General features: G+C 63.6%; 406 protein-coding genes, 3 tRNA genes, 1 other RNA gene and 8 pseudogenes (1 of these 418 running past the window's edge). 197 read left to right on the top strand and 221 right to left on the bottom strand.

The genetic code is table 11. The features are described from left to right. Nucleotides 1-195 (top strand): annotated as a pseudogene (locus tag ABMA59_RS07200) (IS5 family transposase); the annotation flags it as partial. Between the two features lie 541 nt (nucleotides 196-736). Here the strand turns inward: ABMA59_RS07200 and ABMA59_RS07205 are convergent. Then, complete coding sequence (locus ABMA59_RS07205; RefSeq protein ID WP_349004657.1) at nucleotides 737-1,387, bottom strand: TetR/AcrR family transcriptional regulator; 651 nt, start codon at nucleotides 1,385-1,387, stop codon at nucleotides 737-739. A gap of 247 nt (nucleotides 1,388-1,634) precedes the next feature. Between ABMA59_RS07205 and ABMA59_RS07210 the strand changes: the two genes are divergently transcribed. The 5 genes from ABMA59_RS07210 (at nucleotide 1,635) to ABMA59_RS07230 (ending at nucleotide 6,255) form a co-directional block, all read left to right on the top strand. Beyond that, on the top strand, nucleotides 1,635-2,591 hold the full coding sequence (locus ABMA59_RS07210) for a homocysteine S-methyltransferase family protein (protein ID WP_349004658.1): 957 nt from the start codon (nucleotides 1,635-1,637) through the stop codon (nucleotides 2,589-2,591). Nucleotides 2,592-2,705: 114 nt separating this feature from the next. Then, nucleotides 2,706-2,891, top strand: a complete 186-nt coding sequence (locus ABMA59_RS07215) for a YjiS-like domain-containing protein (protein ID WP_349004659.1) — start codon at nucleotides 2,706-2,708, stop codon at nucleotides 2,889-2,891. A 249-nt stretch (nucleotides 2,892-3,140) separates the two neighbouring features. Beyond that, a complete protein-coding gene (locus ABMA59_RS07220) occupies nucleotides 3,141-5,090 on the top strand; it encodes a PatA/PatG family cyanobactin maturation protease (RefSeq protein ID WP_349004660.1) in 1,950 nt (649 codons plus the stop codon). A 301-nt stretch (nucleotides 5,091-5,391) separates the two neighbouring features. Further along, nucleotides 5,392-5,607: a hypothetical protein gene (locus ABMA59_RS07225; protein WP_349004661.1), complete on the top strand. Its 216-nt coding sequence runs from the start codon at nucleotides 5,392-5,394 to the stop codon at nucleotides 5,605-5,607. A 471-nt stretch (nucleotides 5,608-6,078) separates the two neighbouring features. Beyond that, the gene (locus ABMA59_RS07230; RefSeq protein WP_349004662.1) at nucleotides 6,079-6,255 is read left to right on the top strand and encodes a hypothetical protein; all 177 of its coding nucleotides are present in this window, start codon (nucleotides 6,079-6,081) and stop codon (nucleotides 6,253-6,255) included. A 161-nt stretch (nucleotides 6,256-6,416) separates the two neighbouring features. Here ABMA59_RS07230 and ABMA59_RS07235 read toward each other — a convergent pair whose 3' ends face one another. From ABMA59_RS07235 to ABMA59_RS07250, 4 genes are all read right to left on the bottom strand, one after another. Continuing rightward, nucleotides 6,417-7,421: a cytochrome d ubiquinol oxidase subunit II gene (locus tag ABMA59_RS07235; RefSeq protein WP_349004663.1), complete on the bottom strand. Its 1,005-nt coding sequence runs from the start codon at nucleotides 7,419-7,421 to the stop codon at nucleotides 6,417-6,419. A 9-nt stretch (nucleotides 7,422-7,430) separates the two neighbouring features. After that, nucleotides 7,431-7,838 carry a hypothetical protein gene (locus ABMA59_RS07240; RefSeq protein ID WP_349004664.1) on the bottom strand — a complete coding sequence of 136 codons (408 nt, stop codon included), beginning with the start codon at nucleotides 7,836-7,838 and terminating at the stop codon, nucleotides 7,431-7,433. Then, nucleotides 7,831-8,085 (bottom strand): type II toxin-antitoxin system Phd/YefM family antitoxin, encoded by a 255-nt coding sequence (locus tag ABMA59_RS07245; protein WP_349004665.1) that lies wholly within the window; start codon nucleotides 8,083-8,085, stop codon nucleotides 7,831-7,833. The genes ABMA59_RS07240 and ABMA59_RS07245 overlap by 8 nt, the downstream gene beginning before the upstream one ends. Nucleotides 8,086-8,176: 91 nt before the next feature. Next, nucleotides 8,177-9,535, bottom strand: a complete 1,359-nt coding sequence (locus tag ABMA59_RS07250) for a cytochrome ubiquinol oxidase subunit I (protein ID WP_349004666.1) — start codon at nucleotides 9,533-9,535, stop codon at nucleotides 8,177-8,179. Between the two features lie 177 nt (nucleotides 9,536-9,712). On the opposite strand from ABMA59_RS07250, the gene ABMA59_RS07255 reads away from it, so the two are divergent. Next, a complete protein-coding gene (locus tag ABMA59_RS07255; protein ID WP_349004667.1) occupies nucleotides 9,713-10,840 on the top strand; it encodes a flavin-containing monooxygenase in 1,128 nt (375 codons plus the stop codon). Here ABMA59_RS07255 and ABMA59_RS07260 read toward each other — a convergent pair. Continuing rightward, nucleotides 10,837-11,739: a ribokinase gene (locus tag ABMA59_RS07260; RefSeq protein WP_349004668.1), complete on the bottom strand. Its 903-nt coding sequence runs from the start codon at nucleotides 11,737-11,739 to the stop codon at nucleotides 10,837-10,839. The two genes, ABMA59_RS07255 and ABMA59_RS07260, sit on opposite strands and share 4 nt — an antisense overlap. 257 nt (nucleotides 11,740-11,996) lie before the next feature. Between ABMA59_RS07260 and ABMA59_RS07265 the strand changes: the two genes are divergently transcribed. Next, nucleotides 11,997-12,893 carry an EamA family transporter gene (locus tag ABMA59_RS07265; RefSeq protein ID WP_349004669.1) on the top strand — a complete coding sequence of 299 codons (897 nt, stop codon included), beginning with the start codon at nucleotides 11,997-11,999 and terminating at the stop codon, nucleotides 12,891-12,893. A 153-nt stretch (nucleotides 12,894-13,046) separates the two neighbouring features. On the opposite strand, the gene ABMA59_RS07270 is transcribed toward ABMA59_RS07265, so the two are convergent. After that, the gene (locus tag ABMA59_RS07270; RefSeq protein WP_349005209.1) at nucleotides 13,047-13,952 is read right to left on the bottom strand and encodes a methylated-DNA--[protein]-cysteine S-methyltransferase; all 906 of its coding nucleotides are present in this window, start codon (nucleotides 13,950-13,952) and stop codon (nucleotides 13,047-13,049) included. A 261-nt stretch (nucleotides 13,953-14,213) separates the two neighbouring features. On the opposite strand from ABMA59_RS07270, the gene ABMA59_RS07275 reads away from it, so the two are divergent. Next, nucleotides 14,214-15,221, top strand: a complete 1,008-nt coding sequence (locus tag ABMA59_RS07275; RefSeq protein ID WP_349004670.1) for a hypothetical protein — start codon at nucleotides 14,214-14,216, stop codon at nucleotides 15,219-15,221. Between the two features lie 128 nt (nucleotides 15,222-15,349). Here ABMA59_RS07275 and ABMA59_RS07280 read toward each other — a convergent pair whose 3' ends face one another. Together ABMA59_RS07280 and ABMA59_RS07285 are read right to left on the bottom strand one after the other, a co-directional pair. Further along, nucleotides 15,350-15,829 carry a VOC family protein gene (locus tag ABMA59_RS07280; protein WP_349004671.1) on the bottom strand — a complete coding sequence of 160 codons (480 nt, stop codon included), beginning with the start codon at nucleotides 15,827-15,829 and terminating at the stop codon, nucleotides 15,350-15,352. Between the two features lie 566 nt (nucleotides 15,830-16,395). Further along, nucleotides 16,396-16,887 carry a DUF2244 domain-containing protein gene (locus ABMA59_RS07285; protein WP_349004672.1) on the bottom strand — a complete coding sequence of 164 codons (492 nt, stop codon included), beginning with the start codon at nucleotides 16,885-16,887 and terminating at the stop codon, nucleotides 16,396-16,398. Between the two features lie 22 nt (nucleotides 16,888-16,909). Between ABMA59_RS07285 and nth the strand changes: the two genes are divergently transcribed. Continuing rightward, nucleotides 16,910-17,695 (top strand): endonuclease III, encoded by a 786-nt coding sequence (gene nth, locus ABMA59_RS07290; protein WP_349004673.1) that lies wholly within the window; start codon nucleotides 16,910-16,912, stop codon nucleotides 17,693-17,695. Here nth and ABMA59_RS07295 read toward each other — a convergent pair. Then, nucleotides 17,689-18,138 (bottom strand): DUF2214 family protein, encoded by a 450-nt coding sequence (locus tag ABMA59_RS07295; protein ID WP_349004674.1) that lies wholly within the window; start codon nucleotides 18,136-18,138, stop codon nucleotides 17,689-17,691. The two genes, nth and ABMA59_RS07295, sit on opposite strands and share 7 nt — an antisense overlap. Nucleotides 18,139-18,324: 186 nt before the next feature. Between ABMA59_RS07295 and ABMA59_RS07300 the strand changes: the two genes are divergently transcribed. The 3 genes from ABMA59_RS07300 to ABMA59_RS07310 all read left to right on the top strand — a co-directional run bounded on the left by ABMA59_RS07300 (nucleotide 18,325) and on the right by ABMA59_RS07310 (nucleotide 21,135). Then, nucleotides 18,325-18,786, top strand: a complete 462-nt coding sequence (locus ABMA59_RS07300; protein WP_349004675.1) for a cupin domain-containing protein — start codon at nucleotides 18,325-18,327, stop codon at nucleotides 18,784-18,786. A gap of 106 nt (nucleotides 18,787-18,892) precedes the next feature. Then, complete coding sequence (locus ABMA59_RS07305; RefSeq protein WP_349004676.1) at nucleotides 18,893-19,441, top strand: GNAT family N-acetyltransferase; 549 nt, start codon at nucleotides 18,893-18,895, stop codon at nucleotides 19,439-19,441. Between the two features lie 212 nt (nucleotides 19,442-19,653). Further along, entirely contained in the window at nucleotides 19,654-21,135 is a 1,482-nt protein-coding gene (locus ABMA59_RS07310) for a DUF2793 domain-containing protein (protein WP_349004677.1), read from the top strand. A 193-nt stretch (nucleotides 21,136-21,328) separates the two neighbouring features. On the opposite strand, the gene ABMA59_RS07315 is transcribed toward ABMA59_RS07310, so the two are convergent. Together ABMA59_RS07315 and ABMA59_RS07320 are read right to left on the bottom strand one after the other, a co-directional pair. Next, nucleotides 21,329-21,946: a ribonuclease D gene (locus ABMA59_RS07315; RefSeq protein WP_349004678.1), complete on the bottom strand. Its 618-nt coding sequence runs from the start codon at nucleotides 21,944-21,946 to the stop codon at nucleotides 21,329-21,331. 11 nt (nucleotides 21,947-21,957) lie between these two features. Continuing rightward, complete coding sequence (locus tag ABMA59_RS07320; protein ID WP_349004679.1) at nucleotides 21,958-23,346, bottom strand: M20/M25/M40 family metallo-hydrolase; 1,389 nt, start codon at nucleotides 23,344-23,346, stop codon at nucleotides 21,958-21,960. A 416-nt stretch (nucleotides 23,347-23,762) separates the two neighbouring features. Here ABMA59_RS07320 and polA point away from each other — a divergent pair, with 416 nt between their 5' ends. The 5 genes from polA to ABMA59_RS07345 all read left to right on the top strand — a co-directional run bounded on the left by polA (nucleotide 23,763) and on the right by ABMA59_RS07345 (nucleotide 28,451). Then, entirely contained in the window at nucleotides 23,763-26,762 is a 3,000-nt protein-coding gene (polA, locus tag ABMA59_RS07325) for a DNA polymerase I (protein WP_349004680.1), read from the top strand. After that, nucleotides 26,725-27,378 (top strand): LysE family translocator, encoded by a 654-nt coding sequence (locus ABMA59_RS07330; protein WP_425475875.1) that lies wholly within the window; start codon nucleotides 26,725-26,727, stop codon nucleotides 27,376-27,378. The genes polA and ABMA59_RS07330 overlap by 38 nt, the downstream gene beginning before the upstream one ends. A gap of 134 nt (nucleotides 27,379-27,512) precedes the next feature. Then, nucleotides 27,513-27,731 (top strand): cysteine rich repeat-containing protein, encoded by a 219-nt coding sequence (locus tag ABMA59_RS07335; protein WP_349004682.1) that lies wholly within the window; start codon nucleotides 27,513-27,515, stop codon nucleotides 27,729-27,731. Nucleotides 27,732-27,775: 44 nt separating this feature from the next. Next, nucleotides 27,776-28,075, top strand: coding sequence for a hypothetical protein (locus tag ABMA59_RS07340; RefSeq protein ID WP_349004683.1), 300 nt, complete (start codon nucleotides 27,776-27,778; stop codon nucleotides 28,073-28,075). Between the two features lie 139 nt (nucleotides 28,076-28,214). Next, on the top strand, nucleotides 28,215-28,451 hold the full coding sequence (locus tag ABMA59_RS07345) for a hypothetical protein (RefSeq protein WP_349004684.1): 237 nt from the start codon (nucleotides 28,215-28,217) through the stop codon (nucleotides 28,449-28,451). Between the two features lie 470 nt (nucleotides 28,452-28,921). On the opposite strand, the gene gcvA is transcribed toward ABMA59_RS07345, so the two are convergent. Then, nucleotides 28,922-29,872: a transcriptional regulator GcvA gene (gene gcvA, locus ABMA59_RS07350; RefSeq protein WP_349004685.1), complete on the bottom strand. Its 951-nt coding sequence runs from the start codon at nucleotides 29,870-29,872 to the stop codon at nucleotides 28,922-28,924. Between the two features lie 254 nt (nucleotides 29,873-30,126). On the opposite strand from gcvA, the gene gntF reads away from it, so the two are divergent. Next, nucleotides 30,127-31,416: a guanitoxin biosynthesis pre-guanitoxin forming N-methyltransferase GntF gene (gene gntF, locus ABMA59_RS07355; protein ID WP_349004686.1), complete on the top strand. Its 1,290-nt coding sequence runs from the start codon at nucleotides 30,127-30,129 to the stop codon at nucleotides 31,414-31,416. A gap of 187 nt (nucleotides 31,417-31,603) precedes the next feature. Here the strand turns inward: gntF and ABMA59_RS07360 are convergent, their stop codons facing one another. The 8 genes from ABMA59_RS07360 to ABMA59_RS07395 all read right to left on the bottom strand — a co-directional run bounded on the left by ABMA59_RS07360 (nucleotide 31,604) and on the right by ABMA59_RS07395 (nucleotide 40,620). After that, entirely contained in the window at nucleotides 31,604-33,214 is a 1,611-nt protein-coding gene (locus ABMA59_RS07360; RefSeq protein WP_349004687.1) for a glycoside hydrolase family 43 protein, read from the bottom strand. Between the two features lie 5 nt (nucleotides 33,215-33,219). Then, nucleotides 33,220-34,266: an L-glyceraldehyde 3-phosphate reductase gene (gene mgrA, locus ABMA59_RS07365; protein WP_349004688.1), complete on the bottom strand. Its 1,047-nt coding sequence runs from the start codon at nucleotides 34,264-34,266 to the stop codon at nucleotides 33,220-33,222. Nucleotides 34,267-34,433: 167 nt separating this feature from the next. After that, entirely contained in the window at nucleotides 34,434-35,576 is a 1,143-nt protein-coding gene (locus tag ABMA59_RS07370) for a Gfo/Idh/MocA family protein (protein ID WP_349004689.1), read from the bottom strand. 10 nt (nucleotides 35,577-35,586) lie between these two features. Beyond that, a complete protein-coding gene (locus ABMA59_RS07375; protein ID WP_349004690.1) occupies nucleotides 35,587-36,333 on the bottom strand; it encodes a sugar phosphate isomerase/epimerase family protein in 747 nt (248 codons plus the stop codon). 37 nt (nucleotides 36,334-36,370) lie between these two features. Continuing rightward, complete coding sequence (locus tag ABMA59_RS07380; protein WP_349004691.1) at nucleotides 36,371-37,456, bottom strand: ABC transporter ATP-binding protein; 1,086 nt, start codon at nucleotides 37,454-37,456, stop codon at nucleotides 36,371-36,373. Nucleotides 37,457-37,460: 4 nt separating this feature from the next. Further along, a complete protein-coding gene (locus ABMA59_RS07385) occupies nucleotides 37,461-38,402 on the bottom strand; it encodes a carbohydrate ABC transporter permease (RefSeq protein ID WP_349004692.1) in 942 nt (313 codons plus the stop codon). Between the two features lies 1 nt (nucleotide 38,403). After that, the gene (locus tag ABMA59_RS07390; RefSeq protein ID WP_349004693.1) at nucleotides 38,404-39,297 is read right to left on the bottom strand and encodes a carbohydrate ABC transporter permease; all 894 of its coding nucleotides are present in this window, start codon (nucleotides 39,295-39,297) and stop codon (nucleotides 38,404-38,406) included. Between the two features lie 84 nt (nucleotides 39,298-39,381). Continuing rightward, the gene (locus ABMA59_RS07395; protein WP_349004694.1) at nucleotides 39,382-40,620 is read right to left on the bottom strand and encodes an ABC transporter substrate-binding protein; all 1,239 of its coding nucleotides are present in this window, start codon (nucleotides 40,618-40,620) and stop codon (nucleotides 39,382-39,384) included. 387 nt (nucleotides 40,621-41,007) lie between these two features. Between ABMA59_RS07395 and ABMA59_RS07400 the strand changes: the two genes are divergently transcribed. After that, on the top strand, nucleotides 41,008-42,051 hold the full coding sequence (locus ABMA59_RS07400; RefSeq protein WP_349004695.1) for a LacI family transcriptional regulator: 1,044 nt from the start codon (nucleotides 41,008-41,010) through the stop codon (nucleotides 42,049-42,051). Between the two features lie 51 nt (nucleotides 42,052-42,102). Here ABMA59_RS07400 and gndA read toward each other — a convergent pair whose 3' ends face one another. Next, nucleotides 42,103-43,539: an NADP-dependent phosphogluconate dehydrogenase gene (gene gndA, locus ABMA59_RS07405; RefSeq protein ID WP_349004696.1), complete on the bottom strand. Its 1,437-nt coding sequence runs from the start codon at nucleotides 43,537-43,539 to the stop codon at nucleotides 42,103-42,105. Nucleotides 43,540-43,643: 104 nt separating this feature from the next. Continuing rightward, on the bottom strand, nucleotides 43,644-44,096 hold the full coding sequence (mntR, locus tag ABMA59_RS07410; protein ID WP_425475883.1) for a manganese-binding transcriptional regulator MntR: 453 nt from the start codon (nucleotides 44,094-44,096) through the stop codon (nucleotides 43,644-43,646). Nucleotides 44,097-44,340: 244 nt separating this feature from the next. On the opposite strand from mntR, the gene ABMA59_RS07415 reads away from it, so the two are divergent. From ABMA59_RS07415 to ABMA59_RS07425, 3 genes are all read left to right on the top strand, one after another. Further along, the gene (locus tag ABMA59_RS07415; protein ID WP_349004698.1) at nucleotides 44,341-45,699 is read left to right on the top strand and encodes an Nramp family divalent metal transporter; all 1,359 of its coding nucleotides are present in this window, start codon (nucleotides 44,341-44,343) and stop codon (nucleotides 45,697-45,699) included. A 340-nt stretch (nucleotides 45,700-46,039) separates the two neighbouring features. Next, entirely contained in the window at nucleotides 46,040-46,945 is a 906-nt protein-coding gene (locus ABMA59_RS07420; RefSeq protein ID WP_349004699.1) for a hypothetical protein, read from the top strand. Between the two features lie 239 nt (nucleotides 46,946-47,184). Next, entirely contained in the window at nucleotides 47,185-49,116 is a 1,932-nt protein-coding gene (locus ABMA59_RS07425; RefSeq protein WP_349004700.1) for an adenylate/guanylate cyclase domain-containing protein, read from the top strand. Nucleotides 49,117-49,231: 115 nt separating this feature from the next. On the opposite strand, the gene ABMA59_RS07430 is transcribed toward ABMA59_RS07425, so the two are convergent. The 6 genes from ABMA59_RS07430 to ABMA59_RS07455 form a co-directional block, all read right to left on the bottom strand. Beyond that, nucleotides 49,232-50,341: an ABC transporter ATP-binding protein gene (locus ABMA59_RS07430; protein WP_349004701.1), complete on the bottom strand. Its 1,110-nt coding sequence runs from the start codon at nucleotides 50,339-50,341 to the stop codon at nucleotides 49,232-49,234. Between the two features lie 30 nt (nucleotides 50,342-50,371). Further along, the gene (gene bglA, locus ABMA59_RS07435; RefSeq protein WP_349004702.1) at nucleotides 50,372-52,039 is read right to left on the bottom strand and encodes a beta-galactosidase BglA; all 1,668 of its coding nucleotides are present in this window, start codon (nucleotides 52,037-52,039) and stop codon (nucleotides 50,372-50,374) included. A gap of 3 nt (nucleotides 52,040-52,042) precedes the next feature. Then, a complete protein-coding gene (locus tag ABMA59_RS07440; protein WP_349004703.1) occupies nucleotides 52,043-53,209 on the bottom strand; it encodes a carbohydrate ABC transporter permease in 1,167 nt (388 codons plus the stop codon). 1 nt (nucleotide 53,210) lies between these two features. Further along, nucleotides 53,211-54,224, bottom strand: a complete 1,014-nt coding sequence (locus ABMA59_RS07445) for a carbohydrate ABC transporter permease (RefSeq protein ID WP_349004704.1) — start codon at nucleotides 54,222-54,224, stop codon at nucleotides 53,211-53,213. A gap of 158 nt (nucleotides 54,225-54,382) precedes the next feature. Beyond that, the gene (locus ABMA59_RS07450; protein ID WP_349004705.1) at nucleotides 54,383-55,738 is read right to left on the bottom strand and encodes an ABC transporter substrate-binding protein; all 1,356 of its coding nucleotides are present in this window, start codon (nucleotides 55,736-55,738) and stop codon (nucleotides 54,383-54,385) included. Nucleotides 55,739-55,938: 200 nt separating this feature from the next. Further along, nucleotides 55,939-56,100, bottom strand: coding sequence for a hypothetical protein (locus ABMA59_RS07455; protein WP_349004706.1), 162 nt, complete (start codon nucleotides 56,098-56,100; stop codon nucleotides 55,939-55,941). A 3-nt stretch (nucleotides 56,101-56,103) separates the two neighbouring features. Between ABMA59_RS07455 and ABMA59_RS07460 the strand changes: the two genes are divergently transcribed. Next, complete coding sequence (locus ABMA59_RS07460; protein WP_349004707.1) at nucleotides 56,104-57,126, top strand: LacI family DNA-binding transcriptional regulator; 1,023 nt, start codon at nucleotides 56,104-56,106, stop codon at nucleotides 57,124-57,126. A gap of 2 nt (nucleotides 57,127-57,128) precedes the next feature. Here the strand turns inward: ABMA59_RS07460 and ABMA59_RS07465 are convergent, their stop codons facing one another. After that, nucleotides 57,129-57,431, bottom strand: coding sequence for a DUF982 domain-containing protein (locus ABMA59_RS07465; protein ID WP_349004708.1), 303 nt, complete (start codon nucleotides 57,429-57,431; stop codon nucleotides 57,129-57,131). Nucleotides 57,432-57,535: 104 nt separating this feature from the next. Continuing rightward, the gene (locus tag ABMA59_RS07470) at nucleotides 57,536-58,426 is read right to left on the bottom strand and encodes a GntR family transcriptional regulator (RefSeq protein ID WP_349004709.1); all 891 of its coding nucleotides are present in this window, start codon (nucleotides 58,424-58,426) and stop codon (nucleotides 57,536-57,538) included. Between the two features lie 214 nt (nucleotides 58,427-58,640). Between ABMA59_RS07470 and ABMA59_RS07475 the strand changes: the two genes are divergently transcribed. After that, the gene (locus ABMA59_RS07475; RefSeq protein WP_349004710.1) at nucleotides 58,641-60,146 is read left to right on the top strand and encodes a UxaA family hydrolase; all 1,506 of its coding nucleotides are present in this window, start codon (nucleotides 58,641-58,643) and stop codon (nucleotides 60,144-60,146) included. 304 nt (nucleotides 60,147-60,450) lie between these two features. Here ABMA59_RS07475 and rhaI read toward each other — a convergent pair whose 3' ends face one another. The 3 genes from rhaI to ABMA59_RS07490 form a co-directional block, all read right to left on the bottom strand. After that, on the bottom strand, nucleotides 60,451-61,743 hold the full coding sequence (rhaI, locus tag ABMA59_RS07480; protein WP_349004711.1) for an L-rhamnose catabolism isomerase: 1,293 nt from the start codon (nucleotides 61,741-61,743) through the stop codon (nucleotides 60,451-60,453). A gap of 41 nt (nucleotides 61,744-61,784) precedes the next feature. Next, nucleotides 61,785-62,327 carry a hypothetical protein gene (locus ABMA59_RS07485; protein ID WP_349004712.1) on the bottom strand — a complete coding sequence of 181 codons (543 nt, stop codon included), beginning with the start codon at nucleotides 62,325-62,327 and terminating at the stop codon, nucleotides 61,785-61,787. Nucleotides 62,328-62,417: 90 nt separating this feature from the next. Further along, nucleotides 62,418-64,508: a bifunctional rhamnulose-1-phosphate aldolase/short-chain dehydrogenase gene (locus ABMA59_RS07490; RefSeq protein WP_349004713.1), complete on the bottom strand. Its 2,091-nt coding sequence runs from the start codon at nucleotides 64,506-64,508 to the stop codon at nucleotides 62,418-62,420. Nucleotides 64,509-64,664: 156 nt separating this feature from the next. On the opposite strand from ABMA59_RS07490, the gene ABMA59_RS07495 reads away from it, so the two are divergent. The 7 genes from ABMA59_RS07495 to ABMA59_RS07525 all read left to right on the top strand — a co-directional run bounded on the left by ABMA59_RS07495 (nucleotide 64,665) and on the right by ABMA59_RS07525 (nucleotide 72,026). After that, the gene (locus ABMA59_RS07495; RefSeq protein WP_349004714.1) at nucleotides 64,665-65,498 is read left to right on the top strand and encodes a DeoR/GlpR family DNA-binding transcription regulator; all 834 of its coding nucleotides are present in this window, start codon (nucleotides 64,665-64,667) and stop codon (nucleotides 65,496-65,498) included. Between the two features lie 71 nt (nucleotides 65,499-65,569). Beyond that, complete coding sequence (gene rhaS, locus ABMA59_RS07500) at nucleotides 65,570-66,586, top strand: rhamnose ABC transporter substrate-binding protein (protein ID WP_349004715.1); 1,017 nt, start codon at nucleotides 65,570-65,572, stop codon at nucleotides 66,584-66,586. Between the two features lie 213 nt (nucleotides 66,587-66,799). Beyond that, complete coding sequence (locus ABMA59_RS07505) at nucleotides 66,800-68,302, top strand: sugar ABC transporter ATP-binding protein (RefSeq protein WP_349004716.1); 1,503 nt, start codon at nucleotides 66,800-66,802, stop codon at nucleotides 68,300-68,302. Then, nucleotides 68,299-69,291 carry an ABC transporter permease gene (locus ABMA59_RS07510; protein ID WP_349004717.1) on the top strand — a complete coding sequence of 331 codons (993 nt, stop codon included), beginning with the start codon at nucleotides 68,299-68,301 and terminating at the stop codon, nucleotides 69,289-69,291. Before ABMA59_RS07505 ends, ABMA59_RS07510 begins: the two co-directional genes overlap by 4 nt. A 5-nt stretch (nucleotides 69,292-69,296) precedes the next feature. Continuing rightward, a complete protein-coding gene (locus ABMA59_RS07515; RefSeq protein ID WP_349005210.1) occupies nucleotides 69,297-70,334 on the top strand; it encodes an ABC transporter permease in 1,038 nt (345 codons plus the stop codon). Nucleotides 70,335-70,338: 4 nt separating this feature from the next. Continuing rightward, nucleotides 70,339-70,653: an L-rhamnose mutarotase gene (gene rhaM, locus ABMA59_RS07520; RefSeq protein WP_349004718.1), complete on the top strand. Its 315-nt coding sequence runs from the start codon at nucleotides 70,339-70,341 to the stop codon at nucleotides 70,651-70,653. A 5-nt stretch (nucleotides 70,654-70,658) separates the two neighbouring features. Beyond that, nucleotides 70,659-72,026, top strand: coding sequence for an FGGY-family carbohydrate kinase (locus ABMA59_RS07525; RefSeq protein WP_349004719.1), 1,368 nt, complete (start codon nucleotides 70,659-70,661; stop codon nucleotides 72,024-72,026). 480 nt (nucleotides 72,027-72,506) lie between these two features. Here ABMA59_RS07525 and hemE read toward each other — a convergent pair whose 3' ends face one another. Then, complete coding sequence (gene hemE / locus ABMA59_RS07530) at nucleotides 72,507-73,544, bottom strand: uroporphyrinogen decarboxylase (RefSeq protein ID WP_349004720.1); 1,038 nt, start codon at nucleotides 73,542-73,544, stop codon at nucleotides 72,507-72,509. A gap of 376 nt (nucleotides 73,545-73,920) precedes the next feature. Here hemE and ABMA59_RS07535 point away from each other — a divergent pair, with 376 nt between their 5' ends. The 3 genes from ABMA59_RS07535 to ABMA59_RS07545 all read left to right on the top strand — a co-directional run bounded on the left by ABMA59_RS07535 (nucleotide 73,921) and on the right by ABMA59_RS07545 (nucleotide 76,984). Next, nucleotides 73,921-74,283, top strand: coding sequence for a DUF805 domain-containing protein (locus ABMA59_RS07535; protein WP_349004721.1), 363 nt, complete (start codon nucleotides 73,921-73,923; stop codon nucleotides 74,281-74,283). Between the two features lie 17 nt (nucleotides 74,284-74,300). After that, nucleotides 74,301-75,014: a hypothetical protein gene (locus ABMA59_RS07540; RefSeq protein WP_349004722.1), complete on the top strand. Its 714-nt coding sequence runs from the start codon at nucleotides 74,301-74,303 to the stop codon at nucleotides 75,012-75,014. Nucleotides 75,015-75,571: 557 nt separating this feature from the next. Continuing rightward, complete coding sequence (locus ABMA59_RS07545; RefSeq protein WP_349004723.1) at nucleotides 75,572-76,984, top strand: calcium-binding protein; 1,413 nt, start codon at nucleotides 75,572-75,574, stop codon at nucleotides 76,982-76,984. Nucleotides 76,985-77,172: 188 nt separating this feature from the next. On the opposite strand, the gene ABMA59_RS07550 is transcribed toward ABMA59_RS07545, so the two are convergent. From ABMA59_RS07550 to ABMA59_RS07570, 5 genes are all read right to left on the bottom strand, one after another. Then, nucleotides 77,173-78,123, bottom strand: a complete 951-nt coding sequence (locus tag ABMA59_RS07550; protein WP_349004724.1) for an SMP-30/gluconolactonase/LRE family protein — start codon at nucleotides 78,121-78,123, stop codon at nucleotides 77,173-77,175. Nucleotides 78,124-78,227: 104 nt separating this feature from the next. Then, nucleotides 78,228-79,364, bottom strand: a complete 1,137-nt coding sequence (locus ABMA59_RS07555; protein ID WP_349004725.1) for an ABC transporter permease — start codon at nucleotides 79,362-79,364, stop codon at nucleotides 78,228-78,230. Next, nucleotides 79,361-80,287 carry an ABC transporter ATP-binding protein gene (locus ABMA59_RS07560; protein ID WP_349004726.1) on the bottom strand — a complete coding sequence of 309 codons (927 nt, stop codon included), beginning with the start codon at nucleotides 80,285-80,287 and terminating at the stop codon, nucleotides 79,361-79,363. Before ABMA59_RS07560 ends, ABMA59_RS07555 begins: the two co-directional genes overlap by 4 nt. 145 nt (nucleotides 80,288-80,432) lie before the next feature. Next, nucleotides 80,433-81,383 carry an HlyD family secretion protein gene (locus ABMA59_RS07565; RefSeq protein WP_349004727.1) on the bottom strand — a complete coding sequence of 317 codons (951 nt, stop codon included), beginning with the start codon at nucleotides 81,381-81,383 and terminating at the stop codon, nucleotides 80,433-80,435. Next, entirely contained in the window at nucleotides 81,380-82,057 is a 678-nt protein-coding gene (locus ABMA59_RS07570; protein WP_349004728.1) for a CerR family C-terminal domain-containing protein, read from the bottom strand. The genes ABMA59_RS07565 and ABMA59_RS07570 overlap by 4 nt, the downstream gene beginning before the upstream one ends. 243 nt (nucleotides 82,058-82,300) lie before the next feature. On the opposite strand from ABMA59_RS07570, the gene ABMA59_RS07575 reads away from it, so the two are divergent. After that, on the top strand, nucleotides 82,301-82,768 hold the full coding sequence (locus ABMA59_RS07575; RefSeq protein ID WP_349004729.1) for a CYTH domain-containing protein: 468 nt from the start codon (nucleotides 82,301-82,303) through the stop codon (nucleotides 82,766-82,768). After that, nucleotides 82,765-83,691 carry a CHAD domain-containing protein gene (locus tag ABMA59_RS07580; protein ID WP_349004730.1) on the top strand — a complete coding sequence of 309 codons (927 nt, stop codon included), beginning with the start codon at nucleotides 82,765-82,767 and terminating at the stop codon, nucleotides 83,689-83,691. Before ABMA59_RS07575 ends, ABMA59_RS07580 begins: the two co-directional genes overlap by 4 nt. 193 nt (nucleotides 83,692-83,884) lie before the next feature. On the opposite strand, the gene ABMA59_RS07585 is transcribed toward ABMA59_RS07580, so the two are convergent. After that, nucleotides 83,885-86,059 carry a putative bifunctional diguanylate cyclase/phosphodiesterase gene (locus ABMA59_RS07585; RefSeq protein WP_349004731.1) on the bottom strand — a complete coding sequence of 725 codons (2,175 nt, stop codon included), beginning with the start codon at nucleotides 86,057-86,059 and terminating at the stop codon, nucleotides 83,885-83,887. Between the two features lie 136 nt (nucleotides 86,060-86,195). Further along, a complete protein-coding gene (locus ABMA59_RS07590) occupies nucleotides 86,196-86,909 on the bottom strand; it encodes a phosphatase PAP2 family protein (protein WP_349004732.1) in 714 nt (237 codons plus the stop codon). 163 nt (nucleotides 86,910-87,072) lie between these two features. On the opposite strand from ABMA59_RS07590, the gene ABMA59_RS07595 reads away from it, so the two are divergent. Next, a complete protein-coding gene (locus ABMA59_RS07595; RefSeq protein ID WP_349004733.1) occupies nucleotides 87,073-89,073 on the top strand; it encodes a PhoX family protein in 2,001 nt (666 codons plus the stop codon). A 41-nt stretch (nucleotides 89,074-89,114) separates the two neighbouring features. On the opposite strand, the gene ABMA59_RS07600 is transcribed toward ABMA59_RS07595, so the two are convergent. Continuing rightward, a complete protein-coding gene (locus ABMA59_RS07600; RefSeq protein ID WP_349004734.1) occupies nucleotides 89,115-89,450 on the bottom strand; it encodes a hypothetical protein in 336 nt (111 codons plus the stop codon). 187 nt (nucleotides 89,451-89,637) lie between these two features. Between ABMA59_RS07600 and ABMA59_RS07605 the strand changes: the two genes are divergently transcribed. Then, nucleotides 89,638-90,342, top strand: a complete 705-nt coding sequence (locus ABMA59_RS07605) for an SDR family oxidoreductase (protein ID WP_349004735.1) — start codon at nucleotides 89,638-89,640, stop codon at nucleotides 90,340-90,342. An 18-nt stretch (nucleotides 90,343-90,360) separates the two neighbouring features. Here ABMA59_RS07605 and ABMA59_RS07610 read toward each other — a convergent pair whose 3' ends face one another. Next, on the bottom strand, nucleotides 90,361-90,819 hold the full coding sequence (locus ABMA59_RS07610) for a Ros/MucR family transcriptional regulator (protein WP_349005211.1): 459 nt from the start codon (nucleotides 90,817-90,819) through the stop codon (nucleotides 90,361-90,363). Between the two features lie 324 nt (nucleotides 90,820-91,143). Then, nucleotides 91,144-91,228, bottom strand: a tRNA-Leu gene (locus ABMA59_RS07615). 307 nt (nucleotides 91,229-91,535) lie between these two features. Here ABMA59_RS07615 and ABMA59_RS07620 point away from each other — a divergent pair. Further along, nucleotides 91,536-93,254 (top strand): type I secretion system permease/ATPase, encoded by a 1,719-nt coding sequence (locus ABMA59_RS07620; RefSeq protein WP_349004736.1) that lies wholly within the window; start codon nucleotides 91,536-91,538, stop codon nucleotides 93,252-93,254. Nucleotides 93,255-93,350: 96 nt separating this feature from the next. Continuing rightward, nucleotides 93,351-94,670, top strand: a complete 1,320-nt coding sequence (locus ABMA59_RS07625) for an HlyD family type I secretion periplasmic adaptor subunit (protein ID WP_349004737.1) — start codon at nucleotides 93,351-93,353, stop codon at nucleotides 94,668-94,670. Nucleotides 94,671-95,153: 483 nt separating this feature from the next. On the opposite strand, the gene ABMA59_RS07630 is transcribed toward ABMA59_RS07625, so the two are convergent. The 10 genes and pseudogenes from ABMA59_RS07630 to ABMA59_RS07675 all read right to left on the bottom strand — a co-directional run bounded on the left by ABMA59_RS07630 (nucleotide 95,154) and on the right by ABMA59_RS07675 (nucleotide 105,535). Further along, on the bottom strand, nucleotides 95,154-96,356 hold the full coding sequence (locus ABMA59_RS07630; RefSeq protein ID WP_349004738.1) for a polysaccharide biosynthesis/export family protein: 1,203 nt from the start codon (nucleotides 96,354-96,356) through the stop codon (nucleotides 95,154-95,156). Between the two features lie 406 nt (nucleotides 96,357-96,762). Further along, a pseudogene (locus ABMA59_RS07635) lies at nucleotides 96,763-97,377 on the bottom strand (2,3-bisphosphoglycerate-dependent phosphoglycerate mutase); the annotation flags it as partial. A 32-nt stretch (nucleotides 97,378-97,409) separates the two neighbouring features. Next, nucleotides 97,410-98,222 carry a 4-hydroxy-tetrahydrodipicolinate reductase gene (gene dapB, locus ABMA59_RS07640; RefSeq protein ID WP_349004739.1) on the bottom strand — a complete coding sequence of 271 codons (813 nt, stop codon included), beginning with the start codon at nucleotides 98,220-98,222 and terminating at the stop codon, nucleotides 97,410-97,412. Further along, nucleotides 98,219-100,063, bottom strand: a complete 1,845-nt coding sequence (locus ABMA59_RS07645) for an ABC transporter ATP-binding protein (protein WP_349004740.1) — start codon at nucleotides 100,061-100,063, stop codon at nucleotides 98,219-98,221. Before ABMA59_RS07645 ends, dapB begins: the two co-directional genes overlap by 4 nt. A 134-nt stretch (nucleotides 100,064-100,197) precedes the next feature. Beyond that, nucleotides 100,198-101,214: a glucokinase gene (locus tag ABMA59_RS07650; RefSeq protein ID WP_349004741.1), complete on the bottom strand. Its 1,017-nt coding sequence runs from the start codon at nucleotides 101,212-101,214 to the stop codon at nucleotides 100,198-100,200. A gap of 25 nt (nucleotides 101,215-101,239) precedes the next feature. Next, the gene (locus tag ABMA59_RS07655; RefSeq protein ID WP_349004742.1) at nucleotides 101,240-101,455 is read right to left on the bottom strand and encodes a hypothetical protein; all 216 of its coding nucleotides are present in this window, start codon (nucleotides 101,453-101,455) and stop codon (nucleotides 101,240-101,242) included. 36 nt (nucleotides 101,456-101,491) lie between these two features. After that, the gene (mepA, locus tag ABMA59_RS07660; RefSeq protein ID WP_349004743.1) at nucleotides 101,492-102,583 is read right to left on the bottom strand and encodes a penicillin-insensitive murein endopeptidase; all 1,092 of its coding nucleotides are present in this window, start codon (nucleotides 102,581-102,583) and stop codon (nucleotides 101,492-101,494) included. Between the two features lie 108 nt (nucleotides 102,584-102,691). Beyond that, complete coding sequence (locus ABMA59_RS07665) at nucleotides 102,692-103,609, bottom strand: SDR family oxidoreductase (protein ID WP_349005212.1); 918 nt, start codon at nucleotides 103,607-103,609, stop codon at nucleotides 102,692-102,694. Between the two features lie 47 nt (nucleotides 103,610-103,656). Beyond that, a complete protein-coding gene (queG, locus tag ABMA59_RS07670; RefSeq protein ID WP_349004744.1) occupies nucleotides 103,657-104,862 on the bottom strand; it encodes a tRNA epoxyqueuosine(34) reductase QueG in 1,206 nt (401 codons plus the stop codon). After that, nucleotides 104,843-105,535: a glutathione S-transferase family protein gene (locus ABMA59_RS07675; protein ID WP_349004745.1), complete on the bottom strand. Its 693-nt coding sequence runs from the start codon at nucleotides 105,533-105,535 to the stop codon at nucleotides 104,843-104,845. The genes queG and ABMA59_RS07675 overlap by 20 nt, the downstream gene beginning before the upstream one ends. 273 nt (nucleotides 105,536-105,808) lie before the next feature. On the opposite strand from ABMA59_RS07675, the gene ABMA59_RS07680 reads away from it, so the two are divergent. Then, nucleotides 105,809-106,615, top strand: coding sequence for an undecaprenyl-diphosphate phosphatase (locus tag ABMA59_RS07680; protein WP_349004746.1), 807 nt, complete (start codon nucleotides 105,809-105,811; stop codon nucleotides 106,613-106,615). A gap of 262 nt (nucleotides 106,616-106,877) precedes the next feature. On the opposite strand, the gene ABMA59_RS07685 is transcribed toward ABMA59_RS07680, so the two are convergent. Then, on the bottom strand, nucleotides 106,878-107,852 hold the full coding sequence (locus tag ABMA59_RS07685; RefSeq protein ID WP_349004747.1) for a complex I NDUFA9 subunit family protein: 975 nt from the start codon (nucleotides 107,850-107,852) through the stop codon (nucleotides 106,878-106,880). 154 nt (nucleotides 107,853-108,006) lie between these two features. Beyond that, nucleotides 108,007-108,360, bottom strand: a complete 354-nt coding sequence (locus tag ABMA59_RS07690; RefSeq protein ID WP_349004748.1) for a septal ring lytic transglycosylase RlpA family protein — start codon at nucleotides 108,358-108,360, stop codon at nucleotides 108,007-108,009. A 413-nt stretch (nucleotides 108,361-108,773) separates the two neighbouring features. On the opposite strand from ABMA59_RS07690, the gene ABMA59_RS07695 reads away from it, so the two are divergent. Next, nucleotides 108,774-109,448 (top strand): isochorismatase family protein, encoded by a 675-nt coding sequence (locus tag ABMA59_RS07695; protein ID WP_349004749.1) that lies wholly within the window; start codon nucleotides 108,774-108,776, stop codon nucleotides 109,446-109,448. A 25-nt stretch (nucleotides 109,449-109,473) separates the two neighbouring features. Here ABMA59_RS07695 and ABMA59_RS07700 read toward each other — a convergent pair whose 3' ends face one another. Next, entirely contained in the window at nucleotides 109,474-110,661 is a 1,188-nt protein-coding gene (locus tag ABMA59_RS07700; protein ID WP_349004750.1) for a Gfo/Idh/MocA family protein, read from the bottom strand. Nucleotides 110,662-110,770: 109 nt separating this feature from the next. Continuing rightward, nucleotides 110,771-111,835 carry a sugar phosphate isomerase/epimerase family protein gene (locus ABMA59_RS07705; RefSeq protein WP_349004751.1) on the bottom strand — a complete coding sequence of 355 codons (1,065 nt, stop codon included), beginning with the start codon at nucleotides 111,833-111,835 and terminating at the stop codon, nucleotides 110,771-110,773. A 374-nt stretch (nucleotides 111,836-112,209) separates the two neighbouring features. Between ABMA59_RS07705 and ABMA59_RS07710 the strand changes: the two genes are divergently transcribed. From ABMA59_RS07710 to ABMA59_RS07735, 6 genes are all read left to right on the top strand, one after another. Beyond that, nucleotides 112,210-113,097: a sugar phosphate isomerase/epimerase family protein gene (locus ABMA59_RS07710; RefSeq protein ID WP_349004752.1), complete on the top strand. Its 888-nt coding sequence runs from the start codon at nucleotides 112,210-112,212 to the stop codon at nucleotides 113,095-113,097. 79 nt (nucleotides 113,098-113,176) lie between these two features. Further along, nucleotides 113,177-114,346, top strand: a complete 1,170-nt coding sequence (locus tag ABMA59_RS07715; protein WP_349004753.1) for a mandelate racemase/muconate lactonizing enzyme family protein — start codon at nucleotides 113,177-113,179, stop codon at nucleotides 114,344-114,346. A gap of 1 nt (nucleotide 114,347) precedes the next feature. Continuing rightward, nucleotides 114,348-115,055, top strand: coding sequence for a FadR/GntR family transcriptional regulator (locus ABMA59_RS07720; protein ID WP_349004754.1), 708 nt, complete (start codon nucleotides 114,348-114,350; stop codon nucleotides 115,053-115,055). A gap of 48 nt (nucleotides 115,056-115,103) precedes the next feature. Next, nucleotides 115,104-116,081, top strand: a complete 978-nt coding sequence (locus ABMA59_RS07725; protein ID WP_349004755.1) for an NAD(P)-dependent oxidoreductase — start codon at nucleotides 115,104-115,106, stop codon at nucleotides 116,079-116,081. Between the two features lie 90 nt (nucleotides 116,082-116,171). Further along, nucleotides 116,172-117,698: a peptidase C1 gene (locus ABMA59_RS07730; RefSeq protein WP_349004756.1), complete on the top strand. Its 1,527-nt coding sequence runs from the start codon at nucleotides 116,172-116,174 to the stop codon at nucleotides 117,696-117,698. A gap of 146 nt (nucleotides 117,699-117,844) precedes the next feature. Further along, complete coding sequence (locus ABMA59_RS07735) at nucleotides 117,845-118,942, top strand: NADH:flavin oxidoreductase/NADH oxidase (RefSeq protein WP_349004757.1); 1,098 nt, start codon at nucleotides 117,845-117,847, stop codon at nucleotides 118,940-118,942. A gap of 49 nt (nucleotides 118,943-118,991) precedes the next feature. Here the strand turns inward: ABMA59_RS07735 and ABMA59_RS07740 are convergent, their stop codons facing one another. The 9 genes from ABMA59_RS07740 to ABMA59_RS07780 all read right to left on the bottom strand — a co-directional run bounded on the left by ABMA59_RS07740 (nucleotide 118,992) and on the right by ABMA59_RS07780 (nucleotide 127,146). Further along, nucleotides 118,992-119,246 carry a DUF2087 domain-containing protein gene (locus ABMA59_RS07740; RefSeq protein ID WP_349004758.1) on the bottom strand — a complete coding sequence of 85 codons (255 nt, stop codon included), beginning with the start codon at nucleotides 119,244-119,246 and terminating at the stop codon, nucleotides 118,992-118,994. 66 nt (nucleotides 119,247-119,312) lie between these two features. Further along, entirely contained in the window at nucleotides 119,313-120,203 is an 891-nt protein-coding gene (locus ABMA59_RS07745) for an NAD-dependent epimerase/dehydratase family protein (RefSeq protein ID WP_349004759.1), read from the bottom strand. Between the two features lie 122 nt (nucleotides 120,204-120,325). Beyond that, a complete protein-coding gene (locus tag ABMA59_RS07750) occupies nucleotides 120,326-121,405 on the bottom strand; it encodes an ABC transporter ATP-binding protein (protein ID WP_349004760.1) in 1,080 nt (359 codons plus the stop codon). Nucleotides 121,406-121,598: 193 nt separating this feature from the next. Then, a complete protein-coding gene (locus tag ABMA59_RS07755) occupies nucleotides 121,599-122,702 on the bottom strand; it encodes an ABC transporter ATP-binding protein (protein WP_349004761.1) in 1,104 nt (367 codons plus the stop codon). Beyond that, on the bottom strand, nucleotides 122,702-122,908 hold the full coding sequence (locus tag ABMA59_RS07760) for a hypothetical protein (RefSeq protein ID WP_349004762.1): 207 nt from the start codon (nucleotides 122,906-122,908) through the stop codon (nucleotides 122,702-122,704). The genes ABMA59_RS07755 and ABMA59_RS07760 overlap by 1 nt, the downstream gene beginning before the upstream one ends. After that, a complete protein-coding gene (locus ABMA59_RS07765) occupies nucleotides 122,905-123,864 on the bottom strand; it encodes a carbohydrate ABC transporter permease (RefSeq protein ID WP_349004763.1) in 960 nt (319 codons plus the stop codon). The genes ABMA59_RS07760 and ABMA59_RS07765 overlap by 4 nt, the downstream gene beginning before the upstream one ends. Nucleotide 123,865: 1 nt before the next feature. Continuing rightward, nucleotides 123,866-124,771 (bottom strand): carbohydrate ABC transporter permease, encoded by a 906-nt coding sequence (locus ABMA59_RS07770; RefSeq protein ID WP_349004764.1) that lies wholly within the window; start codon nucleotides 124,769-124,771, stop codon nucleotides 123,866-123,868. 72 nt (nucleotides 124,772-124,843) lie between these two features. Continuing rightward, the gene (locus ABMA59_RS07775; RefSeq protein WP_349004765.1) at nucleotides 124,844-126,154 is read right to left on the bottom strand and encodes an extracellular solute-binding protein; all 1,311 of its coding nucleotides are present in this window, start codon (nucleotides 126,152-126,154) and stop codon (nucleotides 124,844-124,846) included. Nucleotides 126,155-126,519: 365 nt separating this feature from the next. Further along, entirely contained in the window at nucleotides 126,520-127,146 is a 627-nt protein-coding gene (locus tag ABMA59_RS07780; protein WP_349004766.1) for a TetR/AcrR family transcriptional regulator, read from the bottom strand. 52 nt (nucleotides 127,147-127,198) lie between these two features. Between ABMA59_RS07780 and ABMA59_RS07785 the strand changes: the two genes are divergently transcribed. The 3 genes from ABMA59_RS07785 to ABMA59_RS07795 all read left to right on the top strand — a co-directional run bounded on the left by ABMA59_RS07785 (nucleotide 127,199) and on the right by ABMA59_RS07795 (nucleotide 129,503). Further along, nucleotides 127,199-128,065, top strand: coding sequence for a phosphoenolpyruvate hydrolase family protein (locus ABMA59_RS07785; protein WP_349004767.1), 867 nt, complete (start codon nucleotides 127,199-127,201; stop codon nucleotides 128,063-128,065). Nucleotides 128,066-128,069: 4 nt separating this feature from the next. Continuing rightward, nucleotides 128,070-128,489, top strand: a complete 420-nt coding sequence (locus ABMA59_RS07790; RefSeq protein WP_349004768.1) for a cupin domain-containing protein — start codon at nucleotides 128,070-128,072, stop codon at nucleotides 128,487-128,489. A 123-nt stretch (nucleotides 128,490-128,612) separates the two neighbouring features. Next, on the top strand, nucleotides 128,613-129,503 hold the full coding sequence (locus ABMA59_RS07795) for a DMT family transporter (protein WP_349004769.1): 891 nt from the start codon (nucleotides 128,613-128,615) through the stop codon (nucleotides 129,501-129,503). 1 nt (nucleotide 129,504) lies between these two features. Here the strand turns inward: ABMA59_RS07795 and ABMA59_RS07800 are convergent, their stop codons facing one another. The 4 genes from ABMA59_RS07800 to ABMA59_RS07815 form a co-directional block, all read right to left on the bottom strand. Continuing rightward, entirely contained in the window at nucleotides 129,505-130,692 is a 1,188-nt protein-coding gene (locus ABMA59_RS07800; protein WP_349004770.1) for a M24 family metallopeptidase, read from the bottom strand. 99 nt (nucleotides 130,693-130,791) lie between these two features. Continuing rightward, nucleotides 130,792-132,750 (bottom strand): CHASE2 domain-containing protein, encoded by a 1,959-nt coding sequence (locus tag ABMA59_RS07805; protein WP_349004771.1) that lies wholly within the window; start codon nucleotides 132,748-132,750, stop codon nucleotides 130,792-130,794. A gap of 1 nt (nucleotide 132,751) precedes the next feature. Then, nucleotides 132,752-136,444, bottom strand: a complete 3,693-nt coding sequence (locus tag ABMA59_RS07810; RefSeq protein ID WP_349004772.1) for a FecR domain-containing protein — start codon at nucleotides 136,442-136,444, stop codon at nucleotides 132,752-132,754. A gap of 227 nt (nucleotides 136,445-136,671) precedes the next feature. Further along, on the bottom strand, nucleotides 136,672-143,547 hold the full coding sequence (locus ABMA59_RS07815) for a DUF4347 domain-containing protein (RefSeq protein ID WP_349004773.1): 6,876 nt from the start codon (nucleotides 143,545-143,547) through the stop codon (nucleotides 136,672-136,674). A 429-nt stretch (nucleotides 143,548-143,976) separates the two neighbouring features. Here ABMA59_RS07815 and ABMA59_RS07820 point away from each other — a divergent pair, with 429 nt between their 5' ends. From ABMA59_RS07820 to ABMA59_RS07835, 4 genes are all read left to right on the top strand, one after another. Next, nucleotides 143,977-144,159 carry a hypothetical protein gene (locus ABMA59_RS07820; RefSeq protein ID WP_349004774.1) on the top strand — a complete coding sequence of 61 codons (183 nt, stop codon included), beginning with the start codon at nucleotides 143,977-143,979 and terminating at the stop codon, nucleotides 144,157-144,159. 151 nt (nucleotides 144,160-144,310) lie between these two features. Continuing rightward, nucleotides 144,311-144,691: a DUF3307 domain-containing protein gene (locus tag ABMA59_RS07825; RefSeq protein WP_349004775.1), complete on the top strand. Its 381-nt coding sequence runs from the start codon at nucleotides 144,311-144,313 to the stop codon at nucleotides 144,689-144,691. Nucleotides 144,692-145,687: 996 nt separating this feature from the next. Next, on the top strand, nucleotides 145,688-146,380 hold the full coding sequence (locus ABMA59_RS07830) for a response regulator (RefSeq protein ID WP_349004776.1): 693 nt from the start codon (nucleotides 145,688-145,690) through the stop codon (nucleotides 146,378-146,380). Continuing rightward, nucleotides 146,368-147,933, top strand: coding sequence for an ATP-binding protein (locus ABMA59_RS07835; protein ID WP_349004777.1), 1,566 nt, complete (start codon nucleotides 146,368-146,370; stop codon nucleotides 147,931-147,933). Before ABMA59_RS07830 ends, ABMA59_RS07835 begins: the two co-directional genes overlap by 13 nt. A 42-nt stretch (nucleotides 147,934-147,975) precedes the next feature. On the opposite strand, the gene ABMA59_RS07840 is transcribed toward ABMA59_RS07835, so the two are convergent. Next, entirely contained in the window at nucleotides 147,976-149,094 is a 1,119-nt protein-coding gene (locus ABMA59_RS07840; RefSeq protein ID WP_349004778.1) for a zinc metalloprotease HtpX, read from the bottom strand. Between the two features lie 217 nt (nucleotides 149,095-149,311). Between ABMA59_RS07840 and dnaK the strand changes: the two genes are divergently transcribed. The 9 genes from dnaK to ABMA59_RS07885 all read left to right on the top strand — a co-directional run bounded on the left by dnaK (nucleotide 149,312) and on the right by ABMA59_RS07885 (nucleotide 158,432). After that, nucleotides 149,312-151,225: a molecular chaperone DnaK gene (gene dnaK, locus ABMA59_RS07845; RefSeq protein WP_349004779.1), complete on the top strand. Its 1,914-nt coding sequence runs from the start codon at nucleotides 149,312-149,314 to the stop codon at nucleotides 151,223-151,225. 109 nt (nucleotides 151,226-151,334) lie between these two features. After that, on the top strand, nucleotides 151,335-152,522 hold the full coding sequence (locus tag ABMA59_RS07850; RefSeq protein WP_349004780.1) for an AAA family ATPase: 1,188 nt from the start codon (nucleotides 151,335-151,337) through the stop codon (nucleotides 152,520-152,522). Between the two features lie 9 nt (nucleotides 152,523-152,531). Beyond that, the gene (dnaJ, locus tag ABMA59_RS07855) at nucleotides 152,532-153,662 is read left to right on the top strand and encodes a molecular chaperone DnaJ (RefSeq protein ID WP_349004781.1); all 1,131 of its coding nucleotides are present in this window, start codon (nucleotides 152,532-152,534) and stop codon (nucleotides 153,660-153,662) included. Between the two features lie 100 nt (nucleotides 153,663-153,762). Beyond that, a complete protein-coding gene (gene pmtA / locus ABMA59_RS07860) occupies nucleotides 153,763-154,371 on the top strand; it encodes a phospholipid N-methyltransferase PmtA (RefSeq protein WP_349004782.1) in 609 nt (202 codons plus the stop codon). A gap of 37 nt (nucleotides 154,372-154,408) precedes the next feature. Beyond that, nucleotides 154,409-154,999 (top strand): NADPH-dependent FMN reductase, encoded by a 591-nt coding sequence (locus ABMA59_RS07865; RefSeq protein ID WP_349004783.1) that lies wholly within the window; start codon nucleotides 154,409-154,411, stop codon nucleotides 154,997-154,999. A 126-nt stretch (nucleotides 155,000-155,125) separates the two neighbouring features. Further along, the gene (gene pyrF, locus ABMA59_RS07870; RefSeq protein ID WP_349004784.1) at nucleotides 155,126-155,836 is read left to right on the top strand and encodes an orotidine-5'-phosphate decarboxylase; all 711 of its coding nucleotides are present in this window, start codon (nucleotides 155,126-155,128) and stop codon (nucleotides 155,834-155,836) included. A gap of 46 nt (nucleotides 155,837-155,882) precedes the next feature. After that, on the top strand, nucleotides 155,883-156,170 hold the full coding sequence (locus tag ABMA59_RS07875; protein ID WP_349004785.1) for a DUF1330 domain-containing protein: 288 nt from the start codon (nucleotides 155,883-155,885) through the stop codon (nucleotides 156,168-156,170). Between the two features lie 158 nt (nucleotides 156,171-156,328). After that, nucleotides 156,329-157,606 (top strand): polyhydroxyalkanoate depolymerase, encoded by a 1,278-nt coding sequence (locus tag ABMA59_RS07880; RefSeq protein WP_349004787.1) that lies wholly within the window; start codon nucleotides 156,329-156,331, stop codon nucleotides 157,604-157,606. A gap of 202 nt (nucleotides 157,607-157,808) precedes the next feature. Continuing rightward, complete coding sequence (locus tag ABMA59_RS07885) at nucleotides 157,809-158,432, top strand: transglutaminase-like cysteine peptidase (protein ID WP_425475876.1); 624 nt, start codon at nucleotides 157,809-157,811, stop codon at nucleotides 158,430-158,432. Between the two features lie 144 nt (nucleotides 158,433-158,576). On the opposite strand, the gene ABMA59_RS07890 is transcribed toward ABMA59_RS07885, so the two are convergent. After that, nucleotides 158,577-160,106 (bottom strand): YifB family Mg chelatase-like AAA ATPase, encoded by a 1,530-nt coding sequence (locus ABMA59_RS07890; RefSeq protein WP_349004789.1) that lies wholly within the window; start codon nucleotides 160,104-160,106, stop codon nucleotides 158,577-158,579. Nucleotides 160,107-160,403: 297 nt separating this feature from the next. Here ABMA59_RS07890 and ABMA59_RS07895 point away from each other — a divergent pair, with 297 nt between their 5' ends. Continuing rightward, on the top strand, nucleotides 160,404-160,712 hold the full coding sequence (locus tag ABMA59_RS07895) for a hypothetical protein (protein ID WP_349004790.1): 309 nt from the start codon (nucleotides 160,404-160,406) through the stop codon (nucleotides 160,710-160,712). Between the two features lie 36 nt (nucleotides 160,713-160,748). Here ABMA59_RS07895 and gshB read toward each other — a convergent pair whose 3' ends face one another. Both gshB and ABMA59_RS07905 read right to left on the bottom strand, forming a co-directional pair. Beyond that, a complete protein-coding gene (gshB, locus tag ABMA59_RS07900) occupies nucleotides 160,749-161,711 on the bottom strand; it encodes a glutathione synthase (protein WP_349004791.1) in 963 nt (320 codons plus the stop codon). A gap of 134 nt (nucleotides 161,712-161,845) precedes the next feature. Next, the gene (locus tag ABMA59_RS07905; protein WP_349004792.1) at nucleotides 161,846-163,102 is read right to left on the bottom strand and encodes an SGNH/GDSL hydrolase family protein; all 1,257 of its coding nucleotides are present in this window, start codon (nucleotides 163,100-163,102) and stop codon (nucleotides 161,846-161,848) included. Between the two features lie 284 nt (nucleotides 163,103-163,386). Here ABMA59_RS07905 and ABMA59_RS07910 point away from each other — a divergent pair, with 284 nt between their 5' ends. The 9 genes from ABMA59_RS07910 to ABMA59_RS07950 all read left to right on the top strand — a co-directional run bounded on the left by ABMA59_RS07910 (nucleotide 163,387) and on the right by ABMA59_RS07950 (nucleotide 172,723). Further along, complete coding sequence (locus tag ABMA59_RS07910) at nucleotides 163,387-164,640, top strand: glycosyltransferase family 2 protein (RefSeq protein ID WP_349004793.1); 1,254 nt, start codon at nucleotides 163,387-163,389, stop codon at nucleotides 164,638-164,640. Further along, entirely contained in the window at nucleotides 164,640-165,044 is a 405-nt protein-coding gene (locus ABMA59_RS07915; RefSeq protein ID WP_349004794.1) for a GtrA family protein, read from the top strand. Before ABMA59_RS07910 ends, ABMA59_RS07915 begins: the two co-directional genes overlap by 1 nt. Nucleotides 165,045-165,133: 89 nt before the next feature. Next, nucleotides 165,134-166,939 (top strand): GtrA family protein, encoded by a 1,806-nt coding sequence (locus ABMA59_RS07920; protein ID WP_349004795.1) that lies wholly within the window; start codon nucleotides 165,134-165,136, stop codon nucleotides 166,937-166,939. 117 nt (nucleotides 166,940-167,056) lie between these two features. Next, a complete protein-coding gene (locus ABMA59_RS07925; protein ID WP_349004796.1) occupies nucleotides 167,057-168,403 on the top strand; it encodes a putative bifunctional diguanylate cyclase/phosphodiesterase in 1,347 nt (448 codons plus the stop codon). A 133-nt stretch (nucleotides 168,404-168,536) separates the two neighbouring features. Next, a complete protein-coding gene (locus ABMA59_RS07930; protein ID WP_349004797.1) occupies nucleotides 168,537-169,304 on the top strand; it encodes an SDR family NAD(P)-dependent oxidoreductase in 768 nt (255 codons plus the stop codon). Continuing rightward, nucleotides 169,301-170,248, top strand: a complete 948-nt coding sequence (locus ABMA59_RS07935) for a 2-dehydro-3-deoxygalactonokinase (RefSeq protein ID WP_349004798.1) — start codon at nucleotides 169,301-169,303, stop codon at nucleotides 170,246-170,248. Before ABMA59_RS07930 ends, ABMA59_RS07935 begins: the two co-directional genes overlap by 4 nt. Next, a complete protein-coding gene (locus ABMA59_RS07940; protein ID WP_349004799.1) occupies nucleotides 170,245-170,883 on the top strand; it encodes a 2-dehydro-3-deoxy-6-phosphogalactonate aldolase in 639 nt (212 codons plus the stop codon). The genes ABMA59_RS07935 and ABMA59_RS07940 overlap by 4 nt, the downstream gene beginning before the upstream one ends. A 63-nt stretch (nucleotides 170,884-170,946) precedes the next feature. Beyond that, nucleotides 170,947-171,645: an MBL fold metallo-hydrolase gene (locus ABMA59_RS07945; RefSeq protein ID WP_349004800.1), complete on the top strand. Its 699-nt coding sequence runs from the start codon at nucleotides 170,947-170,949 to the stop codon at nucleotides 171,643-171,645. Nucleotides 171,646-171,658: 13 nt separating this feature from the next. Next, entirely contained in the window at nucleotides 171,659-172,723 is a 1,065-nt protein-coding gene (locus tag ABMA59_RS07950) for a D-alanine--D-alanine ligase family protein (RefSeq protein WP_349004801.1), read from the top strand. Between the two features lie 34 nt (nucleotides 172,724-172,757). On the opposite strand, the gene ABMA59_RS07955 is transcribed toward ABMA59_RS07950, so the two are convergent. The 6 genes from ABMA59_RS07955 to ABMA59_RS07980 form a co-directional block, all read right to left on the bottom strand. Then, nucleotides 172,758-173,207: a DoxX family protein gene (locus ABMA59_RS07955; protein ID WP_349004802.1), complete on the bottom strand. Its 450-nt coding sequence runs from the start codon at nucleotides 173,205-173,207 to the stop codon at nucleotides 172,758-172,760. Nucleotides 173,208-173,348: 141 nt separating this feature from the next. Next, complete coding sequence (locus ABMA59_RS07960) at nucleotides 173,349-174,347, bottom strand: Ldh family oxidoreductase (protein ID WP_349004803.1); 999 nt, start codon at nucleotides 174,345-174,347, stop codon at nucleotides 173,349-173,351. Next, entirely contained in the window at nucleotides 174,344-175,153 is an 810-nt protein-coding gene (locus tag ABMA59_RS07965; protein ID WP_349004804.1) for an ABC transporter permease, read from the bottom strand. Before ABMA59_RS07965 ends, ABMA59_RS07960 begins: the two co-directional genes overlap by 4 nt. After that, the gene (locus ABMA59_RS07970) at nucleotides 175,153-175,863 is read right to left on the bottom strand and encodes an ABC transporter permease (protein ID WP_349005213.1); all 711 of its coding nucleotides are present in this window, start codon (nucleotides 175,861-175,863) and stop codon (nucleotides 175,153-175,155) included. The genes ABMA59_RS07965 and ABMA59_RS07970 overlap by 1 nt, the downstream gene beginning before the upstream one ends. Before the next feature lie 126 nt (nucleotides 175,864-175,989). Further along, nucleotides 175,990-176,781: a transporter substrate-binding domain-containing protein gene (locus tag ABMA59_RS07975; protein ID WP_349004805.1), complete on the bottom strand. Its 792-nt coding sequence runs from the start codon at nucleotides 176,779-176,781 to the stop codon at nucleotides 175,990-175,992. Between the two features lie 44 nt (nucleotides 176,782-176,825). Further along, nucleotides 176,826-177,638: an ABC transporter ATP-binding protein gene (locus ABMA59_RS07980; RefSeq protein ID WP_349004806.1), complete on the bottom strand. Its 813-nt coding sequence runs from the start codon at nucleotides 177,636-177,638 to the stop codon at nucleotides 176,826-176,828. 216 nt (nucleotides 177,639-177,854) lie between these two features. On the opposite strand from ABMA59_RS07980, the gene ABMA59_RS07985 reads away from it, so the two are divergent. Then, entirely contained in the window at nucleotides 177,855-178,007 is a 153-nt protein-coding gene (locus ABMA59_RS07985; protein WP_349004807.1) for a hypothetical protein, read from the top strand. 79 nt (nucleotides 178,008-178,086) lie between these two features. On the opposite strand, the gene ABMA59_RS07990 is transcribed toward ABMA59_RS07985, so the two are convergent. Then, nucleotides 178,087-179,013, bottom strand: a complete 927-nt coding sequence (locus ABMA59_RS07990) for a hypothetical protein (RefSeq protein WP_349004808.1) — start codon at nucleotides 179,011-179,013, stop codon at nucleotides 178,087-178,089. A gap of 177 nt (nucleotides 179,014-179,190) precedes the next feature. Then, nucleotides 179,191-179,433 (bottom strand): DUF433 domain-containing protein, encoded by a 243-nt coding sequence (locus ABMA59_RS07995; RefSeq protein WP_349004809.1) that lies wholly within the window; start codon nucleotides 179,431-179,433, stop codon nucleotides 179,191-179,193. 194 nt (nucleotides 179,434-179,627) lie between these two features. Here ABMA59_RS07995 and ABMA59_RS08000 point away from each other — a divergent pair, with 194 nt between their 5' ends. Continuing rightward, complete coding sequence (locus tag ABMA59_RS08000; RefSeq protein ID WP_349004810.1) at nucleotides 179,628-181,952, top strand: P-loop ATPase, Sll1717 family; 2,325 nt, start codon at nucleotides 179,628-179,630, stop codon at nucleotides 181,950-181,952. A gap of 17 nt (nucleotides 181,953-181,969) precedes the next feature. Here the strand turns inward: ABMA59_RS08000 and ABMA59_RS08005 are convergent, their stop codons facing one another. After that, a complete protein-coding gene (locus tag ABMA59_RS08005) occupies nucleotides 181,970-184,249 on the bottom strand; it encodes an NADP-dependent malic enzyme (protein WP_349004811.1) in 2,280 nt (759 codons plus the stop codon). 135 nt (nucleotides 184,250-184,384) lie between these two features. Between ABMA59_RS08005 and ABMA59_RS08010 the strand changes: the two genes are divergently transcribed. The 4 genes from ABMA59_RS08010 (at nucleotide 184,385) to ABMA59_RS08025 (ending at nucleotide 189,208) form a co-directional block, all read left to right on the top strand. Next, nucleotides 184,385-185,320, top strand: a complete 936-nt coding sequence (locus ABMA59_RS08010; protein ID WP_349004812.1) for a DMT family transporter — start codon at nucleotides 184,385-184,387, stop codon at nucleotides 185,318-185,320. A 10-nt stretch (nucleotides 185,321-185,330) separates the two neighbouring features. Beyond that, nucleotides 185,331-188,051: a DNA mismatch repair protein MutS gene (gene mutS, locus ABMA59_RS08015; protein ID WP_425475877.1), complete on the top strand. Its 2,721-nt coding sequence runs from the start codon at nucleotides 185,331-185,333 to the stop codon at nucleotides 188,049-188,051. Nucleotides 188,052-188,330: 279 nt separating this feature from the next. Continuing rightward, entirely contained in the window at nucleotides 188,331-188,693 is a 363-nt protein-coding gene (locus ABMA59_RS08020; RefSeq protein WP_349005215.1) for an MbcA/ParS/Xre antitoxin family protein, read from the top strand. After that, nucleotides 188,690-189,208 (top strand): RES family NAD+ phosphorylase, encoded by a 519-nt coding sequence (locus tag ABMA59_RS08025; RefSeq protein WP_349004813.1) that lies wholly within the window; start codon nucleotides 188,690-188,692, stop codon nucleotides 189,206-189,208. The genes ABMA59_RS08020 and ABMA59_RS08025 overlap by 4 nt, the downstream gene beginning before the upstream one ends. A gap of 151 nt (nucleotides 189,209-189,359) precedes the next feature. On the opposite strand, the gene ABMA59_RS08030 is transcribed toward ABMA59_RS08025, so the two are convergent. Further along, on the bottom strand, nucleotides 189,360-190,589 hold the full coding sequence (locus ABMA59_RS08030) for a tyrosine-type recombinase/integrase (protein ID WP_349004814.1): 1,230 nt from the start codon (nucleotides 190,587-190,589) through the stop codon (nucleotides 189,360-189,362). 132 nt (nucleotides 190,590-190,721) lie between these two features. On the opposite strand from ABMA59_RS08030, the gene ABMA59_RS08035 reads away from it, so the two are divergent. Continuing rightward, nucleotides 190,722-191,165 carry a hypothetical protein gene (locus ABMA59_RS08035; protein WP_349004815.1) on the top strand — a complete coding sequence of 148 codons (444 nt, stop codon included), beginning with the start codon at nucleotides 190,722-190,724 and terminating at the stop codon, nucleotides 191,163-191,165. A gap of 63 nt (nucleotides 191,166-191,228) precedes the next feature. Here the strand turns inward: ABMA59_RS08035 and ABMA59_RS08040 are convergent, their stop codons facing one another. Then, nucleotides 191,229-191,717, bottom strand: coding sequence for a hypothetical protein (locus ABMA59_RS08040; RefSeq protein ID WP_349004816.1), 489 nt, complete (start codon nucleotides 191,715-191,717; stop codon nucleotides 191,229-191,231). Between the two features lie 966 nt (nucleotides 191,718-192,683). Here ABMA59_RS08040 and ABMA59_RS08045 point away from each other — a divergent pair. After that, nucleotides 192,684-193,349 carry a hypothetical protein gene (locus ABMA59_RS08045; protein ID WP_349004817.1) on the top strand — a complete coding sequence of 222 codons (666 nt, stop codon included), beginning with the start codon at nucleotides 192,684-192,686 and terminating at the stop codon, nucleotides 193,347-193,349. Nucleotides 193,350-193,353: 4 nt separating this feature from the next. Here the strand turns inward: ABMA59_RS08045 and ABMA59_RS08050 are convergent, their stop codons facing one another. The 12 genes from ABMA59_RS08050 to ABMA59_RS08105 all read right to left on the bottom strand — a co-directional run bounded on the left by ABMA59_RS08050 (nucleotide 193,354) and on the right by ABMA59_RS08105 (nucleotide 202,758). Beyond that, a complete protein-coding gene (locus tag ABMA59_RS08050; protein WP_349004818.1) occupies nucleotides 193,354-193,905 on the bottom strand; it encodes a hypothetical protein in 552 nt (183 codons plus the stop codon). Nucleotides 193,906-193,908: 3 nt separating this feature from the next. After that, nucleotides 193,909-194,673 (bottom strand): hypothetical protein, encoded by a 765-nt coding sequence (locus ABMA59_RS08055; protein ID WP_349004819.1) that lies wholly within the window; start codon nucleotides 194,671-194,673, stop codon nucleotides 193,909-193,911. A gap of 12 nt (nucleotides 194,674-194,685) precedes the next feature. Continuing rightward, nucleotides 194,686-195,084, bottom strand: coding sequence for a hypothetical protein (locus ABMA59_RS08060; RefSeq protein WP_349004820.1), 399 nt, complete (start codon nucleotides 195,082-195,084; stop codon nucleotides 194,686-194,688). Further along, nucleotides 195,060-195,473 carry a hypothetical protein gene (locus tag ABMA59_RS08065; RefSeq protein ID WP_349004821.1) on the bottom strand — a complete coding sequence of 138 codons (414 nt, stop codon included), beginning with the start codon at nucleotides 195,471-195,473 and terminating at the stop codon, nucleotides 195,060-195,062. Before ABMA59_RS08065 ends, ABMA59_RS08060 begins: the two co-directional genes overlap by 25 nt. Further along, entirely contained in the window at nucleotides 195,470-196,891 is a 1,422-nt protein-coding gene (locus ABMA59_RS08070; RefSeq protein ID WP_349004822.1) for a hypothetical protein, read from the bottom strand. The genes ABMA59_RS08065 and ABMA59_RS08070 overlap by 4 nt, the downstream gene beginning before the upstream one ends. Nucleotides 196,892-196,905: 14 nt before the next feature. After that, complete coding sequence (locus tag ABMA59_RS08075; protein ID WP_349004823.1) at nucleotides 196,906-197,184, bottom strand: hypothetical protein; 279 nt, start codon at nucleotides 197,182-197,184, stop codon at nucleotides 196,906-196,908. A gap of 513 nt (nucleotides 197,185-197,697) precedes the next feature. Next, nucleotides 197,698-199,983 (bottom strand): phage/plasmid primase, P4 family, encoded by a 2,286-nt coding sequence (locus ABMA59_RS08080; RefSeq protein ID WP_349004824.1) that lies wholly within the window; start codon nucleotides 199,981-199,983, stop codon nucleotides 197,698-197,700. Further along, nucleotides 199,967-200,140 carry a hypothetical protein gene (locus ABMA59_RS08085; RefSeq protein WP_349004826.1) on the bottom strand — a complete coding sequence of 58 codons (174 nt, stop codon included), beginning with the start codon at nucleotides 200,138-200,140 and terminating at the stop codon, nucleotides 199,967-199,969. The genes ABMA59_RS08080 and ABMA59_RS08085 overlap by 17 nt, the downstream gene beginning before the upstream one ends. Further along, nucleotides 200,137-200,334: a DNA-binding protein gene (locus ABMA59_RS08090; RefSeq protein ID WP_349004827.1), complete on the bottom strand. Its 198-nt coding sequence runs from the start codon at nucleotides 200,332-200,334 to the stop codon at nucleotides 200,137-200,139. Before ABMA59_RS08090 ends, ABMA59_RS08085 begins: the two co-directional genes overlap by 4 nt. 399 nt (nucleotides 200,335-200,733) lie before the next feature. Then, a tRNA-Arg gene (locus ABMA59_RS08095) sits at nucleotides 200,734-200,810 on the bottom strand. Between the two features lie 119 nt (nucleotides 200,811-200,929). Continuing rightward, nucleotides 200,930-202,093: a GNAT family N-acetyltransferase gene (locus ABMA59_RS08100; RefSeq protein WP_349004828.1), complete on the bottom strand. Its 1,164-nt coding sequence runs from the start codon at nucleotides 202,091-202,093 to the stop codon at nucleotides 200,930-200,932. A gap of 26 nt (nucleotides 202,094-202,119) precedes the next feature. Beyond that, the gene (locus tag ABMA59_RS08105) at nucleotides 202,120-202,758 is read right to left on the bottom strand and encodes a DUF6875 domain-containing protein (protein ID WP_349004829.1); all 639 of its coding nucleotides are present in this window, start codon (nucleotides 202,756-202,758) and stop codon (nucleotides 202,120-202,122) included. A 329-nt stretch (nucleotides 202,759-203,087) separates the two neighbouring features. Between ABMA59_RS08105 and dapE the strand changes: the two genes are divergently transcribed. After that, nucleotides 203,088-204,275: a succinyl-diaminopimelate desuccinylase gene (dapE, locus tag ABMA59_RS08110; protein ID WP_349004830.1), complete on the top strand. Its 1,188-nt coding sequence runs from the start codon at nucleotides 203,088-203,090 to the stop codon at nucleotides 204,273-204,275. A gap of 4 nt (nucleotides 204,276-204,279) precedes the next feature. Further along, the gene (locus tag ABMA59_RS08115; RefSeq protein ID WP_349004831.1) at nucleotides 204,280-204,888 is read left to right on the top strand and encodes a transporter; all 609 of its coding nucleotides are present in this window, start codon (nucleotides 204,280-204,282) and stop codon (nucleotides 204,886-204,888) included. Here ABMA59_RS08115 and truA read toward each other — a convergent pair. From truA to fmt, 3 genes are read right to left on the bottom strand one after another with little or no spacing between them, the layout of a single operon-like run. Next, nucleotides 204,840-205,607, bottom strand: coding sequence for a tRNA pseudouridine(38-40) synthase TruA (gene truA / locus ABMA59_RS08120; protein ID WP_349004832.1), 768 nt, complete (start codon nucleotides 205,605-205,607; stop codon nucleotides 204,840-204,842). The genes ABMA59_RS08115 and truA overlap by 49 nt on opposite strands. Nucleotides 205,608-205,610: 3 nt before the next feature. After that, a complete protein-coding gene (locus ABMA59_RS08125; RefSeq protein ID WP_349004833.1) occupies nucleotides 205,611-206,111 on the bottom strand; it encodes a GNAT family N-acetyltransferase in 501 nt (166 codons plus the stop codon). Continuing rightward, the gene (gene fmt, locus ABMA59_RS08130) at nucleotides 206,108-207,043 is read right to left on the bottom strand and encodes a methionyl-tRNA formyltransferase (protein ID WP_349004835.1); all 936 of its coding nucleotides are present in this window, start codon (nucleotides 207,041-207,043) and stop codon (nucleotides 206,108-206,110) included. Before fmt ends, ABMA59_RS08125 begins: the two co-directional genes overlap by 4 nt. A gap of 272 nt (nucleotides 207,044-207,315) precedes the next feature. Here fmt and sugE point away from each other — a divergent pair, with 272 nt between their 5' ends. Next, nucleotides 207,316-207,630, top strand: a complete 315-nt coding sequence (gene sugE / locus ABMA59_RS08135) for a quaternary ammonium compound efflux SMR transporter SugE (RefSeq protein ID WP_349004836.1) — start codon at nucleotides 207,316-207,318, stop codon at nucleotides 207,628-207,630. Between the two features lie 141 nt (nucleotides 207,631-207,771). Here the strand turns inward: sugE and ABMA59_RS08140 are convergent, their stop codons facing one another. Beyond that, nucleotides 207,772-208,185 (bottom strand): DUF6481 family protein, encoded by a 414-nt coding sequence (locus tag ABMA59_RS08140; protein WP_349004837.1) that lies wholly within the window; start codon nucleotides 208,183-208,185, stop codon nucleotides 207,772-207,774. A 231-nt stretch (nucleotides 208,186-208,416) separates the two neighbouring features. On the opposite strand from ABMA59_RS08140, the gene ABMA59_RS08145 reads away from it, so the two are divergent. The 3 genes from ABMA59_RS08145 to ABMA59_RS08155 all read left to right on the top strand — a co-directional run bounded on the left by ABMA59_RS08145 (nucleotide 208,417) and on the right by ABMA59_RS08155 (nucleotide 211,776). Then, the gene (locus tag ABMA59_RS08145) at nucleotides 208,417-209,472 is read left to right on the top strand and encodes an LLM class flavin-dependent oxidoreductase (RefSeq protein ID WP_349004838.1); all 1,056 of its coding nucleotides are present in this window, start codon (nucleotides 208,417-208,419) and stop codon (nucleotides 209,470-209,472) included. 83 nt (nucleotides 209,473-209,555) lie between these two features. Then, nucleotides 209,556-210,707, top strand: coding sequence for an AI-2E family transporter (locus tag ABMA59_RS08150; RefSeq protein ID WP_349004839.1), 1,152 nt, complete (start codon nucleotides 209,556-209,558; stop codon nucleotides 210,705-210,707). 67 nt (nucleotides 210,708-210,774) lie between these two features. Next, nucleotides 210,775-211,776 (top strand): LLM class flavin-dependent oxidoreductase, encoded by a 1,002-nt coding sequence (locus ABMA59_RS08155; RefSeq protein ID WP_349004840.1) that lies wholly within the window; start codon nucleotides 210,775-210,777, stop codon nucleotides 211,774-211,776. Between the two features lie 29 nt (nucleotides 211,777-211,805). Here ABMA59_RS08155 and ABMA59_RS08160 read toward each other — a convergent pair whose 3' ends face one another. The 6 genes from ABMA59_RS08160 to ABMA59_RS08185 all read right to left on the bottom strand — a co-directional run bounded on the left by ABMA59_RS08160 (nucleotide 211,806) and on the right by ABMA59_RS08185 (nucleotide 220,071). After that, nucleotides 211,806-212,282, bottom strand: coding sequence for a GNAT family N-acetyltransferase (locus tag ABMA59_RS08160; RefSeq protein WP_349004841.1), 477 nt, complete (start codon nucleotides 212,280-212,282; stop codon nucleotides 211,806-211,808). Continuing rightward, the gene (locus ABMA59_RS08165) at nucleotides 212,279-213,526 is read right to left on the bottom strand and encodes a lytic murein transglycosylase (RefSeq protein WP_349004842.1); all 1,248 of its coding nucleotides are present in this window, start codon (nucleotides 213,524-213,526) and stop codon (nucleotides 212,279-212,281) included. Before ABMA59_RS08165 ends, ABMA59_RS08160 begins: the two co-directional genes overlap by 4 nt. Before the next feature lie 26 nt (nucleotides 213,527-213,552). Further along, nucleotides 213,553-214,158 (bottom strand): recombination mediator RecR, encoded by a 606-nt coding sequence (recR, locus tag ABMA59_RS08170; protein WP_349004843.1) that lies wholly within the window; start codon nucleotides 214,156-214,158, stop codon nucleotides 213,553-213,555. A 243-nt stretch (nucleotides 214,159-214,401) separates the two neighbouring features. Continuing rightward, nucleotides 214,402-214,980, bottom strand: a complete 579-nt coding sequence (locus ABMA59_RS08175) for a NifU family protein (protein ID WP_349004844.1) — start codon at nucleotides 214,978-214,980, stop codon at nucleotides 214,402-214,404. 211 nt (nucleotides 214,981-215,191) lie between these two features. Next, nucleotides 215,192-218,620 carry an indolepyruvate ferredoxin oxidoreductase family protein gene (locus ABMA59_RS08180; RefSeq protein ID WP_349004845.1) on the bottom strand — a complete coding sequence of 1,143 codons (3,429 nt, stop codon included), beginning with the start codon at nucleotides 218,618-218,620 and terminating at the stop codon, nucleotides 215,192-215,194. Further along, entirely contained in the window at nucleotides 218,617-220,071 is a 1,455-nt protein-coding gene (locus tag ABMA59_RS08185) for an FAD-binding oxidoreductase (RefSeq protein WP_349004846.1), read from the bottom strand. The genes ABMA59_RS08180 and ABMA59_RS08185 overlap by 4 nt, the downstream gene beginning before the upstream one ends. A gap of 122 nt (nucleotides 220,072-220,193) precedes the next feature. Between ABMA59_RS08185 and ABMA59_RS08190 the strand changes: the two genes are divergently transcribed. Together ABMA59_RS08190 and acuI are read left to right on the top strand one after the other, a co-directional pair. Then, complete coding sequence (locus ABMA59_RS08190; protein ID WP_349004847.1) at nucleotides 220,194-220,952, top strand: FadR/GntR family transcriptional regulator; 759 nt, start codon at nucleotides 220,194-220,196, stop codon at nucleotides 220,950-220,952. A gap of 31 nt (nucleotides 220,953-220,983) precedes the next feature. Continuing rightward, nucleotides 220,984-221,979 carry an acrylyl-CoA reductase (NADPH) gene (acuI, locus tag ABMA59_RS08195; RefSeq protein ID WP_349004848.1) on the top strand — a complete coding sequence of 332 codons (996 nt, stop codon included), beginning with the start codon at nucleotides 220,984-220,986 and terminating at the stop codon, nucleotides 221,977-221,979. A gap of 63 nt (nucleotides 221,980-222,042) precedes the next feature. On the opposite strand, the gene ABMA59_RS08200 is transcribed toward acuI, so the two are convergent. The 5 genes from ABMA59_RS08200 to ABMA59_RS08220 form a co-directional block, all read right to left on the bottom strand. Continuing rightward, entirely contained in the window at nucleotides 222,043-222,825 is a 783-nt protein-coding gene (locus ABMA59_RS08200; RefSeq protein ID WP_349004849.1) for an ABC transporter permease, read from the bottom strand. Next, nucleotides 222,822-223,691, bottom strand: coding sequence for an ABC transporter permease (locus ABMA59_RS08205; protein ID WP_349004850.1), 870 nt, complete (start codon nucleotides 223,689-223,691; stop codon nucleotides 222,822-222,824). The genes ABMA59_RS08200 and ABMA59_RS08205 overlap by 4 nt, the downstream gene beginning before the upstream one ends. Next, nucleotides 223,688-224,746 (bottom strand): ABC transporter ATP-binding protein, encoded by a 1,059-nt coding sequence (locus tag ABMA59_RS08210; protein WP_349004851.1) that lies wholly within the window; start codon nucleotides 224,744-224,746, stop codon nucleotides 223,688-223,690. The genes ABMA59_RS08205 and ABMA59_RS08210 overlap by 4 nt, the downstream gene beginning before the upstream one ends. A gap of 110 nt (nucleotides 224,747-224,856) precedes the next feature. After that, nucleotides 224,857-225,897: an ABC transporter substrate-binding protein gene (locus ABMA59_RS08215; protein WP_349004852.1), complete on the bottom strand. Its 1,041-nt coding sequence runs from the start codon at nucleotides 225,895-225,897 to the stop codon at nucleotides 224,857-224,859. A gap of 55 nt (nucleotides 225,898-225,952) precedes the next feature. After that, nucleotides 225,953-226,921, bottom strand: a complete 969-nt coding sequence (locus tag ABMA59_RS08220; protein ID WP_349004853.1) for an isopenicillin N synthase family dioxygenase — start codon at nucleotides 226,919-226,921, stop codon at nucleotides 225,953-225,955. Nucleotides 226,922-227,201: 280 nt separating this feature from the next. Here ABMA59_RS08220 and ABMA59_RS08225 point away from each other — a divergent pair, with 280 nt between their 5' ends. Genes ABMA59_RS08225 through ABMA59_RS08240 form a run of 4 tightly spaced genes read left to right on the top strand, consistent with a single transcriptional unit; the run spans nucleotide 227,202 to nucleotide 232,213 of the window. Then, entirely contained in the window at nucleotides 227,202-228,311 is a 1,110-nt protein-coding gene (locus tag ABMA59_RS08225; protein WP_349004854.1) for a carbohydrate kinase, read from the top strand. Nucleotides 228,312-228,318: 7 nt separating this feature from the next. Then, complete coding sequence (locus ABMA59_RS08230; protein WP_349004855.1) at nucleotides 228,319-229,245, top strand: pseudouridine-5'-phosphate glycosidase; 927 nt, start codon at nucleotides 228,319-228,321, stop codon at nucleotides 229,243-229,245. 30 nt (nucleotides 229,246-229,275) lie between these two features. Continuing rightward, complete coding sequence (locus ABMA59_RS08235; protein ID WP_349004856.1) at nucleotides 229,276-230,088, top strand: enoyl-CoA hydratase/isomerase family protein; 813 nt, start codon at nucleotides 229,276-229,278, stop codon at nucleotides 230,086-230,088. 10 nt (nucleotides 230,089-230,098) lie between these two features. Beyond that, a complete protein-coding gene (locus ABMA59_RS08240) occupies nucleotides 230,099-232,213 on the top strand; it encodes an acetate--CoA ligase family protein (protein ID WP_349004857.1) in 2,115 nt (704 codons plus the stop codon). Between the two features lie 60 nt (nucleotides 232,214-232,273). Here ABMA59_RS08240 and recQ read toward each other — a convergent pair whose 3' ends face one another. Continuing rightward, nucleotides 232,274-234,133, bottom strand: a complete 1,860-nt coding sequence (gene recQ / locus ABMA59_RS08245) for a DNA helicase RecQ (protein WP_349004858.1) — start codon at nucleotides 234,131-234,133, stop codon at nucleotides 232,274-232,276. 150 nt (nucleotides 234,134-234,283) lie between these two features. Between recQ and ABMA59_RS08250 the strand changes: the two genes are divergently transcribed. After that, nucleotides 234,284-234,529 (top strand): nuclear transport factor 2 family protein, encoded by a 246-nt coding sequence (locus ABMA59_RS08250; protein WP_349004859.1) that lies wholly within the window; start codon nucleotides 234,284-234,286, stop codon nucleotides 234,527-234,529. A gap of 254 nt (nucleotides 234,530-234,783) precedes the next feature. Here the strand turns inward: ABMA59_RS08250 and hemA are convergent, their stop codons facing one another. The 4 genes from hemA to ABMA59_RS08270 form a co-directional block, all read right to left on the bottom strand. Further along, nucleotides 234,784-235,998 carry a 5-aminolevulinate synthase gene (gene hemA, locus ABMA59_RS08255; protein ID WP_349004860.1) on the bottom strand — a complete coding sequence of 405 codons (1,215 nt, stop codon included), beginning with the start codon at nucleotides 235,996-235,998 and terminating at the stop codon, nucleotides 234,784-234,786. A 270-nt stretch (nucleotides 235,999-236,268) separates the two neighbouring features. Further along, nucleotides 236,269-236,826: a thioredoxin family protein gene (locus ABMA59_RS08260; protein ID WP_349004861.1), complete on the bottom strand. Its 558-nt coding sequence runs from the start codon at nucleotides 236,824-236,826 to the stop codon at nucleotides 236,269-236,271. Nucleotides 236,827-237,058: 232 nt separating this feature from the next. Then, entirely contained in the window at nucleotides 237,059-238,318 is a 1,260-nt protein-coding gene (locus ABMA59_RS08265; RefSeq protein WP_349004862.1) for a TCR/Tet family MFS transporter, read from the bottom strand. 223 nt (nucleotides 238,319-238,541) lie between these two features. After that, nucleotides 238,542-239,783 (bottom strand): NAD(P)/FAD-dependent oxidoreductase, encoded by a 1,242-nt coding sequence (locus tag ABMA59_RS08270; protein WP_349004863.1) that lies wholly within the window; start codon nucleotides 239,781-239,783, stop codon nucleotides 238,542-238,544. Nucleotides 239,784-240,346: 563 nt separating this feature from the next. Between ABMA59_RS08270 and ABMA59_RS08275 the strand changes: the two genes are divergently transcribed. The 19 genes and pseudogenes from ABMA59_RS08275 (at nucleotide 240,347) to ABMA59_RS08365 (ending at nucleotide 264,234) form a co-directional block, all read left to right on the top strand. Then, nucleotides 240,347-241,651 (top strand): imelysin family protein, encoded by a 1,305-nt coding sequence (locus ABMA59_RS08275; RefSeq protein ID WP_349004864.1) that lies wholly within the window; start codon nucleotides 240,347-240,349, stop codon nucleotides 241,649-241,651. 72 nt (nucleotides 241,652-241,723) lie between these two features. After that, nucleotides 241,724-242,035 (top strand): bacterioferritin-associated ferredoxin, encoded by a 312-nt coding sequence (locus ABMA59_RS08280; RefSeq protein WP_349004865.1) that lies wholly within the window; start codon nucleotides 241,724-241,726, stop codon nucleotides 242,033-242,035. After that, nucleotides 242,001-242,486 carry a bacterioferritin gene (gene bfr, locus ABMA59_RS08285; RefSeq protein ID WP_349004866.1) on the top strand — a complete coding sequence of 162 codons (486 nt, stop codon included), beginning with the start codon at nucleotides 242,001-242,003 and terminating at the stop codon, nucleotides 242,484-242,486. The genes ABMA59_RS08280 and bfr overlap by 35 nt, the downstream gene beginning before the upstream one ends. Before the next feature lie 456 nt (nucleotides 242,487-242,942). After that, complete coding sequence (locus tag ABMA59_RS08290; RefSeq protein WP_349004867.1) at nucleotides 242,943-244,400, top strand: di-heme oxidoreductase family protein; 1,458 nt, start codon at nucleotides 242,943-242,945, stop codon at nucleotides 244,398-244,400. 296 nt (nucleotides 244,401-244,696) lie between these two features. Next, entirely contained in the window at nucleotides 244,697-245,743 is a 1,047-nt protein-coding gene (locus ABMA59_RS08295; protein ID WP_349004868.1) for an imelysin family protein, read from the top strand. A gap of 4 nt (nucleotides 245,744-245,747) precedes the next feature. Continuing rightward, on the top strand, nucleotides 245,748-246,845 hold the full coding sequence (locus tag ABMA59_RS08300) for a DUF1513 domain-containing protein (protein ID WP_349004869.1): 1,098 nt from the start codon (nucleotides 245,748-245,750) through the stop codon (nucleotides 246,843-246,845). 33 nt (nucleotides 246,846-246,878) lie between these two features. Further along, a complete protein-coding gene (hrpB, locus tag ABMA59_RS08305) occupies nucleotides 246,879-249,557 on the top strand; it encodes an ATP-dependent helicase HrpB (RefSeq protein WP_349004870.1) in 2,679 nt (892 codons plus the stop codon). 78 nt (nucleotides 249,558-249,635) lie between these two features. Next, nucleotides 249,636-250,961, top strand: a complete 1,326-nt coding sequence (locus tag ABMA59_RS08310; RefSeq protein WP_349004871.1) for an ActS/PrrB/RegB family redox-sensitive histidine kinase — start codon at nucleotides 249,636-249,638, stop codon at nucleotides 250,959-250,961. Nucleotides 250,962-251,023: 62 nt separating this feature from the next. Next, nucleotides 251,024-251,587: an ActR/PrrA/RegA family redox response regulator transcription factor gene (locus ABMA59_RS08315; protein ID WP_349004872.1), complete on the top strand. Its 564-nt coding sequence runs from the start codon at nucleotides 251,024-251,026 to the stop codon at nucleotides 251,585-251,587. Between the two features lie 99 nt (nucleotides 251,588-251,686). Then, on the top strand, nucleotides 251,687-252,886 hold the full coding sequence (gene nhaA, locus ABMA59_RS08320) for a Na+/H+ antiporter NhaA (protein ID WP_349004873.1): 1,200 nt from the start codon (nucleotides 251,687-251,689) through the stop codon (nucleotides 252,884-252,886). A 218-nt stretch (nucleotides 252,887-253,104) separates the two neighbouring features. Beyond that, nucleotides 253,105-253,947: an aldo/keto reductase gene (locus tag ABMA59_RS08325; protein WP_349004874.1), complete on the top strand. Its 843-nt coding sequence runs from the start codon at nucleotides 253,105-253,107 to the stop codon at nucleotides 253,945-253,947. Between the two features lie 78 nt (nucleotides 253,948-254,025). Continuing rightward, a complete protein-coding gene (locus ABMA59_RS08330) occupies nucleotides 254,026-255,012 on the top strand; it encodes a Gfo/Idh/MocA family protein (RefSeq protein WP_349004875.1) in 987 nt (328 codons plus the stop codon). Between the two features lie 121 nt (nucleotides 255,013-255,133). Beyond that, nucleotides 255,134-255,385, top strand: a complete 252-nt coding sequence (locus tag ABMA59_RS08335) for a hypothetical protein (protein ID WP_349004876.1) — start codon at nucleotides 255,134-255,136, stop codon at nucleotides 255,383-255,385. A 123-nt stretch (nucleotides 255,386-255,508) separates the two neighbouring features. Continuing rightward, nucleotides 255,509-256,121 (top strand): annotated as a pseudogene (locus tag ABMA59_RS08340) (IS91 family transposase); the annotation flags it as partial. Between the two features lie 543 nt (nucleotides 256,122-256,664). Continuing rightward, nucleotides 256,665-258,239: a multicopper oxidase family protein gene (locus ABMA59_RS08345; protein ID WP_349004877.1), complete on the top strand. Its 1,575-nt coding sequence runs from the start codon at nucleotides 256,665-256,667 to the stop codon at nucleotides 258,237-258,239. Between the two features lie 10 nt (nucleotides 258,240-258,249). Then, on the top strand, nucleotides 258,250-259,065 hold the full coding sequence (locus ABMA59_RS08350) for an FAD binding domain-containing protein (RefSeq protein ID WP_349004878.1): 816 nt from the start codon (nucleotides 258,250-258,252) through the stop codon (nucleotides 259,063-259,065). Next, nucleotides 259,062-261,767 (top strand): molybdopterin-dependent oxidoreductase, encoded by a 2,706-nt coding sequence (locus ABMA59_RS08355; RefSeq protein WP_349004879.1) that lies wholly within the window; start codon nucleotides 259,062-259,064, stop codon nucleotides 261,765-261,767. The genes ABMA59_RS08350 and ABMA59_RS08355 overlap by 4 nt, the downstream gene beginning before the upstream one ends. Then, entirely contained in the window at nucleotides 261,764-262,720 is a 957-nt protein-coding gene (locus ABMA59_RS08360) for an antibiotic biosynthesis monooxygenase (RefSeq protein WP_349004880.1), read from the top strand. Before ABMA59_RS08355 ends, ABMA59_RS08360 begins: the two co-directional genes overlap by 4 nt. Nucleotides 262,721-263,193: 473 nt before the next feature. Beyond that, entirely contained in the window at nucleotides 263,194-264,234 is a 1,041-nt protein-coding gene (locus ABMA59_RS08365; protein ID WP_349004881.1) for an IS110 family RNA-guided transposase, read from the top strand. A 283-nt stretch (nucleotides 264,235-264,517) separates the two neighbouring features. Here the strand turns inward: ABMA59_RS08365 and ABMA59_RS08370 are convergent, their stop codons facing one another. Then, nucleotides 264,518-265,207 carry a GntR family transcriptional regulator gene (locus ABMA59_RS08370; RefSeq protein WP_349004882.1) on the bottom strand — a complete coding sequence of 230 codons (690 nt, stop codon included), beginning with the start codon at nucleotides 265,205-265,207 and terminating at the stop codon, nucleotides 264,518-264,520. A 181-nt stretch (nucleotides 265,208-265,388) separates the two neighbouring features. On the opposite strand from ABMA59_RS08370, the gene ABMA59_RS08375 reads away from it, so the two are divergent. The 4 genes from ABMA59_RS08375 to ABMA59_RS08390 are packed head-to-tail and all read left to right on the top strand — an operon-like array spanning nucleotide 265,389 to nucleotide 269,804. Continuing rightward, nucleotides 265,389-266,402: an ABC transporter substrate-binding protein gene (locus tag ABMA59_RS08375; RefSeq protein ID WP_349004883.1), complete on the top strand. Its 1,014-nt coding sequence runs from the start codon at nucleotides 265,389-265,391 to the stop codon at nucleotides 266,400-266,402. A gap of 53 nt (nucleotides 266,403-266,455) precedes the next feature. Next, nucleotides 266,456-267,922 (top strand): sugar ABC transporter ATP-binding protein, encoded by a 1,467-nt coding sequence (locus ABMA59_RS08380; protein ID WP_349004884.1) that lies wholly within the window; start codon nucleotides 266,456-266,458, stop codon nucleotides 267,920-267,922. Between the two features lie 5 nt (nucleotides 267,923-267,927). After that, nucleotides 267,928-268,869, top strand: coding sequence for an ABC transporter permease (locus tag ABMA59_RS08385; protein WP_349004885.1), 942 nt, complete (start codon nucleotides 267,928-267,930; stop codon nucleotides 268,867-268,869). Next, nucleotides 268,866-269,804, top strand: a complete 939-nt coding sequence (locus ABMA59_RS08390; protein ID WP_349004886.1) for an ABC transporter permease — start codon at nucleotides 268,866-268,868, stop codon at nucleotides 269,802-269,804. Before ABMA59_RS08385 ends, ABMA59_RS08390 begins: the two co-directional genes overlap by 4 nt. A gap of 606 nt (nucleotides 269,805-270,410) precedes the next feature. Here the strand turns inward: ABMA59_RS08390 and ABMA59_RS08395 are convergent. From ABMA59_RS08395 to ABMA59_RS08420, 6 genes are all read right to left on the bottom strand, one after another. Continuing rightward, on the bottom strand, nucleotides 270,411-271,349 hold the full coding sequence (locus ABMA59_RS08395; protein WP_349004887.1) for a threonine ammonia-lyase: 939 nt from the start codon (nucleotides 271,347-271,349) through the stop codon (nucleotides 270,411-270,413). Further along, entirely contained in the window at nucleotides 271,346-272,353 is a 1,008-nt protein-coding gene (locus ABMA59_RS08400; protein ID WP_349004888.1) for a succinylglutamate desuccinylase/aspartoacylase family protein, read from the bottom strand. The genes ABMA59_RS08395 and ABMA59_RS08400 overlap by 4 nt, the downstream gene beginning before the upstream one ends. A 66-nt stretch (nucleotides 272,354-272,419) precedes the next feature. Next, nucleotides 272,420-273,211, bottom strand: a complete 792-nt coding sequence (locus tag ABMA59_RS08405) for a transporter substrate-binding domain-containing protein (protein WP_349004889.1) — start codon at nucleotides 273,209-273,211, stop codon at nucleotides 272,420-272,422. A 39-nt stretch (nucleotides 273,212-273,250) separates the two neighbouring features. Next, complete coding sequence (locus ABMA59_RS08410) at nucleotides 273,251-273,982, bottom strand: amino acid ABC transporter ATP-binding protein (protein WP_349004890.1); 732 nt, start codon at nucleotides 273,980-273,982, stop codon at nucleotides 273,251-273,253. Then, a complete protein-coding gene (locus tag ABMA59_RS08415; RefSeq protein WP_349004891.1) occupies nucleotides 273,969-274,619 on the bottom strand; it encodes an amino acid ABC transporter permease in 651 nt (216 codons plus the stop codon). Before ABMA59_RS08415 ends, ABMA59_RS08410 begins: the two co-directional genes overlap by 14 nt. Continuing rightward, nucleotides 274,616-275,287 carry an amino acid ABC transporter permease gene (locus ABMA59_RS08420; protein ID WP_349004892.1) on the bottom strand — a complete coding sequence of 224 codons (672 nt, stop codon included), beginning with the start codon at nucleotides 275,285-275,287 and terminating at the stop codon, nucleotides 274,616-274,618. Before ABMA59_RS08420 ends, ABMA59_RS08415 begins: the two co-directional genes overlap by 4 nt. Before the next feature lie 119 nt (nucleotides 275,288-275,406). Here ABMA59_RS08420 and ABMA59_RS08425 point away from each other — a divergent pair, with 119 nt between their 5' ends. Further along, nucleotides 275,407-276,168 carry an IclR family transcriptional regulator gene (locus ABMA59_RS08425; RefSeq protein WP_349004893.1) on the top strand — a complete coding sequence of 254 codons (762 nt, stop codon included), beginning with the start codon at nucleotides 275,407-275,409 and terminating at the stop codon, nucleotides 276,166-276,168. 72 nt (nucleotides 276,169-276,240) lie between these two features. On the opposite strand, the gene ABMA59_RS08430 is transcribed toward ABMA59_RS08425, so the two are convergent. After that, nucleotides 276,241-277,398, bottom strand: a complete 1,158-nt coding sequence (locus ABMA59_RS08430) for a M24 family metallopeptidase (protein ID WP_349004894.1) — start codon at nucleotides 277,396-277,398, stop codon at nucleotides 276,241-276,243. Next, the gene (locus ABMA59_RS08435; protein WP_349004895.1) at nucleotides 277,398-278,510 is read right to left on the bottom strand and encodes a Rid family hydrolase; all 1,113 of its coding nucleotides are present in this window, start codon (nucleotides 278,508-278,510) and stop codon (nucleotides 277,398-277,400) included. Before ABMA59_RS08435 ends, ABMA59_RS08430 begins: the two co-directional genes overlap by 1 nt. 44 nt (nucleotides 278,511-278,554) lie before the next feature. Here ABMA59_RS08435 and ABMA59_RS08440 point away from each other — a divergent pair, with 44 nt between their 5' ends. Together ABMA59_RS08440 and ABMA59_RS37135 are read left to right on the top strand one after the other, a co-directional pair. Then, on the top strand, nucleotides 278,555-279,229 hold the full coding sequence (locus ABMA59_RS08440) for a TetR/AcrR family transcriptional regulator (protein WP_349004896.1): 675 nt from the start codon (nucleotides 278,555-278,557) through the stop codon (nucleotides 279,227-279,229). Nucleotides 279,230-279,353: 124 nt separating this feature from the next. Then, nucleotides 279,354-279,767, top strand: a pseudogene (locus ABMA59_RS37135) (integrase core domain-containing protein); the annotation flags it as partial. Nucleotides 279,768-279,903: 136 nt separating this feature from the next. On the opposite strand, the gene ABMA59_RS08450 reads toward ABMA59_RS37135, so the two are convergent. From ABMA59_RS08450 to ABMA59_RS08465, 4 genes are all read right to left on the bottom strand, one after another. After that, nucleotides 279,904-280,929, bottom strand: coding sequence for a zinc-binding alcohol dehydrogenase family protein (locus tag ABMA59_RS08450; RefSeq protein WP_425475884.1), 1,026 nt, complete (start codon nucleotides 280,927-280,929; stop codon nucleotides 279,904-279,906). A gap of 92 nt (nucleotides 280,930-281,021) precedes the next feature. Next, the gene (locus tag ABMA59_RS08455; protein ID WP_349004898.1) at nucleotides 281,022-281,939 is read right to left on the bottom strand and encodes a sugar ABC transporter substrate-binding protein; all 918 of its coding nucleotides are present in this window, start codon (nucleotides 281,937-281,939) and stop codon (nucleotides 281,022-281,024) included. Nucleotides 281,940-282,026: 87 nt separating this feature from the next. Then, nucleotides 282,027-282,806 carry an ATP-binding cassette domain-containing protein gene (locus ABMA59_RS08460; protein ID WP_349004899.1) on the bottom strand — a complete coding sequence of 260 codons (780 nt, stop codon included), beginning with the start codon at nucleotides 282,804-282,806 and terminating at the stop codon, nucleotides 282,027-282,029. After that, nucleotides 282,803-283,717: an ABC transporter permease gene (locus ABMA59_RS08465; RefSeq protein WP_349005216.1), complete on the bottom strand. Its 915-nt coding sequence runs from the start codon at nucleotides 283,715-283,717 to the stop codon at nucleotides 282,803-282,805. The genes ABMA59_RS08460 and ABMA59_RS08465 overlap by 4 nt, the downstream gene beginning before the upstream one ends. A 296-nt stretch (nucleotides 283,718-284,013) precedes the next feature. On the opposite strand from ABMA59_RS08465, the gene ABMA59_RS08470 reads away from it, so the two are divergent. Further along, entirely contained in the window at nucleotides 284,014-284,901 is an 888-nt protein-coding gene (locus tag ABMA59_RS08470; RefSeq protein ID WP_349004900.1) for a GntR family transcriptional regulator, read from the top strand. Next, nucleotides 284,902-285,102, top strand: a complete 201-nt coding sequence (locus ABMA59_RS08475) for a hypothetical protein (RefSeq protein ID WP_349004901.1) — start codon at nucleotides 284,902-284,904, stop codon at nucleotides 285,100-285,102. Between the two features lie 167 nt (nucleotides 285,103-285,269). Here ABMA59_RS08475 and ABMA59_RS08480 read toward each other — a convergent pair whose 3' ends face one another. Continuing rightward, on the bottom strand, nucleotides 285,270-286,040 hold the full coding sequence (locus tag ABMA59_RS08480; RefSeq protein ID WP_349004902.1) for an alpha/beta fold hydrolase: 771 nt from the start codon (nucleotides 286,038-286,040) through the stop codon (nucleotides 285,270-285,272). Between the two features lie 212 nt (nucleotides 286,041-286,252). Here ABMA59_RS08480 and ABMA59_RS08485 point away from each other — a divergent pair, with 212 nt between their 5' ends. The 7 genes and pseudogenes from ABMA59_RS08485 (at nucleotide 286,253) to ABMA59_RS08515 (ending at nucleotide 294,874) form a co-directional block, all read left to right on the top strand. After that, nucleotides 286,253-287,215, top strand: coding sequence for an AraC family transcriptional regulator (locus ABMA59_RS08485; RefSeq protein ID WP_349004903.1), 963 nt, complete (start codon nucleotides 286,253-286,255; stop codon nucleotides 287,213-287,215). A 558-nt stretch (nucleotides 287,216-287,773) separates the two neighbouring features. Further along, nucleotides 287,774-288,507: pseudogene (locus ABMA59_RS08490) on the top strand (IS5 family transposase). A gap of 138 nt (nucleotides 288,508-288,645) precedes the next feature. After that, nucleotides 288,646-290,889: a DUF3604 domain-containing protein gene (locus ABMA59_RS08495; protein WP_349004904.1), complete on the top strand. Its 2,244-nt coding sequence runs from the start codon at nucleotides 288,646-288,648 to the stop codon at nucleotides 290,887-290,889. Nucleotides 290,890-290,992: 103 nt separating this feature from the next. Further along, nucleotides 290,993-292,117 carry a hypothetical protein gene (locus ABMA59_RS08500; RefSeq protein WP_349004905.1) on the top strand — a complete coding sequence of 375 codons (1,125 nt, stop codon included), beginning with the start codon at nucleotides 290,993-290,995 and terminating at the stop codon, nucleotides 292,115-292,117. Between the two features lie 50 nt (nucleotides 292,118-292,167). Further along, nucleotides 292,168-293,100, top strand: a complete 933-nt coding sequence (locus ABMA59_RS08505) for a peptidyl-prolyl cis-trans isomerase (RefSeq protein ID WP_349004906.1) — start codon at nucleotides 292,168-292,170, stop codon at nucleotides 293,098-293,100. After that, a complete protein-coding gene (locus ABMA59_RS08510; protein ID WP_349004907.1) occupies nucleotides 293,097-294,116 on the top strand; it encodes a HupE/UreJ family protein in 1,020 nt (339 codons plus the stop codon). Before ABMA59_RS08505 ends, ABMA59_RS08510 begins: the two co-directional genes overlap by 4 nt. 134 nt (nucleotides 294,117-294,250) lie before the next feature. Then, the gene (locus ABMA59_RS08515) at nucleotides 294,251-294,874 is read left to right on the top strand and encodes a tyrosine-type recombinase/integrase (RefSeq protein WP_349004908.1); all 624 of its coding nucleotides are present in this window, start codon (nucleotides 294,251-294,253) and stop codon (nucleotides 294,872-294,874) included. Nucleotides 294,875-295,090: 216 nt separating this feature from the next. Here the strand turns inward: ABMA59_RS08515 and ABMA59_RS08520 are convergent, their stop codons facing one another. From ABMA59_RS08520 to ABMA59_RS08530, 3 genes are all read right to left on the bottom strand, one after another. Beyond that, a complete protein-coding gene (locus tag ABMA59_RS08520) occupies nucleotides 295,091-298,486 on the bottom strand; it encodes an AAA family ATPase (protein ID WP_349004909.1) in 3,396 nt (1,131 codons plus the stop codon). Between the two features lie 833 nt (nucleotides 298,487-299,319). Further along, nucleotides 299,320-299,395, bottom strand: a tRNA-Ala gene (locus tag ABMA59_RS08525). Nucleotides 299,396-299,545: 150 nt separating this feature from the next. After that, nucleotides 299,546-299,926, bottom strand: a complete 381-nt coding sequence (locus ABMA59_RS08530) for a TIGR02300 family protein (RefSeq protein WP_349004910.1) — start codon at nucleotides 299,924-299,926, stop codon at nucleotides 299,546-299,548. Between the two features lie 205 nt (nucleotides 299,927-300,131). Here ABMA59_RS08530 and aroA point away from each other — a divergent pair, with 205 nt between their 5' ends. The 7 genes and pseudogenes from aroA to ABMA59_RS08565 all read left to right on the top strand — a co-directional run bounded on the left by aroA (nucleotide 300,132) and on the right by ABMA59_RS08565 (nucleotide 306,602). Continuing rightward, nucleotides 300,132-301,472 (top strand): 3-phosphoshikimate 1-carboxyvinyltransferase, encoded by a 1,341-nt coding sequence (gene aroA, locus ABMA59_RS08535; RefSeq protein ID WP_349004911.1) that lies wholly within the window; start codon nucleotides 300,132-300,134, stop codon nucleotides 301,470-301,472. Between the two features lie 2 nt (nucleotides 301,473-301,474). Continuing rightward, nucleotides 301,475-302,119, top strand: coding sequence for an FMN-binding negative transcriptional regulator (locus ABMA59_RS08540; protein ID WP_349004912.1), 645 nt, complete (start codon nucleotides 301,475-301,477; stop codon nucleotides 302,117-302,119). Nucleotides 302,120-302,150: 31 nt separating this feature from the next. Further along, a pseudogene (locus ABMA59_RS08545) lies at nucleotides 302,151-302,974 on the top strand (hypothetical protein). A gap of 240 nt (nucleotides 302,975-303,214) precedes the next feature. Beyond that, nucleotides 303,215-303,631 carry a hypothetical protein gene (locus tag ABMA59_RS08550; protein WP_349004913.1) on the top strand — a complete coding sequence of 139 codons (417 nt, stop codon included), beginning with the start codon at nucleotides 303,215-303,217 and terminating at the stop codon, nucleotides 303,629-303,631. A 72-nt stretch (nucleotides 303,632-303,703) separates the two neighbouring features. Then, complete coding sequence (gene cmk, locus ABMA59_RS08555) at nucleotides 303,704-304,354, top strand: (d)CMP kinase (RefSeq protein ID WP_349004914.1); 651 nt, start codon at nucleotides 303,704-303,706, stop codon at nucleotides 304,352-304,354. Between the two features lie 199 nt (nucleotides 304,355-304,553). Next, a complete protein-coding gene (gene rpsA, locus ABMA59_RS08560; RefSeq protein WP_349004915.1) occupies nucleotides 304,554-306,251 on the top strand; it encodes a 30S ribosomal protein S1 in 1,698 nt (565 codons plus the stop codon). Between the two features lie 153 nt (nucleotides 306,252-306,404). After that, nucleotides 306,405-306,602, top strand: a complete 198-nt coding sequence (locus ABMA59_RS08565; RefSeq protein ID WP_349004916.1) for a CsbD family protein — start codon at nucleotides 306,405-306,407, stop codon at nucleotides 306,600-306,602. Nucleotides 306,603-306,718: 116 nt separating this feature from the next. Here ABMA59_RS08565 and ABMA59_RS08570 read toward each other — a convergent pair whose 3' ends face one another. The 13 genes from ABMA59_RS08570 to ABMA59_RS08630 form a co-directional block, all read right to left on the bottom strand. Further along, entirely contained in the window at nucleotides 306,719-308,074 is a 1,356-nt protein-coding gene (locus ABMA59_RS08570; protein WP_349004917.1) for an IS5 family transposase, read from the bottom strand. Nucleotides 308,075-308,328: 254 nt separating this feature from the next. Next, on the bottom strand, nucleotides 308,329-309,915 hold the full coding sequence (locus ABMA59_RS08575; protein ID WP_349004918.1) for a 5-guanidino-2-oxopentanoate decarboxylase: 1,587 nt from the start codon (nucleotides 309,913-309,915) through the stop codon (nucleotides 308,329-308,331). Between the two features lie 178 nt (nucleotides 309,916-310,093). Then, nucleotides 310,094-310,942, bottom strand: coding sequence for a dimethylarginine dimethylaminohydrolase family protein (locus tag ABMA59_RS08580; RefSeq protein ID WP_349005217.1), 849 nt, complete (start codon nucleotides 310,940-310,942; stop codon nucleotides 310,094-310,096). A gap of 189 nt (nucleotides 310,943-311,131) precedes the next feature. Beyond that, complete coding sequence (locus tag ABMA59_RS08585) at nucleotides 311,132-311,929, bottom strand: SDR family oxidoreductase (RefSeq protein WP_349004919.1); 798 nt, start codon at nucleotides 311,927-311,929, stop codon at nucleotides 311,132-311,134. Beyond that, the gene (gene lsrF / locus ABMA59_RS08590; protein WP_349004920.1) at nucleotides 311,926-312,813 is read right to left on the bottom strand and encodes a 3-hydroxy-5-phosphonooxypentane-2,4-dione thiolase; all 888 of its coding nucleotides are present in this window, start codon (nucleotides 312,811-312,813) and stop codon (nucleotides 311,926-311,928) included. The genes ABMA59_RS08585 and lsrF overlap by 4 nt, the downstream gene beginning before the upstream one ends. A gap of 210 nt (nucleotides 312,814-313,023) precedes the next feature. Continuing rightward, nucleotides 313,024-313,656 (bottom strand): dihydroxyacetone kinase subunit DhaL, encoded by a 633-nt coding sequence (gene dhaL, locus ABMA59_RS08595; protein WP_349004921.1) that lies wholly within the window; start codon nucleotides 313,654-313,656, stop codon nucleotides 313,024-313,026. Nucleotides 313,657-313,659: 3 nt separating this feature from the next. Further along, complete coding sequence (locus ABMA59_RS08600) at nucleotides 313,660-314,664, bottom strand: dihydroxyacetone kinase subunit DhaK (protein ID WP_349004922.1); 1,005 nt, start codon at nucleotides 314,662-314,664, stop codon at nucleotides 313,660-313,662. Continuing rightward, entirely contained in the window at nucleotides 314,657-314,860 is a 204-nt protein-coding gene (locus tag ABMA59_RS08605) for a hypothetical protein (protein ID WP_349004923.1), read from the bottom strand. The genes ABMA59_RS08600 and ABMA59_RS08605 overlap by 8 nt, the downstream gene beginning before the upstream one ends. Continuing rightward, complete coding sequence (locus tag ABMA59_RS08610; RefSeq protein WP_349004924.1) at nucleotides 314,857-315,960, bottom strand: ABC transporter ATP-binding protein; 1,104 nt, start codon at nucleotides 315,958-315,960, stop codon at nucleotides 314,857-314,859. The genes ABMA59_RS08605 and ABMA59_RS08610 overlap by 4 nt, the downstream gene beginning before the upstream one ends. Next, complete coding sequence (locus ABMA59_RS08615) at nucleotides 315,957-317,045, bottom strand: ABC transporter ATP-binding protein (RefSeq protein ID WP_349004925.1); 1,089 nt, start codon at nucleotides 317,043-317,045, stop codon at nucleotides 315,957-315,959. Before ABMA59_RS08615 ends, ABMA59_RS08610 begins: the two co-directional genes overlap by 4 nt. Further along, nucleotides 317,045-317,965: a carbohydrate ABC transporter permease gene (locus ABMA59_RS08620; protein ID WP_349004926.1), complete on the bottom strand. Its 921-nt coding sequence runs from the start codon at nucleotides 317,963-317,965 to the stop codon at nucleotides 317,045-317,047. The genes ABMA59_RS08615 and ABMA59_RS08620 overlap by 1 nt, the downstream gene beginning before the upstream one ends. Before the next feature lie 4 nt (nucleotides 317,966-317,969). After that, the gene (locus ABMA59_RS08625) at nucleotides 317,970-318,842 is read right to left on the bottom strand and encodes a carbohydrate ABC transporter permease (RefSeq protein WP_349004927.1); all 873 of its coding nucleotides are present in this window, start codon (nucleotides 318,840-318,842) and stop codon (nucleotides 317,970-317,972) included. A 200-nt stretch (nucleotides 318,843-319,042) separates the two neighbouring features. Then, nucleotides 319,043-320,455, bottom strand: a complete 1,413-nt coding sequence (locus ABMA59_RS08630; RefSeq protein WP_349004928.1) for an extracellular solute-binding protein — start codon at nucleotides 320,453-320,455, stop codon at nucleotides 319,043-319,045. A 345-nt stretch (nucleotides 320,456-320,800) separates the two neighbouring features. Here ABMA59_RS08630 and ABMA59_RS08635 point away from each other — a divergent pair, with 345 nt between their 5' ends. After that, a complete protein-coding gene (locus ABMA59_RS08635; protein WP_349004929.1) occupies nucleotides 320,801-321,619 on the top strand; it encodes a DeoR/GlpR family DNA-binding transcription regulator in 819 nt (272 codons plus the stop codon). Nucleotides 321,620-321,656: 37 nt separating this feature from the next. Beyond that, a complete protein-coding gene (locus ABMA59_RS08640; RefSeq protein WP_349004930.1) occupies nucleotides 321,657-322,445 on the top strand; it encodes a class I fructose-bisphosphate aldolase in 789 nt (262 codons plus the stop codon). 78 nt (nucleotides 322,446-322,523) lie between these two features. Here the strand turns inward: ABMA59_RS08640 and ABMA59_RS08645 are convergent, their stop codons facing one another. Beyond that, the gene (locus tag ABMA59_RS08645; protein WP_349004931.1) at nucleotides 322,524-323,516 is read right to left on the bottom strand and encodes an adenosine kinase; all 993 of its coding nucleotides are present in this window, start codon (nucleotides 323,514-323,516) and stop codon (nucleotides 322,524-322,526) included. A 160-nt stretch (nucleotides 323,517-323,676) separates the two neighbouring features. Between ABMA59_RS08645 and ABMA59_RS08650 the strand changes: the two genes are divergently transcribed. Then, nucleotides 323,677-324,387, top strand: a complete 711-nt coding sequence (locus ABMA59_RS08650; protein ID WP_349004932.1) for a sulfate transporter family protein — start codon at nucleotides 323,677-323,679, stop codon at nucleotides 324,385-324,387. Here the strand turns inward: ABMA59_RS08650 and ABMA59_RS08655 are convergent. From ABMA59_RS08655 to ABMA59_RS08670, 4 genes are all read right to left on the bottom strand, one after another. Further along, a complete protein-coding gene (locus ABMA59_RS08655) occupies nucleotides 324,384-325,190 on the bottom strand; it encodes an isocitrate lyase/PEP mutase family protein (protein WP_349004933.1) in 807 nt (268 codons plus the stop codon). The two genes, ABMA59_RS08650 and ABMA59_RS08655, sit on opposite strands and share 4 nt — an antisense overlap. Nucleotides 325,191-325,323: 133 nt before the next feature. Beyond that, nucleotides 325,324-325,794, bottom strand: a complete 471-nt coding sequence (dut, locus tag ABMA59_RS08660; RefSeq protein ID WP_349004934.1) for a dUTP diphosphatase — start codon at nucleotides 325,792-325,794, stop codon at nucleotides 325,324-325,326. Nucleotides 325,795-325,881: 87 nt separating this feature from the next. Then, nucleotides 325,882-327,540, bottom strand: a complete 1,659-nt coding sequence (locus ABMA59_RS08665) for a hypothetical protein (RefSeq protein ID WP_349004935.1) — start codon at nucleotides 327,538-327,540, stop codon at nucleotides 325,882-325,884. Nucleotides 327,541-327,890: 350 nt separating this feature from the next. Further along, a complete protein-coding gene (locus ABMA59_RS08670) occupies nucleotides 327,891-328,361 on the bottom strand; it encodes an Lrp/AsnC family transcriptional regulator (protein WP_349004936.1) in 471 nt (156 codons plus the stop codon). Nucleotides 328,362-328,472: 111 nt separating this feature from the next. Here ABMA59_RS08670 and ABMA59_RS08675 point away from each other — a divergent pair, with 111 nt between their 5' ends. After that, nucleotides 328,473-328,694 (top strand): DUF6356 family protein, encoded by a 222-nt coding sequence (locus ABMA59_RS08675; protein WP_349004937.1) that lies wholly within the window; start codon nucleotides 328,473-328,475, stop codon nucleotides 328,692-328,694. 34 nt (nucleotides 328,695-328,728) lie between these two features. Next, a complete protein-coding gene (locus tag ABMA59_RS08680) occupies nucleotides 328,729-329,532 on the top strand; it encodes a class II glutamine amidotransferase (protein WP_349004938.1) in 804 nt (267 codons plus the stop codon). 4 nt (nucleotides 329,533-329,536) lie between these two features. Here ABMA59_RS08680 and ABMA59_RS08685 read toward each other — a convergent pair whose 3' ends face one another. After that, nucleotides 329,537-330,682 (bottom strand): alpha-hydroxy acid oxidase, encoded by a 1,146-nt coding sequence (locus tag ABMA59_RS08685; RefSeq protein ID WP_349004939.1) that lies wholly within the window; start codon nucleotides 330,680-330,682, stop codon nucleotides 329,537-329,539. Nucleotides 330,683-330,869: 187 nt separating this feature from the next. On the opposite strand from ABMA59_RS08685, the gene ABMA59_RS08690 reads away from it, so the two are divergent. The 3 genes from ABMA59_RS08690 to ABMA59_RS08700 are packed head-to-tail and all read left to right on the top strand — an operon-like array spanning nucleotide 330,870 to nucleotide 332,259. Next, a complete protein-coding gene (locus tag ABMA59_RS08690) occupies nucleotides 330,870-331,229 on the top strand; it encodes an ArsR/SmtB family transcription factor (RefSeq protein ID WP_349004940.1) in 360 nt (119 codons plus the stop codon). After that, entirely contained in the window at nucleotides 331,226-331,678 is a 453-nt protein-coding gene (locus ABMA59_RS08695; protein WP_349004941.1) for an SRPBCC family protein, read from the top strand. Before ABMA59_RS08690 ends, ABMA59_RS08695 begins: the two co-directional genes overlap by 4 nt. Next, entirely contained in the window at nucleotides 331,675-332,259 is a 585-nt protein-coding gene (locus ABMA59_RS08700) for a glutathione binding-like protein (RefSeq protein ID WP_349004942.1), read from the top strand. Before ABMA59_RS08695 ends, ABMA59_RS08700 begins: the two co-directional genes overlap by 4 nt. Before the next feature lie 8 nt (nucleotides 332,260-332,267). Here ABMA59_RS08700 and ABMA59_RS08705 read toward each other — a convergent pair whose 3' ends face one another. Then, a complete protein-coding gene (locus ABMA59_RS08705) occupies nucleotides 332,268-332,969 on the bottom strand; it encodes a methyltransferase family protein (protein WP_349004943.1) in 702 nt (233 codons plus the stop codon). Nucleotides 332,970-333,143: 174 nt separating this feature from the next. Here ABMA59_RS08705 and ABMA59_RS08710 point away from each other — a divergent pair, with 174 nt between their 5' ends. Next, the gene (locus ABMA59_RS08710) at nucleotides 333,144-333,890 is read left to right on the top strand and encodes a pentapeptide repeat-containing protein (RefSeq protein ID WP_349004944.1); all 747 of its coding nucleotides are present in this window, start codon (nucleotides 333,144-333,146) and stop codon (nucleotides 333,888-333,890) included. Between the two features lie 77 nt (nucleotides 333,891-333,967). After that, complete coding sequence (locus ABMA59_RS08715; RefSeq protein ID WP_349004945.1) at nucleotides 333,968-335,557, top strand: peptide chain release factor 3; 1,590 nt, start codon at nucleotides 333,968-333,970, stop codon at nucleotides 335,555-335,557. Nucleotides 335,558-335,572: 15 nt separating this feature from the next. Here the strand turns inward: ABMA59_RS08715 and ABMA59_RS08720 are convergent, their stop codons facing one another. Next, nucleotides 335,573-336,484, bottom strand: coding sequence for a M23 family metallopeptidase (locus tag ABMA59_RS08720; RefSeq protein ID WP_349004946.1), 912 nt, complete (start codon nucleotides 336,482-336,484; stop codon nucleotides 335,573-335,575). A 303-nt stretch (nucleotides 336,485-336,787) separates the two neighbouring features. On the opposite strand from ABMA59_RS08720, the gene ABMA59_RS08725 reads away from it, so the two are divergent. Together ABMA59_RS08725 and ABMA59_RS08730 are read left to right on the top strand one after the other, a co-directional pair. After that, a complete protein-coding gene (locus ABMA59_RS08725; RefSeq protein ID WP_349004947.1) occupies nucleotides 336,788-337,945 on the top strand; it encodes an iron-containing alcohol dehydrogenase in 1,158 nt (385 codons plus the stop codon). 127 nt (nucleotides 337,946-338,072) lie between these two features. After that, nucleotides 338,073-338,777: a pyrimidine 5'-nucleotidase gene (locus ABMA59_RS08730; protein WP_349004948.1), complete on the top strand. Its 705-nt coding sequence runs from the start codon at nucleotides 338,073-338,075 to the stop codon at nucleotides 338,775-338,777. Nucleotides 338,778-339,078: 301 nt separating this feature from the next. Here the strand turns inward: ABMA59_RS08730 and ABMA59_RS08735 are convergent, their stop codons facing one another. After that, a complete protein-coding gene (locus tag ABMA59_RS08735; RefSeq protein ID WP_349004949.1) occupies nucleotides 339,079-339,918 on the bottom strand; it encodes an LOG family protein in 840 nt (279 codons plus the stop codon). A gap of 145 nt (nucleotides 339,919-340,063) precedes the next feature. On the opposite strand from ABMA59_RS08735, the gene dapD reads away from it, so the two are divergent. Beyond that, nucleotides 340,064-340,918: a 2,3,4,5-tetrahydropyridine-2,6-dicarboxylate N-succinyltransferase gene (gene dapD / locus ABMA59_RS08740; RefSeq protein WP_349004950.1), complete on the top strand. Its 855-nt coding sequence runs from the start codon at nucleotides 340,064-340,066 to the stop codon at nucleotides 340,916-340,918. 149 nt (nucleotides 340,919-341,067) lie between these two features. On the opposite strand, the gene ABMA59_RS08745 is transcribed toward dapD, so the two are convergent. Continuing rightward, nucleotides 341,068-341,745, bottom strand: a complete 678-nt coding sequence (locus ABMA59_RS08745) for a cation efflux transmembrane domain-containing protein (protein ID WP_349004951.1) — start codon at nucleotides 341,743-341,745, stop codon at nucleotides 341,068-341,070. 193 nt (nucleotides 341,746-341,938) lie between these two features. Beyond that, nucleotides 341,939-342,817 carry a LysR family transcriptional regulator gene (locus tag ABMA59_RS08750; RefSeq protein WP_349004952.1) on the bottom strand — a complete coding sequence of 293 codons (879 nt, stop codon included), beginning with the start codon at nucleotides 342,815-342,817 and terminating at the stop codon, nucleotides 341,939-341,941. Between the two features lie 269 nt (nucleotides 342,818-343,086). Between ABMA59_RS08750 and ABMA59_RS08755 the strand changes: the two genes are divergently transcribed. Both ABMA59_RS08755 and ABMA59_RS08760 read left to right on the top strand, forming a co-directional pair. After that, nucleotides 343,087-345,579, top strand: coding sequence for a beta strand repeat-containing protein (locus tag ABMA59_RS08755; protein ID WP_349004953.1), 2,493 nt, complete (start codon nucleotides 343,087-343,089; stop codon nucleotides 345,577-345,579). A 253-nt stretch (nucleotides 345,580-345,832) separates the two neighbouring features. Next, the gene (locus ABMA59_RS08760; protein WP_349004954.1) at nucleotides 345,833-348,094 is read left to right on the top strand and encodes a M10 family metallopeptidase C-terminal domain-containing protein; all 2,262 of its coding nucleotides are present in this window, start codon (nucleotides 345,833-345,835) and stop codon (nucleotides 348,092-348,094) included. Nucleotides 348,095-348,255: 161 nt separating this feature from the next. Here the strand turns inward: ABMA59_RS08760 and ABMA59_RS08765 are convergent, their stop codons facing one another. Beyond that, nucleotides 348,256-348,963 (bottom strand): response regulator transcription factor, encoded by a 708-nt coding sequence (locus tag ABMA59_RS08765; protein WP_349004955.1) that lies wholly within the window; start codon nucleotides 348,961-348,963, stop codon nucleotides 348,256-348,258. A gap of 275 nt (nucleotides 348,964-349,238) precedes the next feature. Here ABMA59_RS08765 and ABMA59_RS08770 point away from each other — a divergent pair, with 275 nt between their 5' ends. Both ABMA59_RS08770 and ABMA59_RS08775 read left to right on the top strand, forming a co-directional pair. Next, nucleotides 349,239-353,591 (top strand): PAS domain S-box protein, encoded by a 4,353-nt coding sequence (locus ABMA59_RS08770; RefSeq protein WP_349004956.1) that lies wholly within the window; start codon nucleotides 349,239-349,241, stop codon nucleotides 353,589-353,591. Then, nucleotides 353,588-354,280, top strand: coding sequence for a response regulator (locus ABMA59_RS08775; protein ID WP_349004957.1), 693 nt, complete (start codon nucleotides 353,588-353,590; stop codon nucleotides 354,278-354,280). Before ABMA59_RS08770 ends, ABMA59_RS08775 begins: the two co-directional genes overlap by 4 nt. Before the next feature lie 188 nt (nucleotides 354,281-354,468). Here ABMA59_RS08775 and ABMA59_RS08780 read toward each other — a convergent pair whose 3' ends face one another. From ABMA59_RS08780 to ABMA59_RS08810, 7 genes are all read right to left on the bottom strand, one after another. Beyond that, nucleotides 354,469-354,960: a universal stress protein gene (locus tag ABMA59_RS08780; protein WP_349004958.1), complete on the bottom strand. Its 492-nt coding sequence runs from the start codon at nucleotides 354,958-354,960 to the stop codon at nucleotides 354,469-354,471. A gap of 178 nt (nucleotides 354,961-355,138) precedes the next feature. Beyond that, the gene (gene trpS, locus ABMA59_RS08785; RefSeq protein WP_349004959.1) at nucleotides 355,139-356,206 is read right to left on the bottom strand and encodes a tryptophan--tRNA ligase; all 1,068 of its coding nucleotides are present in this window, start codon (nucleotides 356,204-356,206) and stop codon (nucleotides 355,139-355,141) included. Nucleotides 356,207-356,345: 139 nt separating this feature from the next. Next, complete coding sequence (locus tag ABMA59_RS08790; protein WP_349004960.1) at nucleotides 356,346-357,092, bottom strand: hypothetical protein; 747 nt, start codon at nucleotides 357,090-357,092, stop codon at nucleotides 356,346-356,348. Between the two features lie 68 nt (nucleotides 357,093-357,160). After that, nucleotides 357,161-358,099 carry a hypothetical protein gene (locus ABMA59_RS08795; protein WP_349004961.1) on the bottom strand — a complete coding sequence of 313 codons (939 nt, stop codon included), beginning with the start codon at nucleotides 358,097-358,099 and terminating at the stop codon, nucleotides 357,161-357,163. Nucleotides 358,100-358,227: 128 nt separating this feature from the next. After that, complete coding sequence (gene murJ / locus ABMA59_RS08800; protein WP_349004962.1) at nucleotides 358,228-359,811, bottom strand: murein biosynthesis integral membrane protein MurJ; 1,584 nt, start codon at nucleotides 359,809-359,811, stop codon at nucleotides 358,228-358,230. 160 nt (nucleotides 359,812-359,971) lie between these two features. Beyond that, complete coding sequence (locus tag ABMA59_RS08805) at nucleotides 359,972-362,779, bottom strand: [protein-PII] uridylyltransferase (RefSeq protein ID WP_349004963.1); 2,808 nt, start codon at nucleotides 362,777-362,779, stop codon at nucleotides 359,972-359,974. Between the two features lie 214 nt (nucleotides 362,780-362,993). Further along, on the bottom strand, nucleotides 362,994-363,377 hold the full coding sequence (locus ABMA59_RS08810) for a DUF2750 domain-containing protein (protein ID WP_349004964.1): 384 nt from the start codon (nucleotides 363,375-363,377) through the stop codon (nucleotides 362,994-362,996). Nucleotides 363,378-363,515: 138 nt separating this feature from the next. Here ABMA59_RS08810 and ffs point away from each other — a divergent pair. From ffs to ABMA59_RS08830, 4 genes are all read left to right on the top strand, one after another. Then, an RNA gene (gene ffs, locus ABMA59_RS08815) (signal recognition particle sRNA small type) lies at nucleotides 363,516-363,612 on the top strand. 111 nt (nucleotides 363,613-363,723) lie between these two features. Further along, complete coding sequence (locus ABMA59_RS08820) at nucleotides 363,724-365,571, top strand: DNA polymerase III subunit gamma/tau (protein WP_349004965.1); 1,848 nt, start codon at nucleotides 363,724-363,726, stop codon at nucleotides 365,569-365,571. 13 nt (nucleotides 365,572-365,584) lie between these two features. Beyond that, nucleotides 365,585-365,908: a YbaB/EbfC family nucleoid-associated protein gene (locus ABMA59_RS08825; protein ID WP_349004966.1), complete on the top strand. Its 324-nt coding sequence runs from the start codon at nucleotides 365,585-365,587 to the stop codon at nucleotides 365,906-365,908. Nucleotides 365,909-366,174: 266 nt separating this feature from the next. After that, nucleotides 366,175-367,278, top strand: coding sequence for a cell wall hydrolase (locus tag ABMA59_RS08830; protein WP_349004967.1), 1,104 nt, complete (start codon nucleotides 366,175-366,177; stop codon nucleotides 367,276-367,278). Between the two features lie 115 nt (nucleotides 367,279-367,393). Here ABMA59_RS08830 and ABMA59_RS08835 read toward each other — a convergent pair whose 3' ends face one another. Next, the gene (locus ABMA59_RS08835) at nucleotides 367,394-368,017 is read right to left on the bottom strand and encodes a L,D-transpeptidase (protein ID WP_349004968.1); all 624 of its coding nucleotides are present in this window, start codon (nucleotides 368,015-368,017) and stop codon (nucleotides 367,394-367,396) included. 278 nt (nucleotides 368,018-368,295) lie between these two features. Here ABMA59_RS08835 and ABMA59_RS08840 point away from each other — a divergent pair, with 278 nt between their 5' ends. After that, on the top strand, nucleotides 368,296-368,796 hold the full coding sequence (locus ABMA59_RS08840; RefSeq protein ID WP_349004969.1) for an MmcB family DNA repair protein: 501 nt from the start codon (nucleotides 368,296-368,298) through the stop codon (nucleotides 368,794-368,796). Between the two features lie 27 nt (nucleotides 368,797-368,823). Here ABMA59_RS08840 and ABMA59_RS08845 read toward each other — a convergent pair. The 9 genes and pseudogenes from ABMA59_RS08845 to ABMA59_RS08885 all read right to left on the bottom strand — a co-directional run. Continuing rightward, nucleotides 368,824-368,973 (bottom strand): annotated as a pseudogene (locus ABMA59_RS08845) (IS630 family transposase); the annotation flags it as partial. Nucleotides 368,974-369,015: 42 nt separating this feature from the next. Continuing rightward, nucleotides 369,016-371,424: a phenylalanine--tRNA ligase subunit beta gene (gene pheT / locus ABMA59_RS08850; protein ID WP_349004970.1), complete on the bottom strand. Its 2,409-nt coding sequence runs from the start codon at nucleotides 371,422-371,424 to the stop codon at nucleotides 369,016-369,018. Beyond that, nucleotides 371,424-371,843: a GFA family protein gene (locus tag ABMA59_RS08855; RefSeq protein WP_349004971.1), complete on the bottom strand. Its 420-nt coding sequence runs from the start codon at nucleotides 371,841-371,843 to the stop codon at nucleotides 371,424-371,426. Before ABMA59_RS08855 ends, pheT begins: the two co-directional genes overlap by 1 nt. Before the next feature lie 18 nt (nucleotides 371,844-371,861). Next, nucleotides 371,862-372,140 (bottom strand): DUF2442 domain-containing protein, encoded by a 279-nt coding sequence (locus ABMA59_RS08860; protein WP_349004972.1) that lies wholly within the window; start codon nucleotides 372,138-372,140, stop codon nucleotides 371,862-371,864. Then, on the bottom strand, nucleotides 372,121-372,357 hold the full coding sequence (locus tag ABMA59_RS08865) for a DUF4160 domain-containing protein (RefSeq protein ID WP_349004973.1): 237 nt from the start codon (nucleotides 372,355-372,357) through the stop codon (nucleotides 372,121-372,123). Before ABMA59_RS08865 ends, ABMA59_RS08860 begins: the two co-directional genes overlap by 20 nt. 3 nt (nucleotides 372,358-372,360) lie before the next feature. Continuing rightward, the gene (gene pheS / locus ABMA59_RS08870; protein ID WP_349004974.1) at nucleotides 372,361-373,458 is read right to left on the bottom strand and encodes a phenylalanine--tRNA ligase subunit alpha; all 1,098 of its coding nucleotides are present in this window, start codon (nucleotides 373,456-373,458) and stop codon (nucleotides 372,361-372,363) included. Between the two features lie 127 nt (nucleotides 373,459-373,585). Beyond that, nucleotides 373,586-373,987, bottom strand: a complete 402-nt coding sequence (gene rplT / locus ABMA59_RS08875) for a 50S ribosomal protein L20 (protein WP_349004975.1) — start codon at nucleotides 373,985-373,987, stop codon at nucleotides 373,586-373,588. Nucleotides 373,988-374,014: 27 nt separating this feature from the next. Next, nucleotides 374,015-374,224 (bottom strand): 50S ribosomal protein L35, encoded by a 210-nt coding sequence (gene rpmI, locus ABMA59_RS08880; protein WP_349004976.1) that lies wholly within the window; start codon nucleotides 374,222-374,224, stop codon nucleotides 374,015-374,017. A 220-nt stretch (nucleotides 374,225-374,444) separates the two neighbouring features. Beyond that, complete coding sequence (locus ABMA59_RS08885) at nucleotides 374,445-375,416, bottom strand: lysylphosphatidylglycerol synthase domain-containing protein (RefSeq protein ID WP_349004977.1); 972 nt, start codon at nucleotides 375,414-375,416, stop codon at nucleotides 374,445-374,447. Nucleotides 375,417-375,498: 82 nt separating this feature from the next. Between ABMA59_RS08885 and ABMA59_RS08890 the strand changes: the two genes are divergently transcribed. Both ABMA59_RS08890 and ABMA59_RS08895 read left to right on the top strand, forming a co-directional pair. Then, a complete protein-coding gene (locus tag ABMA59_RS08890) occupies nucleotides 375,499-376,500 on the top strand; it encodes a glycosyltransferase family 2 protein (protein ID WP_349004978.1) in 1,002 nt (333 codons plus the stop codon). A 1-nt stretch (nucleotide 376,501) separates the two neighbouring features. Beyond that, a complete protein-coding gene (locus ABMA59_RS08895; RefSeq protein ID WP_349004979.1) occupies nucleotides 376,502-378,010 on the top strand; it encodes an ArnT family glycosyltransferase in 1,509 nt (502 codons plus the stop codon). Nucleotides 378,011-378,146: 136 nt separating this feature from the next. Here the strand turns inward: ABMA59_RS08895 and ABMA59_RS08900 are convergent, their stop codons facing one another. After that, nucleotides 378,147-378,767 (bottom strand): methyltransferase family protein, encoded by a 621-nt coding sequence (locus ABMA59_RS08900; protein WP_349004980.1) that lies wholly within the window; start codon nucleotides 378,765-378,767, stop codon nucleotides 378,147-378,149. A gap of 56 nt (nucleotides 378,768-378,823) precedes the next feature. Next, nucleotides 378,824-379,360 (bottom strand): translation initiation factor IF-3, encoded by a 537-nt coding sequence (infC, locus tag ABMA59_RS08905; RefSeq protein WP_349005218.1) that lies wholly within the window; start codon nucleotides 379,358-379,360, stop codon nucleotides 378,824-378,826. 190 nt (nucleotides 379,361-379,550) lie between these two features. Here infC and ABMA59_RS08910 point away from each other — a divergent pair, with 190 nt between their 5' ends. From ABMA59_RS08910 to ABMA59_RS08930, 5 genes are all read left to right on the top strand, one after another. Then, on the top strand, nucleotides 379,551-380,327 hold the full coding sequence (locus ABMA59_RS08910; RefSeq protein ID WP_349004981.1) for an alpha/beta hydrolase: 777 nt from the start codon (nucleotides 379,551-379,553) through the stop codon (nucleotides 380,325-380,327). An 8-nt stretch (nucleotides 380,328-380,335) separates the two neighbouring features. After that, nucleotides 380,336-381,478: a benzoate/H(+) symporter BenE family transporter gene (locus ABMA59_RS08915; RefSeq protein WP_349004982.1), complete on the top strand. Its 1,143-nt coding sequence runs from the start codon at nucleotides 380,336-380,338 to the stop codon at nucleotides 381,476-381,478. 114 nt (nucleotides 381,479-381,592) lie between these two features. Then, entirely contained in the window at nucleotides 381,593-382,060 is a 468-nt protein-coding gene (locus ABMA59_RS08920) for a DUF2852 domain-containing protein (RefSeq protein WP_349004984.1), read from the top strand. Between the two features lie 138 nt (nucleotides 382,061-382,198). Then, complete coding sequence (locus ABMA59_RS08925; RefSeq protein WP_349004985.1) at nucleotides 382,199-383,029, top strand: aldo/keto reductase; 831 nt, start codon at nucleotides 382,199-382,201, stop codon at nucleotides 383,027-383,029. Between the two features lie 70 nt (nucleotides 383,030-383,099). Further along, nucleotides 383,100-383,864, top strand: coding sequence for a M48 family metallopeptidase (locus ABMA59_RS08930; RefSeq protein WP_349004986.1), 765 nt, complete (start codon nucleotides 383,100-383,102; stop codon nucleotides 383,862-383,864). A 21-nt stretch (nucleotides 383,865-383,885) separates the two neighbouring features. Here the strand turns inward: ABMA59_RS08930 and ABMA59_RS08935 are convergent, their stop codons facing one another. After that, a complete protein-coding gene (locus ABMA59_RS08935; protein WP_349004987.1) occupies nucleotides 383,886-384,785 on the bottom strand; it encodes a LysR family transcriptional regulator in 900 nt (299 codons plus the stop codon). Between the two features lie 300 nt (nucleotides 384,786-385,085). Between ABMA59_RS08935 and ABMA59_RS08940 the strand changes: the two genes are divergently transcribed. The 7 genes and pseudogenes from ABMA59_RS08940 (at nucleotide 385,086) to ABMA59_RS08965 (ending at nucleotide 390,976) form a co-directional block, all read left to right on the top strand. Further along, on the top strand, nucleotides 385,086-385,745 hold the full coding sequence (locus ABMA59_RS08940) for a phosphoribosylanthranilate isomerase (protein ID WP_349004988.1): 660 nt from the start codon (nucleotides 385,086-385,088) through the stop codon (nucleotides 385,743-385,745). 155 nt (nucleotides 385,746-385,900) lie between these two features. Beyond that, nucleotides 385,901-387,121 carry a tryptophan synthase subunit beta gene (gene trpB, locus ABMA59_RS08945; protein ID WP_349004990.1) on the top strand — a complete coding sequence of 407 codons (1,221 nt, stop codon included), beginning with the start codon at nucleotides 385,901-385,903 and terminating at the stop codon, nucleotides 387,119-387,121. Between the two features lie 52 nt (nucleotides 387,122-387,173). Next, a complete protein-coding gene (locus ABMA59_RS08950; RefSeq protein WP_349004991.1) occupies nucleotides 387,174-387,440 on the top strand; it encodes a hypothetical protein in 267 nt (88 codons plus the stop codon). A 62-nt stretch (nucleotides 387,441-387,502) separates the two neighbouring features. Beyond that, a pseudogene (locus ABMA59_RS37140) lies at nucleotides 387,503-387,691 on the top strand (type II toxin-antitoxin system RelE/ParE family toxin); the annotation flags it as partial. Nucleotides 387,692-387,751: 60 nt separating this feature from the next. Continuing rightward, complete coding sequence (gene trpA / locus ABMA59_RS08955; RefSeq protein ID WP_425475878.1) at nucleotides 387,752-388,588, top strand: tryptophan synthase subunit alpha; 837 nt, start codon at nucleotides 387,752-387,754, stop codon at nucleotides 388,586-388,588. A gap of 28 nt (nucleotides 388,589-388,616) precedes the next feature. Beyond that, on the top strand, nucleotides 388,617-389,543 hold the full coding sequence (accD, locus tag ABMA59_RS08960) for an acetyl-CoA carboxylase, carboxyltransferase subunit beta (RefSeq protein WP_349004993.1): 927 nt from the start codon (nucleotides 388,617-388,619) through the stop codon (nucleotides 389,541-389,543). An 89-nt stretch (nucleotides 389,544-389,632) separates the two neighbouring features. Beyond that, complete coding sequence (locus tag ABMA59_RS08965; protein ID WP_349004994.1) at nucleotides 389,633-390,976, top strand: bifunctional folylpolyglutamate synthase/dihydrofolate synthase; 1,344 nt, start codon at nucleotides 389,633-389,635, stop codon at nucleotides 390,974-390,976. Nucleotides 390,977-391,312: 336 nt separating this feature from the next. Here ABMA59_RS08965 and ABMA59_RS08970 read toward each other — a convergent pair whose 3' ends face one another. The 14 genes from ABMA59_RS08970 to ABMA59_RS09035 all read right to left on the bottom strand — a co-directional run bounded on the left by ABMA59_RS08970 (nucleotide 391,313) and on the right by ABMA59_RS09035 (nucleotide 415,025). Then, entirely contained in the window at nucleotides 391,313-394,792 is a 3,480-nt protein-coding gene (locus tag ABMA59_RS08970) for a beta strand repeat-containing protein (protein ID WP_349004995.1), read from the bottom strand. An 868-nt stretch (nucleotides 394,793-395,660) separates the two neighbouring features. After that, a complete protein-coding gene (trxA, locus tag ABMA59_RS08975) occupies nucleotides 395,661-395,984 on the bottom strand; it encodes a thioredoxin (RefSeq protein WP_349004996.1) in 324 nt (107 codons plus the stop codon). A 72-nt stretch (nucleotides 395,985-396,056) separates the two neighbouring features. Next, nucleotides 396,057-399,572: a double-strand break repair helicase AddA gene (gene addA, locus ABMA59_RS08980; protein ID WP_349004997.1), complete on the bottom strand. Its 3,516-nt coding sequence runs from the start codon at nucleotides 399,570-399,572 to the stop codon at nucleotides 396,057-396,059. Next, nucleotides 399,569-402,697 carry a double-strand break repair protein AddB gene (gene addB, locus ABMA59_RS08985; protein WP_349004998.1) on the bottom strand — a complete coding sequence of 1,043 codons (3,129 nt, stop codon included), beginning with the start codon at nucleotides 402,695-402,697 and terminating at the stop codon, nucleotides 399,569-399,571. Before addB ends, addA begins: the two co-directional genes overlap by 4 nt. 269 nt (nucleotides 402,698-402,966) lie before the next feature. Then, the gene (locus ABMA59_RS08990) at nucleotides 402,967-403,689 is read right to left on the bottom strand and encodes a nucleotidyltransferase family protein (RefSeq protein ID WP_349004999.1); all 723 of its coding nucleotides are present in this window, start codon (nucleotides 403,687-403,689) and stop codon (nucleotides 402,967-402,969) included. Then, nucleotides 403,686-405,194: a tRNA (adenosine(37)-N6)-threonylcarbamoyltransferase complex ATPase subunit type 1 TsaE gene (tsaE, locus tag ABMA59_RS08995; RefSeq protein ID WP_349005000.1), complete on the bottom strand. Its 1,509-nt coding sequence runs from the start codon at nucleotides 405,192-405,194 to the stop codon at nucleotides 403,686-403,688. The genes ABMA59_RS08990 and tsaE overlap by 4 nt, the downstream gene beginning before the upstream one ends. A gap of 5 nt (nucleotides 405,195-405,199) precedes the next feature. Further along, nucleotides 405,200-407,749 (bottom strand): sensor histidine kinase, encoded by a 2,550-nt coding sequence (locus ABMA59_RS09000; RefSeq protein ID WP_349005001.1) that lies wholly within the window; start codon nucleotides 407,747-407,749, stop codon nucleotides 405,200-405,202. A gap of 193 nt (nucleotides 407,750-407,942) precedes the next feature. Next, the gene (ahcY, locus tag ABMA59_RS09005; RefSeq protein WP_349005002.1) at nucleotides 407,943-409,343 is read right to left on the bottom strand and encodes an adenosylhomocysteinase; all 1,401 of its coding nucleotides are present in this window, start codon (nucleotides 409,341-409,343) and stop codon (nucleotides 407,943-407,945) included. A gap of 145 nt (nucleotides 409,344-409,488) precedes the next feature. Beyond that, nucleotides 409,489-409,785: an HPr family phosphocarrier protein gene (locus ABMA59_RS09010; RefSeq protein ID WP_349005219.1), complete on the bottom strand. Its 297-nt coding sequence runs from the start codon at nucleotides 409,783-409,785 to the stop codon at nucleotides 409,489-409,491. Next, nucleotides 409,785-410,186, bottom strand: coding sequence for a PTS sugar transporter subunit IIA (locus ABMA59_RS09015; RefSeq protein WP_349005003.1), 402 nt, complete (start codon nucleotides 410,184-410,186; stop codon nucleotides 409,785-409,787). The genes ABMA59_RS09010 and ABMA59_RS09015 overlap by 1 nt, the downstream gene beginning before the upstream one ends. A 158-nt stretch (nucleotides 410,187-410,344) precedes the next feature. Further along, entirely contained in the window at nucleotides 410,345-410,797 is a 453-nt protein-coding gene (locus ABMA59_RS09020; protein ID WP_349005004.1) for an HPr kinase/phosphorylase, read from the bottom strand. 16 nt (nucleotides 410,798-410,813) lie between these two features. Then, nucleotides 410,814-412,598 carry a stimulus-sensing domain-containing protein gene (locus ABMA59_RS09025; RefSeq protein ID WP_349005005.1) on the bottom strand — a complete coding sequence of 595 codons (1,785 nt, stop codon included), beginning with the start codon at nucleotides 412,596-412,598 and terminating at the stop codon, nucleotides 410,814-410,816. Between the two features lie 20 nt (nucleotides 412,599-412,618). Beyond that, the gene (locus ABMA59_RS09030; RefSeq protein ID WP_349005006.1) at nucleotides 412,619-413,320 is read right to left on the bottom strand and encodes a response regulator transcription factor; all 702 of its coding nucleotides are present in this window, start codon (nucleotides 413,318-413,320) and stop codon (nucleotides 412,619-412,621) included. 340 nt (nucleotides 413,321-413,660) lie between these two features. Continuing rightward, nucleotides 413,661-415,025, bottom strand: coding sequence for a Xaa-Pro aminopeptidase (locus tag ABMA59_RS09035; RefSeq protein ID WP_349005007.1), 1,365 nt, complete (start codon nucleotides 415,023-415,025; stop codon nucleotides 413,661-413,663). 126 nt (nucleotides 415,026-415,151) lie between these two features. On the opposite strand from ABMA59_RS09035, the gene ABMA59_RS09040 reads away from it, so the two are divergent. From ABMA59_RS09040 to ABMA59_RS09075, 8 genes are all read left to right on the top strand, one after another. Next, nucleotides 415,152-415,937: an SDR family NAD(P)-dependent oxidoreductase gene (locus tag ABMA59_RS09040; protein WP_349005008.1), complete on the top strand. Its 786-nt coding sequence runs from the start codon at nucleotides 415,152-415,154 to the stop codon at nucleotides 415,935-415,937. Between the two features lie 137 nt (nucleotides 415,938-416,074). Beyond that, nucleotides 416,075-417,181, top strand: a complete 1,107-nt coding sequence (locus tag ABMA59_RS09045; protein ID WP_349005009.1) for an aminotransferase class I/II-fold pyridoxal phosphate-dependent enzyme — start codon at nucleotides 416,075-416,077, stop codon at nucleotides 417,179-417,181. A gap of 20 nt (nucleotides 417,182-417,201) precedes the next feature. After that, a complete protein-coding gene (locus ABMA59_RS09050; RefSeq protein ID WP_349005010.1) occupies nucleotides 417,202-418,467 on the top strand; it encodes a cysteine desulfurase-like protein in 1,266 nt (421 codons plus the stop codon). 259 nt (nucleotides 418,468-418,726) lie between these two features. Continuing rightward, the gene (locus ABMA59_RS09055; RefSeq protein WP_349005011.1) at nucleotides 418,727-420,337 is read left to right on the top strand and encodes a phosphoenolpyruvate carboxykinase; all 1,611 of its coding nucleotides are present in this window, start codon (nucleotides 418,727-418,729) and stop codon (nucleotides 420,335-420,337) included. A gap of 225 nt (nucleotides 420,338-420,562) precedes the next feature. Further along, nucleotides 420,563-421,000 carry an alternative ribosome rescue aminoacyl-tRNA hydrolase ArfB gene (arfB, locus tag ABMA59_RS09060; RefSeq protein ID WP_349005012.1) on the top strand — a complete coding sequence of 146 codons (438 nt, stop codon included), beginning with the start codon at nucleotides 420,563-420,565 and terminating at the stop codon, nucleotides 420,998-421,000. A gap of 90 nt (nucleotides 421,001-421,090) precedes the next feature. Next, entirely contained in the window at nucleotides 421,091-421,609 is a 519-nt protein-coding gene (lysM, locus tag ABMA59_RS09065; RefSeq protein WP_349005013.1) for a peptidoglycan-binding protein LysM, read from the top strand. 159 nt (nucleotides 421,610-421,768) lie between these two features. After that, a complete protein-coding gene (locus ABMA59_RS09070) occupies nucleotides 421,769-422,389 on the top strand; it encodes an alpha-ketoglutarate-dependent dioxygenase AlkB family protein (protein ID WP_349005014.1) in 621 nt (206 codons plus the stop codon). 106 nt (nucleotides 422,390-422,495) lie between these two features. Then, entirely contained in the window at nucleotides 422,496-423,605 is a 1,110-nt protein-coding gene (locus ABMA59_RS09075; protein WP_349005015.1) for a phosphatase PAP2 family protein, read from the top strand. Here ABMA59_RS09075 and coaA read toward each other — a convergent pair. Genes coaA through hisB form a run of 10 tightly spaced genes read right to left on the bottom strand, consistent with a single transcriptional unit; the run spans nucleotide 423,592 to nucleotide 429,897 of the window. After that, complete coding sequence (coaA, locus tag ABMA59_RS09080) at nucleotides 423,592-424,551, bottom strand: type I pantothenate kinase (protein ID WP_349005016.1); 960 nt, start codon at nucleotides 424,549-424,551, stop codon at nucleotides 423,592-423,594. The genes ABMA59_RS09075 and coaA overlap by 14 nt on opposite strands. A 22-nt stretch (nucleotides 424,552-424,573) precedes the next feature. Next, complete coding sequence (locus ABMA59_RS09085) at nucleotides 424,574-424,897, bottom strand: phosphoribosyl-ATP diphosphatase (RefSeq protein ID WP_349005017.1); 324 nt, start codon at nucleotides 424,895-424,897, stop codon at nucleotides 424,574-424,576. A 10-nt stretch (nucleotides 424,898-424,907) separates the two neighbouring features. Further along, the gene (hisF, locus tag ABMA59_RS09090) at nucleotides 424,908-425,702 is read right to left on the bottom strand and encodes an imidazole glycerol phosphate synthase subunit HisF (RefSeq protein WP_349005018.1); all 795 of its coding nucleotides are present in this window, start codon (nucleotides 425,700-425,702) and stop codon (nucleotides 424,908-424,910) included. Nucleotides 425,703-425,708: 6 nt separating this feature from the next. Then, the gene (locus ABMA59_RS09095) at nucleotides 425,709-426,266 is read right to left on the bottom strand and encodes a Uma2 family endonuclease (protein ID WP_349005019.1); all 558 of its coding nucleotides are present in this window, start codon (nucleotides 426,264-426,266) and stop codon (nucleotides 425,709-425,711) included. 12 nt (nucleotides 426,267-426,278) lie between these two features. Beyond that, nucleotides 426,279-427,115: an arginase family protein gene (locus tag ABMA59_RS09100; protein WP_349005020.1), complete on the bottom strand. Its 837-nt coding sequence runs from the start codon at nucleotides 427,113-427,115 to the stop codon at nucleotides 426,279-426,281. Nucleotides 427,116-427,142: 27 nt separating this feature from the next. Next, nucleotides 427,143-427,871, bottom strand: coding sequence for a 1-(5-phosphoribosyl)-5-[(5-phosphoribosylamino)methylideneamino]imidazole-4-carboxamide isomerase (gene hisA, locus ABMA59_RS09105; RefSeq protein WP_349005021.1), 729 nt, complete (start codon nucleotides 427,869-427,871; stop codon nucleotides 427,143-427,145). 4 nt (nucleotides 427,872-427,875) lie between these two features. Then, nucleotides 427,876-428,163, bottom strand: a complete 288-nt coding sequence (locus ABMA59_RS09110) for a DUF1330 domain-containing protein (RefSeq protein WP_349005022.1) — start codon at nucleotides 428,161-428,163, stop codon at nucleotides 427,876-427,878. Continuing rightward, nucleotides 428,160-428,810, bottom strand: a complete 651-nt coding sequence (gene hisH, locus ABMA59_RS09115; protein ID WP_349005023.1) for an imidazole glycerol phosphate synthase subunit HisH — start codon at nucleotides 428,808-428,810, stop codon at nucleotides 428,160-428,162. Before hisH ends, ABMA59_RS09110 begins: the two co-directional genes overlap by 4 nt. After that, nucleotides 428,810-429,295: a DUF2628 domain-containing protein gene (locus tag ABMA59_RS09120; RefSeq protein WP_349005024.1), complete on the bottom strand. Its 486-nt coding sequence runs from the start codon at nucleotides 429,293-429,295 to the stop codon at nucleotides 428,810-428,812. The genes hisH and ABMA59_RS09120 overlap by 1 nt, the downstream gene beginning before the upstream one ends. A 2-nt stretch (nucleotides 429,296-429,297) precedes the next feature. Next, complete coding sequence (gene hisB, locus ABMA59_RS09125; RefSeq protein WP_349005025.1) at nucleotides 429,298-429,897, bottom strand: imidazoleglycerol-phosphate dehydratase HisB; 600 nt, start codon at nucleotides 429,895-429,897, stop codon at nucleotides 429,298-429,300. Between the two features lie 575 nt (nucleotides 429,898-430,472). Between hisB and ABMA59_RS09130 the strand changes: the two genes are divergently transcribed. The 6 genes from ABMA59_RS09130 to ABMA59_RS09155 all read left to right on the top strand — a co-directional run bounded on the left by ABMA59_RS09130 (nucleotide 430,473) and on the right by ABMA59_RS09155 (nucleotide 435,211). Further along, on the top strand, nucleotides 430,473-430,820 hold the full coding sequence (locus ABMA59_RS09130) for a hypothetical protein (RefSeq protein ID WP_349005026.1): 348 nt from the start codon (nucleotides 430,473-430,475) through the stop codon (nucleotides 430,818-430,820). Nucleotides 430,821-431,230: 410 nt separating this feature from the next. Beyond that, nucleotides 431,231-431,782, top strand: coding sequence for an ATP-dependent protease subunit HslV (hslV, locus tag ABMA59_RS09135; protein WP_349005027.1), 552 nt, complete (start codon nucleotides 431,231-431,233; stop codon nucleotides 431,780-431,782). Then, nucleotides 431,772-432,281, top strand: coding sequence for a GNAT family N-acetyltransferase (locus tag ABMA59_RS09140; RefSeq protein WP_349005028.1), 510 nt, complete (start codon nucleotides 431,772-431,774; stop codon nucleotides 432,279-432,281). The genes hslV and ABMA59_RS09140 overlap by 11 nt, the downstream gene beginning before the upstream one ends. Then, nucleotides 432,278-432,883 carry a DUF2585 domain-containing protein gene (locus ABMA59_RS09145; RefSeq protein WP_349005029.1) on the top strand — a complete coding sequence of 202 codons (606 nt, stop codon included), beginning with the start codon at nucleotides 432,278-432,280 and terminating at the stop codon, nucleotides 432,881-432,883. The genes ABMA59_RS09140 and ABMA59_RS09145 overlap by 4 nt, the downstream gene beginning before the upstream one ends. An 8-nt stretch (nucleotides 432,884-432,891) precedes the next feature. Then, the gene (gene hslU / locus ABMA59_RS09150; protein ID WP_349005030.1) at nucleotides 432,892-434,205 is read left to right on the top strand and encodes an ATP-dependent protease ATPase subunit HslU; all 1,314 of its coding nucleotides are present in this window, start codon (nucleotides 432,892-432,894) and stop codon (nucleotides 434,203-434,205) included. A gap of 70 nt (nucleotides 434,206-434,275) precedes the next feature. Next, nucleotides 434,276-435,211 carry a DUF1402 family protein gene (locus tag ABMA59_RS09155; protein ID WP_349005220.1) on the top strand — a complete coding sequence of 312 codons (936 nt, stop codon included), beginning with the start codon at nucleotides 434,276-434,278 and terminating at the stop codon, nucleotides 435,209-435,211. On the opposite strand, the gene ABMA59_RS09160 is transcribed toward ABMA59_RS09155, so the two are convergent. From ABMA59_RS09160 to ABMA59_RS09180, 6 genes are read right to left on the bottom strand one after another with little or no spacing between them, the layout of a single operon-like run. Continuing rightward, a complete protein-coding gene (locus tag ABMA59_RS09160; protein WP_425475879.1) occupies nucleotides 435,212-435,481 on the bottom strand; it encodes a DoxX family protein in 270 nt (89 codons plus the stop codon). After that, nucleotides 435,448-435,588: a hypothetical protein gene (locus ABMA59_RS37145; RefSeq protein ID WP_425475880.1), complete on the bottom strand. Its 141-nt coding sequence runs from the start codon at nucleotides 435,586-435,588 to the stop codon at nucleotides 435,448-435,450. Before ABMA59_RS37145 ends, ABMA59_RS09160 begins: the two co-directional genes overlap by 34 nt. 49 nt (nucleotides 435,589-435,637) lie before the next feature. Beyond that, complete coding sequence (locus ABMA59_RS09165) at nucleotides 435,638-436,009, bottom strand: helix-turn-helix domain-containing protein (RefSeq protein ID WP_349005031.1); 372 nt, start codon at nucleotides 436,007-436,009, stop codon at nucleotides 435,638-435,640. Beyond that, complete coding sequence (locus ABMA59_RS09170; protein ID WP_349005032.1) at nucleotides 436,006-436,551, bottom strand: Smr/MutS family protein; 546 nt, start codon at nucleotides 436,549-436,551, stop codon at nucleotides 436,006-436,008. Before ABMA59_RS09170 ends, ABMA59_RS09165 begins: the two co-directional genes overlap by 4 nt. Continuing rightward, complete coding sequence (mltA, locus tag ABMA59_RS09175) at nucleotides 436,548-437,657, bottom strand: murein transglycosylase A (RefSeq protein WP_349005033.1); 1,110 nt, start codon at nucleotides 437,655-437,657, stop codon at nucleotides 436,548-436,550. The genes ABMA59_RS09170 and mltA overlap by 4 nt, the downstream gene beginning before the upstream one ends. 24 nt (nucleotides 437,658-437,681) lie before the next feature. Further along, nucleotides 437,682-438,383, bottom strand: coding sequence for a Tim44/TimA family putative adaptor protein (locus tag ABMA59_RS09180; RefSeq protein WP_349005034.1), 702 nt, complete (start codon nucleotides 438,381-438,383; stop codon nucleotides 437,682-437,684). A gap of 183 nt (nucleotides 438,384-438,566) precedes the next feature. Between ABMA59_RS09180 and ABMA59_RS09185 the strand changes: the two genes are divergently transcribed. Continuing rightward, nucleotides 438,567-439,067: an FxsA family protein gene (locus ABMA59_RS09185; RefSeq protein WP_349005035.1), complete on the top strand. Its 501-nt coding sequence runs from the start codon at nucleotides 438,567-438,569 to the stop codon at nucleotides 439,065-439,067. A gap of 88 nt (nucleotides 439,068-439,155) precedes the next feature. Continuing rightward, complete coding sequence (gene secB / locus ABMA59_RS09190) at nucleotides 439,156-439,659, top strand: protein-export chaperone SecB (RefSeq protein ID WP_349005036.1); 504 nt, start codon at nucleotides 439,156-439,158, stop codon at nucleotides 439,657-439,659. Here the strand turns inward: secB and dnaQ are convergent. The 5 genes from dnaQ to ABMA59_RS09215 form a co-directional block, all read right to left on the bottom strand. Further along, on the bottom strand, nucleotides 439,652-440,377 hold the full coding sequence (dnaQ, locus tag ABMA59_RS09195; protein WP_349005037.1) for a DNA polymerase III subunit epsilon: 726 nt from the start codon (nucleotides 440,375-440,377) through the stop codon (nucleotides 439,652-439,654). The two genes, secB and dnaQ, sit on opposite strands and share 8 nt — an antisense overlap. A gap of 70 nt (nucleotides 440,378-440,447) precedes the next feature. Beyond that, complete coding sequence (gene coaE / locus ABMA59_RS09200; protein ID WP_349005038.1) at nucleotides 440,448-441,041, bottom strand: dephospho-CoA kinase; 594 nt, start codon at nucleotides 441,039-441,041, stop codon at nucleotides 440,448-440,450. Continuing rightward, nucleotides 441,038-441,886 carry a shikimate dehydrogenase gene (locus ABMA59_RS09205; protein WP_349005039.1) on the bottom strand — a complete coding sequence of 283 codons (849 nt, stop codon included), beginning with the start codon at nucleotides 441,884-441,886 and terminating at the stop codon, nucleotides 441,038-441,040. Before ABMA59_RS09205 ends, coaE begins: the two co-directional genes overlap by 4 nt. Further along, a complete protein-coding gene (locus ABMA59_RS09210; RefSeq protein ID WP_349005040.1) occupies nucleotides 441,879-442,478 on the bottom strand; it encodes a Maf-like protein in 600 nt (199 codons plus the stop codon). Before ABMA59_RS09210 ends, ABMA59_RS09205 begins: the two co-directional genes overlap by 8 nt. A 31-nt stretch (nucleotides 442,479-442,509) precedes the next feature. Continuing rightward, on the bottom strand, nucleotides 442,510-443,331 hold the full coding sequence (locus tag ABMA59_RS09215) for a pyruvate, water dikinase regulatory protein (RefSeq protein ID WP_349005041.1): 822 nt from the start codon (nucleotides 443,329-443,331) through the stop codon (nucleotides 442,510-442,512). 457 nt (nucleotides 443,332-443,788) lie between these two features. Here ABMA59_RS09215 and hemJ point away from each other — a divergent pair, with 457 nt between their 5' ends. The 7 genes from hemJ to ABMA59_RS09250 all read left to right on the top strand — a co-directional run bounded on the left by hemJ (nucleotide 443,789) and on the right by ABMA59_RS09250 (nucleotide 451,689). Next, on the top strand, nucleotides 443,789-444,328 hold the full coding sequence (gene hemJ / locus ABMA59_RS09220) for a protoporphyrinogen oxidase HemJ (RefSeq protein ID WP_349005042.1): 540 nt from the start codon (nucleotides 443,789-443,791) through the stop codon (nucleotides 444,326-444,328). Between the two features lie 157 nt (nucleotides 444,329-444,485). Further along, a complete protein-coding gene (gene rho / locus ABMA59_RS09225) occupies nucleotides 444,486-445,751 on the top strand; it encodes a transcription termination factor Rho (protein ID WP_349005043.1) in 1,266 nt (421 codons plus the stop codon). Between the two features lie 248 nt (nucleotides 445,752-445,999). Then, nucleotides 446,000-447,334 carry a tRNA uridine-5-carboxymethylaminomethyl(34) synthesis GTPase MnmE gene (gene mnmE, locus ABMA59_RS09230; protein ID WP_349005044.1) on the top strand — a complete coding sequence of 445 codons (1,335 nt, stop codon included), beginning with the start codon at nucleotides 446,000-446,002 and terminating at the stop codon, nucleotides 447,332-447,334. Nucleotides 447,335-447,429: 95 nt separating this feature from the next. Next, a complete protein-coding gene (gene mnmG, locus ABMA59_RS09235) occupies nucleotides 447,430-449,304 on the top strand; it encodes a tRNA uridine-5-carboxymethylaminomethyl(34) synthesis enzyme MnmG (protein ID WP_349005221.1) in 1,875 nt (624 codons plus the stop codon). Beyond that, entirely contained in the window at nucleotides 449,301-449,942 is a 642-nt protein-coding gene (gene rsmG, locus ABMA59_RS09240; RefSeq protein ID WP_349005045.1) for a 16S rRNA (guanine(527)-N(7))-methyltransferase RsmG, read from the top strand. Before mnmG ends, rsmG begins: the two co-directional genes overlap by 4 nt. 28 nt (nucleotides 449,943-449,970) lie before the next feature. Next, nucleotides 449,971-450,768 (top strand): ParA family protein, encoded by a 798-nt coding sequence (locus ABMA59_RS09245; RefSeq protein WP_349005046.1) that lies wholly within the window; start codon nucleotides 449,971-449,973, stop codon nucleotides 450,766-450,768. Nucleotides 450,769-450,813: 45 nt separating this feature from the next. Next, nucleotides 450,814-451,689, top strand: coding sequence for a ParB/RepB/Spo0J family partition protein (locus ABMA59_RS09250; protein ID WP_349005047.1), 876 nt, complete (start codon nucleotides 450,814-450,816; stop codon nucleotides 451,687-451,689). A gap of 38 nt (nucleotides 451,690-451,727) precedes the next feature. On the opposite strand, the gene holA is transcribed toward ABMA59_RS09250, so the two are convergent. The 5 genes from holA to ABMA59_RS09275 all read right to left on the bottom strand — a co-directional run. After that, nucleotides 451,728-452,774, bottom strand: coding sequence for a DNA polymerase III subunit delta (gene holA, locus ABMA59_RS09255; protein WP_349005222.1), 1,047 nt, complete (start codon nucleotides 452,772-452,774; stop codon nucleotides 451,728-451,730). 86 nt (nucleotides 452,775-452,860) lie between these two features. Beyond that, entirely contained in the window at nucleotides 452,861-453,286 is a 426-nt protein-coding gene (locus ABMA59_RS09260) for a GNAT family N-acetyltransferase (protein ID WP_349005048.1), read from the bottom strand. Nucleotides 453,287-453,306: 20 nt separating this feature from the next. Continuing rightward, entirely contained in the window at nucleotides 453,307-453,714 is a 408-nt protein-coding gene (locus ABMA59_RS09265; protein WP_349005049.1) for a hypothetical protein, read from the bottom strand. A gap of 8 nt (nucleotides 453,715-453,722) precedes the next feature. Further along, nucleotides 453,723-454,520: an ATP-binding cassette domain-containing protein gene (locus ABMA59_RS09270; protein ID WP_349005050.1), complete on the bottom strand. Its 798-nt coding sequence runs from the start codon at nucleotides 454,518-454,520 to the stop codon at nucleotides 453,723-453,725. A 328-nt stretch (nucleotides 454,521-454,848) separates the two neighbouring features. Then, nucleotides 454,849-455,243, bottom strand: partial view of an ATP-binding cassette domain-containing protein gene (locus ABMA59_RS09275; RefSeq protein ID WP_425475885.1) — the 3' portion only. The gene runs 391 nt beyond the window's last position; only the last 395 of its 786 coding nucleotides appear in the window; its start codon lies off the right edge, out of view; its stop codon occupies nucleotides 454,849-454,851.

Here is a 455,243-nt window from a genome sequence, read left to right on the forward strand (position 1 = left end):
AAGCGCAACCGCAAGGACCCCGCGCCATACGATGCTGAGAAATACAAGTGGCGAAACCTGGTCGAGCGGCTGTTCAACAAGCTCAAGAACTGGCGCCGCGTCGCCACCAGATACGACAAGACAAAGGAATCCTACCTTGGCTTCGTCGCCATCGCAGCAGCCAAGCTTTGGTTACCCTTTGTCCACGAGACCTAGGAACTTTGCTGTCACTATTTGAGGGACTCTTCACGATTGGCCTCTCCGCCAATGAGGCCGCATAGGTTGAGGAGCTGCGCGACGTTTCCGATAATTCCGATCCGACGCTCATCACGAAGGCCCGCATGCAATCAGGGCGCTGTTCGGCAAATGAAGACGCCGGCATGCCCCAGCGCATCTTCACCAGCTCGCGCTGGCCAACATGGTCGGATATCGAGCTCAACGCTAACATCTTCCAGACGATCATGGCGCGTTCTGTGCCGGTCGAACAACTCTTGGATCCGAGGGGGCAGGCAAACCGACCGCTGTCGGTAGCGTCGTTCTGGCAACCTCCTATAAAGCAACGGCCGTTCGGCATGAGCGTAGGCATACTTGACCAACCGCCATGAGAACTGCGCCCAAAAAAACATCATCGGCTCCACGACGGATGGTAACATCCTTAGCGATTCACGACCTCAATTTAACGAATCTCAGTCGACGAAGCCTTTACGGTTTCGCTGGAATGCGGCGACGTGAGTCAATATGCTTTATCGAATATCCGTTATGCTGAAGCCACCAACCGTAGAGGCTGGGCAATCGGCGCGGCGGATGAGAAGGCCATGCGCACAAAACTGCGATAGGTCATGACCTGACGCTCCAGCCTTGAGCTGTCACCCAAGATCTTGGCCATCAGGATGCCGCCGTCGACGATGCAGCAGAGGGCATCCGCCATGTCGGACAGTTCGATGCCGTTGCGGATCGGATAGACTTCCGCGATTTCTTCCAGATAGCCTTGAAAGCGGGCGTTCCAGTCGATCGTCACCTTGCGGATCATCTCGACCACCTCGCGGTCGAACAGCCGCTCCTGGTAACAGACCGAGGCGATCAGGCAGCCGGGGTGTTTCGCCTTCACTTCGGCCAGCGTCTCGGCAAGCAGTTTCAGGCCGATCATGAACGCCTGCAGCGGGTCGTCGGAAAGCTGCTTTCCGCGGCCGAACAGGTCGTCGAACAGCGCATTGTTCTCGTCGATGAAGCGGCGTACCATCTCGCGCGCCAGCTCGTTCTTGTCATGGAAATGATAGAAGAAGCCGCTCTTGGTGATGCCGGCCTCGCAGATGATCTCGTCGATGGACGTCGCCTCGAACCCCTTTGCGAGCACCGACGCTTCGGCGATCTCGAGGATTCGAACGCGTGTCTCCGCACCCTTGCCCATGTCACCTTTCCTCGAATTCAGTGCACCAGCGGTACAGTTTTCAGTAAGGCGCAATACCACAAAAGCCGGTCAAAAAACCACAGAAATAGTCAACCTCTTGATTTGTATGGATTTGTCGGCACCACGCCAAATCCGAACCATGAGATTTCTAGTTTCGAGCCTCGCCATAGGGCAAAAAGCAGCATCTTCCAAGGCGGACCGCAACGCATTCTGCGCCGGAAGCCATAGACCCGGAATGGAGACGATGATGTCAAAATATCGGCATGACCTGCCGCAGCTCAAGGGCGGACTGTTCTTGAGCGACGGCGGAATGGAAACACAGCTCATCTTCCTGGATGGTGTGGAGCTGCCGCATTTCGCGTCCTACGTGCTTCTGGAGACGGAAGAGGGACGCGCACGGCTGAAGCGCTATTACGAGCATTATCTCGGGATCGCGGCCAATCGCAATGTGGGTTTCCTGTTGGAAAGCGCGACGTGGCGGGCAAATCCCGACTGGGCGGCCAAGATCGGCCACGATGCCGAGGACTTGAAGCGGATCAACAGGGCCTCGGTCCAATTGCTCGAGGAGTTGCGGGACGCGTGGGAGACGCCGGCCATGCCCTGCGTGATCAGCGCGGCGATCGGGCCGCGCGGCGACGGCTATAAGGCCGGCCGCATGGAGGCGGACGAAGCGGAGAGCTATCACGCCACGCAGATCGAGACGCTGGCCGGAACCGCGACCGACATGGTCACGGCCTTCACCATGAACACCGCCAACGAGGCGATCGGCATCGCGCAGGCGGCGAAGAAGGCCGGCATGCCCTGCGTGATCTCCTTCACCGTCGAGACGGACGGCAAGCTGGTCACCGGCATGGCGCTGGGCGACGCGGTCAAGGCGGTGGACGATGCAACCGGAGGTTCGCCGGCCTATTACATGATCAACTGCGCGCACCCCACGCATTTCACGCAGGCGCTGGCCGCCGGCGAAAGCTGGATCGAGCGCGTGCGCGGCGTGCGCGCCAACGCCTCGGCCAGGAGCCATCAGGAACTCGATGAATCCGATACGCTCGACGCCGGCGACCCAATCGACCTTGGCCGCCGCTACAATGATCTGCGCCGCGATTTTCCCGGCATGCGCATCCTCGGTGGCTGCTGCGGCACCGACCACCGGCACCTCGCCGCCATCTGCGAGGCTTGCGTGCCGTTTGAAACACGGGTCGCCTGACCCCGCGGGCCTATATCGGCTGATCACCACACCACCGGAGCCGCCACGGGCGGCCCACCGGCCAGACACCACCGGGGCGGGAACATCAACACCGTCGCGGGAAAGGATTTTGACATGACCACGCAACATCAAGCCACCCGTGCGACGGGCGGCCTGGCGGGCCTGTTCGGCCTGCTGTTTTCGCCACGGCGTCCGAGGATCGCCCGGCATCACCACACCGAGTTCGATGAGCTCGACGATCACACGCTGCGCGACATCGGGTTGTCGCGGGGGCCGGACCGCCTTTATCGCAGGGACTGAAGGCATCGGCACCCCAGCCGCCGGCTTCTCAGACAAGGCGAAAAGCCGGTCGGTCATCTGGCGATACACTGCTCAATAACTAACTCGACGCCATACAATCTATAAGTGTTATAAGTAAATCTCACAATTTTAGATTGACATTCCTTTGGGGAAGGCGGACGATGCGATCACGGGTTGCATCGTCTCGTCTTGCCCAGGGGTGGCGCAATGAGGGGGTCTGGAGGAATCGCTTGGCAGGATACCGCACAGTTGGGCGGTGGCGACGAGCGCATCCGGATCGCAGTCCTCGACGGGCCGGTCGATCTTGCGCATCCGTGCTTCGCAGGCGCGCGGCTCGGGGTCGTCGAAACACAGGCGGGCAATAGCGGCGCAGGCACCGCGCTGGCGCACGGCACTCACGTCGCGAGCATCATCTTCGGCCAGCCGGGTAGCACGGTCGAAGGCATAGCGCCTCGGTGCAGCGGCCTGATCGTCCCGATCTTCTCCGGCCAGGGCGAGGAGCTCGCCTGCTCGCAGCTCGACCTCGCCCGCGCCATCCTGCTGGCGATGGAGCACGGCGCCCACATCATCAACATCAGCGGCGGGCAGTTGGCGTCATCGGCAGAGCCCGATCCGCTTCTGGCAAACGCCATCGAGACCTGCGCGCGGCGCAATGTGCTGATCGTGGCCGCGGCCGGCAATGACGGCTGCGCCTGCCTGCATGTGCCGGCCGCGGCGCCCTCGGTGCTGGCGGTAGGTGCGATGGACGCGGAGGGCATGCCGCTCGAATCCAGCAACTGGGGACCAGCCTACCGGCACCAGGGCATCCTCGCGCCGGGCGTGGACGTTTTGGGCGCCGCGCCCGGCGGCGGCACCGTGCGCCGCAGCGGGACGAGCTTCGCCACGCCATTCGTCGCCGGTCTGGCCGGCCTGCTGGCCGGGTTGCAACTGACACGCGGTCGGCCGCCCGATCCGCACGCCATCCGGACGGCGCTGCTGAAACACGCGCTGCCCTGCATTCCCGGCACATCCGACGATTGCCGCAAAGTGCTCGCCGGCCGCCTGAACATCGCAGACACCGTTAAAGCCATCACAGGGGGAGACACCATGAACGAAGACATCGACATGCCGAACCTGAACGATGCGTCGTCCTGGACGCATTCCGAAACGATACCGGCTCCCGCGGCTCTTGCTGGGACAGCCTCCTACGCTGCGCTCTCCGCCAGAGCGTCGGGCGATGGCGTCCGCCCCTCGGGCGAAGACGGTAACGTCGCAGCCTCACAGACCAACCCGTCCGGAGAGGCAGGCCGCATTACCCCATCGGACTGCGGCTGTGGCTGCGGCGGAAAGGACAAGAACGGCGGAGAAGGCGGATGCAGTTGCGGCGGCAAGGGCGGCGAGGCGAAGAAGCCGCAGTTGGTCTACGCGCTCGGCCAGCTCGGCTACGATTTCGGTTCCGAGGCACGTCGCGACTCGCTCGTGCAGACCATGCATGGCGCCGACAACAATCCCATGCTGCCGGACCAGTGGCTGGCCCACCTCGAAACCGATCCTGAAGATGCGCCGGCGGTGATCTGGACGCTTAATCTGGACGCCACGCCGATCTATGCCATCCAGCCGGTCGGCGCCTATGCCGATGTCGGCTACAAGAAGCTGCGCGAGGCGCTGGCCGCGCAACAGTCAAATGGACAGGACCGCGCCGATCTGGTCTCGGTGCCGGGGGTCATCGGCGGCTCGACGCGGCTGCAGTCGGGCCAGGTCGTTCCGATCATCGTGCCTGCCATTCGCGGCATCTACAGTTGGGCCACGGAACCGCTGGTCAAACAAATCGCCGGCGCAGCCGCCGAGGCGGCAAACGCGCAAGACGTGTTCGACCGCTTCTCGGCCGGACTGAGCAACTATCTTGACCGAGTCTACTACGACCTGCGCAACCTCGGGCTGACGGGCGAGGAGCGCGCCCTCAACTATTCCGCCACGAACGCGGTACAGGTCGCCGATGTGATCCGCGCGACCACCGAAAACAATCTCGACCTGGACCGCATCGCCGTCAAGAAGAGCCCCGTCTGCCGGCCGGATTCCGAATGCTACGACGTCGAGATTTCGTTCTTCAACCCGAACAACACCAACGTGGCGAGCCGCATCTACCGGTTCACTGTCGACGTCAGCGATGTCGTTCCGGTGACCGTCGGCACAGTCCGTAGCTGGACGCGGAGGGTGTGATGGCGGCCAAGGCAGCGCAGGCCAAGAAACCGCGCCGACAAGGCCGACGACAGTCCGCCGCTGCGACAGCGGCGTCCACCGCTCGGTCAAACCTGCCGCGCCAGATGGCGCCGGTCATACGCGGCGTGAGTTCCTCGCCGTGGCGGGCGCGCCTCCAATCGGCATCCCCGGCGCTATGTGCCAACTGTCTGCATGCGTGTCAGCAAGCGGGCCTGCCGCCCGGCGTCTGCGCCAGGGTCTGCGCGGCGTTGTGTTCACTCTAAGGATGACCCGCCCGTTTTGATCAACAAGGAGAACCGAAATGCGACTTCCCCTCCAATCGCGGCCGGTCGCGCGTGGTGCGGCCACACACCCGACCTCGAACGGCATCGACCCATCCGGCTGCGACATCTTCAAGAAGATAGCTTGCGGCACAGCGCTGCTCGCATGCGGCGCCGTTTGCGTCGGCAGCTTCGGAGCGGCCTGCGCTCAATGTCTCGCAGGCATCGGCGCCGCGGGGTGTATCGACTGCGTCTAGCAAAAGTTGCGCATCGGCGCGGGGACGATGCCACGAACCGTCTCGCACGAGACGATTTCATCAGACCGGGCGTCCCGGGCCGGTCGACCGAGAGGAGACTGAGATGAAGTTCCCGACACAAGCCAGACCCGTCGCACGAGGCCTTAGCCAGGGCCGCGACGAATCGTCCAAGATCGCCGCTTCCGATTGCTGCGGGGCAGGCAGGTGCTGCGTCGGCGCATGCCTGCCGTTTGGCGGCGGCTGTGCCGGCGTCTGCGTGCCCAATATCGGCCAGTGCTGATGGCGCGACAGCGGGTGTGAACGCGGCTGGCTGAAGCGCCCCGGGCCAGGCGCCCGACCTTAATTTGTGCCGCTTCCGCCTGAGAACTCGATCGCACCGCCGCGGGAGCGATGCGACCATGGTGGCGCTCCAACACAGCGCCTACGTTGCGGACCGAGCGTCCCGGGCCGGTCGATCAAGGAGAGAAAACCATGAAGTTCCCAAACCAAGCCCGTCCGGTGGCGCGCGGGTACAACCGGTCGCGCGACCTTTCGGCAGGTGTGAATCCTTCCGGCATCGCCTGCGACATTTGCCGCATCGGCTGCCAGGCATTGCCGGAACCTGCAAGGTCGCTGTGCCTGCTGGCCTGCGACAACACGGTCTGCTGAGCCAAGGGCGTCGGACAGGCAACTGCCTGCCCGACGCCTTGGCAACAAGTAGTTTCCTCAGCAATCGCCCCAGTAACAATATTGGCTGCTGCGTCGTCGCCTCGTCATTGCCACGACGCCGCGTCCAACACCATTTCGACCGGCGCTATCCATTTCCGCTATCAATCATACCTCAAATCGTCCGCCTTGCCGCCGAAGACGCGGTAGGCATAGACGGAATAACCGAGGATGACCGGCAGCACGAAAGCCACACCGGCCAGGATGATGCCCAAGGCCTCCGGCGCCGACGCCGCCTGCCAGATGGTGAGACGGTCCGGCACGACGAAGGGATAGAACGACCAGGCGAGGCCGGCGAAGCCAAGCGTGAAGATCGCTGCCAGCGACAGGAACGGCAGGATGGCGTGGCGGTCGCCGGGTTTCGGCAGATGGAACGTCTGCCACCAGAGCCACAGGAAAAGGATGCCGGAGAGGATCGGCAGCGGCGAGAGCCACAGCAGGTCCGGAAACACGAACCATTTGTCGAAAATGCGAGGGCTGGCGAGCGGAGTGGCGAGCGAAACGGCGGCCATCCCGAGGGCGGTGAACACCAGCGCCGAGCGCAGCCACAGCACCGCCTTTTTCTGCAAGGCGCCGTCGGTCTTGTAGATCAGCCAGGCCGCGCCCATCGCGGCGTAGGCGGCGGCGAGGCAGAGCGCCACCTGTGCGCCAAAAAGCATCGCCGCCGGGCCGGTCTGGAGGCCGAGCACATAGACGCCGAGCATAAAACCCTGCGCCAGCGAGGCGGTGAGCGAACCCAGGAAGAAGATGCGGTTCCAGCGGTGCTTTCGGTGCGTCGGCACTTTTGCGCGGAAATCGAAGGCGACGCCGCGCAGGATCAAGCCCACCAGCAGCACGAAGACGGGCAGATAGAGCGCCGTGAGGATGACGCCATGCGCCATCGGGAAGGCGACCAGCAGCAAGCCGACCGCCAGCACCAGCCAGGTCTCGTTGGCGTCCCAGAACGGACCGATCGCGGCGATCATGCGGTCCTGCTCGTCGTCGCCGGCCAGCGAGAACAGGATGCCGATGCCGAGGTCGAAACCGTCGAGCACGACATAGATGAGGATCGACAGGCCCATCAGGCCGGCGAAGATCAGCGGAAGGAGGGTCGGCCAGTCGAGGGTCATGCTAATCTCCTAACCGCGAGGGATTGCGCGAATTCCTTTCGCGCGCGCGGCTTTCGCCGCCTCGGCTGCGATCCGTCCGATGAATTTCCGCGAGAACACGCCGAGCGGTTCGGCATCGTCCAACGCCAACGAGTTTTCGGGATCGTCGCTGTTGAATTCTTCGACTACGACCCAAGCAGGCGTATAGAGCTTGGCGCGTCGTGCTTCCGTATCCGGCACAGCGACGGCGGTGGTATCCCTACCGAGTGGCGAGGACGTGATCGGAAACAGAATGGCGCGTCTGCCGCCGTTTCGTTGCGAAATGACGACCATCACGCAACACGGCCGTGCCTTACGTCCGGTCTCCTCGCCGCGCAGATGCTCCCGCCACCACAGGTAGGAGTAAAGAACGACCTGTCCATGCAACAGGTCAACCATCCATTGCTTCCGCGTCCGCCGCGACGGCATCCATGGCGGCAAGGAAATCCCGACGCTCCTCTTCACTCAAATGGTCGACATGATGCGCGCGCTGCGCGCTCTTGCCTTTCAGGCGATCATAATGGGCGGCGGTCATGATGACGAATCTGCGTTTGCCACGGCTGGTGATGTCCACCGGGCCCTCATACGCGGCCTCGACAACCTCTCCCGATCGATTGTTAAGTTCCGTAAGCGTGAAGCTCGGCACGGCCACCTCCTACCTAAATTAGCTATTTTACCTAATCTAGGAATTTAGAGATGTTCTCGCAACGGTGCAATCATGCTGCGCCCGCATGCGCTCACCCCGCCATCGGCTGCGCGGCCGGCTTGTCGAGCACTGCCGGCAAGGGCGATTTGTCGCCTTCCTTTGCCGCCTTCAGCGCCAGATGCACCAGCGTCGCGATGTAAGCCATAAGGAGAAAAGCGTAGAGCAGAAGATAGACGGTCAGCGTCAAGGCGACATGGCTGCCTGCCACTGGCCCGACCGCATCGGCGGTCTTCAACACGCCGGTGACCAGCCAGGGCTGGCGGCCGATCTCGGTCACGTACCAGCCGGCCAGCGTCGCGACCCAGCCGGAAAACGCCATCGGCACCATCAACATGGCGAGCGGTTTCGGCAGTGTGTGGCGGCGCCCGAGAAAATAGGTGGCCGTCCACGAGACGGCGAGCATCAACACGCCGACGCCGACCATGATGCGAAAGCCCCAGAACAGCGGCAGCACCGGCGGATGGTTGCCGACATAATCGTTGAGGCCGGGAACGACGCCGTCGGGACTGTGGCGCAGGATCAGGCTGGCGCCGTCGGGGATTGCCACTTCGAACAGGTTTTCGCGCAACGCCTCGTCAGGCCAAGCGAACAGCACCAGCGGCACGTTGGCGCGGGTCTGCCAGTTGGCCTCCATGGCCGCGATTTTTTGCGGCTGATGTTCCAGCGTGTTCAACCCGTGCTGGTCGCCGACGAAGATCTGGACCGGGATGAGGATCGCGCCGAGGAAGGCGCCGGTGCGTAGCGCCTTCCACATCGATTCCGAGCGGTCGCCAGCCAGATATCGTAGCGCCGAGAGCCCGGCGACGAGGAACGAGACGGTGAGCCCCGAGGCGAGCAGCATGTGGGTCAGCCGGTAAGGGAAGGACGGGTTGAAAATCACCGCCCACCAGTCGGTCGCATGAGCCACGCCGTCGCGGATCTCGAACCCGGCCGGCGTCTGCATCCAGGAATTCAGCGCGAGAATCCAGAAGGCCGACATGGTCGTGCCGAAGGCGACCAGCACGGTCGCCGCCGTGTGCACCTTGTTGGAAACGCGGCGGAAGCCGAACAGCATGATGCCCAGGAATACGGCTTCCAGGAAGAAGGCGGTCAGCACCTCATAGGCAAGCAGCGGCCCGGCGATGTTGCCGACCTTTTCCATGTAGCCCGGCCAGTTGGTGCCGAACTGGAAGCTCATGGTGACGCCGGAGACGACGCCCATGGCGAAGGTCAGCGCGAACACTTTTACCCAGGTAAAATAGGCGCGCATCCACGCCGCGTCGGAGGTAGCGTTGTAGCGCAGCTTGAAGAACAGCAGCACCCAGCCGAGCGCAATGCTGATGGTCGGGAACAGGATATGGAACGAGATGTTCGCGCCAAACTGCATGCGCGATAGAATGAGCGGGTCCATAAGGCGTGCCCCCGGCTGGTTCCTACAATGTAGAGTATGTCCTGACGCCAGCACGGTCAAAGCGGCACGCGGACGCGCGGGGCGTGATGTCGCACCTCACCATGAACGGACAGGCGGGCGGCTTGACAGGGCCGCGCTTCCGCCCGATCACCGGCGCGGCAACGGCCGGAGCGTGGCATGATCGAGACGGAGGTTTTGGTGATCGGCGGCGGCGCGGCCGGACTGGCCGTGACGCAGGCGCTGGCCAGGGCCGGCATCGGCGTGCGGCTTGCCGAGAGTGAGGCACAACTCGGCGGACCCTGGCGGCGGCGGCACAAGCACCTGACGCTGAATTCGCATCGCGACCTGTCGGTTTTGCCCGGGGTCGGATATCCGGCGGGCACGCCCGCCTTTCCCGCCCGCGCGAAGGTGATTTCGCTGTTCGAGGATTTCGCCCGGCTGCACAAATTGCCGATCGACTATTCCGCGACCGTGGAACGGATCGACCGGGCCGGCGACCGCTGGCAGATCAAGGCCGGCGAGCGCACGTACCGGGCCCGGCACGTGATTGTCGCGACGGGCAGGGACAAGCTTCCCTTCATCCCCGACTGGCCGGGCAGCGACGGGTTTACGGGCCGGATCGTGCATTCGGCGGATTTCGGCGAAGCGGCCTTCTATCGCGGCCAGAGCGTGCTGGTGGCGGGCGCCGGCAATTCCGGCATCGACGTGCTGAACCATCTGGTCCGGGTCGAGACCGGGCCGATCTGGCTGTCGGCGCGGCATGCGCTGGCGGTGCTGCCGAAGCGTGTGTTCAACATCGCCGTGCACAAGATTTCGCCGATGCTGGCGCGGCTGCCGCTGGCGCTGGCCGACCTGATCGTCTCGACCGTGCAGCGCCTGACATTCGGCGACCTGAGCGGCCTCGGCCTCCCCAAATCGGCGGGGGGGCCGGCCACGCGGCTTACCGTCGACAGCGTGGCCATCGCCAGCGACGACGGTGCGATGGCGGCGATGAAAGCCGGGCGTGTCAAGGCGGTGCCGGAGATCAAGGGTTTCGACTGTACGAAGGTCGTTCTGGAAGATGGCCGGTCGGTCGAACCGGATGTGGTGATCGCCGCGACCGGCTATCGCACGGGACTGGAGGCCATGGTCGGACATCTCGGCGTGCTCGACGGACGCGGCAGGCCGCGGTTCAATGGCGGGCAGAACGATCCGAACCTGCCCGGCCTGTGGTTCACCGGAATGCGGGCCGACCTGCGCGGCTGCTTCATGAACGCCATCGACAAGGCCGAGGCGATCACCAAACGGATCGTGAAGGAGCGCTAAGCAGTCTTCAGCGCCGCATCGACCTCGCTGCGCGACGGGATCGAAGGCTGGGCGCCGTGCTTGGTGCAGGCCAGCGAACCGGCGGCGGCGGCGCGAGCCAATGCCCGTTCCAGCGGCAGCCCTTCGGACAGGCCGGCGGCCAGATAGCCGCAGAACGTGTCGCCGGCGCCGACCGTATCGACAGGCGTCACCGACAGGGCGGGAACGCGCAGCACCCGGTTGGCCTCGACGGCGACGACACCATCGCCACCCAACGTGACGACGACAATCCGGCCGGTCTCGGCGGCGAAGGCACGCATTCGGCTCTCGCGATCGTCGCCGGCAAGGCCGAGCGCGTCGGCATAGAGGTCGAACTCCGTTTCGTTGGCGACGACATGATCGGCCTGGGCCAGCAGATGCGCGGCCTCTGGCCGGAACGGGGCCGTGTTGAGGATCGATCGCGCGCCCGCCTTGCGGGCACTGTCGAGGGCGGTTTCGACGGTCTCCAGAGGTACTTCGTGCTGAAGAAGCACCACATCGCCCTTGCGGAAATCGGCCTTGGCCAGATCTCCCGGCAGCACCGTGCCGTTCGCGCCGGCGACCACGACAATGACATTCTCGCCGTGGCGATCGACGAAGATCAAAGCCACACCGGTCGCGGCGGCGGCTTCGCGCACCCCGGAAAGATCGACCCCGCCTTCCCTGAGCAGGGCCAGCGCCTCGGTGGCGAAGGCGTCCTTGCCGACAGCGCCGACCATGCGCACCTTGCCGCCGGCGCGAGCCGCCGCGAGTGCCTGGTTGGCGCCCTTGCCGCCCGGCGCGGTGCGGAAGGTCGAACCGGGCACCGTCTCGCCAGCAGCCGGCAGGCGCTCGACATTGGCGATGAGATCGAGATTGATCGAGCCGACGACGGTGATCAAGGCAGCCTCCCCTTACAGTGTTTTGCCGACCTGTAGCCTGTCCCCGGCGCGATGGAAACACAGGCGATTGCAATGTTCGGCCACAGGGACTTGGGAAGTCTCGCGACGCATATGATAGCTCGGGGTCGGAACAGCGGCCGGCAGCCCAAATCGTGTGCCAAACTCCGTGCATTCCGTGGCGCAGTCCAGCGCCGCGTTTCCGCCGCAGACTGGCCTTCATCGAACCGGCCGAACCGTTTCAGCGAAAGTCCCTTACCGTGCAACTCCGTCATCTCCTGCTCGCGCTTACCATCGTGATGATCTGGGGCGTCAATTTCGCGATCATCAAACTGGGGCTGCTGCAGATGTCGCCTCTGGCGCTGGGCGTCGCGCGGTTCGCGCTCGCGGCATTCCCGTGGGTGTTCTTCATCAAGCGTCCGGATGTGCCCTTCAGGTTGCTCGCAGCCTATGGATTGCTGATGTTCGCCATGCAATTCGGCTTCCTGTTCACGGGAATGAAGCTCGGCATGAGCGCCGGCCTGTCGTCGCTGGTGCTGCAGTTGCATGTGTTCTTCACGATTGGGTTGTCGGTGATCCTGCTCGGCGAACGGCCGACGGCCTGGCAGATGGGCGGCGCGGTTCTGGCCTTTGGCGGCGTCGGCCTGGTGGCGGCGAATGTCGGCGGCGACGTGACCCTGGCGGGGCTGATGCTGCTGATCGCGGCGGCGGCATCGTGGGGCGGCGGCAACATCGTGTCGAAGCGGATTTCCCAAAAATCCTCGACGGTTAACGTGCTTGGCCTGGTGGTGTGGGGGAGCCTGTTCGCGCTGCCGCCGCTGGCCGTTGTCGCGATGGTGCTGGACCCGGAAAATTTCGTGTCGAGTTTCACCGGCCTCGACTGGGTCTCGGCCGGCGCAATCGCCTATATCGTTTATCTGTCGACGCTTTTCTGCTTCGCCGCGTGGAGCCGGCTGCTCGGCCTCTATCCGGTGTCCACGGTGGCGCCGTTCACCCTGCTGGTTCCGGTGTTCGGATTTTTAGGCTCGGCGGTGCTGCTCGGCGAACCGCTGCAAGGCTGGAAGCTCGCGGCGTCCAGCCTTGTGATCGCAGGGCTTTGCGTCAATCTTTTCGGCCCCCGTCTCTTTGCCATGCGCCGCGTCAACCTGGGAAGGTGACGCGATTTCAATCACCTGCCGAAAAATCACGGGGTGAAATCCGGCGATGCGCTGACGCACCCCCCTCGCTGGGATGACGTGAGCGCGTTTTCTGGCATTTCAAGCCGACGGCTCGTGCTTTTCTACTGACCGACCTCTGCCGATCTACAAAAGTCAGACGGAAGGCCTGTCCGTCAGTTGGCCCGCCTCCCAGCCGAGGATGGCGCGCTTGCGGGTCAGGCCCCAATGGTAGCCGGTGAGCGCGCCCGTCTTTCCAAGCGCCCGGTGGCAAGGCACCACAAAGGACAGCGGATTGGCGCCGATGGCCGCACCCACGGCGCGCGAGGCGTTCGGCTTGCCGATCTCGGCGGCGATCGAGGAATAACTGCGGGCCTTGCCCATCGGGATTTTCAGCAGTGCCTCCCAGACGCTGACCTGAAAGTCGGTGCCGATCATGACGACGCGCAGCGGCTGGTCCTCCTGCCAGCGGGCCGGATCGAAGATGCGGGCTGCATAGGGCGTGGTGGCGGACATATCCTCGACATAGACCGCGTTCGGCCAGCGGCCGCTCATGTCGGCGAAGGCCGCCCGCTCCTGGCCGGGATCATTGAAGGAAAGGCCGGCGAGCCCGCGGTCGGTGACCATGACCAGCGCGATGCCGAAGGGCGAGATGTGATAGCCGTAGCGGATGACCAGACCCTCGCCACGGGTCTTGTAGTCGCCGGGCGACATGGCCTCGTGAGTGACGAACAGGTCGTGCAGCCGGCCCGGACCGGACATGCCGAGTTCGAAGGATGTCTCCAGCAGCGGCATGCCGTCGTCGAGCAGTCTTCGCGCATGGTCGAGCGTGACCGCCTGCAAAAACGCCTTCGGCGACAGGCCGGCCCAGCGAGTAAAAAGTTTCTGCAGACCCGTCGGCGTCTCGCCGACGTCTTCCGCCAGCGCCTCCAGCGAAGGCTGGTCGCGATAATCGAGGCTGATCTTTTCGATGACCCGGCAGACAGTCGAATAGTCGCCGCCCTCGGGCGTGATCTCGCGTTGCAGGACGGGCGCGGCTTTGAGTGGCATGGCGGTATTCATAGCGGGATGAGCGTTCATGACAATGTCTCCTTGGTCCCGAATATCGCGTCTGCTGACACGCGAAACCACCCGAAACTTGCCTGTGCGGGGCGTATCCTGGGTTGATTTTCCGAACGCCGGACCGTCCATGTGCCGCCCGTTGCTCTTCTCCCATGGCATGTCCTGGGCTAAACAGGCTTCAACCGGTGGTAGGGCTGGATGGCTGAAGCGAGCAGGTCGACTTTCCCAGCGTTTTTGCCCGAGCGGCGGGCGGCAACGGCAATGGCATTGCTGGTCGTCGTCATGGTCATTGGCTGGAGAATTCCGCTGCCGGGCCTCGATCTCGACAGAGCGCGACCGTACTTCCTATCCGGCGCTGCTCTGTCAAACCTTTCGATATTCGCGCTTGGCGTCTTCCCTCTCTTCACGATCATGGCCTATGCGGAAACCGCAAAACTGGCCGTGCCGCCGCTGGCACGGTGGCAAACAAGCTCGATCCGGAACGCGCGACGCCTAGCTATGATCGTGTTTGCGCTGTCATTGGCGCTGGCAGCCTGGGAAGGCTACGGGGTGCTGGTGGCGCTTGCAGGGAGTGAGATTTTGAGGCCGGAAACCGGCATCGTGGTGGCAGCTCTTGCCTCCTTCATCGGCTGCACGGCCTTGACGATCTGGCTGGCCGACGATCTCGGGTTTCCCGAGCTTGGCGGCGGGTTCTGGCCGTTGATGGCGATACCGACTCTCCTGGATTTCCCCGGGCAGATATCGGAACTGATTACGATGTTCAGAACGCGGATGACGCAGGGCGACCAGTTGTTGATTGTGGGGCTGTCTCTGCTGGCAGCAATCCTTCTCGTCGTTTTCGCCAATCTGCTTCTGTCGCGAAACGGCCGCGCTTCGGGAATCGCCAGAACCTCTATCCAGCTCTGGCCGCCCTATCTCGCCAGCATGGTTGCGGGGTTCGCCACAATTCTGTTGCCGGCCGAAATGCCGGGCTGGCCCTTCGTCGCACCATCTTTCTTCGAGGTCGCGCATCTGACGATGGCGGTCATTTTCATTCCGATCTTCGTCTTCGCCTATGCCCACAGTTTTCGGCTCTCGCAGCCCGACGGATCGACCTGTTGGCCGTGGCCGGTCCTTCTCGCGGTTGCGGCGATCCAGATCGCCGTGTCCATTGGCGCTTGGCTCCTGCCAGCCTATTGGGGCCTCCCCCTCAGCCTGTCCGGAGGCGAATTGCTGGTCGTGGGAACGGTGATGCTCGCACTGCGCGGTTCTCAGCGGCAGGTTGCCTGACACAGCCTGATTTGCAGGACATGACCCGTCTTCCAGAGGGGGCCGATGCGGAAAATCGCAGCCAATGGCCGACATATCGGATGAAGGGCTGGCGACGCCGCAGTCGGCAATCCGTCAACCCGTGATCGTCAGCCGCGCCGGGCCTTGTCGATCGCGGCGACGTCGATCTTGCCCATCTCCATCATCGCCGCGAAGGCGCGTTTCGCTTCGGCGCCGCCGGCCGCCATCGCCTCGGTCAGCGTACGCGGCGTGATCTGCCAGGAGACGCCCCATTTGTCCTTGCACCAGCCGCAAGCGCTTTCCTGGCCGCCATTGCCGACGATGGCGTTCCAATAGCGGTCGGTCTCTTCCTGATCGTCCGTGGCGATCTGGAAGGAGAAGGCTTCGTTGTGCTTGAACATCGGCCCGCCATTGAGGCCGAGACAGGGAATGCCGGCGACCGTGAAATCGACGGTCAGCACATCGCCTTCCTTGCCGGACGGGTAGTCTCCGGGGGCGCGGTGGACGGCGCTGACAAAACTGTCCGGAAAAACCTCGGCATAGAAGCGAGCGGCGGCCTCGGCGTCCTTGTCGTACCACACGCAGATCGTGTTCTTGGCGATTGCCATAACTTGTCCTTTCGCTCTTGAACCCCCGTCCGTTCCTCGCATTCGAGGACGATCATAGCCGGTCCCGAAGGCGCGGCACGACCATTCAATGCGCTTGCGCCACCCAACGTTCCGCCAGCAGGCACTGCAAGGTTGTAGCAGGATCGCGGCCGCCACTCTTAGGACCAGATGCGGGCAATGGCCCAATCGGGATGGCCGGGGCGCCACGCTGCGCGCCCACCAAGCAATCCCGAGTGTCTAGCCCCACAGAGCGCTATACAAGGCCCAGATGACGACGATGGCAACAGCGGCGACGGCCAGCATGAAACCTATGCCGAAAATCCAGGTCCGGCCTCCAGGCTTTTGTGGCGACGGCATCTTTCCTGTCATGTCGTCAATCCCATCACTCCGCGGCGATGCCTGCGACCAAGACCGTCGGCAAAATTGCGTCGGATGACCACGAAATGGGCCGCCGTTTCGCCCTGGGCAAGGGATGATCGCTCGGAACTACGCAATTGACGGTGAAACCGGGACCCCGCCCCGAAGCCGGCAAGACAGTGCCCCACCTTACGCCGCCAATCGTCCGCTCAGCTTTTCGCCTTCGCCAGCGCGCTCGAAAATGCCGCGGCAAAACTCTCGCGGTCGTCGGGATTGAGGAAGGAGCCGATCGGCACGGCCTGTTCGCGTGACTCCACCATCATGCGGGTGATGCCGATCTCGTCGTGGCGCGAGACGGAAAAGCGCGTCCAGAACGGGTTGAAACGGTGGGCCTCGGAGCGTCCGGAGGGCGCGGTCTTTTTGATGTCGAGTGCGGTGCGCGACACCGACACCTCCTCGCGGGCACGGGCGGCGCGGTAGTTCAGGCGGAAGGCGATGTAGACGGCGAGCACGTCGAGGCCGAAGAAGCCGAAGACCGGCCAGGCGCCATGCGACAGGAAGAACGCGCCGGTGACCAGCCAGCCGAACAGCAGCGCGCCCATGAGGATGGCAAAACCTTTTCGCCCGAGCGACCGGTGCGGCGTCAGCAGCGCCCGGAAAAAGGGCTCGTCAGGCTCCCGCATGGCGTTTGTGTCGTCCATGGCGGCCAATTATAGATGGCTCATGAAAAACCCCAAGGTCAAAAGCGTCGCAGCCGGCAGCCGGCGCGACGGTTCGAACGTTATACCGCGCCCCCGGCCAGCGAGGCCCCGTTCCGTCTATCGGCCCGAGGAGGTGCATGAGATTTTCCGCCGGTTTTCCGTGCAGCGGCCGGAGCCGAAGGGTGAGCTGGAACACGTCAACGCCTTCACGCTGCTGGTCGCGGTGGTGCTTTCGGCGCAGGCGACCGACGCCGGCGTGAACAAGGCGACGCGGCCGCTGTTCGCCGTGGCCGACACGCCCGAGAAGATGGTCGCTCTGGGCGAGGAGGCGGTCGGACAGTACATCCGCACCATCGGCCTGTGGCGCGGCAAGGCGAAGAACGTCATCGCGCTGTCGAAGGCGCTGATCGAAGACCATGGCGGAGAGGTGCCGGCTGACCGCGACGCGCTGACCAAGCTGCCGGGGGTGGGCCGCAAGACCGCCAATGTCGTGCTCAACATGGCTTTCGGCCAGCCGACCATGGCGGTCGATACGCATATTTTCCGCATCGGCAACCGCCTGCTGCTGGCGCCGGGAAAGACGCCGGAGCAGGTGGAGGCGGGGCTCGTGAAGATCATTCCGCCCGAATACATGCGCCACGCGCATCACTGGCTGATCCTGCACGGACGTTACGTCTGCAAGGCGCGCAAGCCGGACTGCCCGCGCTGCGTGATCGCCGATATCTGCAAATCGCCGGAAAAGACGACGTCGATCCCGGCGCCGCTTGTGGAGATAGGGGCGATCGGGGGACTGGAGGCGGCTCAGTAGCCGAAGCCGCGCGCCATGGCGGCGGCGAAGATGAGGATGAGGGCGAAGAAGCCGGCCTCGGCCTTGAGCCAGAAGCGCAGGGCGGCGACCTCGCCGTCGGGCACCGGATCGGATGCGGCGCGGCGCCAGCGGAGAATGCGCAGGGTCGGCGGGATGGAAAGCAGGCCGACGGCGGCGAAGGCGGCCATCTTCATCCAGAAAACCGGATTGTAGACGTAGAATTCCCAGCCCTTCAGGCCGAAGACGACGCGGCAGATGCCGATGAGGATCAGCAGTCCCGCCGCCATGCCATAGGCGCCGTCGATGCGGCCGAGCAGCGGCAGGCCGCGCGCGTCCAGCCCTTTGCGGACAAGCACGAGTTCGGCGGCGAGCAGGGCGGCCAGCAGGAAGGCCAGGCCGTGGTGGGCGATGGCAAGGACAAGATCGAGGATGGCGGCGTCCATAAGCTAAGCTCGATATGTTTACATTGTAAAGATCAATATGATAGGAATCCCTCGCAGTCAATCGGCTGGAAGCGGTCGGCGACGCCCGCTTCGCCGAGGCCCGCAGAACGGACGGCTGGGCCATCGCTCCGACGTTGCAGGGATGGCAGTCGTCCGTGCCGGCCGAATTTCAAAGGAAGAATTACCATGCCAAAGATCGACATCGAAAAGGTCCCGGACGTCAAAGGCGCCGGCTATCCCGCGCCCTTCGACGCGCCTTGCGCCGAGCGCCTGCGCCAGCGGCTCGGCAACGCTGGCGGCCTGAACGATTTCGGCGTCAATCTGATGCGGCTGCCGCCGGGCAACTGGTCCAGCCAGCGCCACTGGCACACCCATGAGGACGAATTCGTCTATGTGCTGGAAGGCGAACTGACGCTGGTCGAGGACGGCGGCGAGACCGTGCTGCGCGCCGGCGATTGCGCGGCATTTCCGAAAAATTCCGGCAACGGCCATCACATGATCAACAGGGCTGGCGCGACGGCGGTCTATCTTGAGGCCGGTTCGCGCTCGCCTGCCGACATCACCTATTGCTCCGACATCGACATGATGAGTTCGAACGCCGACGGCAGGTTCGTGCACAAGAACGGTACGCCCTATCCGGAAAGGTGAGCAATCGTAAGGGATTGTCATCTGGCCCCCGTTGGCGCCGATGCGTGGATGCTTCCCAAGCGGACTCCGGCGGCTATGGTCCGCGTGTCGCCGCCGCGAGATTTGCATGCCCGCATCCACCATCATCGAAATCCCGTCGATCGAAACGGAACGAACGATCCTGCGCGCGCACCGGCCAGGCGACTTCGAAACCTATGCTGCGATGTGGGCGACGCCGGAGGTGACGCGCCACATAGGCGGCTATCAGCGGACGAAGGACGAAAGCTGGATACGTTTCCTGCGGCACGCCGGCACGTGGGCGATGCTGGGCTACGGCTTCTGGGCAGTCGAAGACAAAGCGAGCGGGCGCTTTGTCGGCGAGGCGGGCTACCACCAGATTTTCCGCCATATGACGCCGTCGATCGACGGGTTGCCCGAATGCGGCTGGGCGCTGATACCCGAGATGCACGGAAAGGGCTTTGCGACGGAAGTCGTCAATGCCGTTGTCGCCTGGGGAGACAGAATGCTGGGCGGCCAGCGGCAGGTCTGCATCATCGACCACGATAACCTTGCCTCGATCCGGCTCGCTACCAGGTGCGGGTTCGGCAATCCGGTGGAGGCGACGTTCGACGACAAGGCGGTGTTCCTGTTCGAGCGGCGCGCTGCGGCGGCGTGAAAAAGGGGATGGAATTCAGCCCAATCTCCAAAGATTTTTCGCTGGTGCCCGGCAAGGAATTCGCCGACTCGTACTAAAATCAAAGCCTTAGTTGAGATCTCGGCCGGTCCCTGGCGCCCGGACAGAGCGACGTCTCAGCCAAAAAGCAGCTTCCGATCCCCCTGCCCTTCATCCGCCTTACCATGATGCCCGCGTTTCAACAGGGCACGGGCATGGACACTTCAGACAATCTCGACCTTCCCTACATCATGCCTTCGCAGGCGCAGAAGCATGTCACGCACAATGAGGCGATCGGCATGCTCGATGCGCTGGTGCAGCTTCGCGTGCTCGACCGCGACCTCGCCGCGCCGCCGGGCGCGCCGGCGAATGGCGACCGCTATATCGTGGCGGCCGGCGCGACAGGCGGCTGGAGCGGGCAGAGCGGAAAGATCGCGCATAGGCTCGACGGGGCATGGTCGTTCTACGCGGCAAAGCCGGGTTTCTTCTGCCATGTCGCCGACGAAGGGGTCTTTGTCCATTGGACCGGGTCGGCGTGGGAGCCGCTGACGGCCACGCTGGCCGTTCTGCAAAACCTCGCGCTGCTCGGCGTCGGGACCACCGCCGACAACACCAATCCGTTCTCGGCGAAGCTCAACAAGGCGCTGTGGACGGCAAAGACGGTTTCGGAAGGCGGCGACGGCGACCTGCGCTACACGCTGAACAAGGAGACGGCGGCCGACGTGCTGTCGCTGCTGCTGCAGACCGGGTTTTCGGGGCGTGCCGAACTCGGTCTGATCGGCGACGACGATCTGACGCTGAAAGTCTCGGCGGACGGATCGGCCTGGACCACCGCGCTCAAGATCGACAGGACGAGCGGCCAGTTCACGATCAACAATGCCTTCAATCTCAACGCCGCTCTGAATATTTCCGGTGCGGCGCTCGGCATCACGCGCGACGGGTCGGCGAGCCTGATGCGGCTCGCCAGCTATCGCGACACCAATGCGACCCATGCCACCTTCGCCGCCGACGTGGCGCGCGGCAGCCTGGCCGCTCCCGCCTATATGACCAATACCGGGCTGATGGCCGAGTTCATCGTGCGGCCATGGGATGGAACGGCCATCGGCAACGTGACCAGCGGACGGCTGGCCTTCCGCGCAAGCGAAAACCACGGCGCTTCCGCGCGGGGCACGCGCTGGACCGTCGAACTGACGCCGAACGGCAGCACGACCACCACTGAAGCCGGTGCGCTCGACCATTCGAGCGGGCTTTCGCTGTTTTCCGCGACGGTGATCGACGCCAACCGGCATTTCCGGCTGCGGTCCTATACGATCGCCACCTTGCCGTCGGCGTCACCGGCTGGACAGATGATCCATTGCTCGGACCTCGGCGGCGGCGGGCAGGTGAATTCGGACGGCAGCGTGTGGCGGCGGGTGTCGCGCGGCGGCCAGCAGGCCGTTTCCAGCGACGCGGATTTCACGCTGACGGTGTTTTCGAGCGCCGAGGAACAGAGGCACACCGGCACGCTGACAGCCAACCGGACCGTGACGCTGTCTGCGACCAATGCGTATTCGGGGGCACGCTTTCGGCTGACGCGGACGGGTGGCGGAGCATTCAACCTGTCGTTCGGCGGACTGAAAAACCTCGCCACCAATACATGGGCCGAGGCGGTGTATGACGGCTCGGCGTGGTATCTGGCGGCGTATGGGGCGCTGTGAGGGCCTTAACCCTCCCCCTTGCGGGGAGGGTCGGCGAGCCAACGCAACGAAGTGAAGTTGAGCGAGCCGGGGTGGGGTACGTGCGGCAGTGCTCCACGTTAAATTCTCCGGAGCAAAGAGGCCCCTCGCGCGGCCGCGATGACCCCACCCGCCTCGCTTCGCTCGGCACCCTCCCCGCAAGGGGAGGGAAGCCTCAGCTATGTGCGAAAATGTCCTCCTCCGGCCAGCCCATCAGGTCGAGCTTGGCGCGGGTGGGGAGGAAGCGGAAGCAGGCGTCGGCGACTTTCGTGCGGTCTTCCCGCGCCAGCCGGCCGGCCAGCACATCGCGAAGGCGGTGGAGGTAAAGCACGTCGGAGGCGGCGTATTCGAGCTGTTCGGGCGACAGCGTCTCGGCCGCCCAGTCGGACGACTGCTGCGCTTTAGAGAGGCTGACACCGAGCAGTTCCGAGCAGATGTCCTTCAGCCCGTGGCGGTCGGTGTAGGTGCGGGTCAGCCGCGAGGCGATCTTGGTGCAGAACACCGGCTCGGGCATGGCGCCGAAGGCGTTGTAGAGCACCGCGAGATCGAAGCGCGCATAGTGGAAGAGTTTGGTGATCGACCGGTTGCGCAGGATCGAGACGAGGTTCGGCGCCTTCTTCTGACCGAGCGCGATCTGGATGACGTCGGCGGTGCCGTCGCCCGGCGAGATCTGCACGACGCAGAGCCGGTCGCGGTGCGGGTTGAGCCCCAGCGTCTCGGTGTCGATGGCGACGGCGTCGACGTTGTAGTTGTCGAGGTTCGGCAAGTCGTTCTTATGGAAACGGATGGTCATGGCGAGGCTTTTCATGAGCGTGTGAGGGCTTCGAGGATGCGCGCCCAGGAGCGCTGGCCCTTGTGGAAGGAGGCGAGCTCGTATTTCTCGTTGGGCGAGTGGACGCGGTCGTCCGGCAGACCGAAGCCGACCATCAGCGAGCCCATGCCAAGATAGGTCTGGAAGTCGCCGACCACGGGAATGGAGCCGCCGCAGGCGATCATCACCGCAGGTTTCGCCCATTCGTCGCTGAGCGCCGCCTGTGCCTTAATGAGAAAGGGCAAGTCGTAGGAAAGCTGGATGGCCGGCGAGCCGCCATGCGGATGGAACTCGACCGAGCAGTCGGCTGGAATCCTTTCGCGCACGAAGGCGCGAAAAGCTTCGCGAATCCTGTCGGGGTCCTGCTCGTGGACGAGGCGGAACGAGACTTTTGCGAAGGCTTCCGCTGCGATGACGGTTTTAAATCCCTTGCCGGTATAGCCGCCGGAAATGCCGTTGAACTCGGCGGTCGGGCGCGCCCACACCAATTCCAGCACCGAGCGGCCCTTTTCGCCGGAAGGCAGGGAAAGACCCATCGGGCCGAGGAAGGTGTCAGCCGTCTCGCCGAGCCCTTCCCAGGCCTTCAGGATCTGCGTCGGCGTCTCCTCGACACCGTCGTAGAAACCGGGAATGGTGACGCGGCCGGTGTCGTCATGGATGTCGGCCAGCACCCTGGCCAGTATGCGAACCGGATTGGCCGCCGCGCCGCCGAACTCGCCCGAGTGCAGGTCGCGGTCGGCAGCCTTTACGACGACTTCCTCGCCGACCATGCCGCGCAGGCCGACGGTGATGGCCGGCGTCTCCCGGTCCCACATGCCGGTGTCGCAGACCAGCGCGAAGTCGGCTTTCAGTTCCTCGGCATTGGCCTCGAGGAACGGCTGCAACGAGGGCGAGCCGGATTCCTCCTCGCCCTCGAACAGGATGGTGATGCGGCAGGGCAGCGACCCGTGCACGGCCTTCCAGGCGCGGCAAGTCTCGACGAAGGTCATCAACTGGCCCTTGTCGTCGGCCGAGCCGCGGCCGGTGATCACCTTGCGCCCAGGCTCAAGCTCCTTGACCTTGGGATAGAAGGGATCGTCGTGCCAGAGGTTCAGCGGATCGACCGGCTGCACGTCGTAATGGCCGTAGAACAGCAGATGCGGCGAACCGGCCGGACCGTGGTGATGGGCGACCACAATCGGATGGCCGGGCGTGTCGCGCACGCTGGCATCAAATCCGATGGTCTTGAGGTCTTCGACCAGCCATTCGGCGGTCTGGCGGCAGTCGGCCTTGAAGGCGGGATCGGTGGAGATCGATTTGAGGCGGAGCAGCGAAAACAGGCGGTCGAGGCTTGTGTCGAAATCGGCGTCGAGGCGGGCAAGGACGGGGGAAAGCGTGGGCATGCGCAGAACCTTCTTGAATTCGCGCGCACCCTAATGGGCCGCAGGCGAAACGGAAAGTGCGCCGGCATTGTGCCAACCGATAAAGCGCTGGGGAGCGAAGTCCGGGCAGAAAAATGGCCACCGTGGTGGAGGGGGAACCACGGTGGCCTTGTTAATCATGCGGCGGCCCGGAGAGGGGGGAGGGGTCGCCGCACGGTCCGGATTAGGCGGGGGACGGGCCTTGGTCCGGACCCGGCATAAACTGCCGATGACCTGTATTTGGAAAGGTAAAGGTGGCCTTTCAAGGGCACGAAGATTACAAGTGTGTAACAAAGGCGTGAGCACGCCTTTGCCCGCATTTTCGCGCCTGTCAGGAGGCGACGGCACGTTCGGCTTTGGCATGGACCGGAAGGCCGCGCCGCGCTATCCCTTCGCCCATGAAAAAAGGCGATCACCTCTTCCTCGTAGACGGCTCCGGCTACATCTTCCGTGCCTATCACGCGCTGCCGCCGCTGACCCGCAAATCCGACGGGTTGCCGGTCGGCGCGGTGTCGGGTTTCTGCAACATGCTGTGGAAGCTGATGCAGGACGCGCGCAACACCGATGTCGGCGTGACGCCGACGCATTTCGCGGTGATCTTCGACTATTCCTCGAAAACGTTCCGCAACGAGCTTTACCCCGAATACAAGGCCAACCGCTCGGCGCCGCCGGAAGATCTGATCCCGCAGTTCGGGCTGATCCGTCACGCGACGCGCGCCTTCGACCTGCCTTGTATCGAGATGGAGGGTTTCGAGGCCGACGATCTGATCGCCACCTATGCGCGGCTGGCCTGCGAGGCCGGCGGCGACACCACCATCGTTTCCTCCGACAAGGATCTGATGCAGTTGGTCGGCGAGACCGTCTCCATGTACGACCCGATGAAGGACAAGGAGATAAAAATCCCCGAGGTGGTCGAAAAGTGGGGCGTGCCGCCGGAAAAGATGATCGATTTGCAGGCGCTGACCGGCGATTCGATCGACAATGTTCCCGGCGTGCCGGGTATCGGGCCGAAGACGGCGGCGCAGCTTCTCGAACAGTTCGGCGACCTCGACACGCTGCTTTCGCGGGCCGGCGAAATCAAGCAGGACAAGCGCCGCCAGTCGATCATCGACAATGCCGACAAGGCCCGCATCTCGCGCGATCTCGTGCGGCTGAAGAACGACGTGCCGGTGGAGGAGGGGCTCGGCGACCTGCTGCTGCAGCCGCCGAACGGGCCGAAATTGATTTCCTTCCTAAAGGCGATGGAGTTCTCCAGCCTTACACGTCGCGTGGCGGAGGCCAGCGGGACGGACGCCAGCGCGGTCGAGGCGGCGGCGGTGACGGTCGAGGCCGGCAAGGACGCGCATGGGCCGGATGTGGGGTCGGGTCTCTCCCCCCTTGCGGGGGAGATGGCCGGCAGGCCAGAGGGGGTAACCTCAGAAGGCACCGCCGGAGCGTCGAGCACGGCCGCGGCGACCCCACCCGGCCCTTCGGGCCACCCTCCCCTCAAGGGGGAGGGAACGCCAACCGCCCTCGCCGCGGCGCGCACCGAGGCAGCGGCTGCGCAAAAGATCGACACGGCCGCTTATACCTGCATCAGCGATGCCGACACGCTGCGCGCCTGGGTGGCCGAGGCGCAGGCCGCGGGGGTCGTCGCGGTCGACACGGAAAGCACCTCGCTCGACCCGATGCAGGCGGAGCTGGTCGGTTTTTCGCTGGCGATCCGGCCGGGCTACGCCGCCTACATACCGCTGATCCACAAGAGCGGCTCCGGCGATCTGCTGGGCGGGGGCATGGTGGAAGGCCAGATCCCGGTGCGCGAGGCTATGGCGATCATCAAGCCGCTGATGGCCGATCCCTCGGTGCTGAAGGTCTTGCAGAACGTCAAATACGATCTGGTGATCCTGCAGCGCTACGGCGTCGACATCACGCCCTATGACGACACGATGCTGATGTCCTATGTGCTGGACGCCGGCAAGGGCAACCACAATATGGACGCGCTGGCCGAGCGGCTGCTTAATCACAAGACCATCGCCTTCAAGGATGTGACCGGCAGCGGCAAGGCGCAGGTGACCTTCGATTATGTGCCGCTCGACCGGGCCACGGCATACGCCGCCGAGGACGCGGACGTGACGCTGCGCTTCTGGCTGGCGCTGAAGCCGCGGCTGGTGGCCGAAAGCATGGTCTCCGTCTACGAGCGGCTGGAAAGGCCGCTGATCCGCGTGCTGTCCGACATGGAGCAGCGCGGCATCTCGATCGACCGGCAGATCCTGTCGCGGCTTTCCGGCGAACTGGCGCAGCGCGCGGCGGCGATCGAGGAGGAAATCTTCCAGCTCGCCGGCGAGCGGTTCACCATCGGCTCGCCGAAACAGCTCGGCGACATATTGTTCGGCCGGATGGGTTTTGCCGGCGGGTCGAAAACCAAGACCGGGCAATGGTCGACCTCCGCGCAGGTTCTGGAAGACTTGGCGGCGGAAGGCCATGAATTCCCGCGAAAGATCGTCGACTGGCGGCAGCTCACCAAGCTGAAATCCACCTATACGGATGCCCTGCCCGGCTATGTGAACCCGGAGACGAAGCGCGTCCACACATCCTACGCGCTGGCCGCGACGACGACGGGCCGGCTCTCCTCCTCCGAGCCGAATTTGCAGAACATCCCGATCCGGACATCCGAAGGGCGCAAGATCAGGACGGCCTTCATCGCCGACAAGGGCAACAAGCTGATCTCGGCCGACTATTCGCAGATCGAACTGCGCGTGCTGGCGCATATCGCCGACATCCCGCAGCTTCGCCAGGCGTTCGCCGACGGCATCGACATCCACGCGATGACCGCGTCGGAAATGTTCAGCGTGCCGGTGGAGGGCATGCCGTCTGAAGTGCGGCGTCGCGCCAAGGCGATCAATTTCGGCATCATCTACGGCATCTCTGCCTTCGGCCTCGCCAACCAGCTATCGATCCCGCGCGAGGAAGCGAGCGACTACATCAAGAAGTATTTCGAGCGCTTTCCGGGCATCAAGGGCTACATGGATGCGTCCAAGGCGTTTTGCCGCGAGAACGGATTCGTGCGCACAATCTTCGGGCGAAAAATCCATTATCCGGAGATACGTTCGCCGAATGCGTCGGTGCGCGCCTTCAACGAGCGCGCGTCGATCAACGCGCCGATCCAGGGCTCGGCGGCCGACATCATCCGCCGCGCCATGGTGCGCATGGACGATGCGCTGGAGAAGGCAGGGCTATCGGCGCGCATGCTGCTGCAGGTGCATGACGAGTTGATCTTCGAGACCGCCGACGACGAGGTGGCGGCGACGCTGCCGGTCATCCAGCATGTGATGGAGCAGGCGGCGATGCCGGCGGTATCGCTTGCCGTGCCGCTCAGGGTGGATGCGCGGGCGGCGGACAATTGGGACGAGGCGCATTGAGTTGCCCCTCGACCTGGCGACGCTGCTTTCCTTCACGCTTGCGTCGCTGCTGATTGAACTGACGCCCGGCCCGAACATGACCTATCTTGCCCTGGTGGCCGCGAGCGACGGGCGTCGTGCAGGCTTCGCAACGGTGGCCGGCGTGGCGCTGGGGCTCGGCATCGTCGGGCTGGTCGCGGCGTTCGGGGTGGCGGAGATTATTCACAATTCCACGCTGCTCTACGAGGGGCTGCGCTGGGCGGGCGTGCTGTTCCTGCTCTATCTCGCCTGGGAAGGCTGGACCACGGGAACCGACGTCGCGGCGGCCGGGCAGGACCGGGGACGCTATTTCCGGCGCGGGCTGATGACCAATCTGCTGAATCCCAAGGCGGCGGTGTTTTATGTCGCCGTGCTGCCGACTTTCATCGACGCCACGAGGCCGGTGCTTCCGCAGACCCTGACGCTGACCGCCGTCTATGTGGCGGTCGCAACCTTCGTGCATGCCGCGATCGTGCTGCTCGCCGGCGCGCTGGAGCCGTTCCTCAACGATCCGCGCCGCGAACGCATGGCGAGAAGGGTGCTGTCGGCGCTGCTGGCCGCTGTCGCCATCTGGTTTGGCTGGTCCACGGCGCGATGAGGCGAGTACTACCATCGGTCGAGGGACTACCGCCGAGGGAGGCAAGGCCGCAAAGCCTGGAGCGGCACGCTTTAACTTGACGACCCGTTGTTTCGGCGATGAAGTAAAACAACAGTGACCGGGAGGACGAGACGATGCGCGCCAAGATTTTTTCTGTCGCAACCTTGCTTGTGTTCTTCACCGGCGCCGCCGCCGCGCAGACCGCCGCCGAGCGGGAAGCATGCGCGGCCGACTACCAGAAATTCTGTTCCGGCGTCGCGCCGGGCGGCGGCCGCGTGCTGGAATGCCTGGCCAAGCAAAAGGACAAGCTGACGGCCGCCTGCCAGAAAGTCATCGAAACCCACCAAAAATAGGCGCTTGCCACCTTTCCTCGGCCCCGCCTTACAGGAGAACCATAATGACCTATCGTGCGTATCGCTGGCTGGGCGCGGCTGGCGTCGGGCTTGCCCTGCTCGCGGCCGATCTCGGCGCGTTTTCGCTTGTCGGCAGCGCGCGAGCCATGGCGGACCGTCCGGCGGTTGCACGCAACGACGCCGCCGTCATGCCCGCAGTCGTGGTCAAACGCACGACGACCTATGTCGTGTCGCTGCCGAAGAGCTGCGTGCGCACCAGGATCGGCGGCGTCGTGTTGTGGCGCTGCGGCAAAACCTATTACCAGTATTACAACAATCGCTACGTGCTGGTCGTCATCAACTGAGCACCGGAAGATCGATACCGGGCCGGGAGGGCTTCGTAGCCGGCAAACGGTGAAAACATTTCGCTAAAATTGCTTTCGTCGCGTTCGCAGGAAAGTGACGGGAGCATTGTATGGTCGTCGGCGTTCCGGAGACCCGACCATGACCCGTCCCGCCCTGCTTGTCGCCGTACTGCTCGGCCTTGCCCACCCCGCGTTTGCCCAAGAGGTGCCGGCGGTGTCCTGCGAAGGACAGAACTGCATGCAGGACGAGGGCCGGGAAACGAAAGAGTGCGACGGGCAGGACTGTGCGCCGCCCGCCCCCGCCCAGGCGGAGATCGAATGCGTCGGACAGGACTGCGACGCCATCCAGCAGCCCGCCGACGGCGATCAGGACTAGCCGCCGGGCTTTCCGGCCCGGCTTCGCCACAATCGTCACGGAAGGCACACTGAATGCAGTGATCGTGCAATAGCGTCGTGCGTTGGGCCGGCCAGTCGAGGGGCGTGCCGAACGCCCTGATGGACGGCGAGATCGGGGCAGCGTTCGAAGGCGGGCAAGGGCGGCGAATTCAACGGGAGCCATACCGACACGATCCATGCGATGTCGGTTCTGAGAAGGCAACCTACTGGTCACCGGCAGCGCCGACCAGACGATCCGGCTGTGGAACCTAAAGACACGCGAGCTGATCGCGTCGATGTTCTTTGCCGGCAAGGAATGGGTCGCCTGGATGCCGCGGGGCTTACTATTCGTCCGACGACGGTGACAAGCTGATCGGCTGGCGGGTCGACCAGAGGCGCGACAGGAAAGGCCGTTTCGTGCGCGCCGTCGCGACGCCGTCCGGATCCCGCCGATACCTGTCGGATGCTTGATTACGCGCCGGTTTGAAGCGTCAGATAGCTTGACGGGGATAGGGAAGACCTATGCGCCGAAAAAGCGGCGATCGTGTTCTCCACTTCCGCGATCAGCCATTCTCGGAACGCCCGGGCCTGACGGTTTGCAGGCGCTTCCCTCGCATGGACAAGGTAGTAACCCCATTCTTCCCGCTGCTCCAGGTCGAACGGGCGGATGAGGCGGCCCGCGATCAGGGCATCGGTCACCAGCATGAAATCCCCGAGGGCAAACCCTTGCCCCGCCTCCGCGGCCTCGATCGCAAGATGGGCCTCGAACACGGTCGCGTTCCAATCGGTGATGCGCTCCAGGCCGGCGCCGGCCAGCCAATCGATCCACCATTGCTTGTTGCGCTCCACAAGCAGCGGACACGACGACATGTCAAACGGCCTGCTGAGGTCATATGGCGACAGGAACGTCGGCGAGCAGACCGGAAAGCTCCATGAATCCGTGAGCTTGACGACCTCGGTGCCCGCCCAGGCACCGGGCCCGTAGCGTATGCCGAAATCCGCTTCTCCTGCGGCGAGGTCAGCCAGCTCCGCGCTTGGCGCGATGGCCAGCTCGATATCCGGATATCTTTCCTTGAAGCGACCAAGGCGCGGAACAAGCCAGCGCGAGGCGATGGCGGGCTCGACCGAAATCCGGAGGCTGTTCGAGTGGCGGCCTTTGCCAACATCCTTCAGCGCAACGGCGATCCGGTCGAACGGCTGCACCAGCGCGACCCCAAGCTGCCGGCCTTCCGGGGTAAGGGCGACACCGCGTGCGCTTCGGGTGAACAGCTCTGTCCCGAGCCATTCCTCCAGCGCGCGGACATGCCGGCTCACCGACGCATGGGTGACGGACAGTTCGGTCGCGGCGGCGGTGAGGCTCTGATGGCGCGCGGCCGCCTCGAATGCCTTGAGCGCATTGAGCGACGGAAGTCGGCGGCTCATTCCCACCCGCCCTAACGTGAAGTCATGCTCAGCCTAACATAACGGCAATTGTTCCGCAGGCGAGGACAATCTACCGTTTGGGCACATCCCACGCCCCGACGCTCCAGGCCTTATCCATCCGCCATGCCAATAGCGGAGGATTCGGCGCGTGCTCAAATCTTGCCGGGCGGTAGACCGGTGCGTGGGCAAGCCAGGAGCCGAAGACACAAGGACGAACCGGCCCAATCTCCGTCAACGACAAGAGAGCTGCAGAATTGTTCTCCGTCAGACTCCCGACCGGATATGCCCGAACCAAGCGCTGGCTGGTATCCGGCCTGGCGACAGTGGCCTCGACCTATACTCTGGACGCTATCGCCACGGTCACGGGGATGGCACTGCTTCTGACTGGTGCGCTGGCCGGCGCGAGCCATTCTCAGCTCATCGCCTTCCTGGCTCTGACCTATCTGATCTGGGCTGCGGGACTTCGGGTCAATCTAGCGGCCAACTGGCGGCTGATATGCGAGACCGGAACGAGTTCCAGCCTCCTGTCGAAGGCCGCGCACGATCTTGTCGCGATGAGAAGCGAGAGCCCGCTCATGCGCAGGATAGCCGCTGATGCCGGCTATGTCTGCTTCGAGCTCGCCAAGGAGGCGCCCTACTATGTTGGTGCATTCAGCGCCGCAATCCTGAACGATACGATCTCGTCCAACGACGCCATCATATTTCTCCGCGGCGCCAATCTCGGCGCGGCTGCCTACGAATACGGCCTCGCGCGCTTTGTGAAGGCCGTTTTTCTCAGGCATGACGAACCGGCCTACGCGTCCTTCGAAGCCGATTGGAGACCGGGTGCCTATCTTGCGGAGTATTATGGCCGGGTCGAGGAAGACGAACGCGAGACGATCGCCTTTTTCGTGCGGGCCATGAGTGCTTCGGCCACTTATGAACCGATCCTGTTCGTAGGCGTCGGTCCAACCTTGCATCATGTCTTCCTGGCGGGCGAGACCGCATCGGAAATTCACCTCGGCGAGTATTTGCAAGCCAACCTCGACGAGGTCCGCCGCTGGTTATGCAGGCAGGACGGCGCGCATGATTGGCGACCCTTCGTAGAATACACATTGCAATGCGAGGGCATGGCACAGCCGAGCGACGCCGATATCGACATACGCGAATGGCTGGTCCGGCAAAAGACGCGCAAACTCTTTCGCTGTGACCTCCGGCAACCGCACCCGGTCGGTGAGCGACGCCGGTACAACACGGTCGTCAGTGCCTACTGCGCAGATTCGGCGACGGGGTCGAAGGACGAATGGGCCGCCTTCATGCAGCGCATCATCGGTCTGGTGCGACCGGGCGGCACTCTTCTGACCGCGGCACTCTGGAACTGCCACAGCTACCGGGTTGGAGGGAAGGTTTTCCCGAGCCCGGGCATCGAGGAGGAAGACCTGTTCGCCGCGCTTGCACCGGCATTCGGCGAAGACGGCATCGTCATCAGGACGCACAAGCTCGCCGATGCCCCGACAAAAGGGTATCAGGGCATCCTGCTCGCCTGTGCCACACGCAAGAAGTGAAACTTAATCGGAACAAAAAGCCGGCGCGCAAGTCGGCGCCCATATTGACCGTCCCACGCGCGGGCGGTGAATGCCTCGGACCACGCCCTCCCTCGCCCTAAGGTGCGAGCCCGCAAGGCGCTGGAATGTAGCCAAAAGCGCTGGCCGGCGAGCCTCGAAGGACGCACCCAGCCTATGGCCTAGACTCTCATTTCGGCACGTAGCCAAAATAATCGAAATCGGCCGGCAGGCCCGAACCGCTCGTGTCGAAGGCCATCAGTCCGACAAAGGCGCCGGTGAAGGAGCCGTGCTCGCCGCGCCCGGCCTCGTCGGAGACGATGCTGGCGTCGAGTTCGGGCGCGAGCGTCTGCCAGCCGTCGCCGGCATCGCAGGAGAAGACCAGCCGCGCGTGGTCGATGTCGGCGGCAAGACGCACGGGCGCGCCGCCCGGCAATGGGATCGGCGGCGCGAGCGGGAATGTGAGGCGGCCGTCGGGCCAGTCGCCAAGGCAGCTCATGACCATCAGCACCCTGCCCTGTGCCGGCACATGCGTGACGGCCAGGAAATGGAACTTGTGGCGGTTGTAGTAGAGCACCAGCCCGGCCGCCTGCTGGAAGGTGGTCGGCTGGAAGTCGACCGAAGTCTCGGCGCGGAAGGCAAAATGCTCCTGGCGGCGAGCGACAAGCGCCTGCTCGAAAAAGCTGCCGATCGATTCCCGGCCGAACAGGCGGAGATGACCGGGCCTTTCGGTCAACGAGAAAAGACGTTCCGGAAAAGGCGTGCGCAGCCATTGGAACTCGATTGGCAGGCTCGCGTCATCGAAGTCGCGGCGGGGCGGCGAGGGCTCCGGCGCGGAAAGCGCGACGCCGGCCGGCGCCGGCACCTCGACCTCCGGCACCTGGCCGCCTTGCGCCAGCCGCAGCCAGCCGTCCTCGCCCCAGACGCATTTCTGGATCGCCGTCTCGCGGCCCAGCGGCGAGCGGCGCAGGCCGGCAAGCGGCCGCGAGGTCAGGTGCGTGTGAAAAACCTCGCCATTGGGCGTCTCGACGATCTGGCCGTGGCCGGCGCGCTGCAGGGCCGCCTGCGAGGCGTTCTTGGAGGTGATCAGATGCGTGTCGGGATGCAGTTCATAAGGGCCGTGCAGCGAACGCGCGCGCGCCATGGTGACAGCGTGGTCGTAACCCGTGCCGCCCTCGGCGGTGGTGAGATAGTACCAGCCATTCTTCTTGAACAGATGAGGCCCCTCGACCAGCCCGTGCGAACTGCCGAGAAAAATGTTGTCGACCGGACCGACCAGTTTTCCCGCCGCAGCGTCATATTCCTGGCAGAGGATGCCGGCGAAAGAGGGATGTTTCGGCTGCCCGCCGACGCCGTGCGAAATGTGGTTCCACACCATGTTGAGGAACCATTTTTTTCCATCGTCGTCATGGAACAGAGAGGGGTCGAAGCCGCTGGAATTGACATAGACCGGATCGGACCACGGTCCTTCGATCGACGACGCGGTGACGATGTAGTTGTGCGTGTCCTTGAAGTTGCCGTCGAGGCGTTTGACGTCGGTATAGACCAGCCAGAACAGCCCGTCGGCATAGGAGAGGCACGGCGCCCAGATGCCACCGGAATCCGGGTTGCCGCGCATGTCGAGCTGGCTGGCGCGCTCCAGAGGCCGCTTCACCAGCCGCCAGTTCGCAAGATCGGTCGAGTGGTGAATCTGGACGCCGGGATACCACTCGAAGGTCGAGGTCGCAATGTAATAATCCGATCCGACCCGGCAGATCGACGGGTCGGGATTGAAGCCGGGCAGGATCGGATTTTTGATCATCGGGACTACTTCCTTGCCGGCCCCTTGCGCTCGGCCGAGGTCGCCCACAGGTTGATATCGGCGTCCCTGGCGTAGGAATCGATCTCCGCAAGTTCCGCATCGCTGAAATCGAGATTGTCCAGCGCGCCGACGCAATCCTCGACCTGCTCCGGCCGGCTGGCGCCGATCAGCGCGGTCGTCACCCGGCCGCCGCGCAGCACCCAGGCCAGCGCCATCTGCGCCAGCGTCTGGCCGCGTTTCTCGGCAATGCCGTTCAGCGCGCGGATGTTCGTGATCGTCTGCTCGTTGATGAAGGAAGGGCGCAGCGACTTGCCCTGGCTGGCGCGGCTGCCTTCCGGGATGCCGCCGAGATATTTGGTGGTCAGCATGCCTTGCGCCAGAGGCGAGAAGACGATCGAGCCGACGCCCAGCCCGTCCAACGTGTCGAGCAGACCGTCCTCCTCCACCCAGCGGTTGATCATCGAATAGCTGGGCTGGTGGATCAGCAGCGGCGTGCCGAGTTCGCGCAGGATGGCGGCGGCTTCCCGTGTGCGCTGCGAATTGTAGGACGAGATGCCGGCGTAGAGCGCCTTGCCGGAGCGCACGGCGTGGTCCAGCGCCATCATCGTCTCTTCCAGCGGCGTTTCCGGGTCGAAACGGTGCGAATAGAAGATGTCGACATAGTCCAGGCCCATGCGCTTCAGGCTCTGGTCGAGGCTGGCCAGCACATATTTGCGGCTGCCCCACTCGCCATACGGACCCGGCCACATGTCGTAGCCGGCCTTGGTCGAGATGATCATCTGGTCGCGCAGGCCGGCAAAATCGCTGCGCAGGATCTCGCCGAAGGCAATCTCGGCGGAGCCCGGAGGCGGGCCGTAATTGTTGGCGAGGTCGAAATGCGTGATGCCGAGATCGAAGGCCTTATGGCAGATGGCGCGCTTGGTCTTCATCGGCGTGTCGTCGCCGAAATTATGCCAGAGGCCGAGCGAGATCGCCGGCAGTTTCAAGCCGGATTTTCCGCAACGGTTGTAGCGCATGGATTTGTAGCGGTCGGCGGCGGGGGAATAAGCCATGAAATCAGCTCCGGTTTCCCTCCCCCTAGAGGGGAGGGTCGGCGCGTAGCGCCGGGGTGGGGTCCTTGCGGCCAGGCTCGGCCTGCTTTTTGAGGATAGAGCCGGCGGAGATGACCCCACCCGGCCGCTTCGCGGCCACCCTCCCCTCAAGGGGAGGGATAGCAGAGCTATTTCTTCTTCGCCATCAGCGCCCTTGCCTCTTTCGGCCCCAGCGCTTCCGGGCGCTCGCAAGTTGTGGTCATCTCGACGAACTTTCCGGTCTCGCCGGCCTTCAGGATGCCGGTCATGACATCGACCGCGTGCAACGCCAGTTCCATCGAGCAGCGATGCGGGCGGCCTTCGCCGATGGCGACCGCCATGTCGGCCAGCCCGATGGTGCGATAGTTCGCCATCATGCCTTGAGAGTGCTTCTGGTTGGGCACGCCGAGCGGATGATCCCATTTCGGCATCTTCTTCACAGCGGATGATTGCTTGGTGAAGGTGACGACGCCGCCGAAGAAATTCGGGTCGGGCACATGGATCGTGCCTTGCTCGCCGTAAAGCTCCATCGGCTTGTGATTGTGGTTCCAGACGTCCCAGCTTGCGTTCAGCGTTATCACCGCGCCGTTGGCGAATTCGAGCAGGGCATGGATCGTGGTCGGCGTCTCGACCTTCAGTTTCTGGCCGAAACGCGGCTGCGAGGTGATGGTGCGCTCCGGCGCGGGCGTCGAAGAGATGGCGGCGACACGCTTCACCGGTCCGATCAGCTGGATCAGGTTGGTGATGTAATACGGCCCGACATCCAGCACCGGGCCGGCGCCCGGCTGGAAGAAGAAGTCGGGATTTGGATGCCAGTGCTCCATGCCGTGGCTCATCACATAGGCGGTGCCGCTGGTGATCTTGCCGACCTTGCCGGTGTCGATGATGTTGCGCACCAGCTGGTGCGCGCCGCCAAGAAAAGTATCGGGAGCCGAACCGATGCGCAGGTTCTTCTTCTCGGCGCGCGCCTTGAGGTCCTGGCCTTCCTTCAGCGTCAGCACGAACGGCTTTTCCGAATAGACATGCTTGCCGGCGTCGAGGATTTCCTTCGACACGGCGTGATGCACCGCCGGGATCGTCAGGTTGACGATAATGTCGATATCGTCGGACTTCAGCATTTCCTCGACTGTCTCGGCCCGGACGTCGAACTCCTTGGCGCGGGCGCGGGCCGCATCCATGTTGATGTCGGCGGCGGCCTTCATCGTGATGCCGCGGAACAGCGGCGCGAGCGAGAAATAGGCGGCGGAAATGTTGCCGCTGCCGATCACGCCTACTCCAAGTCTTTTTGCCATCGAAATGCCCTCAGAGATGACTGACCGTGTCGAACGACCGGCGCGCGAAACGCTCGATGTCGTTCGGATTGTCCTGTTCCATGACGTAGAAGCGGGCGGCCGACTTGTTTCCGAATGCCTGCATCAGGCCCTTCCAGTCGACGGTGCCGTGTCCGACATCGGACCAGCCGTCCTCGTCCAGCCCCTCACCCTGCCTGGCGATGTCCTTGACGTGGACCGCCACGATGCGGCGCCCGTATCTGTCGATCCACGGCATGGGATCGGCGCCGCCCCGGATGACCCAGGCCACATCCATCTCCCAGCCGATATCCGGCGCGACCTCGAGAATATGGTCCTGCGGCACGGAGCCGTCGGCCAGCGGCTTGAACTCGAAGTCGTGATTGTGCCAGGCGAATTCATATCCGGCCGCCTTGGCGGTCTCGCCGACCCTGGCGAGGCGCTCGCCAAAACCGCGCCAGCCGGCGGCGTCGGACGGGCGAAGGTCGGCCGCGATATGCGGGCAGATGATGACCTTCATGCCGAGCGTTTTGGCGATCCTTTCCGCGCCGGTAAAATCATTCTCCAGCATGTCGAGCGAAAAGTGCCCGGTCGGCATGGTCAGGCCGTTCTTGTCCAGCTCGGCCTTGAGCCCCTGCGGATCGGCGTAGACGCCGCCGAAACCTTCGACCTGCTTGTAGCCGACCTGCCCGAGGAGTTTCAGCACCTTGTCCCAGGGCTGGAAATTGCGGGCGCTGTAGAGTTGGAAGGACCAGGTCATCAATGTTTTCCTGTTGAGTGGAAGAGAAGTCGAGGCGTCACAGCCGGACGCCGGTCGAAAGGTCGAACAGCGAGGCGCGCAGCGGATCGAAGCCGATCGCCACCCGGTCGCCCACGGAGGGGGCGCGTTCGGAAGTGACGCGCACGGTGAAATTCTGGCCGCCGAGGCGCGTCCAGACCAGCGTGTCCGAGCCCATCGGCTCGACGACCTCGACCGTCGCCTGCTCGCTGAACGGCCAGTCGGCGCCAGAGTTGAGGCCGACATGCTCGGGGCGCATGCCGAAGACCGCCGGTCCCGGCCGGAAACCGGCGGCGTCGAAGGCATAGGTCGCAAGCGGAACGTCGAGCCCGTCGGCAAGGAAGCGGGGCTGCCCATCGCGCGCTTCGAGCGCGCCTTCGACGAAATTCATGCCCGGCGAGCCGATGAAGCCGGCGACGAAGCGGTTGACGGGTCTTGTGTAGATCGCCTGCGGCCGGTCGAGCTGCTGGATCAGGCCGCCCTTCATCACCGCGATACGGTCGGCCAGCGTCATCGCCTCGATCTGGTCGTGGGTGACGTAGATCATGGTGTTGCCGAGCGTCTGGTGCAGCCGCTTGATCTCGACGCGCAGTTCCGACCGCAACTTTGCGTCAAGGTTGGACAAAGGTTCGTCGAAGAGAAAAACGTCGACGTCTCGCACCAGGGCGCGGCCGATGGCGACGCGCTGGCGCTGGCCGCCGGACAGCGCCGACGGCTTGCGCTGCAGCAGCGGCTCGATCTGCAGGATGGAGGCGGCGCGCGCGATGCGCTTGGCGATCTCGTCCCTGGGCAGGCCGGCATTCTTCAGGCCGAAGGAAAGGTTCCCCTCGACCGACATCTGCGGATAAAGCGCGTAGGATTGGAACACCATGCCGATGCCGCGGTCCTTCGGTTCCTCCCAGGTGACGTTCTTGCCGTTGATGAAGATCTGCCCGTCGGTGACGTCGAGCAGGCCGGCGATGCAGTTGAGCAGCGTGGATTTTCCGCAGCCGGACGGCCCGAGCAGCACGATGAACTCGCCCTCCGCCACGTCGAGGTTCAGCGCCTTCAGCACTTCGACCGCGCCGAAATTCAGCGAAACGTCCTTGACCAGAACACTCGTCATCGCCTCAGCCCTTCACCGCGCCAGCGGCGATGCCGCGCACGAACAGTTTTCCGGAGACGAAATAGACGACCAGCGGCACGAGGCCGGTGATGAGTGTCGCTGCCATGTTGACGTTGTACTCCTTCACGCCCTGAACCGAATTGACGATGTTGTTGAGCTGCACGGTCATCGGATAGGTGTCCGGCTTGGTGTAGACGACGCCGAACAGGAAATCGTTCCAGATGCCGGTGACCTGCAGGATGATGGCCACCACGAAGATCGGCAGGCTCATCGGCATCATGATGCGGAAATAGATGCCCCAGAAGCCGGCACCATCGACGCGCGCGGCCTTGAACAGTTCCTCCGGTAGCGCCGCGAAATAGTTGCGGAAAAGCAGCGTCAGGATCGGCATGCCGAAGATCGAATGGACGATGACGAGGCCGGTGAGCGAGCCATAGAGGCCCATCTCCCTCAGCACGATGACGATCGGATAGATCATCACCTGATAGGGGATGAAGGCGCCGACGATCAGGATGGTGAAGAAGATGTCGGCGCCCTTGAAACGCCAGTTGGCGAGCGCATAGCCGTTCACCGACGCAATCGCGATCGACACGATCACCGACGGCACCGTGATGCGCACAGAATTCCAGAAACCGCGGCTGAGCCCATCGCAATTCAGGCCGGTGCAGGCGGTCGCCCACGCCTTGACCCAGGGCTCGAAGGTGATCTCCAGCGGCGGCGAAAAGATGTTGCCGACGCGGATCTCCGGCATTCCCTTCAGCGAGGTCACGATCATCACGTAGAGCGGGATCAGGTAATAGATCGCCGCGAAGATCAGCGTGCCGTAGATGAAGATGTTGCGCCGGGAGAAGGTGATGCGCGGTCTCGGGCCGCTCGGGCCTGCAAGCCTGCCGGCGACGGCATCGGCGCCTGCCACGGTTATGGCCAGGGTGGCGGGATTGGACATGCTACCGCCTCCGCCCGAATTCGAGATAGGCCCATGGAACGATGATGATCGCCACCGTCACCAGCATCATCGTCGAGGCGGCAAAGCCCTGGCCGAGATTCTGTGCCGCGAACATGTAGTCGTAGACGTATTTGGCGGGCACCTCGGAGGCGAGCGCCGGGCCTCCGCTGGTTTGCGCCACGACGAGGTCGTAGACGCGCACAATTCCGGAAGCGATGATCACCAGCGTGGTGATGAAGACCGGCCGCATCATCGGGATGACGATGAAGAGGTAGGTCTTCCACATCGGGATGCCGTCGACGCGCGCGGCCTTCCAGATGTCGTCGTCGATGCCGCGCAGCCCCGCCAGCATCAGGCACATGACCAGCCCGGTTCCCTGCCAAAGCCCGGCGAAGAGAATGCCGTAGATGACCAGTTCCTTGGTGTAGAGCGGGTTGAAGGAGAAGCTCTCCCAGCCAAAACCCCTCACCACATGCTGCACCCCGAAGTCGGGATTGAGCAGCCATTGCCAGACAAGTCCGGTGACGACGAAGGAAAGCGCGAAGGGATAAAGGAAGATCGTGCGGAAAGCGTCTTCGAAGCGGATCTTCTGGTCGAGAAGTGCCGCGAGCATGAAGCCGATCAGCAGGGAAAAGATCAGCGACAGGCTGCCGTAGATCAGCAGGTTCTCGATCGAGATCAGCCAGCGCGGCGTGGTCCACAGGCGCTCGTACTGGTCGAGCCCTACGAAATTCAGGCGGGGCAGAAGCCGCGAATTGGTGAAGGAATGGACCACGGTCCAGACCGTGCCACCGACGAAGACCACAAGGGCGGTCAGGATCATCGGGATCGATGCGATCTTGGCGTTGAGGTTGCGAAACAACCGGCTCGGACGAGCCCTCGGGCCGTCGGTCATGTGCTCACCGTCCTGAGGTCCGGGCAAAATCCGGACGCCGGCCACTGGGTGGAGCCGGCGCCGGGATGCCCCTTGGCGTGAAGATCAGTCGGCGTTCGCGATGATCTCGGCGAAGCGCTTCTGCGCGTCCTCCGGGGTCAGCGACGGCGTCTTGAAGAACTCCACGAAGAGGTCGTTGAGCTGGTTATTGGTGTCCTCGGTGTTGAGCTGGTTGGTGTCCGGTATGACATTGCCCGCAGCGAGGATTTCGAGGCCCTTCTTCATGCAGTCGTTGGCGGCGGCGAGATCGACGTCGCCACGCACGGGCACCGAGCCCTTCTTGAGGTTGAAGGCCACTTGCGTGGTGGGGTCGAGCATGGTCTTGGCCAGCACGAACTGCGCCTTCGTCTTCTCCGCATCGTTGAGCTTGGGAAAGTAGAAGGCGTCGCCGCCGGTCGAGATCAGCGCGTTGACGCCGAGGCCGGGCAGGCAGGTGTAGTCCTTGCCCGCGACCTGGCCGGCCACCTGGAACTCGCCCTGCGCCCAGTCGCCCATGATCTGGCCGCCGGCTTGGCCGGTAATCACGAGGTTCGTCGCTTGGTTCCAGTCCTGGACGTTCGACTTCGCCGACATCTTGCGCGCATCGTCGGCCGCCTTGAACACCTTGGCGATCTCCGGCCCCGCGGCGGCTTCCGCGTCATGGTCCTTGTAGACCTTGAGGAAGACGTCCTTGCCGGCGATGGCGGGGATCAGCACGTTGAAGGCGCCCGTCGTCTGCCAGGGCTGGCCGCCGATGGCGAGCGGTATCTTGCCGGCCTTTTCCAGCGCGGGAGCGGCAGCGACGAACTCGTCCCAATTGGTCGGCACCGGCACGCCGGCATCCTCGAACGCCTTATTGGACAGCCAGAGCCACTGCCACGAGTGGATGTTGACCGGGGCGCAATAGACCTTGCCGTCGACGGTGCAACTGTCGAGCAGGCTTTTCGGCCGCACGATCTCGGCCCATTTCTCCTGCGTGGCGACCTCGGTCATGTCCTGCAGCAGGCCGGCTTCGATGAGCTCTTCCGCCTGGCGGCCGTGGTTGAACTGGAAGGCGCCCATCGGATCGCCGCCGGTGATGCGGCTGACCATGATCGGACGCGCCGTGTTGCCGGCGCCGGCTATGGCGGCGTCGATCCACTTATTGCCGGTGGCGTCGAAGGCCTTGGCGAATTCGGCCACCGCGGCCGCTTCACCGCCGGAGGTCCACCAATGGGCGACCTCGAGATCGGTGGCCGAGGCCGGGGCGATTGCGAAAAGTGCGGCGCCGGCCGCGAGCGCAGCGCGATAAAGTCGATAACGCATCGGCATTCCTCCCTGAACTGAAACGTTACAGTTTTTTCTTAGGGGATTTGTCGAACCGACGCAACCCATGCCGACAAAAAGCGCCGCATTTTTTTCGATACCCGAATTATATGGCAGGCAACAAGCGTGCTGCATCGCCAAATTCCTCCCGCGCTGCAACATATACGCAAATCTTTTGCGCATAAATCCGGCACGGACCGACTTGTGAGCAAGTGTTTCCCATAGCGCACGGACCAACAGCGCGGCAGCCGTATCCACAGCAGCGGCGACGAGACGGGCAGCATTGAAAACTGCAACGTTTCAGTTTATCCCGAGCGAGGCGGTCGATGGCACATTTGCCGCCATGCGACGATTGCCGTTTGGCTGGACGGCTGATAGGCGGGCTTGATGGATGGCGAAGGTGGACAGGAGCGGGCGGACGAACGGGCGGGCGAGGCATCGCGCCCGACGCTGAAAACCATCGCCTTCATGACCGGGCTCGGCGTCACCACCGTGTCGCGCGCGCTCAAGGACGCGCCGGACATCGGCGAGGAAACCAAGAAACGGGTCCGCCTGGTCGCCCGCCAGGTCGGCTACCGGCCGAACCGCGCCGGCGTGCGCCTGCGCACCGGCAAGACCAACGTCATCAGCCTTGTCCTCGACACGGAAGAGCAGGTCGGCGGCTTCGTCTCGGACCTCATCTACGGCATTTCCGAGCAACTGGCTGCGACGCCTTATCATCTGATCGTCACGCCCTACTCCCGCAACAACGACCCGATGGAACCCGTGCGCTACGTGGTCGAGACCGGGTCGGCCGACGGCATCATCATCTCGCGCACGGAGCCCCAGGACGCGCGGGTGCGCTACATGACCGAGCGGGGCTTTCCGTTTGCCACGCATGGCCGCACCGACATGGGCATCGACCACCCGTTCCATGATTTCGACAACCGCGCCTACGCCGTCCAGGCCGTGCGCAAGCTGGCCGAACTCGGCCGCAGGCGGCTGGCGCTGCTCGCCCCGCCGCGCCGCCTCACCTACCACAACCATATGCGCGACGGTTTCCTCGAGGCGCTGGCCGAGGCCGGCCTCACGGAGGCGCCGTTCACCGGCGCGACGGTGGATCACTCCATCGACGATATCCGTGGGCGCATGACCGAGCTGATGAGCCGGCCCAACCGGCCCGACGGCATCGTCTCGGGCAGCGGCCAGGCGACCTTTGCCCTGGTGGCAGCGGTCGAGGATGTCGGGCTCACCGTCGGCAAGGACGTCGACATCGTGTCGAAACAGTCGTCGCGTCTGCTGCACCTTCTGCGGCCGACGCTCTACGTCGTCAATGAAAGCGTCCGCTTCGCCGGCAGCGAACTCGCCCGCTCGGTGCTGGGCGCCATCGAAGGCAAGAACCCCAAAAGCCTGCAGAGCCTGTCGCTGCCGACCGAGGTGGAAGCGCGGTAGGCTTTTGGTCGCGCCGGATCGGCGGCGCCCTTCCCGGAGGGACGGCCGCCTTCAGGAAAAATCGGCTAGCCCGCTGCCCCACGGCCCGTGATGCTTGTCGACGCCGTCAACGCGGTCAAACCCGTGCGCGCCAAAAAAGTCGCGTTGTGCCTGGATGAGGTTCGCCGTGCCGCGTCCGCGCCGATAGCTGTCGAAATAGCCGAGCGCCGAGGCGAGCGCGGGCACCGCGAGGCCATTGAGCGCGGCGACCGACACGGTGCGGCGTAACGCCCCGTCGGTCTCCTTCACCAGCGCCGCGAAGGCCGGTGTGATCACCAGATTGTCGGCATCGGGTGCCGCGCGGAACGCCGAGGTGATGTCGTCGAGGAATTGTGAGCGGATGATGCAGCCGGCGCGCCAGATCTGCGCGATCGTCGGCATCGGCAGGTTCCAGCCGAACTCTTTTGAGGCTTCAGCCATCACCGCAAAACCCTGGGCATAGGCGCCTATCTTGCCGGCGAGCAGCGCCAGTTCGAGATCGGCGATCAATTGCTTGCGGTCCAGCGACTTGATCTGGCCGGCGGCGGGCAGCCCGAGAACCGTCTCGGCCTTCTCGCGCTGCGCCTTGAAGGAGGACAGGCTGCGGGCGGCCACCGCCGCCTCGATGCCGGTCGCCGGCACGCCCATATTCTGCGCCTCGATCGCCGACCATTTGCCGGTGCCCTTCTGCCCCGCCTTGTCGACGATCATGTCGACCATCGGCTTGCCGGTGATCGGATCGGTCGCGCCCAGAACGATGCCGGAAATCTCGATCAGGTAGGATTCCAGCCGGCCCTTGTTCCAGGTGTTGAAGATCTCGCTGCATTCGGCGGCGGAAAACCCCAGCCCGTCGCGCAGAATGCCATAGATCTCGGCGATCATCTGCATGTCGGCATATTCGATGCCGTTGTGGATGGTTTTCACGAAATGCCCGGCACCGTTCGGCCCGAGCCAGGCGGCGCAAGGCTCGCCCTTGTATTTCGCCGAAATGTCGAGCAGCACCTTTTCGATGCGCTTGAAGGACTGCTCGGTGCCGCCGGCCATGATCGACGGGCCGTGGCGGGCGCCCTCCTCGCCACCGGACACGCCCATGCCGATGAAGGTCAGGCCGGTGCCGTCGAGTTCGTTGAAGCGGCGCATCGTGTCGCGGAAATTGGCATTGCCGGCATCGATGATGATGTCGTTGGCCGACAGCACGCCGCGCAGCAGCGCGATCTGTTCGTCCACCGGCTTGCCGGCCTGGGTCATGATGACCACCGGACGCGGCGGCTCTATCGCCTCGGCCAGCGCCTCGATCGTGTCGCAGGGCACGACCATGTCGCGGAGCGGCCCGGCCTCGGCGGCGAATTCGTGGGTGCGCGAGGTCGTGCGGTTGTAGACCGCGATGCGATGGCCTTTCTCGGCGATGTTGAGCGCCAGGTTCGATCCCATCACGCCAAGGCCGATCAGGCCGATTTCGGCTTTTTGCATGTCGCGCTTCCGCCCTTGCTGCTTGTTGGCTCCGCCCCTTTGTGGGCGGTGGCGGATGTTTGACGCCACACGCCGGCTTCGTCAACCGCCGCCGCCGGACCTCTTCAACGCGATTTCGTCAGCGCCTTGCGAAACGCTTCCAGCGTCTCGGCGCTGACGTAGTGTTCGATGCCTTCCGCGTCGATGCGCGCGGTCTCGGCACTGACGCCGAGCGAACACAGGAAAGCCTCGACGGTCTCGTGGCGGGCGCGGCTGTCCTGCGCGATCTTGCGGCCGGCGTCGGTCAGAAACACGCCGCGATACGGTTTTCGCGTCACCAGCCCGTCGGCGGTCAGCCGCGCCAGCATCTTCGCCACCGTCGGCTGGGCGACGCCGAGCCGTGCCGCGATGTCGACCTGCCGCGCCTCATTGCCGTCCTCGATCAGGTCGGCGATCAGCTCGACATAATCCTCGACCAGCGACGTGCGGCGCGCCTCCCGCGACTGACGAAACCCCTCGGAGTGCGTCTCCGCGGTGGGCAGCGGTTGCTGGCGCGGTCTCGGGCGGCGTTTTCCCAGCAATCGTGCGTTCTCCGTCTGCGTTCGTCCTCAAGGTTATGAATGATAGCACGGACTCTCATTTTCCGCCGGGTGGAATACCGCCGCGGCCGATCTTTCCCCAAACTCCTGCCGGAGCGGCTCTCCCACCTGCCGCCAGGGCAAGGTGCGTAGCCTGATAAATGTAATATAGCCTATTGCATAATGTTGAGACTTGGCACAAATTAGGGACAGTGACGCAAGGCGTATGCGGCAAAGGCACGAAATGACCGATATCACGACCAAGGATGACCTCCTCCCGGCAACGGGCTGGGGCTATGCACGGGTAGCCGACCGCGCGAGCCTGCCGGAGGTCAACTCGTCGGTCGCGGTGCCCATCGGCGGCTCGTGGATGCGCAGGCTGCTGGCTTTCGCCGGCCCCGGCTACATGGTGTCGGTCGGCTATATGGACCCGGGCAACTGGGCGACCGATATCGCCGGCGGTTCGAAGTTCGGCTATACGCTGCTCTGCGTCATCCTGCTGTCGAACCTGATGGCGATTCTCTTGCAGGCGCTGGCCGCCCGCCTCGGCATCGTCACCGGCCGCGACCTCGCCCAGGCCTGCCGCGACAGTTTCCCGAAGCCGGTCAACTATGCGCTCTGGGTTGCCTGCGAACTCGCCATCATCGCCTGCGATCTCGCGGAGGTCATCGGCACGGCGATTGCCCTGCAACTTCTGTTCGGCATTCCGCTGATCGGCGGCGCGCTGATCGCCGCGCTTGACGCCTTCCTGCTGCTGCTGCTGATGAATCGCGGCTTCCGCTATCTCGAAGCCTTCGTCATCGCCCTGCTCATCGTCATCGCTGTCTGCTTCCTGGTCCAGATCGTCGCCGCCGCGCCGCCCGTCGCGGCCGTCCTGCGCGGCTTCATCCCGTCCTCGGAAGTCGTCACCAATCCGGAGATGCTCTACATCGCCATCGGCATCCTCGGCGCCACCGTCATGCCGCACAATCTCTACCTGCACTCGTCGATCGTGCAGACCCGCGCCTATCCCCGCACCGACGCGGGCAAGCGCGACGCGATCAAATGGGCGACGACCGATTCGACCATCGCGCTGATGCTGGCGCTGTTCATCAACGCCTCGATCCTGATCGTGGCGGCTGCCGTGTTCCACGAGAACGGCCGCACCGACATCGCCGAGATCGGCCAGGCTCACGAATTGTTGTCTCCGATGCTCGGGCTGGGCATCGCCTCGACGCTGTTCGCGGTGGCGCTGCTGGCCTCCGGCCTCAACTCGACGATCACCGCGACGCTCGCCGGCCAGATCGTCATGGAGGGTTTCCTTCGACTCCGCCTTCCGCATCTGGCTCGGCGGCTGCTGACGCGCGGCATAGCCATCGTCCCGGTCGTGATCGTCACGGCGCTTTACGGCGAAAGCGGCACGGCGCATCTGCTGGTGCTCAGCCAGGTGATCCTGTCGATGCAGCTTCCCTTCGCCGTCATCCCGCTGGTCTATTTCGTCGCCGACCGCAAGAAGATGGGGAAATTCACCATCCCGCTCTGGATGTCGGCCACTGCCTGGCTGGTCGCGGCGGTCATCGTGGCGCTGAACCTGAAGCTGCTCTACGACACCTTCCTCGGCTGATCCGCCAGGGAACCGCTGGGAGGCGTTTTCCGCTGGCTCGGGGCGTGTCGCATCCAGCGTCCAGAGCGATGCCGATGCCATTCGAGACACCGCCGCACTCCAAAACAAATGAGCGGTAACGCCGGCGCTCTGGAGGGCGAACGCTTCCCCGACCCTCCAAAAAGGGGACACAACAGCCGTTGCGTCCCAAAACTTTTCTGTTTTCCGGAAGTCCGTTCTCGCCTTTTCAATGCCTTGCTGGCCCGCCAGGCAGCACAAGCCAACAATTTTTCGGGAATTCATCCCCTCTTTCCCGACCTGAGCGACAATCTTCGCCGGCCTTGGCTGGAAACGAGTGGCGATGGACGGGACTGCGGCAATCGAGCGAAACTGGGAGGCGCTGAAGCGCATCCTCGCCATGCTCGTCGCCATGGCCGAAATGGGCGCTGGAAGCCTTGGCGCCGGGATGCCGGGCGCTGGGGACGTTGGCGCTGGAAACCGTGGCGCTGAGGGTGTTGGCGCTGGGGGACAGTTTACTTTCTTTCCGCGGAAAGGCGCAGCCGCTTCAAGGCAGGTGCGGGCGGAAAAAAGTAAACTGTCCCCGGCACTTACCCTCCCCCGCCATCTCTACCTCGCCATCCTGCGGCTGTTGCGTCCGGCCGAAGCCGCCGCGCGACGCCTCATCATCGCGGCCGCACGTGGGATCGTCGTAACCCTGCCGCCGCTACGTCCGCGCAAGCCGAAGCCAGCAACGTTGCGAGGTCCCCGCGCCTTCCTGCCAAAAGGGCCGAAGAAGCGTGCCAAGCCCACCCCGCGCACCCTCTCGCTGTCGCTGCTCGATCCGCCGCGACGGCTGTTCCACGTTCCGCGCCGCGCTGTTCCCGCCCACGCCGCCCCGCGCATTCTGGGCCTCGATTTCGGCGCGACGTATCGCCCGCTGCCGCCACCTCCCTCGCCGAACGATCCGATCGACGCCTCACGTCTCGGCCAGCGCCTTGCCGCGCTCACCGCCGCGCTCGACGACCTGCCGGGCCAGGCACAACGTTTTGCCCGCTGGCAGGCCCGGCGCGATGCCGCAATCGCGCGGGACGGCGCCATCTCCCGCCGGCGCCTCTCGCCGCTGCGGCGCGGACGCCCGCCCGGCGGCCGGCTGTCGCACTACGAGCCGGGCGCGACCCATCCGCGAAAAATCCGCGAGGTCGACGAGATTCTTGCCCATGCCCATGCGCTGGCCGTCTACGCCCTGGATAGCCCCGACACATCCTGACGGCCGCGCCGAACGAACGCGAGAAACCGGGGATCGACGGACGGCGCGCCTTTTTTCCCGGCGCGGCGGCGATCCGTGCTGCCGGGAAAATGCCGTTGCCCATCGGTCGACATAGCCGGCGAGACCGGCTTGGTGGATTGCTCCGCCAACCCAGGCGACGCGGATCGGCGAGGATCGGGCGGGACACGCTATTGGCGAGTCGGACTTGCATTTGCCCTTTTCATCACGACATTGGCGGCATGAGCTCCTCGACACAGCCGGTACGGCTGCAACGTCCGACGGACCGGCGACGCCGCATTCCTGTCTCCGTGATCATGGCGCTGAGCTTCGGCACGCTGATCTTTCTGTCGATCGGCGGGGTGCTGGCGCTGACCGTCGGCGCCAATCTGCGCAACACCTTCGACCTGCTCGGCGCGCAGTCGACACTGCTTGTCGACGCCATGGAGGATTCGCTGCGCTCCGAGATGGAGCGCGCGGAAAGCGCGGTGGACGGCGTCGCACAGCTTTATGCGCAGGGTGAGTTCCGCATCGACAACGAAGATGCGATGGCGGCGACACTCGCCGGTGCGCTTTCGGCCACGAAGCAGGTCACCGCCATGCTGATCTGCACACCTGACATGGTCTGCCGCGGGGTGGCGCGCGAAAGGCAAGGAGATACGCCAGGATCGATCCGGCGCTTCGAACCCGAGCCCGAGAAGGCGCCGCAGGTCCTGGCGGCCCTGGAGCAGCGCCGCCAGGTCAACGGGCGTCGCTGGGGCGCGTTCGTCGCCAACGAACACGGCCTGTTCGCGCAGGTTTCGGTGCCGCTCGCCAACGGCGCCGCGCCGCAGGGCTGGGTGATCGCCGCGGTCGAGCTGCAAAAACTCTCCGAGATCACACAGCAATTGTCGACACGCTTCGGCACCCATGCCTTCATTCTCGACGGCGACGATCGTGTCCTGGCGGACGAGCGCCTGGCCGATCCCAATGCGTCGAAGAACGGCATCGCGCCGCTTATGCAGCTCGCTGCTTTCGGCGATCCGGTGCTGGCCGGCTATACCACGCGCCAGGTGGAGGAGCCGTTCGGATCACGGCGCACCCGCAATGTCGAGCTTGCCGAGATCGACATCGGGGGTGGCAAGGATTCGTCCGAATGGTGGGGCAACGACACGACCTACATCGCCATTACCCGCAAGATTCCCGGCTATGGAGAGCAGCCCTGGACGATCGGCGCCTATTTCGAGAGCAGCCAGATCGGCGGCGAGATCGAGCGCGTCATCGGGTCGGCCATGCTCGGGCTGGCGGCCATGGTGGCAGCGGTCATCGTTGCGATCCTGCTGGGAAGGCGCCTGTCCCGGCCGATCCAGGCGATTGCGGGCCAGGCGACGCGCGTCGCCGATTTCGACCTCGATGGACTGTCGCCGCTGCCGCGCAGCCGGGTGCTGGAATTGGACGACCAGGCGTCAGCCTTCAACGCCATGCTGATCGGCCTGCGCGCCTTCTCCACCTACATCCCTCGCTCGCTGGTGGCGAAGCTGGTGCGCAGCGGCGAGATCGGGGTGGTCGAATCGCGCGAGGCGATCGTCACCGTAATGTTCACCGACATCGCCGATTTCACGGCGCTGTCGGAGCGCATGGGCGCGGCCGAGGCGGCAAAACTGCTCAACCGGCACTTCGCCATCCTGTGCCGGGCCGTCGACCAGCAGGGCGGCACGGTCGACAAGTTCCTGGGCGACGGCATGATGGCCTTCTTCGGCGCGCCCGACCATCTGAAAGGGCATGCCGCCGCCGCGGTGCGCGCCGCCGCGGCCATCCGCGAGGAACTGGAAGCCGACAATCTGCTCGCCGCGGCCGAAGGGCGGACCGCGCTTCGGGTGCGCATCGGCATCCACACGGGGCCCGTCATCGTCGGCAACATCGGCGCGTCCGACCGCGTGAACTACACGATCATCGGCGACACGGTGAATGTCAGCCAGAGATTGCAAGGGCTGGGCAAGACGCTCGCCCCGAAAGCACCGGTCTCGATCGCCATCTCGGCCGAGACCGCCTCCCGGCTAGACGAGCGGTTCGAAACCATACCTGCCGGCATGCACCGGCTGCGCGGGCGCGGCGAGGCGATGGAGGTCTTTCTGGTGGGCGAGGTCAGTTCCACGATGCCGAGCGTCGGCGCACATGAAGCGAGCGCGGCATAGTACCAGTGGCTGCTCCCTTTGACTGTCCGCGCGGCGGCCGGCATCCAGTGGACCCATCATGCAGGCGGGCTCCCTCTCGGGAGCCCGCCGCAAAGGCGCCAGACGGGAGGAGAGATCAGGCGGCCTTCGCCTCCTCGCGCGTGCGCGCGAAAGACAAACCATTCGTGTCGAAGATATGCAGGTCGCCGGCATCGGCTGCGAGCCGGAGCTTCGAGCCCCGCTGGATGGCGGCATTGCCGGGCAGTTTCGCCACGATAGGCTCGTTGGGTCGGCCGATGTCGAGATAGACCAGCTGCACTTCGCCGAGTTGCTCGATGTAGTCTATGGTCCCCTCGAACAGGAAACCGTCGCCTGTCGCCACCGAAAGATCTTCCGGCCGCACGCCGAAGCTGATGGTACTGCCGACGCTTTCGGCAGGCGTCGCCACCGGGACGCTGATCTTGCGGCCGAAGACATCGACCTGCGACGGCAGGCCCGGCTTGCTCAGCGTTGCCGGCAGGATGTTCATGGCCGGCGAACCGATGAACTGGGCGACGAACAAATTGCCGGGGTGCTTATAGAGCTCCATCGGCGTGCCGACCTGCTCGATACGCCCTTCCTTCAGAACGACGATGCGGTCGGCCAGCGTCATCGCCTCGACCTGGTCGTGGGTGACGTAGATCATGGTGGTGTTCGGCATCGATTCCTTCAGCTTGGCGATCTCGATGCGGGTGGCGACACGCAGGGCGGCGTCGAGGTTCGACAGCGGCTCGTCGAACAGGAACACCTTCGGATTGCGCACGATGGCGCGGCCGATGGCGACGCGCTGGCGCTGGCCGCCGGACATCGCCTTGGGCAGGCGGTCGAGCAGCTTGGTCAGTTGCAGGATCTCGGCCGCGTTGCGCACGCGCTTGTCGATCTCCTCCTTGCTCTCGCGGGCGATGCGCATGGAGAAGGCCATGTTGTCGTATACGGTCATGTGCGGATAGAGCGCGTAGGACTGGAAGACCATCGCGATGCCGCGCTTCGAGGGCGGCACGTCGTTGACGACCTCGCCCGCGATCTTCAGTTCGCCTGAAGTGATCTCTTCCAGCCCCGCTATGGTGCGCAGCAGGGTCGACTTGCCGCAGCCGGACGGGCCGACGAAGACGATGAACTCGCCGGACTGGATGTCGAGGTCGATGCCGTGAAGCGTATAGAGGCTGCCATACGCCTTCTTCACGTTCCTGAGGGTGAGATCAGCCATGTTGTCCTCCCTTGTTTTTCTCCGACGCGATCAGGCCAGACGCCCGAACCACGCTGCATATCCATCGAGGCGAACCGTGCCGCCGTCCAGCGCGCCCGAAAACCCGTGTCCCGCCAGCGCCTGCACCGCACGGCCGCCGCCAAGATCGATCGTTGCCGGCGCAGCGCCCAGATTGAAGGCGCAGACGATCTCCTCGTTACCGTAGCGGCGGCTGAAGGCGACCGCATTGCCCTCGGCGGAGACGAAATCGATCTCGCCCTTGGCGAAGGCCGGATAGGTCCTTCTGAAGGCCAGGAACCGCCGGTAATGTTCGAGCAGCGACGCGGCATCGCCCTTCTGGGTGTCGACCGCCAGCCCAAGATGTTCGGCCGGAACGGGCAGCCATGGCTTCGCCGTCGAGAAGCCGCCATTCAGCGCCTTCGAATCCCAGACCATCGGCGTGCGGCAGCCGTCGCGGCCCTTGAACTCCGGCCAGAAGCGGATGCCATAAGGGTCCTGCAGATCCTCGAAGGCGAGGTCGGCCTCGGTCAGGCCCAGTTCCTCGCCCTGGTAGATGCAGACCGAGCCGCGCAGCGACATCAGCAGCGCCGAGATCACTTTCAGATAGGCAGTGCGGTCGGCCTCCCCCTCGCCCCAGCGCGAGGCGTGGCGCTTCACGTCGTGATTGGAGAAGGCCCAGCAAGCCCAGCCGTCAGTTGCGACGCGGCCGAAATCCTCCAGCACCGTCTTCACTTTCGGCGCGCTGATCTTCTCCGGCGCCAGGAAATCGAAGGCGTAGCACATCTGCACGCGGTCGCCGCCGCCGGTGTAGTCGGCCACGACCTGCAGCCCGCGCTGCGAATCCCCCACCTCGCCGACCGCCGCGGCCGCCGGATATTCGTCGAGCAGCGCGCGGAAGCGCTTGAGGAAGCCGACATTCTCCGGCCGGCTCTTGTCGTAGATATGGTCCTGGTAGTTGTAGGGATTGACCGAGGGCGCGGTCTGGTCGTTGCGCTCGGCGGGCGGCAGCGCCGGATTGTCCTCCAGGCCCTGGCTGTGGAAGTAGAAATTGATGGTGTCCAGCCGGAAGCCGTCGACGCCGCGTTCCAGCCAGAAGCGGGTGACGTCGAGCAATGCATCCTGAACTTCCCGGTTGTGAAAGTTCAGGTCCGGCTGCTCGGTCAGAAAATTGTGCATGTAGTATTGCTGGCGCCGGGTGTCCCACGCCCAGGCCGAGCCGCCGAAGATCGACAGCCAGTTGTTGGGCGGCGTGCCGTCCGGCTTGGCGTCGGCCCAGACATACCAGTCTGCCTTGGGATTGCTGCGGCTGGAGCGGCTTTCCTTGAACCAGGGATGCACGTCGGCGGTGTGCGAGATCACCTCGTCCATCATCACCTTGAGGCCGAGCCGGTGCGCCTCGGCGATCAGCGCGTCGAAATCCGAAAGCGTGCCGAACATCGGATCGACGTCGCAATAGTCCGAGACGTCGTAGCCGAAATCCTTCATCGGCGACTTGCAGAAAGGCGAGATCCAGATCGCGTCGGCGCCGAGGTCTGCGATGTAGGGCAAGCGGCGGATGATGCCCTTCAGATCGCCGACACCGTCGCTATTGGAGTCCTGGTAGCTGCGCGGATAGATCTGGTAGATCACCGCGCCGCGCCACCAGTCGCGATCCGGGGCCGTTTCGGGCCGCTCGACCCTGCGTGCTGCCGATTGCATCGATCAACCTCCTTTCACGGAGCCCGCGAGCAGGCCGCGGACGAAATAGCGCTGAAGCGAGAAGAACACGATCAGCGGTACGATGATGGTGACGAAAGCGGAGGTCGTGAGGATCTCCCAATCGCCACCGCGCGAGCCCAGCAGGGCATTCAGCCGTGCCGTCAGCACAAGCTGGTCGGCGTCGGTACGCAGGAAAACCATCGCCACCAGCAGATCGTTCCACACCCACAGGAACTGGAAGATGGCGAAGGAGGCGAGCACGGGGAAGGAGAGCGGCAGCACGATCTTGATGAAGATCTCGAAGTCGCTGGCGCCGTCGATGCGGGCCGATTCCATCAGTTCGCGCGGCAGGCCGGCCATATAGCTTCTGAGCAGGTAGATGGCGAAGGGAAGCCCAAAGCCCGTATGCGCCAGCCAGATGCCGAGATAGGTCTTCGACGGCACGCCGAAGAACATTGCGACACCGTTGTAGAGCTGGAGAAGTGGGATCAGCGCCATCTGCAGCGGCACGACCAGCAGGCCGATGATGGTGGCGATGATCAGGGCGCGGCCGGGAAATCGCATCCAGGCGAGCGCGTAGGCGGCGAAGGCCGCGATCATGATCGGGATGACCGTCGCCGGGACCGTCACCGTCAGCGAATTGATGAAGGAACGGCCGATGCCTTCCGAAAACAGCACCGTCTCGTAGTTCTCGGTGGTGAAGCGCGGCGGCGCCGAGGCGGAATAATAGACGCGCTGGCCGCGATCGCCCTCGAAGGCGACGGGAGACGACGCGATGAAGCTGCCGTCCGCATTGACCTGCAAGGTCACGCCGTCCTTCAACTCGGCGACGCTGCCGGCGGCGAATTCGGTCGGAGCCTGGGCGCGCGTGCCGAAAGCCTGGATCTCGCGGCTGCCGGGCTGTTCGAACAGATTGCCCTCGATGACGAATTTGCCGTCCTTCTCCTTCTGGGCGGACGCAGGCGGCAATCGTCCCGCCTCGGTCTGCACGGAGCCCGCGAACGAACTCCACCAGCCCGAGGCGATGATCTGGTCCTTGTCACGCAGCGACGACACGAGGATGCCGAGCGTCGGGATGGTCCAGATGACGACAAAGACCAGCACCGCGATATGGACGCCGAAACGGCCGAGGAAGGACTTTCCGGCTGACTTGCCACTTGCCTGCGCCATGTCAGTGCCCTCCCGTTTCCTTGTTCGCCTGACGGATGTTCCAGATCATGATCGGCAGCACCGCGATCATGATGATGATCGCAATCGTGGCGCCACGGCCGAAATCGCCGCCGCCTCGGAACATCCAGTCGAACATGAGGTTGGCGAGCACCTGGCTGTTCCACTGGCCGTTGGTCATGGTCAGCACGATGTCGAACACCTTGAGCACCAGGATGGTGATCGTGGTCCACACCACGGCGATGGTTCCCCAGATCTGCGGCACCATGATCTTCCAGAAGATCTGGAAGGGGCTGGCGCCGTCGATGACCGCCGCCTCGATGGTCTCCTCGGGAATGCCGCGGAGTGCTGCCGACAGGATGACCATGGCGAAGCCGGTCTGGATCCAGATCAGGATCGCCATCAGGAAAAAATTGTTCCAGAACGGCAGCGATATCCAGACCTGCGGATTGCCGCCGAGGCCCTGCACGATGGCATTGAGCAGGCCGATCTGCACCTGGCCCTCGCCGCGATACTCGTAGATGAACTTCCAGATGACGCTGGCGCCGACGAAGGAGATCGCGAGCGGCAGGAAGATCAGGCTCTTGGCGATGGTGCCCCACCAGATCTTGTCGGTCAGCACGGCGATCACCAGGCCGAGGAAGGTGCAGGCCGCCGGCACCACCAGGAGCCAGAGCAGGTTGTTGAGGATCGAGTTGCGGAACTCGCGGTCGCCGAAGGCCCAGATGTAGTTGTCGACACCGACGAAATTCTCGCCTGCACGGTCATGGAAGGACAGATAAAGCGTCTGCACGACCGGATAGATCAGGTAGACGACGAGGATGATCATGGCCGGGCCTATGAACAGCCATGGCCGGATCATGCCCTGGCGGCGCAGATTGTCGACGGCGGTGCCGCCACTGACGCCTCGCGACGGGAAGACCAGGTCGAGCGTTTTGTTCGCGCCCCAGAAATAGGCGACGCAGCCGCCCACGCCGATGATGATGACGATGATGGCAGAAAGGATCTGAGAAGCCATGGCCCCCTCCGGTGCTTTCAGGCAGTCGGCAATAGGCAGTCGGCAGTCGGTCAGAATCGAACTCGGCTCGGCTCCGGCGGCCAGCAGCCGGAAATCCCGACTGCCGACTGCCTATTGCCGACTGCCTTGGAACGGGCCTGACGGCCCGCCCCATCGTGCTACTTGATGGCGTCCCAGCTCTTCTGGATGTCGCCCGCCACATCAGGCGCCGGCTTGCCGCCGACGAGATCGATCATGCCGGTCCAGAAGGCGCCGGCACCGATCTTGCCGGGCATGAGGTCCGAGCCATCGAAGCGGAATGTCGTGGCGTTGACGAGAATCTCGCCCTGCTTCTTCAGCGCGTCGTTTGCGTAAGCTTCGGGATTGGCCGATTTGAGCGGGGTGAGAAGACCCGACTGCGCCATCCAGATCTCATGCGCCAGCGGCATCTCGATGAACTTGATGAATTCGCGCGCGGCCTTGGAGTCCTTGGTGATGGTGAAGAAGGTGCCGCCGCCGAGAACGGGCTTGCCGAGGTCGGGCTTGGCGGCCATGGGCGGCAGATAGAAGAAATCCGCGTCCTCGCCGAGCTTGGTGCCTTCCGGGAAGAAGGAGGAAATGAAGGACGCCTGGCGGTGCATGTAGCATTTCGGCGGAACGGCGAAGAGGCCCTTCGGGCTGTCCCGGAAGTCGGTCGCGGCCACCGCCGCCTTGCCGCCGTCGACATATTTGTCGTTGGTGGCAATGTCGGCGAAGATCTGCATTGCGCCGACGACCGCCGGATCGTTGAACGGGATTTCGTTCTTGGTCCACTTGTCGTAGACATCCGGCGCCTGCGTGCGCAGCATGATGTCCTCGACCCAGTCGGTCGCCGGCCAGCCAGTCGCGCCGCCGGAGCCCAGCCCGATGCACCACGGCACGCCGCCATCCGCGACGATCTGGTCGGACAGCTTCATCATGTCTTCCCAGGTCGTCGGCACCTCGTAGCCGGCTTCCTCGAAGTTCTCCGGGACATACCAGACGAGCGACTTCAGGTCGGCCTTGTAGGGGAAGCCGAAAAATTTCTCGGTCCCATCCTTGTCCTTGTAGGTGCCGAGCGCGGCCCAGGATTCGCCGGCGCCATAGTTGTCCTTGACGAACTGCGCATCGCTGGCGTCCAGCGGCGTCAAAAGGCCCTTCGAGGCGAGGTCCTGGATCAGGCCCGGCTGCGGCAGGATCGCGATGTTTGGCGGGCTGCCGGCCTGCGTGTCGATGACGATCTGCTGCTCGTAGTTTTCCGACGAGGAATAGTTGATCTCGGCGCCGGTCGCCTCGGTGAAATAGGCCAGCACCGTGCGCACCAGCGCCTCGTCCTCGCCGCGCCACGGTCCGAAGATCGTCAGCGTCTCGCCCTTCAGGTCGACCTTCTTCAGGTCGTCGAAATTGGACCAGGTGAAACGGGCGTCCTCGCCCGGCGCGAACTTCAGCTCGGCCGATGCCGGCCAGCTCAGCGCGAGCGACGCGAGAGCGACGCCAAGAAACAGGCTTTTCCTCATTGGATTTCCTCCCTTTGGATTCCGCTGGTGGATGGAACCTCCATTCCATCCCGCCGACGCCACCCTGAACCGGTCCGCCGTCCGAGTCCACACGCATCCCTGGGGGAACTCGATCCGAACCGACTTCCAAAGCGCTTTGGCTTGGATCGATCTAGATCGTAAGTCGAGCCGAAGTCAAGTAGCTCCGATGACTAATCGATTTAAAATGGGAATTTTTGCGGTGCAGCACGATATTCCCGCGTGGCAATGTGAATTCCGGCTTCAAAAAGCGGCGCAGCCATGCCTATTGTGCCGCTGCGGTCTCTCTGAAGCGTCGAGGGCGGGAAGGCGGCATTTTTAAAGCGCTTTGAAGAAATGTCCATGCCATGAACCTGAAGCAGCTCGCCCGCATGCTCGACCTGTCGCAGACGACGGTGAGCCGTGCCCTCAACGGCTATCCCGAGGTCAACGAGGAGACGCGCCGCCGCGTCATGGACGCTGCCAAGCGGCACGGCTACCGGCCGAACCCGAGCGCCAGGCGGCTGGCCACCGGCAAGGCAGGCATGATCGGTTATGTGCTGCCGACCGGGTCGAACGTCGACATCGACCCGCATTTCGTCGAATTCCTGTCCGGCTTGGGCGACTACGCCCGCTCGCACGAGCTCGACCTCGTGCTCAGCCCCGCCGAGGCCGGCGATGAGGAGACCACCTATCGCCGCGTCGCGGCCAACAAGCAGGTCGACGCCGTTTACGTGTCGTCGCCGAGGCCGAAGGATCGTCGCATAACGCTGCTCCGGCAGCTTGGCCTGCCCTTCATCGTGCACGGACGTTCCGAGGAGCTGGATTTTGCCTATCCGCATCTCGACATCGACAATGAAGGGGCATTCCACGAGGCAGGCCGCCTGTTGGTGCAGCTTGGGCACAGGCGGATCGGGCTGATCAATGGTGACGACCGCGAGACGTTTGCGATTTTTCGCGAGCGGGGCCTTAGGCGGGCGCTGGTGGCTTCCGGCATCGAGCTTTCGCCCATGATGATCCGCTCAGTCGTGATGACTGAGGAGAACGGCTATCGCGCCGCCCGCAGCCTGCTCGGACAGGAAGCGCCGCCGACCGCCATCCTGTGCTCGAGCTTGATCATGTCACTGGGGGTTGTCCGTGCGCTTCGCGACCTCGACCTTTCCGTGCCGAAGGACGTTTCGCTGGTCGCCCATGACGACGTCTTCCCATGGCTGCGGCCGGAGAATTTCCCCGTGCCGCTTTCCACCACGCGCTCGTCCATCCGGTTCGCCGGGGCACGCATCGCCGAGCGCCTCGCCGCCCGCATTTCGGGGCTGGAGGACGATCCGCGAGGCGAGGTCTGGCCTGTCGATCTGGTGGTCAGGGGCTCGGTTGCCGGCGCCCCGGTCTGACGTCAGTGATGGGCGGCAAAGAGTGAGGACGGGACTCGAGTTGCAGCTGGATCGGGCGCAAAGGTCCGCGCTCCGAGGATTCCGGTAATCCTGGCAAAACTCTCGAACGCCTTGCGGGCATCCTCGGCCCTCACGCTGCCGGCAAGTGCCGCCTCGCAGCTTTTCATGGCGCAGGCATAAACCGGCCCTCGCCTGGCGCCGGGCCAGTCGCGCAGGAAGATTACCGCGTTCTGGAGAGAGTCGATTTCAACCTCTGAGCCATCGATATTCAATCTCAGAGGCACACGAAACAGGATCGCGTCCATGCCGTTCCTCCACGGATTCAAGGGGAGTCTGGTGTTCAATGCACTGGAGATAGAAAAGGTTCCATAATATCGCAGAAAATTTGGCGGACGAACAGGTCGATTGTTCAGCCGACAACACCCGGCAACGACCTCAGCAAGGTGGTGCGGGCGGAGTCGAGATGCGCCCGGCAAGCAGCCTGCAAGCGCACCTTGTCGCGCGATTTGAGCGCGTCGATATAGGCGAGATGCTCGGTCACGGCGACGGCGTTGCGCTCGCGCCCGCCCGCCTTGTTCCACTGGTAGTGGTAGTGGAAGATCATGGCGATCACGTCGTAGAAATCGACGATGAAGCGGTTGCGCGAGGCGTTGTGGATCAGCCGGTGGAAACGCTCGTCGAGTTCGGAAAAATCCACATAGTGCCGCGCTATCGCATCTGCGAAGCCATGATGCTCGGCCTCCATGGCGTCGAGCGCCGCCCAAGCCGGGCTGGCTTCGGCAAGTTCGATGAAGGCAAATGCCGAGCGGAGTTCGAACATCTCGCGGATCTCGGTCAGCTCCAGCGCGAACTCGCGGGTAAACCCTTTGAGCATCCATCGGCTGTTCGGACGTTTTTCGATCAGGCCAAAGCGGCTGAAGCGGATCAGGAACTCGCGCAGGCTGCTGGTTCCGACCCCGATCTCGCGCGCCAGCTCGAGCTCGGTGATCTGGGTCCCGGGTTCGACGCCTTGCGCCAGAAGCCGCCGCATGAAGCTGCGCTCGATAATCTCGGCAGGCGAATCCGTCTCCTCGGCCGGGTAGAAATCGGCATCCACCGGAGCCCGCAGCCTGACCTTGCTGCGCTTGTCCCAGGCGATGACGCCGGCCTCCGCCAGATGCGCCAGGATGGTGCGGACGGTCGTTCGGCTGACGCCGAGCGCCAGCCCCAGTTCCGGCTCCGACGGCAGGCAGTCACGCGCGGCGAGCAGACTCAGGCAGCGGTTGTAGGCTTGCTTGAAAACCGTGCTGGTCTTCGACATCGGGAAGTCCCATCCTTCCGCGGCAGCACCTTATGATGCAAAAAGGCAATTGCGCTCAAATGTTTTTTTAAGATAAAAGACAATACGTCCCTTGGAGGGGAGTCAACCCAATTCAGCACGCTTTGCGTTTTCGATCCATCAAAACCGCGACCGTGCGCCTACCTTCAGCCGGACCATCCTCAGCCATCATCCCGAACAGCCAGGGAAACGACCCGTGACCGCCGCCAAAAGCATCGTCCTTTCACCTTCCGACAACGTCGCCGTCGCAAATGGCCGCATAGAAGCCGGCGAGACCCTGCCCGGTGGCGCCGTAGCGCTCGCGGCGATCGATCCGGGGCACAAGGTGGCGATCCGCCCGATCGCGGCGGGCGAGGCGGTGGTGAAATATGCGCAGGCGATCGGCAAGGCGACGGCGGACATCGCGGCCGGGGCGCATGTGCACTCGCACAACCTCGTCTTCGAGTCCGGCCGCATGCCGGTCGTTCCGCCCACCCCGCCGGTCGAGGCGACCGAGGAAGAGCGCGCCCGCACCTTCATGGGCTATCGCCGCGCCGACGGCCGCGCCGGCACGCGCAATTTCATCGGCATCATCGCCAGCGTCAATTGCTCGGCCACCGTCTGCCATGCCATCGCCGACGAGGCGAACCGGCGGCTTAAGCCGAAATATCCCGGCATCGACGGGTTCGTGCCGATCGTCCACGGCCAGGGCTGCGGCATGAGCGCCACCGGCGACGGCATGATGGTGCTGCACCGCACGCTGGCCGGCTATGCAAGGCATCCGAATTTCGGCGGCGCGCTGATGGTCGGCCTCGGCTGCGAGGTTAACCAGTTGACGCTCTACGGCCGCAAGGGCGCGGCCGCCGGCAAGCGGCATTTCAACATCCAGGATTCCGGCGGCTCGCGCAAATCGGTCGAGAAGGCGATGGGCGTGCTGGAGGAGATCTGCGAGGAGGTCGGCAACCTGCAGCGCGAGCCGATCCCGGTCAGCGAGATCGTCGTCGGCCTGCAATGCGGCGGCTCGGACGGTATGTCGGGCATCACCGCCAATCCGGCGCTGGGCGCGGCAGTCGATATTTTGGCGGCGGCCGGGGGTATAGGCATCCTGTCCGAGACCACCGAGATCTATGGAGCCGAGCACTTGCTCGCCTATCGCGCCGCGACGCCTGAAATCGCGGAAAAGCTCGACGGCTACATCAAGTGGTGGGAGGACCACACGGCCAAGCATGGCGCCTCCATCGACAACAACCCGTCGCCCGGCAACAAGCGCGGCGGCCTGACCACCATCCTCGAAAAGTCGCTGGGCGCGGTGGCCAAGGGCGGCCAGACGCCGCTCAACGGCGTTTTCGCCTATGCCGAGAAGGTCACCGGCCACGGCCTGGTCTTCATGGACACGCCCGGCTACGACCCCGTGTCGGCGACCGGCCAGGTGGCGGGCGGCGCCAACGTCATCGTCTTCACCACCGGGCGCGGCTCCTGCTTCGGCAGCCATCCGACCCCGTCGATCAAGGTCGCGACCAACACCGCGCTCTACAATTCGATGGAAGAAGACATGGACGTCAATTGCGGCGTGATCGCCTCGGGGGAAAAGAACATCCCGCAGATGGGCCGCGAGATTTTCGAACTCATCGTCGAGACGGCGTCGGGCAAGAAGACCAAGAGCGAGGAGTTTGGTTACGGCGACAACGAGTTCGTGCCCTGGCATCTGGGCGCGACGCTGTAGGCGCGGCGGACGACACAGGTTTTCGCGTGCGTCCTTCGAGGCTCGCCCGTTCAGCTTTGCCCTTCATGTTCAATGCTTTGCGGGCTCGCACCTCAGGATGAGGACGGTCGTGCCTGCAACGCTCATCGTCGACGACCGCGGGGAAGTTGAAGAATAAATCAACGGCAGCGATGACGGTCGATCCACCAACATTGACGATTGACTTACAGGCACGACCGTCCTCATCCTGAGGTGCGAGCCCGCAAGGCGTTGAAATGTTGGCGCGAATCGTCTGCAGGCGAGCCTCGAAGGACGCACCCTGCTCCTAAACGATCCCGCCGCCGCCCGAACTGACGGCCGGCCGCTCAGCGGCGACTTTTCGCCGGTAGCCTGCAGCGCGGTAGGTGGCGACGGGATCGACGGCGCCGCCTAGATTGAGCCGCGCCATGGCAAGGATCGGCTCGACGTCGGTGCGGAAGGCGGTCTTCAGCGTTTGTGTGGCCATCAGCGCGTCGCTGTCGGCCTGGAACCCCCCCAGTGCCTCGCGGTCGACCAGCAGGGCCGCCGCATAGGCGCGCTGCACCTCGACCGCCGACAGCATCAGGCTCTCGATCGGATCGGTGACGTTGTGGCTTTGGTCGAGCATATGGGCGGGGTCGAAACCCTTGGCGCCTCGCAGTTCGGCATCGACCAGTTCGTTGAAGACGAGGAACAGCCGGTAGGGATCGATCGAGCCGGCGTCGAGGTCGTCGTCGCCATATTTGGAATCGTTGAAGTGGAAGCCGCCGAGTTTGCCGAACTGGATCAGCCGCGCCACGATCATCTCGATGTTGACGTTCGGCGCATGGTGTCCGAGGTCGACCAGGCAATAGGCATTCGGCCCGAGTTCCTGGGCGATCAAATAGTTGGTGCCCCAGTCCTGCACGACGGTCGAGTAAAAGGCCGGCTCGTACATCTTGTGTTCGGAGAAAAGCTTCCAGCCCTCCGGCAGCGCGTCGTAGATGTCGCGCATGGCGTCGAGGTAACGCTCGAAGGCTTTGGTGAAATTTACCTGGCCGGGGAAATTGGAGCCGTCGCCGATCCACACGGTCAGCGCCTTGGAGCCGACGGTCCTGCCGATCTCGATGCATTCCAGATTGTGCTCCACCGCCTGTTTTCGCACGGCGGCGTCGGCATGGCTGAGCGAGCCGAATTTATAGGACAGTTTTTGATCCTTGGCGTCCGAAAACGTGTTGGAGTTCATAGCGTCGAAGCCGAGACCGAAACGGCTCGCCGCCTGCTTCAGCCGCTTCGGATCGGCCTTGTCCCACGGAATATGCAGCGACACCGTCGGCGTAGCGCGCGTCAGTTGCTGGATGACGGCGCAGTCCTCGATCTTGTCGAACACGTCTCGCGGCTCTCCTTCTCCGGGAAAGCGGGCGAAGCGCGTGCCACCGGTGCCGACGCCCCAGGACGGAATGGCGACACCGAATTTTTCCACCTTCTCGCGGATCGCATCGATGTTTATGCCGCGCCGGTCGAGCTGTTCACCGAGGTGGTCATAGTCGCGGCTCAGATCCTTTTCGTGGGCAGTATTGTGGTCGGCGACGGAGTCGGCCGCGATGATGGATTCGGTCACTTGTCCTCCCGCTCCTTTTTCATGTCCCTATTGTTTCCGGGCTAGCATTGCTGAATCCTGAACCAGTGCATGGCAAAGACGGCCATGTGGAATGCCAGGAAACCGCCGCTCACCACATAGAAAAGCCGGAAGATCGACGCGACTCGACTGTCTTCAGGCTCGAATGTCTCCTGCGGACCGAGCGGCGCGATATGCTGGCTTCCCGTAACCAGAAGATGAAGCCTCGGGACATTGTTCTTGCATTGTGTTGCGCGCCACCAGTTTCGGTAGGTGTGGTATTTGAATTCTCGAATCATCGCTATGGTCAGGCCGCAGATGACCGCGCCGGTCAGGCTGCCCGCATAGGCGATTGCAGGATCATGCAGGCAAAAAATCGAACCCTTGTCGCGAAAGAATGTGAAACCGAATACGTAGGACAGGATACCGCCGGCGAAGGTCAGCATCCAGCTCACCATCTTCGTAGTCTGCTCCTTAGCGTTGTCTCCGACCGTCTCGAAATGTTTCCAGAGCTCGACGAGTTGCTGCTCCTCCGGCCTGAAGGGGGCCTCAAGCAGATTTCTGTCACTGAATGTTACGCCGGTCATGGCTTCCTCCAGCTTCGATGCCGGCGGGCTGTGTCGCCGCCAGACACGGCATGAAGAATAGCACCCTTCTGTTTTTCGGTCGCGGCAAGTCTACCTCGTAAAACTCTGCGCGTTGCCCGCATCGACGTTCAGAATATTGCCGGTCGACTTGGCCGACAGGTCGGAGGCGAAAAACCAGACCGCCTCGGCGACATCCTCGGGGTACACGCCTAGCTTCAACATGGAGCGCTTGCGGTAGTGCTCTTCGAGCTCGTCCGGCTTCATGTTGTAGGCGGCGGCGCGCTGCTCGCGCCATTCGCCCTTCCAGATGTTGGAGCCGCGCAGCACCGCGTCCGGGTTGACCGTGTTGACACGGATGCCGGCGTCCGCGCCTTCCAGCGCCAGACAGCGGGCGAGATGGATTTCCGCGGCCTTTGCCGTGCAATAGGCGGAAGCGTTCGGCGAGGCGGCGAGCCCGTTCTTGGAGGCTATGAAGACGATGTTGCCGCCCGCCTTCTGCCGCTTCATCAGCCGGAACGCCTCGCGCGCCACCAGGAAATAGCCGGTGGCGAGGATGTCGATGTTGCGGGTCCACAGCGAAAGCTCCGTATCCTCGACCGGCGAGGCGGACGAAATGCCGGCGTTGGAGACAAGAATGTCGAGCCCGCCGAATTCCTTAGCCGCGAAAACAAAGGCCTCGGCGACTTCCGCCTCCTTCGTCACGTCCAGCTTCACGCCACTCACGACGTCCGCTGAATAGCGCTTGGCGAAGTCGGTTTCGGCAGTCTCCAGCGAGGCGGCGTCGATGTCGGCCAGCACCACGCAGGCGCCGTCGCTCATCAGACGATCAGCGATGGCCCGGCCGATGCCGCCCGCCCCGCCGGTGACCAGCGCGACGCGCCCGGCCAGCGGCTTCGGCTTCGGCAGGCGCTGCAGCTTTGCTTCCTCCAGCACCCAGTATTCGATATCGAAGGCCTCCTGCTCGGGCAGGCCCATATAACCGGAGACGGTCGAGGCACCACGCATGACGTTGATGGCGTTGACGTAGAATTCGCCGGAGATGCGGGCCGTCGCCTTGTCCTTGGCGAAGGTGATCATGCCAACGCCCGGCACGAGGTAGACGACCGCGTTGGGGTCGCGCATCGGCGGGCTTTCCGGCCGCTTGCAGCGCTCGTAATAGGCGGCATGGCCCAACCGGTAGGCCTCCAGCGAGGCCGGCAGGCCGGCGAGCGTCTTGTCGATGTCCGGGTTGGCCGGGTCGAAATCCACCACCAGCGGGCTGATCTTGGTGCGCAGGAAATGGTCGGGGCAACTCGTGCCGAGTGCGGCCAGTTTTTCCATGTCGCGTGCCGCAATGAACTCCAGCACCGCCGGCTGGTCGTCGAAATGCCCGACCTTGCGCTCCTTGGCGGAAATCATGCCGCGCAGCGCCGGCATGAGCTTTGCGGCGATAGCGCTGCGTTCCTCGGAAGGCAGCGTCTTGCGCACCTCGCCGCCGAAGGCAGCCTTGCCCTTGCCGTCCGCCTCGAAGAATTGCATCGCCTTGTTGATGATGCGAATGGTGACGTCATAGCATTCCTTGGCCGTGTCGCCCCAGGTGAACAGGCCGTGGCTTTCGAGAACCACACCGAGCGCCTTCGGGTTTTCCTTGCAGAATTTCTCCAGCCACAGGCCGAGTTCGAAACCCGGCCGCTTCCACGGCAGCCAGCCGATCTCGTCGCCGAAAATCCTCTGCGTCAGAGCCTTGCTGTCCCTCGCCGCGGCAATCGCGATCACGGCATCGGGATGCATGTGGTCGACATGTTTCCTAGGCACGAAGGCGTGCAGCGGCGTGTCGATCGAGGCGGCGCGGGGATTGAGGTTGAAGGTGCAGTGCGGCAGGTAGCCGACCATCTCGTCCTCATGCGCGAGGCCGCGATAAAGGCCCTTCAACGCCTCGAGCTTGTCCATGTAGAGGCTGGCGAGGCCGTCCATCTTCATGGTGCCGAGGTCGCCGCCCGAACCTTTCACCCACAAGACTTCGACCTGCCCGCCCGTCAGTGGGTCCTTCTCCATCGCCTTGGCGGAGGTGTTGCCGCCGCCATAGTTAGTGATGCGCTTGTCCGAGCCAAGCAGGTTGGAGCGATAGACGAGCAGTTCCGCCTCGCTCATGCCGGCGGCCTTGGCGTCGTCCCAGAGATCGGCAAGTCCTAACGTGGCCATGTTTCCGCCCTTTCGAGATTTTTGGCGGACGTTATGAGCCTAATCGCTCATGGTCAATCATGATTCGAGCAGAAATTGAGCGTTTGCATTGCACAATGGAATTGATGCGGCGCAATATGCTCACAGTTGTTGACGCTTTTGAGCGAACGTGCATTCATGATGATCGATTTCCTGTTGAGGTTGTCGATCGACATGCGCGAAACGGACCGGCGAGCGGCGATATTGGGAGCGATGGCCGGAAGGCCGGTCGTGCCCGTGCGCGAGCTCGTCGATCTCACCGGCGCTTCCAGCGCGACCCTGCGCCGGGATCTGGCAAGGATGGAAGAGGAAGGTCTGGTCCGGCGCGTGCATGGCGGCATCTCCGAGCCGGAGCAGAAACTGCCGGCGACGCTCGGCGCCCCGACCTTCAGCTCGCAGCGCGTCAAGAACGCCGACAGGAAGAGCGCCATCGCAGCGCTCGCCTGCGGTCTGGTAGAAGACGGCGAGTCGATCATCATCAATGCCGGCACGACGACCTTCGCCATGGTCGATTTTCTGCGCGACCGCCGGCTTAACATCCTGACCAACTCCTTCCCGATCGCCGAGGCGCTGATCCGCGGCAGTGAGAACCGCATCACCCTGCCCGGCGGCGAAGTCTATCGCGAGCAAGGCATCATCCTGTCGCCCTTCGAGGACGACACGATCCAGAATCTGCATGCCACGACGATGTTCATGAGCGCCGCCGCGATCACTCCGCTCGGCGTGGTCGAGGCCGACCCGCTGGTGGCGCGCGCCGAGGCAAAACTGCTTAGCCGCGCGGAGCGGTTGATCGTGCTCGCCGATTCGACCAAGTTCGACCCGAGGGGAAGCTTGGTCGTGTGCCCGCTGTCGCGCGTCTCGGTGCTGGTGACCGATGACGGGATCAGCGAGGCGGCGCTGGCTATGATGGAGAATGCCGGGCTCGATGTAAGGATTGCGCCCGTTGCCAAGGAGATCGCTTCCGCCGCATGATCGGCGGACGGTCGGGCCGGCATGAGCCGGTCCGAGGATTTTGAACCGGGAATGGCAGGGAGGAATTTGCCATGAAGACTACACGTCGTACCGTACTGCAGCTTGCCGGCGCCGCCGGTGCTGCGCTGGCCATGCCGGCGATCATCACGAAACGGGCGTTCGCCGCCGACAAGCGCATCGCCATGATCGTGAAGAACCTCGGCAACAGCTATTTCGACGCCTGCGCCAACGGTGCCAAGGAAGCGGCCAAGGAACTCGGCGGCATCGAGATCATCTACACCGCCTCGGCCAAGCCGACGGCGGAAGAGCAGATCGCCGTGATCGACGCGCAGATCGCCCAGAAGGTCGACGGCATCATCGTCTCGGCGAACGACGCCGACGCGCTGGTTCCGGTCGGCAAGAAGGCGATGGAACGCGGCATCAAGGTGATGAGTTTCGACTCGGCCATCGCGCCGGCCGGCCGCATCGTCCATCTCTCGGCGTCGTCCACCCCGCTCATCGGCGCCAAGCAGGTGCAGATGATCGCCAAGACGCTGGGCGGCAAGGGCGAGGTCGCCATCCTGTCGGCCGCTTCCACCATGACCAACCAGAATTCCTGGATCGAGGCCATGAAGGAAGAGTGGAAGAAGCCGGAATACAAGGACATGCCGCTGGTCGCGACCGTCTACGGCGACGACCAGGACGACAAGAGCTACCGCGAGATGCAGGGCCTGGTGAAGGCCTATCCGAACCTCAAGGGCGTGATCTCGCCGACCACCATCGGCATCCGCTCGGGCGCCAAGGCGATCGTCGACGGCGGCCTGACCGGAAAGGTGTTCATCACCGGCCTCGGCCTGCCTTCCGAAATGAAGGACTATGTGCTGAAGGGCGCCTGCGACACCTTCGCGATCTGGAACCCGGTGGAATACGGCTACTCCTCGACCATGATCATGGCCGACATCCTGGCCGGCAAGCCCACCGCCGAGGGCGACAAGCTCTCCATGGGCAAGAAGGGCGAGACCACCGTCGGCAAGGACGGCGAATGCGTCATGGGCGAGCCCTTCGAGTTCAACAAGAGCAACGTCGAGGAATTCGCCAAGATCTTCTGATCTGGGCCTACGCCCACCTTCTCCCCTTGTGGGAGAAGGTGTCGCCCTCGGACTTGCGGAGCAAGACCGAGACAAGGCGACGGATGAGGGGTGTTGGAAGAAACGAGACGTTGCGCTCCGTCCAGCACCCCTCATCCGACCTCGCTTCGCTCGGCCACCTTCTCCCACAAGGGGAGAAGGTACCGGGCCCGTCAGTTTCGAAATCGCGAAATAATGTCCCAACCCATCCTCACCCTTTCCGGCGTCTCGAAAAGCTTTCCCGGCGTCAGGGCGCTGAGTGACATCAGCCTGTCGCTCAGGGCCGGGCGCGTTACCGCGCTGATCGGCGAGAACGGCGCCGGCAAGTCGACCATCGTCAAAGTCCTGACCGGCATCTATCGGCCGGACGCAGGCGAAATCCGCGTTGGCGGCGACCAGAAGCATTTTTCCTCGCCACGCGACGCGTGGGCCGCCGGCATCGCCGCCATCCATCAGGAAACGGTGATGTTCGACGAACTCTCCGTCGCCGAGAACATTTTTACGGGCCACATGCCCACGGGGTCCTCGCGATTCGTGGACTGGTCCGAGATGCGCAACAAATCCACCGCGTTGCTCAAGCGCATCGACGCGCCCATCCCGCCCGAATTCAAGCTGAAGCGGCTGTCGGTCGCGCAAAAGCACCTGGTCGAGATCGCCCGCGCCCTGTCGCATGAGGCGCGCGTCGTCATCATGGACGAGCCGACGGCGGCACTCTCGGCCAACGAGATCGACGACCTTTTCCGCATTGTCGAGCAGTTGAAGGCGGAAGGCCGCGCCATCGTCTTCATCAGCCACAAGTTCGATGAGATTTTTCGCATCGCCGACGATTTCGTCTGCCTGCGCGATGGCGAGAAGGTTGGCGAAGGTCCGATCTCCTCCGTCACCGAGGCGCAGCTTGTGCGCATGATGGTCGGTCGTCCGGTCGACCAGGTTTTTCCCAAGCGCGACGTGCCGATAGGCGATGTCGTGCTGTCTGTGAAGGGCCTGTCGAACGCCACCGAATACGCCGACGTCTCCTTCGACCTGCGCAAGGGCGAGATTCTCGGCCTTTACGGGCTGGTCGGAGCGGGACGAACCGAGGCCATGCAGGGCCTGTTCGGCATTACGCCAGTGACGCGCGGAACGATTTCGCTGGACGGCAAACAGCTTTCGATAAATTCCCCGTCGGATGCCATCGCCGCCGGCATCTCCTACGTGCCGGAGGACCGGCAGGACCAGGGCGCGATCCTCTCCCTCGGCATCCGCGAGAATGTGACGCTGGCGAACCTGTCGAAATATGTGCGCGGCCTGTTCCTGTCGCGTTCCGCCGAGCAGGAGGCGACGCGCTCGCTCGGGCGGCGGCTGGCGGTTAAAGCGGCTAGCTGGGAGCAGCGGCTCGGCGAACTTTCCGGCGGCAACCAGCAGAAGGTGGTGATCGCCAAATGGCTGGCGACGCGGCCGAAAGTGATCGTGCTCGACGAACCGACCAAGGGCATCGATGTCGGCTCCAAGGCGGCGGTGCATGATTTCATTGGCGAACTGGCGCAGGACGGGCTCGCCGTCGTCCTGATCAGCTCCGAACTGCCGGAAGTCATGGGCCTGGCGGACCGCGTCATCGTCATGAAGGAAGGCCGCATGGTCGACGAGTTCAAGCGCGGCGCCTGGAGCGCCGAACAGATCGTCGGCGCGGCCACCGGCGCCGCCAAGGAGGCCGCGTGAAAGGCATCTTCAACTATCGCGAGCTTGCGCTCGCTCTGATCCTGATCGTCGGCGTTGCCGCGATCGGCGCCTATCAGCCGGTGTTCCTGGCCTGGGAGAACATCAGCGACCTGCTCACCGAAACCTCCGTGCTGTTCATGATGGCGCTGGCGCAGATGGTGGTCATCCTGACGCGCGGCATCGATTTGTCGGTGGCCGCAAACCTCGCGCTGTCGGGCATGATCGCCGCGCTGGTCAGCCAGTATTATCCCGACACGCCGCTGCTTCTGATGATCCTGGCTGGCGTGATCACCGGGCTGGTGCTCGGCCTGATCAATGGCGGGCTGATCGCCTTTCTCGGCATCCCGCCGATCGTCGTGACGCTGGGCACGCTCGCCGTCTATCGCGGCATGATCATCATTATCGCCAAAGGCGACCAGGTGAACGCCTCGGAAATGGGTGTGGAATTCCAAGCATTCCCGAAGGACATGTTCCTCGGCCTGACCAGTCCGGTGTGGATTGCAATTGCCGTGTCGATCCTATTCTGGGTTTTTCTCAACAACACCCGCGCCGGCCGCGGCCTCTATGCCGTCGGCGGCAATCCGGTCGCGGCGCGTTATTGCGGCATCGACCAGCGCAAGCAGGAACTGCTCGCCTACGCCATTTCGGGCGCGGTCGCCGGGCTGTGCGGCTATCTCTGGGTCGCCCGCTACGGCGTTGCCTATTCGGAGATCGCCAACGGCTATGAGCTGACCGTTATCGCCGCCTGCGTCATCGGCGGCGTGTCGATCGGCGGCGGCGTCGGTTCGGTCGCCGGCACGCTGCTTGGCGCGCTGTTTCTAGGTATCGTCATGACGGCCCTGCCGGTCCTGCAGATCTCGCCGTTCTGGCAGATGGCTATCTCCGGGGCGGTCATCCTCGCCGCCGTGGTCATCAATGCGCGGGCGGAAAAACGGCCTGAAAAGCTCATCCTGCCGGAAGCGCGGCGTATCGGACGGGTGCGGGCATGAACGCGATGCCTCCCTCCGAGAGCCGCTACACGGTTCTGGACGCCGCGCCGCGCCGGGCGCGCGACGTGCTGCTGCGCTGGGAAGTGATCCTGGTGATCCTCCTGGTGCTGACCATTGTGGTCAACACCATCGTCTCGCCTTATTTCCTCGACGTCTTCAACCTCGCCGACGCCACCTTCAATTTCTCCGAGAAGGCGATCATTGCGCTGGCCATGGCGCTGCTGATCCTGGTGCGGCAGATCGACCTGTCGGTGGCGGCGATCGTGGCGCTCGCCGCGATGGGCATAGGCTACGCCGCAGAGGCCGGGTTCGGGCCCACCGGACTGTTCGCGGTGGGTATCGGCATCGGTATTTTGTGCGGCGTTTTCAATGGCTTCCTCGTCACCTACGCCGGCCTGCCGTCGATCGTCGTGACCATCGGCACCATGTCGCTGTTCCGCGGCATCACCCAGGTGATTTTGGGCGACCAGGCCAAGACCAAATATCCGCCAGAATTCCTCGAGCTCGGCCAGAGCTATTTCATCAAGATGAAGGAGACCGGCATCCCCTGGCTGTTCATTCCGCCGATCCCATTGTCTTTCCTCGTCTTTCTGGTTCTGACGGTTGTCTTCGGCATCGTGCTGCACAAGACCGCGACCGGCCGCAAACTCTTCGCCATCGGCTCCAACCCGGTCGCCGCGCGGTTCTCCGGCATTCCGGTCGAGCGACTGACCTTTTTGCTGTTCGTTGTCTCTGGACTGCTCTCCGGACTGGCGGCGGCGCTGCTCACAGCGCGGCTGGGCTCCATGCGCTCCAACATCGCCATCGGCTGGGAACTCGACATCGTCACCATGGTCATCCTCGGCGGCGTGTCGATCGCAGGCGGTGTCGGTTCTATCCTTGGTGTGTTCCTGGCGGTGCTCACGCTAGGACTTGTGACTTTCGGCATGTCTCTTAACAACATCCCGGGTCAGGTGGTCAGCGTCTATATCGGTCTGCTGCTGATCGCGGTGATCGCCATCCCGCGCATCGCCGACAAGCTCGGACTGAGAACAAGCAGGTAATCTGATGGAGAAATTTGCCTTCCGGATGCGGCTGAAACCCGGCATGACCGCCGAGTACAAACGCCGCCATGACGAGATTTGGCCGGAGCTCGTCGACCTGCTGAAAGAAGCAGGAATTTCCGACTATTCCATTCATTTCGATGCCGAAACGAACCAGCTTTTCGGGGTGCTTTGGCGCCGCGACGACCACACGATGGACGATCTGCCAAAGCATCCGGTGATGCGGCGCTGGTGGGATTTCATGTCCGACATCATGGAGTACAACGCCGCTGGTGAACCCGTCGCGGTGCCGCTCGAGACCGTTTTCCATATGGAGTGAGCGGCTTGCCGAAGGTCCGCACAGTCGCCGTCATCGATGTAGGCAAGAGCAACGCCAAGGTAGCGCTGGTCGACCTTTCCACGCTTGAGGAAACGGTCGTTGCGCGCACGGCGAATTCCGTCGTCAATTCAGACCTTTACCCTCATTTTGACATCGACCGCCTTTGGACGTTCATGGTTGACGGACTGGCGGAACTCGGCCGCCGCGCAACGCCGGATGCGATCGTCGTGACTGCCCATGGCGGGTCCGGAGTGCTGCTTTCGGCAGACGGAAATCTGGCCCTGCCGATGCTGGACTACGAACATTCCGGACCCGAAACGACCGCCGCGGACTATGAGCTTCTACGACCTTCCTTCGAGGAAACGGGCTCGCCGAGGCTGCCTGGCGGGCTCAATCTCGGCGCGCAGTTATTCTGGCAGTCGCAGGCGTTTCCCCAAGCCTTTCAAAGGGTTGAAACGATCTTGATGTATCCGCAATACTGGGCTTTCCGGCTCTGCGGAGTAGCGGCAGACGAAGCGACGTCGCTGGGGGCGCATACCGATCTCTGGGATCCGCACAAGCGCGACTTTTCCAGCATGGTCGACCGGCTGGGTTGGCGGCAAAAGATGGCGCCGATGTGCAAGGCGAGCGACCGACTCGGCCGCTTACTGCCTGAAATCGCAGAGAAAACCGGCCTTGCCGCGGACACGCCGGTCTATTGCGGCATCCATGATTCCAATGCTTCGCTCTACCCCCATCTGCTGGCGCGAAAGGCGCCGTTCACGGTGGTCTCGACCGGCACCTGGGTGATCGTCATGTCGGTCGGCGGCGAGCGGCAAGTGCTTGATCCCAAACGCGATACGCTGATCAATGTCAACGCCTTTTGCGATCCGGTGCCATCGTCGCGGTTCATGGGCGGACGGGAATTTTCGCTGTTGATCGGCGACCACGGAGCCGAGCCGAGCAAGGCGGAAATCGAGACGGTGTTGAAGACTCCGGTGCTCCTGACACCGTCCGTCGATCAGGGGTCCGGGCCATTCCAGCATCGCGCATCGGAATGGCTGCCGGCCGAGCCTTCCAGTCCGGGGGAGCGGTTCGCGGCGGTTTCGTTCTATCTGGCGATGATGACGGCCACCTGCTTGGACCTGATCGGCTCACAAGGAGATACGATCGTCGAGGGACCGTTCGGCCAGAATGCCTGCTTTATCAGGATGTTGGCGACCGCAAGCGGGCGGCGCGTGGTGGTCTCGAAAGGCAGCACCGGCACCAGCATCGGCGCGGCGCTGCTCTGCGCCGGCGCGGACTTCAAACCGGAAGGGGGACCGGAAACAGCAGTCGTTCCGGAGCCGGAATGGTTGACCTACGCCGCACGCTGGCGGCAGGCGCTGGCATAGCGGCGCTTTCGGTTCAACGGCGCGGCAAGTTCGGAATCTCGTTCCGGCGCAAAGGCTTGGCCCGAATGTCAGGAGTGCCGGGGGCTTTTGCGCTGACGCGAGGCCCTTTTCCGTGACGCTGCCCTGCTTTTGGCGCCAAATGTCGCGACAGACTGCCGTGTTGACGTAACACAATCTTCGCCGGCACGATTGCAGGAAGACCGACGAAAATTATCTCCGGCCATGCATGCTATTTTCGGCGCCTGCGCAAATTGTATTCGGGGACCGTCGAGATATTAGCCTGCCGAACAGGCCAGCCGCCTACCCTTGCCACAGGTTATCGCTTGAAGGAATTACTCCACCCCTAACCCGTCCCCACAAGGGGGAGGGGGACTGGGCTTGCATCTCCGCCAGACGCCGATCGTCGCCGGCTTCGCTCGGCATAACGGCCGCAAAGTCCCCTCCCCCTTGTGGGGAGGGATTAGGGGTGGGGTAATTCCTTCAAGCGATTGCGCTGCCTCGCCTCACCCGCCGGACCATCCGCTCGACATTCTCGATGGGGCACTCCGGGGTGATGCCATGGCCGAGATTGAAGACCAGCGGGCCGCCTCCCAGCGTTTCGAGGATAGCGTCGACGCCTTCGTCCAGAGCGCGGCCGCCGGCGACCAGACGCAGCGGATCGAGGTTCCCTTGCACGGCACCATCGGCCTGCAGGGCGCGGGCTTGGGAAAGCGGCACAGACCAGTCGAGGCCGAGCGCGGTGACGCCGGTGCTTTTTCGATAGCCGGCGTACAAACTGCCGGCGCCGCGCGGAAAACCGATGATCGGCGTGGCCGGATGTTTTTCGCGCACCCGCCTCGCGATCTCGGCGACCGGTTTTACGCACCAGGCTTCGAAAGAGGCTTCGTCGAGCACGCCCGCCCAGGAATCGAAGATCTGCACGGCGTCGGCGCCGGCGTCGATCTGGCGGATGAGATAGTCGGCGGAGACTTTGGCCAGCTTCGAAAGCAATGCGGCCAGAGCCTCGGGCTCGCGAAATCCGAACAGCCGCGACGGCGCCTGGTCGGGCGTGCCGCGCCCGGCGATCATGTAGGTGGCGACGGTCCACGGCGCGCCGCAGAAACCGATGAGAGCGGTCTCCTCCGGCAGTTCGGCGCGCAGGCGGCGGACAGTTTCGTAAACCGGCGCCAGATGGGCGTGGAAGTTGCCGGCTTCGTCCAGTCGCCCGATTTCGGAAACCTCGATCGGCGTCAGGCGCGGGCCCTCGCCTTCGACAAAGCGCAGGTCGCGTCCGAGCGCATGCGGAACGACGAGGATGTCGGAAAACAGGATGGCCGCGTCGAAACCGAAGCGGCGGATCGGCTGCAGCGTCACTTCGACGGCGAAATCCGGATCGTAGCAGAGGTCGAGGAAGGAGCCAGCCTTTTCACGCATCGCGCGGTATTCGGGGAGGTAGCGGCCGGCCTGCCGCATCATCCACAGCGGCGGCGGGAACACGCTCTCGCCGCCCAGCACTTTCAGCAGTTTCTTGTCCTGCACTCGATATCTCCCGGTTCGCCGGGAGCTATGTCACGGGGGCCGGCACGGGGCAATGCGGCAGGGTGAACGCATATGTCGCCCAGGGAGGAAGAGAACTCCATGCCGGAGAGATTTTCCGAGGCACGGATCGCCTTCGTTATGCGGGCCGGGGACAGAACGGTGGTCAGCGATAGCATTCATATCGCGGACAACGACGGCATGGCTTCCTGCCGACACACCGGATTCGCCGAACGATGAAAGGGCTGCACCCGCGCCAAACATGAAGCACGGCGGTAAGCACTTGTTTTCACGACGCTATCGTCGCAGCGGCGTTTCGCGCCTTCCGGTTCGGCACCGGAGATGGTAGGCGTGGCCCGCCAGATTGGGAGACCATCGCTTGCAGGGCCAACCGACATTGCCGTGGCTGTTCTTCAGCTTCTCCGGAAGGCTCGGCCGCAAGCCCTACGCGCTTGCCGGCCTGTTCTGCTATTTGGCGCGAAGCTATCCGCTCTACCGGATCATCGTGGCGCCCAACGAGGAGACCGCGAATTTTTGGGGCGGGATTTTCATCCTCGTCGCCTTCTGTTCCTTCTTCGCGCTGGTCCCGCTGGCGGCCAAGCGCCTGCAGGATTTCGGCAAGCCGACGGCGCTTGCGTTCCTGTGCATCCTGCTCGACATTCTGATGTTTCTGCCGTTGTGCTTCATCCAGGGCGATCCAGGCCCGAACCGCTACGGCGCGGCAACCAACCAGCCCAAATAGGACTGCGGGAGCGGACCATGGCATACCGTTCGCTCGATCCTCACCTGATTATCGAAACGGCGGAGCGGCTGGAAACACGCATCGCCGACCGTTTTCCGGATGCCGGCCTGCGCAAGGTCGGCAAGGAACTCGTCTCGCTGGCACGCGACATTCGCGACGCGGCGGCGGCGCTGGAAAAGCCGATCTGGTGGCTGCGTATCCTGGTGGGCGTGGTGATCGGGCTCGGCGCCTGCATGTTCCTGTTCGTCGGCACCATCCTGCCCTTCGACCGGTTTTCCAGCGGCGGCGACGTGGTCGAATCGGTGCAAGGCATCGAGGCGTCGCTGAACACGGTGATCCTGGCCGGCCTCGGCCTGCTGGCGCTGGTGCGCGCCGAAGTGACGATCAAGCGGCACCGCGTGTTCCGGCAGTTGCACGGGCTGCGCTCGCTGATCCACGTCATCGACATGCACCAATTGACCAAGGACCCGGCGGCGCTGTCGTCGACATTTACGCCGACGCCGCATTCGCCGAAACGCACGATGAGCCGAGGCGACCTGCTGCGCTACCTAGACTATTGCTCCGAGATGCTGTCGATCACCGGCAAGCTGGCGGCGCTGTTCGCCCAGTCCGTCAACGACGAGGTGGTTATCGACGCGGTCAACGATGTCGAAAACCTCGGCTCCAACCTGTCGCGAAAAATCTGGCAGAAGATCACCATGCTCAATGCGGAGGGCAGGACTGCGGGCTGAGCCCGGCTGGGAAGTGTCGAGCAGCATTGAAGCCGGCCGTTCTTGCAGCCGGCTGCCTTGAGCAACAGATGTCGCTCCAAATGCTACTTTATATGCCGGTGACGATACTTGTGTCGTCCTTTTTCATGAAACTGTCTTTGTCGACAGATATACCTGATTTCAACGCAATTGGTTCTGCCAGGCTCTCTTCAAGCGGGCCGTCGCGAAGAACCGGCTTTCGTTTGGAATCTTGCCTGAGCCGATGCGTGCCTCGCGTCGATATTCGTTTCATAACAATGTCTTGAAAGATTGCGATCATCGCCCCCCACGGCCATGGATGGGTGGTCGGGGAGCCGATCGGTGTGTGCCGCCGGTCGGCATAGACGGTGGATACCGACCTGAAGCTTTCGACCGACGGCGGCGACACCAGCCCGTTACAAGACCAGTCCAGGTTGCTCCCCGAAACCCGGCGCAAGCATTTTTCAACGCCGGGTCAATTCTGTGTCATCTATTCACCCAAAATCATCAATCTATCGACAGTTCATCTGTCGAAATCTTCTGACGGGATAGAAGAACCAATGACCGACTTCACTCTCACCAACAAAGCCAACAATTTCACCGGCGGCGCCGGCACCGACACGTTCAGCGGGCTGGGCGGCGGCAACGACGTGCTCGACGGCGCCGGTGGCGCCGATACCTTCAGCATCGACAGCAACCAGACCGGCTCGATCAACGGCGGAAGCGGAACCGACACGGTCATCGCGACCGACAACCAGTTCGACGAGGCGCTGGTGTTCTCCAACGTCGAGGTGCTCAAGACCACGACCTCGAACCTCTATTCGACGGTCGCGCAACTGAACCAGTTCGCCACGATCCAGCCCGGGGGCGCAGATTTCTACTCGTTCCTTCAGGGCACGGGTGGCGCCATCGACTACTCGACGCGCGTCGCGTCGCCGGCCCTGCTGCATGTCGAGGCGGCGCTGTGCGATTCGGCCGTGCAGATCACAGGCACCAGCCGCGCCGACTTCCTGCTGGGGTCGAATTTCAACGACACGATCAACGGCGGCGCCGACAACGACACGCTCTATGGATTGTCGGGCAACGACACGCTGAACGGCGGAGCCGGGGCCGACGCCATGGACGGCTCCACCGGCAACGACACCTATTATGTCGACAATGCCGGCGACACCATCGCCGAATTCATCGGCAAGGGCGTGCTCGACAAGGTGGCGACCACTGTCAGCTACACGCTGGCGGCCGGCGTCGAGGTCGAGCAGATGCAGACGACCAGCGCGTCCGGAACCAAGGCGATCAACCTCTCCGGCAACGAGTTCGCCCAGAAAATCTACGGCAATGACGGCGACAACGACATTTTTGGCGGCAACGGCGACGACACCATGATCGGCAATGGCGGCGCCGACGATTTCAACGGCGGCGCCGGCAGCGACACCGCCTCCTATGCGGGCGCGGCCGCGGGCGTGATCGCCAGCCTGACCAACGCCGCCATCAACAGCGGCGACGCGAAGGGCGACACCTACCTGTCGGTCGAAAACCTGATCGGCACCGGCTTCGACGACGCGCTGAACGGTCAGCAGAACGCCAACGACATCAATGGCGGGGCGGGCAACGACACCATCAAGGGGTATGCCGGCTTCGACACGCTGACCGGCGGGCTGGGCAAGGACAACTTCGTCTTCAACAGCGCGCTCGCCACGGCCGCCATCGACGACATCACCGACTTCAACGTCGCCGACGACACGATCCAGCTCGACGATCTGTTCTTCACCCAGATCGGCACGCCGGGCGTGCTCGCGGCAGGCGCCTTCCACAGCGGCGCGGCCGCGCATGACGCCGACGACCGCATGATCTACTACGCCAATACCGGGCAGTTGTTCTATGACGCCGACGGCGATGGCGGCGGCGCGGCGATCCAGATCGCCTCGCTCAGCGCCGGCCTGTCGCTGACCAACGCCGACTTCCTTATCATCTGATATCGAAGGCTGCGTTTCGACCGGCCGTGCCGCTCCCTGTCCGCCCGCCGGTATCCAGCCGACGGACGGGCCAGGGGTGGCGCGGCTGACCCTTCTCGTTTGCGCGGGAGCGAACCGTGGCGGGGCGGGATCGTCGATCCTCCTTGCCGAGTTGCCGGCAAGGCGACGTGCCTTTCTTCACACGAGGCTTACCGCCCGTCTCCGTAGGACAGCCGCAGACCGGGATCGGGCCAGTCCATGGCGATCAGCCGGCCGAAGCCGGAGAGCGTGATGTAGGCGGTCTTCATGTCGGGGCCGCCGAAGCAGATGTTGGTGGTGAGCGGGTCGCCGGTCATGATTTGGCGCCGCAACTGGCCGGACGGGCTGATCACGCTGATGCAGCCGCTGGCGAGCGTAGCGACACAGATATTGCCATGCGCGTCGAGGGCGAGGCTGTCGAGACGCTGGTAGCCGCCAAGTCCGATGACGATGCGCCCGCCATGCGGCGACGGATAGGGGAAGCGCTTTGCCTTGCCCCGCTCCTCCAGGTCGAAGGCCCAGAGGCGGCCGGTCTCGGTCTCGGCGACGTAGACGGTGTTTCCGTCCGGCGACAGGCCGACGCCGTTCGGCGTGATCAGCGGATAGGCGACCTCGACGATCGAGGAGCCGTCGGCCTTGGCGTAATAGAGCCCGCCATTCATCCGGTAGCGCGGATAGAATTTCCCGTAGTCGGTGAAATAGAAGCCGCCATGGCTGTCGAAGACGATGTCATTCGGCCCGACCAGACGGTGGTCGCCGCAGCGGTCGTAGAGCACCTGGCTTTTTCCAGTCGTCGGGTCGAGCTTTTCGATCCAGCCGCCCGCGTAGCCTTCGGGCGTGCCCGGCCTGACGCGGTTGATGCCGTCCTGCCGGACGAACAGGAAGCCGCCATTGTTGCAGACATAGAGCGAGCCGTCGGGGCCGGCGGCCAACCCGTTCGGGCCGCCGCCGAGATCGGCGACGATTTCAACAGTGCCGCCGGGCCGGCAGCGGCTGACCGTCTTGCGCTCGATTTCGACGAGGTAGACGGAACCGTCGGCGCAGGCGACCGGCCCTTCCGGAAAGAGCAGGTTTTCCGCGATGATCTTTTGGGCTTCACCCGAGGCTGCGCCTGCGGTCATGGTGTTCCCCCCGGTCGCGCTTTTAGCGTTTCGATTATCTTGCCCTACGCCATGCCGCAGGGAAAGCCTCGCAATTCACACCCACAGATCGGAGCGTCGCCGCTTCAATCGAGCGTGCGCCGGAATCGCAGCAGCGCCATGCCGGCGAAGACGACCACGAACACCGAGAGTGCCGCAACTTCGCCCGAAATCGCCGGCCAGTCGGCGCCCTTCAGCATCACCGCGCGGGTGACGCGCAGGAAATGCGTCAGGGGCAGGATCTCGCCCAGTGTCTGCGCCCATTGCGGCATGCCGCGATAGGGGAACATGAAGCCCGACAGCAGGATCGACGGCAGGAAGAAGAAGAAGGTGAGCTGCAGCGCCTGCATCTGCGTGCGCGCCACAGTCGAGATGGTGTAGCCGAGCAGCACCAGCGCCATGACGAAGACGAAGATGGCGCCGGTCAGCAGCCAGATCGAGCCGATGAAGGGCACCGAGAACAGGAGTTTCGCGGCGGCGAGCACGACCACCACCTGCACCGCGCCGACGCAGAGATAGGGCAGCACCTTGCCCAGCATGATCTCGACGGGAGAAGCCGGCATGGCGAGCAAATTTTCCATGGTGCCGCGCTCGGTCTCGCGGGTCAGCGCGATCGACGTCATCATCACCAGCGTCATTTGCAGGATGACGCCGAGCAGGCCGGGCACGATGTTGTATTGTGATATCCCTTCGGGGTTGTAGCGGCGATGGACGACCACCTCCAGCCGCCGGGAAGCGTTCTCGGCGTCGACCGCGTCCATGCCCTGCTCGCGCAGAAGCGCCTGGCTGGCGACGGTGCCAAGTGTGGAGATGGCGTTGCCGGCGGCGGACGGATCGGTGGCGTCGGCCTCGATCAGGATCTGCGGGTGGTCGCCGCGATCGACGCGGCGGCGGAAATCGGACGGGATGGTGACGACGAAGGAGACGTCGCCCTTGGCCATCAGTTCCTCCGCCTCGGCTGCGCTGGCGGCCACGGTGACGAAGCGGTAGTAGCCGGTGGTCTCCAGCGCCGACACCATGGCGCGCGTATACTGATCCTGGCTGGTGGCGACGAGCGCGGCCGGCAGCGTCTTCGGATCGCTGTTGATGGCGTAGCCGAACAGCACGAGCTGGATGAGCGGCACGCCGAGCATCATGGCGAAGGTGATGCGGTCGCGCCGCATCTGGATGAATTCCTTGGCGAGCAGCGCGCCGAGACGCGCGAAGGAGAACAGCGTGTTCATTTCATGTTGTCCTGAGAGCCGGACATGAATTTGATGAAGACGTCTTCGAGGCTGGTCTCGCCGGGGCTGACGGTGACGTTTTCGCGCTTGGAGAGCGGGGCCAGCGACTGTTCCAAGAGTTTCGCGTCGGAGCCGACGACATGCAGCGTCGTGCCGAAGGGCGCGATCTGCTCGACGCCGGGTTTTCCTTCAAGCTCGGCGGCGACCTCGTTGAGCCGCTCGCCATCGATCACAAATGTCGTCAACGCGGCATTGCCGACGACCTCGGCGACGGTGCCGGAGGCCAGCATCTTGCCATAGGCGATGTAGCTGATGCGGTGGCAGCGCTCGGCCTCGTCCATGTAGTGGGTGGAGACCAGCACGGTGAGGCCACCGCGCGCCAGGCGATGAATCTCGTCCCAGAATTCGCGCCGCGCCTTGGGGTCGACGCCGGCGGTGGGTTCGTCGAGCAAAAGCAGTTTCGGCTTGTGCATGATGCAGGCGGCGAGCGCCAGCCGCTGCTCCCAACCGCCGGACAACGTGCCGGCCAGTTGATCGCGCCGCGATGTGAGGCCGAGTTCCTCCAGCGTGCGGTCGACATGCTCCGCAACCGGTTTCAGCCGGTAGAGACGGGCGACGAACTGCAGGTTTTCGGCGATCGTCAGGTCCTCGTAGAACGAGAATTTCTGGGTCATGTAGCCGACTTCGTTCTTGATCCGCAGCGCCTCGGTGCGGAGGTTGTAACCCAGTACCTCGCCATCGCCCTCGTCGGGCGTCAGCAGGCCGCACATGATGCGGATGGTGGTCGTCTTGCCGGAACCGTTGGGACCGAGGAAGCCGACGATCTCGCCTTCGGCGACGTCCATGGAGACATGGTCGACGACGGTTTTCGTGCCGAAACGCTTGACCAGGTTGCGAACGGAAATGGCGAGGGGGCTGGGCATGGTGGTTGCCGGTTTCACAGGGGTTTGAGCAGCAGGCAGTGGGCAATAGGCAGTAGGCAGTAGGAAGAGAGCCGGGCGCTCTTGCATCTGCTGGAGGCTAAGTGGATTGCAGGCCGTTCGATCCCTACTGCCGACTGCCTATTCCCTACTGCCCTCCTCTCACATCCACATCGACGATCTGCCCCGGCTCGAGCTTGCCCGCGTCGCCGTCGGGTCGGGCTTCGACGAGGTAGACCAGCTTCTGGCGGGTCTCGAGCGAATAGATCACCGGCGGGGTGAACTCCGGGTCGGGCGAGACGTAGCTGACCTTGGCGGTCAGGCCGTCAGGGCAGCCGTCGCAGCGCACCGAAAGTTCCGAGCCGACCTTGACCGACGAGAACGACGCCTCCGGCACATAGACCTTCAGCTTCACGGCGCCGTCGGGCAGCATGGAGATCACCGGCGCCGCCGGGCCGCCGACATCGCCGGGATTGCGGATGATATCGTCGACGCGGCCGGCGGCTGGCGCCTTGATGTCGCGTTTGCTCAGCCGCCAATTTGCCTGGTCGAGCGCGGCGCGCGCCTGCTTGACCTGGTGTTCGGCCGCCTTGATCTCTTCGGCACGGGCCGGCAGGCCGCCGACCGCCAGATTGGCCTTGGCCTGGCCGACGGCGGCGTCGGCGGTCTGCACGGCCGTCGTCGCCCGGTCATGTTCCGCCTTGGTGGCGATGGCCTTTTCAACGAGGTCGCTGGTGCGGTCGAGCACCCGCTTGGCTTCCGCCGCCTGCGCCTCCGCCGAGACCACGGCTGCCTCCAGCACCGCGATCTCCTCCGGCCGCTTGCCGATGCGCAGGTTGGCGAGTTGCGCCTCGGCCTGCGCAAGTGCGGCCTCGGCCTGTGCGACGGCGATCTTGGCGTCGCCGCTTTCCAGCGTGGCAATCGTCTTGCCGGGCTCGACGCGGTCGCCGCGCCGGACCAGCACGGTCTCGACCTCGGCCACCTCGATCGGGGCCAGGAGCACGAACTCGCCCTCGACATAGCCGACCGCGAGCGGCGGTGGACCGCCGCAGGAGGCGAGCATTGAGGCGACGAGCGGGATCGAACAGAAGAAGCTCATGACGGGCCGCCTTTCCGGGCCGCGAGAATTGCATCGAGATTGCTTTTCGCCACGTCGACGACCGAGGCCGCCTCTTTGGCGCCGATGTCGCTCCAGCCCATACGGCGCATCACAGGCTCGCGGGCAATGCGAAAATAGATGACCTGGCCGATCAGGGTGAATACCGTGAGCTTGGTGCGGTCGCTTTCGGCGGGCTCGCCGGTCGCCACTTCCCATATCCGGCAGAGGCGCTTGTGCGTCGGCTCGAACACCCCCGAATAGATGCGGTCAAGTGCCGCGGTGGGGTGGGCGAGTTCGCGCAGCATGAACTGCACGATCTCGCCGGCTTCCGGTCGTGCCACGATAAACCCCACCATGCGCTCGACCGCCGCCGAGAGTTGCCGCCGCGCGGCCTCGCGGTCCATGCCGGCGTCCAGCGACTGGTCGATATGCCCGAGCACCGGGCCGGCGATCGCCTGGATGGTCGAGACGATGTGATCGGCCGCGGCCATGCGCAGTCCGTCCTTGCCGCCGAAATGATAGGCGATGGAGCCGATATTGGCGTTGGCCGCGGCGGCCACCTCGCGTGTCGAGGTGCCATCGAAGCCTTGGCGGCCGAACAGGCGCAAGGCGGCGAGCACCAAAGCCTCGCGGGTCTGGTCGGCGGCGGAAAGAGATGTCGGCTTCTTGTCCATAAGCACTATTTAATCAATCGAATGATTAAAGTCAAGCGCTTTCGCTTGCCGGCCCGTGCGGGCTGGCTTACAGACTTCGCCCGAGCGGGTGCGGCGGAAGGACAATGGACGCGTTGGCGACCACGGGTGAGTTTTGCGCGAGACAGGGGCTCACCAGCCGCTGTATCCTGAGCCCCCAAAAAGACAATGGGGGTCCCGGCTGCCGGACCCGTACTCCGTGCGCAAGGCTGCGTGAGTAGTCATATGGCCAAGGAGATCGAGCGCAAGTTCCTGCTTAAGGACGATTCCTGGCGGAACCTGGCGGAACCGTCGAGAGCCTTCCGGCAGTTCTACCTGGCGGTCGGGCCGGAGCGTAGCGTCCGCGTCCGTATCATCGGCGACAGCAGCGCGCGGCTGACCGTCAAATTCGGCACGACGCCGGTGCGCGACGAGTTCGAATATCCGATCCCGATCTCCGACGCCCGCGAGATGCAAGATTTCGCGATCGGCACGATAATCGTCAAGCAACGCTATATCGTCCGGCATGGCGGCTATGGCTACGAGATCGACGTGTTTTCCGGTGCGCTGGAGGGCCTGGTTGTCGCCGAACTGGAGACGCCCGATACTGTCGGGGATGACTGCCTGCCAAGCTGGCTGGGGCCGGAGGTTACCGGCGACAGCCGCTATTCGAACGTGGTGCTGGCGCTCAGCGGAAGGCCCGATTCGATATGACCGCGCCTATCGACCCGCGCGAACCGTTGTCCGCGGAGGTCCGACGGATCGCCGCCGACGAGACGAGCACCGCGGTGGCGGCGCTGGAGACGGCGCGAACCGACCCGAGCGAGGGTTTTCACGAATGCCGCAAGGCCATCAAGCGGCTAAGAGCGCTGTGGCGGATGGCGCGCGCAGGGGACGAACCCTATTGCCGTGCGCAGGACGCCAGCCTGCGCCGCGCCGCCAAGCTGCTGGCCGGTCCGCGCGAAGCGACGGCATTGATCGAGACCGCCGACAGGTTGGCGCAAGTTGCCGGAGACGATACGGAGGCCAATGCGGTCGCGGCGTTGCGTGCCATGCTGGAGGCCCGCCGGAGCACGCTTATGGGTTCCTGCCTGCATGTCGGTCCGGCGGTTGCCGAGGCGACGGCTTTGCTTTCAAAACTCGATTTTACGTCCATGCGAATGCCGGACGTACCGGCAACCGCCGCGGACGTGCTGGAGATCGGCGTGCGAAAAGGCATGCGGCGTGCCTTGAAGGCGCTGAAAGCGGCAGGCGAGACCGGAGAGGCAGAGGCTTTTCACGACTTGCGCAAGGCCGTGAAGGCGCTGTCGCTGCAGGCACGGCTGCTGAAGCCGCTCATGCCGGATGCCGGCAAGCGCGAGCGCAAGGCGATGGAGGCGTTCGGCGAGAGGCTGGGCGAACTCAACGACCTGCATGTAATGGATGCGCTGCTCGCAGCGGAAGGCGTCGACTTGGTCGGCGCGGAGGCGACAGCGCTTCTGCGCGAGCGGATCGCTACCGAAACACAAAAACTTAAGCGGCGCTGCCTGAAGGCAGGAGCAAAACACCTCGAGCACAAACCCGCACCGGTCGCGCGCGAACTTGCGGCGCGTTTTGAACGGCGCGCCAGCAAAGCCCGCAATCGGCAAGCGGCCTGACCTGGAGCGGCTTGCCGGCAAGAGCCAGTTCGCGGCGCCAAGAGCTATCGACGGCAAACAGGCGGGCAGACCCGGAGCATTTCCGACCAGAGGCTTGAGACGGGCGGCAGCCCGTCGGCACAATACCAGTGGCTTCTTCCTTTGACCGTCGGAGCCGCGCTGCAACGGCGCGGCATCGTGTCGACGGTTCGGCTCAGCGCCCTCCACCTGCCGCATTGCGCGCCGCCTTGCCACGAGCGAACCTTTCGAACTGCGCTGACGACAGCGGCGGCGACATCAGCGGTCCCTGGACTTCGAGGCATCCGAAGGCCGCCAGCGCCGTTCTTTGCTCGGCTGTCTCGACGCCCTCCGCCGCCACCCTCATTCCAAGCGCGGCGGCCATTTCCGTTACCGATTTGACAATGGCTGCCGCCGGATCGGTGCCGCCCAAAAGGGCGACAAAGGAACGGTCGATCTTCAGCTTGTCGACGGGATGGCGGCGCAGGGTCGTCAGCGAGGAGGCGCCGGTCCCGAAATCGTCGAGACAGACGCGGATGCCCGCCTCGCGCAGCGTGCGCAGCGCGGAGATCGTGGCGCCGTCGCCATCGACGAGCACACTTTCGGCTATCTCGATCTCCAGCCGGGAGGGCGCGAGGCCGTGATCCGCAAGGATGTCGAGCACCAAGGCGGCCGACCGCTCGCGGCGGAGGAAAGCGGGCGACAAGGCCACGGCGACCCATGGCGCACCGGTGTCCGCCAGGAAGGCGCAGACGGTTCGAAGCATTTTGCGCGAGAGTTCGCCGATCATTCCGCGCTCCGCGGCGATCGAAACAAGCTGCGCGCCCGGGAGGCTGCCCTGCCCGCCTCGGTTCCAGTTCAGCGTCGCCACGGCGCCGACCAGCGTCTGTCCGTCCATCGCGAAAACCGGCTGGTATGCGAGGTCCATCGGACCGTCGGCGTCGAGCGCCTGGCGCAGTTCGCGCTCGATCAGCAGCTTGTGCTTCAGAATGTCGTCCATGTCGCCGGCGAACACCTGGTAACAGGACCGGCCGCCGCGCTTGGCTTCGTAGAGCGCGATGTCCGCCTTGCGCAGCAGCTCCTCGGGCTCGGTGCCGAATTCAGGGGCTATGGCAATGCCTATGCTGGCGCTGATGAAGACCTGGTCACCCATCAGCTCGAAGGGTTCGCGCAAGTCGGACAGCATGCGGCTGGCGGTCTCTTCGGCCGTCCTCAGGTCGCGAATGTCGACAAGGATGACGGCGAATTCGTCGCCGCCGACACGCGCCACCGTATCGATTTCACGGATGGCGTCGCCGAGACGCGCGGACGCCTGCTTGACCAGCAGGTCGCCGGCTTGATGGCCGAGCGTATCATTGACGTGCTTGAAGCGGTCGAGGTCGATGCAAAGCAACGCCATGTGTCCGCGCCCCCGCCGCACGGCCGCGAGCGCGCGGTCGAGGCGGTCCTCGAACAGGGCGCGGTTCGGCAGTCCGGTCAGCGTGTCGTGGAAAGCCAGATATTGGGCGTCGTTCTGGCTTGTCTGGAGCGCCTGGGACGCACGCCGCAGGCGGCGCAGCAGGAACGCCAGCAACAGCAGCGACAGCACGCCGCCGGCCACGATGGCCGGCCCCGCCCGCACCAGCAGCGCAAGGCCGGGCCGGTCGGGCTTCCATGTCAAGTACCCCAGCGTCTTGCCGGATGAACCCGTCAGCGGCATGCTGGCGGGGATTCCCGGATCGGTCGCGGCCAGTCCCATCCCTTCCAGCAGGTAATGATCGGCGATGCGCTTGATCAGGGCAGCGTCGACGAGCTGCACGGATATGTCGACATATTCCGTGCCCGGCTGGATATCGAGGCGTTGGGAGTCCGGGATGAGCGGCTGGACCGCGACGAGGGCCGGCTTGCCGCTGAGCAGAACGAGGTCCTGGACGATCTTGCTTTCCTGCGACTCGTCGCCTTCGGACTGGGCGCGCGCCATGCGCTCTCGGAGCGTCGCGACCAACGGCAGGAGGACCGCGGACTCATCGTCAAAGGCCGCGGGCGGCAGCGTCTGGCCGTCCTTCATCACATGGATCGCACGGTCCTTGCCGTCGAGGATGTAAGTCCGGTCGTGACCGTAATAGGAACTCATCCATTCGCCGAGATTGTCGCGCATCCAGTCCTGGTTGCCGGCTCGGGCATTGATAACCGAATCGTCCCAGACCGTGACGCTCTGCTGCTCGCGGATCAAGTCGGTGAGTTGCTCGGCAAGACCGCTGCGGACAAAACTCTTCTGCCGCTCCAGCGCGATTGCGTCGACGCTGAAGACGGCATAGATCGCCAGAGCAAGGATCAGCATCACCGAGACAACAGCGACGGCGATCACCGAGAATGTGACCTGCGCCGTCAAGGGCCGATGTTTTTCCTGTTTTCCCATCACCTCGGGGCCAGACCATCCGGTCGGCCGATTCTACCGCCTCCGGTTAAAATCGCGTTACGGTGCGGAAAGTTGCGCGGGATCGCTGGATTGCGGTGAAAGCGGCGCATCAGAGCGAGCCGCTCTGTGGATAGGGGGCCGCTTGCCGCCGGCTGAGCACCCACTGCGCCACCAGCCAGCAGGCCATCGCCCAGGCGGCTCCCGCGCACCAGCCGGCCAGCACGTCGGACGGCCAGTGGACGCCGAGATAGACGCGGCTGGCGCCGACCAGGAAAGTGGCCAGCACGGCGAGCAGCAGGAGATAAATGCCAGCCGCGCGGTTCGGGGCGACGCGGGCGGCGAGCGCGCCCAGCGTCAGATAGGTGACGGCCGACAGCATGGCGTGGCCGCTCGGAAAGCTCAGCGTGTAGACATCGGCCAGGTGCGGCACCAGTTCCGGGCGCGGCCGGTCGACCCCGAGTTTCAGCAGGCTGCTGAGCAACTGGCCCCCGGCCACCGACACCAGCACGAAGAGCGCGGCGGCGCGGCGGCCGGTGAGCAGCAGGTAAAAGATCGTCGCGGCCGTGACGAAGATCAGCACGCTGGCGCTGCCCAGCGCGGTCATGTCGCGGACGGCTTCGGGTAGCCATAGCGGGCCGATCGGAACCGAGGGGTCGCCCGGCTGCCGGAACGCCAGCAGAATGGCGCTGTCGAACCCGTGCGGCTCCGCGTCGCGGGCGATTTCCGCCATCTCGACAAAACCGTACAGACCTCCCGCAATCGTGATTGCCGCGAGAAGCACCGAGAATTCGACCTTGCTTGCGATTGTCGCGATGGGCGGCATGCCCGAAATCCCGGTTCCTAGCTCGTGTCGGCTGTGCCTCACCTATGGCAGCCCGCCCGCGACCGCAAGCCGGCGGAAGCGAGTTGTCATCAAACTGTCAGGCGGCGCGGCTAGCTGCGACGGCGCATCTCAAGCCAATTTTTCGCAGCCAGAGGTCGTCGCGATGAACAATGAACTTCCCGAAAACCGATTCCCAACCAGCCTGCTCGAGGAAAATGACGGGCCGGGCCGCAACCCCACCGACAACCGCACCATGGGCGAAATCATCGCCGCGCGTTTCTCGCGCCGCGGCTTCCTGCGCGGTTCGCTGGCCGTCTCGGCGATCGCCGCCACCGTCAGCCCGCTGGCGCTGATCACCGCCGACAACGCGCGCGCCGCAGGCGGCTCAGCCTTCAACTTCGAGGAAGTCGAAGCCGGCGTCGACGAAAATCACCATGTCGCGGCGGGTTATGACGCCGACATCCTGCTGCGCTGGGGCGACGCGCTGTTCGCAGACGCTCCCGAGTTCAAGCCGACGGCGCAGACCGCGGCCGCGCAGGCAAAGCAGTTCGGTTATAACAACGACTATGTCGGCTTCATCCCGATCGACGGCTCGTCCGAGCACGGCCTGCTCGTCGTCAACCATGAATACACCAACCCGCATCTGATGTTCCCGGGCTTGGTGACGATCGAGGAAAAGGACGGAAAGAAGGCGATCAAGCAGGCTCCGCTCAGCAAGGAGCAGGTCGACGTCGAGATGGCCGCGCATGGCGGCACCGTCGTCGAGATCCGCAAGGTCGATGGCAAGTGGCAGGTCGTCAAGGACGGCAAGCTCAACCGCCGCATCACCTCCAACACCGAGATGCAGATCACCGGCCCGGCCGCCGGCAGCGACCGGCTGAAGACCAATGCCGACGCGACCGGCACGAAGGTGTTCGGCACCTTCAACAACTGCGCCGGCGGCGTGACGCCCTGGGGCACCTACATCATGGCCGAGGAGAACATCCACGGCTATTTCTCGGGCGAGCTGCCCGCCGACCACAAGGAAGCCGCCAACTACAAGCGCATGGGCATTCCGGAAGGCGCCTATGAGTGGGCCGCGCACTACGACCGCTTCGACGTCGCCAAGGAGCCCAACGAAGCCAACCGCTTCGGCTGGATCGTCGAGGTAGACGTCAACGACCCGACCTCCGCGCCGAAGAAGCGCACGGCGATGGGCCGCTTCAAGCATGAGGGCGCCGAGTCGATCGTCAACAAGGACGGCCGCGTCGTGTTCTATCTCGGCGACGACGAACGTTTCGACTATGTCTACAAATTCGTGACGGCCGGCACCTACAACGCCGCCGACCGCGCCGCCAACATGGACCTGCTCGACGACGGCACGCTCTATGTGGCGAAATTCTCCGAGGACGGTTCGGTCGAATGGCTGCCGGTCGTCTTCGGCCAGGGTCCGCTGACCGCTGATAACGGCTTCGCCAGCCAGGCCGACGTGCTGATCGAGACCCGCCACGCCGCCGACCTGCTCGGCGCCACCAAGATGGACCGCCCGGAAGACGTGCAGCCGAACGGCGTCAACGGCAAGGTCTATGTCATGCTGACCAACAACACCAAGCGCAAGGCCGAGCAGATCGACGCGGCCAACCCGCGCGCGGAAAACGCCTTCGGCCACATCATCGAGATCGCCGAGGACGGCGGCGACTTCGCCGCCACCAAGGGCAAGTGGGAAGTGCTGTTGAAGTGCGGCGATCCTTCGGTCGCCGATGTCGGCGCCACTTTCTCGACCTCGACCACCGCCAATGGCTGGTTCGGCATGCCCGACAACTGCGCGGTCGACAGCGCCGGCCGGCTGTGGGTCGCCACCGACGGCCAGGGCCCGAAGGCTACGGGCCGCACCGACGGCCTGTGGGCTGTCGACACCGAGGGCGACGCGCGCGCCACCTCGAAACTGTTCTTCCGTGTGCCGGTAGGCGCCGAGATGTGCGGCCCGCTGTTCACGCCGGACGACCAGACCGGTTTCGTCGCTGTCCAGCATCCCGCCGATGGCGGTGACGACTGGAAGCCGTTCGGCCGTCCGTCTTACTACGAGGACCTGTCGACCCGCTGGCCGGACTTCAAGCCGGACATGCCGGTGCGCCCGTCGGTGGTGGTCATCACCAAACAGGGCGGCGGCAAGATCGCGGTTTGATATTTTCTCCCCGGGGCGCCGGTTCTGCCGGCGCTCCGATTCTATCTGGCGAGGGCAGGTCCGAGCGTGATCAGCCCGACCGCGACGATGGCCAGCACAATGCCGACGTGCTGCACCAGGGTGAGGTGCTCGCCGAACCAGAAGAGTGCGATGACGTTGACGGCGACGAGCTGTATCACGGCCGACAGGCTGAAGGCGGAGGCCATGCCGAATTCGCGCACAAGCCTCAGCATGATCAGGTTGCCGCCGGAATAGAGCGCCAGCGTCAACAGCAGCTTGCCGAGGCCGGGCGCCAGCGCCCAGGATTTGGCGACCGTGGCCGCCAGCAGGAAGACGACGGTTGAGGCCGCAAGCTGCAAGAATCCAGATAAGGTCACGCGGTTTCCCCTTTTGCCCCCGGGCGCAGCGCCACAGCTTTTGCGCGATCTCTCTGTCAAGCCTGCGAAGCCGTCAAGATGCGGGCGAGGCTTGGCGTGGGCCAACCCGGCCTTCCCGCCTGCTCCAGCCGCTAGCCGAGGTTGCCTTTCGGCGCTACAGCGGTGCGAACGAAAAAAGGAGGCCGGCATGGCGGAGAAAAAAGTCGCGATCATCACGGCGGGCGGCAGCGGCATGGGCGCCGATGCGGCACGCAAACTGACGGAAGAGGGATTCAACGTCGCCATCCTGTCCTCCTCGGGCAAGGGCGAGGCGCTCGCCGATAAACTGGGCGGCATCGGCGTCACCGGCTCCAACCGTTCAAATGACGATCTGAAGCGCCTGGTCGACCTGACAATGGCGAAATGGGGCCGCATCGACGCGGCGGTGAACAGCGCCGCCCACGGCCCGCGCGCGCCGGTGCTGGACCTCACCGACGAGGACTGGCACACCGGAATGGAAATCTACTTCCTCAATGCCGTTCGCGTCGCGCGGCTGGTGACGCCGGTCATGCAGGCGCAGAAGTCCGGGTCGATCGTCAATATTTCGACCTATGCCGCCTTCGAGCCGGAGGCATTGTTCCCGACCTCCGGCGTATTCCGCTCCGGCCTTGCCGCCTTCACAAAACTGTTCGCCGACAAATATGCGCCGGACAACGTTCGCATGAACAATGTGATGCCCGGCTTCATCGACAGCCTGCCGGAAACCGGCGAGCGCCGCGAGCGCATACCGATGGGCCGCTATGGGCGGATGGAGGAAGTGTCGGAACTGATCGCTTTCCTAGCCGGCGAAAAGTCGAGCTATATCACCGGCCAGAATATCCGTGTGGATGGCGGCATCACGCGGTCGGTATAGCCCGCGACAACGGTCGCTTCAGGCTGTGGCAGCCTTACGGCGGCCGCGCTTTGGCGGCGGCGGAGGCGGCTCCTTGGGCTTGCGGCCGAGGCCCATCGTCTTGGCCAGTTCCGAGCGCCTTGCCGCGTAGCTGGGCGCCACCATCGGATAGTCGGCCGGAAGACCCCATTTCTTACGGTATGCCTCCGGGGAGAGACCGAAGGCGGTGGCAAGGTGGCGTTTCAGCGAGGTGAATTTCTTGCCGTCCTCCAGGCAGATGATGAAATCGCCCTGTATGGACTTCTTGATCGGGACCGCCGGCACGAGAACCTCAGGGATGGGAGGCGCTTCGACAGGCGACAAGCGATTGAGCGCGTTGTGAACGTCATCGATCAGACCCGCGAGTTGCGGGACGGGTACGGCGTTGTTGGAAACATACGCCGACACGATTTCTGCCGTCATGCTGACCAGATAACCGCGTTCATTTTGTTCTGGCATCCAAATGTCCCCTATCTGGAAATTCGCCATTGGCGACCCAAACGCGATAGACCCGGAGTAGAGCCGGCGCAATACACGATTTGCGAAGGCATTTGCGCCGCAACAATCTGGGCGTGCTATGGTGTACCGGCGGTAAACCCCTGAAACCGCTGCGCGATCTCCGCTCGCGGCCGCACGCGCCAGACGTGCGCAGAGGTACGATTGCGCGGAGCACAACCATTCTGCCTATCCAGTAGGCAGCCACGCAGTCCTATTGCCGAGGAAGGAATAACCAAACGGTTGATAACGTTACGTAAAGCGGCATTCAAGCTCGGTCGAGCAGAATGGTGCCCAGAAGAGGACTCGAACCTCCACTCCTTGCGGAACACGGACCTGAACCGTGCGCGTCTACCAATTCCGCCATCTGGGCAACGCGCGCTGATGTAAGCGGGCAAGCTGCGGGTGTCAACGCGCTTTTTCGCGAAGTTCGATACTCGCCGAAAAGCCATCCGACCGGATGGCCTGGCTATCACAATGTTCGGTATCCATATCCCGGTTCGAGCTTGCGCCTGAAACGGCTGAAACCATCGGTTACGTGAGCCGCCTTTCCGCGACATTGCCGTGAAACGCATTCGGCATTATAAGGTGGCCCAAGGCTTGGGACGGCGCAAGGCAATGGTATTCTGTTGCCTTGCGTGTTCACCCCACCATTCTCCCGTTCTCTTGCAGGCTGTCGAATGAAGTCCAAGAATACATTCTTTGAAGCGCTTCGTAGCTACCGGGCCATTTTGTTCTCGGTGGTCGTGTTCAGCGCGGCGATCAACATGCTGATGTTCGTCGGTCCGCTTTACATGCTGCAAGTGTACGACCGGGTGCTACAGAGCCGCAGCGAGATGACGCTGCTCGCCCTCACCGGCATCGCGGTGGCGATGCTCGCCGTCTACGGCGTGCTCGAATGGCTGCGCTCCCGTGTGCTGGTGCGCGCCGGCCTGCGCTTCGACGAGATCGTCGCGAAACCGCTTTTTTCGCGCGTGGTTACCACGACGCTGCTGCAGCCCAACGCCAAATCCGAATTCGCGCTCAGCGACATCGACCGCCTTCGCGAATTCCTGACCGGCACCGGGCTGATCGCGCTGTGCGACGTGCCGTGGGTGCCCGTGTTCCTGGTGGTCTGTTTCATCTTCCATCCCTGGATCGGATGGCTGGCGACCGGCGGCGCGCTGCTCATTTTCGTGCTCACGCTGCTCAACGAGATACTGACCAAGAAGACGCTCAACGAAGCGAGCGTCAGTTCGCAGACGGCCCAGCATTTCGCCAACACGACCCTGCAGAACGTCGAGGTCATCCGGGCGCTCGGCATGGAGCAAAGCCTGCGGACGCGCTGGGCAGGCATGCATCGCAAGATGCTGGAATTGCAGGCGACCGCCAGCGACCGCGCCGGCGTGCTGATGTCGACGTCGAAATTCGTGCGCATGGTGCTGCAGACGGCAATCCTCGGCCTCGGTGCTTACCTCGCGCTGGAAAACCAGATCACGCCCGGCATGATGATTGCCGCCTCGATCATGATGGGCCGCGCATTGGCGCCGGTGGATCAGGTCGTCGGCCAGTGGAAGCAGTTCATCGGCGCCCGCCAGGCCTATGGCCGGCTGAAGGACATGTTTACCCGGCTTCCCGACGAGGAGGAGCGCACGAAACTGCCGCGTCCGCTTGGAGCGCTCGCCGCCGAACAGATCGTCGTCGCCCCTCCCGGTTCGCGTACGCCGATCGTCACCGGCGTCAATTTCGCGATCGAGCCCGGCGAGGCGATGGCGCTGGTCGGGCCGAGCGGTGCCGGCAAATCGAGCCTGGTACGTGCGCTTGTCGGCGTTTGGACGCCGCTGGCCGGCGCGGTGCGCCTCGACGGCTCCGAACTCAGCCACTGGAACAAGCACGAGCTTGGCGACTATCTCGGCTATCTGCCGCAGACCGTCGAACTGTTCGCCGGAACGATTGCCGAGAACATCGCGCGGTTCAAGGAAGCGGACGCGGAGGCGATCATCCTCGCCGCCAAGCGCGCCGGCGTGCACGAAGTGATCCAGGGCCTGCCCGACGGCTATGAAACCCAGATCGGCGTCAGCGGGCGCCAGCTTTCCGGCGGCCAGAGGCAGCGCATCGGGCTGGCGCGGGCGCTGTTCAACGACCCGGCCATCGTCATCCTCGACGAACCGAACGCCAATCTCGACATGGAAGGCGAGGAGGCTCTGCTGCGCGCTCTGCGGGATCTGAGGGAACGCAAGCGGACCGTCATCTTCGTCAGCCACAAGATCGGTCTTTTGGCGCTCAGCGACAAGGCGCTCATCCTGGCGGACGGCCGCATGCGCGCCTTCGGTCCCACCAAGGACGTGCTGCAGCCCAAGGCGGTGTCGACGCTGCCGTCGATCGAGGATCAGTCGCGGCCGCGGGCGCTGGTCAACTAGCAACATGGCGCGGGCGGGACGCTCAACAAAAAGCCGCGATTTCAGGTCGAAGATTGCGCCGGCGCGGTTCGCGTCCGCGAACGACGGGATAAAACGATGAAACCGAAGAAGACGCCGGAAACCAAGGAAAAGAGCTTCTCGCCCGCCCCCTATGTGGTCGCCGGCTACGCGACGATCGCGCTGGCCTTCGGCGTCTTCGGGACCTGGGCAGCCACCGCGCCGCTCGCCAGCGGCGTCGTCGCGCACGGCGTGGTCGTGGTGTCCGGCAACCGCAAGACGATCCAGCATCTGGAAGGCGGCATCATCTCCGAGATCCTGGTCAAGGAAGGCGACATCGTCGAGCCGGGCGACGTGCTGGTGCGTCTCGACAGGACCCAGGCCGTCGGCAACTTCACGGTGCTGACCGAGCGTCTGGCGCTCCTCCAGGCGGCCGAAGCGCGGCTGGTGGCGGAAAGCGTCAATGCCGACCAGATCGAATTCCCGCCGCAACTTCTGGCCAAGCAGGGCGCGGAGGAAGCGCCCTATGTGAAGCTCCAGCGCACGATGTTCCGCGACCGCAAGGGCACCAAGGACGGCCAGACGAGTATCCTCACCGCTCGCGCCAGCCAGTTGGAAGAGCAGGTGCGCGGCCTGGTATCCCAGCGCAAATCGCTGGAGGATCAGCGCGATTCGCTCGTCCAGGAAATCGAGCGCATGCAGGAGGGCCAGAAGAACGGCTACGTCTCGACCAACCAAGTGGCGCAGTTGATGCGCGGACGCATGGAGCTCGAGGGCAATCTCGGCCGTGTCATCGCCGACACGGCGGGCGCCAACCAGTCGATCGCCGAAACCAAGCTGCGTGTCATCCAACTTGGCCAGGAATTCGTCGAGCGCGCCGGCACCGAACTTCGCGAAACCCGCGACCAGATCGCCGAGGTTTCGGAGCGCGTGAAGCAGGCGCAGGACATCCTCGACCGCACCGTGATCCGCGCGCCGGTGCGCGGCATGATTCAGGACGTGCGCGTCCACACCAAGACGGGCGTCATCCGCCCGGCCGAACCGCTCATGGAAATCGTGCCGCTCGACGAGGAGTTCATCGTCAATGCGCGCGTCCGCCCGGTCGATGTCGACACCGTCATGGTCGGCGGCGCGGCGGAAGTCCGCTTCCCGTCCTTCTCAAGCCGGACGACGCCGGTGATCTTCGGCACGGTGGACGTGGTGTCGCCGGACATCATCCAGCCCGAGAACCCGCAGATCGAGCCCTACTACACGGCCCGCATCAGCGTCAGCGAGGAGGAGATTCCCGACAGCCTGCGCGGGCGCCTGCAGGCGGGCATGCCGGCCGAGATCATCGTCTCCAGCGGCGAACGCACCATGGTCCAATATCTGGTCAAGCCGCTGACGGATGCTTTCTCGAGGGGCATGCTGGAGGAATAGGACTTTTCGTCCTCCTCCTCCTCAGGACAATCCGCGGCCTCGAGCATGCCGTACCCCATCGGCCCCATCCTGCCGGGGCCGTTTGGGCCAAATCCAGCGGACTTCGTTCGTCTTGTCCGGGCCATCAGCCTGCCCCGCGACGAAGCCTTGACCTTATCCAAAACCGTCACAGGCAGAACGAGGCCCGGTCGGTTCGACACGCTTTAGGGCCACTGCTGGCCGGCGACCACAACCGGCATGCTCATCTGTTTGGACCTGAGCAGGCGACGTCTGCGAATGTCTCTGGCCACTGCTTGAAGCGCCGAGCGCCAGGAGCGCGGTTGCCCTGCCCGGAGCCCACGAGGGCGTCGGCGCTTACGACCAGTGTTGCCTCTGGTAATCCCTTGCGGCCCGCAACAAGCGATGCAGCTTGCCGCGTGCGCTAAACCGCGAAATGGTCCGGTCCGGCATCGACGCTGCCGCCGGACAGCGGTCGAATGTCTGCTATTCGAACGTGCTTACCGCGCGCACGATCACGAAGGTCTGCGCAACCAAGGCCAAGAACCGCGTTATTTCGACCGTGGGGTGCTGCGACAGGAAGAGCACATCCTTGTTGCGGATGGGGAAATTCTGGCCAACCAAGAACGCACCGGGCTGCGACATGTCGATGCGGTAGACGATCGGATACATGTCGGACGAATTGGACTGCATACCCTTCGAGGCGAGCTGCCTGAACCGCTCCTCGCCCAGCACCGATTTCAACACCGCGCCATACTCGTAGCGGAAGATGAAAAGACCCTTCGGATTGGCTCGCGCGGGATCGGCGCCACCGGCAAGCGCGGCGGCCTCGATGACGCTGATGCTGGCTGCCCCGAGCGGAATCTTGGCAGATTTTCCGGTCGCGCCAAGAACCGAGAAGCTCTGCGGATCGTGGGTCAGGAAGAGCTGGTCGCCGGGCCGGGCGTAGATGTTTTCGCGTGGCTGCTCGATCAGTGTCTGCAGCAGCGCCTTTCCGGTCTTGCCGCCGCGCGTCAGGGTGACGAAGGTGTCGTAGGGCGGTTCACTGGGACCGCCCGCCTTGGCGATGACTTCCGTCAGGCGCTCGCCGGACAGTCCAAGCGGAACGACGGACGGCTTGCCGACGACGCCGTTAACGGCGACAGTGCGCGACGAATTCTCAGCGAGACTGACGATGACGTCGGGCTCGACCGCGCGCGTCTTCAGAGACTCCACGATAGAGCCGCGCACCCCTTCCAGCGTGTTGCCGGCGAACTGCACGGAGCCGATGTAAGGCACCGGCGCGCGCCCGTCGGGCTGCACGGTGACGGTGACGTTGGTCGCCTTGTTGTCCTGCGTCGAAAACAGCCCGTCGGGCCCGGCTTCGAAGATGGTGATCTGCACCACGTCCCCGACGCCGATGGTCGGATTGCCGCCGCCGCCGCCCAGGCCGAACGTCTTGTTGAAGGACGGGCTGCGATAGGCCGAGACGATCGATGCGACGTTCTGGTCCATGTCGACGATGTCGAAGACGGACTTCTGCGGCTTGCGATAAGTTTGAGCCTTATTGGCCGAGGCTGAGATGATCGCCTCCATGCCGGGCCCGGCGCTCGGAAAGCAACCCGCCAACAAAAGCGGGACCGCGGCGACAGCGATCACCTTGCCCAACACGATGCGCGTGCGGGCGGCCTGACCCTCAAATGTCCGCATTACTGCGTTACCTGCAAAATCAACGTCCCCATGGCGTGTCGAATCTTCCCCTCGCGGGTTCCATCCGGACAGCACGCGGACTCATGACGGACTGCACCGGACCCGTCAACGCCTAACTGCCCGAGGTCATTAGGATTGAAACTGCAGCGTAAACGCTTTGCTAACCGACCGGCCGGCGCCGGCCGAGAGACGCTCTTCCAACCCATTGTTTTCAAAGGCCTTGCGCACGGCGTGGCGAATTGGGCACAGCGCGCGAGTTTCTTGCCGCCGGAGGGCCGGCTAGGGTCTGAAACGGGGGTCCGCGGGGACTCGGCAGGGTCGAAAACGTCGTGTTTTCGCCTCAATCCGCAGCCTGGCCGAGCCCACCGGGAAGCTGGCAACGCGGTTTGCCGGCTCTGCTTAATCCTTCGAGGGTTTCCTTGGAGGCCACGGTGGAATCGGCATTCAGCCGATAGATGATCGGCACGCCGGTGCCGAGTTCCATCTTGACGATCTGTTCGCCGGAAAGTCCGTCGAGCGCCATGATCAACGCACGCAAGGAATTGCCGTGGGCGGCCACCAGCACGGTGCCCCCGCGCAGCACATGCGGCTGCATGTCGTGCATGTAATAAGGCCAGACGCGCGCGCCGGTGTCCTTCAGGCTCTCGCCGCCTGGCGGCTGGACGTCATAGGAACGGCGCCAGATATGGACCTGCTCCTCGCCCCATTTCTTGCGGGCGTCGTCCTTGTTGAGGCCCGAGAGGTCGCCATAGTCGCGTTCGTTGAGCGCCTGGTCGCGGATGGTTTCGAGACCGCTTTGGCCGACGGCGTCGAGGATATGTTGGCAGGTCTTTTGCGCGCGCTTAAGCACAGACGTGAAGGCTATGTCGAACTTCAGCCCCCGCGCCTTGAGCTTGGCCCCGGCGGACTTCGCCTCGGCATTTCCCAGTTCGGTCAGGTCGACGTCACGCCAACCCGTGAACAGGTTTTCGAGATTCCATTCACTCTGCCCGTGGCGGACCAGTACCAGTGTTCCCGACATGAATTTCCCCTTGCTGGAAGCTGAATGCGCGGTCAGGCCAGTCCCAGAACGTCGCGCATCGAATAGAGGCCGGGCTTGCGGCCGTGCGCCCAAAGCGCGGCCTTGACCGCGCCGCGCGCGAATATGGCGCGGTCCTCGGCGTGGTGAGACAGCTGTACGCGCTCGCCAAGGCCGGAGAGATAGACGGTATGTTCACCGACCACCGAGCCGCCGCGCAGCGTGGCGAAGCCGATCGAGCCCGCCCGGCGGGGGCCGGTGTGGCCATCGCGCACCCTGACATCGTTGCCCGAAAGCGGAACGCCGCGGCCCTTTGCAGCCGCCTCGCCAAGCAGCAGCGCCGTGCCCGATGGGGCGTCGACCTTGTGCTTGTGATGCATTTCCAGAATCTCGATGTCGAAATCCTCGGGGCCGAGCGCCTTCGCCGCCTGCTCGACCAGCACGGCGAGCAGATTGACGCCGAGGCTCATGTTTCCGCTCTTGACGATGGTGGCGTGCCGCGCCGCGGCGGCGATCTTCGCATCGTCCTCGGGCGTGCAACCGGTCGTGCCGATGACGTGCACGATACGCGCCTGCGCGGCATAGCCGGCAAATTCGACCGTGGCAGCGGGCGTGCTGAAATCCAGAACGCCGTCGGCCTTTGCGAAGACGGGAAGGGGATCGTCGCCGATCGAGACGCCCAGCGTGCCGACGCCAGCCGTCTCGCCGGCATCGCGGCCGAGCATCGGCGACCCCGCGCGTTCGACCGCGCCGACGATCCGGGCGCCGGGAATATCAGCTACGGTGCGGATCAGCGTCTGCCCCATCCGCCCGGCCGCGCCGACCACGACCAGTCCCATGCCGCTCATGCGACCGCTCCTTTCGTAGACCGCTTGGCCGGAGCCGGAGCGCGCTTGATATCGTTGACCAGGCCGAGCCCTTTCGAGCTCTGCACGCGGTGGTACCGCGTATAGACACCATGCGGATCGGCGAGCAGCGACTGGTGCGTGCCTTCCTCGACGACCCGTCCGCTCTCCAGCACGACGATCTTGTCCGCGTTCACCACCGTCGACAGCCGGTGAGCGATGACGATCACGGTCCGGCCCTTCATGATGACCGCCAGCGCATCCTGGACGCGGGCTTCCGATTCCGTGTCGAGCGCCGATGTCGCCTCGTCGAGCAGAAGGATCGGCGCGTTGCGAACGATGGCGCGCGCGATCGACACGCGCTGACGCTGTCCGCCTGACAAGGTCACGCCGTTCTCGCCCACCTGCGTGTCATAGCCTTGCGGCTGCTCGCGAATAAAGCCGTCAGCGGCCGCCAGTTCCGCGGCCGACCGCACCTCGGCATCGGTCGCATCCTCGCGGCCGTAGCGGATATTGTCGGCGATCGAGCCCTCGAACAGATAGGGTTGCTGCGAGACGAAGGCGACCTGCTTGCGCAATGAGCGTTTGGTTACCTTCGCTATGTTCTGTCCGTCGATCGTGATCGTTCCGCCTTCGACGTCGTAGAAGCGTTCGAGCAAAGCCGTCAGCGTCGACTTGCCGGCGCCGGAGGCGCCGACGATTGCCGTTGTCTTGCCGGCCTCGGCGGTGAAGGTGACGCCGTGCAGGACGGGCAGCTCCTCGCTGTAGCCGAAATGGACGTCCTCGAAATTTATCTCCCCTCTCGAAACATCGAGGGAAGAAGCATCGGGCGCGTCGCCCTGCTGCGGCTTCAGATCGAGGATTTCGTAGATCATGCGCGCATTGACCAGTGAGCGCTCCAGGCCGACCTGGGTGCGCGCCAGCCGACGTGCGGGATCATAGGCAAGCAGCAGCGCCGTGATGAAGGAAACCAACGCGCCCGGCGGCATCTGGCTGTAGACCGAGCGGTAGCCGGCATAGGCGATGACGCCGGCAACCGCGAAGCCCGCCAGCATTTCCGAGATCGGCGTCAACCGTTCCGAGATGCGGTTCATCTTGTTGTTGCGTGCTTCGGCATCCTTGATCAGCTTGCCGATGCGACGGGAAAGCTGATCCTCCATCGTGAACGCCTTGACGACCGCAATGCCTTGCGTCGCCTCCTGCATGGCGCCGATCAGCCTGGAATTCACCTCGACCGCTGAACGGGTGATGCTGCGCAGGCGCCGCATCAACCGGTTGACGGCATAGATCAACGGCGGCCCGATCAGGAAAGCGAAAATGGATAGAACCGGATCCTGGTACACCATGACGGCGACAAGGCCGATCAGAGACACGAAATCGCGGACGACCGCGGTGAGCGTCTGGCTGAGCAGGTCGCGGATGCCACCGACATTGGCGTTGACCTGGGCGGCGATCCGGCCGGATCGAACCGATGTGTGGAAGTCGACGCCAAGTCGCATCAGATGGTCAAAAATGCGCTGTTGGTAACGCGCGACCAGATTGTTTCCGACCCTGGCGAGGATCACGGACTGGGCATAGGATCCAAAACCGCGCAGCGCAAATATTCCGACGACGAAGGCGCAGATTGTAAAAATCTGGCCGCCGCTCTGCTTGTAGAAAATCTCGTCGACGACGCTGCCCATGACCCAGGCCATTCCGCCCATGGTCGCTCCGACCACCAGCAGCCAGGCAGCCGCCGCGGCATAGCTCCAGACATACTCTCGGCCGTTCTCGGCCAGGACTCGCCGGATGACGGCAATCACCTCGCCGGGATCGGCCCGTTTCTTTTCGGCCTTGGCTTTCAAATCGGAATCAGTCCGTCCGCGTTGCTGTTCGGTCGCCGGCTCTCCCGGCACGGCACCTCATAGCGTCATCGAAGCGGCTTGCCTATGCCTGCGGTGTGATGATTGCGGAGTGTGATATCCCTGCCGGCAAGCCCTCAAGCCCGCCAGCGGCGGCCGCGGGTGGCGACGGCGAACTGGTCCGGCTTGCGCGCATAGGCGGCAAGGCCGTTCAATGCGGCCAGCGGATGGGTGATGACATAGACCGGCATGCCCGCCATCATCTGCGAATGAGGGGCCTTGTCCTCGAAGGCAGCACGGAAGTTTTGTTCACGCAACGCCGGCACGATTTTCTGGGCGATGCCGCCGGTCAGGAAAACGCCGCCCTGGCTCTTGAACACCAGCGCAAGATCGCCGGCGGTGCGGCCGAGGCAGGTGACGAAGAAGGCAAGCGTTTCCTCGGCGATCCCGTCAGTGCGCTCCAGGGCGGCGGCGGTGATTTCGGCCGGAGTCGTGAAGCGCGGCGGCTTGCCGTCGGCGGCGCAGACCGCCCGGTAGGAATTCACCAGCCCACGCCCGCACAGAATCTGCTCGCCAGACACCCGGCCTTCCAGCCGCTCGATATGCGGGAAAATCTCGCAGTCACGCGCCGTGCGCGGGCCGATATCCATGTGCCCGCCCTCGCCCGGCACCGGAATCCAGCGGCCGTGCGACTGGATCAAGCCAGCGACACCGAGACCCGTGCCGGGGCCGAGCACGACGCGGGCAGCGCCTTCCTCCGGCGCGCCGCCGCCGATCTTTTCCATATGTTCCTCGCCGAGTGCGACGACGGCGAGCGCCTGCGCCTCGAAATCGTTGAGCACCACCACGTCGGAGAGACCCAGGCTGGCGAACATGCCTTTCGGCCGCACCACCCAGGGGCAGTTGGTAAGCGCGATGGCGTCGCCGTCGACCGGGCCGGCGACCGCAATCACCGCCGAATTGGGACGGATCGGCGCGTCGCGCAGGATCGACCCGGCAATGGCATCGTCGATGGTCTCGAAGTCGGCGGTGCGCACGATGCGCGGATCGCCGGCCTCCTTGTCCGCCGATTCGACGATGGCGAAGCGGGCGTTGGTTCCGCCGACGTCGCCGATAAGAACCGGAAACCGCAGGCCTTCTTCCTCAGGCGTCATTCTCTTTCGTCCCCGAACCGCGGCTTCAGCCGTTCTCCTGGTCGCGAAGCAACATTTCGGCGGCCGCCCGGTAAAGCGCCATCGCGTTGTCCCTGACGACGGCCTGCCGCATCAATACCTTCGCATCCACCTCATGCGGCATCGGCGCCAGCGGATCAACGAAGAAAATCAGCGTGCCCGCCTTTCCCGCCGCAATCGGCGTTCCGATCCGCCGGTCGCCACCGAGCGGGCAGCGTCTCATCGGCTGGAGAACCCTCCGGGCAAACGCCCGGAATTCCTAAGGGCGGGGGCGCGGCAGAGGAATGCCGATCTCCGGCGTGGGCGCGAAGGCATTGATCGGCGCCGATTCCTGCAAGGCCGTCTCAGCGGTCGCCGACTGGGTCGCCGCGACCTCGGGGACCGTCGCACCGGTGGCCTCGGCGCGGGCAACCGCCATGGCGTCGATGCCGGGGCCGACCGTCACGGAAGCTTCGGAAACCGGCGCAGGCGCCTGGAGAACCGCGCGGCATTCCTTCGGCAGGCTTGCCATGGTCATCAGGTCGCGTGCCTTGGGCGCATCGGGGTTCTTGTTGGGGCGCCAGGGCTCGTCGGTGAACCACCAGGCGAGCGACTTGTCGCAGCCGTCGCCCGGCGTCGTCGCTTCCTGCCGCTTGCAGCCGGGCGAGCCGGGCTGGCAGCCGATGCGGATATGGAAATGATAGTCGTGGCCCCAGAACGGCCTGACTTTCTGCAGCCAGGCTCGGTCGCCTGTGACCGTGTCGCAGAGCTTCTTCTTGATGCCGGGATTGACCAGGATGCGCTCGACCTGCGGATAGCTGGCGGCGCGTTTCAGCAACCGTTCATGCGCCGGCGTCCAGAGCTTGTCGATGACGCGATGCGTCTTTTCGTTCACCAGCGAGGTCGCGCTCATGTTTTCGCGCTCGCTGACCGTCAGCCGGCGGTCGGGCATAGGCGTGAACCATATGTCGGCGTCGAGACCGATCTGGTGCGAAGCATGGCCGGTCATCATCGGGCCGCCGCGGGGCTGTGAGATGTCACCGATGAGCAAGCCCGGCCAGCCGTCGGCGGTGGCATCGCGCGACAGTTTTTCGATCAGATTGATCATCGCCGGGTGGCCCCAGCGGCGGTTGCGGGAGAGCCGCATGGCCTGCCAGGTCGGGCCGTCGGTGGCGATGGCGACGCCGCCGGCGAAGCATCCCTTGGAATAGAATCCGATCGACTGCGGCTGGGTGGCGGCAGGCAACTTCTTGGAACCAAACAGATTTTTGGCGAGTTCCGCCGACTGGACCGGCTGGGCCGCCGGTACGGCAAGCGTCAAAACCGCCGTGACGAGGGCGGCGATGCGCGCCGCGCGTGCTAATATGTTCATGCGCTATCCCCGGCACACGCCCCGCTCTCCCAGCCTGACGACGGCTGGTTAACGCAAGGTGAATCAACGGCGTGGCGAAATTTAGCACGCGACTGGAAAAACCGGCGATCAGGAAGCCCTGATCGGGCTCCGCGCGCTGCCGGAATCGCCGGCCCAGTTGCCGCCGGCCCACATGGCATCGAAGGCGGCGCGATAATCGGGATAGCGGAAGGAATAGCCGGCGTTTCGGACCAAGCCGTTGGAAACACGCTTGTTTTCGCCATAGAAGCTGCGCGCCATCGGTGAAAGCTCCGCCGTCTCGAAGGGGGTTTCCGGCGGCGGTTCGACGCCCATCACCTCCGCCGCATAGGCGACCACGTCCTGCGGCGGGGCGGGCAGATTATCGGTGACGTTGAAAACGCCGCCGAGATTGCGCTCCGCCAGATGCCAGAGCACGCCAGCGATGTCGGCAACGTGGATGCGATTGAACACCTGATCCTTTTTGATCAAGCGCTTGGCGGTGCCGTCGCGCAGGTTGACGAAGGCGTTGCGGCCCGGCCCGTAGATGCCGGAAAGCCGCAGCACAGCTACCGGCATGCCCATCTTTTCACCGAGGGTCAGCCAATCCGTCTCGGCTTCGACCCGGCGGCGGGAGCGCAAGGAGGTAGGCCGGCACTCGGCCGTCTCGTCGATCCAGGCACCCTGATGGTCGCCATAGACTCCGACGGTCGACAGATAGCCGATCCAGGACAGGTTCGGCATGGCGCCGAGAATCGTTTCCCGTCCGGCGGCAAGCACCGGATCGCCGGCATCGTCGGGCGCGACCGAGGTGATAAGATGGGTGGCATCCGCCAAGGCACTGATAATATTTGTGGAAAATCCGCTACCGTCGAAGGTCAGCGGCGCGATGCCCGCGGCTTGCAGGGTCGGGAATTTTGCCTCGTCGCGCGTCGTGCCGGCAACGCGGATGGTTTTGTCGGGCCGCTGCGCCGCGAAAGCTTTTGCCGAATAGCCGGCACCGAAGATGAAAACCTGCATGCCCGATATGTCTCCAACAGCGCGGCAAGCGCATGAATTCCAGTGTTTGCAACAGCTTACACGATTCTCGCGGCGAGATTTCCGGTTTGGGCTGACGCGGCGGCTTCCCACTCTGCCAGAACGCGGGAATCCGTCTCCGCGAATTGTCCGCGCAGCGCCGCGACATGGTCGCGGCCTGCCAGTTTCGACAGCGCCCAGATCGCCGCGCCACGCACCAGCGGCGAAGGGTCGTCGAGCAGCCGGATACAAGGATCGGCAAGCGACGGGTCGGACGAGTTGCCGGCGGCGATGAGAACGTTGCGCAAAAAACGGTCGCGGCCGATGCGCTTGATCGGCGAGCCGGAGAATTTTTCGCGAAAGGTTTGATCGTCCAGTCCGAGTAGCTCGGCCAACGGCGGGGCCAGCAGGTCGTCGCGGGCCCTCAGCTTGGCCTCGGAGGCTTCGCGGGCAAACTTGTTCCACGGGCAGGCGGCCAGGCAGTCGTCGCAGCCATAGATGCGGTTGCCGATCTTCTCGCGGAATTCGAGCGGGACCGGACCCTTGTTCTCGATGGTGAGGTAGGAGATGCAGCGGCGGGCGTCGAGCCGGTAGGGCGCAGGGAAAGCCTCTGTGGGGCAGGCGTCGAGGCACGCCCGGCAGGAACCGCAACGGTCGGTGTCCGGCTGGTCGGGCTCCAGTTCGGCGGTGGTGAAGATCGTGCCGAGGAAAAGCCAGGAGCCATGGTCGCGGCTGACCAGATTGGTGTGCTTGCCCTGCCAGCCGATGCCGGCGGCCTCGGCGAGCGGCTTTTCCATGACCGGCGCGGTGTCGACGAAAACTTTTACATCGCAGCCGGTTTTCGCGGCGAGTTTTCCCGCGACCCCTTTCAGCCTGCCCTTGATCAAATCGTGATAGTCGCGGTTCTGGGCATAGACGGAAATGGCGGCCCGGTCAGGGTTGCGGAGAATGGCGCGGGGGTCGTGGGCGGGGCCGTAATTCATGGCAAGCACGACGATGGAGCGCACCTGAGGCCACAGCACGCGGGGATCGCCGCGCCGCGCCAGGGTCTCCTCCATCCAGGCCATCGAGCCGTGAAAGTTTTGAGCTACGAAGTCGGCGAGCCGCTCGGCGGCGAGCGGAATGGCATCGGGAGCGGTGACCGCGACAGCGTCGAAGCCAGCCGCTTTCGCCTCGCGAGCGACAAGAGCACGGAGGCGGGCGCCAGCGGAGACGGTCGCAGGCGGGCGTTCCCGGGAAAAATTCTCAGAAATCGAGGTCCGCATAGTGGGACACCGGCGACAGGCCGCGCACCCGGTCGTTGAGCAGCGGACGGAAGGACGGACGCGATTTTACCCGCACATACCATTCGCGCGCCGCGCCATGCTCGCGCCAGTCGATCTCGCCGAGATAATCGAGCACCGAGATCGCGGAGGCTGCGGCGAGGTCGGCGTAGCTGATGCGGGCGCCGGCCAGCCAATGGCGAGTACCGGCCATCCAGTTGATGTATTTGAGATGCTGGCGGATGTTGGATCGCGCGGCGCGGATCGCCGACGAATCGGGAGCGCCGCCGCCGAGGTCGGACGGCATCAGCGGCTTCAGCACGCGCTCGCGCACGAGATGGCGGGTGACCTCGCTCTCCATCTTGGTCAGGAACCAGTCGACCAGGCGGCGGATTTCGGCGCGCTGCATCGGGTCTTCGGCAAACAGACGGCGCTCACGCTTCAGCACGCCGCGCGTCTCGTCGACATATTCGCCGATGACCTGGGCGCCGACGATCGGCACGTCCCCTTCCGCCAGCAGCACCGGCAGCGTGCCGGCGGCATTGAGCGCCAGAAACTCCTTGCGGCGGTTCCAGGGCTTTTCCTCGATCAGCGCCAGCTCCTCGCCATACTCGCCGAAAGCAAGGCGGACGAAGCGGCAGGAGGCGAGCATAGGGTGGTGGAAGAGCGTCAGCATGGTCCTGCGCGAATTCAAGGGCACTGGCAAATCGGAGCCGCGCGTCTAGAACCACGGCCGGCCACCGTCAACGGGCGGTTAAGGCGCTTGACCTATAGGAGGGTTACAGCGCCGTGACAAGCAAGCCGGTTGGCTTGATGCCGGGAGCGCGACTCAGATAGGGATGACAACCTGCCGCCTAGTCCAGAATTCTTCCCGTTCGATGCCAAGCTGGAACACCCCGCCTGACGCTCGTTCAAAGACTGTCTCAACGCCCTTGCTCGCGAGCTTCCCATGGAACACCAGACGATCGTCGAAGCCCTGCTGCTCGGCCTGCTCGAGGGGCTGACGGAGTTCATTCCGGTATCTTCCACCGGCCATATTTTGCTGGCAGGGCATTTCCTCGGCTTCGAATCGACCGGCAAGGCGTTCGAGGTGCTGATCCAGCTCGGCGCCATCCTCGCCATCCTGTCCGTCTATTCAGCGCGGCTGCTGAAGATCGTGACCGACCTGCCCCGCGACCCGCGCACCAGGCGCTTCGTCGCCGGCATCCTGCTTGCCTTCCTGCCGGCCGCGATCATCGGCGCGTTGGCGCATGACTTCATCAAGACCGTGCTGTTCGAGACGCCGAAGCTGATCTGTATCATGCTGATCCTCGGTGGACTGGTATTGCTCGCGGTGGACAGGATGCAGCTCAAGCCGCGCTACCACGACGTGATGGATTTCCCGCTGCCGCTTTGTCTCGGCATCGGTTTCTTCCAGTGCCTTGCCATGATCCCCGGCACGTCGCGCTCCGGCGCGACCATCGTCGGCGCGCTGCTGATGGGCACCGACAAGCGCTCGGCAGCGGAGTTTTCCTTCTTCCTCGCCATGCCGACCATGGCCGGGGCTTTCGCGCTGGACCTTTTGAAGAACCATGACGCGCTGTCGTCGGGCGACTGGGGCATCATCGCGGTCGGTTTCGTCGCAGCCTTTGTTTCGGCGGTGATCGTCGTGCGCAGCCTGCTCGGCTATGTCTCGCGCCATGGTTTTGCGCTGTTCGCCTGGTGGCGGCTGATCGTCGGCGTCGTCGGGCTGATCGCGCTTTATACGGTGGGGTGAGCTGTGCGGCACCCGGAAACGGTCCGGGAGGTGCGCGGCCGGACCGGGGCAAGTGCCGGGGACAGTTTACTTTTTCGGCCCGCGCGACGTCTGGACTGCTGCGGCCTTTCTGCTGAAAGAAAGCAACCTGTCCCCTGCGTTTCCCCTTCGAGCATCGACCACGCGCGAACGGTTTTCGGGTTGTGGGGTAAAACTTTCCCCCCGCGCTAGCGCCGGCGCGGCCGCGAACTTCCCGCAACCCAGGTGGAGCACCTCGTCGGCGTCACGCCTCCGTGCGGCGCGTAAACTGGCCGGCGGGGCGGTAGCGCCAAAGGTAAGACGGCAGGACGGAGGCGATCGACTGCGGGTGCAGGCCGAGCCCGGCAAAGGTGCGGCCGGCCTGTTCGGCCTCACCGGAGACGACGTTGTGGCTCTTCAGCAGCGTCACCTGGTCGGAGGTGAGCAGCGGGTTCGGCAGCAGGCCGAGGATCGAGGCCTGCATATAGGCGACGCTCCAGGGCAGCGGCACCAGCAGGCGCTTGCGGTCGATGATTGCAAGCATTTCTTCCATGCACTGGCGGAAGGACAGGACTTGCGGTCCGCCCAGTTCGTAGATTTTCCCGCCCTCGACCTTGCCGTCGACAGAACGCGCGATGGCCTCGGCCACGTCGCCGACGAAAACCGGCTGGAATTTTGTCTCGCCGCCGCCGATCAGCGGCAGGGCAGGCGAAAACCGCGCCATATTGGCGAAGCGGTTGAAGAAACCGTCCTCCGGGCCGAAGACAATGGAAGGACGGTAGATGACCGCGCCGGGCACGGTCTGCAGCACCGCCGCTTCGCCCTTGGCCTTGGTCTGCGCATAGACGGATTGGGAATTGGGATCGGCGCCGATCGCCGAGCCATGGGTTAGCCCGGCGCCGACCGAGCGCGCGGCTTCGGCGACGGCGCGGGCGCCAAAATCCTGGACGGCGTTGAAGGTCTGGCGGCCCGTCTCATGCAGGATGCCGACGAGGTTGACGACGTGGGCGGCGTCCTGCACCGCCCGGTCGACCGACCAACGCACCCTGACATTGGCCTGCACGGCCTGGATCTGGCCGACATTGCCGAGCGGCTGGAGATGGCCGGCGAGATCGGGGCGGCGGCAGGCGACACGCACCTGATAGCCGCGCTTGGCCAGCGCCCGCACCACATGCCTTCCGACGAAACCCGACCCTCCGAAAACCGTGATGATCTTCGGCGTCTGGAGGATTTCGGTCATGGCTGGCTCCGCTGGCTACCGGTCTGTCGGCATCCAGACCATGCCCGTCTCATAATCGGTTTCCATGAAAAGGCAAAGCGGCGGAGGCGCGGCAAAAAGCGGGACACAACGCGCCGAACCCGGCAGGCTGGAATGCCTCGCCGGGCAGACTTTTTCAGGCACGAGCCATGCAGACCGGCGCGTGACCGGAACTGACCATGCCGATGCGCTGGGCGGCGGCGCGGGAGAGATCGATGATGCGGCCGCGGATGAACGGGCCACGGTCGTTGATGCGAACGATGACGCTTTTTCCGGTGCGGCTGTTTGTGACGCGCACTTTCGTGCCGAAGGGCAAGGTGCGGTGGGCGGCGGTAAGTGCAGAGGGGTTCATGCGTTCGCCCGAGGCGGTTCGGGAACCGAGGGCATACCATGACGCCCGGCCGCACTGAGCATAAGCGATGTTCGAGGACGCAAGCATCGCGCCCGCGGCAAAGACTATTGCCGCGGTTCGTCCGTTACTGAATTTCATCTGGGGGGATCGCTCCGTAAACGTTAACGGGCGCGACTAGCGAGACAAATAAGGCGGCGAAAACGGCACGTTCTGGGCGATTCCAAGGCGAAGGGTAACGTCTCGTATATTCTTGAAATTATTCGTGAGCAGAAATGGCCGGAAAACCGCCGAGTACAGACCATTGGCCAGAAGCAATTCCGGTCGATCCGCGCGGTGCGCTCAGTCCAGTGCAAGCAGTTCGAAAATCCGGGTTCGATTGAACTCCCTGGATGCTTTCGGAGACGGCCAGCACGAAGGATGACAATCGGAGCCTGCCCGGAAAAGAGGCGTCGCTGCCGTCACAGGCGAGGTCGGATGCGCGATGCGTCGGCGCTTGGGGGGATTCTACGACAGCTTCCGCGCGCTTTCGGCGCGAAGCCAGGGGGCGATGCATGAAAAGTCCGTTGCGGATCGCGCGTGACAGGACCGCGCTGCTGTCGATCGACATGCAGGAGGAGCACCGGCGCGACCCACGCTATCTCGTCGACGGTTTTGACCGCGTGCTGGCCAATGTCCAGCGCTTGCAACAGGCGGCGCGCCGGAACGGCGTCATGCTGCAGCACTGCGCCTATATCGTCGACACGTCGGTCAAACGGCCGTTCCATCCGGTGCTGGAGGACGGCCGGTCGGCCTTCAGCGACAAGGACGACCCGCTGACCGCGATCTGCCCGGAGGTGGCGCCTGAGGACGGCGAGGCGCTGGCGATCAAGGCCGAGGCCAGCGCCTTCGGCGGAGCGCTGGCCAGCCAACTAAAGGCGAAGGGAGTCGAATGGCTGGTGGTGGCAGGTGTGTGGACGGAGGCTTGCGTCGACGCCACGGTACGGCAGGCGGTCGATCTCGGCTTCCGGGTGCTGCTGGTCAAGGATGCCTGCGGCAGCGGCACGCAGGCGATGCACCAGACCGCGATCCTCAATCTGGCGAACCGGCTCTATGGCGGCGCGGTGACCGACACCGAAGGTGCCTGCCGGCTGCTTGCCGGCGAGGCGGTGGATGTCTGGACAACCGAAGGCGCAGTGCCGCTGCGCTACGGTTTCGACAACGCTGCGGCGCTATACGACGCGCTCTGACGACACCGAACGCGGCTAACGGCGTCTAGAGTTTCGTCCAGGCGCCGTTCTTCTTGGATGATTTCACGCAGGCCTCGACGAAGGCGACGCCCTCGACGCCGTCCTGCGCCGTCGGGAAGATGACGTCCTTGGCCAGCTTGCCGCCGCCCTCCCGGGCCGCGCGGATGGCGCGCGCCGCCTCGGCATAAATATTGGCGAAGCCTTCGAGATAGCCTTCCGGATGGCCGGGCGGCACGCGGGTGACGCGCGCCGACGCAGGACCGGAACCGGCGCCGCCGCGCGTGATCAGTTGTTTCGGCTGACCGAAGGGCGAGTACCAGAGGTAGTTCGGGTCGGCCTGCACCCATTCCAGCCCGCCCTTGGTGCCGTAGACGCGCAGCTTCAGGCCGTTCTCATGGCCGGGCGCGACCTGGCTTGCCCAGATCATGCCCTTGGCCGGATGTTCGCTGCCCTTGGCCTTGAAGCGCAGCATGATATGCGCGTTGTCATCGAGCAGCCGGCCGGGCACGAAGGAATCGAGGTCGGCGGCGAGGCTGTCGAGTTCCAGCCCTGAAACGAAACGGGCGAGGTTGTAGGCGTGGGTGCCGATGTCGCCGGTCGAGCCGCCGACGCCGGACTGTTTCGGGTCGACGCGCCAGGCGGCCTGTTTTGAGCCGCTGTCCTCGGCTTTTTCGGTCAGCCAGTCCTGCGGGTACTCGGCCTGCACCAGGCGGATGTCGCCCAACTTGCCGGACGCCACCATCTCGCGCGCCTGCCGAACCATCGGATAGCCGGTATAGTTGTGGGTGAGCACGAACAGTTTGCCGCTCTTTTCCACCAGCGCCGCCAGTTTTTTCGCGTCGGCGAGGTTGGAGGTCAGCGGCTTGTCGCAGATGACGTGGATCCCGGCATCGAGAAAGGCTTTCGCCGCCGGCCAATGCATATGGTTGGGCGTGACGATGGCGACCGCCTCGATGCCGTCGGGGCGTTTCGCCTCGGCCTTGGCCATCTCGGCGAAGCTGCCGTAGCTGCGTCCCGGGTCGAGGCCGAGATCGGCGGCCGACGCCTTGGCACGCGCCGGGTCGGAGGAGAGCGCGCCGGCGACCAGTTCGAACTCGCCGTCGATGCGCGCCGCGATGCGGTGCACCGCGCCGATGAAGGCGCCCTGCCCGCCGCCGACCATGCCGTAGCGGATGGGGCCGCTGCCCGATTCGACCTTCCTGCCGGATACCATTTTTTTCCTCCCCGGATGAGCGAATAGCGAAATAGCGAATAGCGAGTAGGGGTTTGATGCGCGACCTGTCGGACGACGTTGGCGTCCGCTATTCGCTACTCCCTATTCGCTACTCGCTTTCTATACCCATCATCTTCCTCAGCGCGGCCTTGTCGGAATTGCCCTCGGCGAAATCGTCGAAGGCGCGCTCGGTGACGCGGATGAGGTGGTTCTGGATGAAGGGCGCGCCCTCGGCGGCGCCGTCCTCCGGATGCTTCAGGCAGCATTCCCACTCCAGCACGGCCCAGGAATCGTAGTCATAGGCGGTTAGTTTTGAGAAGATTCCGGAGAAATCGACCTGGCCGTCGCCGAGCGAGCGGAAGCGGCCGGCCCGGTTCACCCAGCCCTGGTAGCCGGAATAGACGCCCTGGCGGCCGTCCGGATTGAACTCGGCGTCCTTGACGTGAAACGCTTTGATGCGTTCGTGGTAGATGTCGATGAAGGCCAAATAGTCGAGCTGCTGCAGCAGGAAGTGCGACGGGTCGTAGTTGATGTTGCAGCGCTTATGGCCACCTACGGCATCGAGGAACATCTCGAAGGTGGCGCCGTCGAACACGTCCTCGCCGGGATGGATCTCGTAGCCGACATCGACGCCGGCGTCTTCGTATTTGTCGAGGATCGGCTTCCACCGCCTGCCGAGTTCGGCGAAGGCCTCCTCGATCAGGCCTGACGGGCGCTGCGGCCACGGATAGAGGTAGGGGAAAGCGAGTGCGCCGGAGAAGGAGACCGAGGCCTTCAGGCCGAGGTTCTGCGAGGCTTTCGCACCGAACTCCATCTGCTCGACCGCCCAGGCCTGCCGCGCCTTCGGATTGTTGTGGACCGCGGGCGGCGCGAAGCCGTCGAACTGCGTGTCATAGGCCGGATGCACGGCGACGAGTTGGCCCTGCAGATGGGTGGAAAGTTCGGTGATCTCAACGCCGGCGTCGGCGCAGATGCCCTTGACCTCGTCGCAATAGGTCTTCGAGGAAGCCGCCTTCTTCAGGTCGAACAGCCGCGCGTCCCAGGTCGGGATCTGCACGCCCTTGTAGCCCAGCCCGGCCGCCCATTTGGCGATCGAGGGCAACGAGTTGAACGGGGCCGCCTCGCCCGCGAACTGGGCCAGGAATATCGCCGGCCCCTTCATTGTCTTTGCCATACATCTCCTCCCGAATTTCGGCCGCATCCTAGGCAATTCCGGCCGAGCCGCAAGGCAATGCCGAAAACCCGCGACTGGAACCTCTGTTTCCACTGGTCATACCAAATCCCGCCGGCAGGTCAAGACGTGACGAACGGCCTCGATAAACCCAGCAATCCCGGACTTCTGGAAGTTTTAGACGTATTATCAGTCATTTATGAGCTGCACGGCAAAGACCCACGCAACTTCTTGCGGCAGGGGTGCAAATGGGCTAGAAAACCTTTCATGCCCAATTGGTAGAACCAGTTTTCCGAAAACGCTGGATTGCCTTGCGGGAGGAAACCGGTTCCGCACGAGGCGGAGCATTTGCAAGGCGAAATTGGGAGACGGAAACGATGCACCTTTCGACGCACAACTGGATGCGCGCCGAGCCGCTTGAGACGACGCTGCGGCGGATCAAGCAATATGGCTACGAGTCGATCGAGATTTCCGGCGAACCCACGCAATACGATATCAAGGACACCCGCCGCCTGCTCAAGGAACACGGCATACGTTGCTGGGGCGCCGTCACCCTGACGCTCGGCGAGCGCAATCTTGCCGCCAAGAACGAAGGCCAGCGGGCCCGCTCGGTGCAGTACGTCAAGGACGTGCTGACCATGGTCAGCGAATTGGAAGGCGAGATCATCACGTTGGTTCCGGTCACCGTCGGCAAGGTCGTGCCCGACGCCTCGCCGGAGGAAGAATGGAAGTGGGTGGTCGATGCCACCAAGGAATGTTTCGCGCACGCCCAAAAGGCGGGCGTCCGGGTGGCAATCGAGCCGCTGAACCGTTTCGAGACATACCTGTTCAACCGCGCCTCGCAGGCGCTGGCTCTGGCCGACGCGGTGAGCCCCGAATGCGGCGTCTGCCTCGACGCCTTTCATCTGAACATCGAGGAATCCGACATGTACGAGGCGATCCGGCTGGCCGGAAAGCGCCTGTTCGACTTCCATGTCGCCGACAACGACCGCTTCGCCGCCGGCCTCGGCCATCTCGACTGGAAGAAGATCATCGGCACGCTGAAGGAGATCGGCTACGACGGCGCGGTAACAAACGAGTTCGTCGCGCCGGTCGACCGCACGCCTGCCAACCGCTACGCCGACATGGTCGAGAAAAACCCAGTCGATATTTCACCCGAGCAGCTCAAGTTCATCCAGGACCATGGATCGAGCCTGCTGACGGAAAAATTCTACGCCGACCAGATGCGGATCACCGCGGAGACGATCCTGCCGCTGATCAAGTAACTCGGCGTCTTGCCGCGCCGGCCGCCACCGGGGGGCGGTGGCTGGCGCGGTCTCTTTTTCTAGGAATGACAGGCAGTTGATGCGTATCAAGACAACTCAGGCCTGGTGGGTCCGCATTCCCATCGAGACCGCGCGCCAGCACCGGAGCGATTTCGGGCAGATTCGCACTTTTGACGCGGCGATCGTGCGCATCGAGACCGATGACGGACTGGTTGGCTGGGGCGAAGGCAAAAATGCCGCAGGCAGTGCCGGCTCCTACGGCGCGCTCGTCCACATGATCAACCACGAGATCGGGCCGACGATCGCCGGGCGCAACGCCGGCGACATCGGGCCGATCTGGGAGATGCTCTACAACGGCGTACGCTCCGAATCCGCCGTGAGGCACGGGCACGCCATGCCGCAGATCGCGCGGCGCGGCATGTCGATCGCCGCGATCAGCGCGATAGACATCGCGCTGTGGGACATTCTCGGAAAACATCTCGGCCAGCCTGTGTGGCAGTTGCTGGGCGGCCGCAAAGCGGACCGTTTGCCGGCCTACGCGTCGGGTGGCTGGGCGCCGGTGGAGACGATCGGCGACCAATTGAAATCCTACATCGACACCGGGGGGTTCAGGGCGGTCAAGATGAGGGTGGGGGCGATGGACGGCGCGCCGCACATCTCGGCGGCGCGCGTCCGCGCCGCCCGAAAGACGCTGGGCGACGGCGTGAACATCAGCGTGGACGCCCACGGCACCTATACGGTCGCCGAGGCGAAGCGGTTTGCCGCCCTGGTCGCCGACTGCGATCTCGCCTGGTTCGAGGAACCGGTGATCGGCGACGACAAAGCCGGCATGGCCGAGGTGCGCGCCTCCGGTCCGGTGCCGGTCGCCGCCGGCGAGAGCGAGGCGACGCGCTACGATTTCCGCGACCTCGCGGTGATGAAGGCCGCCGATATCTTTCAGCCTGACCCGGCCTTCTGCGGCGGCATATCGGAAGCGATGAAGATCGGCACCATCGCCAGCGCCTTCAACCTGCGCTTCGCGCCACATCTGTGGGCCGGCGCGCCTTGCTTTTTCTCCGGCCTGCACCTATGCGCGGCGTCGCCGGCGAGCTTCACCATCGAATATTCGCTGGGCGCCAACCCGATGATCCACGACCTCGTCGAGGAGACCGTCGAGGCGAAGGACGGGATGATCATCATCCCTGAAAAACCCGGCCTCGGTTTCACCGTGTCGGAAAAGTACCTGGAGGCTCACGCCATAGGCGGCTGACATGAAGGAAAAGGATCTCCTCGCCGAGCTTGCGGCGTATCTCTACGCCTGCTCCAACAGCGAGACGGGCCGCACCCCCTCGGAGCGTGAGCTTGCCGAGCATTTTTCCGTGAGCCGCGGCCAGATTCGCGAGACGCTGGCGATCCTCGAAGCCATGCGGATCGTCGAGCGCCGCGCGAAATCTGGCATCTATCTGACAACGCACCAGGCGAGCGTCGAAGCCATGGCGTTGTTCGCCAAGGCTGGCGTTCCGCTCGATCCCATCCAGATCTACGAGACGGTGGAACTCAGGAAAATCCATGAAATCAAGGCGGCAGAACTCGCCTGTTCGCGCGCCACCGAGGAAAATTTCGAAAGGCTGCGCGAGATCTTGGCAGCTTCCGAGGCACGGCTGGCAGCCGGCCAGGGACTGGCGCGCGAGGACCGCGACTTTCATCTCGAGATCGTCCGGGCGACGCAAAACAGCGTGTTCCACAAGATCTGCAGCATCTATTACGTGATGGGCGAGCGCCGCCTGCCGATCTATTTCAACGACCCGGCGCGCGGCCAACGCTCGCATGCCGAACATCTGCAGATATTCGACGCGCTGGTGCGCCGCGACGGCAACCTGGCGCAGGCCCTGATGAGCGCGCACCTGCAAGGTGCGGAGAGCTATTGGAAAGGGCTGCTTTCAGGCGAGGAGATGGCTCGGGTGCTGGAAAAGGCGTGATGCCCATTCGCATTCGAGTGCATCGTACTCTAAACTTGGCATAGCGCGATGCCGATCATTTACTCCACGCATCCACTCCATCCTCACGCGACGGACATGCTCGCTGAAGCCGGCGATCTCCGCATCGCCTCGGCGCTAGACGGTCCAACGCTGATGCGGGAATCGCGCGACGTCGACGTGGTCATCGTGCGCGCCGTGCTGCCTGCGGACATATTTGCCGGCAAACATTCGATTCGTGCCGCGATCCGACATGGGGCCGGACTGGACATGATTCCGGTGGAGGAGGCGACGAGGGCCGGCGTATTGGTCGCCAATTTGCCGGGCGCCAACGCGCGCTCCGTCGCCGAACATGCAATCCTCGCGGCGCTGGCGCTGCTGAGGCAATTCCGCGCTATTGACCGCGACCTAAGGAAAGACGGTTGGTTCACCGGACGCGAGCATGCAAACACCGCGCGCGAACTTGCGGGCCGCACCATCGGTATCGTAGGCATGGGCGCCATCGGCCGCGAGGTGGCGGCGATCGGCCATCACGGTTTCGGCCTGAGGGTGCTGGGCGCCAGCCGCAGCGGCGCCGGCTTCCCCCCCTATGCGCGCGCGATACCGCTCGATGTCCTCGTTGCGGAAAGCGATGTTATCGTGCTCGCCTGCCCGCTGACGCCGGACACTATAGGACTTATGAGCCGGCAAAGGATTTTCTCGATGCGGCCGGACGCCATCCTGGTCAACGTTTCGCGCGGGCCGGTGATCGACGATACTGCACTGATCGACGCGCTGCGCGAAAACCGCATCGGCGGCGCGGCACTCGACGTTTTTTCGAAGCAACCGCTGTCGCCGGACCACCCTTATCTTTCCTTGGACAACGTGATCGCCACGCCGCATCTGGCGGGGATAACCGAAGACAGCATGATGCGCATGGGCATCGGCGCGGCCGAGGAGGCGCTGCGAGTGCTCAAGGGCGAGCTGCCGGTGAACTTGCGCAATCCAGGTGCCTTGGATTTATACTTAAGACGATTTGGCGACCAGTAAAGCAAGTTCGGACCTTCTCTGGAATTTCCAATATTTTATGATACAATTCGATTTGGGATGATGGAGTATACTTAAGCGAGAGAGGCGACAATGGCACGGTCCGCGGACAATCGGGTATTCGACGCGCTTCCAGATACTGTCGATTTTCGCGACCAGATGTATGTGCCAACGCTGGTGGAAGTCGCCGCGGAAACCGACGTAAACCGTTACCGGGCCCGCAAGATTCCCGTACTCGACCAGGGCCGCGAGGGCGCCTGCACGGGCTACGGCCTGGCCACGGTGGTCAATTTTCTGCTGCGCACCGGACGCACCGGTCTGTCTTCGGACAAGGTCAGCGCGCAAATGCTTTACGCAATGGCCAAGCGTTACGACGAATGGCCCGGCGAGGACTATGAGGGATCAAGCGCGCGCGGCGCGATGAAAGGATGGCACAAGCACGGCGTCTGCGGTGAAAAGCTTTGGAGCCGAAGCGAGGGACGCAACATCGAACTCGACGATTTGCGTGCCGCCGATGCGCTGGGCCGGCCACTCGGCGCCTATTTCCGCGTCAACCATCGTGACCTCGTCGGCATGCATTCGGCCATCACCGAGGCCGGTATCCTGTTCGCGACCGCGCTGGTGCGGCGCACGGTGGCACCTTGGGCCAAGAAGCGGGTTCTGCTTTACGCTCACGGTGGACTGGTGAGCGAGGATTCCGCGCTGCAGTTCGTCGCCAACAACCGGCAGTTCTGCCTGGCTTCCGAGGTCTACCCCATCGCATTCATCTGGCGTTCCGACGCATGGACCACCTTGAAGAACGTGCTGACCGAAGCGCTGCTGCGACGCAAGCCGGAGGGTATCCTCGACGCCGCCAAGGATTTCATGCTCGACCGGCTCGACGACACGATCGAACCGATCGCGCGCACGCTGGGCGGCAAGACGCTGTGGGACGAGATGAAGGAGAATGCCACGCTGGCCGCGTCCTCGGCCAAGGGTGGCGCCCGCATGACGGCGGAGCATCTGATCGAGGCGGTGAAGGCCGGCGAGGTCGACGAACTGCATCTGGCCGGACACAGCGCCGGCTCGATCCTGATGGCACCCTTGGCGAAGTTCCTGGTGGAAAGCGGAGTGCGCATAACCAGCCTTTCGCTGTGGGCGCCCGCCTGCACGGTGGATCTCTTCGAAAAAAGCTTCTTGCCCCTGCTCAAGCTGGACAAGGGCATCGACGCCTTCGATCTCTACACGCTCGACGATGCGACCGAACGCAATGACGATTGCGCGAACATCTATCACAAGTCGTTGCTCTATCTGGTGAGCGGCGCCTTCGAGGCGCAGGCACGCATTCCGATATTCCGGCCGGACGGGACACCGCTTCTCGGCCTGGCGCGCGACGTAGAGAACCTCCTCAAGCCAATCTTTACCGGCAAGACGAGACGCTGGATCCGCAGCCCTGGCGACCTGTCGCGTGCCGTGCACCACGGCGATTTCGACAATGACGAGACGACGTTGCGCACGACGCTGGAGCGCATCACCGGATCACGCACGCCCGGTATCCCTGCGGCAAGCCTCGTCGCTTCCCCGGCGGCGCGGGCGCGGTTCCGCCAAGGCCTGGATAAGACGTTGCGAACGCGTCCATGACGCGACCCGGCGCCAAGCCAAGACTTGGCGCTCCCAAACTCATCTGATCGCAGATACGCCTGGCGCGTTGTCGGCAGTTGTCAGTTACCCATTGCGCCATGGTCACTTCTGGTTACATAAAGCCGGAACCCTCCCGGAGTCCTCACATGACAGATTTGTTCTCCCCCATCACGCTTGGCGGGCTTGATATCCCGAACCGTATGGCCATCGCGCCGATGTGCCAATATTCGGCCGATGACGGGTCGGCAAGCGACTGGCATTTGCAACAGTGGATGACCTACGCCATGTCGGGCGCGGGCATGATCACCATCGAGATGACCGATGTCGAGCGGCGCGGCCGCATCAGCCATGGCTGCATGGGGCTTTATTCCGACCACAACGAAGCTGCCGCAAAGAAGGCGCTCGACGCAGCCACACGGGTAGCCGCCCACGGCACCAAATTCGGTGTGCAACTGGCCCATGCGGGCCGCAAGGCCTCGTGCCAGCGGCCCTGGGAAGGCGGAGGCCCGCTGAGACCCGATCAGGATCCGTGGCCGACGGTTTCGGCCTCGGCGGTTCCTTTCGACACCGGCTGGCATACGCCGCATGCACTTACGGAGGCCGAGATCGAGGCGCTGGTCGAGCACTTCGCAGCCGCCGCCAGACGCACCGTGCGCGCCGGCTTCGACTTTATCGAGCTGCATTCCGCCCACGGCTATTTGCTGCATCAGTTCATCTCGCCGCTCTCCAACCATCGCGAGGATGCCTATGGCGGATCGCTGGAAAACCGTTTGCGTTTCCCGCTGGCCGTGGCGAAGGCCGTGATGGAGGCCGCGCCCGGCCTGATGATCGGAGCGCGCATCTCCGTTACCGACTGGGTCGACGGCGGGCTGACTGTGGAGGAGGGCGTTGAGGTTGCAAAAGCCTACAATGCGGCCGGGCTTGCCTATATCTGCTGCTCCAGCGGCGGTAACTCGCCCCTTCAGAAGATACCGTCGGGGCCAGGCTACCAGGTGCATCTGGCCGAGGCCGTGCGAAAGGGCGCCGGCATACCGGTTCGTGCCGTCGGCATGATCGACGAGCCGCTTCAGGCGAACCAGATCGTGGCCAGCGGGCGCGCGGACATGGTGGCGCTGGCGCGTGCCATCCTTGCCGACCCGCGCTGGCCGTGGCGGGCGGCGGCAATTCTCGGCCACGAACTCCGGGTCGCTCCGCAACTTGCCCGCGCCGCGCATCTGCCGCGCAAGTGGGAACAGGCGGCGTAGACCGATCCTCAACGGACAGTTCAGGCAAGCGGCTGGTCGGTGGCGCCAATCAGCCTTTTTCGATCAGCCAGTATGTACCACTGCGCGGATCGTGGCCGAGCCGGCCGGACTCGAACAGTTCGCGCCGCAACAGGGCGTGGTCGCCGAAACCATGCCAGCCGCTAAGGATGCCGGTGACATCGGTTTCCTTGTAGATGCGGCCAGGCTCGAATTTCGACGCGAGGTGGTCGAGCACCTCGTCACGCTCCCTGGCCTTGCGCGGCCAGCGGGTGACGACGCCGTCCCGGTCGAACAGGGCAGTCACCGCTCAACCTTCCGCCGGTGAACATGCGGCCGCGCACCGCCGCGGTGCGCTTCCAAGCCGCAGCGCTCAGACATAGTTGCGCCAGTCGTGCTCTTCCTTGAAACCCAGCACCTCGCGGATTTTCCGGTTGGAAAGAGGGGCTTCAAAGCCGTTCAAAGGGCGCCTTATCGGGGTGTTCGGCGCCCAGCGCTTCAAAAACTCTTCCGTCGGCTCGTTGGCTGTGATCGTGTCATTGGTGGCGTTGAAGACCTGGAAGCCGAGGCCGTCCCTTTCGAGGCAAAGATGCACGATCTGGCCGAGGTCGCGCGCGTCGATATAGCTCCAGGCGTTGCGTTTGCGCATGGGCGGGTTTTCGGCGTAGGTCTTGAACGGCCCGTATTCATGCGGCTCGATGACATTGCCGATGCGCAGCGCGTAGATGTCGGCGCCGGTCCGGTCGGCGAAGGCGCGGGCGGTGTGCTCGTTGAGCTGCTTCGACAGGCCATAGCTGTCCATCGGGTCGATCGGATAGTCTTCTTCCAGCGGGAAGTGCTTGAAATCCTTGTCGCCCTCGGCAAAGCAAACGCCATAGGTGGTCTCGCTGGAGGCGATGATCACCTTGCGGATGCCGAGTTTCACCGCCGCCTCGATGACGTTGTAGGTGCTGATGACGTTGTCTGAAAAGGTTTTGTTGTCGGGATTGATCAGCACGCGCGGAACGGCGGCGAAATGCACCACGGCATCGACCTTCCTGGGCCCGCCGGGCTTCTCGTAGCCGTCGAAGCCGAAATGCATCGACAGCGCATTGAACACCTGGCCGCTGTCGGTGACGTCGGTGATCAGCGTGTTGACACCGGGACAGTCGAGCGGCTTCAGGTCGACATTTAGGATCTCGTAGTCGCCGCGTTCCTTTAGCCACGGCACGACATGTTTGCCGGCCTTGCCCGACCCGCCGGTGAACACGATGCGTTTTGTCATAACCCCTCCCAATGCGAGTAGCCGGGACGGCCTCGCGCGGCAGACCGGACTATGCAATGGAGGGCGCTGTCAGTCCACGCATTCGCGTCCTTGCCTAGCGGTTTTCCGCATGGAGCAAGATATCAGGCGCCGTGGCGCAAGCTCATGCCGGTGCCGCGGTCGAATACGGCAACCCGTTTCGGATTCCAGCCGAAGCGCACCGTCTGTTCCATGACCAGATCGGCGCGCGCCGGCGCGGTGGCGCGCAGGATCGTGTCGCCGACACGCAATGTGACGATCTTTTCCACGCCGTGATTCTCGACATCGTGGACGGTTGCGGAAACCGGAGCATCGTTTTCGAGCACGATATCCTCTGGACGAATGCCGAAGGTAAGCGGGCGGCCGTCGGCGCCGGCGCCTGCGAGACCGTCATAGGGAAGCTCGAAGGTTGTTGGCGCGACCACCGCGCGGCCGGAGATCAGCTTGCCATCGACCAGATTCATCGGAGGAGAGCCGACGGCGCGCGCCACGAAGGTGTTGAGCGGGTTATTGTAGATCTCGTTGGGCGTGCCGGTCTGGACGAGATGGCCGTGGTTGAGCACGCCGATCTTGTCGCCCATCGACATCGCCTCGATCTGGTCGTGGGTGACGAACAGGAAGGTCGCACCGAGGTTCATCTGCAGGTTCTTCAACTCGGTGCGCAACGCTTCGCGCAGTTTTGCATCCAGCGCAGACAGCGGCTCGTCCATGAGGAAAACGCGTGGTTTTCTAACAATCGCGCGGCCGATCGAGACGCGCTGCATCTCGCCGCCGGACAGCCTATCGGTCTTGCGCTCAAGCAGATGCTCGATGCGCAGCGTCTTGGCAACGCGGGCGACACGCTCCTTGATCTCGACATCCGGAACGCGGCGGATTTTCGATTTGAGCGGGAATTCGAGGTTCTCACGCACGGTGTAGCGCGGATAGAGCGAATATTGCTGGAGCACCAGGGCAACGTCGCGCTCGGCCGCGCCCCAGTCGCCGACATCCGCGCCGTCGATGAAGATCTTTCCCTCCGTCGGCTTTTCCAGGCCGGCGATGAGGCGCAATGTCGTGGTCTTGCCGGCACCCGTCTCGCCGAGCAGGACGAAGAATTCGCCGTCCTCGATCTCCAGGTCGAGGCCGCTCAGCGCGGTGTGGTGGCCGAATTTCTTGGTGATGTTCTTGAGCTGGATGTGGGACATCAGAAGGGCCTTCCGTCGAATGAGCCGGAAAAAAGCACCCCCTCACCGGCCCTTCGGGCCACCTCTCCCCCTGCCCGGGGGAGAGGAACCCAAACTGGAAAAGCGCCGGTATCGCGGCAGTGGTTCCTCTCCCCCGGGCAGGGGGAGAGGTGGCCCGAAGGGCCGGTGAGGGGGTGCTTGCGCGTGGATATCCTCACAACCTCACCCCCAGCGACTGGCCGGCGGCGTCGAAGAAATGCGCGTGGCTGGGATCGATGCGGGCAAACACCCGGTCGCCGGCCCTGGCGACGTAACCCGCCTTGGTGCGGGCGCGCAGCATCTGGTCGCCCACCTTAAGGTCGACGATGTCGTATGAACCAAGCGGCTCGATGATATGTGCCTCGACCGGCAGGAAACCGTCACCGGCATCATGCTGGACGAGTACGCCCTCCGGTCGGATGCCGAGCGAGATGCCACCTGACGCCGCCTTGCCGTTGAGCTTCGACAGAAGCTCGCGCGGAAATGCAAAGCCTTGCGGCGCGCCGGTAACGGTCACTGACGCGCCCGCTTTGTCCTCCGAGACCGCGGCGCCGGCGACGTTCATCACCGGGCTGCCGACGAACTGCGCGACGAACAGGTTGGACGGATATTTGTAGACCTCGTCCGGGCTGCCCACCTGCTGCAGCACGCCTTCATGCATGATGACGATGCGGTCGGCCAGCGCCATCGCCTCGATCTGGTCGTGGGTGACATAGATGGTGGTGGAGCCCTGCTTGACGTGCAGGCGCTTGATCTCGGCGCGCATCTCCTCGCGCAGCTTGGCGTCGAGCGCGCCGATCGGCTCGTCCATCAGCATCGCCTTCGGCCGTCGCACCAGCGCCCGGCCGATCGCCACCCGCTGCATGTCGCCGCCCGAAAGTGCCGACGGCTTGCGGTTAAGGAGGTCGGTAATGCGCAGGATCTTGGCGATCTCGCGCACTTCCTTGTCCACCTCGCCCTTGCTCATGCGCGTCGCCTTCAGCGGGAAGGCGATGTTCTCGTAGACCGTCATATGCGGATAGAGCGAGAAGGACTGGAACACCATGGCGATGTCGCGGTCCGAGCATTTGAGATGCTGCACCGGCTGGCCGTCAATGAGGATGTCGCCCTCGTCGATCGTCTCCAGGCCGGCGATGGCGCGCAGCGTCGTGGTCTTGCCGCAGCCCGACTGGCCGAGCAGCACGATGAACTCGTTGTCTTCGATCTTGAGATTGAGGTCCTTGATGACCTGGACCGCGCCGAAGAATTTTTGCAGTCCGCGAAGCTCGATCTGGGTCATCAGTGACCGTCCTTGCCGGGCTGCGCGGGCGGTGCTGCGTCGCCCTTAGGGCCGAACCAGCCGGTCAGCATGAAAGTGATCAGGCCGACGAGCACGATGGTCAGCCCGTAGCGATGCAGGAACAGGTTCCAGGGCTGGCAGAGCGCAATGATGCCGAAGATCATCACCACTTCGGCCGTGCGCTGAAGGGTAGCGTGCCGGATCATTTGCGGATCGCTCCGAAGGACATGCCACGCAGCAGATGGTTGCGAAGCAGGAAGGTGAAGATCGCGACCGGCAGCAGGAACAGGAACGTGCCAGCGGCGATCACAGTCCAGTCGGGCAGGCCGGAGCCGACCTGGCTGGGGATGAAGGGCGGCGCGGTCTGGGCGCGGCGGTTGGTCATGATCAGCGCGAAGGCGTATTCGTTCCAGGCGGTGATGAAGCAGAACACCGCGGTCGCCGCGATGCCGGTGGCCGCCTCCGGCAACACGACCTTGAAGAAGGCCTGCATGCGTGTGTAGCCGTCAACAAGTGCGGCCTCCTCATACTCCTTCGGGATCTCGTCGATGAAACCCTTCATCAGCCAGACGGAGAAGGAGAGGTTGAACGCCGTATAGAGGATAATCAGGCCCCAGTGGGTGTCGTTAAGACCGACCACCCGGTACATGAGGAACATCGGGATCGCCACCACCACGGGTGGTAGCATGCGCGTCGACAGGATGAAGAAGAGCAGGTCTGCCTCGCCCTTTATCCTGAAGCGGGAGAAGCCATAGGCGGTGAAAGTGCCCATGCCGACCGCCAGGACGGTCGAGGTGATCGCCACGATGAGGGAGTTCATGAAGCGGTTGGGATATGCCGACCACTGCACGTTGCCCTTGCCGTCGCGCACGACCTTCTCGCCCCCGTCGAAGACGATGCGCTCCCACCACGGAGCGGCGGCATATTCCTCCGGCGTCGGCTGGGTGCGCAGTTGCGAGCGCTTGGTGAAGAGCTTCACCCAGGGTGAGACTTCCGGCTGGAACAGCACCGTCGGCGGGATGGTCGTCGCCAGGTTGCGCGGCTTGAAGGCCGTCGAGGCGATCCAGTAGATCGGCGCTAGGAAGATGAGCGTGATGATGAGGACGGCGACGATCGCGACGCGGTTGAGCGCGACTTCGGAAGATGTGCGTACAGCCGCCATCTCAGCGCTCCTTCACCTTGTTGAGGTACTTCACGTAGATGTTGGTGATGGCGAGCACCATAATCAGCACGATGTATGCGAGCGCGCAGGATCGACCGGTCTGCCATTCCTGGAACGCCATCTTGTAGAGGCGGATCGAGATCACCTCTGTCGTCGGCTGACTGGTCAGGATGTAGGCAAGGTCGAACGTCTTGAACGCCTCCATGGTGCGGAAAATGATGGCTATCATCAGGATCGGCGCGACCAGCGGCAGCGTGATGCGGAAGAAGGTGTAGAACGGTCCGGCCCGGTCGATCGCCGCCGCCTCATAGAGATGCTTCGGCACCGCCGACAAGCCCGCGAGCGACAGCAGCATGACAAAGGGCGACCACATCCAGATATCGGTGAGCGCCACCGCGTAAAGCGCCATGTTGGGATTGGACAGCCATTCGAAGGTGCCGAGCCCGAGCGCATAGTTGATGATGCCGAAGGAGGGATCGTAGAGCAGCTTCCAGAACAGGCCGACCACCGCCATGGACAGCATCATCGGCAGCAGCAGCAGCGTCGTGAGCAAGCCCTTCAGCGGGATGTCGCGGTTGAGCAGCATCGCCATGCCGAAACCGACCAGCACCTGGCCGGTGACCGACACGATAACGTACTGCGCGGTGATCGCGAAGTTCTTCCAGATGAAGTCGTCGTTGAGCAACTCGCGGTAATTCTGCAGGCCGACAAAGTTAGCCGGCGCATTGGTCGAGGCGCGGAAATCGGTGAAGGAGTAGCCCAGCGAATAGATCAGCGGAAAGATGTTGAAGACGATCAGGAAGAGGATCGTCGGAATGATGAAAAGATTGCGGATGGTCAGGTCGCTCCAGCCATGAGCGGCGGCGCGCGTGCTCGGATCGAGCCGGGTCATGACGGCGGTAGCCAAATCCGGATTCCTTCGATTTCAAAAGAAATGGAGAGGGCGGGCTGCGCCCTCTCCAGTTTTTTATTGGCCGACTTATTTAATGCGGTTGTATTTCTTGAAGGTCGCATTCCAGTCGGCGGCGAGATTGTCGAGCGCCTCCTTGGCCGTACCCTGATCGCCCGTGATATAGGGATAGACGCGCTGGTTCATCTGGATCAGCAGTTCCGCATATTCCGGCGTCGCCCAGAAATCCTTCACCTTGAACATCGTGTCGTAGAAAGCCTTGTTGTAGGGCGTGGCATTCTGGAACTCGGCCGATTCGAGCACGGCCTTGTTGCAGGTGTAGCCGCCGAGCGCGGCCCACTTCTTCTGGGTCTCGTCCTTGACGAACCATTCGAGGAACTTGAACGCCTCTTCCTTGTTCTCGGAGTAGTTGACGATCGAGATGCCCTGGCCGCCGAGCGCAGCATACTGGTCGCCGCTGGGGCCGGCCGGGTTAGCGAAGAAGCCTGTGCCCTTGGCATTTGGGTTCGACGATTCATTCACCAGCGCCGGGAAGAAGGCGAAGTAGTTCATGCTCATCGCGGCCAGGTTCTCAGTGATCGCCTGGTTGTCTTCGATGAAGAAGCTCTTGGCCCAGCCGGGAGGCGTGAACTTGTAGAGTTCCTTGTAGGCTTCCAGCGCCTGGACGTTCTTTTCCGAGTTGATGATGCCGTCGACCTTGTAGGTGGCGTAATCGCCAAGTTCGCCGCCCCAGGAGAAGATGGCGTTCTCGACGCCCATCACCAGCGCGTCATAGGAGTTGTCAGTGTAGATGGCGATGCCGTAACGCTTCTGGTCAGGCCGGTGGAAGAACTCGGCAATGTCGCGCAACTGCTTGAAGTCCTTCGGCGGTGCGAGGTCGTAGCCATATTTGGCCTTGAACGCCTCCATCTCCTTGGGATCCTCGAACCAATCCTTGCGGTAGGACCAGCCGACCGCGTCGCCTTCCGCCGGAACCGACCAGTATTTGCCGGAGGCCGCCGGATATTCGGCGTAATATTTGACCGTCGCCGGCGCCATGGTCTCGGCAAGCTTGTGCTTGGCGAAGAAGTCGGTCAGGTCGACATAGTGGCCGGCTTCGGAAGCCGCGCCGATCCACTGCGAGTCGCCGACGACCATGTCGTAGGCCGAACCCTTGGCGTTGAATTCGGTGAAGGCCTTGGTCTGGAAGTCCGACCATGGAGTGGTTTCGACGGTGACCTTGACCCCCGTCTCCTTCTCGTACTCGTTGGCCAGTTCCTGCAGATAGTTCGCTGGATCCCATTCCGCCCAGAAGATCGTCAGTTCCTGCGCGAACGCCGACGTTCCGCAGGCAAGCGAGAATCCGATACCGGCAAGAATGCCGGTCAGTGTCTTTCGCATTACAAGTTCCTCCCTTGTGCATATACGTTCGCAGACCTTTGGATGATCCCTCCAGTCCGTTTGCCTTTTTGCCGCCGCATCGCGGGCCCGACCCTCCCCAGCCGGTTTTCGAACTGCATGGCCTGCCGACCGATGCTGCTCCTCCTTGCAATCTGGTAGTACCAACAAGAGTTCGGCGTCAAGGGCTTTCTTGGCGATTTGAAACCGTTAAAACAGGCTGCTTGGCGCGAAAATTCTTCATTTACATTCACTTTTCTTCATATTCGGCACTCATACGCAGAAATGCGCAAACAGGGACACTGTCGACTTATCAATAAGTCTGACCATCTGGTAGAACCAGATTGGACGACCAAGTCGTCCGTCCCTCACATTTCCGCGACTATCGCGGCCTTCACCAGCGCCGCCGCCGCCCAGCGGGCGACGGATTGCGTTTCCTCCCCATCCAGCCCCCATATGTCCTTGAGCACGATCAGGACCTCCACACCGAACACCAGTGAGAGCGCCTGCGCAAGCCGCTCAAATTGCTCCAGTGGAAGCTTGTCGCGCAACGGCGCCATCGCGTCACGGAGCAAGTCGACGCGATGGCCGCGCGTGAAGCGCGGCTCGTCGCCGAGCGTGCCCGCCTGGCGCCGCGCCCACTGATCAAGCGAGAGTTTCAGCGCGGCCTTGAAGGTCGCCTCGTATGCCTCTATGCGCGGTAGTGACGTACCGATGAGATCGTCAACGCGGGCGGCAGCGTCCTTCGCATCCGAAGTCCAGATAAGGATCGGTCCAAGGCCCTCGTCGACCACGGCCTGCACAAGTGCGGCCTGGCTCGGGAAATAGCGATAGGCGGTGGCGCGCGACACCCCCGCCGCTTCCGCGGCCTCCGTTACCGACGGCGTAACGCCCGACTGCATCAGCCGACTGGCCGTTTCCAGCATCAGCCGGCGGGTGCGGGCGCGCGGGCCGCGCTCGACCTCGTCGGTGTTCGATTGACGTGAGACATCCATATCAATACGATACGCGCGTCTCAAAAAATTTCAACAGCCGTATGAGGGAGAAATGGCGGCCATCCCGCGCAAGAGGATCCTCGAAAAATTCCGCAAGATGATCGCCGACGGCGTGCCGATCGTCGGCGGCGGCGCGGGCACCGGCCTGTCGGCCAAGTCCGAGGAGGCCGGCGGCATCGACCTCATCATCATCTACAATTCGGGCCGCTACCGCATGGCGGGCCGCGGCTCCGCCGCCGGCCTGCTCGCCTATGGCAACGCCAACGAGATCGTCAAGGAGATGGCGGTCGAGGTGCTGCCGGTGGTGAAAAGGACGCCCGTGCTGGCCGGCGTCAACGGCACCGACCCATTCGTGATCATGCCGCACTTCCTGGCGGAACTGAAGGACATCGGCTTTTCCGGCGTCCAGAATTTCCCGACCATTGGCCTGTTCGACGGCACCATGCGCCAGAGTTTCGAGGAAACCGGCATGGGTTTTGGGCTCGAGGTTGACATGATCGCCGCCGCGCACGAGCTCGACCTTTTGACCACGCCTTACGTCTTCAATACCGACGAGGCCAAGGCGATGACCAGGGTCGGCGCCGACATCGTGGTGGCGCATATGGGCGTCACCACGGGCGGCACGATCGGCGCAACGTCGGCGAAATCGCTGGATGACTGCGTGAAAGAGATCGCGGATATCGCCGATGCGGCACGTTCGGTTCGCAAGGACGTGATCCTGCTCTGCCATGGCGGTCCGATCTCCATGCCGGACGATGCCCGCTACGTGCTGGAGCGGGTCGAAGGGCTGCATGGTTTCTACGGCGCCTCTTCCATGGAGCGCCTGCCGGCCGAGGCGGCGATCACAAGGCAGACCGCGGACTTCAAGGCGCTGGCGGTCGGCAAAGCCGCGAAGCCGGCAAAGAAAAAGAAGGGATGAGGCGATGAGCGACAAATCGAAGGTGTTCGTTTATCCGAAGGACGTGACGGCATTCGGCTTCGACTGGGGCAGGCTGGCGCTCACCGTCGCGCCTGAGGTCAATGGCGCGAAGCGGTTTTCCGGAGGCGTGGTAGACCTGCCGTCCGGCCAAGGACATTCACGCCATAACCATCCGGGCGCGGAGGAGATCATCTTTGTCATCTCCGGCAATGGCGAGCAGATGGTCGAGGACGAACAAGGCAACCCGGTTGTTCAAAAGGTCGGGCCGGGCTGCACAATCTTTGTGCCGGAAAGCCGGTTTCATTCCACACTCAACACCGGCGACGGGCCGATGCAGCTTTTTGTCGTCTATTCGCCCACGGGACCGGAACTGGCATTGCGCGACCTGCCGGATTTCCGGCTGATCCAGCCTGAAGCGGGATGACATCACGCAACAAAAATTCAGGGTTCCGCGCAGAACTGGATCAAGCATCGCGTTCACCAAGGCTGTAAGGTTCGATTCGGCCGTCCATTGCCGGAACGGCTTGGACTCCTTGAAAGAACCTCCGTGAACAATGGTATCCTTCTGGCGCTTGTTGCCTATGCCACCTACTCGTGGAGCGATGCGGCGATCAAAGCGCTTGGCGGCCAACTGTCGGTTTTCGAGATCGGCTTTTTCCTGACCCTCGTTTCCGGAACCTGCATATTTCTCGCAAAGCCGAGGCACGAGCGATGGGCCGAGTTCTGGCGAATGAAGCGTCCGTGGGCGGTTCAGGGACGCGCTGTCCTTGGCGTGGCTTCCAGTGTGCTCAGCGTCGTCGCGTTCACTTCGATCCCGCTAGCCGAGGTCTACGCGATCATCTTCCTGGCCCCGCTGTTCGTGACGGTGCTGTCGATTGTCTTCCTCAAGGAGCAGGTCGGTCCGTGGCGCTGGTTCGCGGTGGTCGCCGGTTTCGCGGGGGTGCTGCTGGTGGTGAGGCCCGGCTTCCGCGCCCTGGAATTCGGACATTTCGCCTCGATTGTGCTTGCGCTCATGGGGGCGGTCACGGTCGTGCTGATGCGCTCGCTGGCCCCTCATGAGAAACAGACGACGATGCTGGGCTATCTCATCGTCTACGTGCTTGCGTTCAACGCCGCCGCGATGGTCTTTACCTCGATCACGCTGCCGACGCCGGAGCAGGCAGTGGTCCTGCTGGTGGCCGGCGTGTTCTCGGCGAGCGGGCACATCATCCTGTTGCGCGCCACGCGGTTCGCGCCGGCCAACCAGCTAGCTTCCACGCAATACTCCCAGATCGTCTGGGCCGTCGTGATCGGCGCGCTGCTGTTCAACGAGGAGCCCGACGCATGGACGGTCGCGGGGCTCGCTGTGATTGCCGGATCGGGTCTGCTTACGGTCGCGCGCGAACGCATCCGCCTCGGCAAGGTGCGGTGGAATCCCCTGAACCGGAACCGCGTTTAGGTCAGATGCCGCCCCTGTTCCAGCCGCGGGCGCGCTCGCCGAACATCTCATAGCCGGTCTCGGTAACGGCCACCGTGTCCTCGAGCTTGATGAAGCCGCGCGAAGGATGGAGCATCGTGGTCTCGACCGAGAGCACCATGCCTGCCTCCAGCGGGTTGCCGGCATCCACGCCTTCATAGGCGACCGGATGGTTGGTCATCAGGAAAGGCGCCTCATGGGTGATGACACCCATGCCGTGAGCGAAGAAATCGGTGAAGGCAGCACTTGGCGATGCCTTTAGCGCCATCTCGCCGGCCGCGACTAGGTCGCCGCCCAGCGCGCCAGCGCGGATCTTAGCGAAGGCGGCCTGCTGCACGGCGTCGACTTCCGACAGCAGATCCTCCAGTTCGGCATCCGGTTCGCCAAGCACACCCATGCGGCAGAGATCGCCGATATAGCCGTGGTAGTTGCCACCGGAATCGATCGACAGCACTTCGCCCTTTTTCCAGGCCTGCGGCGAGGCTGCGCGGTTGTGGCTGGAACCCAGCGTCAGCAGGCAATATTCGAAGTGCAGGCCGCGTTTGGTCTCCTCCTTGCGCAAGCGCTCAATGATGTCGGTCTTGGCCGAGCCTTCGTTTGCCCATTCGATCGTAGCGAGCATGGAATCGGTGATGAATTCAGAGGCGGCCCGCAGTTTTGACAGTTCCTCGGGGGTCTTGACCGCCCTCAGGCGCTCGAAGGTCGCGGTGGCATCGACCAGCGCGATGCTGTTGCCGAGATTTTCAAGAACGGCGTGCGCGTCGGAGGGCAGGAAGGGCGGCTCGATGCCGATGCGCGCGCCTGGCTTCGCCAATTTGCGGATATGCTCGGCGGCGAGGTTGGCGGCGTCGACGCTGGCCCAAGTCGCAGGCTGGAAGGTCGGCGTCCAGAACGGACGGTTGACATGCTCCGCGCCCTCCATCTTGTTGGCGATGTAGGCGGCGTTTTCAGGCCTGCCCTTCTCGTAGACCAGCACCGGCAGGTAGCGGCTGTGGCCGATGGCGTCCATGGCGGCGAAGAAGATGAACTTGTAGCCGCCAAGCAGGTACTGGACGTTGTGCTTCGAGGTGGCAACCAGGATGTCGAGCCCGGCCGCGTCCATCAGGCGGTCGAGCTTTTCGTGGTCGAACGGAATGGCAATTTCGCCGGCGGTCTGCGATTTGATGTTCATAATGTCTCTCCCTCATCGCACCGTAGCGCGGGGCGGCGGTGGTTCGCAACGGCGATGATGTCGGGCGGCGGGATTCATGCCGGCGACACCATCCGCGCCTCATCCGACCTCCCCTCGATCCGAAAACCGTTGCTTCAACAGCCGGTAAAACCCATCGACGCGCGGAAGGGTTTTGGACAGTTTTTCGAAGCGCGGGTCGTGGCTGGTGGTCCTCCCCATGCGCACATCGGCCAGAAAAGCCGCGTGCTCGGCCAGCGCCTCGGCCGAGGCTTCGGGCACCGGAGTCGAGACGGCGACGGCCTCGGACTTGCCCTTGACGCGGACACTGTCGAGTTCGGCCAGCGCGATCTTGCCGCCGGCGCGACGCGCCGTCTGCTCGCCAACCAGGATCGACACGCCGAACGCCTTGGTCTCGCTTTCCAGCCGCGAGGCGAGGTTCACGGCATCGCCCAGTGCCGAATAGTTGAAGCGGAAGTCGGAGCCCATATTGCCGACGACGCAGTCACCGGTGTTGATGCCGATGCCAATCTTCAGCGGATGCGGCTTCCTGGCAAAAATGTCGGCTTCGGCCTCGCGCTCGACATTCAGCGCGTCCACCGCCTTCAGCATGCCGAGCGCGGCCTCGATGGCGTGACGGGCGTGGTCGGGATCGTCGAGCGGCGCGTTCCAGAAGGCCATGATGGCGTCGCCGATATATTTGTCGATGGTGCCTCCAGCCTTCAGGATCACGTCGGACAGCGGGTTGAGCAGCCGGTTCATCAGCCGCGTCAGGCCTTCCGGATCGTCCTTCATCTCTTCGGAAATTGTGGTGAAGCCACGCACGTCGCAGAAAAGGATGGTGAGTTCGCGCCGCTCGCCGCCGAGTTTCAGCTGGCCGGTATCGTCGGCCAGCCGGCCGACCAGCACCGGCGACAGATATTGCGAGAAGGCGCGGGTGATGCGCATACGCCGCCGCCGCTCGGCCGCATAGTCGCGCGCGCTCTGGATGGCGGCGACGCCGGCGAAGGAAAGCGAGGGGGCGAGCGGCGCGAGATAGAAGCGGCCATAGTGCAGCAGAAGAAAGCTGGCGCCGAAAAACAGCACGATGGTCACGACGGATACCAGACCTGTAACGTATCCAGTGCCGCGCCATATGACCACGCCTGCAAGCAAAGCCCCCGCGATCGTCGACAGGGCAGCCAGCGATGCCTGGGCCGGCGTGACGAACAGGCCGCGCGCCAGGTTTTCCAGAACAGTCGCCTGCAGCTCGGCGCCAGGGATCAGATTGCGGCTGCGCACCGTGTAGGGGGTGGCGAACACGTCCGCGCCGCCGGAATCGACGCCGGAGGCGGACTGCATGGACAGGCCGACAATGACGATACGGTCGCGGAAGATGCCGGGAGGCAAAAAGCCCTTCGGGTCGAGCGCCTGGTAATAGGAGACTGTCTGGAATGTGCGGGCCGGGCCAAAAGCCTGGATCAACGCATCCGGCGGCGGGCTGCCGGGCGCCACACCGGTGGCTTCCAGCAGGCGCGTGGCAAAGCCGTCGGCATAGGGCGGCATGCGCCGGACGATGCCGTCGCCGTCTAGCAAGACGGAGGCGATGCCGGGTTTCGCGCCGGCCTCGGTAAAGGCAGGCAGGGGTTCCACCCTTATGCGCTGGTCGGCCTGCGGCGTCCGGATGATGGTTTCGTCGGCGGCCAGCACCACATCCGGCCCCAGCGTCGCCGCCAGCGCCGCGTCGCCGGCTGCGGCGGAAGGTTCGGCAAAGATGATGTCGAGGCCCACCGCCTTCGCGCCGGCCGCGCGCAGCGACCGGACCAGTGTGGCATGCAGGTCGCGCGGCCAGGGCCAGCGGCGGCCGATCTCGGCCATGGACGGTTCGTCGATGGCGACGATGATCGGTGAATCTTCGGTCGGTGCCGGCGGGGCGATTGTGGAGAAATAATCGAAGATTTTCAGCTCGATCAGCCGCCAGGGCGAGGTCAACGAAGCGGCGCCGGCGACCGCCGCGACCAGCGGGACGATGACGGCCAGTTGCCAGAAGCGGCGACTGGCGCCGCCGGCGCGACGCGTCATCTCAGAACCGCATTTTCAGGGAGCCGGTGAAGACGCGGCCCCAGCCCGGCGTATACGGAGCGACCTCGAAGTCTTCGTCGAAAAGATTGTATGCCGCGAGCTCCAGTTCGAAGCGCTTGTCGAATGGCTCCCAGGTCAGGAATGCATCGGCGGTCCAGTAACCGTCCATCATCCTGTTAAAGGGTACTGTTGCACTTTCACCCCACCGTTCTCCCACATATGTTCCCGCAACGGTCACCTTCAGGTTCGATGTACTTACCCAGGTAAGACCAATTCGTGCAGTCCTGTATGGTACATACGGCAGCGGGCCGCCAAAACTGGCTGATGAGGAATCCAGATTCTCCGAATCGAGATATGCAAGACTGGCGAAAGCACCGAAGCCATGCGTGAGCCACAAATTTACGGTGGCGCTCAGACGATCGATACGGCCTTCGCTAAGAGATATCTGGTTGAGAGACAAGGGCACGGGAATTGCCAGCGTGTCCAAGTCCTGGTGCTGGTAGTCGACCGATGTAAAGATATACGGGCTCCATTCCGCATCCCAACGAGCCCCAAACGTTTGGGAGGTGCCGCCAACGTCGAGCGGCGCCTGGTTGGGTTGCAATCCGAGCACGCCGATCGGGGCGAGCGTCGCGCCGTTGATCGCGCTGCTCTCCTTCATATACATGGCACGCAGCCAGTGCCCTTCAAATGGTGACCAGGCCAAGCCGACCCTAGGCTCGGGAGTAAATTCGTCGAGCGAACCCCCATCGAGATAGGTTGCGAACATACCGGCTTCCGCCTGCAATACGGGTGTGATCTCGTAGATCACGTCGGCGTAGACTCGGCCTGCCGCCAAGTCGAAGTTAGTTTCCTGCGTTATGTCTTCCAACGGCAAGGTGGGCGTCAAAATCCTGGTGCGAACTGATCGATCCTGATCAAACGTGCCAGCTTCGAGGCCATACCGCAGAGTAAATTCGTCGATGCCCAAGCTATGATTTATGGAACCGATAATGGATATTGATTTTGATTCTATCGTTTGGTCAACAGCAGCAAAGTCCACTGGATTTCCAGATTGATCCACTTCAATTGCAAGATTTTCTTGAAAGCTGTTACGATTGAAGCCTGACGCTAACACTCCGGTGCTGACTACATTTCGGTATCCAAATGAATGACTCCACGCGACTCCAAAGTTCCCGTTTCGATCCTCGACAGAATTGGAATACAAGTCGCCGACAAAATCACTGATCTGGCTAAACCCGTTGCTTAAATTGTTTGTAGAATCATCAAACGCGCCGAACGCGACGATGTTGTCATTCGGAGTCGGGCTGGCCGCAAGATAACCGAAGCCGGTAAGCCCATCGTCGGCAAGATCGAAGGAGGTATTGTCGAATGATACGCCCGGGCTCGCGCCACTTCGGCTCTCATTCGTATCCGTCTTGGATAATTGCCCATAGACGCTGATCGGAAACGGGTAGGTCGCGTATCCCCTGATCTCGCCCTCAGCATTCCAGCCGCTCCCGTCGCCCGCTACACCTCCGCCGCCGAGCGTTGCCTCGAAGAACGGGCGGTGGATTAGATTGGCGCCACGAGTCCTGCTGGCGAGCATGCGTGGGTCAAGCAGGAGAGCCTGTGTGAATGAACCAAGCACGGAATCGTTCGGTGTCGGCTCCGGGACTGGATCCTTTCCGTAATCACCTTGAACCGCGAAAGGATTTGGGCTGCCAGCAACCGCCTGGTCAACCAGCGCACTGGCCGAAAACGGATCGAAAACCACATCGCCATAATACCTGCCCCAGGCATTGAGGCCCTGAAGACGATAGGCATCATTCAGTGTCGAGCCCTGATCGCGGCTGGCGCTGAGGGCAGCATAGTCGCCGCCGCGCGCCCGCGCTCGCTTCAGCGCTTCCTGCGCAGCGCGAATGGCGCGGTCGGAATCATATTCGTTCGCCGCGATCGCAACCTCGGCGGATGCCGTGACCGGGTCGTTTGGATCGAGCCGATTGGCGTTTTCCAGCGCCTGTTCGGCAGGTTCCTTGTCGCCCTTTTCGTAATAGGCGGCGGCAAGCAGCAGGAGCACCTGGGCGTAGGTCGGATTGGCGGTCGAGGCGGCAAGCAGGTCCTGTACGGCCTTATCCATCTCGTTCGTCTCGATATAGTAGCGCCCGCGCGCCACCAGCCCGATGTCGAAGGACGGGTCTTCCGCCATCGCGGTGTCGATCTCGGCCTTCGCCTCGGCAACGCGGCCCTGGTCGAGATAAAGCAGCGCCAGATTGGCGCGGGCAAGCGGGTCCTGCGGGTCGAGTTCCACACCTTTCAGGAAAGCCGCCTCGGCCTCGCGGTTGGCGTCGCGGGCGCTCAGCACCAGCCCGAGCAGGTTCCAGGCCGAGGTCGAGCCGGGCATGAGTTCGGAGGCGCGGGTGGCGTCGGCGAGCGCGCCTTCGAGGTCGCTTTGGACTACGACGCGGTAGCGGGCGCGGGCTTCCAGCGCGGTCGGATCGTCCGGATCGAGCGCCAGCGCACGCTGGATCGCTTCCTCGGTCTGCGGGCGGTCGTCGACCAGAATGGCGAGTTGGGCGCGGACCGCCGGCAAGGTCGGGTCGTTGGGATAGCGCTGTTCGGCGCGGCGCACGATTTCTATAGCCGCCGGAATGTCCTGCAGAAAACCCGCCGTCCAGGCGGCGGCGATGGCGCCGGCCGGGCCGCTGGCCTCGCCGCTCGGCGGCTGCTCAATGCGGTTCGGATTGACCAGCGCGCGCGAGAAATAACCGCCATATTCCGCCATTGCCCGCCGGCTGCCGGACAGTTTTGGCGCGGCGCGGGAGAACAGCGGGATCGCGTCGGCGTAGCGTTTTTCGGAAGCCGCGATCATGGCGTCGACAAGGTCGAGGCGGGCGCGCTGGGCGGGAGCGAGGCGGAAGGCGCGTGCCTGGTCGGCGGCCTTCTTCGCGGCGGCGCGGCCGTCATAGGACAGCGCCACCTCGGCCAGCGTCAGCCATTGCTCGCCCGTGCGGGCCGCCTCGGGGATTTCGGCGATCTTCGCCCGCTCCTCCCGCATCTCGCGGCTGGAGAGCGGCGATGCAGGGAGGATCAAAAAACTGTCGCGAAGCGAGAGATAAAAGAGCATCTGCTCGCGGTCGTCCGGCGCGACGATCACCGTCTTGGTCGGCGCCTGGCCGATGCGGGCAGAAGCCGCCTCGCCCGGCACGACCGTGACCGAGCCAAGCGCGTTCGACAGTTCGACCTTGCCTTCCAGCACGGTGAGCGACGTGCGGTCGCCGACGACCGTCATCGTCCAGTCGGTGCCGCGAATAGCGGCCGCCGCCGCCGGCGTCTCGATGACGAGACCCTCGCCGCCACGCTCGGCGCGCGCCCATATGCTGCCGCTCTCCAGACTGAACAGCGAATCGGCGCCGGGGTTGATCTCCTTCACCACGAGCGTGGTGTTGCGTCCGAGCCGGACCTGGGTGTTGTCGGAAAACAGCACGGCGAGGCTGCCCAGTGCGTTGGTGCGCAGCTCGTCGCCGGCCAAGAGATCCTGGTGTATGTCGACGCCGCGCCAGTTGCTGACGTCGATGAAACGCACTTCCTCGCCGGTCTTGCGGGCGATCACCGAGCCCGCGGCAGGCGCGTTGCGCGGAACGGGGTCGGCGGTCGCGATGCTGGCGCAGCCAAGCATCAACCCTGCCGCCAGTGCCCCCACGAACTTGCGCATGATACCGTTATCGCGCCCCAATCCCCGAGCGTTATGGTGAGAAAGGCAAAGCGGTGTCAAGCTTGCGAGCGTCGGTTTGACGCAGAACGGGCCGTATCAACGGCCTCTACCGACTTTTGGGAGGAAGCTGACGGTGGGTCATGCCGGGCTGACGGGATGGTCGATTCGAACTGCCGGGAAGCGGTTGGCCGGGCGAACCTCGCGGGAACGCCCGGCGTTGACCGGCTTCAGACCACGACGAAATCGTTCGCCGACAGCGAAGGCAATCCGGTCAGCGTCGCGAAGTGGACACCCGCGCCCGCACCATTGGCATCGGCGTCATAATAGAGATTGCCGGTAACGGTGTCGTAGATGATGTGGTCGTTGGTGTCCTGCGCCGTGCCGGTGGCATTCGCCCGGAAATAGCCGGACAAAAGCGGCCCGGTAACCGCCAAAGCCGCGAACACCGATTTATGCAGCTCCATGCGGTCGCCGGCCGGGTTGAAGTCGGCGATGGTGTCGACATTGCCGGCGCCGAGCGCGGTGGAGAATACGAACATGTCGTTGCCGCCGAGGCCGCGCAGCGTGTCGGCGCCGCCCTTGCCGTCGAGCCGGTTGGCGCCGGCGTTGCCGACGATCTCCTGACCGAATTCGTTGCCGGTCAGGTCGATGCCGGAGGTACCGGCCGAACCGTTGGTGGTGAACAGCTCGATCTCTACGCCCTTGCTGAGCGTGTAGTCGACCGCCGCCATGACCCGGTCGGTTCCCTGAAGCGCGCCGTCGACGATAACGTCGCCAGCGTTGAACACGCGGTAGGTGTCGTTGCCGCCGAAGCCGCGCAATATGTCGGCCCCGCCGACACCGCCGCCATGCAGCACGTTGTCTCCGGCATTGCAGGTAATGACCTGGGAGAACGTGTTGCCGGTCAGGTCGATGGCCGTCGTGCCGCTGACGGATGTCGTCTGCAGATGTTCGACTTCTGAACCTGCCGTGAGCTTGTAGCTGACGCCGGCGGCGACCCGGTCAATGCCCTCGCCGACATTCTCGACGACCACATCGCCGGCATTGTAGACATAGTAGGTGTCGTTGCCGAGCAGGCCCTCCAGCCTGTCCGCCAAGCCTTTGCCCCCGTCGTTCAAGATGTTGTCGCCATAATTGCCGGTGATCGTCTGGGCGAGCCGGTTACCGGTCAGGTCGATCGCATAGGTGGCGGTGCGCGAGGTGGTGTTCAGCACCTCGATCTCGGCGTCCGGCGTCAGCACGTAGCTGAGCGAGGCCGTCACGCGGTCGAACCCCTCGCCGGCATTCTCCATGATGTAGTCGCCGGCGCTGCGGGCGTAATAGATGTCGTCGCCAGCCAGACCCTTGAGGATATCGGCCTCGCCCTTGCCGCCGTCGAGAAAATTGTTGCCGGCGTTTCCGGTGATGACCTGGGCAAGCTCATTTCCGGTCAGGTTTATCGCGGTCATAGCCGTCGCGGATGTGGTGTTCAGATATTCGACATGAACGCCCGCTCCCAGCGTATAGCTGACGCCGGCGGTAACCCTGTCGGCATCCCCTTCGTTCTTGCCTTCGACGATGACGTCGGCGGCATTGTAGACGGCATAGGTGTCGTTCCCGCCGCGCCCGATCATTATGTCCGGCGACGAGCCGAGGCCCGGCCCGGCCGTGCCGCCGTCATTGATGAAATTGTCGCCGTCATTGCCGATGATCGTCTGCGACAGGGCGTTGCCCTGAAGATTGATGGCGGTCGTTCCTTTCGAGTTGGTCGTGTTCAGGAACTCGATGTCGGCGCCGGCGGCAAGCGCATAGCTGGTGTTGACGGCAACGCGGTCGGCCGTGCCCTCCCCTGCAACCTCAATGACCACGTCACCGGCGTTGTTGACGTAGTAGGTGTCGTTGCCGGCCTTGCCTTCCATGGTGTCGGCGCCGAAGCCGCCATTGAGCGCATTGTCCGAGGCGTTGCCGATCAGCACGTCACCGTCGCTGTCCACCCCGGCGATGGTCACGGTGACCGTGGCGGTGTAACCGCCAAGCAGGGTGTAGGTGAAGCTGTCGGTCGCAGTCAGATTGGTGGCGCCGGAAAGGGCGCCCGGCAGATTGTTGAAGGCGCCGTTCGGATCGTAGTCGAAGGTGCCATCCGTATTGACGGTGAGCAACGCGCCGGATGGCAGCGTTATCTGCGTGCCGACATTGCCGGCGCTGCCGTTCACCTCGGCGATGACGAAGTCCGGACCGCTGTCGAGGCCGTCGCCATTGTCGTCGAAGAGGTTCTTGCCGAGCCCGAGCGTGCGATTTTCCCAAATGGTGAAGGCATCGTCCTGCGCGCCGGTGGCGGTGATGCCGATCAGGATCGGAGCGGAGGAGCCTTCGCCATTGTCCTTGCCGTCATCGACCGTCATGCCGACGATGCGCAGCGGCAGATAGCTGGCGGGATCGGCCACCGATCCGTCCGGATCGTCACCGGAGGTGAAGGTGACGGTGCGCAGAACCTTTTGGTAGTTGGCCAGCGTGTCGTTGCCCGTCAGCGTGAGCGTGAAGGTGTTCGGATCGTAGACAGCGGTGATCGCGGTGCCGGTCGTGTCGGCGGCAAGGACGTCGCCGGGCAGGCCGCCTGGACCGGTCGAATCATCGAGATAGATGGTCGCGCCGACCGCCGTTCCGCCGTCGGGATCGACATCCTCGAGCTCCAGCTTCGGTGCGAGCACCAGCGTGTCGCCTTCGGTAAACTCGAGGAACCGCGGATAAAGCGACTCAAACTCCGTATCCATCTGGCCGATGGCGATGTCAGAGGGGACACCAAAGGTTGGGATCGGCGTGAGATCAGGAGCGAACGTGCCGTCGCCCTTGCCGAGCAGCACATGGATTTCCTCGCTGCCGGTGCTCAGCGCGACGATATCGAGATTGCCATCGTCGTTCATGTCGGCGAGTTTTAGGCTCGACGGTCCCGCCCCCACCGCATAGCTGACTGCAGGGGCAAACAAACCACCGCCGGCATTCAAGACCACATTTGCCGTGTTGAGCACGGAATCGACGGTGACGATGTCAAGCTTGCCGTCCCCGTTGACGTCACCCAACTGCACATCCTTCACGGACATGCCGACGCCAGCAGACACCATTGTGGTGGTGAACCCGCCGGCCCCGTTGTTGGTCATCAAGCCGATAAAACCCGGGCCCAAGTCAGCAACCACGATGTCGGCGCCGTTGATCCCGTCCATGTCGCCCACGGCGATCTGTCCTGGTACCGGGACGCCGGCAGGAGTGGGAGGCATGAAAGCGAACCCGCCCATGCCATTGCCGGTTCCGATCAACACTCCTCCGGCAACGGTCGCGGCGATGTCGAGCTTGCCGTCTGCATTGAAGTCGCCGGTCGCGAGTTCAGTCAGGCCGAAGCCGAAAGTCGTCGGCACCAACGTGGTCGTGAACGAGCCGTCGCCAGCGCCGACGAGCAATTCGGCCACAATGCCGTTGGTGCCGCCTACGAACAGGTCGATATTGCCATCGCCGTTGAAATCGCCGCTGACCATCGACACCGGCACCGGCATGACCGCGACCGGCGTCGTCGGGGTGAGGCAGCCGCAGCCGTCGTTCTCCAGAATGGTCACGGCGGAGAGCGTCGGGCTCATCACCGCCACGTCGAGATCGCCGTCATTGTCGAAGTCGGCCAGCAAAACCTTGGTCGGAGAAACGCCGCCGTCCTCCGAGGAGCCGCCCGCCGTGTCGCCCTCGCCGTCGCCGCTGATCACGTCGACCGTGCCATCCGCCGGAATCGTCACGACATAGTCAAGTCCGGGGGACAGCCGGATGATCGGGGCGTCGTTGACCGCCTCTACTTCGACTGAAGCCTGCGCGGTGCCGTTCGAATAGGCGGAGGTGCCGCCATTGACCGACGTATCGGCGTATTGTTGCGTCGTGTCGTTCGAGGCTGTGCCGGTGGTCTGATCCCAGGCGCGGAAGTTGACGGTCGCCGTCTCGCCGTCTAGGCCGTCGGGCATATAGCTGACGAGAGTGTCGGGCGAGAGCAGCAGCGCATGTCCGTCGGACACCGAACCGAAGCTGAGCCAGGTGAAGCCGCCGTCGGTCGAATATTCCCATTCGCCGTTGCCGGTCAGGCCAGTTACCGCGATGCCGACATCGTCACCGTCGAGATCGCCGAGGGTGGTGCCCGCAAGCAGATCGGCGACCGTCACTTCGGTGTTCGGATTGTCCTCGTCCGTCGACGGCAGTTCGACCGGCCCGCCCGACAGCGTTGGTGCGTCGTTCAGCGCCGAGATCGAAACGGTTGCACCGAGGGAGACTGAGGCCGTATCGACGCCGCCACCGTCCGTGCCGCCATTGTCGCGGATGCCGGTGAGCGTAACGACGCGATCGCTGGTGTCGGGATTTTCGCTGGAATTCGTATAGGTGAGCCCGTCGATCAATGTCTGGGCGTCGGCAACTGAGACACCGCCCGGCATGGAAAGCGTGACGGTCGCCACGCCGGCGACGACGGCAACGCTGTAACCTGTGCCATTGGCTGAGGTCGTTCCTGTCGTCCCATCGGTCAGCACCACATTGGTGCCGTCGACGCCAAGAATCTCGCCGACGCCGTCGGCAAGGTTCGCGACCGTCAGCGTGACCTGATTGATCTCCTGCCCGGCCTCGCCGGTGTCGATCGAGACAGCCGAGAACAGGTCGACCGCCGGTCCGTTTTCGGTGAAGGTCGGCGTTTCGGCGGCGGCGCTGAGCGAAGGCGCGTCGTTGACCGCCGCAACCGACACCGGAACAAGCACCGCAGTCGACGTGGCGGTGTCAGGTGAGCCAGCGCCGGCGATCTCCTCGCTGGTGGCCGTCACGGAAAGGGTGAAATCGCCGTTGTAGTTGGCGGCCGGCGATAGGACGATCTGTTCCTTTCCTTCCGCCAGGGCGTCGAGAAAGGCGATCTCGGCGGCCGTGGATCGGTCGATTACCCAGGCGCTCGTCGGATCACCGCTGTCGGCGCGTTCCCCGACCGTAAGGGTGAAGTCGGCCGGAAGGCCATCAACTGTCACCTGCGAAAGGATCTCCGAGCCGTCGGCGTCGGCCAGCGCGACGCTCGTGGGCAAGGTGATCGCCTGGTCCTCCAGTGCCACGACCGATGCTTCGCCGGCATCATAGACGCGGTAGGCGATGTCGTTGCGGGTACCGGTGTTGGCGAAGTCGACCCAACTGACGACAAAATTGCCGTCGGCGAGCACGGTCACCGTGGCCTGTCCTTCATTGTTGGGATCGGCTGTTTCCGTGACCGCGATCGGGCCGCCATTCGGAGTGCCGTCAACGCTGAAAACCTGAGCGAAAACATCGCGGGCCGAAGTACCGCCATTGCCGACCCATGTGACGACAAAGCGGCCGTCCGGCAATGTCGCCACGCTGGAGGTGAAATCGATCGGAACGCCCGTTGCGACGTCAAAACTCGTCTGCAAGACGCCGGTGCCGTCATACACCGCACCATGTATGTCGTCTCCGGCAGTCCAGGTCGCGACGAAGCCGCCGGTCGCGGCCGGCGCCAGGCTCACATCCTCACCCAAGATGGAAATCGTGACGGGCGCTGCCGCGACGCCGGCCGCGTCGACCACGCGCGCCACGATGGCTCCGCCCTCCTCCCATGAAACCACATAGCCGCCGCCGTCCAGCGCGGCCACCGCGTTCGGCGGCGGCTGCAGTGAAACGCCGTAGTCGCCGTTGCCGGTGAGTTGGACCGGGCTGGCATCGATGGCGACGCCGCTGTCTGTGAAGCGTTGTGCATGGATGATGGTTTCGGTGGCGGTCTGCTCTTGCCATGTCGCGACGAAACCGCCGCCATCCAGCGCCGTGACCGTGGGCTGGAATTCGGCACCTGCCGTCACCGCCAGATCGATCGTCGCGACCGGGACCGTGCTTCCAGCTGCGTAGACGGCGGCCTTGACATTAGGCTGGCCGAACAGATCGTCGGTCCACGCCACGACGAATGCGTCGCCGGGGAGCGCCGCGACGGATGGTTGCGATTCCGCTCCGCCCGTACCCGGCGTGACATCGAAGACGCCGCCATTGGCCGTTCCGTCGGCATTGAAGAGCTGCGCCTGGATGTTGGCGTTGACAGATGCCTGCGTCCAGACCTGGACGAAACCGCCGCCCGACAGGCCGGCTGAGGCCGGACTGTCTTCATAGGCATTGGTGCCGGTCACCACATGATGCGCGATGTCGAGCGGCACCGGGCTGTCGGCGACTCCTGGACGAACGGCGGGCATGTCGGCGGCAGGCGCAACGTCGATGGTGGCGACGACCGGCGTGGATGGGGTGCCGCTCAGGTCGAATGCGACGAAGTCAAATGCGGTCGAGCCGCTCCAGTTTGTGTCGGGGACGAAGAAAAGCAGCAACTCGCCGCTGCTGGAAGGATAGTCGACTCCCGCAGCGATCTCATTGTCGAACATATCGTAGAGCTTACCGTGCTGCGGCAGGCTGCTCAGGCGGAAGACGAGATCCGTGCCGTCCTCGGGGTCGTACGCATTCAGAATGACGGTGATCCAGAAATCGTCTTCCAGGCCCGTGCCGTCGGTCGCTGAAGCGATGGGCGGGAGCCCGTCCAGGACGTGGGGATACTGGCTGCGGGCCTGCGCCGAGACAAAGAGCGGCGCGGCAACCTCGCCACCCACCGTCGAGAGATTCCAGCCGCCGCCGAGCGCAGCCGCGCCGACAGGGCCTTCGGCGGCTGCGACGCAAGCGCCGGTCACATCAGCAAGGCGCTCGACAAATGCCCGGCCAGCCGCGCCCCGGCCGACTTCGCAGCCATAAACGAGGATGTCGCCGCCATCGCGCAGCGCCGCACCGATCGAAGAGAGTTCGTCCGCATAAACAGCGAGGTTCGCGGCAGTGAGCCCGTTCGCGCCGATGCGGATGTCGCCGGGCGCGCCGTGCGAGAGAATGTGGATGGTGGCAAGGTCGCGGACGCCTCGCAGCGCCGAGGCAAGCTGCGCCACGCCATCGATGGCTGTGTCGAGAAGAACGACGCGGATCGTGGACGCCACGTCCCGCACGAGCGTGTCCCAGTCGGCGACGCGCGGATCGACGAACAGATAGGCCGTCACCGAAGCGTCCGTCCGTAGCTCGAATGCGTATGGCTTGCCCATCGATCCCTCCCGCGAAAACAGCTTTAGGACGCCACGGCAAACATGCATCGCGGCGCCCGGACATCCGGCGAGGTCTTTCGGCTATGTCATCTGAGAATCCGGCCGCCGCCGGATTGTTCGCCCGATCGGCCCGACCGAGCCCCACCCCGTCTCGCCGGTTTCAAACCGGCACTGCCCGGAAAAGTTGTAGGCGATTCGGTGCTGTGCCGACAGCCGATCCGTGAAAAAATTTCCACGGGCGGTAAATAGAACGTAGCAGCGCGATACCCTGACGTTTCGCCGATGTTATTGCAAAGGTGCGGTATCACCTGTGCGGTGGAGGATAGATCGGATCTCGTCGTGAGCGCCCGCGAAGTGCCTGTGATGACAACGTCGCCTTTCCCTATCTGGCTCGTGACAAGACCCGGCTGCGCGACGATATAGTCACGCATGGCAAACGACGGCCCTCCGAAATGGATGCTCGTGCTGCTTTCGCTTCACGAAAGCCGTGCCGTGAAGAAAGTTTCGCCGCTGATTGTCATCTTGCTCGCCATGGTCCTCGCCGGCTGCGGCGGCGGCAGGGGCGTACGCTGCTCGGTATTCTCGCAAGGCTTCCCGCTTTGCGGAATCTGACGACCGATATCGTTGACCTTGCCGGCCTCCGGCTGCCCTGCCAAGGAAGGATGGACAGAAGCGCAGTTCGCATTACGATGACCTGCGGCAAGGCGATGCCGGTTGCGATCCACGCGCCCTCGCCGACGCCGTGCGGCCACGGAGGGATGGCATGCAGACTGAAACACTGATCTTGGTGCTGGTCTGCTTCCAGCTAAAGCACTACGTCGCCGATTACCTGTTCCAGCCGGCCTGGATGCTGCGCGGCAAGGGCAGTGTGCGATCCCCGGGAGGCTACGCTCATGCCGGCCTCCATGCGATCTGCTCGCTTCCGGTGCTGGCGATCGCCGGTCTCGTCGCGGTTCCCATGCTGCTGCTGGCGGCGGCCGAGTTCGTCGTCCACTACGCGATCGACTACGGAAAATCCGCGCTGTCGGGGCGTGTCCATTGCGGCCCGACGACACAGCTCTACTGGGCCATGCATGGTGGCGACCAATTGCTGCACCAACTCACCTATATTGCAATGCTCTATGCGGCGATCACCCTGAGATAGATGGCCTGCGGCATTGGAGGGCCGGTGGCCGCAAGGCTGCGGCGCGGTGGATTCGCTCGAGAGTAGCGCCAGCCCTTGCCAGCGTTAAGCCAATGTTCACCATCGAAACAAACTGGTCCGTGCGAGGCCCCGTTCGACTGAAACCGATGCCTTCGCTAGTGCGTACTCATGGAGTTAGCGCGACCGTGGAACTGATTAGGAGAAGCGGGGGTGTCGAATGAATTTACATGTGAAGGACCACACACGAATCCAAGTGACCCGCATTCACGCAGCCCTGCGTGAATTGAAGGATCTGGCAGAAGCGGAACGTTGCGATTTGCTGACACATCTGCTGGCCATGGCCTACATTGAATCCGGCGATATCCTGCGAGGGCTGCGTCCATCGCGAGCGGGCGGGAGGCCGCTCCCGGCCACCGGGAAAATCAATCGCCGGCCGGCCTCTCCGCATCGTCCCGGCTGATTCTCCTACCCCATAAGATTTTGGCATCCGAGGTCCCGGGACCGAGCCGCTGTGCCTCATCGCGACCGCTATCGTCGTCTCATTGTCCGCCGGACGGGGCGTATGGCAGGCACTGCGCAAATCCTGCACACAAGCCCTGAAACTCTGCGCGCTTGCGGCGTGCATTGTCCATGAAGCGTGGCCACAACCACAGAATGCAAAGCAGCATCCACCGCATCCCGCCCCGAAATCGTCTGCCGGCAACCCTGCTTTCCGACGGCTGGTGGCTGGAACCCTCGCCTCGCCGAGACCCGAATTGGGAAATCGTTCCGTTTCGCACGCATTCAGGATCGGCGCGCCGCACGACGGATCTTTCCAACAGGCGCAGCCAATCGTCATGCGCTCTGCGCTAAAAACTCAATTCGCGGCCGAGGAGCGCCAATCTTCCGACGCTTTCATTGACGCTCTATACATGCTGTTGCGTCAATCCATCTGAAACACAGTCCAGCGCCGCTCTTCCGAGAGTTGGTCATTTCGAACATTGAAAGATTGCCTCCATGGCGCATCGCATACTGGTCGCCGATGACGATCCCCATATCCGCGAGGTCATCTGCTTCGCGCTGGAGAAGGCCGGCATGGTCGTCGACGCGGTCGGCGATGGGCCGTCCGCGCTCCGTGAAGCAGAATGCAAGGCACCCGACCTGATGGTGCTCGACGTCGGCATGCCGCTGATGGACGGGCTGGAGGTCTGCCGCGAACTTCGCAAGACATCGCGCCTGCCGATCCTCTTCCTATCTGCCCGCGACGAGGAGATCGACCGCATCCTCGGGCTGGAAATGGGCGGCGACGACTATGTCGCGAAACCGTTCAGCCCCCGCGAATTGGTGGCGCGGGTCAATGTCATCCTGCGGCGCGCCCGCCCGGAGCCGGAAGCCGACGAGGACGAACCGATGGCGCATGGACGGGTCGAACTCCGGCCGGCGCAACGCTGCGTGCGTTTCGGCGAAGTCGACCTGGATTTCACGGCAATCGAGTTTTCGATCGTCAAGCGCCTGCTCGCGCGCCCGAGCTACGTGCTGACGCGCGCGCAGATCGTCGACGCCAGCCACGCGGCCAACATCCACATCTCCGACCGCACCGTCGACAGCCATATCCGCAACATCCGCGCCAAATTCGCCGCCGCCGGCTGCAGCGATGCCGTCGAGACCGTGCATGGCGTCGGCTTCCGGCTCGGCAGATGCGGCGCGTGAGGGACAAATGGCGTCCGCGCCTTGGGTTCGTCGTGCTTGTCATCCTGCTGACGGTTCTGGCGCTGCCGCTGGCCGGGCTGTTCTTCTTTCGGGTCTATGAAAACCAGTTGATCCGCCAGACCGAGGGCGAACTGATCGGCCAGGGCGCGGTGATCGCCGCCGCCTTCGCGGCAGAGGTCCGGGCGGCCGTGCCCGCCTCTTCGCTGGGGGCGACCGTGCCGGAAAGACCGGCGTCCGAACGCTCCGAGCGCCTGCATCCGATCGAGCCCGGGCTGGACCTGGCCCTCGACCCGATCCTGCCGCCTCGTCCGGCTTCAACGTCCGGAGTCCCCGATCCTGCCCTCGCCGCGCTCGGTCCGAAATTCTCAGGAGTACTCGATATCGCGCAGCAATCGACCTTGGCTGGCTTCCGGCTGCTCGATCCGTCGGGCGTGGTCATTGCCGGCGGAAGCGAGGTCGGCCGCTCCCTGGCTGGCGTCGAGGAGGTTCGCGACGCGCTCGCCGGCCAATACGCCAGCCGGTTGCGCTCGCGCATCCGCGACCGGCCGACACCGCCGCTCTATTCGGTGAGCCGCGGCACCATGCTGCGCATCTTCGTGGCCATGCCGGTCGTGGTCGACGACCGCGTCGCCGGCGTCGTCTACATGTCGCGCACGCCGAGCAATGTGGTGAAACATCTTTATGGCGAGCGCGGCAAGCTGGCGCTGGCGGCCATTGCCATCCTCGCCGCCACGCTGATGATCGCCTTCGTCTTCATCCGCACAGTCAGCCGTCCGATGTACGAACTGATGGACCGCACGGCTCGCATTGCCGCGGGCGACCGCGATGCGATCCGCCCGCTCAGCCACCACGGCACCCGCGAGATGGCGGAGCTTGCCGGCGCTTTCCTCGACATGGCGCGAAAGCTGCAGGCGCGTTCCGACACGATCCGTACGTTTGCCACCCATGTTTCGCACGAGCTGAAATCGCCGCTGACCGCGATCCAGGGCGCCGCCGAACTGCTGCGCGACAGCGATGATGGCATGGACGCGGCCACGCGGGCGCGGTTTCACGCCAACATCGTCGCCGACACGGAACGGCTGAACGGCCTGGTACGTCGCCTGATCGAACTCGCACGGGCCGAAAACACGGTGAGCGGGGGCGAAACCGCCTCGCTGGCCGAGACGGTTTCGACACTCGGCACGGAGCCGCGGCTTGCCATCGAGATCGAGGCTGGCGGCGACATCCGCTTTCGCATGTCGGCCGAGAACGCGGCGATCCTTTTGAGGAACCTTGCCGACAATTCGGCCCGCCATGGCGCGAAACATTTCCGCCTGGCCGCTTCCGGGACTGGAACGGTGACGATCCTGGCCGACGACGACGGCAACGGCGTACCGCCGGAGAACAGGGCAAAAATATTCGAGCCTTTTTTCACCACGCGGCGCGACAGCGGCGGTACCGGGCTTGGGCTGGGCATCGTCGCGGCGCTGGTGAAGTCGCATGACGGGGCCGTCGCGTTGGCCGACAGCGCGTCAGGCGCGCGTTTTGTCATTACCTTGCCAGGCGTCGCTTAGCTCATTCGAAGCCTGTGCGCTGATCAGACGGATGGCGCGAACTCACCACCAGACGAGACCGCGCAAAGGGCGGATACGCGGTGCGCCGTCCGGTGCATGCAAGGCATGTTCGCTGCCCAGACCGTCGCCGATGTCCGCCAGCGGCGCCATAAGGGCATTGTAAAGCGGCCCATGACGGCCGCCACGCCGATGGATGCGCGGCACCATGGACCGGCGCGGAACCGGGATCGGCCTGGCCGGCTCGGACGACGAGGGCAGGACGATCGCCGCCTCGCCGGCCAGCGCGCCCATCTCTGCCTTCAACGCCGCCAGCCGTTCCAACCTGTCCTTGGTGGCCGGATGCGTGCGCAGCACCGACGGGTCGGGGATGCGGCCGCCGGGCAGCAGGATGCCCTCCCACAGCCGGCCCCGCGCCCGTTCCAGCTTTCGCAGCGCCGAAGCCAGCCCGTCCGGATCGCCGGTCAGCACGGCCGCGCCGAAGTCGGCGTCGAACTCGCGGGTGCGCGACAGCGCCATCTGCAGCAGCCCGCCGACGGTCGGGGCGGTCAGAAGCACGAGCACGGCCAGCCAGGGCACCCGATTGCCCACGCCGCCGAACAGTCCGCCAAGATTGATGAACAACGTGAACAGGCCGACGGTCGACATCACCGAGGTGAAGCGCGAGACGATGTCGGCCAGCGCCATCACCTTGATGTCCTCATGGGCGATATGGCTGATCTCATGGGCAAGCACGCCGGCAAGCTCACGCGTCGTCAGCCTTCTCGCCAGCGCGTCGGTGATGGCGATCACCGAATCGTCGCGCCGGCCGACCGCGAAGGCGTTCAGCATCTGCGAAGGAATAATATGCAGGCGCGGTACAGCCGGCAGTCTCGCGCGCGCCGCGAGCGCCCTCAAGAGGCGCACGCCGGCGGGAAATTCGGCCTCGGTGACCGGTTTGGCCTTGTACATGGAAAGCACCATTAGCGGGCTGACCCGCCGGACCGCCAGAAGCGAAGCCGCCCCGAACCCCACCGCCAGCACGACACCGAAAAACCCGCCGAAAACCCATGCGGTGACGGCAAGCAGCAGCAGGCTCCCGCCCGCCAGCAGGCCGGTGTGCAGCGTGTTCATGAGGCGATGCCGGCGCAGAGCTACGGGGTCGATCGTGGTGGTGTCGGTCATCCGCTCAATATGGGAAACATACAGGTGTTTTGCCTCTATTTTCCCGGCGTATGCCATCCCGACGACGCTTGCGCGGCGAAATTGCTCTTCTTATATACGCGCCACAGCCGCCAGGCGGCCGTTGCAACGGTTTGCCTGGCGAATTTCCTGAAGACAGGGGTTTTCGCCGGAACGCCTCATTGGGTCCTGAAAACCTGCTAAGCGGAGAGACTAGAACATGGCAAAAGTAATCGGCATCGACCTGGGAACAACCAATTCCTGCGTAGCCGTCATGGACGGCAAGGACGCTAAAGTCATTGAGAATGCGGAAGGCGCGCGCACCACGCCCTCCATCGTCGCCTTCACCGGCGACGGCGAACGTCTGGTCGGCCAGCCGGCGAAGCGCCAGGCGGTGACCAATCCGGAAAATACCGTATTCGCTGTGAAGCGCCTTATCGGCCGGCGCTACGACGATCCGGTGACCGAGAAGGACAAGAAGCTCGTCCCCTACAAGATCGTCAAGGGCGACAATGGGGACGCCTGGGTCGAGGCTGGCGGCAAGAAGCAGTCGCCGTCGCAGATATCCGCGATGATTCTACAGAAGATGAAGGAGACGGCGGAGGCCTATCTCGGCGAGAAGGTCGAGAAGGCGGTCATCACCGTTCCCGCGTATTTCAACGACGCCCAGCGCCAGGCCACCAAGGACGCCGGCAAGATCGCCGGCCTCGAAGTGCTGCGCATCATCAACGAGCCGACTGCCGCGGCTCTCGCCTACGGCCTCGACAAGAAGGATGGCAAGACCATCGCCGTCTATGACCTTGGCGGCGGCACCTTCGACATCTCGGTGCTCGAGATCGGCGACGGCGTGTTCGAGGTGAAGTCGACCAACGGCGACACCTTCCTCGGCGGCGAGGATTTCGACATGCGCCTGGTCGAATACCTGGCGGCCGAGTTCAAGAAAGAACAGGGCATCGACCTGAAGAACGACAAGCTCGCCTTGCAGCGCCTGAAGGAGGCCGCGGAGAAGGCGAAGATCGAGCTGTCGTCGTCCGCCCAGACCGAGATCAACCTGCCCTTCATCACGGCCGACCAGACTGGTCCGAAGCACCTGACGATGAAGCTGACGCGCGCCAAGTTCGAGCAGCTCGTCGACGATCTGGTTCAGCGCACGGTTGAGCCGGTGAAGGCCGCGCTCAAGGATGCCGGCCTCAAGGCGGGCGAGATCGATGAGGTGGTTCTCGTCGGCGGCATGACCCGCATGCCGAAGATCCAGGAGATCGTGAAGCAGTTCTTCGGTAAGGAGCCGCACAAGGGCGTCAACCCCGATGAGGTGGTGGCGCTGGGCGCGGCGATCCAGGCCGGCGTTCTGCAGGGCGACGTCAAGGACGTGCTGCTGCTCGACGTGACCCCGCTGTCGCTGGGCATCGAGACGCTGGGCGGCGTGTTCACCCGCCTGATCGAGCGCAACACGACGATCCCGACCAAGAAGAGCCAGACCTTCTCCACCGCCGAGGACAACCAGGGCGCGGTCACCATCCGCGTCTTCCAGGGCGAGCGCGAGATGGCTGCCGACAACAAGGCGCTCGGCCAGTTCGACCTGGTCGGCATCCCGCCGGCGCCGCGCGGCGTGCCGCAGATCGAGGTGTCGTTCGACATCGACGCCAACGGCATCGTCAACGTCACCGCCAAGGACAAGGGCACCGGCAAGGAGCACCAGATCCGCATCCAGGCTTCCGGCGGCCTTTCGGACGCCGACATCGAGAAGATGGTGAAGGACGCCGAGGCCAATGCCGAGGCCGACAAGAAGCGGCGTGGGCTGGTCGAAGCCCGCAACCAGGCCGAGGCTCTGGTGCATTCGTCCGAGAAGTCGCTGAAGGACTATGGCGAGAAGGTTTCGGAGGCCGACCGCACCGCGATCGCCGATGCCATCGCCGCTCTGAAGATGGCCGCCGAGGGCGACGACGCCGACGCCATCCAGGCGAAGTCGCAGACGCTGGCCGAAGTGTCGATGAAGCTCGGCCAGGCCATGTACGAGGCTTCCCAGAAGGAAGCGGCGGAAGCCGACGCCAAGGCCGACATGGGCAAGGAGTCCGACGTCGTCGACGCCGACTTCGAGGAGATCGACGAGGACGACAAGAAGAAGTCGGCTTGATCGAGGAAATGCAAAGGGCGGACCGGTTCAGCCGGTCCGCCCTTTTTGTATCTTTAGGGACTTTATCCGTTTATATCGACAATTTCTTATAATCGCATAAACTCCCCATATGGATCGTGTTCGCAACCCCTACGCCCCTGGCGCCGGCAGTCCTCCGCCCGAGTTGGCGGGACGGGAAAATCTGGTCGAAGACGCTAAGGTCATTATCGGCCGGATCAAGGCAGGACGGCCGACACAAGGCATGATCCTGACCGGGCTGCGCGGCGTCGGCAAAACCGTTCTCCTGTCAGAGATACGCAAGATCGGCGAGCAGGAAGGATTTGCGGTCCTTCTCATCGAGGCGCACGAGGGTAAGAAACTCGCGGAGATGCTCGTGCCTCCGCTTCGTGAACTGCTGTTTTCCATGAACGCCGCCGAGAAGGCGCGTACGCTTGCTGCTCGCGGCTTGCGGGTCCTGAAAAGTTTCGTCTCCTCGCTCAGCATTACCATCGAGGGCGTGACGTTCGGTCTCGGCGTGGATCCGGAAACCGGCACCGCCGACAGCGGCGACCTAGAAGCCGACCTGCCAAGGGTTTTCGAAATCGTCGGCGAGGCGGCAAAGGCCGCGGATCGGCCTGTCCTCATCCTCTTGGACGAAATTCAATATCTCGAGCCGGTGGAATTCAGCGCGCTGATCATGGCGATCCATCGGGTAAACCAGCGCCAGTTGCCGATTGCGCTCGTAGCCGCAGGTCTGCCGCAGACGCTGGCGCTCGCGGGCAATTCTAAGTCTTACGCGGAACGCCTTTTCCGTTATCCCGAAGTCGGCGCGCTGGACGACGACGCTGCCCGACGCGCGCTGCGGGAGCCGGCCCGCTCGGAGGGCGCGGATTTCACGGAGCAGGCAATCGACCGCATTCTTGAGGTGACGAAGCGCTATCCCTATTTTTTGCAGCAATGGGGCTATGATTCTTGGAATGTCGCCCCCAGAACACCTATCTCGGCTGAAGATGTGGACCACGCGACCGAGCATGCCATCGGCGAACTGGATCAGAGTTTTTTCAAGGTGAGATTCGATCGCTGTACTCCCGCGGAGAAACGTTATATGCGCGCCCTGGCTTCGCTCGGGCCTGGTACACAGCGTTCGGGCGATGTTGCCGAAAGCCTTGGCGTCAAGGTGACTTCGCTGGGGCCCGTGCGGAATTCACTCATCCGGAAAGGCATGATTTATTCGCCCGCTCATGGCGATACGGCATTCACCGTTCCCCTGTTCGACGAATTCATGATTCGTGCCATGCCCGAACTCAACGCGGGTTGAAAGACTCTGATGAAAGCTGATTTCTACGAAACGCTGGGCGTCCAGAAGGGCGCGGACGACAAGGAACTGAAGGGCGCGTTCCGAAAACTCGCCATGCAGTTCCATCCCGACCGCAATCCAGGCGACGCCGCTTGCGAGCACAAGTTCAAGGAAATCAACGAGGCCTACGAGACGCTGAAGGATCCGCAGAAGCGCGCGGCCTATGACCGTTTCGGCCACGCCGCTTTCGAAAATGGCGGCATGGGCGGCGGCGCGGGCTTCGCCGGTGGCGGCGGTTTCTCCGATATCTTCGAGGACATCTTCGGCGAGATGATGGGCGGCGGGCGCCGCCGCTCCGGCAGCGGCCGCGAACGCGGCGCCGACCTGCGTTTCAACATGGAGATCCTGCTGGAGGAAGCCTATGCCGGCAAGACCGCTCAGATCCGTGTGCCGACGTCCATTTCATGTTCCGATTGTTCGGGTTCGGGCGCGAAGCCCGGCACGCAGCCGGTAACCTGCTCGCTCTGTTCGGGCTCGGGCCGAGTGCGCGCCGCGCAAGGCTTCTTCTCGATCGAACGAACCTGCCCGCAGTGCCATGGCCGTGGCCAGACCATAAAGGACCCTTGCCAGAAATGCGCAGGTCAGGGCCGCGTCACCGAGGAGCGGTCGCTGTCGGTCAATATTCCGGCCGGCATCGAGGACGGCACCCGCATCCGCCTGGCCAATGAAGGCGAAGCCGGACTGCGCGGCGGCCCGCCCGGCGACCTCTATATCTTCCTGTCGGTCAAGCCCCACGAATTCTTCCAGCGCGACGGCGCCGATCTCTACTGTAAGGTGCCGATCTCGATGACGACCGCCGCGCTCGGGGGCTCCTTCGAGGTGACCACGCTCGACGGCTCGCAGACGCGCGTAAAGGTGCCCGAAGGCACCCAGAACGGGCGACAGTTCCGGATGAAGAGCAAGGGCATGCCGGTGCTGCGCCAGCCGACCATCGGCGATCTCTACATCCAGACGGCGGTCGAAACGCCGCAGAACCTGACGAAGCGCCAGCGCGAATTGCTGGAGGAATTCGAAAAGCTCTCCTCGAAGGAGAATTCGCCGCAGTCGAGCGGCTTCTTCGCCCGCATGAAGGATTTTTTCGAATCGTTCGGCGACAGTTGACAAGGAGCAATCGGGGACAACCCCTTCAAGACGCTGCGTAAGCCTTGCAATGGGGGGTCAGGCTGCTATTGATCCCCCGAAAGCGACAGGGAGTTTGGCCATGCGACGCGGATCGGAGTTGCGCAAGGCGCTGGCCGAGAAGTTCGACGACGAGCTTCGTTTCTTCAAAGGCTGGATCGACAAACCCAAGGCCGTTGGATCGATAATTCCCACCAGTTCGATCACCGCAAAACGCATGGCTTCGGTCATCGACATTTCCTCCGGCCTGCCGGTGCTGGAGATCGGGCCCGGAACCGGCGTGATCACCCGCGCCATACTGGCGCGCGGCGTGCCTGCCGCTAAGCTCTACGCCGTCGAATATTCTCCGGACTTCGTTCGACATCTCAGGCGCAATTTTCCTGGCGTCAAAGTCGTCGAGGGTGATGCCTTCGATCTTGAGTCGACACTGGGCGAAGATGCGCCGAAGCGTTTCGACAGCGTGGTTTCAGGCGTGCCGCTGCTCAATTTCCCGGTTCAGCAGCGCGTTGCCTATATAGAGGACCTGCTCGATCGCATTCCTGAAGGCAGGCCGATCATACAACTGACCTACGGCCCGAAATCGCCGGTGCCGCCGGGCCTCGGCAATTACAGCGTGAAACATTTCGACTTCGTCATCCGCAACATCCCGCCCACGCAGTTGTGGGTTTACCGGCGCGGCCGCGGCAACTGATGCGCGGCCTTGACGCGCGGCAAGGACGCAAACGCCGTTGAATCCCAAAATCCTCGTCTTCGCCGGCTCAATCCGAACCGGGGCCTATAGCGGCAAGACAGCCGATGCGGCCATGAAAGAGCTTGCCCTGCAAGGCGCCGAGGTCACCCGCATCTCGCTTGCCGACTATCCACTGCCGATCATGGACCAGGATCTGGAGGCGGAAAAAGGCGTGCCGGACAATGCGGTGAAACTCGCCCGGATGTTTGTCGATCACGACGGAATTCTGATCGCCACCCCGGAATACAACGGCTCGATGCCGCCGCTGCTCAAGAACACGATCGACTGGATCAGCCGGGTCCGCAAGGACCGCGGCATTGTGTTGCGGCCGCTGCCCGGCAAGGTCGTGGCGCTGTGCTCATCCTCGGAAGGCTATTTTGCCGGTATCCGCAGCGCCAATCATCTGCGCGCCGTGCTGTCGCATATCCAGATGGAAGTGATCCCGCAACAGGTCTCGGTCCCCCAGGGCGGCGAAGCCTTCGACGACAATGGCGACTTTCGAGACGAGCGGTTGCGAAACGGTATGCAGCGGCTCTGCCGCGCACTGATCGAACGCGCTACCATGCTGTCAGCGCGTTACGAGTCTTGATGGATCTTTTGCCGACAGGCGATCTCGCGGGTAAGGACCAGCCTGCAGACCAATTGGCATTTCGTCTTGCCGATCGCGCCCTTCTCTGCGACTGGACGCGGATGGAATCCCTGGACGGAGTTTCGGATGCCGCATGATGATGTCGCCAGGCGCCTGATCGTCGGACTCGACGTGCCGGATCTGAGGACGGCGCAGGCGGTGGTGCATGATCTCGACGGCACCGTTTCCTTCTACAAGATCGGCTATCAACTCGCCTTCGCCGGGGGCCTCGCCTTTGCACGCGAACTCGTCGAGGCGGGCAAGAGCGTTTTCCTCGACATGAAACTGCTCGACATCGACAACACGGTGGCGAAGGGCGTCGAGAACATTGCCAGGATGGGCGTCACGATGCTGACGCTGCACGCCTACCCCAAGGCGATGAAGGCTGCCGTCGAGGCGGCGCGCGGCACGCCGCTCTGCCTGCTGGCGGTTACCGTGCTGACCTCGATGGACGAGCAGGATCTGATCGATGCCGGCTACGAATACGACCCGCATACGCTGGTGCTGCGCCGTGCCGAGCAGGCGCGTTTGGCCGGCATGGGCGGCATCGTGTGCTCCGCGAGCGAAGCCGCCGCCGTGCGCAAAATCGTCGGGCACGATGTAGCGGTGGTGACACCCGGCATCCGTCCCGCCGGCGCCGACCATGGCGACCAGAAGCGCGTTGTTTCGCCTGGAGATGCGATACGCGCCGGCGCCAGCCATCTCGTCGTCGCCCGCCCGATCATCGCCGCGCCCGACCGCCGGGCGGCCGCGCAGGCGATCATCGCCGAGATGGCGGAGGCTGGACGACCCGTTTGAGCGGCGGCCTCGATCGTAATCGCCTTCGAAAGGCAATGGAGGAAAGATGCCCAAGGGATACTGGATCGCCCGCGTCGATGTGCGCGACGCCGAGGGATACAAGGACTATGTCGCGGCCTCGAAGCTCGCCTTCGACAAATACGGGGCGAAAATGCTGGCGCGGGGCGGCGCCCACGAACTGGCGGAAGGTACAGGCCGGGCGCGCAACGTGGTGATCGAGTTCGCATCGCTGCAGACCGCCCATGACTGCTACCACTCGCCGGAATATCAGGCCGCAAAAGCAATCCGGCAGAAATACGCCGAGGGTGAAGTTGTGCTGGTGGAGGGTATCTGAGCCCTGTCGACGGTCACGTTCGACGGCCGCGATGTTGGACCAAAGGATGAGGCCACTTCTCGCGGCCGCATCTATTGCATCGCAACAATAGATCGTTAACTTCGTTGTCTAACGATAGGGGGGTTGCCGCGCAATCCGCGCGGCATTGGGGTTTTGGCATGTTCTACCAGATGTATGAGATGAGCCACGCCGCGATGCAGCCCTATCGGGCCTATGCGGATGCTGTCCGGCTGTTCTACTCGAACCCGGTCAACCCGCTGTCGCACACCACGTTCGGCCGCTCCGTGGCTGGCATGGCCGAGCTCTTCGAGCGTAGCACCCGCCGCTACGGCAAGCCCGCCTTCAACATCGAAAAGACCATCGTCGACTGGAAGACGGTCGCGGTGGCCGAGAAGACCGCGTGGTCGCGTCCCTTCTGCAACCTGATCCATTTCGTGCGCGACCTGCCTGCGCGGCGCAAGACCGACCCCAAGTTGCTGATCGTGGCACCGATGTCCGGCCACTATGCGACGCTGCTGCGCGGCACGGTGGACGCCATGCTGCCGCATGCCGACGTCTACATCACCGACTGGACCGACGCACGCATGGTTCCGGCCACGGCGGGCGGCTTCGACCTCGACGACTATGTCGACTATATAGTCGACATGCTGCACGCGCTCGGGCCGAACACCCATGTCATGGCGGTATGCCAGCCCTCGGTTCCCGTGCTCGCCGCGGCGGCGCTTATGGAAGCGCGTGGCGACCACTTCGCGCCTTCGACCATGACGCTGATGGGCGGCCCGATCGACACCCGCCGCAATCCGACCGCCGTGAACCTGCTCGCCCAGGAAAAGGGCATCGACTGGTTCCGCGAGAATGTGATCATGCCGGTGCCGTGGCCAGCGCCTGGCGTCATGCGCGACGTCTATCCAGGCTTCCTGCAGCTTTCCGGCTTCATGGGCATGAATCTCGACCGCCACATCACGGCACACAAGCAGTTCTTTATGCATCTGGTGAAGAATGACGGCGACAGTGCCGAAAAGCACCGGGACTTCTACGACGAATATCTGGCTGTCATGGATTTGACGGCCGAATTCTACCTCCAGACGGTGGACACCGTATTTGTCCGCCATGCCCTGCCCAAAGGCGAGATGATGCATCGCGGCACGCCTGTCGACACCGCCGCGATCCGCAACATCGCCCTGCTCACGGTCGAGGGCGAAAATGACGACATTTCCGGCATCGGCCAGACGAGGGCTGCCCACGATCTCTGCGTCAACATTCCGGACGACATGCGGGCTCACTACATGCAGCCAGCCGTCGGCCATTATGGCGTGTTCAATGGCTCGCGCTTTCGCGCCGAGATCGTGCCGCGCATCGTCGACTTCATATCGAGCTACGGCAAGGAGAACCGTGCGCCCCTGCGTCCGCGCCTTGTCCGTACCGCGAAAGCCTGACCCCCATCTGCTTCTCGACCGATTGACAGGTCCGAACGGCGGCTCCTGCCTGCTTTGTGGGCGAGTCGGGCGGTAGCCTGTTGCAGATTCGTCGCGGCCACGTCGCGGCGGTAACCATCCTATGAAACTGTTCTCTTGGATGAATTGACTTGCCCGGCAAATGGACCTTAACGTTTTGTTAAGGACAAAGGGCGAGTGGGCTATGCAATCCTCTCCGCGGACAAGGCGCACGGCGATGCGCATCGGGTTTCTGGTGGCTTCGGCGATCGGCACGCTGACCGCCGGCAATGCTTTTGCCTCCGAACCCATGATCACGGGCGGCCTGACCTCCCAGCCGATCGGTCACTACGAATTCTGCAAGGCCAATCCCGCGGAGTGCTCGATCCGGCCGCGCGACCGCGGGCCGGAGCGTATCTCGGGCGCGCTGTGGAGCCAGCTTGTCAGCGTCAATGCGAGCGTAAACGCGGCCGTCAAGCCGATGAACGACCTCGACATCTATGGCAAGGACGAAGTGTGGGCCTATCCGGACCAGGGTGTCGGCGACTGCGAGGACTATGTTCTGGAGAAGCGCCGCGAATTGCAGCAACGTGGCCTGTCGCTTTCCAACCTGCTGGTCACCGTCGTGCGCAAGCCCGATGGAGAGGGCCACGCGGTGCTCACCGTGCGCACCGACAAAGGCGACTTCATCCTCGACAATCTCACCAACTCGGTTCGCGACTGGAGCCAGACCGGCTACCGCTTCCTAAAGAGGCAGGCCTCGAACCATACCGGCCGCTGGGTGACCATCCGCGAAGGCTCGGCGCCGCTGGTCGGCTCGGTGCAGTAAGCAAGCCTGGTCGGCTCCACGCTGATCGGCCATATCATGATTATCCTCGCACTTCCGGTCGCCGGGCTCTCCGTGCATCCGGATTTACGCACGCTTCTGTCCGCGCCAGCTTGCTCAAGAGCAAGAATGGGCCGCGAATAGTTCCTAGGCCGCCTGTGCCAGCCTCTCTGCGGCAATGCGGTAAGAAATAGCCTCGGCAAGGTGGATGCGACGAACGGTTTCGCTGTCGTCAAGGTCGGCCAAAGTGCGCGCCACTTTCAGTACCCGATGATAGGCCCGCGCGGAGAAACCAAGTTTCTCGCTGGCGTCACGCAGCAAGGTCTCACCCGCCCCGTCGGGGCGGGCAATCTCCTCGACCAATGCGGTTGGGCAATGCGCGTTGGTGGTGACGGACGCGCCGATCTCCTCGAAACGCCGGCGCTGGATGGTTCTCGCGGCGGCGACGCGCCTGGCGACATCGGCGCTTGCCTCGGATTTCGCAGGCCGGATCAGGTCGCTGGCACTGACGGCGGGCACCTCGATCCTGAGATCGATACGGTCGAGCAGCGGCCCGGAGATGCGCGCCTGATAGTCGGTCCGGCAGCGGTCGCCGCGCGCGCAGCGGAAGCCGGGTTCGCCGGACATGCCGCACCGGCACGGGTTCATCGCGGCGATCAGTTGCATCCGCGCCGGATAGGTGACACGGGTGTTGGCGCGCGCGATCACGCATTCGCCGGTCTCGATCGGCTGGCGCAGCGAATCCAGCACAACCGGTGAAAATTCGGGGAACTCGTCTAGGAAAAGAACGCCGTGATGCGCCAGCGACACTTCGCCGGGGCGTACGCGCTGGCCGCCGCCGACCATTGCCGCCATGGACGCGGAGTGATGCGGCGCGCGGAACGGCCGGCGGTTGGTCAATTTGCCGCCCGCCAGTTCGCCGGCGATCGACGCCACCATCGACACTTCGAGCAGTTCCTTCGGCGACAGCGGCGGCAGGATCGACGGCAGCCGCTGCGCGAGCATCGATTTTCCCGATCCGGGCGGACCGACCATCAGCAGGTTGTGTCCGCCGGCGGCCGCCACCTCCAACGCCCGCCGCGCCGTCTCCTGGCCCTTGATGTCGGCAAGATCCGGAAGGTCGTCGGCCGGTACTTGCACCTTGGCTTCCGGCCGCGACAGCACCTGCGTGCCGCGAAAATGATTGGCGATGGCGACGAGGCTGCGCGGCGCCAGGATTTCAATCTCCTCGCCGGCCCAGGCGGCTTCGGAGCCGCAAGCCGAGGGGCAGATTAGGCCCTTGCCGTCGGCATTGGCGCCGATGGCAGCCGGCAGCGTGCCGGCAACGGAGGCGATGGTGCCGTCGAGCGACAGTTCGCCTAGAACGACGTAGCCCGCCAACGCATCGCCCGGCACGGCGCCGAGCGCGGCCATCAACCCCAGCGCAATCGGCAGATCGTAATGGCTCCCCTCCTTCGGAAGATCCGCAGGTGCCAGGTTGACCGTCACCTTCTTCGCCGGCATCGACAAGCCGGAGGCATGCAGCGCCGCCTGCACCCGCTCGCGGCTTTCGGCAACCGCCTTGTCGGGAAGCCCGACGATATGGATGTTCGGCTTGCCCGGCGCGATCATCACCTGCACGTCAACGGGAACCGCCTCGATCCCCTGGAACGCCACCGTGCTTACGCGCGCCACCATACCGCCCTCCCAATCCCTCGGTCGCCGCGCCTCGGGTCGGATTTCCCTGCCGCCAACAAAGCACGGCTTGCCGGATAAATCAAGAACAAGACAGGAACAAATACGTCATGCAGATTGCAGCGAGTCGCGCGGACGCAACGACCGGGCGCGGAGCAGCTCGCTGGACCGATCGATGCGGTCGAATGTCGCGCGATCACGAAGCCGAATTTGCGAACCATTTGCGGCGCCGAACGTTGGGCCACCGTTGCAACGTGCCGGTGGCGCGTATGCTGCCGGCATCACCGAAAGGAAGCTGTCATGAGAACGCAACTGCTCATAAGCGGTGCGCTGCTGGTCGCGCTTGCCGGCATCGCCAAGGCGGACGACCACCTGGTCCAGGCATTGGAGCATGGCCTCACCCTGGACAGCCAGCCGTTCCAGGAGAACAAGGCCGGCCGCAGCGGCGACCTCGCGCCGGGGCAAGGCAGCCCGTTTGCAGGCGAGGAAACCAAGACGCCCGCGACGGACACAGAGGCTGCCAACGCTCATGCAAAGGTGAAGGAGCGGGAGCCGAAGTCGCCGCCGGCCTCCCATCGCGAGGGCGGGGCTAGCATGGCCAGACGGTAGCGCGGGCGTCGCCCCGCTGCCCACGTCAGGCGCGGGTCAGGACAAAACCCGCGCTTGCTTCGCCCGCTTGTTCTCCACCGCATCCCAGAACAGCGCGGCGATATCGGCGCCGCCAAAACGCTTCACCTCGCGCACGCCGGTCGGCGAGGTCACGTTGATCTCCGTCATGTAATCGCCGATCACGTCGATGCCGACGAGGATGAAACCGCGTTCCCTGAGCGAAGGGCCGATACGCGCGCAGATCTCGCGCTCGCGCTCCGTCAGCTCGGTCTTCTCGGCCCGGCCGCCGACATGCATGTTGGAGCGCGAGTCATGTTCGGCCGGCACGCGGTTGATGGCTCCGGCCACTTCACCGTCGATCAGGATGATGCGCTTGTCGCCCTTGCGCACGTCCTTGAGGTAGCGCTGCACGATGAACGGTTCGCGGAACATCTGCGCGAACATTTCGAGCAGCGACGCCAGGTTGCGGTCGGCCTCGTGCAGGTGAAAGATGCCTGCGCCGCCATTGCCGTAAAGCGGCTTTACGATGATGTCGCCATGCTCCCTGCGGAAGGCCGCCACCTCCTGCGGATCCTTGGTGATCAGCGTTTCCGGCATCAGGTCCGGGAATTCGGTGACGAAGATCTTTTCGGGACTGTTGCGCACCCAGGCCGGGTCGTTGACCACCAGCGTATTCGGATGGATGCGCTCGAGGATATGCGTCGTGGTGATGTAGTTCATGTCGAAGGGCGGGTCCTGCCGCAGCAGGACGACGTCCATCTCCGACAGGTCGGTCCTGACCGGCTCACCGAGCGAAAAATGGCTGCCCTTCTCGTCGCGCACGGTCATTTCCTCGACACGCGCAAAAACCTTCCCGCCGGCCAGCGTGAGCCGGTCGGGCGTATAGTGGAAAAGCGCGTGGCCGCGCCGCTGCGCCTCCAGCGAGAGCGCGAAAGTTGTGTCGCCGGCGATGTTCACCGTCGACACATGATCCATCTGGACGGCGATCTTGAGCGGCATGAGGCCCTTCCGCGTTGCGTTGCCCGTTTCCGCACCGCATGTATCGCGTCCGGACCATCCTGCCAATCGGCCAGCCTACGGCCAACGCGGTCCAGGCCGGCGGCGGCCCGCCGATGCGAGACGCCGCCGAGAAATCACTCGGCAGTCAGAAGCTTGAGGTCGATCGAATTGGCCATGGCGTCATACCCCGCCGCATTCGGATGGAGGTGGTCGCCTTTGTCGAATTCCTTTTTGATGTAGCCGGGCTTGGTGGGATCGACGACCACCTTGTCGAAATCGATGACACCGTCGAACTCGTTGCTGCTGCGGATGAATTCGTTGACGGCGAGCCGGATCTTCTCCTTCTCAGGCGTGTAATAGCCTTCGAACGGTGTCCCGGCGAAGGAATCGCCGAACGGCGTCAGCGTCGCGCCGATGATGCGCATGCCGTCCGCATGAGCACGCGCGATCAATTGCCGGTATCCGGCGATGATGTCGTCGGCCGTGGGCTCCGGATCGTGCAGCGCCAGCCCCGAACCCGGCCAGCCGATGTCGTTGATGCCCATCATCAGGACGACGGTGTCGGCGTTCGGCTGGTTGAGCACGTCGCGGTCAAAGCGCGCGAGCGCGTTGACACCCATGCGGTCGCTAAGCACCTTGGCTCCCGAAATGCCTTGATTGAGCACGGCGACCGGCGGGCCGCCCGCTTGCGCCAGCCGTTCGGCCAGCGTGTCCGGCCAGCGGTCGTTGCCGTCGACGGTCGAGCCGTCGCCATCGGTGATGGAATCGCCGAACAGCACGATGGCGCGGGCGTCATCCGGAGCCTCGACCATGATGCCCGTCAGGAAGGCGCGCTGCGTCTGCTTGGAATCGGCCTTCAGGTCCTCGTCCGCGACCTTGTTGCCGGCGGCGATGAAGGCGGTCTGGTGGCCGTCCCAATGCATCGTCGTCGTCGGCGCGCTTTCCGGGAAGAACAGGCTGACGGAGACCTCGGAGAGCGGTTCCACCTTCAGGTCGATGGGATCGCTGATCACCGGTGCGCCGGGCGGAATGGTGATCGACGGGCTGCCGCTGAAGGTCACGGCCTTGCCGGTCCCCGGCTGGATCGCGGCGCCATCCTTGGTCACGCCTATCTGCGCGGCGCCGATCTTCAGCGGCAGCTTGCCGTATTCGTTCGATACGATGATGCGGACCTTGTCGCCGCCGATGCTGACCCGTGCGACCTGCCTTATCGTATGGTTCCAGAGATTGGCCTGCATGCCGAGCGGCACGGCGAAATCGGCCTCCCAGGCCGGTTGGGCGCTGGCGGTCCAGGTGCCGATCCAGTCGTCGTTTTCCTGCGCGGTCGCCAAACCGACAAGCGATACCGCGAGTGCGGCGCCCGCCAGGGCGGTCGTCATCATCTTCCTCATGGTTTCCTCCAGGCGCGGAGCTGCGCCGATGCTTGGGTTAAGTCTTTGGTTATTGCCCCCGCAACGATGATGTCAGCCGGCGAAATCTTGTCAATTCGACTTCGGCAGCAGAAAACCATGGCGGTGCTGACAAAAACCTGCCGCCACTCTCGACCGAAACGAAATGCGAAGTTGAGGCAAAGAATTAACAGGACGCCAATCACTCTGTGTTTAGGTCCGATCCAACGGCAGAGGCGGTGAAGCCCGCCACGGCCGCATGTTGATCGGAAAGAGTGGAACACGCCATGAATGCAGTCGCGGCAAAGCGGCGCGAAGATCACGCCGAGTTCGATGACCCGGCGGAACTGGAGCTGACCATCCTCATGCCGTGCCTGAACGAGGCCGAGACCCTCGCCATGTGCATCGGCAAGGCGCGCGCCTATCTGATCGGCGCAGGCATATCAGGCGAGGTGCTGATCGCCGACAATGGCAGCATCGATGGTTCGCAGGACATCGCCAGGGGCCTCGGCGCGCGTGTCGTCCCAGTTCCGCAGAAGGGTTACGGCGCCGCATTGCTCGGCGGGATCGCCGCGGCGCGGGGCCGTTTCATCATCATGGGCGATGCCGACGATTCCTACGATTTCAGCGCGCTCGACGCCTTCGTGACGCGGCTGCGCAACGGCGCCGAACTGGTGATGGGCAACCGTTTCCAGGGCGGCATCGAGCCCGGCGCCATGCCGCCGCTGCATCGCTATCTCGGCAACCCGGTTCTCTCCTTCATCGGCCGCCTGTTCTTCCGGATCGGCGCCGGCGACTTCCATTGCGGGCTGCGCGGCTTCAATGCCGCGCGCATCCGCGAACTCGACCTGCGCACGACCGGCATGGAGTTCGCCAGCGAAATGGTGGTGCGCAGCGCGCTGGCCGGCCTGCGCATCGAGGAAGTGCCCACCACGCTGAAGCCGGACGGGCGCAGCCGCCCGCCGCACCTGCGCACCTGGCGCGACGGCTGGCGGCATCTCAAATTCCTGCTGATGTACAATCCGCGCTGGCTGTTCGTCATTCCGGGGCTCAGCCTGTGCGGCCTCGGCGTGGTGCTGGCGGCGGTGCTCTTCTTCGGGCCGCTGCAGCTCAACAGCACGATGGAGCTCGACCTCAACACCTTCCTGGCGGCCTGCTTCATGATCGTCACCGGCGTCCAGCTCGTCAGCTTCGGCGTGCTGTCGCGTTACTATGCCGACCTCACCGGCATCCTGCCGAGGACGCCGTGGTCCGACTGGCTGATGCGATCGATCAGCACGGACCGGCTGGCGCTCGACGCCGCCATCTGTTTCTTCGCCGGCGCCGGCTTCTTCGTCTACGCGCTGATCTCCTGGGGCAAGCTTAGCTTCGGGCCGCTGTTCGATTCGGAAATACCACGCATCGTCGTGCTGGGTCTTACCCTTATCGTCATAGGGCTGCAGGGGTTCTTCTCGGCCTTCCTGCTTGGCGTTCTGGAGATCCCGGTGGTCCGCGACAAGCTTGCGCCGGTACTGAAGCGTCAGACCGCGCAGGGGGTCTGATGGACATGCTGCGCTCCGCGCTCCGCTTCAGGCTGGTGCGTTTCGTCACCGTCGGGGTGGGCGCGGCGGCGCTGCTGTTCGCTCTGTCCTATCTGTTCGTGCGCCTCGGCATGTCGCCATTCACGGGCAGCATCGCCGCCTACGCGATCGCGTTTGCCGTCGCCTATACCTGCCAGCATGGCTGGACTTTTGGCGGCAAGCACGATCATTCGCACGCTTTGCCGCGCTATCTCGCCGTCCAGCTCGGCTGCGCGCTGATCTCCGGCCTCGTCGCGCATGTCGCCGTCGAGCGGTTCGGCGCATCGCCGCTTGCCATGTCGATAGCGGTCACCGTGGTCGCCAGCGCGGCAAGTTACGTCCTGTCGACAGTCTGGGTATTTCCCAGCCGGGCAGATCGTCGTTGATTATTCAGAGGGGCAGGCTGTCGCGCTTTACGGAATCTTGAAGCGAAAACGTTAGCACTCGAGCCCGGAGCACCAGTCAGGAACATTGCATGGTGAACGCCACGACGCTCGCCGCCGCGCGACCATCACGCCTCGAAGGCTGGAAGGCCGACCTGGGGGCGAGCCTGCTCGTCGCGTTGCTGCTGGTCCTGGTGCAGGCGGCGAACGGCTTCCCTACGCTGTTCGATTCCGCCGGCGACAATGACGGCATGATGCGGCTGGCGCAGATCCGCGACTGGCTGGACGGGCAACCGTGGTTCGACCTGCATCAATACCGCATGGGGCCGGAAGGCGGCTTCGTCATGCACTGGTCGCGAATCGTCGATGCGCCGGTCGGCGCGATCATGCTGGCGGTGGCGGGGCTGACCGGCAGCATGGCTACCGGCGAGATGGCGGCTGAAATCGTCTGGCCGGCGCTGCTCAGCGTTGCAGCGCTCTTCCTGCTGGTGCGGGCGTCGCGGCTGCTCGCCGGTCCCGACACGATGCTGCCGGCGCTGGTGATCGGCGCCATCACGCTCAACGCCATGGGGCTGTTCACCGCCCGGGCGCTCGACCACCACAATCTGCAGCTCGTGCTCGCGCTTGGCATGGTGACGCTGCTCATCGCGCCGGGGTGGCGCAGGGCGGCCGGCAGCGGAGTCTGCGCGGCCGTCATGCTGGCGGTCGGTATGGAGACCGCGCCCTATGTCGCCGTGGCGGGAGCCTGCACGGCGGCCACGCTCCTGTTCACGCAGGAGAGATATGCGAGCACTGCGACGGGCTTCGGCCTGGGTTTCGCCGGCGCCGCGGTCGTCCTGCTTGTCGTCACCGTGCCGCCATCGTCGTGGTGGATCGCGCAATGCGACGCCTATTCGGCGCGGCTTGGCGTGATTGCCGTTCTCGGCGGCCTTGGTCTCGCGGCGACAACGGCAGTCACTGTTTCGAAAGGGATTCCGGCGCGGCTTGCCGGCCTTGCGGTGTTGGGACTGGCGGTAGGCGTCACCGCGATCCTGCTTGCGCCGCAATGTTTTGGCGATCCCTATGCCGATCTCGACCAGAGGATGCGCGATTTCTGGCTGAACTCGGTCAGCGAGGCGCAGCCCTTGTGGCGCATCGTCGAACTGCAGCCGGCGAACATCGCCCAGAACTACGTTACGCCTCTGATCGCCATGGGCGTGCTTTTCACGATGATCCGGCGTGGCGGCGGGCGGCGGGCCGAATTCATGCTGCTGGCTTTCCTGGCCGCGGCGACGGCGGTCAGCGTCTGGCAGATACGCGGCACCAGCTTTTCCCTGCCTTTCGCCATTATCCCGTTGGCTGCGCTGGTCGCTGCCGCGCGACGCGAGGCGCAGCAGCGCACGGCGAAGGCGACCCTCAAGATGGTCGGTGCCTGGCTGGTCTCGTTGACGCTGGTGTGGGGCACCGGATCGAATGCGATCGCCAATGTGATCGCACCGAAACGCAACGCCATCGCTCAAGCCGGGGAAGGCGGCAAATCGAGCTGCACGGCCGATGCCACCTATGCCTTGTTGGCCAAGCAGCCGCCGACCACGGTGCTGGTGATCTCCAACCTCGGCGCGCCAATGATCGCCACGACACCGCATCGTGTGCTTGCCGGTCCCTATCATCGCAACAATGCGGGCAATGTCGCAGTGCTCGACGCCTTCATGGCGACGCCCGAGGAGGCACGCACTGTCATGCGGCGGGAAAAGATCGGCCTGCTCGCCTTCTGTCCGGGCAATGACGAGACCGGCTCGCTTGTTGACTGGGCGCCAAATGGCCTGATGGCGGAGATCGTCAACGGAAATCCGCCGTCCTGGCTGGAGCCGATCCCCGAGACGCTGGGCCAGCCGCTCGTCCTCTATCGTGTCCACTAACACGGAATCCCCAGCGCCCGGAGCGCGACTGGGCAATAGGGCAGGAACGAAAATACCTTTCATCAAGCTTTTGCTGGCACTGTCGCGCCGCAACAAGTGCGTGCGACAGGAATTTTGATGCAGCCGTCCTTCGCCCAGGCCCCGGACCGCAGCGAAGGCGCCGATCTGGCCTTCACCGATCCCTTGACCGGGCTTGGCAACCACCGGCGCTTCTTCGGAAAGATCGACCGGCTGATCGGCGACAGGGCCGACGACCCGGCGCCGTTCGCCGTCTGCATTCTCGATCTCGACGGTTTCAGGCCGATCAACGACCTGTTCGGCCGCAAGGCCGGCGACGAGATACTTGCCCAGGTGGCGATGCGGCTGCGCGCGGCGACCGATGCCGGCTCGACGGTGGCGCGCGTCGGCTCGGACGAATTCGCCTTCCTTTATCCGATGGTCTTCTCCGAGGAAGCCGCGGCCGAGCGTGCGCGCATGCTGATCGAGATCCTTTCAGCCCCCTACGACGTCGGCGACCGCACCGCACGGCTTTCCGCTTCGGTGGGATGTTCGCTGTTCTTTTCCGGCGAAGAGACGACGGAAATCCTCGTCGACAAGGCCGAGACCGCGCTCTACCTCGCCAAGCGTTCGGGCCGCGGCAAGGTGATCGTCTACACCAGCGAGATGGAGGCTGCCGCCAAGCGCGTCACCCATATCGAACAGGCATTACGCCGCGCCGTTTCGGCGGGCGAGGTGGAACCACATTTCCAGCCGATCATCGATCTCGCGACCCGGCGGATCCGAGGCTTCGAGACCCTGGCGCGCTGGACCGACCGCGATCTCGGCGTGGTGTCGCCGGGCGTCTTCATCCCGATCGCCGAGGAGCGCGGCATCATCGGTCCTCTCTCGCAACTCGTCCTGCGCAAGGCGGCGGAAGCGGCGCGCAACTGGCCGACCGATCTCTTCCTCTCCTTCAACCTCTCGCCCTCACAACTGGTCGACCAGAACACCGGGCTGCATATTCTTGCCATCCTCGATCGCACGGGCTTCAACCCGCGCCGGCTGGAGATCGAGATTACGGAGACCGGGCTGATGAACGACCCGGTGTCGGCCGCCAAGATCATCACGGATCTGCGGCGCTGCGGCATGCGCATATCGCTTGACGATTTCGGCACCGGCCTGTCGTCGCTCGGGCGGTTGCGTGAATTCCATTTCGACAAGCTGAAAATCGACCGCAGCTTCGTCGCCTCCATCCTCGACGACCGGCCGTCGGAGCACATCATCCGCGCCATCCTTTCAATGTGCGAGGGGCTCGGCATGGAAGCGGTGGCGGAAGGCATCGAGAAGGAGGGGCAAGCGGCGCGGCTCACCGAATTCGGCTGCCAGGGCGGCCAGGGGTACCTTTTCGGCCGCCCCGCCAGCGCCGAGACGACGCTCGGCGTCCTGCGCGATTCAGTCCGGGGCGCCGCGTCCACCTCCACGTGAACAGCCGTCATGAGCAGATTCGCCGGCGGGTGACGCAAGACGGCGAAAATTCCGGAAAATTTCTGTCGCGCCGGGCGCCTGCGCGGTCTATTGGTTGGCCCCCGCATTTTTTTCCAGCCTCAAGAGTATTTCCATGTCGCATCCGGCCCGATACGCCGATCTCGAGGGAGCGGCCGTGCTGATCACCGGCGGCGGTTCCGGCATCGGCGCAGCGCTTACCGAAAGTTTCGTGGCGCAGGGAGCGAAGGTCGCCTTTATCGACATTGCGGACGGTCCAAGCGAGGCTTTGCGCGACCGCATCGGCAAGACCTACGGCTCGACGCCGCTGTTCATCCGCTGCGATCTGCGCGACATCGGGGCGTTGCACGACGCAGTGAGGCAAGCCGAGACAGCGCATGGCGCGGCGACCGTGCTGATCAACAATGCCGCTTTCGATGAGCGGCATGACGTCGCCGACGTGACCGTCGACTATTGGGACACCAACCAGTCGATCAATCTGCGCCCCCACTTCTTCACCGCCCAGGCGGTGACGCCGGGGATGCGGGCGGCGGGACGCGGCTCGATCATCAACTTCACCTCCACCTCCTTCCTCATCAACCACCCCGACATGCCGTCCTATACGGCCGCGAAGGCCGGCATCATCGGCCTCACCAAGGGGCTCGCGGGAAAACTCGGCCCCTGGAACATCCGCGTCAACGCGGTGGCGCCGGGCTGGGTCATCACCGAGCGCCAGCGCAGCCTGTGGGTGACCGACGAGGCACTGGCCGCGCATGTCGCGCGCCAGTGCATCCGCGAGGTGATGAAACCGGAGGACATGGTCGGCCCTTGCCTGTTCCTCGCCTCCGAAGCGTCGCGCATGCTGACGGCCCAGACCATGATCGTCGACGGCGGTTTCCTGTGAGCAAGGCCGGCGAGCCAGCGGTCGCCGTCGCCGACTGGGGCACGACGCGGCTGCGCGTCTGGCTGCTCGACGCTGCCGGCAACGTCTTCGCCGAGCGGCGGAGCGACGAGGGCCTGCTATCCGCCCAACCCGATCGCTTTGGCGACATTCTCGAGCGGCAACTCGGCGACATGGGTGCGCCCGCCACGCTGCCGGTCATCATCTGCGGCATGGCCGGCTCGCGCCAGGGCTGGGCCGAGGCGCCCTACGCCACGGTCCCGGTCTCGCTCGCCGAGATATTCGGCGCGGCCGTCAGCGTGCCGCGGACGAAGCGCGACATCCGCATCGTGCCCGGCCTGGCGCAGCGCGACACGGCCGCGCCGGACGTCATGCGCGGCGAGGAGACGCAGCTTGCCGGCGCGGCAGCCAGCCTCGGCTTCGGGCGGCATTTCGTCTGCATGCCCGGAACGCATTCGAAATGGGTCGAGCTCGTCGATGGCACGGTGACACGTTTCCAGACCTTCATGACCGGCGAGCTGTTTTCCGTGCTGTCGGCGCAGTCCATTCTCAGCCACTCGATCGGCACGGAGACGAAAGTCGCCGCCGACAGGCCGGCTTTCATCGACTGGTGCAGGAATGCGGTTTCCGCTCCGGCGCCGGTGGAGACGTCCCTGTTCCGCATCCGGGCGGCAACGCTGTTGCACGGGCTACAGCCGGCCGATGCCGGGGCGGCCTTGTCGGGCCTGCTGATCGGCTCGGAGATCGCCGCGGCAAAGGCGCGGTTCGCGCTGGACGGCGGGCCTCTCGTGCTCATCGCCTCCGGCGCCATGCATGCGCTTTATGCGGCGGCGCTGGGTTTGGCAGGCTTCGAAATAAAGACTGTTGACGCCGACGACGCGGTGCGTGCGGGTTTGGCCGAGACAGCGAGATATTTCGGAATGATGACCGGCGAGGGCGCCGCATGAGCCAGCCATTCCCAGCCTTGCACCGCAATCTGGTCGCGATCCTGCGGGGGTTGCGCCCTGACGAGGCCGCCGAGGTTGGCGCCGCCGTTTTCGAGGCCGGCATCGAGGCAATCGAGGTTCCACTCAATTCGCCCGATCCGTTCCGATCCATCGAGACGCTGGTCCGCGGCCTGCCCGCTGCCGCGCTGATCGGCGCCGGCACCGTGCTGAAAGCCGAGGAGGTCGACCGCCTGCACGGCGTGGGCGGGCGCCTGCTGGTCAGCCCCAATATCGACGCCGACGTGATGCGCCAGGCAGGCAAACACGGTCTCGTCACGATGCCCGGCGTGTTCACGCCAACGGAAGCATTTCTGGCACTCAAGCTCGGCGCGTCGGCTCTGAAATTCTTCCCGGCGAGTGTGCTCGGGGCAGTAGGCATCGCCGCGATCAAGGCCGTCCTGCCGGCGGACGCGACGGTCGGCGTGGTTGGCGGCGTGTCGGATGCGGATTTCGCCGCCTATGCCAAGGTCGGCGTGCGCACCTTCGGCCTGGGTTCCAGCCTCTACAAACCCGGCATGAGTCCTGCCGCGGTCGGCGAGCGGGCCGTCGCCGCCGTCAAGGCGTGGGACGCGGTGTTCGGTCAAAACCCCGCCTGAGCCGAGATGCCTGCGGGAAAATCCGGCTCCCGCGAATGGGCCGATTTGATTGGCGCGGCTAGTATGACCGCGACCGAAATTGCGCCCGGCATCCTTCGGCTCACCGAGGAAATCGTGTCGGGATCGGAACGATCCTTCTTCTACCTGATCCAGGGCAGCGAGGCCGATTGCCTGATCGACGGTGGGTGGGGATTTGGTACCGGCCTTGACGGGTTTCGGGCCAATCCGGAAAAGCCGCTGCTGGCCGTCGCAACCCACAGCCATTTCGACCATATCGGCCTGCTTCATCTGGCCGAACGTCGTTACGGGCACCGCGCCGAAGCCGCGGTCTTCGCCGACCCCGATCCGGTGACGACGCAGGCGCTGCCGTATCTTGCCGACCGGCCGGTGCTGACCGGCAGCGGAACCGTCGAACCAGCTTCCATTCGTCAGACAGCCTGTCCGATCGACGTTTTCGTCGAGAATGGAGACACGGTCGATCTCTGCGATCGGCGCCTGACCGTCCTGCATACGCCCGGCCATTCTCCCGGTTCGCTGTCGCTGCTCGAGGCAGATTCCGGATTGCTGTTCTGCGCCGACACCGTCCATGACGGCCATATCTGGGACGATATCCCCGGAGCCGACCGAGCCGCGCTGCTGATGTCGCATGAACGGCTGGCCGAGGTCGATTTCACGCGAGCCTGCCCCGGCCATGGTGCCATTCTGCCGCGCGCCGCCTTCCTCGACCGGATCGCGCGGTATCGCCGGCAAGCCGACGCCTGAGGGATTTTTATCGATGCCGCTGCCGCAGCTCGTGCTGGTCTACGAACCGGAAGACGCCTGTCGCGCTCTGCTGGCCGCGCAAGGTTTTTCGGAACGTCACGCGCTGGAGATATCATCCTATCTCGCGCAGAGCACGGACCTTGCCCTCGAGTTCGAGGCGATCAAGGAAGCCTGCGGCAAACGCGGCATCCGCTTCGTTGCGACGGCCCTCGGTGACGCCGGTCCGGTGCTTGCCAGTGCCGATCCGGGGACGACGCTGGTCTGGACGCTGACCGACGGCGTCGCCTATTTTCGCGGCGGCGCAGCGCCGGCCTTGGCGCGGCTTGCAGGTCTTTCCACAATCGGCGCCGACGATTCGCTGTTCGCGCTTTGCCAGGACAAGTTTCGCTCCGGCGCGGTGCTCTGCGCCCTAGGCCTACCAGTCCCGCCGGCCGGTCTGGCGCGCGACGGAGAATGGCTGGCCGCGCCGCCGGCTTCGACCTCCGGCTATTTCACAAAACCCAACCGGCTTGGCGCCAAGATCGGCATCTGGCCAGACTCCCGCTGCGGGCAAGCCGATGACGCACTGGCGATCAGCCGTCGCGTCTTTTCAGCCTATCGCGACGACATCGTCGTCCAGCCCTATGTGGCCGGGCGCAATGTGCGCGCCAGCTTCCTCGCCGTCGATCCCAGCGCGGGGATCGAAGCGCTCGGCGCGTTCTTTGTCGATTCCGGCGGCGATTTCCAGACTATGGCCGAATCCATGGCGCTCTATGGCGACACAGGAGCCACAGCAAAGGTGGAGGGCGCCTATGTGGAGCCGGAACTGGTCGCTGTCGCAGAGGGCCAGCCCGAAGCTGACCGCCGCATCCGCAGAATTGCCGCTGCTCTCATGCAGGGCCTTGGCCTCCGGGATGTCTTTTCGATGGACTTCCGCGTCGAGCAGGACGACACGGTGCATCTCATCGAATTCGAGGTTTGCCCGGGCCTGCCCTGCTTCGACTTCCGCGCCTATTGCGCCGCGCAGTGGAACCTGTCGCTACCGGACGCAATCGCGGAAACAGCGGCGAGGCGGCTTATCTCAACCGCCTCGACCTGAACGGTCTCGCCTCCATGGCACGGCAGACGGGTCGTCAGAATTGACGGCCGAGTTTTGCGTCAACGGATTGGCGATTGGCGCCGCGCACGGCGAAAAAGATGAAGATCGCCGCCCACAGGATCGACTTCTCCGCGCCGGAATAGCCCTGGCCCAGCGTGATCCAGTGGAACCAGACCGTGACCAGCAGAACGATCGCCGCCGCGACAGCGGCCGGCCGCGTCAGGAAACCCAGCGCGATGAAGATGCCGCCGAAAAATTCCGTCGCCGACAGCAGCGGCGACCAGAACACGCCGGGATAGAAACCCAGTTTCTCCACCATTTCCACAGCACCGAACGGATTCATGATTTTCGGAGCGCCATGGGTGACCAGAGCAAGGCCGGCGACGACACGCAGCAAGGTCTCGACGCCCTCATGCAGGGACGCATAGAGTCTGCCCAACGGCGGGATCATCAGGCGGGTGGACGAATGGGCGGCGTCGGTCATCAGTTGGATCGCTCCGGTTGCTTTGCCGCAACAAACGAATCCCGACAACGTTCGTCAATTCACACCATTTGACGATAAGTTGAATATCTGAAGTGAGGTTCCCTGCAGGGCAATGATCGGCCGGCCTTGGGAAAGGTCAGCCTATCCGGTAATACGCTCGTAAACCGCTTTCGGCACGGTCATGCCGGACAGTCGGGCTGCGACTGATGCCTTGGCCTTGCCCGGGCCGGGTATATGGACCCCGTACTCGCCGGACAGGCGTTCGAGTTGCGCCGCCATGCGCGCCGAGAAGTCCGGGTCGATCAGTGCCGGCGCGATGGCCAGCACGAACAGGCCCGTGCCGGGGTTCTCGTTGCCCTGGGAGATCGAGGCGGCGTCGAGCGACCATTTAGCTCCCGACACGCCGGCCGACAGGACCTCAACCATCAGCGCGATGTTGGCGCCGCGCGCACCGCCGAATGCTAGCAATGCACCGGTCATCGCCTTCTCCGGATCGATCGTCGGATTTCCCTCCGCGTCCAGGGCCCAACCGGGCGGGATAGGTCGGCCTTCCCGCGCCGCCTGCCGGACATTGACGAAAGCCGTGGCGCTCGACGATTGATCGATGAGCAGCGGCGGGCCGCCTGCCACGGGCGCCGCAAAGGCCATCGGATTGGTGCAATAGACGGGGCGCGTCCCGCCGGAGCCGACAAGCAGGGCCGGCCCGTTGGTGGCGGCGAACCCGACCAGCCCCACCTCGGCCAGCCGCGCCGCGAACGGGCCGAGCGCGCCGCAGGTATAGGCGTTCTTCTGGACGAACAGCCCAAGGCCGAAGGTTTTCGCCGTCGACACCAGATCGTCGAAAGCACGGTCGAAGCCGGGATGCGCCGCCCCGCCCCTGGCGTCGGACAGGATGATCGCCGGCGCCGGGCGGGTGATCAGCGGCGTCGCCCGCCCGTCGATGCGTCCTTCACGCAGCGAATCCAGATAGTCGATAAAATGCCCGAGCCCGACGGATGCCTGACCCTCCGCCTCGGCACGCACCGCCGCCCGGGCGATCGACGCCGCCAACTCCGGATTGGCGCCTGCCCGCACCGCCGCCGCCTCGCAGAGCCGCAGCCCCTCGTCGATCTGAAGTGTGACCGTGTCGACTGAATTCATCCGAGTCTCACCGGGATACGCGCCTCGAGTTTGCGCAGGAGAAGAATCAGGATGCCGGTGATGGTGATGTAGACCAGCGCCAGCAATAGCAGGGGTTCGTAGATGATATAGGTCTCCTGGCGGACGCGCGAGGCCACGCCGTAGATATCCATCATCGTGATCGTCGCCACCAGCGGCGTCGCCTTGAGCTGCAGGACGGTTTCGCCGGCCAGGGTCGGCAGCGCCCGGTGCAAGGCCTGCGGCAGCCAGATGCGGCGGAAGATGGTGAAGCGCGACATGCCGAATGCCCGCCCCGCCTCGAGCTGCCCGCGCGGCACGCCGGCAAAGGCGCCGCGCATCACTTCTCCCTCATATCCGGCAAAGGAGAGGGTCAGCGCCAGCAGGCCGTAGGGCCATGCCTGGCGAAGGATCGGCCAGAGGAATGAATCCCTTATCCAGGGGAATTGCGGAAACAGCGATCCCAGTCCGAAATAGAGCAGCCAGAGCTGCAACAGCAGCGGCGTGCCGCGGATGATCGTGCAAAAGGCCAGTGCCGGTATGCTCAGTATCTTCGGCCCAGTAACCTGCACGAAACCCAGCGGGATCGCCAGCGCGAGGCCGAATGCACAGGACAGCACCAGCAGCCAGATCGTGCGCCAGATGCCTTGCGCGGCGAGGCCGAGATAATTCGGCAGCCAGTCCCAGCGCAGCGCCACGATGCAGTAGATCACGATCGCCAGCGCGATCAGGATCAGCACGATGCGGTGCGGCTGCAGCCAGCCGAGCGCGCGCTGGAACCTGGTCCTTTCGGTCAGCGCGCTCTCCATCAATGCGCTCCCGCCATGGAGGGCATGCCACGCCGGACCCGGCGCTCGATGCGCGCGATGATGACGTTGGAGACAAGGGTCAGCACGAGATAGAGCGCACCGGCCGCGATGAAAAAGGTGAAATAGGATTTTTCCGCGCTGCCAGCGTTGCGCGCCATCTGGGTCAGTTCGTTGACACCGATCAGCGCGAGCAGCGCCGTATCCTTTGTGGCGATCAGCCAGAGATTGGCGAGCCCCGGAATGGCAAAGGGCAGCATGGCCGGGATGGTTATGCGCCGCAGCAACAGCGCCGGCGGCATGCCATAGGCGCGCGCCGCCTCGATCTGTCCTTGTGGAATGCCGAGAATTGCACCGCGCAGCACCTCGGTCGCATAAGCACCTTGGACCACGCCCAGAACCCCGATTCCGGCGGGAATACCGCCAATGTCGATCGGCCCCAGGCCGATCGCTTCGAGTGACTGGTTAATCAGGTCGGTGCCGGCGTAGAAGATGATCAGCACGAGCACAAGATCCGGTATCGCCCGAACCAGTGTCGTGTAGATCGCCCAAAGGTCGCGCGCGACCGGGCCTCCGTAGAGTTTTCCGTAGGCGCCGCAGATGCCGATCAGAAGACCGAGGCCGAAGGCGCCGAACGCGACGGTGACGGAGTTCAGGAAGCCGTAGAGAAGGCTGGCGCCCCGCCCCGGCGGTTCGAGCGCCAGAAGCTCCAGCGAACTGGCGCCAAACCACGTAACAACAATTTCGCTCAGCTCGCTCTCCCTCCTCGGGATCACAATGACGCGGCCCAGGTGGCCTCCGCGCCGGTTCCCTGACGCGGTGGCCGATCGAAACGAGGATCAATTCGCCTGGGGCGCCGTGCCGTAGACGTCGAAGTCGAAATATTTCTTGGTGATCTCGGCATATTTGCCGTTGTCGCGGATCGCCTTGATGCCGGCGTTGATCTTGTCCTTCAACGCCGCGTCGTCCTTGCGCAGGCCGGCGCCGACGCCGGGGCCGAGTACTTCGTCGTCAGGTGCGACGTAACCCTTGAGATCACAGCAGCCCTTGCCGGTGTCCGATTTCAGGAACGAGTCGAGGGCGATCGAATCCGCCTGCGTGGCGTCGATGCGGCCCGCTACCAGATCCTGGTTGGCCTCGTCCTGCGTCTGGTATTCCTTGATCTCGGCCGCCTCGGTGAAATGCTTCTTGGCGTAGGCGGCATGCACGGTCGACACCTGCACGCCGATGATCTTGCCCTTCAGGCCCTCCGGCGTGGCGTCGAACTTGGCGTCCTTCGAGCCGATCACGGCGGTGGGGGTGTTGTAATATTTGTCGGAGAAGTCGATCGTCTTCTTGCGTTCGTCGGTGATCGACATCGAATTCATGATCGCGTCGATCTTCTTCGATGTCAGCGCCGGGATGATGCCGTCCCACGGGATGGGGGTCAGCGTGCAGGTCAGCTTCTCCTCGGCGCAGATGGCCTGGATGATCTCGACTTCCCAGCCGCCCCAATTGCCGGAGGCGTCCTGCGACCAGAACGGCGGATAGGCCTCGGGCGAGAACCCGACCTTGATCTCTTCGCCCTGCGCCGCGCCCGCGCCGATGGCCAGCCCGACGGCCGTGGCCAGCACTGCCAGAATCTTCTTCATATCAAAACATCTCCCTTTTTGTTTTTGGTTCCCTTCTCCGCCGCTCAGTGAATGTTGCGGAGAAACTGTTTGAGGCGCTCGGATTTCGGCGCGCCGAAAAGCTGGTCCGGGGGGCCTTCCTCCTCGACCAGCCCGTTGTAGAGGTAGACGACGTGGGTCGCGACCTTGCGGGCGAACTTCATCTCATGGGTGACCAGCACCATGGTGCGGCCCTCCTTCGCCAGGTCGGCGATCACCTTCAGCACCTCGCCGACCAGTTCCGGATCGAGCGCCGAGGTGGGCTCGTCGAACAGCATGACACGCGGCTGGATGGCGAGCGCCCGGGCAATCGCGCCGCGCTGCTGCTGGCCGCCGGACATGAAGGCCGGATAGACGTCGCGCTTCTCCGCCAGACCGACGCGGTCGAGCAGTCTTTCCGCCGTCGCAACCGCCTCGTCGCGCTTGACGCCGAGAACGTGGATCGGCACCTCGATGACGTTTTCGAGCAGCGTCATGTGGCTCCACAAGTTGAAGTTTTGGAACACCATGCCGAGTTTCGAGCGGATGCGCTCGATCTGCCGGCGGTCGGCCGGAACCGAGCCGCCATGCCCGTCGGGCTTCAGCTTGATCTCCTCGCCATTGACCCGGATGATGCCGCTGGTCGGGTTCTCCAGACAGTTGATGCAGCGCAGCAGCGTCGACTTGCCCGAGCCGCTGCCGCCGATGATGGCCACCACCTCGCCGTCGCGGGCCGACACCGACACGCCCTTCAGCACATGCAAGGGGCCGAATTTCTTGTGAAGGTTCTCGATATGGATTGCTTCGGCAGGCCCGTCGCCGCCGGACCCCGCTGAGGTATCGATCCCTGTGGCGGTCATCGGCGACCGCTCCCATCTGCAACCATGAAACGCCGGTGCACTTTTTACGCAACCTTGGCTTTGTTCCCCGGCGCAGAATGGACTTTCCCGATCGCCTCCGTCAACCCGGCTTCGCCGATGCCGTTTCGCCCGGATTCTCCCTGCCCGCGCGCTTGAGGTTGTGTTCGCGGGCCGATGCTTTTAGGCAAGGGGCTGGACAAGAAAAAGGAGAAGCCGATGCCGAGGCCGCCGAACTACAATCACGAACGCAAGGAACGCGAACGCATCAAGGCCGAGAAGAAGGCGGAAAAACTGGCCGCCAAGGCTGCGCGGAAACAGTCGGAGACGGAAGCCGAGCAAAGCACCGAGGAAGAACAGGCGGAGCGCTGACAACGGATATCGCCACCGCGCGGCGGAAAATCCGCGCCGGCCATCGTTTCCTCGGTGTCGAGTCGCACAGGTGGCGTTGTCACGACGTGTCGGGCGACTGGAGCACCCAGCAGGCGAGCCCGTGGACGACGTCCAGAACCTCATGGACGTCATGGGTGGGTTTTGGGCGCCAGCCCGGCGGGCGGCCGGGTTTCAGAGGCCAGGTTCGGCGAGCCCGGCCCGGCCTGGGAGGGTCTCCGCTCCGCGCTGTCGCCGCTTTGCGCATTCTGCGCCGCGCGCCGATCGCGGCGAGCATTTTGTCATGCTCGCTCATCGCGTCGGGGTCTCCGTCCCCAGCGGTCATCGCGTCGCGAGTTTTCTTATCCTGCGCGCTTACCGCGTCGCGCCGCGCCTGCCAGCGGGCAAAACGTTTGGCCTGGCGCGGCAGGTCGTCGAGGGTCGCGGCCAGCGTCTGAAGGCGCAAGGCCAGCCGCGACGCATCGATCGGGTCGTTTCGCGAGGCAGGCGGGGGTACGGGAACCGGCTCGCCGAAGCCGGCGATGGAGATGCGCGGCACGCCGCAGGGTGCCGGCCGCGAGGGCCGGCGGTTCCAGGGCGGCAGCGGATCGAACAGCGGCAGCGCCGGGACGCGGCGGACTTCCAACGGCCCGATACGGCGGAATTTGCGCCGGCCGAGCTTTTTCGGCTTCGGTTCTCGCGGACGCGGCGGCGGCAAGACCAGCCCGCGCGCCGCCACGACGATCAGCCTGCGCGCCGCCGCCTCGGCCGGACGCAGCAGTTTGAGGATGGCCCGGTGGAGATGGCGGGGGAGGGTAAGTGCCGGGGACCGTTTACTTTTTTCCGCCAGCACCTGCCTTGAAGCGGCCGCGCCTTTCCGCGGAAACAAAGTAAACTGTCCCCCAGCGCCAACGCTTCCCCCGGCAGCCAGCCCGGCCATGCCGACAAGCATGGCAAGGATGCGCTTCAAAGCCTCCCGGTTCTTGTCGATCGCCGCATTCCAGTCCATCGCCACCGCCTCCTTTCCAGCACGGGCGGGGGGATTGTCGCGGAGGTTGGGAGGGGCGGGGACAGGTCCGGCGAAAATAATCCTGACGGATGCTGACAAGGCTCGGCGAAGCTAATCGCCGCCTGTGGCTAAATCATCGACACCGGCGATAACTGGGGCTCTAGTCGAACAACAGCTTCACGCGGCAGTCACGATGCGGCGCTCGCGGTTGGCAGCATAGGCAAGGGCGGCGCGGATGTCGTCCTCGGTGAGTTCGGGAAAGTCGGCGATGATGTCGTTATGCGACATTCCAGCAGCCAGCGAGCCCAGAATGTCGGCCACGGCGATGCGCATGCCACGAATGCAAGGCCACCCGCCGCGCTTGCCGGGCTCTTGGGTGATAATGTGTTCATAGGCGGTGAACACAGGAGCTTGTAACATGGCGCACATGCTCCCGACAGCGTCGATCCAACGAGTACACCATCTCGACTTCAGTCTGCCTTATAAGGGTTTTCCACACCGAACTGATTTAAGTACCTCTAAGCGCCCGCTGACGAGATCGTCCACGTTGCATTCACTTTGTTTGCGCCTATTCTCAGGAGGTAGGATTCGTGTATGGGCTGAGGTAGACAATAATGGCAAGAAAAAATGCCGGTGCATTCTTTGCGTTTCCGGCAAGTCCAGAGGATTTGCGTTCCACGATAGAGGCTGCAATCGTTCGTGCAAATCGAGCCGCATACTCCGCAACAGTTGGATGGCCTGATCTCGGGATATTTGGCCAATCAATCCCTGACGAGGTCAGAGCCTCAATTAACAATGCTGGTGCATTTGTATTTGACATAACGCAGCCAAATCTTAATGTTTATTATGAAGCCGGATTTGCAATTGGACTTGGTTTACCAATTGCCCCGGTCGTCAATTCGTCTTTCATCGGCGCTGTCGAAAATGTGCAAAGAGACGGACTTTTTGACAATGTCGGGTACAAGAAATATGATAACAATGAGCACCTTGCAGGTATATTGCTGAACCTTCCATCCGAAAATTTACTGTCTTTATATGGTCGCGATCTTGATTCTCAGCAACCGTTATTTTTTCTTGATACACTTCGGAAGACTGATTTTCGAAATTCCATTGTCTCAGCTATCAAGGGCTCTAAGGTACATTTTCGGAGCTTTGATCCTGTAGAAATTCCAAGGTTTTCGGTAGTACCGATTATCGCCCAGATCACTGCGTCCGCAGGTTTGGTGGTCCCACTTCTTCCCGCCCACGTCGAAGATTCTTGGCGGCACAACCTGCGCGCCGCCTTTATCGCCGGCATGGGGCACGGTCTGGATCGAGATACACTCATTATCCAAGCAAGGCGTTTTGATGAAATCGCCCCTGCGGATATTCGCGAGATCATTACGCCGGTCACCGACGAAAAATCGATTGCGGTAGCGGTCGAGAGTTTCGCGAAGACAGCACTGCTGGCGAGTCAATCGATAAAGAGACGGCAGGCAGACACCACAAAGTCCGCACTTCAAAGACTGACGCTCGGATCGTCGGCCGCAGAGAACGAGTTCCGCACGTTGTCAAGCTATTTTGTTGAGACGGCTGAGTTCGTCCGGACCTTGCGCGGTGAGGTCTCGGTTGTTGCAGGGCGCAAAGGGTCCGGGAAGACAGCGATATTTTTCCAAGCCAGGGATAGCTTTCGAGAAGCGAAATCATTTATCGTTACTGATCTTAAGCCAGAATCGCATCAGTTGACCTATTTTCGCGAGGAGTTACTTAAGATAATAGACGTAGGAGCATTTGACCATACGATAGCTGGATTTTGGTACTTTTTAATACTGTCTGAGATATTATTGACAATTTCTGATGACCTTGAGCGACGAGCACGTTTTAATAGCACCGAACTGGAGAAACTTAACGAAGTGCAAAGACTTTTAACTCTGTATGGCGTTGTGGAAAGCGGAGACTTCACGGCTCGCATAAATAGACTTGCGCGGCATATTCTTCAGGAAGTCCAAGCTCTACATAAGAGTGGGAAGGCGCTTTCACCCGAGACTTTGACCAACATTGTGTTTCGCGGCGGCGTTCATGAATTGCGCAGATCCATCGAGAAATATGCGCGACCTGGTGAACAAATGATTGTTCTCTTTGATAACATCGACAAGGGGTGGCCATCCGCTGGCGTTCAAAGCATTGACATCCGACTTGTTCGTTTGCTTTTGGAAGCTCTTGAAAAAATAAAGAGAGACTTCTCCGCTGCACACAGGGAATTTATGTCTGTAGTATTTTTGAGAAACGACATCTATGAGATGTTGGTGGACACTACCCCGGATAGAGGAAAAGCGGGACAGGTTCGTATCGATTGGACTGATCGCGCTAAATTGAAGCAGGTTATTTTTCTTAGACTTAGAGCGTCGCTGAAAGATCAAAAGAGTAGCTTTGAAACCATCTGGGCTCGGTTTTTTCGCAAGATAGTTCTTGGACGGGATACATTTGAGTATTTTGTAGACCACTGCCTTATGCGGCCGCGATTTCTTATCAACATCATCGAGAATGCGATTTCAAATGCGATCAATCGAGGGCATTCTATTGTAGATGACGGGGATTGTATTGATGCAGTGCGGCAACACTCCCTATACCTTGTGGACGATTTTGGATACGAGATTCGCGATGTGTCTGGCCTTTCCGCAGAAATACTTTACTCACTTGTAGGCGTTGAAAAACAAATGAGTAAGAGTGATTTTGTTCGGCGGTTTGGTGACTCGGGCCTAACAAGCGAAGAGGCCGAAAAGGCGTTTCATCTTATGCTTTGGTATGGGGTTGTCGGGATCATTTCTAAATCAGGGGAGGAGCGTTTTATATACGACTACGAATACAACATGAAACGATTAGGTGCTGAAGCACGAAATCTCGGTGACAATGCCATATATGTGACAAATCCGGCGCTCCATGTTGCGTTGGCTGGGTAGGCAGGCGAGAAACGTCCTCAACTCCCCGCCGAATACGCCGCGATCGCCGCCATGTTGACGATGTCCGAATCCTTGGCGTTCAAGCTGACGATCTGCACCGGCTTGTTCAACCCCACCAGCAGCGGGCCGATGACGGTGGAGCCGCCGAGTTCCTGGAGCATGCGGGTCGAGATCGAGGCGGAGTGGAAGGCCGGCATGATCAGCACGTTGGCAGGGCCCGACAGGCGGCAGAAGGGGTATTGCTGCATGAGGCGCGGGTTAAGCGCCACATCGGCGGCCATTTCGCCGTCATATTCGAAGTCGACGCGGCGCTTGTCGAGGATTTTCACCGCCTCCTGCACGCGCTCGGAGCGTTCGCCCGGCGGGTGGCCGAAGGTGGAGTAGGCGAGCATGGCCACGCGGGGTTCATATCCCATCCTTCGAGCGAAGCCGGCGGTTTCCTCGGCGATGTCGGCAAGTTCTTCCGCGTTGGGCATGTCGTGGACGGCGGTGTCGGCGACGATCACCGTGCGGCCCCTGGACAGCACGATCGAGGCGCCGATGACGCAGTGGCCGGGCTTTGCGTCGATGACGCGCCTGATGTCGTCGAGCACGGTCGAATAGTTGCGGGTGACGCCGGTGACCACGCCGTCGGCGTCGCCCAGCGCCAGCATGCAGGCGGCAAAGTGGTTGCGGTCGTTGTTGATCAGCCGCTGGCAGTCGCGGAACAGGAACCCTTTGCGCTGCATACGCTCGTAGAGGTGGTCGGCATAGACGGTGTTGCGGCGCGACAGGCGGGCATTGATGATCTCGATGCCGGACTTGTTCAAATCGATGCCGGCGGCGCGCGCGTTCTCCTTGATGATCTCGTCGCGGCCGACCAGGATCGCCGTGCCGAGTTTCTGGTTCACATAGGCGACGGCGGCGCGCATCACCTGCTCCTCCTCGCCCTCGGCGAAGACGATGCGCTTGGGCTGGCGGCGGACGCGGTCGTAGATGCGCTGCAGGGTCGACGCGATCGGGTCGCGGCGGGCGGAAAGCTCCTGCGCGTAGCGGTCGAGGTCGAGGATCGGTTTTCGCGCCACGCCGGTTTCCATGGCGGCCTTGGCCACCGCGATCGGGATCGCCGAGATCAGGCGCGGATCGAAGGGAACGGGGATGATGTAGTTGGGGCCGAATTTCGGCCGCATGCCCTGGTAGGCGGCGGCGACGTCGTCCGGCACATCCTCGCGGGCGAGGTCGGCCAGCGCCTTTGCCGCCGCCACCTTCATCTCGTCATTGATCGTGGTGGCGCGCACGTCAAGCGCCCCGCGAAAGATGTAGGGGAAGCCGAGCACGTTGTTGACCTGGTTCGGATAATCCGAGCGGCCGGTCGCCATGATCGCGTCGGTGCGGATGTCGGCCACTTCCTCCGGGGTGATCTCCGGGTCGGGATTGGCCATGGCGAAGATGATCGGGTTCTTGGCCATGGACTGGATCATGGCGGTGCTGAATGCGCCGCGCGCCGACAGGCCGAACACGACATCGGCGCCGTCCATGGCGTCGGCCAGGCTGCGCGCGTCGGTTTTTGCCGCATGCGCCGATTTCCACTGGTTCATGCCTTCGGTGCGGCCCTGGTAGACCACGCCCTTGGTGTCGCAGAGGATGACGTTTTCCGGGGCGAAGCCCATCGACTTGATCAGCTCGACGCAGGCGATGCCGGCCGAGCCGGCGCCGTTGCAGACCAGTTTTGTCGTCTTCATGTCGCGGCCGGTGATTTCAAGCGCGTTGATGAGGCCGGCGGCGGCGATGATGGCCGTGCCGTGCTGGTCGTCATGGAAGACCGGGATGTCCATCACCTCGCGCAGCTTCTGCTCGATGATGAAGCAGTCGGGCGCCTTGATGTCCTCCAGATTGATGCCGCCGAAGGACGGGCCGAGATAGCGCACGGCGTTGATGAAGGTCTCGGCGTCCTCGGTGTCGACCTCGAGGTCGATGGAATCGACGTCGGCAAAGCGCTTGAACAGGACGGATTTGCCTTCCATCACCGGCTTGGAAGCCAGCGCGCCGAGATTGCCGAGGCCGAGGATGGCGGTGCCGTTGGAGATGACGGCGACCATGTTGCCGCGCGACGTGTAGTCGAAAGCGCGGGAGGGGTCTTCGGCGATGGCCTTCACGGGGACGGCGACGCCGGGCGAATAGGCAAGCGACAGGTCGCGCTGCGTGGCCATCGGCTTGGTCGGCACGATCTCCAGCTTGCCCGGCCGGCCCATGGCGTGGAAGTCCAGCGCCTCCTGCGCGCTGACGGAGGGTCCGTTGTCGGCTTTCTTGGAGGCCATGGCGGTGGTGTTTCCTTCCCGAAGGCCGCGTTGCACGGCCCGATGCTTCTTTTTGTGGAGTGTTTCGGATTAAGGCTACACACCGGGCGAGTAAAGCGCCAAGCAGGATCATGATGCGCCAATCCTGGACATAAAATGTTCCTCTCCGAGAGCCTTGCCATAGCCTCGGCATGCTGCATCGCCCTGTCAGGCATGCTGATCGCCGAACTGAACGGCCGCGTCGACGTGGTGCGGCTGGCGCGCTGGCAGATGCTGGCCGCCTTCGCCATGACGGCGGCGGCGTCGCTCGCGGTGGGCGGCTGGCGCGCGCTGGAGGGCTGGCAGGTGTCGCTGCTGCTGCTGTCCGGCGTGGCGGGTATCATCATCGCCAGCACCACCTATTTCGCCGCGATCTATGCGGCCGGGCCGCGCGTCACCGCGCTGCTGTTCTCGCTGACATCGCCCATTGCGCTGGCGCTGGGGTATCTGTTTCTCGGCGAGACGATCACGGCGCGGCAGGGGCTCGGCATCGCCTGCGTGCTGGCGGGCGTGGCGATGGCGATCGGGCGGCCGCGGCGCTATGGCGGCGCCGGCAAGGGTATGCCCTCGGTGAGCATCGATGCGCCGTTGCCGCACGGCACGCCGGTGGCGCCTTCCCGCACCTTCACCGTCGGCGTCGTGCTGGGCGTGATCACGGCGGTCGGCCAGGCGGTGGGGACGCTGCTGGCGCGGCCGGCCATGGCGGCGGGCGTCGAGCCGTTCACCGCCATGGCGGTGCGCTCGGGCATAGCGGCGATCTTCTTCGCCGCGCTGCTGCTGGTGCCCTTGGCGGCACTGAACAAACCCTACCGTTTCAGCACCACCGACCTCGGCATCGCCGTCGGTTCGGCCTTTTTCGGCACGGGGCTCGGCATGTCGCTGCTGATGGCGGCGCTTGCCGCAGGCAGCGTCGGCATCGTCTCGACGCTGTCGTCGATGACGCCGGTGGTGATCCTGCCGATGGTGTGGCTGCGCACCGGTGTCGCCCCCTCGCCGGCTGCCTGGGCGGGCGCGGCGCTCGCAGTGGCGGGCACGGGCCTTATCAGTCTATGACGGAACGACGATGACCGCGCACTTCGACAAAGCGATACCAGCCGACGCCGGGGCGGAGCAGCCGCGCAACGGCCCGGCCACGCCGATGATGGAGCAGTATATCGAGATCAAGGCGGCGAACCCGGATTCGCTGCTGTTCTACCGCATGGGCGATTTCTACGAGCTGTTCTTCGACGATGCCGAGGTGGCGTCGCGCGCGCTGGGCATCGTTCTGACCAAGCGCGGAAAGCACCAGGGTTTCGACATACCGATGTGCGGCGTGCCGATCCACGCGGCCGACGACTATCTGCAGAAACTGATCGGGCTCGGCCACCGCGTTGCCGTCTGCGAGCAGATCGAGGACCCGGCCGAGGCAAAGAAACGCGGCTCCAAATCGGTGGTGCGTCGCGACGTGGTGCGCCTGGTGACGCCCGGCACCATCACCGAGGACAGGCTGCTTGCTCCCGCCGAGTCCAGCTTCCTGATGGCGCTCGGCCGGGTCAAGGGTGGCGGCTACGCGCTGGCCTGGCTGGAGCTTTCAACCGGCCTGTTCCGGGTCGCCGAGACAGCCGCCGACCGCCTGCTCGCCGACATCTTTCGCATCGACCCCCGCGAACTGATCGTCGCCGAGCCGGTGTTCTACGATGCCGACCTCAAACCGGCATTCGACGTGCTCGGCCGGCTGGCCAGCCCGCAGCCGCCCAGCCTGTTCGATTCGGCTTCGGCGCCCGCGCGCATCGCCCGGTTCTACCAGGTCGCCACGCCCGACGGATTTGCCAGTTTCTCCCGCGCGGAACTGTCGGCGATTTCCGGCATCATCGCCTTTGTCGAAAAGACGCAGAAGGCCGAGCGCCCGCCGCTCGGGGTGCCGGAGCGCGAGACGGCGGGCTCGACGCTTTTCATCGATGCCGCGACGCGCGCCAATCTGGAACTGACCAGAACGCTGTCGGGCAACCGCGACGGCTCGCTGCTTCAGGCGATAGACCGCACCGTCACCGGCGCTGGCGCCCGCCTGCTTGCCGACCGGCTGACCTCGCCGCTGACGGCGCCGGACGCCGTCAATGCGCGGCTGGATTCGGTGGCCTGGCTGATCGGCGAGCCGGACCTGCGTGACGGCTTGCGTGCCTCGCTGAAAGGCCTTGCCGACATGCCGCGCGCGCTGACGCGGCTGGCGCTGAACCGTGGCGGCCCGCGCGATCTCGGGGCGCTCTGTGCCGGGCTTCAGGCGGCTGCCGAAATCGGCGAGCTGTTGGCGCGGTCCGAGCCACCGTCCGAGATTCTTTCGGCGCTGGGGGCGATCCGCGCGCTGCCGGCCGACTGCGCGGAGCGGCTTTCCCGCGCGATGGCCGACGAGATGCCGCTCTTGAAGCGCGACGGCGGCTTCGTGCGGGCCGGTTGGGATGGCGAACTTGACGAGATGCGGGCGCTGCGCGACGAGTCGCGAAAGGTGATCGCCGGGCTGGAACGCGGGCTGATCGACGAGACGGGCGTGCGGTCGTTGAAGATACGGCACAACAATGTGCTGGGTTATTACATCGAGGTAACCGCCAACCATCAGGCGGCGATGACCGGCAGCGACGCGCTGCGCGCCCGCTTCATCCATCGCCAGACCATGGCGAGCGCCATGCGCTTCACCACGACGGAACTCGCCGACCTGGAGACCAAGATCGTCAACGCCGCCGACCGGGCGCTGCAGATCGAACTCGCGGTGTTCGACGATCTAGTCAGTGAGGCGGTCGGCCATGCGGAGAAAATCCGCGCAGGCGCGCAGGCGCTGGCGGTGCTCGACGTATCGGCGGCTCTGGCCGCGCTGGCGATTGACGAAAACTGGACGCGGCCGCTCGTCGACGGCAGCCTGACATTCGACATCGATGGCGGCCGCCATCCGGTGGTCGAGCAGTCGCTGCGAAAAACGTCCGGCCAGCCGTTCGTCGCCAATGACTGCGATCTTTCGCCGGCTAATGGTGGCAAATTCGGCGCCATCTGGCTGCTGACCGGCCCGAACATGGGCGGCAAGTCGACCTTCCTGCGCCAGAACGCGCTGATCGCCATTTTGGGGCAGACCGGCTCCTTCGTGCCGGCGGGGCGCGCGCATGTCGGCGTGGTCGACCGGTTGTTCTCGCGCGTCGGCGCGTCCGACGATCTGGCGCGCGGCCGCTCGACCTTCATGGTCGAGATGGTCGAGACCGCGGCGATCCTCAACCAGGCGGGCGAACGCGCGCTGGTCATCCTGGACGAGATCGGCCGCGGCACGGCGACCTTCGACGGCCTCTCCATCGCCTGGGCGGCGGTGGAATATCTGCACGAGAAGAACCGCTGCCGGGCGCTGTTCGCCACGCATTTCCACGAGATGACAGCGCTGGCCGACAAGCTCTCGCGCCTCCACAACGTCACCATGCGGGTGAAGGAGTGGGAAGGCGAGGTGATCTTCCTGCACGAGGTCGGCAAGGGCGCGGCCGACCGTTCCTATGGCATCCAGGTGGCGCGGCTGGCCGGCCTGCCGGCGGCGGTAGTCGATCGCGCCCGCGACGTGCTGCACCAATTGGAGAGCGGCGAGACGTCGGGCAAGGCCAACCGGCTGGTCGACGACTTGCCGCTGTTTTCCGTGGCGGCGCGGCGCGAGGCAGCGCCAAAACCGACCCAGCCGGATCGGCTGCGCGACGCGGTCGTGGCGCTCAATCCTGACGACATGACCCCGAAGGAAGCGCTGGAGGCGCTGTACCGGCTGAAGGGCACGATCGGCAAGACTTAACTTAATCCTGGAGAGGCTGATGTCGCCGCCCGAAAGGCCGGGTTCTGGTCAGTGGCGCCGAAGGCTTAGGCGTGGGATCGGCATTCATCGAATCTTTTGGGCACGCGGCGGCGCAACCAAAATGAGTTCAAGATGCTTGACAGGAACGGGGTTTGCCACATATTTTTGCATACTTTTATGGCAAATGGTGCGCATATGGCTGCGCTGCGTAAGAAGGATACTCGTTTGCTTGGGCTTGAAGAGGGTGTCACACCCTATCTCGCGCCGACGCCTGCCGAGATGGGTTTCAGCTACAGCGCAGGCATGTTCGCCGAGGACGGGGTGGTCGATATCGACCAGGTGACGGAGCGCTTTGGGATGTCGAAGGGGCAATTCGCCGAGACGGCCGGGCTTGCCCCCGAAACGCTGCGCCGAACCAGCCGCATGACCGCTGCAAAGACACAGGCGAGGATTACGGAGATGCTGGAAATCATCGCGCGGGTTACCGGCTGGGCGGGCGGCGAAAAGCAGGCCATGGCCTGGTATCGCGCCGAACCGATCCCGGCTTTCGGCGGGCGCACGGCGGAAAGCCTCGTCAAGGACGGCAAGGCGACGGCGGTGCGCGATTATCTCGACCACCTCGCCATGGGCGGCTTTGCTTGAGGTTTGTCGGCGACTGCTATCGCGCGCACAACCCGAGATGGTCGTTCACGCCGCTATCCGGGGACGGCGCGGCGATCCATGGCGGACGCTTCAATCCGAAAGGTGTTCCGGCGCTCTATCTGGGGCTCACCATCGAGGGGGCGGTCATCGAAGCATCGCAAGGTTTTGCTGCGAAGCTCGAGCCGTTGACGATTTGTCTCTATGAAGTCGACTGCGACGACATCGTCGACCTGACGAGCGACGACGGGCGGAATGCCGCCGGAGTTTCGCTTGAAGACATGGCTTGCGCCTGGGCGTTCGACGCCGTGGAGAGGAGGAAGCCGGCTTCATGGAACCTGGCACGGGAGCTGATCGGGACCGGCGCCGCAGGAATAGTCGCACCCTCCTTTGCCCGGGGCACAAGGCCAGACATGCGCAACCTGGTCCTCTGGAAGTGGGGACGCGACCTGCCCTGGCGCGTCGCCGTTCACGATCCTTCGGGACGCCTGCCCAAGGATATGCTGTCCTGGCATTGATTGCGTGGATTCGGACGTCTTCTGCACTGTGTTGTGTGTGAACTGTGGCGCGCCCGGCAGGATTTGAACCTGCAACCTACGGATTCGAAGTCCGTTTGACGCGAAGCAAATACAACTGCTTAGCGGCCCATGTTGCATACGTGTAGCATGTCTAAACGAGCAGCGCGCTCGCTGCCTTGTCCATGACGTCGTTGTTATCGCCGCTCGGGAACAGATGGCCGTAGACATCCAGCGTCATTTGGATCGTCGAATGTCCAAGCCTGTGCTGCACGACTTTCGGCGACAGACCAAGCCCGCCGTCCTCCTTGGAGTTGATGCACCACGACGCGTAGAAGTGGCGAAGCGCGTGCAGCCCAGGATATTTGGCGGCGACGGTAGGCTTGCCCTTGTCGTCCACTTCGCCAGTTTGCACCGTGACGCTCGCAGCTATCTGGACCGGCGTGTACCAGCGCTTGATGATGTTGGAATGGCCCTCAACCTTGCCCGGCCCTGTTGGGAAGACGAGTCCGAGCTTCCCGTTTGGACAGGCAAGCTTCCACTCGCGCAGCGTCTTCACTAGATCCGACACGAGGGGAATTGTGCGCCGACCAGCTTTCGATTTTGGACTCCCTATCTGGTAGTACGCGTCTGCTCGCTGGCGAACCGTGATTTCCGCCTTCTGCAGATCGACATCCTCCCACCGCAGGCCGCGCAACTCGCTGCTCCGCATGCCGGTGAACACGGCCGTCATCAGAAACACACGGTTCCGTCCAACAGCGGCCTTGAGCATCGCCTTAACTTCGGCAGTCGTCGGGATGTCTACACCTACCCCAACTCGCTTTTCGTGGCGCGCTTCGGCGTTTGCCTGCGTAGCGCGCGAGCGCCCCAACTCCTTCACAGCGTTGCGCACTATCAAGCCCCGTTGCTGGGCATCCGACAGGATGGCACCAAGGCTGACTTTGACGTTGCGCACCATCGCATCAGATCGCGGCTTCCGTGTTCCATCGTCCATTGGCAGGCTTTCGTCGCCTTCGCGCAGCCGGTCCAGAAACGCGCGCACAAACGGCACCGTCACCCGCGATAGCTTCTCCCGCCCGATATAGGGGACGATATGCAGGTTGAGATGCTGGCTGTATTGATCGAGCGTCGAGCGCTCAAGCTTGGCTGCGGTGCAGCTTTTGATCCACAGCTCGCCTGCCTCCTTGACCGTCTTCGACGCGGCCTCAGCAACATGCGTCCCATCAAGAACCTGAGTGTGCGTCTTCGCCGCGTAGGCGTCCGCGTCCTTCTTCTTCGCGAACGTCTTATGGCGGCGCTTTCCGTGCTGGTCGGAGTAGTCCACGACCCACGCTTCAAGCTCGACGCCCTTCGCGTTTTTCCACTTCCGTTTACGAACTGACATAGCTGTCTCCTGTCTCAAGAGGCATTATGTTGCACAATATCCGTTGGTCAGCAACAAAAGAAGGAAATTTCTCTTTCTTTTCTCTCTTTTCTCGCTATTATGGCTACGTCATCTCAGAAAGGAGAGATAGAAATGAGAGCCATTGACGTTACCACCGACGTGTATGCTGCCATCTGGGCAGCGCGGAAAGCTGGCGAGAATACTGAAAGCGAAATCCTCGCGAGGGTCTTGCAAGTGCCTGCTCCCGCGCAGACACAACCGCCACCAACCCAACAGCAACTGGCGAACGATCCCATCGGTTTTCGAGATGTGCGTTTCGACATCACGTTGCCCGAAGGTTTCGAGATATTTCGGAACTACAAGGGCACCGAGTACCGTGCACAGGCAACCAACGGTCAGTGGAAACTGCTTTCGACTGGCGAGCTGTATCCCACATTCAATCAACTCAGCCGAGCAGTCACCAACGGGCCAGAGAACACATGGTATGGCTGGTACTTTCAAGGACGGGACGGCAAACGCCATCTCATCGTTGGCTTACGAAATGACCAAAAGCCGAGCTTTCGGCATCTCATCTAGTTTTGCGGATTGGCGTGAACGCTGCGGAGCACCTGTCAGTACTCCGCAGCGCCTCTCACTGGCCTACTCGCCAACCATTTTCAGCCCACGCAGATCTACCATCCCGGCTGATCCGTGAAGCTTGAACGCTACGAACTCTATGGCCTCGTTCAGGCAACGACCCAGGTGATTCCGCGTCGTCATGAAACGCGCCTGCCCGTCTTCGGCATTCTGCTCAAGGCGATAAACACCCTTGCCGATAATGTTGTGAGCGACCGGCAATAAGGCGAAGATGCCGGAAAAGTCGGTGTTCTGCATCACCATCACCTTCTTCAGTTTTAAGCCGGAATCCTTCCAGATGTCAGGCTTCCATTCCGACATGAACTGCGCCGGGATGGTGACGCGGATATCCTTCTCGCTTGATGGCGGCTGGCGCAGCATAATGTGGCCGGGCGGGCAATCTCGCACCGTCCGTCCATTAATCTGCCCCTTGTCGCTCACCACCAATCGCTCGTGGAGCATTGCGTCGGAGAGATCACCAATTTTCGAAATTGCTTCTGCGAACGTGTCCATTTGGACTTTCTCCTTTTCGGTGCGGTATTGAACCGAACGGCAGCGCACGTTGGGCCGCGGGTTCGCAGGCCTTTTGGCACCTGCTCTTCCGCCCCAGAGTGTCCGAACACCGATTTCTGGAGAACGTGCTTCACGGATAAAGCACGGTAAGATGATGGCATGGATGGATGGATGGGCGCAAGCGCAAAACAGCATGCTGCATGCACGCTGAATATACTGGGCGTCCTCGCTAGCCGCCGCCTACAGTAGCGTTGCGCTGCTTTCGCTGTGCAGCTATGGGCGCAGCTTTTTCAGCGCTGTAGCGCCGGTATCATCGCTTCGGCGAATACGAAATGAAACTTGTCGTGGCCTTCACTGATCCCCATCCACCGGCCGAAATCGATGTAGTCGTATTCGCCGAGACGAGCTCATTCCCCTTTCGTAGGAGAATTGAGTGGGTCATATTGCCGGCGTGAAACAGCACAGTTGAATAACCCTGCACCTCCCAGCCATTCTCCAACATAGCTCGGATATGGTCCGTCTCAACGTGAAGCATGTTTACGTCAGCCATTTTCTACTCTCAGATGGTCGGCAGAAGGAATTTTAGCTTCGATCTTGACGCAACGTGAACCAATCACCACTTGGATTGTCAACTCGATATAGCCGCGGCGAGTGTTGACGGGTCACCCTAAGGCTATGAGGAAAAAACCGTCACCCGCTGGCCTAATGTACGAAGGCGGCTACCGTAAGGGACCCTCGTACATGCGAGAAAGGATATGCAACGTGGTTGCATTTTTCTGCCTCGAAGCCAGCCAGTCGGGCGATAGCAGGAGCTATCGACTTGAGTTTGGATGGGGTATTCACCCCAAAATGGCTTCGGTCGTCCTGCTTATAGCAAGGCTGTTCTGAAACGAGGGCATCCCGGAAACGGGGTGCCCTTTTCATTTTTTGAGAGGCGTGACTATGTCAACGGAGACTTCCGACTACTTGCCGGTTCCGCGCCCCACGGAGGGCGCGCGCGACGCAGCGAAATATGTTTCGTCTCTTATAGAAGACGGACTCTCGCTTGCTGCTATCCCGTTTGGGGCGACGGTAACTCGGGCCGCACAATCTTATCTCGAGCGCAGGGAGACGCAAGCGCGTGAAATACTGTTCGCAGCAGTGAAGGAAGGCAACATTCACCTCCTCACGAATCCTGACTACGAGCACCTGATTCCGAATATTTTTGGGTACCTGGAGGCTGTCAGGCGTGGCGAGTACATTCATAATCTTAGGATTCTTGCAAACTTGTTTGCCGGAGAACTCCCACGCCCCAGCGCCGATCCGGGGAAGGTACGACGCGCGGCCCGTCGTTTGGAAGCAATGTCGTCCGAGGATCTGAATCTTCTATACGACATCAACGCAATTTTCGTAGCTAAATCACAAGCAAAAGATTTCGATGGGTTTCACTTATTTGTCGATGATAGAGATATCGTAAAGTACCGTCAACGCGACTATGTCTCTCCAGAGCAGGAGATTAATAGCCAGCTAGCAGATATGGTGTCGCGTGGATTGTTGTATATTGGGAGCAATCCGGGTGCATTCGGCGGCCAATATTACTATAAGACGGAGGCTTTTGAGGAGATCATGGCGGCTGCGCGTTCGATAAACTAAGCAGTTACCTGCGCATTTTCATCTGGGCGATCATGGACGTGAAGAAGCCGTCGCTCGGTGCGGTCTTCTTCGGGCGGAAGCCAGCACCGTCCTCCGATTCCAGAAAGTTCTCCACCAGCCCGTCCACCGATTGCAGTCCGAACGGAGTATCAGCCGAAATCACGGCCTCGTCGTCGTAGCCGGTCTCGATCTCCCAATGATGCTGCTCAAGCAAGATGCTGGCAGCGCCCCGTATCAGCGTAGTCGGAGTATTCGCGGCTGCTAATGAAGCAGACAGCGCCGCCATCACGCGCTCCGTGTGGCGGGCGAGTTTGGAGGCTGCAAGTCGTGCATCGAGCTTGGCGATACCCTCAGTCGTCTCGCGCTCAACGGTCTCAATCTGCTCGATGTACTCCTTGAACTGAGCCCAAATGTGCTGCTTGAGGCGGAACGCTTTCGGGCCGCCGTTATGCGGCTCGTACCAATCGCGATGGCTTTCAGGGATGTCGTCAATGTTGGCGACATGGCGAGGGGCCGCAAATGAGCCATCAGGGAAATGGGTCGCGTTCCTGTCCATGGTTCATACTCCCCTTGCTTTCAGCGCCTGCTCGGCCTCGCGACGATTGCGGACGCCTGCCTGCGCTAGCTGGATCACCGGGCTTTCGCTGGCCTCGCGGACCATCTTCATGAACAAGACGCCGGCCCGTTCCGTCGCCTCCAGCGCCTTGTTGAGCACGTCCACCCGCTCGGCATCGCCCGGATGGAATTCGCGCTGATATTGCGCCCGGATCAACTCCAGCCTGGCCTTGCCAACACCACTGAGGAATGCAGGGGCACGCAATACCGCGCCGATGATGGACAAGTCCTTGGTCTTGAATGCGTCATTAATCGTGCTCTCGCGCACTCTCTCAGGCATACCTGCAAGCGCCGTGCGGATTTCGATTTCGTGCTGAAGGCCGAAGACCGGTCCTGTCGGGGCCGGAGGGCAGCTTGTCCGCTTGTTGATGCTTTCGATTTCCGCCTTTGCCCGCCCGCGAGCAGCGTCAAGGCGCGTAGCTACACGGGTGCCGCTCGCCAATGCCGCCTGCGCAACGCTGAGCAGGGCAGCGTCGGCGGTCAACGTGGTATCCGACAGCGTGAATTTTTCGACGTTGATCGGCGCCGCAGCTTCTTCCCTCGCGATCTTCACCGCCGCAGCTAGTCCAGCGACAGCAGGGTCGGAAATCTCTCCCGTCTGCTTGTCGCGGACTGCAACATGCGCAACGGTCTCTTCGTCCAAGCTGGGCGGAAGCGTTAGGCGGGTCCTCCGCTTGGCTTCTTCGGGCGTCATGGTTTCGATCTTCATATCAGCCTCCGTTCACAGTTTGTTCTCCAACACAAGACGCCACAGAAATTGGCGGGATATGCTGGGGTCGATTTGAAGGTTGTCGCCGCCCTTGAGCGGTTTCGTTCTGGCGTCGAGCAGGACGTTGACGATGCCCTCGTCCGGGATCGTCTCGACGACAGCACCCGGTAGGCCATCGACCGTCACACGAGCGCCGGGTTCGAAAACCGGTGACTCGATCAAGTCAACGCCCTCGGGCGCTATCGTGAAACTGGTCGTCGTGCCGTTCGAGTTTTTGCGAACGAGCCGCGCCACTTTGTTCATTCGCGGCCCGTTTGGCTGCTTGAAGAATCCGGCGACGACATAAAGCTCGCCGTTCGTTTCAACGATGTCACCGATTGCGACGCTCATATCTCGGCCTCCTTCGCCCACCTCTGACTCGCGCAAAGGAAGCTGACTGGCGAACCCTGTTGGAGCGCGTGGTCCATCATCGCCAGTTGCCACAGCCAGACAGGTTCGAAGGTGCTGTCCGGCAGGCGCAGGCTGGCCGCGATCCCTTTCATGGAATGCAGGGTTGCATCCTCGCCTTCAAAGTCGAAGCGGTCGCCCAGGTTGAATTCGGTTGATCCGAGCCAGCCGGTGTAGAGCTCGTTCTCGTCACGGAAGCAGTGGAGAATTTCGTCGACGCCGTCCTTTGTGATGACGCGGCGAGCCAGCATCAGATGCTGGCCTTTGAGAATGGGCTCATCGACGGCGAACTGGACGATCCAGATGTTACCGCTGCTGCTTCTGATGTAATCGCCGCTCGCGATCATGGTCATGTCCTCACCGTGGAAACAGTGGTCCGCGGGCCAGCGCGCCGCCGCGCTACGAGGCAAACCGCTCCGGCTGCCGCGTTAGCCACGTCATCGTGGGAATTACTGGGGTGGTCGACGACTTCGCGATTGTTCGTCACGCGCCGCTGTAGCCCAGAGAACTGGCTGACCATGCGGGGGTTATCCAGAAGCTGGACGGCGCGGCTGTTGAGGATCGGCAAAAAATTCAGATACAGGTCTGAGCGTGTCAACGGGGAGCGCACGTAGGTGATACCGTGACGGGCGAAGGCGTCCCGGACCCATTCAGCGCCATAGGAATCGCCATGCACGACGGAAATTCCGTATTCACGGAGTACCTTGACGAACTTCGCGACGACTTCACCCGGACGGAAAGGCGGTCGCGCTTCCTCTATCCGGTCGAGTCGGATAAGATCATCGCCACAATTCCTGTCATTCAGGCCGTCATGCGCGATTGCCAGAGTAAAAGAATCGTTTGATCCGCCTGACGGATCGACAAACGCAGTATATGGCGTCCGATGCTTGTTCGGCAGCACCAAACCAATTCCGCACATGATTGATGCTGCAACAATTTCAGGATCGACAAAGTTTGAGATGTCGTCTCGAAAGAGGCCTAAGTACTCCGCACTCGCAGCAGCGGGATCGCGCTGCATCGCACGATCAACCACCTTCTGAGGCAGCGACGGGTTGAAATCACGGCTTGCTCCGCGCGCCACCAGTATCAGCGGATCGGCGTCCGGCTTGAAGTACTGCTGAGCGGCCTGATAAACCTCGCCCGCTTTCGCGAATGGCGATGTGATTGCGATCAGGGGTCCGCCGGTCGTTGCGAGGGACGGCCTGATAGCGGTGAGAATGTCCTTGTCGGTGTTCGCGCTTTCCTCGGAACTTTGGAAAAACGCAAGCTCGTCAAACAGGGCGGCAATCGATGTCACGCCCCGAATCGACCGCCAGTTGCCAGCCCGAATCTCAATGTCGATGCGATTGTCGAGACTGATGCAGTCAGCCGTCGGCTCTCCCGCCAAACGCAGGCGGAATACGGGTAGGTCGAAGATCGCCTTGGCGTACTCGAAGGCGTTGGATGCCTGCTTCTGCGTTGACGCGATGTACGGCAGCTTGCCACGCTCGCCACGCACTAGCACGTCGCTCCAGTCGCATAGCGCTGCGAGGTATGCTGACAGGACGGACATGGCGCGCGTCTTGCCACCGCGACGGCCGACGATGCCCCAGAACTCTTCCACCTGATGCAGAGGCTCACGCTCGCGCTTCGTCAGAGCAGTGAAGATCGTCCGTTCATCAGCGGTCAGCGGCTCGCCCATCAAGGCTATGAGCAGAATGCGCCACACCTGCCAGCTATCGCCGTTTAAGATGGTGCCGAATAGGTTCCTATCGGCCAGTGCCTCGCGCATGGACACAAGCTTCCTCATCGCGCGTCGGCCTTCGCTTTGAGGTAGGCTTCCAACGTGAGGGCAGGCTTCTCCTTACGTTTGATGCCTAGCCGCTCAAGCAAGCGCCCTAGATTCCCGGCTGTGCGGTTGTAGAGGTCGAGTGTACGCTCACCTACCGTCGGGTCCTCCGCGAAGCGCGTTTCCAGCTTCTCCAACTGGATGGTCAGCACCGCAACGCGGCGGATAATCGATTTCTCGGCGGCAGTTAGCTCCTTGCCCAAGTCTTCAACGTACTCCGCGATGATCTCTTTCATCCGACGCACGTAAACGGATCGCTCGTCCTTGGCACCCAGAAGCATTGCGCTGCCGTTCGCGATCTTAGACTTGGCGGTAGACCTACCTGATAGTGGCGAGAAGGTGTCCATTGACGACCTAAGCACGAGTTATGTTGATGAAATACTTGTGCGCAGCATAGGGCGGCAGGCAACATGAACGCAACAGATAAAAAATAAAGGCGCAATTACAATCGCTTATCGCCTAACTAACGGATATAAAATCCGTTAGTATAGTTTTCGCGCTGTACTTGAGGCGTTGGCGACGGGCGGCGCAGGAAAAGCGCCGCATTTTCACCGATTCATCTCATCAGCTTTTTGCAGCGCCCAGCATGGGGCATTCGACGCATTTTCCACCTAGCAACCCAGCATAACCCAGCATTTCCCTATCTTCTGGGGAGTAAAGCTGGGTGCTGCGAAGCGCCAAAGGGTATAATGCTATGCGCAAATGCTGTGTTATGCCCGGTGTGCTGGGTGACACGTCACTCGTCGCACTCAGAACGGGACGTCGGCCGGGAGCGGTTCCTTCTTCTCCTTGGCCACGTCGATGCCGACGTAGTACGATTGACGCTCGCCGCCGTCGTAGTGCTCAGTGATCCGAAGCCCGGGAACGGCCGACTTCAGATTGCGGCTGAACCAACTCTTGCTTCCCTGATTGTTGCCGTTGCGGACGCACCACGCTTTCCACGCTTCCCAGATGCTTTCGGTCTGGGATTGGATGCCTGCTCCCACATTGCAGCATTCCGCGACAAACGCATGGGCGGGCGATCCGAGTTGTATGATCTCATTCAACGCGTCCTGCGAACTGGTAGGCTGAACGAAATGCCTTCGATTGCGGAGGCGGTGATAACCCTCAATCGCCCAATTCAGAATTCCCGGCATCTCAGGTTTGAGGCCATCGAACAGCCCAGGGTTTTCATTGCCGAGGAACGAAGGTTCCAACACGATGATGATGAAGCGGTTCGCCAGCGCGCCCGATCCATCGGCAAGGGCCGGCAACTCGTTCGTGATGATGATGAAGCGCGTTTGCAGCTTCCCATGCCAGAACGAGTTGTTCTTGCGGTTGGCGCTCATCGTGTCTTCGCCTGAGATTGCAAGCAGGCGCTCCGTCACTGCCGCCTTGTCGGTTTTCCCACCAATGCGAGCATCTGATATGATGGCGACCGGTCGAGGGATTAGTGGCTCAAGGCCGAACTCGCCCGACAAGCTGCCCATCGTCGGACCTGCCACGAAGTTCGGCCCGACTAGTTCGCGCAGCACGCGAGCACTGGTACCCTTTCCCGAACGCGGAGGACCCTTGATGAGCAGGATCTTCTGCTGCGACGTATCGGTGGACAGGCAATAGCCGAAGAACTCCTGCAACGCTTGCTGGGCTTCAATGTCCTCGACAAATATCTGCTTGAGGAACGCCAACCAGTTCCTTGGCGACGGGGCGTCGGGATCGAAGGCAACAGTTGACGCCGCCGTGTTAAAGAAGTTCGGCGTTGGCTTCCAAAGCTCGCAACTCGGCAGGTGCAGCAGCCCGTTTGCAACGGCCATGAACTCGCTTGGCGGTGGCAGATCGTCGCCGCCCCTGAGCCATGTTGGCGTGTCGAAGTTATCGTTCAGATGGGTGCAGGCGTTCAGGGCGTCTACGATGTTGCTGACCTTGTCCTGATTGGGCTTGAAAGAGGTTGGCCCTTCCTTGGTCATCATCCGTGCTCGTTCGGCGAAGCTGTAGACAACGGCGCGGATGTCCTCCTTGCTCAGCAGCTCGAAACATGAGCCGTTCCAACACCAAGACGCATCCTTGTGTCGATGGATCAGACGCGACCCGGATTCGTGCATGTATCGGGCGTTGACGAGCTTGCGGGCGCTGCGCATTGGGTCCTGCGGATCAAGAACCAAGCTTGGCTTCCACGGTGCCTTTTTACCAGCCGTCAACCCAGAGGTGACGGTGAGGTTCGCTTCCTTCCGCTTCAGGCCGCAATCATCAGCGGCAGTAAGTAAGCGCTCGCGCACATCGGACTCATCGAGCAAGCCGGCACCGACCAGACCGCCGACCGTATATGCCGCAATGTTCAGATTGTTGTTTCGCGCCTTGCTACCGTCTGGTGTGCTGGCGACACGGGCGCACTGTGCATCAAGCACCCGCAGCGCCTCCGTGCTGTCCCCGTCCTCGCTCTTCTCGCCTCTGGGTGCGCTTGTGCTGGCGGCGGCGGGCTGCTGGCGGAACTGGTCGGCGGCGTATGCAGCCATCTGCCGGATTCTTTTGATCCTGACCTTCTGTGGTTGCCCTTTGCGATGGAAGAAGCCCGGCAGTCGCATGACACGCGGCAGGTCCTTGACCATTTTGTCCGCGTGGAAGCGTTCGATCAGCGCTTTCTGAGCGGCCTCAAACTCATTCAGTTGCAGGCCGTCCACCGACCAATAGGCGTGCCATTTGCCCTCGGACGTTTCGACAACCATGTGTGGCGGGCAGATGTATCGTTCGACCGGTTCAATCGGCGCGCCATCAAGGTCCACGAAAACTGCTCTGACGCGAACAATGTCGTCGGCTGTCCGTGCCTTGCCGTTCGTCTCGTTGACCGTAACGAATACGCCAGCCCCTCGGTCGTTCAGACGTTGCAAGGCGGTCGCGTGTTCATCGAGAGACCCATGCAGCGTGCGGGCGAGTGCGGGTTCCTTGCGATCCTTGTCGTCATCGAAGGTTTGAAAAGTAAACTTCGATGCCTCTGGGTCGAGAACTTCTAGAAATCGCCGCGCCTCATCAATATCACAGAGTTCAATCTTGGGTGACATTCGCTGCAACCCCTTGCAATTTAAGGTTGTTGCAGGTATTGTTGTGGAAGGCTCGTACGGCTGATTTCTGCGACGCCGTAAGACCTTTGAGGTGCATCAGTGCTTTGGCCGCCAATCCTCTGATACAGGACTGGTGGCCATTTTCTTGAGTGATCATGCCGCCTCCACCTCGAAGAATTTGCGGAGGGCATGACGGGAGACGCACCACCGGCCACAGACTTTCTTGGCGCCCTTGATGTGCCCCTTCTCAAGCATGTGCTGGGTGATGCGCAGCTTGCGCCCGAGTTCGCGCGCAATGGCTTCGCCACCCCAAATTAGTTCGAGGTCATTTTCAGTTTTCGTATCGTCCATCCGATCGCTCCAATGGCTAAGCGCCATCGAGCGGCAGGATACGGCGAATCAGGGATGCGACAGGACGGCGCGGCTAACGCTTGAGGCCCCGTTTGGCTACGGGACAGGCCTAGCCAGCAAACGCTGACGGACCGATATGCCTGTGAATCCTGTCTACAGCGCTAGTACAGCACACAACGCAACGTTCCGCAAGGCACTGTAATGCAACGTATTTTTGTCATCCATGAGCTTTTTGCTGCCGTGCTGCTGTGCTGCATTTCATGTTGCATGGAAGCGCTTGCCCCCCATTGCGTTCCCTTGCAGAACAAGGGGTTAGCTTGCAGCATGATGCAACATGGTTCTGGCCTCTATCGAAGAGGCAGATACGCGCCAACACATTGTTTTTATTGCGAAAAGCGTTGGCGCGCCCGGAGAGATTTGAACTCCCAACCCCCGGATTCGAAGTCCGGTGCTCTATCCAGTTGAGCTACGGGCGCAGCGCCCGTTTTGGGCCTTGCGCTTCCATCTAGCGCGACCGGAGCACACAAGCCAAGCCCGATCAGGCCGGACAACCTTGCGTGGATGGAAGAAATCTGCCCAGCGCGAAAACGAATGGCTAACGGGCGGTTTCGACAAATCTCTGCACGAGCCCCGTCGGCAATTTTCTTGCAAGTGCTTTCGCCAATGGCCGTGCATATCTCAGCACGGCTTCGCAATAGAGCCGGCCGCGCAGCGTGAAGGCGAAGGCCTGGTCCTGGATGGCAGTCTGGCCGTCGGCATGACGCAGCTTGTAGGGATCGGCGGGCGCCATCATGTCGAAGGCGGTGGCGCCGCGCTGCGCGGCGGCGGCAAACACATGGTGGATCAAGAGCCCGCCGACGCCCTCGCGCTCGCAATCCGGGTCGGCGGCGATGACATGGCCGAAACTTTTGCCCTGGCAGTCGAAGGACAGGTCTATGCCGATCGGGCGGCCGGCGCGCTCAAGGGTTGAGACACGCAGCGACGACGCCGGATCGGCGGCGCAATCCGCGAAGAAGAGGGAAAAACGCGGATCGGAGAGCGTCGGCGACAGGATCGCATGGCGCTTGAGCTGATCCAGCTTGAAGGCGATGGCCTGACGCGCCAATACCGCTGCCTCTGGTCCCGGCATGAAGGCGCCGAAGGCGAGGTCCCCGCCCTCGGCGAGACGCTTCAGCCGGCGGCGATAGGCCGAGCGGTCGCGCGGCGAGTAGGCGCTGCCCGGCCCGCTGGAGCAAACGCGGACGGCTAGGTCGGCGAACGGCGCCTGCTGGCTTTCGATGACGGCCGGCCGATGGCCGCCGCAAAGGCGAAAGAACGTGGAATCCTCGCGAACCTTCTGTGCGAAGAAGAGATCGGCTCCGGAGCGCTCGACGGCGGCCCATCCGGCCTGAGCCAGAGCCTGGACATCGGATGTTGGGTCAAGCAGGATATCGCCGAACTGCGCTACCGGGCTGCCCATGAATTGCAGCAGCGTAAGGCCGAACCGCCGCCGCCTAACCAGCGGCCAGATCATGACCAGCCGGCCATGCTGCCGGCCTGTGATGATGTGCAGCGTCATCGACGGGTCGAGATAGTGCCTTGCCCAATGCGAAAGGAAAGAATGGCTCTGGAACAGTTGCCGCGGCAGCGCGGCGCTGTCGAACAGCGCGTCCCATTCCGCTCGCAACGCCTCGAAGGCGTCGAGCGTTGAAACGATACCGATATCATGCGCTGAGTTCATGACGAGGCTGTGCGGTCGCACGCCGTCCGCAATCGACACTCCCACCCCCCGCAGGCCAAGTCCGCTCACCCGCCGCCGCGCATGTATGCAAGAAGCCGCTTCGGCCCGGCGATCGGGAAGCGCAGCAGATAGGGTGCGAGCAGCAGCGGGTGGCGAGCCGCGAAGGGTGCGTCCTGCTCGACCAGATGGCGGATGGCGAGCACCGGCAGCGGCGCGCGCAACGGCCGGAATTTGGGGTTCCACAGGCCCGGCGCGTCGTTGGTCGCGTGCATGAAGCCGATCATGCGGAAGCGAGCGAGCGAATAGAATTTGTGCCGGCGCTGCACGCGCTGCAGCATGTCGATGCCTTGTGGCGATCCGCAATTGGGGAACCCGACGATCACGGTGCGGAAATGGCGCATGGAGGGTTTGCAGGGGATGGCTTCGAGGTCGGCGAAACCCTTGCGGATGACCTTAAACGCATCTTCCTCGCCGTCCGGCCCCGCTTCGCAAATGGCGAGGCGAACCAGATCGAGTTTTGCCGCCTGCTTGGTGAAGGGGCAGACGGCGCCGGTGCGTCCGAGTTCGTCGTGACCACGCATCAGGTAGGATTCGACCCAGCCGCGCAGCGTCGCCAACGCGCCATTGTCCGGGTCGCGGAGACGCGCTTCGTCCATGGTCAGCAAAGGCGTGCCGACAGATGGTCTTTCAACCTTGTCCAGCATGGCGTCCACTTTTCTCCGAAGGTGTACCGAACGCTAGCGCTTGTCGCTTGCCGAATGATTGATGGCGGGACGCCGGCCGCGCCTTGCGCAATTATGGTTTCCGGTTGGTTTAACGGCAAGGGCCGGGGCCGTGATCGAAGCCATGCGCCATGGAATGGTGGCGCGCCGGCTGTTTCCATGCAGGCAAGAGCGCGAGAGGATGGAACCGCGGCAGGTCCAGAGCCCGCCATCGATCGGGCCTCGCCGCAAAATACCCTTGCTTTTCGTTGACTTGCGTTTGGCGAAGCCGCACTGACTCTTCCGTCCGACACCATGATGATTTGTTCCGCATGACGCTGCCCGTCGATCCCGCCGAAAACCTGGCGAAACTGATCCGTTGCCCTTCGGTGACGCCGGCCGAAGGCGGTGCGTTGTCGGCGCTGGAGGCGATGCTCCAGCCGATGGGCTTTTCGATCGACCGACCGACCTTTTCCGAAGACGGCACGCCGGACGTTGAAAACCTCTACGCACGGCGGTCGGGCAACGGCCCGCATCTGATGTTCGCCGGCCATACCGACGTGGTGCCGGTGGGCGACCAGGCGGCGTGGACGCTGCCGCCCTTCGGCGCGGAGGTGCGCGGCGGCGAGATGTATGGGCGCGGCGCGGTCGACATGAAGGGCGGCATCGCCTGTTTCGTCGCGGCGGTGGCGCGAGAGATCGCCGGGGGCCGCGTGCCGCGCGGCTCGGTGTCGCTGCTGATCACCGGCGACGAGGAAGGACCGTCGATCAACGGCACGACAAAATTGCTCGACTGGGCGGCTGGGCGCGGCGAGACCTGGGACGCCGCGATCGTCGGCGAGCCGACCAATCCGGACGCGCTGGGCGACATGATCAAGATCGGCCGGCGCGGCTCGCTGTCCGGCATCATCACCGTCAACGGCAGGCAGGGCCACGTCGCCTATCCGCACCTGGCCGACAATCCGGTACGCGGGCTGATGTCGCTGCTCGACGCGCTGCTGGTTCCGGTCTTCGACAAGGGGACCAAGGATTTCCAGCCGACCAATCTGGAGATCACCACTGTCGACGTTGGCAATCCGGCCTCGAACGTCATTCCGGCAAGAGCATCGGCGGTGTTCAACATCCGCTTCAACGACACATGGACCGACGAGACCCTGCAGGCCGAGATTCATAACCGGCTTGACCGCGCCGCCGGGCGTAAGAAGTACCGCGCCGGCCGCAAGCAGCGCGTCGATTTCGAACTCGTCTGGCGCGACCGCCCGAGCCACGTCTTCCTGACCCGCGACGACAAGCTTGTCGACACGCTGTCGGCGTCGATCGGCGCGGTGACGGGCCGGACGCCGACGCTGTCGACTTCCGGCGGCACCTCCGACGCACGCTTCATCAAGGATTTTTGCCCGGTGGTCGAGTTCGGTCTCGTCGGCAAGACCATGCATATGGTCGACGAGCGGGTGGCGCTGTCGGACCTGGAAACGCTGACGCAAATCTACCAGCGCTTCCTGCAAGACTGGTTCGGATGAAGAAATGCTGCCGGCCGAGGAAATACAACGCAGCCTGACCGGAGCCTGGCGGCTGCTGCTGGGCAAGGCGGACGGCTTGCGCCTGCTCGATCTCAGCGTCGACGGCTTCTGGAATTCGTTCTTTTCCATCGTGGTCGCCCTGCCGGCGATGATCCTCGGCTGGGTTTCCGTCGCCGACCAACTGGCAGGCGACATCGGCACGATCTCGCGCTTCGGCGTGGTCGTCCGGCTGGCGGTGGTGGATCTCGGAACCTGGCTCTTGCCGCTGGCCGTCTTCGCCCTTTCCGCAAAACCGGCCGGTCTTGGCGATCGTTTCGTCGCCTACGTCGTCGCCTCCAACTGGGGCACGGTGCTGCTCGTCTGGCTTATGCTGCCGATCGCGGTCCTCAAGCTGATTGCGCCTTCGGCGAATGACGCGACGATGCTACTCTCCTTGCTGCTCTACATTGCCTCGCTGGTTCTCGGCTGGCGGCTGACAAATGCCGCCGTTGGCAAGGGAGCGGCAATCGGCACAGCCGTCTTTGCCGCCATGTTCGTCGCTTCGCTGGTCGTGCTTTTCACCCTTCAGGGAGTGCTCGGCCTGACCGTGCCGTATTCGACGCCGACGAGGTAAAGCCCATCCGGCGGCGCCACCTGCCCGCAGGCGGCGCGGTCGCGGGCGGCAAGCGCGGCGGCGATGTCGTCGGCGCTCCAGCCGCCCTCGCCCACACGTTTCAGCGAACCCACCATCGAGCGCACCTGGTTGTGCAGGAAGGAACGGGCAGCGGCGCGCACCTCGATGACGTCGCCGTCGCGGCTTACATCGAGCCGGTCCAGCGTGCGCACGGGGCTGTCCGCCTGGCATTGCGCGGAACGGAAGGTGGTGAAGTCGTGGCGGCCGACCAGCATTTGGGCGGCGTCGTGCATTGCTTGCTCGTCGAGCCGTTTGGGCACCCACCAGGCACGGCCTTTTTCGAGCGCCGCAGGGGCGCGGCGATTGAGAATGCGGTAGAGATAGCGCCGGCCAGTCGCGGAAAACCGCGCATCGAAATCGGGGCTCGCGACCGAGGCGGCGAGGATGACGACCGTCTCGCCCGCGCTGTTCAGGTGGGCGTTGATCGCGTCGCGCACGGTGTCGGCCGGCCAGTCCTTTGTTAGATCGGCATGGGCGACCTGTGCGGTCGCGTGCACGCCGGCGTCGGTTCGGCCCGCCGCCCGCAGGCTGACCGCATCGCCGCAAAAATTCCGGATCGCCTGTTCGATCGCGCCCTGCACGGAACGCGGCCCGTCCTGCCGCTGCCAGCCGGCATAGGGCGTCCCGTCATACTCGATGTCGAGGCGGTAGCGCGGCATCGGTCACAGAACCGCGAAGGCGTGTGCATAGACCAGCCGACCCGCCGTCGGCGCCACGCCCCAAGCGAGCGCCTGCAGCGCATCGCACTGATAGTCGCTCGAAAATCCTTCCGCGGGACCGCGCCGGTACCCGAATCGGCTGTAGTAGGCTGGGTCGCCGAGCACGACCGAGAGCTTTTCGCCGGCGGCTTCAAGGCGGCGGTGGGCCTCCTCGACAAGCGCCGCGCCGATGCCGGTGCGCTGCGAATCAGGATCAACGCCGAGCGGCGCCAGCGCCACCGCGGCGCAGGACACGCCGTCGCCCTCGATGATCAGTCGCGAGAACAGGACATGGCCGGCGAGGCCGCCATCCTTCTCCGCAACCAGTTCCAGGACGACATCGCCGTCGGCGGCGAGACGGTCGACGAGATCGGCTTCGAGCGCCTGGCCGAAAGCGCGCTCGACCAGGGCATGAATGGCGCTTCGGTCGCCGGTTTGCGCCGTCCTGACGATCGCGCCGCTCATGACAGCCTGTCTCCGTGGGCAAGTTTCGCACCGCGCAGGAATTCCTGGGCCTCGACGCTACGTCCGCCGGCGCGCTGGACTTCGACAAGGCGCACCGCGCCGCTGCCGCAAGCGACCGTCAGGCGGTCGTCGAGAACCGTTCCCGGCGCGCCTTCGCCATAGGAGACTTTCGAGCGCAGCAGCTTCAGCCGTTCTTTCTTCGCACCGGCGGGGAATTCGCACCATGCGCCGGGGAAGGGCGAGAGCCCGCGTATGTGATCATGCACTTCCTGCGCCGGCCGCGACCAGTCGATGCGCGTCTCCGCCTTGTCGATCTTTTTCGCGTAGGTGACGCCGATATCCGCCTGGGGCGTCAGCACCAGCCAGCCGCGCTCCAACTCGGCCATCGCTTCGACCATCATCACGGCGCCGCGCTCGCTCAGCCGGTCGTGCAACTCGCCCGTGGTCATGTCGGGGCCGATCGGAATGCGGGTCGAGGCCGCGACCGGCCCGGTGTCCAGACCTTCCTCCATCTTCATGACCATCACGCCGGTCGCCTCGTCGCCCGCCATGATGGCGCGATGGATCGGCGCTGCACCGCGCCAACGCGGCAGCAGCGAGGCGTGGCCGTTGAAGCAACCCAGCCGCGGCGCCTCGAGGATCGCCCGCGGCAGGAGCAGTCCATAGGCGACGACGACCGCGACATCCGCTCCGAGCGAGGCGAAGGCCTCCAGCTCTGCCTGCGATTTCAACGAAATGGGATGGCGCACGGTAACGCCCAGCCGCTCAGCCTCGCGCTGCACGGGCGACGGCGTCAGGTCGAGCCCGCGCCGGCCGGCCGGCCGCGGCGGCTGGGTATAGACGGCCAGGATTTCATGGCCGGCTTCGGCCAGGGCCTTCAGCGTCGGCACCGAAAAATCCGGCGTTCCCATGAAGATGATGCGGAGCGTCATGCGGTTCCCGCTTTGCCGGCGCCGTGTCAAGGTCGGCCGTCGGATGCTTTCCTGCGCCCCGATCGCGGCAACGATCCGTCAGGCCAGCGCTTCAAACGGGTTTACGCGCTTGAGGTCAAGCCCGTGGAAGTCGCGGCCTTGCCGCTTGTGCCCATCAGCCATGCGTTGCAGGCATTGTTCGTCCTATCGCGATGCGCTATCTAACCAACATGCAGGGACGGCCCTGCGTTTCCCATGAATCGGTCGGGACGGCCCGCCATAAGGAGTTTCCAATGGCATGGGTCCTGCTGTTTTTCGCCGGCCTGTTCGAGATCGGCTGGGCGATCGGCCTCAAATACACCGACGGCTTCACCCGCCTCACCCCGTCATTGCTGACGGTGGCGAGCATGATCGTCAGCCTCGGCCTGCTCGGGCTGGCGCTGAAGACGCTGCCTGTCGGTACGGCCTATGCGGTGTGGACCGGCATCGGCACGGTCGGCACGGCGATGCTCGGCATCTGGCTGCTGGGTGAACCGGCAACAGCGATGCGGCTTGCCTGCATCGGGCTCATCGTCGCCGGCATCGTCGGGCTGAAGCTGGTGGCGTAGGCGCGGCGAGGCGCGGGAAACCGTGATCCTTGAAACGATACACGATCCCGCCTTCGCAGATTCCGATGCACGTTTCCGCAAACGCCAAAAGCCGGGGTGCGAATGCATCCCGGCCAGGCAAGATTGTGATGTGAAAGGGGCTTAGCTTCGGCCGCCGCGCTTGCGCTGCTTGCGCGCCGCGTAGCGGGCGTCTCGTTTGGCCTTGCGCTCGGCTTCGAGCGAAAGCTCCATGGCGATCCGCTCGACTTCCTGCTGTTCGCGCGCTTTCGCCTCAATGGCGAGCCGCTCTTCCTCGAGCTTGCGCCGTTCCGCCTCTTCGGCATCGCGGCGGGCGCGTTCCGCTGCTTCCAGAGCCTCACGCTCCTTGCGCAGCTTTTCCTTTTCGATCGCCCGCTTCTCGCGAGCCTCAAGGATAGCTTCCCGCTCCGCCTTGCGGGCGAGCACACGCGGGTCGTCGTCGGACGGCCGCGTCTTGAATCGTTCGAGCAATGCTCTTTTCGCCTCGTTCGCCGCGCCGCGGCGTTCGAAGATGTCTTTTTCCCTGTAGAGTGCCAAGTGTCGCCTTCGATATGTCAGTCGATACGCGCCGCTTACATACGCACGATTGTGGCGAGATCAAGCGCTAATCGCGTATGCCAGCCATGAAAATACGCAGTGTTGCAACCATGAAACGGCGGGGCGTTCCGCTGCGGCAGCGAAAGGACTGTTCAACAACCTGGGACTGGCAGGAAAGTGCGCCTATCCCTAAGTGAAAGAGGAATTCTCCAGCCTCTGAAAGATTCCCCCATGGAACTCGGCCTTTATACTTTCGCCGACCTCGATCCCAATCCCGCCACGCGAAAGATCTCACCGCATCAGCGCATGCGCAACCTTATCGAGGAGATCGAACTGGCCGACCAGGTCGGGCTGGACGTGTTCGGGCTCGGCGAACACCACAGGCCGGACTACATCGCCTCCGCGCCCGCGGTCGCGCTGGCTACCGCTGCCGAGCGCACCAAGAGCATAAGGCTGACCAGCGCCGTCAGCGTGCTGTCGTCCGACGATCCGGTTCGCGTCTTCCAGCAATTCGCCACGCTCGACCTGATTTCCGGCGGGCGTGCCGAGATCATGGCGGGGCGCGGCTCCTTCATCGAATCCTTCCCGCTGTTCGGCTACGATCTCGGCGACTATGACGAACTGTTTTCCGAAAAGCTCGAGCTGCTGCTGAAGCTGCGCGACAGCGAGCAGGTCACCTGGTCGGGCCGGCTGCGCGCGCCTATCAACGAGCGAGGCGTCTATCCGCGCCCCTATCAGGAAAAGCTGCCGATCTGGATCGCGGTCGGCGGCACGCCGAACTCCGTAACCCGCGCCGGTGTGCTCGGCCTGCCGCTGGCGTTGGCCATCATCGGCGGCGAGCCGGCCCGTTTCGCGCCGCTGTTCGATCTCTACCGGCGGGCAGCTACGCAGGCGAGGCACGACCCGAAGACGCTTGCCACCAGCATCAACGTGCACGGCTTCGTCGGCGAGACGACCGAGCAGGCGGCCAACGATTTCTACGGTCCGCAGGCCGAGGTGATGAACCGTATCGGCCGCGAGCGCGGCTGGGGACCGACCAACCGCGCTCAATTCGACGCCTCGCGCGGCCCTGACGGCGCTTTGTTCGTCGGCAATCCAGAAGTCGTGGCGGAGAAGATCGTCGCGATGCACAAGATTTTCGGCAACGACCGTTTCCTGCTGCAGATGGCGATCGGCCTGATGCCGCACGACAAGCTCATGAAGGCGATCGAACTCTACGGCACCAGGGTTGCCCCGCTGGTGCGCAAGGAGACGGCGGCGAGGCCGGCGCTCGCCGCCGCCGGCTAAGCTCTGGAACCGGAGCCGGTTCACCGCGTTGAAGGCCCGCATGGTGCGCGATTTATTCTGAGCGTGTACTTTTGGGGGCCTGAATGTCAGATCAAGTCTCTTCCGGCGATGCGCCGGATATAGTGCGTGCGGCTTCGGATGCGCGGCTGATGCGCTCGCTGATGATCGGCATCTTCCTGTTCGCGCTGGTCTACGCGCTGTATTTCGCGCGCGATTTCTTCATGCCGGTGATCCTTGCGTTCATGCTGGCGCTGATGCTGACGCCGATCGTCCGCCTGCTGCGCCGGCATGGCGTGCCGGAATTCGTGTCGGCGACAATGCTGGTCTTCCTGACGGTCGCGGCAATCGGCGCCGTCGGTTATTTCATGAGCGGGCCGGTGATTGCGCTGTCCAATGACTGGCCGGTGATCGGGCGCAAGCTCAGCGAAAGGCTGACCGAGCTCAAGCACCCTTTCGAGCGGCTGCTTGAAATCCTCAACCAGGTCGACCGCGCGGCGGATACGACCCAGGAGCCGGGATTGCAGAAGGTGGTCGTGGCGCAGCCTGGCATCGTCTCTCAGGCGGCGGGCAATCTGCTGTCGGGCGGCACGACCATCGCTATCACTTTCGTGCTTTCTTTGTTCCTGCTGGCCTCCGGCACGCTGTTCTACGAAAAGATCGTCCAGTCCTTCACGCGCATGAGCGAGAAGAAGCGGGCGCTGCGCGTCGTCTACGACGTCGAGCGCGAAATCTCCCGCTATCTGCTTACGGTCACGCTGATCAATGCCGGTCTCGGCCTGGCGATCGGCCTCGGCATGTGGGTGATCGGAATGCCGACGCCGCTGGTCTGGGGCGTGGCGGCGATGCTGCTCAACTTCCTGCCCTATATCGGCGCAGCCACCACCATCCTGCTGGTGGCGACCATATCGATCATAACATTCGACAGCCTGTCCTATGCGCTGCTCGCCCCCGGCTTCGTCGTGCTGTGCAATGTCATCGAAGGCCAAGTGATTACGCCGCTGATCGTCGGGCGGCGGCTGGAGATCAACGCTGTCGCGATCTTCATCGCAGTCGCCTTCTGGTCGTGGCTCTGGGGTTTCGTCGGCGCCCTGATCGCGGTTCCGATCCTGGTGGTGATCAAGGTCTTCTGCGACCATTTCGACAGCCTGCGCCACGTCGGCAATTTTCTGGCCGCGCAGCAGGCGATCGAGGTGCCGGAGGAGGAAGCGGCGGCACCGGCCGTAGCCGATAGATAGGGCCGATGGCCTTTGCGCATGCCGCGTGCGTTCCTATATCCGGAGTCCCCAAGACCGGATTTCCCCAATGACCGAGCTCTCCGTCCTTGACCTGTCGCCTGTCCCTGAAGGCAGCGGCGTCTCCCAGTCGCTCGCCAACACGCTGGACCTTGCCCGCCACGCCGAGGCGCTTGGCTACAAGCGCTACTGGCTGGCCGAGCATCACAACATGCCCGGCATCGCAAGTGCTGCGACCGCGGTGGTGATCGGCCATGTCGCGGCGGGCACCAGAAAAATCCGCGTCGGCGCTGGCGGCATTATGCTGCCAAACCACGCGCCGCTGATCATCGCCGAACAGTTCGGCACGCTGTCGGCGCTGTTTCCCGGTCGCATCGACCTCGGGCTTGGCCGCGCGCCGGGCACCGACATGGCGACGGCACGCGCGCTGCGCCGCAATCTGGAAGCCGGCGTCGATGGGTTCCCGAACGACGTCGTCGAGCTGATAGCCTATTTCCGGCCGGCGCAGCCCAACCAGCATGTGCGCGCCGTGCCCGGCGAGGGCGAGGACGTGAAGGTCTGGATACTGGGATCGAGTACCTACGGTGCGCAGCTCGCGGCCATCCTCGGCCTGCCCTATGCATTTGCATCGCATTTCGCGCCGGCCGAGATGGAACACGCGATCGACATTTATCGCTCGCGTTTTCAGCCATCGGAAGACTGTCCGGCTCCGCGCCTGATGCTCGGCCTCAATGTCGTCGCGGCCGACACGGACGCCGAGGCCAAGCTCCTGTTCTCCTCGCTGCAGCAGGCTTTTGTGAACCTGCGCTCAGGCCGGCCGGGAAAATTGCCGCCGCCGGTGGAAGGCTACGCCGACGATCTCGACCCGATGGCGAAGACGATGCTCGCGCAGGCGCTGTCCTGCGCCATCGTCGGCGGCCCTGAAACCGTGCGCCGAGGGCTTGAGGCCTTCATCCGCCGAACCGGTGCCGACGAGTTGATGGTGACGGCGCAGATTTTCGATCACCAGGCGCGAAAACGCTCGTTCGAGATTCTTGCCGGCGCGCACGGGGAAATGGCAAAGGCGGCGTGAGCGTCGGGTTGTGATGCGTCGAGGCTCGCCTATCCCTCCCAGGGAACACGCACCATGCCGCAGCGCAGGTAGAGCCTGAGCCCGGCGTCATTGTCGAGTTCGACCTTGAGATCGACATGGGTCGCGCCACGGGCGCGGAACGCCGCAAAGACGTGGCGCAAAAGCGCCTCGCCCAGCCCCTGCCTGCGCATGTCCTGTCGCACTGCAAGGTCTTTCAGGAAGGCGCTCGTCCAGCACAGCGCCACTCCGGCCAGTTTTCCGTCCGCGTCTAAGGCCAGGAAGCAAAGATTGCCATCGAATTCCGGATCGCCGGAGAAGCGCGCCCACCAATCCTCCGCGGACGGAAAGATGTCTTCGTCGCCTTCGTAGGCGCGGATCAGCAGGGCATGCACCGCCTTGGCGTCGGGAGAGTTGAGCGTGCGGATGGAGACACTGGCGGGCCAGCGCGGCGCCGGCTGGTCGCCGTCAAGCAGTTTGCGCAAGCGCCATGCGCGGCGGTCGATCACTGCATCGCCTCGACGATTTCCTTGTCGGGAAAACACGTGGCCGCACGACCGTTTTTCGCTTGCCAATCGCCGATCGAGCGCCGAGTCTTGAAGCCGGGTAGCCCATCCGCCCCGCCGACGTCATAACCCTTGGCTTCCAGCGCCTTTTGCAGACCGGCAATGTCGGAGCGGTATAGGCCGCCCACCTTGCCCCATTCGCCGGCAAAGGTCTTGTCGCCGCCGGCGATGCGATCGGCGCCGTGGCCGATGAACAGCGCGTAGAGATCGCTCTCGTTGTATTCCTTGAGCACGTAGAAATTCGGCGTGACGATGAAGGCCGGGCCGCTGCGGCCTGCCGGCATCAGCAGAAAGCCATCGGCGCGCATCTCGTTGGCCGGGAAGGGTTTTCCGCTGGTGCGTGAAATGCCCATCTTCACCCAGTCCGAAATTTTCTTGCCCTGGTCCGGTCCCTCCATCGCGCATGGCACGGTCTCCGGCACAGCGACCTCGAAACCCCAGTCGCGGCCTTTCACCCAGCCATAGTGGACGAGGTAGTTGGCAATGGACGCCAGCGTGTCCGGCACCGAATTCCAGATATCGGCCCGGCCGTCGCCGTCGAAATCGACGGCGTGGTCGAGGAAGGAGGTCGGCAGGAACTGCGGCAGGCCGAGTGCGCCGGCCCAGGAGGATTTCATAGCGTCGCGCGGAGCGAGCCCGCGCTCGACGATGACGAGAGCGGCCAGCACCTCCTTGCGGAACATGTCCTTGCGCGTCGCCATAAAAGCCTTGGTGCCGAGCACCTCGAAAGCGTCGTAAGGCATCTTTGCCGCGCCAAAGCCGGACTCGCGGCCCCAGATGGCAAGCACCACCTCCCTCGGCACGCCGTATTTCCTCTCCACAGCCGCGAGCGTTTTCGCATATTTGCCGGCACGCGCCCGGCCGCCGGAGGAGACCGCGCCAATGGTTTTTTCGGCAAAATAGTTTCCGGGCGAGCCGAACTCGGCCTGGTGCTGCTTTTTCGGCGTCGTCGGCTTTTCGCCCGGCGTGACCAAGTCGGGCAGCTTCAGATTGGGTCTTATGCCTTTGAAGGCCGCGTCGAAGGTCAGTTTCGACACGCCCTGCGCCTTGGCGTCTGGCCAGAGGTCGGTTTCCAGCCAGGCTTGGAACTGATCGTCTATTTTCGCGGCGGAGGCGGGGGCAACGGCCAGAAATATGGCAAGAAAGCCGACCAAGAATTTGCAGGCTGTCGGAAAGATCAGTGTCATCTTAGACCGCCTACAGCTCATTCATGTCAAAACGCGGTCCGCGATTTCAGTGCCGCGGCCAGCGTGCCCTCGTCGAGATAATCCAGTTCGCCGCCCACTGGCACGCCATGCGCGAGCCGTGTGACCTTGACCCCGAATCCCGAAAGCTGGTCGGTGAGGTAATGCGCTGTGGTCTGGCCTTCGACCGTGGCGTTGACAGCGAGGATGATCTCCGTCACCCCGCCTGCCGCCACGCGCGAAACCAGCCCCTTGATGTTGAGCTGGTCGGGGCCGATGCCGTCGAGCGGCGACAGCGTGCCGCCAAGCACGTGGTACTGCGCGTTGAGCGCCGCCGCCCGCTCCAGCGCCCAGAGGTCGGAGACATCCTCGACGACGACGATCGTCGAGGGGTCGCGGCGCGGGTCGGAGCAGATCATGCAGGGGTCGATCGTGTCGACATTGCCGCAGGTCGAGCAGATGCACACCTTCTCGACGGCCTCGCTCATGGCGCCGGCAAGCGGGGCGAGCAGTTGTTCCTTCTTCTTGATCATGTGCAGCGCGGCGCGGCGGGCCGAACGAGGCCCGAGCCCCGGCACTTTTGCCAGGAGCTGGATCAGGCGTTCTATCTCGGGACCGGCGATTCGTTTGGACATGGTGCACCCATATAACAACTCCCGTTCGATGCGAATGCGGGCGGCATACCGCCGGCATCACGGTACTTCGATTGGGCGTGCCTTTTGGCGAGTGCTGAAGCCGATCTGTTGGATATTGAGGCGCATCGCCGTCTGTCTATGCCATGGGCCTGCGCTCAACCGGCAGAAACGATTATCCCCTCCACGTTTCCGCGAAGGGGACAAAGGATAGATCGAGAGAAGAAGCGCTGGGCCGGCCGACAGTCAGGAGACCTGCTCGACCTGCTGGACTTCCGGCACGAAGTGGCGGAGCAGATTCTGGATGCCATGCTTCAGCGTAGCCGTCGAGGACGGACAGCCGGAGCATGCGCCCTTCATGTTGAGGAATACGGTGCCGTTCTCGAAGCCGCGGAAGGTGATGTCGCCGCCATCCTGGGCCACGGCCGGGCGCACGCGCGTCTCCAGCAGTTCCTTGATGGTGATGACGATCTCCTTGTCGGCCTCGTCGTAGAACTCGTCGCCCGTCTCGGCCGCGTCTCCGCGCGCCTGCGCGGCGCTGGTCATCACCGGCTGTCCGGACATGAACTGTTCCATGATGGCGCCGAGGATTGCCGGCTTGAGATGTTGCCAATCCAGGCCGTCGGCCTTGGTGACGGTGACAAAATCATAGCCGAAAAACACGCCGGTGACGCCATTGATGTCGAACAGGCGGCCGGCGAGCGGCGATGCCTCGCGCGCCGCGGCGGCGTCGCGGAAATCGGCGGTGCCCTCCGGCAGGACTTCGCGGCCCGGCAGGAATTTCAGCGTGGCGGGATTGGGAGTCGCCTCAGTCTGGATGAACATCGCGCCTCTCCGTGCGTAATTGTTTGGAATAATTCTAAATAGGCTCGAACCGCATAACATTCAAGCTGGCAAATCGCGATCATTCAGCCTCATCGTAGGCGGAGAATGCGACACCGTGCGGATATTTCGCTACATGCCTTAGCCAGAATTTGAGGGCGTGCCAAATCAGAATCCATTCGAGGGAAAGGCTTGGGCGTCGGGTCGTTCCGGGTCAGGCTGCCGTCCTGAAAGTGCGGCCGGCTTTGTCGAGCTTCTCGGCAAGCTGCGTCCAGCGGATTTGGTAGCGCTCGATGCTGGCTGCTTTCACGTGGCCAAAGCCGCGGATCATGTCGGGCAGGCCGGCGAGTTCGGTCGCAAGCTTCAGACTCTCCTGCGAAAGCATGGCGCAAAGCCGTTCGATCTCCCGGAAATAATCGGCAACGAGTTGCCGTTCGGTTCGCCGCTCATGGGTCCGCCCGAAAGGATCGAAACGCGTGCCGCGGAGCACCTTGCCGTGCTTGAGCAGTCGGAAGACCGGCCGAATCCAGGGACCGAAGCTGATCTTCGCAGGCTCGCCGGTGCGTGGATCCATGCGGGCGATTCCGGGTGGGGCGAGCAGGTGGCGAATCGTGAACCTGCCTTCGAACTGCTCGGCCAGTTTCTTCTCGAATGAGCGGTCTGTGTGGAGCCGCGCCACCTCGTACTCGTCCTTGTAGGCCATCAGCTTGAAGGCGTTTTTTGCCACGGCCATGGCGAAAGCCTCACCGGAAGCGCCCTCGGCCGCGCGGGCCTTCGCGACAAGATCGCGGTAGCGGGCGGCATAGGCGGCATCCTGATAGGCGGTCAGGAATTCGGCGCGCCGCTCCACCAGCGCGTCGAGCGTTTCGGCGACCGGGGCGACGGGCGCCAGTCCGCCCGCAGCATTCACGGCGTCCGGCTCGACCACCGAACGGCGGCCCCAGGCAAAGGCGGCGCGGTTCATCGACAGGCCGGCGCCGTTGAGCTCCATCGCGCGGTCGATGGAGGCCAGCGAGATCGGGACGAGGCCGCTCTGCCATGCCGCGCCGAGCAGGAACATGTTCGCGGCGATGGCGTCGCCCATCAGCGCCGTTCCAAGCCGGGTGGCCGCCACCATGTGAACAGCGTCATCTCCGGCCGCGGCCCGCAATGACTTCAGCGTCGCCTCCTGGCGGAAGTCGATCGCTGTGTTCCGCACGAAGGACGCGGTCGGGGCGAAATGATCGTCGAGGACGGCGCGGGTGCGCCCCCTGGCGAAGGTCTTGAGCGATTTCGGCGAGGCGGAGACGACAACGTCGAAGCCGAGCACGAGGTCGGCTTCGCATGGACCGATCCGCGCAGCGTCGAGCGCCTGCGGCCAACTGGCCATACGGACGTGGCTGACCACCGCGCCGTTTTTCTGGGCAAGGCCGGTCTGGTCGAGCGTCATGATCGACAGGCCGTCGAGATGCGCGGCCATGGAGAGGATGGCGCTGACGGTGATGACGCCGGTGCCCCCGATGCCGGCGAGCAGCATGTTGTAGGCGCCGTCGACCGGCGGCGGCGCCGGCTGGGGCAAGGTCGCCGGATCGAAGCCGCCGGCCTGCGCTCCTGGCTTGCGCAGCGTGCCGCCCTCGATGGTGACGAAACTCGGGCAGAAACCCTTCAGGCAGGACAGATCGGTGTTGCAGCTCGACTGGTTGATGCGTCGCCTGCGGCCGAACTCGGTCTCCGCCGGCTCGACAGAGATGCAGTTGGAAACGGCCGAACAATCGCCGCAGCCCTCGCAGACGAGTTCATTGATGAAGGCGCGTTTTGTCGGGGCCGGGTAGGCGCCGCGCTTGCGCCGGCGGCGCTTCTCGGCGGCGCAGACCTGGTCGTAGACGATCGCGGTCACGCCGGGGACCTCACGCAACGCGCGCTGCACGGCGTCGAGCTCGTCGCGCGGATAAATGTCGACACCGCGCGGCAGCATGCCTTGCAGGCGATCCGGCTTCTCGGCCACGACAACCACGCGGCTGGCGCCCTCAGCGAGCAGCTGCGCGACGATCGACGGTACGGTGTTGTCGCCGTCATGACGCTGCCCGCCGGTCATGGCGACCGCATCGTTGTAGAGGATCTTGTAGGTTGCGTTGACCTTGGCGGCAATCGCCGCGCGGATGGCGAGCAGGCCGGAGTGGAAATAGGTGCCGTCGCCCATGTTGACGAAGATGTGCTTCTCGTCGGTGAAGGGCGCCAACCCGATCCAGGCGCCGCCCTCGCCCCCCATCTGGGTGAAGGTCGAGGTCTTGCGGTCCTCGACGCCGATCACCATCATGTGGCAGCCGATACCAGTGGTGGCGCGGCTGCCTTCCGGCAGGCGCGTCGACACCGAATGCGGGCAGCCGGAACAGAAATAGGCGTCGCGCCGCAGGGCGGCGGCCTCGGAAGGTGCTGCGCGGACGATCTGCTCCAGCCGCTCCCGATGGTCCGCGATGGCGGCATCTTCCGGCAGCCGCTTCGCCAGCGCGAGGGCGACCGAAACCGGGTCGATCTCGCCATGCGACGGCAAGAGCGGGCGGCCGGCCTCGTCGGCCTTGCCGACCACGCGCGGACGGCGCCCATCAGGCAGGTTGAACAGCTGCGACTTGATCTGCTCCTCCAGGACCGGCCGCATCTCCTCGACCACGAAGACCTCTTCAAGATCGCGAGCGAAGGCGATCAGCCCAGACGGTTCGAGGGGCCAGGTCAGTCCGACCTTGTAGAGCGCGATGCCCAGTTCGGCGGCCCGGGCCTTGTCGATGCCGAGCGCGCGCAGCGCGCCCATCAGGTCGAGCCACGATTTTCCGGTGGAGACGATGCCGATGCGCGGGCGTCCGTCACGGTGCCAGGAACGGTCGATCCGGTTGGCGGCGGCGAAGGCGTGCACTGCATCCATCTTGCGCTGCAGCCGCAGTTCCATCGCGTGCGGTCCGTCGGGCCAGCGCATCGACAGCCCGTCGCCGGGCAGGTCGAACTCCGGTGTCACGATCGCCAGCGCATCGGGGTCGACATCGACGGTCGCCGAGCACTCTACGATCTCGGTCTGCGCCTTGAAGCCGACCCAGGCGCCGGAATAGCGGCTCATCGCCCAGCCGAGCAGGCCGTAATCGATGTATTCCGCAAGACCGCCAGGCGAAAGCACGGGCACCATCGCCGAGATCAGGTTGTGCTCGCTCTGGTGCGGCAGCGTTGAGGAGACTGCGCCGTGATCGTCACCGGCCAGCAGGAGGACACCGCCATGCCTGCCCGTGCCGACGGCGTTGGCATGCTTGATCACATCCATGCTGCGGTCGACCCCGGGGCCTTTGCCGTACCACATAGAGAAGATGCCGTCGTAGCGGGCGCCGGGAAACATGCCGTTCTGCTGCGTGCCCCAGACGGCGGTCGCGGCCATGTCCTCGTTCAGCCCGGGATGGAAGACGATGTGGTTGGCTTCCAGATGCTTGCGCGCCACGCCCATCTCGCGGTCGAAGGAGGCGAGCGGCGAGCCGCGATAGCCGGAGACGTAGCCTGCCGTGTTCAGTCCCGCGGCAAGGTCACGCTGGCGCTGCATCATCGGCAGCCGCACCAGCGCCTGTGTCCCGGAAACGAGGATGCGGCCGCGGGTGAGGGTGTAGCGGGCGTCGAGCGCGGTCGCGTTCATGCGGCGGCTCCTTGCGCCGGGGTCGTCGGCAGCGGATCGAAGATGCGGCCGGGATTGAGGATGTTGTTGGGGTCGAATGCGCGCTTCAGCCTGCGCATGGCAGCGATCTCCGCCCCGCTGCGGCAGAAATGCAGATATGGCTTCTTATCGATGCCTATGCCGTGCTCGGCCGAGATCGAGCCGCCAAGACCCTGTACGCAGCGGTAGATCGCTTCGACCACGCCTTGCGGGCGATCCGTCTCGACGACGTAGTGGAGATTGCCGTCACCTAGATGGCCGAAGACGGGGAAACGTGCCGCCGGATCGAGCGCCTGAACGATACGCGCGGCATCCGGGACGAAAGCTTCGATCTTCGCCGGCGGGACGGCGACATCGCATCCTATGACGTTTCGCAACGTGAGGATGTAGCCGGAACAGGCCTCGCGCAGATCCCACAGTGCGCGGAACTCGCGCGGCGACTGCGACACGGTCACATCGCTGATCATGCCATCCTCATGCGCAGCCATCAGCGCCGCTGAAAAACCGTCGGTGTCGTGGGCCGGGTGGATGGCGTGCAATTCGGCGAGCACATAGAAAGCGGCCGGCGCCACCGGGCGCGGCGCGCCGGTCAATGCGAGAGCGCCTTCGAGAGCATCGGGAAAAATGAGTTCGCAGGCCGACAGGAGCGGCCCAAGCGCGGCGCGCAGGCGAGCGAGCAGCGCAATCGCCGCAGAGAGCGAGGGGACGGCGCAGAAGGCGGCACATTCGGCGGCCGGCTTCGGATGCAGCTTCAGGCAGGCGCGCGTGACCACGCCGAGCGTGCCTTCGCTGCCGATGAAAAGCTGATTGAGATCGAGGCCCGAATTGTCCTTTGCCAGGCCTTTCAGCGAGGTGAGGATCGTCCCGTCGGCGAGCACCGCCTCGAGGCCGAGCACCTGGGCGCGGAACATGCCGTAGCGCAGGACACGGATGCCGCCGGCATTGGTGGCGACATTGCCGCCGATGGTGGCGCTGCCGCGCGATCCGATGTCTACGCCGAAGAACATGCCGGCGTGATCCGCCGCTTCCTGCACCGCCTGCAAGGGAACGCCAGCTTCGGCAGAAAGGGTGCCGCCCGCCGGGTCCACGGCTGACAGGCCGGTCATGTGCTCAAGCGACAGCACGGCCTCGCCCGCACAGGCGCGCTCGCCGCCGTGAAAGCCGGTGCGCCCGCCTTGGACAGCGACAGGCTGGCGGACGGCATCGCAGGCGGCGAGGCACAGCGAGACCTCGGCTGCATTACGCGGTCGCATGACGAACGCCGGCATGACGGCCGGAACCGCGCTGAGCGTCTCGCGGAAACGGGCGTCGATGCCGTCTCCCGACAGCAATGCCTCGGCCGGCAGTTGCCGCATGAGACACTCCAGCGCCGGCGCGACCGGAGCCGACGCGGCGTTGCCGGAAACGAAACGCGGAGCAATGTCGAGACTCATTTCGGCGGATTCCCTGGCCGCAGACCGGTAAACCGACGCTATCCGAATTGTTCTATTTGTCAAACCTATATATTTTTCCTGCGACCCTGGACAAACCTCCATGGCGCTGCGAGGAAAGAGACATGTCGCTTAATTATGACGATGTGGTGCGGACCGGTCTCGCCAAGCAGGTGGCGGACGAGATCCGCGCCGCCATTCTCGACGGCCGCCTCAAGATCGAGGAGCGGCTGCCCAGCGAGGACGAACTGGCCAAACGCTTCGGCATCTCGCGCCCGACGGTGCGGGAGGCGCTGAAGCGACTGGCTGCGCAGAACCTGATCCGATCGCGGCGTGGGCCGAGCGGCGGCAATTTTGTCTCGAGGCCGGATCCGGAAGGCCTCTCCAAGGCAATCACAGGCGCTGCCACGCTCATGGTGGGTGTCGGTGCCTTCGACGTCGATGAACTGGTGACGGCGCGCTTGGAAACCGAAAGCATCTGCGTCCGGCTGGCCGCCGGCAGCCGGACCGAGGCAGACATTGCCGCGATGGCGGCCGAGATCGAGCTGCAGCGCAAGCGCTCGATGAGCGGCGAGGAGTTCTGCGCCTCGGACGTGCGCTTCCACCGGGCACTGGTCGACGCCACGCAGAACGGGCCGCTGCGGCTCATGATGTACACGGTGATCGAGAGTTTCATCCCGATCACCAACATGCTGACCTATGGCCTGTACGAACGCCGGGGCGCCGCGGACTCGCACGAATCCATCCTCGCCGCCATCCGCGAGCAGGACGCCGACCGCGCGGCCGAGCGGCTGCGCGACCATCTTACCGGCATGCGTGTGGTGCTTGCGCAGGCGCTGGAACGGCGCGCCGAGAAGAGCGCCGCCGGCAAGCCCGCGGCCTGAACCCATCGACAGAACGGCAAGGAGATTTGTGGTGAGCGAAGCTTTTAACGCGATCATGATCGTCGACCGGGACGGCAAGCCGACGGCGGAATTCCGCGAGCTGACGCTCGCCGAACTGCCCGACCATGACGTTCTGGTGGAAATCGCCTTTTCCACGCTGAACTACAAGGACGGCCTGGCGGTCGCGGGCAAGGGACGCATCGCCCGCCGCCTGCCGATGGTGGCCGGCATAGACCTTGCCGGCACGGTGGTGGAATCGCGTTCGCCGGACTGGAAACCCGGCGACAAGGTCGTCGCCAATGGCTGGGGCATGTCCGAGACCGAATGGGGTGGATACACGAAATACCAGCGGGTAAAGTCCGAATGGCTAGTGCGGCTGCCCGATTCGTTCTCGCTTCGGGAAGCCATGGCGATCGGCACGGCCGGCTACACCGCGGCGCTTTGTGTGGACGCGCTGGAGGACTGGGGCTCGATCACGCCCGGCGGCAAGGAAGTGCTGGTCACGGGCGCGGCCGGCGGCGTCGGCTCCACCGCGATCAGCCTGCTCGCCAGCAAGGGCTATACGGTCACAGCCTCGACCGGCCGGCCGGATACGCACGACTATCTCGCCGGCCTCGGCGCGAGCGGCTTCATCGACCGCGCTTCCCTCGCGGAGAAGGGCGGGCCGCTGCAGAAGGAACGCTGGGCCGGAGCCGTGGATTCGGTCGGCTCGACGACGCTGGCCAACGTGCTCGCGCAGACCTTCTATGGCGGCGCGGTGGCGGCCTGCGGGCTCGCGGGCGGCATGGACCTGCCGGCAAGCGTGGCCCCCCACATCCTACGCGGCGTGACGCTGATCGGCATCGATTCCGTGATGGCGCCGCGGGCCAAGCGGGAACGAGCCTGGCGGACGCTGGCCGCGCATCTCGACAAAGATCACATCCGTTCCATCGCCCGGGTCGAACCGATGTCGGCGCTGCCCGGTCTTGCCGACGACATCGTGGCGGGCCGCATCCGTGGCCGGGTGGTGATCGACGTCAACGCCTGAAAATTACTCTGACGGAAAGGGCGCAGCTCGGCTGCGGCCCTTTCTTATTGTCTGCCGGACCGGTCAGAAACGGTGGATGCGCAGGCCGAGCACCTTCTCCGAGACGATCACGACGCCGAGCGTCAGGGTGATCGACAGCGTCGACACGGCCGCCGCCTCAGGCGTAAAGTTAGTGCGGAGATAGTCGAACAACTGGATCGGCAACGTCGACATGCCGATCCCCTTCAGCATGAAGGAGATGGTGAAGACGTCGAACGAGATGATGAAGGCAAACAGCGCGCCGCCGATGACGCCGGGTTTTATGAGCGGCAGCATGATGCGGCGGAATCGGGTCCAGCGGCCGGCGCCGAGGCTGCGCGCCGCCATGTCCCACGAGTTATCGAAGCTCTCGAGCGACGCCGAGACGTTGATGAAGACGAAGGGCAGCGTGATCAGCACGTGCCCGACGATCAGGCCGAACATGGTCCGGGTGCCGATGCCGATCGTGTAGACGAAGAACAGCAGCGAGATCGCCGTCAGCACTTCGGGCAGCAGCAGCGGCGACAGCATGGCGATGCGCAAAGCTTCCTTCCAGCGGCCGGCATGCTGGACATAGTAGATCGCAGCCATGGTTCCGATGACGGAGGAAATGACGGTCGCCACGGCGGCCAGCCCGAGCGAGGTGCGGATGGCACGCATGAAGACTTCGTTGTTGAAGAAGGTGACGTACCAGCGCAGCGACAGGCCCTGCGGCGGGAAGGTCAGGAAGTTGCCGGCGTTGAAGGAAGCGCCGACGACGACCAGGATCGGCGCCAGCAGGAAGGCGTAGACCAGCAGGCAGTAGAGCGTGAGGACAGGGCGCTTCATGACCGTGCCACCTTCCATTTCATGCGGGTCAGCCGGGCGAAGATGACGACGCAGATCGCGCCGGTCACCGAGAGCATCAGCGCCAGCGCGGAACCCCACGGCCATTGGAAGGTGTCGATCAAAGCGTCGACCACCGTCACTGCCATGGTCTTGACCCGCATACCGCCGATCAGCGAGGGCGTGACGTAAGCCGACAGCGACAGCACGAAGACGAGGATGCAGCCGGCCTGGATGCCGGGCATGGACAGCGGCAGGATGATGCGCAGGAAGGCGGTGAAACGCGACGCCCCGAGCGACCGCGCGGCCGATTCCAGCGACGGGTCGACGCCCTGGATCGCAGCCATGATCGGCAAGATCATAAACGGCAGGAAGACATGGACCAGCGCGATGGTGATGCCGAGCGCATTGTACATCAGCGGCAGCGGAGCGTCGATGATGCCGAGCGCCTGCAGCGTGCGGTTGATCAGGCCGGCATTACCGAGAAGGATGGTCCAGCCGTAGGAGCGGATGACGATGCCGACAAGCAGAGGCGACAGGACGAGGCCGTAGGCGAGGCCACGAAAGCGCATGTCGACCCGCGTGAGTTGCCAGGCAACGGGGAAGCCGATGACGAGGCAGAGCGCTGTGGTCAGCAGGCCGATCCACAGCGTGTTGAAGACCTGGAACAGGTAAAAACCGTCAGAAAAGAAACGGACATAGTTGGCGACCGTGAAGCCCGCGCCATAGGGCGTCCCTTCCCCCGGAGTGCGAAAACTCATCAGCACGATATTGAGATAGGGGATGACGAGGAAAACGCCGAGCAGCAGCGCGGCGGGAAGCAGCAGCAGCCAGGGCCGCGCGAAGCTTGAGCGGCGGCCAGCGCTCATAGCGTCGCCCCGATCAGCCAGAACGCATCGGCGGGCGCCCGGACGATAACATCGTCGCCCTCGGCGCGACGCACATTGGGGAAGGTCTGCACATGCAGCACCTCGCCGGAGGCAAGCGTGACACGATAGTCGACGAGGCTTCCGGAATAATAGCGCGCCGTGATGCGGCCGGCGGCGCCAGGCTCGCCCGCGGCGGCGAAATCAAGCGCTTCGGGGCGCAGCGCAAGTTTTGCATCCATGCCCGGCCGGGCGATACCGCGATCGGGCACCGCGACGGAACCAAAGACGGTGGAGATGGCCGCCACATCGGCCTCGACGCCGGTCACCTGCCCGTGGATGAGATTGACCTGTCCGACGAACTGGGCGACCTCCAGCGTCTCGGGCTTCTGGTAAATGTCGGCCGGCGCGCCGAACTGCGCGATGCGTCCGCCGAACATCACCACGACGCGGTCGGACATGGTCATCGCCTCGGCCTGGTCGTGCGTGACGTAGACGGTGGTGATGCCGACGCGGCGCTGAAGGTCGCGGATGAAAACCCGCATCTCCTCGCGCAGCTTGGCGTCGAGATTGGCGAGCGGCTCGTCGAGCAGCAGGATCTTGGGTTCGATCACCAGGGCGCGGGCGAGCGCGACGCGCTGCTGCTGGCCGCCGGAGAGCTGGCTGGGATAGCGCTCGGCGTAGCTGCCGAGTTGCACCATGTCGAGCACCGCCGCGATGCGCGTCTTCATCTCCAACTTGGCGACCTTGCGCATCTCGAGCCCGAAAGCCAGGTTCTGCCCCACGGTCATGTGCGGAAACAGGGCATAGTTCTGGAACACCATGCCGATGTCGCGCTTCTCCGCCGGGACATTGACGACATCCGAGCCGTCGAAACGAATGGCGCCGTCGCTGACGGCCTCGAAGCCGGCTATCATCTTGAGCGTGGTGGTCTTGCCGCAGCCGGAAGGCCCGAGCAGCGAGATGAACTCGCCATCGGCGATCCGCAGCGAGATTCCGTCGACCGCGCGCGAGGAGCCGAACATTTTCGTCAGCCGTTCAATGCTCACTTCGGTCATGATCTTCTGTTCCCTGCTTGGCGCCAGGCGGACGGCCGGTTCCGGCTCTCGTTTCCACGTCGAAAAGCAAAGCGCGCCCCGTCGCCGGGACGCGCCCACAGTCAAGAGAACTACTGGATGGTCTTTGCCCAGCGGTCGGCGAACTCGCCCTGCTTCTCGTTCACGTAGTTCCAGTCCCAGGTGAGGATATTCTTCATCGCCTCGCCAGACACCGGGACGTCCGCCTTGAGATCGTCGGGCACGACGACCTTGGAGTTGGTCGGCGACGTGTAGAACTGGCGCATCATCAGGTCCTGGATCTCCGGCGAGATCATGAAGTTCAGGTACTGGTAGCCGAGTTCCTTCTCCGGTCCGTGGGCGAGGATGACGAGGTTCTGGTCGAACATCATCATGCCTTCCTCCGGGATTACGCAGTCGACCGGCAGGCCCTGCTTGCGCAGACGGGTGATCTCGCCGAAGTCGAACGGCGCCACGACGATCTCGCCGGACGACAGCGCCGTCGACAGGTTGAAATCGACCTGGATGACGCGGCCGAGCTTGGCCAGCGCAGCGAAGCCGGCATCGGCGTCGTACTGGTCCTTGCCGAACAGTTTCGACGCTAGCAGCAGCTCCATCTTGCCGGCGCTGTTCGCGTAGTTGTAGAGGCCGATCTTCCCCTGGAACTCGGGATTGTTCCAGAGATCCTTCCAGGATTTCGGCGGGGTCTTCACCAGATCGGTGCGGTAGCCGATGCCGATGGGCGACAGGGCGCCGGTGGCTGCAAAACCATCGGCGACCTGGGCGATCGGATAGAGATCGGCGTAGTTCGGGACCTTCGACATGTCGAGCTTCTCGAAATAGCCCTCCTTGCGCAGGCTCGACGCGAAGACCTCGTTGGTCATGATCACCGAGTAGGGCGGATTGTCGATGCCGGCGGCGCGCAGATTGGCGCCGAAGACGCGGCCGTTGCCGACATCGAGCGTCACCGTGGCGCCGCTGGCCTTCTCGAAGGCGGGAGCGATGGTGGAGCGCCAGAACTGCTCCCACACGCCGCCGAGCGTCGGAACGATCAGCGTCTTGCCCTGCGCACGCACGCCCTGGAGCCCGAAGATGGAGGCCGCGCCGAGACCGGCGAAGCCAGCCAGAGCCTGTCGTCTGTTGAGATTGAGCACTGCTTTTCCCCTTTGCGTTGTCTGTTGCATCGTTCCGACAGCCGGTCCGCTGCCGCTACTTCCTGCCGAAGGCCTGGCTGGTCTTGAGGTTGATGTAGTCTCCGTAGGTGATCGGCTCATACTTCGCCTGCTTGCCGCCCGAGCAGAACGGCTCCAGGCAGGAGATCACGGTGTCCTTGCCCGGATTGACGAAGAAGGGGATCGACTGGCGGCGGGACGATCCCTTCTTCTCGCGCGGCGGGTTGACGACGCGGTGCGGCGTCGAGACCCACTCGTCATTGGTCCAGCGCATGAAAGCGTCCGCTATGTTGATGACATAGGCGCCGTCAATCGAAGGCGCATCGATCCAGCGCCCGTCGCGGCTCTGCACCTGAAGCCCGCCGGACGAAGCCTCCGAACGCAGGATCGTCATGAAACCGTAGTCGGTGTGGACGCCTGCACGCATCTGGCCCGGCAGCGGGGATTCCTCCTGCTCCGGATAGTTGATGACCCTGAGCGCCGACAGATGCTTCTCGAAGAAGGGTTCGAAATAATCCGGTTCGAGGCCGATCGCCGAAGCGAAGATGCGGCGCAGGTGGCGGGCCAGCGTTTCCATCTCCGCGAAATAATCGCGAAACGCCTGCTCCAGCCCTTCCGGCGCGTCCGGCCAGGCATCTCCCGGCAACCGGACGCCGAAATTCAGGCTCTCCTTGTAGTCGCCGGGCGTCTGGATGCCCTTGGTGGCGGCCAGCGCCTCGTCCGCAATCGGCGAGAAGGCAACGCCGCCCATCAACCCGGTGCCGCGGCCATGGGCGCGCTTATAGTCTTCCGGAAGGTCGAAATAGGCGCGCGCCGTCCCGTACAGCCTGGCAGTCACCTCAGGCGACACGCCATGGCCGGTCGCCAGGAAGAAGCCGGTATCCCGGGCGGCCTCTTCGATGGCTCGCACCACATTCCGCGCACCGGCTTCGCCCCTGATGAATGGTCCGACATCGATAACGGGGATGAGTTGTTCGGTTTCGCGTTCCTGGGGGGCGGCCTGCATGGGGGAAACTCACTCCGCTGACTGGAATGGAGGATGAGAGAACGGGCGAACAGCCAGGGCCGGCAGATGCCTGCCTGCGGAGAATGGGGACTGCTGGGTACGCATGCCTGATGCACTGCTTTCCTGCCCATCATGGTCGGCCCGTCTTTGCCGAAGCGGCGTCCCTGGGGGGAGCCACTATGACTCACGATAAGCCGACAAACAGATGTTGACAAGAGCATCTGTTGTTGACCATATCATTTAAAGAAGGTGTGCATATTCGCACCATCGTGAGGGATCCATGGAAGACCTCGGAGCGCAGGAACAGGCGGTACTCGACCTGATCACCGCCAATCCGTTCGCCGGGCAGCAAGACATCGCGACGGCTCTCGGGCTTGCCCGGTCGACCGTCGCCGCGCATGTCGTGCAACTGGTCAACAAGGGTTATATCCTTGGCCGCGGCTACGTCCTGCCGGCCAAGCAGCGCATGATCTGCATCGGCGGCGCGGTGCTCGACCGCAAGTACCATGCCAAGAAGGAACTGATCTTCGAGACTTCCAACCCGGTCAACGGTCATCGCAGTTTCGGCGGCGTCGCCCGAAACGTCGCGGAGAACCTGGTCCGGCTGGGTGTGGATGTGAGCTTCGTTTCGATCGTCGGCGACGACGAGGTCGGCCGCTCGCTGACCAGGCACCTGCGCGACCTCGGCGCGGATGTCAGCCAGGTGATCACGACCACCGAGCGCCCGACCGCCGAATACGCGGCTATCCTCGGGCCGCAGAACGACCTCGTGCTCGGCATAGCCGACATGGAGATATTCGACCTCTTCCAGCCGTCCTACCTCGACCGGTTCTGGCCACACCTCGCCTCCGCCACCTGGGTGTTCTGCGATTGCAACATGCCGGCGGCCGTCATCGACGCGCTGATCTCGCGCAAGGCGGGCGCGCGCTACAAGCTGGCAATCGACACCGTTTCCTCGCCCAAGGCGATGCGCCTGCCGAAGGACCTCTCGGGCGTCGACCTGCTGTTCACCAATCATGACGAAGCGAACGCCATGCTCGGCATCATCATTGCCGAGAAACGCCTGCGGCCGAAGGAGGCCGCGGAAGAACTGCGGGCGCGCGGGGCAGCGGAGGTCGTGGTCACCATGGGCTCCAGCGGCTACGCCGTCGCCAACGACAAGGGCGTCGCGACCATGCGTTCGGTTCCCGCCCACCCGGTCGATATCACCGGCGCCGGCGACGCGATGATCGCCGGGACGATGTATCGCGTGCTCGAGGGAGCCGACACCGTTCAGGCGACGCAGACCGGGGCCCTGCTCGCAACGCTCACCACCGAGAGCGACGCCAGCGTCCACCCCGATCTGTCGCCGCGCTTCCTGTCCGCCGGCATGGTCCGCATTCCCGCCTGAGGTTCCGATGACAAAATCCGATCTGAAACTTGCCGACGACGTCGCGGCCGCGCTTGCAGCCGGCGATGCCGTCGTCGCGCTGGAATCGACCATCATCACCCACGGCATGCCCTATCCGGCCAATCTGGAAACGGCACGGGCCGTCGAGCAGGTCGTGCGCGACAATGACGCGACGCCCGCGACGATCGCCCTGATCGACGGCGTGATCCATGTCGGCCTGACGGATGCACAACTCGAGGCGCTCGCGCAGGCGAAGGACGTCGTCAAGGCATCGGGCCGTGACCTTGCCGCCGTGATGGTGCGCAAGGGCTCCGCCGGCACGACCGTGTCTGCCACCATGCGCATCGCCGAACTCGCCGGCATCAGCATCTTCGCCACGGGCGGCGTCGGCGGCGTGCACCGCGGCGCCGAACAGAGCTTGGACATCTCGGCCGATCTCACCGAGCTCGGCCGGACGGGAACGACCGTCGTATGCGCCGGCGTGAAGTCGATCCTCGACATCCCCAAGACGCTGGAATTCCTTGAGACGCAGCGCGTGCCGATCATCGCCTATGGCAGCGACGACTTTCCCGCCTTCTTCACGCGGCGGAGCAACGAGAAGGCGGATCACCGCCTCGACACGCCGGAAGAGATCGCAGCGGCCATGATCGCGCATGAGGCGCTGGGCTCAGGCACCGGCATCCTGATCGCCAACCCGATTCCCGAGGCGGATGCGCTTTCCCCTGATTTCATCGACGGCACCATCGCCGATGCAGTCGCCGAAGCCGAACGCCTCGGCATCCAGCGCAAGGACGTGACGCCGTTCCTGCTCGCCCGCATCAACGAGCTCTCCGGCGGAAAGAGTCTGACGGCCAACATCGCGCTGGTGAAGAACAATGCCGCGCTGGCGGCAAAAATGGCCGTCGCGCATGCGCGGCTGAAAAAATCCGCCTAGCAGATCCGCCCTCGGACCCAGGAGCAACGCATGAGCTACGAAACCATCCTCTACGAAAAGGACGGAAAGGACAAATTCGCGACGATCACGATCAACCGTCCGGACAAGCTCAACGCGATGAACAAGACGGTGATCCGCGAGATCGATGCGGCGCTGGTGGCGGCGGTCGCCGATCCCGACGTCAACGCGCTGGTGATCACTGGCGCGGGCCGCGCCTTCTCCTCGGGTTACGACTTGCAGGGTGGGGATTTCGACGTCGATATCGATTTCTGGCGCGAGGATATGGGCGAGAACGCCGCGGCGTTGCTCAACATCTGGAAGGCGCCGATCCCGGTCATCGCCTCTGTGAACGGCTACGCGCTGGCCGGCGCGCTGGAGCTGATGATGTGTTGCGACCTCGCCATCTCCGCCGACACGGCGAAGTTCGGCGAGCCGGAAGTGCGGCACAATTCCGGCCCGCCGGCGCTGATGATGCCGTGGCTGCTGGCCACGCGCGATGTGCGCTGGCTGATGTACACCGGCGATCTCGTCGACGCGCAGGAGGCGCTGCGCATGCATCTGATCAACAAGGTGGTGCCCGCCGCCGAATTGAAGGAAGCGACCGACAAGCTCGCCCGCAAGCTCGCCCGCATGCCTGTGCCGGCGCTCAAATACACGAAGGCGTCGATCAACAACCAGCAGGTGGTCGCCGGCCTGCTGCCGTCCTTCCAGTACAACATCGAGGCGATCGCCGCCCTGCACGTCACCAAGCAGGGACGCGAATGGATGGCCAATCTCGCCAAGATGAGCCTCAAGGAATATCTCGACTTCCGCGACAGCCCGTTCAAGGGGCTCGACATCTAGGGCCGCGGCAATGGCCGCCTCGCTTGCCGCCATGACGGCGCTGATGGCGCCGCGCTCGGTGGCCATCGTCGGCGCCACCGAACGCGCCGGCGCCGCCTCCAGCTTCGTCATGCGCAATCTGATGGCGCAAAACTTCGCCGGCCACATCCTGCCGGTCAATCCCAAGGGCGGCACGATCTTCGGCCATCCGGCGGCGCCCTCGCTGGGCGCGCTGGACGAACTCCCCGACGTCGTCGTGATCGGCATCGCCGCCGACCGCGTCAACGCGGCGCTAAGGGAAGCCGCCGAGGCGGGTATCAAGGCGGCTGTCGTGCTCGCCTCCGGCTTTGCCGAACTCGACGAAGAAGGCCGCAGCCGGCAAGCCGAACTCGTCGCGATCGCCGCGCGACACGGAATGGCCGTCTGCGGGCCGAACTGCCTCGGCCTGTTCAATCTTCATAGCGGCGCGGCGCTCTATTCCTCGACCCTGTCCAGGAACATGAAACGGGGTCCCCTGGCGCTGGTATCGCATTCGGGCGCCAGCGCCATCGCGCTCGGCAATACCGGCCGCGTCGGCCTTTCCCACATCGTCTCCTCCGGCAACAGCGCGACCACCGACTTGCCCGACTATATCGGCTGGCTGGCCCAGGACGATGCGACGAGAGTGATCGGCATCGTCGTCGAGGCGATCCGCGATCCGCAAGCGTTCGCGACGGCGATGGACGCTGTCCACGCGGCGGGCAAGACGGTGATCGCGCTTCGCGCCGGGCGCTCTGCCGGTGGCCAACGCGCGACCGCCGCGCATACAGGTGCGCTTGCCGGCAGTAACGATGCCTACGCTTCCTTCTTCCGGCGCACGGGCGTGGTCGAGGTGAGTGACATGGATGGGTTCGTCGAGACCGCGACGCTGTTCTGTGGCATCAGGGCGGGCCCGCCGTGCAAGGGCGTGGCGGTTATCGGCGTCAGCGGCGGCGGGGTGGCGCATGTCGCCGACATGGCTGATGAGGCAGGTCTCGACCTCCCGGCCTTTGCGCCAAAAACAGTCGCGACGCTGAAAACGCTGCTGCCGCCTTTCGCATCGCCGCAGAACCCGCTGGACACGACAGGCGTGGTCTTCGCCGATGCCTCGATCTACAGCCGCGTGCTCGAAACGGTGGCGGCCGACCCGTCGGTTGGCGTCATCGTCGCGGCGCAGGACGCTCCGCCCGGCCTCGACGAGGCGACATCCGCGGAATATGTCGGGATTGCCGGCGCGGTGGCGCGATTTGCCGGAACCAGCGGCGTGCCAACCATCTTTATGAGCAATCTTTCCGCCGGCCACCATCCAGCGGTTCGGGCGGCGGCAGAGGGCGCCATCGTGCTCAACGGCACCCGCGCCGGCCTGAACGCAGTCCGCGCGCTGCTCGATCCGCCAGCGCCGCGAAGCCCGCCTCCAACCCGCCAGACAGTTGCGGAGCCACGCTGGACGGCGCTGCTGGCTGACGGCAAGCGGCTGACCGAACGAGACGCCAAGGCCTTCTGCGCGGCGAACGGCATGGCGGTGACGCGCGAAGTGCTGGCGACAACGGTCGATGCGGCCGCCGAAGCAGCGCGATCCATCGGCTTCCCCATCGCGATGAAGATCGAATCCCCTGACCTGCCACACAAGACGGAGGCCGGCGGTGTTCGACTCGGCATCGGTTCGGAGCTGGGCACCCGCGCGGCCTTCGAAGAGATAATGAGCAATGCACGCGCCTTCGCGCCGGAAGCAAAGCTGCATGGCGTGCTCGTGCAGGAGATGGTGAGCGGCGGCATTGAAGTGCTGCTCGGGCTTGCCCGTCACGAGCCGTTCGGCGTCGGCATGGTGGTCGGGGTCGGAGGCGTGCTGGTGGAGCTTGTCGCGGACGCCGCCTTCGAGTTGCTCCCGGTCGACCGGACACTCGCGCTGGACATGATTGCCCGGACGAAGCTCGGTCCGCTGCTCGCAGGCTATCGCGGGGCGCCGAAAGCCGATGTCAACGCGCTTGCCGGCATCATGGCGGCGCTGTCCGATCTCGCATCCGCGTACCGGGACCGGATCGAGGCGATCGACCTGAACCCGGTCGCAGTGCTGCCGTCAGGCAAAGGCGTGCGCATCCTTGACGCGCTCGTCATTCCTCGTGTCTGAAGCGCGGCGACCGTCGATCCCATTCCTCGCCAAAGAAACGTGCACCGGCGCCCATCCTGGTCATTCTCGATGCGCCCGGATCACCTTCAGGAACGCATCGCCATAGCGCTCCAATTTCGACTGTCCGACGCCGGAAATGCCGAGCAGCGCATCGCGGCTCGTGGGGCGGTCGGTTGCGAATGCAACCAGCGTCGTGTCGGGGAAGACCACATAGGGCGGCACCGAAAGTTCCTTGGCGATCGCCAAGCGGGCGGCGCGGAGGGCCTCGAACAATTGCATATCGGAGCCCTCGAGCGCGGACCTGGCGTTGGTCGAATGTGAGGTAGCGCTTCTCGATGCCTTTCTCGTTGTCGGACGGTCTTTTCGAAAGCGCACTTCGCGTTCGCGCTTGAAGACCGCGCGCGCGCCCGACTCCAGCTTCAAGGCCCCGAATGCTTCGTGGTCGACGCTGACGAGGCCGGCTGCGAGAAGCTGGCGGTAGACCGAATGCCATGTCTTCGGCGGGATATCCCTGCCCGCGCCGAAAACCGGCATGTCGGCATGGCCGAATCTGACGGTCTTCTCGTTCCTGTTGCCCGCGAGCACGTCGATAAGATGGCCGGTTCCGAAACGTTCGCCCGTCCGGTAGATCGCCGCCAAGGCCTTGATCGCGGCGTCGGTCCCGTCCCAGGTTTCGACCGGCTTGAGGCAAGTGTCGCAGTTGTTGCAGCGACCCGCATGCGCCTCGCCGAAATGGGCGAGAATCGCCTGCCTGCGGCAGCCCGGCGTTTCGCAGATGGCAAGCAGCGCGTTGAGCTTGGCGCGCTCGACACGCTTGATATGGTCACCGGACGTGCCTTCGTCGATCATCCGTCCGCGATGGATGACATCGGCCATGCCGTAAGCCATCCAGACATCGGACGGCAGCCCGTCGCGGCCGGCGCGGCCGGTTTCCTGATAATAGGCTTCGACCGAGCCCGGCAGGTCGAGATGGGCGACATAACGCACGTTCGGTTTGTCGATTCCCATGCCGAAAGCGACGGTGGCGACCAGGCAAAGCTCCTCTTGTTGGAGGAATGCGTCCTGATTTGCGTCGCGAACGGCTCGCTCCATGCCGGCATGATAAGCGAGCGCGCGGATGCCCTGCCCGTTCAGCCATTCGGCCGTATCCTCCACCTTGGCGCGCGACAGGCAGTAGACGATGCCGCTCGAACCCTTGTGTCGCGACAGGAAACGCAGAAGCTGCTGGCGTGGCTGGTCGCGCTCGACGATCTCATAGGCGATGTTGGGGCGGTCGAATGAGGTCGTGAAGACTTCCGCCGAACGCAGCGCAAGCTTGTCGATTATGTCTTCGCGGGTATGCGGATCGGCGGTCGCCGTCAGCGCCATGCGCGGAACGCCTGGATATTGCACCGCGAGTTGGCCGAGTTCGCGGTATTCCGGCCTGAAATCATGGCCCCACTGGGAGACGCAATGCGCCTCGTCGATCGCGAACAAAGCGATCCGGGCGTTGCCGATCAACTCCTTGAACGCGGACGTGACGATGCGCTCGGGAGTAACATAGAGAAGATCGAGGTCGCCACCGGCGATTGCCCGTCGGACATCCAAAAACTCCTCGCGCGTCAGCGAGGAATTGAGCGCGGCGGCCCGCACGCCCAATTGCCTCAATGCCTCCACCTGGTCGCGCATCAGCGCGATCAGCGGCGAAATGACGATCCCGACACCGTCGCGGCAAAGGGCGGGAATCTGAAAGCAGAGCGACTTGCCGGCACCGGTCGGAAACAGCACGACGGCATCGCCGCCCGAAACGACCCGTTCCACGACGGAGGCCTGCTTGCCGCGGAAAGAGGAGTAACCGTAGATCCGCTTGAGCACGCCGAGCGGATTGTCCGCGCCATCGCTGCCAAACAGCGGATTGATGAGGCCTTGGGTCTGCGGCATGGAATCGCTTTCGTCAGAAGGCCGGTTTATGGCACAGGTCCAGCGACAACCGTGAGCGTCAACAGGAAAGGTTCGGAACTGAAACCGCGATCCGGCTAGAATATTCGCCGGGGCACCTTGTTGACTGCCCTTGCCATTCTACCGATACATTTGAGCGATCAAGCCCTTCGTCGCCGCATGAGTGTCGGCCTGAAACCCGATATCCGGGAAATCCACGCCAGGGGTGACACCGTGATCATCCTGTTCGACGCGGCGGGAACGGCGAAGGACGGAAAACCCTACGAAAATACCTATGATTGGTTCCTTGACCTCAAGGACGGCAAGATCACCAGGGCGACGGCCTTCTTCGACGCAATCGCCTTCAACGATTTGTGGAGGCGTGTGAAGCCGGAATAGGCAAGGTATTTAGCCGGCTCGGACGAGGCCGGAACCTCGGGGAAAATCTATTGAATTCGCAAGTCTACGCTGCCGTTTCGGAGTTGCCGCGATGCGAACCAAGGATACTCTGTCCACCGGGAAGCCCGAAAACCGTTCGCGCGCGGTCGATGCTCGAAGGGGAAGCGCAGGGGACAGTTTACTTTTTCGGCAGTAACGCGCGGCCTCTTCAAGGCAGCACTGGCCGAAAAAAGTAAACTGTCCCCGGATTCTGTTCAGGCCACCTGCCGGGCCAGCGCGCATTGCGACCACAAATCCGACAGCGAGTGGATCAAATGGTCGATGTCGGCGTCGCTGTGCAGCGGCGACGGCGTGATACGCAAGCGCTCGGTCTTGCGCGGCACGGTCGGGTAGTTGATCGGCTGCACATAGACGCTGTAGCGGTCCAGCAGGATATCGCTGATCCACTTGCACTTGGCAGCGTCGCGCACCATCACCGGCACGATGTGGCTGGTGTTGGCCATGTAAGGGATGCCGATGCGGTCGAGCCCAGCGCGAACCTTCCTGACCCGGTCCTGGTGGCGGGCGCGCTCGAACGGGCTGGCCTTCAAATGGCGGATCGAGGCCAGCGCGCCGGCCGCCACATGCGGCGGCAGCGCCGTGGTGAAGATGAAGCCGCTGGCGAAGGAGCGAACGAAGTCGATCAGTTTGGCCGAACCGGTGATATAGCCGCCGACCACGCCGAAGGCTTTTCCGAGCGTGCCCTCGATGATGGTGATGCGGTCCATCAACCCGTCGCGCTCGGCGACGCCGCCGCCGCGCGCGCCATACATGCCGACCGCGTGCACTTCGTCGAGATAGGTCATTGCGCCGTGTTTTTCGGCGATGGCAACGATCTCGGCGATCGGCGCTATGTCGCCGTCCATCGAGTAGACGCTTTCGAAGGCGACGATCTTCGGCACGCCGGCGCCGTATTCGGAGAGCACGCGGTCGAGGTCGGCGGGGTCGTTGTGCTTCCAGATGCGCTTCTCGGCCTTGGAATGGCGGATGCCCTCGATCATCGAGGCGTGATTGCCCTCGTCCGAGAAGATCACGCAGCCGGGGATGTTGGCGCCCAGCGTCGACAGCGTCGTCCAGTTGGAGACGTAGCCGGAAGTGAAGAGCAGGGCGCCTTCCTTGCCATGCAGGTCGGCGAGTTCGCGCTCGAGCAGGACATGGTAATGGTTGGTGCCGGAAATGTTGCGCGTGCCGCCGGCGCCGGCGCCACACTTCTCCAGCGCCTCATGCATGGCGGCGAGGACTGTCGGGTTCTGACCCATACCGAGATAGTCGTTGGAGCACCAGACGGTGACTTCGCGCGCCTCCTCACCGGAATAACGCAGGGCGCGCGGAAACAGGCCGGCGCGGCGCTCCAGATCGGCGAACACCCGGTAGCGGCCTTCCTTGTGCAGGCCGTCCAGCTTTTCGGCGAAGAAATTTTCGAAATCCATCGGCTTTAAAGCTCCCTGGGGGATTTTTCCCTCGGTACCTCGGCAAGAGCGTATCGCGCCCTTGCCCTTTCATTTCAACCATACGCTCCGGCGCGGCGGCGAAATGCCGCAAACGCCCCGGCAGCTATCATCGGCCGCCACTGGGCGGCCTTGATCTCCGTCAATATCACGAACGTATCAGATCGCCCTTTCCATTCGCCCGCGCAAAATTTTGAAGCCGTATCAAGAAAGTTGCAGCCAGGTATCCGCCGCGTTGCGGCTGTGTAACGGTCATGCCGCATCCTTCCATTTAATCGAGCAACCCACAGACGCGATCTGGTCACGCGGGCCCTGGCCGGTGCGGGCCACCTCGGTCATCGCTTCGAAAAGGTCGCGGCGCAGATCCTGTGGGCCGACTTCCTTGCGCGAAGCGTCGAGACGGCCGCGATATTGCAGCTTGCAGTCGCTGTTGAAACCGAAGAAATCCGGCGTGCAGGCGGCGCCATAGGCAAGCGCGAGCGCCTGGTGCTCGTCGTGAAGGTAGGCGAAGCCAAAACCGTTCTCGGCGGCGAAACGCAACATGTTGTCGAAGGAATCGGCGGGATAGGCTGACGCGTCGTTGGAATTTATCGCGACGAAGCCGATGCCGTGCGGCTTCAGATCGGCGGCGTCGCGCACAATGCGGCCGATGACGGCCTTCACATAAGGGCAATGGTTGCAGATGAAGGCGACGACGAGGCCGTTCGGCCCGGCCTGCCCCAGCACCGAATGGCGCTTGCCGTCGGTGCCCGGCAGCACCGCGTCGACGGCCTGCCAGCCGAAATCGCAGACAGGCGGGATCGATGCCATCGCGGGTCTCCAGCGGTCCTGGCTGTTTACCGCCTTTCGCCGGGCATTTGAACCTTTTGCTGGCCAACTTGCCCGAAAGTGTAAGGCGAGGCGCTTCCCTCCCCCTTGAGGGGAGGGTGGCCGCGCAGCGGCCGGGTGGGATCACCGCGGCCAAGCTGTGACGTCTCTTTGCACCGAGTATCGCCGCAACGACCCCACCGTCCTTCGGACCGCTTCGCTCGGCACCCTCCCCTCAAGGGGGAGGGAAAGCCGGCTCGGCTCGCGCCTCGGCTTCCGCCGCGCGGCGGGCAACCACCCAGCCGAGCAGGCCGCCCAAAAGCAGGGTCGCGGCGGCGATAAAGAAAGACAACCCGGGGAACGGCGCGAAATTTTCGGGCTGTACTGTGGCGGCATAGACCGCGCCGAAGAACAGCGGCGAGGCGACGCCGGCGATCGAGGCGACGCTCATATTGGCGCCCTGCAACTGGCCCTGCTCGGATTCCGAGACCAGCCGCGTCATCAGCGACTGCAAGGTCGGCATGGACAGGCCCCACAGTGCGTTGGGGATCATCGCGGCGGCGAACAGCCAGCCGGTAGGCGCCAGCCCCATACAGGCGATGCCGACCGCGCCGCCGAACAGGCCGAACACCATCACCGCGCGGTCGCCGAAGCGTTTGACGGCAGGGCCGACGAGCAGACCCTGCACGCTCATGTCGAGCACACCGACCAGCGCCAGCACCAGTCCGACCTGCCACGGCCCCCAGCCATAGCGGTCGCCGGCGTAGAGCACGAAGACGGCGGAGAAGACGTGGTGGGCGAAATAGAGCAGGAAATTGACGGAGGCGAGCCCGAACAATTCGGTATGCGAGCGCAGCAATTTCAGCGCACCGAACGGGTTGGCGCGAGCCCAGGAAAAGGCCATGCGTTTTTCCGGCGCGAGCGATTCCGGCAGCACCAACAGGCCGTAGAGGAAGGCGACGCCGGCAAGCCCGGCCGCGAACCAGAACGGCGCGCGCGGCGAGATTTCGCCAAGAAACCCGCCCAGCACCGGGCCGAACACGAAGCCGCCGGAAAATGCCGCGCCGATCAAACCATAGGCGCGCGCCCGGCCTTCGGGCGGTGTGATGTCGGCCATGTAGGCGAAGACAGTGGTGAAACTCGACGAGGTGACGCCGGCGACGATGCGGCCAAGCGCCAGCCACCAGAGGTTCGGCGCCAGCGCCATCAGCACGTAGTCGGCAGCGAGCCCGGCGCAGGAGAGCAGGATGACCGGGCGGCGTCCGTAGCGGTCGGAGAGCGAACCGACGACCGGCGAGCAGATGAACTGCGCGCCGGCCCACAGCGCCACGAACACGCCGTTGATCCAGCCAGCCTCGGCGTTCGAGCCGGCGAATTCCTCGATCAGCGGCGGCAGCACCGGGATGATGATGCCCATGGTGATGATGTCGAGCACCGCCGTGACGAAGATGAAGGCGAGCGCCGCTTTGCGGCGGCTGCCGGTGATCGGATTCATGTCGGCCTCGCGGCATTTTCGGGAGCGGGTTTATAGGCCGCGGCTGTGGCCAATGCCATTGGGCCAGCGGGTGGCTCCCGACAGGGCGGAGGCTTCCCTCCCCCTTGAGGGGAGGGTTGGCCCGAAGGGCAGGGAGGGGTCCATGCGGCCAAACGCCGGGCGTTGCTTTGAGTCGAGTATGGCCGCGGTGACCCCTCCCCCGGCCTCCGGCCGGACCCTCCCCTCAAGGGGGAGGGGAACCCGCGCTCTGCCACCGTGCGAAGGTGTCCTTTAAGTCGCCGGCAGCCACCTGTTCGGGCGTCGGCGAAAAGCCGGCGGCGAGCATCTTTCGGCCCATCATGTGGTCGGCGGGACGGTTGACCGACTCGATCGCCGTCAGCCGGTCGCCGGCGTAGTGGAAGGCCGAAAAGCGGTTTTCCGTCGGATCGCCGGCCAGAACCGTGCGGTCGCTAGCGCCGGGCAGCCCGACCATCTGCAGCTTCATGTCGCCGATGTCGGACCAGAACCACGGCACCGCCGTGTAGGGATCGTCGTGGCCGGTGAGGGTGCGGGCGGCGAGTTTCGCCTGGTCTGTGGAATTCTGTACCGATTCCAAGCGCACGTCGGCGCCGGTCTGCCAGTGCAGGTAATTGACCGCGTCGCCGATCGCCAGGATCTCGGGAACCGACGTGCGCATCTGCGGGTCGACGCGGATGCCGTTTGTCACCGCGAGGCCGGCAGCCTCGGCGAGTTCGGTGCTGGGGACCGCGCCGATGCCGACCAGCACCATGTCGGCCGGGATGTGCTCGCCCGCCGAAGTGGTGACGGCGAGGACATGGCCGTTTTCTCCGTCAAGGCGTTCGACGGTGGTGCGCATCAGCAGGCGGACGCCGGAAGCGGCAAGCCGCCCGGCGACATGGGCGGACACCGCCGGCGCGACGGCGCGACCAAGCAGGCGGTCCTGCGCTTCGACCACTGTTACCCTACGCCCGCCGGCGGCAAGCGTGGCGGCGATCTCCAGCCCGATGAAGCCGCCGCCTAGCACCACGACGTTTTCGGCGGCCGCGGCATGGTCGCGAATGGCACGCGCGTCGGCGACGGTTCGCAGCGAAAACACGCCGGCCAGGATCGCGCCGTCAAGCGGCAGGGCGCGGGGGCGGGAACCGGTGGCGAGGATCAGGCGATCGAAGCCGAGCTTTGCGCTGTCGTCGAACACGAGTTGCCGCGCGGCTGTGTCGATGGCGGCGACGCGATGGCCAAAACGCAGGCCGATATCGGCGCCCGTATAAAAGGCCTCGGCGCGCAGCATCTGGGGTTTTGCCTGCGTGTCCTTGAGAAAAGCCTTCGACAGGGGCGGCTTGTGGTAGGGCAGTTCGTTCTCATCGCCAACCAGCGTCACAGGGCCGGAAAAACCTTCCTCGCGCAGGCTGGCAGCGGCCTGCACACCGGCATGCCCCGCTCCGATGATGACGACGCCGTTGGTCATGCTTTCTTCCGTTGATTGCCTTCGGTCGGTTTCATTCGGTTCTGCACCGGCGGCGTAGAATCCCAATAACCTTTCCCAAGCCGTGCGCCTTTTCGACGAAGAGTCATGATCTTGCCCGCGAGCCCACGGTTTCGATCGTCCCCCGCCGACACCGTCGTGCGGCGGGGCGTCGCACTTTGGCCAGCCCGCTGTCAAGCAGGCGGCCTCGTCTCCGAACGAGGCAGACAGCCAAGCCACTGGCCCGCTTGCAAAAAGGTGACTAGTTTAGAACAGTTCTAACATATTGATTTGAAGGCGCTTTTTTAGAATTTGCATTGACTTTCCGGGCCCCGCAGCCGTAAAGGGCAAGCGTGCGCCAGTAGGCGCGCGCCTTTAATGTCTGGGCCTTGACCCCATGCGATTGGAGGTTTTTGTGAGTTCTTTCCATGTCTTGCTCGCAGGCAAGGCCCCAAAATCCGCCGCTTTCACGGCCCATCGGCGCGCCGCCATCACGGGCGACGTCGGCGTATCACGCACAACGGCGCGGCAGGCATCAAGCAATTTTTCGACGTGAGGAGACTGGTATGACGCATGCATTTCATCCGACCAGGCATGCGGCGCGCATCGCCGCGCTGGCGGCCACAGTGGCGCTGACCGCCGCAGTCTTCGTGCTGCCGGCCAAGGCAGAGACCGATCCGAAGGCGGTGATCGACACCTATGCCGACATCGCGCTGGCCAACTATGGCGACGCGCTGACCACCGCGCAGGCGCTGGACAAGGCCGTCGACGCGTTGATCGCAAAACCCTCGGCCGAGACGCTGGCCGCCGCCAAGGAGGCCTGGAAGGCGGCGCGCATTCCTTATCAGCAGACGGAAGCCTATCGCTTCGGCAACGCCATCGTTGACGACTGGGAGGGCCGCGTCAACGCCTGGCCGCTTGACGAAGGCCTGATCGACTATGTCGACAACAGCTACGGCACCGAATCAGACGAGAACACGCTCTATACGGCGAACGTCATCGCCAACAAGGAAATCGAGATCAACGGCCAGAAGGTCGACGCCACAAACCTTACGCCCGAGTTTCTGTCGGGCACGCTGCAAGAGGCCGGCGACATCGAGGCCAACGTCGCCACCGGTTACCATGCGATCGAATTCCTGCTGTGGGGCCAGGACCTGAACGGCACGGGGCCCGGAGCCGGCAACCGCCCCTTCACCGACTACGACACCGCCAATTGCACCGGCGGCAATTGCGACCGCCGCGCCCAGTATCTGGCTGCCGCGAGCGACCTGCTGGTCAGCGACCTGCAGGAAATGGTCGAAAACTGGAAGGCGCAAGGCGCGGCGCGCAAGGCTCTTACCGACGGCGACGCCAAGACCGGCATCGCCACGATCCTCACCGGCATGGGCTCGCTCTCCTACGGCGAACTGGCCGGCGAGCGCATGAAGCTCGGCCTCATGCTGCACGATCCGGAGGAGGAGCATGATTGCTTCTCGGACAATACCTATATCTCGCATCTCTACGACGCGGTAGGCATCCGTAACGTCTACACGGGCAGCTACACACGCGTCGACGGGAGCAAGGTGGAAGGCCCGTCGATCTCGGCGCTGGTCAGGGAAGCCGACCCGGCGGTGGACGCCGAACTGGTCGGCAAGCTGAACGCCACGGTCGAAAAGATGGAAGCGATCAAGAAGCGCGCCGAGGGCGGCGAGGCCTATGACCAGCAGATCGGCGAAGGCAACACGGAAGGCAACGCGACTGTACAGGCCGCGATCGACGCGCTGGTCGACCAGACCAAGTCGATCGAACGCGCGGTCGCGGCGCTGAAGCTCGACGCCATCGCCTTCGAAGGCTCCGACAGCCTCGACGCACCGGACAAGGTGTTCGAATAGGGCCAACCCGGCCGCAAAATAGCCAAGCGGCGCGAGCGAGACCCTGCGCCGTCAGCCAGTCCAGAGACGAAAATGCTGATCTGTCACTGCAATCTCATCACCGAAAGGGAGATCGAAGAAGCGATACTTAACCTGCTCGAGCAGGATCCCTGGACGCTCATCGTACCGGCGAAGGTCTATCACAGCCTGCGCAAGCGCGGGCGCTGTTGCGGCTGCTTCCCAAATGTGGTGGAAACGATCATTCGGGTAACCGAAGCCTATCATCTCCGGTCGGAGGCGGCCGGGATGGATGTCGTTTCACACCTGGACCGCGTCAGAGGACTGCGGGCCGAATACGGGAGCAGGACCCATGAAGGGCGAAAAACAAGTCATCGAGCGGCTTAACGAGGCTCTGTTCCTGGAGCTGGGGGCCGTCAACCAATACTGGCTTCACTACCGCCTTCTCGACGACTGGGGCTACCAGAAGCTCGCCAAGAAGGAGCGCGCGGAATCGATCGAGGAAATGCACCACGCCGACAAGATCATCGCCCGCATCATTTTCCTCGAGGGGCATCCGAACCTGCAGTCTCTGGCGCCGCTGCGCATAGGCCAGAACGTCAAGGAAGTTCTGGAGTCCGACCTCGCCGGCGAATATGACGCCCGCACGTCCTACAAGAAGTCGCGCGAGGTCTGCCAGGAACTCGGCGACTACGTGACCATGGAATTGTTTGAGGACCTTCTCAAGGACGAGGAAGGCCATATCGACTTCCTCGAGACCCAGCTCGATCTGCTCGCCTCCATCGGCGAGGAGAAGTACGGCCAGCTCAACGCCGAACCGGCGAACGAAGCGCACTGAGATGTCTTCATGCGGCGCATAGGGTTTTCCACGCGCCGCAGCGCATTTGAGTGGGTCCGGTGCGTCCTTCGAGGCTCGCCCGCGAAGGACGATATCAAGTTTTCAGACGGCATTGGGGGCTCGCACCTCAGGATTAGGACGGGCGGTGCCAACAGCGCTCGTCCTGTTGCGGTCGCGCCCAGCGACAATTCTGAACTCTGGTCAAAGCCGGCTCGCAGCGCCGATGGTCCTCATTCTGAGGTGCGAACCTCCACCGACGTACGAAAATTCAGCTCGATTTTTTGCGGGCGAGCCTGGAAGGACGCCCCCAGGGGACAGTTTACTTTTTTCCGCCTGCGTCAGCTTTGCAGCGGTTGCGCCCTTCTGCGGGAAGAAAGTAAACTGTCCCCGGCGTTTCTTATCGCCGCCGCCCTGTTCTGCGTAATCTCCATCTCGCCCCGAGCCGTTGCAGGCGATATGCCTGCCGGGCTCACCACCACCCGCGAAGACCTCTCCGCCAAAGATGCCGCGCGCGTAAAATCCGTCACCGCGCCGACACAAGATTTTTCCAAGCCTGAACCGTTCGAACTCCTGCCCGGCGGCGCCGCAACGTCGAAGAAACGTCCGAACCAGGACGCCTTCTCGCAATCCTCGGCCAACATCACCTTCGAACAGGAAGGCACGTTCAAGCTCGGCAACGGGCTGTTCCGAAAGCTATGGGTATCGGCGCCGTCCTCGACGCAAGCCAGCGACGGGCTCGGACCCCTGTTCAACGCGCGGGCCTGCCAGAGCTGCCATCTGAAGGACGGGCGCGGGCATCCGCCTGAAGGTGCTGCCGACACCACCTCCATGTTCTTCCGGCTGGCGCGTACCGCCGAGACCGAGGAGGAGAGGCAGGCGCTCACCGAGCGCAAGCTGCTCAATTTCCCCGACCCTGTCTATGGCGGCCAGTTGCAGGACCTTGCCGTGCCGGGATTGGCCGGCGAAGGCAAGATGACGATCTCCTATGAAGAGATCCCGGTGACGCTGGGCGACGGCACTGTAGTTTCGCTGCGCAAGCCGGCCTATGGGGTAGCGGACCTCGCCTACGGCCCGATGCATCCCGGCACGACGTTGTCGCCGCGTGTCACTTCGGCGATGATCGGGCTCGGCCTGGTCGAGCAGATCCATCCGGCCGACATCCTAGCCAATGCCGATCCCGACGACGCGAACGGCGATGGCATCTCCGGAAAGCCCAACATCGTGCGCGACGAGCTGAGCCGCGAACTGACGCTCGGCCGCTTCGGCTGGAAGGCGCAGACGCCGTCGATCCGCCAGCAATCGGCCGACGCCTTTGCCGGCGACATCGGCATCTCGACGCCCGAAGTGCCGAAAAGCTTTGGCGATTGCACCGAGGCGCAGGCGAATTGCTTGGCGATGCCGACCGGCGTGCAGGAGCGGTTGGGCGACGTGGAAGCGCCGGCGCCGGTAATGGACCTCGTCACCTTCTATTCGCAGAACCTCGCCGTGCCGGCCCGCCGCGACGTCGGAGCGCGCCAAGTTCTGGCCGGCAAGAAGGTGTTTTACGACCTCGGCTGCGCCTCCTGCCACACGCCGAAATTCGTGACGCGCCGCGACACGCCGGACAAGGCGTTCTCGTTCCAGCTCATCTGGCCCTATTCTGACTTCCTGCTTCACGACATGGGCGACGGGCTGGCCGACGGACAGCCCGTGGGCGACGCCGCCGGCAACGAGTGGCGCACCCCGCCGCTGTGGGGCATCGGCCTGACGAAGCGGGTATCCGGCCACACATTTTTCCTGCATGACGGGCGGGCGCGAAACCTCACCGAGGCGATCCTCTGGCACAGCGGCGAGGCGCAGAAATCGCGCGACAGATTCGCCGCACTCGACATCGCCGACCGCGAGGCGCTGATCACGTTTCTGGAGTCACTGTGATGGCTGGTCTGCCTGGCAAGGTCGCGAGATTGTGGTCGCAGGTGGTGTCAACGCCGCCCTCCGTCCAACACCCCTCATCCGACCTCGCTTCGCTCGGCCACCCTCTCCCACAAGGGGAGAAGGTGAAGCGCCGCATTTTCGCCTCTGCAAATCGCAGACGTTCGAGATTTGCAACAGTGCTGGCGCGAAACTCCCGCTTCTCCCCTTGTGGGAGAAGGCGGCCGAGCGAAGCGAGGCCGGATGAGGGGTGTTGGACGGAGTGCGACGACCCAAGTCACACTCCAAAATCTCTGCTCGTGCTGCTTTGTCTAACTGTTTCCTGCTTCGCCTTCCCCGCCCTCGCCGCCAACGCCACCCTCGAAAAGGCGATCGATGGTTTCGTCCGTCCCGCCTATGCCGCGTTCCACACGGTGGCGGCGAAAGAGACCGGCGACGTGCAGGCGCTGTGCGCAAAACCCTCGCAGGAGAAATTGGCAGCGGCCCGGAAAAATTTCGTCGCCCTGGTTTCGGCTTGGTCGCGGGTGGAAATCGTCCGCTTCGGCCCGGTGACCGAGGAGAACCGGCTGGACCGCATCCTGTTCTGGCCCGACCGCAAAAGTATCGGGCTGAAGCAGGTTCAGGCGGCGCTGGCCGACGAAGACGCGACGGCCGGCAATGCCGCGCAGCTCGCCGGCAAGAGCGTCGCCATGCAGGGACTGGGCGCGCTGGAATTTGTGCTGTTCGGCACCGGTTCCGAGACGCTCGGCGTTCCAGGCGACCCCTATCGCTGCTCCTACGGCCTGGCGATCGCGCAAAATCTCGAGGACATGGCCAAAGCCATTTCCGACGCCTGGCAGATGCCCGACGGTATAGCCAGCACATGGGCCAATCCGGGGCCGGACAATCCGCTCTATCGCAACGACGACGAGGCGTTGACCGAATTGTTCGACGTGTTCGTGCATGGGCTGGAAATGACGCGCGACGTGCGGCTGAACGGCTTTCTCGGCAACACGCCCGATGACGACAAGCCTAAGCAGGCGATTTTCTGGCGCTCCGGCGCGACCGTTATCTCGCTCGGCAAGAATCTCGCCGGCATGAAGGCACTGTTCGAGGCTTCTGGCCTGGCCAGCCTGCTGCCGGCGGAATCGGCGTGGATCGCCCAGTCGATCGATTTCGAGTTTAACACGTCGCAGACCATGATCGGCCACGAGCCGGCGCCGATCGCCGATATGCTTTCCAGCGACAATCGCGGCGGGCTACCCGCGTTACGGCTGATCACCTCGCACCTGTCGGAACTGTTCGGTGTGAACATGGCCGCAGCGCTCGGGCTCTCCGCCGGCTTCTCGTCGCTGGACGGGGATTGAGGCGGTGCGCACGCCGCTGTTCGACCGCCGCGATTTTTTGAAGTCCGCCGGCGCGTCCTTTATCGCCGCCCTCGCACCGGCAGTGGCACGCTCGGTCGAGGCCGACGCGCTGTTCGCCACCGCCTACCAGAATCGCGGCGGCGGCTTTGGCGTCGCGATCCTCACCGAACAGGGAAAAATCCTGCATTCGCTCGACCTGCCGGATCGCGGCCACGACATCACCTTCGACCCGGTATCGCGGCACTCGGTGGTGTTCGCCCGTCAGCCCGGCACTTTCGCCGTCGTGTTCGACCACGCCGGTGAGCGCGAGCCGGTCACAATACCGAGCGTCGCCGGACGGCATTTTTTTGGCCACGGCGTGTTCTCGCCGGACGGAAACCTGCTCTACACCACCGAGAACGATTTCGACAACGCCGCCGGAATGGTCGGCGTCTATGACGCGACCGATGCTTTCCGCCGCATCGGCGAATTTTCGACACATGGCGTTGGGCCGCACGAGGTGCTGCTTTGCCCGGACGACAAGACGCTGGCCATTGCCAATGGCGGCATCGAAACGCATCCGGACTTCGGCGCGGCGAAACTCAACATCCCGACCATGAAGCCGTCGCTGGTGTTCGTCGACCGCCTCACCGGCGACCTTCTGGAAAAGCACGAACTCGACCCGGCGCTGCACAAGCTCTCCATCCGCCACATGGATTTCGACGGCGGCGGCACGCTGTGGTTCGGCTGCCAGCATGAGGGACCCGCGAGCGAGCATCCCGCGCTGGTCGGCCGCGCCCGAACGGGCGAGCAGTTCGAACTGATCGATATTCCCCAGAAGGCACTGCTCGGCCTCCGCAACTATGTCGGCTCGGTGGCGGCCAACGCTTCTGCAGGCACCGTCGCCGTTTCGTCACCGCAGGGCAATTCGCTGGCTGTGCTCGACGCGGCCAGCGGCGCGCTGGTTGCCGTCCGCGACCTTACCGAAGTCTGCGGGCTCGCGCCGGATGGCGGCGGTTTCCTAGCGAGCACCGGCACGGGCGAGATTCTCTTACCCGATGGCGCGGCGGCGAAGGATCGGGAGCATGTCTGGGACAACCATATGCTGCGGATTTTGCTGTAGACGCTGCCGGCACATCGTGTAGCTGGTTGCCTGATGACCGGCCTCGACCTCCCCGCCCTTCCCGTCACTGAAGCGCTGCCGAAGCTGCTGGCGGCGTTGGAGGCCGGAAGCAACGTTGTATTGGTGGCGCCGCCGGGGGCCGGAAAGACCACGCTGGTGCCACTGGCGCTGCTCGACGCAAGATGGCGCGGCGAGGGCACGATTCTGCTCCTGGAACCACGGCGGCTGGCGGCGCGGGCGGCGGCGCGGCGCATGGCCGAGCTGCTCGGCGAGGAACCGGGCGATACCGTCGGCTTCGCCATGCGTATGGAGCGAAAGGTTTCGGCGAGGACGCGCATCCTCGTCGTCACCGAAGGCATTTTGGCGCGCATGATCCTCGACGATCCGGAACTGCCGGGCACCGCCGCCGTCCTGTTCGACGAATTCCACGAACGCTCGCTGGACGGCGATTTCGGCCTGGCGCTGGCGCTGGACGTGCAGAGCGCGCTGCGGCCGGACCTCAGGCTGCTGGTGATGTCGGCCACCGTCGACGGTGCGCGGGTGGCTCGGTTGCTGAGTGAAACCGCACCGGTCATCGAGAGCGCCGGCAGGAGTTTTCCGGTCGACATACGATATTCCGAGCGCGCGCCCGGCGTCCCGATCGAAGACGCCATGGCCAGCTCGATCCGCGAGGCGCTGGCGACGGAGGACGGCAGCGTGCTTGCCTTCCTGCCCGGTCAGCGCGAAATTCTGCGCACCGCCGAGCGGCTGGAGGGGCGCATTGCCGAGACCGTCGACGTCGTACCGCTCTACGGCCAGCTCGACGCCCGCACGCAGGACGCCGCTGTAAGGCCTGCGCCGGCGGGGCGGCGGAAAGTGGTGCTGGCAACTTCGATCGCCGAGACCTCGATCACCATCGACGGGGTGCGGGTGATCATCGATTCCGGCCAGTCGCGCGTGCCGCGCTACGAGCCGGCTTCGGGTCTGACCCGGCTGGAGACGGTGCGGGTCAGCCGCGCCTCGGCCGACCAGCGCGCCGGCCGCGCCGGCCGCACGCAGCCGGGCGTGGCGATCCGCCTCTGGCGGGCGGAGCAGACCGCGTCGTTCGCCGCCTACAACACACCGGAGATTCTGGAGGCAGACCTGTCGTCGCTGCTGCTCGACTGCGCGGCGTTCGGCGTCGCCGATCCGCGTACACTGTCCTTCCTTGACCCGCCGCCGGCGCCAGCGCTTGCCGAAGCGCAGGCGCTGCTTGGAGCGCTCGGCGCATTGGACGAAGGCGGGCGGCTGACGGAGGCGGGTGCCGCGATGCGAAAGCTCGCGCTACCGGTGCGGCTGGCGCATATGGTGGCGGCAGCGGTACTCACTGGCGCCGCGCATGACGCGGCACAACTCGCCGTGCTGCTGACCGAGCGCGGGCTGGGCGGCGACAGCGTCGACCTGGAGAGGCGGGTTTCGCGGTTCCGCGGGGAAAAATCGCCGCGCGCGTTGGCGGCGAGGCAGTTGGCGGAAAGGCTGGCGCGGACCTTACCCTCCCCCTTGCGGGGAGGGTCGCGGAGCGACCCGCTCGGGACGAGCGGGTCTGCGGCGCGGGGTGGGGTAACCGCTGAAGTGCTCCAACCTCATTCGACCCCACCACGTCGCACAATCTCCGCTTCGCTCCGACCGCTTGCCGACCCTCCCCGCAAGGAGGAGGGTGAAGGCAGTGCGCTTCCTGAGCCAACCCGCTCCGCCCGCTTCGCGGGCACCTCCCCCGCAAGTGGGGAGGAAAGCGTCGGCTCCCTTCTTCTCCGCGCCTGGCCGGACCGCATTGCCAAGGCGCGCGGCGAACGCGGCCGCTTCGTGTTGGCGAATGGGACAGGCGCAATGCTGGACGCGGCCGATCCGCTGGCGGGTGAACAATACCTTGTCATCGCGGACCTGCAGGGCAAGGCGCAGAACGCCCGCATCTCCTCGGCCGCCGCTGTGAGCGAAGCCGATCTCCGGGCGATTCTTGGCGACCGTCTCGAACGCAGGCGTACCACCGAATTCGACGTCGAGCGTCGCGCCGTGCGTACGCGCGAACACGTCAAGCTGGGGGGGGTGGTGCTGTCCGAACAGCTTTTGCCACCACCGAAGGGTGCCGATGCCGACCGGGCGATCCTAGACGCCTTGCGCGAGCACGGGCTGTCGCTGCTGCCGTGGAGCAAGGAGGCCGAGGTTCTGCGCGCCCGGCTCGCCTGGCTGCATGCTCATGTCGGCGCTCCATGGCCCGACGTGTCGGATGCGGCGCTGACGGAAGCATTGGAGGACTGGCTGCGACCCTTCCTGAACGGCGAGGCTTCATTCGTCCGCATTGATCCCGGCGCGGTGACGCAGGGCCTGCGCTCGCTGCTGCCGTACGATCTTGGCCGCCGGCTCGATCAGGCGGCACCGACGCATTTTGCGGCACCTTCGGGCAGCAACGTGCCGATCCGCTATGACGGCGGGACGCCAGTGCTTTCGATCCGGGTACAGGAACTGTTCGGGCTGAAAAACCATCCGGCGATCGGCGACGGAAAGGTGCCGTTGACGCTTGAACTGCTGTCGCCCGCGCACCGGCCGATCCAGACGACACGCGACCTGCCCGCCTTCTGGCGCGGGTCCTGGGCGGACGTGCGCGCCGACATGCGCGGCCGCTATCCAAAACATGTGTGGCCGGAGGATCCCGCGAACGCCGCGGCCACCAGCCGGGCGAAGCCGCGCGGGACGTGAGCACCGCCTAAACCGCATTGCACCGCCGCCCCCAAGCGACTACGGCTCGTATGCCGGCAACAGACCGCCAGGAGCCGCATGATCAAGTCACTCGCCACGCCCGATTTCGAACAGGCCCACAGGCTCAGGCTGAACACTCTGATCCGCCTGCGATGGCTCGCGGTGGTCGGCCAGAGCGTCACCGTCGTCGTCGTCGCCTACTGGCTGGATTTTCCGTTGCCGGTCAGCCTGTGCTTCGCGCTGATCGCTTGCTCTGCCTGGCTGAACCTTTTTCTCACCTTCCGTTACCCTTCGGCGCACCGGCTGGCGCCCAGTTCGGCGCTGGCAACGCTGCTGTTCGATTCTCTCCAACTCGCCGGCCTGCTCTATCTGACCGGCGGGCTGACCAACCCGTTCTCGCTGCTGCTAACCGTGCCGGTCGTCATCTCGGCGACGACGCTGTCTCTGAAGATGACCGCCGTGCTCGGCGGGCTGGTGATGGCGATGGCCAGCGCGCTGGTTTTCTTTCATTTCCCGCTGCCGTGGATCGAAGGCGCGGAACTGACCATCCCCTTCGTCTATGTCGCGGGCATGTGGATGGCTGTGTTCTCGTCGATCACCTTCACAGCGGTCTATGCGTGGCGTGTCGCCGAGGAGGCGCGGCTGCTCGCCAATGCACTGGCCGCGACCGAGCTTGTGCTGCAGCGCGAACAGCACCTTTCCGCGCTCGACGGGCTGGCGGCGGCCGCTGCCCATGAACTCGGCACGCCGCTGGCCACCATCACGGTCGTCGCCAAGGAGATGGAACGGGCTCTGGGAAACGACCCCAAATACCGGGAGGACGTCACCCTGCTGCGCTCGCAGAGCGAGCGCTGCCGCGAGATCCTGAAGCGTCTGACCAGCCTGTCGACCGAAAGCGACGAACATCTGGCGCGGCTGCCGCTGACCTCTCTCATCGAGGAGGTGATCGCGCCGCACCGCGATTTTGGCATCGCCATACGCCTCGAGCCGGGGGAACGGATCGGCGAGGAGCCCGTCACCCGCCGCAACCCCGGCGTCATCTACGGGCTCGGCAATCTGGTCGAGAACGCGGTCGACTTCGCGGCAGGCGTGGTAACGCTGCGCTGGCGCTGGGACGAAAGCGCGGTGATCATAGACGTGATAGACGACGGGCCTGGCTTTCCGCCGGAAATCCTCGACCGCATCGGGGAGCCCTATATGTCGACAAGACAGGGCGCGGAACCCGGCGGCGGGCTGGGGCTCGGCCTGTTCATCGCCAAGACGCTGCTGGAGCGCTCGGGCGCCACCCTGTCCTTCTTCAACGCCAACCAGCGCGGCCAGGGAGCGGTGGTGCAGGTGGCGTGGACCCGCGAACAGTTCCTCAGCCGGCGAAGCGCCCCGAACGACATGTACGAACAGGCGTAAGGTGGTATTAGGCGACCGGAAAGCTATATATTACATAGCCAATAAGAAACGGATGGACGCCGATGATCGCCGAGGAACCGCTGCAAGACAAGGCTATTGGGCCTGACGCCTCGCTGCTGCTGGTTGATGACGACAAGCCGTTCCTGACGCGGCTGGCGCGCGCCATGGAGGCACGTGGTTTCTCGGTGGACACGGCCGAGAGCGTGGAGGAGGCAGTCGCCAAGGCCAAGGCCGGTGCGCCGGCCTATGCGGTGGTCGACATGCGGCTCGGCGATGGCAACGGGCTCGACGTGGTGGCCGCCATTCGCGAGAGCCGCGCCGACACACGCACCGTCATCCTCACCGGCTACGGCAACATCGCCACCGCCGTCACGGCGGTGAAACTCGGCGCCATCGACTATCTGTCGAAGCCCGCCGACGCAGACGACATCTACGCCGCGCTGACCCGCACTGGTGGCCAGCGCGCCGCGCCGCCCGAAAACCCTATGTCGGCCGACCGCGTGCGCTGGGAGCATATCCAGCGCGTCTACGAAATGTGCGACCGCAACGTCTCCGAGACGGCGCGCCGGCTCAACATGCATCGCCGCACGCTGCAGCGCATCCTGGCCAAACGCGCACCGCGCTGACGGACCTATCGGCGCAGTCATCATCTTTCAGGGTTGCCGCGATCTCTCCCGCGCGGCATTCAGTCCGGATGACTTGATGCGACTAACTGGGAGAGCCGCATGACAGCCAAATCGACCCGCCCCGTCTCGATCTTCCGCGAATTCCTCGACAGCGAGGCCTCGGGCGGCATCGTCTTGATGGGGGCCGCGCTGCTGGCGCTGATCGTCGCCAACTCGCCGCTGTCGGGCGCCTATTTCGCCACGCTGAAGACCTATGTCGGCCCGCTTAATGTCGAGCATTGGGTTAATGACGGGCTTATGGCGGTCTTCTTCCTGCTGGTCGGGCTGGAGATCAAGCGCGAGATGCTCGACGGGCAGCTTTCCACCTGGTCGCGTCGCGTGCTGCCGGGGGTCGCGGCAGCCGGCGGCATGGCTGTCCCGGCGCTGATCTACGTTGCGCTCAACCTACAGAATCCTGAGGCGCTGCGCGGCTGGGCCATCCCCACCGCCACCGACATCGCGTTTGCGCTCGGCGTGCTGTCGCTGCTCGGCAGCCGCGTGCCGGCCTCGCTGAAAGTCTTCCTCACCGCGCTTGCCATCATCGACGACCTTGGCGCGGTGATCATCATCGCCATCTTCTACACCAGCGGGCTGTCCATTCCATATCTCGCGGGCGCAGCGGCCGTTCTCGCCGTTCTGGTCGCGATGAACCGGATGGGCGTGCTCAACCTCCTGCCCTATGCGCTGCTCGGGCTGGTGCTGTGGGTGCTGGTGCTGAAATCTGGCGTGCATGCAACGCTGGCCGGCGTCGCGCTGGCGCTGACCGTGCCGTTGCGCGTATCGAAAGGCATCGCACATGACCTCGAACATTCGCCGCTGCACCGGATGGAGCATTCGCTGCACAAGTTCGTGCCGTTCGTCGTGATCCCGATCTTCGGTTTCGCCAATGCCGGCGTGTCCTTCGCCGGCATGAGTTTTTCCGCGCTCGCCGAACCGCTGACGGTGGGCGTGGTCGCCGGTCTCGTTTTCGGCAAACTCGTCGGGGTTCTGGGCACCTCGGCACTCGCAATAAAACTCGGCCTCGCCGATCTGCCCCGCAACGCGAACTGGGCGCACCTGACCGGCGTGGCGTTTCTGTGCGGCATCGGCTTCACCATGAGCCTGTTCATCGGCCTGCTCGCCTTCGCCGAAGAGCCTGAACTGCAGAAGGCGGTAAAACTCGGCATATTGGCTGGTTCGCTAGTGGCAGCGCTGCTGGGAGCGGCGGTGCTGATGCTGGCGCCGAAGGCGGGGGAAATATTGGACGAGGACGGGCGTTGAGTACGTCTGGTCTTTGTGAAAGGACAAGACAGGCGGCTCGCCAGGGCCGTTTGATTGGGCAAGATCAAAGGCGCACCGGAGCGCCGTGCGGATTTTTCGGGGCCTGGCGACGATAGCGCGTAGGCAAAGCGGTGCCCGTGCCCGATTTCGAGCCCACTTCCGAGCCTGGACCGAGTAGCCTACAACTTGCCCAGACAGAAAAATCCGAGGAGCGCCCGATGTCCGATCCCGTCCGCACCACCCGCCTGCCCTCGGGCATCGACGTGCCTGTCCTCGGTCTCGGCACCTGGAAGATGGGCGAGGATCGGCGCCGGCATACCGACGAAGTGAACGCCCTGAAACTCGGGCTCGACCTCGGCATGACGCTGATCGACACCGCCGAGATGTACGCCTCAGGCGGCTCGGAAGAGGTGGTGCGCGAGGCGATCGCCGGCCGCCGAGACGAGGTTTTCCTGGTCAGCAAGGTGCTGCCCTCCAACGCCTCGCGCGCCGGCACGATGCGCGCCTGCGAGGCCAGTTTGAAGCGGCTCGGCACCGACCGGCTCGACCTCTATCTGCTGCATTGGCGCGGCGGCGTGCCGCTTTCCGAGACGGTCGGGGTTCTGGAGGATCTGAAGGCGGCCGGAAAGATCCTGCATTGGGGCGTCAGCAATTTCGACACCGACGACATGGAGGAACTTGCGGATGCAGACGGCTCGGGCGTCGAGACGAACCAGGTGCTCTACAATCTGACGGCGCGTGGCATCGAATACGACCTGCTGCCGCAGGCCGCCGCGCGGGGTCTGCCGGTCATGGCCTATTCGCCGGTTGGGCAGGGCGACCTGACCACCGATGCGCGCCTCGGCCGGGTGGCGGCGCGCCGCGGCGTCAGCGCCGCGCGCGTGGCACTCGCCTGGGCGCTGCGCCATCCGCATGTCATCGCCATCCCCAAGGCGACACGACCCGAGCATGTGCGTGACAACCGTGCCGCGCTTGACCTGAAGCTGACGCCAGCCGACCTTTCCGAGCTCGACGCAGCCTTTCCGCCGCCGCGCCGCAAGCAGCGGCTGGAAATGATCTGAGCGGCCGTCGTTCTTGAGGTTCCCTTGCAAGGCGCCATGCGCTAGGGTCCGCCGGCATTTAGTTCGAGGGATGGAAAAATGTTTCGCTGGGGTGTTTTGTCGACGGCAAGAATCGGGCGTGAGCAGCTTCTGCCGGCCATCCAGGATGCCGAGAACGGCGTGCTGACGGCGGTGGCGAGCCGCGACCTGGCCAAGGCTCGTGCGCTCGCCGACCGTTTCGGCGCGCCGCACGCCTTTGGCTCCTATGAAGAAATGCTCGCCTCCGACACGATCGACGGCGTCTACATCCCGCTGCCGACCTCGCAGCATGTCGAATGGGCCATCAAGGCCGCCGACGCCGGCAAGCATGTACTGGTCGAAAAACCGCTGGCGCTCGACGCAAGAGATATTGCGCAGGTGATAGCGGCCCGCGACCGCAACAAGGTTTTGGTCTGCGAAGCCTTCATGGTGGTCTACCACCCGCAGTGGAAGAAGGTCCGCGAGCTGGTGCAGGGCGGCGCGATCGGCCGGCTGCGCCACGTGCAGGGCGCCTTTTCCTACTACAATGTCGACGCTTCCAGTATGCGCAACATTCCGGAGTTGGGCGGCGGCGCGCTGCCGGACATCGGTGTTTACCCGACCGTCTCGACCCGCTTCGTCACCGGCAAGGAGCCCGTTCGGATCCAGTCGACGGTCGACCGCGACGAAAAATTCGGCACCGACATCTATTCCAGCACCAAGGCAGATTTCGGCGATTTCCATCTCACCTTCTACTGCTCGACGCAGATGGCGCTGCGCCAGTTCATGGTCTTCCACGGCGAGAAGGGTTTCATCGAGGTGCATGCGCCGTTCAACGCGGGCGACTACGACCATCACCGCATCGAACTGCACAACCAGAACCACACCGAGGCGACCGTGTTCCGCTTCCCCGCAACGCGGCAGTACCGGCTGGAGGCCGAGACTTTTGCCCGCGCCGCACAGGGTGGTGGCGACGCGGTGTTTACCCTTGAGGATTCGGTGAAGAACCAGAAGGTCATCGACGCGATCTTCCGGGCCGCGGAAAAGGATGGCTGGGAGCCGGTCTGATCGAGCGGCCGCCGTCCGTTCCTGCGCGGTCGCCGACGACAACGCCGGCACGCGGCAAGCGAAGAGGTTCCGGAATAGCTGCCGGAACCGATCGGCTCAAAGTCGTTCGGCGCGGACTTTCATGAGCCACGGCATGACCCGCGGCGGCACCATCGTCCAGCTATTGTCGCCAAGAGTCTCAGCCTTGGCGACGAGTTCACGTGGCAGTTCCATCACGCGGTTGGCCATATCGCGCACCGTCACCGGCGCAACGCCAAAAATGATCTCCGCGCCTGAAGATCAGGCAGCACACCTGGACGATTTCGTTACCGCCCTGGCGCAGGTCGGCATTCGCGAACCGCACACGCGGTCTGAAACTTTGACATCCGGCTGATTTGATGGAGCCAAGCTCCACCACACTATAAGTCGTCGCCGTACACGGATGTGCCAAATTGCCTGGCCAAGCTGGAATTGCGCTCGGAGCGTATTGCTTGGCATGCGCGGGTGTACACTAGTGTTCCGCCAACTGTTCCTCGCCCGGCTGCTTGCGCTCCACGAGGCCGGACGGCTCGCCTTCTTCGGATCGCTGGTGCACCTGGCCGAGCGCCGGGCATTCCTGCGCTACCTTGCTCCTGTCCGGAAGAAGCGCTGGGTCGTCTATGCCAAGGCGCCCTTCGCCGGACCGGAGGCGGTGCTCGCCTACCTGGCGCGCTACACCCACAGGGTCGCGATCTCGAACAGCCGCCTGATCGCCTTCGAGGAGACCGGCGTCACCTTCCGGTACAAGGACTACCGCCGCGACGGCACGGACCGGCAGCAGGTAATGACGCTGGCCGCCGAGGAGTTCATCCGCCGCTTCCTGCTGCATGTCCTGCCGCGCGGCTTCCATCGCATCCGGCACTACGGTCTGCTCGCCGGCTCCGCCGGCAAGGCCAGTCTCGCGCTCGCCTGCGGAACTTCTGGATGTCGCCGCGCCGGCCGATGAAGACAAACCTGGCGAACCGGAAGACTACAGCCCGCCACGTCCCTGCCGCGGTGGACGCATGATCGTCGTCGAGGCGTCCGAGCGCTGGAAGCAGCCGCGCGGACCGCCCGATGCAACCGCGACGAACCGGGAGACATCTCCATGACCCGGCATGGCCTGGTCGAGCTTACAGCCGCAGACGCTCCGCATCCGCCAACGGAACCGCACTTGCGCACGGCAATCACTGACGCCGACAGCGTCGCAACGAGCCCCGTGCGGGATAGGCTAGTCCGCACGGAGGAGAAACGACGCGGCCTGTCCACATCCACCACCGCGCTTCCCACCGTCGGTCGAGCCATCGCCGACATCGGCCGCAGCTCGAAATCCCCATAGCCATCAACTGTGGCCCGCGAGTTCCTGCATGAGAGGCTTTCGTACGCCTGCCGGCACCCGAAACCCTTCACCACCTCGGTCATTCCCGTAGAATGAGCGCGACGGCAAAAGCGGATGCAGGACTGTTGCCGCCAGCGATTGTAGCGAGCGGGCACACAATGCCCGCTGAAGCACTGAATCCTTTCGCACCCGATATTTCGACGAAATTCATTCATGCTGAATTTACGGTCGCTCCGTACTGATTGAGTGTTGATCGTGGGGGATCAGATTGCAACGGTATCCTGAAGACAAAGATGCCTCTGCCCTTGCTGCAGGCATGATCAAACTGTCGCGGCGCCGGCTGCTCGAGGGCGGCGTGGGTGTCGGCGCGCTCCTGCTTGCCGCGGGGCCGGTGAGGGCCGATGCCCCCGTACACGGCATGCACGGCAATTCTGCGCACGGCATGCACGGCAAAATGGATATGTCTCCGTCGATGGGCATGGTGCCGGCAGAAATCGTGCCCGCCAAGGGTCAGCCGCTTGTCGAGCCGGAGGTCCGGCGCTCCGTCGACGGTGTGCTGAGCACAACCTTGCGGGTCGGATACACCTATCGGGAGGTCGGCGGCGTAAAACTCTACGTCCGGTCCTATGAAGCTGCGAGCCCCGGGCCGACCCTGCGCATGCAGCCCGGCGACAAGCTGCGCATCAAGCTCGTCAACGGTCTGCCGCCCAACCGGGACGCGCTTCCTGCCGACATGAGCCGGCCGCATCAGTTCAACAACACCAATTTTCACTTCCACGGCGCCCATGTCAGTCCGAGCGGCATCGCCGACAACGTCATGCGCTCCATGGCCCCCGGCAACACCTATGACATCGAAATCGAGCTGCCGGACGACCATACGCGGGGCACCTACTGGTACCACCCGCACCATCATGGCAGTGCCGACATCCAGATATCGAGCGGCATGATGGGGGCTGTCGTCATCGAGGGCGACTTCGCCGACGTGCCGGAGGTCGCCGAGGCCCAGGAGCGCCTGCTGGTGCTGACTCAGGTGGTTTTCGACGCCTATGGTATGGTCGAGACGTTCGAGACGCTGTTTCCGGAGACCTCGACACGTTTCCTGGCGGTCAACGGACAACGCGAGCCGGTGATCGCGATGCGGCCCGGCGAGGTGCAGCGCTGGCGCATCCTCAACGCCGCCTATCAGGACGACATGCTGCTCGATCTGGCGCAGCACAAGCTGAATGTCATTGCCTATGACGGCATCCAGCTTGGCGCTATGCAATCCTTCGAGCAGGTGCTGGTCGCCCCCGGCCAGCGCGTCGACCTCCTGGTGCAGGCAGGTCCGGCTGGCACCTATGCCCTGGACGCCGCGCCCTACGATCAGGGTCATCCCTCGCCGACTGGCCGTCTCGCTCAGGTGGTGGTGTCCGGCGAGCCGATGGACATGAAGCTGCCGGGGGCCCTGCCGCCACCCCCGCTGGAAAGCATCAAGGAATCAGAAATCACCAACCGCCGCACGGTGGTCTTTTCGGCGACCGCGCCGGAGGCCGACGCCGCCGGCCATTGGCAGGAATTCGGCTTCTTCATCGACGGCAAGAAGTTCGATCCCAACCGCATCGACCAGCGGGTCAAGCTCGGGGCGGTGGAGGAGTGGAAGATCGTCAACACGCATGAGCATGACGATCACGTCTTCCATATCCACACCAACCCGTTCGAGGTCGTGTCGGTCAACGGCAAACCGTTGGCCGTGCCGCAATGGCGCGATACGGTGATCGTCGAGCGCAAGGGCGGCGAGGTCGTGTTCCGCTCCCGCTTCCTCGATTTCACGGGCATTTACATGGTGCATTGCCACATGATGAACCATGAGGAGATGGGCATGATGCAGACCGTCGAAGTCTACGAGGCCTAAGCGGCAAATCATGAACCTGAACACGGTAGTCGAAGTCAAACGGCCGGCCTCTCCTGCCGATATTGGCGGCTGGCGGGACGGCTATTCGTGGCTGGCCGGCGGCACCTGGCTGTTTTCCGAACCGCAGGTGGCGGTCGACACGCTGATCGATCTCGACGCCCTCGGCTGGGCGCCGCTTACGGTCACGCAGGCAGGTCTCGACATTGCCGCGACCTGCCGCGTCGTCGAACTGCACAACTTCCAGGGACCGCAGGAATGGCGCGCAGTGCCGCTGTTCCGGCAGACGATCGATGCGTTCCTGATGTCGTTCAAGATCTGGAATGCTGCAACCGTCGGCGGCAATGTCTGCATGTCGCTGCCCGCCGGGGCGATGATCTCGCTGACCGCTGCGCTCGAAGGCGTCTGCACGCTCTGGCCGCGCGACGGAGAGCCGCGCGAGGTGTCGGTCGTCGACTTCGTAACCGGCAACCACCGCAACGTGCTGCAGCAAGGCGAGTTGCTGCGCAAAATCCATCTGCCGGCGGCGGCCCTGTCCAAACGAGCGGCCATGCGGCAGGTGTCGCTGACGAAGTTCGGCCGCTCGGCAGCCCTCATCATCGCCACGGTGTGCGAGGGCGGCGCCGATTTCCTGCTGACGGTCTCGGCGTCCACGCCGCGGCCGGTGCAGTTGCGCTTCGCCGCCTGCCCGTCGGCGGATGAACTGCGCCGGGCGCTGGAGGCCAGGTTGCCGCTAGGCGGCTATTTCGACGACGTGCACGGATCGGCACCCTACAAGCGCCATGTCACACACTACCTCGCCGAACAGATCCGGGCGGAACTCGCATGACCGATTTCCACGTCAACGGCCGTCACTACGTGGCCGAGCCGGCGGCCGGCCAGTGCCTGCGCGCCTTTTTGCGCGATCTTGGCGTGTTCGGTGTCAAGAAGGGCTGTGACGCGGGCGATTGCGGCGCCTGTACGGTGCACATCGACGGCAAGCCGTTCCATTCCTGCCTGGTGCCTGCCTTCCGGGGCGAAGGCCGCGCGATCACGACGATCGAGGGCCTGGCTGTCAACGGCGAACTGCATCCGATGCAGAAGGCGTTTCACGATGCGCAGGGCTTTCAATGCGGATTCTGCACCGCGGGCATGATCATGACGGCCGTGACGCTGACCGACGCGCAGAAAAGCGACCTGCCGCATGCGCTGAAGGGCAACCTCTGCCGCTGCACCGGCTACCGCTCCATCAACGACGCGCTGCATGGCAAATGCAACATCGAGGCGGACGTGGCGGGCAAGGCCCTTGGGGCCAGCCTGCCCAATCCGTTCACCCAGGCGATCGTGACAGGCCAGGCGCGCTACACGATGGATATCGCCGTCGAAGGGGCGCTTCACCTGAAGGTTCTGCGCTCGCCGCACGCCCACGCACGCATCGTCTCCATCGATCGCAAGGCGGCGCTGGTGGTGCCCGGCGTCGTCGCAGTCTATACCTGGGAAGACGTGCCGGGGCGCCTGTTCAGTTCCGCCTTGCACGAGGACCATCTCGTCGACCCCGACGACATCCGCCTGCTGGACGATGTCGCGCGTTTCGTCGGCCAGCGGGTCGCCGCCGTTGTGGCGGAGACGGAGGCGGCGGCCGAGGCTGGCTGCCGGGCCTTGCACGTGGATTATGAGATCCTGCCCGCCGTCTTCGACCCGGTCATCGCCGCGCAGCAGGATGCACCGCTGCTTCACGACAGGGACCAGGTCAGCGCCAACGACAACATATTCTGCACGCTGCAGGGCGAAATCGGCGACGTCGCCAAGGGCTTCGAGCAGGCCGACACGGTGCACGAGCAGACCTATTCGACCACCCGCGTCCAGCATGTGCATCTGGAGACGCATGGGTCGATTGCCTGGAAAGGCGAGGACAACCGCTGGCATGTCCGCACCAGTTCCCAGGCGCCGTTCGCCGCGCGGCAGAAGCTTGCCTACATCATGGGGATTCCGCCCAGCGCCCTGCACGTTTTCACCGAGCGCGTCGGCGGGGGGTTCGGCGGCAAACAGGAACTGGTGTCGGAAGACCTCGTGCTGTTTGCCGCGATGAAACTCGCGCGCCCGGTGAAGTGGGAGTGGAACCGCGAGGAGGAATTCATCGGCGCCACGACACGCCACCAGATGACGACGCGCGTAAAGATCGGCGCGCGCCGGGACGGGACACTGACGGCGCTCGATGTCGAGGTGTTCTCCAACACCGGCGCCTATGGCGGTCACGGCAGCGAGACGCTGGCGGCCGCCATGGCAAGCCCGATCGCGGCCTATCGCTGCGCCAACAAGCGCGGCATCGGCAGGGCCGTCTACACCAACATGACGCCGGGCGGTGGATTTCGCGGCTACGGCGCCTCGCAGACCACCTTCGCAATGGAATGCGCGATCGACGAATTGGCGGGAAAGCTCGGCATCGACCCGTTCGAGATGCGCCGCAAGAATGTGGTCCGGCCGGGCGACAACATCGAATCGATCTGGAAGGAGCCCAGCGACGCCAGCTTCGGCAGCTACGGCATCGAGGAATGTCTCGACATTGTCGAGCGTGAACTCAAGAAGGGTAATGGCGTCCCGAAGCCGAACGGCGCGGATTGGGCCGAGGGCAAGGGCGTCGCATTGGCGATGCTGGAATGCGGCCCGCCGACCGAGCATCGCTCGGGCGCCGAGATGCGGTTGAACCCGGACGGCACCTACCATCTTGCCTGCGGCTCGACCGAGATGGGCAACGGCATCACCACGGCGCACAAGCAGATCGCCGCCTCGATACTGGGTACGCGAGCCGATGGCATCGACATCATCAACGCCGATACCGATCGCACACCTTATGACACCGGCACTTTTGCGAGCACCGGCGTCGTGGTCGCCGGCAAGGCGGTTCACCTGGCCGCCGAGGCCATGGCCGCCGATGTCCTCGACTTCGCCAGCCGCCACGCCGGCATCCCGATCGACCAATGTCGCCTGGACGACGACGGGGTCATCTGCGGCAACCAGCGGATCGCGCTGAGCGACCTCCACGCGGAAGGCGCGAGGGTCGACCATCGCTTCTGGGTGAGCCGCCGGGCCTATCTTTCGCCGCGCACCATCGCCTTCAACGTGCAAGGCGTGCGCCTCGCCGTGCATCGCGTGACCGGCGAGATTCGCGTGCTGCACAGCGTCCATGCGGCCGATATCGGCCGCCCGATCAACCCCATGCAGTGCCGGGGTCAGCTCGATGGCGCCATTGCCATGGGCTATGGCTGGTCGCTGGTCGAGAACATGGTCCATGACGACCACGGCAAAATGGTCAATCCTCAGTTGCGCAACTGCCGCATCCCGACCTTTGCCGACACGCCGCATACCGACATCTTCTTTGCCCAGACGACCGACGCCATAGGGCCGCTCGGCGCGAAGTCGCAGGGCGAGTGCGGTATCAACCCGGTGGCGCCTGCCGTCTCGAATGCCCTGGCCAATGCGACGGGCGTGCGGTTCGCGCATCTGCCGTTCACGCCCGATCGACTGTTCGCCGGATTAAGCCCCGCAACATGAGCGATGCGGCAAAGAGCGTCAGCATCGTCACGCAAACCTGCGTCCGGCCCGAGTACGCCGAAGCGTTCGCCAAATGGCAGGGTGAAACGAGCCGCGTGATCTCCGGCTTTCCGGGGTTCATCGAGCAGCAATTGATGCCGCCGCACCCGCCGCTTCAGGTCGATTGGGTGATCCTGCAGCGTTTCGCCAGCCTGGACGACGCCAAGCGATGGCTGGGCTCGTCCGAGCGGCAGTCCCGCATCGAGGGCGCCAGCCAGATGCTTGTCGGGCGCGACGACGTCCACATCGTGCGCGACGATGCCAGCGCGGCGCGCACGGCGCCTGTCTCCGCGGTGATCAGCACCCGCGTGAAACCCGGCATGGAAGTCGAGTACCGGAAATGGGAGCAGAAGATCGCCGCGGCGCAATCGAAGGCGATCGGGCTGCTGGGCTATCGCTTCGAGCCGTCGGTGCCCGGCGTGCAGGAGGACTGTGTCGCGATCCTGCGGTTCGACAGCGAGGCCAATCTGAAGGCCTGGCTCGAGTCGCCCGAGCGGCGCCAATTGCTCGACGAAGCCGCGCCGCTGACGGCGGAGTTCCACACGCGCATGGTGGAAAGCGGCTTCGAGCAATGGTTTCGCGACGCCACGCCCCGCGGCGGGCCGATGCCCGCGGCGTGGAAGATGAACATGATCGTCCTTTTGACGCTCTACCCCGTCGTCTTCCTTTGGAGCATGCTGGTGGGGACGCCGATTCTGACAGGGGCGCTGAACCTCAGTTTTCCCGTCGCCCTGTTCATCGGCAACGCCTTCAGCGTCCTTCTTACCTCTCGTCTGGCACCGTGGACCGCCAAGCGGCTAGGCTGGTGGCTGGCACCGCCGGAGGCCGGGCGAAGTCTTGCAAACCTGCGGGGCGCCTGTCTGCTGGCTGCGGCCTATGCCGTGATGATCGCGCTGTTCTGGAAGGTTTTATAGGCCGGCGCACGTGGGCGTTTGTGGTGAGTGCCGACCTGTTGAGGGCTGGGCACAGGCCCAATGGATGTCTGCTTTCTTATTTGTCAAACAGGAAAGCAGAACGTCCCTGCCGGCCCTCCAACACGTCTGCAGAAGGCTTCGAAAGGTATCCGCCGCCACCGGAAACTGACGCGCTGTGGAGCGAGGGTCCTCCATGTCGCCCAACGGCAGCGCCATGTCTCGTCAGGGTCGCGAAGGACGCCAGATGGGAACAGACGTAGGGCTGCTAGCAGGCTATGGAAAAAGGATCGGTGATACCCGTTTTGAATCTGATTTGTGCTCGGTCTGATTCCAATACGTTCCGTGGACAAAACAGTTTTTCAACAGATGGGGTGATTGGGGTCTCGCCCGAGCCCAGATGCGGGCGGCTGCTCCTGTCGGGATGTTAGAACGTGGTCGCCTTGGAGCGCCACAAACATCGGGAAGGAGCAGCCGTGAAGTATTTTGCTGGATTAGACGTATCTTTGGAAGAGACCGCGATTTGCGTCGTCGATGAGAGCAGTCGGATCGTGAAGGAAACACGATCGGCGAGCGAACCACAGGCCTTGTCCGATGCGTTGCGGAAGCTCGATCTGCCGCTGGAGCGCATCGGCCTGGAAGCGTGCTCGCTGACGGCCTGGCTTCACGATGGATTGTGCGCCGAAGGCCTGCCTGCGATCTGTATCGAGACGCGCCAGGCCAATGCGGCCATGAAGACGATGCCCAACAAGACCGATCGCAACGATGCCCGCGCGCTTGCGCAGATCATGCGCACGGGCTGGTATCGGCAGGTGCATGTGAAGAGCCGGCAATGCCGGTTGTGGCGCGCGCTGTTGGTTGCCCGCCGCACGGTGCTGAACGAGATGCGCAGCATAGAGAATGTTGTGCGCGCCATCCTGCGCGAGGCCGGTGTCAAGCTCGGCACGCCCTCGCGCACCGCCTTTGCTGATCGCGTGCGCGAGCTGGCCGGCACCGACGCCGAGGCGATGGTGATGGTCGAGCCGCTGCTTACGATCCTCGGCTCCATGCTCAAGGAGTTCGCCCGCCTAACCAAGCAGGTTCTCGACATCGTGCGCAAGGAGGAAGTCTGTCGGCGACTGATGAGCGCGCCCGGCGTCGGGCCGATCACCGCGCTCACCTTCCGCGCCACGATCGACCGGCCGGAGCGGTTCGGCTCCTCGCGGGCAGTGGGAGCGCATCTGGGGCTGACGCCAGCGCGATACCAGTCCGGTGAAACCGACATACCGGGCAAAGTCAGCCGCTGCGGCGACGAACTCGCCCGCACCGCCCTCTACGAGGCAGCACATTCGCTACTCGTGCGCTCGAAGAAATGGTCGAGCTTGCGCGCCTGGGGCATGAACATCGCCAAACGTCGCGGCATGGCGAGAGCCCGCGTGGCGGTAGCCCGCAAGCTGGCCGTCATCCTGCATCGCATGTGGGCCGACGCAACCGAATTCCGCTTTGGAAAGGAAGCCGCCGGCCCCGCATCGGCATGAAATAGGACAAGGAACAAAAACGAACACAGACAGTGGTTCGCCCGAGAGAGTGATCCGGATCGTTCCCGTGGGGACGATGGGCAAGGTGATCCCGTTAGCAGGCACGATCCTGGGACGAACTCTCCCAAGGTCGTTCAACAGATTGAGACGCCTCGCTCTCCTGACCCCATCATGCGGCGGCTCCGCGCCGACCGCGAAGAGAAGCGAGTGACCCGCGAGGCGACATGATCCGGAAAGAAGACAGGAAAAGCTTGACGTCAACGACCCCAATCAGAGAAGCCTGCTAGCTGCCGTCAAATAGAGCCGGATATTCTTTGGCGAAGTCTTCCAGTTCTCCGATCACCGAATCGAGATGGGCAGACATTTCCGTTCGAGCAGTAAGGGGATCGCCGGCAGCAATTGCCGCCACAATTGCAGCATGCTCCTGATACGTCAGCGCAATCCGCCTCGGTGTAATCAGCAGCCGGCGAGCGCGATCGAGCGACAGCCGGGCACCCTCCACCATGGCCCGTACGCGAGGATAGCCGACCAGCGAGATAAACAGGTCGTGCAGTTCCAGGTCGAGCCCGTGGAAGCGTGTGTGATCGTCCTCGGCGATGGCTGCCTTCTGCTGGCGCATGTTAAGCCGCAACGCTGAAAGCAATTTTTTAGAGCGGTGCTTCGCGTGATACGCGACCGCCTCACCTTCAAGCGCGCGGCGCAGGAACATGTTTTCGCGTGCATCTGTAAGGCGGATACGCGAAACGATCGATCCGCTCTGGGGGCGGATGTCGACCAGGCCCTCTGCCTTGAGGCGGTTCAACGCCTCGGCGACGGGGAAGCGTGACACACCGAACCGCTGCGTCAGTTCCGCCTTGTCCAACTTGGTTCCGGGCTCGAGTTCCAGGCTAACGATCGCGCGGCGCAGTCCGTCCACCACCCGGGCTGTGGCACCGGAGGGCTGGGGGCGCGCCAAAGGGGGGCCGGCCGTCACGTGATTTTCTCCGGTTGCACCCATACTGACATGTTAGTAGGTTGATCGTCGTGTGCCAATGGCGGCCTTGCGGCCCTGGGCCCACGGGGAAGGGGCCGTGAAATCAGGTAAATCCGCATTTGAACTGCAAACCGGCAGTCGATCACGCCGCCGGCGATGACGACGCCAAAGGGAGGAAGTAATGAACAAAGCTTTGAATCGGGCAATTGTGGCCACGGGATTGATCCTCGCTGCCACGGCGGCACAGGCCGATACCGCCGACAAGCGCATTGCGCTATCCAACAACTATGCCGGCAATTCTTGGCGGCAGGCCATGCTCAAGAGCTGGGACACGGTGACCAAGCAGGCCGTTGCCGATAAGGTGGTGGCCGCGGCCGACCCCTTCACCACCGCTGAAAACCAGGTCACCGAGCAAGCCGCCCAGATCCAGAACATGATCCTGGAGGGCTACGACGCGATTGTCATCAACGCAGCCTCGCCTGACGCACTCAACGGCGCCGTCAAACAGGCTTGCGACGCCGGCATCACAGTCGTTTCGTTCGACGGCATTGTCACTGAACCCTGCGCATGGCGCATCGCGGTCGACTTCAAGCAGATGGGCAAGGACGAGGTCCTATACCTCAAAGACAAGCTGCCGAGCGGCGGCAACCTGCTCGAAATCCGCGGTCTCGCCGGCGTGTTCGTCGACGACGAGATCTCCAAGGGCATCCATGAAGGCGTCACCGAAAACCCGCAGTTCAAGATCGTCGGTTCAGTGCATGGCGACTGGGCTCAGGACGTCGCACAGAAAGCCGTCGCCGGCATCCTGCCGTCGCTGCCAGCCGACATTGTTGGCGTCGTCACGCAGGGCGGTGACGGCTATGGCGCCGCCCAGGCCTTCAAGGCGGCAAACCGCCCGACACCGGTGATCATCATGGGCAACCGCCAGGATGAGCTCGCCTGGTGGAAGGAGCAGAAGGACGCAACGAAATACGAGACAATGTCCGTGTCGATCGCGCCCGGCGTCTCCACGCTTGCTTTCTGGGTTGCCCAGCAGATCCTTGATGGCAAAGAGGTGCAGAAGGATCTGGTGGTTCCGTTCCTGCGTATCGATCAGGACACGCTGGAGAAGAGCCTTGAGACGACTGAAAAGGGCGGTGTCGCCAACACCGAATACTCGCTCGAAGACGCCCAGAAAGTGATCGCAGGCAAGTAGGGATGGAAACCGAGGCTGTCGCGTGTTCGCGGCAGCCTCGGACCGCTTCGCGCATGAACCAATCAACGGGAAGTTTTATCCGGCTTGACGGCGTCGAAAAGAGTTTCGGCGCCGTTCGCGCTCTTGCAGGCGTCAGTATCGACATCACGCCAGGCACCTGCCTCGGGCTGGTCGGGCACAATGGCGCCGGCAAGTCGACCTTGATGAACATTCTGGCCGGCACGCTGCGCGCGTCGGCGGGTCGCGTCGAGATCGCGGGGACAGACGTCACCGCAAGCTCTGGCGTCGCATCGGCGAACCGGCTGGGCATACGCTGCGTGTTTCAAGAGCTGTCGCTCTGCCCGAACCTGTCGGTCGCCGAGAATGCCCGCATCATGCATCCGTCCCTGCATGGGTTCGGCTGGCGTCGCCGGGCTTCCAATCTAATCAGGCAGTCACTCGACAAGATCTTTCCCGGCCATGACATCCAGCCCGACCAGATCGTCGGCGATCTGTCGATTGCACGGCGCCAGATGGTCGAAATCGCCCGAGCCTTCACCGAAACGGAACTGCCGGTGCGGCTGGTCATTCTCGACGAGCCGACCTCCTCGCTCGACGGCATCCTGGCGAACCAGCTTCTGCTCTTCGTCCGGAGCTTTGTCGCCGGCGGCGGCTCCGTGGTTCTCATCTCGCACCTGCTGCATGAGATCCTGACCACCGCTGACAATATTGTCGTCATGCGTGATGGCAGGGTGGTGACGAACTGGCCCGCCTCGGAGTTCAGCCGCGATACACTGGTGGAGAGCATGGGCAGCGTTGCCGAAAGGCATGATGCTCGCAGTGAACGCCGCGCGGTGTCGACGGCGGAGGTCAATGTGAGCGCGGTGCCGCAACGCCAAACCGACGGCACTACCCTCGTCGCCCGCCGCGGCGAGATTGTTGGACTTGCAGGCTTGGGTGGCCATGGCCAGACGGAGATGCTGGTACGGATTTTCCAGGGTTCGCGCAGCGCCGTGCGGCAGATCGAGGTAAAGGGCCAGACCGCAATGGTCGCTGGCGACCGCCAGACCGACGGGGTCTTTCCTCTGTGGTCGATCGGCGACAATGCCACTATCGCTTCGCTCAAGAACATGGTGCGCGGACTGCTGATCGACCCGAAGGCAGAAGTCGCGATGGCCGAAAACTGGAAGTCCCGCATCGGTATCCGCACGCCGGACATGAACAACCCGATCCTGTCGCTGTCGGGCGGCAACCAGCAAAAGGTCTTGTTCGCACGAGCGCTGGGCTCAGACGCCGACATCATCCTGATGGACGATCCGATGCGTGGCGTGGATGTCGGGACGAAGCAAGAGGTTTACGCAATCATCCGCAATGAAGCCGCCGGCGGCAGAACCTTCCTCTGGTATACGACGGAGATGGACGAACTGCAGCATTGCGACCGCGTCTATGTGTTCCGCAATGGTGTTATCGCCGCCGAGCTGGTCGGCGATCAGGTCACCGAGGAGCGCGTGCTCCATTCCTCCTTCGAAACGGCGGCGTGATCCGGATGAATGCTTCCGCCATGCTCGCCCGGTATGCCCGCGTGCTGCTGCCGACAGTGTCCTTCGCGGTGCTTTTGATCGCGGTTTTTTGGTTGCAGCCGCGCGCCATGAGCTATGTCGGCCTGAACCTGCTTCTGAATCTCGCTTTGCCCATCGCGCTGGCGACGATCGCGCAGATGTTCGTCATCACGGTCAATGACCTAGACCTCTCGCTCGGCGCTTACATCGGCTTCGTTGCCTGCGTTGGCGCCACCTGGCTCAACGATGCACCGCTGCTCGGCATAGCTGCACTAGCGGCAGGCATCGTGCTCTACGCTCTGGTCGGCGCGCTGATCCACTTGCGGAACCTGCCTTCGATCGTTGTCACGCTAGGCATGTCGTTCGTCTGGCTCGGTCTCGCCATCCTTGTCCTGCCGACGCCAGGCGGCAAGGCGCCGGAATGGCTGCGTGCGCTGATGAGTTGGAAGACACCTTTCGTGCCTTTCACAATCTATGCGTTGCTGGCGCTCGCGGTGATCGTGCATCTAGGCCTGATGCGTTCGGCCTATGGCGTGGTGTTGCGCGGCGCCGGCGGCAATCCGCGCTCGGTCGAACGGTCCGGTTGGTCGCTGCTCAAGACCAAGATGACGATGTTTGCCCTTGCAGGCCTGTTCGGCGTCTTCTCCGGGCTCGCCCTTGTGGGTCTCACCACGTCGGGCGACGCCAACATTGCCCTGCGCTACACGCTGTTGTCCATTGCCGGGGTGATCCTTGGCGGCGGCGAGTTCACCGGCGGGCGGATTTCGCCCGCGGGCGCAGTGCTGGGCGCTATGACGCTGACGCTGGCGGGGTCGTTCCTGTCGTTCCTGCGGCTCGACCCGGACTGGCAGATCGGCGCACAGGGCGTCATCCTGATCATCGTGCTGGCGTTGCGTGTGCTGATCAACCGGGCGGAGCGCGCCGCATGAGCAAGCTGCTGTCAAAGCCGTGGATCGGCGCCTATGCCGGGGCCATCGCGATCTGGCTGGGGACCATGGCCTTTACGCACGGCCAGGGCGCTGGCGAGGTGCTGACGGCAGCGCTGTCCTTCGCCACCTTCTCCGTCCTAGTGGCGATCGGGCAGATGTATGTCATCACCCTCGGACCAGGCAATGTGGACCTGTCGATACCGGCAACGATGACACTGGCCGGCGCGGTATCCATGAAAATCATGGATGGCGCCGAGCCTATGATCGTGCCCGGCTTGCTGATAGCTCTCGGCTGCGGAGGGGGCGTCGGCATCCTCAACTACGCGCTGATCCGGTTGCTGCGCATCCCGCCGATCATCGCCACGCTGTCGTCGAGCTTCGTCGTGCTGTCGGCGGCGATCTCCTACAGCCGCGGCATCCGCATAAAGCCACCGGCGATGTTGGCCGATTTCACGACATGGATCGTCTGGGGCGTTCCGGTTCTTGCTGTCGCCGCCGTGACGCTGACCGTGCTGATGAGCGTGGTGCTTCACCGCACCGTGTTTGGCCGCACCGTGACCGCCATAGGGCAGAACCCGCGTGCTGCGAGGCTTGCTGGACTTCCGGTCGACCGCGTCCGTTTCCTGACCTACGTCATGTGCGGCGTGTTTGCCGGCCTGACCGGCTATCTCGTTTCCGGTTTCTCAGGCGGGGCGGCGCTCAACATGGGATCGGAGTATCTGCTGGCATCGATCGCGGTCGTGGTGATCGGCGGAACCTCGGTTGCCGGCGGCTTTGCCAATCTGCCCGGGCTGTGGGGCGCGGCGATGCTGCTGTTTCTGCTGGTGACCATGCTCAACACATATGGTTTCGGTGCCGGAATTCGTCTGGTCCTGACGGGCGTCATCATAATCGCGGTGATTGTTCTCGCCAGCGGTCGCAAATCGACGAGTTGATGGCTCGGATGCCTCCGAAATCAGGGATTCTGGTGGGACACGGCCGGGTCGAGGCGGCCAAGACGCTAGAGATGGCGCACGTGCCCTGCGTTCGACGGCGGCGCAGAAGCGCACCTGTGTCCTCGCCGACAACAATCTCGCGCTGAATGCTGGATGGGACGAGGAGCTTCTGGCCGAGGATCTCCAGGCTCTGCTGTGAAGCACTGAGCAGGCTAACAAGGCGCTGCATGACGAATGGAAGCAGGTTGCGATCAACTACAAGGCGGAGTGGATCGGGAACTCGAACGGCGAGAGGCGCTCGGCATCGTCGCGCCCAATCCCTCACCCGGACCATATCGTCGTCGACCTTCGGCGTGGGGAGATCCAGATCAAGGGTCCAATGACCAGGGCGGAGAAAGCCGAACTCGAGCTCTGGACCGGTCGCAAGGCGGATTTGGAAGCCGAGCTAGCTGAGCTCCAGGAAGAACTGAAACTAGAGTTGAAGCCTTCCTACAGGCAATTTCTCGAGAACGAAATCGAGCACACGCAGCGAGTCCTCACCGCTATGAGGCGAATTGTCCCGGATTGATCTCCGATATCGAGTGGCCCGAGCAAAAATGGTACCTACTATAATACCGCTTCAGGACCCGCTCCGCAGACGATCGCGCAGACGCGGTCATTGTCCGTGAGCCTCACGCGGCCCTCCCTCAGCGCTGCAATCGCCGCCGCGCCGCTGAGGTCGGCGGCGAGCCCCATCTCGAACCACAGGCTTTTCGCCGCCCGCAGCATCTCGTCGTCGTCGACCAGCACGATCTCGTCGACATGACGGCTGACGGTCTCGAAGATGCGATCGTCGGTTTTCGCGCACGCCATGGTGGCGACCGACGTGGTGACCTTGTCCAGCGCGACATTCCTGCCGACTTCCAGAGCGCGTAACAGCACAGGCGACCCTTCCGCCTCGATGCCGATCACCCGCACATGCGGCGCCAGCGCCTTGAGCGCTATCGCCACGCCGCTAACTAGCCCTCCGCCACCCATCGCGACCAGCACGGTCGTCACGTCAGGCATCTGCGCCAGAATTTCGAGCCCGACGGTTCCCTGTCCGGCAACCACAGCCGGGTCGGCGAAGGGATGAAAATAGATGGCGCCGGTTTCGCGGACGAATGCCTGCGCCGCCTCGTTCGATTCATGCCATGCCGATCCGACGATGCGGGTCTTTGCCCCCCATGCCTCCAGCTTAGCGATCTTCGCGGGCGATGCGTTGGAGGGCAGGAAGATCGTCGTCGGTACGCCGGCCATGTAGCCGGCCCGCGCCGTGGCGATGCCGTGGTTTCCTCCAGATGCCGTGACGATGCCACGCCGTAACTCGGCCTTGTCGGCGGTCAGCAGCCGGTTGGTGGCGCCGCGCGCCTTGAACGATCCGGTGACCTGCAACAATTCCAGCTTGAGCTTCACCTCGGCATCGGCGATCGGCGCCTTCAGGCTGCTGGCCGCGATCATGGGCGTCTGCCGCACCTTCCCGTCGATGCGGGCGGCGGCTGCCCGGATGTCGTCGAGCGTGATCACATCAAGTCTCCCTCGTATCGGGCCGCGACAGTCACGCAGCAATTGCCGGGGACGACACGGCCAGGCTGGCGGTTGCCATACACGATTCCATCAGCCGCGTAGTAGAGCGTCTCCGGTTGGCGCGCGGGATCGCCGAGATTATGGATACGCCCCGCCTGCTGGCCAGCGCGCACCGGCGTGCCCAGGGCGTGGAACGGTTCGAACACGCCCGCGCTGGTCGCAAGCACGTAGCCGTCATGGCCAGGGATGCGCAAGATGTTTTCCGGGTTTGCCTGCGGCGGCTTGCCCGTGGGCGGCAGGACGCCGAAATGGGCGAGCACGTTTCGGACGCCGCGTCGGCAAATGCCCAGAGCATCGAGCGAGACCGTGCCGGCTCCGGCCATCTCGGTGCCGACAGTGGTCAGACCCGCCCGCACCGAGGTGGCGGTGGAGGTGCGTGGCTCGCCGAGATTGTCGATCACCACGGTCAATGGAGCATCGAAGGCCAGCACGGCTGCGATGTTACGCGCGCGGTGTCCGGGGTCTGGCGCCGGTTCGATGATGGCGCTCGGCAGGATGTTGAGCGATGAGCCGCCGGAGTGCAGGTCAATATAGGCATCGCCGAGCGGCATGATCACGTCAGTGACGTAAGCTGAAATCTGCTGGGTGATGGTGCCGTTGGCGTCGCCGGGAAAAGTCCGATTGAGGTTGAGCCCGTCGACAGGCGATGTCCGCCTTCCCGCCAAAACAGCAGGCACGTTGATCGCCGGCAGGAAGATGATGCGGCCGCTGACCATGCCGGCATCAAGCTCGCGGATCAACTCGCCGAGTGTGATCGGTCCTTCATATTCGTCGCCATGGTTGCCCGCCTGCAGAATGACCGTAGGCCCGTCGCCGTTCCTGATCACGGCGAGCGGGATGCGCGTCGCGCCCCAGGCGTCCTCATGCGGCGAATGCGGGATGTCGACGAAGCCGACCTGCTTGCCTGGGCGGTCGAAATCGATGGTGGTACGGGCGGTGGACATGCTGACCGTGCTTTTGCTGGGAAGGGGCGGGAGCCGTGGCAGGACAGCCCGCCACGGCGCGTTCGGTCAGATGCTCGGGAAATTGGCCGGCAGCGGCGTGCCGATCCATTTCACCGACAGAGCCGACAGCGACCCGTCGAGCAGGCCGAGATGGATGTAGGTATCGAGCCAGCGCAGCAGTTCTGGGCTGCCCTGCTGGATGCCGATGTAGCAGGGCGAGAACTGCAGGATGAATTTTGGCTTGAGCTGGATCTTGGGATCCTTGTCCATCATGTCCTTGGCGACCACGTCGGCGGTGGCGAGCAGTTGCGCCTGGCCCGAGGTGAAGGCGGCAGCGGCGGTCGCGTCGTCGTCGAAGCGCATGATCTTGGCATTGGGCGCGGCCTTGGTCAGTTCCAGGTCCTGCGTCGTGCCGCGCGCCACCGCGATGGTCTGGTCGGTCAGTTCGGCCGGCGAGGTCACCGCGATGCTGTCAGGGCCGAAGACGCCGATCGACAGGGCCGCATAGGGCGAGGTGAAGGCGATCTGCAGCGCCCGCTCCGGCGTGGCGCCCATGGCGGCGATCACGATGTCGAGCCGGTCTGTGGCGAGATAGGGCACGCGGTTGGCGCCGGTGATCTGCTGCAGTTCGAGCGTGACGCCGAGCGCCTTGGCGATGTTGTTGGCCATGTCGACGTCAAGCCCGACCGGCTGGTTGTTGGCGTCGACCGAGCCGAAGGGCGGCACGTCTACCGGCACGCCGATGCGGACTTTCCCGGCGGAGATGATCTCCTGCAGATCGGCCGCCTTGGCCGGCAGCATCGAGACGGCGCCGGCCAGGAGCACGGCTGAGACGATCCTGGATAGATGTTTCAACATGGTAGTTCCCCTTTTGGACATCGATTGAAGGCTCGAATTTCAGTGGAGGACGGCGTTCAGGAAGCTCCTGAGTTCGGCCGTACGAGGCTCGAGCAGGATCTCGCGTGCCGGGCCGTCCTCGTGGATGCGGCCCTGGTGCATGAAGATCACCCGATCGGCGACGTTCTTGGCAAAGTTCATCTCATGCGTGACGAGCATCATCGTCATGCCCTCGGCGGCGACGCCCTCGAGCACACGCAGCACCTCGCCCACCAGTTCGGGATCGAGCGCCGAGGTGATCTCGTCGAACAGCATCAGCGTCGGCTGCATGGCGAGCGAGCGGGCAATCGCCACCCGCTGCTGCTGGCCTCCCGACAGTTCGTCAGGGTATGCAAGCAGCTTGTCGGCCAGCCCGACCCGGGAGACCACCTGTCGCGCCACTTCGCGCGCGGCGGCCGGCTCCATCTTGCGCACCAGCTTGAGCGCCAGCGTCACGTTACGCTCGACGTTGAGATGCGGGAACAGATTGTAGCTCTGGAACACCATGCCTGCGCGCTGCCTGAGCAGGTTGAGGTCGGCGCCCGGCGCGGTGACGTCGATGCCGTCGACCACGATACGGCCGGACTGCACCGTCTCCAGACCGTTCACGCACCGCAGCAGCGTCGACTTGCCCGACCCCGAGCGGCCGATGACCGCGACGATCTCGCCCTTTTCAAGCGTCAGCGACACGCCCTTCAGCACTTCGACCGCGCCGAACCGCTTGTGGATGTCGCTGATCTCAACGTGCGGCATGAAGTCTCCTTTCCAGCATGTGACTGAGCTGGGAGAGGGAAAAGCAGATGACGAAGTAGTAGGCCGCAGCGGTGAGATAGACGGGCAGTGGAGCAAACGTCGCCCCGCTTATGATCTGGCTGGCCCGCGTCAGTTCGACGAAGCCGATCAGCGCGGTGAGCGACGTGTTCTTGACCAGTTGCACCAGGAACCCGACCGTGGGCGCTACGCTGATGCGGATCGCCTGCGGCAGCACCACGTAGAAAAGCCTCTGGGCATAGGTGAGACCGAGCGAAGCCCCCGCTTCCCAATGGCGCGGCGATACCGATTGCAGACTGCCGCGCCAAATCTCGCCGAAGAAGGCCGAAGCGTAGATCGACAGCGACAGCGCCGCGGCGGTCCAGGCCTCAACCGAAAGGCCAAACAGCGGCAGGCCGAAGAAGAACACGAACAACTGGCCGAGCAGCGGCGTGCCCTGGATGAGATTGATGTAGCCGATGGCGAGCCAGTTCGCAGGCTTGAACGGAACCACCCGCAGGACCGCCACGACAATGCCGAGCAGGCCGCCGCCGGCCATCGCGACCAGCGCGAGCAGGATCGTCCAGCGCGTCGCCAGCAGCAGGTAAAAGACGTCGGCGCCGCCGAATTCGCGGATCATCGGCGCGGCCTCCTGACAAACACCGCCCAATAGACCGCCGAGAAGAAGGCGCGGAAACCGAGCGTGAGGACCAGATAGGCGAGCGTGATCAGCGTGTAGGCTTCGAACGAGCGGTAGGTGCGCGAATCAATGAAGGCGGCCTGATGGAAGAGTTCCGTGACGCCGATCGACGAAACCACGCAGGTGGCGAGCATGATCAGCACGAACTGGCTGGCCAGCGCCGGATAGATGGCCTTCACCGCCTGGAACAGCACGACATGGCGGAACGTCTGGCCGGCGGTCAGGCCGAGCGAGCGGCCGGCCTCGATCTGGCTGCGGCGCACCGATTCGAAGCCGGCGCGCAGGATCTCCGCGCCATAGGCGCCCATGTTGATCGACAGGGCAATCAACGCGGCGGTGTTGGCATCCAGTTTTATGCCGATCGACGGGAATCCGAAGAAGACGATGAAAAGCTGGACCAGCAGCGGCGTGTTGCGGATCGCCTCCACATAGATGCGCGCGGGAACTCGCAGCGCCTTGTGCGGACTGCCTGCGGCGGCTGCGACCAGCAGGCCGATGACCAGTCCGCAGATCATGGTGACGATCGACAGTTGAAGCGTCAGCAGGACGCCCTGGACAATCTCGTCCTGATAGCGCAGCAGAGCTCCAAATTTGAAGTTGTAGCTCATGAATGCAGAACCCCCTTCTGCAATCCGCTAAAAGCCGTTAGTTTTGTTCCCGATTTTATAGGCTATACGCTATCGCTGCTTCATATGTGGCGTCAAGCGTCATCCATGAAGTGATTGGCATGAACGACGACGGATTGAGCTACAGCGCGCCCGCCCTGGAGAAGGGGCTCGACATATTGGAGTTGCTGGCGGGCGCCGGCAGGCCGATGGGCACGCGGCAGATCGCGGAGGAACTGGGACGATCCAAGAACGAGATATTCCGCATGGTCCATGTCCTGCTCGGGCGCGGCTACATCCAGCGCGACGAAAGCGGCGAAGGGCTGATGCTGTCCAACAAGCTCTTCGGGCTCGGCATGCAGACCGCACGCGCCCGCGACCTGGTCAGCACGGCGGCGCCGATCGTCGAGCGTTTCGCCGACGAGGTGCATCAGGCGGCGCATCTCGTCGTAGCGCATCGCGGCGAGACAGTGATCATCGCCGCCGCCTCGGGCGGCGCCGACATGAATTTTTCGCTGAAGCTCGGATACCGCCGGCCGCTGGCCGACGCGCATTCCGGACTGGTGCTGATGGCGTTTCAGCCGAAGGCGGTGCGCGAGCGCATGATCATGGAATGCCTGATGCTGATGCGCGAACCTCCAGACCCGACCGCGCTTGCCGTCGAGCTGGAGGAAGTCCGGGCGCGCGGAGCCATCATTCATGAGAGCCGCGACATCATCGGCGTCACCGACGTGGTTTGCCCGATCCTAGTCGGAGACGGCCGCGCGGTCGCATGCGTCACCGTCGCCGCCGTCAGCCGGCGCAGTTCCCCGCCCAATTTCGAGGCGATGCTGGCGCGGCTGAAACTCGCCTGCGCCGAGATCGCCTCTGAGTTAGGGCAGTAGGGCGATGATGCCACACAGCAGGGACGTGGCAAATGCTGTTTCACTCAATGCCTAGCGCGCTCCTGCCTTTCCTCACTCCACCACAATCAGATCCCGCGACGACTTTCCAAGACGCTCGGCTCCCGTCTGCGTCACCAGCAAAGTGTCGATGATGCGCGCGCCCAGCCCTTCCGCGCCGATGAACACTGGCGGCTCGACCGTGACCACCATGCCGGCTTCGAGCACGTTGGGGCTGCCGCCGATCATGTGCAGCGGCTCGGCCCAACTCGGCGGGAAACCGGGCGCCAGCCCGTAGCCGGAAAGATGCACACGATAGGGTTCGAGACCGGCCTTGCCGATGACCGCCCGCGCCGCCTCATGCGGCAGCCTCGCCGATACGCCATGGCGGATCGCCGCGGTCATGGCGTCCGAGGCATCACGCACCACGTCGTAGAGTTCCAACATGCGCGGCGTCGGCCGGCCGAGGACAAACTGCCGGCCGATCGTCGCCGTGTAGCGCCGGTAGGTGGCGCCGAATTCGATGTTGACGTAGTCGCCGCGTTGCAGCACGCGCTCCGTAGGCGCGCCGTGGCTGTAGGCCGACCGAGGGCCTGAGACCAGATTTATGGGGCTGGCCGCGATGCCGCTGCCGTTAGACAGCAGCGTCTCGTAGACGCCACCGGCCAGCGTCAGTTCAGTCGCGCCGGCCGCCAGATCGCGCTTAAAACGGTCCATGCCGAGATCGGCGATAGCGGCCGCCCGGCGGATATAGCCCAGTTCGGCCGGCGATTTCACCAGCTTCAGCCTGGGGATGAGATCGGTGGATTCTGTGATCAGCGCGTCGCCCATCAGATCACGAAGTGCGAGATAGTGGTAGGGGTGCAGATAGAACGCCGGCACCTCCAGCCCGATCCGCTTTCCAAGCAGGCCGTGACGCCGCGCCAGCGCAGCGAAGGCCTCGATCGGGTCTTCGTTCTCGCCGCCGCCGAACCAATGCACTTCGTCGGCCAGCGAGTCGGTTTCGAACTCGTGCTTTTCGCCGTGCCGCGTCAGCACGACCAAGGGCTCATCCTGTGCGCCGACCAGCAGGCACTGGAACTCCTGATAACTCTTCGCATCGCTGCCGGTCAGCCAGTGGATGGAAACCGGATGCACGGCCACCAGCCAGTCGAGGTTTTGCAATCGCATTTCAGCCCGGACACGCGCCAGGCGTCCGGCGAACTCTTTGGCCGTAAAGTCGCTCCTTGACATCAGTCGGGCGTCACGGCCATGGCTTCGATCTCGATCAGCAGCTCCTCGAACGCGAACCCGGCGACGCGTACCGCCGTCACCGCCGGCCCGGGTTCGGGATAGAATTCGCGCTGCACCTTCGCGATCACCGCCCGCGTCGCCTCGATCTCGGCCCAGCCACCTTCGGCGTGATAATAGATGTATAGTTTTGCCACATGGCTTTCGTCGAGTCCGCCCTCCGCAAGCGTGCTGCGGACAAAATTGAAGACGTTGCGGGTCTGCGTCTCCATGTCGTCGCCCACGGCGCGCGCCTTGTTGTCCGCCGAGATCTGGCCACCGATGAAGCCGAGCCTGCCGATCTTCCAGCCCTGCGTGAACTGGGTGTTCGGAATGCTCCAGTCCCAATGGTTTTCCGGCTGCAGGCGCTGCTTGTCTTGGCCGAGCATGCCGATACCCTCGACTTGGATGAGTTCTTCGATGTCGCCCATGCCCTCGATACGCAGCCCCGCGCCGGCGGCCGACGGCACCGACATGTAGCGGCGCCGGACGTTTGTCATCTTTTCCCAATAGTCGGTGACCTCGCGTCCTTCGCCGAAGAAGCGGAAATAGGTGTTTTGGCGCATCAGGCTGTTGCGGTCGCCGCCGCCGGCCCTCAGCATCGAGTCGAGGTTGCGGAACGCCTCGTCGGTCTGGATTTCGATGTCGCCGACGCCCAGCACGTTGCCATCCCGGTCGAGCGAGCGTTGACCGCCGACGACTGCCGAGGCATCGACCATGAGCAGGGCGCCCTGCCTGTCCAGCCCGCAACGGATTTCGGTCGTCGTCGGGCCGGGCGCGGCGAAGTAGTTTGTGCGCACGGCATCGAGTTCGTCGAGAAAACGCGCAGCCGCGGCCTGATTGTTCTCGCAGGTGAAATAGACATTGTGCTTCACCACGTCGGCAAGGCTGGCGCCAGCCTCTGCCAGTACCGCCCGCAGCCGATCGAAGATCGAATGTGCCTGCGTGGCCACGTCGTCTCCGACGATGTTGCCGCCGTCATCGACCGCCATCAACCCGCCGACGAAGATCAGGTCTCCCGTCCGCACGGCTTGCGGAGCCTCACCATCGATGCCGCCGACCACCCGCGTTTCCATAGGTCACCCTCCCCGCGACTGATACTTACTTACTTGCAAGTCAGTTGCGCGTCAAATTCCTGGGGAAGCGTCGGACGACGACCGGGCACTGGTCGGAAACGGTTATACTGACGGCCATGGGCGAGACCGACACACGGCAGGCGATCAAGGATACTGCGCTGGAGTTGCTGGTGCGCCGAGGCTATCGCGGCGTCAGTTTCGGCGACATCGCGACAACGCTCGGCACCACGCGCGCCAACATCCACTATCATTTCGGCAACAAGCAGGCGCTGGTGGACGAGGTGCTGCGGGACTATGCCGACGCGACACTGGCCGCGCTTGGCGAAATCTGGTCGGCTGAAGACGCGCGCCTGGGCGACAAGGTGGAAGCCATGATCGGCTACAGCCGCGCGCGATTTCGGCATTTCAATCCGGATGGACAAAGCGGCGCCTGGAGCCTGATCTCCCGCCTGCGGCAGGATGCCGACCTGCTCAGCCCGGAAGGGCGCCTAACACTCGACAATTTCGGCAATCAGTTAACAGCAACATTCGCCGGCGCGCTGTCGCTCGCTGCCCGGCGTGGCGAACTCGCCGTGAACATTCAGCCCAACGACGCCGCTTTGCTTCTCTCAGTCATCGCCGATAACGCCGCGCCGATCACACTTGCCGAAGGCGGCTTCGAACGGCTGGAAGGGGTCTACAGAACGGTTCGCAGCTTTATAGAGCAGAGACCGAATTAATCTCGCAACCGGGCGAGCGTGTTCAGACCGAAACACGATATCAGTCTCGCGCGGTGGGCAACACAACAAATACGGCTCCGCGCTCGCAGCGCATCCGGGCGAGTCGTAGGAGCGGCCAGATAACGTGCTCGAACTCTCAGTTCATCTGCATACGACGGCCTGCCTGCACTTGCGCGCTAGCGGTGTCCGTGACCCGGATAAGCCAAGCCTAACCGACCTGACGACCGAACCAACAATAGCAGCGAGAACAATGCCGGATAATGGCGATGTCGAAAGCTCCAACGGCCGGATGCGTGATGAACTCCTGAAAGAGAGTCTGGTCTTCGGCCTCGACCATGCTCCCAGCGCCATCGCCGAATGGCGCAGGGCTTCAACAACGCGAGACCGCACTCCTCGCTCGGATACCAAAGCACGGCGGCCTTCGCCGGAACCGCGACGACGCTTCGCTCGATAAGGCCTTCGCGTCTCCGCCGTCCTGCGGACCTCGACCGCGTCCTTCGGCGTAATACAAACGGCCGAGGCTCTAATCGCGGCTGGATTAAAGGTCAGCGGCACCAAGCGCGGTCGTGCCAAGCATCACCCTCTTCAAAAATCCCTGCAACCGCTACTGGTGACTTCCAAGTATTCCTTCATGTTTTCCTCCCGTTGCAGATTTGGTGGTTGCCCGGTGTCCGTCATCCTGAACCGCTAACATCGATCATGGCCTTGATCAGGCCGTCCTTTTCATGTGCCCAGAGTGCGATATCGCGCGGGCTGTCGCCCAGGGTGGTGCGATGCGTGACAAGCCGATCGACCGGTATCTTGCCCGCGCGGATCGAGGCGACGACGTGCTCGAAATCGGCGTTTGTGGCATTGCGGCTGCCGATCAGCATCATTTCACGTTTGTGGAATTCCGGGTCCGAGAAGGTGATGTCGTCCTGGACGACGCTGACCATCACCATGACGCCGCCATGCGCGACATAGGCGAAGGCAGCCTGTATCGAACGGCTGTTCCCCGTTGCGTCGTAGACGACGTCGAAACCCGTTCCGACGGTTCGCTCGGTTACGTTTTCGAGAACCTGCCCTTTCGACGCGTCGATGACCAGGAAACAGAGTTGCCGCGCGGCAAAGGCCAGCCGCTCCGCACTGACGTCCATGATGGTCACCTGTTGTTTCGCAATTCGAGCGAACAGCGCTGTGCCAAGACCTATTGGCCCCGCGCCGATCACCAGCGCGCGACTCCCCGGAACGCCCATGGACCTTCGCACCGCGTGAGCGCCGATAGCCAGGAATTCGACCGTCGCGGCTTCGATCAGCGACAGACCTCTAATGGGCAGCAGGTTCGCTACGGGAACCAGCAACTGCTCGCTCATGGCGCCGTCACAATGTACGCCGAACACCTGGATCGAAACACAGCAGTTGGGTTTTCCCTGGCGGCACGCGACGCACGTGCCGCACGACAGGTAGGGATTTATGATGACCTCCTGTCCGACTGAAACGGCGGCGGGTCCATTGATCTCGGCAACGGTGCCCGAAACTTCATGGCCCATGACGCGCGGATAGGCCAGAAACGGATGCTTGCCCTCGAAGATGTGATAGTCGGTGCCGCAGATGCCGACATGGGCGACATCGATCAGTGCCCATCCTTCCGGCGGACTGCCGAGCGCGGAGTGGGCGGTGAACTCAAGCTCTCCTGGGGCGACGCATCGGACGATGTTCACGCTGGCGTTCATGTCGGCGGCGTCCCCTCCTGCGATGCATTGGCTGTCCAACAAACCGGCCCGGCGGCGGCGCCTTCGGGCCGGTGGGCGAGCTATTCGAAGTCCTTGACGTTGGCCGCCGTCACCAGGCCGGCGCCGGTGTCGACATTTGCTTCCACCTTTTCCCCCTTGATCGCCTTGACTACCGTGTCGATCCCGAGTTCGCCCATCTTGGCGGGGAACTGTGCTACGGTCGCATCCTCGACCCCGGACTTGATCGCCTCCAGCTCTCCGCAGCAAGCGTCGAAGCCGACGAGTATGAACTTGTCGTTGGCGATGCCGGCATTGGCGATGGCCTGCGCGGCACCCGCCGCAGGCGGACCGCATGCGGAATAGATCGCCTTGAGGTCGGGATTGGCGGTCAGGATGTCCTCGGCGACCGAGGTGCCGAGTTCCTGCGTGCAGTTCGTGGCGCCCTTGCCGACGATCTCCACCTTCAGGCCGCCCAGGCCTTCCTTCATGCCGTTGACGCGGTCGTCGAGCGCCGGAACGCCCGGCACGCCTTCGAGGATGCCGATCTTGTCGCCATCCTTCAGGACGGTCTTCAGATATTCCCCGGCAATGCGACCGCCATAGAGATTGTTGGTCGACACCAGCGCCGTCTGGCCTTTCCAGCCGGGAATGCTGTTGTCGATCAGCACCACCTTGATGCCCGCCGCGACAGCCTTATCGAGTGCCGGCGCCACGGTCGGATCGACGGGCGTGACGGCGATGCCCTGCACGCCCTGGGTGACCATGGATTCGATCAGAGCGATCTGCCCCTCGATATCGGTGGCCGACTGTCCCTGGCCGATGACCAACTCGAGATTGTTGTCGGCCGCGTATTTCTTCGCGGCGTCCTCGATGGTCGAAAAGAACGGAACCGGGAACTTCGTTATCAGGCCGACCTTGAGCTTGTCTGCCGCGAAAGAAGGCGACGCGAGCACAGCCGCGGCCGCCAGGCCTCCCAAAAATGCATGTCTCAGTTTCATGTTCACCTCCCTGGATAATGGCCCGCCTTCCAATGGAAGCCGTGTCGGCCAGTTGCGCGCGCGGACGCGCCCGCAATCCCTTCAAGCTCAGGCTCCGACGATCATCGCAACCAGATCCTGCTTGTTGTTGCTGTTTGGTGTGAGTTCGCCGACTTTCCGTCCCTGCCGCAGCACCATGGCGCGGTCGGCGAGTTCGACGACATGTTCCATGTTGTGGGTGATCATGATCACCGCGTTGCCTTGGTCGCGCAGCGTCGCCACGAGATTGAGCACCTGCCGCGCTTCCCGCAGGCCGAGCGCCGCCGTCGGCTCGTCGAGGATCACCACTTTGCGGGCGAATACCGTGGACCGCGCGACGGCGATTGCCTGGCGCTGGCCGCCCGACATCTTGGCCACCACCACATCCAGCTTGGGTAGCGTGACTTTGAGCCGACTGATGACCTGCCTTGCCTCGGCATCCATGGTTCGCTTCTTCAAGAAGCGTAGCCCGCGCGGCAGCCACGCCGGGCCAGCGATCTCGCGGCCGGCGAAGAAGTTCTGGGCCGGCGTCAGATTGTCGAAGAGGGCGAGGTCCTGATAGACGGTCTCGATTCCTGCAAACCGGGCGTCGGCGGGCGAGCGTATCGCGGTCTCGAGGCCGTCGAGCTGGATCGAGCCGGAATCCAGATGGTGCAGCCCGCTGATGCACTTGATGAGTGTCGACTTGCCGGCGCCGTTGTCGCCGAGCAGCGCCAGGATCTCGCCGCGCCGCACCTGCAGATCGACGCCGTCGAGGGCGAGCACCGAGCCAAAACGCTTGACGGCGCCGCGCACCGAGAGGACCGGCCTTTCGGCCGCGGCCGCAAGCGGCTGAGTGGCGGCGCTCATCGCGCCCTCCCCGCCTGGGCGACCCGGACGCGGCCCTCCAGATAGTTGCGCAGCACGTCGGATTCGACCGCGATCACGATGACGACGCCGATGACGATGAGCTGGAAGAAGATGTCGACGTTGAGCAGGTTGAGCGCGTTGCGGATGACGCCGATCATGATGGCGCCGATGACCGCGTGGCCGAGATGGCCACGCCCGCCAAGGAAGCTCGCGCCGCCGATGATGACGGCCGCGATTGTGTCGAGTTCGAGCAGGTTGCCGAACAGCGGCGATCCGGCATCGGTGCGCCCGGCGAGGATGACCGCACCGATGCCGGCGCAGGTGCCCGAGATCACATAAGTCGACACGAGGACCCAGTTGACCGGGATACCCATCGCCATGGCCGCTTCCGGCCGCCCGCCGACCGCGTAGATCCAGCGCCCCCATACGATCGTCCTTGTGAGGACGAGGAGCAGCAGGCCGACACCGATGACCACGAAAACCGAGCCGGGCAGGCCCCAGACGGCGTTGCGGCCGAGCACCCGGATCGCTTCCGGCATGCCCGGAATGGCGCGGCCGTCGGCGAGTTGCAATGCGATGCCTTTGCAGATGCTAAGCGTCGCCAGCGTGATGATGAATGGATGGGGCAGTCGCCCAAAGACGTAGAAGAGCCCGTTCACCGCGCCGACGACAGCGCCAGATACGATCATTGCCACGATGACCGCGATCGCGGAACCGCCAGCCTGAAACAACAGCGCACCCACGACAGAAGCGAGCGCAAGGTTCGATCCGACGGATAGGTCAACACCGCGCGTAAGGATGACGAGATGCTGCCCCATCGCCACGACGGTGATGACCGCCGTCTGCGCCAGGATGTTGCTGACATTGCGCGGCGTGAGAAAGACCGGAGACAGGAAGCTCAGGACGATCATCAGGGCAATCAGGATAAGCGCCGGGCCAATCCCAAGGAGCCTCAATCCGAGGTCGAGACCGGAATAGGAGCCAGACGCGACACTCCGTGACGGCACTGGCGCCTTCATGCCTACTCCAGCGCTTTCTCCAGCGTCGGACAAATTCTTCCCCCGCGGCCAAACCCATAGGTTTCAGCACCACATCAAGTTTCTTGTCATTGCTTTGTATCGATAAAAGACAACGTTCGAAGTATTTGCGTCAAGTTGTTTTTTATGCATAAAGGACTTTGGAAAAAAGACACGATCGAGTCGCCCTTATGAAACCGGACACCGTCTACAAGAGTGCGCTCAACACGACCTTGCAATTGCTCGGCAACGGAGAATTCGCTGCCGGACTACCGTCGGAAAATCAGCTGCGCGGCCAGATCGGCGTCAGCCGCACCACAGTGCGCAAGGTGCTGCGAGAACTCACGAGGCGCGGCATTGTCGTTCAGGAGGACGGTACAAAGATTCCTGGCCGTCCGGTCGGTAAGGACGATCTTTATAGCGGACCGGAAACGACCTCACGCAACGAGCATGTCGAGCAGCAGTTCATGGAGTGGATGTTACGAGGCGGCATCAAGCCAGGCACACTCATCAACGAGCTGGAGCTTGCCCGACAGTTCGGCGTGGCGACCAATGGTATCAGGGAATTTCTGATCCGCTTCAGCCGTTTCGGCCTTGTCGAGAAGAAAAGGAATTCAGGCTGGCTCTTCGAGGGATTTACGGAGGACTTCGCGCTGGAGTTGTTCGAGATCCGGGTGATGTTTGAGCTTCGCTCCGCTCGCCTCTTTGCCGAGTTGCCTCGGGAATCGCCCCTGTGGGGGCGCCTCAATGCGCTGAAGCACCAGCACATCGACCTGTTGGAGAACATCGAGGTGCGCTACCATGACTTTTCAAGCCTCGATAACCGCTTCCACCGGCTGGTCAACGAAAGCTCGCCAAACCGGTTCATCGACGACTTTTCCGATATCATCACCCTCATCTTCCACTACCACTACCAGTGGAACAAAGCTGACGAGAAGGAGCGGAACACCGCCGCCATCATGGAGCACCTAGCTTACATTGAAGCGCTCCAGTCCAGAAACCGTCGCTTGATTGCATCCGCATGCCGAAAGCACTTGCGATCAGCGCGCGACACCCTCTTGCGATCGCTGGCGAAATGATTGGGCGTTTATCCGGTCAACACACCGCAGATGAAGATCGTCAGCGACAATCCCGACAGCGCCCAGCAGATGGGCATCGAACCTGAAGCGCGTACGCGTCAAGGACTTCGTGTTCGTCAGGTGCCGTTTCAAGCGTGCCGTGTCCTGGCTGGCGATGTCGGGCTCAGTCATGTCATGCTCCGGATGATTGGAATTGAATGATCGAGTGCAGGGATCAGTGTGGTGCAGCCACGGGGACCTTTCTTGAGGACGTGGCTGCAGCCTCCTAGGTTCCCGGCTTGGGGGCCGCAGCGATCGGCGTCGGATGCCTCCGACTTCCTCAGACAGCCATCGTTGGGCTCCCGGCACGAAAGCGCCGGGAGCTTTTGTCACTTCACGAGCGCGGCCTTTTCAATCACCGCGGCAACTTCCTTCGCATGCACGACGAGCGAAGCATGGCTGCCGGCGACTTCCGTCGTTTGGGCCTTCATCTCGGCGGCGAAAAACTTCTGGGCCTCGGGTGCTATCACCTTGTCCTTGGTGCTGATCACATAGAACGTCGGTTTGTCGCGCCAGGCGGCCGTATCGACCGGTGCCTCAAACGCCGTGTGGTTCAGGGGAAGCTGATGGTTTGCCAGGGATTCGGCGATCTGCGAGGGCAGGTCAGCGGCAACCGCTGAAGGAAACACCTTGGGATCGATGTAGAGGTTGCCCTTGTCGTCAGGACGGATAGCCGCGGCACCTTCGGTTGCCGGACCGCTCTTGGCTAAGGTCGCCAGAGATTGTCCCACATCCGGCGCGAACGCGGAGACATAGACCAATGCCGACACCTTGTGATCGTTGCCTGCTTCCGTGATCACGACACCGCCCCAGGAGTGACCGACAAGGACGGTCTTGCCGTTCTGTTTCGCAAGCGCCTGCTTGGTTGCATCGACGTCGGCAGCGAGTGAGGTGAGCGGGTTTTCGACGAGCGTGACTTTATACCCCTTCTTCGTGAGGATGTCGGCAACGTGCTGCCAACTCGTCTGGTCGACGAAAGCGCCATGGACGAGCACGATATTGTGAGCAGCACCCTTGGGCAGTTGAGCCGATTGGGCGGGGGCGGCAATTGTTGCTCCGGCCATGAGGACGGTGGCGACCGAGAGTAGATGATTTCGCATAGTTTGCTCCTGTTGGGATGGCGGACGACGTGGTCCAGAGAAGGGCAGGCGTCGGCAAAGCCGCGGTTCTTCCATTCCGCCATTTTTGCGAAACGGAATGCCACGCGACGTGTTGGCTCAACCTGAGGTGAGGTAGGAGGTAGAGGTCTCGGACGTTAGGCTTCAATCGTCCGAATATTGTGTCTGACCGTCCGCCGTATTAGCGTGGAGCGATGGACATCCTTGCCCAAGTGCTCGATCGGGTACGCCTTGGTGGGACCCTGCTCTTCCACTTCGAGCTTGGCTATCCATGGAATCTGGCATTGCCAGCGCGCCCGTATGCCCTGTTCCATTATCTCAGTCGAGGCTCGGCTACCCTCGTGCTTGAACAGGGACGAGAACTCCGCATGACTGAGGGCGACTTTGTGGTCGTCACGCGAGGCGAACCGCACCTGATTTATTCAGACAGCCGGGCGAAGCCTTTACAGATCCTGGACCTCGATCGACCGTCCGGACGCCTTGGCGTCGTTCGTCATGGAGGCAGCGCGCAGCCGGTCTCGACGATGATCTGCGGCAATTTTACTGTGGAGCGGCCGTCGCGCGGCAGCGTCTTGGAATTGCTTCCGCCTCTGCTTCTCCTGAAGTCAACAGACGGCGGCGGAGGTCTCAATACGCTTCTGGAACGGATGGTAAGCGAGTCGGCGTTTGCGCGTCCCGGCCAGGATGTCGCACTCTCGCGACTGACAGACGTACTCTTCGTCGAGGTGTTGCGGAGCTGGATCGCGTCTCTCGACTACGGAGAGGGCGGGTGGCTCGGAGCGATGGCGGACCCACATATAGGACCGGCGCTTCAATTGATCCACGAACGACCGGAACAGCCCTGGACTCTCGGCAACCTGGGACACCGCGTTGGGCTTGGTCGTTCTGCTTTTTCGGCTCGCTTCACCAAGCTCGTTGGCCAGTCGATGTACCGTTACCTGATTGCACGTCGGATGGCGGAGGCTGCTTTCATACTTGAATCAAGCGACGATGGAATCGCGCGGGTTGCGAGCCGTGTCGGCTACGAGACCGCGGCCGCATTTTCGAAGCTATTCCATCGACATCACGGCCTGTCGCCTGGCCGCTACCGAGCAATTCGCCGCTTTGACCGCAGCCGAAAGCAAGGGAACATTCTGGAAGAAGAGATGGCAGACTGACCCAATTTTCAAATAATGTTTGCCCAAAGCTGTGATAGTCAGTTGCCCAGCTTGCTCCGTTGATCAAAAACGCTCTTTATGAACTCAGCATGATATGAATGACGCGCGCGACGATATTCGAACACACGACGGCTTCATAAATCTTGTCTGCTAGTCGGGCTTCTTTGTCGGAAAGCTGACGGCCCGTTCGCGGCTCCGAAGCTGCCAGTCAGCGACGCTCCCATTTCGGCCGTTGAAGGGCAATCCCTGAACTGCCCCAAAGCTGCCGTTGAACCAGATCGCAGTTTAACGCGCAACGCACTGGACCAAACTTTAATCGCTAGTCGACTTTCCCGTGTGAGAAGGCATTGGCGCTTGTGGCAGACAGGCCCACTGGCGGCCGTTCGTCGATTTCCCCACTTCGAACTGCTATTAGACGCCCGACTCCAGCGCCAGCAACTAGCGCTCGTGGACAAACGTTGACTGAGGAATCCGGTTTTGATTCAAGGCTTCTTTTTGGAGGGAGCCTTGGGCGAACGCGTTGGACTGACGGACGAGGAATGGGCGCTGATCGGGCCTTTGCTGCCGCCTGAGCGCGGACGCGGGTGTCGGCCGGCACAAGACAACCGGCTCTACTTCGAAGGCATGATTTGGATGGGGCGCACGGGTGCGCAGTGGCGACATCTTCCCGACGAGTACGGCAAGTGGAACAGCGTGTTCCGCCGCTACCGGCGATGGGTCGAAACCGGCGTGTTCGATGCCATGCTGGAAAGTCTGGCGGAAATGGTCGAGCGAGATAGTACCGCCGACATGATCGACAGCACGATTGTCCGGGCGCATCACTGCGCAGCCGGCATAAAAAGGGGACTCAGCAGACGGAGGCGCTTGGTCGGTCGCGCGGCGGCTTCACCACCAAGCTGCATGCCCGCTGCGACGCCAGAGGCCGCCCGCTCGGCTTCGTCGTGACGGGCGGAGAAGCGCATGACATCAAAGGCTTCGCGCCGCTGCTGCGAATGATCGCCGGCAAGATCGAAGCGCTGCTGGCCGACAAGGGCTACGATGCCGACGCCATCAGGGAGACGTTGGCGAAGGCCGAGATCGAGGCGGTCATCCCGGCCAAGCGCAACCGCAAGGACCCCGCGCCATACGATGCTGAGAAATACAAGTGGCGAAACCTGGTCGAGCGGCTGTTCAACAAGCTCAAGAACTGGCGCCGCGTCGCCACCAGATACGACAAGACAAAGGAATCCTACCTTGGCTTCGTCGCCATCGCAGCAGCCAAGCTTTGGTTACCCTTTGTCCACGAGACCTAGTCCGCGGCGGTGATGAGATGGATTCTTCGCTGAGAGCGGACAGGAAATTACCCGTAAATTACCCCATACTGCGCCCAACTGGCTTTCATTTCTGACCTTGCGTCATATAACCTCCAGTTGCGCCTGATGGAGGATAAGATGCCAGTTCCGCTGAACAGATGGTCGCTGCTTGCCGTGGCGGTGCCTGCCCTTTTTGCAAGCCAATCCCAAGCTCAGGAGCGGAATGCCTATTTCGGCGAAACCCATGTTCACACCGGATGGTCGTTCGACGCGTACATCTTCGGCAACACCAAGACGTCGCCGGCGGACGCGTACAAATACGCCAAGGGGCAGCCGATCAAGCATGCGCTTGGCTATGACATCAAGATCGAGACGCCGCTGGACTGGATGGGTGTCACCGACCATTCCGAATATGTCGGCGTGATGGCGCTGGCCAATACGCCGGGTTCGGATATTTCCAAACTGCCGATCGGCCAGAAGCTGATCGTACATTCCCGGGAGGACATCCAGAGAATTTATCTCTGGCTCGGCACCACCATCACCGATGGAAAACCGATCAAGGAGCTGATCTCGCCCGAAGTGGCCGGGTCCGTCTGGAAGCAGAACAACGACATGGCCGATGCCGCCAATGAGCCGGGCAAGTTCACGGCGTTCTGCTCCTACGAATGGACGTCGACGCCGAACAACCGCAACATGCACCGCAACGTGTTCTTCAAGGATTGCGCCAAGGTACCGCAATTGCCCTTCAGTTCGATTGATTCCAGCGATCCGTCGGACCTTTGGGACTGGATGGACGGGCAACGCAAGGACGGCAACGAACTCCTTGCCATATCTCACAACGCAAATCTGTCCGACGGACACATGTTTCCGACGGACGTGGATGAGAAAGGGCGGCCTATCGACGCCGCCTGGGCCTCATCCCGCGACCGCAACGAACGCCTGAGCGAGATCAAACAGATCAAGGGCGCTTCGGAGACCCATCCGACGCTGTCGCCCAACGACGAGTTCGCCAATTTTGAGATACTGACCTATCTGCTCGGCGACCCCGCCGGACGGTTTCCTCAGGTGCCCGGCAGCTACATCCGGCAAGCGCTGAAGGATGGGCTGTCGATGAACGAGGCCAAAGGTTTCAATCCGTACAAGACCGGTTTCGTCGGCGGATCGGATTCGCACAACACCGGCGTGCCCTATCGCCAGAGCAACTTCTTCGGCGGCCATGTGCTCAATGACGGCGAGATCAAGCAGCGCATGTCGGGCTACGTGTTTGCCGGTCTCGACGTCCGGCTGGAAAACCCGGCCGGCCTGACCGGTATCTGGGCGGAGGAGAACACCCGCGCGTCGCTGTTCGACGCCATGGCCCGAAAGGAAACCTTCGCCACCAGTGGGCCGCACATAAAGGTTCGCTTCTTCGGCGGCGCCGACCTCGCCGCCGCCGCGGACCAGGCGGACTGGGTAAAGGCCGCCTATGCGGGTGGCGTGCCGATGGGCGGCGACCTGCAGCCGCTGGGTGATGCCAAGGCGCCGTCCTTCGTCGTCTGGGCGCTGAAGGACCCGACCTCGGGTAACCTCGACCGCATCCAGATCGTAAAAGGCTGGTCGAAGAACGGACAGAGCTTCGAGAAGATCTTCGACGTAGCCTGGGCCGGAAACCGGGCGCCCGATCCGTTCACCGGCGTCGTGCCCCCGATCGGCAGCACGGTCGATATCTCGAACGCCACCTACACCAACACGATCGGCGGCGTGGAGTTGAAGAGCGTCTGGACGGATCCGGAATTCGATCCGAGCCTCGATGCATTCTACTACGCTCGCGTGCTTGAAATCCCCACCCCGCGCTGGACGACGATCCAGGCCCGGGAACTTGGTATCGCCCCGCCCGACAATGTTGCCGCCACGATCCAAGAGCGCGCCTGGAGTTCGCCGATCTGGTATAGCGCCACGCAGGACCTGAGAGCCGCGTCCAAGGGAACCACGGTTGCCGACCTGAAGTCGCAAGGCGCAACCGCGCTCGACGACGCGGCGCTGAAGGACCTTATCGTCGGCAAGTCGACCTGGGTTCGCAACAATGTCACCGGCGAAGTCTTCAGCATCGCCTGGACCGAGGCAGGGCAGCGCCTGCTGTCCAACATCAACGGCACAATGCCAAGCCCGAGCGAGATCGGCGACGTCCTGCATGGCGGCCTGACCGGCCAAGGCACGGCTTACGCAATCAAGGACGGCGCAATCGTAACGACGCTCGGCAACATGCCCTACGAAGTGACGGTCTACAAAGTGGGCGACAAGTATCTCGCCGCACGGAGCAACGAGTTCGGTTTCGCCAACTACGAGGTGGTGCCGACCCCGCAGATGCTCGACCCGTTGGGCGAACAGAAGTCACCGTTCTGAGCGGCTGAACGAGAGGGCCAGGCCAAGCCTGGACCTCTCGAAGGCGCGATTTCGAGTAGCCATCATGCGAACGCTGAGATTGCTGTTCTGCCTTGTAATGGCGATGGCCGCTGCCGTCGTCGAAGGACAGGCATGCGCGATCTGCTTCTCCGGCACCGTCGTCACTCCTGGACAGAAGCTGGACTCTGCCGACCAGGCCGTTCTTGCGGTGGCGTCGGCGGATGGAAGCAGCTTCCGGGTGGTCGCGGTGGTCAAGGGAGATGTCGCCCTCGACGCGAGCATCGCCCAATTGGATGTGTCGCTTGGAGCGGCGGAACTCGTTATGTCGATGGATGGACAGACGGCGGTCCAAAAGCCGTCTGCTGCAAACGTCGATCAGCCCCTCCTACTCTTGCGAAGCAGGACGTCCGAGATGTGGACGAGCCTTGGGTCAATCGGCGAGCAATATGCCGATTGGCTGCGACAACTGGCGGCGACCAAGCATGGGTCCGGCGATCAGCCGGTGCGGCTGTGGCCCTCGAAGGTCATGGCATGGTCGCCGCTGACGGATACGGAATGGCAGGAACGTCTGGCGTTGGTCTGGCCTTATGCGGACGACGGCCAGACGCTGGCGGCAGAGATCGCCTATCGCGAACTCCTGCGGGCTCCCTACAAGGCGATGCGCACCCTGAAGCCTCGCATTGAGGTGGAAGTCCTCAGAAGCTGGATTGCAGATCCTAATTTGTCACCCCGGCGTTCGGTCTACACCTTGCTGCTCGGTGTGGCAGGCGACCAGGACGACGCCACCGACCTGGAGAAACGGATAGACCAGGCGCTGCTGGTACGGGACGCGACAAACCTTTCGGCGATGCTTGCCGCTGATCTGGAATTGCGCGGCCCGTCGCGGCTCGACTGGTTGCACACGACATTTTTCGTGGATCGCCAGCGCACGCTGCCAGAGATCGACGCGGCCCTGCTCGCCCTGAGCGTACACGGCGAAGCGGACGCTGCGATTCCCCGCGAAGAGGTCGTCGAAGCCTACCGCGCCTTCATCAACGAGCGAAGGCCGATGGCGGGTTTCGTAGCGACGGAACTGGCGAACTGGGAAGCCTGGGAGGCGACGCGGGACTATGTCGACATCATCAGGTCGAAAGACGTGAAGGACCCTGCCGGGCAATTTGCAATCCTCAGCTACCTGAAGAGCAGTCCCCTTACCGCCGCAGAAGCTGCCTTGCCGGCCGCCCAATGAGACAGACAATCGCTGCGCCAAGCGCTTCCAACGGCAACCACGGGTGACACATGGCAAAGCAGGGATTGCGGAATATCCTGAGCGAACCGCTGCTGCATTTTTTTGTTGTCGGGGCGCTCGTATTCGGCGGCTACCGCTTCTTGGTGGGCGAACCGGGACAGGTGGCCTCCGACCCGCAACTCATCGAATTGACCGAGAATGACGTGCAGCAACTGGCAATTTCCTGGCTCGCGCAAGGCCGGCCGCCACCAAGTCCGGATGAACTGAAGAGCCTCGTCGACCAGAAAGTGACCGAGGAAATCCTGTCGCGCGAAGCCGTTGCGTTCGGCCTCGATCAGGACGACCAGATCATCAAACGACGGCTTGCCCAGAAGATGGACTTCCTGGCGGCCGATCTGGCCAGCATGGAGGAGCCTACCGACGCTCAGCTTGCCGATTGGTATTCGAAGAATTCCGACGGCTTCGCACTGCCTCCGCATGCCAGCTTCCGGCATCTCTATTTCTCTCCCGATAAACGCGGCAACGACGGGGCTCAAAAGGACGCTGCCGCGGCGCTCGCCGTGCTGACCGGCAAGCGTGCGGACGCGCCCGAGGGTCAGGCCCTGGCCGATCCGTTCATGCTGCGCAGTTTTTACGGCGACGCCACCCCGGAGCAGACGGCGAAAGAGTTCGGTCCGGCCTTCGCCGATGCTCTGTTTGGCCTGAAGCCGGGCGAATGGCAGGGTCCGGTGCAATCGGGCTATGGCTGGCACCTTGTATGGGTCGACTCTATCGAGCCGGGCCGCGTTCCACTCTACGAGGAGGTGAAGCCCGATGTGAAGGCGGCGTGGCTCGACGCCCGCTACCAGGAGGTGAAACGCAACGCAGTCGAAGAGATGCGCTCCCGCTACAAGGTCGTCGTCGTGCCTTTGGATCAGGTCGATCTCAGCGACCTGAGAACTCCGGACGCCGCAGGCGCCGCCCCGGAGCCGATCTCGCAATGAGCCGCGCCGCACGATCATGCCCGGCGGTCGCGGGATTGCTGCTCGCCCTGGTCATGGCGGTCCTTGCGATGGCCGGCGCGGCCTCAGCGCATGAGGTGAGGCCGGCATACCTGCAGATCGACCAAATTGGGCACAGCCGCTTCAGCGTGCTCTGGCGCACGCCGCTTTTTTCCGGAATTCGGTTGCCGGTGGTGGTGCGCTACTCGGACGGCATCAAACAGGTGACCCAGCCGTCTGAGCGCGAACTGTCCGACTCGATCGTCGAGCGCAGCATGATCGAAGCCCCAGATGGCTTGCCCGGCCAGCGGATAAGCTTCGTTGGGCTTCAGGCCACCATCACCGACGTCATGGTCCGCGTGAAGCTGGAAGACGGAACGGCTAGCACGACGCTCGTGCGCCCCTCGCAGCCTTGGATGGACATCCAGGCACGGCAAAGCTCGCTCGAGGTGATGAAGGTATTCGTCCTGAGCGGTATCGAGCACATCCTGTTCGGCTTCGATCATCTGCTGTTCGTTGCGGCGCTGATGCTGATCGTCCGGCGCTGGGGCATGCTGCTGAAGACGGTTACCGCCTTCACCGTGGCTCATTCGATCACACTGACCTGCGCGACCTTGGGTTGGATAACGCTCGCGTCAGGACCTGTTGAGATAATGATCGCCTTCAGCATTGTGCTCGTTGGCGCCGAGATCATCAGGATGGAGCGCGGCGGCACGAGCCTGGCCATTGAATGGCCGTGGATCGTTGCCTTTTTCTTCGGGCTGCTCCACGGCTTCGGCTTTGCCGGCGCATTGGCCGATTTCGGTCTGCCGCAGGGCGATATTCCGCTTGCCCTGTTCTCTTTCAACGTTGGCGTAGAACTCGGACAGCTGATGTTCATCGCGTCGTTGTTGCTCGTCGTCCATCTGGTGCGGCGCGTCATCGAAATCCCCAGAAGCGCTATTGTGACGGCCGCCTATGCGATCGGAATCATCTCTGCTTTCTGGTGCATCGAGCGCTTGCATTCAACGTTTCTGTGAATGTTGCTGGCGACCTTAACGCATGGCCACCTTTTGAAGGTTTCTACCCTAAGCAGTCAGTCCGGTGACGGCCCCCGAGCGGTAGCACCACGCACCGTTTCTCTCTCGGTCAATCAAGGCCGAGGAGAATTCATTTGGGTCACTCTCAATACGATGGCGTTAGTCGCCATCGCGCAGCTTTGAACGCTGGGAAGAAGGTAGGAACCAAGCGTCCGTTGACGCAGAAACAGATCTGGGCCGTTCGCTTCTTTCTCGATCGCGAGCGCCGCATTCGTGACGGCACGCTGTTCGATCTGGCAATCCACAGCAAGCTTCGCGGCTGTGACCTGGTCAAGATCAGGATTCACGATGTGGTCGCCGGACCGGATATAAGGACTCGCGCGATCGTCATCCAGCAGAAGACCGGTCGTCCCGTCCAGTTCGAGATCAGGAGCGAGAGCCTTCTGGGTTGGCTCGAACGACGTGGAGGCTCGGTCGAGGACTATGCGTTCCCGAGCCGGGTCGATCACTCACGCCATGTGGGCACAAGGCAGTACGCGCGCCTGGTCGACGAATGGGTGACCGCGATCGGACTGCGTTCGGAGGAGTATGGAACACACTCGCTCCGACGCACGAAGGCGTTGATGATTTACAAGGCGACAGGAAACATCCGCGCCATCCAGATCTTGCTCGGTCATTCCAAGATCGAGAACACGGTCCGATATCTTGGCGTCGACGTGGAGGACGCGCTCCTCCTGGCTGAGCGAACCGAGATCTGACGTTGAGCGGCCATCCGACGCCGCGCGGATGGCCGCTCTGGAGCGCAGAACGCCGTGCCATCCGGGTGACTATGGGGTGGAAAGCGGTAAGTCCGATGCTTGCCAACGGCTGCTAGCGCCAGTAGCAGGCAGTCAAACATGTGTTCCGGAATGACTGCAATTGGCGCGACCGCGCCCGTTGGACGCGCTGTCCCTTCCACCAACAAACGGCCAAGGCTATTCCCGCCGAGCCGAGCGCGAGTCATATAGCGTAGCACGCTCCAGGTCTCTGAGCAGAGCCTCGGCCTCTCTGACGTCGGCAGTTTCAAAACCCTCGGTGAACCAGTCGCGAACGTGTGTCAGAAAATCGTGGGCTTTTTCCCCCGCGCCTCGCTCTGCCCACAGGCGTGCAAGCTGCGTCGCAGCTCGCAACTCCCACCATTTGGCGGCCCGCGCCCCGGCAATCTCTACCGATCTGCCGAACGATTCCGCCGCCAAGTCGCCGTCGCGACCAGGCTCGCGCAAAGCAAACTGCCCTTTCAGTCGGTACAGCTCGGCATCAAACCAACGCTCGCCGGTCGAAGTCGCACGCTCGAACGCGTCGTCGAGCACGCGTCGCGCACCTTCAACGTTGCCACTACTAAGGTAAGCCTCAGCCAGAATAGACTCGTAATACGGCATCATCACCAGGTAACCGGCGTTCACGTCGTGCTCATAACAGGATTTGAGGGTCTCGAGGCCTTCGGTTGCATTTCCTTCAGCGATGAGTGCGGCAGCTCGAAAGCCCCGTCCCTTGTTCAACATTGCAGGCATGGCCTTTTCGGACGCAAGAGCAATCAGGCACTCGCTGTCGCGCCGAAGGGCGAGCCAGTCTTTGCACAAGTGGTAGTATACGCACGTGTTGGCGAGAGCCAACGCGATCGCGAAGGGCTGGCGCGTTTTCTCGGCAGTTTTCAGACCCTGCCGGCACCGTCGGTACCCCTGCTCGGGGTAGCCCAGAATGAGCAGAGTCCGGGCAAGGTAGAGGTTCGGTCCGGCGTCGGCGATGTCCGCACCGAGCAGAGGGTCCAGGTCACGGGCCTTTGTCGAGACCCGCTGCTCCAGGAAAGTGCGTGCGATGGCAAAATCGCCCATCCAAAGGGCAACGAATCCGGCTGCGTCCGCTCCGATTGGGCCACCCTCGCCGTATGCGCGCCCCGCCGCGCGCATCAGCTCGTTTTCGACTTCGCGCGCGCGATCGAGCTCCGCGCGATTGTAGTAACAGAGAAACTCGCCGTACCCGGCCCGGAGGTTCTCGTGCTCCGCCCCCATTTGCCCTGCCAGAAATCGGGCGCGAGCATAAGCGGTGCCCGTTTCGACCGCGGCCGTGCCCCTAGCCGCCCGGAGCGCATCCCCCAGCGCAAGGCGGAGCCCGAGTTCAAGTCGGTTGCGCTCCAAGCCTTCCGGCAGCGTTTCGAGAAGCGAGAGACCGTTATCGAGCTGGTCCAGCGCTTCCCTTGTCGCCGAGCGCATGATCGCCGTGCGTGCCGCAGCCTGATAATATGGCACTGCCTGCTCCACAAGCCCGGCCCTGCCGTAGTGACCGGCGACGAGTTCGGGGTGAGCTGTTGCCGTGTCCTTGAATCTGTTGACCAGCGCGTCGGCAATCGCGCCGTGCAGTTCCCGGCGGCGCCTTTTGAGGAGCGATTCGTAGGCCGCGTCCTGAATGAGAGCGTGCTTGAAGATGTGTGCCGGACTGGCTGCGGTGCCGCAGCTCAAGATCAGCTCGGCTCCGATCAGTTCCGAGAGCGCCGTCTCCAGTTCACCGGCAGGCATGTCGCTCACGCTCGCCAGCAGCGCACGATCGAACTCCCGCCCAATCACGGCACCGACTTGGGCGGCATGCCTTGCGAAGGGCGGCAGGCGGTCGAGCCGAGCCATCAGCGCGTCCTGAAGTGTCACGGGAACCGTGACCGCAGGCAGAGATCCCAAAAGGTCGAAGTGATCTCCTGCATCGACAAGGACGTTGAGATCGCGCATCGCCTTGGTCAATTCCTCGATGAACAGCGGAATGCCGTCGGTGTGCGCGACGATCTCGTTCAAGACTTCCTGCGGAAGACGCTTGCCCGCAACGGCCTGGGCCACTGCGGCCGCCTCAATCGGATCGAGCCGTTCGAGCACGATCCAGTCGACGTGTGCGCCGCTCCAGGCCGGCTTGAACTCCGGCCGGAAAGTGACGAGCAGCAGCACTGGCAATTGGGCGATCCGATCGTTGATCCGATCGACCAGTTCCAGCGTCGTCGGGTCGAGCCATTGTGCGTCCTCGACGACCATGAGCAGCGGATGCCGCGTCGCGAGCCCCTCAACCCAGTTCAGCAGCGCTGCAAACGTCATGGCTTTCCTCTGCTGAGGGGTCAGATCACGCAACGAATGCTGCTCGGCGGTTCGAACGCCTAGCAGATCGGCGATGAAAGGGATGGCGCCGCTGATATCGGACAAAGCCCTTCCCAGAAGAAGCTCGAGCTTCCTGATCTGTGTTTCGTCGGGGTCAATGCTTGCAAACTCCGCGGAGCGCCGGATTTCCGAGATGACGGGCCGTAGCGCCGAGTTCACGTAGTACGGCGAGGCGTCGAAATGGATTTCCTGGAGCCGGTCCCCTCTCAGTCGATCCCCGAAAAAGCGCACCAGTCTCGATTTTCCGATCCCGGGCTCCCCGGTTACGAGGACAACCTGGCCCATCGTTCGCCTGACCCGCGCCCAGCGCTCGAGCAGCAGATCGATCTCGTGGCCTCGGCCGACGAATGGCGTGAGCATCGTGCCGTGAAGTCCCTCGAACCGACTTTCGCTGCGCCCGATGCCATGGACCCGCCAGAGGGCTACCGAGGGGCTGATCCCCTTGATCGGCTGCCTTCCCCGGTCCTCCAGGTCGAATTTTCCTCCGACGAGGTGCCGGGTGGTTTCGGAAATCACAATCTGGTCCGGCCCTGCCGCCTGCTGCAGCCGTGCTGCGAGGTTCGGCGTCTCCCCGACGATCTCGTCCGGGCGCTCTGCCTCCCCGTCCCCTAGGCTTCCGATGACCACCAACCCTGTGGCAATGCCGATGCGTGCACGAAGGTGAGGAACCTCTTGCGTCTTGATTCCACCAGCTGCTGCCACAATGCGAAGGGCAGCCTTGACCGCCCGTTCAGCCGCGTCCTCCTGTGCCTTCGGCCAGCCGAAATATGCAAGAATGCCATCGCCCAAGAACTTAGCGACGTGCCCCTCGAAACGGTCCACTTCTGCGGTTACCGCGCTTCGGTAACGCCGCATCACCGCCCGCAGATCTTCGGGGTCGAGCAGATGGCTTAGCTCGGTCGACCCGACGAGATCGACGAACATCACCGTGAGCTGCCGCCGCTCTGCCTCTGTCGGGGCGGATAAAGGCAGCGCCGTCTTCAGCGATGCGGGTGCGCCAATGGGCGCCGACCTCGAAACCAGGGCCAGGGAGGCAATCGCATCAAGCAGCTTGCGCCGGTGACCGACGGAGATCACGCCAATTCCCGTCAGATCCTCGGCCCTCAGGTGGGCAAGAACCTCTCCACTAATATCGTTGTCGCGGAAGGCCTTCTCGTATTGTCCCAGGCCGATACCGCGAAGCCAGGTGGCGACGTCCACGTCCCCCTCCTGTATGAAACTACAATAATACACCAAAAGCCCATCATGGACGCGTGAAAAACGGGTCCGAGAAGAGTCGATTCGGCCTCAGCCTGAAGGTCCACTTAAGAGGACCAGAAATGGCGGCAAATGGCGGCGCAAGAATGTCCTTCCGGAACCGGAACTGATGACCCGGCCATCCGCTGCGCAGCGGAAACGTCGCGTGAGGGTCAAAAGCCACCATCGACTAAGCAGGTCGTTAACGGCCGGAATGAAGTCGGAAGCCGAGCGGCAGTTTTCCGCCATCTGTCCCCATAAGCGGACCGACGGCTGCCGGCGCCCCGTCCCGCCGTCTGCACGCATTGCCGGCGCTTCATGACGTATGAAGTGCCCGAGGGCGGAGGCCGGGTCTGTTGCGTGCTTCAACGGGCAAGCAGATGAGGAGAGTTCGTTTCCACGCGTCATGCGCTCGATGGTCGCCCGCCTCCTAATCTGTTTTCGTCCATCAACTGCCCCGCGTCCAATATGTCGGGGAGCGCGTCGGCCTTTCGGCGCTCGGCGGGCGCCCAGCGTTCATCACCTCGTCGGTTCTCGGACCAGGCTGGCTTGGAAAAAGAGTCCGATGGTCTCACGCTTGCCTGCACCACGACTTAGGGCGCACGCTCGGTGGATTGCTAGAGCTTAATCTTATCGATATTCGGGACAGTCACCCACTCGGAACTGCCGAAAGACGGAACAGACAAACGGGCCAGCGAGGGTTTCGACCATCAGGTGGCGGAAGTGGGTATAAGAGTGGGGGCGGTTCTCCTCCAGTCGGAATTACCCATCAAAAACATACGATGCTGTAAGAAGAATGGTGGAGCCAAGCGGGATCGAACCGCTGACCTCCTGCATGCCATGCAGGCGCTCTCCCAGCTGAGCTATGGCCCCATCCGTCCGGCAAAGCCGGCGCCCTTACGGGTTTGGGAAACGGCCCCGGAGGGCCGTTACAGAAGGCGGCTTCTAAACCGGCCTCTTCGCAATATCAAGTCTCTCTTGGAGGCAATTTTTCCGGCCGCCGATTAAGCGACCGGATGCACATCACGTCTCGTCGTCTTCGCCGACGCCGACAATGCCGGTGACGTCGTCGCCGTCTTCCTCTTCATCTTCAAGGAACACGTCTTCTTCTTCATCGCCCAGATCGACATCGTCGTCGCCCAAATCCGGCAGGTCGTCGCCACCGCCCTTGGCCTCGTCGTCCGCCTCCTCGAGCGAAACCACATCGGGGGTTTCGTCCTCGGCGTCGGTCTCGCGCTCCTCGGTCTCCTCGTCGTCGACAGGCTTGCCACTCGCCGAATCGAAATAGGTGCGGGGATATGTCTTGCCCGTATAGGGGGAGACGATCGGATCCTTGTTCAGATCGTAGAATTTCCGGCCCGTTTCCGGGTCTATCCGTTTGGTGCCGAGTTCTTCTTTTGCCACGTCTTAGCCTCGTCCTGAAAGAACGGTCCCCTTAACCGCAGTTGTCCGCACTGTCAAAGCCAAAAAACGCGCGATTTTCCGCGAAAAAATGGGCCTTCCCAGGCTCCGCGCGAGGGGATGACCGCCTGAGAAGTCCATGATAGGAGACCGCCCCGAACGATTGAACATGGATGCCGCCTGCGCGACATCGGCGACGAGGTCACAAATGTCTCATCAAGGCGGCGCGCGTCCGGCAACGGCCAGAAAATCCTCCTCGCTCAAGGGAACCGTCCGGATTCCCGGCGACAAGTCGATCTCGCATCGTTCCTTCATGTTCGGCGGCCTGGCTTCCGGCGAGACCCGCATCACCGGCCTGCTGGAAGGCGAGGACGTGATGCGCACCGGCGAGGCGATGAAGGCGATGGGCGCGAAAATCGACAAGCGCGGCGGCGAATGGGTCATCAGCGGCGTCGGCAATGGCTGCCTGCTGGAGCCGGCGGAGCCGCTCGATTTCGGCAATGCCGGCACCGGCTCGCGCCTCACCATGGGGCTGGTCGGCACCTACGACATGAAGACCACCTTTGTCGGCGACGCCTCGCTATCGAAACGGCCGATGGGCCGCGTTCTCGACCCGCTGCGCCAGATGGGCGTGCAGGTGATCGAGTCGGCCCCAGGCGACCGCATGCCGATCACCTTGCACGGCCCGCGCCACGCGGCACCGATCTCATATCGCGTGCCGATGGCCTCCGCGCAGGTGAAGTCGGCGGTGCTGCTCGCCGGTCTCAACACGCCGGGCATCACCACGGTGATCGAGCCGGTGATGACCCGCGACCACACGGAAAAGATGCTGAAGGGCTTTGGCGCCGAGCTGGAGGTCGAGACCGACAAGGAAGGCGTGCGCCACATCCACATCGAAGGCCAGGGCAAGCTCACCGGCCAGACCATCGCCGTCCCCGGTGACCCGTCTTCCGCCAGCTTCCCGCTCGTCGCCGCGCTCATTGTGCCGGGCTCGGATGTCCTGATCGAGAACGTGCTTATGAACCCGACGCGCACCGGCCTGATCACCACGCTCCTGGAAATGGGTGCGGACATCGAGTTGATAGACCGGCGCAACGCCGGTGGCGAGGACGTTGCCGATTTGCGCGTGCGATCGTCTGGATTGAAGGGCGTGACCGTTCCGCCGGAGCGCGCGCCGTCGATGATCGACGAATATCCGGTACTCGCCGTCGCCGCCTCCTTCGCCGAGGGCGACACGCTGATGCAGGGGCTGGAAGAGCTTCGTGTCAAGGAATCCGACCGGCTGTCGGCTGTCGCCGAAGGCCTCAAGGCCAACGGGGTCGACTGCGACGAGGGCAAGGAAACGCTGCTGGTGCGGGGCAAGCCGGGCGGCAAGGGTCTTGGCGGCGGCACGGTCGTCACGCATCTCGATCACCGCATCGCCATGGCCTTCCTTGTGCTTGGCCTCGCCACCGAGAAGCCGGTGACCGTCGACGATCAGGCGATGATCGCCACCAGCTTTCCCGAATTCATGGGGCTGATGGCGGGGCTGGGAGCGGAGATCGTATAAAAATGTACCAGCCGCCGCATCACCGCGAAGACAACCTCGACGTTCAGCATGCGCTGATCCGCGCGCATCCGCTCGGGCTGCTGATCACCGCCGGTGCGGATGGCCCGACCGCCAATCCGCTGCCGTTCCACCTCGATGCGTCGCGCGGCGCCAAGGGCACGTTGCAGGTGCATATGGCGCGGGCCAACGGCCAGTGGAAGGAACTGCTTGCCGGCGCCGCGCCGTTGGTGGTCTTCCAGGGCGCCGAAAACTACATCACGCCGTCCTGGTACGCGACCAAGCGGGAAACCGGGAAGGTCGTGCCGACCTGGAACTATGCGATGGTTCAGGTGAAGGGCAAGGCGACCGTCATCGAGGATTTCGACTGGCTGCGCCGGCAGATCGGCGCGCTTACCGGCGAGCACGAAGGCAAGCGGGCTAAGCCTTGGGCGGTCGAAGACGCGCCCGAAAATTTCATCGCCGCGCAAATCAAGGGCATCGTCGGCATCGAGATCGAGATCTCCGACATTTCTGGCAAATGGAAGGTCAGCCAGAACCGTCCGGCCGCCGATATTGCCACCGTGATCGGAGGGCTGGGAGAGTCCGGCCAGCCACATGAAAATGCCGACATGGCGGAACTGGTGCGGGAATACGGTCACCGCCGATGACGTCCGCCAATCCGCGATAGCACGTATCTGCATGCTGCGATTTCTTCTCCGGTTCCTGATCTTCGCGGCGCTTACCTTGATTACACAGATCGGTGGGTTGGCTTATGTGCTGGCCCCGTCATTGGACGCGCAAGTGGCATTCGATCAAGGCTGCTTGGGCTCTGTCTGTTTGTGGCCTGTTACGCAGCGGCCACTGTTGCGGCTAAGGTCGCCGGGCCTGTGTTCGGCCGAGTGGCCCTGTCCTGCCTTGCCGATGCCGGTAACAAGCTCGCGGTTCGGTCACTCCTCTACTGTTCGCTCAACCGCAACTATGTGACGCCGCGAGTGCGCGACCTTGCAAACGCGCTGGCTGTTCGCATCGACACCGATTTTCCGGGAACGACGACGCTTGCCCTCGACGCCAACTTCCCGTTTTTCGACGGTTTTCCGATGTTCCCGCATCTGTCGCACGCGGACGGCCGCAAGCTCGACGTCGCGTTCTATTACGCGGATGGCAACGGGCAATATCTGGATGGCACGACCCGATCGCCGATCGGCTATTTTGCGTTCGAGCAGCCGGGTATCGGAGCGGATCTGTCATGCCAAGGCCGGGACGACTGGCTTACCCTTCGCTGGGGTCTGGATTTCCTGCAGCCGCTGTTTCCCGACTATCGGCTTGAGCCGCAAAGAACCGCGGCGGCGGTCGGATGGCTGACTACGGAAGGAGCCGCAAAGTTCGGCGTCGAAAAGATATTTTTGGAGCCGCATCTCAAGCAGTCCCTCGGCATCGCAAGTGACAAGGTCCGCTTCCAGGGTTGCCGGGCCGCGCGGCACGACGACCATATCCACATTCAGATCGCGCCCTCAGGCCGTTGAGATCGGGAAAACGCCTTCAGCCTTTGTAAGGCACTCCTTGATAGCATCATTTGCTCACCGAGTGCCCGCAACGATGAAGAATCGAACCGATTTCAATCGGCAGGAACGCCCCGATGGGATGATCCTCTATCGGCCTGCGGGGAACGGACCGACCTATGTGTTGTCCAGGAGCAGGACGCCAAGATTCGCAAACTGATCCTGTGGCAGGTCTTAATTGGCGTGGCAGCAGGCTTTCCGATCATGCTGGCCATTCTGTCCTGGCTTTCCGGCGATCTGGACGCTCCATTGTTGCTGGCCTGTATAGGAGTTGCGCTGACGGTCGCGACTCCTATGGGACTCAGACTGGAACGACGCCGCAAAAACATCGTCCGGCAAGCGCCGGTTTCAGACGCGCAGATCGAACTCCCCGAGGTCAGACACCAACTGGCGCGGCTTTGGTCGGCGGTGCCTGCGTGCCATAGGTTCGCGCTTCGGGCAGCTCCGTTCCTGATGCTGTTTTCCAGCGGGATCATCGTTCTCGGGCATCTGTTTGGGAGATTTCCTGAACGACCTCCTTTGTCCCTTATGCAATCGGCTGCGTTCTTCGTCCTGAGCATCCCGTTTTGCTGGCTGATCGTCCGAACCAGGAGCGGCCGAGCGTCTTCCACAAAAGCCTGAGACATCGGCGCGCCGCACGCCGGGGCGACTTACCCGTTGCGCTCGCGGCATTTCTCCTCCATGTGCGCCGCCATGGAAAAATCGCTCACCATCGCCATCGACGGCCCCGCCGCTTCCGGAAAAGGCACGCTCGCCCGCCGCATCGCCGATTATTATCATCTCGGTCATCTCGATACCGGGCTGACCTATCGCGCCGTGGCGCATATGCTGATCACCAAGGGCTGGCCGCTCGACGACGATGCCCATGCCATCGAAGCCGCGAGGCAGGTCGACCTCGGCAATCTCGACAAGCACGCGCTTTCCGCCCATGCCGTCGCCGACGCGGCTTCGAAGGTGGCTGTTATCCCCGAGGTGCGCAAAATCCTGGTCGAAAAGCAGCGCGCCTTCGCAGCCCAGCCCGGCGGCGCGGTGCTGGATGGACGCGACATCGGCACGGTCGTCTGCCCCGACGCTCCGGTAAAGCTCTATGTCACCGCAAGCGCCGAAGTGCGCGCCATGCGCCGCCTGCGCGACATCGAGGGCCGCGGCGGTCACGCGGGACTAGCCGAAATCCTCGACGACATCCAGCGCCGCGACCAACGCGACATGGGCCGCGCCGACTCACCGCTGAAGCCGGCCTCCGACGCGCACTTGCTCGACACGTCGGAAATGTCTATAGAAGCCGCGTTCCGCGCGGCCAGGGCGATCATAGACGACGTGCTTGCCAAGCGGAACGAAGCCTGAAACGCGCCGGCCTTTTCCGAAACGGGAATTGCCGCTGGCCGAACTAAGGCACGAACCAGCCTGCCAGCATTCCACATGCGCCGGTTTGCCGCTCGTGTAGCGGCCTAAGGTCTTTCAGGAGACCGGAACGCCGGCAGGCCAACGCAACACGAACCCACGGCGCCGCCTTGCCCAAGCGGCAGGGCTTTCAGGAGAAACAATGTCTGAATTCAACCCATCCCGCGACGATTTCGCCGCCTTGCTCGACGAGTCGTTTTCCAGCGGCCATTCCGGCGAAGGCCAGGTCGTTCGCGGCATCATCACGGCCATCGAAAAAGATATGGCCATCATCGACGTCGGCCTGAAGGTCGAGGGCCGCGTGCCGCTGAAGGAATTCGGCGCCAAGGCCAAGGACGGCCAGCTCAAGGTCGGCGACCGCGTCGAAGTCTATGTCGAGCGCATCGAGAACGCGCTTGGCGAAGCCATGCTGAGCCGCGACAAAGCTCGCCGCGAAGAGAGCTGGGTCAAGCTCGAAGAGAAGTTCAACAAGGGCGAGCGCGTCGAAGGCGTCATCTTCAACCAGGTCAAGGGCGGCTTCACCGTCGATCTGGACGGCGCCGTGGCCTTCCTGCCGCGCTCGCAGGTCGACATTCGCCCGATCCGCGACGTCACCCCGCTCATGCACAACCCGCAGCCCTTCGAGATCCTCAAGATGGATCGCCGCCGCGGCAACATCGTCGTGTCGCGCCGCACCGTGCTCGAAGAGAGCCGCGCCGAGCAGCGCTCCGAGATCGTCCAGAACCTCGAAGAGGGCCAGGTGGTCGAGGGCGTGGTCAAGAACATCACCGATTACGGTGCGTTCGTCGACCTCGGCGGCATCGACGGCCTGCTGCACGTCACCGACATGGCATGGCGCCGTGTCAACCATCCGACCGAGATCCTCAACATCGGCCAGACGGTCAAGGTGCAGATCATCCGCATCAACCAGGAAACCCATCGCATCTCGCTCGGCATGAAGCAGCTCGAGAGCGATCCGTGGTCCGACATCGGCTCGAAATTCCCGATTGGCAAGAAGATCCGCGGCACCGTCACCAACATCACCGACTACGGCGCCTTCGTGGAGCTGGAGCCGGGCATCGAGGGCCTGATCCACGTTTCCGAGATGAGCTGGACGAAGAAGAACGTGCACCCCGGAAAAATCCTGTCGACGACGCAGGAAGTCGATGTCGTGGTGCTCGAGGTCGATCCAGCCAAGCGCCGCATCTCGCTCGGCCTCAAGCAGACGCTGGAAAACCCGTGGCACGCCTTCCAGGCCAACCATCCGGTCGGCAGCGAGGTCGAGGGCGAGGTCAAGAACAAGACCGAGTTCGGCCTGTTCATCGGCCTCGACGGCGATGTGGACGGCATGGTGCACCTCTCCGACCTGGACTGGAACCGTCCGGGCGAGCAGGTCATCGAGGAATATCAGCGCGGCCAGATGGTCAAGGCGCAGGTTCTCGACGTCGACATCGACAAGGAGCGCATCTCGCTGGGCATCAAGCAGTTGCAGCGCACCGCCGCTTCGTCGGCTGGCGAAGCCGGCGGCGACCTGCGCAAGAACGCGGTCGTCACCTGCGAAGTCACCGGCATCAAGGACGGCGGCATCGAGGTGCGGCTGGTCGAGAGCGGCGTCGAGTCCTTCATTCGCCGCGCGGATCTTTCCCGCGACCGCGACGAGCAGCGCCCGGAGCGTTTCACGGTCGGCCAGAAGGTCGATGCACGTGTCATCGCCTGGGACAAGAAGACCCGCAAGGTGCAGGTCTCGATCAAGGCGCTGGAAATCGCCGAAGAGAAGGAAGCGGTCGCCCAGTACGGCTCGACCGATTCCGGCGCTTCGCTCGGCGACATCCTCGGCGCGGCGCTCAAGGGCCGCAACTGACCGACGACGGCCTTCAAGCCGCTGCCTGAAAAACGAAAAGCCCCGCCGGAGCGATCCGGCGGGGCTTTTTCGTTGGGAACCTCGTCCAAAGCGGGGCGTTCATCTCCCGACAGGCGCCAGGCGCCGTCAAGAAAACAACCCAGGAGATGCGACATGAACTGGAATCAGGTTGAAGGCAATTGGGAGCAGTTCAAGGGCAAGGTCCAGCAGCAGTGGGGCAAGCTCACCAATGACGACCTCGACGTGATCAAGGGCAACAGGCGCCAACTGGCCGGGCGCTTGCAGGAGCGTTATGGCCAGGCCCAGGATGCCGCAGAGAAAGACATCGACACTTGGCTGTCCAGGCACTGATCAAGCCACTCCACCATCTTTCGATCCCGCCGGGGCGACCCGGCGGGTTTCTTTTTGGGATAGCTTCAGTGAATTTCCGCCGATCCGAAATGGTCGACCGTGAAGAATGAAGCGGATCAGGCTGGGCGAGATTTTGTCTGGCAGTTGATGGCTGCGATGAGCAGGCACAAAAGGTTCCTGAACCAGTTGAGCAGGAGCGAGAAGTTGTAGCCTGCGGCGGCGAGGATGGCGTTGATGGCGTCGCCGTGCTTGCCGGCGAGATAGTTGCGGCCCATGCGGTGCTCGGCCTTGACGTGTCCGATGACGGGCTCGATTGCCGAGCGTCGGCGCATCTGACGCTTGATGGCCGGTGTGACACGGCGTTTCTGGGCGGCGGTGAAGACCCTGAGCTTGTGGCTGTCGGGTGCGTTGTGGCCGCGGTATCCGGCGTCGGCGAGGATGCGGCCGATCTCGCTGCCAATGGTCTTTTCCATGTCGGGGATGATCGCTTTCAGCGTGTGGCCGTCATACGGATTGCCCGGCAGCGCCTTTACATGAAGGGCGAACTGACCGCCCTTCGAGCGCTTAAGCGTGGTGGCCACCGACACCTTCACCCCGAACTCGTAAGGGGCGCGTGCCTTGCCCTTGCCGATGCACTCGACCTCGTGGGCATGCAGGGAGTAGATTTTTCGGCCGCGCTGGCGCTGCCTCTGCCGCAGAACTGCCGATGCCTGGTAGAGCGGCCATCTGAAGAGCGCCTCCAACTCGGCATTGCCGGCGATCCGGCGGGAGATGTCGCGAACAGTCCGGCCGAGATAGGTCTTGAGCTTGCGCAGTGCCTTGCCCGCCCGCTTGAACTGCTTGGCGTGCGCATAGCGCTGGTGCTTGATCAGTGAAAGCTTGCCGACCCGCACATAGGTCTGGCGCAGTCCGAGCCCCGCCTTGCTGGCCAGCCGCACCAGCCGCTCGCGCGCCCGCTGGATGAGTTTTGCATCGGTCGGGAACATCACGTTCTTCGGCTGCACCGTGGTGTCGACGATCACTTGGCGCGTATCGGCCGGCTTCATCGCTCCGCTCTTGACCGCCACCGCGAGGCTCTCCTGCAGCAGGATCGTGATCCGTTCCTCACCCATGCGCTGGCGCCAGCGTGTCATCGACGAGCGGTCGAAGGGCAGCTCGTGACGGAAGAATTCCTCGCCGGTGAGATACTGGAAATAGGGGTTCTCCACCCACCGAGCGCACAATACGTCGTCCGACAGGTCGAAGGTGTGCTTCAGGATCGCCAGCCCCGCCATCAGCCGCGTCGGCAGCGGCGGCATGCCCGGTCCGTCCGAATAGACCGCGCCGAAACGCGCTTCCAGCACCGGCCAGTCGATCGCCTGCGCCAGCCGAACCAGCTCATGTCTCATGTTGATGATCTGATCGAGCCGGGCGCGGAACAGATCCTGCTCCCCCGTCTCGCACTTCTCGCACTTCTCGCGTGGCCTGGACATTGCCGTCGCCTCGATTCGCCCGCCAAACCGAGTGAATCACGCCTCGGCCGACAAGGGAATCGAAAACCAAATTGCAAGAAAACAGCCATCAAACACCGCCTATCCTGCAATTCCAAACGCACCGTACTCACAGATTACAAAGTCAGATCAATGGCTTGTGGATAGTTCACGGGCGACGAAATGGCAAGCCGTTGGGACAGCGACGATTTCGGACCGGCACGATGCCTGAAGGGCGTTGCTTCCGGCCGTTGATGTCAATCCACGCGGTATTCGATCATCGCCGGCAGTTTCGCCGTGATGCGAAGCTGGGGAGCAAGTTCCGCCGGGCTCGTCACGCTGGCATAAGGCAGGCTATAGGCCTCGGCGATCTTGGCGAAATCCGGCGGCGCCGGTGAAACGCCAACCGGTTCGACGCCGACGTCCCGCATCGACAACTCGATCTCGCGATAGCCGCGGTTGTTCCACACCACGAACATCACGCCTGCCTGCATTTCCACCGCCGCGGCGATTTCCGGGAGCGTGAATTGAAAGCCGCCGTCCCCTGTGAGGCAGACGACCGGCAGGTCGGGGCGGGCAAGCGCCGCGCCGATCGCCGCAGGCGGACCATATCCCAGCGCACCATAGCCGGTCGCGGCATTGAACCAGCCACCCGGCCGGTCGTGATCGTAGTAGAGATTGCCGGCATAGACCGGCTGGGTCGAATCCCCGACGATCAGCGCTCCCGGCAAGGCGTCGCGGATAGCCTCCACCGCTTGGAGTTGCGAAGGCAGCGCCGCGCCAAGCCGGGCCAGTTCGGCACGCGCCGCGTTGCGGCAGTTTTCGGCGCGCTTTGCCCCGTTCGATGTGCCTGAGGGAGGGGCGCGGTCCGAAAGGCTGGCCAGCATGGCCTCCAGTCCGGCGTTGCTGTCGGCCTCGACCTTGACCGTCGCGGGGCGACGGTCGAGTTGCTCGGCGTCGATGTCGATGCGGACAAGATTGGCGGGAAAGACAAAGCCGCCGTCGGCGTACATATCGTAGTCGGTCGGGCCGAATTCCGTGCCCACCGCTATCGCAAGGTCGGCCGAGCCGATCAGCGCCCGCACCGATTTCAGGCTCGGACTGGCCGGAACCACGAGGGGATGCCGGTGCAGCAGGCCGCGGCCGTTGGCCGTCAGCACCACCGGTGCGTCCAGGCGCTCGGCAAGCGCCGTCAGGGCCGCTCCGGCGTGCCGTGCTCCGCCGCCAGCGAGGATGATGGGTCGCACGGCCTGCGCGATCATCCGCGCGCCGGCCACCACCGCTGCATGATCGGACTCGGGCAGATCCGCCGTCTCGATCGGCTTAAGCGGCGCGGCCTCCTTGCCCATGACGTCCAGCGGGATCTCGATATGCACCGGCCCTGGCCGGCCGGTCCGGAACAGGGCGAAGGCGCGGTCGATGGCCGGCTGCAATTCCGCCGCGCTCTCGACACGGGCGGACGACAGTGCGACCTTTTCCATCATGCCGCGCTGGTCGGGAAGTTCGTGGAGGTAACCCAGACCCTTGCCGAGCGAAGCGAGTGCGTTGACACCCGATATCACCAGCATTGGCACTGAATCGGCGCGAGCCTGCGCCATGGCGGTGATGGTGTTGGTCAGGCCAGGGCCGGTGATAACGAAGGCGACGCCCGGCCGGCCGCTGGCGCGGGCGTATCCGTCGGCCATGAAACCGGCGCCCTGCTCGTGGCGGGGCGTGACATGGCGGATTTTCGAGCCGGCAAGGCCACGATAGAGTTCGACCGTATGGACCCCAGGGATGCCGAACACGGTGTCGACGCCGTGGTGTTCAAGCAGGGCAATGAGCGATTCGCCGATGGTGGTCATTGGCGTCCCTCCCCCTTGAGGGGAGGGTGGCCCGAAGGGCCGGGTGGGGTCACCGCGGCCGTACGAGGGGCCTTCTTTGCTCTCGAAAAGGTACGGTCGAGCTTGGCCGCAACGACCCCACCCGGCCGCTTCGCGGCCACCCTCCCCTCAAGGGGGAGGGAAAGCTGGCACCACCCGCTCATGCTCGCAGCACCGGTCGCGTCAGGCAGGTCGGCCCGCCTTCGCAGGCGATGCACAGAGCATCCGCCTCGAAGGTTATCGCGGTGCAGCCTGCTGCCTCCATGGCAGCCTTGGTCCTGGGAAATCCAGCGACCGCGATCACCTCGCGCGGCGCAGTCGGCAGCACGTTGAGGCTAAGACCGTGGGAGGCGAAAAACTCGTCGGCGTCGCCCTCGACCAGCCGGATGCCCTTGGCCTTCAGCATCTGGTAGAACGCCGCCGGCAGCAGCGGCGCGTAGACCAGCGACAGGTCGTCGGCCAGCGGGCTGATCACCGACATCAGGTGCAGGCAGGCTTCCTCGCCATGCCACAGCGGCAGGTCGAAGCCGTAGACGGAAATGCCATGGGGAGACAGCAGATTAGCCATCTGCTGGATGCCGTCCTGGTTGGTGCGCACGCCGCGGCCGATCGCCAGCGTCGTACGGTCCACCCACACGCAATCGCCGCCCTCGACCTTGCCGGGCGCCTCGATGCGGCCAAGCACCGGCACGCCGAGGCGCGCATAGGCGGCTGCATGCAGCGCCGGCTCCGGCTCGCGCAAAACCTTGCCCATGGACAGGATGACGGCGCCGTGGTCGGTCACCAGCGAAGGGTCGTGGGTAAAGACGGAATCCGCGAGGCCGTCCTCGATGTCATCCAGCCATTCGATCTGAGCACCCGACGCGGCCACCAGATCGGCGAGTACCTGATGCTGGATGGCTGCCTTCGCCGGATCGAAACCCGGTCCATAATGCCAGCGCTTCGCGTCGGCGCCGCGCATGGCGGAAGAAGCGCGGCGCATCAGCACGCGCTTGAGCGGCGCGGCCATCGCCTGCGAGCCATAGGTTTTTGCCACCGCAACATTCATCGCTGCCTGTCCCTCGTGGATCGTCTCCGGATGCCAGTATCCACGGGCTGTGGGGCACGGCAAGGGCCAGCGACAGACACGGCCTTGGCGTTGAGCCGCCTCATTGCGGCAGCGATCTATAGCAAGCGGCCCGCCAAAACGCGGAGGCGGCTACCGCAGCGAGGTTGCCATCACCCCGCCGTCGACGGTCAGCACGGCGGCGTTCACCTTGTCCATCTGCGCAAGGTGCAGGAACACATCCGCCACGTCCTCCGCCGTGACCTCGACGCCGAGCAGATTGCCGGACATGTATTCCTTGGGCGTCATGCCGCGCGTGGCGGCGCGTTCGACGATCATCTGGTCGGTCATCAGGCCGGTACGGATTCGGCCCGCATTGACGCCGGCAACGCGAATTCCCTCGCCGCCATGATCCACGGCATATTGCTTCATGAGCGCCAGGGTGGCGGCCTTGGGGATGCCGTAGGGACCAAAATCCTTGCCGGGGTTCACCGACTGGTTGGAGATGTTGAACAGGATCGTCCCGCCGCCGCCCTGAGCACGGAAGGCGCGCACAGCTGCCTGGCAGACATGCTGGTGACCGAAGAAATTGAGATCGAAGCTTTTTCGCAGCGCTTCCATCGGCAGGTCGGCGATCGGCCCCTGGTCGGCCGATCCAGCGTTGGAAACGAGCAGGTCGAGCCCGCCGAGTTGCTCGACTATCCCTTCGAACGCCGCCTCGACCGAAGCCCGGTCGGTCACGTCGCAGCGCAATGCAACGCCCTCAATCTCCGTGGCGAGCGCCTGGAGCGCACCCTCGTTGATGTCGAGACAGGCGACAGTAGCGCCCGCGCTGGCGAAGGCCCGCGCCACGGCGCGGCCGATGCCGCTCGCCGCGCCGGTCACGGCGACCCGGCGTCCTTCCAGCGGGCTCGTCATGGCTTTTGCCGGTGCTGCGCTTGCCATCGTCATGCAGCCTGCTTCAGCGACAGGTCACGGAACATGGAGTATGCCCGCTCCGCCGTCTCGCCGCGATGCACGACGGCGCCCAGCGCCTGCAGCATCGCCGCCGGATCGGAGGACTGGAAGACGTTGCGGCCCATGTCGACGCCCGCAGCACCCTGGTTGATCGCCTGGTAAGCCATTTCCAGCGCCTCACGCTCCGGCAGCTTCTTGCCGCCGGCGATCACGATGGGGACCGGGCAGCCGAGCACGATCTTCTCGAAACCCTCATCGACATAATAGGATTTGACGAATTGCGCGCCGATCTCGGCGGCGATGCGCGTGGCGAGGCCAAAGTAGCGGGCGTCGCGCACCATGTCCTTGCCGACCCCGGTGACTGCCATGGTCGGGATGCCGAAGCGCGTGCCCGTGTCGATCAGTTTCACCACATTGCCGATCGACTTGTGCTCGTATTCCGCGCCCACATAGACCTGTGCGGCCATGGCGACGGCGCCGAGCCGGATTGCATCGTCGATGTCGACGGCGACCAGTTCGTTCGACAGTTCGGTCAGGATCGAGTTTCCGCCCGAGCAGCGCAGCACCACAGGCTTGTTGACTTCCGGCGGAATTGTCGAGCGCAGAGCGCCGCGCGTGCACATCAACACGTCGGCGTGTTCGGCCAGTGGCGCGATGGTCAGGTCCATGCGCTCCAGGCCGGTGGTCGGTCCCTGGAAATAGCCATGGTCGAAGGCGAGCATCACCGTCTTGCCCGAGGCCGGGTTGAAGATGCGCGACAGTCTTGCCTTCATGCCCCAGTCGTGATGCGCCGCCCCTTTCAGGAAAAAGCGGCTGGTGTCGGCTGGGCGGCCCTGGCCCCAATCCTTGCCGTCCTTGATGTCGTCGAGATCTGCCATTGTCGTGTCCTCGTTCGGCGCCAACGCCACCCTCCCCCTTGTGGGGAGGGTCGCGGAGCAAATGCCGCAAAGCGGCGTTTGTGACGCGGGGTGGGGGTAATTGGAATTCGACCCCCCACCCCGTCTTGCAGTCTTCACTTCGTTTCGACTGCTCGCGGACCTTCCCCACAAGGAGGAGGATAAACCCGGCGAAGCCGCCGCTATCTCAACTCAATCCTTCGCCACGAAATCCCGCATCGCCGTGAGGATCAGCGAGATCGAGATCGCCCCCGGATCGGGGTGGCCGATGCTGCGTTCGCCCAGCGAGCGCGCCTTGCCGGTGGTGGCGATCATGTCCTTCGTCGCCTCAACGCCGGCCAGCGCACCTTCTACCGCGGTGGCGGTCGCGGCCTGAAGGCCCTCGCCGGCAGCATCGCGCGCCACGCGCGCGGCCGGAGCAAGGGCATCCACCATGGTCTTCTGGCCCTCGACGACGCCTCCGCGCTTGAGCACGGCTGCGAGCCCTTCTTCCAGGAAAGCGGCAAAGCTCGCCCCGTCGATCGTGCCACCGGTAAAACCCTTCGCACCGGAGCGGAACAGCGTGCCGAACACCGCGCCTGCCGCCCCGCCCGTCTTGGACAGGATCGCCATGCCGATGGTCTTGAAAGCAGCGTCGACGCTTTCCGGTTCCGAGGCTTTCAACGCTTCGAGTGCGGCCTCAAAACCGCGCCGCATGCCGATGCCGTGGTCGCCATCGCCGATGGCGAGGTCCGCGTCGGTCAAGATGTCCGTCTGGTCGATCAGCGCCTGGCTGACCGCCACGAGCATGTCGCGGGCGCCGGCCGCGTCGAGCGTTTTCGCCATGGCTCACATCCTCGAATAGCCGAGAGATTCGGCCGGCATGTCGAGATAATGTTTCAGCTCGTCGTCGAGCCTCAGAAGCGTGACCGAGAAGCCGGCCATCTCCTGCACGGTCAGCCAGGTGCCGACATCCGACCGGTGCACCTTGATGCCTTCACGATCCAGAATCTGGCGGATGCGGCGGTTGACGATCAGCATTTCCATCATTGTCGTCGCGCCGAGATTGTTGATCATCAGGGCGACCTCGTCGCCGCTCTTGAACGGCAGGTCGGACAGGAGTTTGGCCATCAACTGGTCGGCGATTTCATCGGCGGGCGCGATCTTCTGGCGCGACACACCGGCTTCGCCATGCGCGCCCATGCCGATCTCGATCTCGTCATCGGCGAGTTCGAAGGTGAGCTTTCCGGTCTCGGGAATCGAGCCGGCGGCGACCGCGACGCCGATCGAGCGGACATTGGCCACCGCCTTGCGTGCCACCCGCTCGACCTCGTCCAGCGTGTCCAGCTCGGACGCCGCCCCGCCCGCGATCTTGATCATGAAAATGTCGCCGGCGATGCCGCGCCGGTCATGCGTGCGCTCCGGGGGAGCGGCGGCGACGTCATCGGTGACACGCACGGTGCGCACCTCGATGCCGTCTTCCTCCAGCAGTTCGACGGCCATGTCGAAATTCATGTTGTCGCCGGCATAGTTGCCGTAGAGGAACAGCACGCCCTTGCCGCGATGCACGGCCTTGGCCGCCTCGTGGATGATGTCCGGCGACGGCGCGGCGAACACCTGGCCGCAGGCGGCGCCGTCGCCCATGTTTTTCCCGACGAAGCCGTGGAAAACCGGCTCATGGCCGCTGCCGCCGCCGATCAACAGCGCGACCTTGCTTTCCGGCAGGTCGGTGCGGACGATCGCAGCGTGCTTGTCCAGCTTGCGGATACGCCCATCATTGGCCAGCACCAGGCCGTCCAGCATTTCAGCGACGACCTTTTTCGGATCGTTCAGAATCTTCTTGGGATTAGCCAACTCTCTCCTCCTCTTCCTGGTGCCGTGCATCGGGCACGTGATCAAGGATCATGAACAGGATCACGCCGGCAAGCAGCACCGGAAAACCGAACACGAAAAGCCCGTGCCAGAATGGCTGGCACAACATGGCGAAGCCGATCAGGATCAGCGCCGAGGCCAGCCGGTAGAACCAGTTCTTCGTGAGGTAAGCGCTCATCGTGCCTTCCCTCCGAGATGCGAGATTCGGCTGCCGTTCTCCCCGTCAAAAAGGAAGCCGCTGGTTATGCGGAACGAGCAGGCGTCGCCCTGCTTGAAGACCAGTTCGGAGGGCACGACCTTGCGGAACGAGCCGGCAGTCGAGTTGATCTGCACGGCGCGCTCAAAACCGCGATTGTCGACGGCATAGACCGAACCGTCATTGGCGCCGGCCGCGCCGGCCGGCCCGACTTCGATGTCTTCGGGCCAGGCGCCGAGCAGCACCTTACGTCCGGCCGCCGGTCCCACCACGCCGAAGGTGCCGATCGGCAACCTCTGTTTGCCGCCCGGGATCAGCACGGAACCGTCGCTTATCGACGCCTCGAAGAAGGCCATGGACGGGCTGCCGATCAGCTTGCCGACGCGCATATTGGCCGGCAGAGCGATGATGTCGTCGATGGTGCCGGTCTGCTGCACCACCCCACCCTCGATGATCGCCAGCCGGTCGGCGATGGCGATCGCGCCGTGATAGTCGTGGGTGGCGTAGAGCATGGTCGAACGGTGCTGGCGGTGGATTTGCCTGAGTTCGGCGCGAAGCCCCTCGCGCAGCTTCAGGTCGAGCGCCGACAGCGGCTCGTCGAGCAGGAACATTTTTGGACGGCGCACCAGGGCGCGCGCGATAGCGACACGCTGGCGCTCGCCGCCCGAAAGCGTGTCCACGTCACGGTCGAGTAGATGCGAGATGCGCAAAAGTTCGGCGGTTCGGCCCACCCGGACTTTGATCTCGGCCTCGTCCTCGCGATAGGTCGGCGACCGCAGCGCGAAGGCGATGTTGTCCTTCACGTCCAGTACCGGCAGCAGGTTGAAACCTTCGAAGACGATGGAAACGTCGCGACCTGACGGGTCGATGTCCGTGACGTCGCGTCCGGCCAGGAACACTTTTCCGGCTTCGAGGCTGAGCAATCCAGCCGCCGACAGAAGCGTCGAGCTTTTGCCCGCGCCCGTCGGGCCGAGCAGAGCCATGATCTCGTTGTCCGGCACTTCGAGGTCGAGGCCGCGCAGCGCCCGCTTGGCGCCGTAGGATTTCTTCAAGCCTTCCAGCTTCAGCATCGGGACGCTCATGCCGCGTCTCCCGTCACGCGCCGGCCCGTCTCCGCGTCGAAGAACAGCAGCCCCTCCGGCACGAAATGCACCGCCTCGGCCGGCGCTGTTCGGTTCGGCCGTTTGTCGACCCCCTGATAGGCATTGCCGCCGATGGAGAAATTGAAGAAGCGATCGCGGCCGACCGAAAACACATCGTCCACCGCAAGCGGGAAGGCGATCGGGTCACCGGGCCCGACCAAATGCACGTTGAGTGGCCGCACGCCGAGCTTCAGTTTCCGCCGGCTGGCGACCGCCCATTGCGGGATACGGTTCTTCGCAGGCGTCAGCGTGACGGCGCTGTCCCCGAGCCTCAAGCCGCCGTCGACCGGCACGAGATCGATCAGGTTCATAGACGGCGAGCCGATGAACTGGCCGGCAAAGACATTCTCCGGCTCGAGGAAGATGCGGTCGGGATCGCCGACCTGCACGATCCGCCCGTCACTCATCAGCACGATGCGGTCGGCCAGGCTCATGGCTTCCCGCTGGTCGTGGGTGACGTAGACGGTGGTGACGCCCAGTTCCCGCTGAAGGTGGCCGAGTTCCCAGCGCATTTCCTCGCGGAACTGCTCGTCGATGGCCGAAAGCGGCTCGTCGAGCAGCAGCACGGCGGGCTCGCGGATGACGGCGCGTGCCAGCGCCACTTTCTGGCGGGCGCCGGGCGGAAGCGAAGCCGGATAGCGGTCGAGGTCGGCGCCGAGGTCAAAAATCCCGACGACCCAGTCGAGCTTGCGCGCGATCTCGGCGCGGGGAACGCCGCGTGCCTTGAGCGGAAAGACGATGTTTTCGCGGATCTTCAGGTGCGGATAGAGCGAGACGAACTGGAACACCATGGCGATGTTGCGTTCGCTGGCCGACATGTCGTTGACGCGCCTGCCGTCGAACAGCACGTCGCCGGACGTCGCCTTCACCAGTCCGGCGATGCAGCGCAGCGTCGTCGTCTTGCCGCAGCCCGAGGGGCCGAGATAGACGACGAACTCGCCGTTCCTGACCGTCAGGTTGACGTTGTCGACCGCCTTGAAGCCGGCGAAGTCGATGGTCAGGTTTTTCAGTTCAATCTCGGCCATCAGTATTTCTCGCCCATCTTGCCGAGATGGCGGACCAGGATCATCGACAGGCCGATGATGATGAAAAGCAGCATGACAGCCAGCGCCGAGGCTTCGCCCGTATAGAAATAGCTGAAGGCGGTTTTCGCGACCGCGAACGACACGGTCTCCGTGCTCGATCCCGGCCCGCCGCCGGTGAGCGCGAAGAACAGGTCGTACTGCTTGAAGCTGTCGATCAGCCGCAGGATCAGCGCGATGAACAGCACCGGCGCCGACATCGGCAGCGTGATGCGGAAGAATTTGTAGGCCGGGCTCGCGCCGTCCACTTCCGCTGCTTCGTAGATGGTTTCCGGGATGCCGCGGAACGCGGCGGTGGCCAGCAGGATGATGAAGGGCGCCCACATCCAGGTGTCGGCTATGGCTGCTGCCCAAAGAGCCGGCGTAGTCTGGCCGAGCCAGTCGACCTTCGACAGGCCGACGACGGTGAGAAGGTAATTGATGACGCCCCATTCCGAATTCAGCATGTAGCGCCAGAGGAAACCGACCACGACCGGCGACAGCATCATCGGCATCATCAGCAGCGTGAACACCACGTCGCGGCCGCGAAAGTTCTTCTGCAACTGGTAGCCGACGAATATGCCGATCAGCATCTGCATGGCGACGCAGATGAACACGAATTTTCCGGTGAAGACGAAGCGGTCCCAGAGCTCCGGGTCGGACAGCAGGAACGTGTAGTTCTTCAGGCCGACCGGCTTCATGCCGGCTGCGGGCCTGAGCGCCGAGAAATTGAAGAAGGAATAGTAGATCAGCGAGAAGATCGGGTAGGCGACCATGAAGATCAGGATCGCCAGCGTCGGCGACAGGAAGCCGAAGATCATCAGCCGGCCGGACGAACGCTTCTTCAGCTCGGCCTGGCGTTGTTCGTGGGAAACAGTGCTCATCGTCCTACCTCCGCCCCAGCACGCCGAAGGTCATGCCCATCAGCAAATGTTTGCGGATCAGGTAGAAGAACACCAGCACGGGGATGATGAGCACCACGCCGGCGGCGCAGATCTGCGTCCATTCGATGCCGGTGGCGCCGGCCGCCGACGAAATCTTTACCGGCAGCGTCTTGGCCTGCGTGGTGGTCAGGATCGAGGCGAAGGCGAACTCGTTCCAGGCGAAAATGAAGCAGAACCCTGCCGAGGCGGCGATGCCGCCCTTGACCATCGGCAGAACCAGCCGGGTGAAGGCATACATGCGCGAATAGCCGTTGACGATGGCGATCTGCTCGACCTCGCGCGGCACGCCGTCGAAGAAACCCTTCATGATCCAGGTGGCAAGGCCGACATTGGCGAAGATGGCGACGAGGATGAGGCCGGTGCGCGTATCCGCCAGGCCCAGCCGCGCGAACATCAGATGGTAGAAGACGAGCACCGCGACAGGCGGCAGCATGCGGGTCGACAGCACGAAGAACATGAAGTCGCCCTTGCCGCGAAAATTGAAGCGCGAGCAGACATAGCCGGCAAGCGTGCCAAGGAACACGGCGAGGAAGGTGCCCACCGTGGAGACGAGCACGCTGTTGAGCAGCGAATCGAACACGCCGACGGCCGAGGCGCTGCCCGCCGCCGCCCCGACGCCGAAGACGCTCTGGTAGCCGGAGAAGTCAGGCGTGAAGAGCAGTTTCGGCGGCATCGAGAACAGGTCGACGCGGCTCTTCAGCGAGGAAATGATCAGCCAGAAGATCGGGCCGAGATTGTAGAAGGTGTAGGCGATGAGCAGCAGCAGGAGCAGCCACCGGCCGGCCAGATCGATCGCTGATGATTTGGATGTGCCCATCGAAAGCAGTCCGGTTGAAGATTTGAGAGCCGGCGATGCCGGCTATCCCTCCCCCTTGAGGGGAGGGTGCCGAGCGTAGCGAGGCGGGTGGGGTCACCTCAACTGCCTCTACGCAAAAAGAACGTCGAGCACTGCCGCGTCGACCCCACCCGGCCGCTGCGCGGCCACCCTCCCCTCAAGGGGGAGGGGAACTCGGCGCATCACTCCACCGGAACGACCTTGTCTTGGCCGACCGGCGAGATCTCCTGGTCCGGCACTTCCGGCGTCTTCTCGCCGCGCTTGATCTCGTAGCCGGCGCGTTCGAGCGTGCGCTCGTTCTTTTCGGCGGCGTCCGAAAGCGCCTGCTGCACAGTCTTTGAGCCTGCAACCGCGTTCGAGACTTCCTGCTGCAGTTCATCCAGCAGTGCCGGATATTCCGGCAGGTGCCAGTAGTCGTTGAGGTAGGCGAGAGCGGTCGAGAACTGCCGGTTGTAGGAGTTCAGGCCTTGCCAGTCCGGGCTTTCCAGGACTGCCTTGAGGCCGGTCTGGCAGACGGCGGCGTAGCGCTTCTGCTGCTCGGGCTGGAAGTACCATTCCATGAACTTGGTCAGCTCGGGCAGCTTCTTGGAATATTTGTTGATGCCCATGCCCTGGCCGCCGACCGAGAACTGGCGGCGGAATTTTCCGTCGCGGCCGACAGCGCCCGGAAGCACGGCGAAGGCGGTCTTGTCAGCGAACTTGTTCACCTTCGGGTCGGCGTTGGAGCCGTTGAAGTAGAACCACTGCATGGCCATGGCGAGCTGGCCCTGCTGGAAGGCGGCGTTGACCTCGTCGAAACCCCAGTTGCCGGAGCCGGGAGGGCCGAACTTGAACATGTCGACATAGGCCTGCACGCCGTCGACCGACGCCGGCGAATCGAGATAACCCTTCACCTCGAAGGTGGCGGGATTGTAGAGCTCGCCGCCGAACGACCACAGGAAGGAGTTAGAGGCAGTGGTGGCGAAGTCGTAGTCGCGTCCGCCCATCTGGCCCCAGCCGTAGAGGCCCTGGTCGGGACGGGTGAAGAACTCGGCGATCTCCTTGGCGTCCTGATAGGTCTGCGGAACAGCGAGGTCCTTGCCGTACTTGGCCTTGAACGCTTCCTTCTCCTTCGGATCCTCGAACAGGTCCTTGCGGTAGGTCAGGCCGTAGGCGTCCTGGTTGGCCGGCAGGCCGTAATATTCGCCCGAGCCGTCCGGATATTCGCCGTAACGCGACAGCGATGCCGGCGGGAATATGTCGGCCTTGAGGTAGCTCGACTTGTCGAAGATGTCGTTGAGCTTGACGGCGTGGCCGGCGAATTCGGCCGTCGACTGGCTGTCCCACATGGCAAAGTCGAAGGCGTCGCCCTGGATTGCGAATTCCGAGGCGATCTTGTCGTGCCACTGCGGCCCGTAGGGCACTAGCGCCGGCACGATCTTCACCGACTTGTCCGGATAGTCCTTGGCGATGTCCATCAGCGCGTCGGCGCAGGTGCCGGCGTGCCAGACGAAGGTAAGCGTGGTCTCGGCGCGGGCCAGTCCGGCGCTCGCGGCAAGCGCCGCAACGGCGACTGTGGCGGACGCGAGCAAGCGCGCGCGCTTGGCGTTGTTCATGATGCTCCTCCAGCGTTTCGCGGGCATCAAAGCGGGCGCTGCGCCCCATCTCCTGCCCTTTCCAAACGCTAGTCAGCCCCGTTAAAAATATCAACTCAAAACTTATATTTTCTCATTTTTTTTGTTACTTATGGCCGAGAACGATACGGCGAAACACCTGAGTCATACCATGTTACCAGTCATCAGATATGCTTCTTGTTTCGAAAAATCTTTGTGTTATCCGATGGTTATGCGGGTCTCTGCGACTTCGCGGCGCAGTTGCGAAATCGCATTGCACAATGAGATTTTTGATAATTTAACATTTTCCTTCCGCGCATCCACCAGCCATGCTACAGGTCGCATAAGATGAAAGCGGAGGAGGAGGCCGCCGACATGTTCGAGCCGGACGGCGACATGCAACATCTGTCCAAGGCCGACCAGCGCCGCGCCGAGATCATACGGCTGCTGATGGAAAGCCCGTCGGTACAGATCAAGGATCTTGCGACGCGTCTCGACGTCAGCCTGATGACCATCCACCGCGACTTGAACGATCTGCAGAACCAGGGGCTGGTGCGCCGGCTGCGCGGTTCGGTGTCGGCGGAAAAGTCCATGCTGTTCGAAAGCAGCTATCTCTATCGCGCACGCCAGCACGTCAGCGAAAAGCGCAAGCTGGCCCGCGCTGCGATCCCCCATATCGAACCCGGCAACGCAATCGTCTGGGATGACAGCTCTACCACGTTCCACGTGACCGAGTTCATCGAGCAGGTGGCGCCGGTCACCATCATCACCAATGCGCTGCCGGTGCTGGAAAAGCTGCGCGACGCGGCGGAGATCGACCTCATTGCGCTCGGCGGTAAATATCATCGCGCCTATAACGGCTTTTTCGGCCTTGCCTGCGAACGTTCGATCCGCTCCTACCGGGTGGATGTGGCGCTGATGTCGACCACCACCATCCAGGGCCTGTCGATGTTCACGCAGGACGAGCAGGTGCTGCGCGCCAAACAGGCGATGATCGAAATCGCGCGCAAACGCATCCTGCTGGTCGACGAGAGCAAGTTCCATTTCTCCGCCCTCAACCACGTCGCCGACCTGTCAGCTTTCGACGTGGTGCTGATCTCGAGCTCGGTGGATTCGTCCACCATCGCCCGCCTGCGGGATGGCGGCGTCAAACTGCAATTGGTCTAGGCCCGGCTGTTTAGCGGGCGGTAATCAAGGGGAAATCATGTTCGAAACTGGCAAGGCGCGCCGCCTGGCGCGCATGTTCAACGCACGGTCGGGGAGGATGCTGTGCCTGGCGTTCGACCACGGCATGCAGGTCGGCACCGTTCCCGGCACCGAGGACCCGGCGCGCATGCTCGACGCGGCGGCGGAGGCCGGCGTCGACGCGGTGATCCTCAATCCGGGGATGATGGTGCGCCACGGCCAGCGCCTCGCCGGCGGTCCGGCAGTCATCCTGCGCATCGACCAGACCTCGATGTGGCGCGAGGGTACGAAGACCGCCTATCCCGACACGCACCAGCGCCTCGTCTCCTCGGTCGAGGAAGCCGTGTCGCTCGGCGCCGAAGCGGTCATCACCTATCTGTTCACCTGCAATAACCGGCCCGAAGAAGAAACGCGGTCGTTCGAGATCTGCGGCGCGGTGGCGCAAGCCTGCCGCAAATGGGGCGTCGTGCATGTGATCGAGGCGATGGCGGCGCGGGGCGGTTTTGTCCGCTTCGACGATCCCGACGTGATCGCGCTCAACTGCCGTATCGCCGGCGAGTTGGGGGCCGATCTGATCAAGACCGACTGGTGCGCCGACAAGGGCCGCTTTGCTGAAATCGCCACGCAATCGCTGGCGCCGGTGGCGCTGGCCGGAGGCCCGGCGCGCGCCGGCATCGACGCGGTCGCCGACTATGCGCGCGATGTCATCGCCTCCGGCGCAAAGGGCCTGATGTTCGGCCGCAACGTCATCCAGCAGCCGGACGTGCGGGCAACGCTGCTGGCGCTGAAGGAGATTGTCCACGGCTAAGCCGCGTGGTTGGCCCGCGGCCGGTCCAGTCGTGCCACCAGCACGTCGATCAAGCTTTGAGGCGCTGGGCTGGAATTGTTAAAGCAGCCCGGCCTTCTCCGCCTCGACGCGAAGGTTCTGGCGCGGCCGAGGGCCAATCTGCTGGATGACCAGGCCGGCGGCCAGCGAGCCAAGGTCGCCGCAGCGCTGTAGGTCCCGGCCGGTCGTGTAGCCGTAGAGGAACCCCGCCGCATAGAGGTCGCCTGCCCCCGTCGTGTCGACGATCTCGTGCACCGGGATCGGTTTCACCACGACCGTCTCGTCGCCGCGCACGATCACGGAACCCTTTTCGGAGCGGGTGACCGCAGCGATCTTGCAGTCCTTGCGGATCGCCTCCAGCGCAGCCTCGAACGAACTCGTCTGATAGAGCGACTTGATCTCGTGGCTGTTGGCGAAGACGATGTCGACCGTTCCCGACCGCATCAGCTCGAGAAACTCGCCGCGATAGCGGTCGACGCAGAAGGAATCCGACAGGGTCATCGACACCTCGCGGCCGGCCTCGTGCGCCAGTCGCGCCGTCATGCGGATTGCATCCTTGGCGCGCGGCGGGTCCCACAGATAACCCTCGAAATAGGTGACGAGCGCCCCCTTGGCCTTTTCCGGCTCCACGTCTTCCGGGCCAAGCTCGACGCAGGCGCCGAGATAAGTGTTCATCGACCGCTCGCCGTCCGGGGTCACGAATATCATCGAGCGCGCCGTCGGCGGCGGACCCGCGAGCGGTTTCGTGTCGAAGGCGACACCCTGGGCGCGGATGTCGTGGTAATAGATCTCGCCGAGCGTATCTTCCGCGACCTTGCCGAAGAATGCCGCCCGGCCGCCCAGGCTGGCGATACCGGCCGCCGTGTTGCCGGCGCTGCCGCCGGACGCCTCGATCGCCGGCCCCATGCGCTCGTAGAGCAGGTTGGCGCGGTCGGTGTCGATGAGGTTCATCGCCGCCTTGATGATGCCGTTCTCAATAAGGAACGCCTCGTCGGCCTGCGCTATGATGTCGACGATCGCGTTGCCGATGCACAGCACATCGTATTGGCTCATCCAGGAAACTCCGGCGGTGGGCAAATCCTCGGCGTTCTTGCACAACCGGCACGGCCGGGTCCAGTGAAGCGCCGGCACGCCCTGCAAGATTCTTGTGCGTGTGCCTTGCAATACCCATGTCGATCAAGCCATGACCGAAACTCAGGGAGACCGTCCCAGCATGATCCTCGAAGCCGCCCGCGCCGCCGCGAGCCAGCTTTTCTCCCCGCCGTTCCGCGGCGTCTTCTTCAAGACGCTCGGGCTGACGCTGCTGGCGCTGGTCGCCCTGTGGTTCGGGCTGGTCGAATGGTTCGAATGGCTGGCCCTGCCGTGGCTCGACGCGCTTCTGCCGGGCCTGCCTGGCTGGGTGGGTTGGCTCGGCGTGGTCGCGGCGGTCGTCGCCGGCATCGGTCTTGCGCTGGGGCTCGCCTTGCTGATCGCGCCAGTGACGGCGATCATCGCCGGCTTCTTCCTGGACGATGTCGCCGAGCTGATCGAACGCACGGACTATCCGCAGGATGCGCCCGGGCGTCCCGTGCCGACACTGGCCAGCATCGTGCTGTCGCTAAAATTCTTCGGCATCGTGATCCTGGGAAATCTCTTCGCGCTGCTGCTTCTGCTCGTTCCGGGCGTCAACGTGGCAGCCTTCTTCGTCGTCAACGGCTACTTGATCGGCCGGGAATTCTTCGAATTCGCGGCGATGCGGTTCCTGCCGGAGGCGGAGGCCAAGGCGCTGAGGCGGCGCAACGCCGGCACGGTCTTTTTGGCCGGCCTGGCCATCGCCGCCTTCATGGCCGTGCCGCTGCTCAACCTTCTGTCGCCGCTGTTCGCGTGCGCCATGATGGTACACCTGCACAAGAAAGTGGCGGCGAGCGAAGGGCCGCGAGGTTAGCCTTCTTTCGAGAAAAGCGCTCCAAGTTCGGCGAAGGACATGCCGTCGCGCGAAAACTCGAACGAGCCGTTTTCGAGGATTTCGGTCGCGGCCCGCCGGACGGCGCCGAAAGCGTAGTTGGTGAGCTTGGAGCCCAGCGAGATGCGCTTGACGCCGGCTTCCTGCAGTTGAGACACGGTCAAACCCGGCACAGCGAGAAAATTCACCGGACGGGGCACCGCAGAGCAGATCGTCCGCACGGTCTCGATGTCGGAAATACCGGGCGCATAGACAACGTCGGCGCCGGCTTCGGCGAAGGCCTGCAGCCGCTTGATCGTGTCGTCGAGGTCCTTGCGGCCCCACAGGAAATTCTCGGCGCGCGCCGTGAAGACGAAGCCGTGCTTGACCGCCCGCGAAGCTTCCACCGCCGCGGCGACACGCTCGACGGCAAGCGAGAAGTCATAGATCGGATCGTCGGGATCGCCGGTGTGATCCTCGATTGAGCAGCCGGCCAACCCGGCCGCCTCGGCGGCGAAAATGGTCTCCGCCGCGCTGTCGGGACTGTCGCCCTTGCCCTTTTCGAGATCGGCGTTGACCGGCAGGGAGACCGAACCGACGATGTCGCGGCAATGCGCCATCATCGCCTCGAAACCGACCGCCCCATCGACCAGACCGCGCGAAAAGGCAAAGCCGGCGCTGGTGGTGGCCAGAGCCTTGAAGCCGAGAGAGGCGAGGAGCTTCGCCGTGCCGGGATCCCACGGGTTGGGCATCACGAAGGTGCCAGCAGCCCGATGGAGGTCCTGAAAAGTCCTGCCCTTATCCATGACCGCACCTGCCGTACTGGAGTTTGATCCGACACCAATCTACCGCGTGTCAGCGACACGGCAAAGCACGATCGGTGTCTCGGAGACGGTCAGGCTTTTTTTGCGGCGTTGTGCCTCCGTTGCACCCAGATGCTCAGGCTGTCCCCGTCGAGCCGAACCCACCGGAGCCGCGCAGCGTCTCGCCCGCGAGATTGCGCTCCTCGAGGGCCGCGCGCGTTACCGGCGCGATCACCAGTTGGGCAATGCGCATGCCGCGCGTCACCGTAAAATCGTCGTCGCCGAGGTTGACCAGCAGCACCTTCACCTCGCCGCGATAGTCCCAGTCGATGGTGCCCGGCGTGTTGAGGCAGGTGATGCCGTGCTTGAACGCCAGTCCCGACCGCGGCCTTACCTGGCCCTCGAAATTTTCGGGAATCTCCAGGATCAGGCCGGTCGGCACAAGCGAGCGCCTGCCGGGCAGGATGAGGATCGGCCGGTCTTCGGCGACCGCGGCGCGCAGGTCCATGCCCGCCGCGCCGAGGCTCTCATAGGCCGGGAGGTCGAGGCCATGGGCATGCGGCAGGCGAACGACGCCGAGGAAAGGAGGACGGGAAGGGACTACCATGACGCTTCTATCGGGGCAATCATGCCGATCCGTCAATGCCCGCCGCCGGCCTGGCGGCACTTGTTGACAGGAAGCTCGGGTCGGGCCTCAACCCGTAGGCTGTCGCCTCGCAGCGTCGACGTAGGCGCGCAGCATGAAAACCGTCCAGAAGACAATAGAACAAATGGCGCCTACAACCAGAAAGCCGCCTCGAAAGTCCTTCGATGGATTTAGTGTAACCTTCGCGGCAGCTTGGGCTAGTGTCACCACCTCTAAATTAACCTTCCTTAGGATATCGAAAGAGAGTACAATGAACAACGTCCAGATTAGCACGCGCGCGCGGTGCACTCTCGTATTGCTCTTGCTGAAGTTCTCAAAAAATATAAATACAACGACACATGCCGTTACGCAGAACGCAATCTTTAACCAGTTTCTGCTAATAAAATAACCCAACTTAGTCGATAACAGGCCAAAGCAATTACTAAGGTTGCTCTCACAACTCCTGTCAACAACGAAGAGCACCAATGCGTCGAAGATTGGCAGCGTGAAGAGCGCTACAGCCAGAACAAGACCGCCCGCCATGAGATAATTTTGCGCCGTCACGCTCCGTGTTTCCGCCTCCGGACCCACATACCAGTGGTTTTGCGAAACACGCCATTTGCGAAACAGGAAAAACACAAATATCCCGACTCCAATCCACCCGTAGTCAAGAACCAGACTCAAGAGATTAGAGCTGATACTCGCCATTTCCGGCCACGAGGCTTTCAGGCCAGGATACGTCTCGCCGACCCAATCGCGGACGACCGAAAGTAAGGTATACGCAATTACCACGGCGAACAAGGAAACGAAAAAGGAAAAGAAAAGAGAATCGGCAAGTTTCTGAAGAGGATCCTTTGGCTGGTCCGGTCCGATGGTCGGCTCGAAATTTAAAATCTTGAACGCATCGGACGTGGACACCTTATGCGGCCGGTTGACGACGGCGCAGCTGGCAAAACTAAACGCATCGCGGCATACATTATTGATCGACCGACCTTGCTTCTTAATCTTTTTTTCCACTTCTTCGATGGAGGTCGCCGCCTCCAGATTAAGTTGTTCCCGAATTGTATTGAAATCCTCAAAAATCTGGTCCCACAGGGATCGGTATTTCTCCACGAACGTGCGGCCCAACTTGCGAGCCATGCCCGGAGCTGCCATTACCTGCTCCAGCGTATTCACAAGTATCGCAGTTCTGAACCAATTCGTCGCGTCTGAACTTAAAGCCCCTCCTTTAGAAAATTTTTCCTCCATCTCAACGAGAGGGAATATCTCCTTTCTTTTTACATCAGATAAGCCCTGCCAATTTTGCTCTGCATCTCTTAAATCGGCGTAGAGATCGTCTACCGCGCGCAGTATCATTGCGCGCGCGTGCATAATTCCCCGAAGCCACAACTCCACTTTCGATACCCAAGGAACGTTCGGCATGAGGTTGGCAATTACCAAAGCCCCAACCAGCGGCCAAACCTCTGGTGGAACATCAACCGATCCAAAGGATATCAATCTTTTTCCCGCTAGGACAATAGTTATGTACATAAGTAGAAGTATCGCGATGTAAAAGAAAAGGGCACGAGAAAAAGCAAAATGAACAGTCAGATCCCTCAAATAAATCTGTGAAAACACTCGATTTCTATTTGCATCTCTGAATAACGGCCCCTCTTCTTGAAATTTATTCCAGCCGAACAGAATGACGACCACAGCGCCTGCGATCCACATGAAAACATAGGTACTCATCGTAGCGGATCCTAATATTTAAAGAAAATTCCACGGGCTACCCACACCCTCCATTGACACAAGTTTGGGCGACTACTTCTGACAAATTTACTGTGGAAAGTATGAATGCAATTCCGACAAACGCCAAGATCGCGTACACGTTACGCCATAACATCGTACTAACTCCTCAAAGCTTCCAATAAACGTTGAAGTATATCACGATTAGCGGCGATTGAAAGGTTTTTTTCAAAGAAGGTGGAACACCATCTTTAGAAGGGTCGATCCGTATTGCTGGACGGGCGTTTTGTTGGCGACGGAGCGCCGACTGGTACATTGTATAGTCGTTGACCTTGTCGATCTGATCGAAAGCTTCAGCGCAACTCGACCGGCACGACGGTCGTCTCGCGGATTTCCTCCATCACGAAGGAGGCGGAGACATCGTTGAGCGGCACCTTGGCGATCAGTCGCTGGTAGAGCCGGTCGTAGGCTTTCACGTCGGCGACACGCGCCCTCAGCACATAGTCGAGATCGCCTGACATGCGATAGACGCCGGTTATCTCCGGCAGGCTGGTCACGGCTGCACGGAAGCGCGCCAGCCATTCGGGATCATGGTGTGAGGTGCGCACCATGATGAACACGGACAGGCCGAGCCCGAGCTTTTCAGCGTCGACCAGCGCGACCCGGCCGGTTATGACGCCTTCGTCCTCCAGCCGGCGGATACGCCGCCAGCAGGCATTGCGCGACAGGTTTACCCGTTCGGAAACATCGTCGACGGAGAGCATGGCGTCGCGCTGCAGTTCGGCAAGGATGCGGCGGTCGATCGCGTCGAGTTCGGTTGTCATGGTGGGATGATTGTCCCAATAACAGTGCGTTGCAAGGGACGGATTGGGACAAATTCTCCTGCAAATAGGGTAAAGTCGGGATAATCAGACAATAACGAGGGAACCGCAGCCATGACCACCCGCATCGCCAGATTGTTCTTCGAGCACCCCGCCTCGGTCGACGAGACTTATTTTGGACACATGGCCTTCGCCGCCTGGTTCTCGTCAAGACTGTTCCTGGCCGCAGGCGCGGCGATCGTTCACGCTTTCTTACCCTTCCTTTTCGAAACTACGGCCAGCCGAATCGTCCGCGAACTCTACGAGCGGACGCACAGCCGCCGCGCCAAGGCCTAGCAGGGAGCCTCGGCGGGCTAGAGGGATTGGGATCATGTGCCGCTGGGCGGCCTATATCGGGCCGGAGCTGTTCCTCGAGGACATTGTAACCGCGCCCTGCCATTCACTGATCGCGCAGAGCCATAATGCGCTGGAGGCCAAGACGCCGACCAATGGCGACGGTTTTGGCATCGCCTGGTATGGCGAGCGCGAAGAACCCGGCCTCTATCGCGACATCCTTCCCGCCTGGTCGGATCCCAATTTGAAGAGCCTTTGCCGTCAAATTCGTTCGGGCCTGTTCCTCGCCCATGTCCGCGCATCCACCGGCGGCGCGACCAGCCGCGCCAATTGCCATCCCTTCGCGATCGGGCGTTGGGCCTTCATGCATAACGGCCAGATCGGCGGCTTCGAACAATTGCGCCGGCGGCTGGAAGCCGACCTTTCCGACACCCTCTACGAACGGATCGACGGCAGCACCGATTCCGAACTGTTCTTCCTGCTGATGGTTGAAGAAGGACTCGAGACCGACCCAAAAGGCGCGGCCGAGCGAGCGGCGATGCGGGTGATCGACGCGGCGCACGCCGCCGGCATCGAGCCGCATCTGCGCCTCACCGCGGCCTTCAGCGACGGGACGGCTCTGCATGCCGTGCGCTACGCCACGGACGCGTTTGCGCCGACGCTCTACACTGCCGAATTCCGCAAATCGGGCGGCCGCTGCGTGGTGTCCGAGCCATTCGACAGGGAAGGTCCGAACTGGCAGGCGATCCCGCCGTCGAGTTTCGTCACCATCACCGACGCGGCAGTCCAAATCCGCCCCTTCGCGCCCGCTGGCAGAGCCCGGCTGGCAGTAGCGGTATAAGTGGTCAGCCGCGCCCCTTGTAAAGCAGGTCCGGTCCGGCGTCGGCAATCAGGCGCTTGCCGCACAGCGCCAGCGTCACATCCAATTCCTTGCGGATGATATCCAGCGCAAGCCTCACGCCCTTCTTGCCGCCCGCCCCCAGGCCGTAGAGGAACGGCCTGCCGATATAGGTCCCCTTTGCGCCGAGGCAGAGCGCCTTCAGCACGTCCTGCCCCGAGCGTATGCCGCCGTCGAAATGAACCTCGATCCTGTCGCCGACGGCATCGACGATTTCCGGCAGCACCGTGATGGTCGACGGCGCGCCATCGAGCTGGCGGCCGCCATGGTTGGAGACGATGATCGCATCCGCGCCGGTCTCGGCCGCGAGGCGCGCGTCCTCGGGGTCGAGAATGCCCTTCAGGATCAGCTTGCCGCCCCAGCGCTCCTTGATCCACTCCACGTCCTTCCACGACAGCCGAGGGTCGAACTGCTCAGCCGTCCAGGACGACAGCGACGACAAGTCGCCGACGCCCTTGGCGTGGCCGACGATGTTGCCAAAACTGCGCCGCTTAGTGCGCAGCATATTGAGGCACCAGGGCAGGCGCATGGCCATGTTGGCTAGATTGGCGGCAGTCAGTTTCGGCGGCGCCGACAGGCCGTTGCGGATGTCCTTGTGGCGCTGCCCGAGAATCTGCAGGTCGAGGGTGAGCATCAGCGCCGAACACTTCGCCGCCTTGGCTCGGTCGATCAGGTTGAGCACGAAATCCTTGTCGCGCATGACGTAGAGCTGGAACCAGAACGGCTTTTTCGTCACCGACGCCACGTCCTCGATCGAGCAGATGCTCATGGTCGACAGTGTGAACGGCACGCCGAACTCCTCCGCCGCCTGCGCGGCCAGCATCTCGCCGTCGGCGTGTTGCATGCCGGTCAGCCCGGTCGGCGCCAGCGCCACCGGCATCGACACTTTTTCTCCGATCATGGTGGATTCCAGCGAGCGGTCGGTCATGTCGACCAGCACGCGCTGCCGGAATTTTATCTTGGCGAAATCCTCCTCGTTGGCGCGGTAGGTGCTCTCGGTCCAGGCGCCTGAATCGGCATAATCGAAGAACATGCGCGGCACGCGCCTGCGGGCCATTTCCTTGAGATCGGCTATATCGAGCGACGGCTTCATCGGCAGGCCTTAGCTTTTCGAAACTCTTGCGGGCGTTTTCCGCAAGGTCGGTGGCGACCGACCTAACGCCGTTCATTCCGGAAGTCGATGCCGAAATCTCAGCGGCGAAGGCCCGGCACGGGGCGCTTGACACCGCAGCGGTTTCGCCTTATTTAACCGATAAGATAAATAACCAAACGGTTCAATAATGACCGCCGACCATTTGAGCACAACCCTGCAGGCCCTCGCCGACCCGACCCGGCGGGCGATCCTGGCGCGGCTGGCGCTCGGCGAGGCGACGGTGACCGAACTGGCCGAGCCGTTCGACATGAGTTTTCCGGCGGTCTCCAAGCATCTCAAGGTGCTGGAACGCGCCGGTTTGATCGAGCAGGGCCGCGAGGCCCAGTTCCGGCCGCGGCGCCTGCGGCCCGAACCGCTGCGTGACGTAGCGGGCTGGCTGGAAAGCTATCGCCGCTTCTGGGAACAAAACCTGGATCGGCTCGATGTCTATCTGAAGGAGCTTCAGCAGGCCGAGAAGACAGGCGACGACAAGGGAGAGACAAAATGAACATCCATACCGAGACCCGGCCTGAACTGACGATCAAGCGCAGCTTCGACGCGCCCCGCGATTTCGTGTTCCGCTGCTGGACCGAGCCGGAACGGCTGAACCGCTGGTGCTGCCCGAAGGGATTCACGCTTCCCTTCTCCGAAGGCGACATCCGCCCCGGCGGCTCGTTCAAGACGTGCATGCGCGCGCCCGACGGCACCGACCACTGGCTCTGCGGCACCTACCGGGAGATCGTGCCGCCGGAGCGGCTGGTGTTCTCGCACCGCTGGCTCAACGACAAAGGCGAGCACGAGCACGAGACCGTCGTTACCATCACGCTCAGGGAACAGGACGGAAAGACGCTGCTTACCCTTCACCAGGCGTTCTTCCTGTCCGAAGCCTCGCGCGACGGCCATCGCGGCGGATGGAACGAAACCCTCGACAACCTTGCGGAGTATCTTGCGGCATGAAGCTTTATCACACCCCCGGCGCCTGCAGCCAGGCGCCGCACATCGCGCTCAACGAAGCCGGCCTGTCCTTCGACCGGATCAAGGTCGACATCCCGACGCGCACGACCGAAACAGGCGGTGACTTCACCGAGATCAACCCCAAGGGCTATGTGCCGGCGCTGGTGCTGGACGGCGGCGAGGTGCTGACCGAAAACGTCGCCATCCTGTCCTGGATCGCCGAGCAGAAGCCGGACCTCATCCCGGACGGCACGCTCGGACGCATCCGCATGATCGAGGCGCTCGGTTTCCTGACCGAGGAGGTGCACAAGCCGTTCCTCGGTTTCATGTTCATGCCCAGCGACGAAGTGAAAGCGATCAACCGCCAGGCGTTGGAAGAGCGGTTTAACTACCTCGCCGGCCAGATCAAGGGCGACTACCTGTTCGGCGACCGCTTCTCCGCCGCCGACGCCATGCTGTTCGTCATGGTCAACTGGTGTTTTGGCTTCGGCATCGAACTGCCACCTGCGCTCGCCGCGTATCATGCGCGTGTCGCCGCGCGGCCGGCGGTTCAGGCAACGCTGAAGGCTGAAGGCTTCGCTTAACCCTCGCGCTACCAGATGCCCGGCAACAGCCGATAGCGGGTTCTTGCCGCGAATTCGGCGTAGCCGGGCAATTCCCCGCGTAGCGTCTCGTCTTCCCAGGCCGTACGCAGCATGAGCAACGCCGCCGTCGCTACGGCCGGGATCAACGCCACCAGCGAGCCGAGCGCCAACGCCATGCCGAACAACATGGCAATCGCACCGACATAGCCAGGGTGCCGGACATAGGCGTAGGGCCCGGTGTCGATGACGCGGTGCCCACGCTCGCTCTGGATACGGACTCCGGGCTCGAAGAAGCGGTTGACCGCCTGCGCCCACGAGAACAGCGCGATCCCGGCGAGCAAAAGGAGATAGCCCAGCATCACTGCCCAACCCGGTGCCGGCATCCAATGAAACCGGCCGGAGTCCAGGCCCGCCACGGGCATGATCGTCATGAACAGCGGTAGAAAGAAAGCCAGGAGAATGCGGTCCCAGCGCTTGGTGCCCTCCTGAACCCGGCTGCGGGCGGCAAAGATGATCGGATTGACGCGCCAGAGAACCAGGCACGCTGCCACGCTCGCCGTGACGAATACCGCGAGAAACAGCCAGCCCAGTATCCAGTGCAGCGTGCCGGCCGGCCAGAAGACAAGCACCGCCATCACCAGCGGCATGCCGATCGAATAGGCTATCCATTGCAGCGGCGTCACCGGTTTTGGGTCGTGGAATTCGCTCATCCGGAGGACCTCCCTCACCTTGCCTGATTTGAGGTAGGGCGTCGGTCTCGTGTGGACAGGGCGGGTCGCCCCGGACACGAAAGCGTCATCTTCCTCCCGAAAAGCGTTCAGTATATTAGAGTTGCGAGAGGCACGGGAAGCAACGTTCAGCGCGACCGGCAGGAGAGTTCGCACATGTCGAAGATTTTGGCGGGACGCGTCGTTGGACAGTTCGCGCGAGAACTTTTACCCGGTGCCGCCGCTGCGATCTCCGTTGCGTTGTTTTTCACCTTCTTTGCCGAACTTTCGCCGGCCCAGGCAGCAAGTTGCAAGTCGGACCCCGCGCCCTCGATCGACTGGCAGGATTGCCCCAAGGCCAATCTGATCCTGCAAGGCAGCGCGCTGGAAAATGCGAATCTGTTCAGCACGGATTTTAGCTACACCGACCTGCGCAACTCAAACCTCTCTGGTGCGAATTTCGAGAAGGCCACGCTGATCCGCTCCTCGCTCGCCGGCTCCAAGGCTGAAAAGGCGAATTTCACGCGCGTCGAAGGCTACCGCACGGTGTTCTCGCAGATTGCGGCCCAAGGCGCTTCCTTCGCCAGCGCCGAATTGCAGCGCGCCGACTTCACCGGTGCAAACCTGACCGGAGTTGATTTCGAGAAGGCCGAACTCGGCCGCGCCAATTTCCACGACGCCGTGATCACCGGCGCACGTTTCCCGATGGCCAACCTGTCGCGGGCCAAGTTGTATCAGGCGAAATTCGAAGGACCGCTCGATTTCAACGGCGCTTTCCTGTTCCTCACCCACATAGAGGGCATGGATCTCAGCCAGGCGACCGGGCTCGAACAGTGGCAGGTCGACCAGGCCTGCGGCGACCCGGCGACCAAACTGCCCGGCGGCCTGAAGGCGTCGACCGACTGGCCGTGCGACACAGACTGAGACGCTTCGCCCGTCTTTCCGTTCGACTCCCGGTTTTCGCACGGTTATAAGCCGGCGCATCCAACGGATTCCTCGACATGACCGAGACGATTGAACAGGCGGTGGCACGCCGCCGCACTTTTGCGATTATCGCGCACCCCGACGCCGGCAAGACGACGCTGACGGAAAAACTGCTGCTGTTCGGCGGCGCCATTCAGCTTGCCGGCGAGGTGAAGGCCAAGAAGGACCGCATGAACACGCGCTCCGACTGGATGAAGATCGAGCGCGAGCGCGGCATTTCGGTCGTCACCTCGGTGATGACCTTCGAATATGGCGACAACGTCTTCAACCTGCTCGACACCCCTGGTCACGAGGATTTCGCCGACGACACCTATCGCACGCTTTCGGCGGTCGACTCGGCAGTGATGGTCATCGACGCCGCGAAAGGCATCGAGCCGCGCACCCTGAAGCTGTTCGAGGTGTGCCGGCTGCGCGACATCCCGATCGTCACCTTCGTCAACAAGATGGACCGCGAGGCGCGCGACACTTTTGAGATCCTCGACGAAATCGAGCAGAAGCTGGCGCTGGACACCGCGCCAATCACCTGGCCGATCGGCCAGGGCAAGACATTCGCCGGCACCTATCACCTCGCTGAAAATGCCGTGCGTCGCAGCGACACCGAAACCGAGCGCACCAAGGTGAACGGCCCGGATTCCAACCGCGTCGCCGGGCTGCTGCCCGACAACGACCGCGAAACCTTCATCGAGGAGTTGAACCTGGCCCGTGAGGCCTGCCGGCCGTTCGATCTCGCCGCGTTCCGTGAGGGCCACCTCACGCCGGTCTATTTCGGTTCGGCGCTGCGCAATTTCGGCGTGCGCGACCTGATCGAAGGGCTTGGCGCGTTCGCGCCGCCGCCGCGCGACCAGGCAGCCGACATGAGGACCATCCACGCCACCGAGCCGGAGATGAGCGCCTTCGTGTTCAAGATCCAGGCGAACATGGACCCCAACCATCGCGACCGCATCGCCTTTGTGCGCGTTTGCTCGGGCACGCTGGAGCGCGGCATGAAGGCAAAGCTGGTGCGCACCGGCAAGCCAATGAGCCTTTCGGCGCCGCAGTTCTTCTTCGCCCGTTCGCGTATCACCGCCGACGAAGCCTATGCCGGCGACGTGGTCGGCATCCCCAACCATGGCACGTTGCGCATCGGCGACACGCTGACCGAAGGCGAAAACATCATCTTTCGCGGTGTGCCCAACTTTGCCCCCGAGATTCTGCGCCGCGTGCGGCTCGGCGACGCCATGAAGGCGAAGAAACTGAAAGAGGCGCTGCAGCAGATGGCCGAGGAAGGCGTGGTGCAGCTCTTCCAGCCGGAGGACGGCTCTCCTGCCATCGTCGGCGTCGTCGGCGCGCTGCAGCTCGACGTGCTGAAGGAGCGGCTAGCCTTCGAATATTCGCTGCCGGTCGATTTCGAGATGTCGCGCTTTTCCGTCTGCCGCTGGATTTCGGCGGACGATAGGAGCGAGGTGCAGCGTTTCATCGACGCGCATCGCGGCGACATTGCCCGCGACCTCGACGGCGACCCGGTCTTTTTGGCCCAGCACGGCTTTTCGCTGAACTACGAGGCCGAGCGCTGGAAGGCGATCAAGTTCGACGCGATCAAGGACTATCAGGTGCGCGAGGCGGCGTGAGGTCGTGTAGCGCCCCTATTCGATCGTAATGTCCGTGGTCTGGCTGAGCACCGGTCGCATATTTTCCAACACCTTGATGGTCAGTTCGTAGCGTCCCGGCTTCGGGGTGCCGCGCTTTCCCGCGAATGAGGAATAGGCCGCTTTGTTGCGGTCGAGTTCCTCCGACATTGATTCCGCGAAGACGTTGCCGTCGGGACCGATGAGCGAAATATAGATGCGATCGCCCTTCCGGAGATTGATGAACCAGCCCCAGCCAACCAGGTTGGCGGATGCTGCGGTGGCCGCCGGAGGCGCACCGGACACCACCAGCGCGTCATAATCCACCGGGCTGCCCGCCAGACCGAAGCCCAGCAATTGCGGCCCGCCCTTGCCTAGCGACGCTGCCACGTCCGGCGCAAAAAGCGGCTTAGCCTGCTCGCCTTCCTTCAGGCATCCGCCGGAGAGCGCGTGGCCGGTCATCGGGTCGAGGGCGGCGCCGTCGCGCCGGACGGTGATGTGGACGTGCGGGAAGGCGGCGGCGCCGGATGCACCGACATAGCCGATCGGCTGACCCCGCTTGACCTTGTCCCCCGTTTTGACCGCAATGCTGCCCTGCCGCATGTGGCAGTACTGCACTTCCAGGCCGCCGCCTTGGTCTATGATCACGCCGTTGCCGCACTCCTTGTCGCCGACGGCCTGCTGGTCCGCGGCGGTCAGCATCAGGTGGTCGGGTTCACCGTCGCGCAGATTGCCGACGGTGCCGTCCGCCATGGCGATCACCGGCACGCCGCGCTCGACATCGGCCATCGACAAGATGCGCAGGTCGATACCGTCATGGCCTTCATAGGAGGCTGAACCGCAAAACGGATCGATGACGGCCGGGCCGGGATCCATGTCGGCGAACTGCTGAACGAAACAGTCCTTGCCGGGCATGCATTGAGCCGGCATTCCCAGATCCTGCGCATCCGACGGCGCCGAAAGCGCGAAAACAGCAATAATTCCAAAGGCAAGGTTTCGGATCATGGCTGGCGACGTGACGACCATTCTTGACCTTTCCTGCGCCGAACCGATCTTCCGGCATGCGCATCCAGTGTCTTCGCCCTGACCCGTGCACAGTGAAGCGTCGGCGCCGACTGCGGTCAAGGGAAGTAGTGCGACAGTGGAATCAAATCGCCTTGGCCCTCGCACGATAGCCGATGCATTTCATTTGCCGGTTCCTGTGCTATGCCACGGCGCGTGCACGGAGGCCCAATGTCACCTTTCCTTTTCAACACGGTCGGCAGAATCGTCTTCGGTGAAGGGGCGGTCTCCCGCATCGGTGCGCTTGCAGCGGCGCGCGGCTGGTCGCGGGTGTTGCTGGTCACCGATCCCGGTCTGGTCAGGCTGGGGCTCATAAAACCGTCCATTCAATCCCTTGAAGCCGCCGGCATCGCAGTTACCGTGTATTCCGACGTGCAGGCCGACCCGCCGGAAAGCGTCGTGCTGGCGGCTGCCAAGGCGGCGACGGACTTCGGCGCCGACGCCGTCATCGGGCTAGGCGGTGGATCGTCTCTGGATGTCGCTAAGCTCGCGGCGCTGCTAGCGGCAGGACGGGAAAAGCTGAAGGAAATCTATGGCATAGGCAATGCCAAGGGCCCGCGCCTGCCGCTGATGCTGGTGCCGACCACCGCCGGCACCGGGTCTGAAGTGACGCCGATCTCCATCGTCACGACCGGCGCCAGCGAGAAGATGGGCGTGGTCTCGCCGGTGCTGCTGCCCGACATCGCCCTGCTGGACCCGGAACTGACGCTCGGCCTGCCCCCGGCCGTGACAGCCGCCACCGGCATCGATGCCATGGTGCATGCCATCGAGGCACATGCCTCGGCCAGCGCCAACAACAATCCAGTATCGCGGGCCTTGGCGCGAGAGGCGTTGCGGCTGATGGGCGGCGCGCTCCAACGGGCGGTGCATGACGGATCGGACCGGGCGGCGCGGGCGGACATGCTGCTTGGATCGATGCTGGCAGGCCAGGCCTTCGCCAACTCGCCGGTGGCAGCCGTGCATGCGCTGGCCTACCCGATCGGCGGACTTTTCCACATACCGCACGGTCTCTCCAACGCATTGGTTTTGCCGCATGTTTTGCGCTTCAATGCCGAGACGGCGGGCCATCTCTATGCCGAGATCGCCGCCATCGTGTTTCCGGAATTGGCGGAAGGGAGCAGTCAGGCGCGGGGCACGGCATTCGCGGAGAAACTTGCAGACTTATCAAGACGTTGCGGGCTCCAGGCGCGGCTGCGCGATGTCGGGATTCCGCAAGATGCGATCGACCTTCTTGCCACCGACGCGATGAAGCAAACGCGGCTCCTGGTGAACAATCCCCGGCCGCTTGCGCTCGAAGATGCCCGCGCCATCTATAGGGCCGCGTGGTGATAGCGGTTAGGACGAAAGAACCGGCAACGAGACAAGGAATTGAGGCAAGCCCGTCCGCCATTAACACGTTTTAATGGTAAGTTTTTGAAAAGTAAGTGAAAAGCGGTCTGGCACCGCAAGGAAAACGATGACCGACAAGCCCGATCCCACCCGTTTCGCCCATGTCAGGGACTGGGTGTTCGACCTCGACAACACTTTGTATCCGCACCACACGAATCTGTTCTCGCAGATCGACGTGAAGATGACAGCCTATGTCTCCGAGCTTCTGCAGATGAATAAGGAAGATGCGCGTAAATTGCAGAAAGAGCTTTATCTTCAATATGGCACGACATTGTCTGGCTTGATGGCGCGGCACAACATCGATTCCGATGATTTTCTGCAGAAGGTCCATGATATAGACTATTCGTGGCTGGCGCCGGACCCGGCGCTCGGCGAGGCGATCAAGGCACTGCCCGGCCGGAAATTCATCTTCACCAACGGCAATCGCGGCCATGCCGAGCGGACAGCACAACAGCTTGGAATCCTTGACCATTTTGACGACATCTTTGACATCGTCGCCGCCGATCTGACGCCGAAGCCGGCCCAGCAGACCTATGACCGGTTCGTCGAACTACACAAGATCGTGGGGTCCGACGCGGTGATGTTCGAAGATCTTGCGCGCAACCTGGTGGTGCCGAAGGCGCTGGGGATGACCACGGTGCTGATCGTTCCGCGCAATTTCGAGCCGACCTTTTCGGAGATCTGGGAAAAGGATCCGGCCTTCGACGATGCCGTCGACTTCGTTACCGACGACCTGGCGGATTTTCTGACCACGCTTGCGCCAAAGAGTTGATTTACAACGAGAATCCAGAACGTGCCGAGGGATTTTTGAAGCGCGTCAAGTCCGGAATGTCTTTGTAAAACAGAAGCTTACGCGGATTTCGAGCGAGCCCGACCACAATTGCGCCGACGCGAGGGGGTCGCGCGCTTGCCAAACGTCGCTTCAAACCGGTTTTTGCGCTGACGGGTCCGCGCCCCGGCCCGTTCTGCGCTGACGCGCACCCGGCCTGCCGAAACTTTCCGCTCGGCCGGATGGAAGCGGTCACACCGATGGGTGCGATCGCCAATTCCCAACGCGAAGTTCCGCAGGGCGGTCAGCGCAAATCGTAGAAGCGGGCGATGATGCCCCAGGCGTCTTCGGCGGTGTCGACGAAGTCGATGATGTTCTGGTCGCCGGGCGAGATCGTTCCCTGCTCGGCCAGATAGTCGAGGTCGATGGCGTGCTTCCAGAACTCGCTCCCGAACAGGATGATCGGCACCCGCTCCATGCGGCCGGTCTGGATCAAGGTCAGCGTCTCGAAGAACTCGTCCATGGTGCCGAAGCCGCCGGGGAAGACGGCCACCGCCTTCGCGCGCATGACGAAATGCATCTTGCGGATCGCGAAATAGTGGAAGTTGAAGCACAGCTCCGGGGTGACGTAGGGGTTGGGCGCCTGCTCATGTGGCAGCACGATGTTCAGCCCGATCGACGGCGCCCCGACATCGTCGGCGCCGCGGTTTCCGGCTTCCATGACGCCCGGACCGCCGCCGGTGACGACCACGAATTCGCGATAATAGGACAGCGCCGACTGCTGCGAGCAGAGCCGGGCGAATTTGCGGGCTTCGTCGTAGTAAACGCTGTTCTTGAGCAGGTTCTTCTTCTGCGTCTCGTTCTTGGCGGCCCAGGCCTCGCCGCCGGGCTCGGGGAGGCGGGCGCCGCCGAACAGGATGACGGTGGAGCGGATGCCGCGCTCGGCCAGCGTCATCTCGGGTTTCAGCAGTTCGAGCTGCAGCCGCACGGCGCGCAGCTCGCGCCTTGTCATGAAATCCTCGTCGGCCCAGGCAAGCTTGTAGGTGGCGGCGCGGGTCTGCGGCGTGTCGGGTACATCCTTCGCCCGTTCAAGGTCCTCATCGGCATGGGACAGCGGCGTCCAGCCGGTCGTCTCGTTGTTCATTTCACGTTCCCGTCCATCCGGCTGACACCGGCTTAGGTCGCTGGTGCGATTGACCCCTATTCCTGCTTGACATAGTAGGGGCCGCGCAGTCCCAAAGCACCCTACCTGTCCGCGTCTTAACGCCGCCTTTAACGGAGCATTTGCCATGGCCAAGCCCGATCTCGCCAGCCTCGAAAAGGCCGTCGAAAAAGCCTGGGAGGGCCGCGAGGCGATTACCACGTCGACCGGTGGCGAGACCCGCGAGGCGATCGAGGAAGCGCTGGTTCTGCTCGACCATGGCGAGGCGCGGGTCGCCGAGCGCCAGGCCGACGGCCAGTGGAAGGTGAACCAGTGGCTGAAGAAAGCCGTGCTCCTGTCTTTCCGGCTGAACCCGATGGAAGAGATCGGCGGCGGTCCGGGCGGCTCGGTCTGGTGGGACAAGGTGCCGTCGAAATTTTCCGGCTGGAGCGGCGTCGATTTCGAGAAGGCCGGCTTCCGCGCCGTTCCCTCGGCCATCGTGCGCCGTTCGGCCTATGTCGCGCCGGGCGTGGTGCTGATGCCGTCCTTCGTCAATCTCGGCGCCTATGTCGACAGCGGCACCATGGTCGACACCTGGGCGTCGGTCGGCTCCTGCGCGCAGATCGGCAAGAACGTGCATCTCAGCGGCGGCGTCGGCATCGGCGGCGTGCTGGAGCCGATGCAGGCCGGCCCGACCATCATCGAGGACAATTGCTTCATCGGCGCGCGCTCGGAAGTCGTCGAGGGCTGCATCGTGCGCGAAGGCTCGGTGCTGGGTATGGGCGTGTTCATCGGCAAGTCGACCAAAATTGTCGACCGCGCCACCGGCGAGATCTCTTACGGCGAGGTTCCTGCGAATTCCGTGGTGGTCGCCGGCTCGCTGCCCGGAAAGCCGTTTCCGAATGGCGAACCCGGTCCGAGCCTTTACTGTGCCGTCATCGTCAAGCGCGTGGACGAAAAGACAAGGTCGAAGACCTCGATCAACGAGTTGCTGAGGGATTGAGAGCCGGTGGAGCGGGTGTCCGTGCCGCCTTGCGGTGACCGGACGCTTCGGCAGGATCGTTCCTCGACGGTCTTCCGTGGCGCGCCGGCCGCGAGACCGGCCGCCGCAACCGTACACCGACGATCCATAGGGAAAATGAAAGCGCGGCGCTAGACCACCGCGCTCCGCCGGCGGCGCAGCGCCGTCAGCGTGTCGCGGATGACGGGGATGGTCCAGCGGGCCGTAGCCGCGGCGATGAGCAGGCTGGCGGCCGGATCGATGTAGCGCGCCAGCGCCGTTTCGCCGAGCGCCAAGGTGGCGGCGAGGCTCGCCGCGATCAGCACGTTCGACGAGAGCTTGTCGGAGAACAGGCAGACCTGGGAGCGGACCAGCGGGGAAGGGGCATCCCGGTCACGCGCCCGCCAGCGGCAGAGCAGCCAGAGATTGAGCGCTCCATAGACGATGTTGAGCGCGACACCCAGCATGACGCCGCCGCCTTGCGGCACCATTCCGCCCGCCATGATCCGCTGAAGGGCAAGGGCTGCAACCGTGGCCATCGAGAGGGTCATGCACGCCGCCACCAGCGCGCCGGCGATCGTCTCGCCATGTCCATGGCTTGCAACGCCGCCCGAGGTCCGATGCCGCCGCTCGGCCAGCACCCAGACAGAGATCAGGGCCGTCATGTCGAGGACGGTCAGCGCGAGATCCGCGCGTATGGTCAGCGCGTTGGAGCTTGCCGCGGCAACCGCCGTCAGAGCCAGGCCAGGCGTGGCCGCCAGAAGCGCGGCGCGCGCGGTGCGGGCGATCTGTTTCCGTTCGTTGCGAGTGCAAATCGTATCGGTCGGCATCGGCCAAAAACCCTCCCGTGGTCCTGGCCATGCTGATGGGAGCGGGATGTTGCCCGGGTTTGCCTGGAGCGGGCCTCATCGTTTCAGTTATGTCGCGCGGACGTGATCCTGCTTCTTTCGGGCCGCCTTGGTCCGGTCGATCCCTGTCGCGTTCCAATGGAACCGGGACGAATTCTCCTCTTCCGGCGGCGGCCTAATCACCCCAGCGGTGCCCTTGCGCTGCACGGGAGAAGGCCATTGCCGCCGGGCTCAGCATCCGCCCGGCCATGTTGACCAGGCTGACTTCCCGCTCGACCGACGGCTCGACGAGCGGACGGCGCAGCAGTCCGGTGTGGGTCACCGAATATTCCGGCATGAAGGCGAACCCCAAGCCGGCCATCACCATGCCCTGGATCCAGTCCTCGCGCTCGCTGCGGAAGTTCGCGTAGAGCTCGATGTGGTTCTGCCCGCAGACGTTCATGACGATCTCGCGCATCTCGCAGGCCAGCCGGTCGACATAGAGATTGTCCCTGGTGTCGATCAGCCGCACCGTGTCCTTGTGCTCGAACGGGTGGCCGGGCGGCACGATGACGACGTAGCGCTCGCGGTAGAGCGGCACGGTGCGGACATTGGCCGCGTAGCCGCCCGGCGAATGCAGAACCGCCATGTCGAGTTCGCCGGACTCCAGCTTGCCGAGCAGGTCCGCGAGCCCGCCTTCATGCACGCCGAGCTCGACGCCGACATGATCCTGCTTGAAGCGGGCGAGCAGCCGCGCCAGCCGCAGCGGGCCGATCGTCGCCATGATGCCTACCCTGAGCGGCACCTGCCGCAGCAGCCGGAAATCCGTCGCCGCCTGGCGCACGGCTTCCGCCTGCTCGGCCATCTGGGCGATGAAGGGGCGCAGCCGCTGGCCGAGTTCGGTCAGCAGCATGCGCTTGCCCTCGCGCGAAAACAGCGGCCCGCCGAATTCGTCCTCCAGCTTCTTGATCGAGGCGGTCAGCGACGGCTGCGCTATGTTGCAGAGTTCGGCCGCGCGCGTGAAGTTGAGGGTATCGCAGACGGCGATGAAATAACGGGCCTGAGCGAGTTCCATGTCCGGCGCCTTTCCTGGGTTGGCCGGCTTTCATAGCACGGGCAACCCAAGGCTGCGGCTATGATTCCATAGGCAAACCATAGTTCCGGCCTGTGGTGGCAGCCGGTAAAAGCGCAGTCAACAACTTGAGGGTGCAGTTGAGGACACCCACCGATCTTCGGCGCGCTTCGCCGCTTCGACACTGATTTCACGGGGCATTTCGCCGCCTGCATCGGCAGGCGGCCGTTTTATCGCGCGGCTATGCCCGCGCTTGAAAAGGAACACATGTCATGGCTCAAATCGATGCATCCGGTCTGACCTTCAGCTTCGACGCCTTTCTCGACACGAACGTCCGGCACTTCGCCCTCAGCGACGCTACACCGGATCACCGCACATGGGTGACCGGCAACGCCGCACCCTTCTATCGCATCACCGCCCTCAGTTCGGAAGGAGACATAACCGGGGCGCCGCTCGGCGGCACAATCGATACCGTCAACATCACCAACAACACCTACGATCCGGGTTTCAGCATCACCGGCCTCGACATTTCGCTGGCTGATTTGATCGACACCAAGGACGCCGCCGCCAATTTCGAGAAATTGTGGGAGGGGGTGCTCGCCGGCGAAACGGAGATCATCTTGCCCGAACAGGGCAAGGCGGCCCTTTCCATGATGGGCGATTTTGTCCTGGTCAACGCCGGCCAGACGCGCAGCGGCGGCGCCGACAGTTTCGTCGGAGCCGGGGTGCAGTCCAACAGCGGGTCGCTGGTCGGCGATTCCCTGCACGTCGATATCGGTGCGACGCTCAATGGCGGCGACGACACATTTACCGACATTTCCAACGGTTCCATCATCGGCGACGTCGGCAACATGGCCCTCAAGACCGGCAACAATTTCGGCACGGTCAATGGCGGCAACGATACGGTCAGCATCGTCGATACCGGATACACGCCGACGCTCGGCAATGGCTACATCGTCGGCGACGTCTTCTACAACGCGGTCGGCGGCATCTCCAATGGCGGCGCCGACGCCATCACGCTCCGCAACACGGCGGGCTCCGGCTACGTCATTGGCGACAATCAGATCAATGAGGGGACCAGCAAGGGCGGCGCCGACGCGATCCTCATCGAGACGACGCTCGCCGGACGCAAGTTTCACAGCAGTCTCTATGTCATTGGCGACGACTATCAGGTTTCCGGGGAAAACGCGGCCGCAACCGGCGGCAACGACACGATCACAATCACGAACGCGACCGCCTCCACCACTTCCGGCGACTTCTATCAGGTAGCCGATGCGTCGGCGTCCGGCGGCGGCGACAAGATCGATGTCCGCGGAACCTTCCCTTTCACAGGTCAGGGGCCATCCGTTACGGTCACGCCGATGATGGGCACCATCGTCGGCGATGCCTACACCACCACCGGCAAGGCAGCGCTGAACGGCGGGGACGATTTTATAACCGCCGTCAACGTAACCACAACCGGCGGCATCTCCGGCGATGCCTATAACAGCATGGGCAAGGGCGCGTTTTCCGGCGGCAACGATATCCTGAGCTTGGTGTACGACCGCGCCGACCTCTCGGCGACCTTTCCGCTCCTGGGGGACGCCTATTTCTCGGCGGCGAACAGCTTTGCCGGCGGCAGCGACAAGATCACGCTCAACGTGCAGGGATCGCCTGCCACCACCGGCACCGTCCTCTACGGCGATGCTTTCACCTACGACGCGACCGGCAGCGGCGTCGTCAAGAACGGCGACGACGTGCTGCGGGTCGTTTCGGGGGCCGGATACGACACAGCGCTCTATGGCGACGGGGGCTCCGCCAACGCCAGCGTCAACCTGACCCTGACCGATGGCGACGACCGTCTCACCGCCGGCGGCGGCAACGACAGGCTCTATGGCGACACCTATACCGTCACCGCCGTGGGCACGCTGACCCAGACCGGCGGCGACGACGTACTGGACGGCGGCGGCGGCAACGATCTGCTCTACGGCGGGCTGGGCAGCGACACGGCCGTCTTCTCGCTGAACAGGTCGGTTCATGTCGACCTGAACGGCATCGCCGGCTCGGCCAGCGGCAACCTCTTCGAAGCCATCGGCCAGGGCAACGACCAGTTGGAAGGCATCGACAACGTCACCGGATCGGCGCTCGCCGACGTCCTTGTCGGCAACAACGCCGCCAACATCCTCATGGGCATGGGCGGAGCCGACAAGCTCAACGGCGGCGGCGGCATCGACACCGCCTCCTATGCGGGCGCCAGCGGCGCAGTCGTCGTCAGCCTCGCCAACCCGGCGATCAACACCGGCGACGCCGCCGGCGACAGTTTCAAGGCCATCGAGAATCTTTTTGGGTCCGGCTTCAACGACTCGGTCTTCGGCGACAACGGCAACAATGCCATCAACGGCGGCGCCGGCAGCGACACGATCAAAGGTTACGGCGGCAACGACACGCTGACCGGCGGCGCGGGCGTCGACTTCTTCGTGTTCAATTCGGCGCTCGACATGGCGACCAATGTCGACGCAATCGCCGACTTCAACGTCGCCGCCGACACGATCCAGCTCGACAACGCGGTCTTCACCGCGCTGGCCGCGACCGGCACGCTCGCCGCCTCGGCGTTCAAGGACATCGCCGTCGCCGCAAAGGATGCCGATGACCGCGTCATCTACAACTCCGACACCGGCGCGCTGTATTACGATGCCGATGGTTCGGGCGGCACGTTCGGCAACGTCAAGTTCGCCACGCTGACCGGCGCGCCCGACCTGACGGCGGCGGATTTCGTGGTGATCTAGGCGGGACGCCCCCGAAGCCTCAGCCCAGCCGAGGCACGGGCTTTACCGCCATAAGATCCAGCCTGCCGCTTCAACCTGGTTGAAGCGGCAGTTCGCAGGAGATGTGCCCGAGTTCGCCTCGCAGCGCGTATCCGGCGGCACATTCTTAACAAAAAGCCTCGCAAGCGGGCGATTGTCGAAACACGCCAGGCCGACAAGAGCAGCCGGAACGGACCCACCATGTCGGGTCCACGGCAATCTTGGAGATCAGGCCATGTACCATTGGAACCTTTCCGGAGCTTCGCGCTCCGGCGACGCGCAAGCCTTCAAGCCGGGAATTCCCAATCCCGGCGGCGCATCCGAGGCGGCACCGCCGACCTATTCGCTCGACCAGATCATCAACCAGATGCACACGAGCTGGGGCGGCTCGCATGAAGGCATCACCCGCGGCTGGGACAAGGTGAACATCACCTATTCGATGCCGGACACCGCGCCCTCCAACGATCCGGACCTGCCGGTCCACGGCGAGGCGAGCGGGCAGGTGGCGATGACCGCGCTGATGAAGGCGCAGGCACGGCTCGCCTTCGAATTGTGGGACGATCTCGTGCCGCTCAATCTCACCGAGAGCGCCAACAACCCGGCGGCCGACATCACGCTCACCTATTCGACGAACACCGGCGGGACGTATGCGACGCCGATCCTGGAGGCGCCGGTCAACAACAACGAGAATTTTATCGCCAACCAGATCTGGGCCGATGCGACCTGGACGTCACAGGACGAAGACGCCGACATGTTCTTCGGCGGCTACGGCTTCCAGACCTACCTGCACGAGATCGGCCACACGCTCGGCCTGTCGCATCCGGGCACCTACAATGGCAGCGCCGACTATGCGACGGATGCCGAGTTCGCCCAGGACAACCGCCAGTTCACGATCATGTCGTATTTCGGCGGCTACAGCCCGAGCCATCAGGCGTGGTCGCAGGATACCGACGGCACGGAAGGGACGTGGCTCTATTCATCAACGCCGATGCTCTACGACATCGCGGCGATCCAGGCCAAATACGGCGCCGACTACACCACGCGCTCCGGCAACACGACCTACGGCTTCAACAGCAATGCCGGTCGCGACGTCTACGACTTCAACCTGAACGACCATCCGATCTTCACCATATGGGATGGCGGCGGCACGGACACGATCGACACGCATTTCTACTACGACAGCCAGTACATCAATCTCGGCGAGGGCGCGTACTCCTCGATGCTCGGCCTGACCGGCAACATCGCCATCGCCTATGGCGCCGTCATCGAAAATGCCAAGGGCGGCTCGGGCCAGGACTACATCCAGGGCAACGCCGCGAACAACAACCTTTGCGGCAACGGCGATTCCGACCAGCTCTACGGCATGTCGGGCAACGACCGCCTCGATGGCGGCCAGGGCGCGGATCAGATGTTCGGCGGCGGCGGCGACGACACCTACTACGTCGACAACATCAACGACTACATCGAGGAAACGACCCTCATCAACGGCCACGACAAGGTCTATTCGAGCACCAGCAGCTACACGCTGCCCTACAAGGTCGAAGTGCTGACCTTGCTCAACGGCGCGGTCAGCGGCACCGGAAACGCCGGCGCGAACGAGATCAACGGCAATACCGGCGACAATGTCCTGAACGGCGGCGGCGGGGCCGACATCCTGCGCGGCGGCCAGGGCGCCGACACCTATTATGTCGACGACATCGGCGACCAGGTGCTCGAATCCTCCACGCCGGAGATCGACACCGTCCATTCGACGATCTCCTATGTCCTCAGCGGCTACGTCGAAAATCTCGTGCTGGAAGGCGGCGCCATCTATGGCACCGGCAACACGCTCGACAATTTGATCACCGGCAACGGTTTTTACAACGAGCTCTATGGAGACGCAGGCAACGACATACTGGCCGGAGGCGCGGGGATAGACGAGTTGTGGGGCGGTTCCGATCAGGATGCTGCGTCGTACGCCGGGGCTTCCGCCGCTATCATCGCCAGCCTGGGGAACGCATCGATCAATACGGGCGATGCCGAAGGCGACGTCTATTTCGACGTCGAGAACCTGATCGGCTCGAGTTTCAACGACTTCGTCTTCGGCGACCACGCCGTCAACAGCATCAGTGCCGGCGACGGCGCCGATGTGATCAAGGGATATCGCGGCAACGATATTCTGGCCGGCGGCAACGGCAAGGACACGTTCGTCTTCAACTCGACGCTCGACAGTTCGGCGAATGTCGACACGATCGTCGATTACAGCGTGGCGGCCGACACGATCGATCTCGACAACGCTTTCTTTACGGCGTTGACGACCCTCGGCACCCTGGCAGCCTCGGCGTTCAAGGACATTGTCGGCGGGCCGAAGGATGCCAACGACCGGATCATCTACAATTCCGATACCGGCAACCTCTATTACGACGCCGATGGATCGGGCGCGGCCTTCGGCAACGTCAAGTTCGCCGTGCTGACCGGCTTGCCGGACCTTACCGCCGCCGACTTCGTGGTGATCTGAGTCAGGCAATATCGGCCGCCGGCCGCCCCCTAGTGAGCGTCGGGCGGCCGGCCACCGCGCACAATCGCGTATGGCCGGGCGGGTCCGAGGTTCGGTCAAAGATCAATGCGGGAAATGGCGGGCGACAGACACACCGCCTGCCGTTGCCTGGTCAAGCAGTTCTACGCATGCGGCCTCGGATAGACATATCCCGCGCCGCGCAAGGTCTTGATCAGCTCCGGCTTCGACGGGTCGGTTTCCAGGCGCCGGCGCAGCCGGTTGATGCGGCTGTCGATGCTGCGGTCGAACGGATCGTCGCCGCGCGGCGGCGCGAGGTCGAGAAGCTCGTCGCGCGTGAAGACACGGCCGGGATGGCCGGCGAACACGGCGACAAGATCCAGCTCCATCGGCGTCAGCGTGACCGGCGCGCCGGCCGGATCGGCAAGACTCCGCTTCTTCGGATCGAAGGCGTAGGCGCCGAAGGCCACGCAGCCCGGCGGGAGTGAGGGAAGGCCTTCGGAGACGCGCGGATTGCGCCTGCGCAGGATGGCGGCAATCCGGGCTTCCAGTTCGGCCGGCGCGAACGGCTTCGCGATATAGTCGTCTGCGCCAACTTCCAGGCCGGCCACCCTGTCGAAGGCGGAGTCGGCGCCGGTCAGCATGACGATGCCGAGGTCATGGTGCTCGCGCAGCCAGCGGGCGAGCGCGAATCCGGTCTCGCCCGGCATGTTGAGGTCGAGCACCACGAGATCCGCCGGCCCGGTCGCGATCATGGCGCGCAGCTCCGCGCCATCATGGGCGATGCGCACCGAATGGCCCTTGGCGCCGAGATAGTCGGCGACCATCAACGCCACGCTCGGGTCGTCGTCGACAACGATGATCTCTGCCATTCCGCCCCCGGTAGCACCTCTGCCTAGTCATAGTTTCTTGGGCGATCCGGCACAACCGAGACACCGCCGGCATGATTGTTACAGACGGAGGGAAATTGACATCCTGCTGAAACACAAGCCGGCCTTGCTCTATCTCCGACTGACCGGAATTGGCCCTCGCAATGGACGTTGTTCCGCCGACAAGACTTGACAGTTCGCGGACGCAATCGTCCCCTGCCGTTGATCGGCCGCTCGACGCCGTCGGGACTGTCGGGCTGGCGACCAGGATGGGGGCAATGTCGTCGTCTTCATATCCGAAGCTGTCGCGCCGTTATGCCGCCGTGGTGGCGGCCTGCGCGCTGCCGCTGGTGCTGATCATCGGCGCCCTCGCCTATTATCAGTCGCAAAATCAGCGGAGCGATCAGCTCGAGGCATTCGCCTCCGACCTCACCGAGGCCAGACTGGTGGTCGACGGCGTGGTCAAGGAAGCGCTGGATCATGTGAGCCAGTTGAAGACGCAGGCGGAGGACATCCTTTCCGGGCGGCTGGATGCAGGCAGCGCCCAGTTGTCGGGCCTGCTGGCGACGCCAAGGGCTCCGTCGGGAGAGACCGTAGCCGATGCGATCACGCTGGATGGGATACGAGCCACGCCGTTCGAGACGAGAAGCGGAAACGTGTTGGCCGTGCCGAGCCGGCTGGAGCGCGCGCGGCCGCGCGAACTCGACATGGCACTGGCCTTGTTCGAACCGATGCGGCTGACGCATCAGGTCACGCCCTACTTGCGGTGGAGCTACTATTTTTCCGCCTCGGGCGCTTTCATCACCATGTTCCCCTTCGTGTCGCAGGAGGAGCTGGTAGGCGGCCTCGGCCACAAATCCGTGGCAGATATGGTCGATTCCTACCTGACCTACGACGTCTTCGCGGGCGTCACCCCGGCAAGGAACAATGACGGGCTGCCCTATTGGTCGCCGGTCTATCTTGACGCGGCAGGTGCGGGCTGGATGGTCTCGCACACGGCCCCCGTCTCCGGCGAGCGCGGCTTTACCGGCGTGGTCGGCACCGACCTCCTGCTCAGCTTCCTCGACGAAACGCTTGCGCGCATACCGCTGACGGCCGGGCAATTGTGGATCGTCAATCCCAACGGCGAACTGGTTGCCGACCGCGCACGAACACCGTTCGCGGCCGGAGATACCCGCCGTCTGTCGGACATAGCGCCTTCCGGGCTCGAGGCGGATGACCCACAATTCCTGGCGACCCTGTCACCTGGCCAAAAGCACATCGCCGGACAGAATATCTTCTCGGCTCCCCTCGCCGGCACGCCGTGGTCGCTGGTCTATGTGGTTTCGGATGGCGAGCTGAACGGCATTCTCTTCGCCCGCCTGATGCCTTATGCCGTCATCCTGCTTGCCCTCATCGCCACCCTGATCGCCGCGCATCAACTGCTGCGCCGGCAGTTCGTGCGGCCGGCGATGGCTCTGGTCGACCATCTCGCCGCCGAGAGCGCCGGCGGCGATCGGCGCGGCAACGACCTGCCGGAGATGTGGCGTCCCTGGGCCGAGCTTGTAACGCGCATCTTCAGCGAGAACCGCACGGCCATGAGCAGACTGGCCACCAGCGAGGAACGCTATCGCAACGTGGTCGAGACGCAGTCCGAGTTCATTCTGCGTGTCGATCCTTTGGGGATGATCAGTTTCGTCAACGAGGCCTATTGCCGTCGGATCGGCAGGCAGCGGGAAGAGCTGCTCGGCATGCGCCTGACGGATTTCATCGTGTTGTCGCCGGAGGACCGCAAAGCCTACGAGGCACTGCTGGTCACCCTGACCCCCGACGATCCGATTTCGCAGACCGAGATCCGAAGCACGGCACCCGACGGGCGCGTTCTTCATACCCACTGGACCGACAGCGGCATCTTCGACGATGACGGAAAACTCGTGGAAATCCAGAGTGTCGGGCGTGACGTCACCGAGCAGAAGCAGACTGCCGAAGCGCTTGCCGCAAGCGAGGAGCGCTACCGAAGCGTGATCGAAACCCAGACCGAACTGGTCGTGCGGCAAAGGCCGGACGGCAGCCTCACCTTCGTCAATGAAGCCTATTGCCGTAGCAGCAACATGACACGCGAAGAGCTGCTCGACCCGGACTGGTGCGATTTCGACCGGCTGCCCGACGATGAACGGCAACGCCTGCGGGCCTATCTGGCCAAGCTTACGCCCGACAACCCGACCGGGACCATCGAACTGCGCAATGTCGGCAGCGACGGTGCGGTCAAATGGGAATCCTGGACCGACCGGGGATTCTTCGACGAGTCGGGCAGGCTGATCGAGACGCAGGCGGTCGGCCGCGACATCACGGAGGAGAAGCGGGCACTCGACGCCCTGGAAGCGAGCGAGGAACGCTATCGAAGCGTCGTCGAGGCGCAGACCGAGTTCGTGCTGCGGATGACGCCGGACGGCTACCTGACCTTCGTCAACGAAGCCTATTGCCGCTATTGCAACATGACACGCGAGCAGATGCTCGATCCCGACTATTGCGACCTGGATCAGCTTCCGCGCGACGAGCGGCAGCGCTTCGCCGCCCACATTGCCCGCCTGACGCCTGACAATCCGGTCGCCAGCATCGAGCTGAAAAACCACCAGATGTTGCGGGGCACATCGTGGTCCGCCTGGACCGATCGCGGCATCTTCGACGCCGGCGGCAGGCTCATCGAGGTGCAGTCGGTCGGCCGCGACATCACCGAACGGGTCAAAGCCGAACAGGCGCGGGAGGAAGCGGAAAGACTGCGGCGCACGGTGCTGGAGGCGGCGCTCGACGGTTATGTCAGCATCGATCGCGAGGGGCGGGTTCTGGAGTTCAACCCGGCCGCGGAGCGCATTTTCGGCTATCGCAGCGCCGATGTGCTCGGCCAACCCATCGCGGAGCTGATCGTGCCCGCGCACAGCCGCGAAAGGCACCGGACAGGCTTTGCCCGCCATCTCGAAACCGGACAGACGTCGATCATCGGCAAGACCATCGAGGTCACCGCGCTGCATGCAGACGGGCACGAATTCCCCATCGAGATCGTGATCGTGCGCAGCGAACTCGGCAACAACCCGATCTTCATCGCCTATCTGCGCGACCTCACCGAGCAGAAGAGGGCCGAGGCGGAGATCGCCGAGAGCGCCGCGCGTTTCCGCGCCATCGCCGAGGGCGTGCCGTTGCCGATCATCATCACCGTGCTCGACGAACCGGAGGTGTTGTTCGCCAATGAACTGGCGCGTCATTTGCTGGGGCTGGAGGTCGGGCAGCGCGGCGCAGTCGCGCTCAGGTCCTGGCACGATCCGTCGCGCCGCAAGGAGATCGCGCGGCTGCTGGCCGAGGAGGGCGCGGTCGACGCCTTCGAGGCGGCGATGCGGACGCCCGCTGGCGAAACGCTCGACGTGCTGATCTCGGCGCGCCGCATCCAGCATGCGGGCCGGGTCGCCATGTTCGCCGCCGTCACCGACATTACCGAACAGCGCCGGGCTGAAGCTGAGATCGCCCGCCAGCGCGAGAATCTGCATCAGAGCGAAAAACTGTCGGCGCTGGGCTCGCTGCTCGCCGGCGTGGCCCACGAACTCAACAATCCGCTCTCCGTCGTCATCGGCTATTCCTCGATGCTCAAGGAATTCGCTACTGACCAGACGATCGCCACGCGCGCCGACAAGATCCACGAGGCGGCGGAACGCTGCTCGCGCATCGTGCGGACTTTTCTGGCGATGGCGCGCAAGAAACCGCCGAGCCGCTCCGCCGTCGATATCGGCGAAACCATCGCGGCGTCGCTGGAACTCACCGCCTATGGATTGCGGACCGCCGGCGTGGAGGTGTCGACGCGGATCGAAGCGGACTTGCCTCCCGTTTCCGGCGACGCCGACCAGTTGCCGCAAGTCTTCACCAACCTGGTCGTCAACGCACAGCAGGCGCTGCTGGCGGTGCCCGCACCGCGCCGGCTCACCATCACCGCCCGCCCGGAGGCAGGCGGCGTGGAGATCGTCGTGGCCGACAATGGCCCCGGCATGGGCGCGGAGGTGGCCAAGCGCATCTTCGAGCCCTTCTACACGACGAAGCCGGCCGGCGTCGGCACAGGCGTCGGCCTGTCGGTCTGCCAGGCGATCGTTGCCGCGCATGAAGGCACGATTTCGGTCCAGTCGTCGCCTGGCGAGGGCGCGCGCTTCACGGTTTTCCTGCCTGCAGGAAGAAGGAACGCCAACGCGGCGGCTGCGCGCGCGGACGACGCCGTGCCGCCTGTCCGCAACGCTCGCGTGCTGGTGGTCGACGACGAGGCCGACATCGCGTCCATGATCGCGGAGACCTTGCGCAACGACGGGCATCGCGCCGACGTGGCGGACAATGCCGAGGCGGCGCTGGCCGCCGTCCGCCAGGGCGGGGTGGACCTGGTGATCAGCGACATCCGCATGCCAGGGCTCGACGGACCGGGATTGTACCGGGCGCTCGGCGAGATGTCGGAAAACCTCGTCGAGCGCGTCCTGTTCATCACCGGCGACACGCTGGCGCCGGAGATCGACCGGTTCATCACCGACACCGGCGCGCCGGTGATCGAGAAACCGATCGATCCGCAGGTGTTTCGCAAGATCGTCTCGGAAAAACTGACAGCAATGATGGCGGTAAAAGCATGAGGAAACAGCGCATCCTTGTCGTGGACGACGAAGCGTCACTGCGCGACCTGGTGAGCGATTATCTCACCACCCATGGTTTCGAAGTTACCGCCGTGGCCGGCGGGGAGGGCATGCGCGCGCAATTTGGCCGCCAGCCGCCCGATCTCGTGATCCTCGACGTCAACCTTGTCGGCGAGAGCGGCTACGACCTCGCCCGCGAGATCGTGGCGCGCAGCCGCGCCGGCATCCTGATGCTGACGGCGGTTGGCGATCTCGAACACAGGCTGGAGGGTCTTGCCGCCGGTGTCGACGACTACATGCCGAAACCGTTCGAACCGCGCGAGTTGCTAGCCCGGGTGCGCAGCATCCTCAGGCGCCTGGCAACCGACGAGCAGGACCCTCAGGACCGTGTGCAGCTCGGCCGCTGCGTCCTTCATACGGTCGAGCGCCGCGTCGTAACGCGCGAGGGAGCGGATGTTCCGCTGACGGCGATGGAATACGAGCTGATCTCGGTGTTCCTGCGCCACCCCCGGCAGATCCTGTCGCGGGAACGGCTCAGCATGCTCGCCCACAACCGCGATCTCGAGCCGGGCGACCGCAGCATCGACATCCGCATCACGCGGCTGCGCAAGAAGATCGAGATCGACCCCGATCAGCCCAAGGTCCTGGTAACGGTCAGGGGCGAGGGTTACGTCTACGAGCCGGGATAGCCGGGTCGACACGCTGTCTGCCAGCCGGTCGCGCCACCGAATTCGGGAAGGTCGAGCAAGATCGATGGCGGCCTGAGCGGAGGCCGAGCAGGCAATCGCGCCATTCCTGTCGGGAATGCGTGCTCAGGGCCGACAGAGGGCTGTGTGATCCGGGTGGCGTGAAGGCCTGCGCCATGCCGCTGGCCTATTCACGCCAGGCTGGCGATTTCCTCATCCGAAAGGTTCTGCGGCACGACCGTGACCGGGATCGGGAAGGCCGCGTTCTTGCCGGCGATCGATGCGACCAGCGGGCCCGGGCCCTCCTTGGACGCGCCGGCGGCCAGAACCAGGATGGCGATGTCCTGGTCGTCTTCGATGAGCTGGTGGATCTGCTCGGTCGGCTTGCCCTCCCGCACCACGAGTTCCGGCTCTATGCCGAGCCTGGTACGGACCTTGGTGGCGTGCATGTCGAGCGCGGCCTGGGCGGCTGCTTCCGCTTCCTCGCGCATGATCTTCTCGACGCCGAGCCAGTGCTGGAAATCGCCCGGCTCGATGACATAGAGCAGCACGACGCTGCCGCCGGTCGACTTGGCGCGCATCGAGGCATAGGCGACGGCGCGCTCGCATTCCGGCGTCTCGTCGACGACGGCGAGGAACTTTCGCCGGTGGCCGGCTTCCCGGCTCAGACGTTTGGAGACCATCAGCTACTCCCTCAACGAGGCCCAGGTCGGTCGGCCGCAATCTGCCACCCGCGCGGGCGGGCCGCAAGCGGCAGCGATAGGGCGAAAACCTGGGGACAGTTTACCGAATCCCCATGCCGGCGCCGGCCCGTCCAGCCTCCGCCCAAACGGAAATTCGGTAAACTGTCCGCGGATTTCCTCAGTCCTGCAAAAGCCCGATGATGTCGCGCACCGTTTTCATCGTCGTCTCGGCGAGCTTGCCCGCCCGCTCGCCGCCGTCGCGCAGCACGCTGTCGACATAGGCATGGTCGGCTGAGATGCGGCGCATCTCGGAGGCGATCGGGGCCAGTTTCTCAACCGCCAGATCGGCAAGCGCCGGCTTGAAGACGGAGAACTGCTGGCCGCCGAACTCCCGCAGCACGGCATCCTTGCCGACCTCCGCCAGGCCGGCATAGATGCCGACAAGGTTTTCCGCCTCCGGCCGGCTGGCAAGCCCGTCCGTCTCGCTCGGCAGCGCCTCGGGGTCGGTCTTCGCCTTCTTGATCTTCTTGGAGATGATGTCCGCGTCGTCGGTCAGGTTGATGCGCGACAGGTCGGACGGGTCCGACTTCGACATCTTCTTCGAGCCGTCGCGCAGGCTCATGATGCGCGCGGCGGGACCGCCGATGACGGGCTCGGTGATCGGGAAGAAGCCGTTCACCGTCTCCTCGCCGACCTGCATCTCGACGCCGACGCCAAGGTCGGCGATGCGCGAGGAAAAGTCGTTGTTGAACTTCTGGGCGATGTCGCGGGTCAGTTCCAGATGCTGCTTCTGGTCCTCGCCGACCGGCACATGGGTGGCGCGGTAGACCAGGATATCCGCCGCCATCAGGCTGGGATAGGCGAGCAGGCCGAGCGAGGCGTTCTCGCGGTCCTTGCCGGCCTTGTCCTTGAACTGCGTCATGCGGTTCATCCAGCCGATGCGGGCGACGCAGTTGAATATCCAGGCGAGCTCGGCGTGCTGCATGACGCGGCTCTGGTTGAAGACGATGTGTTTTTTCGGATCGATGCCGGAGGCGAGGAACGCGGCGGTGATCTGGCGCGTCTGGTCCTTGAGGTCGGCATGGACGAGCTGGGCCGTCAGCGAATGCAGGTCGACGACGCAATAGATGCAGTCGGACGTATCCTGCAAGGCGACGAACTTCTTGATCGCGCCGAGGTAGTTGCCGAGATGCAGATTGCCGGTTGGCTGGACGCCCGAGAAGACGAGCGGCTTGAAGGCGGTCATTTCAAAAATCCTCGTGGCTTGTGGAGGGCCGTTTCGCACGCGGCGAAAATCGCGAGGGGCTTATGGCGGAAGCGCCGGAGGCGCACAAGTCGAATTTTGCGTGGATGCGGTCGGGCAGATCGAACCGCCGGTATCGGCATCAACCGGGCGGGGCGTCGTAGGTCAGCCGCCTCTCGGTCTTGTTGGCCCAGACCGGCACATAGCTGTAGCATTCGCGCATCGAGGACGGCAGGTCCTGCTTCATGTTCGGGTTGCGGATGTCGTTCTGGTAGTTCATGCGGTCGACCAGATTTGTGTAGAGAACCATCGCCCGTTTCGCATCGTTGTCTTGTTGAAGTTTGGGTCCGATGTAGTCGCGAAGCCGGCCCAAATTCTCGAAATTCTCGCGGTAAGCCCAGGGAGCCACGACGGAGGCGATGCTCAGGAGATTCACGCGGCCGCTCTTGCCGTCATTGGTCTCACCGAGGTCTGGGTCGTACAGGTGGTCGATGACCACGCAGAGGCCGGAGTTGTCGATGACATCGGCCAGCACGATTGCGGAGTTTACACGCGCCGTCTGGTTGTTTCCGCGCGCGGCAGTGACGAGCGTGGAGATCGAGTCGAGATTATCGTTGCTGCGGGAGATGCGTATCGCCGACGGTCCTCCGTTGGCCAGGATGGAACGCAGCGCACCCGTCGCCTGGATAAGACGTGCGACATCTTCATCAGCCCAGCCGACGCCGACGACAATTCGCGGCTTGAGCGCGGTGAGTATGGAGACCAGGCAGGACGTTGCGAACTCGCTGACAAGCAGGTCGTTGCTGAACGGCTGCAACATCTGCTCCGCCGAGCCCTTGCTGGTGATGGGCTGGTTGAAATCGTCGCATTGCTGGGCGGAGGCCGGCAAGGTGAGTGTCGCCAATATGAGGGCGCAAATGAACCCGAAAAACGACTGCCTGATATTCAAAGCGGATCTCATTCGGCGATTGGGGTGAAAGGCGCCGGGATACTTTCCTGGGGGCCGTCGGCGCCGGCCGCCTCGCGTTGGCGGTTGTCTATGTCGGCGGCGATCATGTCGGTGACGAGTTTCACCGTCACTTCCTTCCTCAACCTTGGAAAATCGAAACCGGCGTCGTCGGTGGTGATCTGGCCGGCGCCGAGCGGCAGACTCTCTCGCCACACGACCTTTTGCGACAGCAGCTTGTTGCGGGCTTGCTCCGAGCCGGAATAATAAAAATTGGCCGATATCTGGATGTTCTGATCGCCCGGACTGGCAAGGAACGGTATGAGCGCGACAATGGATTCGCCATAGCGCAGGGACGGAACCGGCACGCCATTTACGGATATTTCGGGGACGTAGTCCGTCAGCCTGCCTATGCCATCGCCCTGGTCGCGGAAGATCAGCCGGGCGTATTTTTTCTCGATCTGGAAAGCGTCGCGGATATCGGCCGACTTTTCAACGATGCCTATTCCGACGGCGAAGGCCAGTATACCGGCGCCACCGGCGACGCCGATCTTGTATTTCATCTCACCGGCGGTGGTCTCGAAATTGCCGGCGCCCTGGGTGCCGGTCCCGTAGAGCAGGATGGCGACGCCAACCACCACCAGCACGAAAGTGAAAGAGGCATGCGTGGTGCCCATGGTCAGGAACGCCGCAAGCAAGGCCGATGCCCCCACGAGCATGAAAAAGAACCCGCTCGACAGGAAATACCAGATGTCCTTGGTATTGGCGGCTGCGGCTTCCCTTTGCTTCAGCAATCGGTCAAGCAACACTTCTATGTTGGGCGAATCCGTTCCGGATGACTTTTCGCCCTTCGTCGTATTTGCCGAATCGCCACTGTCGTTGACAGGCTGGATTGTTCCATCCACCCCATCGGCAGGCTTGACCGTTCCGCTACCCGGATCGTCTGCCATGGCGCTCACCGCTGTCAGAATTGGCGGAAGGCTAGTCCCGTTCAAAAAATTCCGCAAGAACGCATATCGAAGACGACAAGTCTTGGTGAACGGCGCAACCGCCCAAGCCAAGCATATCGCTAATAATTCTATACCTTCTCCGACGGCAACTCTTTCCGCTTGATGCTGCGCTTGATCATGCCGATATCGGCGCCACCGATGGCGAAGACGGTGACGAAATAAAGCGCCATCGCACCGGCCACCATGCAGCCGAGCACCACGGCCTGTTCGTAGAAGGGCGAGCCGGGACCGAGGCTGCCGGAGAACCAACGCGCGGCAAAGTAGAGCGCGCCCGCCATCACCGCCGAGGCGACGATCAGGCGCGGGATGCGTTTCAGCAGGCCTGCGTCGCGGCCCCAATGGCCCCGCCGCACCAGCACGCCGAGCAGCAGCGCGGCATTGATCCAGCCGGCTATGGCCGAGGCGGTGGCTATGCCGGCGCCGCCCATCGACGGGAACAGCGTCAGCGCCACGGCGACGTTCACCGCCACCGAGATCGCGGCAAAGATCATCGGCGTACGTGTGTCCTCGCGGGCGAAATAGCCCGGCGTGAACGCCTTGATCAGCACGAAGGCCGGCAGGCCGAGGCCGAATATGGCGAGTATGGCCGAGACTGTCGGCGTGCCGTTGGTGGCGGCGAAGGCGCCGCGTTCGTAGAGCAGGCGCACGATCGGCTCGGAGACGACCAGCAGCGCGGCTGCGGCCGGCAGCGTCAGGAACAGCGTGAATTCGACAGAGCGGTTCTGCAGGTTGGACGCTTCCTGAAGGTTTCCCGCCTTGAGCGCGCGCGCGAGTTCCGGCAGGAGCACGATCGCCACCGCGATGCCGACTACGCCCAGCGGCAGTTGGTAGACGCGGTCGGCGTAGGCGAGCGAGGAGACGGCGCTTTCCTTGCCCGAAGCGATCGCCGTGCCGATCAGCTGGTTGATCTGGGTGATGCCGCCGGTGATAGCCGCCGGGAAGGCCAGCACCAGCAGGCGCTTGACATTCGGCGTGAAATGCGGACGGCGGAAGCCGATCGACACGCCGGCGTGACGCACGGCGACCCAGACGATCGCGAGTTGCACGAGCCCGGCGGCCAGCACGCCCCATGCGAGCGCATAGCCTATGTCCAGCCCGCTCATGCCCTCATGCCAGGCATAGCCGAGCACGCCGATCAGGATGATGTTGAGGAAGACAGGGGCGACGGCCGCCGCGAAATAGCGGCGCAGCGAATTCAGCATGCCGGCCATCATCGCCGCCAGCGACATGCACATGAGATACGGGAACATGATGGTCGCCAGCGCGACCGTGAGGTCGTGTTTTTCCGGATTGTCGGAAAAGCCGGGCGCCACCACGGTCGACACAAGAAGCGGCATCGCCAGTTCCATCAGGATGGTCAGGGCCACCAGCGTGGTGAACAGCACGCCGAACACTTCTTCCGAAAGGCGCTTCGCGCCGTCTATGCCGCCGGCCTCGATCTCCTTGGCGAACAGCGGCACGAAGGCGGCGTTGAACGCACCCTCGGCAAACAGCCGGCGAAAGGTGTTGGGAAACTGGAAGGCGGCATTGAAGGCGTCGGCGATCGGCCCGGTGCCGAGAGCGGCCGCCATCAGCATCTCGCGCGCAAAACCCAGCATCCGGCTCATCAGCGTGCCGGAGGCGACGGTGGCGAATTTTTTGACCAGGCTCATTTTCCCCTCCCCCTTGAGGGGAGCGTGGCCGCGAAGCGGCCGGGTGGAGTCGTTGCGGCAGTGCTCGACTTACTGGCGGTGCCTTCTGAGGTTACCCCCTCTGTCGCCTTCGGCGACATCTCCCCCGCAAGGGGGGAGAGGGCGTCGGCGCTACCGCTCCTCATTCCGCCGCGGCCCGCTCATCCGCCTTGGCGGCTGCTTTGGCCGGCTTGCCCTCCAGCGTGGCCGCCAGCGCCGTGCGGATCGCCTGGAGTTTCATCGGATTCTCGATCTTCGCGCCGGTCAGGTCGCTGACGTAAAACGTGTCGATCACCTTCTCGCCGAAGGTGGTGATGTGGGCCGACGCGATGTCGAGCGACAGGTCCGACAGCGTGCCGGTGATCTCCGAAAGCAGACCCGGCCGGTCGAGACACGAGACCTCGATGACGGAAAGCCGGTTCGACAGCGTGTTGCGGATGTCGACGCGCGGCTCGATGCGGAACGCCTTCGATCCACGCTTCGGTTTGGCGCGCTTGGCGATGATCTCCGGCAGCCAGCTTTTTCCCGACAGAACGTCCTCGATCAGCCCGCCGACACGTTCCGCCCGACGCTGCTCGTCCTCGTCGCGGTCGAACTCGCGCGAAATCAGGATGGTGTCGAGCGCCCGTCCGTCGGATGTGGTGAAGATCTGCGCGTCGACGATGTTGGCGCCGGCCGCCGCACAGGCGCCGGCAATCACCGACAGCAGGCGCGGATGGTCCTGGGCGAGAACGGTGATCTCCGTCACCGCCTCGAAGCCGTGGGTCTTGACCATGGTGGCGAGCTTCTTGCCGGACTGGTCGGCGGCGCGGATGAATTCGGCATGCCGTATCTGATCGTCAAGGGCGACGGCGAGCAGGTAGTTCTCGTAATGCAGCTTGACCAGCTTTGCGCGAGCCTTTTCCGGCCAGCCCGAGAGCGCTTCAGCCAGCCGGTCGCGCGCTGTCTGCGCCCGCAGCGAGCGCGAGACTTCGGAGAAGCCGCCGGTGAGCAGCAATTCGGTCTCGTAATAGAGGGTGCGCAGCAACTGCCCCTTCCAGCCGTTCCACACGCCGGGGCCGACACCGCGTATGTCGCAGATGGTGAGGATAAGCAGCAGCTTCAGCCGCTCGACCGACTGCACCACGTCGGCGAAGTCGCTGATGGTCTTGCGGTCGTTGAGATCGCGCGTCTGCGCTGTCATCGACATCAGCAGATGGTTTTCAACCAGCCAGGCGACCGTCGCAGAGTCTTCCGGCGACAGACCCATATGCGGGCAGATGCGCCGCGCAATTTTTGCGCCCGCTTCGGAATGATCCTCGGGACGGCCCTTGGCGATGTCGTGCAGGAGCACCGCGACATAGAGCACCTCGCGCTGCCCGATCAGGCCCGGCATCAGCTTGTGCGACAGCGGATGCAGTTTTTCGCCGTCGCCACGCTCGATCTCGGACAGCACGCCGATGCAACGCAGCAGGTGCTCGTCGACCGTATAGTGATGATACATGGAGAACTGCATCATCGCGACGATGCGGCCGAATTCCGGGATCAGCTTGCCAAGCAGGCCGGCCTCGTTCATCCGCCGAAGGTTCAGCTCCGGATTGCGGTCCGAGGTCAATATGTCGAGGAAGATGCGGTTGGCCTCGGGGTCGCGGCGCAGCCCTTTTCCGACGAGGTCGAGCGAGCGGCGCAAAAGCTTCAGTGCATCGGGGTGGTATTCCAGCCCGTGGCGGTCGGCGAACCAGAACAGGCGCAGCAGATTGACGGGGTCGCGCGTGAAAACATCCGGGTCGGCTACGTTGATGCGGTGGTTGTCGACGATGAAGTCGCCGGTGCCGGCGAGCTTGCGCTTGCGCCGCGAAAAGCTCTGGAAGATGCGGTTGAAGCCCGGCACGTGCTTGGCCTGCTCCTCCTCAAGTGCGGCGCAGAAGATGCGGGTCAGGTCGCCGACGTCCTTGGCGATCAGGAAGTAGTGCTTCATGAAGCGCTCGACGGCCGACATGCCGGGATGGCTGGTGTAGCCGAGCCGTTCGGCGATATCGCGCTGTATGTCGAAATGCAGCCGTTCCTCGGCCTTGCCGGTGAGGAAATGCATGTGGCAGCGCACCGCCCACAAAAAATCCTCGCACTTCAGGAACTGGTTGTATTCGGCGCGGGTGAACACCCCGGCCTTCACCAGTTCCTCGCCGGAACGGACGCGATAAAAATACTTGGCGATCCAGAACAGCGTCTGCAGGTCGCGCAACCCGCCCTTGCCGTCCTTGATGTTGGGCTCGACCAGGTAGCGGCTTTCGCCGGCCTTGGCGTGGCGGTCGTCGCGCTCGCCGAGTTTCGCCTGCACATATTCGGGCCCGGTGTCCTTCACGACCTCACGGTCGAAGCGCGAAAGCAGCTCGTCGAACAGCGCCTGCTCGCCCCAGACGAAGCGCGCCTCGAGGATGGCTGTGCGGATCGTCGTGTCGGAGCGCGACAGGCGCACGCAGTCGTCGATGTTGCGGGTGGCATGGCCGACCTTAAGGCCGAGGTCCCACAGCATGTAGAGCATGTATTCGACGATCTGCTCGCCCCACGGCGTCTGCTTGTAGGGGAGCAGGAACAAGAGGTCGATGTCGGACCCCGGCGCCAGCGTGCCGCGTCCGTAGCCGCCGACCGCGACGATCGCCATGCGCTCGGCCGAGGACGGATTCTTGGCGCGATAGACGTGGGTGGCGGCGAAATCGTAGAGGACGCGGATCACCTCGTCCATCAGGTGCGACAGCCGCTGCGCGCAGGCCGTGCCGCTGCCGTCCTCCCTCAGCAGGCGCTCGGCGAGGCGTTTTCCGGCGGCGATGCGGTCCTTGAGCGCCGACAGCACCAGCGTGCGCACCGCAGCCGTCGAGCCGTCGCCCGAAGAGGGCGCGGTCAGCGCGGTCAGATCATGGCGAAGCTGGGTGGCGTCGACCAGCTCTTCCAGCTTCAGGGGCACTTTCGTCATCGGGCGGCGTGGTTTCTCGCGGCGGTCGCGGCGGTGTATAAACTGTTTTGGCAGAGGTGGGTATGGCCCGAAAGCATTGCGAGAGGCTGAAGAAAGCGGGCGAATGCGAGGCCTCCAAGCGCCGCATATCCCCTGTAGATGGGAAAACGGCACCGATCCATCCGTTGCCATTCTTCCAGCAAACCGGCTCTCGATCGATCGCGATTTCTAGGAGCTATTCGATCCTGCTCAATTCGTTGCGCAGGTCTTCTTCCAAGACATCGAGCGCCGGCACGATACCGCCGATACCCGGCACGGAGAACACTGTAACGAACTTGCCGTCATCCCGCAGTCGGGGAATAAGTTCGTCGAGGAGATCGTCGAGATCGATTTCGCTTGCTTCGAAATGCGACCATTCATCGGTCGCGCAAAGCTCGGCGTAGACTTTCTCCGGCCAGATCGGGAAAACGATGGTGCCGTCGTCATCGGTCTGGTGAAGAGCCCATCCGTCGGACCAAAGCCCCCAGACCAGACGCCTGTCCGCCGCCACCTTGATGAAATGAGAATATCTCTCCGGCGCAGGCAGAGACATTATGGCCTGGATTTTTTTCTGGTTCATCGCTTCGCCTGACAACAGGTTACGCCTCGTTTGCCCTGCATCCAACCGTCCGTGCTCATCTCTGGCAAGAGCCGGGCGACTTGGTGATAATTATTGCCACCCTTGCATTCTCCCCCCAAATCCCCGATATGAGCCATGGGAGGTTGGTGGTGGACGATCCACTCGCCAACCGGGTCAGGTCCGGAAGGAAGCAGCCCTAACGAGCCCGGAACGGGTCATTGTTCCAGCCTCCCGCCTTCCTTAAAACTTCGGCTTCTGCCGTCACGGCGTTGACGGAGCGATGTCGCGCGGGCGAAACTCGCGCTGATCGAAATGGCCCGAGCGGCCAGCGGAGACCGAGCAACGCATGAGCGACGCCGGACCAGAGCAGACGGGAAAAGCCGCCGCCTATCGCGTGCTGGCGCGAAAATACCGTCCCGCCGACTTTTCGGCGCTGATCGGCCAGGAGCCGATGGTGCGCACGCTCACCAACGCATTTTCATCAGGCCGCATCGCGCAGGCGTGGATGCTGACCGGCGTGCGCGGCGTCGGCAAGACCACCACCGCCCGCATCCTCGCCCGTGCCCTGAACTACAAGACCGACAGCGTCGACCAGCCCTCTGTCGACCTCACCATCCCCGGCCAGCACTGCCAGGCGATCATGGAAGGCCGGCATGTCGACGTGATCGAGATGGACGCCGCCTCCCACACCGGCATCGACGACATCCGCGAGATCATCGAGCAGGTGCGCTACGCGCCTGTCTCGGCCCGCTACAAGGTCTACATCATCGACGAGGTGCACATGCTCTCCACGCAGGCCTTCAACGGCCTGCTGAAGACGCTGGAGGAGCCGCCGCCGCACGTCAAATTCATCTTCGCCACCACCGAGATCCGCAAGGTGCCGATCACGGTGCTGTCGCGCTGCCAGCGTTTTGACCTGCGCCGCGTCGGCGCGGAGACGCTGGTCGCGCATCTTGGAAAAATCGCCCAGCTTGAGACGATCGAGGTCGAGGACGCGGCACTCGCCATGATCGCGCGGGCGGCGGAAGGCTCGGTGCGCGATTCGCTGTCGATCTTCGACCAGGCGATCGCCCACAGCGCCGGCGCGGTCACGGCCGAGACGGTGCGCGGCATGCTGGGGCTGGCCGACCGGGCGCGTGTCATCGACCTGTTCGAGCAGGTGATGAAGGGCGACATGGCTTCCGCCCTCGCCGAGTTCCGCGCCCAATACGACACCGGCGCCGACCCGGCGACGGTGCTGACCGATCTTGCCGAGTTCACGCATTTCGTCACGCGGCTGCGTTTCGTGCCCACTGCCGCGCAGGACGCCTCGCTGAGCGAGGACGAGCGCAAGCGCGGAGCCGCCTTCGCCGAGGCGCTGTCGGTCAAGGTGCTGTCGCGTGCATGGCAGATGCTGCTGAAGGGTATTCCGGAGGTGCAGTCGTCGAACCGGCCCGTCGCCGCCGCCGAAATGGTGCTGATCCGGCTGGCGCATGCCGCCGACCTGCCGACGCTGGACGAGGCGATGAAGCTTTTGGACGGCGCAGCGCCTTCCGCCGGCAATGGCGGAGGACCGCGTCCGTCCGCCCCCTCCGGCGGACCTGCCATGGCGCGGGCGGCCGCGCCGGTCGCCGCTGCCGCGATGCCGCAGCCGCGCATGGCAGCGGCCGGCGGTCCCGTCGCCCGGCTGGTCGTGCGCGAGGACACGCCGCAGCAGCCGGCGCCCTCGGCCCAGATGGAAGCCTCCCCGGAGGCGTGGCAGGAGCCGGTCGCCGACGCCGTCCCCGTGCGCTCGCTGGCCGATATCGCCGCGCTCGCCGACGCCAACCGCGACATGACCCTCAAGGTGCTGCTGAAGCGCTGCGTGCGTCCGGTGCGCATCGAGCCCGGCCGGCTCGACGTGGCGCTGACGGCGGATGCGCCGAAGACCTTGCTCAACGACCTCAGCACCAAGCTGAAAAGCTGGACGAACCGCCACTGGCTGGTGTCGCTGTCGCGCGAGGAAGGCGGTAAAACGCTGGCCGAGGAAGAGGCGGCGCGGCGCGAGACGGCTTTTTTGGACGCCAGCCAGGAGCCGGCGGTCGCAGCGATACTGGCGCGCTTTCCCGGCGCCAAGGTCATCGACGTGCGCATTCCCAACGCCCAGGAACTGCCGGACACCGGCGGCGACGCGGACATTTCCCCCGACCCGACGGTCGAAGACGACGAGAACTGAAAGGATTTCCATCATGAAGGATCTGCTCGGCCTGATGGGCAAGGCGAAGGAGATGCAGGCCAAATTCCAGGCCATGCAGGACGAGATCGCCGAGATGGAATCCACCGGCCAGGCCGGCGGCGGGCTCGTTCAGGTGACCATCACCGGCAAGTTCGAGATGAAATCGCTGAAGATCGACCCGTCGCTGTTCAAGGAGGACGAGGTCGAGATTCTCGAAGACCTGATTCTCGCCGCCCACAACGACGCCAAGGCCAAGGTCGAGGCGGCGATGAAGGACAAGACCGCGGCGCTGACCGCCGGCCTGCCGCTGCCTCCCGGCTTCAAGCTGCCCTTCTGAGGCTTTAATCGGCCCCCGATCCGGCCCGATTCGTGCAGAAAATCAACATCTCGCTTGCCCGGAACCGGATGCGACGGTTTTCCGGCCTTTGTGGTTAACTTTATTTAAATTGTTGAAATAGAAAAGGAAAGCTGACGTTCACGAGCGTCTGGCGAGACCGTTCCGGCTTGCCGATCACGATTTGGAAACGCAAAAGTCATCATTTCGCCCGAAAGTTTCACAGTGTTGTTACAAGCACACACAGCCGCCGGAGCGATTATGAGGGCATGTCAGTGAGTGCGCTGCGGCGCGCATCGGCCATAGTTACGGCCGTAATTCTCCCCCTGCTGGTTTCCGCCTGCAGCCAGACTTCCGATTTCGCCGGTGGCATGAGATCGATGGTGATGCCGGGCGGTTCGCACGGCTACTCCGCCCGAGACAAGGAATGCCTGATGCGGGCGATGTTCTTCGAGAGCAATCGCTCCAGCCGCGACGGGTTGGTCGCCGTCGGCACCGTCGTGATGAACCGGGTGCGCTCCGGCAAATATGGCGACACCATCTGCGAGGTGGTCGGCCAGCCGCGCCAGTTCGCGCCAGGCGTGATGACCCGCAAGATGAACTCCAAGGCCCTGCCGGATGTCGAGGCCGCCGCCGACGCGGTGCTGAAGGGCGAGCGGCATCCGAAGGTGAAGAACTCCATGTTCTTCCACACGGCCGGGCTGAAATTCCCCTACAAAAACATGCACTACACCGTGGTTGCCGGCGGCAACGCCTTCTACGAGAAGCGCAACCGCAATGGCGACCCCGTCGTGCTGCCGCCGGAAAAAGCCCAGCCGGTGATCATGGTCGCCCAGGCCAATGTCAAGCCGGTGACGACAGCGCGGACATCGGTGAGTGAACGCTCCACTGCGATGATGAGTTCGCGCGGCGGCGACGCGCAGGTTGCCGTGGCCCGTGTGGCGCCGCGGCCGGCCACGACGCCAGCGCCCGCCGCCGAACCGGTCGCCGTCGCGATGCAGCCCGCGGAAACGCCCGCGCTGCCGGCTGCCACGCCGCAAGCGGAACCGACGGTCGTAGCCATGGCGATCGACGGGCCCTCCCCTTCGGCAGGGACAAATGCGGCGGCACCATTCCCTAATGCGCCGGCTCCCGCCGACCCGGTGCTGCCCGCGGTGACGGATGCCGTGCCGACTTCTGAACGGAAAGTCGCCGAGGCGGCGCGCGCCGACGGCTGGACGACCGGCGCTCCGGCGCTTGCCGCCTCGCAGCCCGCGCCAATACCCGAACCGGCGACCGCGACAGCCGTGTCCTATGATGTCGATCCCGGCGATGCCGACGCTATCGGAGCCATGATCTTCAGCCAGGACCGGCCGGTGATGGGTTTTAACTGATTCGGCAGGACTGCTTCGCCTGACGTGTTATCACCCAATATCAAAAAACCGGGCCAAAAGCCCGGTTTTCTGCTTGCGACGTCCTTGTTGCCGAGACGGTTCGCGTAAGAATTCTCTATTCGACGATGACCTTGGCGCCGACGTCGGCCCGGTTGTAGAGGTCGATGACGTCCTGATTGAGCATGCGCACGCAGCCCGACGACATCGCCTTGCCGATTGACCACCATTCCGGCGTGCCGTGCAGCCGGTATCCGGTGTCGCCGCCCTTGTTGTAGAGGTAGAGCGCGCGCGCGCCGAGTGCGTTGCCCGGCCCGCCGGGCATGCCGCCGCGCCATTTCGCGAGTTCGGGCTGGCGGCGGATCATCTCGGAAGGCGGTGTCCACACCGGCCATTCGCGCTTCAGCGCGACGCGCGACGTGCCCTTCCACTCAAAACCCTCGCGCCCGACCCCGATGCCGTAACGCACGGCGCGCCCGTCCGGAAGCACGAAATATAGATACTTTGCGCCCGTATCGATGATGATCGTGCCCGGCGCCTCGTCTGTCGGGTAGCGGACAATCTGCCGGCGGTATTTTGCCGGCACCTTGTAGATCGGGATCGCCGGCACGCTGTAGCCGGCATCGGTGCGGGCACTGTAGTCCGCGACGGAAAACATCTCGAAGGAACCGATCGAGCTGCAGCCTGTCAGCGCAGTCGACAGGGCCAAGCCCGCCAGCACCGTAAGGGTCTTTAACCGCATGAAGAGATCGTTGCTCCCTTGGTGACGATCCCCGCCTGATTCGGCGGCGTGTTCGACAACTTCTACTAGGAAGCTTTGTGCATGGCTGCCAAGCACCGTGTGGCTGGGATGCCGCAGCAACGCGCAGGTCTGCGGCCTGATATGGTATTTTTGCAACAATACTTCACGCTTCCGTGAGTTTTTGGGGCGTTGTTGGCCTTTCGCACATTCACGGCGTCACAATCGCAACGCTTTCGGTCACCCCCTTGCGGCATCGTTCCGGTTTTGTACTATTAGCCATGCCGATCATCTCGCCCCTGCCTCAGAATCCGCTGATCGACGGACGTCAGTCCGAACGGGCGCTGCGGGTTAGGCGCGGCGTGCAGCGCCTGCTGATGGAGATGGGGGCGCATGTCCTGCCGGAGATTTCGCTGGCCACCGGCCGCCGCGCCGACCTCGTCGCGCTGACCCGGCAGGGTGACATCTGGATCATCGAGATCAAATCCTCGGTCGAGGATTTTCGGGTCGACCGCAAATGGCCGGAATACCGCCTGCACTCCGACCGCTTCTTCTTCGCCACACACCCGGACGTGCCTGCGGCGATTTTCCCCGAGGACTGCGGCTTCATCCTATCGGACGGCTACGGCGCCGAGATACTTCGCGACGCCCCCGAGCACCGGCTGGCGGCGGCAACGCGCAAGGCATTGATGCTGCGCATCGCCCGGGCGGGTGCGGCCCGCCTGCTCGCCGCTGAACTCGCCGGCGTCGCCGTGCCAGCGCTGGAGGGCGAGAGCGAGTAGGTCAGAGCCTGCCCTGTCCCATCCGGGTCATATCCGGCATTCGGCCGGGGTGAAGAGATCGATGGCGGCGCCGACCACATCCCAGGGCGCGCTGATCGTTGGTTCGGCCTTGGCACGCAGCAGGGCCTTGAGCCTGGCAAATGCGTTTTGTATCGGATTGAAGTCGGAGTCGTAGGGTAGCTGGAGGCGGAGAGGCCGACTCCCCGCCTTTACTGCAAATCACCCTCGCAGGACACCGCCGGTCTGCTTCCTGACATTGTCGACGATGCGACCGGCCAGCGCCTCGAAATCCTCGTCGGTGAGCGTGCGCTCGGCCGGCTGGATGGCGACCTCGATCGCTATCGATTTCTTGCCCTCGCCCAATGCCGCACCTTCGAAAATGTCAAAGACCGAGACGCCGGTGATCAGTTTCTTGTCGGCGGCGCTCGCCGCACGGACGATCGTGCCGGCTTCGACGCCACGGTCGACGACGAAGGCGAAATCGCGCTTCACCGCCTGGAAGGCGGAAAGCTCCAGCTTCGGTTTTGTGCGGGTTGGCTTGGCCTTCGGTTCCGGTATGGCGTCGACGAACACCTCGAAGCCGCAGAGCGGACCGGACACGTCGAGCGTTTCCAGCGTCTTCGGATGGAACTCGCCGAACGTGCCGAGCACAGTTTTCGGACCGAGTTTTATCAAGCCCGATCGGCCGGGGTGATACCAGCCCGGTGCGCCGGCCTCGACCTGCAGCTTGTCGACCGGCGCGCCGCAGGCCTCAAGGGCTGCGATGGCGTCGGCCTTGGCGTCGAAGACGCCGACCGGCTGCGCGTTGCCGGACCAGTTGCGGCCCGCGCCGTCGAGCTTTGCCGTGCCGCGCCTGATACCGGCGGCGACGCGGCGCTGATCCGACGGCGTGTCGCCCTCATAGGTGCCCGACACTTCGAACAAAGCGACGTCGCCAAAGCCCCGGTCGGCATTGCGCTGGGCGGCGGCGATCAGGCCGGGCAGCAGGGAGGGCCGCATGTCCGACATGTCGGCGGCGATCGGGTTCACCAGCTTCAGCTCGGGCTTGCCGCCGCCAAAAACCTCGGCGTGCTTTTGCGGGATGAACGACCAGGTGACGGCCTCCATCATGCCGCGCACGGCGAGCGCGCGTTTGGCCGCGCGGCTGCGGATCTGCAGCGTCGTCAGGATTTTTCCGTTCACGGCCTCGTGGTTCGCCATCGGCTGCGGCCTGATTTCATCGACGCCGTGCATGCGCATGACTTCTTCGACCAGATCGGCCTTGCCGTCGACATCCGGCCGCCAGGATGGGACGGCCACGTCGACGACATCGCCGTCTCCTTTCACGGAAAAGCCAAGGCGGGTGAGGATGTCGAGGCTCTCCGCTTTCGGCACGTCGAGCCCGGTCAGGCGCTTCACCTCCAAGACGGGGAAGGAGACGGTTTTCGGCGTGTGGCCGGCATAGCCGACGATTTCCGCCTCGGTCGGCGTGCCGCCGCAGAGGTCGAGAACCATCTTCGTCGCCAGTTCAAGGCCGGGAACCATGAATTCCGGATCGACGCCGCGCTCGAAGCGGTAGCGCGCGTCGGTGATGATGCCCAGCGTGCGGCCGGTGCGCGCGATGTTCAGCGGCGCCCAGAGCGCGGATTCGATCAGCACGTCGGTGGTGTTTTCATCGCAGCCGGAATGCTCGCCGCCCATGATGCCGGCGATCGATTCCACGCCCTTGCCGTCGGCGATGACGCACATGTCGGGAGTAAGCGTGTAAGGCCGTCCGTCCAGGGCCAGCACCATCTCGCCCTCGGCCGCACGGCGGACGACGAGATTGCCGGCGACCTTCTTCGCGTCGAACACGTGTAGCGGCCGGCCACGGTCGAAGGTCAGATAGTTGGTGATGTCGACCAGCGCGTTGATGGGGCGCAGGCCGATAGCAATCAGGCGCTGCTGCAGCCATTTCGGCGAGGGGCCGTTGTTGACACCGCGCACGAGGCGGAGCGCGAAGCCGGGGCAGAGGTCCGACGCTTCGATGGTCAGTTTTACGGGGCAGCCGCCTTCGCCGGCGACGGGCTCGATTGGAGCGTCCTTCAGCCGGCCGAGGCCGCTGGCGGCGAGGTCGCGGGCGATGCCGTGCACGCCGGTGGCGTCGGGATGGTTGGGCGTCAGGTTGATCTCGATGACCGGGTCGTCGAGTTTTGCCCAATGCGCGTAGGGTGTTCCGACCGGCGCGTCGGCGGGCAGTTCGATGATGCCATCATGTGCGTCGGAAAGTTCGAGCTCGCGTTCCGAGCACATCATGCCGCGACTCTCGACGCCCCTGATCTTGCCGACGCCAAGCGTGATGCCGGTGCCGGGGATATAGGCGCCCGGCGCGGCGAAGGCGCCGACCAGGCCGGCGCGCGCGTTGGGCGCGCCGCAGACCACCTGCACCGGAGCCTTGCCATCGCCGGTGTCGACCATCAACACGCGCAGCTTGTCGGCGTCCGGGTGCTTTTCCGCCGTGAGCACCTTGGCGATCACGAAGGGTTTCAGGCCGGCCTTGTCGTCGACCGACTCGACTTCGAGCCCGATCGAGGTCAGCCGCGCGACGATCTCTTCGAGAGAGGCGTCGGTGTCGAGATGGTCTTTCAGCCAGGAGAGGGTGAGTTTCATTATGTTCCGTCCGGTCTTTGAACGCTGCTTCTGTCGTGGCGCGGCAGGCCGTCCGGCATGTGGACGAAAGGCAGTTGCGAGCGCACGTAGGAATGGTGGGTCGGGTGGTAGAGCGCGGGCTGGTCCATCGCACCGAGCATGAAATAGATGCGGTCGCCGATGCGGGCGTCCGTGTAGGCGATCGGCGCGCCGCAAGTGCCGCAGAAGCTGCGGGCGACCGGGCCGTTGCTGAAACGGGCGGCCTCGCCGTGCATGGTCACCTCGTTCGCCATGAAGCCGACAAAGGCCGCGACCGGCGCGCCGGACGCATGCCGGCAGTCGTCGCAATGGCAATAGCTGACATGGTGCGGCTCGGCTCTCGCCTCGAACCGCACCGCGCCACAGCGGCAACCGCCGGCGTGATTGCTTGCGTCGGACATGGTTTTTTCGAAACCAGCTTATTCGGCTGCGACCGACGGCGGCACCGCGCCATCCGCCTTCCTGCCCAGAAACATGCTCTTGACTGAAATGCCTTCATCCACGGCGGGCCACCAGATTCCCTCGTACATCAGTTCGATGCGATTGAGCTCGGCCTCGTTCAACGCGCCCAGGAACGGATACCACCAAAGGGGCGTGGCGATGGAGCGGCCATCGGCAAGGCTGACATGCACTTCATCACCCGTGCACCACGCCTTGACCGGTCGCATTTCGTCAGTCTCAAAGGCCAAAGAAGTCATTCCAGGCACCTATCCAATCATCCCGGTGCTCGCCAACGACCTCGAGCAGCCGTCCGACTTCCCGGTCATTGTAACCTCTGTTCTGCGCAACCTCCAAGCTTTGCAGCCATACCTTCAAAGACTTGCCATCCTTGACGACATGGACGTGCGGCGGCTCGTCAATGTCGAGCGCATAGAAGCGAAACTTGTGACCCTGCCAGACCAGCAACGTCGGCATCGTCTAGCTGCTCAACCCTCCGAACAATGTCGGCAGGTCGAGCGGCCTGAACCCGTAATGCGACAGCCAGCGCACGTCGGCGTCGAAGAAGGCGCGCAGGTCCGGCATGCCATATTTCAGCATGGCGATGCGGTCGATGCCCATGCCCCAGGCGAAACCCTGGTATTCGTCGGGATCGAGCCCGCCATGGCGCAGAACGTTGGGATGCACCATGCCGCAGCCCAGAATCTCCATCCAGTCGCTGCCCTCGCCGAAGCGGACCTCGCCCGGCCGCGAACGGTCGCACTGGATGTCGACTTCCAGCGACGGCTCGGTGAAGGGGAAGAAGGAAGGGCGGAAGCGCATCTTGACCTGCGGCACCTCGAAGAACGCCTTACAGAACTCTTCCAGTACCCACTTCATGTTGGCGACATTGGCTGACTTGTCGATCACCAAGCCCTCGACCTGATGGAACATCGGCGAGTGAGTGGCATCGCTGTCCTGCCGGTAGGTTTTTCCGGGAATGACGATGCGGATCGGCGGTTTTTGCGCTTCCATGGTGCGGATCTGCACGGGCGAGGTGTGGGTGCGCAGCACCTTTCGTTCGCCATTGGCATCCGGCGGCAGGAAGAAGGTGTCGTGCATCTCGCGGGCGGGATGGCCGACGGGGAAATTGAGCGCCGTGAAATTGTAATGGTCGGTCTCGATGTCCGGACCTTCGGCGACCGAAAAGCCCATGTCGGCGAAGATTGCGGTGATCTCGTCGATGACCTGGCTGATCGGATGGATGCGGCCGCGCTCGGCCGGCGACTGGCGGACGGGGAGCGTCACGTCGACCTTTTCAGCGGCGAGGCGGGCGGCGATCGCCACGTCCCTGAGCTCGGCCTTGCGGGCGGCGAGCGCGTCGGTGACGCGGTTCTTCAGGCCGTTGAGCGCCGGTCCCATCGACTGGCGCTCCTCCGGGCTCATCGCGCCCAGCGTCTTCATGCGCTCGGAGATCGAGCCTTTCTTGCCGAGGGCGGCGACGCGCACGGCCTCGATCGCCTGTTCGTCGGAAGCCGCGGCGATGTCGGCAAGCAGGGCGCTTTCCAGCGTTTCAATGTTCGAAGCTGCGACGTTCACGGTCAAACTCACGGTTCAAAGTTGATTTTCACGTTGGAAGTGAAAGCCGGGCAAAAGAAAAACCCGCGCCAGCCCTGCCAGCGCGGGTTTCCCAAATCAGAATTTCGAAAGCTTGGGAAGGCGCTGGTTAGGCTACAGCGCTCTCAAAAGCGTTCGGCGTGGTGTTCTTCAGGTATTCCAACGCAACCTTGGCCTTGCCAACCAGCGCGGCGAAAGCCTGCGGCTCGTGGATCGCCATGTCGGACAGCACCTTGCGGTCGATCTCGATGCCGGCCTTGTTGAGGCCGTCGATGAAGCGGCCATAGGTCAGGCCATGCTCGTGGACAGCGGCGTTGATGCGCTGGATCCAGAGTGCGCGGAAGTTACGCTTGCGCACCTTGCGGTCGCGGTAAGCGTACTGCATCGACTTTTCGACCGCCTGCTTGGCGATGCGAATGGTGTTCTTGCGGCGGCCGTAGAAGCCCTTTGCGGCGTCGAGGACCTTCTTGTGCTTGGCGTGGGCGGTGACGCCTCTCTTTACGCGTGCCATGTCATGATCTCCTTATTCGTTCCGGGCTCAGAGTCCGCCGCCATTGGGCAGAAAATTCTTCACGACCTTCTCGCCGTCGGCCTTGAACAGAACCATCGTGCCGCGCGCGTCGCGGATGAACTTGTTGGAACGCTTGATCATGCCATGCCGCTTGCCGGCGGCAGCGGCCAGCACCTTGCCGGTGCCGGTGATCTTGAACCGCTTCTTGGCGGCCGATTTGGTCTTCATCTTGGGCATTTTGCTACTCCTATGCGGGGCTTCAACCACCCCTATTTTTTTGAGGTCCCCGTCGTGCCTACGGCACTCCGCGCCTCTTGTTTTTCGTTTCCGAAACCGACCAAAGTCCGGAAAGCAAATGAAACCGCCACGGCATGCCCTGCCGGGCGGTTTTTTCAGAACGCGGCCTTATAGCGATGAGCGGGAAAAAGCGCAACGGGTGGCGCGCAGGCTTTTTCGCCTATTTCGAACCGCCCTTACGGTTCGCCAGATGCGGAAGGACCAGCGAAATCGCCGCGCCTGCCAATGCCGAGACAATCACCAACAGATGCGCGTTGATGCCGGCCTTGGCAAGTGCTGCTAGGGTCGCGCCATCCTTGCCTGCGCCGAAGACGGCGGCGCCCGCCGCTATGCCGGCCGGATAGGTGCCGACCCCCCCCGGCGCGTGTACCGGCAGCACGGAAGACAGCTCTCCGCCCAGCGCGCCGCCGAAACAGGCCGCCAGCGGCATGACGCCCATCAGCGCCAGCACCCAGGCAAGCACCAGCACCTTCACGCCCCAGTTCAGCACCGTCAGCGCCCAAGCGCGCACGAAACGCCCGAGGCCGCGCGGAATGCCATCGTCGATCTGATCGACAAGGTTCGCGAATTTTTCCGGCAGACGTTTTCGCGCCAGGACGATCATGGGATCGCGGATCGGGAAGACGGCCAGCGGCAGGACGAGAAACAAAAGCCACAGCAGCCAGGCCCAGAGGCGATACTCCGTTTCCGCCACCAGCCCGACGCCGGCCGCCGCCAGCAGCGCATGAAGGTCGAGCAGCCGCAGTACCAGCAGCGCCGAAGTTCCGTGGGCCAGCGGCACGCCGAACTCGGAACGCATCAAGAGCGGAAAGCTGGTCTCGCCGGTCCTGAGCGGCAGCATGATGTTGAGGATGTTGTGGACCTGCGTGACACGGAACAGCCGGACGAAGCGCCCTTTGGTCTCGTGCGGGAAATAGTCGTGGATGCGGTGGGCGCGCACGAAATAAGTCGCCACCAACAGGGCGAGCGCCAGCAGGATGGCGCCGATGCCAACCTCGCGCCAGGCGGCGAGGATCGAAGGCCAGCCCCACGCCCATTGCACGAAGGCGGCATAGAGCAAGATGACCGCGACTGTCAGCAGGACCGCTCGATTGCGCGCCAGCCAGCCGCTCCACCCCGTGGTTTCAGTCATTCACCGGCCCGCGATTGTCTAAAACCGGCCGCTGCTGTAACAGGGCGGCCCAAGGAAACCGGACCCTCTCCGGGGAGACAGCGTGCAGCAAACCCAATCCTTTCCGCTTTTCGCCCCGCAGGCGGAAGGCGAGATCGAGCTTTCCGTCCTCATCCCGCTCCATAACGAGGAGGAGAATGTCGCGCCGCTCGTCGAGCGCGTCTGCGACGCTCTTAAGGATTTCGGCAAGCCGTGGGAACTGGTCATTGTCGATGATGGCTCGACCGACGGCACCCTTGTCAATGCACGCAAGGAATTCGCGCGCGAAGGGCTCGATCTCAGGATCATCGAATTCCAGCGCAATTTCGGCCAGGCGGCGGGCTTGCAGGCCGGCATCGACGCCGCGCGTGGCCGCATTCTGGCGACGCTCGATGGCGACCTGCAGAACGACCCGTACGACATCCCCAAAATGGTCGCCATGCTGGAGGAGCGCCAGCTTGACCTTGTCTGCGGCTGGCGCAAGAGCCGGCAGGACGGGCTGATGCTTCGCCTGATACCCTCCTGGATCGCCAACCGGCTGATCCGCAAAGTCACCGGGGTGAAGGTTCACGACTATGGCTGCGGGCTAAAGGTCTACCGCGCCAGCGTCATGAAGCAGATCCGCATCATGGGCGGCATGCATCGCTTCATCCCGGCCTGGATCGGCAGCGTTGTCCCAACGTCGCGCATCGACGAGATGGTGGTCAATCATCACGCCCGCCAGTTCGGCACGTCGAAATACGGTATCTCGCGCACCTTCCGCGTGGTGCTGGACCTGCTCTCGGTACTGTTCTTCATGAGTTTCCGATACCGGCCGGGCCATTTCTTCGGGACCATAGGACTGGTGTTCGGGGGCCTGAGCGGGCTGCTTTTCGTCTACCTCTTCGTGGTGAAATTCATTCTCGGCGAGGACATCGGCACCCGGCCGATGCTCACCATCGCGGTAATGCTGTTCATCGGCGCCGTGCAGATGGTGACCACCGGCATTCTTGCCGAGATGCTGGCCAGGAGCCGCGACGAGACGCGCAACTATGTCGTGCGCAACAGCTACAAGCGGGACGCCTGAAGTGATCGAGCGGTTGGCGCGCAGCGGCGGTGCCGTCTATCTGCTGCTTGCCGCGTATTTCGCCGTAAGCATCACCCTGCGGCTGCTCGCGCCGGCCTCGCTCGAACTCGATGAGGGCCAGCAACTGTTCCTCGCCCAGTGGTTCGCCTTGGGTTACGACACGCAGCCGCCTTTCTACAACTGGGTGCAATACGGCGTCGTGCAATTGCTCGGCAGCACCGTGCTGGCGGTGACGGTCCTGAAGAACCTGATGCTGTTCGGCTGCTACGTGCTGTACGGCCTGACAGCCAGTCTCGTCATCCGAGACCGGGTGCTGGCGGTGATCGCCACGCTTGGCTTGATTACCATCCCGCAGATCGGCTTCGAATCGCAGCGCGACCTCACCCACACGGTGGCGGTTCTCTTTGCTGCCTGCATGTTCATCTATTTTTTCATCAGCGCGCTGCAGCGGCCGACCGCGCTCAACTACGCGATGGCCGGCCTCGCCATCGGCATCGGCGTGATCTCCAAGTACAATTTTGTCCTGCTTCCGCTCGCAGCCATCGCCGCCACCCTTTGCGACCGCGATCTGCGCTCCCGATTGTTCGATCCGCGTGTGCTGCTCACAGCCATTGTCGCGGCGGCGGTCGTGGCACCGCATGTTTTGTGGTTCATCGATCATGTCGGCGATGCGACAAGCGGCAGCATCGGCAAGATGACGCAAGACGCACATGGAAGCCGGATCGAGATGATCGGTGTGGGCCTGGCGTCGCTGGCGGGAGCGATTGCGGTCTTCACGCTGCCGACGCTGCTTTTCTTCGCCGTCGCCTTCGGACGGACCTTGCTGGATGCGTGGAAAGCGGAAAGCCAATGGACTCGGCTGATCGGGCGGATGTTCGTGGCCGTCGCCGTCCTGCTTCTGCTGCTGGTCTTTGTCGGCGGCGCCAACAACATCAAGGATCGTTGGCTCGTTCCGATGTTCTTCCTGCTGCCGATCTATCTTGCGGCGAAGATCGAGGCATCGGGGCAGACTTTCCCCGGCGCGGGGCGGCGCTTCGGCGCGATTATCCTTTCGATCATGGTGATCATCCCACTTGTGCTGTTCGCGCGGACGCCGATCCTCGGCGCGATGGGACGATACAGCAAACAGAACGTGCCTTACGGCCCAGGGATCACGGCGATACTGGCTTCCGGCAAGAACCGACCCTCGGTCATCCTTGCCGACGACCAGCAGATGGCCGGCAATCTCCGCCTGCATGCGCCGGGGGAAATTCCGGTCATGGTCCCAGGCTACGAAGACCTTGACGAGCCCTATGTATTCGACGCGGCCCATCCGGTGCTTGTCATCTGGCGCGACAAGGGCAAGCCCGATCCGGCATTGCCCGGCGATATCGCCGCCTGGCTCGAGGCCAGGCCGGAACTGCGCGGCGTCACCCTCGAAGCGAAGGATGCCGCGCTGCCCTATCATTACGGACGCAAGGGCGACGCCTATCATTTCGCCTATGCGTGGATTTATCCCACCGGGTTATAGTTTGGAGTTCGACAAGGCGGGACAAGCGCGCACAGACGCGCCCTGTACCGACTCCACTCACGCCACGCACTGGCCCTTTGTCTGAACCGGCAAACCCACAAGAGCCGGCTGCCGCAGCGTGCGCGGGGGGCCGTTTTCAATAAAGGTAGAACAGTATCGGTATGAGCCCGGCTTCCTGGCCCGCCTCGATCAGTTCGAAGCATGGGATCGAGATCAGAAACACAAGGCCGTCGCGCAGCGTGTGGTTGAAGACACGCGAGCTGAACGTGACTTCCGTCTGATCCCTGAACAGCCACGGGTTGGGAACGAAGCGCGGCACTCGCTGGAGATAGGCTTCGTAGGGCGCACCGAACAGCGCTTTCAGGTGCGCTTCTTCGCGCATCGCCACGATGTGGAAAGCGGTGGCGCAGAGTACGGCGGCCGCCGCCGCAACCGTGATGCTTCCGGTCTGCGTGCCGACGCCCGCCGCAGCGATCGTCGAGAAGAAGTAGAGCGGATTGCGGACAATCGAATAGGGTCCGGCGGTGACGATCTCGGCGGATTTGCGACCGCCGATATAGAGGATAGACCACAGCCGTCCGCCGATGCCGATCAGAATGAGCGCCAGCCCGTTCGCTTCTATGTGTTCGTGCGTGAGTTCGCTGTGCGGCGACCCGCTGAACACAAGCAGCAGGCAAAGAAGGCCGATCACAACCGCCAAAACTAAACGCCGCGATGCCTGGTAGCGAGCCATCGCGGCCTTGCGATCAATTTCCATGCAATCCTCAATGCCAGAGCTTTCGAAACGGGTGGCACGCTCTGTTGGCATCTTGGCTATTTCGGGGCGAGCACCATCATCATCTGCCGGCCTTCGAGCTTTGGCTCAGCCTCGACCTTGGCGATCAGCGCGACCTCCTCGCGAACCTTGTTCAGAAGCTGCATGCCAAGCTCCATATGGGCCATCTCGCGGCCGCGGAAGCGCAGCGTCAGCTTGACCTTGTCGCCTTCCTCGAAGAAGCGGCGCACCGCCTTCATCTTGGTGTCGTAGTCGTGGCTGTCGATATTGGGGCGCATCTTGATCTCCTTGATCTCGATGACCTTCTGATGCTTGCGCGCCTCGGCGGCCTTTTTCTGGTTGGCGTATTTCAGCTTGCCGAGATCGAGGATCTTGACGACCGGCGGCGTGGCGTTGGGCGATATCTCGACGAGATCGAGCCCGGCCTCCTCGGCCATCAGGAGGGCGTCGTTGATCGAGACGTCGCCGTGGTTCTTGCCTTCTGCGTCGATGAGCTGGACCCGCGGAACGCGGATATCCCTGTTGGAGCGGGGCCCTTCCTTGACGGGCGCGCCGGCCTTGAATGGTCTGCGAATGGTCGTGTTCTCCTTGAACCGTTGAACCTGTTTGCTGTCCGGCGGCCTATGTCGGTGGGCCGGGGCGCGAGTCAATAGCACGGCGAAACAAATAAATCACCAGTCTGCGCGCCAACCTTGGCGGGAAACTGGCCCTTTGCGCACGCCTGCGACTGTGCGAGAAGCCGTTTCCCGAAAGTTTCCGAGCCTCATGGACAAGATTACCCTCAACCACCTCGATGTCGACGGCGTGCCGATCGCTTTCCGCCGCCGTGCCGGACGCCCGCCGGGCGTCGTGTGGTTCGGCGGCTATCGCTCCGACATGCTCGGCACAAAAGCAGTGGCGCTGGACGGCTGGGCGGAAAAGGCCGGCCATGCCTATGTCAGGCACGACTATTCCGGCCATGGCGAATCCGGCGGCGCCTTTGCCGACGGCACGATCTCCTCGTGGCTGGCTCAAAGCCTGGCCGTGTTCCGAGGCTTCTCCGAAGGGCCGCAGGTGCTGGTCGGTTCGTCCATGGGCGCCTGGATCGCGTTGCGTCTTGTGCAGGAATTGGCCAAGGCCGGCGAAAGCGCGCGGGTCGGCGGCATGGTGCTGATCGCGCCGGCCCCGGATTTCACTGCCGATCTGGTCGAGCCCGGCCTGACGAAGGCACAGAAGCGCGATCTGGAAACGAAAGGTTTTTTCGAGACGCCGTCGGAATATTCTGGCGAGCCAAGCATCTTCACCCGCGCGCTTATAGAAGACGGACGTAACAACCGCGTGCTGACCGGGCCGCTCGACACGTTCTGCCCGGTGCATGTCATCCAGGGCATGCGCGACCCCGACGTGCCCTACCAGCACGCGCTGAAGCTGGTCGGGCTGCTGCCCGCCGACGACGCGACGCTGTCGCTGGTGCCGGACGGCGACCACCGGCTGTCGCGGCCGCAGGACATCGAGATGATCCTCGCCGCTGTCGAAGCGATGGTTCGGCAAGCGGCGGAGTAGAAGCAGCAATGCGCCTCTCCATCCCGGTTTCGGCCTTCGTAGCTGCCGTCGTCGGTTTCGGCGGTACGCTGGCGCTGATCATCGCGGCGGCCGACGCGGTCGGCGCCTCCCGCCCACAGACCGCGAGCATGGTTACATCGCTCTGCATCGCCATGGCGGTAGAGACGCTGTGGCTGTCATGGCGCACGAAGATGCCGGTGATTTCCGCCTGGTCGACGCCGGGCGCCGCACTGATCGGCGCCAGCACAGGCTTTTCCATCAATGAGGCTGTGGGTGCGTTCCTGGTCACCGGCGCACTTCTGGTCGCCACCGGGCTGTTCAAGCCGCTGACAAGGTTGATTTCGAGAATCCCGGCATCGGTCGCCTCAGGCATGCTGGCGGGCATCGTCGTCACCTTCGTCATCAATGCGACGAAGACGGTTCCCGGCGATCCGTGGCTCATCCTGCCGCTGATCGCCGCCTTCTTCGTCATCCGGCTGTTCAATCCGGCGCTTTCGGTGCTGGCCGTGCTGATCGGCGGCGGGGTGCTGGCGGTGGTTCTTGGCCGCGTGGGAACAATGCCGGCACTGGAAATGTCGACGCTGGTGCTGACGGTGCCCGATTTCACGCTGGGTTCGATCGTCGGCCTGGCACTGCCGCTCTACCTCGTCACCATGGCCTCGCAGAACCTGTCCGGCCTCGCGGTGCTGAAAGCCGCCGGCTACCAGCCGGAACCCGGGCCGCTGATTACCGTCACCGGTCTGGTATCCGTGCTGACGGCGCCGTTCAATGCTCTGACCAGCAATCTGGCAGCCATCTCGGCGGCTATCTGCACCGGCCCGGACGTGCATCCCGATCCGGCCGAGCGCTGGAAGACAGGGCCGTTCTATGCGCTGGCCTACGTCGTGTTCGCGCTGTTCGGCGCCTCTCTGGTCGCGCTCTTCGCCGTGCTGCCGCCCTCGCTGATCATGCTGGTGGCGGGGCTCGGCCTGCTCGGCGCGCTCGCCAATGCGCTCGCCATCGCGCTCAAGGACGATAAGGAACGCATCGCCGCGACGGTCACCTTCGCCGTAACCGCATCGGGACTGACGCTGTTCGGTGTCGGGTCCGCCTTTTGGGGGCTGGTGGCCGGTCTGATCGTGCTTTTCCTCGATCGGCTAAAATTACGATAGCTTTTTCAAATACTTGTCCGGTTTCAGGCGGATATGTCTTGAAGCCGGGTTCTCCCCTTACCATTTCGAATCCGAGCAGCCAGCCCGGCTGCCCAACCGAAGGAACGGGAGAAGATGAACACGACCGCCTTGATCCGTCCGGCCTGGACGCCCGCGACCATCGCGCTGATGGTCATCGGCTTCATGGTGTTCTGGCCGCTTGGATTTGCAATGCTCGCCTACATCATCTGGGGCGACCGGCTTGAAGGTTTTAAGCGCGACGTGAACCGCGCCACCGACGGTATCTTTGCCGGATGCCGCCGCGGCGCCGACAAGACGCATCGCTGGGGCCATGGCACCAGCCGCACCGGCAACGTCGCCTTCGACGACTGGCGCGAGAAGGAACTCGAACGCCTGGCCGAGGAACGCCGCAAGCTCGACGAGACCTTGACCGAGTTCGACGACTACATGCGCGAACTCCGCCGCGCCAAGGACCAGGACGAGTTCGACCGCTTCATGGCGAACCGGTCGCGCTCCACGCCGGCCAAGACCAGCGACGACAAGCCGAAAGGCCCGTCCGGCTTGCTCGATGATGTCGAGTAAAGTTCGACCAGCTTCCGGCTGATCCGACCGGATCGGCGCCGCCCCCGCGGCGCCGATTTCGTTTCCACTCCCCCTCAACATTTTCCGCTGCTCTTCTATTTCCAACGAAATCGCTTCACCCTCCCCGAGGACAGGCCGATGACCAAAGTTCCCGCGATCACGTTCAATGACGGCAAGAGCATCCCGCAGATCGGGCTTGGCGTGTGGCAGACGCCGGACGAGGTTGCCGATTCCGCGGTCGCGGCCGCGCTCGGCGCTGGATACCGCCACGTCGACACGGCGGCGATCTACGGCAACGAACGCGGCGTGGCACGCGGCATCGCGCAATCGGGCATCACGCGGAAGGACGTGTTCGTCACCACCAAACTCTGGAACGCCGACCAGGGTTTTGACAGCACGCTACGCGCCTTCGACAAGAGCCTTGACCGTCTTGAGACGGACTACATCGACCTCTATCTGATCCACTGGCCGTCGCCGCAGCGCAACGCCTATGCCGAGAGCTGGAAGGCGTTCGTTCGGCTGAAGGAGGAGGGCCGCGCCCGCTCCATCGGCGTCTCGAACTTCCAGCCCGAGCACCTCCAGCGCATCGTCGACGAGACCGGCGTGGCGCCCGCGCTCAACCAGATCGAGTTGCATCCGCGCTTCCAGCAGAAGGACGTGCGCGCGGCCAATGAAAAACTCGGCGTCGCCACGGAATCCTGGAGCCCGCTCGGCAGCGGCCGGCTGCTCGGCGATGCGGCGATCGGCCGGATCGCCGCGAAACATCACCGCTCGCCGGCGCAGGTCATCATCCGCTGGCATCTGCAGCAGGGCCTGATCGTCATCCCGAAATCGGTGACGCCTACGCGCATCGTCGAGAATTTCAACGTGTTCGATTTCACGCTGGACAGCGACGACATGGCGGCCTTCGCGGCGCTCGACAGCAAGAACGGCCGGACCGGGCCGAGCCCGATCAGCGCCACGTTCTGACAGGCGCTTTCTCGGGCGGACGAACGATCGATTTCCGGCACAAACCGAAAGAATCACATATCGTCCGCAGATGCCTTTCGGTTTCCTGAAGCCCAAGCCAAAGCTGCCTCGCCCCGTCGCGCCCGCCGAATTGCGGGTGCACGACGTGGCAGGCCGCCAACTACCGCTGCGCATCGTTGAGAACGATCGGGCACGCCGGCTGACGCTGCGCATCGACGCCGGCGGACAGGGCCTGCGCATCACAGTGCCGCCGGGACTGGCGCGCGGCGAGGTCGACCGGTTCCTTACCCGCCACCAGGGCTGGCTGGAGCAGAAGCTCGCGAAAGTGCCGGAAAGGCCGCAGGTGCGGCCCGGCATCAAAATCCCGCTGCGCGGCGCACCCCACCTTATCGTCCATGAACCAGCCACGCGCGGCACGGTCGAACTCCGTCAAGGTTTTGACGGGCCGGAACTCGCCGTCTTCGGCGACCGCCGCCATTTGCCGCGCCGGCTCGCCGATTTTCTGAAACGCGAGGCGAAGAAGGAGATCGAGCCGCTGGTCGAAAGGCATACGGCCGCGGTCGGGCGCAAAGCCAAGGCGGTTCGCTTCAAGGACACGTCGAGCCGCTGGGGCTCGTGCACGGCGGACGGCAACCTCTCTTTCTCCTGGCGCATCATGATGGCGCCGCGACCGGTGATCGACTATCTCGTCGCGCACGAGGTGGCGCATCTCAGGGAGATGAATCACGGCCCGAAATTCTGGAAACTGTGCGAGGAGCTTTGCCCTGACACCGAGCGCTGCAAGGCCTGGCTGAAGAAGAACGGCAGCGCGCTTCAGGCGATCGGGTTCGAATAGCCCTTCCCGTCGTCGCCCGATTCAGGATTGCGACGAACCGTTCAGCCACGCCTCCATAAAATCCAGAAATGCCTGGACTCGCTGCGAGCGAAAACGGCCCTTCGGCACCAGCGCCCACAGCGCAATCGTGTCCGAGCGGTTTATGTCGGCCAGGATTTCAACCAGTTGGCCTTCGGCCACCGCCTTGCCGACGACAAAATCGGCCAGCCGGACGATGCCGTGGCCGGCTACCGCCATGTCGAACAGCATGCCGACATTATCGCAAGCGAAGGTTCCCTTCGGCAGGAACGAGACGATGCCGTCATCGGCGGCGAGCGGCCAGGTCGTCGGCGGCGACTGGCCCGACAGCGCCAGACAATTGTGCCGGATCAGATCGGCCGCCGATCGAGGTATTCCGGACTTTTCCAGATAGGATGGCGCCGCGCAGACCAGGCGGCGGCCCTCCGCCAGTTTTCGAACGACGAGGTCGGACCCGGCGGAAGGACTGCCGCGAATGACGATGTCGACTTGTTCGGCAACTGGATCGACCAGCCGATCCGTCAGCGAGAGATCGACGGAAACCTCCGGGAACCGTTCGAGGAACGCCGGTATCGCGTGCAGCAAAGTCTGCCGGGCGAAACCGGTGCTGGAATTGATGCGCAGCAGGCCCTTCGGCTTGCCGCGGAAGGAAGACATGTCGGCCTCGGCACGCTCGATAAGGTCGAGCACTTCGCGCGCCCGCTCCAGATAGAGCGCGCCTTCGGAGGTCAGCGCCAGCCGTCGCGTCGTGCGCGTCAACAGGCGGACGCCGAGCCTGTCTTCCAGCCGCGAAACCAACTTCGACAGCGCCGACGGGGTCAGCCGCAGATCCTCCGCCGCGCGCGCGAAACTGCCGAGATCAACGACGCGAACGAATGCGGACATTTCGTCTGAAGCGCTCAATTCATGAACTCCAGTCACGATTATCTGTCGGTGTTAGCCGATTATGCGCTTCGGGGGAAATGATAGCGTCGTTTCGGATGTGTAGTGGAGCGATCGCGATGGAACGCCGGAAGTTCGAGAGAAAGCAGTTCGGCGACACCGCGCCACCGACCGGGATCGATTACGACTTCTATCGACGTCGGGCGGCGATGGAACGGCGCGCCGCCATCGCTGCGTTTCCTGGCCAAGTGCGGGCTGCGGTCCGTCAGGCCTGGTTGGCTTTGTCTCGACTCCGCCAAAAATTCATGCCAATGCGCGCGGATGCCGCTCCATATCAAGATTTGTGGCCTGAAGACGCCGGAGACCATCGCCGCCGCGCTTGACGGCGGAGCGAGCCACATCGGTTTCATCTTCTTCGCCAAGAGCCCGCGTTACATCGAGCCCGAACTGGCTGGACGCCTGCGCGAGGCGGCGCGCGGCCGGGCGCAGGCGGTCGCGGTCGTCGTCGACGCCGATGACGCCTTCCTCGATCGAATCGTTTCCGAAACGAAGCCTGATATGCTGCAACTTCACGGTCGGGAGACGCCGGAGCGCGTCGCCGAAGTGAAGGCGCGCTACGGCCTGCCGGTGATGAAAGCGTTTTCCATCAGCGAGGCGGCCGATCTCGAAAAGACGCGGCCGTTCGTCGGTATCGCCGACCGGTTCCTATTCGACGCGAAACCGCCGCAAGGCTCCGAGCTGCCGGGTGGCAATGGCATTTCCTTCGACTGGCGGCTGCTCCAGAAGCTCGATCCCAAGATCGACTACCTGCTGTCCGGCGGGCTGAATGCGCAAAACATCGGCGAGGCATTGGCGCTGGCCCATCCCCCCGGCATCGACATTTCCTCCGGCGTCGAAAGCGCGCCCGGCGTGAAGGAAGTCGGATTGATAGACGCCTTCTTCCGTGCGGTTCGCGAGGCGCGTGCCAGCCGCGCGGCATGAGAGGTCGCAGGCGGCGGTTTACTTTTCGCCGCGGAAAGGCTTAAGCGAGATAGCGGGGACAGTTTACTTTTTTCCGCTTGCGCGGCCTCGCGGCCGTCCGCGCCTTTCGGCGGAAAGAAAGTAAACTGTCCCCAGCACCAGCTTCGGGAACCGCCATGAACAAGCCGATCGAACCGAATTCCTTCAAGACCGGGCCCGACGAGCAGGGCATGTTCGGCATGTTCGGCGGGCGGTTCGTCGCCGAGACGCTGATGCCGCTGATCCTCGATCTCCAGCAGCACTGGAACGAGGCGAAAAACGATCCGGCTTTCAAGGCGGAGCTTTCGGCGCTTTCCACCTTCTATGCGGGGCGCCCGTCGAAACTCTATTTCGCCGAAGGGCTGACAAAACATCTCGGCGGCGCGAAAATCTACCTGAAGCGCGAGGATTTGAACCACACGGGTTCGCACAAGATCAACAATTGCCTCGGCCAGATTCTTCTGGCCAAGCGCATGGGCAAGACGCGGCTCATCGCCGAGACCGGCGCGGGCCAGCACGGCGTGGCCTCGGCGACGGTCGCGGCGCGGTTCGGCTATCCCTGCGTGGTCTATATGGGCTCCACCGACGTCGCCCGGCAGAGCCCGAACGTGTTCCGGATGAAGCTGCTGGGCGCCGAGGTGAGGCCGGTCGAGTCCGGCCACGGCACGTTGAAGGACGCCATGAACGAGGCGTTGCGCGACTGGGTGACCAATGTCCACGACACCTATTACCTGATCGGCACGGCGGCCGGTCCGCATCCCTATCCGGAGATGGTGCGCGATTTCCAGTCGGTCATCGGCACCGAGGCGCGCCAGCAGATCCTCGAACAGGAGGGGCGCCTGCCCGATCTGATCGTCGCGGCGGTCGGCGGCGGCTCCAACGCTATTGGCATCTTCCACCCCTTCCTCGACGATCGCGACGTAAAAATCGTCGGCATCGAGGCGGGCGGGCGCGGCCTGCAAGGCGTCGAGCATTGCGCCTCGATGAACGCAGGCAGACCGGGCGTGCTCCACGGCAACCGCACCTATCTGCTGCAAAACGAAGACGGGCAGATTCTCGACGGCCATTCGATTTCAGCCGGCCTCGACTATCCCGGCGTTGGGCCGGAGCACAGCTGGCTGCGCGACTCCGGCCGCGTCGACTACGTGCCGATCCTCGACGACGAGGCGCTGGATGCTTTTCAGGTAACGACGCGCGTCGAGGGCATCATCCCGGCGCTGGAATCCGCGCACGCCATCGCCCATGTCATCAAGGTGGCGCCGACCATGGGCAAGGACCAGATCATCATCGCCAACCTGTCCGGCCGCGGCGACAAGGACGTGCATACGGTCGCCAAGATGATGGGCATGGAGATTTGAGCTGGCCTGTGTGCCATGCTAAATTTGCTTGCATGCATATGGGCAATTCGAGATGGCCAAACGACAAGGCACTGCAAGAGACCGTCGGGTCGAGGAGGCTGATCCCCCTTCGTCAGCGGACACACTACGTCACGACTACGCGTCCTTTTTGAAGACCTCGGAGGCCGAGCGCAGGCTGTTGAAGGAACGCATAGCCGAAGCGGACAAAGGCGTGTTCATCTCGGCCGAGGCGATGCATCGCTGGGTCGAAAGCTGGGGCACCGAGAATGAGCTGCCACCGCCGGAACCGGACGTCTTCCTGAAGCCTCGCCAGACATGAGGCTGATCTATCTCGCTTCGGCCAACGAGGATCTGGGTTGGTTCCAGGAATATTATGGCTGAATCTTTCACGCGGGCTCTGAGCGCGCAACCAGACAATGCATCAGAGCAGTCGCTAACCTTTGCGACCATCCACACATCGGCCGGCCGGTCGGTGACTCGGGGCTACGCAGTTACAGCATTCCACGTCTTCCCTTCGCTATCATCTATCGCGTAACAGAAGAGCACATTGAGGTTGTCCGCGTTTGGGATCAGCGTTCCGATCCCGCAAGGCTCGGGCTGCAGGAAAAGGGCGCCGCCTTAAATATGACCATGACCCGCATCGATCGCCGTTTCGAAAAGCTCAGGGCCGAAGGCCGGCCGGCGCTCGTCACCTATTTCATGGGCGGCGACCCCGACTACGACACGTCGCTGTCGATCATGAAGGCGCTGCCGAAGGCAGGCGCCGACGTGATCGAACTCGGCATGCCGTTCTCCGATCCGATGGCGGACGGGCCGGCGATCCAGGCGGCCGGCCTGCGCGCATTGAAGGGCGGGCAGACGCTGGTCAAGACGCTGGCGATGGCCGAGGACTTCCGAAGGACGGACGACGAGACGCCGATCGTCTTGATGGGCTATTACAATCCGATCTACATCCATGGTGTCGACAAATTCCTTTCGGATGCGAAACGATCTGGCGTCGACGGGTTGATCGTCGTCGACCTGCCGCCGGAGATGGATGCCGAGCTTTGCGTGCCGGCGCTGAAAGCAGGCATCAACTTCATCCGCCTGGCAACACCGACCACCGACGAGCGGCGCCTGCCCAAGGTGCTCGAAAACACTTCGGGTTTCGTCTATTATGTGTCGATGACGGGCATCACCGGATCGGCGCTGGCCGACACGGCCAAGGTCGGCGAGGCGGTCAGGCGCATCAAGGGTCATACCGATCTGCCGGTCTGCGTCGGTTTCGGCGTCAAGACCGCGGAGCAGGCGAGAATCATTGGCGGCTCTGCCGACGGTGTCGTCGTCGGGACGGCGATCGTCAATGCCGTCGCGAACGTGCTGGGGCCGAAGGGCGAGAAGACAGCCGATCCGGCGGAGGCGGTGGCGACGCTGGTCGGCGGACTGGCACAGGGCGTTCGCGCCGCGCGCCTCGCTGTCCCGGCGTGAAGCTTCCCCGTTCAAAGGAAAAAAGCCCATGAACTGGATCACCAACTACGTCCGCCCGCGCATCAATTCCATGCTGGGGCGGCGCGACATGCCGGAAAATCTCTGGATCAAGGATCCCGAGAGCGGCGAGATGGTTTTTCACAAGGATCTGGAAGGCAACCAGTGGGTGATCCCGTCGTCGGGCCACCATATGAAGATCGCGGCGCGCGAGCGGCTGAAATTCTTCTTCGATGGCGGAAAATTCGAGCTGATCGACAATCCGAAGGTCGTCGCCGACCCGCTGAAGTTCCGCGACGAGAAGCGCTATGTCGACCGGCTGAAGGAAGCCAAGACCAAGACCAGCCTGGAAGACGCGGTGCTGAACGCGCTGGGCACGATCGAGGGACTTCCGATCGTGGCCACGGTCCAGGATTTCGCCTTCATGGGCGGCTCGCTTGGCATGGCCGCCGGCGAGGCGATCATCAGGGCCTTCGACACCGCCCGTGAAAAACGGCGGCCGCTGGTGCTGTTCGCGGCATCGGGCGGGGCGCGCATGCAGGAAGGCATCCTGTCGCTGATGCAATTGCCGCGCACCACGGTGGCGGTAGACCGCTTCAAGGAATCCGGCCTGCCCTACATCGTCGTGCTGACCAATCCGACCACCGGCGGGGTGACGGCTTCGTACGCCATGCTTGGTGACGTGCACATCGCCGAACCCGGATCGCTGATCGGCTTCGCCGGGCCGCGCGTCATCGAGCAGACCATTCGCGAAAAGCTCCCGGAAGGTTTCCAGCGCGCCGAATATCTGATGGATCATGGCATGGTCGACATGGTGGTGTCACGCCTGCAGCTGAAGTCGACCGTCGCCAGGCTGTTGAAAATATGGATGAAAGTGCCGATCGCCGGCAATGAAGCGGCAGGCGTCGAATTTCATCCTCCCGTGCTCAACGGACCCGAGCAACGCGCCGGAGCCTGAACGGCCCCTGGCGCGGATGGACAAGCGAATCGGGCGTTGACGGCCGACCATCCGGCCTGCCCGGAACCTTCCAGAAAGCATCGGTCTCCATGACCAAGCACAGCACCGATAGCCTCGCCAAGCGCGAGATCGATCGTCTGATGACGCTGCATCCGAAGGGATTCGACCTTTCGCTGGAGCGCATCACGCGGCTGCTCGGACGGCTCGGAAACCCGCATCTCAGGCTGCCGCCGGTGATCCACATCGCCGGCACCAACGGCAAGGGCTCGGCCGCAGCCTTTTCCCGTGCCCTCCTGGAAGCCGAAGGCAAACTCGTGCATGTCCATACCTCGCCGCATCTGGTGAATTGGCACGAGCGCTTTAGGCTGGCTGCCCCGCGCGGCGGAAAGCTCGTCGACGATGCTGTTCTGGCCGACGCGGTGGCGCGGGTAGCGGAGGCCAATCGCGGCGAAAAGATCACCGTGTTCGAAATCCTCACGGCGGTGACTTTCGTCCTGTTCTCTGAGCATCCGGCCGATGCGGCAATCATCGAGGTCGGGCTCGGCGGCCGTTTTGACGCGACGAATGTCATTTTGAATCCGGCGGTTACCCTCATCATGCCAGTCTCACTCGACCACGAGGCCTATCTCGGCGACCGTGTCGAACTGATCGCGGCGGAGAAGGCGGGCATCATCAAGCAGGGTCGTCCCGTGGTGGTCGGCGCGCAGGAGTCGGAGACGGCACTGGAAGTGATCGTGCAGACGGCCGAGCGGCTCGACAGCCCGGTCACCGCCTACGGCCAGGATTTCCTGGCCTATGAGGAAAACGGCCGGATGATCTATCAGGACGAGGACGGGCTGATGGACCTGCCGCCGCCGCGCCTGCCCGGCCGGCACCAATATGCGAATGCCGCCGCGGCGATCGCGGCGGTGAAGGCTGCGGGCTTCGAGATCGGCCACCGCGCGGCGGAAAAGGCGCTGACTTCCGTGGCTTGGCCTGGGCGAATGCAGAGGCTGACGCAAGGCGGGCTGGTGGACCTGGCGCCCGCAGGTGCGGAAATCTGGCTGGACGGCGGCCATAATCCGGGCGCCGGTGTGGTGGTCGCGGAGGCACTGACGGAGCAGGAAGAGCGGTTTTCGCGGCCGCTGTTCCTGATATGCGGCATGATCAACACCAAGGACCAGAGCGGATATTTCCGTACTTTCAAAGGGATAGCCCGGCATGTCTACACAGTGCCGGTGAGCTCGAGCGACGCGGGCGTGCCGAATGGCGAACTGGCGGCGCGCGCCACCGAGGCGGGACTGTCCGCCGAGCCGGTCAACTCGGTGGCTAACGCCTTGATGTTGCTGCGCGATACTTGGGATTCACGTGAAACGCCGCCGCGTATCCTGATCGGCGGATCGCTCTATCTGGCCGGCGCCGTGCTGGCCGAAAACGGCACGCCACCCATCTGAAACGCCGGGCCGGAGCCCGCGTCAAGTTCAAAATATCCAGATATTCCAATAATTTGCGCTGATTTCGGTCATGCAAATGCTGTTTTGCCCTGACGCACACCCGCCGCGAGCTTGCCCTTCGCACGTTCTTGCGCGATTTCGCCGGCCGGAAACCCGCGATGCCGAGATCAATTGCGTCGTCTCGGTCCCGCCCGCGCGTGAGCGGGGAGTCTCCTTGCGGTCTCGACAATTGCTCGCTGATAGTCACCGAACATAGGAATGGGGCAATGAAGACGCCGGGAGCAATGTTGCTCCCGGCGCCTCTGTTTTGATCCGGCCGCAGACCGGAGGGCTCCCTCAGATGATGAGGAAGTCGGCGTTGGTGATGCCGAGACCGGCCCCGACGATGGCGAACAGGGTCGATCCGCCGGCGGCATTGCCGTTGGTGTCGTAGAAGATATTGCCGGTGTCGGTCTCATAGATGATGCGGTCATCGGCATCGCCGGCAAGGCCGGGGGCGTTGGCGACAAACTGCCCGGCGCTCAGGGTGCCGGTGCCGCCGACGATGGCGTTGAAGATGGCATCGTCCAGCCGGATGGTGTCGTCGACGAAGACGAAGTCGGTGATGGTGTCGACGTTCGCGGCACCGACCGCCGTGTCGAACACGAACTGGTCCTTGCCCGCATTGCCGGTCAGCGTGTCGTTGCCGAGACGGCCGACGATCGTATCCGAACCACCGCCGCCGACGATGACGTTGATGGCGTTGTTGCCGGTCAGCGTGTCGCCGAAGGCGGAACCGGTGAGGTTCTCTATCGACGAGTAGGTGTCGCCGGCAGCGTCACCCGTATTGCCGGCAGGGACGATGAAACTGGCGACAACACCCGCGGCCGCCGTCTCATAGGAGGCCGTATCCGTGCCGTTTCCGCCCGAGAAATCGTCGGCGCCAGCGCCGCCGATGAAAGTATCGTCGCCATCCTGGCCGAACAGGTTGTCGTCGCCGCCAAGTCCGATGAGCGTGTCCTTGCCGCCGCCGCCGATGAGGCTGTTGATGCTGTTGGTGCCCGTCAGCGTGTCGTCGAAGCCGGAGCCCGTCAGGTTTTCGATCGAGGTGTAGCTGTCCCCTGCCGCCTCGCCCGTGTTTGTCGCCGGGCTGAGCAGGGCTGCAACGATGTCGGTTGTCGCATTCTCGTAGGTCGCCCGGTCGGAGCCGAGGCCTCCCGAAAGGGCATCCGCGCCCGTCCCGCCATTGAGGACGTCATTGCCGTCCTGCCCGAACAGGTTGTCGTCGCCACCGAAGCCGACGATGGTGTCGTCGCCTTCGCCGCCGATGAGGCTGTTGGTGCTGTTGGTGCCCTTCAGCGTGTCGGCGAAAGCCGAACCGGTCAGGTTCTCGATCGACGTATAGGTGTCGCCCGCCGCATCGCCGGTATTGGTGGCCGGGCTCAGCAGGGCCGCCGTGACGCCGGCCGCTGCATCCGCATAGGTGGCGCGGTCCGAGCCAAGGCCGCCCGAGAGGGCATCGCCGCCGACACCACCGTTCAGGATGTCGTTGCCGTCCTGGCCGAACATGCTGTCGTCGCCGTTGAGACCGAACACGGTGTCGTCGCCGGCCCCGGCGATAATGCTGTTGCCGCCATTGGTGCCGGTGAGGTCATCGTTGAAGCCCGAGCCAGTCAGGTTCTCGATCGAGTTATAGGTGTCGCCCGTCGCCTCGCCGGTGTTCTTCGTGGCGTCGGACAGATTGACGGTCACAGGTCCACCGTTGGCATAAGAAGCCCGGTCGGATCCAAGCCCACCCGACAGGAGATCGTCGGCCTGTCCGCCTTCAAGCACATCGTTGCCGTCCTGGCCGAACAGTTCGTCGCGGAAAATGGTGCCGCGCATGCTCTCGTCGTCGGAATCGCCGAGGATGATGATGCGGTCATTTTCCGTGCCGGCCGGATCAAAGTCCTGGATCTGGAACAGCGACAGGTCGACGCTTGTTGCGCCCAGCATTTCGACGCGGAACTTGTCGACGGTGTTGTTGGCATTGAAGTCGAGGACGAGGTTGGCCGCAAGACCGGCTCCGACCTGTGCCGCCGCAACGGTCACGGACCGGTCGGCGATAACGCTCGGGTCGAACTCGATCTCCTCGATGCTGACGAAGGAAGCATTGACGAAGGTTTCGTCCGACTGGACAAGCACTCTATCGTCATCCGCGCCACCGTTGATCACTTCGCCAAGCGCGGCCTCGCCGGTGTTGTAGATGAAGGTGTCGGAGCCCGCCCTGCCCTGGAGATTGTCGGCGCCGTTGCGGCCGACGAGCGTGTTGGCGCCGGCGGTGCCGCGGATGCTGTCGTCCTGATTGGTGCCGTTGACGTTTTCGAAATTGATCGCCGTCTCGGTGTTGACGCCCTCGACGATGGTACCGGCGTCGAGATCGATGATCAGGCCGTTCTGGGTGTTGGCCAGCAGATCGAGCGTATCGGTGTCGGCGCCGCCGTCCCAGAGATCGGTGTCGATGTTGTTACCGACACGCAGGATGTCGTTGCCCTGGTCGCCGAAATACTGGTTGCCGCCGCTGCTGGTCGAGTCGGTGATATCGTCATCGCCGAGATGGCCATGGACGATGTCGGAATCGACGTCCGTGACGATGGTGTCGCTGAAGATGGTGCCGACCTGCCAGTTCGGTTCCGGATTGTAGACGGCTTGCGCATTGACGAAGTCGCGCGTGTCGAGGATCTCCATGCGCACGCCGCCGGTGGCGTCGAGCGATTGCCAGGTCACCGCGAACCGGCCGTCGCCGAGATCGGTGACCGAGGGTGAGGTGCCCGGCCCGGAGAAGACGAAATTGCCGAGTGAGGAACCGGTGGCGCTGAAGTGGCTCGCGACCATATTATCCGCCTGATCGTCATCGACGATGACGATGAAAGAACCGTCGGAAAGGGCCGTGATGGTCGCTTCGTTGGTGAGGTTGGTCGCGCTGTTGGCCAGGATGACATTGGCCGTACCGGTTTGAACCCCAGCTGCGTCGAAGATGGCGATTGTGACGTCGGTGTCGTTGGCGTCGACGTCGGTATAGGCGATGGCAAAACCGCCGCCGGCCAAAGCAGTCACCGACGATTCCGTGTCGCTGAAGCCATCGGCATTGGTCGCCGCTACGAAACTGGCGCTGATGACGTTGCCGCCAGCCGCGTCGACGACGCGAAATGCAATCCGGTTATCACCCCCGGTGAGATCGGTGCAGGTGATGACATAATTGCCGTTGGACAGCACGGCCACGTCCGGATCACTTTCGTTGAGCGAAAATCCGATCAGGCTGATCTGGGAGCCCAGAGTGCCGGTCGATGGATCGTAGATGCGGCCGGCGATTCTGGTGCCGCCCGCATCCTGGAACTGGTAGACCACCAGAGCCGACGTCGAACTCGATACCGCGACATGCGGGTCGCGAAAGTTGGGCTGCGTGGCAGCGTTGCTGTCACTTTCGATGGTGGTGGTGAAAATGACCGCGCCGGTGGCATCGTAGACATTTGCACGCAGCGGCGTACCGGTGGTCTCGACGTCCTCGTAAACAGCCATGAAGCCGCCGCCGGGCACGGCGGCCAGATCGGCGTCTATTTCGTCGTCGGCAAAGAAGCCCTGGTTGATGCGGAACGGTCCGCCGACGGCTACGCCCATCGGGTCGAATATCTGGCCGATCGTATCCGAGGCACCCGAGGCGCCCGGCCTTGCAGGATCCGAACTCGTCCACGACACCAGGATGTTGCCGTTGTCGAGCTGGATGATGTCGGGGTCGGATGGGCCGCTGGTGGCGGTAACGTTGAACTCTTCGAGCCAGGTAACTGGTATATTCGGCATTGTAATCTCCGATAAAAGGTTGATGGCACGCCCATGCGCGCCGTTCGTTGTCGCCAGTTTTCCTGCTAGTTGCGGGCCGGATCGGCAGAGATGTCGACCCGCCGATCAGCGCGCCAAAGAAGAGGTGTGATGGTCATATGTCACTCCCGTTTGATGACAGATGTTAGAGTTGGTGTGTTGCCGAGCGTATCCGTTCAGGCACAAGGAGGAATGAGCCTGCGCCCGCAGGCGATGCCATGCGGGTGTGTCTCGGAAGGTTCGGCAAAGGTGAATCGTGCGGCGCCAAGCAAACATATCCATGCAATGTCGCGATGACGGCAACCGCCACGAGACGAGACAAAACAAGCCCACAGACACGGCATTGCTACCGCATCCAGAACCCGGATATTTTAGATGGCCCCGATCCAAAAGGCGTAGCGATCACTTATGCCGTGACCCTCGACGCGCCTTGGAGGCAAAGAACTTTGAAAAATGATTTGCGTTTTCTTTTTACGCTACGTCATTCCTCTGACGTCTTGCAACAATAATCTTGAGAACCTGCCCGAAAATCGCTTTCCGAGGTAACCGATAATCATTCAAGTGACCTGGAATAAGCTTTCCAGGCCAAGCAATAGCCAGATACTTGCACCTCGCCATGGCAGCTAAATGCCTGTAAGAACTTTGATTTTTAACATGAACGCGCGTTTTCACGGACGACCCGCGCCACCCGTTTACCTGCCGTTAACAATGTGCCCGAAAATGACCGTTCATGCCCGCATTTGCGCGCTTCGACGAATCCGGCCGCGCCATGCCGGAACTGCGACTTGGCACCTGGCACAAAAAACCCGGCGCGAGGCCGGGCTGATTGTCGTGGAGAAAGGCTGGTTGGTCAGGCGACGGCGCCATTGATCCAATGCGACAGCGCGGTTTTCGGCAGAGCGCCGACCTTCATGTCGGCCACTTCGCCACCCTTGAAGATCATCAGCGTCGGGATCGAGCGCACGCCGAACTGGGCGGCAAGTTCCGGATTCTCGTCGATGTTGAGCTTTGCAATCTTCACCTTGCCGGCGAGTTCGGTCGAGATCTCTTCCAGCGACGGGCCGATCATCTTGCAGGGACCGCACCATTCCGCCCAGAAATCGACGACGACGGGCGCGCTAGCGTCGAGGACGTCGGCCTTGAAATTGTTCTTGTCGACCTTGACGGTGGCCATCTAAAAATCCTTTCGGTTCGAAGTCGCACTAGATGTGGTGGCTCACGCGCCGCCAGTCAAGCACTGCTTGTTTCACGCCTTGGTGAGTCGGACAAGGGCTTCGTCCATGGCCGCGGCCGGCAGGGCGACGAGGCGAGGCGCCTCGGTAAAAAGCAGGGCGGCGGAGACTGTCTTGTCCGGATAGACCGGTTGGAGCAGGGCGCGGTACAGCGCAAGCTGCGCGACATAGGCTGGCGGCACGGCCGCGAGCCCGGCCGGCGCGGGACGGTTGGTCTTGTAGTCGACGATCAGCACCTCGCGCTCCGTCACCGCCAGCCGGTCGATCTTGCCGGAGACGGCGCGTTTTTCGCCGCGCAGTTCGACATGGCCCATCAGCGCCACCTCGGCACGCGACCCCGCCGAAAACAGCGGACGGAATTTTTCCGATTCGAGAATTGCAAGCACCGACGCCAGCGCGCCGTCGCGCTCCGTGGCTGGCCATTCGCCGGCGGCGCGGTCGAGATAGCGCCGGGCCGCCGGCCCGCGTTCCGCCTCGGCGATGCCGGGCAGGACCTGGAGCAGCTTGTGCAGCACGATGCCGCGCGCCACCGCGAAACCGGGTTCGTCCTCGGCATCGAGCACCGGCGAGCGGCCCGACACGACGGCTGGTTCCGTCTCGATCAGCAATGACGACGCGCCCGAAGGCGCCAGCGGACGCGGCAGGGTTTTCGCCGGCGGCAGCGGCGTGAGCAGGCTTTGCGGGAACGGCGAGGCCGGCGGGGCATCCCGTGTCTCCGGCGTGCCGGGATGGAAGCCGGCGCCCTGATTGAGGCGGAAGCGGAAAACCTTTCCGGCGACGAGATGGTCGATCTCGGCGGTTTCCGCCGCGCCCGAGAGGGCCGCGGAGACCAGCGAATGCCAGGTCGTGGGCGGCGGCGGGCGGCGGCCATGAAAGCCGCAGACGACCAGCCGGTCCTCGGCACGGGTCATGCCGACATAAAGCAGGCGGCGATATTCATCGTCGGCGCGCGTGCCGATGCCGGCCTCGATCTGGCGGGCAAAGCCTGCCGGCGTCTCGCCGGGCGCGCGCCAGAGATAGCCGGGCGTGCCGGCAAGCTCGCCCTTGGGCGCGAACGGGATCAGCCGCGGCAGGTGCTGCGTGCTGAAAGGCTGCGAACCGCCGTCGACCAGGAACACCACCGGCGCCTCCAGGCCCTTGGCGGCGTGGACTGTCATGATGCGCACCTCGTCGCGCGTCTGGTCCATCTCGCGCTTGATCTCGGGCGCAGCCGACTGCAGCGTGGCGAGGAAGGTTTCGAGGCCGGGCAGGCCGGTCTTTTCCTGCGCCAGGGTGAAATTCAGGAACTCGTCGAGAATGTCGCCGGCCTCTTGGCCGAGCCGCGCGATCATTTTTCCACGGATTCCGTCGCGGCCGAGAACGCCGGAATAAAACTCGAAAGGCCGGCGGAAGGCCGCTTCATTGGCCCAGCGGTCGAGGTTTTTTGCAATGTTCGCAAGCATCGAATCGGATGCGGAACGATCTTTAACGATTTCGAACAGCGAGGTGCCTTCAGGCCGGCCGGCTGCCAGCGAGAACAGCGCGTCCTCGGAAAGGCCGAAGACCGGGCTTTTCAGGACCGCGGCGAGCGACAGATCGTCCTCCGGCTGCAGCACGAAGCGGCCGAGCGCGATCATGTCCTTGACGGCGATGTGCGCCGGCAGGCTGAGGCGGTCGGCGCCGGCAACCGGGATGTGCCTGTCCTTCAGGCTCTTGGCCAGCGCATTGACGAAGCTGCCGCGCTTGCGCACCAGCACCAGCACGTCGCCGGGGCCGAGCCGCTTGCCGCTCCCCTCGATGATTTCGCCGGATTTCAGCCATTGGCCGACGGTCCTTGCGATGGTCTCGGCCAGCCGCACGGCCGGCGCGGTCGCGTGGTCGATGGCTTCCGTCCAGTCGTCCGGCTCCTCGACCGTATCTGCGCCGAGCGACGGCCAGACCTCGACATAACCCGGCGCGCCGGCGCGGATGGCGGCGTGCTCCACGGGATCGCCGGCGAAGGTGAGGCCGCGCCGCGCCGTCTCAGTCGCGAAGACGCGGTCGACGGCGCCGAGCACGTCGTCCGTCGAGCGGAAGGAGAGCGTCAGCTTGACGTGCTCGAACCTGCCCTCGGCGTCCCGCACCTTCTGCGAAAAAGCGAAGCCGCTTTCGGCGAAGGCTTCGGGGGCCGCGCCCTGGAAGGAATAGATCGACTGTTTTTCGTCGCCTACCGCGAAGACCGTGCGGCGGACATTGTCGCGGGCGCCTGCGCCGGCAAAAAACTCTTCCGCCAGGCGGCGCACAACGCTCCACTGGTCGGGGCTGGTGTCCTGCGCCTCGTCGATGAGGATATGATCGATACCCTTGTCGAGCTTGTAGAGCACCCAGGGGCCGGCATCCTGGCGGGCGAGCAGGCGCACGGTGCGGGTGATCAGATCGTTGAAGTCGAGGAAGCCGCGGCCGGTCTTGAGCTGCTCGTAGCGGCCGATCAGCCAGTCGGCGATGGTGAGCGCGGCGCGGGTGTTTTCGACCATGCGCAGATGGGCAAGGCGATCCATGGCGGCGATGAGAGTGGCACTTGCTTGGCCGTAGCATTCGTCAATATCGGGCAGTCGGTTGCGCAATGCCTTGTTGGCGATACCGGTCGCACCGTATGGCTCGCCATCGGCCTTCAGAAAAGCTCTGGCAAGCAAAGTCAATCGTCGTTCCGGATCGGATTCTGCATAAGCCAGTATCGCGTCTGGAATGATGTATTTCAGCGGGTTCCGCGCATCAGCGGTTTCGGCCGCCTCGGCATAGGTCCTGAGATAGGCCGGTGGAAAACCTGGAAGCGGCCAGACCGCCTCGGCCACCGAAGCGGCGCTCGCGCCCGGCTCGAAACCAAATTCCGCGAACAGGCCGGCATAGGGCGGATCGTCGATCGCGACGGCGTCTATGAAACGGCGCAGGCCGTCGCGGTTGCGCAGGATCTCCGTCAGCAGCGCGTCGAGCCCGGCCTCGCCGCCGCGCTCCAACACCCAGGCGAAGGCTTCCTCGAGAGGCGGCGCATCGGCGCCCATCGCACCGGTGAGCAGTTCGCGGCGGGCCGCGCCGAACAGCGCCTCCTCCATCAGCGGGTCGAGCATCTCGAAATGCGCGGCGATGTTGGCTTCCAGCGGGAACTGGTGCAGCACCGATTCGCAGAAGGCGTGGATTGTCTGGATCTTCAGTCCTCCCGGCGTTTCCAGCGCGCGGGCAAAGAGTTTTCGGGCACGCGCGAGCTTTTCGCGGCCCGGCCTCTCGTCCTCGATCTCCTCGACTTTTTCCGCCAGCGCGTCGTCGCCGAGCATGGTCCACTCGGACAGGGTCGAGAAGACGCGGTTCGACATGTTGGCGGCGGCCGCGCGCGTATAGGTCAGACAGAGGATGCGCGACGGATCGGTGTCCTCCAGCAGCAGGCGGATGACACGCTGCGACAGCACATGCGTCTTGCCCGAGCCGGCATTGGCCGACACCCATGCCGAATGGCGCGGGTCGGAGGCGGTCGCCTGGAAGCGTTTCGTGGCTTCGGGGACGGGGTATTGGCGTTTCATGCGTCGCCGCCCTCCGCCGCATCCTCGCCGCCGGCCGACCATTCGAGCACGCGGGCGAGGTGATCGTAGTCGCCGTCCATATCGCCCTCGCGGAACGGCAGCGCCCGCGACAGATAGCCGGTCGAGGCAAGCGCATAATGGTCGAGCAGGCGTTCCAGTCGCTCCCAGGAATCTTCGGCGAGATCGGCGGCGGAGCGGTCGCTGCCTTTGATGCTGAGGATGGATTCCGGCACGACCTCACCATTGGCCTTCAGGCGGATATAGACGAGGTCGGCCGGCTCGCGCTGGCCGATATCGGCGAAGGCGCCACGCCGGAGCAGCGCCGCCTCCAGCGGCAGTTGCGGCGCGATCAGCCGGTGTGCCTGGATCTTTGACGGCGACGAGCCCGTCTTGTAATCGAGAATGTCGACCATATTTGCCGGCAAAAGATCGACGCGGTCGGCGTAGCCGGACAACGTCACGCCGGTGCGGCCGACCGGCGTGCGCGCGGCGCGGGCCTCCGGCAGGCGCGACAGGACATTTTGGGCGCGGCCCGCCTCCCATTCGATGATGTTCACTGCCAGCCGCTCGAAGCGCGGCCACCAGACGGCAGCGACATCTTCCGGCAGATCGAATTCGGCGAAACATTCGCGGCCGGCGGCAAGAAGCCTATCGAGTGCGTCCGGCGAAGCCGGATCGATGCCGGACGCGGAGAAGCGATGCAGGATCTCGTGGAACAGCGTGCCGCGTTCGGCGGCACCGGGATCACGCACCAGCGGGTCGATGGCAAAAAGGTCGAGGATGCGGCGGGCGTAGATCGCATAGGGATCGCGGCGCAGCGTCTCGATCTCGGTGACCGAAAAATGCCTGGGCCTGGAGTCCACCGGCGGTTTCGGATTCGGCCGTGCCGCCAGTTCATCCTCCCCACGCGCGTCCAGCATGCGCGCCCAGGCAAGCAGGTCGGCGCCGCGCGCCTTCAGCCGCGCCGCCTCTTCCGGCCCGGCAAAGGTGAGGATGCGCTGCAGCCAGCGCGAGGCCACCGCCGGCGAATCGCCAGAGCGGGCGGAGCGGGTGAGCACGAGCTTTTCGACGCCAAGCGCCATCTGGAAATCATGGGCGGATTGGCCGATGCGGCGCTCCGGCGGTTCAAGGTCGAGCCCGCCTTTCATGACGCGCGACATGAAACGATCGGACACGGCCTTGCGCGGCCAGATGCCCTCGTTCAGCCCGCCGACCACCAACGTGTCGGGCGACAGCAGCCGCGCCTCCAGCGCACCCCAGATCGAGACGCGGCTGTCAGATCCCGAAGCGGGCTTGACCACCTCGGGACCGATCAGCGCATCGAACACATCCGGCCATTCGCGCGGCGCGAACGGGAAGGCGGCATCCGCCGACACCAGCCCGCGCAGAAATTCCGCCAGCTTCTCGCCGGCGTCGCCGGCATAAAGAGCGTCCAGCCCGCCATCGGCATCGCGGCCGAGAGTTTCGAGCGCCATGACCGAGGTCCGAAGGATGTCGGACAGTTCGACCTCGTCGCGCTGCATCGTCGCGGCAAGCGGCGCCAGCGCTAGATTGAGGGCGGCAGCGACGGCCCGCCCGCTCTCGATTTCGCCCGCCGAAATCCGTGAGAACCAGAAAGGCGCGCGCCGGTCGCTGGCAAGGTCGGCCAGCCTTTCGTCGAACAGTTCGGGGAGGCCTGAAATATCGGGGCGGCCGTAACCGCCGCGAAGGCCGACAAGCTCTATGATTTCGGCGGCGCGGCGCACTTCTGCACGACCGAGGCCGAGCGACAGCAGCGGATGCTTGAGCAGCGCCAGAACCGGCACGGGGTCGCCGGGCTGGAAGACGGCGCGCAGCATCAGCACCAGCAAGGCGGCCGGTACCGTGCCGGACAGCGGCATGCCGCCGGAATCGTCGGCACGAATGCCGAAGCGCAGCAGTTCGGCCGAGACGCGGCGCGCGAGATCGCGATCGCCCGTCACCAGCGCCGCGGTTCGATCCGGCGTCTCGACGGCGCGGCGCAAGGCGATGGCGATGGCCACCGCCTCGTCCCGCTCGTTGGGCGCCTCGATCAATGTCACATTGGAAAAGGCATCTGCCATATCAGTATCGGCAAAATCGGCGCGGCGCCGCGACCAGGCATCCGTCGTGTCCGCCGGGCGAAACGCCTCGCCGATGATCAGGCCGCGCCGGGCAAGAGCGGGCGGCGCTGCCGCGACCTCCTCGACATCGGCGCGCATAACGCCGATGCGCCGCAATAGTTTTGCCAGGCCGAATTGCGGATGGCCAAGCACGGCGGGCTCGGGCGCAAGGTCGGCCAGCACGTTCCAGGAGTGCTCATCCATCGCGCTATCCAGGCCCGGCAGGACGACCGCGCCGCGCGGCAGGCGGGCGATCTGCGCAAGCAGCTCGGCGGTTGCTGGGATAGAGCCGGTGGAGCCGGCGGCGATGACCGGACCTGCCGGCGGGTTCGCCTTCAGCCGCGCCGCCTCGGCAAGGATCAGCGCGTTGCGATGCGCGGCCGGATTGGAACGCTGGCGGCTCGCCAGAATATGCGGCCAGTGCGCGGTGACGATGGCGAGGAAATCAAGCGTCACCTGCCACCAGCCGGCAAGCTCGCCGCCGACCAGATCGCCAAGCTTTGACCACTCGGCGTGCTCGGTTTCCACCTCGTCGATGAGCGCGGCAAGATCGCGGGCCAGCCAGATCGAATCGGCGGCGGAGGCGGGCACGACGACCTCTTCCTCGAATTTTGCCGCGACATGGGCCGGCAGGTTCTTCTTCCAGCGCTGTACCAGGGGGGCAAGCAGCAGCAGGCGGTCGACCGAAGAGATCGGCGGGGGAAGATCGAGCGCGGCGGAGTCGGCATCGAAGAAAGACGCGCCGTCCTCGTCGAACTCGCCGAGCGGACGCACCGTGGGCAGGATGGCCGACCGGCCGCCGGCGCGCTCGACAAAGACGGTGCGCAGTTCGCGCGCGGCGCGGCGGGTGGGCAAGTAAATCGTGACGTCGGCGAGCGCCAGCGGATCACCCCCCGGGCGGAAATCCGGGATGAGCCGCCCTTCAGTTAGCGCCGTTGCAAGCGCCGGCAGGAACGGCGCGCCGGGCGGAATGGAAAGAACGCGGGGGTTTTCGCGGGCGGTCATCGGCCCTCGCATGCGAGTTCATCCCCACCCCTGACCCCACCCCACAAGGGGGAGGGGCTAGGGGTGGGGGTACGAGCCGCGCGATTTGCCCGCCCCTTGTCATACGTGATTGCCCCGCCCTTGCGGGGGAGATGTCCGGCAGGACAGAGGGGGGCAACGAAGGGCATCAGCGGTCCATGCTGCGGAAGATGATCCGACCTCAGAGAATTGCAGTTTAGCCGTAGTATGGTGCCGCCTCAAAGTGTCCGGCGGATTTTGAGGCCGTGGCGCTATTCTTTTCCCGCCTTCGCTACCGCCGCTTCCGCCGGCGCGATCGCATCCGGGGTGCCGACCGTGATCCAGCTTCCCTCCAGAGGCAGGCCGAACAAACGGCCGGCGGAAATCGCTTCGTCGAAATAGCGGTTGAGCGAAGATTTTTCGACTGGTTTGCCGGCAAATAGTCTTGGGTGAACGATCGCGGCACCCGCATAGATGAAACCCTCGGCAGCGCCCGCTGCACGCTTCAGCCGGCCGTCGGCGTCGCGCAGGAAATCGACGCCGCCGCTGTGGCCGGTGGCGGAGGCAAGGTCCGACAGCATGATCAGAATGTCCATGCGATCGTGGTCCCATGCGTCGGCCAGGCGCGTCAGGTTGGGCTCGCCGCGATCGATCCAGAACGTGTCGGCGTTGAGGATAAAGAACGGCTCCGTCCCGAGCGCTTTTAGCGCCTTGACGATCCCGCCCGCCGAATCCAGCAGGCCGTCGCGCTCGTCGGAGATCAAAACCTTCGGCTCTTTCCGCGACGCGACATGCGCGACGATCTGGTCCGGCAGGTAATGGACGTTGACGACGGCCGTCTCGACGCCAGCCTCTGCAAGGCTGTCGAGACCCCAGTCGAGCAGCGTTTTTCCCGCGATCTTCACCAGGGGCTTCGGAAGGTTGTCGGTGATCGGCCGCATACGCATGCCGAGGCCGGCGGCCAGAACCATGGCTGTCTTCGGCGCGGCCATCATTCGTCCTCCGAAAGCAGGCCGTGGCGCGCATAAAGCTCGGCGACCGGCGCCAGCGCGGGATGGACGAGCGCGCGGCTGAGATAGGCGCGGATGCGCGGCAGATGCCTGAGATAGGCCGGCTTGCCGTCGCGCCTGTCGAGGCGCACGAAGATGCCGAGGATTTTCGTGTTCCGCTGCGCGGCGGTGATGGCATAGGCCTCGCGAAACTTTTCCTCGTCGAAACCTCCCGCCGCGTGGCGCGCAGCGACATAGGCGGCGACCGTCGAGCGCTCGATCTCCTCCGGCACGGTGACGCGGGCGTCCATGGCGAGCGAGGCGACGTCATAGGCCGAGGCGCCGATCATCGCATCCTGGAAGTCGAGTATGCCCAGCCGGTCGAAACCTTCCCGCTCGGGCCGCCAGACGATGTTGGGCGAATGATAGTCGCGCAGAACGATGCCGCGCTCGGTGCGGTCGAGACGGTCGAACACCGCGTTCCACGCATCGGCAAAGGCTGTCCGGAGGGAGGCATTGGCCGGGCTGCCCGTCTTCCAGGGAACGTACCAGTCGAGCAAAAGCTCGACCTCGATCATCAGGGCATCGCGGTCGAAAGGCGGAACGTCGTGGACGACGCCTGGCGCCACCTCCAGCCGCTCGGGCCAGGGTTGGCCATGCAGCGTCGCGAGCAAGGCGCCGGCGGCGGCATATCGTTCGGCGGCAGGCCGGCCCTCCGCGTCGAGGAAATTGCCGGAGCCGAGATGTTCCAGCAGCAAGAAACCCCGGTCGAGGTCGGAGGCCAGCACCTCAGGTGCTGCGACGCCGCGCTCGCGAAGGGCGCGGGCCATGGCGACGAAGGCGGCGACCGTCTGCGCGGTGTGGGCGATGACGGCATAGGGTTTTGCGTCCTTCACCGGCGGGCCGAGGACCAGGCGCGGCGAATTCATCAGCACGCGCGGCGGCTGGTTTTCCGCGTGGATCGTCTCGTAGGCGCGCGCCGAGGCATCGCCGGGGAAAGGAACGCGCCTTGCCTCGCCAGAGCCGGCAGTACCGAGGAAATCGCGGATCGCAAGGGAGCGCGCCACCCGGTCGAAGGCCGGACCTGCGCCGGACATCACGGCGCGCCGACCGTCGCCTTCATGCGATAGCACGATCGAAATCGCTGTCGCCGGCAGGCGGCCGCCCGCGCGATCCGGCCATTCGATGACCACAACCCCTTCGGCCAGCGCCTCGTCGAGGCCAAGCTCGTCGAGCTCGGAGGGCGAACCGAGACGGTAAAGGTCGAAATGAGCGACAGGCACGCGGCCGTCATAGGTCTGCACGAGCGTGAAGGTCGGGCTCGGCACTTCGAGGTCGGGCGCGCCGGCATTGGCGCGGACCAGGGCGCGGGCAAGTGCGGACTTGCCAGCGCCGAGATCGCCTGACAGCGCCAGCACGTCGCCGGGGCGAAGCGCCAGCGCAAGGTCCTCGCCAAGCCGTCCCGTCGCGGCTTCGTCCGGCAGGAACCGTTCGATCGCAGCGCTGGCCATTACCGTCATTCAGCCGCGGCGCGGACGCCCGAAGGCACGAAAGGGAACAGGCAGAGCACCGTGGTGCCGGCCCCCGCTCCCGTCTCGATACGCACCGTGCCGCCGTGCAGCTCGACGAAACTCTTGACGATGGAAAGGCCGAGGCCAGCCCCGCGCCGGCGCCCGCCATTGATGCGCGGCTCGAAGCGGCGGAACACCGTGTCGAGGATTTCGGGTGCCATGCCCGGCCCGTCGTCATGCACGGAAAACTCGACGCCGGCGTCGGTGCGGCGGCAGGCGAGCGTGATCGTGCTTGCCTCCGGGGCATAGTTCACGGCGTTGCTGAGCAGGTTGTAAAGGATCTGGCGGACCCGGGTCTCATCGCCGTGGAAGCTGGCCGGCGCGCGGGCGGTATCGATCGCCAGCTTGATGGAATGTTCCTCCAGCCTGTCGGCGATGAGTTCGGCGGCGGCGGCCACGGTGCGCTCGACCCGCACTTCGGAGATCTCGAGCTGAATGATGCCCGCGTCGACGGTGGCAAGGTCGAGGATGTCGTTGACCACCGTCAGCAGCACGGCGGAGGAGGAGCCGATGTGGCCGACATATTCGAGCTGGCGCGGCGAGAGCGGGCCGGTGGCCGGCAGCGACAGCAGCTCGGTGAAACCGATGATGTTGGTGAGCGGCGAGCGCAGCTCGTAGGAAACGTGCTGGACAAAATCGTTCTTGAGCTGGTCGGCCTTTTGCAGCGCGTCGTTCTTCTCGAGCAGAGCGCGTTCGACCTTCACGCTGTCGGTGACGTCGACAAAAGTCATCATCACCTGGCCGTTGGGCAGGTGGATGATGGCGTAGCGCACCACGATGCCGCTTTTCAGCTCGGCCTGGCCGTGGCGGTCGCGGCGCTCATCGTCGAAGCCGGTGACGGCAGAGGAGAACTCGCCCCATGGGCTGGCGACGGCGAGCGCGTCGCACCAGACCTGGACGGCGGAAATGTGCATCTTCTGCGCGACGAGGTCAGCCGGCAGCTTCCACAGGGCGGTGAAGGCGGGATTGGCAAGCCGGATGCGGCCGTCAGGCCCGAACACCGCGACGCCCTCCGCCAGATTGTCGAGCGTCTCGCCCTGGACGCGCACCGCCGTGTTGTAGCGGCTCTCGAGATTCATGCGTTCGGTCAGGTTCTCGAAGATCCAGGTGACGCCGCCATTGCGCTGCGGATTGGCGACGACGCGGATGGTACGGCCATCGGGCAGGTGCCACCAATGTTCCTGCGAATCGACGGCGCGGTAGGCGTCGAGCAGGTTTTCCTTCCAGCGCCGCCATTCCGGCTGCTCGGCGATCTTGCCGTCGCTGCGCAGGCGGTCGAGCAGCAGCGCATTGTCGGGCGCGCTTTCAAGGAAGTTGGCTTCCAAACCCCACAGCTTCTGGAACGCCTGGTTGAAGAAGCGCAGTTTCTCCTTGGTGTCGAAGATGGCGACGGCGGTGGTGAGCTGGTCGAGCGTGTCGGCGTGGCTGCGTACCGTGCGCTCGAACTCCTCGCGCACCGTCTGCACCGCGCTGACGTCGGCGGCGAGGCCCGCCGAGCCTTCCCCGGCGGAAAAATCGGTGACGGCGAAGACACGGCGGTCGCCTGCCACGACGGTGGAGACCGTCTGGTCGAAGACGCGGTTCTTCTGGTGATGCGCGGCCATGGATTCGCGGGCGATCGTACCAAGAAATTCCTTGTTGTCGCGGGCCGCGTCGCCGCCGCTCGGGCTTTCGACCGCCTCGGCGTAGGCGCGGTTCACCCATTTCAGCCGACCGTCGGCGGAGCGCAGCCAAAACGGCATCTTCAGCGCGTCGAGCAGGCCGATCATGATGTCGTAGTCGGCGGCCAGCCGCTGGTTCTCCAACCGCAGCCGCGCCTGAACGCGCAAATTCTCCGACAGGCTGGTGAAACGGACGATGACATGCGAGGCGGTCTTACGGCCCTGCACTTCAAGCGGCACGCCGGTGTTGGTCTCGGCGGTGAGGTCGAAGGGTATAGCCTTCTCGCGCAGCGCGATGATGGCATGGTCGAGCGCCGCGGCGGAGCGCGGCATCAGCCAGCGGCCGAAGGCCAGGAAGGCCGCGCGGTCGTCGGGGGCGCCGGTCTCGGCCGGAAGAGCGCCGACGAGATCCGTCTTCTGGCGGTCGCTGGCCCAGACCACGAGGCGCTGGTCGCGCAGGTTGAGCAAAGCGTCCGAGCGCTGCACCGAGGCATTGAGGTCGGCGACGCGGGCACGCAATTCGGTGTTTTCGGCGGCGGTGCGGGCGCGTTCCCGGATCATCACGATCGCCGAGATCAACGCGGCGCCCATGACGCCGACGAAAACCGCAAGCTGAATGACCTCCACCGTGTTTACGGAGAACCTCACACCTTCGGATTGCGCCAATGCCGGCATCAAAGGCAGCGCCGCCGACATCGCGGTGGCGCCGAGCAGCGTCGGTAGCGTCCGGCCGAGACGGAAACGGCCACGCCGCCTGACAGCGCCGTCAGCCTTCGAATCCCTCGACAGGCCCGTTCCGGCCTTCCCCGCCTGATGCGGGTCTGCCCCCTGCATTTCCTGTTCCTCTCCGCCGCCCGCCGCCCCGAACCCGCCTCTCGGTTCGACGGTCAGAATGACCGTAAGCGTCGCGAATCATGGTCAACATACAGGGTCGGCGAATCGACGTGAAGAAGCCTGCCGCGCAAAAACAAAGCCGGGCGAAAAGTCAATCGCCCGGCTCCATATATTGTGTGTTGGTTAACGGAAATCAGTACCTGTAGTGTTCAGGCTTGAACGGCCCCTGGGGCGTGACCCCAATATAGGAGGCCTGCTCGCCTGAAAGCTCCGTGAGCCTCGCGCCGAGCTTGTCGAGATGCAGGCGGGCGACCTTTTCGTCGAGGTGTTTTGGCAGCACGTAGACCTTGTTCTCATACTGGCCCGGCTTGGTGAAAAGCTCCATCTGGGCGAGCACCTGGTTGGTGAAGGAAGCCGACATGACGAAGCTCGGATGGCCGGTGGCGTTGCCGAGGTTGAGCAGGCGGCCTTCCGACAGCAGAATCATGCGCTTGCCGTCCGGGAACGAGATCATGTCGACCTGCGGCTTGACGTTGGTCCATCTCAGATTGCGCAGCGACGCGACCTGGATCTCGTTGTCGAAGTGGCCGATGTTGCCGACGATTGCCATGTCCTTCAGCTTGCGCATGTGGTCGAGCGTCAGCACGTCCTTGTTGCCGGTCGCGGTGATCACGATGTCGGCGGTCGAGACCGCGTCGTCCATGGTGACGACCTCGTAGCCGTCCATCGCCGCCTGCAGGGCGCAGATCGGGTCGGCTTCCGTCACCTTCACCCGCGCGCCGGCGCCCTTCAGCGAAGCGGCCGAACCCTTGCCGACGTCGCCATAACCGGCGACGATCGCGACCTTGCCGGCCATCATCACGTCGGTGCCGCGGCGGATGCCGTCGACCAGCGATTCCTTGCAGCCGTATTTGTTGTCGAACTTGGACTTGGTGACGCTGTCGTTGACGTTGATCGCCGGGAAAGGCAGCAGGCCCTTCTTCTGCAACTGATACAGGCGATTGACGCCGGTGGTCGTCTCCTCGGTCACGCCGCGGATCGCCTCGCGCTGCTTGGTGAAGAAGCCCGGCGAAGCGGCCAGACGCTTCTTGATCTGCGCGACGAAATATTCCTCTTCCTCGCTCTGCGGGTTGGAGAGCACGTCCTCGCCCGCCTCGGCGCGTGCGCCAACCAGGATGTACATGGTGGCGTCGCCGCCGTCGTCGAGGATCATGTTCGACAGACCGCCATCGGCCCACTGGAAAATCTTGTCGGTGTAGTCCCAATAATCCTCGAGGGTCTCGCCCTTGACCGCGAAGACCGGGATGCCGGCGGCGGCGATCGCGGCGGCGGCATGGTCCTGGGTCGAGAAGATGTTGCAGGAAGCCCAGCGGATGTCGGCGCCGAGCGCCTTGAGCGTCTCGATCAGCACCGCCGTCTGGATGGTCATGTGCAGCGAGCCGGTGATGCGGGCGCCCTTGAGCGGCTTCGCCTCGCCAAACTCCTCGCGGCTGGCCATCAGGCCCGGCATCTCGGTTTCCGCGATCTCGATTTCCTTGCGGCCCCAGTCCGCGAGGGCAAGGTCGGCGACCTTGTAGTCCTTCTTGTCCGCCATAGTCAGCGCTCCGGTCAGAAATGGCCCGGGCACGGTGCCGAAACGGGCCTGATGGGGCGCCTGACTAGCAGAAAGCCGGCGGACCGGCAACGGGATATAAAGAAATCTTTATACGGATATATGTTGCCCGGTCGTTCGAACCGAATCAGGCTTCCTCGCCGAATTTTTCGGAAACGAGCTTGGCGAGCGCGTCGACCGCTTCGGCGGCGTCCGGGCCGCTGGCGGTCACCGTGATGCAGCAGCCGGGGCTGGCGGCAAGCATCATCAGGCCCATGATGGAGGTGCCACCAACCGTGACGCCGTCCTTCTCGACCTCGATGGTGGCCTGGAAACCCGCGGCGAGCTGAACGAATTTGGCCGAGGCGCGGGCGTGAAGACCACGCTGGTTGACGATGAGAAGTTCGCGGCTGATCGGTCCCGTGGACAACACCGCGCTGCTCATCATTTACCGCTCAGCATCTGGCTTGCGACATTTATGTATTTTCGGCCGGCGAGCTGCGCCAGTTCGAGCGCCTTGGCCATATCGTCAGCCTTGCGCGCGCTGGAGAGTTTGATCAGCATCGGCAGGTTGACGCCGGCGATGACCTCGATGCGCCCCGGCTCCATGACCGAGATGGCGAGATTGGACGGCGTGCCGCCGAACATGTCGGTCAAAAGAATAACGCCGGCGCCGGTGTCGGTGCGCGCGACCGCGTCGACGATGTCCTTGCGGCGTTGCTCCATGTCGTCGTCGGCACCGATCGAAACCGTCGCGAAGCTTTCCTGCGCTCCGACGACATGCTCGACGGCGTTGCGGAACTCTTCCGCCAACCGACCGTGCGTCACCAGCACGAGTCCGATCATTCCGTCATGGCTCCCGTCATCGCCCTTTCACGCGTTTCCCATACACTGGCTGCCGCCGGGCGGGAGCGCCATCTTGTCCAGCCGGCGTGCGTTGACAAGCCCAAAAGTGCAGTGCGGTATGCCATTTTGCCGCAGTGCGTGGCTGTCGTGCCTGACATTTAGTCGAATGGAGGCAACGAAAGACAGACCGCGAGCGCGGCGAGAGCACCGTTGACGTTGCGTGATGGCAGCATCAGTTCAAGCAGCCGGCAGCCCGCGATCTCGCTCCAGCAATCTTCGGAATAGCGCGGCGCATCCGTTTCTTCGACCAGCGAAACAAGCAAGTCGATGACCGCCGATTGCGCATGCGCGACAGGCCGCGGGGTTAGCCCCCGCACCTCGACCAAGCCCGCGATGCGCGGCGGCGCCAGGCAGATGAGACGGTTTTCCCTTGGTGCGACAAGCACCTGATCGTCGGCGACAAGTGTGGCGTGCCGGCCTGCGTTTCTCGACACCGTCAGCAGCGCCAGCGCCAGCGTCGTCTTGCCGGAACCGGATGCGCCTCGGATGAGGACGCCCCGGTCGCCGATGATGATCGCGGTGCCGTGAAGGTTGGGGAGAAACGCCATCATCGACGAAGCGGCAATCCTAACCTTCCGCGGGAAGCGTCATGACGAACCGCGCGCCCCTGACCTCGCCGGGCTTGGTGCCAGGGATATTCTCGGCCGTCAGGCGGCCGCCATGCGCCTCGGCGATCTGGCGGCTGATCGACAGGCCGAGGCCGGAGTTCTGTCCGAACGCCTCCGCGGAGGGCCGGTCCGTGTAGAAGCGCTCGAAGATGCGGTCGATGGAATCCGGGCGGATGCCCGGCCCATTGTCGTCGACCGTGACCACGTTGAACTTTCCGGCGCGCGACAGGGTGACGGTGATGTGACCGCGCTCCTCTGGAACGAAGGAACGAGCGTTCTCGACCAGATTGGTGATGACCTGGCCGAGGCGAAGGTCGTGGCCCATCACGTGATAGCTCTTCACGCCTTGCGGCAGCTTGGCGGCCTTGAACTCGATCGCCACCTTGCGCTTGTTCCGCGTCGCCTCCTGAGCCACCGATACAAGATCGGAAACTAGCTTCTTCAGATCGACACGTGTCGCATCCTCGCGGGCAAGCTCCGCATCGAGCCGCGAGGCATCGGAAATGTCGGTGATAAGGCGATCCAGGCGGCGCACGTCGTGCTGGATGATCTCCATCAGCCGGCCGCGCGAGGCTTCGTTCTTGGCGATGGGCAAGGTTTCCACGGCGCTGCGCAGAGAGGTCAGCGGGTTCTTCAATTCATGAGCCACGTCGGCGGCAAAACTCTCAATGGCCTCGATGCGCGCATAAAGCGCGTTGGTCATGCCACGCACCGCGACCGACAGGTTGCCGATCTCGTCCTGGCGGTCGGAAAAATCCGGGATTTCCTCGCGGCTCTTGACGCCGCGCCGCACGCGCACGGCCGCCGCCGAAAGCCGGCGCAGCGGATTGGCGATGGTGGAGGCGAGCAGCATGGAGAGGATCGCCATGACCAGGGCCGCGACGCCGAAGACGCGCAGGATCGCCTTGCGCTCCGCCGCGACGATCTTGTCGATGTCGCCGCCCTCGGTCGACAGCATGAGCACGCCGAGCACGGCGCGGAAGCGTTGGATGGGGACGGCGACCGAGACGATTTCTTCACCCTTCTCGCTGACGCGCACCACCGTGGATGGGCTGCCGCTCAGCGCGTTCATGACCTCGGGGTAAGCGGCGCCATTGCCGCCGGGCTGCTCCCGGTAGATTGGAAGCTCGGAGTCGCGGAACAGGTCGAAGGCGAACTTCTCGATCCTGTCGAGGACGCCCGGTTCTTCGTTGTCGACCGGCGGCAGGTCGTAGCGCAGGATCTGGCCGCGCGAATAGAGATGGCGCGAATCCAAGAGCAGGTTGGCGTCGCGGTCGTAGATGCGGGCGCGGGTGCGTGTCGGCGAGATCAGCCGCTTGAGCAGGGGAGCCACGCGCTCGGGATTGATCGGGAAATCCAGATTGTCGAGCTGGTCGCTGCCCGGGCCCAAGCTTTCGCCGGCCTGCAGCTCCAGCAGCTTCTCAGGATCGATCGAGATCGAATCGGTCTCGACCGTGGCGGACGATGCGACGGCGCCGGCGATGATCTCGCCCTGCGTCATCAGGCTTTCGACGCGGGCGTCGATCAGCCCGTCGCGGAACGTGTTGAGATAGAGGATGCCGGCGACCAGGACCGCAAGGCCGGCGAGGTTGAGAAATAGGATGCGCCGCGTCAGGCTGGAAAAGATGTGATGGCCGAGGAAGCGGCGCATCGGCACGGTGACCATGCCCAGTGCCCGCCCCAAAAAACCGCGCGGCCGCTTCACAGCGACCGCCGGTTTTTCAAGCTGCAAGTCTATCGCCATCCCGTACCGGTCCTGCCGGCTCAGGCCTCGCGGAAGCGGTAGCCCACGCCGTAGAGCGTCTCGATCATCTCGAAGTCGTCATCGACAGCCTTGAACTTCTTGCGAAGCCGCTTGATGTGGCTGTCGATTGTGCGATCATCGACATAGACCTGCTCATCATAGGCCGAATCCATCAGCGCGTCACGGCTCTTGACGACGCCGGGGCGCTGGGCGAGCGAATGCAGGATCAGGAACTCGGTGACGGTGAGCGTCACCGGCTCGCCTTTCCAGGTGCAGGTGTGGCGCTCCTGGTCCATGACCAACTGGCCGCGCTCCAGCGATTTCGCCTGCTGGCTGGGCGCCTTGGCGGCCGCTTCGCGGGCGCTGGCGCGGCGCAGCACGGCGCGTACCCGCTCGACCAGCAGCCGCTGCGAGAACGGCTTGCGGATGAAGTCATCGGCGCCCATCTTGAGGCCGAAAAGCTCGTCGATCTCGTCGTCCTTGGAGGTCAGGAAGATCACCGGCAGGTCTGTCTTCTGGCGGAGCCGGCGCAGAAGTTCCATACCATCCATGCGCGGCATCTTGATGTCGAGTATGGCGAGGTTCGGCGGCCGTGCCGCGAAGCCCTCGAGCGCGGATGCTCCATCCGTATAGGTCTCTACGCGATAGCCTTCCGATTCCAGTGCGATCGACACCGAAGTCAGAATATTACGGTCGTCGTCGACAAGCGCGATCGTTGCCATTTCAAGCGGCTCCCTCATATGCGGGCGTCCCTTCCAGCATCAAGAAGAGGCTATTGGCGGACAAATTGAGTACAAATTGTGGCACGGCTTTCGTTCCATGTCACGACACGCCTTCCGGCACAACCCCCAGCAAGACAAGTCGACTAGGCTTGCAACACGTTGACGGCGCAACGGTTTCGTCTGTCCCAGCCGCGCGAATACTGCTCGAAGACCCGGCAGCTAACGGTTTTGCTGCTCATCTTGCTGCCGTAGCCGTCACCAAAAATCGGCAACCGAAAGAGGGCGTCACGATCCCGTGAGCAGCCCCAGATGGCAGCGTTGTCGGCCCGAGCCGGCTACCCTAGGCGCGCGCGAGAAGATGGTCGGGCTTCAGCCAGAACGGCGGCAGGCAAAGCGGCGTCGAGGACAGCGGCAGGATGCTTTCCTTCACCACCACGCCGAGTTCGTCGCGCATGAAGGCGCGACGGGCCTCGATGCGTGCGAAACACCACGGATGGCGTGATTTCAGCTCGTCGCGCAGCGCCGCGTCGGCAAAAGTGACCGGATCCTCGCAGTTCAGCGTCCAGCCGGCAGGCATCGGCACCGGGATGACATCGACCTGGAACGGCATGCCGGAGGCGAGTCTTTCCGTGGAGCCGGGCCGCACCGGGGTGTTCATCCATTCCTCGTGGCCGGTGAGGTGGCCCGGGTTGAGCGCGGAGCGCAATCCGCCCTGCGCAAGCTTGCCGACGACCGCCTCATGCAGCGCCCCGCCGGTAACGCCGATATCGGCGGCTTCGTACCAGGCAAGCAGGCCCTCGAAATAGGCGGAGGCTGTCTTCAGGAAGGCTTCGTTGCCGGCGTCGAACAGGCCGGCGCGCGACGACAGCGCGCCCCAATAGCCGATGGCGGTGGTGACGCCGTCGCCGCGCGTCAGCTTTCGGCCGATCGGACTGCGCAGGCCGATCACCGTCTCGCCGGGGCCGGCCGACGACAGCATGGTGTGGACGTTGAGCGGATCGCCGGCATAATTCATGCGCGCGGCGGCGGAAAATTCGTCGTCGCCTTCGCGCACGCCGGAAACGATGCGCCACAGCGCCAGCGAGACGCGGGTCGACGCCCATTCGAAGGCGGCGATCTGGTCGGCGTCGATGATGGCGCGCAGACCGGTCTCCGGATGCATCAGAACTGGCGTCACGTCGCGGACCGCGCCCGCCGGGCCGACGAGGCGTTCGAACATGCGGACATGAACGGCCGGCACGAAGAACGCCGTCGCCGCGTCCTCGTCCTCGTTCGGCTCCAGATATTTCCAGCCGACCAGCCCGATGCTGTCGCCGGCGCGCAACCCCGCATCGCGCAGCCGGTCGGCGAGGCGCGGATGGCGGGTGCGATCCTGCCCCATCAGGCTCAGCGACTGGGCGACGAGCACCGTCAGGCCTGGCAAACCGGCGAGCGGCGCATAACTCTCCGACTCGTTGCCGGTGAGCAGCACGCGCTCGCCCTTTGGGCCGAGCAGCAGGAAGGTCTCCTCGAAACGCGGCTCGAAACCCGTGAGGAACACGATGTTGCCGAAATGCTCGCGATCCGCATAGACGGCCAGCCAGTCGCAGCCGGCGCGTTCATAGGCTGCCTTGACGCGCGCCTCATAGGTCGATGCCGGGACCACGGGCCGGCTGCCGGACGTGCCGAAATCCGGCATCGCGATCTTCCTCAGTTCAACTGCCATTCTCATCTCCTCCCCGTGGAATCGTATGCTCCTATGAAATCCCGCTTTCATGCTGCCGTCGATATGCCAGAAGGTGACGAAGACGGCCGCTGTGCTAGAGGAATGCCGGTCAAATGGAGGAGATCGATGGGTGAATTCGAAGGAAGGGTGGCGCTGGTCACCGGCACGACCGGCATAGGGCTGGCGACGGCGAAAAGGCTGGCTTCCGGAGGTGCCGCGATCGTCGCCTGTGGCATCGACAAGAAGGCCAATGCCGAGATGCAGGCGATGTTCGACGCGGCGCAGCTCCCGGCGGCCGTCCTGCATGTCGATGTTTCCGTGCCCGATGCGGTCGAAGACGCGGTAGCGCAAGCGGCGAGGCGCTTCGGGGGGCTGGACATCATCGTCAATGCCGCCGCCGTGCATCCCTATGGAACCGTGCTCGACACGTCCTTCGAGACCTGGAACCGGACGATGGCCGTCAATATCGGCTCGATCTATCTCACCGCGCATTTTGGCATACCCGAAATGGTGAAGCGCGGTGGCGGCGCTATCGTCAACGTCTCGTCGGTGCAGGGTTTCGCCTCGCAGCAGAATGTCGCGGCCTATGCGACGACAAAGGGCGCGATCCACGCGCTGACCCGCGCCATGGCGCTCGACCATGCGCGTGCCGGCGTCCGCGTGAACTCGGTCAGCCCAGGCTCGGTGCGCACGCCGATCCTCGCCAACGCTGTTCGAGTTTCGGACGGCCCGGACGCCGACATCGAAGCGGCTTTTCGGCGCTTCGGCGAGGCGCATCCGATCGGGCGCATCGGTGAGCCCGAAGAACTGGCGGAGTTGATCGCCTTTCTGTGCTCGGACCGGGCCGGCTTCTGCACCGGTGCCGACTACAAGGCGGACGGCGGTCTGACAGCGGCGATCGGCGTACGATAGTCGCCGAAGCCACAGGCCGGCAGCCAGGGAATCCAATGGACCAGACCCCGTGCCGATGCTTGCGAAGCGGGCAGCGCACCAGCTAACACGGAACGTGAAATCGCGGTCCCTTCGGCCGCGTCGGCCGGGGGACGACGATGAACTACGCCAGAATGGTGATCGAAAAGGAAGCGCCGGAGGAATACGGCTACGACCGCATCCGCTTCAACCTGTCCGAGAGTTCGATCGCCGACCGAAAACTCTCGGATTTCGGGTTTTCCCTCCCCGACCTGACCCTGTTCTACGGCGAACATCGTGGAGAGCCCGAGCTTCGAAAGCTGATTGCCGCGCAGGACGAAGGCTTGTCGCCCAGCGACGTGCTGGTGACAGCGGGCGCCGCCGGCGCGCTGTTCATCATCGCGACGACCCTGCTTTCGGCCGAGGATCATCTTGTCGTGGTGCGGCCCAATTACGCCACCAACATCGAGACGCCGAAGGCGATCGGCTGCGAGATCGGTTACATCGATCTTTCCTTCGACGATGGATTTGCGATCGACCTGAAACGGATCGAAGCCGCGTTGAGGCCGAACACGCGGCTGATCAGCGTCACTTGTCCGCACAATCCGACCGGCACGATGATGAGCGAGGCCGACCTGACCGGGCTGGTCGCGCTAGCGGAAAGCCATGGCTGCCGGTTGCTGGTCGACGAGACCTATCGCGACCTGAGCTACGGCCGGCGGCTGCCTGCGGCCGCCTCGCTCAGCCGCAGCGCGATCAGCGTCTCATCGCTGTCGAAAGCCTTTGGCATCCCCGGCATCCGCATCGGCTGGCTGGTGACCCGCGACGCCGAACTCTACGAGCGTTTCCTCGCGGCCAAGGAACAGATCGGAATCTGCGGCAGCGTCATCGACGAGCGCATCGCGCGCTCCATGCTGGAGCAGCGCGGCCAGTTCCTCGGTGCCGCCATGCCGGAAATGGCCCGCCGCCGCGACATCGTGCAGGACTGGATCGACGGCGAGGCGCTGGTCGACTGGATCAAGCCGGAAGGCGGCGTGGTCGGTTTTCCACGCCTGAATGTCGGCCCGGATTTCGATCTCGACGCCTTCTATGTCCGGCTGCTCGAACGTCACGGGACCTATGTCGGCCCCGGCCACTGGTTCGAAATGCCAAAGAGCTTCTTTCGTGTCGGTTTCGGCTGGCCGACTGAAGCGGAACTGCGCGGCGGTCTCGCCGCGATTTCCGCCGCGCTGCGCGACGCGGCCTGACCGGATAAACGAGACAAATCATGCCTATCGACATCGAGAAAATCCGGTCGCAATTCCCGTCGCTGGCCGTCACCGACGACAACCGGGCGCGGATCTATTTCGACAATCCCGGCGGCACGCAGGTGCCGCAGATCGTCATAGACCGGATGACCGACTGCCTGATCCGCAGCAACGCCAATCTGGGCGGCGCTTTCGCCAGCTCGATCGGTGCCGGCGCGATCATCGACGGTGCGCGCGCGGCAATGGCCGATTTCGTCAACGCCGCTTCACCCGACGAGATCGTGTTCGGCCAGAACATGACGACGCTGACTTTTTCCATGTCGCGCTCGCTCGGCCGCCGGTTCACGTCCGGCGACGAGATCGTGCTGACGCGCATGGACCATGACGGCAACGTCTCGCCCTGGCTGCTTCTAGCGCGCGACCTCGGGCTGACGGTCAAGTGGCTGGATTTCAATCCGCAGACATTCGAGTTCGATCTCGCCGATCTCGCGGCGCTGCTTGGGCCGCGCACAAAACTGGTCGCCGTCAACCATGCCAGCAACGCCACGGGCACGATCAACGACGTCAAGGCGATCAGCCGGATGGCGAAGGAGGCCGGTGCAATGGTCTATGTCGATTCCGTGCAGTTCGCGCCGCATGGCAGCATCGACGTGCAGGACATCGGCTGCGATTTCCTGGTGTGCTCGGCCTACAAATTCTTCGGGCCCCACCAGGGCATTTTGTGGGGCCGCGCCGACCTGCTCGCGGAGCTGGAGGCCTATAAGGTACGGCCGGCCGCCAGCAGCGGCCCGGAGAAATTCGAGACGGGCACGCAGAGCCATGAAGGGCTGGCCGGCGTAACGGCGGCGGTGGATTATTTCGCAGGCATCGGTGCGACGATGGGAGCGGACCAGCATGTCCACCATGCCGGCTTCTCCGGCCGGCGGCGCGATGTGCGGGCGGCGATGGACATGCTTTTCGCTTATGAGAGGACGCTTGCCGAAAGGCTGATCGATGGGCTCAGGGAGTTGCCAGAGGTGACGATCCAGGGCATCACCGCGCCGGAGGCGATGGGCCGCCGTGTGCCGACGATTTCCTTCACCACGCCGCGGCACGAGCCACGCGCTCTGGCCGAGGCACTGGCGGAACAGAATATCTTTGCCTGGAGCGGCCACAATTACGCGGTGGAAGCGATCGACCGGCTTGGTCTGGCAGGCAAGGGTGGTGTGCTGCGGCTCGGGCTGGCGCACTACAACACGGTCGGCGAAGTGGATTTCGTCGTCGATAAGCTCCGTCGCATACTCTGAGTAATGCGTAATCGGTACGTCGTGCTGATGCATTGATCGGCAACTGGCCGAAAGGCTTGCCTATGGCGTGTGCAAATGAGGGAGAGTGGTCGCCGGTTTAAACGATTTAAACGATTTCAAAATCTTTAAATCGATTAATGGTTTGATATATCTACATTTTTCTGGTTTCGAGAATTTGAGCTCGAAGACAAGAGCGACAGCAGTTTCATTTCCCGGCCGTTTGCCGGGACGGCGCACAACCCACCAGTTCGAGGGGAAGATGGGCGAAATCGGCATGCGCAATCCCGCCTGCGGGATCGAGACTTTCGGCATAAGGACGTCCGGCACGGTTCATTACAATCTGCGGGCGGCCACCCTCTATGAAGAGGCAATCCGCCGTGGCGAGGCCACGCTCACGGCCGATGGCGCGCTGGTGGCCTATACCGGCCAGCACACCGGACGTTCTCCCAAGGACAAGTTTGTCGTCCGCGACGCCGCGACCGAGCCGCATGTCTGGTGGGATAACAACGGTGCGATGCAGCCTTCGCACTTCGACACCCTGCTTGCCGACTTCCTGGCGCATGCCGCAGCGAAAGACCTGTTCGTTCAGGATCTGATCGGCGGCGCCGACGAGCATCAAAAACTGCCGACGCGGGTCATCACCGAATATGCCTGGCACTCGCTGTTCATCCGCAACCTTTTGATCCGGCCGGACGCCGAGGCGCTGGCCGGCTTCCTGCCGAAGATGACGATCGTCGACCTGCCTTCGTTCCGCGCCGACCCGACGCGCCACGGCACGCGCACCGACACGGTCATCGCCGTCGACCTGACACGCATGATCGTCCTGATCGGCGGCACGTCCTACGCCGGCGAAATGAAGAAGTCAGTGTTCACGGCACTGAACTACCTGCTGCCGGCGCGGGGCGTCATGCCGATGCACTGCTCGGCCAATGAAGGCCCGGCCGGCGACGCCGCCGTGTTCTTCGGCCTGTCCGGCACCGGCAAGACGACGCTGTCGGCCGACGCCTCGCGCACACTGATCGGCGACGACGAGCATGGCTGGGGGCCGGACGGCATCTTCAACTTCGAGGGCGGCTGCTACGCCAAGACGATCAAGCTGTCGGCCGAAGCAGAGCCTGAGATCTTCGCCACCACCCGGCGCTTCGGCACGGTGCTTGAGAACGTCGTGCTGGACGGCAACCGCGTCCCCAACTTCGACGACGGATCGCTGACGGAAAACACGCGCTGCGCCTATCCGCTCGATTTCATCCCCAACGCGAGCGCGACCGGCCGGGCCGGGCATCCCAGGAACATCGTGATGCTGACTGCCGACGCCTTCGGCGTGATGCCGCCGATCGCCAAGCTGACGCCGGAACAGGCGATGTATCACTTCCTTTCCGGCTACACCGCCAAGGTTGCCGGCACCGAAAAGGGCGTGAAAGAACCCGAAGCGACGTTTTCCACCTGCTTCGGCGCCCCCTTCATGCCGCGCCATCCCTCCGAATACGGCAATCTGCTGCGCGAACTCATCGCCCGGCACGGCGCCGATTGCTGGCTGGTCAACACCGGCTGGACCGGCGGCGCCTTCGGCACGGGAAAACGCATGCCGATCAAGGCGACGCGCGCCCTGCTCGCCGCCGCGCTCGACGGCACTTTGAACAAGGCCGAGTTCCGCACCGATCCGAATTTCGGCTTTGCCGTGCCGGTGGCTGTGCCGGGCGTCGATCCGCGGATTCTCGATCCCCGCTCGACCTGGGCCGACGCTGCCGCCTACGACCGCCAGGCAAAACGCATGGTCCAGATGTTTATCGGCAATTTCGAAAAGTTCGAGCCGCATGTCGACACCCATGTGGCGGGTGCTGCGCCGCGTTTCAGGGAAGCGGCGGAATAGCGCCGACATTAGCCTCCCCCTTGCGGGGAGGTCGGCGAGCAGACGGAGCGAAGCGACGTTCGCGAGAAGGGGTGGGGTAACCTCAGGTTTGAGCACTTCAGCGACCCCACCCCGCGTCGAAAACCTCGCCTGACGCTCGATTTTCTCCGCGACCCTCCCCTCAGAGGGGAGGGTCAAGACGCGCCGCCTCTTCCCTTTTCGACGCGGGCGCGCCATGTCTGGCGCATGAACCCGGACGAGATCATCCCCATAGCGGACGGCGTGGCCATCCACCCCGAGGATTTGCAGGAGAGTTTCATCCGCTCTTCCGGTCCCGGCGGGCAGAACGTCAACAAGGTGGCCACTGCCGTGCAACTGCGCTTCGACGCCGCGCATGCCCGCAGCCTGCCTGAGCGGGTGCGCGATCGGGTGATCGCGCTCGCCGGCCAGCGCGCCACCAAGGACGGCGTCATCGTCATCGAGGCGGACCGGTTTCGCACTCAGGAGCGCAATCGCGCGGATGCACGCGAGCGGCTCGCCGCGCTGGTCGCCAAGGCGGCCGAACCGCCGCCGCCGCCACGCAAGAAGACAAGACCGTCGAAGGGCGCGGTCGAAAGGCGGCTGAAGTCGAAAGCCGGCCGCTCCACGGTGAAAAAACTGCGCGGCAAGGTCGGCGACGACTGAGCGGCGGAGCCCGCCGGCTCCAAGCCTTTTCATTCCGCATTTTCGATGCAAAGGTCAGCGCAACGCAACCGGCCATGGAGTGCCACCACGATGGGAATGTTCGACTTCGTGAAAAATGTCGGCAAGAAGCTGGGCTTCGGCGACGAGGACGATGCGGCGGCGAAGGCCGAGGCGCTGAAGAAGGAACTCGATTCGCACAAGCTCGGCACCGAAAAGGTCGACGTCTCGGTCAAGGGCGACACGGTCGTGCTGAAAGGTGTGGTCAAGGACCAGTCGATCTTCGAAAAGGCGGTCATCGCCGTCGGCAACACGCTGGGCGTTTCCTCGGTCGAGGCGGAGGAGCTGAAAGTCGTGGCCCCGGAATCGAGCCTGAAGCTCGAAACCACTGACCTGACCGAGTTGGTCAAGGCATCGACGCCGGCCAAGGAGCCGGTGTTCTACACGGTCAAGAAAGGGGACAACCTCTGGAAGATCGCCGAGGCGCGGTACGGCAAAGGCAAGGGCGCCAGGAACACGGTGATCTTCGAGGCCAACAAGCCGATGCTGACGCATCCCGACAAGATCTATCCCGGGCAAGTGCTGCGTATCCCCGATCCGGAAACCGCCTGATCTCACGAAACCCGGTTCCCTCCCGAAGCAGGTTGCGGGTCGCTTCCAACTGAAGGTCTGTTACGATTGACGGCCGCGCGAAGCGCGGCCGTTCTCATCGGTGTGATGTCGTTTCCAATACCGCATATCTTTGAGCGACATTCGTAACAGGAACAGACCATGCTCGCGCTGCCGAAAGGCGTCCGGCACATGCCGGGTTATCTCAGCCACGAAATGCAGAAAGACCTCGTGGAGGCGATCCGCGATGTGGTGCGCGCCGCGCCGCTGTACACGCCGACCATGCCGAAGAGCGGCAAGGAAATGAGCGTGCGCATGACCAATTGCGGGCCGCTGGGCTGGGTCACCGACAAGGAAAGCGGCTATCGCTACCAGGCGACCCATCCTGTAACCGGCGAGCCCTGGCCCGCCATCCCCGACATGCTGCTTGCGCTGTGGCGCGAGGTGTCGGACTACCCGCACCCGCCCGAAGCCTGCCTCGTCAACTTCTATTCGGAAACGGCGAGGATGGGTCTGCATCAGGATCGTGATGAAGCCGATCTGCAGGCGCCGGTGGTTTCGATATCGCTTGGCGACAGTTGTCTGTTCCGCGTCGGCCAGCCGTCGCGCGACGGGCCGACAGTCTCGTTCCGGCTGGAAAGCGGCGACGTGGTGTTGCTCGGCGGCGCGGGCCGGCTCTGCTTCCACGGCGTCGACCGGATTTATCCCGCAACCTCCATGCTGCTCCCCAAGGGCGGGCGGATCAATCTGACGCTGCGGCGGGTGACGGTGCCCGCGCCGTAACGGAATCTACAGCTATTCTGGCTAGGGCAATCCGCGGTCGGGTTGCTGAATCCGGCAGTTGCACAGGGCGGCGGGACAGGCGCCTTGTGCCATCAAGGCGGCTTCGATGGCGTCGGACGGCAAGTTCGAAATCTTCCTTCGCGAAACCGCGGCGTATATTCGCGCCGACGCGGGAATCTATTTTTTCATTGCCGTCTATGCGCTGGCCGGAATCTCGCTGCTTCACCTGCTCCAGGCGGGCGAGCGCGCCGCCTACGGGATCTATGTCGGCAGCGGCCTGTTCATGTTCGGCCTCGTCATGCCGACCGTCGTGCTTGTCTTCGATCTCTGCTGGTCGGTTGTCCGATTTGGCCGGCGCCGCAATCTTGCGTTCAGCCGTTTCCTTTCTCCGCGGCGTCTGGCCTATCTCGTCTCCGGTCTTCTTCTCATGCAGGCCATGACGATCTTCTTCGGGACATTCACCTCGATCAAGAACGTTCTGCCCCTGCTGCACGGCGGTTTCCCCTACGATCGCCTGCACGCCGATATCGATGCCGCGTTGCATGGCGGGGTGGATCCCTGGCGACTGATCCAGGTCGCATGGGGAAGCGACACCGTCAGAAGACTCGTCGAATGGAACTATCATCTGGGCTGGTCATCGATCTGCTACGGAACCCTGTTCTTCATGGTGACGTCGCCGCGCGCCAGGAGGCTGAGGACCCGCTACCTGGTCGGCTTCATGCTTGTCTGGATCATCGTCGGCAACCTGCTGGCCGGCCTGTTTCTCTCCGCCGGGCCGGCCTTTTACGGCCTGGTCACGGGCGATGGCCAACGGTTCGCGGAACAGCTCCAATTTCTGGCGCAGGGCGGTGAAACAGCCGATGGCACGGCCATTTATCAAAAATATCTGTGGCTCGCCTACATCAACGGCACGGCCGGTCTGGCCACGGGGATATCCGCGTTCCCCAGCGTCCATGTTGCGTTGATCGGTCTCAACGCGTTTTTCCTGTATGCGTTCAGCCGCAAACTCGGCATGATTGCCTTTGCATATGTTGCGTTTGTCGAACTGAGCTCCGTCTATCTCGCCTGGCACTATGCGATCGACGGATACGCGGCGATAGCGGTCGCGGGTCTGATCTTCGTAGCCGTGAAAAAATGGCTGCCCGATCCCGGAAGATCGGCAACCGCGAGGCCGCCAAGCCGTCCTATCGCCTCGCAGGCACTTACAGCTTCCTGAGAGCCACTTCCTTGACGAAGTGATCCTCGCCCTTGCGCAGGATCAGGTCGGCGCGGGGCCGGGTCGGCAGGATGTTCTCACGCAGATTTTTCAGATTGATGTTTTGCCACAAGCCTTCACCGATGGCGCGAGCCGCATCCTCCGACAACCGCGAATAGCGATGGAAGAAGGAGTCGGGATTTCGGAACGCCGTCTCGCGAAGCCGCATGAAACGCGAGATGTACCAGTCGTGAATGAGGTCCTCGTCGGCGTCGATGAAGAACGAGAAATCAAAGAAATCCGACAGGAACGGCACATATTTTCCGTCCTTGGGCAGGTCGCGCGGCTGCAGGACGTTGAGGCCTTCGAAGATCAAAATGTCCGGCCGGTCGATTGTGACGAACTCGCCCGGAACCACGTCATAGGTCAGGTGCGAATAGACCGGCGCGCGCACGTTGGCCTCGCCCGACTTGATCGCGGAGAGGAAGCGCAGCAGCGCGCCGACATCGTAGCTCTCCGGAAAACCCTTGCGCTCCATCAACCCCTGGCGGCGCAAGGCGTCGTTCGGCTGGAGGAAGCCGTCGGTCGTGATCAGATCGACCTTGGGGCTCGACGGCCAGCGGCGCATCAACTCCTTCAAGAGCCTGGCGGTCGTCGACTTGCCGACAGCCACTGAGCCGGCCATACCGATGATGAATGGCGTCTTGCGCACGTCGGCGGCATTGAAGAAGGCCTTGCGCTGGCGGAACAGCGCCTGGCTGGTCTCGACATGAGCGGAAAGCAGCCGCGACAGCGACAGGTAGATGCGCCTGACCTCGTCAAGGTCGACCCGGTCCTGCAGCGAACGCAACCGCTCGACTTCCTCCGCCGTCAGCGTCAGCGGCGTGTCCGCCCGGAATTCCGCCCAGCGCTCGGCGGTGAAGAAGCGGTAGGGAGAATATTTCTCGGTCGGAGCGAACTGATCCATCTGCCCTCTCGATGCCGTGCCGTCAGCCGGCACGCGACGCCTTTTCCGCGAGTCCGGATTGCCCGGTCCTGCGCTCCAGTTCGGCCATGACATCGGCCAGCGGCACGCCGGCGACAGCCAGCACGACCAGAAGGTGGTAGAGGAGGTCGGCGCTTTCCGCGACCAGAGCCGTGGGCTCGCCGTGCACCGCCGCGATCACGGTCTCCACCGCTTCCTCGCCCATCTTCTTGGCGGCGCGATCCATGCCTGCGGCATACAACTTTGCCGTCCAAGAAGACGAAGCGTCGCCCGAACGGGCGCGCTCGGCGACGATCTTCTCCAGATCGGAAAGCGAAAATGCGGTCATCGGCCGCCGTTTAGGCCTGTTGCAGTGCGAAGTCGAGTCGCATGGCGAGGCCTGCCGCCGCCATATGCGTCTTGGCTTGTGAAATCGAATAGGTGCCGAAATGGAAGATCGAGGCGGCGAGGACCGCCGTCGCATGACCGTCGCGGATTCCTTCCACGAGATGGTCAAGGTTGCCCACGCCGCCGGAAGCGATGACCGGCACACGCACCGCGTCGGCTACCGCGCGGGTCAGGGCGATGTCGTATCCGGCCTTGGTGCCGTCGCGGTCCATCGAGGTGAGCAGGATTTCGCCGGCGCCGAGATCGACCACCTTTCGGGCGAACGCGACGGCATCGATGTCCGTCGGCTTGCGGCCGCCATGGGTGAAGATCTCCCAGCGATCGGCTTCTCCGGCGCCAGATACCTTCTTGGCATCGATGGCGACTACGATGCATTGGTTGCCGAACTTGTCGGCAGCCTCGGCGACGAAATCCGGATTGTTTACGGCTGCCGTGTTGATCGAAACCTTGTCGGCACCGGCCAGCAACAGTCTTCGTATGTCGGCAACCTGGCGAACGCCGCCGCCGACGGTCAGCGGCATGAAACATTGTTCCGCCGTGCGGGCCACGACGTCGAAGATCGTCTCGCGGTTGTCGGATGATGCGGTGATATCGAGGAAACAGAGCTCGTCGGCGCCGGCCGCATCATAGGCGCGCGCCGCCTCGACCGGATCGCCGGCGTCGATCAGATCGACGAAATTGACGCCCTTGACGACACGGCCGTCCTTGACGTCGAGGCAGGGAATGACGCGGGATTTGAGGGTCATGCTTGGTTAGCGGCCGATGCCTTCATAGAGTTCGGAGAGTTCTATTGTGACCTCAAGGCCCTGCAGTTCGACCGTCCCCTCCATGCCGGAAATCTCTGTCGGACCCGTCCACTGATCCCGATCGCGCGACCACAACCATACTCTGGCCTCTTCCTGAGAAAGAACGAGATATTCGCGAAGCGAGGGCAAACCTCTGTAATCTTCCTGCTTCTCGACCAGATCACGCGCCAGCGAAGATGGCGAAAGAACTTCCGCGATGAATAACGGTTCCTTGGCCGCCAGATTTCGCGGTTGTCCAGAGGGCCGGACAACAAGCAGATCAGGATATCGGACGCCGTCCGGCGTTCTCGCGCCAAAATCCGACGCACCGACGATGAAATCTTTCAAACCAATCTGGCGGGCTATGATCAGTTGGAGCCGGGAAACGATCCACCAATGGCTTTCAGAAACGCCGACCATCATCTCGACAACCCTCCCCTGCACGAACTCGCGCTTGCCCTCGCGCCCTTCGTTCCAGCGCAGGAACTCGTCCGCCGTGGTTGGATGTCTCGACTGGATGTTCATGGTTTCAATCTATCAAATCCGCTCCAGCGCCGCCAGAAAATCGATCAGCAGCCGGCCGACGACCGGTGGAACCTCCGCCTCGGCGTCGAATGCCGGATCGTAGGCGGTCAGCGTCACGCCGACGACCGGAATGGACCGCGCTACGCCGCAGGCCATTTGCCGGAGTTGGTCGGGGTTCGGGCCTCCGGGTGCCATGTAACGGTTGACCCGCAGCGTGCGCGGATCGTGGACGTCGAGATCGAGATGCAGATGGGTGCGGGCCACGCCCGCCGCCTTGAGCTTCGCCACCTCGCCCGGCGCATCGCGAACCGCGGCCCGCACGATCGGTAAACTCTCCAGCAGGCGTTTTTCGTCGGGATCGAGGTCGCGCGCGTCGACCAGCATGCAGCGCGACGGATCGATGGCGCGAAAGCCCGCTATGCTTGCGGCCATCGGCTTCCAGCACAGGCCGAGCATGGTGCCGAGCGCCATACCGTCGAGGAACCCGTGGATCGAGGTCTCCGGCGTGTTGAGGTCGCCGTGCTGGTCGACCCAGACGACCGAATCCGCCGCCTCGCCCGCCACCGCGCCAAGCGCCGACAGGCAATTGCCGGCCAGCACGATCGGAAACCTTCCCTCGGAAACGCTGGCGTCGACCTTAGCGGCGACCGCCCTGCACACCGCGAACCCGGTTGCAATTTCGCGGCGCGGTGTTTCGCCGACTTCGCCGACATCGTCGACGACGACGTCGTGACCGTTGAACGTCAGCGCCTCGACGATCCCGCCTGATATCAGCGCTTCCGGACCTTGGCCGAAACCGCCATGGTATTGACCGCTGTCATAGGGCGCGAGGATGATCGATAGCTTCATCGCGGTCTCCGAAATCGTCGTGACGAACTAGGCTGCCCGCAGCAGCGACAGGGCTTCGGCCGGATCGATGCGCCCATCATACAGCGCGCGGCCGGAAATGGCGCCTTCGAGTTTATGCGCGTCGGGCATGGTCATGCGCCTGATGTCGGCCAGCGAGGCCAGCCCGCCCGACGCGATCACCGGGATCGAGACCGCCTCGGCAAGTGCGATGGTCGCGTCCCAGTTGATGCCGGCCAGCACGCCGTCGCGGTCGATGTCGGTGTAGATGATCGCCGCGACACCAACACCCTCGAATTTTTTCGCCAGCTCGATCACGCCGAGCGTCGAGGCCTCCGCCCAGCCCTCGACCGCAACCTTGCCGCCCTTGGCGTCTATGCCGACGGCGATCTTTCCGGGATGCAGCCGGCAGACTTCCTCGACCAGTCCGGGATCGCGCACCGCGACCGTGCCGAGGATGACGCGGGCGAGGCCTTTTGCCAGCCACGCGTCGATGTGGGCGTGCGTGCGGATGCCGCCGCCGAGCTGCACCGGGTTTTTGGTCGCCTTCAGGATCGCCTCGACCGCCGCGCCGTTGCGGCTTTCGCCGGCAAAGGCGCCGTCAAGGTCGACGACGTGCAGCCATTCGAAACCCTGGTCTTCGAAGGCTTTGGCCTGAGCCGCAGGATCGGGATTGTAGACGGTGGCCTGGTTCATGTCGCCCAGCTTCAGGCGCACGCATTGGCCGTCCTTCAGGTCGATCGCAGGGAAAAGGATCATTTTATCAAGCGCCTTCGACGATGGCGAAATGCGAGGCCGAAAAGGCGCGGCGCAGTTTCAGCGCCGCCTGGTATTCGGGCGAGTGGTAGCATGCCAGCGCCGTTTCGTAGGACTCGAACTCGATGACGACGTGCCGGTTGGCGCCAAAACCTTCCGGGCTCGACGCCTGCCCGCCCCGCACCAGGAATTTCGCGCCATATTTGTCGAACGCCGCCTTATTGGCAGCGATGTATTGCGGATAGTTCTCCTCGTCGAGAACCGAAACCATGGCCATCCAATAGCCCTTCTTCATGGCTTCCACCTCAAAAAATTGGCGATGAGGGCCAGGCCGAGCGCCTGGCTCTTCTCCGGATGAAACTGCGTGCCGGCAAGATTGTCGCGGCCGACGGCGGCGGTCACCGGCCCGCCATAGTCGGTTACGGCCACAACCTCATCTTCATGCAGAGATTCAAGATGGTAGGAATGCACGAAATAGGCGTGCAGGCCGTCGTCGCCGGTGCGGATTCCGGTAAACAGCGGATGCGAATGTTTCACGTGAATCGTGTTCCAGCCGATCTGCGGGATCTTCAGCGCGGGGTCTCGCGGCGCGATCTCCTTCACGTCGCCGGCGATCCAGCCGAAACCGCGCGTCACCGTCTTCTCCAGTCCGCGCTCGGACATAAGCTGCATGCCGACGCAGATGCCGAGGAACGGCTTTGCCCTGGCGATGGCCGCCTCCTCGACCGCCTCCCACATGCCGTCGACCGCACGCAGGCCGGCGGCGCAGTCGGCATAGGCGCCGACGCCCGGCAGCACGATGCGGTCGGCGCCGCGCACCCGCTCGGCATCGGCTGTCAGGTCGATCTCGGCGGCGATGCCGGCCTCGCGCGCGGCGCGCTGGAAAGCCTTGGTCGCCGAGCGCAGATTGCCCGAGCCGTAATCGATGATAGCGACCCTCATCAGCTTCGCCCCGGATAGCTGAACAGGCCGAGCGCCGGACCTTTCGACGGTCTTGCCGCCTGCGGCCGCGCGGCCGGCGCGATCACCGGCGCCGCATCGTCCGCATCGGCATCGCCGAACACTTCGACCGCATAGCGCGCCTCGGCATCGGCCAGCGAGTCGGCCTCCAGCACGCCCCATTCCCGCCAGCCGCGCCGGCGCAATGCCGCCAGCCGCAGCGCCGAACCCTCCAGGCCGACAAAGACCGAGAGCAGCAGCGACACGAGCGAGCCGGCAAGGCCCAGCCCCAGCAGTTCGGTCGCCACCGCGATACCGAACATGGCGGCAAAGGTGACGACCGCCTCGATCAGCAGGCCATGCCAGAGCAGCCAGAACGGCGGAAAAATAAACCCGAACAACGAAAAGCCGTCGCGCACGATCCGCGCCTGCGCGGCCGCGTCGCCAGCAAGCGCGTCGGCCGGCTCCATCACGACAAAACGCGCCATCTCTACCCTTTCAGGCTGCCTTTGGTGGAGGGCACCGCGTCCGGCTGGCGCGGGTCGCGCTCCAGTGCGGCGCGCAGCACCCGCGCCACCGATTTGAAGCAGGTCTCGGCGATATGATGGTTGTTGGCGCCGTGGAGGTTGGTCACATGCAGCGTGATGCCCGCGTTCTGGGCGAAGGCATGAAAGAATTCACGCACCAGTTCGGTATCGAAGGTGCCGATCTTCGGCGACGAGAACGGCACATTCCAGACCAGATACGGCCGGCCGGATACATCGACGGCGGCGCGCGTAAGAGTCTCGTCCATGGCGAGGTCGAGCGAGGCATACCGCGTGATGCCGCGCCGCTCGCCCAGCGCCTTCGACAGGGCCTGGCCGAGCGCGATGCCGGTATCCTCGACCGTGTGATGGTCGTCGATATGCAGGTCGCCTTCGGCGCGCACCTTCATGTCGATCAGCGAATGGCGGCAGAGCTGGTCGAGCATATGGTCGAAGAAGCCGACGCCGGTGGCGATCTCGCCCTTGCCCGTCCCATCGACATCGACCGACACGGCGATGCGTGTCTCCTTGGTCGAACGGCTTACATCGGCGGTGCGGGCGGCCATGGAAAATCCCGTGTCTGGCGAAAACGCGAGCCTTGTAACAGCATGGTCCGGCGAATGAAAGTTGGCCTATCACAGGTTTGGCGAAGGGGGACGAGGCACTGTGTTTTTCTTGGAAACGCGCAGGTGCTTCCGACGCGCGCCTTTCGGAAAAGCGTTCCGTCTCCGGCACTTGCTCGGCAATGGCGCGCTCGCGAAAAAAGTCGGCCGCATGTTTTTTGCCTGGCTTCATCCCCGCCGGCCCATTCCGCCTCATAATCCCCGCGATCGCTCTCGCGGGAAACCTGGTGCGCACCGGGTATCAGGGGAGAGCGACGGCGCCGGGATGGCCGCGTAACGGTGCGCGGCCTGGCGAGAGCCTTTACGCCCGGGCCCCAGATCGCGACGACGCGCCCTCGATCGAGTGGGCGGTATCAGCGGTCGGGCAAGCACGCCGGCGGGGCGCGGGGTTCGCGCCACGTACAAAAACTTTGAGAGGCTCGGCCCTGCGCCCCGCTTCCCACATTCCGGTCAATGGCCAGACTGCAAAAGCAGGGCGTGGCGACGATGAAGTGCGCTCCGAATCGAGAGGAATAGCCATGAGCGACGATAGCCATGATGAGCATGAAGGACGCAAGCGCCTGATCCTGACCTGGGAGGTGCTGCCGCCTTCTGTCCGCGACGCGATGGCGGACGCGCTGCGCCTCGCCGCCACCGCGGGCGGCGCCCCCGCCCGCTGCCGGCGAAAGGAGTGCAGGCATACGCACCGATGCAGCTTCAAGCTGGACAAGCGCGGCGACGGCATCTGCCTTGGCGGCATCGACGACGCGATGGTTCGCGAGGCCGCCCTCATGATCAAATACGCGAGCGACTTCTGGGCGAAGCGCGGGCCGTCCTGGGGAGCGATCCTCGAAGCCGAGAAAAAGCTTCGCGATGCCAGGTTCTGACGCTCCACGCAGGGGACAGTTTTACCCGGGCCACTCGGAAACCCGAAAACCGTTCGCGCGTGGCCGATGCTCGAAGGGTAGCCGCAGGGGACAGTTTACCTTCTTTCGGCAGAAAGGCCGCGGCAGTCCAGAGGTCGCGCGGGCCGAAAAAAGTAAACTGTCCCCGGCACTTGTGCCTGTTCGGCCGCATATCTCCCAGGCCGTTTTCGGGTTTCCGAGTGGACCGGGTATTACTTTTATCCCCCGAAGGGTTCGGCCTTGGACGGGCTGGCGCGAGGGGATAAAAGTAGACTGTCCCCGCGGCACCGCCGGCAATTTGCATTCCGCCCCGTCCCACATACATATGGCGCTTCATACCCTCGTATCGCACGGATCGCCGCTGACGGGACCGCGCGGAATCGGAGCAAAAGATGTCGAATGAACTGACCATGCACGCCACCACGATCGTGACGGTGCGCAAGGGGGGAAAAGTCGTGATCGCCGGCGACGGCCAGGTGAGCCTCGGCCAGACGATCATGAAGGGCAATGCAAGAAAAGTCCGCCGCATCGGCAAGGGCGGCAGCGTCATCGCCGGTTTCGCGGGCGCCACGGCCGACGCCTTCACGCTGCTGGAGCGGCTGGAAGCGAAACTCGAACAATATCCCGACCAGTTGACGCGCGCCTGCGTCGAGCTCGCCAAGGATTGGCGTACCGACCGCTATCTGCGCCGCCTCGAGGCGATGATGCTGGTGGCCGACAAGAACGTCTCGCTGGCGCTCACCGGTACCGGCGATGTGCTGGAACCGGAGCATGGCGTGATGGCGATCGGCTCGGGCGGCAACTATGCGCTGGCCGCCGCGCGCGCCCTGATGGACACCGACAAGGACGCGGAAGAGATCGCCCGCAAGGCGATGCAGATCGCTTCCGAAATCTGCGTCTACACCAACGGCAATTTTGTCGTCGAAACGCTCGATGCCGCGTGAGGCCCGCTACGGTTTTCGCGCGCTGACGCCGCGCGACCTCAAGCTCGTCGCCTCATGGCTCGGGCAGCCCCACCTTCGCGAATGGTGGGGCGATCCCGCCGAGGCGCTGGCCGAGATCGAGCAGGCGATCGACGACTTGGCGACCGAAGCGCTGATCGTCGAACTCGACGGCAAGCCGATCGGCTATCTGCAGAGCTACGACCCGCATCTGGAAGACGACCATCCCTATGCGGACCAGCCTTTCGGCACGCTCGGGCTGGACCTCAGCATCGGCGTGCCGGAACTGGTCGGCGTCGGCCACGGCTCGGCGCTTCTCTCCCAATTCATCGACGACTTGTTCGACGAAGGCACGCCGCGCGTGGTCATCGATCCGCACCCGAGCAATGCCCGCGCCATCCGCGCCTATGAGAAGGCCGGTTTCGCGCCGGTCGGCGAACGCGACACGATCTACGGGCAAGTGCTTTTGATGGCCCGCGACAATGAGGAGATGGAGCGATGACGGCCGCCGCGACTGCGCCCGATCCGCAGGTGGCTGCGCACAGGAAGGTTTTTCTGGCCGGCCTGCTGATCGCGGCGGCGCTGATCGCCGCGCAAGGCGTCACGCTCTACCTGATGGGACAGCCGCTCATCTGCAAATGCGGGACGGTGAAACTTTGGCACGGCGTCGTGCAGAGCAGCGAGAACAGCCAGCACATTTCGGACTGGTACACCTTCTCGCACATCATCCACGGTTTCCTGTTCTACGGCCTGTTCTGGCTGGTCATGCCGCGCGTCAATGTCGGGTTGCGGCTGGTCGGCGCCGTGATCGTCGAGGCCGGCTGGGAGCTCCTCGAAAACTCCGACTTCATCATCAACCGCTACCGCGAAGCCACCATCTCGCTCGACTATTTCGGCGACAGCGTCATCAATTCCGTGTCCGACACGCTGTGGATGGTGCTGGGTTTTGCGTTGGCCGCCCGGCTTCCTATATGGGTGACGATAGCACTGGCCGTCCTGTTCGAACTGGTCGTCGGCTACATCATCCGAGACAACCTTACCCTCAACATCATCATGCTGCTGTACCCGGTGGAAGGGATCAAGCAGTGGCAAAGTGGAATGTAACAAGTACCATGACCACCTTCTCCCCCCGCGAAATCGTCTCCGAACTCGACCGCTACATCATCGGCCAGAAGGACGCCAAGCGCGCCGTGGCAATCGCGCTGCGCAACCGCTGGCGGCGCCAGCAGCTTGAAGGCCAGATGCGCGAAGAGGTCATGCCGAAGAACATTCTGATGATCGGCCCGACCGGCGTCGGCAAGACCGAGATTTCCCGCCGTCTCGCCAAGCTCGCCGGCGCGCCCTTCATCAAGGTCGAGGCGACCAAATTCACCGAGGTCGGTTATGTCGGCCGCGACGTCGAGCAGATCGTGCGCGATCTGGTCGAGGCGGCGATCGGTCTGACGCGCGACAAGATGCGCGAGGACGTGAAGGCGCGCGCCCACATCAACGCCGAGGAGCGCGTGCTGGAAGCCCTTGTCGGCAAGACGGCTTCCCCGGCCACCCGCGACAGTTTCCGCAAAAAGCTGCGCGACGGCGAGATGGACGACAAGGAGATCGAGATCGAGGTGGCCGACACCGGCAGCGGCGGCATGCCCAGCTTCGAGATCCCCGGCATGCCCGGCGCCAATATCGGCGTGATGAACATCAACGACATGCTGTCCAAGGCAATGGGCGGCAAACGCACCAAGACGCGCAAGACCACGGTCAAGGAATCCTACGACCTGCTCATCAACGACGAGTCCGACAAACTTCTCGACCAGGATGAGGTCGTGCGGCGCGCACTGGAATCGGCGGAGAATGACGGCATCGTCTTCATCGACGAGATCGACAAGGTTGCGGCGCGGCAGGACGGCATTTCGGGCGGTCCGTCGCGCGAAGGCGTGCAGCGCGACCTGCTGCCGCTGGTCGAGGGCACGACGGTGGCGACCAAATACGGGCCGCTGAAGACAGATCATATCCTCTTCATCGCCTCGGGCGCCTTCCACGTGTCGAAGCCATCCGACCTGTTGCCCGAACTGCAAGGCCGTCTGCCGATCCGCGTCGAATTGCGCGCGCTGGAAAAGGAGGATTTTCGCCGCATCCTCACCGAGACGGAGGCCAGCCTCATCAAGCAGTACATCGCGCTGATGAAGACCGAGGGCGTCGACCTGGACTTCACCGACGATGCGATCGACCAACTGGCCGGCATCGCGGTGGACTTGAATGCCAGCGTCGAGAACATCGGCGCCCGCCGGCTGCAGACGGTTATGGAGCGGGTTCTGGACGAGATATCGTACACGGCACCCGACCAGAACGGCACAAAGGTGACGATCGACGCAGCTTACGTGCAGAAACATGTCGGCGATCTGTCGAAAAACACAGATTTGTCGCGGTTTATTCTGTAAGCAGCTAAAACCTCGGGCGGGAAGCTGGTCAATGAAAGCAAGGGCATTCTTAGCTGCGGCCTTGACGGCGATGATGGCAGTCGCCGTCCTTGCTCCGGGCCATGCCTCCGCCCAGACCGTCGTCCCGCCCGGCAACAGCATGGCCGAGCAGCCTGCCATCCCGGGTGCATCGACCAAGCGCACCAAGTCGAGCGGCACGACCTTCGAGCGCAAATACCGAAAAGTCTACGGCCTGCTGAAGAACAACGCGAAGCTGCGTTCCAAGATCAAGCAGCAGGCGGCCGCCTACGGCATCGACCCGATGCACATCGTCGGAGCCATCGTCGGCGAGCACACCTACAATGTCGACGCCTACGACCGGCTCCAGACCTACTACGTCAAGGCCGCGTCCTATCTCACCAGCAAACTGCACTTCGCCTATGACGGCGAGGAGGTCACCGACTTCGTCCAGCGCCCGCAATTCCAGGGCTGTGCGGACAAGACCGACAGTTATGGCCTTTGGACCTGCCGCGAGCGCGTCTGGAACAAGGAGTTCCGCGGCAAGACGGTCGGCGGCCAGTCCTTTCCGAACAATCGCTTCAGCGCGGTGTTCTTCCAGCCCTTCTATGCCGGCCAGACCTTTGGCATCGGCCAGCTCAATCCGCTCACCGCCCTGCAGATGAGCGACCTCGTCAGCCGCGTGTCCGGCTTCCCGCAGCTCGAAGCGTCAGACCCGAACAAGGTCTATGAGACGATCATGGACCCGGATCTGACGCTCGCCTATGTCGCGGCAACGCTGAAAATGTCGATCGACAGCTATCGCAAGATCGCAGGCTTCGACATTTCGCAAAATCCCGGCATCACCGCGACGCTCTACAATGTCGGCGATCCGGAAGGCCGGGCCTATGCGCTGCGTGCCGAAAACAAGGCTCGCGCGGCCGAAGGCAAGGAACCGCGCATGCCCGAGGTCAATTATTACGGTTGGCTGGTCAACGACAAGCTGCCGGAACTGCGGGCGCTGTTCTGATCACCGGCGCCACGGGAAAATCGCGCGCAGCGCCGCGTCGCGCAGCCACAGGCCGCCCCACATGAAGAGGCCGAGATAGATCGAAAACAGAATGTGACTGAACAGCGGGCTGCCGGCGCGGATCTGCGTCGCCATCGCCCCGCCGAGCAGGCCCATGGTGAGCACCGCGCCGAACACGCTGGTGCGTGGGTAGAGATAAAGAAGCACGCAGGCCAGTTCGATCACGCCGATCATGGTCACATAACCCGCCGGCCAGCCGAGCTGCGCCATGGTTTCCTCGGCCACCGCAGCTTCGGCGTCACCGACGCGCCCAGCATGAAAAGCGCATAGAGGCCGGTCAGCACCCAGCCGGTCATGGTCATCGCGCGTTCGCTCATCTCAAATCCCTCGAATTGCCAGAATACGGCGAGGACGAACGACCATGGCCTATTCCGACACGGACGGACCGGCAGAGCGGATGATTTCGATGAGCGAATCGATCGTCGACCGGTCGAGGCTTCCAATCCTGTCGGCGAGAAGGTTCGCGAGCCGCGTGGCTTCCGGACTGAGACCGGCGGTGTCGACCACGATGCGCGGATGCGATTCCCAGGCAAGCTTTTCCAGATCCTCGGCATCGTCCCAGATAACGTTGAAGTAGCCGATGATCTTTTGCACCATCGGCCAGCCCGGCGCACCACGGCGGCCATGCTCCAGCGCCGACAGGTAGGCGGCGCTGACGCCCAGCGCCGCGGCCATGTCCTTCTGGCTGATCCCGCGCTCGGCCCGCAGCGCGCGCATTTTTTCTCCGAACGGCGTCATCGCGGGCTCTTGCGGCGCAGCCGCACATACAGCGCGCCGCCACCGCCGTGATGGCGCGCGGCTGGATCGTGGCTGCTCACCATCAGGCGGAACGGCGCGGTCGCCAGCCAGCCCGGCACGGCCCGCCGCAGCACACCGTCACCGCCGGAGGACGAGCCTTTTCCGGTGATCACAAGTACGTAGCGCACACCATTGGAATGCGCCCGGCCGAGGAACGAGAGAAGCAGCCCATAGGCCTCCTCCTGCGTCAGGCCATGCAGGTCGACACGGCCTTCGATCGGCAGTCGACCGGCAGCCAACTTGTCGTGAGTCTGGCGGTCGAGCGGATTTTGCGCCAGCGGGTTGCGGCGCGGCGCGATGGTCGGGATGGCCGGCCTCGGCGGCTCGGACGTGGCCTGGACCAGCGCCTCGGCCATCGAAACCGGGGCTAACTCCGGAGCGGCCACAGGCTTGCGGCCCTTCAACGGCGTGGCGCTGCGCGCCACGAGGTTCCAAAGAACACGATCCTCGTCGCTCAGCGTCTTTTCGGCACGGCGGCTCATGGCCGGCGGCCTTCGACGAGCGCACGCGGCAGCAACGCGAAAAAATCCGCGTCGTTGCGCACCACACCGGCAATCTCGCCTGCGGCATCGCCCGACCCGGCAAACAGGTCGCCCCGCGCCGGGCCGACGATCGCCGAACCCGTGTCCTGCGCGATCATCAGGCGCCGGAACGGTTTTCCGTCGAAAGCCGTCAGGCTGGGCGCATGAATGAAAAACGGCGTGCCAAAAGTGTGCAGGAGGCGGTCGACCGCCATCGAGCGGTCCGGCGTCAGCGGCACCTTCGCCGCTGCCACCGGCCCCAGCGCCGGATCGTCGACCTCGGCCTCGCGGAAGAAAATATAGGAGCGGTTCTGCCACAGGATCTCGTCGATGCGGTTCGGATGAGCGGCAAACCATGCGCGGATCGACTGCATCGTCACCTGCGCCAGCGGGATTTCGCCGAGGTCGGCCAGGATGCGGCCAGGTCCCGAGAAACGCTGGCCGCTCTTGGCCGCATAAGTGACGCGCCTGGTGCTGCCGTCCGGCATGTCAAGTCGCGCTGCGCCCTGCACATGGATGAAGAAGGCATCGACCTTGCTTGCCAGCCAGGCGAACTCTAGCCCCCTCCCCGCCAGAGCGCCGCGCTCGATCTCGTCCCGGTCGAAATACTCGACGATGCCGTCCTTGGAGTTGCGGCCGAACGCCAGATACGGGTCGAGCCCCAGAGGCCGGTTCGAATCGTCGATGTCGACGAGGTCCTCGGGGCGGTGGAGCAGCGGGACAGTGAAATCGGCCGTACGAACGGGGGACGCCTCGACTTCCGGCTCATAAAAGCCGGTAACCAGGCCTTTCTCCGCACCCTCCGGCCGCACCAAAGCCGGAACGAAATGCCGTTCGAAGAAGAAGCGTGCTTCCACAGGCTCCAGCGTGTCGATCGCCCGGGCCTCGGCATAGGCAGGCCCGAAGGCGGCAAAATCGACACCCAGGCTGCCATTCCGATAAGGTTTGGTCAGGACATGGAATGCGGAGCGGCGGAATGCCGCGAAGGCCAGACTTTGGTCGTCTTCGGTCCAGCCCGGCAGATCAGCGAAATCGACGGGGACAAAGGCGGGGGAAAGCGGCGGCATGGCGGCGCGCCCTCGAGCGAAAACTCACTCTTCCTCTTCGGTGGCGACCAGCTTCCAGTTGGGATCCTTGGAGCGGGTGTCGCGGGCAAAGGTCCAGACGTCCTTGACCTCGGCCACGGTTTCGGGATCTCCGTCGATCACCTCACCCGCCTTGTTGCGGGTCGCAGAGATCAGCTCGCTGACGATGCGCAGCGTGATATGCGCCTCGCTGCCCTTCATTTCGGCCGACACGATCTCCGCCTTGTCGATGCCGACGAACGAAGACTGAATCTTTTCGGCCCGGGTCTCGCGCTCGCCGATCGCGGCGACAAATCCGTCGAAAACCTCGCGAGACAGCAGATTCTTCAGCGTCTTGCGGTCGCCATCGGCATAGGCCATGACGATCATCTCGTAGGCCATCTTGGCGCCATCGACGAAGGTCTTGGGCTCAAAGGATGGGTCGGCATCGCGAATGGCGCGAAGTCCCTTGTTGAGGTCGCTCGGCGGCGGCGCGGCGGCGTCGATCGCCGCATAGGTCTCGTCTGGCTCCCCGGGTGCGCGCTTTTTCGGCAGCGAAACCACATTGTCGGTCTTGGCCGGATCCTTTTCACGGGTACGGCCGGCGGTATAGGGATCAAATGGCGGGCGTTCATTGCCCGTGCGCCGGCCGAGCACATTGCGCAACTGGAAGAAGATCACGACCGCCGCGACCAAGAAAAATATCGTCCCGAAGTCGAAGAATTCCATTTCTTCCGCCAACCGTTCCTCTGAAGCGGCTCCCGGTCCCTCGCCGGGCACAGCAGCATGGGTTGCAAGCAATCCATATAGACCGCAGTGTGCGATCATTCAAATCAAACGCCTGCATACCTATGTATGAAGTGATGCGCCAGCAGCAATCTGTTGGCGCGACAAAGGTAACCTGGACCGCTCGTGTATCGCTTGATCCCGCTTCTGATCCTTTTCGTGCTGCCGCTGGCCGAAATCGCCGGCTTCGTCATCGTCGGGCGCGAGATCGGCGCCTTGGCCACGATCGGCCTGGTCCTTGCCAGCGCCGTCGTCGGTGCTGTCCTGCTGAAATGGCAGGGGTTCGGCGTGCTTACCCGGCTGCGCAGCGACGTTGCCGCTGGGCGCGACCCCAGCCGGCAGATGGCGCATGGCGTGATGATCGTGATCGCCGGCATCCTTTTGATGCTCCCCGGCTTCATCACCGATATCGTCGGACTGCTGCTGTTCCTGCCGCCGGTTCGTGACCTCGGCTGGCGATTGGTCCGCGACCGGGTGCGGATCGTTGGCGATTTCGGCATGTTCCGCGGCGGCTTTGAGGCGGGCCGCGGCCCGAAGCGCGGTCCGATCATCGATCTCGATGAAGACGACTACAAGCCGACGCCCAATGCGGACTCGCCCTGGCGCCGTATCGACGGAGAAAAATAGGCAAACTTGTGTTGCCTTGCCCGCCATGCTAGCGAAGCCGCGATTTTGACCGGGCCGCAGCGCGGCTGAAGCGAAAGGACTACGGCCGATGGCCATCAACGAGAACGCGCCGGCGGGGACGGCGACCAACGGAAACGCCCAGACCACCAAAGCCACGCTCAATGTGCTTGCCCAGTATGTGAAGGATCTTTCCTTCGAGAGCCCCGGCGCTCCGAATTCGCTGCGCGGCCGCGAAAAGGCCCCCGGCATCAACATCAACGTCAATGTTGCCGCCAATCCGCTCTCCGACAAGGAATTCGACGTCAACCTGACGCTGAACGCCAAGGCTTCCTTCGAGAAGGACGTGCTGTTCAATGTCGAACTGGTATATGGCGGCGTCTTCCGCATCGAGGGTTTTCCGCAGGAGCACATGCTGCCGCTTCTGTTCATCGAATGCCCGCGCCTGCTGTTCCCGTTCGCGCGGCAGATCATCGCCGAGGCGACCCGCAATGGCGGCTTCCCGCCGCTGATGCTCGATCCGATCGATTTCGCGCAGATGTTCCAGCAGAAGCTGGCCGAGGATCAGGCCGCTTCCAAGGTCAAGGTCAGCTAAGCGCTTCCGCCTGCTGCAAAGCACCGGCGGTTTCCAACCAGATCGCTTTTTCGCCCAACTGAGCCACGAGGCGCGCATGCGCCTCGCGTTCGGTCGCAGTCAGTCTTGCGGCCAACGGGCGCGGCCGTTCCCGTTGCTGTGGCTCCGCGAATTCGACCGACACTTCGACGGTCGTGACCTCGACAGTTTCCAGGACCAACGCTGCCTGCTTGCCGCCGATGAGTTCGATATAGACCTCGGCGAGCAGCTCGGAGTCGAGCAGCGCGCCGTGCTTGGTGCGGCGGCTGTTGTCGATGCCGTAGCGCCGGCAGAGCGCGTCGAGCGAGTTCGGCCCCATCGGATGTTTGCGCCGCGCCAGCGCCAGGGTGTCGGTCACCCGCTCCGGACCGATCGGCGGCAAGCCGAGCCGCGCGAACTCCGCATTGATGAAACCCATGTCGAAGCCCGCATTGTGGGCGACGAGACGCGCGCCCTCTATGAAGGCGCGGAACTGCTCGGCGATTTGCGGAAAGGTCGGCTTGTCGGCAAGCTCGGCATCGCTGATGCCGTGCACCGCGAGCGCATCAGGGTGAACCGGCCGACCCTGAGCGTTGATGTAAACGTGAAACGTTCGGCCTGTCGGGAATCGGTTGTCAAGTTCGACCCCGCCGATCTCGATCACGCGGTCCTCGCGGGAATCGAGGCCGGTGGTTTCGGTGTCGAAGATGATTTCGCGCATGGGACAGGTCTTTCGAGAGGGCCGGTGCGATTCTCCGGCATGAGCGTGCTGCAGGCAAGCGCCGGGCTGTTCAGCCCAAGGGTTTCCCACCGAGTTCGGCGACGATCTCCGAGACGGCGCGGCGCGCGCTCTCCATGCCGAGCCCGGTATCGATGACATAGTCGGCCCGCCGCCGTTTTTCGGCGTCTGGAATCTGCTTTGCCAAGATGGCTTCGAACTTCTCCGCGGTCATTCCAGCCCGGGCAAGCACGCGCTGCCGCTGGATTTGCGGATCGGCGGTAACGACCACGACTTTGTCCACACGGTCGCGGCCGCCGGTCTCGAACAGCAGAGGGATATCGAGGATCACCAGAGGCGCGTCGGCAGCGCGATGACGCACCAGAAAGGCCCTTGCATCATCGCGCACCAGCGGATGGACGATGGCTTCGAGCCTTTTCAACGCCTCGGGTTTGCCCAGCACGTGTTTCGAGAGTTCGGCGCGGTCTATCGTTCCATCCTTGAGCGTCCCAGGAAACGCCTCTTCCACAAGTGGAGCGGCCTTGCCGGCATAAAGTCGGTGCACCGCTTCATCGGAATCGTGAACCGGCACGCCGGCCTCGCGGAACATGTTGGCCGTGGTCGACTTGCCCATGCCGATCGACCCGGTAAGGCCGAGGATAATCACGCTGCCTTAGCCACGAGGTCGCCGGCGATCAGGTCGCGCAGCGACGACGTCACCTGCGGCCGGATGCCGAACCATTTTTCGAAACCGGGCACGGCCTGATGGAGCAGCATGCCAAGGCCATCGACAGCCTTCAGCCCACGCTTGCGGGCGGCCGCAAGCAGCGGCGTTTCCAGCGGCACATAGACGATGTCCGTCACCAGTGCATGGTCGTGCAGCCGATCAAGATCTACCGGAAGTTCCGCCTCCCCATGCATACCGAGCGACGTCGTATTGACCAGCAACATCGCGTCGCCAAGGAGGGTGTTGGCTGCGTCAAGTTCATGTGCCGAGAAGATCGGACCAAATTCCAGCGCTAGGGCCTGCGCGCGTACAAGAGTCCGGTTGACGATACGGATGTCGGAGAAACCGCGCTGCTTCAGGGCACAAAGCACCGCTCTGGCCGCCCCTCCGGCGCCCAGGACCACCGCCGCGCCGGGCGATGTGGACCAGCCGGGTGCCAGATCATCGAGGTTTGCCGCAAAACCATAAGCGTCCGTGTTGGAACCACAGAGCCTGGCGTCTTCCACCCACAGAGTATTGACCGCGCCGATCTCCTCCGCGGCCGCATCACGGCAATCGACGGCTCGGAACGCGGCCTCCTTATGCGGGATGGTGACGTTTCCGCCGGTGTACCCGCCTTTTCTAAGCGATGCGGCGAAATCCGCGAACTCGTCAGGCGCGACGTCGACCGCCTCATAGCTGCCTGCGAGACCATAGTGCTTCAGCCAATAGCCATGGATTTTTGGCGACCGCGAATGCGCAATCGGATGCCCGCAGACAAACGCCTTTCGTGCTGCCTCAGCCATCAATGGCGCCCAGGTCGCGAAGCGCCGCCAGGACCGGAAGAAGAGGCAAGCCCACGATGGTGAAATAATCGCCTTCGATTCTGTCGAACAGTTGAATGCCTTCACCCTCGATCTGGTAGGCGCCGACGCTCTGCAGGGCTTTTTGGCCGACGCGCGCCAGATGGCGGCCGATGAAGGCGGGCTCAAGCGTCCGCATGGTCAGCCTCGCCACGGAGACGGTGCGCCACATGACTTCGCCGTCACGAATCAATACGGCAGCACTGTTCAGATGATGGGTCTTTCCGGAGAGCGCCAGCAGATGCCGGCGGGCGTCCTCCATATCCCTGGGTTTGTGAAACAAGCGATCGCCGAGGGACAGCGTCTGATCACATCCCAGGACGAGCGCGCCCGGATGACGTTCGCTGACTTCCGTAGCCTTGGCCACGGCCAGAATTTCCGCCACCTCTTCCGGCGTGGTACCCGAATCGGCCAACGGCGCCTCAACGGCGCGTTCGTCAATTTCAGCGGCAACGGCAGTGAAATCGAGACCCGCATTAACCAGCATGGTTTTGCGAAACGGGCTCGAGGAGGCGAGGATAAGGGGCTTGGTCATGGGGGATCGCGCCATTGTTGTCGGCCCTCGCCTATCGCGTCTTGCCGCGCAGGGCAACGATGGCCGCCGCGGTCTCCTCGATCGAGCGCCGGCTGACGTCGATCATCGGCCAGTTGTGGCGTGTGCAGATCTGGCGGGCGTAAGCCAGTTCTTCGGAAATGGTGGCGCGGTCGATGTAGGACTGCACGTCGAAGCCACCGGCGACGCCGAGCATCCGGTTCTGCCGGACCTGGGATACGCGTTCGGCGCTGGCCACCAGCCCGACGATCAACGGCCGGGTTGCCTGAGTCAGGGCCTCGGGTATCGGCACGCCGAGAACGATCGGAATGTTGGCGGTCTTGATGCCGCGATTTGCGAGATAGATGCTGGTCGGCGTCTTCGACGTCCGCGATATGCCGATCAGCACCACGTCTGCGCTATCGGCATCGTCCGGCAATTGCCCGTCATCGTGCTCCATGGTGAAATTCAGCGCATCGATGCGCCGGAAATAATCCGCATCGAGCACATGCTGGGCGCCAACGCGTCGGCCGGCCGGCGTTCCGAGATAGGACTGGAAAACGGCCAACACCGGTTCCAACACGGAAACGCAAGGCAGGCCCATCTCGGCGCAGCGCGCATCGATCAATCCCGCGAGTTGCTGATCGACAATCGTATAAAGCACGATGCCAGGTTCTTCATCGATATCCTCGAATACCTTGCTGAGCTGCTTTTCGGTGCGGATGAGCGGGTAGATGTGCTCGATGGCGCGGGCATCCTTGTACTGCGCCGAGGCGGCCCGGCCTGCTGCCAGCAGCGTTTCGCCGGTGGCATCCGAGATCAGATGGAGATGAAAGAAGCTCTGCGGTTTATTCACGTATCTCGCCCCGGCCTGTGGGCGGATGTGGAAAACCACGACGTTTTCCCACCACCCATGTCCGCGACTGTATCAGATGGCGTCTTGTCCACAATTCGCAGCGCTGTTGGAACGGCTGGCAGGTTCTGCAGAATTCTGGGGAAAAGTCCAACGGCTGCACATCCCGTTGCAAGCGGTCAAAGTGCGCCTTGTTCTTAGTATTTGAAAATAAAAGCTAAATTCGGCTTGTCCCCGCTGTTCTCCTTTGCGGCGCCGGGTTTGTACGATAAGGAACCACGTCGCATTGGCGACGGAGGGAAGGACAAGTCGGAATCATCGATTCCAACAGAGTCATAGAATCAGAAGATTCATTTATAAAAGTTTAAGATAGGAGGAGACCTGTGGGTGAAGGTCCGAGCCGTCGCGAAGGACGCAAATAGGCTTAGGAAGATCGAACTGGTTGAGGAGCGAGAGGCCAATGTCTGATACGCAAGGCGTAGGATCGAGTGGTGGCAAGGTGGCCAAACGGGCGGCTATCGGCCTGGCTGTGTTCGCCCTGGCCGCGATCCTGCTCTTCCTGCTCGATCCCGAAAACCTCTACCTCTGGATCAAGGCCGGGCATATCATCGCCGTCATCTCGTGGATGGCGGGCATGCTCTACCTGCCCCGGCTCTTCGTCTACCACAGCAGCGCCGAACCCGGTTCCGTGCAGTCCGAAACGTTCAAGGTCATGGAACGGCGGCTTTACCGACTGATCATCAATCCGGCGATGATCGCCACCTGGGTGTTCGGGTTGTGGCTCGCCTGGAAAGGCTTTTCATTCCAGGGCGGCTGGCTGCACGCCAAGATCGCCGCCGTGCTGGCGCTGTCGGCTGTCCATGGCTATCTCGGCGGCGCTGTGCGACGCTTCGCAGAGGATCGCAACGAAAAGCCGGCGCGGCATTGGCGGATCGTGAACGAGATCCCCACCGTCCTGATGATTATTATCGTCGTCCTCGTCGTCGTGAAGCCTTTCTGACCTTTGATCGATAAAGGCTCCTTGCTCTTTGCCTGCGTTGGCGATAAAAGCAGGGTCTTCCTCTCCGCCACGCACCAGCCAATTTTTGTTCGCAGTCGGTCGCGCAGGCACGCTCATCGCATCCGCCGATAGCTTTCCCACCTCCCAAGGCATCTTCATGCAGGAAATGAAATTACAGGACTTTAAGAACAAGAAGCCGATCGACCTGATCGCCTTTGCCGAATCGCTCGATGTCGAGAACGCCAGTGTCATGCGCAAGCAGGAGCTGATGTTCGCGATCCTGAAGAAGCTGGCGGCCCAGGACGTCGAGATCATCGGCGACGGTGTGGTGGAAGTGCTCCAGGACGGGTTCGGCTTCCTGCGCTCGGCCAATGCCAACTACCTGCCCGGTCCCGACGACATCTATATCTCGCCGTCGCAGATCAGGCGTTTTTCGCTGAAGACCGGCGACACCGTCGAAGGGCCGATCCGCAGCCCCAAGGAGGGCGAGCGCTATTTCGCGCTGCTCAAGGTCAATTCCATCAATTTCGACGACCCCGAGAAAATCCGGCACAAGATCCATTTCGATAATCTTACGCCGCTCTATCCGACGTCGCGCCTGAAGATGGAAGTGGAACATCCGACCACCAAGGACATCTCGCCGCGCGTAATCGATCTGGTTGCACCGATAGGCAAGGGCCAGCGCGCCCTAATCGTCGCGCAGCCGCGCACCGGCAAGACGGTGCTGTTGCAGAACATCGCACATTCGATCACCACCAACCATCCGGAATGTTACCTGATCGTCCTCCTGATCGACGAACGGCCGGAAGAGGTTACCGACATGCAGCGCTCGGTGAAGGGTGAGGTCGTCTCCTCGACCTTCGACGAACCGGCGGCGCGGCATGTCCAGGTGGCGGAGATGGTCATCGAGAAGGCCAAGCGCCTGGTCGAGCATGGCCGCGATGTGGTCATCCTGCTTGATTCGATCACGCGCCTCGGCCGCGCCTATAACACGGTGGTGCCGTCATCCGGGAAGGTGCTGACCGGCGGTGTCGACGCCAACGCCCTGCAGCGCCCCAAGCGCTTCTTCGGCGCCGCCCGCAACATCGAGGAAGGCGGGTCGCTGACCATCATCGCGACAGCCCTCATCGATACCGGCAGCCGCATGGACGAAGTGATCTTCGAAGAGTTCAAGGGCACAGGCAATTCGGAAATCGTGCTCGACCGCAAGGTGGCGGACAAGCGCATCTTCCCGGCCATGGATATTCTCAAGTCCGGCACGCGCAAGGAAGATCTCCTGGTGCCGCGCCAGGATCTCCAGAAGGTCTTCGTGTTGCGCCGCATCCTCGCACCGATGGGAACGACCGACGCGATCGAATTCCTCATCGACAAGCTGAAGCAGACGAAGACGAACTCCGATTTCTTCGATTCTATGAATACTTGATTTGCGCTAAAGTCAGCGACGCTTGGTGGCCCGGGAGGCGAGCAGGCCTCCCAGATTGGAAGGCCTTGAAGGCGGGCACGGGCTCGGCCCCCCAAGGTCATTCGTGAAAGGCCGAATTCATTTCACCTCCGTAATGACTTAGGCCTTCAAATTGGCCTTGACCTACTTCGACATTTCGATTCGGAACCGAAATGATGTCCTAAGCCGTTAACCGTGACCGCCGGGATATTTTCTTACAGGTATGACCGATGCATGGTGCGCCAACGGCACGGGATACGATCGTCGCCCTTTCCAGCGGACAACTGCCATCGGGGATTGCAGTTGTTCGCCTTAGTGGACCTATGGTCCAGGCTGCTGTTGTTTTGTTGGCCGGTTCAGTCCCAGCACCGCGGATCGCTCGCTTTGGGACATTGCGACTGCCCGACGGGTCTCCGCTTGATACGGGCCTGGTTCTCTTCTTTCCGGCGCCGCACAGCTTTACGGGCGAGGACTCTGCGGAGTTTCACGTTCACGGCGGGCGCGCGGTGGTTGATGCGTTGTTGCGGTCCATTTGTGGATTGAAAGGATGCCGCTTGGCTCAGGCCGGCGAATTCTCCCGGCGAGCATTCGAGAGTGGCAAAATGGATCTGCTGTCAGCGGAGGCCACGGCCGATCTGGTGACTGCCGAGACAGAGGCGCAGCGCCGCTTCGCGGCCCAAAATGGTAACGGCGGACACGCCGCGCTCTATGCGGACTGGCGAATGCAGTTGATCCAGGCGCGTGCGCTGATCGAAGCTGAATTGGATTTTTCGGACGAGTCCGACATTCCCGGTTCGGTTTCAGATATGGTCTGGGAAGACGTCGCGGCGCTTCGTGATGGCATTGAGGCGCATATCGCAGGCTATGGCAAGGCCGAGGTTCTCAGAGACGGTTTTGATGTTGTTCTTCTCGGAGCGCCGAACGCTGGGAAATCGAGTCTCCTGAATACCCTGGCGCGGCGCGACGTGGCTATAGTTACGCCCGAACCCGGTACGACGCGTGACCTGATCGAAATCGTGTTGGACATCGATGGGCTTAAAGTTCGCGTGACCGATACGGCGGGGATTCGCGAAACAGACGGACTAGTGGAACGCCTTGGGATAGAGCGAGCTTTCGCGCGTGCGCAGGCTGCCGGTCTGGTTCTGATTCTGGAGGACATGACCAAGCCACTTCCCGTCAAAGCCGACGAACTCAAGCAGAGGGTTTTGAAGGTCGGAACTAAGTTGGATCTCTTGGCCAATTGCCGCGAAGCTTTGGGCTATGACTTTGCTATTTCATGTGTTTCCGGACAGGGCCTGCAGGACCTAATCGACTGTATCGCTGCTAGGGCGCAAACGGATATCCCCCGGTTGGGTGAACTCGTTCCATGGCGGTTGCGTCATGTAGAACTTTTGAGGCTAGGTGCCGGACATCTGAGCGCGGCGCTGAAGAATGGGAACATCGGTCTTGAACTGCGTTCTGAGGAACTAAGGCTTGCAGCCAACGCACTAGGCCGCATTAGTGGCGCGGTAGACGTTGAAGACCTGTTGGACGTAATTTTCGGGCAGTTTTGCATCGGCAAATGATTCACGTGAAACATTCCGGCGCAGTTTCACGTGAAACGACGGTAGATGCTTGACAGGAAGTTGCGGACGCCTAATGCAATGGCGTCATGAATACGATCACAATGCATTATGACGTTGTCGTCGTGGGTGGCGGCCACGCTGGTTGCGAAGCCGCCGCTGCTTCCGCGCGCATCGGCGCCAAGACTGCCTTGGTCACCATGCGTGCCGATGCCATTGGGACCATGTCTTGCAATCCCGCGATCGGCGGCATCGGCAAGGGCCAGCTAGTCCGCGAAATCGACGCCATGGACGGTCTTATGGGTGTGGCTGCCGATGCCGCAGGAATCCAGTTCCGATTGCTCAACAGGCGCAAGGGTCCGGCTGTCCGCGGTCCTCGCACGCAAGCTGACCGTAAGCTGTATCGGCGTGCAATGCAGGGACTCATCGCCTCTCAATCAGGCCTCACAGTTATCGAGGGCGAAATTGCAGAACTGGTCACGGTAAAAGGAAACGTTCAGGGCGTCCGCCTGGCAGACGGAAGGGAAATTCGCTGTGCCGCGGCGGTGCTTACCACGGGTACGTTTCTTCGCGGACTTATCCATATCGGCGAAACTCGCTTTGCAGCCGGCCGGATGAATGAAAAGGCCGCGGAGAAACTATCAGACTCGATTCTGAAATCCGGCTTCGAATTGAAGCGCCTGAAAACCGGTACTCCTCCCCGTCTGGATACGGCAACAATAGATTGGTCGGGCTTGGACCGGCAGGTAGCCGATGAGAAGTCGGTGCCCTTCTCGTTGCTCACCAGTACCATTAAGAACCCGCAAATCGACTGCGGTATAACCCGAACGACGGCGGAAACTCACCGACTGATCCGCGAGAACCTGCATCGGTCAGCAATGTATTCCGGCTCGATAGAAGGAATTGGACCCCGCTACTGTCCGTCGATAGAAGACAAGGTCGTCAAGTTCGGTGACCGCGATGGCCACCAGATCTTTCTAGAGCCCGAGGGCTTGGATGATCCAATCGTCTATCCGAACGGCATATCGACTTCGTTACCGGAGGACGTTCAGCTCGCTATCTTGAAGACCATCCCGGGACTTGGGGACGCGAAGATGCTCCAACCCGGCTACGCCATCGAATACGATCACATCGATCCACGAGAGTTGAAGGCGACGCTCGAGACACGGAGACTGCATGGACTATTCCTTGCTGGCCAAATCAATGGAACGACCGGTTACGAAGAGGCAGCGGCCCAGGGACTGCTTGCGGGCCTCAACGCCGCGCGGGTTGCCGGTGGTTCTGAAGGAATAGCGCTAGGGCGTTCGGAAGCATATATCGGCGTGTTGGTCGATGATTTGACCGGTCGAGGTGTGACGGAACCCTATAGGATGTTCACGTCACGGGCGGAGTTCCGGCTTTCGTTGCGTTCGGACAACGCGGACACGCGGCTCACTCCGCGAGCGATGGAGCTAGGCGCTGCATCTGTCGGCAGGATCAAAGCCTTTGAAACGATGGCAGCGGAGCTGTCTACCGCAATTGACCTTGCGAAATCTCTTTCCTTGACCCCGAATGAAGGTCAAAGGTTCGGCCTTAACGTTAACATGGACGGGCGACGCCGGACTGCTTTTGAATTGCTGTCCTATCCCGGGAACGATTTGGCGGCATTGGTTAAAGTGTGGCCGGAGTTGGGAAGTCTGGCGGAGCGAGCGGCCGAGGGGCTTGAGATCGAGGCGAACTACGCAGTGTACCTCGATCGGCAGGCATCCGATATTGAGCAGCTAAAGAGGGATGGTAATAGATCCCTTCCACTTGATCTCGACTACTCCTCTCTGCCGGGTCTTTCCAACGAGCTGAAGCAGAAGATGACACGGCATCGGCCAGCGACTGTAGCAGCAGCGGAGCGGGTGGAGGGAATGACACCGGCCGCAATGGCGATCATCGTGGCGCGTGTCAGGGAGTGTGAACGGCTTGCAAGGAGCTCGGCGGCGTGAATGACAGGGCTTTAGACGAGCTTGTCAAGATTGCCGGGCCTGTTTCACGTGAAACATTTGTTGTTCTTCAGAATTTTCTAACCGAGTTCCATCGTTGGAACCGCGTGACGAACCTTGTCGCTCCCTCCACGCTGGAAGAGACATGGAATCGACATGTCTTGGATAGCGCTCAGCTCAGGCGCCTTTCGCCGCTCGCGCTCCGATGGGTTGATTTGGGGTCCGGGGGAGGGTTTCCCGGTCTGATTCTGGCAATCCTGCTTCGTGAGAGCCCTGGTGCTCATGTCCACCTGATAGAAAGCAATCGGAAAAAGGCGGCCTTTCTACAGGCTATGAGCGGCCTCTTTACATTGCCAACCACCGTGCATGCGCACCGAATTGAGGGTGTGCGCGGAAAGATAGAAATGCCCGACGCGGTAAGTTCGCGTGCCCTGGCCCCTCTCTCGCAGCTTCTGGGGCTCGGCGAGCCGTTCTTGTCAGGAGGCGCAACGGGCTATTTTCACAAAGGCCGTGAATATCGCCGCGAGGTTGAAGAAAGTTCTCACTCGTGGAGCTATGAACTGATAGAACATGCCAGCGTGGTTGAATCGCAAAGCGTGGTCCTGGAGATCAGGAGACTCGAGCGAATTCGTCCGCAATAAACGAAATAGCTATTTGCGGCACAATCGAATGTCCAGCACTCCCCGCATCATCACTATCGCCAACCAGAAGGGCGGCGTCGGCAAGACAACGACAGCGATTAATTTGGCGACGGCGCTCGCTGCTATCGGCGAACATGTGTTGTTGATCGACCTCGATCCCCAAGGGAATGCCAGCACGGGACTGGGCATCGACAAGCGCGACCGGTCATCTTCGTCCTATGACGTCATCACTGGAGCATTGAGCCTGGAAGAGGCGGCAATGGCGACGGCCGTGCCTGGCCTCTCCATCGTTCCGTCCACGCTCGATCTTCTGGGGGTGGAAATGGAGATTGCGGGAACAGCGGACCGCGTGTTGCGTTTGCGCAATGCGGTTCGGGCGTCCGCGGCTAGAGTAGGTCTCTATGACTATATCTTGATCGATTGCCCGCCTTCGCTCAACCTGTTGACGTTGAACTCGATGGCGGCTGCTGACTCTGTGCTCGTTCCTTTGCAATGCGAGTTCTTCGCCTTGGAGGGACTGAGTCAATTGCTGGAGACCGTTGAAGAGGTTCACCAGACGATCAATCCGGATCTGGCCATCCAGGGCATCGTGATGACCATGTATGATGGCCGCAACAATCTCGCCAATCAAGTGGTCGACGACGTTCGTGCGCATCTTGGCGACAAAGTCTACAATACGATCATTCCTCGCAATGTGCGCGTATCGGAGGCGCCATCCTACGGCAAGCCGGCAATCCTTTACGACCTCAAATGCTCCGGAAGTCAGGCCTACCTTCAGCTTGCGTCGGAGGTCATTCGCCAGGAACGCAAATTGCGAGCCGCGTGAGTTCAGACCATCAGCGATCCAGAAGCGTTATTTAGGCAAGATATTATGAACGAAGACGTTTCCAAGCGGCGATTGGGCCGTGGCCTTGCGGCTCTCATCGGCGAGATCGACAAGCCGCCGGTCGCACGGCAGGCGGTTGCGCCGAGCGACGGCAAGGTACCGATCGAATTCATCCAGCCCAATCCGCGCAATCCTCGCAGGGCGTTTGGCGATGCCGATCTGACTGACCTTGCGCAGTCGATCAAAGAACACGGTATTGTCCAGCCGGTCGTGGTGCGCCCCGCCGCCGATAATGCGAGCCGTTATGAGATCATCGCCGGCGAGCGTCGCTGGCGCGCGGCGCAACGTGCAGGTCTTGCAGAAATACCGGTGATCGTGCGTGACGTGAATGACCGCACCGCGCTGGAACTGGCGATCATCGAAAACGTCCAGCGGACGGACCTCAACCCCATCGAAGAGGCGATGGGCTATCAGCAGCTCATCGACGACCACAGCTATACGCAAGCCGACCTCGGCCAGGTGATCGGCAAAAGCCGTAGCCATGTTGCCAACACATTGAGGCTTCTGAAGCTTCCAGATGACATTCGCGCTTTGCTGATCGACGGTGCACTGTCGGCCGGCCACGCCCGCACCTTGGTCACGGCCCCCGATCCGGCGGCGCTGGCCAAGCGGATCGTCGAAGACGGGCTGTCGGTGCGCCAGGCAGAGGTGCTTGCACAGCAGCCGGTGGAGGCGCAGGTCGACACGCCTCCAAGGCCAGTTGCGGAGAAGGAGGCGGATACCATCGCCTTGGAAAAATTGCTTTCCGACGTGACAGGGTTGAAAGTGTTGATCAACCACAAGCAGAAGGGCGGCGAAGTACGTATCGCCTATCGCAGCCTGGAACAGCTAGACGAATTATGCCGCCGGCTAAAGAATTAGACGAAGCTGTCTAGCCATTTCGTTAGTCGGCATTCGAACTAGCGATTTGCGCCGCCGCGCGCCGCGTCGCGGGCGATGTCCATAAGCATTCGATGAGTCGCGGCAACCGCGAGTTCGGGACGCCGGCGGGTGAGCAAGACCGTTTCGTGCAGCCGTTCCAGGATGCGGGCAAGTGTCCGGCTGGGCCATCGCGCGAGCGCCTGTTCCACCAGCTTGCGGCGTGCGAAGAACACCGGCGGCCTTGCCGCGGCGACGGCCGACGCTGGATTGCCACCCTCTCTTTCCATGACCGCCCGCATCGCCTGGAGGGAGAGGAGCTGCCGCTGCAAAGCCGACAGCACGGCATAGGCCTGGCTGGTGCCGAGCGCCTGGCGTGAATAGGCGGTATCGAAAGCGGCGAGATTGCCTTCCAGTATGGCGTCCACCGCCTCGTCGACCGAAATGGACGAGACGTCGCCCGTCAGGGCGCGGACGTCGTCGACCAAGATGCGGTCCTGGCCCAGGGCGTAAAGCGCGAGCTTGGCGACCTCGGCGCGGGTCGCCATGCGGTCGCCGCCGAGATTGCGGCGCAGCAGGGCGCGTGCCTCCGGATCGATCGACAGGCCGGCGCCGCTCAACTCGTCATCGATCACCGTATCGACCGAGCGCGCATCGTCGCTGTAGCAGGGCAGGGCGATCGCCTGTCTGGCAGCCTCGACCGTCGAGCGCAGACCGACACCCTTCTTGAGGTCGCCGGCCTCGATCAGCACCGTGGTGTCCGGCGGCGGAGCGGCGCACAGCGCCTTGACGTCGTCGGCCAGCGCCTTCTGGCCGGCCGCGTTGCGCACCCATAGCAGGCGTTTGCCCGCGAACATCGGCAGCGTATTGGCCTCATCGACCAGCCGGCCTGAGTCCTTGTCGAGCTCGGAGGCATCGAGCCTGACCACGGAGAACGGGTCGTCGAGCGGCACGCCGGACTTCTCGGCAAAACGCCGCGCCCGTTCGCTGACCAAACCCCGGTCGGGCCCGTAGATCAGGACGATGGGCACCCCGGCTTGCGGCCGCGCCAACCAACCATCGACCTCATGTGCCTTGAGCTGTCCCATGCCCCGCGAGATATCACGATGCACGCGCATAGGTCATGCCAAATCATCCGTGACGACCTCAGGCTCAGCCGTTCAAAAATGTGCAGTCAGAGCTTCAACTGCATGTCGCGATGCGGAATGCCGGCATCGATATAGTCGTCGCCATAGGCCTCGAAGCCGAGTTTCCGGTAAAATTCGAATGCATGGGTTTGCGAACCCAGCCGAGCGTAAGGGGCCAGCCGATGATACCGTGCATGGTCGACGATGAAGTGGATCAGCGAAGCACCGGCGCCTCTTCCGCGAAAATCCCTGGACACGCAGACCCGCTGGATCTTGACGGCGCCGCCGACCACGTGGAACCGGGCGGCGCCCACCGGCTTTCCGTCCGATGTCGCGAGCACATGCGTGCAGATGCCATCCAGTCCGTCGACCTCGTCCTGTTCCGGGACACCTTGCTCGCCGATGAAGACCTCGCGGCGCAGTTTCGCACAGGCCGCCTTACCTGCCTCATCCGCGGCGATTCTTATCTCCACGATCTCGCTCCCAGATCATTTTAGCCGTTCCGAAGGTGTCGCCCTCTCCAGACAAACGATTCTATCTCAACCATCACGGTCTTCCAGCCTGATGTGGCAACAGCCGTCGCTATGTCCGGGCGTCCAGGTCGCATTGGAGAACCGCACCCCAGTCGCCTCGAACAGTCCAGGTCGAAAGCGCCAGCGATGCGGCCCGGACTGACCGCCAGGAAAGCCTCGCCGATCGACCGCGCGTCGTTCGGGCCGAACCCGGAGAAGGCCGCAGCCGCGACCTCGCGGCCGCGCCGCTCTACCACGGCAATCATGACGTCCTCGGCTTCCGCCGGCCCCAACCGGGATTCGGGTTCCTCGAAAAACAGCCTGCAGAGATCGGTGCGGTTGCGAAACGCGGCATCCAGTCCGCGGCTCAGAATCTCGGCGCGGGCCATGCTGTCGTTCATCGGTCGGTCTCCGTTCCGTCGCGCCGCGGCAGCTTCATCGCAGCCGCCACCAGCGCCTTTCCCATCTGTGACGCCGGCGTGGCGATGACCTGCCGCGCATCTCCCGTCTCGACGATCCGCCCCTGGTCCATGATGGCAACGCGGTGGGCGGCTTCCCTCACCAAAGCGAGATCGTGAGAAATGAACAGATAGGCGATATTCTTCTCCTGTTGCAGGCCGTGAAGCAGCGCCATGATTTCGGCACGCACCGAAACGTCGAGCGCCGACACGGCCTCGTCCAGCACGATCAGCTCCGGCGCGGTCGCCATTGCACGGGCGATTGCCACGCGCTGCCGTTGGCCGCCGGAAATCTCATGGATGCGGCGGCTACGCAAATTGTCGGGCAAGCCGACCCTTTCCAGCAGCGCGCCGACCGCCTGCGGGCGCTGGGCGCGGGCCACGATGCCATGGACGCGCAGCGGGTCCTCCAGCACGCGCTCCACCGTGGCGCGCGGATTGAAAGCGGCAAGCGGATCCTGGAACACCATTTGCCAGCGCCGCCGCAGCGCGCGCAGTTTTGACCCCCGCAGCGCCAAGAGGTCCTGGCCGGAAAAATGCAAGGTGCCGGCATCCGGCTCCAGCAGCCGCATCAGCACCCGCGCCAGCGTCGACTTGCCGCTGCCGGAAGGCCCGACCAGTGCCAGCGTTTCGCCCGCTGCAAGTTCGAGATCGACGCCGGCCAGTGCTGCTAAGCGGCCATCGTCGCGCCGAAAGGCTTTTCGCAGTTCGGTGGCGGAGAGCAGCGGGCCGGTCATCGATCGTGCCACGGATAGGACGGGGCAAAAAGTGCCGCCGTGATCCTCGACGCCTCGCCTGCGGCAGGACTTCGAGGCACCACCCCCTCGCCGCCTCGCTTCGCACGGCATCTCTCCCCCGGCCCGGGGGAGAGGAAATGCACTGCCGCAATGCCGACGCTTTTCCAGCTTGGGTTCCTCTCCCCCGGGTAGGGGGAGAGGTGGCCCGAAGGGCCGGTGAGGGGGTGATGCCGAAACGAGCCGGCGAAGCCGGATCGGGTCGGATAAGCTGTCTGCAGAATAACGGATGAAACCGGCAGCCAGCTAGAGGCACAGGAACATTTGGAGTTCATGCTCTGCCCTCCAGAACTCCTGCCGATCCATCCAGCGTCAAACACGCCGCAAGCAGTGCACGTGTATAGTCCGCCTTCGGCCGAGCCACAATTTCGGCGGTCTCGCCCGCCTCCACAACCGCGCCGTCCTTCAGCACGACAATCCGGTCGGCGACGGTAGCAGCCAGCGCAATGTCATGGCTGACAATGAGGAGAGCCATGCCGGTTTCGCGGACCAGCCGGTCGATCAGTCGGACGATCTCGGCTTGCACGATCGTATCCAGCGCGCTGGTCGGTTCGTCGGCGATCAGCAGCGCAGGACCGGCCGCGATCGCCGCGGCGATGCCGACACGTTGCCGCTGGCCACCGGAAAGCTGGTGCGGATAAGATTTCAAGAGCGCGCCAGGCAGCC

This window comes from Mesorhizobium yinganensis, from assembly GCF_040081985.1.
GTDB lineage: Bacteria > Pseudomonadota > Alphaproteobacteria > Rhizobiales > Rhizobiaceae > Kumtagia > Kumtagia yinganensis.

Bases quoted from the DNA above. Each gene is read 5' to 3' on its own strand.
- ABMA59_RS07885 (WP_425475876.1), top strand. From the start codon at position 157,809: ATGCAATCCTCTCCGCGGACAAGGCGCACGGCGATGCGCATCGGGTTT.
- dnaK (WP_349004779.1), top strand. From the start codon at position 149,312: ATGGCAAAAGTAATCGGCATCGACCTGGGAACAACCAATTCCTGCGTA.
- ABMA59_RS07950 (WP_349004801.1), top strand. From the start codon at position 171,659: ATGCCGCTGCCGCAGCTCGTGCTGGTCTACGAACCGGAAGACGCCTGT.
- ABMA59_RS08280 (WP_349004865.1), top strand. From the start codon at position 241,724: ATGCTGATCTGTCACTGCAATCTCATCACCGAAAGGGAGATCGAAGAA.
- ABMA59_RS07980 (WP_349004806.1), bottom strand. From the start codon at position 177,638: ATGACCGCCACAGGGATCGATACCTCAGCGGGGTCCGGCGGCGACGGG.
- dut (WP_349004934.1), bottom strand. From the start codon at position 325,794: ATGGTAGTCCCTTCCCGTCCTCCTTTCCTCGGCGTCGTTCGCCTGCCG.
- ABMA59_RS07680 (WP_349004746.1), top strand. From the start codon at position 105,809: ATGGAACACCAGACGATCGTCGAAGCCCTGCTGCTCGGCCTGCTCGAG.
- ABMA59_RS08745 (WP_349004951.1), bottom strand. From the start codon at position 341,745: ATGCCGACCGATACGATTTGCACTCGCAACGAACGGAAACAGATCGCC.
- ABMA59_RS08405 (WP_349004889.1), bottom strand. From the start codon at position 273,211: ATGTTGAAACATCTATCCAGGATCGTCTCAGCCGTGCTCCTGGCCGGC.
- rplT (WP_349004975.1), bottom strand. From the start codon at position 373,987: ATGGCACGCGTAAAGAGAGGCGTCACCGCCCACGCCAAGCACAAGAAG.
- ABMA59_RS08225 (WP_349004854.1), top strand. From the start codon at position 227,202: ATGGAAGACCTCGGAGCGCAGGAACAGGCGGTACTCGACCTGATCACC.
- ABMA59_RS08840 (WP_349004969.1), top strand. From the start codon at position 368,296: ATGCCGATCATCTCGCCCCTGCCTCAGAATCCGCTGATCGACGGACGT.
- ABMA59_RS08630 (WP_349004928.1), bottom strand. From the start codon at position 320,455: ATGAACAACGCCAAGCGCGCGCGCTTGCTCGCGTCCGCCACAGTCGCC.
- ABMA59_RS07745 (WP_349004759.1), bottom strand. From the start codon at position 120,203: ATGACAAAACGCATCGTGTTCACCGGCGGGTCGGGCAAGGCCGGCAAA.
- ABMA59_RS07560 (WP_349004726.1), bottom strand. From the start codon at position 80,287: ATGCCCAGCCCCCTCGCCATTTCCGTTCGCAACCTGGTCAAGCGTTTC.
- ABMA59_RS08795 (WP_349004961.1), bottom strand. From the start codon at position 358,099: ATGGCAGACGATCCGGGTAGCGGAACGGTCAAGCCTGCCGATGGGGTG.
- ABMA59_RS08645 (WP_349004931.1), bottom strand. From the start codon at position 323,516: ATGAGCCAATACGATGTGCTGTGCATCGGCAACGCGATCGTCGACATC.
- ABMA59_RS08915 (WP_349004982.1), top strand. From the start codon at position 380,336: ATGCGCCTCTCCATCCCGGTTTCGGCCTTCGTAGCTGCCGTCGTCGGT.
- ABMA59_RS08735 (WP_349004949.1), bottom strand. From the start codon at position 339,918: ATGAACAACGAGACGACCGGCTGGACGCCGCTGTCCCATGCCGATGAG.
- hrpB (WP_349004870.1), top strand. From the start codon at position 246,879: ATGACCGGCCTCGACCTCCCCGCCCTTCCCGTCACTGAAGCGCTGCCG.
- ABMA59_RS08725 (WP_349004947.1), top strand. From the start codon at position 336,788: ATGTCACCTTTCCTTTTCAACACGGTCGGCAGAATCGTCTTCGGTGAA.
- ABMA59_RS07890 (WP_349004789.1), bottom strand. From the start codon at position 160,106: ATGGTGGCGCGCGTAAGCACGGTGGCGTTCCAGGGGATCGAGGCGGTT.
- ABMA59_RS09025 (WP_349005005.1), bottom strand. From the start codon at position 412,598: ATGGCGATAGACTTGCAGCTTGAAAAACCGGCGGTCGCTGTGAAGCGG.
- ABMA59_RS08810 (WP_349004964.1), bottom strand. From the start codon at position 363,377: ATGAACCAGAAAAAAATCCAGGCCATAATGTCTCTGCCTGCGCCGGAG.
- ABMA59_RS07565 (WP_349004727.1), bottom strand. From the start codon at position 81,383: ATGAGCTTCTTCTGTTCGATCCCGCTCGTCGCCTCAATGCTCGCCTCC.
- cmk (WP_349004914.1), top strand. From the start codon at position 303,704: ATGGAAAAATCGCTCACCATCGCCATCGACGGCCCCGCCGCTTCCGGA.
- ABMA59_RS08185 (WP_349004846.1), bottom strand. From the start codon at position 220,071: ATGAGTCTCGACATTGCTCCGCGTTTCGTTTCCGGCAACGCCGCGTCG.
- ABMA59_RS08290 (WP_349004867.1), top strand. From the start codon at position 242,943: ATGCCTGCCGGGCTCACCACCACCCGCGAAGACCTCTCCGCCAAAGAT.
- ABMA59_RS09155 (WP_349005220.1), top strand. From the start codon at position 434,276: ATGATGGCAGTCGCCGTCCTTGCTCCGGGCCATGCCTCCGCCCAGACC.
- ABMA59_RS08620 (WP_349004926.1), bottom strand. From the start codon at position 317,965: ATGAGCACTGTTTCCCACGAACAACGCCAGGCCGAGCTGAAGAAGCGT.
- ABMA59_RS07780 (WP_349004766.1), bottom strand. From the start codon at position 127,146: ATGGATGTCTCACGTCAATCGAACACCGACGAGGTCGAGCGCGGCCCG.
- ABMA59_RS08700 (WP_349004942.1), top strand. From the start codon at position 331,675: ATGAAGCTTTATCACACCCCCGGCGCCTGCAGCCAGGCGCCGCACATC.
- ABMA59_RS08465 (WP_349005216.1), bottom strand. From the start codon at position 283,717: ATGATCGTCCTGAGCTTCCTGTCTCCGGTCTTTCTCACGCCGCGCAAT.
- ABMA59_RS08675 (WP_349004937.1), top strand. From the start codon at position 328,473: ATGACCACCCGCATCGCCAGATTGTTCTTCGAGCACCCCGCCTCGGTC.
- ABMA59_RS07755 (WP_349004761.1), bottom strand. From the start codon at position 122,702: ATGACCCAGATCGAGCTTCGCGGACTGCAAAAATTCTTCGGCGCGGTC.
- ABMA59_RS08650 (WP_349004932.1), top strand. From the start codon at position 323,677: ATGATCCTCGAAGCCGCCCGCGCCGCCGCGAGCCAGCTTTTCTCCCCG.
- ABMA59_RS08155 (WP_349004840.1), top strand. From the start codon at position 210,775: ATGACCGAGCTCTCCGTCCTTGACCTGTCGCCTGTCCCTGAAGGCAGC.
- ABMA59_RS08420 (WP_349004892.1), bottom strand. From the start codon at position 275,287: ATGAGCTACAACTTCAAATTTGGAGCTCTGCTGCGCTATCAGGACGAG.
- ABMA59_RS08385 (WP_349004885.1), top strand. From the start codon at position 267,928: ATGAATGCTTCCGCCATGCTCGCCCGGTATGCCCGCGTGCTGCTGCCG.
- ABMA59_RS07335 (WP_349004682.1), top strand. From the start codon at position 27,513: ATGCGCGCCAAGATTTTTTCTGTCGCAACCTTGCTTGTGTTCTTCACC.
- ABMA59_RS08825 (WP_349004966.1), top strand. From the start codon at position 365,585: ATGAAGGATCTGCTCGGCCTGATGGGCAAGGCGAAGGAGATGCAGGCC.
- ABMA59_RS09000 (WP_349005001.1), bottom strand. From the start codon at position 407,749: ATGCAGGGGGCAGACCCGCATCAGGCGGGGAAGGCCGGAACGGGCCTG.
- ABMA59_RS08065 (WP_349004821.1), bottom strand. From the start codon at position 195,473: ATGACCATGATCGCGAGCGGCGATTACATCAGAAGCAGCAGCGGTAAC.
- ABMA59_RS07750 (WP_349004760.1), bottom strand. From the start codon at position 121,405: ATGTCCCACATCCAGCTCAAGAACATCACCAAGAAATTCGGCCACCAC.
- ABMA59_RS07985 (WP_349004807.1), top strand. From the start codon at position 177,855: ATGCCGAGGCCGCCGAACTACAATCACGAACGCAAGGAACGCGAACGC.
- ABMA59_RS08270 (WP_349004863.1), bottom strand. From the start codon at position 239,783: ATGACCAACGGCGTCGTCATCATCGGAGCGGGGCATGCCGGTGTGCAG.
- holA (WP_349005222.1), bottom strand. From the start codon at position 452,774: ATGGGACAGCTCAAGGCACATGAGGTCGATGGTTGGTTGGCGCGGCCG.
- ABMA59_RS08345 (WP_349004877.1), top strand. From the start codon at position 256,665: ATGATCAAACTGTCGCGGCGCCGGCTGCTCGAGGGCGGCGTGGGTGTC.
- ABMA59_RS07785 (WP_349004767.1), top strand. From the start codon at position 127,199: ATGGCGGCCATCCCGCGCAAGAGGATCCTCGAAAAATTCCGCAAGATG.
- ABMA59_RS07345 (WP_349004684.1), top strand. From the start codon at position 28,215: ATGACCCGTCCCGCCCTGCTTGTCGCCGTACTGCTCGGCCTTGCCCAC.
- ABMA59_RS08705 (WP_349004943.1), bottom strand. From the start codon at position 332,969: ATGAGCGAATTCCACGACCCAAAACCGGTGACGCCGCTGCAATGGATA.
- ABMA59_RS08575 (WP_349004918.1), bottom strand. From the start codon at position 309,915: ATGACCACCATCGGCGAATCGCTCATTGCCCTGCTTGAACACCACGGC.
- ABMA59_RS08470 (WP_349004900.1), top strand. From the start codon at position 284,014: ATGAAACCGGACACCGTCTACAAGAGTGCGCTCAACACGACCTTGCAA.
- ABMA59_RS07460 (WP_349004707.1), top strand. From the start codon at position 56,104: ATGAACCTGAAGCAGCTCGCCCGCATGCTCGACCTGTCGCAGACGACG.
- ABMA59_RS07225 (WP_349004661.1), top strand. From the start codon at position 5,392: ATGCGACTTCCCCTCCAATCGCGGCCGGTCGCGCGTGGTGCGGCCACA.
- ABMA59_RS07910 (WP_349004793.1), top strand. From the start codon at position 163,387: ATGAATGCAGTCGCGGCAAAGCGGCGCGAAGATCACGCCGAGTTCGAT.
- ABMA59_RS09160 (WP_425475879.1), bottom strand. From the start codon at position 435,481: ATGGCGCAGCTCGGCTGGCCGGCGGGTTATGTGACCATGATCGGCGTG.
- trxA (WP_349004996.1), bottom strand. From the start codon at position 395,984: ATGGCCACCGTCAAGGTCGACAAGAACAATTTCAAGGCCGACGTCCTC.
- ABMA59_RS08150 (WP_349004839.1), top strand. From the start codon at position 209,556: ATGTCAGATCAAGTCTCTTCCGGCGATGCGCCGGATATAGTGCGTGCG.
- ABMA59_RS07360 (WP_349004687.1), bottom strand. From the start codon at position 33,214: ATGATCAAAAATCCGATCCTGCCCGGCTTCAATCCCGACCCGTCGATC.
- ABMA59_RS08235 (WP_349004856.1), top strand. From the start codon at position 229,276: ATGAGCTACGAAACCATCCTCTACGAAAAGGACGGAAAGGACAAATTC.
- ABMA59_RS07960 (WP_349004803.1), bottom strand. From the start codon at position 174,347: ATGAATTCAGTCGACACGGTCACACTTCAGATCGACGAGGGGCTGCGG.
- ABMA59_RS08750 (WP_349004952.1), bottom strand. From the start codon at position 342,817: ATGGAACTCGCTCAGGCCCGTTATTTCATCGCCGTCTGCGATACCCTC.
- ABMA59_RS08190 (WP_349004847.1), top strand. From the start codon at position 220,194: ATGTCGCTTAATTATGACGATGTGGTGCGGACCGGTCTCGCCAAGCAG.
- aroA (WP_349004911.1), top strand. From the start codon at position 300,132: ATGTCTCATCAAGGCGGCGCGCGTCCGGCAACGGCCAGAAAATCCTCC.
- ABMA59_RS07215 (WP_349004659.1), top strand. From the start codon at position 2,706: ATGACCACGCAACATCAAGCCACCCGTGCGACGGGCGGCCTGGCGGGC.
- ABMA59_RS07505 (WP_349004716.1), top strand. From the start codon at position 66,800: ATGTCCCAACCCATCCTCACCCTTTCCGGCGTCTCGAAAAGCTTTCCC.
- ABMA59_RS08580 (WP_349005217.1), bottom strand. From the start codon at position 310,942: ATGGCCGCGCCGCTCAAGCGCGTGCTGATGCGCCGCGCTTCTTCCGCC.
- ABMA59_RS09100 (WP_349005020.1), bottom strand. From the start codon at position 427,115: ATGAAGCTATCGATCATCCTCGCGCCCTATGACAGCGGTCAATACCAT.
- ABMA59_RS07805 (WP_349004771.1), bottom strand. From the start codon at position 132,750: ATGACGCGTCGCGCCGGCGGCGCCAGTCGCCGCTTCTGGCAACTGGCC.
- nth (WP_349004673.1), top strand. From the start codon at position 16,910: ATGAAAAACCCCAAGGTCAAAAGCGTCGCAGCCGGCAGCCGGCGCGAC.
- ABMA59_RS09110 (WP_349005022.1), bottom strand. From the start codon at position 428,163: ATGAAGAAGGGCTATTGGATGGCCATGGTTTCGGTTCTCGACGAGGAG.
- ABMA59_RS08635 (WP_349004929.1), top strand. From the start codon at position 320,801: ATGAAAGCGGAGGAGGAGGCCGCCGACATGTTCGAGCCGGACGGCGAC.
- ABMA59_RS09145 (WP_349005029.1), top strand. From the start codon at position 432,278: ATGACGGCCGCCGCGACTGCGCCCGATCCGCAGGTGGCTGCGCACAGG.
- ABMA59_RS08070 (WP_349004822.1), bottom strand. From the start codon at position 196,891: ATGCGCGAGGCACTGGCCGATAGGAACCTATTCGGCACCATCTTAAAC.
- ahcY (WP_349005002.1), bottom strand. From the start codon at position 409,343: ATGGCGGACAAGAAGGACTACAAGGTCGCCGACCTTGCCCTCGCGGAC.
- ABMA59_RS08125 (WP_349004833.1), bottom strand. From the start codon at position 206,111: ATGAGCGGCGCGATCGTCAGGACGGCGCAAACCGGCGACCGAAGCGCC.
- hisH (WP_349005023.1), bottom strand. From the start codon at position 428,810: ATGAGGGTCGCTATCATCGATTACGGCTCGGGCAATCTGCGCTCGGCG.
- rpsA (WP_349004915.1), top strand. From the start codon at position 304,554: ATGTCTGAATTCAACCCATCCCGCGACGATTTCGCCGCCTTGCTCGAC.
- rho (WP_349005043.1), top strand. From the start codon at position 444,486: ATGCAGGAAATGAAATTACAGGACTTTAAGAACAAGAAGCCGATCGAC.
- ABMA59_RS09205 (WP_349005039.1), bottom strand. From the start codon at position 441,886: ATGGCTGAGGCAGCACGAAAGGCGTTTGTCTGCGGGCATCCGATTGCG.
- ABMA59_RS08480 (WP_349004902.1), bottom strand. From the start codon at position 286,040: ATGCGAAATCATCTACTCTCGGTCGCCACCGTCCTCATGGCCGGAGCA.
- ABMA59_RS07280 (WP_349004671.1), bottom strand. From the start codon at position 15,829: ATGGCAATCGCCAAGAACACGATCTGCGTGTGGTACGACAAGGACGCC.
- addB (WP_349004998.1), bottom strand. From the start codon at position 402,697: ATGACCGCCCGCGAAAACCCCCGCGTTCTTTCCATTCCGCCCGGCGCG.
- ABMA59_RS08760 (WP_349004954.1), top strand. From the start codon at position 345,833: ATGTACCATTGGAACCTTTCCGGAGCTTCGCGCTCCGGCGACGCGCAA.
- ABMA59_RS07895 (WP_349004790.1), top strand. From the start codon at position 160,404: ATGAGAACGCAACTGCTCATAAGCGGTGCGCTGCTGGTCGCGCTTGCC.
- ABMA59_RS08965 (WP_349004994.1), top strand. From the start codon at position 389,633: ATGACCAAGCACAGCACCGATAGCCTCGCCAAGCGCGAGATCGATCGT.
- gcvA (WP_349004685.1), bottom strand. From the start codon at position 29,872: ATGAGCCGCCGACTTCCGTCGCTCAATGCGCTCAAGGCATTCGAGGCG.
- ABMA59_RS09075 (WP_349005015.1), top strand. From the start codon at position 422,496: ATGGCGTCGGACGGCAAGTTCGAAATCTTCCTTCGCGAAACCGCGGCG.
- ABMA59_RS07540 (WP_349004722.1), top strand. From the start codon at position 74,301: ATGGCATACCGTTCGCTCGATCCTCACCTGATTATCGAAACGGCGGAG.
- ABMA59_RS07720 (WP_349004754.1), top strand. From the start codon at position 114,348: ATGAAGGAAAAGGATCTCCTCGCCGAGCTTGCGGCGTATCTCTACGCC.
- secB (WP_349005036.1), top strand. From the start codon at position 439,156: ATGGCCATCAACGAGAACGCGCCGGCGGGGACGGCGACCAACGGAAAC.
- ABMA59_RS08830 (WP_349004967.1), top strand. From the start codon at position 366,175: ATGTCAGTGAGTGCGCTGCGGCGCGCATCGGCCATAGTTACGGCCGTA.
- ABMA59_RS08020 (WP_349005215.1), top strand. From the start codon at position 188,331: ATGGGTTTCAGCTACAGCGCAGGCATGTTCGCCGAGGACGGGGTGGTC.
- trpB (WP_349004990.1), top strand. From the start codon at position 385,901: ATGAACAAGCCGATCGAACCGAATTCCTTCAAGACCGGGCCCGACGAG.
- dapE (WP_349004830.1), top strand. From the start codon at position 203,088: ATGACGCTGCCCGTCGATCCCGCCGAAAACCTGGCGAAACTGATCCGT.
- ABMA59_RS09045 (WP_349005009.1), top strand. From the start codon at position 416,075: ATGAACTACGCCAGAATGGTGATCGAAAAGGAAGCGCCGGAGGAATAC.
- ABMA59_RS08260 (WP_349004861.1), bottom strand. From the start codon at position 236,826: ATGGCATCGATCCCGCCTGTCTGCGATTTCGGCTGGCAGGCCGTCGAC.
- ABMA59_RS09265 (WP_349005049.1), bottom strand. From the start codon at position 453,714: ATGGCCCGCGCCGAGATTCTGAGCCGCGGACTGGATGCCGCGTTTCGC.
- ABMA59_RS07420 (WP_349004699.1), top strand. From the start codon at position 46,040: ATGGACGGGACTGCGGCAATCGAGCGAAACTGGGAGGCGCTGAAGCGC.
- murJ (WP_349004962.1), bottom strand. From the start codon at position 359,811: ATGAGCCTGGTCAAAAAATTCGCCACCGTCGCCTCCGGCACGCTGATG.
- ABMA59_RS08690 (WP_349004940.1), top strand. From the start codon at position 330,870: ATGACCGCCGACCATTTGAGCACAACCCTGCAGGCCCTCGCCGACCCG.
- ABMA59_RS07875 (WP_349004785.1), top strand. From the start codon at position 155,883: ATGCCCAAGGGATACTGGATCGCCCGCGTCGATGTGCGCGACGCCGAG.
- ABMA59_RS08550 (WP_349004913.1), top strand. From the start codon at position 303,215: ATGCTGGCCATTCTGTCCTGGCTTTCCGGCGATCTGGACGCTCCATTG.
- ABMA59_RS07610 (WP_349005211.1), bottom strand. From the start codon at position 90,819: ATGCCAGAACAAAATGAACGCGGTTATCTGGTCAGCATGACGGCAGAA.
- polA (WP_349004680.1), top strand. From the start codon at position 23,763: ATGAAAAAAGGCGATCACCTCTTCCTCGTAGACGGCTCCGGCTACATC.
- ABMA59_RS07445 (WP_349004704.1), bottom strand. From the start codon at position 54,224: ATGGCTTCTCAGATCCTTTCTGCCATCATCGTCATCATCATCGGCGTG.
- ABMA59_RS07235 (WP_349004663.1), bottom strand. From the start codon at position 7,421: ATGACCCTCGACTGGCCGACCCTCCTTCCGCTGATCTTCGCCGGCCTG.
- ABMA59_RS07925 (WP_349004796.1), top strand. From the start codon at position 167,057: ATGCAGCCGTCCTTCGCCCAGGCCCCGGACCGCAGCGAAGGCGCCGAT.
- ABMA59_RS08885 (WP_349004977.1), bottom strand. From the start codon at position 375,416: ATGACTGAAACCACGGGGTGGAGCGGCTGGCTGGCGCGCAATCGAGCG.
- ABMA59_RS08275 (WP_349004864.1), top strand. From the start codon at position 240,347: ATGACGCATGCATTTCATCCGACCAGGCATGCGGCGCGCATCGCCGCG.
- ABMA59_RS07455 (WP_349004706.1), bottom strand. From the start codon at position 56,100: ATGGACATTTCTTCAAAGCGCTTTAAAAATGCCGCCTTCCCGCCCTCG.
- ABMA59_RS08765 (WP_349004955.1), bottom strand. From the start codon at position 348,963: ATGGCAGAGATCATCGTTGTCGACGACGACCCGAGCGTGGCGTTGATG.
- ABMA59_RS08050 (WP_349004818.1), bottom strand. From the start codon at position 193,905: ATGGACAGGAACGCGACCCATTTCCCTGATGGCTCATTTGCGGCCCCT.
- ABMA59_RS07430 (WP_349004701.1), bottom strand. From the start codon at position 50,341: ATGGCTGATCTCACCCTCAGGAACGTGAAGAAGGCGTATGGCAGCCTC.
- ABMA59_RS07915 (WP_349004794.1), top strand. From the start codon at position 164,640: ATGGACATGCTGCGCTCCGCGCTCCGCTTCAGGCTGGTGCGTTTCGTC.
- ABMA59_RS08485 (WP_349004903.1), top strand. From the start codon at position 286,253: ATGGACATCCTTGCCCAAGTGCTCGATCGGGTACGCCTTGGTGGGACC.
- ABMA59_RS08040 (WP_349004816.1), bottom strand. From the start codon at position 191,717: ATGGACACGTTCGCAGAAGCAATTTCGAAAATTGGTGATCTCTCCGAC.
- ABMA59_RS08175 (WP_349004844.1), bottom strand. From the start codon at position 214,980: ATGTTCATCCAGACTGAGGCGACTCCCAATCCCGCCACGCTGAAATTC.
- ABMA59_RS08605 (WP_349004923.1), bottom strand. From the start codon at position 314,860: ATGAGCGCTTACCTCACGAAGAACTGGTTCTACCGGCTGGCCTCGGCG.
- ABMA59_RS08585 (WP_349004919.1), bottom strand. From the start codon at position 311,929: ATGACGATGGCAAGCGCAGCACCGGCAAAAGCCATGACGAGCCCGCTG.
- ABMA59_RS08115 (WP_349004831.1), top strand. From the start codon at position 204,280: ATGCTGCCGGCCGAGGAAATACAACGCAGCCTGACCGGAGCCTGGCGG.
- ABMA59_RS07775 (WP_349004765.1), bottom strand. From the start codon at position 126,154: ATGCGAAAGACACTGACCGGCATTCTTGCCGGTATCGGATTCTCGCTT.
- ABMA59_RS07710 (WP_349004752.1), top strand. From the start codon at position 112,210: ATGCACCTTTCGACGCACAACTGGATGCGCGCCGAGCCGCTTGAGACG.
- ABMA59_RS08180 (WP_349004845.1), bottom strand. From the start codon at position 218,620: ATGAACGCGACCGCGCTCGACGCCCGCTACACCCTCACCCGCGGCCGC.
- ABMA59_RS08970 (WP_349004995.1), bottom strand. From the start codon at position 394,792: ATGCCGAATATACCAGTTACCTGGCTCGAAGAGTTCAACGTTACCGCC.
- hemA (WP_349004860.1), bottom strand. From the start codon at position 235,998: ATGGATTTCGAAAATTTCTTCGCCGAAAAGCTGGACGGCCTGCACAAG.
- ABMA59_RS07815 (WP_349004773.1), bottom strand. From the start codon at position 143,547: ATGGGCAAGCCATACGCATTCGAGCTACGGACGGACGCTTCGGTGACG.
- hisF (WP_349005018.1), bottom strand. From the start codon at position 425,702: ATGACCCTCAAATCCCGCGTCATTCCCTGCCTCGACGTCAAGGACGGC.
- ABMA59_RS07320 (WP_349004679.1), bottom strand. From the start codon at position 23,346: ATGCCCACGCTTTCCCCCGTCCTTGCCCGCCTCGACGCCGATTTCGAC.
- ABMA59_RS07725 (WP_349004755.1), top strand. From the start codon at position 115,104: ATGCCGATCATTTACTCCACGCATCCACTCCATCCTCACGCGACGGAC.
- mnmE (WP_349005044.1), top strand. From the start codon at position 446,000: ATGCATGGTGCGCCAACGGCACGGGATACGATCGTCGCCCTTTCCAGC.
- ABMA59_RS08230 (WP_349004855.1), top strand. From the start codon at position 228,319: ATGACAAAATCCGATCTGAAACTTGCCGACGACGTCGCGGCCGCGCTT.
- pmtA (WP_349004782.1), top strand. From the start codon at position 153,763: ATGCGACGCGGATCGGAGTTGCGCAAGGCGCTGGCCGAGAAGTTCGAC.
- ABMA59_RS07675 (WP_349004745.1), bottom strand. From the start codon at position 105,535: ATGCTGACGCTCTTCCACCACCCTATGCTCGCCTCCTGCCGCTTCGTC.
- ABMA59_RS09270 (WP_349005050.1), bottom strand. From the start codon at position 454,520: ATGACCGGCCCGCTGCTCTCCGCCACCGAACTGCGAAAAGCCTTTCGG.
- bglA (WP_349004702.1), bottom strand. From the start codon at position 52,039: ATGCAATCGGCAGCACGCAGGGTCGAGCGGCCCGAAACGGCCCCGGAT.
- mutS (WP_425475877.1), top strand. From the start codon at position 185,331: ATGACCGCGCACTTCGACAAAGCGATACCAGCCGACGCCGGGGCGGAG.
- tsaE (WP_349005000.1), bottom strand. From the start codon at position 405,194: ATGGCCAGCGCTGCGATCGAACGGTTCCTGCCGGACGAAGCCGCGACG.
- hisB (WP_349005025.1), bottom strand. From the start codon at position 429,897: ATGGCCGCCCGCACCGCCGATGTAAGCCGTTCGACCAAGGAGACACGC.
- ABMA59_RS08165 (WP_349004842.1), bottom strand. From the start codon at position 213,526: ATGACACTGATCTTTCCGACAGCCTGCAAATTCTTGGTCGGCTTTCTT.
- ABMA59_RS07955 (WP_349004802.1), bottom strand. From the start codon at position 173,207: ATGACCGACGCCGCCCATTCGTCCACCCGCCTGATGATCCCGCCGTTG.
- ABMA59_RS08325 (WP_349004874.1), top strand. From the start codon at position 253,105: ATGTCCGATCCCGTCCGCACCACCCGCCTGCCCTCGGGCATCGACGTG.
- ABMA59_RS09020 (WP_349005004.1), bottom strand. From the start codon at position 410,797: ATGATGGCGTTTCTCCCCAACCTTCACGGCACCGCGATCATCATCGGC.
- ABMA59_RS08220 (WP_349004853.1), bottom strand. From the start codon at position 226,921: ATGCAGGCCGCCCCCCAGGAACGCGAAACCGAACAACTCATCCCCGTT.
- coaA (WP_349005016.1), bottom strand. From the start codon at position 424,551: ATGGATCAGTTCGCTCCGACCGAGAAATATTCTCCCTACCGCTTCTTC.
- ABMA59_RS07575 (WP_349004729.1), top strand. From the start codon at position 82,301: ATGGCCAAGGAGATCGAGCGCAAGTTCCTGCTTAAGGACGATTCCTGG.
- ABMA59_RS07990 (WP_349004808.1), bottom strand. From the start codon at position 179,013: ATGGACTGGAATGCGGCGATCGACAAGAACCGGGAGGCTTTGAAGCGC.
- gndA (WP_349004696.1), bottom strand. From the start codon at position 43,539: ATGCAAAAAGCCGAAATCGGCCTGATCGGCCTTGGCGTGATGGGATCG.
- hslV (WP_349005027.1), top strand. From the start codon at position 431,231: ATGTCGAATGAACTGACCATGCACGCCACCACGATCGTGACGGTGCGC.
- ABMA59_RS08330 (WP_349004875.1), top strand. From the start codon at position 254,026: ATGTTTCGCTGGGGTGTTTTGTCGACGGCAAGAATCGGGCGTGAGCAG.
- ABMA59_RS07730 (WP_349004756.1), top strand. From the start codon at position 116,172: ATGGCACGGTCCGCGGACAATCGGGTATTCGACGCGCTTCCAGATACT.
- ABMA59_RS08205 (WP_349004850.1), bottom strand. From the start codon at position 223,691: ATGAGCGCTGGCCGCCGCTCAAGCTTCGCGCGGCCCTGGCTGCTGCTG.
- ABMA59_RS07905 (WP_349004792.1), bottom strand. From the start codon at position 163,102: ATGAGGAAGATGATGACGACCGCCCTGGCGGGCGCCGCACTCGCGGTA.
- ABMA59_RS08505 (WP_349004906.1), top strand. From the start codon at position 292,168: ATGGCAAAGCAGGGATTGCGGAATATCCTGAGCGAACCGCTGCTGCAT.
- mltA (WP_349005033.1), bottom strand. From the start codon at position 437,657: ATGCCGCCGCTTTCCCCCGCCTTTGTCCCCGTCGATTTCGCTGATCTG.
- ABMA59_RS07580 (WP_349004730.1), top strand. From the start codon at position 82,765: ATGACCGCGCCTATCGACCCGCGCGAACCGTTGTCCGCGGAGGTCCGA.
- ABMA59_RS08495 (WP_349004904.1), top strand. From the start codon at position 288,646: ATGCCAGTTCCGCTGAACAGATGGTCGCTGCTTGCCGTGGCGGTGCCT.
- ABMA59_RS09165 (WP_349005031.1), bottom strand. From the start codon at position 436,009: ATGACGCCGTTCGGAGAAAAAATGCGCGCGCTGCGGGCCGAGCGCGGG.
- ABMA59_RS07310 (WP_349004677.1), top strand. From the start codon at position 19,654: ATGGACACTTCAGACAATCTCGACCTTCCCTACATCATGCCTTCGCAG.
- ABMA59_RS08920 (WP_349004984.1), top strand. From the start codon at position 381,593: ATGAACACGACCGCCTTGATCCGTCCGGCCTGGACGCCCGCGACCATC.
- ABMA59_RS07735 (WP_349004757.1), top strand. From the start codon at position 117,845: ATGACAGATTTGTTCTCCCCCATCACGCTTGGCGGGCTTGATATCCCG.
- mgrA (WP_349004688.1), bottom strand. From the start codon at position 34,266: ATGGCTTATTCCCCCGCCGCCGACCGCTACAAATCCATGCGCTACAAC.
- ABMA59_RS07800 (WP_349004770.1), bottom strand. From the start codon at position 130,692: ATGAACATCAAATCGCAGACCGCCGGCGAAATTGCCATTCCGTTCGAC.
- ABMA59_RS08355 (WP_349004879.1), top strand. From the start codon at position 259,062: ATGACCGATTTCCACGTCAACGGCCGTCACTACGTGGCCGAGCCGGCG.
- ABMA59_RS07590 (WP_349004732.1), bottom strand. From the start codon at position 86,909: ATGCCGCCCATCGCGACAATCGCAAGCAAGGTCGAATTCTCGGTGCTT.
- ABMA59_RS07920 (WP_349004795.1), top strand. From the start codon at position 165,134: ATGGTGAACGCCACGACGCTCGCCGCCGCGCGACCATCACGCCTCGAA.
- ABMA59_RS08200 (WP_349004849.1), bottom strand. From the start codon at position 222,825: ATGAAGCGCCCTGTCCTCACGCTCTACTGCCTGCTGGTCTACGCCTTC.
- ABMA59_RS09070 (WP_349005014.1), top strand. From the start codon at position 421,769: ATGCTCGCGCTGCCGAAAGGCGTCCGGCACATGCCGGGTTATCTCAGC.
- ABMA59_RS08655 (WP_349004933.1), bottom strand. From the start codon at position 325,190: ATGGATAAGGGCAGGACTTTTCAGGACCTCCATCGGGCTGCTGGCACC.
- hemJ (WP_349005042.1), top strand. From the start codon at position 443,789: ATGTCTGATACGCAAGGCGTAGGATCGAGTGGTGGCAAGGTGGCCAAA.
- ABMA59_RS08510 (WP_349004907.1), top strand. From the start codon at position 293,097: ATGAGCCGCGCCGCACGATCATGCCCGGCGGTCGCGGGATTGCTGCTC.
- ABMA59_RS09250 (WP_349005047.1), top strand. From the start codon at position 450,814: ATGAACGAAGACGTTTCCAAGCGGCGATTGGGCCGTGGCCTTGCGGCT.
- dhaL (WP_349004921.1), bottom strand. From the start codon at position 313,656: ATGGCGAAAACGCTCGACGCGGCCGGCGCCCGCGACATGCTCGTGGCG.
- ABMA59_RS08005 (WP_349004811.1), bottom strand. From the start codon at position 184,249: ATGGCCTCCAAGAAAGCCGACAACGGACCCTCCGTCAGCGCGCAGGAG.
- ABMA59_RS07400 (WP_349004695.1), top strand. From the start codon at position 41,008: ATGGATGGCGAAGGTGGACAGGAGCGGGCGGACGAACGGGCGGGCGAG.
- ABMA59_RS08565 (WP_349004916.1), top strand. From the start codon at position 306,405: ATGAACTGGAATCAGGTTGAAGGCAATTGGGAGCAGTTCAAGGGCAAG.
- ABMA59_RS09040 (WP_349005008.1), top strand. From the start codon at position 415,152: ATGGGTGAATTCGAAGGAAGGGTGGCGCTGGTCACCGGCACGACCGGC.
- ABMA59_RS08680 (WP_349004938.1), top strand. From the start codon at position 328,729: ATGTGCCGCTGGGCGGCCTATATCGGGCCGGAGCTGTTCCTCGAGGAC.
- ABMA59_RS08400 (WP_349004888.1), bottom strand. From the start codon at position 272,353: ATGTCCACCGCCCGTACCACCATCGATTTCGACCGCCCAGGCAAGCAG.
- lysM (WP_349005013.1), top strand. From the start codon at position 421,091: ATGGGAATGTTCGACTTCGTGAAAAATGTCGGCAAGAAGCTGGGCTTC.
- ABMA59_RS08925 (WP_349004985.1), top strand. From the start codon at position 382,199: ATGACCAAAGTTCCCGCGATCACGTTCAATGACGGCAAGAGCATCCCG.
- ABMA59_RS08145 (WP_349004838.1), top strand. From the start codon at position 208,417: ATGGAACTCGGCCTTTATACTTTCGCCGACCTCGATCCCAATCCCGCC.
- ABMA59_RS09245 (WP_349005046.1), top strand. From the start codon at position 449,971: ATGTCCAGCACTCCCCGCATCATCACTATCGCCAACCAGAAGGGCGGC.
- ABMA59_RS08625 (WP_349004927.1), bottom strand. From the start codon at position 318,842: ATGGGCACATCCAAATCATCAGCGATCGATCTGGCCGGCCGGTGGCTG.
- ABMA59_RS07495 (WP_349004714.1), top strand. From the start codon at position 64,665: ATGATGATCGATTTCCTGTTGAGGTTGTCGATCGACATGCGCGAAACG.
- ABMA59_RS08435 (WP_349004895.1), bottom strand. From the start codon at position 278,510: ATGGAAACGCGGGTGGTCGGCGGCATCGATGGTGAGGCTCCGCAAGCC.
- ABMA59_RS09140 (WP_349005028.1), top strand. From the start codon at position 431,772: ATGCCGCGTGAGGCCCGCTACGGTTTTCGCGCGCTGACGCCGCGCGAC.
- ABMA59_RS07840 (WP_349004778.1), bottom strand. From the start codon at position 149,094: ATGACCGACACCACCACGATCGACCCCGTAGCTCTGCGCCGGCATCGC.
- ABMA59_RS08315 (WP_349004872.1), top strand. From the start codon at position 251,024: ATGATCGCCGAGGAACCGCTGCAAGACAAGGCTATTGGGCCTGACGCC.
- ABMA59_RS07300 (WP_349004675.1), top strand. From the start codon at position 18,325: ATGCCAAAGATCGACATCGAAAAGGTCCCGGACGTCAAAGGCGCCGGC.
- ABMA59_RS08805 (WP_349004963.1), bottom strand. From the start codon at position 362,779: ATGACGAAAGTGCCCCTGAAGCTGGAAGAGCTGGTCGACGCCACCCAG.
- ABMA59_RS07205 (WP_349004657.1), bottom strand. From the start codon at position 1,387: ATGGGCAAGGGTGCGGAGACACGCGTTCGAATCCTCGAGATCGCCGAA.
- pheT (WP_349004970.1), bottom strand. From the start codon at position 371,424: ATGAAACTCACCCTCTCCTGGCTGAAAGACCATCTCGACACCGACGCC.
- ABMA59_RS07385 (WP_349004692.1), bottom strand. From the start codon at position 38,402: ATGTCCAATCCCGCCACCCTGGCCATAACCGTGGCAGGCGCCGATGCC.
- ABMA59_RS07605 (WP_349004735.1), top strand. From the start codon at position 89,638: ATGGCGGAGAAAAAAGTCGCGATCATCACGGCGGGCGGCAGCGGCATG.
- ABMA59_RS07450 (WP_349004705.1), bottom strand. From the start codon at position 55,738: ATGAGGAAAAGCCTGTTTCTTGGCGTCGCTCTCGCGTCGCTCGCGCTG.
- ABMA59_RS08055 (WP_349004819.1), bottom strand. From the start codon at position 194,673: ATGAAGATCGAAACCATGACGCCCGAAGAAGCCAAGCGGAGGACCCGC.
- ABMA59_RS08755 (WP_349004953.1), top strand. From the start codon at position 343,087: ATGGCTCAAATCGATGCATCCGGTCTGACCTTCAGCTTCGACGCCTTT.
- ABMA59_RS07550 (WP_349004724.1), bottom strand. From the start codon at position 78,123: ATGACCGCAGGCGCAGCCTCGGGTGAAGCCCAAAAGATCATCGCGGAA.
- ABMA59_RS08415 (WP_349004891.1), bottom strand. From the start codon at position 274,619: ATGATCCGCGAATTCGGCGGCGCCGACGTCTTTTACCTGCTGCTGGCG.
- ABMA59_RS08835 (WP_349004968.1), bottom strand. From the start codon at position 368,017: ATGCGGTTAAAGACCCTTACGGTGCTGGCGGGCTTGGCCCTGTCGACT.
- ABMA59_RS07255 (WP_349004667.1), top strand. From the start codon at position 9,713: ATGATCGAGACGGAGGTTTTGGTGATCGGCGGCGGCGCGGCCGGACTG.
- recR (WP_349004843.1), bottom strand. From the start codon at position 214,158: ATGTCCAAACGAATCGCCGGTCCCGAGATAGAACGCCTGATCCAGCTC.
- ABMA59_RS07490 (WP_349004713.1), bottom strand. From the start codon at position 64,508: ATGGCCACGTTAGGACTTGCCGATCTCTGGGACGACGCCAAGGCCGCC.
- dapD (WP_349004950.1), top strand. From the start codon at position 340,064: ATGGCCAAGCCCGATCTCGCCAGCCTCGAAAAGGCCGTCGAAAAAGCC.
- mepA (WP_349004743.1), bottom strand. From the start codon at position 102,583: ATGAACATATTAGCACGCGCGGCGCGCATCGCCGCCCTCGTCACGGCG.
- ABMA59_RS07370 (WP_349004689.1), bottom strand. From the start codon at position 35,576: ATGGCAAAAAGACTTGGAGTAGGCGTGATCGGCAGCGGCAACATTTCC.
- pyrF (WP_349004784.1), top strand. From the start codon at position 155,126: ATGCCGCATGATGATGTCGCCAGGCGCCTGATCGTCGGACTCGACGTG.
- ABMA59_RS07270 (WP_349005209.1), bottom strand. From the start codon at position 13,952: ATGAATACCGCCATGCCACTCAAAGCCGCGCCCGTCCTGCAACGCGAG.
- ABMA59_RS08010 (WP_349004812.1), top strand. From the start codon at position 184,385: ATGTTCCTCTCCGAGAGCCTTGCCATAGCCTCGGCATGCTGCATCGCC.
- ABMA59_RS07390 (WP_349004693.1), bottom strand. From the start codon at position 39,297: ATGACCGACGGCCCGAGGGCTCGTCCGAGCCGGTTGTTTCGCAACCTC.
- ABMA59_RS08710 (WP_349004944.1), top strand. From the start codon at position 333,144: ATGTCGAAGATTTTGGCGGGACGCGTCGTTGGACAGTTCGCGCGAGAA.
- ABMA59_RS08570 (WP_349004917.1), bottom strand. From the start codon at position 308,074: ATGTCCAGGCCACGCGAGAAGTGCGAGAAGTGCGAGACGGGGGAGCAG.
- nhaA (WP_349004873.1), top strand. From the start codon at position 251,687: ATGACAGCCAAATCGACCCGCCCCGTCTCGATCTTCCGCGAATTCCTC.
- ABMA59_RS08105 (WP_349004829.1), bottom strand. From the start codon at position 202,758: ATGCTGGACAAGGTTGAAAGACCATCTGTCGGCACGCCTTTGCTGACC.
- recQ (WP_349004858.1), bottom strand. From the start codon at position 234,133: ATGCCGCAGACCCAAGGCCTCATCAATCCGCTGTTTGGCAGCGATGGC.
- ABMA59_RS07850 (WP_349004780.1), top strand. From the start codon at position 151,335: ATGGATCGTGTTCGCAACCCCTACGCCCCTGGCGCCGGCAGTCCTCCG.
- ABMA59_RS07930 (WP_349004797.1), top strand. From the start codon at position 168,537: ATGTCGCATCCGGCCCGATACGCCGATCTCGAGGGAGCGGCCGTGCTG.
- ABMA59_RS08375 (WP_349004883.1), top strand. From the start codon at position 265,389: ATGAACAAAGCTTTGAATCGGGCAATTGTGGCCACGGGATTGATCCTC.
- ABMA59_RS07630 (WP_349004738.1), bottom strand. From the start codon at position 96,356: ATGCGGACATTTGAGGGTCAGGCCGCCCGCACGCGCATCGTGTTGGGC.
- sugE (WP_349004836.1), top strand. From the start codon at position 207,316: ATGGCATGGGTCCTGCTGTTTTTCGCCGGCCTGTTCGAGATCGGCTGG.
- ABMA59_RS07945 (WP_349004800.1), top strand. From the start codon at position 170,947: ATGACCGCGACCGAAATTGCGCCCGGCATCCTTCGGCTCACCGAGGAA.
- ABMA59_RS08380 (WP_349004884.1), top strand. From the start codon at position 266,456: ATGAACCAATCAACGGGAAGTTTTATCCGGCTTGACGGCGTCGAAAAG.
- ABMA59_RS07825 (WP_349004775.1), top strand. From the start codon at position 144,311: ATGCAGACTGAAACACTGATCTTGGTGCTGGTCTGCTTCCAGCTAAAG.
- ABMA59_RS08865 (WP_349004973.1), bottom strand. From the start codon at position 372,357: ATGCCGACGTTGCTGGTCTGGCAGGGTCACAAGTTTCGCTTCTATGCG.
- ABMA59_RS07685 (WP_349004747.1), bottom strand. From the start codon at position 107,852: ATGACCGAAATCCTCCAGACGCCGAAGATCATCACGGTTTTCGGAGGG.
- ABMA59_RS07315 (WP_349004678.1), bottom strand. From the start codon at position 21,946: ATGACCATCCGTTTCCATAAGAACGACTTGCCGAACCTCGACAACTAC.
- hslU (WP_349005030.1), top strand. From the start codon at position 432,892: ATGACCACCTTCTCCCCCCGCGAAATCGTCTCCGAACTCGACCGCTAC.
- ABMA59_RS08265 (WP_349004862.1), bottom strand. From the start codon at position 238,318: ATGAATCCGATCACCGGCAGCCGCCGCAAAGCGGCGCTCGCCTTCATC.
- ABMA59_RS08900 (WP_349004980.1), bottom strand. From the start codon at position 378,767: ATGGAAATTGATCGCAAGGCCGCGATGGCTCGCTACCAGGCATCGCGG.
- ABMA59_RS07485 (WP_349004712.1), bottom strand. From the start codon at position 62,327: ATGACCGGCGTAACATTCAGTGACAGAAATCTGCTTGAGGCCCCCTTC.
- ABMA59_RS08500 (WP_349004905.1), top strand. From the start codon at position 290,993: ATGGCCGCTGCCGTCGTCGAAGGACAGGCATGCGCGATCTGCTTCTCC.
- dapB (WP_349004739.1), bottom strand. From the start codon at position 98,222: ATGAGCGGCATGGGACTGGTCGTGGTCGGCGCGGCCGGGCGGATGGGG.
- ABMA59_RS07880 (WP_349004787.1), top strand. From the start codon at position 156,329: ATGTTCTACCAGATGTATGAGATGAGCCACGCCGCGATGCAGCCCTAT.
- trpA (WP_425475878.1), top strand. From the start codon at position 387,752: ATGACCCGCATCGATCGCCGTTTCGAAAAGCTCAGGGCCGAAGGCCGG.
- ABMA59_RS08610 (WP_349004924.1), bottom strand. From the start codon at position 315,960: ATGAGCGTCCCGATGCTGAAGCTGGAAGGCTTGAAGAAATCCTACGGC.
- ABMA59_RS08685 (WP_349004939.1), bottom strand. From the start codon at position 330,682: ATGAAGCCGTCGCTCGATATAGCCGATCTCAAGGAAATGGCCCGCAGG.
- truA (WP_349004832.1), bottom strand. From the start codon at position 205,607: ATGCCGCGCTACCGCCTCGACATCGAGTATGACGGGACGCCCTATGCC.
- ABMA59_RS08720 (WP_349004946.1), bottom strand. From the start codon at position 336,484: ATGCCGGCTCAATGCATGCCCGGCAAGGACTGTTTCGTTCAGCAGTTC.
- ABMA59_RS07715 (WP_349004753.1), top strand. From the start codon at position 113,177: ATGCGTATCAAGACAACTCAGGCCTGGTGGGTCCGCATTCCCATCGAG.
- ABMA59_RS08820 (WP_349004965.1), top strand. From the start codon at position 363,724: ATGAGCGACGCCGGACCAGAGCAGACGGGAAAAGCCGCCGCCTATCGC.
- ABMA59_RS09210 (WP_349005040.1), bottom strand. From the start codon at position 442,478: ATGACCAAGCCCCTTATCCTCGCCTCCTCGAGCCCGTTTCGCAAAACC.
- ABMA59_RS07210 (WP_349004658.1), top strand. From the start codon at position 1,635: ATGTCAAAATATCGGCATGACCTGCCGCAGCTCAAGGGCGGACTGTTC.
- queG (WP_349004744.1), bottom strand. From the start codon at position 104,862: ATGCGGACCTCGATTTCTGAGAATTTTTCCCGGGAACGCCCGCCTGCG.
- ABMA59_RS08640 (WP_349004930.1), top strand. From the start codon at position 321,657: ATGTTCGAAACTGGCAAGGCGCGCCGCCTGGCGCGCATGTTCAACGCA.
- ABMA59_RS08210 (WP_349004851.1), bottom strand. From the start codon at position 224,746: ATGACCGAAGTGAGCATTGAACGGCTGACGAAAATGTTCGGCTCCTCG.
- ABMA59_RS07760 (WP_349004762.1), bottom strand. From the start codon at position 122,908: ATGATCCGGCACGCTACCCTTCAGCGCACGGCCGAAGTGGTGATGATC.
- ABMA59_RS07625 (WP_349004737.1), top strand. From the start codon at position 93,351: ATGAAACCGAAGAAGACGCCGGAAACCAAGGAAAAGAGCTTCTCGCCC.
- ABMA59_RS09095 (WP_349005019.1), bottom strand. From the start codon at position 426,266: ATGAACATCCAGTCGAGACATCCAACCACGGCGGACGAGTTCCTGCGC.
- ABMA59_RS08410 (WP_349004890.1), bottom strand. From the start codon at position 273,982: ATGCCGCACGTTGAGATCAGCGACATCCACAAGCGGTTCGGCGCGGTC.
- ABMA59_RS07655 (WP_349004742.1), bottom strand. From the start codon at position 101,455: ATGAGACGCTGCCCGCTCGGTGGCGACCGGCGGATCGGAACGCCGATT.
- ABMA59_RS07690 (WP_349004748.1), bottom strand. From the start codon at position 108,360: ATGAAATTCAGTAACGGACGAACCGCGGCAATAGTCTTTGCCGCGGGC.
- ABMA59_RS07595 (WP_349004733.1), top strand. From the start codon at position 87,073: ATGAACAATGAACTTCCCGAAAACCGATTCCCAACCAGCCTGCTCGAG.
- ABMA59_RS07295 (WP_349004674.1), bottom strand. From the start codon at position 18,138: ATGGACGCCGCCATCCTCGATCTTGTCCTTGCCATCGCCCACCACGGC.
- ABMA59_RS08780 (WP_349004958.1), bottom strand. From the start codon at position 354,960: ATGGTCTCCAAACGTCTGAGCCGGGAAGCCGGCCACCGGCGAAAGTTC.
- ABMA59_RS07705 (WP_349004751.1), bottom strand. From the start codon at position 111,835: ATGGCAAAGACAATGAAGGGGCCGGCGATATTCCTGGCCCAGTTCGCG.
- ABMA59_RS08665 (WP_349004935.1), bottom strand. From the start codon at position 327,540: ATGAGTACCTATGTTTTCATGTGGATCGCAGGCGCTGTGGTCGTCATT.
- rhaM (WP_349004718.1), top strand. From the start codon at position 70,339: ATGGAGAAATTTGCCTTCCGGATGCGGCTGAAACCCGGCATGACCGCC.
- ABMA59_RS09180 (WP_349005034.1), bottom strand. From the start codon at position 438,383: ATGGAATTCTTCGACTTCGGGACGATATTTTTCTTGGTCGCGGCGGTC.
- ABMA59_RS08615 (WP_349004925.1), bottom strand. From the start codon at position 317,045: ATGGCCGAGATTGAACTGAAAAACCTGACCATCGACTTCGCCGGCTTC.
- ABMA59_RS08950 (WP_349004991.1), top strand. From the start codon at position 387,174: ATGGCCAAACGACAAGGCACTGCAAGAGACCGTCGGGTCGAGGAGGCT.
- ABMA59_RS08695 (WP_349004941.1), top strand. From the start codon at position 331,226: ATGAACATCCATACCGAGACCCGGCCTGAACTGACGATCAAGCGCAGC.
- ABMA59_RS07415 (WP_349004698.1), top strand. From the start codon at position 44,341: ATGACCGATATCACGACCAAGGATGACCTCCTCCCGGCAACGGGCTGG.
- ABMA59_RS07275 (WP_349004670.1), top strand. From the start codon at position 14,214: ATGGCATTGCTGGTCGTCGTCATGGTCATTGGCTGGAGAATTCCGCTG.
- ABMA59_RS07330 (WP_425475875.1), top strand. From the start codon at position 26,725: ATGCGCGGGCGGCGGACAATTGGGACGAGGCGCATTGAGTTGCCCCTC.
- ABMA59_RS07555 (WP_349004725.1), bottom strand. From the start codon at position 79,364: ATGAACACGCTGTTCTCCTTCGCGCGTCTCGGCGCGCTGCTCGCCAAG.
- ABMA59_RS08910 (WP_349004981.1), top strand. From the start codon at position 379,551: ATGGACAAGATTACCCTCAACCACCTCGATGTCGACGGCGTGCCGATC.
- ABMA59_RS07465 (WP_349004708.1), bottom strand. From the start codon at position 57,431: ATGGACGCGATCCTGTTTCGTGTGCCTCTGAGATTGAATATCGATGGC.
- rpmI (WP_349004976.1), bottom strand. From the start codon at position 374,224: ATGCCCAAGATGAAGACCAAATCGGCCGCCAAGAAGCGGTTCAAGATC.
- ABMA59_RS07700 (WP_349004750.1), bottom strand. From the start codon at position 110,661: ATGGTATCCGGCAGGAAGGTCGAATCGGGCAGCGGCCCCATCCGCTAC.
- ABMA59_RS07380 (WP_349004691.1), bottom strand. From the start codon at position 37,456: ATGACGAGTGTTCTGGTCAAGGACGTTTCGCTGAATTTCGGCGCGGTC.
- ABMA59_RS07650 (WP_349004741.1), bottom strand. From the start codon at position 101,214: ATGACGCCTGAGGAAGAAGGCCTGCGGTTTCCGGTTCTTATCGGCGAC.
- ABMA59_RS08075 (WP_349004823.1), bottom strand. From the start codon at position 197,184: ATGAAAGAGATCATCGCGGAGTACGTTGAAGACTTGGGCAAGGAGCTA.
- ABMA59_RS08715 (WP_349004945.1), top strand. From the start codon at position 333,968: ATGACCGAGACGATTGAACAGGCGGTGGCACGCCGCCGCACTTTTGCG.
- ABMA59_RS08030 (WP_349004814.1), bottom strand. From the start codon at position 190,589: ATGTCAGTTCGTAAACGGAAGTGGAAAAACGCGAAGGGCGTCGAGCTT.
- ABMA59_RS09120 (WP_349005024.1), bottom strand. From the start codon at position 429,295: ATGGCGCGTTTTGTCGTGATGGAGCCGGCCGACGCGCTTGCTGGCGAC.
- ABMA59_RS09030 (WP_349005006.1), bottom strand. From the start codon at position 413,320: ATGGCAACGATCGCGCTTGTCGACGACGACCGTAATATTCTGACTTCG.
- ABMA59_RS07440 (WP_349004703.1), bottom strand. From the start codon at position 53,209: ATGGCGCAGGCAAGTGGCAAGTCAGCCGGAAAGTCCTTCCTCGGCCGT.
- ABMA59_RS08460 (WP_349004899.1), bottom strand. From the start codon at position 282,806: ATGAGCGCCGCCACTCAGCCGCTTGCGGCCGCGGCCGAAAGGCCGGTC.
- ABMA59_RS07965 (WP_349004804.1), bottom strand. From the start codon at position 175,153: ATGGAGAGCGCGCTGACCGAAAGGACCAGGTTCCAGCGCGCGCTCGGC.
- ABMA59_RS08390 (WP_349004886.1), top strand. From the start codon at position 268,866: ATGAGCAAGCTGCTGTCAAAGCCGTGGATCGGCGCCTATGCCGGGGCC.
- trpS (WP_349004959.1), bottom strand. From the start codon at position 356,206: ATGACCGCCTTCAAGCCGCTCGTCTTCTCGGGCGTCCAGCCAACCGGC.
- ABMA59_RS07240 (WP_349004664.1), bottom strand. From the start codon at position 7,838: ATGGTTGACCTGTTGCATGGACAGGTCGTTCTTTACTCCTACCTGTGG.
- accD (WP_349004993.1), top strand. From the start codon at position 388,617: ATGAACTGGATCACCAACTACGTCCGCCCGCGCATCAATTCCATGCTG.
- ABMA59_RS07395 (WP_349004694.1), bottom strand. From the start codon at position 40,620: ATGCGTTATCGACTTTATCGCGCTGCGCTCGCGGCCGGCGCCGCACTT.
- ABMA59_RS07835 (WP_349004777.1), top strand. From the start codon at position 146,368: ATGCGGCGCGTGAGGGACAAATGGCGTCCGCGCCTTGGGTTCGTCGTG.
- ABMA59_RS08350 (WP_349004878.1), top strand. From the start codon at position 258,250: ATGAACCTGAACACGGTAGTCGAAGTCAAACGGCCGGCCTCTCCTGCC.
- ABMA59_RS08425 (WP_349004893.1), top strand. From the start codon at position 275,407: ATGAACGACGACGGATTGAGCTACAGCGCGCCCGCCCTGGAGAAGGGG.
- ABMA59_RS08240 (WP_349004857.1), top strand. From the start codon at position 230,099: ATGGCCGCCTCGCTTGCCGCCATGACGGCGCTGATGGCGCCGCGCTCG.
- ABMA59_RS37145 (WP_425475880.1), bottom strand. From the start codon at position 435,588: ATGAGCGAACGCGCGATGACCATGACCGGCTGGGTGCTGACCGGCCTC.
- ABMA59_RS08335 (WP_349004876.1), top strand. From the start codon at position 255,134: ATGAGCCACGGCATGACCCGCGGCGGCACCATCGTCCAGCTATTGTCG.
- ABMA59_RS07995 (WP_349004809.1), bottom strand. From the start codon at position 179,433: ATGTTACAAGCTCCTGTGTTCACCGCCTATGAACACATTATCACCCAA.
- ABMA59_RS07830 (WP_349004776.1), top strand. From the start codon at position 145,688: ATGGCGCATCGCATACTGGTCGCCGATGACGATCCCCATATCCGCGAG.
- addA (WP_349004997.1), bottom strand. From the start codon at position 399,572: ATGAAACGCCAATACCCCGTCCCCGAAGCCACGAAACGCTTCCAGGCG.
- gshB (WP_349004791.1), bottom strand. From the start codon at position 161,711: ATGCCGCTCAAGATCGCCGTCCAGATGGATCATGTGTCGACGGTGAAC.
- ABMA59_RS08090 (WP_349004827.1), bottom strand. From the start codon at position 200,334: ATGGACGATACGAAAACTGAAAATGACCTCGAACTAATTTGGGGTGGC.
- ABMA59_RS08860 (WP_349004972.1), bottom strand. From the start codon at position 372,140: ATGACTTCTTTGGCCTTTGAGACTGACGAAATGCGACCGGTCAAGGCG.
- ABMA59_RS09015 (WP_349005003.1), bottom strand. From the start codon at position 410,186: ATGATCGGACTCGTGCTGGTGACGCACGGTCGGTTGGCGGAAGAGTTC.
- ABMA59_RS08310 (WP_349004871.1), top strand. From the start codon at position 249,636: ATGATCAAGTCACTCGCCACGCCCGATTTCGAACAGGCCCACAGGCTC.
- ABMA59_RS08080 (WP_349004824.1), bottom strand. From the start codon at position 199,983: ATGTCACCCAAGATTGAACTCTGTGATATTGATGAGGCGCGGCGATTT.
- ABMA59_RS08430 (WP_349004894.1), bottom strand. From the start codon at position 277,398: ATGTCAAGGAGCGACTTTACGGCCAAAGAGTTCGCCGGACGCCTGGCG.
- ABMA59_RS08940 (WP_349004988.1), top strand. From the start codon at position 385,086: ATGCCGCTCCATATCAAGATTTGTGGCCTGAAGACGCCGGAGACCATC.
- lsrF (WP_349004920.1), bottom strand. From the start codon at position 312,813: ATGGCAGATCTCGACGACATCAAGGACGGCAAGGATTGGGGCCAGGGC.
- ABMA59_RS08670 (WP_349004936.1), bottom strand. From the start codon at position 328,361: ATGACAACCGAACTCGACGCGATCGACCGCCGCATCCTTGCCGAACTG.
- ABMA59_RS07545 (WP_349004723.1), top strand. From the start codon at position 75,572: ATGACCGACTTCACTCTCACCAACAAAGCCAACAATTTCACCGGCGGC.
- ABMA59_RS08085 (WP_349004826.1), bottom strand. From the start codon at position 200,140: ATGATCACTCAAGAAAATGGCCACCAGTCCTGTATCAGAGGATTGGCG.
- ABMA59_RS07340 (WP_349004683.1), top strand. From the start codon at position 27,776: ATGACCTATCGTGCGTATCGCTGGCTGGGCGCGGCTGGCGTCGGGCTT.
- ABMA59_RS09085 (WP_349005017.1), bottom strand. From the start codon at position 424,897: ATGACCGCATTTTCGCTTTCCGATCTGGAGAAGATCGTCGCCGAGCGC.
- ABMA59_RS07305 (WP_349004676.1), top strand. From the start codon at position 18,893: ATGCCCGCATCCACCATCATCGAAATCCCGTCGATCGAAACGGAACGA.
- ABMA59_RS07425 (WP_349004700.1), top strand. From the start codon at position 47,185: ATGAGCTCCTCGACACAGCCGGTACGGCTGCAACGTCCGACGGACCGG.
- rhaS (WP_349004715.1), top strand. From the start codon at position 65,570: ATGAAGACTACACGTCGTACCGTACTGCAGCTTGCCGGCGCCGCCGGT.
- ABMA59_RS07820 (WP_349004774.1), top strand. From the start codon at position 143,977: ATGGCAAACGACGGCCCTCCGAAATGGATGCTCGTGCTGCTTTCGCTT.
- ABMA59_RS08730 (WP_349004948.1), top strand. From the start codon at position 338,073: ATGACCGACAAGCCCGATCCCACCCGTTTCGCCCATGTCAGGGACTGG.
- ABMA59_RS07765 (WP_349004763.1), bottom strand. From the start codon at position 123,864: ATGGCGGCTGTACGCACATCTTCCGAAGTCGCGCTCAACCGCGTCGCG.
- ABMA59_RS09130 (WP_349005026.1), top strand. From the start codon at position 430,473: ATGAGCGACGATAGCCATGATGAGCATGAAGGACGCAAGCGCCTGATC.
- ABMA59_RS07940 (WP_349004799.1), top strand. From the start codon at position 170,245: ATGAGCCAGCCATTCCCAGCCTTGCACCGCAATCTGGTCGCGATCCTG.
- fmt (WP_349004835.1), bottom strand. From the start codon at position 207,043: ATGACGCTCCGCATCATCTTCATGGGAACGCCGGATTTTTCGGTGCCG.
- ABMA59_RS07620 (WP_349004736.1), top strand. From the start codon at position 91,536: ATGAAGTCCAAGAATACATTCTTTGAAGCGCTTCGTAGCTACCGGGCC.
- ABMA59_RS08035 (WP_349004815.1), top strand. From the start codon at position 190,722: ATGAGAGCCATTGACGTTACCACCGACGTGTATGCTGCCATCTGGGCA.
- ABMA59_RS07695 (WP_349004749.1), top strand. From the start codon at position 108,774: ATGAAAAGTCCGTTGCGGATCGCGCGTGACAGGACCGCGCTGCTGTCG.
- ABMA59_RS09035 (WP_349005007.1), bottom strand. From the start codon at position 415,025: ATGGCAGTTGAACTGAGGAAGATCGCGATGCCGGATTTCGGCACGTCC.
- ABMA59_RS09010 (WP_349005219.1), bottom strand. From the start codon at position 409,785: ATGAGCAGCGCGGTGTTGTCCACGGGACCGATCAGCCGCGAACTTCTC.
- arfB (WP_349005012.1), top strand. From the start codon at position 420,563: ATGAACCCGGACGAGATCATCCCCATAGCGGACGGCGTGGCCATCCAC.
- ABMA59_RS07250 (WP_349004666.1), bottom strand. From the start codon at position 9,535: ATGGACCCGCTCATTCTATCGCGCATGCAGTTTGGCGCGAACATCTCG.
- ABMA59_RS07810 (WP_349004772.1), bottom strand. From the start codon at position 136,444: ATGCGCAAGTTCGTGGGGGCACTGGCGGCAGGGTTGATGCTTGGCTGC.
- ABMA59_RS07230 (WP_349004662.1), top strand. From the start codon at position 6,079: ATGAAGTTCCCAAACCAAGCCCGTCCGGTGGCGCGCGGGTACAACCGG.
- ABMA59_RS08000 (WP_349004810.1), top strand. From the start codon at position 179,628: ATGGCAAGAAAAAATGCCGGTGCATTCTTTGCGTTTCCGGCAAGTCCA.
- ABMA59_RS08775 (WP_349004957.1), top strand. From the start codon at position 353,588: ATGAGGAAACAGCGCATCCTTGTCGTGGACGACGAAGCGTCACTGCGC.
- ABMA59_RS07515 (WP_349005210.1), top strand. From the start codon at position 69,297: ATGCCTCCCTCCGAGAGCCGCTACACGGTTCTGGACGCCGCGCCGCGC.
- ABMA59_RS07790 (WP_349004768.1), top strand. From the start codon at position 128,070: ATGAGCGACAAATCGAAGGTGTTCGTTTATCCGAAGGACGTGACGGCA.
- dnaQ (WP_349005037.1), bottom strand. From the start codon at position 440,377: ATGCGCGAAATCATCTTCGACACCGAAACCACCGGCCTCGATTCCCGC.
- ABMA59_RS07975 (WP_349004805.1), bottom strand. From the start codon at position 176,781: ATGAAGAAGATTCTGGCAGTGCTGGCCACGGCCGTCGGGCTGGCCATC.
- ABMA59_RS07285 (WP_349004672.1), bottom strand. From the start codon at position 16,887: ATGGACGACACAAACGCCATGCGGGAGCCTGACGAGCCCTTTTTCCGG.
- ABMA59_RS08990 (WP_349004999.1), bottom strand. From the start codon at position 403,689: ATGATGGCCGCGCCGAAGACAGCCATGGTTCTGGCCGCCGGCCTCGGC.
- ABMA59_RS07570 (WP_349004728.1), bottom strand. From the start codon at position 82,057: ATGGACAAGAAGCCGACATCTCTTTCCGCCGCCGACCAGACCCGCGAG.
- bfr (WP_349004866.1), top strand. From the start codon at position 242,001: ATGAAGGGCGAAAAACAAGTCATCGAGCGGCTTAACGAGGCTCTGTTC.
- ABMA59_RS07470 (WP_349004709.1), bottom strand. From the start codon at position 58,426: ATGTCGAAGACCAGCACGGTTTTCAAGCAAGCCTACAACCGCTGCCTG.
- ABMA59_RS08360 (WP_349004880.1), top strand. From the start codon at position 261,764: ATGAGCGATGCGGCAAAGAGCGTCAGCATCGTCACGCAAACCTGCGTC.
- hisA (WP_349005021.1), bottom strand. From the start codon at position 427,871: ATGATCCTTTTCCCTGCGATCGACCTGAAGGACGGCCAATGCGTGCGC.
- ABMA59_RS08855 (WP_349004971.1), bottom strand. From the start codon at position 371,843: ATGTCCGACGCAAGCAATCACGCCGGCGGTTGCCGCTGTGGCGCGGTG.
- ABMA59_RS08930 (WP_349004986.1), top strand. From the start codon at position 383,100: ATGCCTTTCGGTTTCCTGAAGCCCAAGCCAAAGCTGCCTCGCCCCGTC.
- ABMA59_RS08540 (WP_349004912.1), top strand. From the start codon at position 301,475: ATGTACCAGCCGCCGCATCACCGCGAAGACAACCTCGACGTTCAGCAT.
- ABMA59_RS08455 (WP_349004898.1), bottom strand. From the start codon at position 281,939: ATGAAACTGAGACATGCATTTTTGGGAGGCCTGGCGGCCGCGGCTGTG.
- ABMA59_RS09170 (WP_349005032.1), bottom strand. From the start codon at position 436,551: ATGAGCCGCCGTGCCGAAAAGACGCTGAGCGACGAGGATCGTGTTCTT.
- ABMA59_RS09055 (WP_349005011.1), top strand. From the start codon at position 418,727: ATGGGCGAAATCGGCATGCGCAATCCCGCCTGCGGGATCGAGACTTTC.
- ABMA59_RS07375 (WP_349004690.1), bottom strand. From the start codon at position 36,333: ATGACCTGGTCCTTCCAACTCTACAGCGCCCGCAATTTCCAGCCCTGG.
- ABMA59_RS09050 (WP_349005010.1), top strand. From the start codon at position 417,202: ATGCCTATCGACATCGAGAAAATCCGGTCGCAATTCCCGTCGCTGGCC.
- ABMA59_RS08770 (WP_349004956.1), top strand. From the start codon at position 349,239: ATGTCGTCGTCTTCATATCCGAAGCTGTCGCGCCGTTATGCCGCCGTG.
- dnaJ (WP_349004781.1), top strand. From the start codon at position 152,532: ATGAAAGCTGATTTCTACGAAACGCTGGGCGTCCAGAAGGGCGCGGAC.